This is a genomic window from Plantactinospora sp. WMMB334 (genome assembly GCF_049179095.1).
Lineage (GTDB): Bacteria > Actinomycetota > Actinomycetes > Mycobacteriales > Micromonosporaceae > Plantactinospora.
In genome coordinates, this window is the sequence record NZ_JBMHME010000002.1 from 7,358,472 (window position 1) to 7,819,844 (window position 461,373).

General features: G+C 72.1%; 371 protein-coding genes, 6 tRNA genes, 3 rRNA genes, 1 other RNA gene, 8 pseudogenes and 2 riboswitches (2 of these 391 running past the window's edge). Of the genes and pseudogenes, 232 read left to right on the forward strand and 157 right to left on the reverse strand.

Annotated elements, in window-relative coordinates; all coding sequences use genetic code 11:
• On the reverse strand, positions 1-843 hold the 5' portion of the coding sequence (locus ACN27G_RS31980) for a globin domain-containing protein (RefSeq protein ID WP_421496386.1). Its footprint begins 273 nt before the window's first position; 843 of the gene's 1,116 nt are visible here — the first part of the coding sequence; the start codon lies at positions 841-843; its stop codon lies off the left edge, out of view.
• 211 nt (positions 844-1,054) lie between these two features.
• Between ACN27G_RS31980 and ACN27G_RS31985 the strand changes: the two genes are divergently transcribed.
• The gene (locus ACN27G_RS31985; RefSeq protein WP_421496387.1) at positions 1,055-1,879 is read left to right on the forward strand and encodes a CPBP family intramembrane glutamic endopeptidase; all 825 of its coding nucleotides are present in this window, start codon (positions 1,055-1,057) and stop codon (positions 1,877-1,879) included.
• Here the strand turns inward: ACN27G_RS31985 and ACN27G_RS31990 are convergent.
• Positions 1,840-3,372: a hypothetical protein gene (locus ACN27G_RS31990; protein WP_421496388.1), complete on the reverse strand. Its 1,533-nt coding sequence runs from the start codon at positions 3,370-3,372 to the stop codon at positions 1,840-1,842. The genes ACN27G_RS31985 and ACN27G_RS31990 overlap by 40 nt on opposite strands.
• Before the next feature lie 356 nt (positions 3,373-3,728).
• On the opposite strand from ACN27G_RS31990, the gene ACN27G_RS31995 reads away from it, so the two are divergent.
• Both ACN27G_RS31995 and ACN27G_RS32000 read left to right on the forward strand, forming a co-directional pair.
• A tRNA-Ser gene (locus ACN27G_RS31995) sits at positions 3,729-3,819 on the forward strand.
• 34 nt (positions 3,820-3,853) lie between these two features.
• Positions 3,854-3,929 (forward strand) — tRNA-Arg (locus tag ACN27G_RS32000).
• A gap of 598 nt (positions 3,930-4,527) precedes the next feature.
• On the opposite strand, the gene ACN27G_RS32005 is transcribed toward ACN27G_RS32000, so the two are convergent.
• Genes ACN27G_RS32005 through ACN27G_RS32025 form a run of 5 tightly spaced genes read right to left on the reverse strand, consistent with a single transcriptional unit; the run spans position 4,528 to position 9,919 of the window.
• Entirely contained in the window at positions 4,528-5,742 is a 1,215-nt protein-coding gene (locus ACN27G_RS32005) for a glycosyltransferase (protein WP_421496389.1), read from the reverse strand.
• Positions 5,739-6,053, reverse strand: a complete 315-nt coding sequence (locus tag ACN27G_RS32010) for an acyl carrier protein (RefSeq protein WP_421496390.1) — start codon at positions 6,051-6,053, stop codon at positions 5,739-5,741. Before ACN27G_RS32010 ends, ACN27G_RS32005 begins: the two co-directional genes overlap by 4 nt.
• A complete protein-coding gene (locus tag ACN27G_RS32015) occupies positions 6,046-6,984 on the reverse strand; it encodes a 4'-phosphopantetheinyl transferase family protein (RefSeq protein WP_421496391.1) in 939 nt (312 codons plus the stop codon). Before ACN27G_RS32015 ends, ACN27G_RS32010 begins: the two co-directional genes overlap by 8 nt.
• Before the next feature lie 8 nt (positions 6,985-6,992).
• Positions 6,993-8,207: an acyl-CoA dehydrogenase family protein gene (locus ACN27G_RS32020; protein WP_421496392.1), complete on the reverse strand. Its 1,215-nt coding sequence runs from the start codon at positions 8,205-8,207 to the stop codon at positions 6,993-6,995.
• A gap of 2 nt (positions 8,208-8,209) precedes the next feature.
• Positions 8,210-9,919, reverse strand: coding sequence for a class I adenylate-forming enzyme family protein (locus ACN27G_RS32025; RefSeq protein ID WP_421496393.1), 1,710 nt, complete (start codon positions 9,917-9,919; stop codon positions 8,210-8,212).
• Positions 9,920-10,099: 180 nt separating this feature from the next.
• Between ACN27G_RS32025 and ACN27G_RS32030 the strand changes: the two genes are divergently transcribed.
• The 3 genes from ACN27G_RS32030 to ACN27G_RS32040 all read left to right on the forward strand — a co-directional run bounded on the left by ACN27G_RS32030 (position 10,100) and on the right by ACN27G_RS32040 (position 12,330).
• Positions 10,100-11,026, forward strand: a complete 927-nt coding sequence (locus tag ACN27G_RS32030; RefSeq protein WP_421496394.1) for a 3-oxoacyl-[acyl-carrier-protein] synthase III C-terminal domain-containing protein — start codon at positions 10,100-10,102, stop codon at positions 11,024-11,026.
• 61 nt (positions 11,027-11,087) lie between these two features.
• Positions 11,088-11,375 (forward strand): acyl carrier protein, encoded by a 288-nt coding sequence (locus ACN27G_RS32035; protein WP_421496395.1) that lies wholly within the window; start codon positions 11,088-11,090, stop codon positions 11,373-11,375.
• Positions 11,376-11,382: 7 nt separating this feature from the next.
• Positions 11,383-12,330, forward strand: coding sequence for a 2-hydroxy-acid oxidase (locus ACN27G_RS32040; RefSeq protein WP_421496396.1), 948 nt, complete (start codon positions 11,383-11,385; stop codon positions 12,328-12,330).
• Between the two features lie 93 nt (positions 12,331-12,423).
• Here the strand turns inward: ACN27G_RS32040 and ACN27G_RS32045 are convergent, their stop codons facing one another.
• Positions 12,424-13,776, reverse strand: a complete 1,353-nt coding sequence (locus tag ACN27G_RS32045) for a condensation domain-containing protein (protein WP_421496397.1) — start codon at positions 13,774-13,776, stop codon at positions 12,424-12,426.
• A gap of 112 nt (positions 13,777-13,888) precedes the next feature.
• Here ACN27G_RS32045 and ACN27G_RS32050 point away from each other — a divergent pair, with 112 nt between their 5' ends.
• Positions 13,889-15,847 carry an ABC transporter ATP-binding protein gene (locus ACN27G_RS32050; RefSeq protein ID WP_421496398.1) on the forward strand — a complete coding sequence of 653 codons (1,959 nt, stop codon included), beginning with the start codon at positions 13,889-13,891 and terminating at the stop codon, positions 15,845-15,847.
• On the forward strand, positions 15,844-17,649 hold the full coding sequence (locus ACN27G_RS32055) for an ATP-binding cassette domain-containing protein (protein WP_421496399.1): 1,806 nt from the start codon (positions 15,844-15,846) through the stop codon (positions 17,647-17,649). Before ACN27G_RS32050 ends, ACN27G_RS32055 begins: the two co-directional genes overlap by 4 nt.
• On the opposite strand, the gene ACN27G_RS32060 is transcribed toward ACN27G_RS32055, so the two are convergent.
• A complete protein-coding gene (locus tag ACN27G_RS32060) occupies positions 17,618-17,860 on the reverse strand; it encodes an acyl carrier protein (protein WP_421496400.1) in 243 nt (80 codons plus the stop codon). The two genes, ACN27G_RS32055 and ACN27G_RS32060, sit on opposite strands and share 32 nt — an antisense overlap.
• A 545-nt stretch (positions 17,861-18,405) precedes the next feature.
• Here ACN27G_RS32060 and ACN27G_RS32065 point away from each other — a divergent pair.
• The 11 genes from ACN27G_RS32065 (at position 18,406) to ACN27G_RS32115 (ending at position 29,524) form a co-directional block, all read left to right on the forward strand.
• Positions 18,406-19,872, forward strand: coding sequence for a class I adenylate-forming enzyme family protein (locus ACN27G_RS32065; RefSeq protein ID WP_421496401.1), 1,467 nt, complete (start codon positions 18,406-18,408; stop codon positions 19,870-19,872).
• Positions 19,872-20,117, forward strand: a complete 246-nt coding sequence (locus tag ACN27G_RS32070) for an acyl carrier protein (RefSeq protein ID WP_421496402.1) — start codon at positions 19,872-19,874, stop codon at positions 20,115-20,117. Before ACN27G_RS32065 ends, ACN27G_RS32070 begins: the two co-directional genes overlap by 1 nt.
• The gene (locus ACN27G_RS32075; protein WP_421496403.1) at positions 20,110-21,198 is read left to right on the forward strand and encodes a beta-ketoacyl synthase N-terminal-like domain-containing protein; all 1,089 of its coding nucleotides are present in this window, start codon (positions 20,110-20,112) and stop codon (positions 21,196-21,198) included. Before ACN27G_RS32070 ends, ACN27G_RS32075 begins: the two co-directional genes overlap by 8 nt.
• Positions 21,195-21,734 carry a beta-ketoacyl synthase chain length factor gene (locus ACN27G_RS32080; protein ID WP_421496404.1) on the forward strand — a complete coding sequence of 180 codons (540 nt, stop codon included), beginning with the start codon at positions 21,195-21,197 and terminating at the stop codon, positions 21,732-21,734. The genes ACN27G_RS32075 and ACN27G_RS32080 overlap by 4 nt, the downstream gene beginning before the upstream one ends.
• Positions 21,735-21,775: 41 nt before the next feature.
• Positions 21,776-22,906: a 4-hydroxyphenylpyruvate dioxygenase gene (gene hppD, locus ACN27G_RS32085; protein WP_421496405.1), complete on the forward strand. Its 1,131-nt coding sequence runs from the start codon at positions 21,776-21,778 to the stop codon at positions 22,904-22,906.
• Complete coding sequence (locus tag ACN27G_RS32090; protein WP_421496406.1) at positions 22,903-23,856, forward strand: phytanoyl-CoA dioxygenase family protein; 954 nt, start codon at positions 22,903-22,905, stop codon at positions 23,854-23,856. The genes hppD (ACN27G_RS32085) and ACN27G_RS32090 overlap by 4 nt, the downstream gene beginning before the upstream one ends.
• An 8-nt stretch (positions 23,857-23,864) precedes the next feature.
• On the forward strand, positions 23,865-24,830 hold the full coding sequence (locus tag ACN27G_RS32095; RefSeq protein ID WP_421496407.1) for a thiamine pyrophosphate-dependent dehydrogenase E1 component subunit alpha: 966 nt from the start codon (positions 23,865-23,867) through the stop codon (positions 24,828-24,830).
• Positions 24,831-25,835, forward strand: coding sequence for an alpha-ketoacid dehydrogenase subunit beta (locus ACN27G_RS32100; protein ID WP_421496408.1), 1,005 nt, complete (start codon positions 24,831-24,833; stop codon positions 25,833-25,835).
• A gap of 91 nt (positions 25,836-25,926) precedes the next feature.
• Positions 25,927-26,964, forward strand: coding sequence for an alpha/beta hydrolase (locus ACN27G_RS32105; protein ID WP_421496409.1), 1,038 nt, complete (start codon positions 25,927-25,929; stop codon positions 26,962-26,964).
• A gap of 64 nt (positions 26,965-27,028) precedes the next feature.
• Entirely contained in the window at positions 27,029-28,102 is a 1,074-nt protein-coding gene (locus ACN27G_RS32110; protein ID WP_421497539.1) for an alpha-hydroxy acid oxidase, read from the forward strand.
• A 9-nt stretch (positions 28,103-28,111) separates the two neighbouring features.
• Complete coding sequence (locus ACN27G_RS32115; RefSeq protein ID WP_421496410.1) at positions 28,112-29,524, forward strand: PLP-dependent aminotransferase family protein; 1,413 nt, start codon at positions 28,112-28,114, stop codon at positions 29,522-29,524.
• Here the strand turns inward: ACN27G_RS32115 and ACN27G_RS32120 are convergent.
• Positions 29,521-32,337, reverse strand: a complete 2,817-nt coding sequence (locus ACN27G_RS32120) for a DUF5695 domain-containing protein (protein ID WP_421496411.1) — start codon at positions 32,335-32,337, stop codon at positions 29,521-29,523. The two genes, ACN27G_RS32115 and ACN27G_RS32120, sit on opposite strands and share 4 nt — an antisense overlap.
• A gap of 977 nt (positions 32,338-33,314) precedes the next feature.
• Here ACN27G_RS32120 and ACN27G_RS32125 point away from each other — a divergent pair.
• The 5 genes from ACN27G_RS32125 (at position 33,315) to ACN27G_RS32145 (ending at position 38,762) form a co-directional block, all read left to right on the forward strand.
• A complete protein-coding gene (locus tag ACN27G_RS32125) occupies positions 33,315-33,542 on the forward strand; it encodes a hypothetical protein (RefSeq protein ID WP_421496412.1) in 228 nt (75 codons plus the stop codon).
• A 58-nt stretch (positions 33,543-33,600) separates the two neighbouring features.
• Positions 33,601-34,896 (forward strand): ABC transporter substrate-binding protein, encoded by a 1,296-nt coding sequence (locus ACN27G_RS32130; RefSeq protein ID WP_421496413.1) that lies wholly within the window; start codon positions 33,601-33,603, stop codon positions 34,894-34,896.
• A 92-nt stretch (positions 34,897-34,988) separates the two neighbouring features.
• Positions 34,989-35,906, forward strand: a complete 918-nt coding sequence (locus ACN27G_RS32135; RefSeq protein WP_421496414.1) for a carbohydrate ABC transporter permease — start codon at positions 34,989-34,991, stop codon at positions 35,904-35,906.
• A 4-nt stretch (positions 35,907-35,910) separates the two neighbouring features.
• Positions 35,911-36,828 carry a carbohydrate ABC transporter permease gene (locus ACN27G_RS32140; protein WP_421496415.1) on the forward strand — a complete coding sequence of 306 codons (918 nt, stop codon included), beginning with the start codon at positions 35,911-35,913 and terminating at the stop codon, positions 36,826-36,828.
• Positions 36,829-36,830: 2 nt separating this feature from the next.
• Positions 36,831-38,762 carry a glycoside hydrolase family 127 protein gene (locus tag ACN27G_RS32145; protein WP_421496416.1) on the forward strand — a complete coding sequence of 644 codons (1,932 nt, stop codon included), beginning with the start codon at positions 36,831-36,833 and terminating at the stop codon, positions 38,760-38,762.
• Between the two features lie 74 nt (positions 38,763-38,836).
• Here ACN27G_RS32145 and ACN27G_RS32150 read toward each other — a convergent pair whose 3' ends face one another.
• Positions 38,837-40,927, reverse strand: a complete 2,091-nt coding sequence (locus ACN27G_RS32150; protein ID WP_421496417.1) for a cellulase family glycosylhydrolase — start codon at positions 40,925-40,927, stop codon at positions 38,837-38,839.
• An 80-nt stretch (positions 40,928-41,007) separates the two neighbouring features.
• Positions 41,008-42,063 carry a lytic polysaccharide monooxygenase auxiliary activity family 9 protein gene (locus ACN27G_RS32155; RefSeq protein WP_421496418.1) on the reverse strand — a complete coding sequence of 352 codons (1,056 nt, stop codon included), beginning with the start codon at positions 42,061-42,063 and terminating at the stop codon, positions 41,008-41,010.
• 459 nt (positions 42,064-42,522) lie between these two features.
• Between ACN27G_RS32155 and ACN27G_RS32160 the strand changes: the two genes are divergently transcribed.
• Positions 42,523-43,578, forward strand: coding sequence for a LacI family DNA-binding transcriptional regulator (locus tag ACN27G_RS32160; RefSeq protein ID WP_421496419.1), 1,056 nt, complete (start codon positions 42,523-42,525; stop codon positions 43,576-43,578).
• A 165-nt stretch (positions 43,579-43,743) separates the two neighbouring features.
• Here the strand turns inward: ACN27G_RS32160 and ACN27G_RS32165 are convergent, their stop codons facing one another.
• Positions 43,744-44,790, reverse strand: a complete 1,047-nt coding sequence (locus ACN27G_RS32165; protein WP_421496420.1) for a LacI family DNA-binding transcriptional regulator — start codon at positions 44,788-44,790, stop codon at positions 43,744-43,746.
• A 225-nt stretch (positions 44,791-45,015) separates the two neighbouring features.
• Between ACN27G_RS32165 and ACN27G_RS32170 the strand changes: the two genes are divergently transcribed.
• The 6 genes from ACN27G_RS32170 (at position 45,016) to ACN27G_RS32195 (ending at position 55,429) form a co-directional block, all read left to right on the forward strand.
• A complete protein-coding gene (locus tag ACN27G_RS32170) occupies positions 45,016-45,930 on the forward strand; it encodes a carbohydrate ABC transporter permease (RefSeq protein ID WP_421496421.1) in 915 nt (304 codons plus the stop codon).
• Complete coding sequence (locus ACN27G_RS32175) at positions 45,927-46,748, forward strand: carbohydrate ABC transporter permease (RefSeq protein ID WP_421496422.1); 822 nt, start codon at positions 45,927-45,929, stop codon at positions 46,746-46,748. Before ACN27G_RS32170 ends, ACN27G_RS32175 begins: the two co-directional genes overlap by 4 nt.
• On the forward strand, positions 46,745-49,474 hold the full coding sequence (locus ACN27G_RS32180) for a family 78 glycoside hydrolase catalytic domain (protein WP_421496423.1): 2,730 nt from the start codon (positions 46,745-46,747) through the stop codon (positions 49,472-49,474). Before ACN27G_RS32175 ends, ACN27G_RS32180 begins: the two co-directional genes overlap by 4 nt.
• Positions 49,471-50,730, forward strand: a complete 1,260-nt coding sequence (locus tag ACN27G_RS32185) for an ABC transporter substrate-binding protein (RefSeq protein ID WP_421496424.1) — start codon at positions 49,471-49,473, stop codon at positions 50,728-50,730. The genes ACN27G_RS32180 and ACN27G_RS32185 overlap by 4 nt, the downstream gene beginning before the upstream one ends.
• A 233-nt stretch (positions 50,731-50,963) precedes the next feature.
• Positions 50,964-54,158, forward strand: coding sequence for a family 78 glycoside hydrolase catalytic domain (locus ACN27G_RS32190; protein WP_421496425.1), 3,195 nt, complete (start codon positions 50,964-50,966; stop codon positions 54,156-54,158).
• The gene (locus tag ACN27G_RS32195) at positions 54,155-55,429 is read left to right on the forward strand and encodes a glycoside hydrolase family 1 protein (RefSeq protein WP_421496426.1); all 1,275 of its coding nucleotides are present in this window, start codon (positions 54,155-54,157) and stop codon (positions 55,427-55,429) included. Before ACN27G_RS32190 ends, ACN27G_RS32195 begins: the two co-directional genes overlap by 4 nt.
• A gap of 68 nt (positions 55,430-55,497) precedes the next feature.
• Here ACN27G_RS32195 and ACN27G_RS32200 read toward each other — a convergent pair whose 3' ends face one another.
• From ACN27G_RS32200 to ACN27G_RS32215, 4 genes are all read right to left on the reverse strand, one after another.
• The gene (locus tag ACN27G_RS32200) at positions 55,498-57,072 is read right to left on the reverse strand and encodes a glycoside hydrolase family 43 protein (protein ID WP_421496427.1); all 1,575 of its coding nucleotides are present in this window, start codon (positions 57,070-57,072) and stop codon (positions 55,498-55,500) included.
• A gap of 80 nt (positions 57,073-57,152) precedes the next feature.
• Positions 57,153-58,649, reverse strand: coding sequence for a non-reducing end alpha-L-arabinofuranosidase family hydrolase (locus tag ACN27G_RS32205; RefSeq protein WP_421496428.1), 1,497 nt, complete (start codon positions 58,647-58,649; stop codon positions 57,153-57,155).
• An 82-nt stretch (positions 58,650-58,731) separates the two neighbouring features.
• Positions 58,732-60,507 (reverse strand): cellulose binding domain-containing protein, encoded by a 1,776-nt coding sequence (locus ACN27G_RS32210; protein WP_421496429.1) that lies wholly within the window; start codon positions 60,505-60,507, stop codon positions 58,732-58,734.
• Positions 60,508-60,560: 53 nt separating this feature from the next.
• Positions 60,561-61,976 carry a cellulose binding domain-containing protein gene (locus tag ACN27G_RS32215; RefSeq protein ID WP_421496430.1) on the reverse strand — a complete coding sequence of 472 codons (1,416 nt, stop codon included), beginning with the start codon at positions 61,974-61,976 and terminating at the stop codon, positions 60,561-60,563.
• Between the two features lie 501 nt (positions 61,977-62,477).
• Between ACN27G_RS32215 and ACN27G_RS32220 the strand changes: the two genes are divergently transcribed.
• The 3 genes from ACN27G_RS32220 to soxR all read left to right on the forward strand — a co-directional run bounded on the left by ACN27G_RS32220 (position 62,478) and on the right by soxR (position 63,977).
• A complete protein-coding gene (locus ACN27G_RS32220; protein WP_421496431.1) occupies positions 62,478-62,987 on the forward strand; it encodes a flavin reductase family protein in 510 nt (169 codons plus the stop codon).
• Positions 62,987-63,391, forward strand: coding sequence for a superoxide dismutase, Ni (sodN, locus tag ACN27G_RS32225; protein ID WP_421496432.1), 405 nt, complete (start codon positions 62,987-62,989; stop codon positions 63,389-63,391). The genes ACN27G_RS32220 and sodN overlap by 1 nt, the downstream gene beginning before the upstream one ends.
• A 61-nt stretch (positions 63,392-63,452) precedes the next feature.
• Positions 63,453-63,977 (forward strand): redox-sensitive transcriptional activator SoxR, encoded by a 525-nt coding sequence (soxR, locus tag ACN27G_RS32230; RefSeq protein WP_421496433.1) that lies wholly within the window; start codon positions 63,453-63,455, stop codon positions 63,975-63,977.
• 157 nt (positions 63,978-64,134) lie between these two features.
• Here the strand turns inward: soxR and ACN27G_RS32235 are convergent, their stop codons facing one another.
• Positions 64,135-65,364, reverse strand: a complete 1,230-nt coding sequence (locus ACN27G_RS32235; RefSeq protein WP_421496434.1) for an alpha/beta fold hydrolase — start codon at positions 65,362-65,364, stop codon at positions 64,135-64,137.
• A 504-nt stretch (positions 65,365-65,868) separates the two neighbouring features.
• Between ACN27G_RS32235 and ACN27G_RS32240 the strand changes: the two genes are divergently transcribed.
• Both ACN27G_RS32240 and ACN27G_RS32245 read left to right on the forward strand, forming a co-directional pair.
• On the forward strand, positions 65,869-67,395 hold the full coding sequence (locus tag ACN27G_RS32240) for a hypothetical protein (protein WP_421496435.1): 1,527 nt from the start codon (positions 65,869-65,871) through the stop codon (positions 67,393-67,395).
• A gap of 335 nt (positions 67,396-67,730) precedes the next feature.
• Positions 67,731-70,835 (forward strand): discoidin domain-containing protein, encoded by a 3,105-nt coding sequence (locus tag ACN27G_RS32245; RefSeq protein WP_421496436.1) that lies wholly within the window; start codon positions 67,731-67,733, stop codon positions 70,833-70,835.
• A 72-nt stretch (positions 70,836-70,907) separates the two neighbouring features.
• Here ACN27G_RS32245 and ACN27G_RS32250 read toward each other — a convergent pair whose 3' ends face one another.
• From ACN27G_RS32250 to ACN27G_RS32260, 3 genes are all read right to left on the reverse strand, one after another.
• The gene (locus ACN27G_RS32250) at positions 70,908-72,377 is read right to left on the reverse strand and encodes an endo-1,4-beta-xylanase (RefSeq protein WP_421496437.1); all 1,470 of its coding nucleotides are present in this window, start codon (positions 72,375-72,377) and stop codon (positions 70,908-70,910) included.
• Between the two features lie 477 nt (positions 72,378-72,854).
• Positions 72,855-73,901 (reverse strand): LacI family DNA-binding transcriptional regulator, encoded by a 1,047-nt coding sequence (locus ACN27G_RS32255; RefSeq protein ID WP_421496438.1) that lies wholly within the window; start codon positions 73,899-73,901, stop codon positions 72,855-72,857.
• 127 nt (positions 73,902-74,028) lie between these two features.
• On the reverse strand, positions 74,029-75,762 hold the full coding sequence (locus ACN27G_RS32260; RefSeq protein ID WP_421496439.1) for a discoidin domain-containing protein: 1,734 nt from the start codon (positions 75,760-75,762) through the stop codon (positions 74,029-74,031).
• A 498-nt stretch (positions 75,763-76,260) separates the two neighbouring features.
• Between ACN27G_RS32260 and ACN27G_RS32265 the strand changes: the two genes are divergently transcribed.
• On the forward strand, positions 76,261-77,622 hold the full coding sequence (locus ACN27G_RS32265) for a DUF1996 domain-containing protein (RefSeq protein WP_421496440.1): 1,362 nt from the start codon (positions 76,261-76,263) through the stop codon (positions 77,620-77,622).
• Positions 77,623-77,721: 99 nt separating this feature from the next.
• Here the strand turns inward: ACN27G_RS32265 and ACN27G_RS32270 are convergent, their stop codons facing one another.
• Entirely contained in the window at positions 77,722-79,197 is a 1,476-nt protein-coding gene (locus ACN27G_RS32270; protein WP_421496441.1) for an alpha/beta hydrolase, read from the reverse strand.
• 385 nt (positions 79,198-79,582) lie between these two features.
• On the opposite strand from ACN27G_RS32270, the gene ACN27G_RS32275 reads away from it, so the two are divergent.
• From ACN27G_RS32275 to ACN27G_RS32305, 7 genes are all read left to right on the forward strand, one after another.
• The gene (locus ACN27G_RS32275; protein WP_421496442.1) at positions 79,583-80,350 is read left to right on the forward strand and encodes a GNAT family N-acetyltransferase; all 768 of its coding nucleotides are present in this window, start codon (positions 79,583-79,585) and stop codon (positions 80,348-80,350) included.
• Positions 80,351-80,613: 263 nt separating this feature from the next.
• On the forward strand, positions 80,614-81,807 hold the full coding sequence (locus ACN27G_RS32280) for a WxL protein peptidoglycan domain-containing protein (RefSeq protein ID WP_421496443.1): 1,194 nt from the start codon (positions 80,614-80,616) through the stop codon (positions 81,805-81,807).
• 102 nt (positions 81,808-81,909) lie between these two features.
• Positions 81,910-83,463 carry a TIGR03773 family transporter-associated surface protein gene (locus tag ACN27G_RS32285; protein ID WP_421496444.1) on the forward strand — a complete coding sequence of 518 codons (1,554 nt, stop codon included), beginning with the start codon at positions 81,910-81,912 and terminating at the stop codon, positions 83,461-83,463.
• Between the two features lie 5 nt (positions 83,464-83,468).
• Positions 83,469-85,067 carry an anchored repeat ABC transporter, substrate-binding protein gene (locus ACN27G_RS32290; protein WP_421496445.1) on the forward strand — a complete coding sequence of 533 codons (1,599 nt, stop codon included), beginning with the start codon at positions 83,469-83,471 and terminating at the stop codon, positions 85,065-85,067.
• The gene (locus ACN27G_RS32295) at positions 85,064-86,113 is read left to right on the forward strand and encodes a choice-of-anchor M domain-containing protein (RefSeq protein ID WP_421496446.1); all 1,050 of its coding nucleotides are present in this window, start codon (positions 85,064-85,066) and stop codon (positions 86,111-86,113) included. The genes ACN27G_RS32290 and ACN27G_RS32295 overlap by 4 nt, the downstream gene beginning before the upstream one ends.
• A gap of 26 nt (positions 86,114-86,139) precedes the next feature.
• Positions 86,140-86,853: an anchored repeat-type ABC transporter ATP-binding subunit gene (locus ACN27G_RS32300; protein ID WP_421497540.1), complete on the forward strand. Its 714-nt coding sequence runs from the start codon at positions 86,140-86,142 to the stop codon at positions 86,851-86,853.
• Entirely contained in the window at positions 86,853-87,788 is a 936-nt protein-coding gene (locus ACN27G_RS32305; protein ID WP_421496447.1) for an anchored repeat-type ABC transporter permease subunit, read from the forward strand. Before ACN27G_RS32300 ends, ACN27G_RS32305 begins: the two co-directional genes overlap by 1 nt.
• 167 nt (positions 87,789-87,955) lie before the next feature.
• On the opposite strand, the gene ACN27G_RS32310 is transcribed toward ACN27G_RS32305, so the two are convergent.
• On the reverse strand, positions 87,956-89,425 hold the full coding sequence (locus ACN27G_RS32310) for a choice-of-anchor M domain-containing protein (RefSeq protein WP_421496448.1): 1,470 nt from the start codon (positions 89,423-89,425) through the stop codon (positions 87,956-87,958).
• 206 nt (positions 89,426-89,631) lie between these two features.
• On the opposite strand from ACN27G_RS32310, the gene ACN27G_RS32315 reads away from it, so the two are divergent.
• The 5 genes from ACN27G_RS32315 (at position 89,632) to ACN27G_RS32335 (ending at position 93,828) form a co-directional block, all read left to right on the forward strand.
• On the forward strand, positions 89,632-90,285 hold the full coding sequence (locus ACN27G_RS32315) for a choice-of-anchor M domain-containing protein (protein WP_421496449.1): 654 nt from the start codon (positions 89,632-89,634) through the stop codon (positions 90,283-90,285).
• Positions 90,286-90,322: 37 nt separating this feature from the next.
• Positions 90,323-90,970, forward strand: a complete 648-nt coding sequence (locus tag ACN27G_RS32320) for a choice-of-anchor M domain-containing protein (RefSeq protein ID WP_421496450.1) — start codon at positions 90,323-90,325, stop codon at positions 90,968-90,970.
• 182 nt (positions 90,971-91,152) lie between these two features.
• Positions 91,153-91,545, forward strand: coding sequence for an SCO5389 family protein (locus ACN27G_RS32325; protein WP_421496451.1), 393 nt, complete (start codon positions 91,153-91,155; stop codon positions 91,543-91,545).
• The gene (locus tag ACN27G_RS32330) at positions 91,535-92,614 is read left to right on the forward strand and encodes an LLM class flavin-dependent oxidoreductase (RefSeq protein ID WP_421496452.1); all 1,080 of its coding nucleotides are present in this window, start codon (positions 91,535-91,537) and stop codon (positions 92,612-92,614) included. The genes ACN27G_RS32325 and ACN27G_RS32330 overlap by 11 nt, the downstream gene beginning before the upstream one ends.
• A gap of 191 nt (positions 92,615-92,805) precedes the next feature.
• Complete coding sequence (locus ACN27G_RS32335) at positions 92,806-93,828, forward strand: ATP-binding protein (RefSeq protein ID WP_421496453.1); 1,023 nt, start codon at positions 92,806-92,808, stop codon at positions 93,826-93,828.
• 76 nt (positions 93,829-93,904) lie between these two features.
• On the opposite strand, the gene ACN27G_RS32340 is transcribed toward ACN27G_RS32335, so the two are convergent.
• Positions 93,905-95,206: a CobW family GTP-binding protein gene (locus ACN27G_RS32340; RefSeq protein WP_421496454.1), complete on the reverse strand. Its 1,302-nt coding sequence runs from the start codon at positions 95,204-95,206 to the stop codon at positions 93,905-93,907.
• A gap of 243 nt (positions 95,207-95,449) precedes the next feature.
• On the opposite strand from ACN27G_RS32340, the gene ACN27G_RS32345 reads away from it, so the two are divergent.
• Together ACN27G_RS32345 and ACN27G_RS32350 are read left to right on the forward strand one after the other, a co-directional pair.
• Positions 95,450-96,535: a permease gene (locus ACN27G_RS32345; protein WP_421496455.1), complete on the forward strand. Its 1,086-nt coding sequence runs from the start codon at positions 95,450-95,452 to the stop codon at positions 96,533-96,535.
• A gap of 61 nt (positions 96,536-96,596) precedes the next feature.
• Positions 96,597-97,328 (forward strand): TIGR03943 family putative permease subunit, encoded by a 732-nt coding sequence (locus ACN27G_RS32350; RefSeq protein WP_421496456.1) that lies wholly within the window; start codon positions 96,597-96,599, stop codon positions 97,326-97,328.
• A gap of 218 nt (positions 97,329-97,546) precedes the next feature.
• Here the strand turns inward: ACN27G_RS32350 and ACN27G_RS32355 are convergent, their stop codons facing one another.
• The 5 genes from ACN27G_RS32355 to ACN27G_RS32375 form a co-directional block, all read right to left on the reverse strand.
• Complete coding sequence (locus ACN27G_RS32355) at positions 97,547-98,599, reverse strand: lytic polysaccharide monooxygenase auxiliary activity family 9 protein (protein WP_421496457.1); 1,053 nt, start codon at positions 98,597-98,599, stop codon at positions 97,547-97,549.
• 322 nt (positions 98,600-98,921) lie between these two features.
• Positions 98,922-99,956: a glycoside hydrolase family 11 protein gene (locus ACN27G_RS32360; RefSeq protein ID WP_421496458.1), complete on the reverse strand. Its 1,035-nt coding sequence runs from the start codon at positions 99,954-99,956 to the stop codon at positions 98,922-98,924.
• Between the two features lie 638 nt (positions 99,957-100,594).
• Positions 100,595-100,900: a DUF2470 domain-containing protein gene (locus ACN27G_RS32365; RefSeq protein WP_421496459.1), complete on the reverse strand. Its 306-nt coding sequence runs from the start codon at positions 100,898-100,900 to the stop codon at positions 100,595-100,597.
• Positions 100,900-101,544, reverse strand: a complete 645-nt coding sequence (locus ACN27G_RS32370; protein WP_421496460.1) for a heme oxygenase (biliverdin-producing) — start codon at positions 101,542-101,544, stop codon at positions 100,900-100,902. The genes ACN27G_RS32365 and ACN27G_RS32370 overlap by 1 nt, the downstream gene beginning before the upstream one ends.
• A gap of 167 nt (positions 101,545-101,711) precedes the next feature.
• The gene (locus ACN27G_RS32375; protein WP_421496461.1) at positions 101,712-102,902 is read right to left on the reverse strand and encodes a SagB family peptide dehydrogenase; all 1,191 of its coding nucleotides are present in this window, start codon (positions 102,900-102,902) and stop codon (positions 101,712-101,714) included.
• A gap of 455 nt (positions 102,903-103,357) precedes the next feature.
• Here ACN27G_RS32375 and ACN27G_RS32380 point away from each other — a divergent pair, with 455 nt between their 5' ends.
• The 3 genes from ACN27G_RS32380 (at position 103,358) to fdhF (ending at position 109,748) form a co-directional block, all read left to right on the forward strand.
• A complete protein-coding gene (locus ACN27G_RS32380; protein WP_421496462.1) occupies positions 103,358-104,845 on the forward strand; it encodes a PepSY-associated TM helix domain-containing protein in 1,488 nt (495 codons plus the stop codon).
• Between the two features lie 155 nt (positions 104,846-105,000).
• The gene (locus ACN27G_RS32385; RefSeq protein WP_421496463.1) at positions 105,001-106,917 is read left to right on the forward strand and encodes an NAD(P)H-dependent oxidoreductase subunit E; all 1,917 of its coding nucleotides are present in this window, start codon (positions 105,001-105,003) and stop codon (positions 106,915-106,917) included.
• Entirely contained in the window at positions 106,914-109,748 is a 2,835-nt protein-coding gene (gene fdhF, locus ACN27G_RS32390) for a formate dehydrogenase subunit alpha (protein ID WP_421496464.1), read from the forward strand. Before ACN27G_RS32385 ends, fdhF begins: the two co-directional genes overlap by 4 nt.
• Before the next feature lie 40 nt (positions 109,749-109,788).
• On the opposite strand, the pseudogene ACN27G_RS32395 reads toward fdhF, so the two are convergent.
• Together ACN27G_RS32395 and ACN27G_RS32400 are read right to left on the reverse strand one after the other, a co-directional pair.
• Positions 109,789-111,615: pseudogene (locus ACN27G_RS32395) on the reverse strand (heavy metal translocating P-type ATPase); the annotation flags it as partial.
• 155 nt (positions 111,616-111,770) lie between these two features.
• Positions 111,771-112,664, reverse strand: a complete 894-nt coding sequence (locus ACN27G_RS32400) for an acetyltransferase (protein ID WP_421496465.1) — start codon at positions 112,662-112,664, stop codon at positions 111,771-111,773.
• A gap of 344 nt (positions 112,665-113,008) precedes the next feature.
• Here ACN27G_RS32400 and nhaA point away from each other — a divergent pair, with 344 nt between their 5' ends.
• Positions 113,009-114,319, forward strand: a complete 1,311-nt coding sequence (gene nhaA / locus ACN27G_RS32405; RefSeq protein WP_421496466.1) for a Na+/H+ antiporter NhaA — start codon at positions 113,009-113,011, stop codon at positions 114,317-114,319.
• A gap of 45 nt (positions 114,320-114,364) precedes the next feature.
• Here the strand turns inward: nhaA and ACN27G_RS32410 are convergent, their stop codons facing one another.
• Positions 114,365-114,622 (reverse strand): DUF952 domain-containing protein, encoded by a 258-nt coding sequence (locus ACN27G_RS32410; RefSeq protein WP_421497541.1) that lies wholly within the window; start codon positions 114,620-114,622, stop codon positions 114,365-114,367.
• 59 nt (positions 114,623-114,681) lie between these two features.
• Between ACN27G_RS32410 and ACN27G_RS32415 the strand changes: the two genes are divergently transcribed.
• Both ACN27G_RS32415 and ACN27G_RS32420 read left to right on the forward strand, forming a co-directional pair.
• Positions 114,682-115,914, forward strand: coding sequence for a cytochrome P450 (locus tag ACN27G_RS32415; protein WP_421496467.1), 1,233 nt, complete (start codon positions 114,682-114,684; stop codon positions 115,912-115,914).
• Between the two features lie 166 nt (positions 115,915-116,080).
• The gene (locus tag ACN27G_RS32420) at positions 116,081-116,245 is read left to right on the forward strand and encodes a hypothetical protein (RefSeq protein ID WP_421496468.1); all 165 of its coding nucleotides are present in this window, start codon (positions 116,081-116,083) and stop codon (positions 116,243-116,245) included.
• Positions 116,246-116,369: 124 nt separating this feature from the next.
• On the opposite strand, the gene ACN27G_RS32425 is transcribed toward ACN27G_RS32420, so the two are convergent.
• Both ACN27G_RS32425 and ACN27G_RS32430 read right to left on the reverse strand, forming a co-directional pair.
• Positions 116,370-117,611 carry a sodium:proton exchanger gene (locus tag ACN27G_RS32425; protein ID WP_421496469.1) on the reverse strand — a complete coding sequence of 414 codons (1,242 nt, stop codon included), beginning with the start codon at positions 117,609-117,611 and terminating at the stop codon, positions 116,370-116,372.
• A gap of 108 nt (positions 117,612-117,719) precedes the next feature.
• Complete coding sequence (locus ACN27G_RS32430) at positions 117,720-118,058, reverse strand: hypothetical protein (protein WP_421497632.1); 339 nt, start codon at positions 118,056-118,058, stop codon at positions 117,720-117,722.
• On the opposite strand from ACN27G_RS32430, the gene ACN27G_RS32435 reads away from it, so the two are divergent.
• The gene (locus ACN27G_RS32435; RefSeq protein WP_421497542.1) at positions 118,015-118,716 is read left to right on the forward strand and encodes a putative protein N(5)-glutamine methyltransferase; all 702 of its coding nucleotides are present in this window, start codon (positions 118,015-118,017) and stop codon (positions 118,714-118,716) included. The genes ACN27G_RS32430 and ACN27G_RS32435 overlap by 44 nt on opposite strands.
• A 68-nt stretch (positions 118,717-118,784) precedes the next feature.
• On the opposite strand, the gene ligA is transcribed toward ACN27G_RS32435, so the two are convergent.
• Positions 118,785-121,049, reverse strand: a complete 2,265-nt coding sequence (ligA, locus tag ACN27G_RS32440; protein WP_421496470.1) for an NAD-dependent DNA ligase LigA — start codon at positions 121,047-121,049, stop codon at positions 118,785-118,787.
• A 278-nt stretch (positions 121,050-121,327) separates the two neighbouring features.
• Between ligA and ACN27G_RS32445 the strand changes: the two genes are divergently transcribed.
• The 5 genes from ACN27G_RS32445 (at position 121,328) to rrf (ending at position 128,598) form a co-directional block, all read left to right on the forward strand.
• Positions 121,328-122,215: a DUF1996 domain-containing protein gene (locus ACN27G_RS32445; RefSeq protein WP_421496471.1), complete on the forward strand. Its 888-nt coding sequence runs from the start codon at positions 121,328-121,330 to the stop codon at positions 122,213-122,215.
• A gap of 102 nt (positions 122,216-122,317) precedes the next feature.
• Positions 122,318-122,941, forward strand: coding sequence for a DUF305 domain-containing protein (locus tag ACN27G_RS32450; RefSeq protein WP_421496472.1), 624 nt, complete (start codon positions 122,318-122,320; stop codon positions 122,939-122,941).
• Between the two features lie 448 nt (positions 122,942-123,389).
• Positions 123,390-124,909: ribosomal RNA gene (locus ACN27G_RS32455) — 16S ribosomal RNA — on the forward strand.
• A gap of 357 nt (positions 124,910-125,266) precedes the next feature.
• A 23S ribosomal RNA gene (locus tag ACN27G_RS32460) occupies positions 125,267-128,387 on the forward strand.
• 94 nt (positions 128,388-128,481) lie between these two features.
• Positions 128,482-128,598 (forward strand): 5S ribosomal RNA (rrf, locus tag ACN27G_RS32465).
• Together the 16S, 23S and 5S rRNA genes form the textbook arrangement of a ribosomal RNA operon.
• A 107-nt stretch (positions 128,599-128,705) precedes the next feature.
• On the opposite strand, the gene ACN27G_RS32470 is transcribed toward rrf, so the two are convergent.
• Together ACN27G_RS32470 and ACN27G_RS32475 are read right to left on the reverse strand one after the other, a co-directional pair.
• Positions 128,706-129,506, reverse strand: a complete 801-nt coding sequence (locus ACN27G_RS32470) for a S1 family peptidase (protein ID WP_421496473.1) — start codon at positions 129,504-129,506, stop codon at positions 128,706-128,708.
• A 140-nt stretch (positions 129,507-129,646) separates the two neighbouring features.
• A complete protein-coding gene (locus ACN27G_RS32475; protein WP_421497543.1) occupies positions 129,647-131,521 on the reverse strand; it encodes a VanW family protein in 1,875 nt (624 codons plus the stop codon).
• Between the two features lie 341 nt (positions 131,522-131,862).
• Between ACN27G_RS32475 and ACN27G_RS32480 the strand changes: the two genes are divergently transcribed.
• The 3 genes from ACN27G_RS32480 to ACN27G_RS32490 all read left to right on the forward strand — a co-directional run bounded on the left by ACN27G_RS32480 (position 131,863) and on the right by ACN27G_RS32490 (position 139,765).
• Positions 131,863-136,239: an ExeM/NucH family extracellular endonuclease gene (locus ACN27G_RS32480; RefSeq protein ID WP_421496474.1), complete on the forward strand. Its 4,377-nt coding sequence runs from the start codon at positions 131,863-131,865 to the stop codon at positions 136,237-136,239.
• A 142-nt stretch (positions 136,240-136,381) separates the two neighbouring features.
• Entirely contained in the window at positions 136,382-137,494 is a 1,113-nt protein-coding gene (locus ACN27G_RS32485) for a hypothetical protein (RefSeq protein WP_421496475.1), read from the forward strand.
• 258 nt (positions 137,495-137,752) lie between these two features.
• Complete coding sequence (locus ACN27G_RS32490; RefSeq protein WP_421496476.1) at positions 137,753-139,765, forward strand: cell wall-binding repeat-containing protein; 2,013 nt, start codon at positions 137,753-137,755, stop codon at positions 139,763-139,765.
• Between the two features lie 96 nt (positions 139,766-139,861).
• Here ACN27G_RS32490 and murD read toward each other — a convergent pair whose 3' ends face one another.
• The gene (gene murD, locus ACN27G_RS32495) at positions 139,862-141,277 is read right to left on the reverse strand and encodes a UDP-N-acetylmuramoyl-L-alanine--D-glutamate ligase (RefSeq protein ID WP_421496477.1); all 1,416 of its coding nucleotides are present in this window, start codon (positions 141,275-141,277) and stop codon (positions 139,862-139,864) included.
• Between the two features lie 184 nt (positions 141,278-141,461).
• Here murD and ACN27G_RS32500 point away from each other — a divergent pair, with 184 nt between their 5' ends.
• Genes ACN27G_RS32500 through ACN27G_RS32510 form a run of 3 tightly spaced genes read left to right on the forward strand, consistent with a single transcriptional unit; the run spans position 141,462 to position 145,905 of the window.
• Complete coding sequence (locus tag ACN27G_RS32500; RefSeq protein WP_421496478.1) at positions 141,462-142,160, forward strand: TetR/AcrR family transcriptional regulator; 699 nt, start codon at positions 141,462-141,464, stop codon at positions 142,158-142,160.
• Positions 142,154-143,887 carry an ABC transporter ATP-binding protein gene (locus ACN27G_RS32505; RefSeq protein ID WP_421496479.1) on the forward strand — a complete coding sequence of 578 codons (1,734 nt, stop codon included), beginning with the start codon at positions 142,154-142,156 and terminating at the stop codon, positions 143,885-143,887. Before ACN27G_RS32500 ends, ACN27G_RS32505 begins: the two co-directional genes overlap by 7 nt.
• Positions 143,884-145,905 (forward strand): ABC transporter ATP-binding protein, encoded by a 2,022-nt coding sequence (locus tag ACN27G_RS32510; protein ID WP_421496480.1) that lies wholly within the window; start codon positions 143,884-143,886, stop codon positions 145,903-145,905. Before ACN27G_RS32505 ends, ACN27G_RS32510 begins: the two co-directional genes overlap by 4 nt.
• A gap of 65 nt (positions 145,906-145,970) precedes the next feature.
• Here ACN27G_RS32510 and ACN27G_RS32515 read toward each other — a convergent pair whose 3' ends face one another.
• The 4 genes from ACN27G_RS32515 to ACN27G_RS32530 form a co-directional block, all read right to left on the reverse strand.
• A complete protein-coding gene (locus ACN27G_RS32515) occupies positions 145,971-148,175 on the reverse strand; it encodes a xanthine dehydrogenase family protein molybdopterin-binding subunit (protein WP_421497544.1) in 2,205 nt (734 codons plus the stop codon).
• 2 nt (positions 148,176-148,177) lie between these two features.
• Positions 148,178-149,173, reverse strand: a complete 996-nt coding sequence (locus tag ACN27G_RS32520; RefSeq protein ID WP_421496481.1) for an FAD binding domain-containing protein — start codon at positions 149,171-149,173, stop codon at positions 148,178-148,180.
• A 2-nt stretch (positions 149,174-149,175) separates the two neighbouring features.
• Positions 149,176-149,634: a (2Fe-2S)-binding protein gene (locus ACN27G_RS32525; RefSeq protein ID WP_421497545.1), complete on the reverse strand. Its 459-nt coding sequence runs from the start codon at positions 149,632-149,634 to the stop codon at positions 149,176-149,178.
• 206 nt (positions 149,635-149,840) lie between these two features.
• Entirely contained in the window at positions 149,841-151,511 is a 1,671-nt protein-coding gene (locus ACN27G_RS32530) for a DUF885 domain-containing protein (RefSeq protein ID WP_421496482.1), read from the reverse strand.
• 217 nt (positions 151,512-151,728) lie between these two features.
• Here ACN27G_RS32530 and ACN27G_RS32535 point away from each other — a divergent pair, with 217 nt between their 5' ends.
• A complete protein-coding gene (locus tag ACN27G_RS32535) occupies positions 151,729-152,775 on the forward strand; it encodes a DMT family transporter (protein ID WP_421496483.1) in 1,047 nt (348 codons plus the stop codon).
• 28 nt (positions 152,776-152,803) lie between these two features.
• Here the strand turns inward: ACN27G_RS32535 and ACN27G_RS32540 are convergent, their stop codons facing one another.
• The gene (locus tag ACN27G_RS32540) at positions 152,804-153,877 is read right to left on the reverse strand and encodes a PHP domain-containing protein (protein WP_421496484.1); all 1,074 of its coding nucleotides are present in this window, start codon (positions 153,875-153,877) and stop codon (positions 152,804-152,806) included.
• A 51-nt stretch (positions 153,878-153,928) separates the two neighbouring features.
• Here ACN27G_RS32540 and mtnA point away from each other — a divergent pair, with 51 nt between their 5' ends.
• Positions 153,929-154,897, forward strand: a complete 969-nt coding sequence (mtnA, locus tag ACN27G_RS32545) for an S-methyl-5-thioribose-1-phosphate isomerase (RefSeq protein ID WP_421496485.1) — start codon at positions 153,929-153,931, stop codon at positions 154,895-154,897.
• Here mtnA and ACN27G_RS32550 read toward each other — a convergent pair.
• Both ACN27G_RS32550 and ACN27G_RS32555 read right to left on the reverse strand, forming a co-directional pair.
• A complete protein-coding gene (locus tag ACN27G_RS32550; RefSeq protein WP_421496486.1) occupies positions 154,869-155,948 on the reverse strand; it encodes a prephenate dehydrogenase in 1,080 nt (359 codons plus the stop codon). The two genes, mtnA and ACN27G_RS32550, sit on opposite strands and share 29 nt — an antisense overlap.
• Positions 155,949-156,033: 85 nt before the next feature.
• Positions 156,034-157,506, reverse strand: coding sequence for a peptidoglycan DD-metalloendopeptidase family protein (locus ACN27G_RS32555; protein WP_421496487.1), 1,473 nt, complete (start codon positions 157,504-157,506; stop codon positions 156,034-156,036).
• Here ACN27G_RS32555 and ACN27G_RS32560 point away from each other — a divergent pair.
• The 4 genes and pseudogenes from ACN27G_RS32560 to ACN27G_RS32575 all read left to right on the forward strand — a co-directional run.
• A pseudogene (locus ACN27G_RS32560) lies at positions 157,438-157,776 on the forward strand (hypothetical protein); the annotation flags it as partial. The gene ACN27G_RS32555 and the pseudogene ACN27G_RS32560 sit on opposite strands and share 69 nt — an antisense overlap.
• Positions 157,777-157,948: 172 nt before the next feature.
• Positions 157,949-158,116: a hypothetical protein gene (locus ACN27G_RS32565; protein WP_421496488.1), complete on the forward strand. Its 168-nt coding sequence runs from the start codon at positions 157,949-157,951 to the stop codon at positions 158,114-158,116.
• A gap of 184 nt (positions 158,117-158,300) precedes the next feature.
• Positions 158,301-158,840 (forward strand): tRNA adenosine deaminase-associated protein, encoded by a 540-nt coding sequence (locus ACN27G_RS32570; RefSeq protein WP_421496489.1) that lies wholly within the window; start codon positions 158,301-158,303, stop codon positions 158,838-158,840.
• Positions 158,837-159,415, forward strand: a complete 579-nt coding sequence (locus ACN27G_RS32575) for a nucleoside deaminase (protein ID WP_421496490.1) — start codon at positions 158,837-158,839, stop codon at positions 159,413-159,415. Before ACN27G_RS32570 ends, ACN27G_RS32575 begins: the two co-directional genes overlap by 4 nt.
• A 185-nt stretch (positions 159,416-159,600) precedes the next feature.
• Here ACN27G_RS32575 and ACN27G_RS32580 read toward each other — a convergent pair whose 3' ends face one another.
• Positions 159,601-160,920: a sensor histidine kinase gene (locus ACN27G_RS32580; protein WP_421496491.1), complete on the reverse strand. Its 1,320-nt coding sequence runs from the start codon at positions 160,918-160,920 to the stop codon at positions 159,601-159,603.
• Positions 160,917-161,573 (reverse strand): response regulator transcription factor, encoded by a 657-nt coding sequence (locus tag ACN27G_RS32585; RefSeq protein WP_421496492.1) that lies wholly within the window; start codon positions 161,571-161,573, stop codon positions 160,917-160,919. Before ACN27G_RS32585 ends, ACN27G_RS32580 begins: the two co-directional genes overlap by 4 nt.
• 131 nt (positions 161,574-161,704) lie before the next feature.
• Here ACN27G_RS32585 and ACN27G_RS32590 point away from each other — a divergent pair, with 131 nt between their 5' ends.
• The 4 genes from ACN27G_RS32590 (at position 161,705) to ACN27G_RS32605 (ending at position 165,700) form a co-directional block, all read left to right on the forward strand.
• Positions 161,705-162,247 carry a hypothetical protein gene (locus ACN27G_RS32590; RefSeq protein WP_421496493.1) on the forward strand — a complete coding sequence of 181 codons (543 nt, stop codon included), beginning with the start codon at positions 161,705-161,707 and terminating at the stop codon, positions 162,245-162,247.
• Between the two features lie 230 nt (positions 162,248-162,477).
• Positions 162,478-163,527 carry an efflux RND transporter periplasmic adaptor subunit gene (locus tag ACN27G_RS32595; protein ID WP_421496494.1) on the forward strand — a complete coding sequence of 350 codons (1,050 nt, stop codon included), beginning with the start codon at positions 162,478-162,480 and terminating at the stop codon, positions 163,525-163,527.
• Positions 163,528-163,616: 89 nt separating this feature from the next.
• The gene (locus ACN27G_RS32600) at positions 163,617-164,387 is read left to right on the forward strand and encodes an ABC transporter ATP-binding protein (protein ID WP_421497546.1); all 771 of its coding nucleotides are present in this window, start codon (positions 163,617-163,619) and stop codon (positions 164,385-164,387) included.
• Entirely contained in the window at positions 164,387-165,700 is a 1,314-nt protein-coding gene (locus ACN27G_RS32605) for an ABC transporter permease (protein WP_421496495.1), read from the forward strand. The genes ACN27G_RS32600 and ACN27G_RS32605 overlap by 1 nt, the downstream gene beginning before the upstream one ends.
• Positions 165,701-165,770: 70 nt before the next feature.
• Here the strand turns inward: ACN27G_RS32605 and deoD are convergent, their stop codons facing one another.
• Positions 165,771-166,478, reverse strand: a complete 708-nt coding sequence (deoD, locus tag ACN27G_RS32610; protein ID WP_421496496.1) for a purine-nucleoside phosphorylase — start codon at positions 166,476-166,478, stop codon at positions 165,771-165,773.
• 76 nt (positions 166,479-166,554) lie between these two features.
• Here deoD and ACN27G_RS32615 point away from each other — a divergent pair.
• Positions 166,555-166,644, forward strand: a tRNA-Ser gene (locus ACN27G_RS32615).
• 83 nt (positions 166,645-166,727) lie between these two features.
• On the opposite strand, the pseudogene ACN27G_RS32620 reads toward ACN27G_RS32615, so the two are convergent.
• From ACN27G_RS32620 to ACN27G_RS32630, 3 genes and pseudogenes are all read right to left on the reverse strand, one after another.
• Positions 166,728-167,285 (reverse strand): annotated as a pseudogene (locus ACN27G_RS32620) (tyrosine-type recombinase/integrase); the annotation flags it as partial.
• A 444-nt stretch (positions 167,286-167,729) separates the two neighbouring features.
• Positions 167,730-168,542 (reverse strand): ABC transporter permease, encoded by an 813-nt coding sequence (locus ACN27G_RS32625; protein WP_421496497.1) that lies wholly within the window; start codon positions 168,540-168,542, stop codon positions 167,730-167,732.
• Entirely contained in the window at positions 168,542-168,706 is a 165-nt protein-coding gene (locus tag ACN27G_RS32630; RefSeq protein ID WP_421496498.1) for a DUF6284 family protein, read from the reverse strand. Before ACN27G_RS32630 ends, ACN27G_RS32625 begins: the two co-directional genes overlap by 1 nt.
• A gap of 243 nt (positions 168,707-168,949) precedes the next feature.
• On the opposite strand from ACN27G_RS32630, the gene ACN27G_RS32635 reads away from it, so the two are divergent.
• The 3 genes from ACN27G_RS32635 to ACN27G_RS32645 are packed head-to-tail and all read left to right on the forward strand — an operon-like array spanning position 168,950 to position 171,616.
• Positions 168,950-169,732 (forward strand): GntR family transcriptional regulator, encoded by a 783-nt coding sequence (locus ACN27G_RS32635; RefSeq protein ID WP_421496499.1) that lies wholly within the window; start codon positions 168,950-168,952, stop codon positions 169,730-169,732.
• A 13-nt stretch (positions 169,733-169,745) separates the two neighbouring features.
• Entirely contained in the window at positions 169,746-170,669 is a 924-nt protein-coding gene (locus ACN27G_RS32640) for a DMT family transporter (RefSeq protein ID WP_421496500.1), read from the forward strand.
• Positions 170,666-171,616 (forward strand): UTRA domain-containing protein, encoded by a 951-nt coding sequence (locus ACN27G_RS32645; RefSeq protein ID WP_421496501.1) that lies wholly within the window; start codon positions 170,666-170,668, stop codon positions 171,614-171,616. The genes ACN27G_RS32640 and ACN27G_RS32645 overlap by 4 nt, the downstream gene beginning before the upstream one ends.
• A 366-nt stretch (positions 171,617-171,982) precedes the next feature.
• Here ACN27G_RS32645 and ACN27G_RS32650 read toward each other — a convergent pair whose 3' ends face one another.
• The 7 genes from ACN27G_RS32650 to ACN27G_RS32680 all read right to left on the reverse strand — a co-directional run bounded on the left by ACN27G_RS32650 (position 171,983) and on the right by ACN27G_RS32680 (position 182,168).
• Positions 171,983-172,996 (reverse strand): ComEC/Rec2 family competence protein, encoded by a 1,014-nt coding sequence (locus ACN27G_RS32650; RefSeq protein WP_421496502.1) that lies wholly within the window; start codon positions 172,994-172,996, stop codon positions 171,983-171,985.
• Between the two features lie 24 nt (positions 172,997-173,020).
• The gene (locus tag ACN27G_RS32655; RefSeq protein ID WP_421496503.1) at positions 173,021-175,675 is read right to left on the reverse strand and encodes an N-6 DNA methylase; all 2,655 of its coding nucleotides are present in this window, start codon (positions 175,673-175,675) and stop codon (positions 173,021-173,023) included.
• 975 nt (positions 175,676-176,650) lie between these two features.
• Positions 176,651-177,388: a D-Ala-D-Ala carboxypeptidase family metallohydrolase gene (locus ACN27G_RS32660; RefSeq protein ID WP_421496504.1), complete on the reverse strand. Its 738-nt coding sequence runs from the start codon at positions 177,386-177,388 to the stop codon at positions 176,651-176,653.
• A 199-nt stretch (positions 177,389-177,587) separates the two neighbouring features.
• Positions 177,588-178,100 carry an NUDIX hydrolase gene (locus tag ACN27G_RS32665; RefSeq protein WP_421496505.1) on the reverse strand — a complete coding sequence of 171 codons (513 nt, stop codon included), beginning with the start codon at positions 178,098-178,100 and terminating at the stop codon, positions 177,588-177,590.
• A 19-nt stretch (positions 178,101-178,119) separates the two neighbouring features.
• Complete coding sequence (locus ACN27G_RS32670) at positions 178,120-178,782, reverse strand: class I SAM-dependent methyltransferase (protein WP_421496506.1); 663 nt, start codon at positions 178,780-178,782, stop codon at positions 178,120-178,122.
• On the reverse strand, positions 178,779-180,269 hold the full coding sequence (locus ACN27G_RS32675; RefSeq protein ID WP_421496507.1) for a hypothetical protein: 1,491 nt from the start codon (positions 180,267-180,269) through the stop codon (positions 178,779-178,781). The genes ACN27G_RS32670 and ACN27G_RS32675 overlap by 4 nt, the downstream gene beginning before the upstream one ends.
• Before the next feature lie 528 nt (positions 180,270-180,797).
• On the reverse strand, positions 180,798-182,168 hold the full coding sequence (locus tag ACN27G_RS32680) for a glycoside hydrolase family 18 protein (RefSeq protein WP_421496508.1): 1,371 nt from the start codon (positions 182,166-182,168) through the stop codon (positions 180,798-180,800).
• 235 nt (positions 182,169-182,403) lie between these two features.
• Between ACN27G_RS32680 and ACN27G_RS32685 the strand changes: the two genes are divergently transcribed.
• Both ACN27G_RS32685 and ACN27G_RS32690 read left to right on the forward strand, forming a co-directional pair.
• Positions 182,404-183,063, forward strand: a complete 660-nt coding sequence (locus tag ACN27G_RS32685; protein WP_421496509.1) for a hypothetical protein — start codon at positions 182,404-182,406, stop codon at positions 183,061-183,063.
• A 174-nt stretch (positions 183,064-183,237) separates the two neighbouring features.
• Positions 183,238-183,525, forward strand: a complete 288-nt coding sequence (locus ACN27G_RS32690) for a DUF397 domain-containing protein (protein ID WP_421496510.1) — start codon at positions 183,238-183,240, stop codon at positions 183,523-183,525.
• A gap of 18 nt (positions 183,526-183,543) precedes the next feature.
• On the opposite strand, the gene ACN27G_RS32695 is transcribed toward ACN27G_RS32690, so the two are convergent.
• From ACN27G_RS32695 to ACN27G_RS32710, 4 genes are all read right to left on the reverse strand, one after another.
• Positions 183,544-184,296 (reverse strand): DUF6082 family protein, encoded by a 753-nt coding sequence (locus tag ACN27G_RS32695; RefSeq protein WP_421496511.1) that lies wholly within the window; start codon positions 184,294-184,296, stop codon positions 183,544-183,546.
• A 285-nt stretch (positions 184,297-184,581) separates the two neighbouring features.
• Complete coding sequence (locus tag ACN27G_RS32700; RefSeq protein WP_421496512.1) at positions 184,582-185,118, reverse strand: hypothetical protein; 537 nt, start codon at positions 185,116-185,118, stop codon at positions 184,582-184,584.
• 185 nt (positions 185,119-185,303) lie between these two features.
• Positions 185,304-186,557, reverse strand: coding sequence for a sensor histidine kinase (locus ACN27G_RS32705; protein WP_421496513.1), 1,254 nt, complete (start codon positions 186,555-186,557; stop codon positions 185,304-185,306).
• Positions 186,479-187,072: a hypothetical protein gene (locus ACN27G_RS32710; RefSeq protein ID WP_421496514.1), complete on the reverse strand. Its 594-nt coding sequence runs from the start codon at positions 187,070-187,072 to the stop codon at positions 186,479-186,481. The genes ACN27G_RS32705 and ACN27G_RS32710 overlap by 79 nt, the downstream gene beginning before the upstream one ends.
• 310 nt (positions 187,073-187,382) lie before the next feature.
• Here ACN27G_RS32710 and ACN27G_RS32715 point away from each other — a divergent pair, with 310 nt between their 5' ends.
• The gene (locus tag ACN27G_RS32715; protein WP_421496515.1) at positions 187,383-189,770 is read left to right on the forward strand and encodes an HAD-IC family P-type ATPase; all 2,388 of its coding nucleotides are present in this window, start codon (positions 187,383-187,385) and stop codon (positions 189,768-189,770) included.
• 58 nt (positions 189,771-189,828) lie between these two features.
• Complete coding sequence (locus ACN27G_RS32720) at positions 189,829-190,044, forward strand: hypothetical protein (RefSeq protein ID WP_421496516.1); 216 nt, start codon at positions 189,829-189,831, stop codon at positions 190,042-190,044.
• Between the two features lie 185 nt (positions 190,045-190,229).
• Here the strand turns inward: ACN27G_RS32720 and ACN27G_RS32725 are convergent, their stop codons facing one another.
• Positions 190,230-190,514, reverse strand: a complete 285-nt coding sequence (locus ACN27G_RS32725) for a MerR family transcriptional regulator (protein ID WP_421497547.1) — start codon at positions 190,512-190,514, stop codon at positions 190,230-190,232.
• An 845-nt stretch (positions 190,515-191,359) separates the two neighbouring features.
• Positions 191,360-191,444: transfer RNA gene (locus ACN27G_RS32730), tRNA-Ser, on the reverse strand.
• Positions 191,445-191,531: 87 nt separating this feature from the next.
• Here ACN27G_RS32730 and ffs point away from each other — a divergent pair.
• From ffs to ACN27G_RS32785, 11 genes are all read left to right on the forward strand, one after another.
• Positions 191,532-191,621: signal recognition particle sRNA small type (gene ffs / locus ACN27G_RS32735), an RNA gene on the forward strand.
• A gap of 241 nt (positions 191,622-191,862) precedes the next feature.
• The gene (locus ACN27G_RS32740) at positions 191,863-194,511 is read left to right on the forward strand and encodes a DNA polymerase III subunit gamma and tau (protein ID WP_421496517.1); all 2,649 of its coding nucleotides are present in this window, start codon (positions 191,863-191,865) and stop codon (positions 194,509-194,511) included.
• Between the two features lie 166 nt (positions 194,512-194,677).
• Positions 194,678-195,061 carry a DUF2752 domain-containing protein gene (locus tag ACN27G_RS32745; RefSeq protein ID WP_421496518.1) on the forward strand — a complete coding sequence of 128 codons (384 nt, stop codon included), beginning with the start codon at positions 194,678-194,680 and terminating at the stop codon, positions 195,059-195,061.
• A 45-nt stretch (positions 195,062-195,106) separates the two neighbouring features.
• A complete protein-coding gene (locus ACN27G_RS32750) occupies positions 195,107-195,526 on the forward strand; it encodes an RDD family protein (RefSeq protein ID WP_421496519.1) in 420 nt (139 codons plus the stop codon).
• A 144-nt stretch (positions 195,527-195,670) separates the two neighbouring features.
• On the forward strand, positions 195,671-195,979 hold the full coding sequence (locus ACN27G_RS32755) for a YbaB/EbfC family nucleoid-associated protein (protein ID WP_421497548.1): 309 nt from the start codon (positions 195,671-195,673) through the stop codon (positions 195,977-195,979).
• 11 nt (positions 195,980-195,990) lie between these two features.
• Positions 195,991-196,584, forward strand: a complete 594-nt coding sequence (gene recR, locus ACN27G_RS32760; protein WP_421496520.1) for a recombination mediator RecR — start codon at positions 195,991-195,993, stop codon at positions 196,582-196,584.
• Between the two features lie 319 nt (positions 196,585-196,903).
• Positions 196,904-198,571: an ABC transporter substrate-binding protein gene (locus tag ACN27G_RS32765; protein ID WP_421496521.1), complete on the forward strand. Its 1,668-nt coding sequence runs from the start codon at positions 196,904-196,906 to the stop codon at positions 198,569-198,571.
• 112 nt (positions 198,572-198,683) lie between these two features.
• Positions 198,684-199,688, forward strand: a complete 1,005-nt coding sequence (locus tag ACN27G_RS32770; protein WP_421496522.1) for an ABC transporter permease — start codon at positions 198,684-198,686, stop codon at positions 199,686-199,688.
• A 31-nt stretch (positions 199,689-199,719) separates the two neighbouring features.
• The gene (locus ACN27G_RS32775; protein WP_421496523.1) at positions 199,720-200,697 is read left to right on the forward strand and encodes an ABC transporter permease; all 978 of its coding nucleotides are present in this window, start codon (positions 199,720-199,722) and stop codon (positions 200,695-200,697) included.
• Positions 200,698-200,703: 6 nt separating this feature from the next.
• Positions 200,704-201,885: an oligopeptide/dipeptide ABC transporter ATP-binding protein gene (locus tag ACN27G_RS32780; protein ID WP_421496524.1), complete on the forward strand. Its 1,182-nt coding sequence runs from the start codon at positions 200,704-200,706 to the stop codon at positions 201,883-201,885.
• The gene (locus ACN27G_RS32785; protein WP_421496525.1) at positions 201,882-203,012 is read left to right on the forward strand and encodes an ABC transporter ATP-binding protein; all 1,131 of its coding nucleotides are present in this window, start codon (positions 201,882-201,884) and stop codon (positions 203,010-203,012) included. Before ACN27G_RS32780 ends, ACN27G_RS32785 begins: the two co-directional genes overlap by 4 nt.
• Positions 203,013-203,065: 53 nt before the next feature.
• Here ACN27G_RS32785 and ACN27G_RS32790 read toward each other — a convergent pair whose 3' ends face one another.
• The 4 genes from ACN27G_RS32790 to ACN27G_RS32805 form a co-directional block, all read right to left on the reverse strand.
• A complete protein-coding gene (locus tag ACN27G_RS32790) occupies positions 203,066-203,899 on the reverse strand; it encodes an SRPBCC family protein (protein WP_421496526.1) in 834 nt (277 codons plus the stop codon).
• Positions 203,896-204,450 carry a helix-turn-helix domain-containing protein gene (locus ACN27G_RS32795; RefSeq protein WP_421496527.1) on the reverse strand — a complete coding sequence of 185 codons (555 nt, stop codon included), beginning with the start codon at positions 204,448-204,450 and terminating at the stop codon, positions 203,896-203,898. Before ACN27G_RS32795 ends, ACN27G_RS32790 begins: the two co-directional genes overlap by 4 nt.
• Before the next feature lie 109 nt (positions 204,451-204,559).
• The gene (locus ACN27G_RS32800; protein ID WP_421497549.1) at positions 204,560-204,928 is read right to left on the reverse strand and encodes a hypothetical protein; all 369 of its coding nucleotides are present in this window, start codon (positions 204,926-204,928) and stop codon (positions 204,560-204,562) included.
• Positions 204,823-205,461 (reverse strand): HNH endonuclease family protein, encoded by a 639-nt coding sequence (locus ACN27G_RS32805; protein WP_421497550.1) that lies wholly within the window; start codon positions 205,459-205,461, stop codon positions 204,823-204,825. Before ACN27G_RS32805 ends, ACN27G_RS32800 begins: the two co-directional genes overlap by 106 nt.
• A 256-nt stretch (positions 205,462-205,717) precedes the next feature.
• On the opposite strand from ACN27G_RS32805, the gene ACN27G_RS32810 reads away from it, so the two are divergent.
• Positions 205,718-207,163, forward strand: a complete 1,446-nt coding sequence (locus tag ACN27G_RS32810; RefSeq protein ID WP_421496528.1) for an MFS transporter — start codon at positions 205,718-205,720, stop codon at positions 207,161-207,163.
• Between the two features lie 58 nt (positions 207,164-207,221).
• On the opposite strand, the gene leuA is transcribed toward ACN27G_RS32810, so the two are convergent.
• The 3 genes from leuA to ACN27G_RS32825 form a co-directional block, all read right to left on the reverse strand.
• The gene (leuA, locus tag ACN27G_RS32815; RefSeq protein WP_421497551.1) at positions 207,222-208,913 is read right to left on the reverse strand and encodes a 2-isopropylmalate synthase; all 1,692 of its coding nucleotides are present in this window, start codon (positions 208,911-208,913) and stop codon (positions 207,222-207,224) included.
• A gap of 454 nt (positions 208,914-209,367) precedes the next feature.
• Entirely contained in the window at positions 209,368-209,913 is a 546-nt protein-coding gene (locus ACN27G_RS32820) for a nitroreductase family protein (RefSeq protein WP_421496529.1), read from the reverse strand.
• 85 nt (positions 209,914-209,998) lie between these two features.
• Complete coding sequence (locus ACN27G_RS32825; protein WP_421496530.1) at positions 209,999-211,132, reverse strand: hypothetical protein; 1,134 nt, start codon at positions 211,130-211,132, stop codon at positions 209,999-210,001.
• 215 nt (positions 211,133-211,347) lie between these two features.
• Between ACN27G_RS32825 and ACN27G_RS32830 the strand changes: the two genes are divergently transcribed.
• Both ACN27G_RS32830 and ACN27G_RS32835 read left to right on the forward strand, forming a co-directional pair.
• Entirely contained in the window at positions 211,348-212,613 is a 1,266-nt protein-coding gene (locus ACN27G_RS32830; RefSeq protein WP_421496531.1) for an aspartate kinase, read from the forward strand.
• A gap of 5 nt (positions 212,614-212,618) precedes the next feature.
• Positions 212,619-213,683: an aspartate-semialdehyde dehydrogenase gene (locus ACN27G_RS32835; RefSeq protein WP_421496532.1), complete on the forward strand. Its 1,065-nt coding sequence runs from the start codon at positions 212,619-212,621 to the stop codon at positions 213,681-213,683.
• 35 nt (positions 213,684-213,718) lie between these two features.
• Here the strand turns inward: ACN27G_RS32835 and ACN27G_RS32840 are convergent, their stop codons facing one another.
• Positions 213,719-215,182, reverse strand: a complete 1,464-nt coding sequence (locus ACN27G_RS32840; protein WP_421496533.1) for a diguanylate cyclase — start codon at positions 215,180-215,182, stop codon at positions 213,719-213,721.
• Positions 215,183-215,364: 182 nt separating this feature from the next.
• Here ACN27G_RS32840 and ACN27G_RS32845 point away from each other — a divergent pair, with 182 nt between their 5' ends.
• Both ACN27G_RS32845 and ACN27G_RS32850 read left to right on the forward strand, forming a co-directional pair.
• Entirely contained in the window at positions 215,365-215,814 is a 450-nt protein-coding gene (locus tag ACN27G_RS32845; RefSeq protein WP_421496534.1) for a hypothetical protein, read from the forward strand.
• Positions 215,815-216,129: 315 nt separating this feature from the next.
• Positions 216,130-216,615, forward strand: coding sequence for a GNAT family N-acetyltransferase (locus ACN27G_RS32850; RefSeq protein ID WP_421496535.1), 486 nt, complete (start codon positions 216,130-216,132; stop codon positions 216,613-216,615).
• 139 nt (positions 216,616-216,754) lie between these two features.
• Here ACN27G_RS32850 and ACN27G_RS32855 read toward each other — a convergent pair whose 3' ends face one another.
• Positions 216,755-217,105 (reverse strand): winged helix-turn-helix transcriptional regulator, encoded by a 351-nt coding sequence (locus tag ACN27G_RS32855; protein ID WP_421496536.1) that lies wholly within the window; start codon positions 217,103-217,105, stop codon positions 216,755-216,757.
• A gap of 88 nt (positions 217,106-217,193) precedes the next feature.
• Between ACN27G_RS32855 and ACN27G_RS32860 the strand changes: the two genes are divergently transcribed.
• From ACN27G_RS32860 to ACN27G_RS32875, 4 genes are all read left to right on the forward strand, one after another.
• Positions 217,194-217,481: a DUF1330 domain-containing protein gene (locus ACN27G_RS32860; protein WP_421496537.1), complete on the forward strand. Its 288-nt coding sequence runs from the start codon at positions 217,194-217,196 to the stop codon at positions 217,479-217,481.
• 225 nt (positions 217,482-217,706) lie between these two features.
• Positions 217,707-218,582: an alpha/beta fold hydrolase gene (locus ACN27G_RS32865; protein ID WP_421496538.1), complete on the forward strand. Its 876-nt coding sequence runs from the start codon at positions 217,707-217,709 to the stop codon at positions 218,580-218,582.
• Positions 218,583-218,942: 360 nt separating this feature from the next.
• A complete protein-coding gene (locus ACN27G_RS32870; RefSeq protein ID WP_421496539.1) occupies positions 218,943-219,977 on the forward strand; it encodes a glycosyltransferase in 1,035 nt (344 codons plus the stop codon).
• 7 nt (positions 219,978-219,984) lie between these two features.
• A complete protein-coding gene (locus ACN27G_RS32875; protein WP_421496540.1) occupies positions 219,985-220,239 on the forward strand; it encodes a hypothetical protein in 255 nt (84 codons plus the stop codon).
• A gap of 585 nt (positions 220,240-220,824) precedes the next feature.
• Here ACN27G_RS32875 and ACN27G_RS32880 read toward each other — a convergent pair.
• Complete coding sequence (locus ACN27G_RS32880) at positions 220,825-221,523, reverse strand: SDR family oxidoreductase (RefSeq protein ID WP_421496541.1); 699 nt, start codon at positions 221,521-221,523, stop codon at positions 220,825-220,827.
• Positions 221,524-221,628: 105 nt separating this feature from the next.
• Here ACN27G_RS32880 and ACN27G_RS32885 point away from each other — a divergent pair, with 105 nt between their 5' ends.
• Entirely contained in the window at positions 221,629-221,982 is a 354-nt protein-coding gene (locus tag ACN27G_RS32885) for a MerR family transcriptional regulator (protein ID WP_421496542.1), read from the forward strand.
• Positions 221,983-222,133: 151 nt separating this feature from the next.
• On the opposite strand, the gene ACN27G_RS32890 is transcribed toward ACN27G_RS32885, so the two are convergent.
• Positions 222,134-223,075: an alpha/beta hydrolase family protein gene (locus tag ACN27G_RS32890; protein WP_421497552.1), complete on the reverse strand. Its 942-nt coding sequence runs from the start codon at positions 223,073-223,075 to the stop codon at positions 222,134-222,136.
• Between the two features lie 161 nt (positions 223,076-223,236).
• Between ACN27G_RS32890 and ACN27G_RS32895 the strand changes: the two genes are divergently transcribed.
• Positions 223,237-223,818, forward strand: a complete 582-nt coding sequence (locus tag ACN27G_RS32895; RefSeq protein WP_421497553.1) for a TetR/AcrR family transcriptional regulator — start codon at positions 223,237-223,239, stop codon at positions 223,816-223,818.
• Positions 223,819-223,946: 128 nt separating this feature from the next.
• Here ACN27G_RS32895 and ACN27G_RS32900 read toward each other — a convergent pair.
• Both ACN27G_RS32900 and ACN27G_RS32905 read right to left on the reverse strand, forming a co-directional pair.
• Positions 223,947-224,020 (reverse strand) — tRNA-Pro (locus tag ACN27G_RS32900).
• Between the two features lie 138 nt (positions 224,021-224,158).
• Positions 224,159-225,052: a metallophosphoesterase gene (locus ACN27G_RS32905; RefSeq protein ID WP_421496543.1), complete on the reverse strand. Its 894-nt coding sequence runs from the start codon at positions 225,050-225,052 to the stop codon at positions 224,159-224,161.
• A gap of 25 nt (positions 225,053-225,077) precedes the next feature.
• On the opposite strand from ACN27G_RS32905, the gene ACN27G_RS32910 reads away from it, so the two are divergent.
• Positions 225,078-225,536 (forward strand): GatB/YqeY domain-containing protein, encoded by a 459-nt coding sequence (locus tag ACN27G_RS32910; RefSeq protein ID WP_421496544.1) that lies wholly within the window; start codon positions 225,078-225,080, stop codon positions 225,534-225,536.
• Positions 225,537-225,625: 89 nt separating this feature from the next.
• Here ACN27G_RS32910 and ACN27G_RS32915 read toward each other — a convergent pair whose 3' ends face one another.
• Positions 225,626-228,040, reverse strand: a complete 2,415-nt coding sequence (locus ACN27G_RS32915; RefSeq protein ID WP_421497554.1) for a transglycosylase domain-containing protein — start codon at positions 228,038-228,040, stop codon at positions 225,626-225,628.
• Between the two features lie 409 nt (positions 228,041-228,449).
• Between ACN27G_RS32915 and ACN27G_RS32920 the strand changes: the two genes are divergently transcribed.
• Complete coding sequence (locus ACN27G_RS32920; protein WP_421496545.1) at positions 228,450-228,746, forward strand: WhiB family transcriptional regulator; 297 nt, start codon at positions 228,450-228,452, stop codon at positions 228,744-228,746.
• On the opposite strand, the gene ACN27G_RS32925 is transcribed toward ACN27G_RS32920, so the two are convergent.
• The 3 genes from ACN27G_RS32925 to ACN27G_RS32935 form a co-directional block, all read right to left on the reverse strand.
• A complete protein-coding gene (locus tag ACN27G_RS32925) occupies positions 228,733-229,914 on the reverse strand; it encodes an ArsA family ATPase (RefSeq protein ID WP_421496546.1) in 1,182 nt (393 codons plus the stop codon). The genes ACN27G_RS32920 and ACN27G_RS32925 overlap by 14 nt on opposite strands.
• Positions 229,915-230,022: 108 nt before the next feature.
• Positions 230,023-231,012: an ArsA-related P-loop ATPase gene (locus tag ACN27G_RS32930; RefSeq protein ID WP_421496547.1), complete on the reverse strand. Its 990-nt coding sequence runs from the start codon at positions 231,010-231,012 to the stop codon at positions 230,023-230,025.
• Between the two features lie 26 nt (positions 231,013-231,038).
• Positions 231,039-231,467 (reverse strand): hypothetical protein, encoded by a 429-nt coding sequence (locus ACN27G_RS32935; protein WP_421496548.1) that lies wholly within the window; start codon positions 231,465-231,467, stop codon positions 231,039-231,041.
• 703 nt (positions 231,468-232,170) lie between these two features.
• Here ACN27G_RS32935 and ACN27G_RS32940 point away from each other — a divergent pair.
• From ACN27G_RS32940 to ACN27G_RS32975, 8 genes and pseudogenes are all read left to right on the forward strand, one after another.
• Positions 232,171-232,326 carry a hypothetical protein gene (locus ACN27G_RS32940; RefSeq protein WP_421496549.1) on the forward strand — a complete coding sequence of 52 codons (156 nt, stop codon included), beginning with the start codon at positions 232,171-232,173 and terminating at the stop codon, positions 232,324-232,326.
• Positions 232,323-232,784, forward strand: a complete 462-nt coding sequence (locus tag ACN27G_RS32945) for a RidA family protein (protein WP_421496550.1) — start codon at positions 232,323-232,325, stop codon at positions 232,782-232,784. The genes ACN27G_RS32940 and ACN27G_RS32945 overlap by 4 nt, the downstream gene beginning before the upstream one ends.
• Positions 232,785-232,858: 74 nt before the next feature.
• Entirely contained in the window at positions 232,859-233,683 is an 825-nt protein-coding gene (locus ACN27G_RS32950) for an MBL fold metallo-hydrolase (protein ID WP_421496551.1), read from the forward strand.
• Positions 233,680-237,690, forward strand: a pseudogene (locus ACN27G_RS32955) (adenylate/guanylate cyclase domain-containing protein); the annotation flags it as partial. The gene ACN27G_RS32950 and the pseudogene ACN27G_RS32955, both read left to right, overlap by 4 nt.
• 294 nt (positions 237,691-237,984) lie before the next feature.
• Positions 237,985-238,428: a hypothetical protein gene (locus ACN27G_RS32960; protein WP_421496552.1), complete on the forward strand. Its 444-nt coding sequence runs from the start codon at positions 237,985-237,987 to the stop codon at positions 238,426-238,428.
• Positions 238,429-238,459: 31 nt separating this feature from the next.
• Positions 238,460-239,446, forward strand: a pseudogene (locus tag ACN27G_RS32965) (serine/threonine-protein kinase); the annotation flags it as partial.
• Between the two features lie 1,052 nt (positions 239,447-240,498).
• On the forward strand, positions 240,499-241,440 hold the full coding sequence (locus ACN27G_RS32970; RefSeq protein ID WP_421496553.1) for a transporter substrate-binding domain-containing protein: 942 nt from the start codon (positions 240,499-240,501) through the stop codon (positions 241,438-241,440).
• Between the two features lie 38 nt (positions 241,441-241,478).
• Complete coding sequence (locus ACN27G_RS32975; RefSeq protein WP_421496554.1) at positions 241,479-242,609, forward strand: hypothetical protein; 1,131 nt, start codon at positions 241,479-241,481, stop codon at positions 242,607-242,609.
• 33 nt (positions 242,610-242,642) lie between these two features.
• On the opposite strand, the gene ACN27G_RS32980 is transcribed toward ACN27G_RS32975, so the two are convergent.
• The 7 genes and pseudogenes from ACN27G_RS32980 to ACN27G_RS33010 all read right to left on the reverse strand — a co-directional run bounded on the left by ACN27G_RS32980 (position 242,643) and on the right by ACN27G_RS33010 (position 251,964).
• On the reverse strand, positions 242,643-243,899 hold the full coding sequence (locus ACN27G_RS32980; RefSeq protein WP_421496555.1) for an acyl-CoA dehydrogenase family protein: 1,257 nt from the start codon (positions 243,897-243,899) through the stop codon (positions 242,643-242,645).
• A gap of 61 nt (positions 243,900-243,960) precedes the next feature.
• On the reverse strand, positions 243,961-246,147 hold the full coding sequence (locus tag ACN27G_RS32985) for a biotin carboxylase N-terminal domain-containing protein (RefSeq protein ID WP_421496556.1): 2,187 nt from the start codon (positions 246,145-246,147) through the stop codon (positions 243,961-243,963).
• 107 nt (positions 246,148-246,254) lie between these two features.
• Positions 246,255-247,793 (reverse strand): acyl-CoA carboxylase subunit beta, encoded by a 1,539-nt coding sequence (locus tag ACN27G_RS32990; protein WP_421497555.1) that lies wholly within the window; start codon positions 247,791-247,793, stop codon positions 246,255-246,257.
• A 59-nt stretch (positions 247,794-247,852) separates the two neighbouring features.
• The gene (locus tag ACN27G_RS32995) at positions 247,853-249,574 is read right to left on the reverse strand and encodes an acyclic terpene utilization AtuA family protein (protein WP_421497556.1); all 1,722 of its coding nucleotides are present in this window, start codon (positions 249,572-249,574) and stop codon (positions 247,853-247,855) included.
• 77 nt (positions 249,575-249,651) lie between these two features.
• Positions 249,652-250,461 carry a TIGR03084 family metal-binding protein gene (locus ACN27G_RS33000; RefSeq protein ID WP_421497557.1) on the reverse strand — a complete coding sequence of 270 codons (810 nt, stop codon included), beginning with the start codon at positions 250,459-250,461 and terminating at the stop codon, positions 249,652-249,654.
• A gap of 36 nt (positions 250,462-250,497) precedes the next feature.
• A pseudogene (locus ACN27G_RS33005) lies at positions 250,498-251,100 on the reverse strand (TetR/AcrR family transcriptional regulator); the annotation flags it as partial.
• A gap of 186 nt (positions 251,101-251,286) precedes the next feature.
• Positions 251,287-251,964: a Crp/Fnr family transcriptional regulator gene (locus ACN27G_RS33010; RefSeq protein WP_192766500.1), complete on the reverse strand. Its 678-nt coding sequence runs from the start codon at positions 251,962-251,964 to the stop codon at positions 251,287-251,289.
• 276 nt (positions 251,965-252,240) lie between these two features.
• Between ACN27G_RS33010 and ACN27G_RS33015 the strand changes: the two genes are divergently transcribed.
• From ACN27G_RS33015 to ACN27G_RS33045, 7 genes are all read left to right on the forward strand, one after another.
• Positions 252,241-252,906, forward strand: coding sequence for an adenosylcobinamide amidohydrolase (locus ACN27G_RS33015; protein ID WP_421496557.1), 666 nt, complete (start codon positions 252,241-252,243; stop codon positions 252,904-252,906).
• A gap of 190 nt (positions 252,907-253,096) precedes the next feature.
• On the forward strand, positions 253,097-253,342 hold the full coding sequence (locus ACN27G_RS33020; protein ID WP_421496558.1) for a hypothetical protein: 246 nt from the start codon (positions 253,097-253,099) through the stop codon (positions 253,340-253,342).
• Between the two features lie 71 nt (positions 253,343-253,413).
• Positions 253,414-254,610 (forward strand): CapA family protein, encoded by a 1,197-nt coding sequence (locus ACN27G_RS33025; RefSeq protein ID WP_421496559.1) that lies wholly within the window; start codon positions 253,414-253,416, stop codon positions 254,608-254,610.
• A 176-nt stretch (positions 254,611-254,786) separates the two neighbouring features.
• A complete protein-coding gene (gene nth / locus ACN27G_RS33030) occupies positions 254,787-255,581 on the forward strand; it encodes an endonuclease III (RefSeq protein WP_421497558.1) in 795 nt (264 codons plus the stop codon).
• Between the two features lie 59 nt (positions 255,582-255,640).
• Positions 255,641-256,363 (forward strand): TlpA family protein disulfide reductase, encoded by a 723-nt coding sequence (locus ACN27G_RS33035; RefSeq protein WP_421497559.1) that lies wholly within the window; start codon positions 255,641-255,643, stop codon positions 256,361-256,363.
• The gene (locus ACN27G_RS33040) at positions 256,360-257,100 is read left to right on the forward strand and encodes an NUDIX hydrolase (protein ID WP_421496560.1); all 741 of its coding nucleotides are present in this window, start codon (positions 256,360-256,362) and stop codon (positions 257,098-257,100) included. The genes ACN27G_RS33035 and ACN27G_RS33040 overlap by 4 nt, the downstream gene beginning before the upstream one ends.
• 67 nt (positions 257,101-257,167) lie before the next feature.
• A complete protein-coding gene (locus ACN27G_RS33045) occupies positions 257,168-258,346 on the forward strand; it encodes a MarP family serine protease (protein ID WP_421496561.1) in 1,179 nt (392 codons plus the stop codon).
• 72 nt (positions 258,347-258,418) lie between these two features.
• On the opposite strand, the gene mycP is transcribed toward ACN27G_RS33045, so the two are convergent.
• Together mycP and eccCa are read right to left on the reverse strand one after the other, a co-directional pair.
• A complete protein-coding gene (mycP, locus tag ACN27G_RS33050; RefSeq protein ID WP_421497560.1) occupies positions 258,419-259,732 on the reverse strand; it encodes a type VII secretion-associated serine protease mycosin in 1,314 nt (437 codons plus the stop codon).
• A gap of 162 nt (positions 259,733-259,894) precedes the next feature.
• A complete protein-coding gene (gene eccCa, locus ACN27G_RS33055) occupies positions 259,895-263,875 on the reverse strand; it encodes a type VII secretion protein EccCa (protein ID WP_421496562.1) in 3,981 nt (1,326 codons plus the stop codon).
• Positions 263,876-264,126: 251 nt separating this feature from the next.
• On the opposite strand from eccCa, the gene eccD reads away from it, so the two are divergent.
• The gene (eccD, locus tag ACN27G_RS33060) at positions 264,127-265,554 is read left to right on the forward strand and encodes a type VII secretion integral membrane protein EccD (protein ID WP_421496563.1); all 1,428 of its coding nucleotides are present in this window, start codon (positions 264,127-264,129) and stop codon (positions 265,552-265,554) included.
• Positions 265,555-265,602: 48 nt separating this feature from the next.
• On the opposite strand, the gene ACN27G_RS33065 is transcribed toward eccD, so the two are convergent.
• Positions 265,603-266,109 (reverse strand): inorganic diphosphatase, encoded by a 507-nt coding sequence (locus ACN27G_RS33065; protein WP_421496564.1) that lies wholly within the window; start codon positions 266,107-266,109, stop codon positions 265,603-265,605.
• A gap of 126 nt (positions 266,110-266,235) precedes the next feature.
• Complete coding sequence (locus tag ACN27G_RS33070) at positions 266,236-267,105, reverse strand: hypothetical protein (protein WP_421496565.1); 870 nt, start codon at positions 267,103-267,105, stop codon at positions 266,236-266,238.
• On the opposite strand from ACN27G_RS33070, the gene dacB reads away from it, so the two are divergent.
• From dacB to ACN27G_RS33105, 7 genes and pseudogenes are all read left to right on the forward strand, one after another.
• Positions 267,059-268,540, forward strand: coding sequence for a D-alanyl-D-alanine carboxypeptidase/D-alanyl-D-alanine endopeptidase (gene dacB / locus ACN27G_RS33075; RefSeq protein ID WP_421496566.1), 1,482 nt, complete (start codon positions 267,059-267,061; stop codon positions 268,538-268,540). The genes ACN27G_RS33070 and dacB overlap by 47 nt on opposite strands.
• Positions 268,541-268,653: 113 nt before the next feature.
• On the forward strand, positions 268,654-269,724 hold the full coding sequence (locus ACN27G_RS33080) for a zinc-dependent metalloprotease (protein WP_421496567.1): 1,071 nt from the start codon (positions 268,654-268,656) through the stop codon (positions 269,722-269,724).
• Between the two features lie 13 nt (positions 269,725-269,737).
• A pseudogene (tilS, locus tag ACN27G_RS33085) lies at positions 269,738-270,467 on the forward strand (tRNA lysidine(34) synthetase TilS); the annotation flags it as partial.
• Positions 270,468-270,748: 281 nt separating this feature from the next.
• A pseudogene (locus ACN27G_RS33090) lies at positions 270,749-270,970 on the forward strand (TilS substrate-binding domain-containing protein); the annotation flags it as partial.
• Positions 270,971-270,979: 9 nt separating this feature from the next.
• Positions 270,980-272,620, forward strand: coding sequence for a gamma-glutamyltransferase family protein (locus ACN27G_RS33095; protein ID WP_421496568.1), 1,641 nt, complete (start codon positions 270,980-270,982; stop codon positions 272,618-272,620).
• A gap of 122 nt (positions 272,621-272,742) precedes the next feature.
• Positions 272,743-273,273, forward strand: a complete 531-nt coding sequence (locus tag ACN27G_RS33100) for a SigE family RNA polymerase sigma factor (protein ID WP_421497561.1) — start codon at positions 272,743-272,745, stop codon at positions 273,271-273,273.
• Positions 273,266-274,459, forward strand: a complete 1,194-nt coding sequence (locus ACN27G_RS33105) for a hypothetical protein (protein ID WP_421496569.1) — start codon at positions 273,266-273,268, stop codon at positions 274,457-274,459. Before ACN27G_RS33100 ends, ACN27G_RS33105 begins: the two co-directional genes overlap by 8 nt.
• 88 nt (positions 274,460-274,547) lie before the next feature.
• Here ACN27G_RS33105 and ACN27G_RS33110 read toward each other — a convergent pair whose 3' ends face one another.
• Positions 274,548-275,525 carry a GlxA family transcriptional regulator gene (locus ACN27G_RS33110; RefSeq protein WP_421496570.1) on the reverse strand — a complete coding sequence of 326 codons (978 nt, stop codon included), beginning with the start codon at positions 275,523-275,525 and terminating at the stop codon, positions 274,548-274,550.
• 180 nt (positions 275,526-275,705) lie between these two features.
• Here ACN27G_RS33110 and ACN27G_RS33115 point away from each other — a divergent pair, with 180 nt between their 5' ends.
• The 4 genes from ACN27G_RS33115 (at position 275,706) to folE (ending at position 279,601) form a co-directional block, all read left to right on the forward strand.
• A complete protein-coding gene (locus ACN27G_RS33115) occupies positions 275,706-275,837 on the forward strand; it encodes a hypothetical protein (RefSeq protein WP_421496571.1) in 132 nt (43 codons plus the stop codon).
• A gap of 102 nt (positions 275,838-275,939) precedes the next feature.
• On the forward strand, positions 275,940-276,515 hold the full coding sequence (gene hpt, locus ACN27G_RS33120) for a hypoxanthine phosphoribosyltransferase (RefSeq protein ID WP_421496572.1): 576 nt from the start codon (positions 275,940-275,942) through the stop codon (positions 276,513-276,515).
• 342 nt (positions 276,516-276,857) lie between these two features.
• On the forward strand, positions 276,858-278,882 hold the full coding sequence (ftsH, locus tag ACN27G_RS33125) for an ATP-dependent zinc metalloprotease FtsH (protein WP_421496573.1): 2,025 nt from the start codon (positions 276,858-276,860) through the stop codon (positions 278,880-278,882).
• Between the two features lie 41 nt (positions 278,883-278,923).
• A complete protein-coding gene (folE, locus tag ACN27G_RS33130) occupies positions 278,924-279,601 on the forward strand; it encodes a GTP cyclohydrolase I FolE (protein WP_421497562.1) in 678 nt (225 codons plus the stop codon).
• 153 nt (positions 279,602-279,754) lie between these two features.
• Here folE and ACN27G_RS33135 read toward each other — a convergent pair whose 3' ends face one another.
• Together ACN27G_RS33135 and ACN27G_RS33140 are read right to left on the reverse strand one after the other, a co-directional pair.
• Positions 279,755-280,186 carry a hypothetical protein gene (locus ACN27G_RS33135; RefSeq protein WP_421496574.1) on the reverse strand — a complete coding sequence of 144 codons (432 nt, stop codon included), beginning with the start codon at positions 280,184-280,186 and terminating at the stop codon, positions 279,755-279,757.
• A complete protein-coding gene (locus tag ACN27G_RS33140; protein WP_421496575.1) occupies positions 280,183-283,077 on the reverse strand; it encodes an FtsK/SpoIIIE domain-containing protein in 2,895 nt (964 codons plus the stop codon). The genes ACN27G_RS33135 and ACN27G_RS33140 overlap by 4 nt, the downstream gene beginning before the upstream one ends.
• A 248-nt stretch (positions 283,078-283,325) precedes the next feature.
• Here ACN27G_RS33140 and ACN27G_RS33145 point away from each other — a divergent pair, with 248 nt between their 5' ends.
• Positions 283,326-283,892 carry a hypothetical protein gene (locus ACN27G_RS33145; protein ID WP_421496576.1) on the forward strand — a complete coding sequence of 189 codons (567 nt, stop codon included), beginning with the start codon at positions 283,326-283,328 and terminating at the stop codon, positions 283,890-283,892.
• Between the two features lie 15 nt (positions 283,893-283,907).
• Here ACN27G_RS33145 and ACN27G_RS33150 read toward each other — a convergent pair whose 3' ends face one another.
• A complete protein-coding gene (locus ACN27G_RS33150) occupies positions 283,908-284,537 on the reverse strand; it encodes a hypothetical protein (protein ID WP_421496577.1) in 630 nt (209 codons plus the stop codon).
• 243 nt (positions 284,538-284,780) lie between these two features.
• On the opposite strand from ACN27G_RS33150, the gene ACN27G_RS33155 reads away from it, so the two are divergent.
• Positions 284,781-285,491: an alpha/beta fold hydrolase gene (locus ACN27G_RS33155; protein ID WP_421496578.1), complete on the forward strand. Its 711-nt coding sequence runs from the start codon at positions 284,781-284,783 to the stop codon at positions 285,489-285,491.
• Positions 285,492-285,588: 97 nt separating this feature from the next.
• On the opposite strand, the gene ACN27G_RS33160 is transcribed toward ACN27G_RS33155, so the two are convergent.
• From ACN27G_RS33160 to ACN27G_RS33190, 7 genes are all read right to left on the reverse strand, one after another.
• Complete coding sequence (locus ACN27G_RS33160; protein ID WP_421496579.1) at positions 285,589-286,395, reverse strand: SAM-dependent methyltransferase; 807 nt, start codon at positions 286,393-286,395, stop codon at positions 285,589-285,591.
• Positions 286,396-286,475: 80 nt separating this feature from the next.
• On the reverse strand, positions 286,476-287,609 hold the full coding sequence (locus tag ACN27G_RS33165) for a M23 family metallopeptidase (protein WP_421496580.1): 1,134 nt from the start codon (positions 287,607-287,609) through the stop codon (positions 286,476-286,478).
• A 25-nt stretch (positions 287,610-287,634) separates the two neighbouring features.
• Complete coding sequence (locus ACN27G_RS33170; RefSeq protein ID WP_421496581.1) at positions 287,635-288,177, reverse strand: hypothetical protein; 543 nt, start codon at positions 288,175-288,177, stop codon at positions 287,635-287,637.
• Positions 288,178-288,180: 3 nt separating this feature from the next.
• Entirely contained in the window at positions 288,181-290,130 is a 1,950-nt protein-coding gene (locus ACN27G_RS33175) for an MFS transporter (RefSeq protein WP_421496582.1), read from the reverse strand.
• Between the two features lie 2 nt (positions 290,131-290,132).
• The gene (locus tag ACN27G_RS33180; protein WP_421496583.1) at positions 290,133-293,588 is read right to left on the reverse strand and encodes an ATP-binding protein; all 3,456 of its coding nucleotides are present in this window, start codon (positions 293,586-293,588) and stop codon (positions 290,133-290,135) included.
• Positions 293,589-293,678: 90 nt separating this feature from the next.
• Positions 293,679-294,041, reverse strand: coding sequence for a hypothetical protein (locus ACN27G_RS33185; RefSeq protein ID WP_421496584.1), 363 nt, complete (start codon positions 294,039-294,041; stop codon positions 293,679-293,681).
• Positions 294,042-294,056: 15 nt separating this feature from the next.
• Positions 294,057-294,374: a hypothetical protein gene (locus tag ACN27G_RS33190; protein ID WP_421496585.1), complete on the reverse strand. Its 318-nt coding sequence runs from the start codon at positions 294,372-294,374 to the stop codon at positions 294,057-294,059.
• A gap of 450 nt (positions 294,375-294,824) precedes the next feature.
• On the opposite strand from ACN27G_RS33190, the gene folP reads away from it, so the two are divergent.
• The 6 genes from folP to ACN27G_RS33220 all read left to right on the forward strand — a co-directional run bounded on the left by folP (position 294,825) and on the right by ACN27G_RS33220 (position 299,162).
• Positions 294,825-295,676 (forward strand): dihydropteroate synthase, encoded by an 852-nt coding sequence (gene folP, locus ACN27G_RS33195; RefSeq protein WP_421497563.1) that lies wholly within the window; start codon positions 294,825-294,827, stop codon positions 295,674-295,676.
• Positions 295,673-296,071: a dihydroneopterin aldolase gene (gene folB / locus ACN27G_RS33200; protein ID WP_421496586.1), complete on the forward strand. Its 399-nt coding sequence runs from the start codon at positions 295,673-295,675 to the stop codon at positions 296,069-296,071. Before folP ends, folB begins: the two co-directional genes overlap by 4 nt.
• A gap of 4 nt (positions 296,072-296,075) precedes the next feature.
• Positions 296,076-296,600, forward strand: a complete 525-nt coding sequence (gene folK, locus ACN27G_RS33205) for a 2-amino-4-hydroxy-6-hydroxymethyldihydropteridine diphosphokinase (protein ID WP_421496587.1) — start codon at positions 296,076-296,078, stop codon at positions 296,598-296,600.
• A 192-nt stretch (positions 296,601-296,792) separates the two neighbouring features.
• Positions 296,793-297,272 carry a DUF3180 domain-containing protein gene (locus tag ACN27G_RS33210; protein WP_421497564.1) on the forward strand — a complete coding sequence of 160 codons (480 nt, stop codon included), beginning with the start codon at positions 296,793-296,795 and terminating at the stop codon, positions 297,270-297,272.
• A 182-nt stretch (positions 297,273-297,454) separates the two neighbouring features.
• Positions 297,455-298,801 carry an ABC transporter permease gene (locus ACN27G_RS33215; protein ID WP_421496588.1) on the forward strand — a complete coding sequence of 449 codons (1,347 nt, stop codon included), beginning with the start codon at positions 297,455-297,457 and terminating at the stop codon, positions 298,799-298,801.
• A 52-nt stretch (positions 298,802-298,853) separates the two neighbouring features.
• Positions 298,854-299,162, forward strand: coding sequence for a hypothetical protein (locus tag ACN27G_RS33220; protein ID WP_421496589.1), 309 nt, complete (start codon positions 298,854-298,856; stop codon positions 299,160-299,162).
• Positions 299,163-299,305: 143 nt separating this feature from the next.
• Here ACN27G_RS33220 and ACN27G_RS33225 read toward each other — a convergent pair whose 3' ends face one another.
• The gene (locus tag ACN27G_RS33225) at positions 299,306-301,921 is read right to left on the reverse strand and encodes a beta strand repeat-containing protein (RefSeq protein ID WP_421496590.1); all 2,616 of its coding nucleotides are present in this window, start codon (positions 301,919-301,921) and stop codon (positions 299,306-299,308) included.
• A gap of 333 nt (positions 301,922-302,254) precedes the next feature.
• On the opposite strand from ACN27G_RS33225, the gene ACN27G_RS33230 reads away from it, so the two are divergent.
• Positions 302,255-302,746, forward strand: coding sequence for a hypothetical protein (locus ACN27G_RS33230; protein ID WP_421496591.1), 492 nt, complete (start codon positions 302,255-302,257; stop codon positions 302,744-302,746).
• A 145-nt stretch (positions 302,747-302,891) separates the two neighbouring features.
• On the opposite strand, the gene ACN27G_RS33235 is transcribed toward ACN27G_RS33230, so the two are convergent.
• Positions 302,892-303,953 (reverse strand): ABC transporter ATP-binding protein, encoded by a 1,062-nt coding sequence (locus ACN27G_RS33235; RefSeq protein ID WP_421496592.1) that lies wholly within the window; start codon positions 303,951-303,953, stop codon positions 302,892-302,894.
• Between the two features lie 2 nt (positions 303,954-303,955).
• Here ACN27G_RS33235 and ACN27G_RS33240 point away from each other — a divergent pair, with 2 nt between their 5' ends.
• From ACN27G_RS33240 to ACN27G_RS33255, 4 genes are all read left to right on the forward strand, one after another.
• The gene (locus ACN27G_RS33240; protein WP_421496593.1) at positions 303,956-304,642 is read left to right on the forward strand and encodes an ABC transporter permease; all 687 of its coding nucleotides are present in this window, start codon (positions 303,956-303,958) and stop codon (positions 304,640-304,642) included.
• Position 304,643: 1 nt separating this feature from the next.
• Positions 304,644-305,378: an ABC transporter permease gene (locus tag ACN27G_RS33245; RefSeq protein ID WP_421496594.1), complete on the forward strand. Its 735-nt coding sequence runs from the start codon at positions 304,644-304,646 to the stop codon at positions 305,376-305,378.
• 244 nt (positions 305,379-305,622) lie between these two features.
• Positions 305,623-306,636, forward strand: a complete 1,014-nt coding sequence (locus ACN27G_RS33250; RefSeq protein WP_421496595.1) for a glycine betaine ABC transporter substrate-binding protein — start codon at positions 305,623-305,625, stop codon at positions 306,634-306,636.
• 158 nt (positions 306,637-306,794) lie between these two features.
• Positions 306,795-309,167: a hypothetical protein gene (locus ACN27G_RS33255; protein ID WP_421496596.1), complete on the forward strand. Its 2,373-nt coding sequence runs from the start codon at positions 306,795-306,797 to the stop codon at positions 309,165-309,167.
• An 87-nt stretch (positions 309,168-309,254) separates the two neighbouring features.
• Here the strand turns inward: ACN27G_RS33255 and ACN27G_RS33260 are convergent, their stop codons facing one another.
• Together ACN27G_RS33260 and ACN27G_RS33265 are read right to left on the reverse strand one after the other, a co-directional pair.
• On the reverse strand, positions 309,255-310,418 hold the full coding sequence (locus ACN27G_RS33260) for an NADH-quinone oxidoreductase subunit D (protein ID WP_421496597.1): 1,164 nt from the start codon (positions 310,416-310,418) through the stop codon (positions 309,255-309,257).
• 60 nt (positions 310,419-310,478) lie between these two features.
• Positions 310,479-311,618: an SAM-dependent methyltransferase gene (locus tag ACN27G_RS33265; protein WP_421496598.1), complete on the reverse strand. Its 1,140-nt coding sequence runs from the start codon at positions 311,616-311,618 to the stop codon at positions 310,479-310,481.
• Positions 311,619-311,820: 202 nt separating this feature from the next.
• Between ACN27G_RS33265 and ACN27G_RS33270 the strand changes: the two genes are divergently transcribed.
• The 7 genes from ACN27G_RS33270 to ACN27G_RS33300 all read left to right on the forward strand — a co-directional run bounded on the left by ACN27G_RS33270 (position 311,821) and on the right by ACN27G_RS33300 (position 319,141).
• Positions 311,821-312,846 (forward strand): Rossmann-like and DUF2520 domain-containing protein, encoded by a 1,026-nt coding sequence (locus ACN27G_RS33270; protein ID WP_421496599.1) that lies wholly within the window; start codon positions 311,821-311,823, stop codon positions 312,844-312,846.
• A gap of 69 nt (positions 312,847-312,915) precedes the next feature.
• Positions 312,916-313,791: a pantoate--beta-alanine ligase gene (gene panC / locus ACN27G_RS33275; protein ID WP_421496600.1), complete on the forward strand. Its 876-nt coding sequence runs from the start codon at positions 312,916-312,918 to the stop codon at positions 313,789-313,791.
• Positions 313,792-313,887: 96 nt separating this feature from the next.
• Positions 313,888-314,313, forward strand: coding sequence for an aspartate 1-decarboxylase (panD, locus tag ACN27G_RS33280; RefSeq protein WP_421496601.1), 426 nt, complete (start codon positions 313,888-313,890; stop codon positions 314,311-314,313).
• A 109-nt stretch (positions 314,314-314,422) separates the two neighbouring features.
• Positions 314,423-315,328 (forward strand): septum formation family protein, encoded by a 906-nt coding sequence (locus ACN27G_RS33285; RefSeq protein WP_421496602.1) that lies wholly within the window; start codon positions 314,423-314,425, stop codon positions 315,326-315,328.
• A gap of 129 nt (positions 315,329-315,457) precedes the next feature.
• Entirely contained in the window at positions 315,458-317,263 is a 1,806-nt protein-coding gene (locus ACN27G_RS33290; protein ID WP_421496603.1) for an L-aspartate oxidase, read from the forward strand.
• On the forward strand, positions 317,260-318,285 hold the full coding sequence (gene nadC / locus ACN27G_RS33295) for a carboxylating nicotinate-nucleotide diphosphorylase (protein WP_421497565.1): 1,026 nt from the start codon (positions 317,260-317,262) through the stop codon (positions 318,283-318,285). Before ACN27G_RS33290 ends, nadC begins: the two co-directional genes overlap by 4 nt.
• Positions 318,286-318,382: 97 nt before the next feature.
• Positions 318,383-319,141 carry a type III pantothenate kinase gene (locus ACN27G_RS33300; protein ID WP_421496604.1) on the forward strand — a complete coding sequence of 253 codons (759 nt, stop codon included), beginning with the start codon at positions 318,383-318,385 and terminating at the stop codon, positions 319,139-319,141.
• Positions 319,142-319,166: 25 nt separating this feature from the next.
• Here the strand turns inward: ACN27G_RS33300 and ACN27G_RS33305 are convergent, their stop codons facing one another.
• Positions 319,167-319,928, reverse strand: coding sequence for a class I SAM-dependent methyltransferase (locus ACN27G_RS33305; RefSeq protein ID WP_421496605.1), 762 nt, complete (start codon positions 319,926-319,928; stop codon positions 319,167-319,169).
• Between the two features lie 143 nt (positions 319,929-320,071).
• On the opposite strand from ACN27G_RS33305, the gene lysS reads away from it, so the two are divergent.
• The 3 genes from lysS (at position 320,072) to ACN27G_RS33320 (ending at position 325,000) form a co-directional block, all read left to right on the forward strand.
• On the forward strand, positions 320,072-321,526 hold the full coding sequence (gene lysS, locus ACN27G_RS33310; RefSeq protein WP_421497566.1) for a lysine--tRNA ligase: 1,455 nt from the start codon (positions 320,072-320,074) through the stop codon (positions 321,524-321,526).
• Between the two features lie 108 nt (positions 321,527-321,634).
• Positions 321,635-321,985 carry a histone-like nucleoid-structuring protein Lsr2 gene (locus tag ACN27G_RS33315; protein ID WP_421496606.1) on the forward strand — a complete coding sequence of 117 codons (351 nt, stop codon included), beginning with the start codon at positions 321,635-321,637 and terminating at the stop codon, positions 321,983-321,985.
• A gap of 483 nt (positions 321,986-322,468) precedes the next feature.
• Positions 322,469-325,000, forward strand: a complete 2,532-nt coding sequence (locus ACN27G_RS33320) for an ATP-dependent Clp protease ATP-binding subunit (protein WP_421497567.1) — start codon at positions 322,469-322,471, stop codon at positions 324,998-325,000.
• 133 nt (positions 325,001-325,133) lie between these two features.
• On the opposite strand, the gene ACN27G_RS33325 is transcribed toward ACN27G_RS33320, so the two are convergent.
• Positions 325,134-326,027, reverse strand: a complete 894-nt coding sequence (locus ACN27G_RS33325; protein ID WP_421496607.1) for an A/G-specific adenine glycosylase — start codon at positions 326,025-326,027, stop codon at positions 325,134-325,136.
• A 102-nt stretch (positions 326,028-326,129) separates the two neighbouring features.
• Here ACN27G_RS33325 and ACN27G_RS33330 point away from each other — a divergent pair, with 102 nt between their 5' ends.
• The 3 genes from ACN27G_RS33330 (at position 326,130) to ACN27G_RS33340 (ending at position 328,165) form a co-directional block, all read left to right on the forward strand.
• On the forward strand, positions 326,130-326,642 hold the full coding sequence (locus ACN27G_RS33330) for a glycine cleavage system protein R (protein ID WP_421496608.1): 513 nt from the start codon (positions 326,130-326,132) through the stop codon (positions 326,640-326,642).
• A 56-nt stretch (positions 326,643-326,698) separates the two neighbouring features.
• The gene (locus tag ACN27G_RS33335; RefSeq protein ID WP_421497568.1) at positions 326,699-327,292 is read left to right on the forward strand and encodes a peptide deformylase; all 594 of its coding nucleotides are present in this window, start codon (positions 326,699-326,701) and stop codon (positions 327,290-327,292) included.
• Positions 327,293-327,427: 135 nt separating this feature from the next.
• Positions 327,428-328,165, forward strand: a complete 738-nt coding sequence (locus tag ACN27G_RS33340) for a hypothetical protein (RefSeq protein ID WP_421496609.1) — start codon at positions 327,428-327,430, stop codon at positions 328,163-328,165.
• 99 nt (positions 328,166-328,264) lie between these two features.
• Here the strand turns inward: ACN27G_RS33340 and disA are convergent, their stop codons facing one another.
• The 4 genes from disA to ACN27G_RS33360 all read right to left on the reverse strand — a co-directional run bounded on the left by disA (position 328,265) and on the right by ACN27G_RS33360 (position 333,025).
• Entirely contained in the window at positions 328,265-329,446 is a 1,182-nt protein-coding gene (gene disA / locus ACN27G_RS33345; protein WP_421496610.1) for a DNA integrity scanning diadenylate cyclase DisA, read from the reverse strand.
• Between the two features lie 237 nt (positions 329,447-329,683).
• Positions 329,684-331,129, reverse strand: a complete 1,446-nt coding sequence (gene radA / locus ACN27G_RS33350; protein ID WP_421496611.1) for a DNA repair protein RadA — start codon at positions 331,127-331,129, stop codon at positions 329,684-329,686.
• 52 nt (positions 331,130-331,181) lie between these two features.
• Positions 331,182-331,943 (reverse strand): hypothetical protein, encoded by a 762-nt coding sequence (locus ACN27G_RS33355; protein WP_421496612.1) that lies wholly within the window; start codon positions 331,941-331,943, stop codon positions 331,182-331,184.
• Between the two features lie 194 nt (positions 331,944-332,137).
• Positions 332,138-333,025 carry a UbiA family prenyltransferase gene (locus tag ACN27G_RS33360; protein WP_421496613.1) on the reverse strand — a complete coding sequence of 296 codons (888 nt, stop codon included), beginning with the start codon at positions 333,023-333,025 and terminating at the stop codon, positions 332,138-332,140.
• Here ACN27G_RS33360 and ACN27G_RS33365 point away from each other — a divergent pair.
• The 4 genes from ACN27G_RS33365 to ACN27G_RS33380 all read left to right on the forward strand — a co-directional run bounded on the left by ACN27G_RS33365 (position 333,024) and on the right by ACN27G_RS33380 (position 337,094).
• Entirely contained in the window at positions 333,024-333,983 is a 960-nt protein-coding gene (locus ACN27G_RS33365; RefSeq protein ID WP_421496614.1) for a methyltransferase domain-containing protein, read from the forward strand. The genes ACN27G_RS33360 and ACN27G_RS33365 overlap by 2 nt on opposite strands.
• Before the next feature lie 47 nt (positions 333,984-334,030).
• Entirely contained in the window at positions 334,031-335,200 is a 1,170-nt protein-coding gene (locus ACN27G_RS33370) for an acyl-CoA dehydrogenase family protein (protein ID WP_421496615.1), read from the forward strand.
• A gap of 246 nt (positions 335,201-335,446) precedes the next feature.
• Positions 335,447-336,544, forward strand: coding sequence for a type III polyketide synthase (locus ACN27G_RS33375; protein WP_421496616.1), 1,098 nt, complete (start codon positions 335,447-335,449; stop codon positions 336,542-336,544).
• 58 nt (positions 336,545-336,602) lie between these two features.
• A complete protein-coding gene (locus ACN27G_RS33380) occupies positions 336,603-337,094 on the forward strand; it encodes a hypothetical protein (protein WP_421496617.1) in 492 nt (163 codons plus the stop codon).
• Between the two features lie 45 nt (positions 337,095-337,139).
• Here ACN27G_RS33380 and ACN27G_RS33385 read toward each other — a convergent pair whose 3' ends face one another.
• A complete protein-coding gene (locus tag ACN27G_RS33385) occupies positions 337,140-337,892 on the reverse strand; it encodes a hypothetical protein (RefSeq protein ID WP_421496618.1) in 753 nt (250 codons plus the stop codon).
• Between the two features lie 327 nt (positions 337,893-338,219).
• Here ACN27G_RS33385 and ACN27G_RS33390 point away from each other — a divergent pair, with 327 nt between their 5' ends.
• From ACN27G_RS33390 to ACN27G_RS33405, 4 genes are all read left to right on the forward strand, one after another.
• On the forward strand, positions 338,220-338,705 hold the full coding sequence (locus ACN27G_RS33390; protein ID WP_007073334.1) for a CarD family transcriptional regulator: 486 nt from the start codon (positions 338,220-338,222) through the stop codon (positions 338,703-338,705).
• 63 nt (positions 338,706-338,768) lie between these two features.
• Positions 338,769-339,479, forward strand: a complete 711-nt coding sequence (gene ispD / locus ACN27G_RS33395; RefSeq protein ID WP_421496619.1) for a 2-C-methyl-D-erythritol 4-phosphate cytidylyltransferase — start codon at positions 338,769-338,771, stop codon at positions 339,477-339,479.
• Positions 339,480-339,497: 18 nt separating this feature from the next.
• Entirely contained in the window at positions 339,498-339,968 is a 471-nt protein-coding gene (gene ispF / locus ACN27G_RS33400) for a 2-C-methyl-D-erythritol 2,4-cyclodiphosphate synthase (protein WP_421496620.1), read from the forward strand.
• A gap of 255 nt (positions 339,969-340,223) precedes the next feature.
• A complete protein-coding gene (locus ACN27G_RS33405; protein ID WP_421496621.1) occupies positions 340,224-341,267 on the forward strand; it encodes a tetratricopeptide repeat protein in 1,044 nt (347 codons plus the stop codon).
• 29 nt (positions 341,268-341,296) lie between these two features.
• Here the strand turns inward: ACN27G_RS33405 and ACN27G_RS33410 are convergent, their stop codons facing one another.
• On the reverse strand, positions 341,297-342,478 hold the full coding sequence (locus ACN27G_RS33410; protein WP_421496622.1) for a homogentisate 1,2-dioxygenase: 1,182 nt from the start codon (positions 342,476-342,478) through the stop codon (positions 341,297-341,299).
• A gap of 94 nt (positions 342,479-342,572) precedes the next feature.
• Here ACN27G_RS33410 and ACN27G_RS33415 point away from each other — a divergent pair, with 94 nt between their 5' ends.
• From ACN27G_RS33415 to ACN27G_RS33435, 5 genes are all read left to right on the forward strand, one after another.
• Positions 342,573-343,430: a hypothetical protein gene (locus tag ACN27G_RS33415; protein ID WP_421496623.1), complete on the forward strand. Its 858-nt coding sequence runs from the start codon at positions 342,573-342,575 to the stop codon at positions 343,428-343,430.
• Positions 343,431-343,470: 40 nt separating this feature from the next.
• Positions 343,471-344,691, forward strand: a complete 1,221-nt coding sequence (gene fahA / locus ACN27G_RS33420) for a fumarylacetoacetase (protein WP_421496624.1) — start codon at positions 343,471-343,473, stop codon at positions 344,689-344,691.
• A gap of 103 nt (positions 344,692-344,794) precedes the next feature.
• Positions 344,795-344,992, forward strand: coding sequence for a DUF397 domain-containing protein (locus ACN27G_RS33425; RefSeq protein WP_421496625.1), 198 nt, complete (start codon positions 344,795-344,797; stop codon positions 344,990-344,992).
• A 293-nt stretch (positions 344,993-345,285) separates the two neighbouring features.
• Positions 345,286-345,834 carry an SRPBCC family protein gene (locus tag ACN27G_RS33430; RefSeq protein WP_421496626.1) on the forward strand — a complete coding sequence of 183 codons (549 nt, stop codon included), beginning with the start codon at positions 345,286-345,288 and terminating at the stop codon, positions 345,832-345,834.
• Between the two features lie 208 nt (positions 345,835-346,042).
• Positions 346,043-347,470 (forward strand): PQQ-binding-like beta-propeller repeat protein, encoded by a 1,428-nt coding sequence (locus tag ACN27G_RS33435; RefSeq protein WP_421496627.1) that lies wholly within the window; start codon positions 346,043-346,045, stop codon positions 347,468-347,470.
• A 6-nt stretch (positions 347,471-347,476) separates the two neighbouring features.
• On the opposite strand, the gene ACN27G_RS33440 is transcribed toward ACN27G_RS33435, so the two are convergent.
• The 5 genes from ACN27G_RS33440 to hppD (ACN27G_RS33460) form a co-directional block, all read right to left on the reverse strand.
• A complete protein-coding gene (locus tag ACN27G_RS33440; RefSeq protein ID WP_421496628.1) occupies positions 347,477-348,298 on the reverse strand; it encodes a hypothetical protein in 822 nt (273 codons plus the stop codon).
• Positions 348,299-348,521: 223 nt separating this feature from the next.
• Positions 348,522-349,076, reverse strand: coding sequence for a hypothetical protein (locus ACN27G_RS33445; RefSeq protein WP_421496629.1), 555 nt, complete (start codon positions 349,074-349,076; stop codon positions 348,522-348,524).
• Positions 349,077-349,229: 153 nt separating this feature from the next.
• Complete coding sequence (hisC, locus tag ACN27G_RS33450; protein ID WP_421496630.1) at positions 349,230-350,384, reverse strand: histidinol-phosphate transaminase; 1,155 nt, start codon at positions 350,382-350,384, stop codon at positions 349,230-349,232.
• A complete protein-coding gene (locus ACN27G_RS33455; protein ID WP_421496631.1) occupies positions 350,381-351,349 on the reverse strand; it encodes an RDD family protein in 969 nt (322 codons plus the stop codon). Before ACN27G_RS33455 ends, hisC begins: the two co-directional genes overlap by 4 nt.
• Positions 351,350-351,425: 76 nt before the next feature.
• Entirely contained in the window at positions 351,426-352,646 is a 1,221-nt protein-coding gene (gene hppD / locus ACN27G_RS33460) for a 4-hydroxyphenylpyruvate dioxygenase (protein ID WP_421496632.1), read from the reverse strand.
• A gap of 133 nt (positions 352,647-352,779) precedes the next feature.
• Here hppD (ACN27G_RS33460) and ACN27G_RS33465 point away from each other — a divergent pair, with 133 nt between their 5' ends.
• From ACN27G_RS33465 to ACN27G_RS33480, 4 genes are all read left to right on the forward strand, one after another.
• Positions 352,780-353,265 carry an Lrp/AsnC family transcriptional regulator gene (locus ACN27G_RS33465; RefSeq protein ID WP_421496633.1) on the forward strand — a complete coding sequence of 162 codons (486 nt, stop codon included), beginning with the start codon at positions 352,780-352,782 and terminating at the stop codon, positions 353,263-353,265.
• Between the two features lie 137 nt (positions 353,266-353,402).
• Entirely contained in the window at positions 353,403-354,830 is a 1,428-nt protein-coding gene (locus tag ACN27G_RS33470) for a PQQ-binding-like beta-propeller repeat protein (RefSeq protein WP_421496634.1), read from the forward strand.
• 119 nt (positions 354,831-354,949) lie between these two features.
• Entirely contained in the window at positions 354,950-356,620 is a 1,671-nt protein-coding gene (locus tag ACN27G_RS33475; protein WP_421496635.1) for a fumarate hydratase, read from the forward strand.
• 146 nt (positions 356,621-356,766) lie between these two features.
• Positions 356,767-357,942: a Fic family protein gene (locus ACN27G_RS33480; RefSeq protein WP_421496636.1), complete on the forward strand. Its 1,176-nt coding sequence runs from the start codon at positions 356,767-356,769 to the stop codon at positions 357,940-357,942.
• A gap of 74 nt (positions 357,943-358,016) precedes the next feature.
• Here the strand turns inward: ACN27G_RS33480 and ACN27G_RS33485 are convergent, their stop codons facing one another.
• Positions 358,017-358,157 (reverse strand): hypothetical protein, encoded by a 141-nt coding sequence (locus tag ACN27G_RS33485; protein WP_421496637.1) that lies wholly within the window; start codon positions 358,155-358,157, stop codon positions 358,017-358,019.
• 242 nt (positions 358,158-358,399) lie between these two features.
• Between ACN27G_RS33485 and ACN27G_RS33490 the strand changes: the two genes are divergently transcribed.
• On the forward strand, positions 358,400-358,642 hold the full coding sequence (locus ACN27G_RS33490) for a hypothetical protein (protein WP_421496638.1): 243 nt from the start codon (positions 358,400-358,402) through the stop codon (positions 358,640-358,642).
• A 102-nt stretch (positions 358,643-358,744) separates the two neighbouring features.
• Here the strand turns inward: ACN27G_RS33490 and ACN27G_RS33495 are convergent, their stop codons facing one another.
• Positions 358,745-358,999, reverse strand: a complete 255-nt coding sequence (locus ACN27G_RS33495) for a hypothetical protein (RefSeq protein WP_421496639.1) — start codon at positions 358,997-358,999, stop codon at positions 358,745-358,747.
• Positions 359,000-359,243: 244 nt separating this feature from the next.
• On the opposite strand from ACN27G_RS33495, the gene ACN27G_RS33500 reads away from it, so the two are divergent.
• The 3 genes from ACN27G_RS33500 (at position 359,244) to ACN27G_RS33510 (ending at position 364,529) form a co-directional block, all read left to right on the forward strand.
• The gene (locus ACN27G_RS33500) at positions 359,244-362,237 is read left to right on the forward strand and encodes a BTAD domain-containing putative transcriptional regulator (RefSeq protein WP_421496640.1); all 2,994 of its coding nucleotides are present in this window, start codon (positions 359,244-359,246) and stop codon (positions 362,235-362,237) included.
• Positions 362,238-362,307: 70 nt separating this feature from the next.
• Entirely contained in the window at positions 362,308-363,708 is a 1,401-nt protein-coding gene (locus ACN27G_RS33505; RefSeq protein WP_421496641.1) for a class II fumarate hydratase, read from the forward strand.
• Between the two features lie 47 nt (positions 363,709-363,755).
• Positions 363,756-364,529: an HAD family hydrolase gene (locus ACN27G_RS33510; protein WP_421496642.1), complete on the forward strand. Its 774-nt coding sequence runs from the start codon at positions 363,756-363,758 to the stop codon at positions 364,527-364,529.
• Here the strand turns inward: ACN27G_RS33510 and ACN27G_RS33515 are convergent.
• Positions 364,526-365,245: an IclR family transcriptional regulator gene (locus ACN27G_RS33515; protein WP_421496643.1), complete on the reverse strand. Its 720-nt coding sequence runs from the start codon at positions 365,243-365,245 to the stop codon at positions 364,526-364,528. The two genes, ACN27G_RS33510 and ACN27G_RS33515, sit on opposite strands and share 4 nt — an antisense overlap.
• A gap of 115 nt (positions 365,246-365,360) precedes the next feature.
• On the opposite strand from ACN27G_RS33515, the gene cysS reads away from it, so the two are divergent.
• The 8 genes from cysS to ACN27G_RS33555 all read left to right on the forward strand — a co-directional run bounded on the left by cysS (position 365,361) and on the right by ACN27G_RS33555 (position 375,034).
• Positions 365,361-366,782 (forward strand): cysteine--tRNA ligase, encoded by a 1,422-nt coding sequence (gene cysS, locus ACN27G_RS33520; RefSeq protein ID WP_421496644.1) that lies wholly within the window; start codon positions 365,361-365,363, stop codon positions 366,780-366,782.
• Complete coding sequence (rlmB, locus tag ACN27G_RS33525) at positions 366,782-367,963, forward strand: 23S rRNA (guanosine(2251)-2'-O)-methyltransferase RlmB (protein ID WP_421496645.1); 1,182 nt, start codon at positions 366,782-366,784, stop codon at positions 367,961-367,963. Before cysS ends, rlmB begins: the two co-directional genes overlap by 1 nt.
• Before the next feature lie 8 nt (positions 367,964-367,971).
• Positions 367,972-370,566 (forward strand): Hsp70 family protein, encoded by a 2,595-nt coding sequence (locus ACN27G_RS33530; RefSeq protein WP_421496646.1) that lies wholly within the window; start codon positions 367,972-367,974, stop codon positions 370,564-370,566.
• A 172-nt stretch (positions 370,567-370,738) separates the two neighbouring features.
• Positions 370,739-372,277, forward strand: a complete 1,539-nt coding sequence (locus ACN27G_RS33535; RefSeq protein ID WP_421496647.1) for an ATP-binding protein — start codon at positions 370,739-370,741, stop codon at positions 372,275-372,277.
• Positions 372,278-372,304: 27 nt separating this feature from the next.
• Positions 372,305-372,709 (forward strand): roadblock/LC7 domain-containing protein, encoded by a 405-nt coding sequence (locus tag ACN27G_RS33540; RefSeq protein ID WP_421496648.1) that lies wholly within the window; start codon positions 372,305-372,307, stop codon positions 372,707-372,709.
• 48 nt (positions 372,710-372,757) lie between these two features.
• A complete protein-coding gene (locus tag ACN27G_RS33545) occupies positions 372,758-373,129 on the forward strand; it encodes a DUF742 domain-containing protein (RefSeq protein ID WP_421496649.1) in 372 nt (123 codons plus the stop codon).
• The gene (locus ACN27G_RS33550; RefSeq protein WP_421496650.1) at positions 373,110-373,739 is read left to right on the forward strand and encodes a GTP-binding protein; all 630 of its coding nucleotides are present in this window, start codon (positions 373,110-373,112) and stop codon (positions 373,737-373,739) included. Before ACN27G_RS33545 ends, ACN27G_RS33550 begins: the two co-directional genes overlap by 20 nt.
• A complete protein-coding gene (locus ACN27G_RS33555; RefSeq protein ID WP_421496651.1) occupies positions 373,736-375,034 on the forward strand; it encodes a cytochrome P450 in 1,299 nt (432 codons plus the stop codon). Before ACN27G_RS33550 ends, ACN27G_RS33555 begins: the two co-directional genes overlap by 4 nt.
• A gap of 16 nt (positions 375,035-375,050) precedes the next feature.
• Here ACN27G_RS33555 and ACN27G_RS33560 read toward each other — a convergent pair whose 3' ends face one another.
• The 5 genes from ACN27G_RS33560 to ACN27G_RS33580 all read right to left on the reverse strand — a co-directional run bounded on the left by ACN27G_RS33560 (position 375,051) and on the right by ACN27G_RS33580 (position 380,151).
• Positions 375,051-375,686 carry a hypothetical protein gene (locus tag ACN27G_RS33560; RefSeq protein WP_421496652.1) on the reverse strand — a complete coding sequence of 212 codons (636 nt, stop codon included), beginning with the start codon at positions 375,684-375,686 and terminating at the stop codon, positions 375,051-375,053.
• 25 nt (positions 375,687-375,711) lie between these two features.
• A complete protein-coding gene (locus tag ACN27G_RS33565; protein ID WP_421496653.1) occupies positions 375,712-376,587 on the reverse strand; it encodes a carbohydrate ABC transporter permease in 876 nt (291 codons plus the stop codon).
• Complete coding sequence (locus tag ACN27G_RS33570) at positions 376,587-377,570, reverse strand: carbohydrate ABC transporter permease (protein WP_421496654.1); 984 nt, start codon at positions 377,568-377,570, stop codon at positions 376,587-376,589. Before ACN27G_RS33570 ends, ACN27G_RS33565 begins: the two co-directional genes overlap by 1 nt.
• A 79-nt stretch (positions 377,571-377,649) precedes the next feature.
• A complete protein-coding gene (locus tag ACN27G_RS33575; RefSeq protein WP_421496655.1) occupies positions 377,650-378,996 on the reverse strand; it encodes an ABC transporter substrate-binding protein in 1,347 nt (448 codons plus the stop codon).
• 18 nt (positions 378,997-379,014) lie between these two features.
• On the reverse strand, positions 379,015-380,151 hold the full coding sequence (locus tag ACN27G_RS33580; protein ID WP_421496656.1) for a LacI family DNA-binding transcriptional regulator: 1,137 nt from the start codon (positions 380,149-380,151) through the stop codon (positions 379,015-379,017).
• A gap of 261 nt (positions 380,152-380,412) precedes the next feature.
• On the opposite strand from ACN27G_RS33580, the gene ACN27G_RS33585 reads away from it, so the two are divergent.
• From ACN27G_RS33585 to ACN27G_RS33610, 6 genes are all read left to right on the forward strand, one after another.
• Positions 380,413-381,738 (forward strand): Gfo/Idh/MocA family protein, encoded by a 1,326-nt coding sequence (locus tag ACN27G_RS33585; protein ID WP_421496657.1) that lies wholly within the window; start codon positions 380,413-380,415, stop codon positions 381,736-381,738.
• An 82-nt stretch (positions 381,739-381,820) separates the two neighbouring features.
• Positions 381,821-383,257, forward strand: a complete 1,437-nt coding sequence (uxaC, locus tag ACN27G_RS33590; RefSeq protein ID WP_421496658.1) for a glucuronate isomerase — start codon at positions 381,821-381,823, stop codon at positions 383,255-383,257.
• Positions 383,258-383,318: 61 nt separating this feature from the next.
• Positions 383,319-384,629 (forward strand): enolase C-terminal domain-like protein, encoded by a 1,311-nt coding sequence (locus ACN27G_RS33595; RefSeq protein ID WP_421496659.1) that lies wholly within the window; start codon positions 383,319-383,321, stop codon positions 384,627-384,629.
• On the forward strand, positions 384,626-386,158 hold the full coding sequence (locus ACN27G_RS33600; protein WP_421496660.1) for a mannitol dehydrogenase family protein: 1,533 nt from the start codon (positions 384,626-384,628) through the stop codon (positions 386,156-386,158). The genes ACN27G_RS33595 and ACN27G_RS33600 overlap by 4 nt, the downstream gene beginning before the upstream one ends.
• 176 nt (positions 386,159-386,334) lie before the next feature.
• Positions 386,335-387,738, forward strand: a complete 1,404-nt coding sequence (locus ACN27G_RS33605; protein ID WP_421497569.1) for a Gfo/Idh/MocA family protein — start codon at positions 386,335-386,337, stop codon at positions 387,736-387,738.
• Between the two features lie 305 nt (positions 387,739-388,043).
• Entirely contained in the window at positions 388,044-389,441 is a 1,398-nt protein-coding gene (locus tag ACN27G_RS33610; RefSeq protein WP_421497570.1) for a pectate lyase family protein, read from the forward strand.
• 100 nt (positions 389,442-389,541) lie between these two features.
• Here the strand turns inward: ACN27G_RS33610 and ACN27G_RS33615 are convergent, their stop codons facing one another.
• A complete protein-coding gene (locus ACN27G_RS33615) occupies positions 389,542-390,633 on the reverse strand; it encodes an ABC transporter ATP-binding protein (protein WP_421496661.1) in 1,092 nt (363 codons plus the stop codon).
• A gap of 326 nt (positions 390,634-390,959) precedes the next feature.
• Here ACN27G_RS33615 and ACN27G_RS33620 point away from each other — a divergent pair.
• Positions 390,960-391,033 (forward strand) — tRNA-Thr (locus tag ACN27G_RS33620).
• 75 nt (positions 391,034-391,108) lie between these two features.
• On the opposite strand, the gene ACN27G_RS33625 is transcribed toward ACN27G_RS33620, so the two are convergent.
• Positions 391,109-391,882, reverse strand: a complete 774-nt coding sequence (locus ACN27G_RS33625; protein ID WP_421496662.1) for an SDR family NAD(P)-dependent oxidoreductase — start codon at positions 391,880-391,882, stop codon at positions 391,109-391,111.
• Between the two features lie 161 nt (positions 391,883-392,043).
• On the opposite strand from ACN27G_RS33625, the gene ACN27G_RS33630 reads away from it, so the two are divergent.
• Positions 392,044-392,949, forward strand: a complete 906-nt coding sequence (locus tag ACN27G_RS33630) for an AraC family transcriptional regulator (RefSeq protein WP_421496663.1) — start codon at positions 392,044-392,046, stop codon at positions 392,947-392,949.
• A gap of 43 nt (positions 392,950-392,992) precedes the next feature.
• On the opposite strand, the gene ACN27G_RS33635 is transcribed toward ACN27G_RS33630, so the two are convergent.
• On the reverse strand, positions 392,993-393,622 hold the full coding sequence (locus tag ACN27G_RS33635) for a hypothetical protein (protein ID WP_421496664.1): 630 nt from the start codon (positions 393,620-393,622) through the stop codon (positions 392,993-392,995).
• Positions 393,623-393,814: 192 nt separating this feature from the next.
• A complete protein-coding gene (locus ACN27G_RS33640) occupies positions 393,815-394,123 on the reverse strand; it encodes a hypothetical protein (protein ID WP_421496665.1) in 309 nt (102 codons plus the stop codon).
• Between the two features lie 239 nt (positions 394,124-394,362).
• Between ACN27G_RS33640 and lhgO the strand changes: the two genes are divergently transcribed.
• Together lhgO and ACN27G_RS33650 are read left to right on the forward strand one after the other, a co-directional pair.
• Positions 394,363-395,700, forward strand: a complete 1,338-nt coding sequence (gene lhgO / locus ACN27G_RS33645; protein ID WP_421496666.1) for an L-2-hydroxyglutarate oxidase — start codon at positions 394,363-394,365, stop codon at positions 395,698-395,700.
• Positions 395,701-395,757: 57 nt separating this feature from the next.
• Entirely contained in the window at positions 395,758-395,994 is a 237-nt protein-coding gene (locus ACN27G_RS33650) for a hypothetical protein (protein WP_421496667.1), read from the forward strand.
• A 30-nt stretch (positions 395,995-396,024) separates the two neighbouring features.
• Here the strand turns inward: ACN27G_RS33650 and ACN27G_RS33655 are convergent, their stop codons facing one another.
• The 3 genes from ACN27G_RS33655 to ACN27G_RS33665 all read right to left on the reverse strand — a co-directional run bounded on the left by ACN27G_RS33655 (position 396,025) and on the right by ACN27G_RS33665 (position 399,455).
• Complete coding sequence (locus ACN27G_RS33655) at positions 396,025-397,365, reverse strand: cation:proton antiporter (RefSeq protein ID WP_421496668.1); 1,341 nt, start codon at positions 397,363-397,365, stop codon at positions 396,025-396,027.
• Between the two features lie 111 nt (positions 397,366-397,476).
• Entirely contained in the window at positions 397,477-398,955 is a 1,479-nt protein-coding gene (locus tag ACN27G_RS33660) for a hydroxysqualene dehydroxylase (protein ID WP_421496669.1), read from the reverse strand.
• Positions 398,955-399,455, reverse strand: a complete 501-nt coding sequence (locus tag ACN27G_RS33665; RefSeq protein WP_421496670.1) for an MSMEG_6728 family protein — start codon at positions 399,453-399,455, stop codon at positions 398,955-398,957. The genes ACN27G_RS33660 and ACN27G_RS33665 overlap by 1 nt, the downstream gene beginning before the upstream one ends.
• 117 nt (positions 399,456-399,572) lie before the next feature.
• Here ACN27G_RS33665 and ACN27G_RS33670 point away from each other — a divergent pair, with 117 nt between their 5' ends.
• On the forward strand, positions 399,573-401,555 hold the full coding sequence (locus ACN27G_RS33670) for an NAD-binding protein (RefSeq protein ID WP_421496671.1): 1,983 nt from the start codon (positions 399,573-399,575) through the stop codon (positions 401,553-401,555).
• A gap of 110 nt (positions 401,556-401,665) precedes the next feature.
• Here ACN27G_RS33670 and ACN27G_RS33675 read toward each other — a convergent pair whose 3' ends face one another.
• Positions 401,666-402,922 (reverse strand): DUF4032 domain-containing protein, encoded by a 1,257-nt coding sequence (locus ACN27G_RS33675; protein WP_421496672.1) that lies wholly within the window; start codon positions 402,920-402,922, stop codon positions 401,666-401,668.
• Positions 402,923-403,048: 126 nt separating this feature from the next.
• On the opposite strand from ACN27G_RS33675, the gene ACN27G_RS33680 reads away from it, so the two are divergent.
• Both ACN27G_RS33680 and ACN27G_RS33685 read left to right on the forward strand, forming a co-directional pair.
• Positions 403,049-403,813 carry a phosphatase PAP2 family protein gene (locus tag ACN27G_RS33680; RefSeq protein WP_421496673.1) on the forward strand — a complete coding sequence of 255 codons (765 nt, stop codon included), beginning with the start codon at positions 403,049-403,051 and terminating at the stop codon, positions 403,811-403,813.
• Between the two features lie 10 nt (positions 403,814-403,823).
• Positions 403,824-405,152, forward strand: coding sequence for an APC family permease (locus ACN27G_RS33685; RefSeq protein ID WP_421496674.1), 1,329 nt, complete (start codon positions 403,824-403,826; stop codon positions 405,150-405,152).
• An 89-nt stretch (positions 405,153-405,241) separates the two neighbouring features.
• Here the strand turns inward: ACN27G_RS33685 and ACN27G_RS33690 are convergent, their stop codons facing one another.
• Positions 405,242-406,192, reverse strand: coding sequence for a DUF3105 domain-containing protein (locus tag ACN27G_RS33690; RefSeq protein ID WP_421496675.1), 951 nt, complete (start codon positions 406,190-406,192; stop codon positions 405,242-405,244).
• 224 nt (positions 406,193-406,416) lie between these two features.
• Entirely contained in the window at positions 406,417-406,650 is a 234-nt protein-coding gene (locus tag ACN27G_RS33695; RefSeq protein ID WP_421496676.1) for a winged helix-turn-helix domain-containing protein, read from the reverse strand.
• Positions 406,651-406,912: 262 nt separating this feature from the next.
• Between ACN27G_RS33695 and ACN27G_RS33700 the strand changes: the two genes are divergently transcribed.
• The 4 genes from ACN27G_RS33700 to ACN27G_RS33715 all read left to right on the forward strand — a co-directional run bounded on the left by ACN27G_RS33700 (position 406,913) and on the right by ACN27G_RS33715 (position 410,596).
• The gene (locus ACN27G_RS33700; protein WP_421496677.1) at positions 406,913-407,401 is read left to right on the forward strand and encodes a hypothetical protein; all 489 of its coding nucleotides are present in this window, start codon (positions 406,913-406,915) and stop codon (positions 407,399-407,401) included.
• Positions 407,398-407,961 (forward strand): hypothetical protein, encoded by a 564-nt coding sequence (locus ACN27G_RS33705; protein ID WP_421496678.1) that lies wholly within the window; start codon positions 407,398-407,400, stop codon positions 407,959-407,961. Before ACN27G_RS33700 ends, ACN27G_RS33705 begins: the two co-directional genes overlap by 4 nt.
• 163 nt (positions 407,962-408,124) lie before the next feature.
• Complete coding sequence (locus ACN27G_RS33710) at positions 408,125-408,418, forward strand: DivIVA domain-containing protein (protein ID WP_421497571.1); 294 nt, start codon at positions 408,125-408,127, stop codon at positions 408,416-408,418.
• Between the two features lie 282 nt (positions 408,419-408,700).
• Entirely contained in the window at positions 408,701-410,596 is a 1,896-nt protein-coding gene (locus ACN27G_RS33715) for a LamG-like jellyroll fold domain-containing protein (RefSeq protein ID WP_421496679.1), read from the forward strand.
• Positions 410,597-410,612: 16 nt separating this feature from the next.
• Here the strand turns inward: ACN27G_RS33715 and nagA are convergent, their stop codons facing one another.
• From nagA to ACN27G_RS33730, 3 genes are all read right to left on the reverse strand, one after another.
• Positions 410,613-411,746 (reverse strand): N-acetylglucosamine-6-phosphate deacetylase, encoded by a 1,134-nt coding sequence (gene nagA / locus ACN27G_RS33720; RefSeq protein ID WP_421496680.1) that lies wholly within the window; start codon positions 411,744-411,746, stop codon positions 410,613-410,615.
• A gap of 74 nt (positions 411,747-411,820) precedes the next feature.
• Positions 411,821-412,771: an ROK family protein gene (locus ACN27G_RS33725; protein WP_421497572.1), complete on the reverse strand. Its 951-nt coding sequence runs from the start codon at positions 412,769-412,771 to the stop codon at positions 411,821-411,823.
• 86 nt (positions 412,772-412,857) lie between these two features.
• Positions 412,858-413,787 carry an SIS domain-containing protein gene (locus ACN27G_RS33730; RefSeq protein ID WP_421496681.1) on the reverse strand — a complete coding sequence of 310 codons (930 nt, stop codon included), beginning with the start codon at positions 413,785-413,787 and terminating at the stop codon, positions 412,858-412,860.
• A gap of 345 nt (positions 413,788-414,132) precedes the next feature.
• On the opposite strand from ACN27G_RS33730, the gene ACN27G_RS33735 reads away from it, so the two are divergent.
• The 5 genes from ACN27G_RS33735 (at position 414,133) to ACN27G_RS33755 (ending at position 418,661) form a co-directional block, all read left to right on the forward strand.
• Positions 414,133-414,918 carry a DeoR/GlpR family DNA-binding transcription regulator gene (locus tag ACN27G_RS33735; protein ID WP_421496682.1) on the forward strand — a complete coding sequence of 262 codons (786 nt, stop codon included), beginning with the start codon at positions 414,133-414,135 and terminating at the stop codon, positions 414,916-414,918.
• A 170-nt stretch (positions 414,919-415,088) separates the two neighbouring features.
• A complete protein-coding gene (locus ACN27G_RS33740; RefSeq protein WP_421496683.1) occupies positions 415,089-415,745 on the forward strand; it encodes a hypothetical protein in 657 nt (218 codons plus the stop codon).
• A gap of 223 nt (positions 415,746-415,968) precedes the next feature.
• Positions 415,969-416,985, forward strand: coding sequence for an ATP-binding cassette domain-containing protein (locus tag ACN27G_RS33745; protein WP_421496684.1), 1,017 nt, complete (start codon positions 415,969-415,971; stop codon positions 416,983-416,985).
• Positions 416,982-417,998, forward strand: coding sequence for an ABC transporter permease subunit (locus ACN27G_RS33750; protein ID WP_421496685.1), 1,017 nt, complete (start codon positions 416,982-416,984; stop codon positions 417,996-417,998). The genes ACN27G_RS33745 and ACN27G_RS33750 overlap by 4 nt, the downstream gene beginning before the upstream one ends.
• A gap of 288 nt (positions 417,999-418,286) precedes the next feature.
• Positions 418,287-418,661: a DUF3263 domain-containing protein gene (locus tag ACN27G_RS33755; protein ID WP_421496686.1), complete on the forward strand. Its 375-nt coding sequence runs from the start codon at positions 418,287-418,289 to the stop codon at positions 418,659-418,661.
• Between the two features lie 28 nt (positions 418,662-418,689).
• Here the strand turns inward: ACN27G_RS33755 and ACN27G_RS33760 are convergent, their stop codons facing one another.
• Positions 418,690-418,902 carry a hypothetical protein gene (locus ACN27G_RS33760; RefSeq protein WP_421496687.1) on the reverse strand — a complete coding sequence of 71 codons (213 nt, stop codon included), beginning with the start codon at positions 418,900-418,902 and terminating at the stop codon, positions 418,690-418,692.
• A 350-nt stretch (positions 418,903-419,252) separates the two neighbouring features.
• Between ACN27G_RS33760 and ACN27G_RS33765 the strand changes: the two genes are divergently transcribed.
• From ACN27G_RS33765 to ACN27G_RS33775, 3 genes are read left to right on the forward strand one after another with little or no spacing between them, the layout of a single operon-like run.
• Positions 419,253-420,134 carry a hypothetical protein gene (locus tag ACN27G_RS33765; RefSeq protein WP_421496688.1) on the forward strand — a complete coding sequence of 294 codons (882 nt, stop codon included), beginning with the start codon at positions 419,253-419,255 and terminating at the stop codon, positions 420,132-420,134.
• On the forward strand, positions 420,058-420,546 hold the full coding sequence (locus ACN27G_RS33770; protein WP_421496689.1) for a DUF4291 family protein: 489 nt from the start codon (positions 420,058-420,060) through the stop codon (positions 420,544-420,546). The genes ACN27G_RS33765 and ACN27G_RS33770 overlap by 77 nt, the downstream gene beginning before the upstream one ends.
• Positions 420,543-421,061, forward strand: a complete 519-nt coding sequence (locus ACN27G_RS33775) for a GNAT family N-acetyltransferase (RefSeq protein ID WP_421496690.1) — start codon at positions 420,543-420,545, stop codon at positions 421,059-421,061. Before ACN27G_RS33770 ends, ACN27G_RS33775 begins: the two co-directional genes overlap by 4 nt.
• 19 nt (positions 421,062-421,080) lie before the next feature.
• Here ACN27G_RS33775 and ACN27G_RS33780 read toward each other — a convergent pair whose 3' ends face one another.
• From ACN27G_RS33780 to ACN27G_RS33810, 7 genes are all read right to left on the reverse strand, one after another.
• Positions 421,081-423,384: an AAA family ATPase gene (locus ACN27G_RS33780; RefSeq protein WP_421496691.1), complete on the reverse strand. Its 2,304-nt coding sequence runs from the start codon at positions 423,382-423,384 to the stop codon at positions 421,081-421,083.
• Positions 423,385-423,539: 155 nt separating this feature from the next.
• Positions 423,540-423,947, reverse strand: a complete 408-nt coding sequence (locus tag ACN27G_RS33785; RefSeq protein ID WP_421496692.1) for a hypothetical protein — start codon at positions 423,945-423,947, stop codon at positions 423,540-423,542.
• Between the two features lie 50 nt (positions 423,948-423,997).
• Positions 423,998-424,786, reverse strand: a complete 789-nt coding sequence (locus ACN27G_RS33790; protein WP_421496693.1) for a GTP-binding protein — start codon at positions 424,784-424,786, stop codon at positions 423,998-424,000.
• The gene (locus tag ACN27G_RS33795) at positions 424,764-425,315 is read right to left on the reverse strand and encodes a DUF742 domain-containing protein (RefSeq protein WP_421496694.1); all 552 of its coding nucleotides are present in this window, start codon (positions 425,313-425,315) and stop codon (positions 424,764-424,766) included. Before ACN27G_RS33795 ends, ACN27G_RS33790 begins: the two co-directional genes overlap by 23 nt.
• A gap of 73 nt (positions 425,316-425,388) precedes the next feature.
• Positions 425,389-425,859, reverse strand: a complete 471-nt coding sequence (locus ACN27G_RS33800; RefSeq protein ID WP_101369297.1) for a roadblock/LC7 domain-containing protein — start codon at positions 425,857-425,859, stop codon at positions 425,389-425,391.
• Positions 425,856-428,996 (reverse strand): nitrate- and nitrite sensing domain-containing protein, encoded by a 3,141-nt coding sequence (locus ACN27G_RS33805; RefSeq protein ID WP_421496695.1) that lies wholly within the window; start codon positions 428,994-428,996, stop codon positions 425,856-425,858. The genes ACN27G_RS33800 and ACN27G_RS33805 overlap by 4 nt, the downstream gene beginning before the upstream one ends.
• The gene (locus tag ACN27G_RS33810; RefSeq protein WP_421496696.1) at positions 428,986-430,281 is read right to left on the reverse strand and encodes a hypothetical protein; all 1,296 of its coding nucleotides are present in this window, start codon (positions 430,279-430,281) and stop codon (positions 428,986-428,988) included. The genes ACN27G_RS33805 and ACN27G_RS33810 overlap by 11 nt, the downstream gene beginning before the upstream one ends.
• Before the next feature lie 376 nt (positions 430,282-430,657).
• Between ACN27G_RS33810 and ACN27G_RS33815 the strand changes: the two genes are divergently transcribed.
• Both ACN27G_RS33815 and ACN27G_RS33820 read left to right on the forward strand, forming a co-directional pair.
• A complete protein-coding gene (locus ACN27G_RS33815) occupies positions 430,658-433,663 on the forward strand; it encodes an alpha/beta fold hydrolase (RefSeq protein WP_421496697.1) in 3,006 nt (1,001 codons plus the stop codon).
• A gap of 1 nt (position 433,664) precedes the next feature.
• Complete coding sequence (locus ACN27G_RS33820) at positions 433,665-434,564, forward strand: ABC transporter permease subunit (protein ID WP_421496698.1); 900 nt, start codon at positions 433,665-433,667, stop codon at positions 434,562-434,564.
• 51 nt (positions 434,565-434,615) lie between these two features.
• On the opposite strand, the gene ACN27G_RS33825 is transcribed toward ACN27G_RS33820, so the two are convergent.
• Positions 434,616-435,095: a hypothetical protein gene (locus ACN27G_RS33825; RefSeq protein WP_421496699.1), complete on the reverse strand. Its 480-nt coding sequence runs from the start codon at positions 435,093-435,095 to the stop codon at positions 434,616-434,618.
• Positions 435,096-435,101: 6 nt separating this feature from the next.
• Complete coding sequence (locus tag ACN27G_RS33830; RefSeq protein ID WP_421496700.1) at positions 435,102-435,605, reverse strand: Panacea domain-containing protein; 504 nt, start codon at positions 435,603-435,605, stop codon at positions 435,102-435,104.
• A 294-nt stretch (positions 435,606-435,899) separates the two neighbouring features.
• Between ACN27G_RS33830 and ACN27G_RS33835 the strand changes: the two genes are divergently transcribed.
• Positions 435,900-437,183 (forward strand): sensor histidine kinase, encoded by a 1,284-nt coding sequence (locus ACN27G_RS33835; protein ID WP_421496701.1) that lies wholly within the window; start codon positions 435,900-435,902, stop codon positions 437,181-437,183.
• On the opposite strand, the gene ACN27G_RS33840 is transcribed toward ACN27G_RS33835, so the two are convergent.
• Positions 437,120-437,812, reverse strand: a complete 693-nt coding sequence (locus tag ACN27G_RS33840) for a response regulator (protein WP_421496702.1) — start codon at positions 437,810-437,812, stop codon at positions 437,120-437,122. The two genes, ACN27G_RS33835 and ACN27G_RS33840, sit on opposite strands and share 64 nt — an antisense overlap.
• 318 nt (positions 437,813-438,130) lie before the next feature.
• On the opposite strand from ACN27G_RS33840, the gene ACN27G_RS33845 reads away from it, so the two are divergent.
• The 4 genes from ACN27G_RS33845 (at position 438,131) to paaN (ending at position 443,861) form a co-directional block, all read left to right on the forward strand.
• Complete coding sequence (locus ACN27G_RS33845) at positions 438,131-439,096, forward strand: hypothetical protein (RefSeq protein WP_421496703.1); 966 nt, start codon at positions 438,131-438,133, stop codon at positions 439,094-439,096.
• A gap of 113 nt (positions 439,097-439,209) precedes the next feature.
• A riboswitch (SAM riboswitch) is annotated at positions 439,210-439,326 on the forward strand.
• Positions 439,327-439,340: 14 nt separating this feature from the next.
• Positions 439,341-440,636: a threonine synthase gene (gene thrC, locus ACN27G_RS33850; protein ID WP_421496704.1), complete on the forward strand. Its 1,296-nt coding sequence runs from the start codon at positions 439,341-439,343 to the stop codon at positions 440,634-440,636.
• 449 nt (positions 440,637-441,085) lie between these two features.
• Positions 441,086-442,102 (forward strand): GNAT family N-acetyltransferase, encoded by a 1,017-nt coding sequence (locus ACN27G_RS33855; protein WP_421496705.1) that lies wholly within the window; start codon positions 441,086-441,088, stop codon positions 442,100-442,102.
• Positions 442,103-442,187: 85 nt separating this feature from the next.
• Positions 442,188-443,861, forward strand: coding sequence for a phenylacetic acid degradation protein PaaN (paaN, locus tag ACN27G_RS33860; protein WP_421496706.1), 1,674 nt, complete (start codon positions 442,188-442,190; stop codon positions 443,859-443,861).
• Positions 443,862-443,906: 45 nt separating this feature from the next.
• Here paaN and ACN27G_RS33865 read toward each other — a convergent pair whose 3' ends face one another.
• Complete coding sequence (locus ACN27G_RS33865; RefSeq protein ID WP_421497573.1) at positions 443,907-444,434, reverse strand: GNAT family N-acetyltransferase; 528 nt, start codon at positions 444,432-444,434, stop codon at positions 443,907-443,909.
• A 452-nt stretch (positions 444,435-444,886) separates the two neighbouring features.
• Here ACN27G_RS33865 and ACN27G_RS33870 point away from each other — a divergent pair, with 452 nt between their 5' ends.
• The 4 genes from ACN27G_RS33870 (at position 444,887) to ACN27G_RS33885 (ending at position 450,295) form a co-directional block, all read left to right on the forward strand.
• Positions 444,887-445,090: a cold-shock protein gene (locus ACN27G_RS33870; protein WP_033342363.1), complete on the forward strand. Its 204-nt coding sequence runs from the start codon at positions 444,887-444,889 to the stop codon at positions 445,088-445,090.
• A gap of 837 nt (positions 445,091-445,927) precedes the next feature.
• Entirely contained in the window at positions 445,928-447,550 is a 1,623-nt protein-coding gene (gene groL / locus ACN27G_RS33875; RefSeq protein WP_107257537.1) for a chaperonin GroEL, read from the forward strand.
• A 332-nt stretch (positions 447,551-447,882) separates the two neighbouring features.
• Positions 447,883-448,944, forward strand: a complete 1,062-nt coding sequence (locus ACN27G_RS33880; RefSeq protein ID WP_421496707.1) for a S1C family serine protease — start codon at positions 447,883-447,885, stop codon at positions 448,942-448,944.
• 112 nt (positions 448,945-449,056) lie between these two features.
• A complete protein-coding gene (locus tag ACN27G_RS33885; RefSeq protein WP_421496708.1) occupies positions 449,057-450,295 on the forward strand; it encodes a cation:proton antiporter in 1,239 nt (412 codons plus the stop codon).
• Here the strand turns inward: ACN27G_RS33885 and ACN27G_RS33890 are convergent.
• Together ACN27G_RS33890 and ACN27G_RS33895 are read right to left on the reverse strand one after the other, a co-directional pair.
• Positions 450,292-451,287 (reverse strand): GNAT family N-acetyltransferase, encoded by a 996-nt coding sequence (locus ACN27G_RS33890; protein WP_421496709.1) that lies wholly within the window; start codon positions 451,285-451,287, stop codon positions 450,292-450,294. The genes ACN27G_RS33885 and ACN27G_RS33890 overlap by 4 nt on opposite strands.
• Before the next feature lie 118 nt (positions 451,288-451,405).
• Positions 451,406-454,039 carry a S8 family serine peptidase gene (locus ACN27G_RS33895; RefSeq protein WP_421496710.1) on the reverse strand — a complete coding sequence of 878 codons (2,634 nt, stop codon included), beginning with the start codon at positions 454,037-454,039 and terminating at the stop codon, positions 451,406-451,408.
• 146 nt (positions 454,040-454,185) lie between these two features.
• Between ACN27G_RS33895 and ACN27G_RS33900 the strand changes: the two genes are divergently transcribed.
• A complete protein-coding gene (locus tag ACN27G_RS33900; protein WP_421496711.1) occupies positions 454,186-456,015 on the forward strand; it encodes a glycerol-3-phosphate dehydrogenase/oxidase in 1,830 nt (609 codons plus the stop codon).
• 56 nt (positions 456,016-456,071) lie between these two features.
• On the opposite strand, the gene ACN27G_RS33905 is transcribed toward ACN27G_RS33900, so the two are convergent.
• Entirely contained in the window at positions 456,072-457,466 is a 1,395-nt protein-coding gene (locus tag ACN27G_RS33905; RefSeq protein WP_421496712.1) for an FAD-binding oxidoreductase, read from the reverse strand.
• Between the two features lie 172 nt (positions 457,467-457,638).
• Between ACN27G_RS33905 and ACN27G_RS33910 the strand changes: the two genes are divergently transcribed.
• Positions 457,639-458,889, forward strand: a complete 1,251-nt coding sequence (locus ACN27G_RS33910; RefSeq protein ID WP_421496713.1) for an FUSC family protein — start codon at positions 457,639-457,641, stop codon at positions 458,887-458,889.
• A 22-nt stretch (positions 458,890-458,911) separates the two neighbouring features.
• Here the strand turns inward: ACN27G_RS33910 and ACN27G_RS33915 are convergent, their stop codons facing one another.
• Positions 458,912-460,219 carry an aminotransferase class V-fold PLP-dependent enzyme gene (locus ACN27G_RS33915; RefSeq protein ID WP_421496714.1) on the reverse strand — a complete coding sequence of 436 codons (1,308 nt, stop codon included), beginning with the start codon at positions 460,217-460,219 and terminating at the stop codon, positions 458,912-458,914.
• A gap of 44 nt (positions 460,220-460,263) precedes the next feature.
• A riboswitch (SAM riboswitch) is annotated at positions 460,264-460,385 on the reverse strand.
• 57 nt (positions 460,386-460,442) lie between these two features.
• Between ACN27G_RS33915 and ACN27G_RS33920 the strand changes: the two genes are divergently transcribed.
• Positions 460,443-461,373 carry the 5' portion of a PrsW family intramembrane metalloprotease gene (locus tag ACN27G_RS33920; RefSeq protein WP_421497574.1) on the forward strand. It continues 782 nt past the right edge of the window, so the window shows 931 of its 1,713 coding nt (coding positions 1-931); it begins with the start codon at positions 460,443-460,445; its stop codon lies off the right edge, out of view.

Below are 461,373 nucleotides of genomic sequence, written 5' to 3' on the forward strand. Positions count from 1 at the left end.
CGCGCCGACGAAGACGTGCATCCACCGGGTGCGGTTGTATCCGGCCAACTCCTCGGCGAGCGCCTTGATCGGAGCGAGCCCGACGCCGCCGGCCACGCAGAGCACGTCCCGGGTGGAGTCCCGGTCCAGGGTCATCGCCCCCATCGGAGCGGCCACCCGGAGCAGGTCGCCGACCTTGACCCGGCGGACCAGGGCACTGGAAACCCAGCCGGCACCGACCGCCCGGACGTGGAACTCCAGAGCGTTGTCCTCGCGCGGGGCGTTGGCGATCGAGTACGTCCGCCAGAGCCGGGGCCGGTAGCGCGGCACCTCGACACTGACGTACTGGCCGGCCCGGTACGGCAGGTGGTACTGGAGGGGACGGCAGGTCAGTACGGCGACGTCGGTGCCCCGGCGCTCGTGGCCGACGACCTCCGCGTGCCAGAACGGCGGGTTCGGGTCGTCGGCCGCGCCCGCCTGCATGCGCTCGGCGATCATCTGGTACGCATCGCGCCACGCCTGGTCGTGCTCGACGCTCCACCGTTCGCCGGCAACCTCCCTCAGGGCGGCCAGCAGCGCGGTCCCCATCGTGTCGTAGTGGGCCGGCTCGACATGATACTTGCGGTGGTCGCGGCCGAGTGAACGGAGATATTCGTCGAAGTTCTCCGGATCGTCGATGGTTTGGACTGCGGTCACGATGGACTCCAGCAGGCGGTCCCGCTGGGCGTCCATCTGGATCGGAAAGAGCGTGCGCAGGGCGGGATCGGACAGGAAAATCCGGGCGTAGAAATATCCCGCGACCACGTCTCGCCGATCTTCGACGAGGGTCCAGCTCTCCTTCAACAGCTGCGCGAGATTGTCCATGGCACCTTCCCGGTCGAGGCCACTGCGCGGATAAGAATGAATACCGTGAGTCAGTTTTCGTCGCACAGACTGTGCGATCGACGGCTCACGGGTCCGTATCCGGTGACCCGGCCCGGGTGGGGCTCGATTCCCTCTCGTCGCGGATTGCCAATTGGAGGCGTACCGGCACCGGACGCTCCCGGCCGGCCGCCGGATCGGGCACAGTTGTCGGGTGACGGTTGATCTCGCCCGCCCGCGCTCCCGCCGCGTGCTCGGCACCGAGGTGCTCCTCGTCCTCGGGGTGTCCCTCGGCCAGTCCGCGGTCTACTCGGCGGTGACGATCATCGCCCGGCTCACCGCCGACCGGCCGCTGAGTCAGCAGACGGCGACGCTCAACGCCTCCCAGTCACCCCGCCCCTGGCTCGATCTCACCTACCAGCTTCTCGGGATCGGCTTCGCCCTCGTCCCGGTGCTGCTCGCCGTACACCTGTTGAACCGCGACCGCCCCGTGGACCGGGACGGGCTGCTCGCCCGGGACGCGCTGCCGGAGCCGGGACGCGGCGGCGCCCGGGAGGCGCTCGGCCTCGACGGACGGCGGCCCGGCCAGGACCTGGCCTGGGGCGCCGCGCTGGCCGCCGCGATCGGGCTACCCGGCCTCGGACTCTTCTGGATCGCCGCACACCTCGGCGTCAACGCCACGGTGGTGCCGGCGGGGCTGCCGGACCTGTGGTGGGCGGTGCCGGTACTCGTCCTCTCGGCCACGCAGAACGCGATCCTCGAAGAGGTCGTCGTGGTGGGCTATCTGATGACCCGGCTACGGGAGCTGGGGTGGCGGGTCGGCGCGGTGATCGCGACCAGTGCGCTGCTGCGCGGCTCCTACCACCTCTACCAGGGCTTCGGCGCGTTCGTCGGCAACGCGGTCATGGGAGTGGTGTTCGGGCTCTTCTTCCTGCGCTCCAGGCGGGTGCTGCCGCTGGTGGTGGCGCACACCCTGCTCGACGTGGTCGCCTTCGTCGGCTATGCGCTGCTCCCTCGGGACTGGTTCGACTGGTTGTAGCCGGCCCTGGCCGTGGTCGCGGTGGACGGCAGCTGCCGCGATGCCGCACGGTAGTAGGCGGTGGCCCGGCCGGCGAGTGCTTCCGTGCCGATGGCGCTCAGTACGGCGACGGCCAATGGCACCGCTCCGGGGAGTCGCCGCACGGCGAGTCGTAGCGCCAGGCGGTTGACAGCGCGGGCGACGATCGGCGCGCCAAGCCGCCGGCCCGCCTCCGCCAGCCCGCCCGCCTCCGCGTTGCGCCCGTTCTCCGTGTTGTGGCCGTTCTCCGTCTCCGTGTTGTGCTCCGTCTCCGCGTTGCGGCCGTTCTCGGCAGGCTGAGTCGCCTCCGCGTCGCGGACTCCGGCGAGGTCGTTGCCGTGCTGCCCTGCGAGGCGACCACCGGACACGTCGTCCGGCGTCCCGGACGCCGGTTGGTCGGCGTGCCCGGCGACGGCGACCTCGGCGGCCGAGAGCGCGGCGCGGGCACGACGCATGTCCGGGTGGAAGCGGGTCAGCACCAGCAACTCGGCGGCCCGGTCCGGGTGGGTCGGATCATGATCGTGTGCGGCCGCCAGACGCAGCACCAGGCCGGCCTGCGTCCAGGTGACAGCGGCCAACTCGACGAGCGGGGCGAGCAGCCCCGTCGCGGTCGACAGGGCACCGCCGGCGGCGGCGAACCGGACGAAGCGCCGCGTGGCCAGGCGCGCCAGGCCGTCGGAGGTGGCGCCGGGATACGCGGCCCGGACCTGCCCCACCCATGCCGCAGCCACCGGGCCGAGCCCGCGTACCGCCGCCAGCGCGAGCAGCTCGGGTGCGTAGCCTGGGTGATCGATGACGTGCCGGGCCGTCGATGGTTGCGCTTCCCATCCGGCGGTACGCCCCAACGCTGCCCGTTCCGCCACCGTGGTGATCCCGTTGGCCGTACCAACCGGTTCCTGCGCGGCGGCCTCGGCGGCGACATCGGCCGACCTGGCCGCGGCCGGCCCGGTGGCCTCCTCGGCCGTGACCTCCCTGGCTACCGCCTTCTTGGCTCCGGTGGTCTTCTGAACGGTGCTCTTCCTGGCCGCGGTCTTCTTGGCGGGAGCCTTCTTGGCGGGAGCCTTCTGGGCGGTGGTCTTCTTTGCTGTGCTGGTCTTCTTGGCCGCCCTGGCGCCGGCCTTGACAACGCCGGTCGACTTTCGGGTGGTCTTCGCCAGCGCGGTCTCGGTCGTCGCCGTCCCGCCATCATCGCCGGGGGCGGGCGTCTCGGCGGTTGGCCCGTCCGCGTTCACCTCGCCGCTGTTCACCTCGTCGCTCGCCGTGGCCGAACTCGTCGGCGGCGCTGCCTCCTCCGGTCCGGAATCGGCCTCAGGCCGGGGCGGTGCCGCCGCGATCGGCGAATCGCCGGGCTGCGTCGTCGGTGCCGGCTGCGTGCCGGCGTCCGGCTGCTCGACGGACCGGGGCGGTGGCTCCGGTCGCGTCGCGGGGGAGAGCGGTGGCAACGACTCGGGCTCGGCAGGCGGCTGGAAGAGCACCGTCGGAGGTACCTTCCGACCTCGGGGCCGCGGCGGCACGCGAGGCTGGTCGGGCGTCTCCAGTCCTGACTCCGGGGCGGAGGCGAAGGCCGCCGTGGCCGAGCCGGACCTGCGCGTCGGCTTCGGCTTCGGCTCCGGGCGGCGGCGTGGCGGCTCGCTGGGCGACTGCTCCTCCATATCATGTGAGCCTAGTCTCGGGAGCGCATCGGCACCGGACAGGAACTGGCGGGTGCTGGCCGGGGCTGACCGGGGTGTGGCGGGCGCAGCCAACAGGGCCACGAGCCGGCCGGGAAGTCGTTTTGCCCCGCCGGGCCGGCGCCCTGTATCCTCGACCAACGTGGTCTGGTGGACCACCAGGAGACTTCGCCTAGTCTGGTCTATGGCGCCGCACTGCTAATGCGGTTGGGGTCTTAAAGCCCCTCCCGGGTTCGAATCCCGGAGTCTCCGCGCTGAGGTTGGTGTGTAGACTGGCCCGGCAGTTGCGCCCGTAGCTCAACGGATAGAGCATCTGACTACGGATCAGAAGGTTAGGGGTTCGAATCCCTTCGGGCGCGCCACCTGAGCAGGCAATATAGCCAACAGACTATATTGCCTGCTTTCGTATGGGGCACGTGTGGGTCACGGTTGTGACCCACGTTTGCGCAGCTCAGGGGCGCTTTTTCCCGCTCGAGCGACCTCTCGACGGCCGAGCACCCTCGGAGCACCCACGGTCCCGTGAACCGGGACGCCAAGAAGGCATTGCGCTTGTTTCCGCAGGTAGCGGCCCTACCCTAGGGCGCGCCGGCAACACCGCTGCGGCCCGGCACATCTGATTACCCGTCAAATGCTCCACTCAAGATCGACAGTCGAAGTCGATACGCATCAGCCTGCTGGCGGCCCAGTCGTCTGGGTGGGTCGGCCTGACGGTGCCCGGGGGCGGCCGGTAGGTACGGGCGGCGACGGGGATCCTCGCGTTGCCCCGGATGCCACTCGTATCGATCCCTGTGGTGATCTCCGCCGAGCCGGGCTGCCAGTCACCGATCATGGCGCGTTCGTGGTGGATGCCGGTCTCGCACCGAAGAGTCGCCGTCGAATCTCGGTCCCGGGTTACCGGCGTGGCTCGCGGCGGTCGCCCCTGGAGGACCAGCATGACACCGCCACACCCCTCACCGGTCCCTAATGGACGTTCGGGGACCGGGCCAGGGCTACGAGATGCCGCGCGGCGGCCGGCGCGCCACCCGCGCGGCGGAAGGAATCCCGGATTCGCCCGGCCGCCGCACGGTAGCCCGGCTCTTCCAACAGGGCGGTGACCGCGGCACCCAGCCGCCGCGCGGTGACCCGGCCGAACGGCACGCGAATGCCCGCACCGGCCGCCACCACCTGCTGGGCGATCACCGGCTGGTCGTACCGGATCGGCGCGACGACCAGCGGTACGCCGTGCGCCAGCGCCTCCATCACCGTGCCCAGGCCACCATGGCACACCAGGGCGTCCAGCCTCGGCATGAGTTCCAGCATCGGCACCCGGGGCGCGAACAGCGGCCCGGCGCGTCCGAGATCGGCCGGCGCCGCCGCCGGGCCGGCGTCGGTCGATCTGTCGGGCGCGATGCCGGGCACCGTGGCCGGATCGGTGTTCAGCACGGCCTGCACGGTCCCGGCCAGCGGCTCGAACGCCCGGGCCACCCTCGGGTAGAAGTTTCGCGACAGGTCGGCGGCGAGCGTCCCGGTGGTGACCAGCACCCGCCGCCGGTCGGGCGCGAGCCGGTGCCACGGAAAGTCCGGCACGGGCGGGCGCTCGGCGAACGCCGGCCCCACCAGGGCGACCGTCCCCGGCAGCGGAGCAGGTCCGACGAGCGCCGCAGTGGTGAAGGCGACCACGAGGTACGGCGAGAAGCGCAGGTCGTGTTCGGGCTCGCCGGGCAGGTCGGCGTGCCGCCAGAGCCCGGCCAGGTGCCCCTGGATCCAGGCGTCCACCCGGGGCAGCGCCCGGTACGGCTGGGTCAGCTCCATCAGGGTGGCGGCCAGGGTCGCCCATGGCAGGCGGTGACGGTGCGCCACCAGAGCGCCGGCGAGCGTGTGCTGGTCGACGACGAGCACGTCCGGGTGCCACGACCGCACCGCCCGGTCCACCGCAGGCAGGATCGCCCGCGCGTACGGCACGACGAAGCCCTGCCAGAGTGACCGCAGCGCCCGCAGCCCGCGGTCCCGCTGGCCCCGGTAGGGGCGCAGGCCGGTCGGGAAGACCGTCGCCGCCTCGCCCACCCGGGGCCGCAGGTGGGACTCGGGCCCGGTCCACGCCACCTCGTGACCGAGCCCGGTCAGCACCCGGGCGACCGGCACGGCCGGATTCAGGTGCCCGGCCAGCGGCGGCATGACGAACAGGAACCGGCTCACGACCGGCTCAGATCCGGGAAGTCACCGGCCCGGCACCGCGCGACGTACGCGGCCAGGTCACCCACGGTCAGCTCGACCAGCTGGTCGAGGTCGAGCCCGGTCAGGTAGGCATCGAGCTCCACCGTCGGCCCGTACCGGTCCCGTAGCGCCGTGCCGAGCGCCGCCACCTCGATGCTCTCCAACTCCAGGTCGTCGTGGAGCGACGTGGCTGCGGTGATGCCCGCCGCCCAGCCGGTCCCCTCCTCACCGACCGCCGCGGCGATCAGCCCGGCGAGTTCGGCGACCGCAGGCGGATCGGAGTGCTCAGTCATCAGGGTTCCACCATCGCACCGTGGTCGCGAACGGGTCGGCGCCGAGCAGCGCGACGGCCGCCCGATAGCCGGGCGGCACCAGGAGGTCCCGTACCCGGAAGCGGCCGGACCCGGTGCCGTCTGATCCCCCCGCGCGGTCCGGCTTCCCCGGGCCGTCCGGCCACTCCGGGCCGCCCGGTGCTGCCGGGCCGTCCGGCCCCTCCGGGCCGCCCGGCCTCCCTGCGCGGTCCGGTCTCCTCGCGGGCTCCACTTCTCCCACCAGCAATTCGGCCGGCTCGCGGCCGGCCTCGTCGTCGGGCCGGTGCACCGGCAGTCGCAGGCCGTCGGCGAGCCGCCCTCCGGCAGCCTTGACGCACGCCTCCTTGCGGGCCCAGAGCCGGGTGAAGCGATCGGACCGCTCGGCCGGATCGTCCGCCCCGGTCACGAACCGCACCTCCACCGGCGGAAAGTAGCGCAGCGACATCGCCACCGGGTCCAGCCGGGGCAGCAACCGCTGCACGTCCACTCCGACCGGGCGGCCCCGGCTCACCGCCACGACGGCGAGGTCACCCGAGTGGGAGAGGTTGACCTCCAACCCGGCCGTGGCGTCGGCCAGGGCCGGCTTGCCGTAGCGTCCGTGGCTCCACCGGATCCGTTGCGGGGCGGTGTCCAGACACCGGCCGACGATGATCCGTACCGCGCCGTGCGAGACCGTGAAGCGTCGCCGCCCGGCCGGCTCCAGCCGGTCGGCGCGGGCCCGCTCGTCGGCGTCGAGCAGCGCCGCCAGCTCGGCGACGGCGGCGGTCTCGGCTTCGAGGCCGGCTGAACCCGCAGCCCCAGCTTCAATCCCGGCTTCAGCCGCAGTCCCAGCTTCAATCCCGGCTTCAGCCGCAGTCCCAGCCGCAGCTGCGACCGCGCCCGGTGGACCGGTCCGCACCAGCCAGACCTGCACGGCGCGCACTACAGACCCAGGCCCTTCACGATGATCTCGTTCATCATCTCGCTGGTGCCGCCGCCGATCGACATTATCCGGGAGTCCCGGTAGTGCCGCTCCACCTCCGAGTCGCGCAGGTAGCCGGCGCCGCCGTGCAACTGGAGTGCCTCGTCCACGACGAAGGCGCAGGCCGAAGCGGCGGTGTTCTTGGCCATCGCCACGTCCGTCACCCGCTGGTCGCCACCGGCCACCCGGGCGGCGACCTGCCAGACGAAGGTGCGCGCCACCTGGGTGACCCGGGCCATCTCGGCGAGCCGGTGCCGGATCACCTGGCGGCCGGCCAGCGGCTCGCCGAAGGTGCTGCGGTGCCGGCACCAGTGGATCGTGAGGTCCAGACAGCGTTGGGCGGTGGCGCAGGCCTGCACGGCCATGGAGATGCGTTCGGTGGCGAAGTGCCGCATGAGCTGGGCCAGGCCGGTGCCGGGGGCGCCGACCAGGTTGCCGGCCGGCACCGGGACGTCCACGAAGGACAGCTCGGCGGTGTCGGAGCAGTGCCAGCCGAGCTTCTCCAGCTCCCGGCCGACGGTGAAGCCGGGGGCGTCGGCGTCGACGACAAGCAGCGAGACCCCGGCGCGCCCGCTGCCGCCGGTGCGGACCAGGGTGGTGACGAAGTCGGCCCGTACTCCGCTGGTGATGAAGATCTTGGTGCCGTTGACCACGAAGTGGTCGCCGTCGCGGCGGGCGGTGGTCCGCACCGCGGCGACGTCCGACCCACCGTCCGGTTCGGTGATGGCCAGCGAACCGATCTTCTCGCCGGCCAGGGTCGGCCGGACGTAGCCGTCGACCAGTCGCGGGTCGCGGGAGGTGATCATGTGTGGGACGGCGATGCTGTGCGTGAAGAGGGCGGCGAAGAGCCCGGAGGAGCCGCCCGCCAGGATGATCTCCTCCGCCACCGCGCAGTAGTCGAGGAAGTCGCCGCCCGACCCGCCGACCTCCTCCGGGAACCCGGCACCGAGCAGGCCCACCTTGGCGGTGGCGGCGTGCAGCGTACGCGGCACCCGGCCGGCGCGCTCCCACTCCGGCAGGTGCGGGGTGATCTCCCGCTGGGTGAAGCGCCGGGCCAGTTCGCGTAGCTGCCGGCGGTCCAGCGGCTCGTCCGACGGGCCGCCGGCGGGCGCGGCGACCCGGAGCCCGCGGTCGCGCGGCCCCGGGTCGCCCGACAGCGCGGGGGGACCGGCCATGGTCAGCCGGCCGTGGCCGGGGTGTGCGCCACCGGGGTCCGCCCCGCGGTGCCGGGGAGGTGGCCGCCGTGCAGGTGGCGCTGCCGCATGAGGAACTTGCGTACCTTGCCGGTCGGTCCGAGGATGATCTCGTCCTCGGGCACCACCACGACGTTGCGCAACGTGGCCGCGGCCGCCGGGCCGAGCGCCGCCCGGACGGCCTCGGTGCGGTCGGCCGCCGGGTCCGCGTCCGACTCCAGCATCAGCAGTACGTCGGTGACGGCCCGGTCGCCCTCCCGCCCGGCGACCACGGTGCAGTCCCGCAGCTCCGGGCAGGCGACCAGGATCCGTTCCTCGGTCATCGCGGTGTAGAGCCAGGCACCCCCGCCCAGGTCGACCGCGTCGGCCGCCCGGTCCAGGTGGTAGTGGTAGCCCTCGGCGTCCCGGTACATCAGGTCGCCGGTGAGGTAGTAGCCCCGCAGCCGGGTCCGGTAGGTGAGCACCGAGTCGTTCCAGTAGCCCAGCGCCAGGGTGGGGGACTTCAACCCGAGATGGCCCACCTCGCCGACCGGCACCTCCTCCCCGGTGGCCAGGTCGAGCAGGGCCACGTCGGCGAAGATGTGCGGCTTGCCCACGCAGCGACCGTACCGCTCGGTGTCCGGACCGTGGATGATCCGGAACGCCGAGTAGCCCATCTCGGAGGAGCCGATGCCGTCGATGAAGCGCGACCCGGGCTCCCGGACCCAGCCGCCCCGGGTGTAGGTGCGATGGCTTCCGGCCGCCACCAGCCGCCGGATGTGCGTCTCGTGGGCGCTGTCGCCGGTGTTGAACCAGTACTCCACCGAGCTCAGGTCGTGCTGGGACAGGTCGACGCGGGCCAGCTCGGCCCAGGTGACCGCGAAGCCGTACACGTTGGTGGGCCGCCAGTCCTCGATCGCCGCCACCACGACCGCCGCGCTCGACTCGAACGGGCCGCCCTGCCCGGAGCGACTGCCCTGCCCGGAGAGGAAGAGCAGCTCCGAGCCGCTGAGCAGGGCCTGGTGCAGGGTGAGGATGCCGGCGGTGTGCGCGGCCGGCAGCACCGACAGGATGCGCTCGCCCCGCGGCACCTTGAGCCCGGCCAGCCGCAGCTCCCGGGTGGCCGCGAAGAGGCTGGTGTGCGAGTGGACGACGGAGGCGGGCAGCCGGGTGGTGCCGGAGGTGTGGGTGATGACGATCGGATCCTCCGGGTGGAACCGGTAGTGCGTCGGGGCGCCGGCCGGATCGCCGGTGCCCGCCTCGGCGACGTCCGGCAGCAGGGGGGCGCCCAGCTCGGCGTCGCCGAGCAGCCGCCGATGGGCGGCGTCGGTGAGCACGTAGCTGGCGCGCAGCCGGCGGATGAACTCGACCGCGATCTCGCCGGGCATGCCGCCGTTCATCAGCGTGGGGATCGCGCCGAGCCAGTTCAGGGCGAGGAACGACAGCAGGCAGTCGGCCGAGGAGCTGACGTAGATCGCCACCGGGTCGCGCGGGCGGACGCCGTTGCGGTGCAACCAGCTCGCCCGGGCCGCCACGCGCTCGCGCAGCTCGCCCAGGCTGAGGCTCCGGTACGCGGGGTGGCCGTCGACGTCGACGTCGAAGGCGACGGCCGGGGTGGTGGGCGCGGCACCGTGGTGCAGCAGCCGGGCCAGGACGTTGCCCGCGCCGAGTTCGGAGTCGGCGAGCAGCGATGCACGAAGGTTGTCAGCGGTCACGGTCCGCTCCGTCCCTGGGACGCGCCGCAGCGGCACCGCCCGGGTGAAGATCCGGGCGGGGAAGGCTCCGGCAAAGATCGATGACCAACTATACTGTCGATCTGGTGCCGGTGGGGAGTCCGGCGCGGGTCGAACGGAGAGGCCCTTGACGAAGCGGCCGTGCGGCCTGGTGGGGCGCCGGTGACCACTCTGGAGAGCGTGGCGGCGTACCGTCCCACCCACCGGATCACCCTGGCGGAGCTGGCCGGGCCCCTGGGGCTCAGCCCCATGCAGGTGCGCATCTTCCAGCGCTACCACGGCCTGGCCGAGGTGCGGGCCGACCCGGACGGCACCCTCGCCGACCTGCTGAGCAACGCGGTGTCCGAGCTGAAGGAACTGCCGGGCCGGGAGCGGGACGTCCGCTACGTGCTGTACGCGCGGACCCTGCCGGCCGTGGTGCCGTACCCGGTGAATCCGCTGCACGAGGTCTGCCGCCGGCACGGCCTGGACCGGGCGGTGGCCTTCACGGTGACCCACCACGCCTGCGCCTCCGGCCTGCTCGCGCTGCATCTGGCCGGCCGGCTGCTCGCCGCCGGGCCCGCCGGCGACGCGCTCGCGCTGGTCCTCGCCGGGGAGAAGCGGTTCACCCCGGACGCCCAGGTGCAGGCGGGGGTGGTCTTCGGCGAGGGGTCCGGGGCCGCCCTGGTCCGCGCCGACGGCGAACGCGACCGGCTGCTCTCCTACGCCGCCGACGTCGACACCGAGCTGGACCTGGACCGCCCGGACGTCGCGGTCCGGGTCGAACGGGAGTACCCGGACCGGATGGCCGCCGTCATCTGCACCGCGCTGGACCGGGCCGGGGTGGCGGTCGACGAGATCTCGCTGGTGCTGCCACACAACGTGAACATCGCCTCGTGGCAGCGGGTCTGCCGCCGGCTCGGGCTGTCGGTCGACCGGGTGTTGCTGGAGAACGTCCCGCTGCTGGCGCACACCTTCTGCGCCGACGCGTTCCTCAACTACCGCACCGCCCGGGACCGCGACCTGTTGCGCCCCGGCGACCGCTACCTGGTGACCGCCGCCGGATCCGCCCGGGGGGCCACCTTCTCCGCCATGGTCTTCCAGCACTGACGTCTTGCACCGCAGCAGAGTCGGCGTCGGCGGGCGTGCCGAGCCAGAAGGGACGGTCCGGATGGAGTCGCAGGTCGGAGTCGCCGACAGCGAGTTGCGGCAGCGGGTGTTCGACAGCGTCGGGCGGCTGCTGTCGCGGGTGTTGTGCCGGGACGTGGGGGAGGTGTCACCGGCCACCCGGCTGCGCGACGAACTCGGCATGACCTCGGCGAGCACGCTGGAGCTGATGCTGGAACTCGAGGACGCGCTGGCGATCGAGGTCGACGTGGAGGGGCTCGACGAAGAGCACGTCGAGTCGGTCGCCACGCTGGCCGAGTACGTCGTCGCGAACGCCCGGCCGGCCGGATAGGCCGCCGGTGTACGCCTTCCGGCCGGCCGAGGCTGGACCACCGGCCGGCGCGGGCCCGCTGCACCTGCGCCGGGTGGCCCGGCGCGACTTCACCGGGCGACCCGGCGCCGCCGCCCCGGGCGCGGACGAGTTGGCCTTCCTCGACGAGTACCTCTCCGACCTGGCCCGGCCGTACGGGTCTCCGCTCCGCGCCGAGGTGCTCGCGGACGGCGGTGCACACCGCTACGAGGAGATGGCCGAGGAGCTGATCGCCGCCCTGGTGCCGCCGACCGACCCCGTCGACGTCGTGGTGCTGGCCTTCGCCGTGCCCGACGTCCGCGCCGGCCGGACCGTCGCCACCTACCGGGGCCACGCCTGCCCCGGCGACCCGCTCGCGTTCGCCGTCTGCGACCAGGGCGGCGCGGCGCCGTTCGCCGCGCTGCGCCTGGTCGGCGAGCTCACCCGCACCGGTGGTTGCCGGCGGGGTCTGCTGCTGGTGGTGGAGCAGCCGGCACTGGCGTACCAGCCGGCCGGGCCGGTCGTCCTGCCGGCCCGGCCGGCGGCGGTGGGGCTGCTCTTCGGCCCGGCCGGCCCGGCCCGGCTCGTCGCCCACCGGCAGCATCCCGGAATCCCGGCCGACATGCTGCCCGCCCGACTCGCCGCCGAGTTGGCGGACCTGCGCGCCGACGCGGGGGAGACGACGCTGGTCCTCGGCGGCGGGCTCGCCGGCACTCCGGTCGACGCGCTGCCGGTGGATCGGGTCCGGGTGGCACCCGCCGGCCAGCCGGGCACCGGAGTGTGGTGGGGGCTGGCCGACGAGCTGGCCGAGGCCGGCGCCGATCCGGACCCGGTCGCCGGCCCTGGCACGGTGCCGGCTCCGGCGTTGGACCCGGTCCGGCGGCGCCTGGTGCTCGCCGACCACGACACGATGCTGGGCTACCTCTGCCTGGCCGCGTTCGACGTCGGCCGCCCGTGAACCCCCGTTCGCCGAACCGTCCACCGTCACGGCACCCGACGACGCCGGCCGGGCCGCCCGTGACGCCGGCCGGCCGCCGGAGCGTCCACGCTGTCAGCCGAGCTTCGTGGCGTACTCGTAGAGGGTCCGCCGGCACCGTTCGGCCACCGCGGCGATGGTCTCCGCCCGGCGCAGGCGTGGGTCGTAGTCCCAGTTCACGATCACCTCGTCGCCGGCGACGTTGGCCCGTACGTGCAGCGGCAACCGCGGTTCCAGGGGATCCGGCCGGTGCCCGAACGCCTCGTCCGTCGCGCCCAGGATCTCGTCGCCGCCGAGCCGGCCGCCGACCGCGCCGAAGTTGAACATGATCTGCGCCGAACGCCAGATCCGGCCGGCCAGCTCGCGGTGTGCGCCGGGCGGTCTCGTCCAGCGCAGCAGGGCCAGCCCGGCTCCCCGGTTGGGCGGGGCGGTCGCCTGGTCGCGGACCCGGCGCAGGTAGTCGGCCGGGTCCGGCTCGGTGCGCGGGCGCAGGGCCAGACAGCCGAAGGTGGAGAACCAGCCGACGGTGCGCGCCGCCCGCCTGGGCAGCACCGGCGTGCCGGTCGCACGGCGCAGCGTACGGCCGTGGTGCACGGCCCGCACCGACAGCGCCCCGCCGGACCAGGCGGTGAGGGCCTCGGAGACGGCGGCGAGAAGGATGTCGGAGAGGTCGATGCCGAGTACGGCGGGCACCCGCCGGGTCAGGGTCTCGACCTCCGGCCCGCGCATCGATGTGCGCAGGGTCGTCCAGCCCCGGACCGTCTCCGGGGTGTGCCCGGGATGGTCGGCGGGCAGCGGGACGCAGCTCTCCCAGGGCTGTGCCGCCCAGTGGTCGAGTTCGTCGGCGAGTTCGGCCGAGGAGGCGTAGTCGACCGTCGCGTCGACGCACTCCCGGTACGCCGCCGCGCGCGGGGCCGGGCCGGGGGCGGTCCCGGGCGGGGTGCCCAGCAGCACCTCCAGCCCGGACTGGACGAGCATGAACGACAGCCCGTCCGCGGCGAGGTGGTGCATCGCCAGGAAGAGCCGGCCCGGCTCGTCCGGGCCGAGGTAGAGGTGGACGAAGCGGGCCATCGGGCCGGCCTCCAGGCTGAGCGTGCCGTGCGCCTCGATCGCGCATCGCTCGATCTCGGCGCGGCGCTCGGCCGCTGGCACCCGGGAGAGGTCGACGAGGCGGAACGGTTCCGGCGTGTCCACATCGGCCATTCGCTGCGCCCAGCCCGAGCCGGCCGGCACGACCCGGATGCGCAGCGCCTCGTGCCGGCGCCAGATCTCCGCGACGGCGGCGCGTACCGAGCCGGGGGACTGGCCCGGCGGGAGCCGGTAGAGCCGGGCCAGCGACCACCGGGCGGGATGGAGCAGGCGGGGGTGGAGGTCCGTCATGAACCACGCCTGACCTGGTAGCAGGGGGAAGGGTTCGGACTCCGCCATGCCGACTCCGTTCCTCGCGTCCGGCCACCCTTCAGCTTCGACAGGCGTCGATCCGCGCGGGGTTGACCTGCGTCTCGTGACAATAAAGTGAGCGGAGTCTATCTTTCTGCTGGTGGGATCTTCGAGCGTCGATTCTCGCCGTGCGGTCGACCGCCTGATCGACCGCCCGCTCGGCCGTCTGCTCACCGCGTCCGTGACCAACCTGCGCCGCCGGTGGCGGCTGCTGCGGCTGCTGCCGCTGGGCGGCGCGGGCGCCGCCGGCACGGTGACCGGGCTGCTCCTGGTGGCGGCCGTGGCGCCGACCGCGCAGGCGGTGGCCGCCGGCGCGTTCGTGGCGTCGCTGGGCCGTCCCGGTGCCGGCCCGTTCCTGGCGGCGGGCCTGTTGGCGGCGGCGGTGCTGGCCGGTGAGGCGGCGCTGCTCGGACACGAGGTCTGCGCCGCGATCGTCGGCCGCCGCATCGACGGCCGGATCCGGCGCCGGGTACGCGCCGCGGCGGCTGTGCCGCACCGGATCGAGCACCTGGAGTCGACCGACTTCCAGGCCGACGCGGTCCGCGCCTCCGACAGCGGGCAGGACTTCGGCCGGATCCGCTCACCCGGCACCGCCTCGGTGGGGCAACTGCTCGTCCTGTCCCGGTACCTCACCGCCATGACGGCGGCCGCCGTGCTGGCCGCGTACTCGGTGATGTTGGCGGTGGGGCTGCTGGCGGTGGCGCTGGCCGCCCGGATCGCGGTCAGCCGGCAGTGGGCCCGGCTGGCCGAGCTGAAGGACACCGCCCTCGGCCACCAGCAGCGGCTGGGGTACTGGACCGGGCTGGCCGGCCCGGCAGCGGCCAAGGAGGTGCGGCTCTTCGGCCTCGGGTCCTGGCTGGTGGCCCGGCGCACCGCTCTGGCGGTCCGCACGAACGCCGAGCACTGGCGGGGCATTGTCGGGGTGCTGCGGCGACAGTGGCTGCCCGGAGCAGTGCTGGCCCTGGCGGCGGCGGCCGCCCTGGCCGTCCCGGGGCTGGACGTGCTGCGCGGCGGGCTCGGCGGCGACGCACTGGTCCGCTACGCCCTCGCCGGACTCGTGGTGCTCGGGCTCAGCCAGCTCGGCCCGGAGGCCTTCGACATCGAGTACGGCGTGGGTGCCGCCGAGGCGACCGAGCGGCTCACCACCCGGTACGCGGTCACCGCCGCCCCGCGCCCGGCCCCGCCACCCGCCACCGACCGGCCGCCCACCGTCCACTTCGAAGAGGTCGGCTTCCACTATCCCGGCCAGCCCGACCGGCCGGTCCTGTCCGGACTGGACCTGCTGCTGCGGCCCGGAGAGACACTGGCCGTGGTGGGCCGCAACGGTGTCGGCAAGACCACCATGGTCAAGCTGCTGGCCGGCCTGTACCAGCCGACCGCCGGCCGGGTCACCGTGGACGGACGGGACCTCGCCGAGGTCGACGTGCGGGCCTGGCGGCGCCGGATCGCCGTGCTCTTCCAGGACTTCGTCCGCTATCCGGCGACCGTCGCCGACAACGTGGCGCTCTCCGCGCCCGAGGCGATCGACGACGAGGCGGGGATCCGCGCCGCGCTGCGCGATGCGGGCGCGGACAAGCTGGTGGAGGCGCTGCCGGAAGGGCTGCGTACCTCGCTGTGGGGCGAGGGTGACGCGGGCGTGGACCTCTCCGGCGGGCAGTGGCAGCGGCTCGCCATCGCCCGGGCGCTCTTCGCGGTGGCCCACGGCCGGCAGGTGCTGGTGCTGGACGAACCAACGGCGCACCTGGACGTACGCGCCGAGGCGAGCTTCTACCGCCGGGTGGTCGCCGCCGTGCGCGGCAGCGCGAGCATCGTGCTGATCTCGCACCGGCTCTCCACGGTCCGGCCGGCCGACCGGATCGTGCTGGTCGCCGACGGCCGGGTGGTGGAGACCGGTGGCCACGACGAGCTGATGGCGGTCGCCGGCACTTACCACGACCTGTTCACGCTCCAGGCCGCGCGGTTCGCCGAGCCCGACGGGTCCGGCCGGCCTCCCGGTCCCAACGGGTCCGGCGGGTCCGCCGGGTCCGGCGGGGAGTCCGAGGGGCAGGAGCGGCGGTGATCGAGTTCCTGCGGTTCCTGCGGCATGCCTTCGTGCTGACGCTGCGGGCCGACCGGCGGGCGACGGCCATCCTGGTCGTGCTGCTGGTCGCCCAGACCGGCGTCGTGGCGGCGACCGGGGTGAGCCTGCGCTGGCTGGTGGACGCCGCGCTCGCCGGGGACCGGGCCGCGGTTGTCGCCGCCATCGCCGTCGGCGCCGTCGCGGCCGGGGTGGGTGCGATCGGCATCCGGGTCTCCTTCACCATGCGGGTGTACCTGATGGAACGGGTGGACGTCGCCCTGACCGGGGAGATCCTGGAGGCGAGTGCCGGTATCCCGACCGTCGAGCACCTGGAACACCCGGCGTACCTGGATCGGCTGGACCTGCTGCGCAAGGGGACGTGGGCGCTGGCCACCTCGGTCTGGTCCGTGCTCGGCGCGGTGTCGGCGGTGGTCAGCCTGGCCGCGAGCGTGGTCCTGCTGGCCCTGGTGCACCCGCTCGTCGCGGTCCTCGCGGTCCTCGCCGTCCCGCCGCTGCTGGCCAGCCGCCGGGCGGCGGCGATCGCCCGTGACGTGCGTGACGCCTGCGCGGAGGCCAACCGCCGCGAACAGCGGATGCACGCCATGTGTCTCAGCCCGGAGGCGGCCAAGGAACTGCACGTCACCGGCGCGGCGGCGGTCCTGGACGACCGCGCGGACCAGCTCTGGCGGTGGTCCACGCGTCGGGAAGCGGTGGGCCGGCTGCGCGGGACGGCCTGGCAGCTCGGCGGCTGGGCGTGCTACGCGGCCGGCCTGCTCGCCGCTCTGGCGCTGGTGGCCGACCTGATCGCCGCCGGGCGGGCCACCGCCGGCGACGCGGTGCTGATCGTCTCGCTCGCCACCCAGTTGCAGGCGCAGATCCGGCTGGTGGTCTGGAACGCCGGCCGGGTGGCGGAGGCGGGCCATCTGGTCGGGCACTACCGGTGGTTGATGGGGTACGCGGGCGACCGGCAGGCCGGCTCCGAGCCGCCGCCCGGGCGGCCGCGGGACGGCATCGTCCTGCGGGACGTGCGGTTCCGCTATCCGAACGCGGCGCGGGACGCGCTGCACGGCGTCGACCTGCGGCTGCGCGCCGGCCAGGTCGTGGCGTTCGTCGGGGTGAACGGGGCGGGCAAGACCACGCTTGTCAAGCTCCTGACCGGGATGTACCAACCGACCGGTGGCGAGATCACGGTCGACGGTCGACCGCTGGCCCGGATCGCGCCCGGCGCCTGGCGGGCCCGGCTGTCCGGGGTGTTCCAGGACTTCGCCCGGTTCCAGTTCCGCGCCTGGGAGACCATCGGCGTGGGCGACCTGCGCCGGCTGCACGACCGGGTGGCGGTGGAGCGGGCGGTGGCGCTGGCGAACGCCGAACCGGTGGTCCGGCGGCTGCCCGCCGGCCTCGACACCCAACTCGGTCGGGACTTCGCCGGTGCCGAGCCCTCCGTCGGCCAGTGGCAGACGCTGGCCCTGGCCCGGGGCCTGATGCGGCCGACGCCGGTGCTGATGGTGCTGGACGAGCCGACCGCGGCCCTGGACGCGCAGGCCGAACACGAGCTGTTCAGCTACTTCGCCGAGTGGGCCCGGACGGCCGGTGCCGGGTACGGGACGGTTTCGGTGCTGGTCTCGCACCGGTTCTCCACCGTGCGGATGGCCGATCTCATCGTCGTCGTCGAGCGCGGCCGGGTCGCCGAACTCGGCGACCACGACCAGCTCATGGCCGCCGGCGGCGCGTACGCGGAGCTGTACCGGCTGCAGGCCGAGGGCTACACGGCTACCCCGCCGTCGGCTTCGACCGGCGGATGACCTCGGTGATCAGTTCGCCGAGGGTCATGACGGCCAGCCGCTCCATGTCCTCCTCGTTGAACCGGGCTCCGTAGGCGTCCTCCAGCCGGAAGGAGAGTTCGACCACGGCCAATGACTCCAGGTCGATCCCGGCCGGTCCCAGCAGCGTATCGGCGTCGATTTCAGCGACGTCGTAGTTCATTTCGCCCAGTGCGCCGCGGACGAACGACATGACCTCGTCGGTCGCCGATGATTCTGTGACCTCCGAATTCGGCCGAGGCCCGGCGATGGTGGAGAGTTCGGGACTTTCGGACACGCTGGACCTCCGGGCTGGTCGGGGGTTCGTGGTTGCTTCGATGAGCACGGGTCGCTTCGGGGCCTCGGGTTGCCCGGCGGGCCCGGTGCGGACCGACCGCCGTGCTGGGCGCCGGGTGCCGGTCCCGGTCGGACCAGCCACAATGGGATCGAAGGATATCAACCTTGATCGGCTCTGGTCAATGGCTGCACTTTGTCGAGGTAGTGGCCGCCGTTCGACATTTCAACGTACGGCACCGTTACCCGGAGAAATGGCCCAGAAGGCTCAATACGCTTCACAAACATTGGCCGTGCCCGCCTATGGCCTTTGGTGTTGATCAATGTAATGATGTTGGCGGAATTGCCATTCAGGGATCGGGTGACACCCGGGGAGAGCCTGTCGCACCGCCGCCGCGTCGACGGGGACCCGCGCCGAACAGGCATCTCATCGCGGGGGTCGGAACAATTGTCGGGGCGGGAGGAATGACGCTACCAACTGTTGACCTTCCTGACGTCGGTGCGGACTGGGTGGACGAGTTCCTCCTCGGCGACCGCGCCACGGGCAGCGTCTGCTTCCGCCTGCCGGAGCCGGTGGACCGGACCACGCTGCGCCGGCTGGTGGTCGAGCGCCAGGCCGTCCTGACCGGGGCGGGACTGCGCGCCGGTGGGGCCGCCGCGCTGCGGCTGCCCCCGTCGCTGGCGTACGTGGTGCACCTGCTGGCCGTCTGGCGGGCCGGCGGCCAGGCCATCCTGCTGGACCACCGGCTCACCGACCACGAGGTCGACCGGGCCCTGCGGCTGCTGCACCCCCAGGTGGTGGTCGCCGCGGAGCGGATCCGGCTCGCCCCGCTGCAGGTCTTCGCCGACGCCGACGTGGTCGTCACCGGCTACGGCACCGGGCCGGCCGGCTCGCCGCACGCGGTGATCCAGCTCAGCTCCGGCTCCACCGGCCCGTCCAAGGTGATCGGACGCACCGCGGCCGACCTCACCGCCGAGGTCCGCCGCTACACCGAGATCGACGGGGTGCCGCTGCCCGGGGAGCGGATCATCCTGCTCCCCTCGATGGTGCACGTGCTGGGCCTGGTCGGCGGCCTGCTCTACGGCCTGCACGCCGGGGTGGAGCTGCAACCGCCGCGCCGGTTCACCGGCGGTGACGTGCTGGATGCCGTCGCCGCGCACGACTCGCCGGCCACCGTGCTCGGCGTGCCGTTCCACATCGGACTGCTCGCCGCCACCGCGCCGGGCCGACCGCTGCCGCAGTTCAAGCGGATGACCACCGGCGGGGAGCTGGTCCCCGCCGCCACCGTGCGCGCCTTCCGGGACCGGCACGACGCGGTCCTGGCCAACATGTACGGCATGACCGAGGTCGGCGTGATCGGCACCGACCTGCACGGCGAGCACCGCCCCGCCATCCGTCCCGCGCCCGGGCTGACCGTCCGGGAGGTGGCCGGCGAACTCTGGGTGAGCTGCCCCCGCTCGCCGTACGTCGGGCTGTCCGACCCGTCGCGCTGGTCCGACGGCTGGCTGCACACCCGCGACGCGGGCGTGGTCGACCCGGAGACCGGCCTGGTCACCATCCGTGGCCGGCTCGACTCGCAGGTGTCGGTCGGCGGGATGAAGGTGGACCTGACCGAGGTCGAGGCGACCGTGACCGGACTGCCCGGGGTGAGCGCCGCGGTGGTGGTCCACGACGGCGACATCACCGCCTACGTCCAGGCGGAGTCCGGCCGGCCCGACGCCCCGCTGACCGGGAAGATGATCGAGCGGGAGCTCGGCGTGCGACTGGCCGGATACAAGCGACCCCAGGTGGTGCACCTGCTCGACCAGTTGCCCCGCACCACCACCGGCAAGCTGGTGCGCACGCCCGCCGTGCTGCGCCGGGCCGCGACCCGGGCAACGGCCACGGGCACCGGTACGGCCACGGCGTCCGGAACGGACGGTGGCTCCTGATGGCCGGCCAACCCACCCTGACCCGGGCCGAGCTCGTCGCGATGCTCGCCGAACTCGCCGACCGCCCCGCCGACCGTGTGCCCGAGCGGGTCAGCTCGATGGAACTGGCCTGGCTGGTGCACGGCGTGGAGCAGCGGTACGGGAAGCGCCTGGACCTGACCGACGACCAGCTCGTCGCCATCCGTACCGTCACCGACGCCGTGGCGGTGCTCGGCGCGGCGCTGACGGCCGACGGCCATGGCTGATCCGGCACGTCCCCGGATCACCGGCATCGACGTGCTCAGCGCGTCGGGGCGGGGGGCGCAGGCACAACTGGCCGCCGTCCTGACCGGCGCGCCCGCGTTCCGCGCGGTCGACCGGTTCGAGGTGACCGCGCGCCGGGTCGGCACGGCCGCGACGCTGGCCGGCGCGGGGCCGCTCGCCGACGAACTGGTCGCCACCGTCGACGGCGCATGCCGGGACGCCGGCCTCGACGCAGCCGGCCGGGCCGGCTGCCCGCTCCTCCTCGCCGTGCACGGTGGGCCGGGCACCGTCGAACTGGCCGGCGCGGTCGCGGCCGGGGCGGGCCTGCGCGCCGGGGTACGCGTCTACACCACCGCCTGCGTCTCCGGCAGCACCGCCCTGATCGCCGCCGCCGCCCGGATCGCCGCCGGCACGCTCGACCGCGCCGTGGTGGCCGCCGGCTACCTGGTGGAGCCGGAGCAGTTCGCGCTCTTCGACAGCGGTCTCACCCTGGCCCGCGACGGCGCGGTCCGGCCGTTCAGCGCCGGACGGCAGGGCCTGCTGCTCGGCGACGCGGTGACCGCCGTGGTGCTCGAAGCACCGACGGCCCGGCCGACCCGGGACGCGATCGCCACGATCGCCGGCTGGGGCCGGGCCGGCGACGCGTACCACCCGTGCCAGCCGGACCCGACCGGCCAGGGGCTGGCCCGGGCGGCCGGCGCGGCGTTGCGCCGCGCCGGGCTGGACGCGGCCGCCGTCGGCTACGTCAACGCCAACGCCAACGGCACCAGCCTGGGCGACGCGGCCGAGGCCGCCGCCCTGGGCCGGATCTTCGGCGCGGCGGTCGGCGCGGTCCCGGTCAGCTCGACCAAGTCGGTGCACGGCCACGGGCTGGAGGGCTCCGCCCTGCTGGAGTTGGTGATCACCGCGCTGGCCCTGCGGCACGGCAAGCTGCCGGTGAACGCCGGCTTCCTCGCCGCCGATCCGGCCTGCCCGCTGGACGTGATCACCGCCGCGCCCCGCCCGGTCGTCTCGCCGTACGCGCTGAGCCTGAACTCCGCGTTCGGCGGCGCCAACACCGCGGTCCTGGTGCGCACCCCGTGACCGCGCCGGCGTTCGACCCCACCGACCCCGCCGCCCTGACCGTGCTCGCCGAGGCGCACTGGCCCGAGGAGGGCGACGGCGACCCGCCCGCGCTGCCCGGCTTCGTGCTCTCCCCGTTCAACCCGCTGACGGCGGCGGTCGCGGGCCGCTGCCTCACCCGCCGGCACGGCACCCGCCCCGCGCCGGCGGAGGTCGGGGCGGAGACCGCGGTGGTGCTGGTCAGCGCCAGCGGCGACCGGACCAGCGCGGGGCACGTGCGGCAGACCGTCGCGGCTGGCGGCCGGCCCGGCCCGCTGCTGTTCTACCAGTCCGTGCCGAACAGCGTCGTCGGACACGTCGCCGCCCGCTGGGGACTGCGCGGGCCGGTGATCTGCCTCTGCCCGGTCGGCGACGCCGCCGCGGCGGCCCGGGGGGAGGCCGTGGATCTGCTGCGCGGCGGTGAGGCCGCCGAGGTGCTCGTCGTCCGGGTCGAGGAGCCGGCCGGTGAGCCACCCACGGCAAGCGCGTTGATTTTCGGGCCGCCCGGGACGGGATGAGGCGGACCGCGGGGGACCACCACCAGAGGAAGGACCGCAGGATGGAGATTCTCGGCATCGACCACGTCGAGATGTACGTGGGCGACGCCCGGCAGGCCGCGTACTACTTCAGCACGGCGATCGGTTTCGAAGAGTGCGGGCACGGCGGCCCGGAGACCGGTCTGGACGGGCAGCGTTCGCTGCTGCTGCGACACGGCGAGGTCCGTGTGCTGCTGACATCCGGGCTGGGTCCCGGACATCCGGCGGCGGACTACGTCCACCGGCACGGCGACGGGATCGCCGTCGTGGCGCTGGCCGTCGACGACGTCGTCGCCGCGTACACCGAACTGGTCGCCCGGGGTGCGGCGGCGCTGACCCCGCCGGTCAGCTACGCCGAGGGGGAGGCCGTGGTACGTACCGCCCTGGTCGGCGGCTTCGGCGACGTCGTACACCGCCTGGTGGAGCGGCGCGGAGACGGTGCGGAGTTCCTGCCGGGGGCGATCCGGACGAGTCCGGCGCACGCCGCCCGGGAGGGCGCCGGTGACGGCGCCGGGGCCGGGAAGCTGTTCCGGCGGATCGACCACCTGGCCGTCTGCGTCCCGTCGGGCCAGCTCGCCGAGACGGTACGCCGCTACGAGGACGTCTTCGGGTTCCACAAGATCTTCGCGGAGTACGTCGAGGTGGCCGGGCAGGGGATGAACTCCGAGGTGGTGCAGAGCCCGTCGGGGCAGGTGACGCTGGTGCTGATCGAGCCCGACCCGACCCGGCGGCCGGGGCAGGTGTCGGACTTCCTGCGCTGGCACGACGGCAGCGGCGTGCAGCACCTCGGGCTGCTCACCGACGACATCGTGCGCTCCGTCACCGACCTCTCCGCCCGGGGCGTCGGCTTCGGCCGGACCCCGGTCGGCTACTACGAGCGGCTGGAGGAGCGGGTCGGCCCCATCGGCGACCCGGTGGAGCGGCTGCGCGATCTCGGCATCCTGGTCGACCGCGACCACGGCGGACAGCTCCTGCAGATCTTCACCGAGTCGATGCACGTACGGCGCACGCTCTTCCTGGAGCTGATCGAGCGGCGCGGGGCGAGCACCTTCGGCAGCGGCAACGTCAGGGCGCTCTACGAGGCCAAGGAGCGGGAACTGGCCGCGCTCGCGGCCAGCGGCGCGACGCCGGAGCGAAGCGGAGTGCCGGGATGAGCATCTCCACGGAAGGACCGGCCACCACCACCGGGCCGGCCGGGACCACGGCCGGGCCGTTGACCGACGCGGAGCGGGCGCTGCTCCCCTCCGACGACGACGTGCGCCACTACGCCGAACACGGCTGGTACCTGTCGAAGAAGCTGCTCACCGACGACGAGGTCGACGAGCTGCTCGCTGCCAGCGAGCGGTACTACGGCGGCGAGCGGCACCGCCGGCTGCCGGTGCGGCCGCCGAAGCTGGCGTACTGGGAGCCGGAGCACGGCCCGGTGCAGCGGCACAACGACTACGTCCACCACGAGCACGACACCCTCGCCCGGATCCTGACCAAGCCCCTGATCGGGGCGGTCGCGGCCCGACTCGCCGAGGCCGGCGCGATCCGGGTGTTCCAGTCGACGCTCATCCTCAAGCCGCCGGTGGCGGACGAGCCCACCAACATCGTGCCGTGGCACTTCGACAAGCACTACTGGGCCACCTCCACGTCGGAGCGGATGCTCACCGCGTTCATCCCGTTGCACGACTGCGACGAGGAGTTGGGCACCATCACCATGGTCGACGGCAGCCACCGCTGGCGGGAGACCGGTGCCGACGACAGCACCGTGCGGCACTTCGCCGAGCGTGACCGCGACCAGTTGGAGACGCTGCTGGCCGAGAACGCGGCCTTCAACGGGGCCGAGGTGCGCAGGGTCCCGATGGTCATTCCCAAGGGGCACATGAGCTTCCACCACTGCCGCACGTACCACGGCAGCGGGGCCAACGTCAGCGACCGGCCGCGCCGGGCGGTCTCGCTGCACCTGCAGGACGGCGAGAACGGCTGGCGGCCGTACCCGCTGGCCGGTGGGGGGCTGGCCAGCTACAACCACGACGTGCTGGTCCGCCGTACGCCCGACGGCCGGCCGGACTACGCCGACCCGACGTACTGCCCGGTGATCTGGGACGAGAGCCGGTAGGGGACGCCATGCCATCCGCGACCGACCTCTACCGCACGGTACGGCTGATCCGCCGCTTCGAGGAGCGGGCCATCGACCTGGTCCGCGCCGGCCACATCGTCGGCGGCATCCACCCGTACCTGGGGCAGGAGGCGGTCGCGGCCGGGGTGTGCGCCGCCCTGCGCCCCGACGACATCGTCACCGGCACGCACCGGGGCCACGGGCACGTGCTGGCCAAGGGGGCGGACCCGGCCGCCGTCCTGGCCGAGTTGTGCGGCCGCACCACCGGCCTCAACCGGGGCCGGGGCGGCTCGATGCACGCCGCCGACTTCCGCGTCGGCGTCTACGGCGCCAACGCCATCGTCGGCGCGGCCGCCGCGATCGTCACCGGCGCGGTCTGGGCGCTGCGCCGCAGCGGCGGCGACCAGGTCGGCGTCACCTTCTTCGGCGACGGCGCGGTCAACGAGGGCATGCTGCTGGAGGCGCTGAACCTGGCCGCGCTCTGGCGGGTGCCGGTGGTCTTCGTCTGCGAGAACAACGGCTACGCCACCACCATGCCGGTGGCCGGCGCGGTCGCCGGCACCATCACCGGCCGGGCCGAGGCGTTCGGCATCCCGGCCGAGGTGGTCGACGGGCAGGACGCGGAGGCGGTGCACCGGGCCGCCCGGGCCGCGGTGGCGCGGGCCCGCGCCGGCGACGGGCCGACCCTGCTGGAGTGCCGCACGTACCGGTTCGACGTGCACCACACCTTCGAGTACCGGGTCCGGCTGCGGTACCGGCCACCCGAGGAGGAGGCGGCCGGCCGCGCCCGCGATCCGGTCGCCATCCAGGGCGACCGGATCGACGCGGCCGGGCGGGACACCGTCGACGCCGAGGTGGAGCGGGTGCTCGACGCCGCGGTCGGGTACGCCCTCGCCGGTCCCGAGCCGGACCCGGCGGACGCCCTCGACCACCTGTACGCCAGCGGCCTGCGCCCCCGACCGGGAGGTCCCTGAATGCCCCGGCTGTCCTACCTGAAGGCGCTCAACCGGGCGCTCGCCGACGAGTTGGCGGCCGACGGGTCGGTCTTCGTGCTGGGCGAGGACGTCCGGGTCGCCGCCTCCCACCTGACCGCCGGGCTGCTCGACCGGTTCGGTCCGGACCGGGTGCTCGACACGCCCCTGTCGGAGCAGGCGTTCACCAGCTTCGCCACCGGGGCCGCGCTGGCCGGGATGCGACCGGTGATCGAGTTCCAGATCCCGTCGCTGCTCTTCCTGACCTTCGAACAGATCGCCAACCAGGCGCACAAGTTCAGCCTGATGACCGGCGGGCAGTGCCGGGTACCGGTCACCTACGTGGTGACCGGCTCCGGGTCGCGCAGCGGCTGGGCGGGGCAGCACTCCGACCACCCGTACAGCCTCTTCGCGCACGTCGGCCTCAAGACCGTGGCGCCGGCGACGCCCGGGGACGCGTACGGGCTGCTCCGGGCGGCGATCCACGACGACGATCCGGTGGTGTTCTTCGCCCCGGCCGGCGCGCTGGGCGTCCGGGCCGACGTGGACCACGCGCACCTCGCGCCGGTGCCGCTCGGCGTGGGCGCGGTCGCCCGGCCGGGCACCGACGTGACGGTGGTGGCCGTGGGTCACCTGGTGCACGACGCGCTGGCGGTCGCCGAGGAGCTGGCCGGCGAGGTGTCGGTCGAGGTCTTCGATCCGCGTACGCTCCATCCGTTCGACTGGGCCGGGCTCTCGGCCTCGGTGGCGCGGACCGGCCGGTTGGTGGTCTTCGACGACTCCAACCGTTCCTGCGGGATGGCGGCGGAGATCATCGCGAGCGTGCTGGAGCGGCAGCCGCTGCTGGCGCCGCCCGCGCGGGTGACCCGGCCGGACGGCGCGGTACTGCCGTACGCGGAGGCACTGGACCGGGCCGTGCAGCCCAGCCGGGAGCAGTTGCGGGCGGCGATCGGTCGGCTGCTGATCGAGCGGCTGCCGCGCCCGGCGGCTGTCTCCGGTGCCCCGTGAGGCACCGGCGCCGCGTGGCATCCGGGTGCCGCGTGGCATCCGGGCGCCTCGCGTGGTCCCGTTCTCCGTGGTCCAGAAGGGACAATCGCTGATGCCCCTCGATCCGCAGGTCGCCGCCTACCGGGCACGCCGGCAGGTGGACGCCGTGCCGCAGCTCTACACCCGGTCGCTGGCCGACGCCCGCGCCGCGGACCTGGCCAGCATCCGGGCCGGCGGCGGCGACGTCGAACCGGTCTACGAGGTGGTCGACCGCCACCTGCCCGGTCCCCGGGCCGGTGGGGAGGCCGGGCCGCTCGACCGCCCGCCCCGCTCCGCCGCCCCCGCCGGCGGCCCGGAGGGAACGGTGCCGGTGCGGGTGTACCGGCCCGGGCCGGCCGAGGGTCAACCCGTCCTGGTCTACTTCTTCGGCGGAGGCTGGACGCTGGGCAGCATCGACACGGCCGACGGCATCTGCCGGCGGCTGGCCAACACGGTGCCCTGCACGGTGGTCACCGTGGGCTACCGACTCGCCCCGGAGCACCGCTTCCCGGCCGCGGTGCACGACTGCTACGCGGCGGTGCGGTGGATCGCGGCACACGGCGCGCAGTGGGGCGTCGACCCGACGCGGCTGGCCGTCGGCGGTGACAGCGCCGGCGGCAACCTCGCCGCCGCGGTGACACTGCTGGCCCGCGCCGAGGGCGGCCCCCCGCTCGCCGCGCAACTGCTGGTCTACCCGAACACCCACCACGGGGCGCGGACCCCCTCCATGCGCGAGAGCGACGACCCGTGGCTGTTCAACGCCACCTCGGTCGCCTGGTACTGGAATCACTACCTGGCGGACCCCCGCGACGGGACCGATCCGCTGGCCTCCCCACTGCTCGCACCGGACCTCACCGGCCTGCCGCCGGCCCTGGTGATCACCGCGGAGTACGACCCGCTGCGGGACGAGGGCGAGGCGTACGCCGACCGGCTGCGGCAGGCCGGCGTGCCGACCGAGACCACCCGGTACGACGGCATGGTGCACGGATTCTTCGCGATGTCCGGTCTCTTCGACGACGGGCGGCGGGCGTTGGCGCAGGCGGCGCGTTTCCTGGGCGGCCGGTTGGCCGTCGGCGACGCCGGACGGGCGGAAGCGGGCCGTGGCCGCTGACACCGGGCCCGTCCGGGCCGTCCCGGTACCGGCCGCCCGCACCGGGCCGGACCCGCGGTCGCGCATCGCCTGCCTGGCGGACCTGGAGGAGTTGGCCCGGGCGCGGCTGCCCGGCGACGTGTGGGACTTCCTGGCCGGCGGGAGCGGTGCCGAGACGACGCTGAACGGCAACCGGGCCGCGCTCGACCGGCTGTCGGTCGTACCCCGGGTGCTGGCCGGGGTGGCGCAGGTCAGCACCCGGGCCCCCGTGCTGGGCCGGCCCAGCGACCTGCCGGTGGCGGTGGCGCCGATGGCGTACCAGCATCTGGCGCACCCCGACGGCGAGCCGGCGCTGGCCCGGGCGGCGGCGCGGGCCGGCGTGTCCTACGCGGCGAGCACGCTCAGCAGCCGCCCGATCGAGGAGATCACGGCGACCGGCGCGACCGTCTGGTTCCAGCTCTACTGGCTGCGCGACCGCGATCTGGTCGCCGGGTTGCTGGACCGGGCGGAGGCGGCCGGCTGCACCGCCGTGGTGCTCACCGCCGACGTGCCGATCCTCGGCCGGCGGCTGCGCGACCTGCGCAACTCGTTCGCGCTGCCGACCGACGTCGTCGCGGCCAACCTGCGCGCCGGTCCGACGGACCGGGCGCACACCGTGCTGGCCGGGACATCGGCGGTCGCCGCGCACACCCGGGCCGCCTTCGCCCCCGGCCTGGCCTGGCGGGACGTGGCCTGGCTGCGGGCACGCACCCGGCTGCCGCTGGTCGTCAAGGGCATCCTCGACCCGCGCGACGCGGTGCGCGCGGTCGAGGCCGGCGCCGACGCGGTGGTGGTCTCCAACCACGGCGGGCGGCAGTTCGACGCGGCACCGCCGAGCATCGTGGCGCTGCCGCCGGTGGTGGACGCCGTGGCCGGACGCTGCGAGATCCTGCTGGACAGCGGCATCCGCAGCGGTACGGACGTGCTGCGGGCGCTGGCGCTCGGCGCGTCGGCCGTGCTGGTCGGCCGGCCACTGCTCTGGGCATTGGCCGTCGGCGGCGGGCCGGGGGCCGCCGCGGCGCTGTCACTGCTCGGCGCCGAGCTGCGCGACGCGCTCACCCTCGCCGGTTGCGCCGACCCGGCGGCCGCACGTGACCTGCGGACCGTCACCGTGGATTGAGGGACCGCCATGCCCGAGGTACCGCCCACCGTGGACCTGCGCCTCGACGAGCTGCACGGCGCGCTGGTCGACCCCGCGCTGACCTCGATGAACTTCCTCAACGAGGTGGCCGGCCGATACCCGGACGCGATCTCGCTGGCCGCCGGCCGGCCGTACGAGGAGTTCTTCGAGGTGGAGGCCGTGCACCGCTATCTCGACCGGTTCTGCCGGCACCTCGCCGAGGACCTCGGTCACCCGCCGGACCAGGTGCGCCGGACCCTGCTGCAGTACGGCCGGACCAAGGGGATCGTGCACCACCTGGTGGCCGAGCACCTCGCCGTCGAGGAGAAGATCACGGTCGACCCCGAGGCGATCGTGGTGACGGTCGGCTGCCAGGAGGCGATGTACCTCGTCCTGCGGGCGCTGCGCGCGGACCCGCGCGACGTGCTGTTCGCCGTCGCACCGACGTACGTCGGGCTGACCGGGGCCGCCCGCCTGGTGGACCTTCCGGTGCTGCCGGTGGCGAGCGGCCCGGCCGGCATCGACCTCGACGACCTGGTGACGCAGATCCGCCGGGCGCGCGCGGCCGGTCGCCGGCCCCGGGCCTGCTACGTGATGCCGGACTTCGCCAACCCGTCCGGCGCCAGTCTCGACGTGCCCACCCGGCGGGAGCTGCTCGCGGTGGCCGCCGCCGAGGAGATCCTGCTGCTGGAGGACAACCCGTACGGGCTGTTCCAGCTCGCGCCGGGGGACCGGCCGCCGACGCTCAAGGCGCTCGACGGGGACCGCCGGGTGGTGTATCTCGGCACGTTCGCCAAGACCGCGCTGCCCGGTGCCCGGGTCGGCTACGTCGTCGCCGACCAGCGGGTGGGCGCGCCGGACGGCACGGTGGGCTGGTTCGCCGACGAGCTGGCGAAGATCAAGAGCATGGTCACCGTGAACACCTCGCCGATCGCCCAGGCCGTGGTCGGCGGTCGACTGCTGGAGTACGGCGGCAGCCTGGTCCGGGCCAACGAACGGGAGATCGCGGCGTACCGGCGCAACCTGCGGCAGGCGCTGGACGGGCTGGCGGCCCGGTTCCCACCCGACGACCCGGTCGGCCGGTGGATCTCGTGGACGGCGCCGGCCGGCGGGTTCTTCGTGGTGGTCACCCTGCCGGTGCCGGCCGACGACGCGCTGCTTGAGCGCTCGGCGCGACGGCACGGCGTGTTGTGGACGCCGATGCACCACTTCTACGACGGCGGCGTGCCGGTGCGGGCACTGCGACTGTCGGTGAGCGCGGTGACCCCGGCCCAACTGGAACAGGGCCTGGACCGGCTCGCCGCGCTGCTCCGCACCGAGCTCTGGCGGAGCCGGGCCGACCGCGCGGTCGGCCCGGCCGCCGAAGAGACTCCCGAATCACTCCCCCGACTCGACAGGCGAGTCTCCGGCGCGGAACGCTAGATCTTCACGACGCTCAACACCTGTCCTGAACCGGTGAGGGTGGCCACGTCGAAGGTGACCACACCGCCGTTGCTGGTGATCTGCCTGGTTGCGGCGCCGGGTACCGACACCTGGTAGGTGCCGGCCGGCAGGTTGCGCAGTGTGATCCGCGGGGAGTACGCACTGGCGGTCACGTTCTGCAGCGTGATCCGGATGTCGGTGAGCGAGTCTGCGACCACCGCCCGGGTGTACCGCGCCTTCTGGATCTCCACGGCGAACTTGTTCCTGTTGTACATGGCGAAGCGGGTACGGATCCCATCCTTCGGCGTGATGGTGTAGGAGCCGTTGGCCAACGTGACGTCGCCGCCGTAGCCATACAGGCCGACGACGGCGTCGTCGACGACATTGACCGATGCCGCCCGAAGGCCGCCCCAGAAGCCGAGGTCCGCCTCGCCCGACCAGGCCCACCAGCCGTTGAGGTGGGGAATGTGGCTGTATTCGGTGGTGCCCTTCTCGCTCTGGTACTGCCAGGAGGCGGCACCGATGTCGGCTGAGTTCGAGCTGATCTGGCCGGAGTTGATGTTTGCCCAGCCGGCGACGTACGCTCCGCTCGTCACCCGCATCACCTGGCTGAACTCCGCGCCGCTGGTGCCACCGTAGGTGAGCATGTAGTCCTGCTGCTGCCAGGCACCCAGCTGGGTTTCGTAGCCCAGGTTCCACCACGACTCACCCATGTGCCGGTTGTCCGAGCCGTAGAAGTACCACAACGGCTGTAGTCCGCGGCTGGCCATCGACGCCGACATCGCCTTGTTGGCCATTGCGGTGTTGCCGTACATCTTCGCCAGCGTGTACGTGGTCTCGAAACCGGTCGTATCGATGCTCATCTCCGACGCGAACGGGTACGCCTGCGCGAACATCCGGTCGCGTTTGGCCCTGATCAGACCCTCCAGCCGGGTCGCATCGCCGGTCCGACCCTCACTCCGTAGCGCGGCCAGGATGTCCGGGTACGTCGACTCGCCCATCAGGCCGAGGGTGTTCGCGGCGTCGCCGAGCGGGTTGTTCGGTGGAATCCTGGTGAACATCGCATCGAGGGTCCGGAAGCTCATGTCGATGTACTGTGCTGCGGTGAAGGCGGTCTGCATGGTCGGGTAGGACTTGGCGATCCGGTACATATTGTAGTAGGTGTTGGCGATGTGCACGTAGTTGTAGACGCGCCACACGCCCTGATCCCTGGGTGTGCCGTCCTGGCCGTCGTACCAGCGATAGACCTCGTAGGTTCGTTGACCGTTCGCGGTCCTGGACTGCAGGTAGCGGTGGAGAAAATTGGTGATGTAGTAGTCGACCGACGAAATCTGGCTCTGTATCGGTGCGGTGGTGTTCTTCTCCGAGATGAACGCCGCAGGTGCCAGGCCCAGGTCGTCCGAACCCCCGGCCATCCACTCCTTCCATCCGCCACCCGGGTAGTCGTCCCAGGTAATCAGCTTGTGGGTGCTCATGCTCCATTGCAGGAACGCTCCGTTGTAACCCCGGGTGGTTCTCGCCTGCTGTTTCGTGGTGATGAAGTTGCTGCGTGACGCGATCAGCGTCTCGATGGGCTGAATCGCGTAGTATTGGACAACCGACTGTCGGCCGGCTCCGTAGTTGACGGTTACGTTGTTGGTGCCCAGGGTCGGCATGCTGATTTCATAGATGGAATACCCGTTCGACGTACCCCGCGAGGTCACGGTGATGTTCCTGCCGGCCTGTCCCACGACGCCGGTGATGCCGGCCCTGGCCCGCACGGCCAGTGTCGCCCTGGTGTCGGTGGGAACGACCATACCGGGCAGCGAGATGGCGTCGACCACTCCGGCGTTGTACAGCACGTTCTGCAGCTCCGCGTAGCTGGAGGCCCACTGGAAGGTGAAGCCGTAGGTCTTCTCCGCGCCGGCGGCGAGGGTCAGCGACGTGGCCGGCAGGTATGCGGCCGACTTCGTCGCACGGGCCACGGAAACGTCCTTGGAATGGATGTAGTACTCCACCAGACCCTCCCAGGCCGGGTCGGACTCGCCGAACGGGCCCTCGCCGGTGCGGGCCTTGTCCTTGAACTCCAGTGACGTCCCGTCCTGCGGGGTCATCACCAGATACGGGCCGATGCCGTTCGGGCGCTGCCAGTAGATATATGAGCCGTCGTCGGCGACGAATGAGTGCCGGCCGACGTTCTGCTCGTAGATCGCGGTCTGGTTGTTGCTCCTCCAGTACCCGTCCATCAGGAGTGGAAGACCGATGTCCCGGAACTCGATCGGGCCGGCAGATGTGTTCCTGAGCTTCATCGTCCAATTCAGCTGGTTGTTCGAGGCGCCGCCCAGCGAGTAAGCCTCGGTGAGGCTGAAACCGTTGATGCCGTTGGCATGCGCTGCGGCGCCGGAGTAGGCCACCGTGATGCTGTTGGCGCCGCTCGTGACTGTCCTGGTGTCGTCGGACAACGCGGTGTTCATCGAGGTCGATGTCGTGGCGGCGCCCCTTCTGACGCTGAACACCATATCTCCCAGCCACCGGGAGTCGTTGACGTTGAACGCTGGGCGTGACGTCGGATTGATGACGTAGTTCGTCCGGTACGGATCAGACGGGTTGGACAGCTGGTAGACGCCGCCCGTGCTGCTCTCCACCTGAACGTTGAAGGAACTCGACGCCAGGTTCAAGGTGGCTGCGGCCGCTGGCGCCGTCGGGGTCGCCAGCGTAAGAGATGCCGTGACCGCGACGGCCAGCGGGAGGACCAGAACTCCCCGCCCGGCCAATGTGACCGAGGTGATGCGCGTCCTGGGATGTGCGCTTTCTTTTCGACGCGTGAACAGCACGTCGTCGCCTCCTTCAGCGGTGGGGGTGGCGGCGGACGAAGACCATCGAGCATGTGCCCGGATCCTCGTCGTCGCCGTCGGCGCTGGACAGGGCGCAACACGACCATCTTTCACGCGTCGGACCCTGGAAGAGCCTTGGATCACGCCAGTGGATTTCGGCGGATGACAGGTCGGCGCGCCGGCGCGCTCCGACCGCTCAGTGACCGGTGGACGGACTTTCCATCAGGCGGTTGTCAGACCTACACGACGTCCGAACGACCGCGCCGAGGGTGGATGATGCGCGGTGCCTCGTCCGGCGCCCGGCCGGTAGGCCGTCGACCGCGGTCCGGGCCTGAACCCGTGGCGCACATCCGGGTCCACGCCCGGCAGGCACCGCGCGCGCCGTCGGGTGTGGAACCCGTCGCGGCGCCACCGCGCCGTCGACACGGCTCTGTCACCGGACGCCGCAGGTGGCACTCATCGATGCCATGTCGCCGCCTCGTGTGTGGGGCGGGGACAGGCGCTGGTGGAGCGGCTACTGCTCGATGTGTCAATAGGCGCTCATCTCCCCGGCCAGAAAACCTTTTCGGGAATAGTGCCACGACGTTACGAGGCTGTCAACAGTGAGTTTCGATGTCCGCGCAGCTGCCTCAAGGAGGCAGAGGCTGTCTCGGTCGAAAAGTTTTCGGCAACCGCGCGAGGTGCGCCCGGCGGACCCGATGTGCCCGAGTTGCCTGTGGCGTGCTGGATCTCCGGGCGCCGGACGTGTGGGACCACCTCGTGATCGGCACGCGTTCTACCGCTGCGACCGCGGCGGACCGCACGGCCGAAATCTTTTCAGGGCTTCGGGATCCTCTTCGGCATGTCGTCAGCGCCGAACCATGCTGGCCAGTGGTCGCCTCCGAGGCAGAGGAAATCAAGTATTGACAGAGCCGAAACAGGGGACCACAATCCCCGAAAAGGTTTTCGGGGACGACTCAGCTGCGGATGGGACCGTCGTGGGATTTCGATGGAGCCGGCGGATCGACCTCGTCGGGCCGCACGAGCCGCCGCCACGGCTGCCGGTCGCCGGCGTGGTCCGGAAGCCCCGACCCGACCTCGCCGCGCCGGCCGGGTGCTGCCCGCTGGCCGCCGGGCCGCGCCACACCGTTGCGGCACCGCGGTCGGCTGCGGGGCGCTCCGACTTCGCCTCGTCGGCGCGGATCGGGTTCGCGCAGCGGTGGTAAATCCCGCCTCCGCAGGAGAAGACACCCCAAGATCAACTCAAGACCGAGGAAGGCAACGATGAAGACCATGATGGGAAGGCGGACCGTCCTGCGGTCGTTGGCCGGTGCTCTCGCGGCGACGCTCGTGCTGGCCGCGGCGGGCTGCGGCGATGACGAGGGCGGTACGGATGCCGCCCAGGCCGGGCCCAACGGCGTCGACGACGGCAGCGAGCTCACCATGTGGACCCGTGCGCCGCTGGAGAAGCAGGCGAAGCTTCTCGTCGAGGCATACAACGCCGGTCACCAGAACAAGGTCAAGCTGACCGTGGTGCCCAACGACGACTACGTGGCGAAGGTGGGTGCGGCGGCCGGTTCGGGCGGCCTGCCGGACCTGTTCGCCGCGGACATCGTCTACGTGCCGAACTGGGTGAGCCAGGGCCTGTTCCAGGACATCAGCTCCAACATCAACAATCTGGCGTTCAAGGACCAGATCAACAAGGGACACCTGTCTGCCGGCACGCTCGACGGCAGGCCGCACGTACTGCCCTTCGTCCTGGACCTCTCGATGCTGTTCTGGAACAAGCAACTCTTCAGGGACGCCGGGCTGGACCCGGAGAAGGCTCCCGCGAGCCTCGCGGAGTACGCCGACGCGGCCAAGAGGATCCAGGCGCTGGGGCAGCCCGGTGTCTACGGCACGGCGACCGGACTGAACTGCGGCGGCTGCCTCGTCTTCACCTGGTTTCCCTCGATCTGGGCCAGCGGTGGCGAGGTGCTCAGCGAGGATGGCACGTCGTCCGAACTCGCCGGCGACATCGCCAACCAGGTCTACAGCACCTGGGCGGACCTGTGGAGGTCCGGCGCGGTGCTGCCGTCCTCGGCGGCCGAAACCGGCCCGACCTGGACCGCGGGCTTCACCGAGGGCAAGGTCGGCCTGATGCTCTACCCGGCCACCCTGCTCTCCTCCACCCCGTTCGACGCCGGTGTGGCCGGCATTCCCGGCCCCTCCGGCGGCGCCTCCACGTTCGTCGGTGGCGACGGTATCGGCGTCTCGAAGGACTCGAAGAAGGCGGCTCAGGCATGGAGCTTTCTGAGCTGGATGATGTCCGAGGACGCCCAGGTCGAGGTGCTGGCGAAGAACAAGGACGTGGTCGCGCGTGCCGATCTCGCCACCAACAGGTACGCCGCCACCGATCCGCGCCTGGTCACCATCAACGAGGTGGCCGGCAAGGGCGACACCCCGGTCGCGTTGAACTTCCAGCAGGCATTCAACGCGCCGAACAGCCCGTGGCTGACGCTGGTGCGCAACCAGGTGCTCAACGGCAACGGCGACCTGCAGAAGGACAACGGCGAGATCACCGCGGTGCTCCGACAGTAGGTGTAGTGGTGGGCGTGTGCCGGATGCCCGGCGCACGCCGTACCCGAGCGACCCACCCACCCGGCCGACAGCCCGCCGAACGAGAGGTCTCCATGAGCATGAACGCATCGACGCGGACGTCGCACGCGGGGCGGCGGGGCCGCGTGCGACCCCGTGGCCGGCCTGCCCTGCTCGGCTGGCTCTACGCGACACCGACAGCGGTGTTCGTGGTGGCACTTTTCGTGCTGCCGCTGGGGCTCGTGGTGAGGATGTCCGTGTCGAGGTGGCCGCTGCTCACCGGCGATCAGGGTCTCAACGCTCCGGACAACTTCGAAAAGGCGGTCAACCACCGCTTCTTCACCGACTCCGTGGTCTTCACCGTCAAGTACACGGTGCTGGCGACCGTACTGCTGCTGGTCCTGGGGTTGGGGTTGGCCCTGCTGGTGCAGGAGTCGAGCCGCTGGAACAACCTGCTCCGGGCCTCGTTCCTGATCCCCAGCGCGCTGGGGCTGGCGTCGGCCTCGCTGCTGTTCTACGTGTTGTACTCGCCGTTCGCGAGCCCGCTGAAGCCGCTGATGGACAGCTGGGGGTTCACGTTCCTCGGCTCGTCGAACGGAGCCCTGCTCTCCACGACGTTCCTGATCGTGTGGCGATTCGCGGGCTTCTACATGGTGCTCATGCTTGTCGGCCTGCAAGGTATTCCGGCGCAGGTCTATGAGGCCGCCCGCATAGACGGTGCCAGTCGGTGGCAGATCTTCCGGACGGTCACACTGCCTCTGCTGCGCCCCACGCTGGCGCTGACGACGGTGCTGTGCGTGACAGGCTCGCTGCTGGCCTTCGAGCAGTTCTACATCCTCACCAAGGGCGGCCCGGACAACAGCACGATCACCGTGGTCCAGCTCATCTACTCGGTGGCGTTCCAGGGCCAGAACGACCTCGGGGTCGCGGCGGCCATCTCCGTCATCGTGCTGCTTGCCCTGATCCTCATCAACGCGGCGCAACTGCGCGCGTTCCGGTCCGAGGAGAGTTGACGCGATGACCGTCGTATCACCGGAAGCCGGGGCAGCCAGCCGCACGGTGCGGACCGCCGGTCGAGCCCCCGGCGGCCATCGGCACCGGCCGAGGCGGGCCACCGTGGCCGGGATCGCGCTGCGGATGCCGTACTGGGTGTTCACGGGCGCGGTTGGGCTGATCTTCCTGGCCCCGCTCGTCTGGACCGCGGTCGCCTCGGTCTCCCCGCAGGCCGGCACCAACCAGATCGACGGCTGGGGCTTCGGCAACTACGAGACACTCGCCGACTACCAGGCCGGCATCTGGCGGTACCTGTTCAACTCGGCGTTCGTCTCGCTGCTCTGCGTGGTCCTGACGCTGGCGATCTCGCTGCTCGGCGGGTTCGCGTTCGCGCGGTTCCGCTTCCCGGGCCGGAACTTCCTGTTCCTGCTCACGCTCGCGATCCTGATGGTCCCGTACGCGACCCTGCTGATCCCGCTCTATGTGCTGCTCAACACGGTGGGCCTGGCGAACTCGCTGGTCGGCGTCGCGCTCGTGCTCACGATGTTCCAGCTGCCGTTCTCCACCTTCCTGATGCGCATCTCGTTCGAGGCGGTGCCCCGCGAGCTCGACGAGGCGGCGACGGTCGACGGCTGCTCGGCGTGGGGCGTGCTGTGGCGGGTGCTACTGCCAGCGGTGAAGCCGGGCCTGGTCACTGTCGGGCTGTTCTCGTTTCTCGCCGCGTGGAACGACTTCATGGCGCCGCTGATCCTCATCAACGACTCGGAGCGCATGACGCTTCCGCTCGCGGTGTCCAACCTGCGCGGCCAGGTGCAGGGCGTCGTCGACTACGGAGCGACCGAAGCGGGCGTCGTGATCCTCGCCCTGCCGTGCATCGTCCTGTTCCTCCTACTTCAACGACACTACGTGCGCGGCTTCATGTCCGGCGCGCTGAAGGGCTGAGCATGAAAGCCACCGCACCCGCTGCCGCACCTGTCCTCCCGGTCCGTGGCCGGCTTCGGCCGCTCGGGCTCGGCGACGTCCGGATCACGGGCGGGTTCTGGGCCGGGCGGCAATCGGTCAACGCCGACGCGAGCCTCGCGCACATCGAACACTGGCTGGAGCGCGAGGGCTGGATCCGCAACTTCGACCTCGCCGCGGGCGCCGGCGACCTCGCGGCCGAGCGCCGTGGCCGCGAATTCTCCGACTCCGAGGTCTACAAGTACCTCGAAGCGCTCGCGTGGGAGATCGGCCGCAGCGACGACGAGCAACTCGAGTCACGGTTTCGGGCCGTCGTGGCCCGGGTCGCCGCGGCGCAGGAGGTTGACGGCTACCTCAACACCCGGTTCGGCCGGCCGGGGCAGGCACCGCGCTGGTCCGACCTGGAGTGGGGCCACGAGATCTACTGCGTCGGCCATCTGCTGCACGCCGCCGTGGCGCGCGCCCGCACCCGGCCCGGCGCCGACGACGGGCTACTCGAACTCGCCCGCCGCGCCGCCGACAACATCTGCGACACGTTCGGACCGGACGGCATCGAAGGCATCTGCGGGCATCCAGGCATCGAGACCGCGCTTGTGGAACTCGCCCGGGTCACCGAAAACCACCGCTACCTCGCACAGGCAGCACTCTTCGTCGACCGGCGCGGCCACGGCCTGCTCAGCGACGTGGAGTACGGTCGGGAGTACTACCAGGACGACACCCCGGTCCGGCAGGCGACGGTCCTGCGCGGACACGCGGTACGCGCCAACTACCTCGCCGCCGGCGCCGTCGACGTCGCGGTCGAGTTGAAGGACGCCGGCCTGCTGGACGCGGTCCGCGCGCAGTGGACGAACGCGGTCGCGCGGCGCACCTATGTCACCGGCGGGCAGGGTGCACGCCATCAGGACGAGGCGTTCGGCGGCGACTGGGTGCTGCCGCCGGACCGGGCGTACTCCGAGACCTGCGCCGGCGTCGGCTCGGTCATGCTCGCCTGGCGGCTGCTGCTCGCCGACGGTGACCCCCGCTGTGCCGACCTCATAGAGCGGACGCTCTTCAACGTGGTCTCGACCTCTCCGGCCACCGACGGGCGCGGCTTCTTCTACACCAACACGCTGCACCGCCGCGAGCTCGGCACCCAGCCCGACGCCGACCGGCCCAGCCCGCGCGCGGCGGCCTCGCTGCGCGCGCCGTGGTTCGAGGTCTCCTGCTGTCCGACAAACATCGCCCGTACCCTGGCCAGCCTGACCGCGTATCTGGCGACGGCCGACGACGACGGCCTGCAACTGCACCAGTACGCCCCCGGCACGGTCCGGCACCGCCGCGCCGACGGTCGGCAGCTGTGCGTGACGATAGCGACCGACTACCCGCGCGACGGCGAGATCCGGGTACGGATCGACGGCGACGATGACGATGACCAGCCGTGGGCGCTGTCACTGCGGGTGCCCGGCTGGGCGGCGGAGGGGGCGACCCTCACCGTCGACGGAGAGACCCGGCAGGTCACCCCGGGCGTCGTCACCGAGCGGCGGGCGTGGCGGCCGGGCGACGAGGTGGTGCTGTGCCTGCCGATGGCACCCCGGTTCACCTACCCGGACCCGCGCATCGACGGGGTCCGCGGCTGCGTGGCGGTCGAGCGGGGCCCGGTGGTCTTCGCCCTCGAGTCGGTGGACGTCCCGGGCGTCGAGACGGTCGACGAACTCCGCGTCGACACCAGCGAGCCGCCCCGACTCACGGACGGCCGGGTCACCGTGCGCTGTCACCGGGTGCACCCGCAGGACCACACCTGGCCGTACCGGACCGACCCGGCCGAGTGCACGCCCGCGCCGGACGCGGAGTTCGATGCGGTGCCCCTTGTCGCATACCACGCCTGGGCCAACCGTGGTCCGTCCACGATGCGCGTCTGGATACCCCGGCACGCGTGACGCGCGGACGCCACCGAGGCGAGTACGCGCAGGGAGGTGCCGCCACCCGGTGGGCCGCGGCACCTCCTTCCCGGTCACGCGGCGCCGGTCACTGTGCTGCCGGACCTGGTGATGCGGTAGGTGATCTGGGTACCGCTCCAGAAGTGGAAAATGAGGGTGACGGTGCCGTCGTTCACCTCGGCGAAGAACTCGGGCTTGAGGATGACGGTGTTGGCGTTGTAGTCGGGTTGGAAGTGCTGCCAGAACTCCTTGAACGGGGTCCAGCCGGCGGGGCCGGCGGGGGTTCCGTCGGCGTACCTGGCCTCCATGGTGGCGAGCTGGTCGCCGCGGAACTGGGTGGGAATGGCGAACGAGCCGGTGGTGCCGGTGGCAGCGGCCTGGGTAGGGGGGTCGTAGGTGATGATGTGGATCTGCCATGGCACGCCCTGCGAGAACCGGGCCTCGATGGTCGAGTTGACGCCGTGGGCGCGGTTGCCGACCAGCCGGGTGAGGGCGGTCGCGGTGAGGGTGAGGATGTTGCCGGAGACGGTGTAGTCGGCGCCGTCGACCAGGTTGGTGCCGCCCTGCCACAGGCCCCGGAAGGAGGCGCCGTTGAGGTTGAGCGTCAAAGACGTGCTGGTGATCGGTCCGGTACGGGGCACGTACACCTGGTCGGAGGAGGCGGTGCCGGAGCGGGTGGTCCAACTGGTCCTGAACATGTCGTACACGCCCTGGTCGCGCCAGCGCAACTCGTCGCGGTCGAGGAACTGGCCGGCGTCCCACACCATCGTGGTGAGGCGTCTGATCCGGGCGTGGTGGCCGACGGCTTCGAGGAATTTGAGGAACTCGCCGCGTTCGATGACGCCGGGCCGGTTGTGGTCCCAGTTGAGCAGGGCCCACTCGCCGATGATGACCGGGACACCGCGGGCGACGAAGGTGTGGTGGACGCGGTCGAAGGTGTCGACGAGGTCCTGCTCCACCTCGGCGTTGTAGCGGGTGAAGCCGGCGATGTTGACGCTGAACGGCCAGAACCCGTAAAAGTGGACGGTCGCGGCGAGGTTGGGGTCGTGGAGCTGGTCGAGCTCGGCGGCAAGCGCGTCGAGCCGGTCCTGGTCGGCGTTCGTGTGCAGGGTCGGCAGGACCAGTAGCCGGGTGGTGTTGTTGCCGCCCGACGCCCGTACGATGCGGACGAATTCGGCGTTGAGTTCGCGTAGTACCTGGTAGTTCTGGTCGTCACCGGCGGTGCCGGCGAACTGCGGCTCGTTGATGCTCTCGAACACCAGCTTCGGCGGATGGTTCCGGAACGCGGCGGTTATCTGGGTCCACAACGCCCGGTACCTGTCCATCACGTCCGCCTGGTCGGTGGGGTACGTGTTGATCCACTGCCAGGAGTCGTGATGCAGGTTGATCATCACGTAGAGGCCCTCGGCGAGGGACCAGTCGACGATCTGGCGGACGCGGTTGAGCCAGGCATGGTCGATGGTGTAGGTCGGCGCGGCTCCGTGGTGGTTGCTCCAGGTGATCGGGAGTCGGATGCTGTGGTAGCCCTGCGACCGCACGTGCCGCAGCATCGCCTGGGTGGTCAGGGGGTTGCCCCAGGCGGTTTCGTCAGGGATGGCGTCGAGGGTGTTGCCGAGGTTCCAGCCGGGCTGCATCGCGGCCACGGCCGCCATGGGGTTGCCCGCCGGGGGAGGCGTGGCCGGGGCCGACGGCGAGGCGGTGGGGGAGACGCCGGCTGTCGGTGAGGGGTTGCCGCCGACGGTGCCGGTGCACGGGACACCGTTGAGCGTGAACGACGTCGGTGCGGTGTTCCCGCCTGTCGCCGTACCGTTGAAGCCGAACGAGACGGTTGCGTTCGTCGCGATGGCGGCGTTGTAGCTGACGTTCGCCGCGGTGGTCCGGCTGCCTGAGGTGGTGACCGTCGCGTTCCAGGATTGGGTGACCTGTTGCCCGGCCGGAAGGGTCCAGGCGAGGTTCCAGCCGTTGATCGGGTCGCCGAGATTGGTCACGCCGACGTTGGCGGTGAAGCCGCCGGGCCATTGGGCCGAGACCGCGTAGGCCACCCGGCAGCCGGCCGCGGCCTGTGCGTCCACAGCAACGGTCATCCAGGTCGTCAACAGCGCCGCCACGCTGCCGGCGATCACGCCGACGCGTAGGCGGCCGCTTCGTATGCTCTGCAGGCTCATCGGTTTTTCCTTGCTGTAGGGGCGTCGGTGCGGCACGGTGAGCCGCTCCACGATCGGTGGGGCGGCTCACCGCCGTCGGGTTATCTGGTCGTTGCGCAGTCGAGCGTGGGCGCCCGGTTCGTGTTGGCCCATGAGCCGAGCACGCCGAAGCTGGTGCTGGCGCCGGCGCCCAGGCTGCCGTTGTAGTCGACGTTGCGAGCGGTCGCCGTCGACCCGTTCGAGGTGAGCGAGGCGTTCCACGACTGGCCGACCGTCTGCCCGTCCGGGAACTGCATGGTGACCGTCCAACCGCTGATCGCGGCGGAGCCGGCGGTCACCCGCACCTCGGCCTGGAAGCCGCCGCTCCACTGGCTGGTGACGGCGTAGGTGGCCGAGCACCCTGCGTTGCCGCCGGGCGGTGTGGTCGGCGGCCGTGTGGTCGGCGGCGGGGTGGTCGGGTCGGGTGCGCCGCCGGGGAAGCGTACGTCGGAGCACATGTAGTAGTTCTGGTCGGCGTGGCCGGCACGCCAGACGGCGTACACGATGTGCCGGCCGGACCGTCCGGGGGCGTTGACCGGGAAGGAGTAGTCGACGCCGTTGAGCAGCGGGTCGCCCGGTCTGGTGGGCCATCCGGTGTCCGGGAACGGGCCGGTGTCCTTTACCAGTTCCAGGTCGCTCCAGCGCAGGCGTTGGGTGAGCGGATTGAATCCCTGCCTGGTGACGTAGATGCGGATGTACGCGGCACCGTGCCGGGCCTGGTCGTGCATGGTCCAGGTGAAGCTGTTGTTCACGTTCTGGGCACGCCAGGGGCCGGGGTTGTCCAGGGCTGCGTAGGTGGGATCGCCGCCGCCGCACAGTTGTCCGTCGGGTACCCGGGCCTGGTGGTTGTCGTTGACGTTGTCCTGGATGAGGCCGTTCCAGGTCCACATGGCGGCTGGATTCGCCTGGTAGGCCTCCCAGCACATCGGCTCCTGAACTTTCATGGCCTGGTCCAGCCAGTCGACCCAACGGGTGGCGCAGCCGTAGTGCCGCGACGGCGGGTCGATCGCCGATCCGTGCGCCGCGGCGGGTCGCGGGTTGATCATGGTGAGGCTGAGCGTGAGTAGGGCGAGCGCGGCGACGGTCAACGGCCGGCGCAGCTCTGCGGGCGAAGACATGGGGCCTCCGTCGATTGGAGAGGGCGCGACGCTGTCGCGGGGTCCCGCCGGATACCTGCCTGGACGGGCGCAGGATCGATAGTTGGCGGAGGCTGCCCTTCCTCCGCACGCACTGCACGGCTCCCCCGGCGTGACAACTTTCGAGGCCCGGGAATCGAAAGTTTCGGTCCGGACGCTACGCCTTTCGTTGATTACCGTCAATGGCGGCGGCCGGATACCGGCTTCGTTGACGGAATCGCCGGCCTTCACTAACATTTGTTCGGAAAGTGTCGAGAACGATCGAGAAACTTTCGCACTTGTCCACTGGTCGATGGATCGCGACCGAAGGTGCGTCCGGGCCTGCTCCTGTGGGCCTGCTCCTGGCGACGGGGGCGATACCCGGATCCGGCGGTCCAGCCCGGTCTGCGACGGCCGGTGCCTGTCGACGGAGGTGGCCGGCTGGGCGGGGAAGGGAGCCAGGTGTCACACGCCGACTCGGGCGAGGTCGTCGCCGGCCGGGAGAACCCACATGGTGATCCGGCCCGTCCGGTGACGATCTCCTATATCGCGGAGACGGCGGGAGTCTCGATCCCGACGGTGTCGAAGGTGATCAACGGCCGCTCCGGCGTGGCCGCCGACACGCGCGCCAGGGTGGAGGCGCTGATCACCCGGTACGGCTATCGCAGGCCGACGCCCACCACCCGCAGCAACGTGATGGAGCTGGTCTTCGACCAACTGGAGCACATGTGGGGAGTCGAGATCATCCGGGGCGTGGAACGGGTGGCTCGGCAGAACCGGGTCGGCGTGATGTTGACCGAGTTCGGGCCGGAACGCAGCGCGATCCACTACTGGATCGACGACACCCTCGCGCGCCGCCCGGACTGCGTCGTCTCGGTGGCCCAGCTCTCGGACGAGCAACGTGACCAGTTGCGGGCCCGGGGCATCCCGTTCGTGGTCTTCGATCCCACGGTCGAGCTGCCGGACGGGGTTCCCTTCGTCGGGGCGACGAACTGGACCGGTGGCCGGTCGGCGACTCGCCACCTGATCCAGCTGGGTCACCGCCGTGTCGCCACCATCGCCGGCCCGGACAGGGTGCTGTGCTGCCGGGCCAGGTTGGACGGTTACCGGTCGGCGATGGAGGCCGCCGGCCTGTCGGTCGACGCGGATCTCGTCGCTCGTGCCGATCTCACCACCGAGGGTGGTCACACGGTCGCCCTGGGCCTGCTCGACCGTCCGGACCGTCCCACGGCCATCTTCGCCGGCAACGACCTGCAGGCGCTCGGTGTCTATCGGGCGGCGCGCGAGCTGGGCCTGCGGATCCCGGCCGACCTGAGCGTGGTCGGCTTCGACGACCTGCCCATCGCCGCGCTTGTCGAGCCGGCGCTGACCACGGTCCACCAGCCGCTCACGGAGATGGCGGTGGCCGCCACCGAGCTCGCGCTCGCGCTCGGCCGCGGGGAGAAGACCGCGCAGCTCGGCCTCGAACTGGCGACCACCCTCACGGTCCGGGCGAGCACCGCGGTGCCGACCCGCTGAGCGCCGACCGGCAGACTCCGGCGATGTCCCCAGGGGGCGGCGATGTCCCCAGGGGGCACGTGGCACCGGAGGTGTGCGGCGGCGACCGCCTTGGACGGCGGCAGCGGGTGACGTGCCTTTCCGGCAACACCTCGTACCCCGACCCGCGCGTTCGGATGCCGGCCGCTACGACGCGGGTGGCGGGGCGGTGGTGTGTCGGACGACGAGGGTGGGGGAGAGCCTGACCTGTGCGGCGGGTCGCTGCCGGTCGGCGATCCGGTCGAGCAGCAGGCGGGCGGCGTTGGCACCGATCTGGTGATCGGCCTGGTCGACGCTGGTGAGGGAGATGGGCCGGAATGAGGCAAAGGTGGTGTTGTCGTAGCCGGCGACGGAGATGTCCTGGGGCACCCGCAGGCCGGCCTCGGCGATGGCGTCGAGAGCGCCCATGGCGACGATGTCCGCACCGGCGAAGATGGCGGTCGGCCGGACCGGCCGGGCGAGTAGGTGCTGGGCGCCGAGGTAGCCGCCTTCCTGGGTGTAGCTGGTGGAGGCGATGTCGATCTCGTCGGCGAGGCCGCGGGCCCGCATCGCCTGCTGGTATCCGGCGGCGCGGATGGCGTTGGGCATCTCGGCGAGGCAGTCCGGGTCGGTCTCGTGGTGCTCGATGTGCGCGATCCGCCGGTGTCCGAGGTCGACGAGATGGTCCACGACCAGCGCGGCCCCGGTGAAGTCGTCGTCGGCGACGCTGTCGTAGCTGCGCGATCGACCGTGCCGGCCGACGACGACGGTGGGCACGGTCGCGGCGACATGGTCGAGGTGGGCGCGCGTCGAGATCGGCGCGATGAGGATCAGGCCGTCCATGCTGCGGTCGATCATGGCGTGGGTGACCTTCGCCTCGGCCTCCCGGCCGTTGCAGCCCGGCCCGAGCAGGACCTGGTAGTCGGTGTCGGCGAGATGCCCGGTGAGCCCGTCGAGGATCTCGGCGAAGAACGGGTTGCGGATGTTGGGCAGCATCACGCCGATCGTGTAGGTCTGGCCGCGCATGCCCCGCGCGGCGGCGTGCGGGCGGTAGCCGAGTTCGGCGATCGACTGCCGTACCCGGTCGCGCATCCTCGGGCTCACACCGTACGCGTTTCGCAGCACCTTCGAGACCGCGGTCGTGGAGACCTGGGCATGCTGGGCGACATCGATGATGGTGACGCGCCGGGATGGTGGCGCGACGGGGGTGTCCATCCGGGTCCTCCCGGGCAGCCAGGGATGGGGAACGTTGCCCCGGGAGTTTAATCGGTTCATCTCCGCGCCGAACAGGCCGGCCTCTTGACGTCAAACTTGTGAACTCCTAGGGTCAGGCGCAACATCTTGGAAAACGTTGCCCACTTACTCTCCGTGTTGTCATGCCGTGGAAGCCCCTCCGTACGCCGGCCCGGATGAAACGTTCCAAGGAAGTAGATCCGATAGATGACAACTATTCCGAACAGGCGCGACCGGGCACGCCGCCCGGGCTCGGGCGGTACGCCTCCGTGGTGGTTCGTGGTGCCGGCGCTGCTGCTGTTCGCCTTCGTGGTCCTGGTCCCGAGCGTGCGCGGCGTCTACTACGCGTTCACCGACTGGGACGGCCTGAGTCCGGATTTCTCCTGGGTCGGGTTCGGCAACTTCACCACCATGGTCGACGACCCGAACGCCCGGCAGGCGATCTGGCACACCCTGGTCATCGCGGTGGCGATCACGATCATCCAGAACGGCGTCGGTCTGTTGCTCGCGCTCGGTGTCAACACGATGATCAAGTCGCGGAACGTGCTACGGGTGCTCCTGTTCGCTCCCGCGGTGATCACCCCGATCGTGACCGCGTACCTGTGGCGCAACCTGCTGGGACCGGACGGTGCGGTGAACAGCCTGCTCGGCGCGGTCGGGCTGGAGTCGTGGCGGCAGAACTGGCTGGGCGACCCGCAACTGGCGCTCTGGGCGATCGTCGGCGTGATCGTGTGGCAGTTCGCCGGCTACTCGATGGTGATCTTCCTGGCCGGGCTGCAATCGGTGCCGAAGGAGATCTACGAGGCCGCCGCGATCGACGGCACCGGCCCGGTACGCCGGTTCTGGTGGGTGGTCCGGCCCCTGCTCGCACCGGCGTTCACGATCAACCTGATGCTCTCCATCATCGGCGGCATCAAGCTGTTCGACCAGGTGTACGCGCTGACCGGGGGCGGCCCCGGGCACGCCACCGACACGATCTCGACGCTGATCTACAAGGAGGCGTTCACCCTCGGCGAGTTCGGCTACAGCATCGCCCTCGCGGTCGTCCTGACGGTCATCGTCGCGGTCGCCTCGACCAGCCAGTACCTCGTGCTGTCCCGCAGCGAGAGGGCCGCGTCGTGAACCGCTACCGCTGGCGCACGTTCGGCCTGGAGATGGTGATGATCGCCGCCGCGCTTGTCGTCGCCTTCCCGCTCTACGTGCTTGTCAACCTGGCGATCCGGCCCACCTCCGACACCTCGTCACCGATCCGGCCGACCACCAGCCCCACCCTGGACAACCTGACCCAGGCGTGGCAGGAGGGCGGGCTCGGCGGCGCGTTGGCCAACAGCGTGCTGGTGACCACCGCCAGCGTGCTGATCGTCCTCGCGGTCTCCTCGCTGGCGGCCTACCCGCTGGCCCGGGCGACCGCCAGATGGTCGCGGGGAATGTTCCTGTTGATCATGCTGGGGTTGATCCTGCCGTTCCAGCTCGCCTCGCTGCCGCTCTACCAGACGATGCGCGACCTCGGCCTGCTCGGCAGCGTCTGGGCGCTGATCCTGTTCTACGCCGGCCTCCAGGTGCCGTTCACCACGTTCCTCTACGTCGGCTTCATGCGGGCGCTGCCCCGCGACTTCGAGGACGCCGCACTCATCGACGGGTGCCGGCCGCTGGAGGTCTTCCGGTACGTCGTCTTCCCGATGCTCAAGCCGATCACGGTGACCGCCCTGGTGCTCAACGCGATCGCGGTGTGGAACGACTTCTTCACCCCGCTGCTCTACCTCTCCGGCAGCGACCAGCAGACCGTCCCGGTGGCGTTGGCCGGCTTCGTCGGCCAGTTCGTCTCGGACTGGAACCTCATCTTCGCCGCGCTCGTGATCAGCATCGTGCCGATCCTCGCCGTCTACTTCGCGCTGCAACGCAGCATCATCAACGGCTTCGCCGGAGGGCTCAAGGGATGACACCGTACGGCCTGACGACGGAACAGCGGCACGAGCCGCTCGGCCTGGGCGAGCCGCGCCCGAGGCTGTCCTGGAAGCTGGAGTCGACCCGGCGCGGGGCGGCGCAGACCGCGTACCGGATCACCGCCGCCGAACGTGCGGCGGACCTGGACGACCCCGACCGGCTGGTCTGGGACAGCGGGCGCCGCGACTCCGCCGACAGCATCGGCGTGCCGTGGGACGGCCCGGTGCTGCGGTCGGCGACCCGCTACCACTGGCGGGTCGAGGTCTGGGACGAGAGCGGCGTCCTGGCCGGAGGGGCCCAGAGCTGGTTCGAGACGGGCCTGCTGCACCTCGACGACTGGACCGCGGTGTGGGTTGGCCGGGACCCGCTGGCCCTGCCACCGGCCGACCCGCCCGGCGACGACGTGCAGACCGAGTCCTCCCTGGTCGCGCCGCCGCTCTACCTGCGCCACCGTTTCCACCTGGCTTGGCCGCCGGCGCGGGCACGCCTCTACGCGACCGCCCGTGGCGTCTACGAACCGAGGCTCAACGGCGTGCGTGTCGGCGACCTGGAACTCGCGCCCGGCTGGACCGAGTACCACCGCCGGCAGCAGTACCAGACCTACGACGTCACCGACCAGGTACGCGAGGGCGCCAACGTCCTCGCGGCGATCGTCGCGGACGGCTGGTGGTGCGGGTTCGTCGGCTTCGACGCCCGCCGCCCGGCCCGGCACTACGGCGACCAGCCCGCCCTCCTGGCCCAGCTGGTCGTCGACTTCACCGACGGCTCCCGGCAGGTGATCGCCACCGGTCCGGGCTGGACCGAGCGGTCGGGGGCGATCCGGGTCGCCGACCTGCTGATGGGTGAGCAGGTCGACGCCCGCCGGCACGTGCCCGGCTGGGACACCGTCGGCGAGCCCGACGGGTTCGTGCCGGCGGGAATCCTGGACACCGTGCCCGGCCCGCTGGTGGCCGAGCCGGACGAGCCGATCCGGGTCACCCGGGAGCTGCCCGCCCTCCAGGTCCGGCGGGCCGGGCCGGACCGGTACGTCGTCGACTTCGGCCAGAACCTGGTCGGCCGGGTCCGCCTCACCCTCCGCGACGCCGGGCCCGGCCGGCGGATCGTGCTGCGCCACGCCGAGGTCCTCGACGGCGGCGGCGATCTGTACGTGGACAACCTGCGCCGGGCCCGGGCCACCGACGTCTACGTCGCCGCCGGTGGTCCGGCGGAGGTCTTCGAGCCCCGGTTCACCTTCCACGGCTTCCGCTACCTGGAGGTCGACAACCATCCGGGTGAGCTGCGGCCGGCGGACGTGACCGCCCGGGTACTGCACAACGACACCCCGTTCACCGGCCGGTTCGAGTGCTCCGACCCGACGGTCAACCAGCTGCAGTCGAACATCGCCTGGGGGCAGCGGGGCAACTTCCTGGCCGTACCGACCGACTGCCCGCAGCGTGACGAGCGGCTGGGCTGGCTCGCCGACGCGCAGATCTTCGCGCCCACCGCGAGCCGGAACGCCGACGTCTCCGCGTTCTTCGCCCGCTGGCTGCGTGACGTGGTCGACGGCCAGGACCCCGACGGCGCGTTCCGGGACGTCGCCCCGGTCGTCTCCGTCACCCGCGAGGCCGCACCGGCCTGGGGCGACGCGGGCGTGATCGTCCCCTGGCACCTGTGGCGCAGCTACGGCGACCGCCGCACCCTGGAGCGCAGCTTCGACGCGATGCTCGGCTGGGTCCGCCACGTGCGCCGGCACAATCCGGACCTGCGGTGGCGGCACCGCACCGGCAACTCCTACGGCGACTGGCTCCAGGTCGACGCGACCACTCCCCGGGACGTGCTGGCGACGGCGTACTTCGCGCACAGCGCCCAGCTCGTCGCCGAGGCGGCGCAGGTGCTGGGCCGGCACGACGAGGCGACCGAGATGCGGTCCCTGCACGACGGCATCCACGCCGCGTTCGTCGAATCCTATGTGGATGACGACGGGGTCGTCGAGGGCGGCACCCAGACCGGGTACCTGCTCGCGCTGGCGTTCGGTCTGCTGCCGCGCCGGCTGGTGCCGGCGGCGGTCGGACACCTCGCCGCCGACATCGAGAAGCGGGACCACCGCCTCACCACCGGGTTCGTCGGGGTGGCGCTGCTCTGCCCGGTACTGGCCGAGCACGGCCGCGCCGACCTGGCCTACGCCCTGCTGCACCAGGACGGGTACCCGTCCTGGGGCTACTCGATCCGGCACGGCGCCACCACGATCTGGGAGCGCTGGGACGGCTGGACCGACCACGCCGGGTTCCAGTCCCCGGCGATGAACTCGTTCAACCACTACAGCCTCGGCAGCGTCGGCGACTGGCTCTACGGCCGGGTCGCCGGCATCGACCAGACCGCCTCGTCGGTGGCGTACCGGGAACTTCTGCTCCGCCCGCTGCCCGGCGGCCGGCTCGGCTGGGCCCGCGCGGAGCAGGAGACCGTACGGGGACGGGTCGCCTGCGGCTGGTCCATCGAAGAGGGCCGGATCACCGTGACCGTCACGGTGCCCCCCGGCAGCACCGCACTGCTGGAGATACCGACCTCCGACCCGGACAGCGTCCGTGAGGACGTCGCACCCGTGGCCGGCCGGCCGGGAGTTCTCGGGGTCGAGCCGGCAGCCGTGGGGGTCACCCTGCGGCTGGCGTCCGGCCGCTACACCGTCAGCGCCGCGGCACCCGGCGCGACCACCCAACCCGCTCCTTCCCCCATGGAGACACCATGAAGATACGCACCCTTCCGGCCGTGGCAGCGGCCGTCACCGCGGCGGCCCTGCTCGCCGCGTGCAGCAGCGGCACCAACGCCGGCTCCGGCGACGACAACACCCTGACCCTCGCCTCGGTCGACCAGGGCTCGATCGAGGACGTCGTCAAGGCATTCGAGGCCGCCAACCCCGGCGTTAAGGTCAACTTCACCACCAGCGGCGCCGACCAGTACCAGCAGCAGATCCGCACCCAGCTCGCCTCCGGCACCGCCCCGGACGTGATGACGGTCTGGCCCGGCAACGGCAACCCCGGCGCCACGTACGTGCTGGCCGAGCCCGGCTACCTGCTGGACCTCTCCGACCAGCCGTGGGCGGCCAAGCTGCCGGACGCGGTCCGCAGCGTCGCGCAGTACGAGGGCAGGACCTACAACGCGCTCTTCGGCCTCAACGGCATCGGCGCCCTCTACAACGAGCAGGCCATGGAGAAGGCCGGCCTGCAGCCGCCGGGCACCTGGACCGACCTGCTGGCCTTCTGCAGGGCCGCCGCCGCCAAGGGCACCCCCGCGTTCGCCCTCGGCATCCAGGACAACTGGGTCACCCAACTCGCCCTGTACGCGCTGGTCGCCACCACCGTCTACGCCGCCGACCCGGACTTCGACACCAGGATGCAGGCCGGGCAGGCCACCTTCGCCAACTCGCCGTGGACGACCGCGATGGCGAAGTACCAGGAGATGAACGCCGGCGGCTGCTTCCAGAAGAATCCGCTCGGCACCAGCTACGAGGCCAGCCAGGAACTCGCCGCCACCGGCAAGACGCTCGGCATCATCCAGGGCAACTGGGTCGTCGCCCTGCTCAAGGGCAAGAACCCGGCCAGCACCTACGTGCTCAAGCCGCTGCCGGCCACCGACGACCCCGCCTCGTTCTTCATGCCCGCCGCGGCCGGCGCCGGCTACGGCGTGAACGCCAAGGCGAAGAACAAAGACCTCGCGCTGAAGTTCGTCAACTTCGTCATGTCGCCGGAGGGCATGAAGGTGTTCAACGGCAAGCAGGGCAGCCTGCCCTCCCTGCCGGACAGCGGCTCCGCCGTGGACCCCGGCATCGCCGAACTGAACACCTTCATCCAGGAGAACCGGACCGTGCCGTTCATGGACCAGCTCTGGCCCAACGCCAAGGTGCAGCAGACCATGCTCTCCGGCCTTCAGGAAATCTTCAGCAACCAGTCCACCCCGGACAAGGTTCTCGCCGCGATGGACGCCGACTACAAGTCCGGCAGCTAGCCCCGACATCCCATCCCGGCCCCGCCGGCCGGGTCACTCCGGCGGGGCCACCCCGGCGCGCACGGGCCGGGCACGTGATGCCGCGTGTTCCGGTGCGGTCGCGCAACGGTGCGACACGTCCGCCGTACGGCACCACCAGCAGACCGATCAGACGCAGGACGGCTCCGCCGGCGCCTGAACGTGGCCGGCGACAAGGGAGGGCAGCAGTGTCATCAGTCAGAAATCGTCGGCGCATGCTGACGGGAGTGGGGATGTGCCTGACCCTGCTCGCGCCGCAGGCGCTCAGCGCCACCCCCGCCGCCGGGCACGCCGGCGGCCGACCTCACGTCGAGGTGGTGAACCTGCAGGTCGACGGCCGCCACGACGCACCGCTCGGCATCGACAATCCCACCCCGACCCTCGGCTGGCAGATCGCCGAGACACGGCGCGCCGCAAGCCACCCGTGCCACCGGCGGCACTCCCGGGCGGCCTGCCCCGGCGACCGGCAGACCGCCTACCAGATCCGGGCGGCGGGCAGCGTGCGCGACCTCCAGCGTGGCCGGCTCCTCTGGGACTCCGGCAAGATCACCTCCGACCGGCAGACCGGCATCCCCTACGCCGGCCGGCCACTCGCCTCCCGCCAGCAGGTGGTCTGGCAGGTCCGCGTCTGGGACGCCGACCGTCGGCCCTCCGACTGGAGCCGGACGTCCGGCTGGGAACTGGGCCTGCTCTCGCCCTCGGACTGGGGGACGGCACGCTGGATCGAGTACCCGGGCCGCACCGAGGCCCAGCCGATGCCGATCCTGGCCCGCCAGTTCACCGTCGACCGCCGCCGCACGATAACCGGCGCCCGGCTCTACCTCTCCGGCGTCGGCCTGCACAAGCCCACGCTCAACGGCCGCACCCTCACCGACGAGGTACTCGCCCCCGGCAACTCCAACTACCAGCTCTCCAGCGAGTACCGCAGCTATGACGTCACAGGGGATCTGCGCAGGGGCGGCAACACCCTCGGCGTCCAGCTCGGCAACGGCCCCGCGTACGTGCGCCGCAGCGTCACCAACCCTGCGGTCGGCCGCACCGCACCGTACTCGTGGTGGCAGAGCCAGCTCAAGGGCAGTGGCGCGCTGGTCGCCGACGTCGAGACCGGTGCGACCACCGTGAAGCTGGACAGCGTCGCCAACTACCACGTCGGCGGCACGATCAACGTCGACACCGGTGAGGGCGGCGACCGCCTGGAGTCCCGGGTCATCACCGCGATCGGCACCGCCGGCACCGACGGCACCGGGATCAGCTTCACGCCGGGGCTGGCCAAGCCGCACACCGCCGGCGCGCTGGTGACCGGATCGGGCAACAACATCGCGGCCAGCGACGCGAGCGCCGGCGCGGCCGTCACCCCGCGCCTGATCGCCCGCCTGGAGATCTCGTACGCCGGCGGCGGCCGCGACGTCGTCGTCTCCGACCGTCGCTGGCGCGCCGCACTCGGGCCGTTGGTCACCGACGCCTGGTACTCCGGCGCCGACTACGACGCCCGCCGTGAGCAGCCCGGCTGGGACCAGCCCGGCGCCGACCTCTCCGCTACCGCGAAGCGCCGCGACGGCACCGCCACCGGCTGGGTCGACGCGGGCATCGCCCCGCCGCCGAACCTGGCCACCAGGCTTGTCGCCCGCGCCGCCGAGCCGGTGAAGGTCGTCGAGACGTTCACCCCGGTGTCGGTGACCAGTCCCGCCCCCGGCACCTGGGTCTTCGACTTCGGGCAGAACATCGTCGGCTGGCCCCAACTGCGGCTCAAGGGAACACCCGCCGGCACCACCGTGCGGATGTCCCCGGCCGAGTCACTCGCCCCGGACGGCACCGTCGACCAGGCGTCGCTGCGCGGCGGTGGCGGCAGCCGGGGCGTCGACCTGTTCAACACCTACACCACGGCGGGGTTGCCGGGCGGGGAGACCTGGCATCCGGACTTCAACTACTTCGGAATGCAGTGGGTCCAGGTCACCGGACTGCCCGAGGGGTACGTACCCACCAAGGACACGATCAGGGGCCTGCGGTTGCAGGCGGCCACGCCGGTCGCCGGTGAGGTGGTCACCTCGAACGCCCGGATCAACCGGATCAACAAGATGGCCCGCTACTCCTTCGCCGGCAACATCATGTCGGTCTTCACCGACTGCCCGGGCCGGGAGAAGCTCTCCTATCCGGCGGACTACACCATGCCGATGGGTGCGATCCACCGCAACCACCAACTCGCCGCATACCTGCGCACCACCATGCACCACCTGGTCGAGGGGCAGTCCCGGGCGGACACCCCGATGTTCGGCAACGTGGCCCTCAAGACCCCGGTGTACGACTGGGGCTACAGCGGCCGGTTCGGCGACGAGATCAACTGGGGCAACGCCATCGTCCTCGTACCGGCGATGCTGTACGAGCTCTACGGCGACACCCAGACGATGGCCCGCTACTACGACCAGATGGTGACCTTCGCCGACTACATCCAGCGGGAGAAGGCCGGCACCGGCGCGGACGCGCACATCGTCGACGCCGCCCTCGCCGACTGGGTCTCGGCCGAGCAGACCTCCGGCCGGATCACCGGCACCTGGGGGTACTACACGATGATCAACAAGCTCGCCATGATGGCGCGGCTGACCGGGCACGGCGCCGACGCCGAGAGATACTCGGCGCTGGCCGCGGAGATCAGGACCGCCTTCAACAGCCACTTCTACAACACCACGCTGCGCCGCTACACCGCGACCGGCGACGCCGGCACCGCCGGCGCCACCCAGGCGGCGCAGGCCCTGGCTCTCGACGCCGGCCTGGTGCCGGAGAGCGAGCGGGGTGCCGTGCTGGACGCGCTTGTCGAGCTCGTCTACGCGTTCCACCCGAACGGCGACGGACCGCACTTCAGCGGCGGCACGATCGGCATGGCGCCGACCGTACGGGCGCTGGCCGCGGCGGGCCGCGACGACGTGCTGTGGGATCTGCTGCAGGAGGACGAGCAGCCCAGCTACGGCTATTTCATGGAATCCACCACCGCCAACCCGGGCGGCATGACGACGATGGGAGAGCGGTGGAACCGTGGCGACTCGAAGAACCACATGATCCTGGCCCAGATCGAGGAGTGGTTCCACAGCGGTATCGCCGGCATCCGGGAGGCCGCCGGATCGACGGCGTACCGGAAGCTGGTCTTCCAGCCGAAGATCGTCGGTGACCTGACCTACGCCAGGGGCAGCTACCGCACCCCGGCCGGCGAGGCACGCGCCGAATGGCGCAGGAGCGAGCGGTCGTTCCGGCTCACGGTCACCGTCCCCACCAACACCAGCGCCGAGGTATGGGTACCGATCCGGGGCGGCCGGATGGCCGGCACCCCGGACCGGGCCGACCTCGTCCGCGTCGAGGACGGCTACGCCGTCTACCGGGTCGGCTCCGGCACCTACACCTTCACCACCGTCAACACGTGACGCCGCGTGGCCCGGCCCGCCGTCCGGCGGGCCGGGCCACGCCCTTCCCGGATCGGAGCATCGTGGGCGTCGACTTCCCGGCCGACTTCCTGTGGGGCAGCGCCACCTCGGCGCACCAGGTCGAGGGCGGCAACGTCAACAGCGACTGGTGGGACTTCGAACACGACCCGCGCACCGCCGCCCGGGAACCCTCCGGCGACGCCATCGACCACTACCACCGGTACGGCGAGGACTTCGCCCTGCTCGCCTCCCTCGGCCACAACGCCCACCGCCTCTCCGTCGAGTGGGCACGCGTCGAACCGGCGCCCGGTGAGTTCAGCCGCGCCGCCGTCGGCCACTACCGGCGGGTACTCACCGCGCTGGCCGGCACCGGCATGACCGCGTTCGTGACCCTGCACCACTTCACGCTCCCGCGTTGGTTCGCCGCCGCCGGCGGTTGGCTCGCCCCCGACGCCGTCGACGTGTTCGCCCGCTACTGCCGGTACGTCGCAGGCGAGCTCGGCGACCTGATGCCGTACGTGTGCACCGTCAACGAGCCGCAGATGGTGGCGCTGCACGGCTACCTGGAGGGCTACCACCCGCCCGGGATCACCAACCCCGTCCTGTGGAAACGGGCCGGCCGTACCCTGCTGGCCGCGCACCACGCCGCCGTGCGCGCCGTCCGCGACGCGGCACCGCGGTCCCGGGTCGGCCTCGCGGTGAACCTGCCGCTGCTCGCGCCGATCCGGGACGACGACGCGTGCCACGCCTTCTGTCGCCTCATGCGCCACGAGATCGTCGACCTGTACCTCGACGGCCTCACCGGACCCGATCGCGGCGACTGGCTCGGGGTGCAGTACTACCGCAAGCAGTGGGTCGACCCCGCCGCACCCACGTTCTTCGCCGACCCACCCGACCGGTTCACCCGCACCCAGATGGGCTGGGCCAACTACCCGGACGGGCTGCGGCAGGTGCTGCACCGCGCCGCCCGGACCGGCCTGCCCCTCTACGTCACCGAGAACGGCATCGCCACCGAAGACGACGCCGAACGGATCGACTACCTGCGCACCCATCTCGCCGCGCTCGCCCGGGCGCGTGCCGAAGGTGTCGACGTACGCGGTTACCTGCACTGGTCCGCCTTCGACAACTTCGAGTGGAGCGAAGGATACCGTCCGAAGTTCGGTCTCATCGCCGTCGACCACGCCAACGACCTCGCGCGGACTCCCAGGCCCAGCGCCCACGCCTTCGCCAGGATCGCGGCCACCGGACGCCTGGACACGACGGGCGGTTAGCGGACCTGCCGCCGGAAGCCGGATCACTGCCGCTTCCGACGGATCGTCAGCGCCCGCGGCGGCGGTGCTCAGCGCGGAGGGGACAGCGCGCGGGGCTCGTAGCTGAGGTGTTCCACCCGGACACGGGTGGACGTCGGCCGACCGTTGCTGGTGGCGTAGACGCCGAGCCAGACTCCGGTGAACCCGCCGGTGGCAGTGCTGTCCAGAGTCGTCCCGTCGGCAACCGCGACGAGTCCGGGCTCGCCGCCGTCGGGGGCGGCGAGCAGCGCGTACTCCTGCCCGCGCGTGCTGACGACCAGGGTCACCGGACCGTCGGGCGCTGGCGTGGGTAGTTCACCGATAACGGTCTCGACGTCGGCGCGCCGGTGCATGGCGCGTACCCGCCGGGTGCCGTCGTCGCCGGCGGTGATGGCGAGCGTCACGTGGTCGCGCTCGTTCTGCCGCACCACCAGTCCTGCCTCCTCCCCGGGCGCCAGGGGAGCGACGACGACGGCGCGTGCGTCGACGTCCTGGTGCTGCTGGCGTATGCCCAGGAATGCCGGCGTGATCGGCTCGGTCAGGGTGGCCGGCCGCACCGCGAGCGTCCAGCCCTGGCCGTCCGGGGTGGCGAACTCCGTCGCCGGCCCGCGGAGCGACGTCCAGCGCAGGCTTCCCGGCGGTACGACACCGGAGGTGGAGCCCTGCGCCTCGCCCGGCCTCGGCTCACCGGCGAACGGCACCTCGACCTCGTCCGGGATCCGGCCGACGCCGGGGGCGAACACCGGCCACCCGTCCTCCCAGACCACGGGCACGAGAAACGTCTCGCGGCCCAGGTTGTAGTGGTATCCGCCGTACGGTCGCATGCCGAGCAGTACCGCCCACCACGAGCCGTCCACGGCCTGCACGAGGTCGGCATGCCCGACACCGACGATCTCCATGCCCCGCCCCAGGTGCCGGTGGGTGAGCACCGGGTTGGACCTGTTCCCCACGTACGGCCCGGTCACCGACTCGGCCCGGGCCACCGACGTCGCGTGGTGGAACTCGGTGCCGCCCTCCGCGGCGAGCAGGTAGTAGGCGCCGTCCACCTTGTACAGGTGCGGGCCCTCGGCCCACACGGCACCGAGCACCGCGCCGTGCCAGATCACGTGCTCGGTGCCGGTGAGTTTCCTGCTGACCGGATCGAGCTCGCGCACCCACACCTCGGTCTGCCCGGGCCACGTCGGCTCGCGCGCCGGGCGGGTGCCGTGCAGCCAGACGCGGCCGTCGTCGTCGAAGAAGATGGACGGGTCGATGCCGTCCTCGTCCAGCCACACCGGGTCAGACCATGGGCCAGCCGGGTCGGTCGCGGTGACCACGAAGTTTCCGCCCGGCTCCCCGTCGGGGGTGCCGACCAGGGTGCACACGACCCAGAAGACGCCGTCGTGGTGCCGGATCGTGGGGGCGAACAGGCCGTGCGAGTAGCGCAGCCCCTGGTAGTCGAGCTGGCCGGGTCGATCTATCACGTGCCCCACCTGCTGCCAACTCACCAGGTCGGTGCTGTGGAAGACGGGCAGGCCGGGAAAGTATTCGAACGTCGAGGTCACCAGGTAGAACGAGTCACCCACCCGGCAGACCGACGGGTCGGGATAGCACCCGGGAAGGATCGGGTTGCGCACGCGGGCCACGCGGTTCACCGTACCCGGGCGAATGGCCGGGCGGGCCCGGCACAAGGCCGGGCCCGCCGTTGCGCCCGTCTGGTCCTGTGTCAGCGTTGCAGTGTCAGTAGGCCGGGTCGGTAGGGCAGGAGGCCGTACTGGCCGCCGGAGTTGGGGTCACGTCCCTGGTAGAGCAGCTGCAGGTTGCAGGGGTCGACGGTCATGGTCTGGTCGGCGTTGCTGCGGATGAGTTCGCCGTGGCTGATGTCGTTGGTCCAGGTGGCGCCGCTGTTGGCTCTGCCGGCGAAGGGGCTGCTCTCGGAGGTGGCCTGTGGGGTCCAGGTGCCGCCGAGGCTGGTGGCGGTGAAGGAGCGGAAGTAGCGGCCGTTCGCGCCGATCGCCTCGACGAGCATGAGGTACCGGTTCTGGCCCTGGAGTTTGTAGACCTGGACGCCTTCGAAGAGGTTGTTCTGCGAATCGGTCATGATCGTGGCGTAGTTCGAGCCGAAGCTGCCCGGGAAGTTCCCGATCGGCATGCTCGCCCGGTAGATCCGGCCGTTGTCCCCGGCGAAGAAGAGGTACATGTTGGTGCTGTCGCCGATGAGCGCCTGATCGATCGGACCGGTGCTGGAGTTGGAGATACTGCCGGTGAAGAGTGTCTGGTGCGCCGACCAGCTGTTCACGTTGGTGGGGTCGGTCGAGGTCCGGTAGGAGAAGGCGGGCCCACCCCACTGGTAGGCCAGCACCCAGATGTTGCGCGGGGCGAAGTAGAACAGCGACGGCGCGACAGCGGAGAACGGCATCGCGTTCTGGCTGGCCGAGGCCATGTCGGACCAGTTCGTGAAGAGGCCGAAGTTCATCGAACTCCACGTCGTTCCGCTGTCGTGCGTGGTCGCGTAGACGAGTTGCCGGCCGTTGTAGGGGGCGTGGGTGAAGTCCTTCAGTGAGACCCACCCCGACCTCGGTTGCGCCAGCGGGCCCGTCGACGACCAACGGTACGACGACGGCAGATTGCACGTGCCGGTCGGCGGCGGGGTGGTGGGTGGTGCCGTGGTCGGTGGCGGCGTGGTGGGTGGTGCCGTGGTGGGTGGCGGCGTGGTGGGTGGCGGCGTGGTGGGTGGTGCGGTGGTGGGTGGTGCCGTGGTCGGCGTTGTGCTGCCGGTACACGTCACGCCGTTCACGGCGAAGCTCGTCGGTGCCGGGTTGCTGCCCGTCCACGACCCGTTGAAGCCGAACGACGCCGTGCCGTTGGTCGGCACCGAACCGTTGTAGCTCACGTTCCTGGCGGTCACCGCCGAGCCGCTCTGGGTCAGTGACGTGTTCCACGCCTGCGTCACCGTCTGCCCGGCGCCGAACGACCACGTCAACGTCCAACCGGTCAACGGATCACCCAGGTTCGTGATCGTCACGTTGGCGCCGAAGCCGCCCGGCCATTGCGACGAGACGGCATAGTTCACTGAACAGCCTGCGGCTGCGGCGCCGGCCGGCACCGCCACGACAACCGCCGCCGACGCCAGCAACGCGACGCCAGCCGATGCCAGGGCAACATTGGTAGATCTGAGTCTGGCCACAAGACACTCCTGACGAAATGAGGGTGATGCATTCATTCACTTCATGCGTATATCGCCGATATCTGCGAGGTGCGCAGGTCGGGCCCGGCATTGGCCGGACCCGTCCGGAGCGGTGTGTTCAGCTGCAGGTGTTGCCGTTGAGGGTGAAGCCGTTCGGTGGGGTGTCGTTGCCGTTGTGGCTGGCTTGGTAGCCGATGGTGGTGGAGCTTCCGGGTGGGATGGAGGCGTTGTAGCTGGCGTTTGTTGCGGTGATCTGGCCGTTGGTTGGTGTGTAGGTGGCGTTCCAGCCGGAGGTGATGGTCTGTCCGGGGGCGAGGGTGAATCTCAGCGACCAGCCGTTGACGGCGCTGGTGCCGGTGTTGGTGATGGTGAGGTTGGCGGTCAGGCCGGTGTTCCATGCGTTGATCGAGGTGGTGACCCGGCAGGTTCCGGTGCCGGTGGGTGGGGTGGTCGGCGGGACGGTGGGTGGTGTGGTGGTGGGTGGTGTGGTGGTGGGTGGGGTGGTGGGTGGAACGGTTGGTGGTGTGGTGGGGTTGGTGGTGGGTGGGGTGGTGGGGGTGGTGGTGCTTTCGGTGATGGTGATGGTGGAGATGCTGCGGGCGGGGACGGTGATGGTCGCCTGTCCGTCGCTGAGGTTGACTGGTTGTGACGCGGCGCCCTGGTTCTGCGAGGTGGCGGTGTATTCGGCGGTGGAGATGCTTCGCGGCGTCTGGACGACGACGTTGTTGACCGTGTTGTTCGAACGGTTCAGCATCACCAGTGTGGTTTTGCCCCGGCCCTGGTAGGCGGTGACTTCCAGTGCCGAGGTCCGCGAACTCTTCGACAGGGCGACGCGTCGGTCGCCGGGGCGGACGTATTTGGCGTATTGCGAGAATGCCTGGCCGCGCCGCAGGACTGTGCCTTTTGTGGTGCCGTACTGGGCGTCGCCGTCGCCGATGAAGGAGTAGAAGCGGCGTCCGTACCACCAGACGTAGGCGCTCCAGCCGGATTCCATGGATCGGTGTACGGTGCGCATGATGTCGTCGAGGGTTTCGTTCCAGACGGCGGCGTTGCTGGGGTTGCCCCAGATGTTCGAACCGTTGCCGTCGGCGGCGTGCAGGTTCCATTCGGTCATCCACTGGTTCTTGCCGTGCTGGGTGGCCAGTGGGTAGGGGGAGAGGTTGCCGCTGTTCTCGGCGTCGTAGAGGTGCCCGCCGACGTAGCCGATGGTGTTGCGGGCGGTGGGGTCCTGCAGTGTGGGGTCGGTGTAGGCGCGGTTGAATCGTAGGGACTCGCCCACCATGAGGCTGGTGTCCCTGACCTTCGCGCCCTGGTCGCGGACCCAGTTGCGCATTTCGGTGCCGGTCCAGTCCATCGAGTCGTAGTTGGGGTGCCAGTCCGGTTCGTTCTGCACGGAGGTCACGTCGATCGTGACGCCCTGACCCTTCATGTATTGCACGTAGCTGTTCAGGTGGTTGGCGTAGTCGTCGTAGTAGTCGGTGCGTAGTTTCCCGCCGTTGACCCGGCTGTTGTTCGTCTTGAAGTTCGCCGGCGCCGTCCACGGCGAGGCGAGGATCTTGACATCGGAGCCGTACGACTTCGCTGTCCGCAGGCTGGCCGCGTACAGGCCCCACTCGCTGGACACCGGCGAGATCACCGTCCGGACGATCGACATACCGAGCTGACCCGGACCCAGACCCACCAGGGTCTGCGTCTCACTGTCCGTCCACGGGCCACCGGAACCGTTGAAGATCGGCGTCGCCGCACCGAACCCGTCGATCGTCTGGAACGACGAGCCGGTGTTCACGGTGAGGTCAGGCGTCGCCGCCAACAGCGGCGGAGCGGTCAGCGCTCCTCCCGCGATCGTCACCAGGGCGGTCGCCGCAGCCACCACCACAACCCGAAACTTCTTCACAATCTCACTCCACAAACTCGTCTAGGACCACCCCGGGGATCAGCCGGGTGCGTTCAGTCGCAGGTCAGTGTCGGCGTCGCGGCGGTACCGCCGCCAAGGAAGCCGAATGTCGTCGAACCGTTCGCCGCCAGCGAACCGTTGTACGAGGCGTTACGCACCGTATAGTTCGGGGCGCTTCCGCTCAGCGTGCCGTTCCAGAGCTGACTGATCGTGGTGCCGCCCGGGAAGCTCATCCCGACGGACCAGCCGGTGAGCGCCGAGGTGCCGGCGCGTACGGTGACCTCGCCCTGGAAGCCGCCCTGCCACGAGTTCACCTGCCGGTACGAGGCCGAGCATGCGCCGGTCGGGCCGCCGGTGGTCGGGGGTGGGGTGGTGGGCTGGCCGGTGGGTGGTGGGGTGGTGGGTTGGCCGGTGGGTGGTGGGGTGGTCGGGCCGTCGGTGAGGGTCGGGGTCTGCCAGTCGCGCCACTGGGAGAGGTTGCCGGCGGCTTTGCTGGCGATCCGTATGGTGCCGGGGGCGTTGCCGGTTTTGAGGAGGTATTTCTGGATGTGTTGTTGCAGCGGGGTTCGCCACTCGGCGCGGTTGGCGCAGTGGCTGCCGTCGGAGACGTCGGACCAGTAGGTGATGTTGTCGCCCGCGCCGAGGGCCTTGTAGACCTCCGCTCCGCCCAGCGCCGCCACGCTGGCCGAGCGGGGGCCGAGGTTGGCGATGTGCGGGTTGTCCATGATGAACAGGCCACGCGGGGCGACCATGGCGACGATCTCGTGGGTGTCCACCGGCAGGTTGTTCGGGTTGCCGGTGAAGGAGCCGAACGCGTCGCCGAGCCACGGCTGCTCGCCGTAGGCGCTGCTCAGACTCTGCGCACCCTCGCCCGGGATGCCCCGGAAGATCGGCACACCGGCGCTGCCGGACTCGATCGGCATGGTCAACGCGATCCGCTGGTCCAGCGCACCCACGGCGAAGGCGCCCTTACCGAACCGGGAACAGCCGGTCACGCCGATGTCGGTACGCAGGACGTTGCCGCCGGAGGACTCGATCACGTCGATGATCCGGCTCACCCCCCACGACCAGGCGGCCAGCAACCCGGTACTGCTCGTGTTGCCGTAGATGCTGTAGAACGCGCCCTGCTTGTTGCTACGCGGCGTGCCCTCCCGACCCACCACGTACGGGTCATAGTTGATCACCGCCGCGCCGGCGGACCGGATCGCCGCGGTGTCCGCGCCGAACCCGCCCAACACCACGACCGCCGGGAACGGGCCACTGCCACCGGGCAGCTGCACACTCGCCGAGAAACTCGAACTCCTACCGTTGTGCGACACGTTCACCGTGATACTGCTGCCCGACACCGTGCCGGTCACACTCGACGGCTTCGCCGGCTTGTCACCGTAGACGTAACGCTCGACCAGTTCCCTGACCTGCGCCCGCTGGCACCGCCAGTCGGCCTTGCTGGAGATACGCGTGCCGTCCAACCTCCGGAACGGGTCAGGCAGCCGCGAGTTCGCCGTCAACGAACCAGGCACCGACACCGGACAATCGGCACCCTCGTCCTCCACCGGCGAAGCCGCCAGCGCGGGAGTAGTGGACTGAAACACCACGGTTGCCGCTCCACCGACCACGAGCGCCGCTACCGCCAACGCGACGATCGTGGACCGGAACCTGGAGCGACCTGAGCGGATGACCATCTGGTCTCTCCTCTTATGAGGGGGTGGTGGGAAGGTGGGCGACTGCAACCGTCGAGGCAGAGTGGCCCGGGATGTTTGCATAGGCAGCTATCGATGTGATCGATAACATAACTCGGCCCTTACCTGCACGCAACCCTCGTAGCCCCAGCCTGGTACCGCGTCGCAACGCGGTAGCCGGCGTCCCGACGGTGCTCGACGCCACGCGGGAGGTCGGCCGCGCCGCTGTCAACCTGTCCGGAGCCGGCCGACGGTTGACCTGAAGCGTGGTTGAGGTTTTAGGCTTTCGTGGTGGATGAGGGAACGGCGCGGGAGCCGTTGACCGAGCGATTCAGGGAGGCCTTTCGTCGGTACCCGACGGGTGTCGCCGTCATCTGTGCGGTCGGCGCTCAGGGACCTGTCGGGTTGACCGCCTCGAGCGTCGCGTCGGTGTCAAGGACGCCACCGGCACTGTCCTTCTCGCTCATGGGCACGCCCACGGCACGGGCTCTCCTCGAAGCGCCCAACTTCGTCGTCCACCTGCTGGGGGCCAGGCACGCCGGATTGGCCCGGGACTTCGCCCGGGCGGGCCGACCACGCTTCACCCCGGAACAGGGTTGGAGCACTCTGCCGACCGGGGAACCGATCCTGCCCAGCGCCCTTGCCGCACTTCGCGTCAGGCCGCTGCAACGTGTGGCGGTCGGCGACGCGACTCTCGTCGTCGCCTCCGTGATGGAGGTCTTTCACGGTCCGCACGACGGGCGGCTGATCTATCACGCCAGCAGGTTCGTCACCTCATCACTGTTGCCGGAAGGAATCTGATGCCACTGCCCCGCCTTTTCCGCCCCCGCCACGTCGCGAGCGCACACTGCGATCTCCCCTGTGGCGTCTACGACCCGGCCCAGGCCCGCATCGAGGCCGAATCGATCAAGGCGATCTGCGAGAAGTACCAGGCCAGCGATGACCCGGAGTTCCGGTCCCGCTCGCTGGTCATCAAGGAACAGCGGTCCGAACTGGCCAAGCATCACCTCTGGGTTCTGTGGACCGACTACTTCAAGGCTCCGCACTTCGAGAGGTACCCGCAGCTGCACACGCTCTTCAACGAGGCCACCAAGCTGGCCGGCGCCAGTGGCGTGAAGGGCTCCGTGGACCCGGCCGTCGCGGAGCAACTCCTCACGAAGATCGAGGAGATCTCGAAGATCTTCTGGGAGACCAAGCAGAGCTGATCCGGCGGAACCGGGTGTGCCCCGGCACCCGGTTCCGCACACGCCGCTCGGAGGAGGACGCATGCCATCGCGCACCGCCTCGTCAGCTGCACACCGGCCCCGAACCACCTCCGAAGGCGGTGCGGGCGGCGAGGGTGCGAGCCCAGAGGACCGCCTCACCATGGGGGAGGTCATCGCCCGTACCGGGGTGCCCGCGTCCGCTCTGCGCTTCTACGAGGGCAGAGGACTCATCGTCGCCGAGCGAAGCGATGGCAACCAGCGCCTCTACCGGCGGCACATGCTTCGCCGCATCTCACTCATCCTCGTCGCCAAACGGCTCGGAATCCATCTCGTCGAAGTTGCCAAGGTCTTCGCCACCCTGCCCACCGACCATGCGCCGACCCATCGGGACTGGCAACGCGTCTCACGGTCCTGGAAAAGTGAACTGGAGAATCGTCGGCGGTACATCGAGAATCTCGAGCATGAGCTGGTCGGCTGCATAGGGTGTGGATGCCTTTCGATGAAGGCATGCAGCCTCCTCAACCCGGGCGATGGACTCAGCGAACGTGGTCAGGGGCCGGTGCGCCTCGACGAGCTCTATCGATAACGACCGGGGGTCTGCGAGTAACGGCTTCGGGTGCGCCAGGTAAGCCCTGGCCAGTGCTTCCGCTGGCCAGGGCTCGCTTCTGTCCATGTGGGCTTGAACCGCCTCCGAAACCTCCCGGGAACATACGCCGGGGATCAGGACGGCCCCAGAGGTCGGCCTATTCGGCCAGGAAGTCGGTGATGTGTTTTCCCGCCACGGCCCGGGCGGGCTCGGCGGCGGTCAGCAGGTGGTTGCGGCTGTCGAGCGTGACGAGTCGGCTGCCGGAGATGAGTGCGGCCAGTTCGGTGGCTTCCGTGGCGGGAACCCGGGTGTCTCCTCGGGAGTGGAGGATGAGCGTGGGGCAGGTGATCTTCGTGGCGAAGGGGAACATGTCGGCGTGTGACATGGTCTCGAGCATGCGGATCGCGTTGCCGGGTGAGGTCGTTCGTCGTTGGAAGTCGATGAGTGAGTCCCATGCCTCCGCAGGAGCGTTGGGGAGAAATTGGGCGGCGAAGGCTCGCAGGTAGCGGCGGTTGCGGGTCTGCCAGCCGACCGTGGCCAGGTCGAGGTCGAGGTCGGCCGCTTTCTGATCCAGTCCGGTGTCGGCTCGTGCGTGTCGACCCCGTGCGTGGGTGCCGACGAGGACCATCCGGGTCACTCGTTCGGGCCGCAGGGCGGCGTACGCGATGGCGATGGCCGTACCGTCGGCCGCGGCGACCAGCGGGAAGCGGTCGAGCCCGGCGGCGTCGGCCACGGCGTCGAGTTCGTCCACCCACTGCTCGGGTGATCTGGCCGGCGGGCACCAGTCGGACATGCCTCCGCCGCGTGCGTCGTAGCGGATCAGGCGTCGGCTCTGGGTCAGCTCGTCCGCCCAGTGCGTCCACATCGGGCAGGTCCGGTCGAGGTCGAGGTGGGCCAGCCAGTTGGCGGCCTTGACCAGGGGTGGGCCGGTGCCTGAGGCCGCGTAGGCGATCCGGGTGCCGTCGTTGGTGAAGCAGAAGCTGACGGTCTCGGCGGATGTGGTGCAGTCGCGTCCGTCCGGTGGGCTGGCTGGTGCTGTGGCATCGTCGGTGCCTGGTGTGGTGGCCGGTGGAGGGTTCAGGCCGGCGAGAAACTGGTAGCCACGCCGGTGGTGGGTGCGGATGACCTCCTGCCGGGTGCCGGTGTCGCCGACGGCGAGGCGAGCGGTGCGCAGGGCTGTGGAGAGTGCCGCCTCGGTGATGAAGCCGTCCGGCCAGACAGCTCGGAGCAACTCGTCCTTGCTGACGATGCGATGCCGGTGCGTGGCCAGGTAGCACAGCACGTCGAAGGCTCGGGGTTCGATCCGGACTTCCAGACCGCATTGCCGCAGTTCGAGGCCATCTATGTCCAGCTCGTAGTGGCCGAACCGGTATGTCCTATGTGCCATGGCTGGGATCGTACAGACGGCATTGCTGTTCTCCTGCCGAGTCTCCGACACGTTGATCTGGCCGCCCGTGCGCCTGTCGGGACAGGCCGTCGGGGCCGGTGGGTGTTGGTCCGTGGCGGGTGTACACGGCGAGCGGCGTTGCTGGGCGGACGTGCGAGAGCCGGCACTCAGGATCGGTCTACGGGTCCATGTGTTGTCCAGATACCGACATCGGCGGGTCGACGTCGCGGATGTGCTGGTCGGCGGCCCACTCTGGGGAGACCTCATCGGTTGATCAGCGTTGTCAATACTTTCCTCAGATCTTCCTCAAGCGTCGGTGCCTGGGCCGCCCATACGCTCGCCCGGCGAGCTCACCCCGCATGCGCGATGCCAGACGCATCGGCTGCTGGCGGCGGGCCTGCCTCATCCGAGCCTCGGCACGTTTCCGGTGCTGACCCACCCTCGGTTAATGGTGCAGGCATCGTCGCGGCCTGGGGGGACGAACGAAGGGACGGCTCGACAGCGATGCGCATCAAACTCAGAAGACCGACATTCAACAGAGAACCCGGGCGACGGCGCAGCGCGACGCCCCTGCGGTTGCTCGCTGTTCTGGCCGCCTTGCTCGCCTTCGTGCCCGGGACCGTTGCCACCGCCGACCCCGCCCACGCGCGGACCGCCGCGAGCAACGACTGCCAGAAGGCGGCGGATGTCTTGGGCCTCATCGGCGACGCCGCCGGTATCGTGCCCGTTCCGGGCGCCGGGCCGGCCTCGGGTCTAATCGGCCTATTGTCCGACATCGGCTCGGGCTGGCTGTGCGGTGGCGAGAGCGTCGCCCAGCAGTTGACGGAGATCGCCATACAGCAGGCGCAGATCGTATTCGAGCAGAACATGGTCGAGATCTTCGATGGGAACTTCAACGACGAGGTGGAACGGCTGGAGAACCTGCCGAAGCTGCCGGACTACCCCACCGACTCCGACCGCCAGGACCGGGTGGCGTTCCTCAACGGCATCTGGACATCTCTCAGCTCGCTCGAGTCGACGGGCGGAACCCTGAGCTTCGCCGCCCTGCCGGGCATGACCGCCCTGGCCGGCGTCAAGATGGCCACGTTGGAACTCGCCATGGAAACCCAGACGGCGCGACTGCAGAGCTGGCGCGACCTGGCTGCCGCTCGGACGACGGAGGCGGACGACAGCATCGTCTTCCTCAACGAGCTGAAAGCCAAATTCGATCAGCACCTCAACGGCCGCTTCACCCGCCACATCCAGACCTTCCCCAATGAGTGCGCCACCGTGTGGTGCTATTCCCGGGCGAGGATCTATGTCCGGGACAACTACCTGAAGAAGACGCTGTACGACAGCGGCGTGATGTCCTGGTCTGGCATCATCGCGCCCAAACCGCCCGAGCAGCCGGAGTACAAGAGCGCCCTGGCGCACGCTGACAACCTGGTCAACACCCGCACCAATCAGGTTCGCGCCACGTACATCACGCCTGAATTTTCGACCGTCATGGCCGCGCTACAGGCGCACAAGAGCACGCCCAACCCGCCGTTGTTCCAGCTCAAGGAGCCGCGGTGCAACGAGGGTAGCTACCTGATCCTGCAGTCCGTGACGCATGACTTCCTCACGGTGACCGCCAGGGACGGTATCAGCAGCGGGACGTCCCTGTGGATGCTCGGCGACCTGGATTTCGCCAGGTCACACGACGGCTCGCAGTTCAGGCCCATCCGCTACGGCGACTCGTTCCTGTACCAGGTCCGCGGCATCGATCTCACCATGCACACCGCCGGGGGCTCTGAGGCCGGCCACCTGATCAGGCTTGAGGGCGATCGGAACTTCGCCGAACATCATCCAGAGTCACTGTTCGAGACCTACATCACCGCCAACGATCAACTGATCTTCAAGGTCAGCGACCGGGACCTGACCATCGGCCTCTCCAACGGAGAGCACACCCATTCCGAGCTGGTCCTGAACAAGCCGCTCGCGGCGGCGATCAATGACAAGAGCTCCCGCTTCCGATTCCACTGTTACCCCGACCCCAAGCCGAGGCCGTAGCAACGACCGGGCCGCGCCGGTGTCCCGCCCCGGGTCTGATGGAGACATCGGCACCCGGGGCGGGATCGGCGCGGCCGGCACCGAAGAAGTACTCCGGTCCGTGGATCGCCTGGCCGAGATTTCTTGCCAGTGGGGGATGGATCGACAAAACTCAGTGCTGAGAGCGCTCTCTCGGTCACCCTCGCGCCGGACGGGCCGGTCGACGGCCCGCTCCGGCGGGTGCCGAAGACTGCCGCCACCGCTCACAGGTCGGGAGACCCCGCCATGTCTCACGCATGCACGCGCGCCGACCACCCGTCCCCAGCGAACCGCTGACACGCACCAGAGGAGTCCCCATGATCCCCTCCACAGTTCCCCGCCTGTCGCCGCCGTCGGACACAGGACCGGTCAGAGCCAGAGCCAGGACCGCGATCCTCGCCGTACTCGTCCTGCTGCTCGGGTCGTACACCGCACTGACGGGCGACGAGGCCCGCGCCGCGGGCGCCCTGCTGTCCCAGGGCAGGCCGGTCACCGCGTCGTCGACCGAGGGCGCCGGCACACCGGCGAGCGCGGCCGTGGACGGTGACACCGGCACCCGCTGGTCCTCCGCCTTCGACGACGCGCAGTGGATCTACGTCGACCTGGGCGCGAGCGCCACCATCGACCAGGTGATTCTGAACTGGGAGGCGGCCTACGCGACCGGATTCCAGATCCAGACATCGGCCAATGCGACGAGCTGGAGCACGATCTACAGCACGACGACCGGCACCGGCGGGGTGCAGACCCTCGCCGTGGACGGCACCGCCCGGTACGTGCGGATGAACGGCACGGCGCGGGCCACGGGCTACGGCTACTCGCTCTGGGAGTTCCAGGTCTTCGGCACGACCGGGACCACCCCACCGCCGACCGGCACGCCGATCTCCGAGTTCAAGCCCGTCACGGCCTCCAGCTGGGAGGGCGGCAACGCCCCGGCCGCCGCGCTCGACGGACGCACCACCACACGCTGGTCGAGCCAGTTCAGCGACCCGCAGTGGATCCAGGTCGACCTCGGCGGCACCGCCACGGTCAACCGCGTCGTGCTCAACTGGGAATCGGCGTACGCGACGGCGTACCGCATCGAGACGTCGCCCAACGGCACCACCTGGACCACCGTCTACTCGACGGCGGCGGGCACCGGCGGGGTGCAGACGCTCGCCGTCAGCGGCACCGGGCGGTTCGTCCGGCTGACCGGCACCGCGCGGGCGACCGGCTACGGCTACTCGCTCTGGGAGTTCCAGGTCTTCGGCACCGTCGACACCGGCGCCACCACACCGCCCCTGCTCTCCGGACCGACCAGGCCACCCGCGACCACCGGTCAGTTCGCGCTCTCCGCACCGGCCGACGGCGCGATGGTGACCAGCACCCGGCGCCCGGCCCTGTCCTGGGCCGCGGTCGGCGGCGCGGCGCGGTACCAGGTCTGGATCAACGTCAGCCGCACCGACTACGACTTCGCCCAGCCCGGAAACCTCATCGACCTCTACACCAGGGTCGCCGAGCCGACCGGCACCAGCTACACGCCAAGCTGGGACCTCCCCGACCGCTGGACCTACAAGTGGTATGTCGTCGCGGTCGGCGGATCGGGCACGACCACCACCTCGAACATCCGCCGGTTCAGCGTCTACCTGCCCGAGATCGAGACCGTCGCCGACGGCGTCGGCATCGTCAACGGGGCCCGCGACCTCAACCGGAACGGCTCGGTCGAGCCCTACGAGGACTGGCGGCAGCCGGTCGAGGCCCGGGTCAACGACCTCCTCTCCCGGATGACGGCCGAGGAGAAGGCGTACCAGATGTTCTACAACGCCCAGGCGTTCCCGCGCTCGGGCTGGCACTTCGGCCCGGCCCAGCCGCAGGACCTGCACACCATGCTGATCGCGTCCTCCGGCACCCGGCTGGGCATCCCGTTCGTCTCCGCCGGGGACACCATCCACGGGTACGAGACGACCTGGCCGACGCAGAGCGCGCTTGCCGCCGCGAGGGACTACCCACTGGACTACCGGCTCGGCGACCTCCAGCGGCGCGAGCAACTGGAGGTGGGCACCCGGGGCGTGCTCGGCCCGCTCGCGGAGGTCGGCACGAAGGTGATCTACCCGCGCATCCAGGAGGGCAACGGCGAGAACGCCGACGTCGCCGCCGCCCAGGTGCGGGCGCTGGTCGCCGGCCTGCAGGGCGGCCCCGAACTCAACCCGAGGTCGGTGCTGGCGACGGTCAAGCACTGGCCCGGCGAGGGCGCGGGCGGCGAGGCGCTCATCGTCTTCGACGAGGTCACCATCAAGTACCACATGATCCCGTTCCGGGCGGCGATGGAGGCCGGCGCGGTCAACATCATGCCCGGGTACGCCGGAAGCTCCTACCTCGACCCCGGCGGACCCGGCGCCGGTGACAGCGCGAAGATCCTCGCCTACCTGCGCCAGAACCTGGGTTTCACCGGCCTGATCACCACCGACTGGCTGCCGTCGGGCTCCTGGGTCGGGGCGGCCAGGGCCGGCTCCGACGTGATGGGCGGCGCCGACCCGGGTGCGGCGGGCTTCTCCATCGCGACCTTCACCGCCAACGTGCCGGCGGCGCGCATCGACGACGCGGTACGCCGGATCCTGCGGCTGAAGTTCCAGCTCGGCATCTTCGAGACGCCGTACGGCGACCCGGTCAACGGTCCCTACCGGTTCCACCAGCCGGCGTACACGCAGTTGATCAACCAGGCGGCGCGCAGGTCGATGACGCTGCTGAAGAACACCGGCGTGCTGCCGATCCGGCTCAACCCGGGCGACAACATCGTGGTCGCCGGCCCCCGCGCCACGGACGGCGGCGCCTGCTGCGTCTGGACCAGCTACTTCCACGAGCAGTACGGGTCGAAGACCATCCTCGACGCGGTCCGGGCCCGCGCGGCGACGGCCGGGGTCAACGTGCACCAGGACACCGGTCCGAACCCGAAGCTCGCGGTCGTGGCCGTGGGCGAGGGCTCGTACACCCACGGCACGCAGTGGGTGAAGGAACAGCCGTACCTGCCGCCGGACCAGCTTGCCCTGATCCAGAACTTCCAGCGACAGGGCATCCCGGTCGTCGTCGCCCTGGTGCTGCCCAGGCCGTACGTGATCACCGAGTGGCACGACCTGGCCAGTGCGATCGTGGTCACCTATCGCGGTGGCGAGGAGATGGGTCCGGCGCTGGCGAGCCTGCTCTTCGGCGACTACGCGCCGGGCGGCAGGCTGCCCTGGCAACTGCCGCGCAGCCTCGACCAGGTGTTGCGGCCGGGCGGCACCGACATTCCGGCCGACGCGACGGAGCAGTGGGACCTGCCGTACGACCTCGGCGCCACGGCGGCGCAGCGGACCGAGATCCGTAACCGCATCAACGCCGGACAGGCGGTGCCGACCAACTACGGCAACCCGCTCTATCCGTACGGCGCGGGCCGGACCGGCTTCTGACAGATGGCACCAGCGGCCCCCGTGCCGGCTGTCCTGGACGGGCTCGGCCCGCCCGTCCAGGGCAGCCGGTGCTCAGGAGGCGGTGCAGACCGGGGTCAGGCCGGTGGCCGCCCCGGTGCCCTGGAAGCCGAACTCGGTGGACTGGCCGGCGTTCACCCGGCCGTTGTAGCTGACGTTGCTGAACCGCACGGTGCCGCTGCTACCGCTGCGGTTGGCGTTCCAGGCATTGGTCACCGCGGCCCCGGACGGCAGGGTGAGTTGGACGCTCCATCCGTTGATCGGCGCGGCGCCGGCGGTGACCCGCACGGTGGCGACGAAGCCGCCGGTCCAGGAGTTCAGCGAGACCGTGGCCGAGCAGCCGGTGGCCGGCGGCGTGGTCGGGTTCGGTGGCGTGGTCGGCGGGACGGACGGCGTCACCGGCGGCGTGGTCGGCGGGACGGACGGCGTCGCCGTCGGGGTGCCCGGCGAGGTCGGGTCGGTGGAGACGTCGCGCCCCTTGTTCAGCTCGTCGAGGACCGCGTGGTAGGCGGCCTTCTTCTGGTAGTTTCCGCCGCCGCCGGTGAACAGCAGGCCCCGCTCCGAGGATCGCCACGACTCGCTGTCGGCGATGCCCCAGACGGTGATGCCGGTGCACCTCGCGACGTTCAGGCAGGCCCGGACGACCTTTCGGTAGTTCTCCGCCTGGCCCGCGCCGATGTCGTTGTTGCTCAGGTCGTCGTCGATGTCCAGTTCGGTGAGGTGCACCTCGACGCCGAGGTCGGCGAAGCGCTGGATGTTGGCCTGTAGGTCGTTGGTGATGATGCTGTTGGGGTTGTCGTTGAAGTGCGCCTGGAACCCGACGCAGTCGATGTACTGCCGGTAGGTGCGGACGATGTCGTACAGCGCGTTGGCCTTGCGGTTCGGGGTGCCGCCGGAGACGGTCAGGCCATCGACGTCGTAGTCGTTGATGCAGAGCTTGGTGCTCAGCCCGCCGGCCTGCACGACCTGTTTGGCCCGGATGAACGAGTCCCGGATGACGTCGGTGTCGCCGGCGTCGAAGTAGTCACCGTCGCCGTTCGCGTCCCGGCTCAGGCTGTGCGGCCACTGGGTACGGCGCCGGCCGGTGTTGTTGTCGTCCAGCGCCTCGTTGACGACGTCCCAGTACGCGATCCTGCTGCCCCAGCGGTTGATGGCGTTGCCGATGAAGGTGTTCAGCGTCCCCTGGCTGGCACCCTGCAGCGCACCGGCCTGCGAGTGCCACACCAGCGTGTGCCCGCGGACCAGCATGTTGTTGGTCTGGGCGTAGTTGACCAGGGTGTCCGCGCTTCCGGTGTTCTGCAGTCCACCGCTCGACGTGGCGATCGTGGCCGGCTTCATGTCGTTCTCGGGAGTCAGTTGGTTGAACTCCTGACCGACGATCGAGGAGAGTCGGCCCGGTGAGGCGGCGACGCCGAAGAACAGCCCGGCCTTGGCGGCCGCGGCCCGCAGCGTGGTCTCGGCCGCGGCGGCCGGGTCGATGGCCTGGACCGTCACGGCGCTGCCCACCAGCAACAGCATCGCCATCGGCAGAGCCACCCTAGTAACTTTCTTGCGCTGCCTCAGGCTGCTGTTCACGGGACCTCCTCGACACCTGACGCCAGTAATCGATGCTCATGCATGCCTTGAAAGGTCAGTATCGGCATCGGCCGGTCACGCTGTCAACAACTTCCGGAAATATTCCGGAAATCATTGGTGTGGTCGAGGAGTCGGCGAATGGATGTTTGCGCAGGTAGCAGAAATTCGGGGCCGGATCGGTGGATTCGGGTAAGAGGACAACGTCCGATCGTGCCTGTCGTCGATGCCACGGATACCGAAACATTCGTGGGTGTCAACCGGCGCGCGATGGGTGGCCAGTGGCCGATGACCATCAGCGGTGGCATCTCCGTACTCGCGATCCGGGGTGGCTCGCCGACCGCCCCTGAGAAGCGGCCGCCCCCAGGGAGAAACTGCCGCTCAGGGAGATGCTGTCCGGGCTCGCGGCATTCCGTCGCGACCCCGGGGTCAGGCCGAGTCGCGTACCACCAGGGTTGGCTGGAAGGTGACCGAACGGGGCAGGCGGCCGGGCGACGCGATGTCGGCCATCAGCAGCTCGGCCATCTCGGCGGCCATCTCTTCGAGCGGCTGCCGGACGGTGGTCAGCAGCGGCCGGCAGTCCAGCGCGGCACTGCTGTCGTCGAAGCCGACCACGGCGACCTCGTCCGGTACCCGGCGGCCCAGGTCCTGCACCGCACGCAGCGCGCCCTCGGACATCAGGTCGCTGGCCACGAAGAGGCCGTCCACGTCGGGATGTTGGGCCAGCAGCCGGTGAGCGCACTCTTCGCCGCCGGCCCGGGTGAAGTCGCCCTCCACCGAGGGCACGTCGGCGAAGCCGCGGTTGGCCAGGTACGACCGGAAGCCGTCCAGCCGGTCCAGCCCGGCCGGGATGTCCAGCGGGCCGCTGATCGTGGCGAGCCGCCGGCAGCCCCGCCCGAGCAGGTGCTCGGCGGCCAGCCGAGCGCCCAGCCGCTGATCCACGTCGGCGTGGCTGATCGGGATGGGCTGCGCCGGACGTGCCGACAGCACCGCCGGGATGCCCAGGTCGTGCACCTGCCGGGGCAGCGGGTCCCGTTCATGGCTGCTGATCAGCAGGACGCCGTCCACGTGACCCTGGCGCAGGTAGCGGATCACGTGGTGGTGGTCGCTGGAGTCGGTCGGAATGATCACCAGATGGATGTCGTGCAGCCGCAGCGCGCCGGTCGCCCCGGCGGTGATCCGGCCGAAGTAGGGATCGGTGAAGACGCGGTTGAGAAACGACGAGTCGTCCGGGCGGTCGGGCTCGGAGATGACCAGGGCCACCGAGTTGGTGCGGCGGGTGACGAGGGTACGGGCGGCCAGGTTCGGGACGTACCCGGTCGCGGCTATCGCGCGCTGCACCATCTCGCGGATCTTCGCGTCCACCGTCGGCGCGCCGTTGATCACGCGGGACACGGTCGCCCGCGACACCCCGGCCGCCTCGGCGACCTGGTCCATCGTCGGGTTCCGCCCGCCGCGTGCGGGCCGCGTCGTCATGGCGTCTGTTATATAGCACCGGGTCGAGTGGCTCAGAGAGCGCTTCCCCGCTCTCCGGAGGGTGGGAAGGAGGCCGGGGCGGGGATGGTCCCCGCCCCGGCACTGCTCTGCCGAGCCTGTGGTCAGGTCACTGGTAGACGCGGACGTAGTCGACAAGCATCTGCGACGGGAACGGCGTGGTGGCGTCGATGGGGCCGGGGAAGTCGCCGCCGACGGCCAGGTTGAGGATCAGGTAGAACTTGTGGTCGAAGATCCACGGGCCGCGCGTGTTCTCCGCGGTCTCCTTGCTGGCGTTGAAGACCTGCCGGCCGTCCAGGAAGAACCGGATGCCCCTGCTGTCCCACTCGGCGGCCCAGACGTGGAAGTCCTGCGACAGGTCCACGGTGGCGTACTTCTGGCCGTACCCGCCGGCACCGTTGTAGGCCGGTGCGTGCAGCGTGGAGTACGCCTCGCTGGTGTTGCGGCCGAGCACCTCCATGATGTCGATCTCGCCGTTGTACGGCCACGGCCGCCCGGTGAGGAAGTCCTCGCCCATCATCCAGAACGCCGGCCACAGGCCGTTGCCCTTCGGCACCTTCACCCGGGCCTCGATCCGGCCGTACTGCACGTGGAACTTGTTGCTCGTGTTCATCCGGTGCGAGGTGTACTGCCGGCCCTGGTAGTCCTGCCGCCGGGCCTCGATCACCAGGCTGCCCTGGCCGTTCATCGACGCGTTCTCGCTGTTCGGCGTGTAGTACTGGATCTCGCCGTTCTGCGGCACGCCCGGGTCCATCGTCCACTTCGCCGCGTCCGGCCTGCTCCCCGCCGGGCCGTTGAAGTTGTCCTCGAAGACCAGCCGGGTGGCCGGGAAGGTCGGGTCGGCGGGTTCGGCGGGCGGGGCCACCGGGGCGCCGCCGGTGCCGTAGATGCTGAACTCCCACAGCGAGTAGCCGTACGGGCCGCCGCGGGCGGTGCCGTACATCCGGACGTAGCGTCCGGTGCCGGTGGCGTTGATGACGTCCTTGAGCCCGTCACCGCTGGTGGTGGAGAAGATCGAACTCCAGCTGCTGCCGTTGCTGGAGACCTGGATCTGGTATGCGGTCGCGTACGCCGGATCCCACTGCAGCACCACCTGACTGATCTGTGCCGTGGCGCCCAGGTCCACCGAGATCCAGCCCGGGTCCACCCAACCGGTGGTCGAACTGGTCGCCCAGCGGCTGGCCGGGTCGTGGTCGAACGCCTTGTCCGGACTGCACGGGTTGCAGTTGACGTCGTTCTGCCAGGACGAGGCCTGGGCCGGCTTGTTGTAGGAGAGCAGCCGGGTGCCTCCGGTGGGCGGCGGGTCCGTCGGCGGCGGGTCGGTGGGCGGCGTGCCGCCGCCGGAGAAGACCTGGAACTCCCAGAACGAGTAGCCGTAGATCTCCAGCGCCCGCTGGGTCATGTTGATCCGGACGTACCGGGCGGTGCCGGTGACCGGGATGCTCTGCTGGCCGCCGGTGCCGGTCGTGGTCGCGTACGCCTGGGTGTAGCTGCTGCCGTTGGAAGAGAACTGGATGGTGAAGGCGCGGGCGTACGCGGCCTCCCAGTTGATCGCGATCCGGCTCACCGCGGTGGCCGTGCCCAGATCGACCTGGAACCACTGGGAGGCGGAGTACGCGCTGGCCCAGCGCGTGCCGGTGTTGCCGTCCACCGCCTCGGACGGCAGGTAGGCGCCGGGCACCTCGGTGGACGAGGCGGTGGCCGGACGGCCCTGCGAGACCACCACCTCGGCGGCGCTGGCGGTCGTGGTGGTGACGACGAGATACGCGCCGAGCAGGCCGGCCAGCCCGGCGCCGAGGACGGCAACGCGCGGCCGGCCTCGTCGGAACACAGAGGATGTCATCGGACGCCTCCTCCTTGCGAGGATCGAGAAACGGGACGGGGATGTGTCGGCGCTGTTACGCGGTGTGAGAGAGCGCTCTTTCGGCACGCTCACTCTGACCCGCTGACCCATGGCTGTCAATGCCTGGTCGCGTACTTGGGGAGCGCTTCCTCGCGTGTGCGGCCACTGCACGGCCATGGCTCCCGCAGGTGAACCGCATGTTAAGGACTTAGCGCCGACGGGCCCGAAACGTTGCGTCACGGCTCGGGCCCCCGACCGGTCGGGTGGGCACGAACGCCGACGGTCGACGAGGCCATCGCGTGGGGGCGAGGCGCGGGTCCGGTGGGTGCGACGTGCGGGCCGACCGAGAGGTGCTGGAGGGTGGGTGCGGGGAAGCGCTTCTCCGGAATCAGCGCACGTTTCCGCACATGGCGAGTGTCGGCAAGCGCAGATCTTGAGAAAGCGCTTCCTGAGCGTCGATACTCCGGGAGCCCTCGTCCCCCACCGCCGGAGGATCCCGTGTATCCGTCCCCCCGCATCCGAATCCTGCTCGCCGCCGTACTCACCGCCGCCGCCACCGGCGTCGTGCTGACCGCCGGCTCCGCCGAGGCCGCCACCGTCACCGTCCAGGCGGAGTCCTACGCCGCGCAGTCCGGCGCCCGTGTCGAGCCCACCGCCGATGCCGGCGGCGGGCAGAACGTCTCCTACCTCGCCGAGGGCGACTGGATGCGGTACGACGGCGTCGAGCTGGGCGGGGCCGGCACCCTGACCGTGTCGGCGCGGGTCGCCTCCGCGGTCGGCACCGGCCGGGTGGAACTGCGCACCGGCTCGACGGCAGGACCGCTGCTCGCCCAGTTCACCATCGCGGCGACCGGCGGCTGGCAGTCCTGGACCACGCTGACCACCACCGCCGCGACCCATCCGACCGGCAGGCAGACGGTGTTCGCGGTGCTGCGCAACACCACCGGCGGCGACTTCGTCAACATCAACTGGTTCTCGTTCGGCGACGGCGCGCCGCCCACCACGGAGGTGGGTTGGGTGCCCGTCGACCAGGCCGCGTGGAACGCACAGCTGGCCGAATTCCGCGCCCTGACACCGCGGCCCGTGCCGGCCAACGCCGTACGGGTGCCGGAGTTCAACGCCACCTGCGCCTACAGCCACTCCGGTCCGGACGACCCGATCATCTTCCCGGGCCTGCCGGGCGCGTCGCACATGCACAGCTTCCTCGGCAACCACGGCACCGACGCGCACACCACCACGGGTACGCTGCTGGCCAACGCCGGGACCAGTTGCCGGCCGGCACCCGACCTCTCCGCGTACTGGATCCCCACGCTCTACGAGAACGACCGTGCGATCGAGCCGAAGGACGTGGTGGTCTACTACGGCTCCCGGCTCACGGACCCGGCGCCGACCGTGCCGTTCCCGCAGGGCTTCCGGATGATCGCCGGCGACGCCCGGCTGCAGTCACCCACCCCGGCCGGCTCGGTGAACGCGTTCTACTGCGCCGGGCCCGGCGGCGAGGTCGGGCGCAGCGCCGACGGCAACTGGCCGGTCTGCGCGCCCACCGCGACCCTCATGTTCCACCTGGTGTTCCAGGACTGCTGGGACGGCGAGCACCTGGACAGCCCGACGCACAAGGCACACGTCGCATACAGCTACGACGGCACCTGCCGGGGCGAACACCCGGTGGCCATCCCCAACCTGTCGTTCCTCATCGCCTACCCGACCAGCGGGTCCGCGGCCGGCTTCCGGCTGGCGTCCGGAATGGCCTCGTCCATGCACGGCGACGCGTTCTTCGCCTGGGACAACCGGGCGCTGGGAGAGCGGGTGAAGAACTGCCTGGTGCAGCGGGCCAAGTGCAACACGAACGGTGACTTCTGAGGCCGCAGATGACGTCGAGCTGATCCCGGCTGCCCGTCCTCCCGGGCCGGCAGCCCGACGCCGAGGGCGCGGAACAACTGCTCCGCGCCCTCGGCATGGTCAGTCCTGGCGGCAGGTCGTGTCTCTGGTCGGCATCCTGCCGTCGACCAGGTAGGACGTGGTGATGTTCAACGCGCAGGCGTTGCCGCCCAGGACGTAGACGCCGTGCCCGCTCCCGTCGACGGTCACCAGCCGGGAGCGCTTCTCGAACTTCTCGTGCAGCAGTTTCGCGTTCGCCAACGGGGTGACCGGGTCGTGCCGGTTCTGCAGGATCAGCACGTTTGCCGGTCCGTCGTCGACGATCTCGACCGGCGGTTCGGCGGGCTCGTACCTCCAGTAGGCGCAGGGAATGACGTTGGCGGTGGCCGCGCCGAACATCGGGTACCGCTTGCGGTCCACGGCGACGGCGCGCCGGTAGGTCGCCAGGTCCTCGGGCCAGTCGACGTCGTTGCAGGTGACGGCGAGGAACACCGTCAGGGCGTTGTCGGCCGGGTGCGGAGTTGCCGCCGCCGTGGCCCGCGGCGCGCTGCCGGGGTCCAGGTACGACTGCCAGAGCCGCGCCGTGTTCCCGTACTGCGTCTGGCCGTAGAGCCCGAAGAAGGTGCCGAACCGGAAGACGGCGCCGTCGGTCCCGTCGGGCGCCGGCGTCCTGTCGAGCCGCTCGGCGATGGCGAAGTAGGTCCTGCGCACCTGCTCCGGAGTCCGGCCCAGGCCGTACGCGTCGTGCCGGGCGGCCGCCCACGCCGCGAAGTCGGGGAAGGTCTGCGCGAAGCCGAGCGCGAACCGGCGCAGACCGTCGCGGTCGAGGTGGGTGTCGTCGAGGTTGCTGTCGAGCACGATTCGTTCGGTGCTCTCCGGGAACATGGAGGCGTACGCCGCGCCCAGCGCCGATCCGTAGGACGCCCCGTAGAAACTGGCCTTCTCCTCGCCGAGCGCCGCCCGGATCCGGTCCAGGTCGCGGGCCATGTTCGCCGTCGACAGGTGCCGCAGCCGCCCGTCCTTGTCGTTCTCGGCGCAGCGGGCGGCGACCTCCTCCACGATCCCGGCCTGCCTGAGCACGGCGGCGTCGTCGACCGCGTACGGCGGGACGTTGGCCCAGTAGGCGTCCGTGGCGGTGAAGCCGCAGCTCACCGACGACGAGTGTCCGACGCCCCGGGTGTCCATGCCGATCAGGTCATAGGCATCCATGACACTTGCGGGCAACCCCTTGTTGATCATGAATGCCGGTTGGTCCAGCCCGGTGCCGCCCGGCCCGCCCGGGTTGAAGATCAGCACGCCGCGCCGCTTCTCCGGTTTCGTGCTGGCGATCCGCGACACCATGATCTCGATCTGGGTGCCGTCGGGGTCGCGGTAGTCCAGCGGAACCGGCACGCGTGCGCACCGCACCTGCAGCGGCGGCGTCACCACGACGTCCTCGGGGCACGCGGCCCAGGTCAACCGGGCCGCGGACTTCCCGGCAGCGGCCGGCATCGCCGCAACCATGGCGCCGAGCAGGCCGAGCACCGCCACCAGGGCGGCGCCACGCCGTCGATACATGTTCGGTCTCCTCTCACCGTCGGTGGTGTTGAGCCGTTCGAATCCGGTGACCGGCCCTGACACTCCGCAATGACAGCAGCTGCCGCGGTCGTCGGTCAGTGGCGCCGTGTCACCACAACGATGTGACGTGGTGTCACTGAGGGCCGGTCGGGACGGGAGGCTGCCGACGGACCGCCCTCCGTGCCCACGCGGGTCGGTGGGTCGAGGGGCCTCGGCGATGGTGCCGGCCACCGGTGCGGGCGGCCGGTTGCTCGTCGTGCGAACGCCCGCCACGCCCGCCGGCGCTCGCTAAGGTCGTGGGTGTGGTTGCCGCTTCGCGCCCACCCGCGCCTGGTCACGGGCTGTGCCGGCAGGAACCGGGCCGGCTCGCCCCGGGCTCGTCGCGATGACGCGTCCCGGCCGCCGGAGGGCGAGCGGGCCCGACACCCGGAACTCGACGCCGTTGCCGGAGAACCGGGGCGCCGGAGCCTCTGCGCGGCTCGCCCCGCTCGTCGTACGGCCGGCGACGCACGACGACCTTCGAGTCACGGCCCGCAGCCATGTGGATCTCCTGCCGATCGGACTCTTCCCGTTGCTCGGCGCGCGATTCGTCCGCCGCTGGCAGCGGACCTTTCTCGACTCCCGCTACGGGGTCGGTTACGTCGTTGTCGACACGACCGCACCGGCGGACGGCATTGTCGGATTTCTGTTGGGTACCACTGACCAGGCCGCGCACATGACGGCCCTGTTGACCGACCGGCGGGCCGTGGCCTCTCTCACGCTCGCCGGGGTCGGGGCACTGATGTGCCGGCCCCGGGTAGCCACCCGGCTGTTGCGCTCGCGGGCCTGGCCGTGGGTACGCCAGCTGCGTCGTCGGCGCGCGGCGGGCACGCCGGCACGGCCGTCGGCTCCGGCTGCCCGGGTGGCGGTGATGATCGCGTTGGCAGTTCACCCGGAGTGGCGTGGAAGCGGGATCGGCGAGGCGTTGGTGGCCCGATTCGTCGAGGACGCCCGTCGTGCCGGGGCCGGGACGGCCGAGCTGGTCACCCCGACCGGGCCCGCCGGGGCAGCCAGCTTCTACGAACGCCTGGGCTGGGAGGCCGGTCCGCACCGGCGCACGCGGGACGGGGACGGTCTGCGCGGCTACCGCCTCAGCCTGCACGACACGGGCTGACCGGAACCGGACCCGCTGCGGGGCGGGTGGCGGCCGGGCACCTCGGAGCGCCGCGCTGGCGTACCGCGACTCAGGAACCGGCGACCGGGTCCCGGGCGGTCGTGACGTGCATCCGAGGCGCGACCCGACGGGGTCGGCGATGGAAACGAAAACGGTTGCCGTTATAGTCTTGCGGTACCAGGAGCCGACCGGCGCCAACTGTCCCCGAACGTCAGGTGGTCCCGCGCCGGTGCACCCCTACCCGAACGGATCCGTCACGCACCATGCGCCTCTCCACCGCCACCGCCACCGCCGTCGCCGTCGCGGTCGGCATCGCCGTCCTCGGTGCTGTCCCGGCCGCCGCCGCTGCCGGGCCGGCCCCGGTGCCGACGCCGACCGGCAGCGCGCCCGCCCGGCCCGCGCCGGTGACGTGGGGGGTGACGCCGTCGGGTCCGACCGGACCGAACGGGCGGGCGATGTTCGCGTACAAGCTCGATCCCGGTGCCGTGGTGACGGACCACGTGGCGGTGACCAACCACTCCGTGCGGCCGCTCACCCTGCGTCTCTACGCCAGCGACGCGGTCACCACACCGCAGGGCGGCTTCGACCTGCTGCCCGGGGCAGAGCGGCCGGTCGACGTGGGTTCCTGGGTGCGGCTCACCGCCGCGACGCTGACCATCCCGGCCACGTCCCGGATGGACGTGCCGTTCACCCTGACGGTGCCCGACAACGCCACCCCGGGCGACCACGCCGGTGGCATCGTGGCCTCGCTCGCTGCCACCGGCACCGACGGCCAGGGCAGCCAGGTCGCGGTCGACCACCGGGTCGGGGCGCGGATCTACCTGCGCGTCACCGGCGGACTCTCGCCTGCGCTGGCCCTGGAAGACCTTCGGGTACGCCACCACGCCTCTCGCAATCCGTTCGCCGGTGGCGAGATCGTCGCCACGGCCACCGTCCGGAACACCGGAAACGTCCGGCTCGCCGGCCAACCGACGCTGGAGGCCGCCGGGCTCTTCGGCCTGGGCGGTCGCGACGCGTCCGGCGCGGTGCTGCCGGAGATCCTGCCCGGTGACGCGATCCGGACCACCGTCCGCCTCCCCGGAGTGGCGCCGCTGTTCCGGCTCACGGCGACCACCGCCGTCGTCCCGGCGGCCGTCGACGGTCAGGTGCTCCGACCGGCGCCGGCGGTGGCGTCCCAGGCGACCACCGTCTGGGCCGTGCCGTGGACCCAACTGCTGCTCGTCGCCCTCGTCGGCGGCGCGGCGTGCGTCCTCCTGGCGGCCCGCCGCCGCAGGCGCCGCCGTGCTGCCCGGCGCCTGGAGCAGGCCGTTGCCGCCGCACGTGAGCAGGGCCGCGCCGAAGCCGCCGCGCCGGGCGAACGGTCGAGCGACCCGGGAGGCAGGAAGTCACAGCCGGACAGGCGTACGCCGGAAGGCGCGCCCGAGATGCCCGCAGCGCACCAGGGCGGCGATCCGTGACCCCCCGGGTGCGGCACAGGTACGTCGCCCTCTCAGGGCGCGGCGTGCCGGCAGGCCGCCCGCGATATCGACAGACACCAGTGGAGCAGGGCAGGGAGGATGATGAGAAGAGCACACGTGCGCGTCTCCGCGGCCGGGTTCGCCCTGACCGTACTGGGGCTGCCCGGCGTTGCCGCACCGGTGGGCGCCGCGCCGGCCGGTGTCGACACGGCGGGGGCGGATCTGGTCTCCGTCTCCGTCGTCGACGGTGACCTTTCGATGCGCGTCCGCGACGCTGCCCAGGTGGCCCGGCAAGCGGTCGGGCACGACCCGGGCGACGTGCGGCTGGGCCCGGAGGGCGGCGTGGCGGTACGGGTGCCGGACAATCCGGCGTTTGCGTTCCTCGGCGCGCCCGGCCGGGCGGTCTGGTCGCTGACCTCCGGAAACGAGGCTCCGGCCGCCTTCGACACCACGGGCGTGCGACGGGGTGTGGTCCGGGGCGACGTGGTCACGATGTCGCTGGCGGCGGTGGAGGGACCGGGCCGGTTCACCGCCTACACCGTGTCCAGGCTGGGCACGGCCCGGCAGTTGCTCGGCGCGGGCGCCGGCGAGGTATCCCTGCCGGTCGCGACCCGTACTCCGGTGGTCTGGGCGTTCGACGCGGCCGGAGACTACCGGCTGACCCTCGGCTCGTCGGCGACGTTGACGACGGGCGAGACGGTGACCGCCGAGGCGACATACCAGGTCAGCGTTCCCTACCTGCGGCCGGGACCGGCGCCGCCGCCCGCCGCGGCGGCTCCGGCCGGGCCCGGCGGGCCGTTGCCGCAGACCCGGGCCAGGGCGCTTCCGGCCGCGCCGGTGCCGACGCCGTCGACGCCACGGTCGGTGGCGAACGTCGCTCCGGCCGCCAACGAGCGCAAGGTGATCTCCGACGGGCACGTCGACATGGGGCCGCAGTTGGCGGGTGGGGACTGGACGATCCGGATCAAGGACGACACGGTCACCCCGGCGGTGTGGCGGCACCTGGCCGATGTGGTTCTTCAGGTCAGGGACAACGCGAAGACGAAGGTCCCGGCCGGGGCGGACTTCCTGGGCGAGGAGGGCGACGAGGTCTGGCTGCTGCCGCAGGCGCAGCGGTCCGGCATCGTCTGGCCGGGGTGGAACACCCAGCACGAGTCGGTGGTCTCCGGGACCAGGGGGGATGTGACCTGGACTCTCGTCGGAGTCGACGGCCCGGGGCGGTTCACGCTCTTCCTCACCGGATCGTTCGGCAACGCCGAGGTGCTCTTCGACTCGGCGAAGGCGCTGCCGCAGCGGCTCGCGATCCCGCCCAACGCGCACGCGCACGGCAACTGGGCGTTCAGCGAGCCGGGCCTGTACCGGCTGCGGGTGCAGATGAGCGGCACCACCACGGACGGCAGGGCGGTCACCGACACCAGGACCCTGGCGATAGCGGTGGGCGACGACACCGATCCGGGTCCGGGCTTCGGCGGCGGTGGCTCCGGCGACGGTTCGGGGGACGGTTCCGGTGGCGACGGCAGGCTGCCGCGTACCGGCACCTCCTGGCTTCCCGCGGCGGTCTCCGGAGGTCTGCTTCTGGTGCTGTCCGGCGTGCTGCTGCGGTTCGCCGCGCGACGTCGTGGTGATTCCGGCGGCCGGACGAGGATGGAACGGTAGGAAGGGTGCGCACGCCTGCTGCCGGCCGCGGGACGCGGCTGCTGGTGCTGCCGCTGCTGGTCGGGGTGCTGACCGCCGGTTGCCGGTCGGAGGTGACGCTGAGCGCGCACGACGAGCGGCTCCAGGTCGTCGCCACCACCGGCATCCTGCGCGACCTGGCCAGCCAGGTCGGCGGGGACCGGGTACGGGTCAGCGCCCTGGTGCCGGACGGGGCCGACCCGCACAGTTACGAGCCGTCGCTGCGGGACGTCCGCAACGTCGTCTACGCCGATGTCGCGTTCAGTAACTACCTGCTGCTGGAGGAGCAGGCCGTCGTCAAGGCGCTGGACGCGAACCTGCGCGACGGCGTACCGAACGTCTCGCTGGCGGAGGGTGCGGTGAAGTACGCGGCGGAGATCATCCCGCTGGTCGAGGACGTCTCGCTGGACACCATCTGGCTCGGCATGCGGGTCCGCGGCACCGGCGAGGCGCACGGCGCCAACCGTTCCTCCGACGTGCTGCTGCGCGCCACCGCGGTGGAGGGGCCGGGTGGGCTGGTCGCCTACCTGACCGGGTCGTTCGGCGATCCGTCGTTCTACGTCGACTCCACCGACGGCTTCGACCCGGGCAACGGCTACCGGGACGACACCGCGACCCTGCCGCCGGACGCGCACACCCACATGAGCTGGGCCTTCACCGAGCCGGGCGTCTACCGGTTGACCATGCGGGCACAGCTCGCGGTCACTCCGGACTCCGCGCCGGTGCCGATGGGCGAGCAGGTCTTCACCTTCGCGGTCGGGGTGGACCCGCACTCGGTGCCGGGGATGGCGGGTGCGGCGGTGCTGGACGCCGGGCACGCGGACATCACCGTCGACCTCGACCAGGGGCGGCTGTACCTGCTCGTCGACCCGGAACCTCGCCCGGAGCAGACCCACGAGGTGCAGCAGCGGGCGTACGAGCCGGCCAGCACGGTGATCGAGGTGCCGAACAGGGCGCTGCGGGAGGTGCCCGGCGACCGCCGGTTCCGGTTTCTCGGCCGGCCCGGCACCCAGGTCCACCAGCTTCCGCAGGCGGTGCTCGGCAGGCACGTGCACGGCGAGATCGACCCGCACCTGTGGCAGAACGTCCGCAACGCCATCTCCTACGTGGAGCTGATCCGGGACACGCTGATCGGGGTGGACCCGGAGGGTGCGGCGGAGTACCGCGCCAACGCCGTGACCTACGTCGGCGAGCTCGAACGACTCGACGGCTTCGTCCGGAACACGATCGCCCGGATCCCGCCCTCGCGGCGCCACCTGGTCACCACCCACGATGCCTTCGGCTATCTCGGTCAGGCGTACGGGATCGAGATCTCGGGATTCGTCACCCCGAACCCGGCCACCGAGCCGAGCCTGGCCGACCGGCGCCGGCTCACCGAGACGATCCGCAACCTCGACATCCCCGCCGTCTTTCTCGAACCGAACCTGGCGGCCCGCTCCACCACGCTGACCGAGGTGGCCCGGGAGGAGGGGCTGCGGATCTGCCGGATCTACGGCGACACCTTCGACGACGACGTCACCACCTACCTGCAGATGATGCGGTTCAACGCCGAATCACTGCACGACTGCCTGGCCAGGACACGATGAGGGAGGAAGCAGTGACGGCAGGACGAGCGCGATCGCGCCGCTGGGCCGGTCCGCGGCGCAGCCGTGCCGGGCGGAGGCCGGACGATGGGCGGAGCGCCCGCGGGGCCGGGGCGATTCTGCGCCGCGCCGCGGTACTGGTGGCGCTGGTGGCGGTGCCGGCCCCCGCACTGGCCGAGGAGCCGACCCCCGGTCTCGACCAGTCGATCGCGGCCGACCAGCCCCTCGCGAGCGGTCGGGCGACGCTCGGCACCGGACACGTGGACATCGGCCCCCGCTACGTCGACGACGAGTGGACTCTGCTGATCCACGACGGCACCCGGGCACAGCCGGTGTGGCGCAGCCCCGACGAGACCGTGCTGCGGGTCTCCGACGCGGCGTTGCAGGCCGTGCCCGACGACCCGGCGTACGCCTTTCTCGGGGTCGACGCCGGAGCGGAGGTGCACGTGGTGCCGCAGGTCCAGAACCAGCAGGTGGTCTGGCTCGGCTGGAACACCCAGGACCCCCGGGTGATGCGGACGATCGACCGGGGTGTCACGCTGCAGCTGCTCGGCGTGCGCGGCCCGGGCACACTCACCACCTTTCTCCAGGCCGGCAACTTCGCCGCGCCGCAGGTGCTGTGGCGCTCCGCGGAGTCGGCGGCCCGGCCGATCTGGGTCGAGGTCAACACCCACACCCACGCCAACTGGGTCTTCAGCGCACCCGGCGTCTACCTGGTGACGATCCAGGTCTCCGCCGACCTGATCAGCGGCGAGCAGGTCTCCGCGAGCCGTACGCTGCGCTTCGCGGTCGGCGACGCGACCGGCGTCGACGTGGCCTTCGCGGCCACGGCGGACACCCCGGGACCCGCCGGCCGGCCACCGGCAGGCGACGGGCGAACCGAGGGCGGCGACCCGTCCGGCGGCCCCGGCACGCCGCTGCTCGCCATGCTGGTCGGGATCGCCGTCCTGATGGCGGTCGCGCTGGTCGTGGTCCTGACCCGGGGCGCCGCCGCGAAGCGACGGGCCGAACGCGACCGTACCGCACGGCCGTCGGACGGTCGGCCGTGAGAGTGCTCGACATCGACGAGCTGGACGTGGACCTCGGTGGCCGGCCGGTCCTGCGCGGCGTACGACTGCGCCTCGAACCGGGGGAACTGGTAGGGCTGCTGGGGCCCAACGGGGCCGGCAAGACCACCCTGCTCCGCGCCGTCCTGGCGCTGGTCCGCACCAGGGCCGGCCGGGTGCTGGTGGACGGGAAGCCGTCCCGGCCCGGACGCGCGGGGATCGGGTACGTCCCGCAGCGCCACGAGTTCACCTGGGACTTTCCGATCTCCGTCGAGCAGGCGGTGCTGACCGGCCGGACCGGCCGGATCGGTCTGCTCCGCCGCCCCGGTGTCGCCGACTGGCGGGCCGTCGGCGACGCGCTCGACCGGGTGCGACTCACCGGCCTGCGCCGACGCCCGGTCGGCGAGCTCTCCGGCGGGCAGCGGCAACGCGTCCTGGTGGCCAGGGCCCTCGCGCTGGCGCCGCGGATCCTGCTGCTCGACGAGCCGTTCACCGGGCTCGACATGCCGACCCAGGAACTCCTCGGTGACCTCTTCGCCGGCCTCGCCGCCGAGGGCCGGGCGGTGCTGATGACCACCCACGACCTGGTCGCCGCCATCGAGTCCTGCACCCGGCTGGTCCTGCTCAACGGCACGGTCATCGCCGACGGGCGACCCGAGGACCTCCAGGACGTGCGGGCGTGGATGCGCACCTTCGGGGTCGGCGAGACCTCCCCGCTGCTGAAACTCGTGAGGGCGGCCTAGTGTCCATCACCGACTTCATCACCGACCTGCTCAACCCAGACCTCGCCTTCCTGCCGAAGGCGCTGGCCATCGCCGTGATGTCCAGCGTCGTCTGCGGCGTCGTCGGCTGCTACGTCGTACTCCGGGGGATGGCCTTCATCGGCGACGCCGTCGCGCACGCGGTCTTCCCCGGCCTCGCGGTCGCCTTCGTCCTGCAGGGCAGCCTGGTCCTCGGCGGCGCCGTCGCCGGGGTGGCGACCGCCCTGCTGATCGCGATCTTCGCGCAGAACCGGCGGCTGAAGGAGGACTCCCTGATCGGCGTCTTCCTGGTCGCCGCCTTCGCCCTCGGCATCGTGATCATCTCGCAGGCGCCCGGGTACGCCGGCTCGCTGCAACAGTTCCTCTTCGGCTCGATCACCGGCATCCCGGACCGGGACCTCTACCTCGTCGGCGGCACCGGACTGGTCATCCTCGGCCTGGTCTTCGCGCTGCACAAGGAGTTCGTCGCCGTCTGCCTGGACCGGGAGATGGCCCGGTCCATGGGCATGTCGGTCTTCTGGCTCGACATCGTCCTCTACGTCCTCGTCACCCTCGCCGTGGTGATCTCGCTGCAGACCATCGGCAACATCCTCGTCCTGGCCCTGCTGATCACCCCCGCGGCGGCCGCCCGGCTGCTCACCGACCGGCTCGGCGTGATGATGCTGCTCGCCCCGGCGATCGGCGGCACCTCCGCGCTGGTCGGGCTCTATCTCTCGTGGAGCTACGACACCCCGGTCGGCGGCACGATCGTGCTGGTCGCCACCGCCGTCTTCCTCGCCGCCTGGCTCGTCGCACCGAGACACGGTCTGCTGACCCGCCGCCGGCGCCGTCCCGCGGCGGCGCCCTCGGCCGGCGGCGCCGACGTGGACCATGACGACATCGCCCGCGCCGGGAAGGCGTCGCCGGCCGTCCCGTAGCCGGACGACGGGGCGGACCCGATCGACGATGCGCGGCGACGCGGCGGCCGCGGCCGACGTCGAGTCTCCTCGCTGGATCTCGACGGTCGACCCGCCGGCAGCTCGGCAGCCGCGGTACGCGCACCACGGCTGCCGAGCAGGCGGTTTCCTCGGATGCCGGCGGTTCCTCAGATGGCGGTCAGGGTCAGCGTCGCGACGTACTGGCCGGCGGCGGTGTCGGTCGGCAGTTCCAGGTGCAGTCCGGCGCCGAGCCGGGCGGTGCCCCGGCCGTCGCCGGCCGGTGCGGTGCCGAGCAGACTGCTCGCGGCCAGGCCGTTTCCGGTCGTGAAGCCGGGGGCGACGGTCGGGCCGGCGGCGACACCCTGCCCCTCGGCCTGGGCCAGCACGGTGGGTGTCCAGCCGAGGTACTCTCCGCCGACCCGGGTCTGGCCGGCGGTGAAGTCACTCAGTTGCCCGGCGACGTTCCAGCCGGGTGAACCCGGCCGGGTGTCGGTCACGGTGACCGGACGCAGGTCGCCGCTGCTCTGCCACCGGTCGCCGGAGGGGGAGAGCACGGTCGGGGGCAGGTTCACCGTACGGTCGTCGGGGTCGACGCTGACCACCAACGTGCCCTGCGCCCCGACGGTCACCTTGATCGTCTGCGAGGCCGCCGGTGCACCGGTGTTCTCGACGTTCAGGGTCACCGGGGCGCTCTCGGCCACCGGTGCCTCCGCGCCGTCGCGGTAGAGGCGGACCAGGTAACGACAGTCGTCCAACTGCGCGGTGGCGGTGAACGAGTACGCCGCCGACACCTCGCTCGGTATCTCGGCGAACTCCGCCGCTCCCGGACACCTGCTGAACCAGCGGTAACGGTCCAGGTCGGTGACGGGGTCCTGGACGGCGGTCAACGTCACCGCCGCGCCCGGGGCGTACGCCGGTCGCAGGCCCTGGATGGACAGCCCGACTTCCGGGTCGGGGCCCGGCAGGTCACCGACCACGAAGCGGTACGGCACCGGGCCGGTCGAGATCGGCGTGCCGTCGGCCAGGGTGGCGTCGGCCCGGAAGGTCAGCGTGTAGCTGCCCAGGGCGCTGAAGACCCAGTTGGCGTGGGCGTGGGTGCCGATCGGCACGTCGATCGCGTCCGGCAGCCCGTCGTCGCTGCGGAACTTGACCAGGGGCTGGCCGACCGGGTCGGTCATGAAGACCGACACCCGGCCGGGCCCGGCCACGTCGACCAGGCTCAGGCTGACCTTGTTGCCCTGGAACACGCCGGAGCGCAGCGTGGTGGTGTTCCAGCCGGGCCAGAGCAGGTTCGGGTCCTGGGTCATGGGCAGCAGCCAGATCGTCGAGCCGGCCGGCCCGAGGAACGCGTACTCGGGCAGGTCCGGCACCTCGACCGCGGCCTCCGGCAGGACCTGGAAGGTGACGTCCGCCGGATCGCGGGTGACCGACGGTTCCACGGTGTCGTCGTGCACCTTCAGCACGAGCCGGCCGTCCTCGTGGTGCACGTCGACCGCGTCGGTGTGCCCGGCGGACAGCACGACCTTCTCCTGCGCGAGCGCCGGTGCGGCGCCGGGCAGAAGCAGGCCGCCGAGGCACACGACGGCGGCGCCGGCCGCGGTGGCAAGACGTCTGTGGTCAGGAGTTCTCGTCGTCATCCCTCCTCCAACTTCTTTCGTAAATGAAAACGGGTTTCAGATTCGCCGGGAAGTTAACACGGCTGTCGGGATGGTGTCGAGCGGGTGATCGGGCATGCCGGAGGGCTCGGACCGCTGGTCGCCCGCCCGGTGTTGACAGCCTACTGAAAATGGTTACCGTTTGCTCTAGTCGCCGACACCGTGCCGGCGGCGTGAGGAGGATTTGCATGCGAGCCAGGATGTCCGCGTTGACCGGGGTCACCGCGGCGATGACCGCCGGGCTGCTGGCCTGGGCCGTACCCGCCCAGGCGGATGCCGTCCGGCTGTCCGAGGGACACGTCGACGCGGTGGACGTGGCCTTCGAGGATGGCGAGTTCGAGATCTCGGTGCACGACGAGACCGTGGACCCCGACGTGGAGCGCGACCCGGCAGACGTGATCTTCGTCGCCAAGCCGGGAGCGGCGGTGACCGTGCCGGACGACCCGGCGTACGCGTTCCTCGGCGCACCGGGCACGACCGTCCACATTCTTCCCGAGGTCCAGGACGAGAACCTGCTCTGGGCCGGCCTCGCCACCGAGGAGCTGGAGTCCGGCGTCTTCGTCGGCGACAGCGTCCGGATCCGATTCACCCGGGTGAAGGGCCCGGACGGGTTCAGCCTCTTCGTCACCGACCCGGTCGGCGCGCCGCAGGTGCTGGTCGACAGCGAGGATGGCCTGCCCGACGTGGTCACCCGGCCGGTCGGCGGTCACATGCACGTCAACTGGGCGTTCGAGCGGGCCGGCACGTACCGGATCAAGGTCGACGTGACCGGCAGGCTCGCCGCGACCGGGGAGCCTGTCACCTCCGACCCGGTGTGGCTCACCTTCAAGGTCAAGAGCTGAGCCCGGACCCGAGTCGAGCAACGGAACTGGAGAAGCGATGAGACTGGTCCGCCAGACGCTCGCCCTCGTGGCGGCCGCGACCGCCGCCGTCGTCGGCCTGACCGCCACCCCGGCGGTCGCGGCCACCATCGAGACCGGCCACCTCGACGTCCTCGACGTCGACTACGTCGCCGGGGCCCTCACCCTGGACATCAGGTCGTACGGCCCCGCCGACGACGACCTGTCGCCGTCGGGTACCACCCTGCGGCTGCCGTCGAGCTCCGCCGTCGCGGTGCCGGGCGGATCCGCCTGGAACTGCCTCGGTGCCGCCGGATCCACCGTCTATGTCGCCCCGCAGGCGGAGAACGCCGGTCTGATCTGGGCGGGTTGGAACACCGAGGACGTGCCGGCGGCCCAGGGGCCGGTGCGGATGGAACTGGTCGGTGTGTCGTCGGTGCCGGCCGGCGGCCGGTTCGCCATCTACACCACCAACGCCTTCGGCGCGCCGACCTTCCGGCTCAACTCCAACAGCGCCGCCGGCTGCCCGACTCCGGTCTGGCCCGGCAACATCGGCGCCGGCACCCACGCCCACGGCAACTGGGCGTTCTCGGCGCCGGGCACCTACACCCTCTCGTTCCGGGCCACCGCGCAGGGCGGTACCGGGGTTGCCAGCCCCACCGTCAGCTACACGTTCCAGGTCGGCTGAACGCCAGCCTGGCCACCATGCCCCCGACCGCCGGCAACGGACCGGTCGGGGGCGCGGTGCTCCGACGACGGCTGGGCGAGGGCTGGACGGATCGACTGCGGTCAGGCAAGGTTAGAGTCGCGGTCAGTACATTGATCGATACTCATGGTGACGGAAGCGGTTCCGACCACAAAGGAGTCTGCATGTCCCTCGACGTACCCACCGCACTGCTGGAACGGGCCGAGGCCGGCCCGGTCGACGACGCCGAGTTCGTCGCCTGCGTGCGCGACTCGCTGCCCTACGCCTGGGCGGTCGTCAGCGAGGTCGCCGGCGACCTCGGCCGCGACGGCGGCGACTTCGCCGACCACGCGGTCCCTCCGCCGAGCGAGGCCGAGCGGGGCCAACTGCTGCGGGCGCTGGCCAGCGACGCGATCCGGGGAGCACTGGAACGCCACTTCGGGGTGAAGCTGGCCTTCCAGAACTGCCACCGGGTCGCCGCGTTCACGCCGTCCGCGGTGGACGGCGAACGCTACCGCGCCTTCGTCTCGATCCGGGGCCAACTGCTCAACCAGTCGCCCGAGCTGCGTGACTGCTGACCCGCCGCCCGTCGACGCGCGGCCGACCCGGCCGCGCGTCGACCTGTTCCTGCTCGCCGGTGAGTTTCCCGGTGCCGACCACGCGGCCACCCTCGGGCACGCCGTGGAGTACGCCGTCGCCGCCGAGGCGGCCGGCTTCGACGGCGTCTGGCTCGCCGAGCACCACTTCATCTCGTACGGCGTCTGCCCGTCGGCGACGACGCTCGCCGGTTTCCTGCTCGGCCGGACCAGCCGGCTCCGGGTCGGCACGGCGGCGGCGATCCTGCCCAACCGGCATCCGGTCGCCCTCGCCGAGGAGGCGGCGCTGCTCGACGCCGTCTCCGGCGGCCGGTTGGACCTCGGCGTGGCCCGGGGCGGCCCCTGGGTCGACCTCGAGGTCTTCGGCACCGGACTCGACCGCTACACCACCGGCTTTCCCGAATCGCTGGACCTGCTCCTCGACGCGCTCTCCGGGCGGCCGACCGTTGCCGGCAGTGGTCCGACGCACCGGTTCCGGCAGGTCGCCATGGTGCCCCGGCCGGCCCGGCCGCTGCCGGTGTGGCTGGCCGCCACCTCGCCGCCGACCGTGCACCTCGCTGCGGCCCGAGGGCTTCCGCTGCTGCTCGGCATGCAGGTCGACGACGCCGCCAAGGCGGCCACCCTCGACCGGTACGTGGCGACCGCCACGGCCAACGGTCGGGACGCGACCGGGGCGGAGCACGTCAGCGCGCACCTGGCGCACGTCGCCGACACCGTCGCCGAAGCCGAGAAGGAACTGCGTGACACGCTGCCCGGCTGGCTCGCCCGCACCCGGGAGTACGTCCGCATCGACGGCAGTCCACCCGCGCACCGCGACCTGGACGCCTACGTCGACCACCTGCTCGCGATCCACCCGGTCGGCCCGCCCGAGCACTGCGTGTCGCGGCTGACCGGCACCCTTGCCGCCACCGGCGCCCGGCGGCTGATGCTCGCCGTCGAGGCCGCCGGCCACCCCGACCGGACACTGGCGAACATCGCGCGACTCGGCACGGAGGTCCTGCCGCACCTCGCCGTCCCCGGCTACGGTCCGGGTCCGTCCGTTCCCGGCTGACGGTCCGGGTCCGTCCGTTCCCGGCTGAGACCCGGGCGGTCTGGGGCGGGTGCCGCGCCACTCCGCGGCCGTGCGTACCACTTTCGGGGCATCTCCGTCCCACGTAGCGGCAGCTTTGTGGAAATGACTACCAAGTCCGCTAAGGTGTGGCCGGAACCGTAGGAAACGTATCCATTCCCGGAGGACCGGCCGTGAAGATTGCTTTTGTCGGTAAAGGTGGCAGCGGAAAGACGACGCTCGCCGCCCTCTTCGCCCGCCACCTCGCGGCGCAGGCGCCGGCCGGCACCCCGCTGCTCGCCGTCGACGCGGACATCAACCAGCACCTGGCGGTGGCGCTCGGTGCCAGCGAGGAGGAGGCGATCCAGCTCCCCGCGCTCGGCGACCACCTGCCGGAGATCAAGGAATACCTGCGGGGGACGAACCCCCGGATCTCCTCGGCCTCGGCGATGGTCAAGACCACCCCGCCCGGACGCGGCTCCCGGCTGCTGCGCATCGCCGAGACCAACCCGATCTACCACACCCTGGTACGCGAGATCGGCGACGTCCGGCTCGCGGTGACCGGCCCGTTCACCACGGAGGACCTCGGGGTGGCCTGCTACCACTCCAAGGTCGGCGCGGTGGAACTCATCCTCAACCACCTCGTCGACGGCCCCGGCGAGTACGCGGTGGTGGACATGACCGCCGGCGCCGACTCGTTCGCCTCCGGTCTCTTCACCCGCTTCGACGCGACGTTCCTGGTCTGCGAGCCGACCCAGCGCAGCGTCGGCGTCTACCGGCAGTATGTCGGCTACGCCGCCGACTTCGGTGTCCGGGTGCACGTGGTCGGCAACAAGGTCGAGGACGCCTCCGACGTCGGGTTCCTGCGCGAACACGTCGGCGACGACCTGCTCACCTGGCTCGGCCGCTCCGGCTACGTCAAGGAGGCCGAGCGGGGCAGGCCGCGCCCGATCGACACCCTCGAACCGGCGAACCGGGCGGCGCTGGAGACGATGCGCGGTGCCGTGGACGCGGCGGAGCAGGACTGGGTCAGGTACACCCGGCAGGCGGTGCACTTCCACCTGCGCAACGCCGACGCCTGGGCCAACGACCGGACCGGCGAGGACCTCGCGGCACAGGTCGACCCGGACTTCGTCCTCGGCCCCGAGGCGCTGCCGGGCCCCGAGGCGCTGCTCGGCCCCGAGGCGCTGCGCCCCGGGCTGCTCCAGCAGGCCTGACGTCGGCCGGGGCGGGCGGCCGGGGCGGGCACCGGCCGCCCGCCCACGGGCCGGTACTCGGGGTGGATGCCGGGCCTCATGCGGGGTCTCCTGCGGTGTCGACCGGGTCCCGGTCGGCCGCTCCGAGGTCGGGGAGCGGGAAGCAGTCGGCGAACGGGTCGGGGTAGCCGCGCCAGGTCTCCTCGCCGTCGGCGAGTTCGGCGTCGGTGAGCAGGCAACGGGTGAGGGTGCGGCGCAGATCGGTCGGATCGAGGTCGAGGCCGATGAAGACCAGGTGCTGGTGGCGGTCCCCGTAGTAGGGATCCCAGTCGAGGGCGGCGGCGAGCCGTCGGTGGACCGGCACCTCGTCCCAGTGACGCTCCGGAAGCGCGGCCAGCCATCGGCCGAGGCAGCCGAGGTGGAGGCCGCCGCCGACGAAGTCCCAGGCGATGACGGTGTCGGGTTGGCTGGCGAGCCAGAGGTGGCCACGGGAGCGGATCATCTCGGCGCCGAGATCCTCGAGCACGTCGTGCAGCCGTCCCGGGTGGAACGGGCGGCGGGCCCGGAAGACCACCGAGACCACGCCGCAGTCCGGGTCCGGCTCGTGTACGCCGAGCAGATATCCCTGCAGGCCGCGCGCCAGTACGCCCGGCGTCTCCGGCCGATGGCGCCGGCTGCCGCACAGTTGGCGGCCCAGCGCCTGTGCGTCGACGGTGTCGCCGTCGACGCGTACCTGCGCCGCCCAGGGCACCATCCGTCCCAGCAGCACGGAGAGGCGGTCGGTGTCGTACGCCCCGTCCCGCGACTCTCCCCAGAGGACGACGGTGTCGGCGTACTCGAGTTGGCGGACGACGACGTCGGCGAGTCCCCGGTTGTCGTCGTCGGCCGCGTGGATGTCGAGGGCCCTGAGATCCTCGGTGCAGGCCAACCCGTCGAGCAGGTGTTCGGCGTCGGCCACGGTGACATAGGAGTCGACCCGCAGCAGATCGGTGATCGGTGCGCCGTCGACGAGGCAGCGCGCGCAGGCGGCGGCGACGGCCTGCGGCTCGACGACCTCGGGCAGCATCAGCACCAGGTCCCGGCCGGGGCGGGTGCGGACGAGGCGGGCCAGGGTCGGTAGCACGTCCTCGCGGAGGGTGCGGGAGACACAGCCGTGGCTGAGGGCGATTCGCACGTCCTCCAGCACGCCCGCGCCGTCCCGGACCACCCGGCGCACCGCGCCGTCGCGTACCCGCGAGACGTCGTGCCGCACCAGCAGCAGCGACGGGTCCGCCGTGAGCAGGGCACGGGCGACCGCGTACGTCGCGGCGGGCCAGAAGCCGCTGAGCACGGTCAGCGACGGGCGGGTGCCGGCTGCCGGGGTGGTGGTGTCGGTGGGTGCGTGTGGTGACGTCGGCATCGGCATTCCGGTCCTCACGAACTAATGGAAACGATTCCCATTATAATATTCTCCCGGGTGGCCCCCGGCCAGGGGCACTCCGCCGGCACCGTCAATCGCGGCTGGTCCTGCGCAGGTCGCCCCGAGCGTCCGTCGGCACGTCGACTTCCGCGAGGAACGCTGACATCCGGTCGGGTCCGCCTCCGGGACGTTCCTCCGCCTAGGATGGGTGGCCAGTCCGGCCTCCGGAGAGGACACCTGACCGTGCCAGACAGGGTGACCGATCGAGGCCCCTCGACCGAGGAGGTCGCATCGGGACCTCCCCCGGCTGATCCGCCGGTCGCCGAGCCGGCGACCGGTGCCGGGGCGTCCCCCGACGAGGACCACGCCGGGGCCCGGGGGTGGCGCGTCGGCTCGGTCGAGGCGCTCGTCCTGCTCTTCCTGCTGCTGATCGTCTTCCAGGGGCCGATCGGGTCGATCGTCTCGACGCCACGGCTGCAGACCTGGACGACGGTCTTCGTCTCGGTGCTGGTCCAGTCGGTGCCGTTCCTGGTCTTCGGCGTGCTGCTCTCCGCCGCGATCGCCGTCTTCGTACCACGGTCGTTCTGGGCGCGGGCGCTTCCCCGGCACCCGGCGCTCGCGGTGCCGGTGGCGGGCGCCGCCGGCGTGGTCCTGCCCGGGTGCGAGTGCGGGGCGGTGCCGATCGCCGGCTCGCTGATCCGGCGCGGGGTGACGCCGGCCGCCGCGCTGGCGTTCCTGCTCGCCGCGCCGGCGATCAACCCGGTGGTGCTCGCCGCCACCGCGGTCGCCTTCCCGGAAAACCCCGAGATGGTGGTCGGCCGCGCGGTGGCCAGCCTGGTCGTCGCGGTGGCCATGGGCTGGCTCTGGCTGCGACTCGGCCGCGCGGACTGGATCAGGCTGCCCCGCCGGCCCGAGCTGGACGACCTCTCCCGGTGGCGGGCCTTCTGGGCGGCGGTGCGGCACGACGTGGTGCACGCCGGTGGCTTCCTGGTGCTGGGCGCGATGGCCGCGGCCTGCATCAACGTGCTGGTGCCGGAGCGGTGGCTACAGACGCTGGCCGACAACCCGGTGCTCTCGGTGCTGGCGCTCGCCCTGCTGGCGGTGCTCCTGTCGATCTGCTCGGAGGCGGACGCGTTCGTGGCCGCGTCGCTGTCGCAGTTCTCGCTCTCCGCCCGACTGGCATTCCTGGTGGTCGGTCCGATGGTCGACCTCAAGCTGGTTTCCATGCAGACCGGAGTCTTCGGCAGCCGGTTCGCGGTGCGGTTCGCTCCGGCCACGTTCGTCGTCGCCGTACTCTCGGCGACCGGGGTGGGGATGGTGCTGCTGTGACGGGCTGCCGGCCGCCGGGGGCGGGACGTGTCGTGACCGGTCGTCCCGTCGGGGCTCCGAGATGAACCGGCAGGCGCAGGCGGTGGTCCTGCTGCTGCTCGGCGGCTCGGTGCTCAAGGCCAGCGTCACCGACGTCTACCTCCGGTACGTCCGGGAGGGGTTGCGCCCGTTCCTGATCGCCGCCGCCGCCCTGCTGGTGGCCGCGGCGGTGATGACGCTCTGGTACGAGCTGCGGCGGCCCGCCGACCACCGCCACGACCACGACCGGTCGGAGGACGACGACGGGCACGGAGAGCACGGGGCGCGGATCGGGTGGCTGCTCATTCTGCCGGCGGTCGGGCTGCTGCTCATCGCCCCACCGGCGCTGGGCTCGTACGCGGTCAACCAGGCCGGCACCGCGTTGACCGGTGACGAGACCGACCACTATCCACCGCTGCCGCCGGGAGACCCGGTGCCGCTCAGCATGCTGGACTACGCCGGGCGGGCCATCATCGACGACGGTTACACCCTCGGTGACCGGCGGGTGCGGATCGTCGCCTTCACCGCTCCCGGAGCCGACGGAGCACCGATCCTCGCCCGCATGGTGCTCTCCTGTTGCGCCGCCGACGGTCGCCCGATCAAGGTGGGCATGGCCGGTGACGTCCCGACCGGGCTGCCGCCGGACACCTGGCTGGAGGTGGTCGGCCGGTACACCACCCAACGGGGCACGGACCCGGTGAGCGATGTCGACATCCCTTACGTCCGGATCGAGTCGTGGCAGCGGATCCCGCCGCCGAAGCAGCCGTACGAGTGACTCCCGCACCTGAGGCGTGGCGGGACCGCTGCCCAAGGTCGTAGCGGGACCTTGGTGACACCGCTCGGGCTGGCGTCTCCACCGATCGGCATCGCGAGGTGAGGCCGGCGCGGGTCGGCGTCAGGGAGGTCCGAGCATGACCACGCGCCGCCGCCCCATCGGCCGGGTACGCGAAACGGGGGTGGCACCGAACGGCGCCACCCCCGTCGCAGGCGCTGCTACCTGGCCGTACAGCTCAGGGTCGGCGCGGTGTTCGTGCCGTTCCAGGCACCGTTGAATCCGAAACTGGTAGAGGCGTTGGCGCTCAGGGAGCCGTTGTGACCGGCATTCGTGGCGGTCACCGATGAACCGCTCGAGGTTATCGACGCGTTCCACGAGTTGGTGATGCTCTGGCCGTTGGGCCAGGTCCAGCTCACCGTCCAGCCGCTGATGGCGGAGTTGCCGGCCCGGACCGTGACCTGGGCGCCGAAGCCGCCCGACCACTCGTTCGTCTTCGCGTACGTCGCGGTGCAGCCACCGTTGCCGGCGGGCGGCGGGGTGGTCGGCGGCGGGTTCGTGGGCGGCGGGTTGGTCGGCGGCGGGTTCGTCGGCGGCGGGTTGGTGCCGCCGCCGAAGGTCACGTCACTGCAGATGTAGTACGGCTGGTCGAGGTGGCTCGCCTGCCAGATCGTGTAGATCACGTGCCGGCCGGTGCGGTTGCCCGCGTTGACCTGGGCCTCGTAGAGGCCGGTGGTCGGGTAGCTGCCGGTGCGCAGCACCAGGTCGAGGCTGCCCCAGGTGAGCGGCTGCCGGGTCGGGTCGAAGCCCTGCTTGGTGATGTAGATCAGCATGTAGTCGGCGCCGTGCCGGGCGCCGTCGGTGAGCGTCAGCGTGAAGTTGTTCGGCATCGGCTTGGCGACCCAGGCGCCGACCGCGTCGAGCGACGCGTAGAGCCCGCCCTGGGTACGGCCGCCGCTGCAGAGCTGCCCGTCCGGGATGACGGCCTGGTGGTTGCCACCGACGTTCTCCCGGAACAGGCCGTTCCAGTTCCACATCGTGTTCGGGTTGGCCTGCCAGGCCTGGGCGCACATCGGGTCGGTCTGCGCCATGTTGGGGTTGAGGTGGTCGTCACCCCAGCGCTCCCAGCAACCGTAGTTCCGCGACGGCGGGTTGGTGACGGATCCGTGTGCCGAGGCCGGGCCGGCGTGGTTGACGACGACCATCGTGAACCCGGCGGCGAGGAGGGCGACCGCACCGAGTACCAGGCGGCGGGCTCTTCGTGAGACTTTCATCAATGCTCCAGCGTTTCCGTCGGCGCCTGTCGCTCGACGGGATGCCCGGACCCGCAAGGAGACATGCGCCGATCATCTTCAAGGACCCCGGAGTCGCGGGCGACAGGCGCGCGCCCTGCGCCGGGTAACTGGCTCCCGCGGCGATGCTACTAGATATATTTAGGTATGTGAATCTTGTTGTCCGGAGGCTGCGGCGGCCCCGCCGCACCGCGAAGGCCCTCCGGCGGACCCGGAGTCCGTGGGAGGGTCCGCCGGAGGGCCTCGGAATCCGATCCGGCGGGCGGGGTGCGACCAGGTCGCCACCCCACCCGCCGGCATCAGGTCAGCCCGTCGAGCAACTCGCGGTCGGTGTGGTGTTGTTGCCGTTCTTGTAGAGCGTGATGCCGAAGTTGTTGCCGTTGCCGTTCGGGCGTGCCGTCAGCGTGCCGCTGCTGCCGCTGATCGACGCGTTCCAGCTGTTCTGTAGGCTCTGGCCGCCGTTGGTGCGGATGGTGACGACCCAGTTGCTGGCGCCGCTGACCGAGAAGCGCGTGTTGAACCGGTCGCTCCAGTCCTCGGCGCGGCTCACGCTGACCGAGCAGTTGCCACCACCGGGCGGCGGGTTGGTGGGGTTGGGCGGAGGGTTGGAGCCGCCGCCTTCCCGGACCGTGATGTCGGAGCTCCCGTTGCTCTGGTAGCCCTCGGTAGCCATGACCTGGTAGCTGTGGTTGGTGCCGAGATTCAGGCCGGCGCGGGCCCAGGCGTCCATGTGGGTGCCGAAGGTGATCGTGCCACTGCTCCGCTTCTGCTGCCGGACGCTCCAGAACTGGTAGAACGTGCAGCTGTTGCCGTCGATGCAGGGCTGGTTGACCCGCTGGCTGCGGAGAATGTCGTAGATGCCACCGTCGGTGTTGACCGTGCCCATCCGGGTGGCGCCGCTGCTCGGGTTGTAGCTGCCGAAGTTCTCCACGACGTAGTACTCGATGAGCGGGTTCCGCGTCCATCCGTACAGGGCGAGGTAGGTGTTGTTGTTGCCCGGGTTGTAGGTGCCCGAGTAGCTGACCGTCCGTCGGGTGCCGGTGGACCAGCCCTTGCCGCCGACCCAGTTGTTGGTGCTGTTGTTCCAGCTGCTGGAGTAGCGGCCGTTCTCGCGCAGCGTCATGCTGGCGTTGCCGCTGTCCTTCCAGAACGAGAAGAAGAACCCGTTGTGCGTGCCGGTGGCGTTCGAGGTGAGGGTCCGGTCGGCCTCCGCGTACGCGGGTCCGGACAGGATCGCCGTGGTCCCGGTCGTGGCCAGCGCTACGGCGCAGGCGCCGCCGATGAGCATCCTGAGTAGGCCGCGTCTGCGGCTTCTCACCTGGACGGGGGCGTCGTTCATGTACGTGTTTCCTCCTCTTGACGGCTGGCGGGGGCGCCAGCTGCGCGGCACGATCCGGAGATCGCCGGTGGCCCGGGGATGGCCACCGGACGTCGGCGTCGCACCACGGTGGTGGTGGGCCGGTCGTCCCTGTGCTACGACCGGAGGAGTGGGTCGCGGTGGGTGGCACGACGGTGATTGAGCTCCGTCAATGGCGCCAGTATTGGTCCAAAGTCGCCAACTTGTCAACAACTTTCGGAAACATTGTGGAAACCTTGCCACGGTGACGTGTCTGGCCAGGGAAGGCATCGAGCCTGGCCAATAGTCCTACCTGAACGCTGGGTCTTCAGGGTTGACCTGACGAGGCCCTGGCCGGAGGATTAAGATCCGGACTGGTGTCACCGAAACTTCCGGAGAACTTCCGGACCACGCCTGAATGGCCCGGCCGAACCCCCGGGGTGGTCCGTGGCCGGGCCCGTCTCCGGCAGCTTGTCGCGACGGGCCGCCGGACGGTGGAGATCGCTGAAGAGCTGCATATCTCCGACGTACGGTGAAGCGGCCGACCGCCGCGCTGCCGCGGTACCTGCGGGGTTCGGACCGCATGGAGGCCGCGGCGCCGGTCGGAAGCGCCGGCCTGCTGTGAGCCGCGCGCTGTGACCTCAGGACGCGTCGGGGCGGGGGGCGAGGCCGAGCTTGGCACAGGACTCGCGGTACATCCGGGCCGCCTCGGCGCGTACCTGGCGGCGCTCGGTGAGCGTGCTGGCGAACGGTATCCGGACCGGCACCGGCAGGCCGTCCAGGGTGGCCACGAAGTCCATCCCCTGGGCGTCCATCCCCGACATCGTCGCCGACGTCGCCTCTGGCAGCCCGCCCAGTCCCTGGCAGATCACCCGGCAGTCGGCGGCGTGGTCGCCGTTCATGTGCCGCACGATCGCGGCGACGACGTCGGGCGTGAAGGGCGTCATCAGGCGGCTTCCCGCTGCGGCAGGACGCGGCGACCCAGCTCGTCCACCAGCGCCGTGTTCAACCGGTAGGCCCGGGAGACCTCGTCCAGGAACCGGTCCTGGTCGACGGTGTCCCACGGCGCCTCGTCGAGCAGTTGCCGGTAGTGCCGCTTGAACGTCCGGGCGTCCACGCCGGGAAAGGCGTAGAAGCTGGCGCCGGCCTCGCCGAGACCGTACGAGCGGTGCAGTACCCGGCGCATGATCTGGCCACCGGACAGGTCGCCCAGGTAGCGGGTGTAGTGGTGCGCGACGAACCCGGCCGGCCAGGTGAAGGCCACCTCCCGGAGCCGTTCCCGGTATTCGGCGGTGGCCTCACCAGGAGTGAGCCGGCCCCGCCAGTCCGGGCCGAGCAGGTACGCCAGGTCGGCCGTGAGGGCCGGCAACCGGTGCAGCTCGTCGAGGACGAACGGGCCGGCCAGCGGATCGGCGCGCATCGCCTCGGCGGCCGCTTCCAGGGTCTCGTACACGAAGTAGAGCTGCTCGGCGAGGGCCGCGTACCCGGTGCGGTCGAGCCGGCCGGCCAGCAGCGCGTCGAAGTATCCCGTGCCCTGGGCCGCCGCATGATCGGCCCGGGTCAGCTCTCGCAGCTTGGTCGCGAATCCCACGTCGCACCTCCGTTGTTAGGTAAGCCTAAGCTACGGAGTGGCGAGTGGGATCGCCGGAACGGATGATCTCTCCAGCGTCGGCGGTGTCCCGGGTTGGCGCAGGCGGCTGTCAGCAGCGGTGGCGGCACCCACCGTCACCGCCACCGCTGCCGGTCCAGGCCGGCCGGCTACCCGCCACCCGCGCGTACGTCCGCCGGATGCGGCGCGACGAGCCGGCCCGGATCGGTGAGCCGGGCCCGGCTGATCCCCGCCGGCATCCCGGTCTCGTCGCGTACGGGTACGCCGGCGCCGAACATGTAGAGGCAGCCCTCCGCGAAACCGTCGACGCCGAGGGCCTCGTCGAGTTCCTCGTCGCGGAACGCGGCGCTCTGCCAGGCGCCGAGCCCCACCGCGGTCGACGTCAGCACGAACGTCTGCCCCAGGTGTCCCGCCGAGAGCAGCGTCACCCGCAGCGCCCGTGAGTGCCGGTACTTGTACATCGTCCGCTCGAAGACGGCGGTCACGAAGCAGACGAACGCGGACGGCGTGCACATCTCCGACTCGTAGGTCAGGCGATGCAGCCGGGCCCGGTCGAAGCCCGGATCGACCAGTTCCAGCGCATGCGCCTCGGCGTTGTAGTGGTACAGCCCCGGCGGCACGTCCTGCACGTCGAGGACCGCGACGTAGCCCTCCAACTCGTGCCGGGCGCCGCCGCACGGGCTGGTCCGCAGCATCAACGTGCCGAGATCGCCCGCGTCGTAGAGCTGCATCGGCGCGAAGGTGTAGAACAGCACCGTCGAGAGCTGCGCCAGGCCGACCGGCTCGCCGGTGAAGACCCGGTGCGTCCGTCGCCGCGTCAGCACCTGCCCGAACGCCTCGGCCAGCGGCAGGAACGCCCGCGGCAGGTAGACCCGTGGCGCCTCCGGGTAGGACTTGAAGATGGCCGGCGGGGTCCCGCCGGTCTCCCGTACCCACCGGGCATCCGACCGGCGCTGTTCCAGGCTGTCACCGGTGTAGATGGTGTTGCGGGTGCCGAAGTGGAAGAAGCGCGCCTCCTCGCCCCAGGCCCGCCAGGCTCCGAGAAACCGCTCCTCGCGTTCCGCCCCGGTCCGGTCGACCAGCAGGCCCGCGCCGGCCAGCGCCTCCACCGCCTCCCGGACCGAGTCGGTGTCGAAGTCGCCGAGCCCGGCAACCACCTTCTCGACCGTCGACCAGTCGGTGAAGTGCTCCAGCAACTCCACCGCCCGTGCGTCGACAGCCACCGCGTTCTCGGCCTCGGCGTCGGTGGAACGGCTTTCGAGGTAGTTCTCGGCGGTCAGCTCCCCATCGTGCCAGTAGATCATCAACGTCTGCGCCCGCCGGAATTCCACCTGCGCCACGCCATTCTCCCTTCGACATCGCGGGCAGGGCCGGCAGCGGCCCTCCGCGGGGGGTGCGGCAAGCACCGACCGCGACCCGGATCCGGCCGGTCGCCGCCGGAAAGATCCCGGCGGCGACCGTCCCCACGTGATCGCGACCTGTCAGCCGTGGTTGTTCAGCAGCCGGCTGCGGGTCTTCTTCCGGCGTACGACGACCTTGAGCGGCTTCTTCATGGCGGGTCCTCCTCTCCCGGGAGCGCGACCGGCTCCCGGCACTGGACAGCGGATAACCCAGTAGTCGGTGCGCCCGCCACACCGGTTCCCGATCAATCCAAAAAGATCGATGGACCATGCGTCGCCAAAGTGGCGGGAACTACCGCGCCCGCCCGAGCGACTAAATAGGTGATTTTCAATGCCAGACCGCCGACGGTCGGGCATCTGCCAGCGATTACGTCCGGGACGCAGCGGAGGTTTCCTTGTCCACCACAGTCAGTCCACCATCGGGTTCCCGGCCGCCGGCGCCGGCCACCCCCTCCGTGCCGCCGCGCCGCCGGGGTGACCGGGATCGTTCGTCGATCATTCCGTTGCTGCTACGGATGCACTTCTACGGCGGCGTCCTGGTCGCGCCGTTCCTGATCGTGGCCGCGCTCACCGGGTTGGCGTTCGTCTTCACCCCGCAACTGGACCGGCTCGTCTACGCCGACGAACTCCGCGTCGCGCAGGTCACCGGGGAGCCGCGGCCCCTCGCCGAGCAGGTCGCCGCCGCCCGTGTCGCGCATCCGGACGGCGACCTCGCCTCGGTCATCCCGCCGATCGCGGATGCGGAGACCACCAAGGTGGTCTTCTCGCTGCCGGAGCTGGGCGAGAAGCAGCACACGGTCTACGTCGACCCGTACACCAACGAGGTCAAGGGCACGCTGACCACGTGGTTCGGCGAGACCCCGTTGATGACCTGGATCGACGACCTGCACCGCAACCTGCACCTCGGCGTGGTCGGCCGGCACTACTCCGAGCTGGCGGCCTCCTGGCTGTGGGCGCTCGTCCTCGGCGGACTCACACTCTGGCTGCACCGGCAGTGGAACGGCCGCCGGCAGCGCCTGCGCCGCATCGTCCTGCCGGACCTGGCCGCCGGCCGGGGCGTACGGCGTACCCGGGGCTGGCATGCGGCCACCGGGGTGTGGCTCGCGGTCGGGCTGCTGGCCCTCTCGGCGACCGGCCTCACCTGGTCCCGGTACGCCGGTGCCAGCTTCGACGTGGTGCAGAACGCGTTCAACGCGCACAGTCCGACGCTGGAGACCACGCTGCCCGGGGCAGCCTCCGGTGCCGCGCCCGGCAGCGGCCACCACGGCGCGCCGACCGGCACCGGTGCGGTGGCCGATCCCGCCGACGTCGACGCGGTGGTCGCCGCCGCCCGCCAGGCCGGGCTCGGCGGCCGGGTCGAGGCCAGCCCGCCGACCGAGCCCGGTACGGCGTGGACGGTGGCCCAGGACAACCCCACCTGGCCGGTCGGCTTCGACCGGGTCGCCGTCGACCCGAGCAGCGGCGCGATCGTGGCCCGCAGCGACTTCGCCGACTGGCCGCTGCTGGCCCAGCTGTCCAAGCTCGGTGTCGCGTTCCACATGGGTTTCCTCTTCGGCCTGGTCAACCAGCTCCTGCTCACCGCGCTGGCGGTCGGCCTGCTCTGCGCGATCGTCTGGGCGTACCGGATGTGGTGGCAGCGGCGCCCCACCCGGGCCGACCGTGCCGCCCCGCTCGGCGCACCCCCCGAGCGCGGGGCGTGGCGGCGGGCACATCCCGGTGTCGTGATCGGCGTCGTCGTACTGGCCGTCGCGGTCGGCTGGGCGCTGCCGCTGCTCGGCGTCAGCCTGGCGGCGTTCCTCGTCGTCGACGCCCTCGTCGGTGTGGCGCGGCGCCGGCGCGTCCGCACCACGGCGCCGACCTCGCCCGGCGGGGTGGGCGGCTGACGACGGATCACCGGCGGCCGCCGGCCCCCGCCCCGGGGCGGGGGCCGGCGGCCGGCCGGTCTCCTTCGGGTGCTTCCCGACGATTGTTCCCGCCCGGCCGGCCGCGCCGACGTAGCTTCCCCACTGAAGGTCGACACCGGGGGGCGGAGGACTGGGTGACGGAGCCGAGGGAGGTCCTCGTCGGCCTGCAGGCCCGACTGGGCCGACCGGGCACGTCGCTGCTGGAGCGGCTGCGCGCTGCCCGGCGGGAACCGGCCGGCATCGGCCCGGACAACCTGACGCGGCTCGCCGACGAACTCGGCTGGCCGGTGGCGGCGGTGACCGGGGCCGCCTCCTACTACGCCGACTTCACCGAGGGCTGCCGGGGACGGCGTCATGTCCGGGTCTGCGAGGGGACGTCGTGCTTCGCCAGCACCCAGGGTCGGCACATCGGAGAGCTGGAACGCCTGCTCGACGTAGGTCTGGGAGGCTGCGCCCCCGACGGTTCCGTGTCGCTGCAGGCGGTGCGCTGCCTCGGCTACTGCTACGACTCGCCCGCCGTGCTCGACGGCGACCGGGCGGGCACCGGCCGCGACCTCGGCGGCCTGCTCGACGCCGCGGAGACGCCCGGCGGGCACGGAGCGGATGGTGGGCCCGGAACGGCCGGTGCCGGGGCCGCCGCCAGCGGGTCCGCCGGCAACCGGCGGACCGCCTCGATCGGCGCCCCGCCGCCACCGATCCCGTACGCGAGCATGGTGCAGCCGCCCGTCGTGCTCGCCGGCCTGCTCGGTGCCGAGCAGGAGTGGCAGGTGTGGCCGCAGGTGGTCACCGGCGGCTCGCCGGAGCAGGTGAGTCGGGAGGTCGCCGCCGCCGGGCTGCGGGGCAGGGGCGGTGCCGGCTTCCCGACGGCGCGTAAGTGGTCGATGACGGCGGGGGAGCCGGGACCCCGCTACGTGATCGCCAACGGAGACGAGGGCGACCCGGGCTCGTACTGCGACCGGCTGCTGATGGAGCAGGACCCGCACCGGATCCTGGAGGGGCTGGCGCTGGCCGCCTTCGCGATCGGGGCGCGGCACGGCCTGGTGCTGGTCCGGTCGGAGTATCCGACGGCGGTCGCCCGGATGCGCGCGGCGGTGGCGCAGGCGCGGGCCGCCGGGCATCTGGGCCGGCGGATCCACGGCTCCGACTTCGACTTCGACGTGGGGATCGTCGAGGGTGCCGGCTCCTACGTCGCCGGGGAGGAGACGGCACTGATGCGCGCCGTCTCCGGGCTGCGCGGCGACGCCCGCCCTCGTCCTCCGTACCCGACCAGCAGCGGGTTCCTGGGCCGGCCGACAGCGCTGAACAACGTCGAGACGCTGGCCGCCGTGCCGTGGATCGTGCGGCACGGCGGTGCGGCGTACGCCCGGCTCGGTCATCCCGACGAGCCCGGCACCAAGCTGGTCTGCCTGAGCCAGCTCTTCCGCCGGCCCGGCGTCTACGAGGTCGAGTACGGCGTACCGCTGCGCCGGGTGGTGGAGGAGTACGGCGGCGGGCTCCGTCCCGGGCACACCCTGCGTACGGTGCAGATCGGCGGCCCGCTCGGCGGCTTTCTCACCCCGGACCAGCTCGACCTGCCGCTGCTGACCGCACCGCTGGCCCGGGCCGGGGCGGCGCTCGGGCACGCCAGCCTCATCGCGTTCGACGCGGCGACGCCGGCGGCGGCGATCCTGCGGCACGAGTGGTCGTTCGGGGCGGCGGAGAGCTGCGGAGCGTGCACCCCGTGTCGGGTCGGCACCCGCCGGGGCCTGGAGCTTGCCGAGCGGCTCGCCGCGCAGCTCGGCGCCGAGCCGGTCGTCGGGCCGGTCGTCGAGCCGGTCGTCGAGCCGGTCGCCGAGCGGGGCGCCGAGCCGGGCGTCGCCGCGCGGTCGTCGGCCGGGCCTGCGGCGCCGGTGGTCGACGGCGGCGATCCGGCCGGGATGCTGGCCGGGCAGGAGCCGCTGCTGGAGGTGATGGACGTGGCGAGCCTCTGCGCCTTCGGGCGCGGCGTGGCCTGCGCCGTCCGCAGCCTGACCCGGGCCTACGCCGCCGACCTCTCCGGTACGGCACCGTGATCCGGCTGACCGTCGACGGGACGCCGGTCGAGGTGCCGGAGGGGGCCAGCGCACTGGCCGCCGCGCGGGCGACCGGCACCGGACTGCCCGGCCTCTGCCACGACGAGCGGACCTCGCCGCAGGGCTCCTGCCGGGTCTGCCTGGTCAGCGTGGACGGCGGCCCGCCGGTCACCTCCTGCACACTGCCCGCCGGGGACGGGATGGCGGTGCGCACCGACGATCCCCGGGCCGCCGGCGCGGCGCGGCTGGCGCTGGAACTGCTCGTCTCCGAGCTGCCGGCCCGGGCGTTCCAGATCCCGGCCGACCGCAGCGAGTTGCTCCGCGCCTGCCGGTACTTCGGGCTCGCCGAAGAGCAGCCGCACGGCACCGGCGGTGTCAGCCGGCCGCAGGGCACCGGCAGCCGGCCGCACGGCGCCGGCCCTGGCAGCCGGTTCCACGGTGCCGGCCACACCCGGGGCGTCGACGACTCGCACCCGTACGTGAAGCTCGACCGCGATCTCTGCATCGCCTGCGGCCGCTGTGTACGAATGTGCGCGGAGGTACAGGGCACCTTCGCGCTCGCCCTGGCCGGGCGGGGCTTCGACACCGTGGTCGTGGCCGGCACCGGCGGAGACTGGCTCTCCTCGCCCTGCGTGGCCTGCGGCGGCTGCGTCGACACCTGCCCGACCGGCGCACTGGCCGAGCCCGGCTTCCGGGACCTGGCACCGATCGACCGGAGCACCACCACGACCTGCGGTTACTGCGGAGTGGGCTGCTCGCTGCGGGTGCATCTCCGCGCCGACCGGATCGCCGCGATCACTCCCGTGCACGATGCTCCGGTCAACCGTGGCCATGCCTGCGTCAAGGGCCGCTTCGCGCACGCCTTCACCCGTTCCCGGGACCGGCTCACCACCCCGCTGGTCCGCCGGGCCGGCCGCGACTCACCGCTGCGGCCGGCGAGTTGGGCGGAGGCGCTCGGCATCGTCGCGGAGCGGCTCGCGGCGATCCGCGACCGGTACGGCGGCGACGCGATCGGGCTGATCTCCTCGGCCCGGGCGACGAACGAGGAGAACTACCTGGCCCAGAAGTTCGCCCGGGTGGTGCTCGGCACGAACAACGTCGACAACTGCTCCCGGCTCTGCCACGCGCCCTCCGCGACCGGCCTCACCGCCTCGTTCGGGATGGCCGGCGGGACGAATCCCTTGGACGACCTCGACCGGGCCGACTGCATCCTGGTCGCCGGGGCGAACCCGACCGAGGCGCATCCGGTGGTGGGCGCGCGGATCAAGCAGCGCGTCATCGACGGCGCCCGGCTCGTCGTCGTCGACCCGCGCCGGATCGACCTGGCCGGCTTCGCCGACGTCCACGTGCCGGCCCGCCCCGGATCCAACGTGGCCGTCTTCAACGGCATCGCCCGGGCGCTGCTCGACGAAGGGCTCGTCGACCGGGACTTCCTCCGGGAGCGTGCCAGCGGGCTCACCGAACTCACCGAACTGCTCGGCGACTACCCGCTGGACCGGGCCGCCCGGCTGGCCGGGGTCGACCCGGCGGCGCTGCGAGAGGCCGCCCGGCTCTACGGCGCCGCCCGGGCACCGGCGATCGTCTACGGACTCGGCGTCACCGAGCACACCCACGGCACCGACGGCGTGCGTACGCTGGCGAACCTCGCCATCCTCACCGGCGCGGTCGGCACGACCGGCGGCTGCGGCGTGCTCACCCTGCGGGGGCAGAACAACGTCCAGGGCTCCTCCGACATGGGTGCGCTGCCGGACCTGCTTCCCGGCTACCAGCCCGTCACCGATCCGCGGGTGCGGGCCCGCTTCTCCCACGCCTGGGGCGTCGACCTGCCCGAGCGCCCCGGGCTGCGGATCCTCGACATGTTCGACGCCGCCACCACCGGCCGGCTCCGCGCCCTCCACGTCATCGGCGAGGACATCGCGCAGACCGACCCGGACTCCCGGCGGGTCCGGGCCGCGCTGGCCGCCTGCGAGCTGGTCGTCTGCCACGACCTGTTCCTCTCCCGCACCGCCGAGCACGCCGACGTCGTCTTCCCCGCCCTCTCCTTCCTGGAGAAGGAGGGCACCTTCGTCAACTTCGAGCGGCGGGTCCAGCGGGTCCACCCGGTGCTGCCGCCTCCGGGGCAGGCCAGGGCCGACTTCGAGATTCTGCACCTGCTTGCCGCCGCCATGGGTGCCGAGCTGGGCTGCGCCACCCCGGCCGAGGCGATGGCCGAGTGCGCCGCCCTGACGCCGACCTTCGCCGGCATCTCCCACGCCAGGCTGGACCGGGACGGCCCGCTCTACTGGCCCTGCCCCGATCCCGATCTGCCGGGACAGCCGAGGCTGCACCTCGACCGGTTCGCCACCCCGGACGGCCGGGCCGCCCTGGCCGCGCGCCCCTACCTGTCGCCGGGCGAGCAACCCGACCGGCGGTACCCGTTCGTGCTCGTCACCGGCCGCCGCCTGCCGCACTACAACAGCGGGTCGATGAGCCGCCGTACGCCGAACCTGGAGCTCTTCCCCCGCGAGGTCCTCGATCTGCACCCCGAGGACGCGGCCCGGCTCGGGATCGCCGACGGCGACCTGGTCGAGGTGACCAGCCGGCGGGACCGCGTCGTCTTCCCGGTCAGCCTCACCGACACGGTCGCGCCAGGTCAGGTCTTCGCCACCTTCGCCTTCCCGGACCGCCCCACCAACGCACTCACCTCGGACTGCGTCGACACGGTCACCGGATGCCCCGAATACAAGGTCACCGCCGTGTCCCTGCGTCCGGGCCGCGCCCCGGCCCACCCGGAGACGGCCCACCCGGAGACGGATCGGTCGGGCCCGGATCGGTCGGGCCCGGCCGGGTAGGGCGCTCGGTGGCGCGGGCCGGCCGGCCGGCCCGCGGCGTACCGCCGAGCGCGCGGAGCGCGTTGAGGATGACCGCCACGTCGATCCCCTCCTGGAGGAACGCGCCGGCCACCGGCGGAAGCACCCCGAGGGCGGCGGCCACCATGGCACCGACCGCCAGGCCCATTCCCGCGCTGGCGCTCTGCACCGCGATCGAGCGGGACCGGCGGGCGATCTCCACTGCGTCGGCGAGCCGGTCCAGCCGGTCCACCGAGAGGACGGCGTCGGCGACGTCCGCCGACGCCGTCGCGCCGGTCGCACCCAGCGCCACCCCCACCCCGGCGGTCGCCAGCGCGGGGGCGTCGTTGATCCCGTCGCCGACCATGACCGTCGGTGCCCGCCGCGACTCGGCCCGCACCCGGTCCACCTTCTCCTGTGGCGAGCACCGGGCCACCACGTCGTCCACGCCGACCTCCCGGGCCACCCGCCCGGCGACCTCCGGCCGGTCCCCGGTCAGCATGACCAGCCGGGTGAGCCCGGCCGCCCGCAGCCGGCGTACGGTGTCGGCCGCGTCCGGACGCACCGGGTCGCGGACGAACACCGCCCCGGCGAGCGCATCGTCCAGGCTCACCCAGATCGGCGACAGCCCGTCCGGCTCCGCCCGCCGCCGCTCGCGCAGCGCCCACGCGGGCAGGTCGGCGCCGTGCTGCCCGACCCGCACCAGCCGCCCCTCGACCCGGCCGCGGACACCCTGGCCGGGCTCCTCGGTCACGCCCTCGGGCACCGCCAGCCGCAGGCCCCGATCACCGGCCGCCCGCACCAGTGCCGCCGCCAGCACGTGCGAGGAGAGCTGCTCGACCGACGCGGCCAGCCGCAGCAGCTCGTCGCGGTCGCCACCCGCCGCCGTCACCACCCCGGCCACCTCCGGGCGGCCGGCGGTCAGCGTCCCGGTCTTGTCGACCAGCAGGGTCCGGGCGCGGCCCAGCGACTCCAACGAAGCGCCGTCCCGGACCAGCACCCCGCGCCGCGCCGACCGGGAGAGTCCGCAGACGATCGCGATCGGCGTCGCCAGCAGCAACGGGCACGGTGTCGCCACCACCAGCACCGCCACCGCCCGCACGAACTGCCCGGAGAGCCCCCACGCCACGCCGGCCAGGGCCAGGGTGAACGGCACGAAGGCCGCCGCGTACCGGTCGGCCAGCCGCACCATCGGCGCCCTGCCCGCGTTCGCCTCCTCCGCCAGCCGGACGATTCCCGCGTACGTGCTCCCGGCGGCGCTCGCCGTGGCCCGCAGGCCGAACGCCGCACCCGCGTTGACCACGCCGCTGGCCAGGTTCTCCCCGGCCCGGTGCTCGGCGAGCCGGGACTCGCCGGTCACCACCGACTCGTCCAGCGTGGCCGCGTCCTCGGCGACGCCGTCGACGGGTACGACGTCACCCGGCCCCACCAGCAGCCGGTCGCCCGGGCGTACCCGGTCGGCGTCGACGACCTCGATGCCCCCGTCCGGGCTGCGGCGTCGCGCCGTGCGTGGCGCCCGGGCCAGCAGCGCGCGCAGGTCGCGGGTCGCCCTGCCCTGGGCGTACGCCTCCAGCGTGTGCCCGGTCGCCAGCATCAACGCCACCACCGCCCCGGCGAGGTACTCCCGGACCAGCAGCGAGCTGAGCAGTGCCAGGGTCGCGATCACGTCCACGCCGATCCTGCGTCGGCGCAGCGACTGGAGCAGCCAGCGCAGCGTCACCAGCAGCGTGACCAGCGCGGCCGCCGCCCAGCACGCGTGCGCGCCCGTGCGTTGGCCGGCGAACCAGAGCCCGCCGCCGAGCAGCACCACCACGGTCAGCACAGCCAGGGGCGCGAACGGCCGCCACCTCTGCCAGCGCGTCGACGCCACCGTCCCACCCCCCGGCCGCCCACCGGCCGGGGCCTCCTGCCGGCGGCCTCACCAGCGTCTCAACCGGGCCGGGTTCTCGGCGCCGAACAGCCGGATCGGGCGGGTGGCGATCCCGGACCGCGGGAGTCGCCCGAGGGGACGGTCCCTCGGGCCGGTCAGCTCGGCAGATCCTCGGGCGGGGTGAAGACCACCCGGGACCGCAGCCGCCGGAAGCCGGTCCGCTCCAGCTCGGCGACCATGCGTACCCGGTGCGCGTCGACGTCGGCGACCACCTCGCGGGCACCCCCGCCGGCCAGTACGCCGACCGCGTCGGCCAGCAGATCGGCCCGGACCGCCTCGTCGAGCAGGCCGAGATAGGCGAGAAGCGGATAGCAGGCGTTCCCGGCCGTGCCGGCCAGCCCGGCCGGCCGCCCGTCGTCCAGCGCGACCCGCCAGGCCGCGGCCGGACCGTCCAGCCAGGCCAGCGGGTCGGTGCCCAGGTCGACGCCGGCCGACCGGGCCACCTCCCTGCCGGTCAGCACCTCCGGCTCGGGGATCCGGGCCACCAGTGCGTTGATCTCGGTCTCGTCGGCGGCGGGCCGGAACGTGTACCGGCCGGAGGCCGCCGGCAACGGCGTCCCCGTCCAGGTGCAGCGCAGGCGTTCCTCCCGCTCGACCAGCCCGACGAGCCGGGCCGCCGCCATCGGCGCCTCGACCACGGCTCGCACCTCCGGTCGGCGCCGCCAGTACGCCGGCACGGCGGCGTAGTAGGCCAGGGGACCGCCGAACGACTCGTGGGCGGCGCGGAGCAGTTCGGCACCGACCTCGGGGTCGGTGGTCTCGAATCGCTCCAGCCACGGGTCTCCGGTGGCACCGGGCGGCCGGAGCCACGCCGCCCGGGCGACGACCCGGCCGGCGCGCAGCGCCACCCAGGTGCGCTCGGGCCGGTAGCCGCCGCCGGCTATCCCCGCGGCGTAGCCGACCTGGCGCAACTCGGGCAGCGGATCGGGCATGGACTCGAACAGGCTTTCCTCGCCCGCGACGAGCGGACGCACGACCAGATCGGTCATGGGGTGATCCTTCCGGGAGCGAGCGCCCCGGATCAGATCCGCGCGAACGCCGGGGCGCGGAGGGGGCGCAGAACGTCGGACACGGTCTGACCTCCTTCCGGCTCGTCGGCGATACCCGGGGAACGTACGTGACCGGGTCCGCCCGCCGCAACACGATTCGGCGCGGGACGCGTCGACCCCGATCGCCTAGCGCGGGAGGCGCACCCCGAGCCCGTCACGCGGGCGCGGACCGTCCGGACCGACACGCGGGAACAACCGGGCCGACACGTTGATCGGCTACGGTAGGTGCGCGCGCCGGAACGTTTGGTCGGCGACCCCCGCTGTCGACCCTCCGGGAGGCCTGTGTGACATCGACCCCTGGCAAGCCGTCCGGCCGGATCTTCGGTCGCGGCAGTTGGCCGGAGGTCCGCCGGATCGCTGACATCCTCCGCGTCGAGACGGTCGGCGGCGCGTTGCTGCTCGCCGCGGCCCTTCTCGCTCTCGTCTGGGCGAACAGCCCGTGGCGCGATCTCTATCGCGTGCTTGGCGACGCCCGGATCGGTCCGGCGGGCCTGCACCTGGACCTGACCCTGAACCAGTGGGCGGCGGACGGCCTGCTCGCGATCTTCTTCTTCGTCGCCGGGCTGGAGCTGAAGCGGGAGTTCGTCGCCGGTGACCTGCGTAGCCCGAGCCGGGCGGTGCTGCCGGTCGCCGCCGCCCTGGGCGGGATGATCCTGCCGGCCCTGATCTATGTCGCCGTCAACGCCCGTGCCGGCGGGGACGCGCTGGCCGGCTGGGCGATCCCGACCGCCACCGACATCGCCTTCGCGCTGGCCGTGCTCGGTGTCATCAGTACGCACCTGCCGGCGGCGCTGCGGACCTTCCTGTTGACCCTGGCGGTCGTCGACGATCTGCTCGCAATCCTGATCATCGCGCTCTTCTACACCAGTTCCCTGCACCTGGCCCCGCTGCTGCTGGCGCTGCTGCCGCTGGCACTGTTCGCACTGCTGGTCCAGCGGCGGGTGCGGTCCTGGTGGCTGCTGCTGCCGCTGGCGGCCGTGACCTGGGGACTGGTGCACGCCTCAGGGGTGCACGCCACGGTCGCCGGGGTGCTGCTCGCCTTCACGGTGCCGGTGATCCGCCGGGCCGAGGGACCGGGCATCGGGCTGGCCGAGCACTTCGAGCACCGGTTCCGACCGCTGTCGGCGGGGGTCGCGGTGCCGGTCTTCGCCTTCTTCGCCGCCGGGGTGTCGGTCGGCGGCCTGAGCGGATTCACCAGCAGCCTGACCGACTCGGTGGCGCTGGGCATCGCGGTCGGCCTCGTCGCCGGCAAGACGGCCGGTGTGCTGGGAGCCTCCTGGCTGGTCCAACGCTTTACCCGGGCCCAGCTCGCCGAGGGACTGAGCTGGTGGGACGTCTTCGGCCTCGCCCTGCTCGCCGGGCTCGGCTTCACCGTCTCGCTGTTGATCGGTGAGCTGGCGTTCGGCGTCGGCACGGAAAGCACCGAACACACCAAGATCGGCGTACTGGTCGGTTCCCTGCTCTCGGCACTGCTCGCCACGGTCGTGCTGCGGATCCGCAACCGGCACTACCAGAGCCTGCACGAGGTCGAGGAGCGCGACGCGGACGCCGACGGGATCCCCGACGTCTACCAGGGCCGCGAACCGCAGCCCTGACCGCCGGCCCACCAGGCGGCTCCGACGCCTCGGCCGCGCTCCCGATCAGGCGGGCGGCATCACGAACCTGCCGTCGGCGTCCCGCTCCAGGGGTGCCACGCCGACCACCGCGTCGAGGTCGATCGGCCCGTAGATGTGCGGGAAGACGATCCCCGGGGCGACCTCGTCGTCGCGTACCGGGCTGGAGAGCCGGGACGGGTCGACGCTCAGCAGCAGCAGCGGGCCGGCGTCCGCGTAGAACGCCTCGGCCACGCCGAGCACCTGCCCACGGCGGGCGGCGTGGATGAACCCCTCGTCGGCGATGGTTCGGCGCGCTCGGCCCGGTCCGGTTTAGCCCCGGGCCGCCGGGGCATGAAGGGCGAATGCCGTCGCACTCCGCCCCACTCGTCGACAACACACTGCTGCTGGCGGCCGAGGGCTACGGCTGGCTACCGAACCGCCGCCGCCGCGCCGAAGGGTACGCCGTGCGGACCCGGTTGCTGGGACAGCGGGCGGTGGGGCTCTGCGGCCCGGACGCCGCGCGGTTCTTCTACGACGAGCAGCACATCCGCCGGCACGGGGCGATCCCCGGCCCGGTGCAGGTCACCCTCTTCGGTCGGGGTGCGGTACACACCCTCGACGGCGCCGATCACCGGCACCGCAAGGCGATCTTCACCTCGCTGCTGAGCACCGACGAGATCGCCAACCTTGGCCGGTACGCCACGGCGGCCTGGGACGAGACCGTCGCCCGCTGGCCCGCCTGGCAGCCCGTCGTACTCTTCGACGAGGCCAGCCGGGTGCTGACCCGGGCCGTCTGCCAGTGGGTGGGGGTGCCGCTGGCCGGGTCGGAGGTCGCCGGGCTGGCCGCCGACGCGGTGGCGATGGTGGACGGCTTCGGCACGTTCGGGCCCCGGCACTGGCGCGCCCGGCAGGCGCGCAGCCGGCGGGAACGGTGGCTCGCCGAACTGGTCGACCGGGTCCGGGAGGGTCGGCAGGCCGCCGACGCCGGCTCGGCGGTCGACGTGATCGCGCGCTACCGGGACGCCGACGGCCGGCCGCTCGACTCCCGGACGGCGGCCGTGGAACTCCTCAATCTCGTCCGGCCGGTCGTTGCAGTCTGCTGGTACGTCACCTTTGCGGCGCACGCCCTGCACCGCTGGCCGGAACTGCGACCCCGGCTACGCTCCGGCAGCGCCGACTACGTGACCGCGTTCGGCCACGAGGTCCGCCGCTTCTATCCGTTCGCGCCGTTCGTCGCCGGCCACGCGGTCAGGGACCTCACCTGGCGGGACGTCTCCATCCCGGCCGGCTCCCTCGTGCTGCTCGACCTGTACGGCCAGAACCACGACCCGCAGCTCTGGCCGGACCCGTACGTCTTCGACCCGGAACGGTTCCTGGGCCGCGAGATCGGTGCGTTCGACCTGGTGCCGCAGGGTGGTGGTGACCCGCGCACCGGGCACCGCTGTCCCGGCGAGACCACCACGGTGGCGCTGCTGAACGCGCTCGCCGGTCGGCTGGTCGGGCTCGACTACGAGGTGCCCGAGCAGGATCTCGACATTCCGCTGCGACGCGTGCCGACCCGGCCCCGCAGCGGCTTCGTCCTCGTCCGGGGGTAGCCACCGGCTTCGTCCCCGTCCGGGTAGCCACCGGCTACGGCCGAGTTTCGGCGGGCGGGGCCGGGGAAGCCAGGCCGAGTTTCGGCGGGCGGGGCCGGGGAAGCCAGGCCGGGTGGGACGGGGCCGGGCGCCGGCACCCTTCGTCTGTGGAACCGGGAGGCTCGACATGGGTGATCGGGACGAACTTCACGAGCTGCGCCAGCGCGCACACGAGGCGGGCATCGAGGGCAACTCCAAGATGAACGAGCAGCAGTTGCGCGAGGCGCTGAAGAAGATGGGCAAGGGGGCCGAACCGATGGTCGCCAAGCGGGAGGCCAAGGGCTACCTGTAGCCGATCTCCGGGCCGGCGTGCGGGATGCCGCCGCGGGCCGTACCGGTGTGCGGCGCCGCCGGCCCGGGGCAGCGCGCCGGGACGCAGGGGCCGGGATGCAGGGGGCCGGGCCGCGCCGGCCGGGTCAGGACCTGGGACGGGCGCGGCCGGTCGGCCAGGTGGCTCGGGCCAGCGCGGGCAGTTCCCGTCGGTGCCGGGCCAACAGCAGTCCAGCCAGGATGGCGTACGCGACCGCGACGCCGTACCGGACCGTCTGGGTGGGGACGGCGAACTGGACCGCGAAGAGCAGGAAGAGCAGCGCCGCCTCGGCCCGGGAGATCCGCAGGTCGGCCAGGACGGCGACGCCGAGCAGGGTCTGCGCGGCGGTCAGGTAGAGCTCCTCGGTCTGCCGCTCGTCCAGGGCCAGCCCGGCGAACTCGCCACCGCCGAGATAGAAGGCGACCGGCAGGCAGGCGATCAGCAGGGTCCACTGGTTGAGCTTCGCCGCCAGCAGGGCACCGAGTCCGTCGTCGGCCCGACCGCGCAGCGCGAAGGCCACCGCCACGATCACCTCGGGTGCCTCCGAGGCGACCGGGGCGAGCCACTGTACGAGCAGGAACTCGTCGATGCCGAGCGCCGCGCCAGCCTCGACGAGAGACCTGCCGAACGGCTCGGCCGCGCTCAGGATCACCACGGCCGCCGTACCGAAGAGCGCGGCGACGGTCAGCCGGCGGCGGGTGGTCGGTTGCCTGGCGAGGGTGGCGGCCACCCCGACCAGGGACTCCTCGGCGTGCTCCGTCCGGCCGGTCCGGGACAGGTAGAGCCCGAAGAGCGCGCCGAGCACGATGGTGTCGTACCAGGCCAGCCGGCCGGTCGCCGGGATCACCAGGGCGTAGGCGGTGGCGAGGAGCAGGTAGGCCGTCTCCGTCCGGCGGTGTGCCGAGACGCTGACGCCGTTGCGGTCACCGGGCTGCCCGCGCCGGCGGACGGCCCAGATGGCGGCGAAGACCAGCAGCGGCCAGGCGACCCCGATCAGCAGCCGGTTGGCGCCGGTCATGTTGGCCAGTGCGAACGCCGCGAACGCCGGATCGGAGCCGGCGGAGAAGGCGAAGTAGATGTCGATGGCGTACTCGGGAAGCACCGCGACCAGGGCGAGCAGGGCGAGCGACAGGCTGCCCGGCAGGTCGACGCGGGCCACCTCGGAGCCCCACATCAGCAGGGCCACCGCCGAGAGCACCGCCACCCCGAAGACCGCCATCCCGGCCAGCGCCGGCAGGTGACCGCCGGAGAGTCGGATCGCGACGGCCGGCGCGGCCGCCAGCAGGACGACACCGACCCGGACGGCCACCCCCCGGGCCGGTACCGTGACATCGAGTCCCACTCGCACCGCCGCCACCCCCGCCCGGAACGAGCCTGCCGGAACCCTGCCCCGGGTAGGTGCGAATCGCCCAGATCCCGCGGCGGGTGGCAGGTCGGATGGCAGGTCGAGGTGGCGCTACCGGGCCCCTTCGCCGTCTCCGGCAACGCGGCGGTGGGGTACGTTGACGCCCTGGCCGTCGCGAGCTGGGGAGGTGGCACCGATCTCCGCCCCCGCGTCCACCCCGGAACCCGCGCCGGTGTCCTCGGGCGCGACCGACTCCTCGCCCTCCGCCACCTCTGCGGCCTCGCCGTCCTCCTCGTCCTCGTCCTCGGCCTCGCCGCCGTCGTCATCCTCGCGCTGGCTCGACGGGGAGGCCCTCGTCCACCGGCTCCGTACCGCCGGTTGTGTCTTCGCCGAGGAAGAGGCGGAACTGCTGACCGGCGCCGCGCGGTCCCCGGCCGAACTGCTGGCCATGCTGGATCGGCGGGTCGCTGGTGTGCCGTTGGAGCACATCGTCGGCTGGGTCGACTTCTGCGGGCTGCGGGTTGCCGTGGACCCCGGGGTCTTCGTGCCGCGTCGCCGCACGGAGCTGCTGGTGCGCCGGGCGGCCGCACTGGCCCGCCCGGGGTGCACGGTGCTCGACCTGGCCTGCGGCTGTGGTGCGATCGGGCTGGCGCTCGCCGCTCTGGTCAGGGACATCGCGCTGTACGCGGTGGACGTCGAGCCGGCCGCCGTGCGCTGCGCGCGGCGTAACCTCGCCCCACTCGGTGGACGGGTGTACGCCGGAGACCTGTACGACCCCCTCCCGCCGCGGCTGCGCGGCCAGGTCGACGTGCTGGTGGCGAACGTGCCCTATGTGCCCAGCGAGGCGATCGCCCTGCTGCCGCCCGAGGCGCGGCTGCACGAGCCGCTGGTGGCCCTGGATGGTGGCCCCGACGGGCTCGACGTGCTGCGCCGGGTGGCCGCCGCAGCGCCGGGTTGGCTCGCTCCCGGTGGCCACCTGCTGCTGGAAACGAACCCGGAGCAGGTCGAGGTCGCGGTCACCGAGCTGGTACGGGCCGGCCTCGCCCCGGCGGTGTTCACCGAGAACGAGTTTCCGATGACCACCGTGGTCGTCGGCGGCGATAGCTGACCGGGCAGATCGCGACCGGTGCCTCAAGGCTCCGCGCCGGGTGCCGCACTGCTCCGCGGCACGTCCTGTCACTGCTCCGGCGCGGCCAGGATCTCGGCGATCTTCGCCGCGTCCCCGGCGGTGTGCGCGGCGAGCAGTTCGGCGAACCGCTCCGCCGGCATCACCCGGAGACCCAGATCGGTGGCCTTCTCGGCCTTGCTGCCCGCGCCGTCGCCGACCACCACCAGGTCGGTCCGCCTGGAGACCGACCCGGACGACCTGCCGCCGAGCCGCTCGACCGCCTCGTTGCCCTCGTTGCGGGTCAGCCCGGGCACCGAGCCGGTCACGACCACCGTCATCGGCGCCCCGTCCGGCCTGCGCAGCGGCAGGGCGGTCGCCGTCGGGACGCCGGGACCGCCGTCCTCGTCGCTGCCGCCCCTGCCGGCCGGCGCCGGACCGGTGATGCCCGGCTCGGTCATGTTGACTCCTCGGGCGGCGAGCCTCTCGACCACCGGGGCCAGCTCGACCAACTCCGCCGCGATGGTGACGGCGCGCTCCGGGCCGACGCCCTCGACCTCCTGCAGGTCGGCGACGGAGGCATTCAGCAGCGCCGCCATGGTGCCGAAGTGCCGGGCGAGCCGGCGGGACATGGACCGGCCGGTCATCCGTACCCCGAGACCGGTGAGCACCCGGGAGAGGGGCTGGCGCTTCGAGGCGTCGACGTTGGCGACGAGCTTGCGGGCGGAGGTCTCGCCCAGCCGCTCCATCGTGGCCAGTGTGCCGGGATCGAGATCGTAGAGGTCGGCGGGATCGGTGACCAGGCCGGCACCGACGAGCAAATCAATGATCTTGCTGCCCAGTCCTTCGATGTCCATCGAGTCCCGGGCCGCGTAGTAGGCGAGCGACTCGCGGGCCCCACAGGCGCGCCCCTGCGTGCAGCGCCAGCGCTTCTGCGACCGGTCGATCTCGCCGTCGCAGCGCGGGCACCTGCTCGGCGGCTCGTACGCGGTCGACTCCGCCGGCCGCTCGTCGAGCTTGGCGCCGGTGATCTCGGGGATCACGTCACCGGCCCGCCGGACGAACACGGTGTCGCCGGCCCGGACGTTGCGCCGCACCAGGTCGTCGAAGTTGTGCAGGGTGGCCGAGGTGACGGTCACCCCGCCGACCTGCACCGGCGCCAGCACGGCGACCGGGGTGATCACCCCGGTCCGGCCGACCTGCACCTCGATCCGGAGCAGGGTGGTGGTGCGGGTGTCGGCGGGGAACTTGTAGGCGATGCCCCAGCGGGGTGCGCGGGTGCCCGAGCCGGCCAGTTCGCGGTCGGCCGGATGGTCCGCCTTGATCACCGCCCCGTCGATGCCGAAGCCCAGCCCGCCCCGGCGGGCGTAGAGGGACTCCACGACGGCGAGCACCTCCTCGACGGTGGCGCAGAGCGGCATCCCGGCCGGTGAGCCGGCGGTGGTGGCGACGCCGAGGCTCTCGACGTACGCCATGGTGGCCGAGTGGGATCGGGGGTCGGTCGCCCCGCCGGCGTCGTCGAGGCCGTGCACCGAGTAGGCGAGGAAGGAGAGTGGCGCGTCGTACGCCCGGTCCTGAGCCCGCAGCGTGCCCGCGGCGGCGCTGCGCGGATGGGCGAAGGGCGGTTCCCCGTGCCCGGTGCGCAGCTCCTGAGCCTGGGCGAAGTCGGCGTCGGTCATGAACACCTCGCCACGGATCTCCACGGTGAGCGGCTCGCCGAGCCGCTCGGGCAGGCCCGCGGCCCGGCGTGCCTGTGGCGTCACGTCCTCGCCGGCCAGGCCGTCGCCCCGGGTCGCGACCTGGGTCAGCCGACCGTCCACGTAACGGGCGGCGATGGCCAGACCGTCGATCTTGGGCTCCACGGTGTAGCCGGCGGCGGGCCGGCCGAGCAGCTTGTCGAGCCGGGCCGCCCAGCGGGCCAGCTCGGCCTCGCCGAAGACGTTGTCGAGGCTGAGCATGGGGATGCTGTGCACCACGTCACCGACCACCCCGGCACCGGCCGCCACCAGCTCACTCGGCGAATCGTCGGCCTTCCAGTCGGGTCGTGCGGTCTCGGTGGCGACGACCCGGGCCATCAACCCGTCGTAGGTCGCGTCGTCCATCGCCAGCTCCGCGCCGCCGTAGTAGGCGGCGGCCGCCGCCCTGATCTCGGCGATCGCCGCCGCATAGGCCGGACGGTCGGCGAAGGGCCGGGCGTGCGCGGCGTCGACCGGCGGATCCACCCGATCGACCGCCCCGTCCTCCCGATCGACCGCCCCGTCCTCCGGATCGACCGTGGCACCGCCCGCCCGGTCGGGCCGCTCGTCGGTTTCCACCGCCACTGCCTCGTGCGCCACGAGGTCCCCCTCCCGTCAGACCCGCAAGCTCGGCGTTCAGCCTAGGTACCGGGTACGACGACGAGTCGCCGCGCCCGCCCGGCCCGTGCCGACCTGGCGCCGCGATCGAGCGGGAGTATTGACAGCTTTCAACAGCGGGCCCAAGCTGAGAGGAATAGAGAGCGCTCTCTACGCCCTCGAACGAGGGCAGACCACCACCAGTCTGGCCAGCGGTCTCCCGCGTCTTCGGCGGCGGCGCCGGAACCCCCGCTGGCCGCTCACCAGCGAGGAGTTTCGCCATGGAAAGGGCCGCACCCTTCCCCGGCACGCGCCGCCGGCTACGCATCGTGACGCTGTTCGGTGCCCTGCTGGCCCTGCTCGGCGGCTACGCCGTGATCGAGCGCGCGGAGCCGGCCGAGGCCCGGGTCGTCCGGGTCGCCGAGTTCCTGGCCGACTGTCCCTACAGCCACCGGTTGCCGGACGACCCGATCATCTACCCGGGCCTGCCCGGCGCCTCCCACATGCACAGCTTCTTCGGCAGCACGGCCACCAACGCCTACACCAACCTGGCCGACCTGCTGAACTCGAACACGACCTGCAACCCGCGGGTCGACGTCTCGTCCTACTGGGTGCCCACCTTCTACGCGGACAACGTCCCCGTGGAGCCGACCATCGTCACGTTCTACTACCTCGGCGAAGGCGTCCGCAGCGACATCGTCGCCAACACCCAGCCGCTCCCGCTGGGCCTGCGCATCGTGGCCGGCAACGCCCGCGCCACCGGCCCCGACTCGACCACCATCTCCCGGTGGTCCTGCCTGCACGCCGGGCACGTCGGCGCCTCCAAGGACTTCGTCAACTGCCCGGCCGGGACGATGATCGAGTCGTACCTCGACTTCCCGCAGTGCTGGAACGGCCGTGACCTCGACTCGCCGGACCACAAGAGCCACATGGCGTACCCGGTGAACCAGGCCTGCCCGTCGAGCCATCCCGTGGCGGTGCCGAAGCTGCGTCAGGTGCTGCGCTATCCGGTGAACGGCAACCCGGCCCGGTTCCGCCTCGCCTCCGGCGGCGGCTTCACCATGCACGGTGACTTCTTCAACGCCTGGCCGGAGGCCGAGATGATGCGGCGGGTCCGGGACTGCATCCGCCCGGTGATCAAGTGTGGTGCGGACGGCAGCCCGAGCTGACGTGGCATGTGCGGCGGGCTCGGCCGGAGCCGGCCCGCCGCGGAGCACGCCGACGGGTCGGCACCCGGAGGCCCGAAGACGGGCCAGGAGGAGGGGGCGCGGATGAGGCAGGCGGCCGCCGTCGTACCGGCCGGCGCGCTGCTCGTCGCGGTGCTGCTGGTCGGCGGCTGCGCCGGCTCCGCCGTCCCGGGGCCGACCATCGGCGGTACGCCCGGCGGCGCGGCTCCGGCCGACGCCGGTCCGGCGGCCGACCCGCCGGGTACGCCGGGATCGTCGAGCCCGTTCAACGGCACCGACATCGCCTGGCTGCAACTGACCGTCGCCATGCACGAACGGGTACTGCCGCTGTTGGAACTGGTGCCGGAGCGGACCGGCGAGCCGGCCCTGCGCCGGCTCGCCGCCCGGGTCCGGGACACCCACCGTGCCGAGCTCGACCTGTCGCGCCGACTGCTCGACCGATCCGGCGCACCGAAGACGAACCCGCACGAGGGGCACGACATGCCGGGCATGATGACGGAAACCGAGCTGAGCGCGCTCGGCACCGCCCCCGACGCCGAGTTCCGGCGGCTCTTCGGCCAGCATCTCCGGGAGCACCTAAAGCAGTCCGTCCGGATCGCGGGTGCCGAGCAGCGTGCCGGCGCCGAGCGGGAAACCACGGCCCTGGCCGCCGCGATCGTCAGGACGGGTACCGAATACCTGACCCAACTCGGTGAGCTCGACGGCTGAGTAAGTCGACATTAAACACATTTCCGGGCAAGCCCCCGGATCAGCCGGACCCCGATTTGGCGTTCCCGGTCCGGCGGTGTAACTTTCTGCGTCGGCAGGGCACCGGGCAAGCCCGCGGAGCGATACCGCGGCGGCCGGCCTGCCAAACCCCGGACGATCGCGGCGGTGACCTGCCGCGCGCGTACGGGTGCCCGACGGTAGGACGAAGCACGACAAACCGGGAGACATCGGTTTGACGGGGTGGAAACAGTCGGGTAAAGTACAACAAGTGCCTGGCGGTGACGCTGGGTGTGGAGAGATGGCCCTGGGTGGCTGGCTTGTGTGGCTGGTTGTCTGGTGTGTGTTTGTTCTTTGAGAACTCAACAGGGTGCTTGATATGCCAGTGCCAAATGGTTTTGTTTGTTTGGCAGCAAGTGTTTTTTGTTGCTGGGTTTGATTTCTCTGGTTTTTGTTGGAGAGTTTGATCCTGGCTCAGGACGAACGCTGGCGGCGTGCTTAACACATGCAAGTCGAGCGGAAAGGCCTCTTCGGGGGTACTCGAGCGGCGAACGGGTGAGTAACACGTGAGTAACCTGCCTCAGGCTTTGGGATAACCCTCGGAAACGGGGGCTAATACCGGATATGACATGCTGCCGCATGGTGGTGTGTGGAAAGTTTTTCGGCTTGGGATGGGCTCGCGGCCTATCAGCTTGTTGGTGGGGTGATGGCCTACCAAGGCGACGACGGGTAGCCGGCCTGAGAGGGCGACCGGCCACACTGGGACTGAGACACGGCCCAGACTCCTACGGGAGGCAGCAGTGGGGAATATTGCACAATGGGCGGAAGCCTGATGCAGCGACGCCGTGTGAGGGATGACGGCCTTCGGGTTGTAAACCTCTTTCAGCAGGGACGAAGCGGGAGTGACGGTACCTGCAGAAGAAGCGCCGGCCAACTACGTGCCAGCAGCCGCGGTAAGACGTAGGGCGCGAGCGTTGTCCGGATTTATTGGGCGTAAAGAGCTCGTAGGCGGTTTGTCGCGTCGACTGTGAAAACCCATGGCTCAACTGTGGGCTTGCAGTCGATACGGGCAGGCTAGAGTTCGGTAGGGGAGACTGGAATTCCTGGTGTAGCGGTGAAATGCGCAGATATCAGGAGGAACACCGGTGGCGAAGGCGGGTCTCTGGGCCGATACTGACGCTGAGGAGCGAAAGCGTGGGGAGCGAACAGGATTAGATACCCTGGTAGTCCACGCTGTAAACGTTGGGCGCTAGGTGTGGGGGGCCTCTCCGGTTCTCTGTGCCGCAGCTAACGCATTAAGCGCCCCGCCTGGGGAGTACGGCCGCAAGGCTAAAACTCAAAGGAATTGACGGGGGCCCGCACAAGCGGCGGAGCATGCGGATTAATTCGATGCAACGCGAAGAACCTTACCTGGGTTTGACATGGCCGCAAAACCTGCAGAGATGTGGGGTCCTTCGGGGGCGGTCACAGGTGGTGCATGGCTGTCGTCAGCTCGTGTCGTGAGATGTTGGGTTAAGTCCCGCAACGAGCGCAACCCTTGTTCGATGTTGCCAGCGTGTTATGGCGGGGACTCATCGAAGACTGCCGGGGTCAACTCGGAGGAAGGTGGGGATGACGTCAAGTCATCATGCCCCTTATGTCCAGGGCTTCACGCATGCTACAATGGCCGGTACAATGGGCTGCGATACCGTGAGGTGGAGCGAATCCCAAAAAGCCGGTCTCAGTTCGGATCGGGGTCTGCAACTCGACCCCGTGAAGTCGGAGTCGCTAGTAATCGCAGATCAGCAACGCTGCGGTGAATACGTTCCCGGGCCTTGTACACACCGCCCGTCACGTCACGAAAGTCGGCAACACCCGAAGCCCATGGCCTAACCTCTTCGGGGGAGGGAGTGGTCGAAGGTGGGGCTGGCGATTGGGACGAAGTCGTAACAAGGTAGCCGTACCGGAAGGTGCGGCTGGATCACCTCCTTTCTAAGGAGCGCCTCTCGGCGAAGGTCGGGTAGGAGCCTCGGGCCCTCCGGATGTGGGGGTTGGGGTGCTTGTTGGCGGAGACACTGGCTAGTTCACGGCTGGCAACGGCTGGTCCGGCGAGTACGGCCATCTTTCGGGGTGGTGTGGAAGGTCGGGTTGGTGCGGCTGGTGGTGGGTGTTGGGCATCCTGTTGGGTCCTGAGGGAACAACCGCGTGTGTGTGGTTGGTTCTTCTGCCAGGTGCGGCCTGGCCTCGCATACCGTTCTGGGATGTGTGTGTCCTGGGGGCTGGTGTGGGGTGGTGGGTTGTGGGTTGGTCGTTTGTTGAGAATTGCACAGTGGACGCGAGCATCTTTGTGGTCAAGTTGTCAAGGGCGGACGGTGGATGCCTTGGCACCAGGAGCCGATGAAGGACGTGGGAGGCCGCGATAGGCCTGGGGGAGCTGTCAACCGAGCTGTGATCCCAGGGTGTCCGAATGGGGTAACCTGGCACCAGTCATGTGGTGTCACCTGCACCTGAATTCATAGGGTGTGTGGAGGGAACGCGGGGAAGTGAAACATCTCAGTACCCGTAGGAAGAGAAAACAATTGTGATTCCGTGAGTAGTGGCGAGCGAAAGCGGATGAGGCTAAACCGGTTGCGTGTGATACCTGTCAGGGGTTGCGTGGTCGGGGTTGTGGGACTCCGTGGGGGAAGCTGACACTTCTCCGAGAAGTTACAAAGCCGGGTGTTAGCTGAATGGTGTGGAAAAGCCAACCGTAGGCGGTGATAGTCCGGTAGGTGAAAGCGCCTGGTCTTCTTTGTGGGTGTTCCCGAGTAGCGGCGGACTCCTGAAATCTGCCGTGAATCTGCCAGGACCACCTGGTAAGCCTAAATACTTCCTGGTGACCGATAGCGGACGAGTACCGTGAGGGAATGGTGAAAAGTACCCCGGGAGGGGAGTGAAATAGTACCTGAAACCGTTCGCCTACAATCCGTCGGAGCTTTGCCGGATTTTTCTGGTGGGGTGACGGCGTGCCTTTTGAAGAATGAGCCTGCGAGTTAGTGGCATGTGGCGAGGTTAACCTGTGTGGGGTAGCCGTAGCGAAAGCGAGTCTTAATAGGGCGTGTAGTCGCGTGTTCTAGACCCGAAGCGGGGTGATCTAGCCATGGGCAGGCTGAAGCGTGGGTAAGACCGCGTGGAGGGCCGAACCCACCAACGTTGAAAAGTTGGGGGATGACCTGTGGTTAGGGGTGAAAGGCCAATCAAACTCCGTGATAGCTGGTTCTCCCCGAAATGCATTTAGGTGCAGCGTCGTGTGTTTCTTACCGGAGGTAGAGCACTGGATGGTCTAGGGGCCCTACAAGGTTACTGAAATCAGCCAAACTCCGAATGCCGGTAAGTGAGAGCGCGGCAGTGAGACTGCGGGGGATAAGCTTCGTAGTCGAGAGGGAAACAGCCCAGATCGCCAGCTAAGGCCCCTAAGCGTGTGCTAAGTGGAAAAGGATGTGGGGTCGCATAGACAACCAGGAGGTTGGCTTAGAAGCAGCCATCCTTTAAAGAGTGCGTAATAGCTCACTGGTCAAGTGGTTCCGCGCCGACAATGTAGCGGGGCTCAAGTACACCGCCGAAGCTGTGGCATTCACACATTGACTTCGCGATCATCTTTGGGTGGTTGTGCAGGTGTGTGGGTGGGTAGGGGAGCGTCGTGCCGGGGGTGAAGCAGCCGAGTGATCGAGTTGTGGACGCGGCACGAGTGAGAATGCAGGCATGAGTAGCGAAAGAAGGGTGGGAAACCCTTCCGCCGGATGACCAAGGGTTCCAGGGCCAGGTTAATCCGCCCTGGGTGAGTCGGGGCCTAAGGCGAGGCCGAGAGGCGTAGTCGATGGATAACGGGTTGATATTCCCGTACCCGTGTAGGAGCGCCCGTGATGAACCTCGTTGTGCTAACCATCCGATCCTGTGGCGGTCTTCGGACCAAGATGGGGTTGCGTGGGGTCCTGGCGGGTAGTAGTCAAGCGATGGGGTGACGCAGGAAGGTAGCTGAGCCCGGCCGGTGGTTGTGCCGGGGTAAGCGTGTAGACCGCACCATAGGCAAATCCGTGGTGTATGTGGTTGAGACGTGATGCCGAGCCGATTCAGGTGAAGTCAGTGATCCTATGCTGTCGAGAAAAGCCTCTAGCGAGTTCCGAGCGGCCCGTACCCTAAACCGACACAGGTGGTCAGGTAGAGAATACCGAGGCGATCGGGTGAACTGTGGTTAAGGAACTCGGCAAATTGCCCCCGTAACTTTGGGAGAAGGGGGGCCGGAGACGTGAAGCCACTTGCTGGTGGAGCGTTGTATGGCCGCAGAGAGCAGGGGGAAGCGACTGTTTACTAAAAACACAGGTCCATGCGAAGAAGTAATTCGATGTATATGGACTGACGCCTGCCCGGTGCTGGAACGTTAAGGGGACCGGTTAGCTCTTCGGGGCGAGGCTGAGAACTTAAGCGCCAGTAAACGGCGGTGGTAACTATAACCATCCTAAGGTAGCGAAATTCCTTGTCGGGTAAGTTCCGACCTGCACGAATGGCGTAACGACTTCCCCACTGTCTCAACCACAGGCCCGGCGAAATTGCAGTACGAGTAAAGATGCTCGTTACGCGCGGCAGGACGGAAAGACCCCGGGACCTTTACTATAGCTTGACATTGGTGCTTGAATTAGCTTGTATAGGATAGGTGGGAGCCGGTGAAGCCTATACGCCAGTATGGGTGGAGGCAGTCTTGAAATACCACTCTGGTTGGTTCGGGTATCTAACTTGGGGCCCTTATCGGGTTCAGGGACAGTGTCTGGTGGGTAGTTTAACTGGGGCGGTTGCCTCCTAAATGGTAACGGAGGCGCCCAAAGGTTCCCTCAGCCTGGTTGGCAATCAGGTGTTGAGTGTAAGTGTATAAGGGAGCTTGACTGTGAGACTGACGGGTCGAGCAGGGACGAAAGTCGGGACTAGTGATCCGGCACTTGCGTGTGGAAGCGGTGTCGCTCAACGGATAAAAGGTACCCCGGGGATAACAGGCTGATCTTCCCCAAGAGTCCATATCGACGGGATGGTTTGGCACCTCGATGTCGGCTCGTCGCATCCTGGGGCTGTAGCAGGTCCCAAGGGTTGGGCTGTTCGCCCATTAAAGCGGTACGCGAGCTGGGTTTAGAACGTCGTGAGACAGTTCGGTCCCTATCCGCCGTGCGCGTAGGATACTTGAGAAGGGCTGTCCCTAGTACGAGAGGACCGGGACGGACGAACCTCTGGTGTGCCAGTTGTCCCGCCAGGGGCACGGCTGGTTGGCTACGTTCGGGAGGGATAACCGCTGAAAGCATCTAAGCGGGAAGCCTGCTTCGAGATGAGGTATCCCACCCCGTGTGGGGGTAAGGCTCCCAGTGAGACGACTGGGTTGATAGGCCGGAGATGTAAGCCAGGTAACTGGTTCAGTTGACCGGTACTAATAGGCCGAGGACTTGTCTACAAAGCTGCTACGCGTCCACTGTGTGATTCACAGCAAACGAACAACGATGTGTTCCCGGGTGTGGCCGGGGTGTTGTTTGTTGTGTTGATAGGGTTACGGCGGTTATGGCGGAAGGGAAACGCCCGGTTACATTCCGAACCCGGTAGCTAAGCCTTCCAGCGCTGATGGTACTGCACTCGGGAGGGTGTGGGAGAGTAGGACACCGCCGGACATTCTCAGCGAAGTGGCGCCACCCGGTACGGGTGGCGCCACTCGCATTTCCGGCCCTGTCTGGAGCTTGGCCGGTCCCCACGGACCCGGCCAGGTCTCCCCGACGGGTCAGCCGCCCAGACTCGCCGCCGCCGAGGCGATCGCCGAGGAGAAGTAGCTGACCTGGGTGTAGACGCCAGGATAGTTCGCCCGCGCACACCCGTAACCCCAACTCACGATGCCGACCTGGACCAGGCCGCTGCCGCCCTGCCGGAACATCGGGCCACCGGAGTCGCCCTGGCAGGTGTCCACGCCACCGGCCATGTAGCCGGCACAGATCTCCTCGGCCGGGATGACGTCACCGTCGTACGAGCTCGGACCGTTGCAGACCGAGTCACTCACGAACGGCACGCTCGCCTTCATCATGTACCGCTGCTGGGCCCCGCCCTCGCGGGTGGCGCCCCAGCCGGCGACGGTGAAGGTGCCGCTGTCGTACGCGCTCGACGTGGCGATCGGCAGGGTGCTGAGCCCGGAGACCGCGCTGGCCAGCCGGATCAGCGCCCAGTCGTCGCCGTAGCCGTTGTAGCCCGGCGCCCGGTAGACGTAGTTGGAGCGGACCTGGATCCGGCTCGACGACTGGAGGTCGACCACGCCCAGCGTGGCGGTGATGCTGGAGTTGCTTCCCGTCCGCCCGACGCAGTGCGCGGCGGTGAGCACCAGCCGCGGGCTGTAGAGCGCTCCGCCGCAGCCCATCGAGAGTCGTACCATGAACGGGAACTCGCCCTGCGCGGCGCGGGTGCCGCCGACGACGAAGGGTGTGACGTCGCCCTCCGGGGCGGCGTTCGCCGGTGCGGCGAGGGTGACGGCGCCGACGCTCACCGCGGTCAACGCGGTGGCGGCCAGGCGGCTGAGGAAGCGCCAACGAGCCATGGGGGTCCTCTCCGAGCATCGATGGCGCGCCTTGTGGGCGCGCCCCAGATCACGATGCCGGCAGCGTATGGACCTCCATCGCTGTATCGCAATGTGCACATGTCATCCCGGTTGCGTCATACCACCGGGCGGCGGGCGGGTCAGCCGCAGCGGTACCGGGGCTCGGCCAGGTATTTCCAGGTGAACTTCTCCCGCTTGACGACCTTTCCGTCCCGGTGGAAGAGCCGGAACGCGTCCTGGGTGAACCCGCCGATGCCGTTTGTGGGAATGCAGGACGGACCCGGCTGGAGCTTGATCACCTTTGGCTTGGTGACGTTGCGGCGCGGACTCCACTCCGTCGTCACCCGGTCGTAGACCCTGGTCCCCCAGACCGACACGGTGATCGAGCTGGAGGTGTACGAGGTGTCGATCAGCACGCCGTGCGGACTGTCGTTGCGGAACTTGAAGTCGAGGTCCGGCCAGAAGATGGTCGACTCGATGACCGGCGGATAGCGGCTGAACCAGTAGGAGTGCGGCTTGTGCTCCACGTCCTCCAGCCCGGCGTAGTAGGTCGCGTTGAAGAGCGTGGTGGTGAACTGCGAGGTGCCGCCGCCGACCCCCGGCACGAGCTTGCCGTCCAGGATGACCGGTGCGTCGCGGTAGCCCTGGGCGTAGCCCCGCTCCCCGGTGTGCCCGTTGAGCGAGAACGTCTCGCCGGGCCTGACCACCGTGCCGTCCACCTTCCGGGCGATCGTCATGATGTTCTGGCTGCGCGGCGAGCCGGCACCACCGGTGAACCTGGTGGTGAAGGTGGAGACCCGCTCCTTGATCCCCATCTTCCCCAGGTCATCCGCGCTGAGCTTCGGTGCGACGGGCTTGAGCTGCGCCCGTACCGTGCGCCCGTCGGCCCTCGGCAGGACCGCCATCAGGTCCCGGGCCAGCGCGCCGGTGTCCACCTGCCGCCCACCGGACCCGGCGGTGATCCGCGGCTTGTTGCCCTGGATCGAGATGCCGGCGTCCTTCGGCTCCACCTCGACCTTCCCGAGCTGGCCGGCGAGTGCCGCGCGCAGCTTCTTCCCGTCGATCCGTGGGGCGATCCTGCCGTTCCTGTCGGCGGTCAGCACGAGACTCTTCGCGATCGCGGCCGGTGGGACGGAGAAGTCGCCCCGCTCGGTGCTGACCGTGACCGGGGCGGCGACCGCCGGCCTGGCCAGCTCGTCGACCAGCCGGTCGACCTCGTGGGTGGTGGTCGCCGGATGCGTCTCCACAAGCGGTATCTCCACCGGTTGGCCGCTCAGCCAGCCCGCGCGCAGCGCCTCCGCCGAGTCCTCGGCCCGCAGCACCCGGCCCGGCCTGGGGTAGACCGGCCGGGGGGTGGTGCCGCGGAAGGTGATCGCCGGCAGCGTCATCCGCTGCCCGGCGTCCCCGGCGATCTTCCGCAGCTCGGCGTCGAGTTTCTCGGCGTCGAGGGTGACCACCGGCTCGCTGCTCCGGGAGCCGAAGAGCAGGCTCAGCGGGCCGGGCCGGTGTGCCGCGGCCGCGGCCACCGTCGCCTCCACGTCCACCGCCAGGCCGACCGCGTCCGGCGAGACCTCGCCGGTCCGGTCGCCGATGCGGACCGGCACCGGGCTGGTGAACGCCTCGGGCCGGGAGGTCAGGTCGGCGCGGAGCGCCTGCACCGCCTCCGCCCGGCTCCTGCCACCCAGCTCGACGCCGAGCACGGTGGTGCCCCGGGGCACCTCACCGGCGTACGCGTAGCCGGCGGTGGCGCCGCCGCTGGCGACGAGCACCGCGGCCGCGGCGCCACCGGCGAGCAGCATCCGCCGCAGCCGGCGCCGGGGTGCGGGCCCGCCCGGTGCACCTACCGGACCGCCGGAACCGGGCCGGGACGGGGTGTCCCCACCGACCGGTGCCGGGCCGGCGCCCGCTCCGGCACCACCGGCCGGTGCACCGTCGGGGCGCTGGTCGGCCGGCAGGGTGACGGCGGTGATCCGGATGGTGGGGCGCTCCTCGGCAGGCATCGCGACGGCGGGCATCTGCACGGTCGGCTGCTCGTCGGCGGGCACCCTCTTGCCGTACTGACTCACGGACACCTCGATCAGGGCGGTACGGCGGGCCCGGAGACGGCCCGCGCGGCAAGACCTTGACCGACTACGGTAACCAAGACCCGATCAGGATGCCGCACCCGGTCCGGCCGGAGCCGATATGGAGGGTGTGTCCTCCCCCGCTCGGCCGGTCGACGCGAAATACGTGAATAGTCCGATCTTCCGCCCCGTTACGACCGAACATCCATGGTGTTCCGTACACCTGGCAGCTCTCGGTTCGCCACCGGGCCCGCATATGCTCCGACCGTCCACCCCCTAACGGAGGCAACTTGATGCGCCGGAACAGACGCGGACGTTCGCTTCGGGCGCTGGGTGTGCTGCTCACCAGCGGCGCGCTCGGTTTGACCAGCGGAGTCCCGGCCGTCGCCGACGAACCTGCGGCGACGCCCTTGATCAGTGAGATCCACTACGACAATGCCGGTACCGACACCGGCGAGGCCATCGAGGTGGAGGCTCCGGCCGGTACCGACCTCACCGGATGGCAGCTCGTCCTCTACAACGGCAACGGCGGGGCGCCGTACAACACCCGGACGCTGAGCGGCGCGGTGCCGGCGGCCGGGGTGGTGGTCGCGACGTACCCGACCGACGGCGTCCAGAACGGCGCGCCGGACGGGATCGCGCTGGTCGCGCCGGACGGCGCGGTCGCCGAGTTCCTCAGCTACGAGGGCGGGATGACCGGGGTCGGCGGCCCGGCCGGCGGGCTGGCCGCCACCGACATCGGCGTGGCCGAGACCAGCAGCACCCCGACCGGCCACTCGCTGCAGCGGATCGACGGACAGTGGCGGGCCCCGGCCCCGAACAGCTTCGGCACCCGCAACGGCGGAGGCGGCGACCCGGACCCGGATCCGGTCGGCTGCGACGTGCCGGTCAGCCACACCATCGCCCAGGTCCAGGGCACCGGCGACGCGACACCGCTGGCCGGCACCCGGGTGACCGTCGAGGGCGTGGTCACCGCCGACCACCGGACCGGTGGCTACAACGGCATCTACCTCCAGACCGCCGGCAGCGGCGGGCGGGCGCCGGCCGCCGGCACCGCCTCGGACGGCATCTTCGTCTACCTGACCAGCAACGCCGCCAACCACCCGGGCGTCGCCGTCGGCGACCGGGTCCGGGTCAGCGGCACCGCGGGCGAATACAACGGGCTCACCCAGGTCAGCATCGCGGCAAAGGCCGACGTGCAGGTCTGCGGGGAGCAGGTCGCGCTGCCGGCACCGGTCGCGCTCCCGCTGCCGCTGGCGGCGCCGGCCCGGGAGTCGGTCGAGTCGATGCTGGTCGCCCCGGTCGGCCAGTTCACCGTCTCCGAGGTCTACAACACCAACCGGTACGGCGAGGTCGTGCTCGCCGCCGGCGACCGTGCCGCGGTGATACCCACCGACGTCGCCCGGCCCGGCACCGACGCGGCCCGCGCCGCGGCCACGGCGAACGAGCTGGCCCGGCTGCTGGTCGACGACGGCCGGACCACCAACCTGGCAAGCGCCGGCCTGCTGCCGCCCTACCTGGCGCCGGGCAGCCCGCTGCGGGTCGGCGACAGCGTCGAGGCGTTCGGGCCGACCGTGCTCTCGTACGGCTTCGACGATTGGCGGCTCCAGCCGACCACCCCGGTCAGCGCAGACACCCCGCCGGCCGCCCGGACCACCTTCAAGGTCACCAACCCGCGTACCCCGGCACCGCGCAACGTCGGCGGCGACCTCACGGTCGGCGCCTTCAACGTGCTGAACTACTTCGTCCACTTCGGCGGAGACGCCCGGGGTGCCGAGGACGAGGCGGCGCTCGCCAGGCAGGAGGCGAAGATCGTCTCGGCGATCAACGCGCTCGGCGCCGACGTGGTCGCGCTCCAGGAGATCGAGAACTCGGTCCGGTTCAACGCCGCCGACCCGCAGCAGGCACTCAAGCGGCTGGTCGACGCGCTGAACGCCGCGGCCGGGGCCGGCACCTGGGACTACGTGCGCACCCCGGCGGAGCTGCCGGCGGCGGCGCAGCAGGACGTCATCACCACGGCGATCATCTTCAAGCCGGCGAAGGCACAGCCGGCCGGCCCGCCCCGGTCGGTCGACGACGAGACCGTCTGGTTCAACGCCCGGGAGCCGATCGCACAGACCTTCACCTCCGGCGCGCTCACCTTCACCGTGGTCGCCAACCACCTCAAGTCGAAGAGCAGCTCCGACTCGGCGACCGGCGACAACGCCGACAGCGGTGACGGGCAGGGCGCGTTCAACGGCGACCGGGTCCGGCAGGCGCAGGCGCTTACCGCCTTCGTCGACCGGCTCAAGGCCGACAGCGGCAGCGACGAGGTGCTGCTGCTCGGCGACTTCAACGCGTACACCCGGGAGGACCCGATGCAGGTCCTCTACGACGCCGGGTACGCCGACCTGAACGACACCGGCAGGTCCAGTTACGTCTTCGGCGGCGAGTCCGGGTCGCTGGACCACGCGGTCGCCTCGCCGTCGCTGGCGGAGCGGGTCACCGGGGTCGACGTCTGGCAGATCAACTCGCACGAGTCGTACGCCTTCCAGTACGACGGGCACCCGGCGTTCTTCGCGCCGGACCCGTACCGGGCCAGCGACCACAACCCGATCCTGGTCGGGCTGGAGACCGGGGCGACCGGCCCGGTCGAGCTGCAACTGCTGAGCATCAACGACTTCCACGGCCGGCTGGAGTCGCCGGGCAACGCGCCCGACGGCCGGCCGGTCGGCGGGGCCGCCCAGCTCGCCGGCCTGGTCGACCAGTTGCGGGCGGAGAACCCGAACACCGCGTTCGTCTCCGCCGGTGACAACATCGGCGCGTCGACGTTCGTCTCCGCGATCGACCAGGACAACCCGACGATCGACGCGCTGAACGAGATGGGGCTGGACGCCTCGGCGGTCGGCAACCACGAGTTCGACAAGGGCATCGCGGACCTGACCGGCCGGGTCACCGACCGGGCCGACTTCCCGCTGCTCGGCGCGAACGTCTACCGCGGCGACGAGCGGGCGCTGCCGGCGTACTCGGTCAGCACGGTCGGCGGGGTCCGGGTCGGCTTCGTCGGCGTGGTCACCGAGCAGACCGGTTCGCTGGTCAGCCCGGACGGCATCGCCGGGATCACCTTCCGGGAGCCGGTGGCCGAGGCGAACGCCGTGGCCGGCCAGCTCAAGGACGGCGATCCGGCCAACGGCGAGGCCGACGTGGTGGTGCTGCTCACCCACGAGGGCGCCGCGACCGAGAACATCGACTCGGCCGAGGAGCTGGCGAACGACCCGGTCTTCGGGAAGTTCACCAGGGCCGACGCCACCATCGACGCCATCCTCAGCGGGCACACCCACCAGCCGTACGCCTTCGAGGTGCCGGTGCCCGGCACCGACCGGCTGCGGCCGGTGGTGCAGGCCGAGGACTACGGCAAGCGGCTGGGCCGGGTCAACCTGACCGTCGACCCGGCCGGCGGCACGGTCACGGCGGCCGACGCCGAACTGGTCGACGTGGTCGGCGCGCCGCAGGACCCGGAGGTCGCCGCGATCGTGGCGGCGGCCAAGGAGCGGGCCGAGGAGCTGGGACAGCAGCAGCTCGGCTCGATCACCGGGGACATCCGGCGGGCGTACAACGAGGCGGGGAACGAGGACCGGGGCAAGGAGTCGGTGCTCGGCAACTTCATCGCCGACGTGCAGCTCGCCGGCACCAGCGCGCCGGGCCGGGGCGGGGCGCAGATCGCGCTCATGAACCCGGGCGGTCTCCGCGCCGACCTGGTGTACGCCCCCGACGGGGTGGTCAGCTACGCCGAGGCGTTCTCGGTGCAGCCGTTCGCCAACGACGTGGTGACGAAGACCTTCACCGGCGCCCAGCTCAAGCAGGTGCTGGAGGAGCAGTGGCAGCCGGCGGGCGCCTCCCGGCCGGTGCTCTGGCTGGGCGTCTCCGACGGGTTCTACTACACCTACGACCCGGAGGCGGCGCAGGGCTCCCGGATCACCTCGATGTCCCTGGACGGCGTGCCGATCGACCCGGCCGGCAGCTACCGGGTGACGGTCAACTCGTTCCTGGCGGCCGGCGGGGACAACTTCGCCACCCTGGCCGGCGGCACCGACCCGTTCACCACCGGGGACAACGACCTGACCATGCTTGTCGACTACTTCGCCGAGCACTCGCCGGTCACCGCCGACCCGGAGCCGCGCTCGGCGGTCGGTCGGCCGGGGCCGCAGTGCGACACGACGATCACCGGCCGGCACCACCGGCCACTGATCGTCTTCTCCGGGCTGACCTGCCTGGACGGCGCGACCGTCTCCGGTCCGGTGACCGTGCTGCCCGGTGCGTCGCTGCGGGCGAGCGGCGGCCGGATCTCCGGTCCGGTGACCGCCACCGGTTCGGAGCTGCTCACCCTGAGCGGCACCACGATCTCCGGTCCGGTCACCGTGGTCGCGGCGCGGGGTCCGGTGCTGGTCGAGGAGGGCCGGGTGAGCGGCCCGGTCTCGGTCGCGCTGAGCACCGGCGGGGTACGGGTCGACGGCGTCACCGTCTCCGGTCCGGTCTCACTGGTTGGCAACACCGGCAGCCAGCCGGTGCTGGTCGCCGGCAACACCATCAGCGGGCCGTTGGCCTGTGCGGCCAACACCCCGGCGCCGGGCAACGACGGCCGGGCCAACACGGTCCGGGGGCCGAAGGCCGGACAATGTGCCAGGCTGTGACCGACGGTTTCAGCGCTGACCGACGGTTGAGCTAGTTCGTCGCGACTGCGGGTCCGGGGCCGGTGACCGGTTCCGGACCCGCAGTCGTCTGTCGGAGCTGCCCTGGCGGCGGTAGCTGTCCGGGCCGGTGGGAGGGACGAGGGTGAGCGGTTACCAGCCCGTACCGTTGCCGAGCGGCGCCGCCGGGACGTCCAGGGACGACCTGGTGGCCGGCCTCACCGACTGGGTGCGGTCCCGGCCGCTGCGGGATCTGGTGGCCGCGTACGGGGCCGAACTGCCCGACCGGATGGCTCCGGCGGAGCTGCTGGCCTGGCTCGACGACTTCTCGGCCCGGCACTGGGACTTCCGGCGCCGACACGGCGCGGTCGAGCGGGACGAGGTGGCGGAGACCGCTCTCGCCCCCGCCGTCGCGGAGCTGGTCCGGACGGCCGCCGAGGCGCTCGGACTGGCCGGCCCCTGCCCGGTGCCCGCCGGGCGCTACGACCACCTGCTGGTGTTGGGCGGGCTGGCCCGATCCTGCCTGGACCGGACCGGCTACGCCGCCTGGCTGGTCGGCACCGGCACGGTCGAGGTCGGCGAGGTCGCCGCGCTGGGCAGCTTCCGTCCGCTCCGCCCGGTCGAGATCGAGCGGCTCCACCTTCCGGCCGGCCGCACCGGCGGCGACCCCGCCGAGCGTGCCGCCCGGCCCGACTCCGAGCACGTCGCCCGATTCGACGGTGGAGCCGCCTGGCGGGATGCCGGCGAGCGCGCCGCCCAACTCGACGGCGGTTACGAGGTGGACGCGATGGAGCTGGGTATCCGGGCCGCGTTCGGCTGCCCGGCGCCGGTGCAGCAGCGCCGCTCGACGGGAGAGATCACCCATCGCTCCTGGTCGGTCGCGGTCTACCGGCCGGCCGCCGGGCCGGTGGTGCGGGTGCTGGCCGCCCCGTCGACCGAGCCGGCGACCCGGCGGGCGCACACCTCCGACACGTACCACTTCTGGGCGGCGGAGGTGAGCCCGGCGCCCGGCGCCCGGGTGCTCGTGCTGACCTCGCGGCTCTACGTGCCGTTCCAGCACTGCGACGCGATCCGGACGCTCGGGCTGGGCTACGGATGCCAGGTGGAGACGATCGGGCTGGACCCGGGTCTGTTCCCCGGACACGGGCCGGTCGAACTGGGTGCGGACCGCTATCTCCAGGAGATACGTTCCGCAATCCGGTCCATACGCAATCTGTTCGGGGTGCTCGGAGAATTACCGTCCGGATACGTGCCGTAGGGCGTCCGCCGCATTGCACAGTCCCCTGTGGATGGCAAATCGGATTACTCGCCCGGACCCTACCACAGCAGGGATTTGCCAACGGAGACCGCCGGATCGGCCTGGTGTGACCGGCCTAACGGACCATCTTGGTGCGCAGAGCCGAAACGGGGCAGCGCGCCGAATAAAGAAGCCCTTAAGGTTACTCCGGCGTCGCCCCACGGGGGGCAAACTCCCTATCTGGGCAGTGCGACGCGTGATCTGTTGCGAGGAGTCCCCTTGCCTCCACGTTCCATTTACCGGCCGTTGGCGTTCGCCTCGGCCATCGCGCTCACCGCGACCGCGGTGGTCGCGGGTGCGACGGCCGCGCAGGCCAGCCACCCCGGCGATCCCGGCGCCCCGAGCACCCTGACCGCGAGCAACGGCGGCGACAGCATCCAGTTCCGCGGCGGTTCCGCTCTCCAGTTCGTCAAGTGGGAGGAGGACAAGCACACCTACAACGTGCGGGACGCCGCCTGGGCGCCCGACGGCAGCCGGGCGATCTTCGCCACCGACGCCGGCGACATCGTGACCATGCGGTACAACGACGGCGCCAACTATTGGTGGGTTTCGCCCTACCACGCGCACACCTCGCCCCCGTCGGCGGTGCGCCGCGACCCGGTCTACCGGAGCCAGGGTCTCGGCGTGCTCTGGGCAGCCAAGGAGCCCGGCCAGTTCTGGCGTATCGAGGCGCAGGTCGCCTCCGGCGGCTACTCGCCGACCGAAATCAGCCCCGGCGACGGGCGTCACTACCTGGCCCCGGACTCCGGGCCCGGAGCGCTCACCGTCTACCAGACCCAGGGTGGCAGCGCGGACACGCCCTCCGGGCAAGCGGATGTCGGAGTCTTCGACGGTCTCACCTGGCAGACCATCCTGGAGGACGCCAGCAGCCCGTCGATCTCGCCGAACGGCAAGAAGGTCGCGTTCGTCCGCGGCGGCCAGGTCCACGTCGCCGACATCGACGGCAGCGACGTCGTCGCGGTGACCTCGAACGCGGCCACCCACGACGACCCGACCTGGTCGCCCGACGGCTCGACCATCGCTTTCACCCAGGGCTCGGGCGTGGCGACGGCGCCCGCCGACGGCAGCGGGGCGGCGAACCCGACCACCGTGCCGGGGCTGTCCGGGGTGCCGGCCTACCAGCCGCGCATGGCCGACCGGGTGGCCCGACTCGCCGGTGCGAACCGGTTCGGCACGGCGACCGCCGTCGCCCGGGCACACTGGGCGACCGCCGCCGACGAGAACGACGCACGCCAGTTCGCCGAGTCGGTGGTGCTCTCCCGGTCGGACCTCTTCGCCGACGCGCTCGGCGGTGCGGCGCTGGCCGCCGCCAAGCAGGGTCCGCTGCTGATGACCCTGCCGACCACGTTGAACGTCGACACCGAGGCCGAACTCAAGCGGGTGTTGCCCGCCGGCAAGACGGTCTACCTGCTCGGCAGCACCGGCGCGATCTCGACGGCGGTGGAGAACCGGATCAAGGCGTTGGGCTACCTGACCGAGCGGCTCGCCGGGGCGAACCGCTACAGCACCTCGGTCGCGATCGCCGACGAGATCAACCCGAACCCGGACCTCGTGCTCGCCGCGACCGGCGTCAACTTCCCGGACGCGCTCGCGGCCGGTGCGGCGGCCGGTTCGTTCAACCTGCCGGGCTACGGTGTGTCGGCCGTCGTCGTGCTCACCGCCGACAACCGGCTGTCGGCCGACACCAAGAGTTACCTCGACCGGGTCGAGAGCGGCGCCGAGATCTATGGAATCGGCGGGCAGGGCTACGCCGCCACCGAGGCGTACGGGTCGGGCCCCGTCGTCGGCGTCAACCGCTACGAGACGGCACTCCTCGTCGCGTACAAGTTCTTCGGCGGCACCAACTACGCCGGTGTGGCGACCGGCTTGAACTGGCCGGACGCGCTCTCCGGCGGTGCCCTGATGGCGACGCTCAACGGTCCGCTCCTGCTCACCCGGGGCGATTCGTCGGCGCTCTCCCTCGACCCCGAGTTCTTCCTCGACGAGCACAGCGGCTCCGTGCACACCGGGATCATCTTCGGAGCCTCCGGTGTCGTCTCTAACGGGCAGCAGGGGCCGATCGGCACCTGGCTCAGCGGTCCGGGCGGCTTCACCACCGGGCAGAACCCGACCGACATCGGCCTCGCCGGTCTGGAGCGGGGCGTGCAGAACCAGACCGCACGTGGTGCCCGAATCGCCGAGGAGCCGAAGGCCCCTGGAAACGAGCTCAGGGAGCCGCTCTCCCGGCGGTGACCGCTGGCAACAGCGTCAGGTAACGAAGGAACGCGGGTAACGAAGGGGGCCGGTCGACCGACCGGCCCCCTTCGCCGTGCGTGCGCCGCAGCCGTACTACGACTGGTCGGCGGTCTCCTCGATCGCCTGCCGGAAGACCCGGGACCGGTGCGCGTAGTTGTCGAACCGGCCATAGCTGGGCGCGGCCGGTGAGAGCAGCACCACCCCGCCGGCCGGGGTCCGTTCCCGGCCGAGCCGGACCGCCTGCACGAGGTCCTCGGCGGTCAGCGTGGTGATCGTGTCCAGATCCTTGACCGCGTCCAGGATCCGTGGCCCACTGTCCGGGATGCCGATCAGGGTCGCCGCCACCTGCTGCTCCGCGAGGAAGTCGCGCAGCGGCGTGTAGTCCACCCCCCGGTCCTCGCCACCGACGATCACGGTCAGCGGACGCGTCGCGTACGCCTCGATGGCGTGGATCGCCGACTGCGGGATCGTCGAGAGCGAGTCGTCGACGAAGGTGATCCCGGACGGGTCCTCGATCGGGGTGAGCCGGTGTTCCAGCACCGGCAGGGTGGCCAGGGCGGCGGCCAGCCGGTCCCGCTCGGCGGCACAGTCGACGCCGACCGCCCGCAGCGCGGTGAGCGCGACGCAGAGGTTCCACTCGTTGTGCCGCCCGACAAGCGGCAGCGCGGTACGCGGAAAGAGCGGCCGGTCGCCGAGGTGTATCCAGCGGCTGCCGTCCGGGGCGACGGCCACATGGAACGCCGGCTCCCCGGCGGCGCGGGATGTGGGCTCCCCGGCGGCGTCGGATGCGGTGGCCGAGCCGGCCGGACACAGCGGCAGCCCTGGCCGGGCACCGAGTTCGGCGCGGAGCCGCTCGTCGTGCGCGTTGAACACCACCGCGCGGGGCCCGTGGTCGACGAGGTTCAGCTTGTGGCGGTAGTACTCGGCCTCGCCGCCGGCCCAGTCCAGGTGCTCCGGTGCCAGCGAGGTCAGCACCGCCACCTCGGGCGAGTCGCTGAGGTCGGCGCACTGGTACATGGAGAGTTCCAGGACGTAGCGCCGCGCGGGGGGCAGGTCGAGCACCGGGACCCCGATGTTGCCGCCCATCACGTTGGGGTGGCCGGCGGCGGTGAGCAGGTGACTGATCAGGTTGGTGGTGGTGCTCTTGCCCTTGCTGCCGGTGACCCCGATCGTCGTGGCCGCGTGTTCGGCCATCCAGAGCGCCGTACCGCTGGTGATCGGGATGCCGCTCTCGCGCAGGCGTACCACCCAGGGGTGGGTCTCGCCGATCACCGGGGACCGGACCACCACGTCCGACCGGAGCAGTTCCTCCAGGGCGGCCGGGCCGGTGTGCAGCGGGGCCAGCTCGGCGAGCCGGCCCGTCCAGGGCTTGGCGGCGTACGTCTCGCGGTCCATCACCGCGACCAGGTCGGCCGCTCCGACCGGGGCGATCGCGTTGATCGCCGCGACGCCCTCCCGGCCGGTGCCCCAGACCGCGACCCGCCGGCCGTGCAGATCCGCCAGTTGCACTTGACAACTCCCTCCGGTACGCGCCCAAACTCTAGTCCCGCGTCACCCGGCTCCGGGCGGGGACGTCCAGGCTGGAGGCGGCGCCCCGCCTCGCCGGGCGTCCAGCGGTGTGAACTGCCGCACCGCGGTGCGGGCGCCGGAAAATCGCTTGTGAGTGAGTGACTCACTCATTAAGATTGCCGCCGTGAACTCCCAGACCCCCTCCGGCCGGGCCCGGCCGCTGCCGCCGGACGAGCGGCGCGCGGCCCTGATCACCGCGACCCTGGAGTTGATCACCGAACACGGGGTCAAGGTCACCACCCGGCAGATCGCCGAGGCGGCCGGGGTGGCCGAGGGGACCATCTTCCGGGTCTTCCCGCACAAGGACGGGCTGGTCAGGGTGGCCGTCGAGACGGCACTCGACCCGGCGCCGCTGCTGGCCGAGCTGGCGGAGATCGACCTCGACCGGCCGCTGCCGGAGCGGCTCACCGCGCTTGCCACGATCCTCCAGCACCGGCTCACCAGCATCTTCAACCTGCTGCACTCCGTCGGCATGCACGGGCCGCCCGGGGACCCGGCGGCCCGGAGCACGGAGCCGACGACGCCGCACCCGCCGAACGAGGAGATCCACCAGGCCGTCGTCCGGGTGCTGGAGCCGGACCGTGACCGTTTCCGCTATCCGCTGCCCGAGGTGGCCCGGCTGCTGCGCCTGCTCACCTTTGCCGGCTCGCATCCGCGGATCACCGACAACGAACCACTGCGCCCCGAGATGATCGCCGCCGTGCTGCTGGACGGCGTGCGGGAGCCGGGTGTACGGGAGCCTGGCGTACCGCAGCCAGGTGTACCTGCGCCTGGGGCGGCGGATACTGACCGACCGGACGATTCGGGGGATCGTCGATGCTGATCCAACTACTGCGTACCCATCTGCGGCCCTACGGCCGGCCGCTCGGTGCCGTGGTGCTGCTGCAACTCGTCGGCACCATGGCCTCGCTCTACCTGCCCAGCCTCAACGCCGACATCATCGACCGGGGGATCGCCCGGGGCGACACCGGCTACATCGTCGGCACCGGCGGCTGGATGCTGCTGGTCACCGGGGTGCAGATGGCCTGCACGATCGCCGCGGTCTATCTCGGTGCCCGCACCGCGATGAGCTTCGGCCGGGACGTCCGGGCGGCGGTCTTCTCCCGGGTGATGAGCTTCTCCGGGCGCGAGGTCGGCCAGTTCGGCGCGCCCTCGCTGATCACCCGCAGCACCAACGACGTGCAGCAGGTGCAGATGCTGGTCGTGATGACCTGCACGATGCTGGTCGCGGCACCGATCACCCTGCTCGGCGGCGTCATCATGGCCCTGCGCGAGGACGTCGGGCTCTCCTGGCTGATGCTGGTCTGCGTACCGGTGCTGGTGCTCTCGATCGGGCTGGTGATCCGCCGGATGGTCCCACAGTTCCGGCTGATGCAGACCCGGATCGACACCGTCAACCGGGTGCTGCGGGAGCAGATCACCGGCATCAGGGTGGTCCGGGCGTTCGTCCGCGAGCCGTACGAGACCCGCCGCTTCGAGACGGCCAACGAGGAGCTGACCGTCACGGCACTCCGGGTCGGCCGGCTGATGGCGTTGATCTTCCCGATCGTGATGCTGGTGCTCAACGCCTCCAGCGTGGCGGTGCTCTGGTTCGGCGCACACCGGATCGACGCGGGGCAGATCCAGATCGGCGCGCTTACCGCCTTCCTGAGCTATCTGATGTTCATCCTGATGTCGGTGATGATGGCGACCTTCATGCTGATCATGGTGCCGCGCGCGGCGGTCTGCGCCGAGCGGATCATGGAGGTGCTCGGCACCACGTCATCGGTCGTCCCGCCCCGGCAGCCGGTCCGCGAGGTGGCGCTCCGCGCCGAGCTGGAGCTGCGCGACGTGCGGTTCCAGTACCCGGGGGCGGTGGCTCCGGTGCTCCGGGACGTCTCCTTCACGGTCCGGGCCGGCCAGACCACGGCGGTCATCGGCAGCACCGGTGCGGGCAAGAGCACCCTGCTCGGGCTGGTCCCCAGGCTCTTCGACGTCACCGGCGGGGCGGTGCTCGTCGACGGGGTCGACGTCCGCGAGCTGGATCCGGAGCTGCTCTGGGAGCGGATCGGCCTGGTGCCGCAGCGGCCGTACCTCTTCTCCGGCACGATCGCCAGCAACCTCCGCTACGGCCGGCCGGACGCGACCGACGAGGAACTCTGGACCAGTCTGGAGATCGCTCAGGCCCGCGACTTCGTCGAGGCGCTGCCGGAAGGGCTGAACGCCTCCGTGGCGCAGGGCGGGACGAACCTCTCCGGCGGGCAGCGGCAACGGCTGGCGATCGCCCGCGCCCTGGTGAGCCGGCCGGAGATCTACCTCTTCGACGACTCGTTCTCCGCACTCGACCTCGGCACCGACGCCCGGCTCCGCGCCGCGCTGCGGCCGGTGACGGCGGACGCCGCGGTGGTGATCGTGGCGCAGCGGGTCTCCACGATCCTCGACGCCGACCAGATCGTCGTGCTGGAGGGCGGGTCGGTGGTCGGCATCGGCCGGCACGCGGACCTGCTGGAGAGCTGTCCGACCTACGCCGAGATCGTCGAGTCGCAGCTCACCGTGGAGGTGGCAGCATGAGCCAGCAGACGGCCAGGGCGACACCGGCCCGGCTGCCCGGCGGTGCCGGCGGGCGTGGCGGCCCGGGTTGGATGTCCACCGGGATGCCGGCCGAGAAGTCGATGAGCTTCGGCCCGTCGGCCCGCCGGCTGCTGGGCCGGCTGCGGCCCCACCGGCTCCAGCTCGTCGCGGTGATCCTGCTGGCGGTCGTCAGCGTCGGGCTGTCGGTGGCCGGGCCGAAGATCCTCGGGTACGCCACCGACGTGATCTTCGCCGGGCTGATCGGCCGGCAGCTGCCGCCCGGTGCCACCACCGAACAGGCCGCCGAGGCCGCCCGGGCGGCCGGCAACGACGGCTTCGCCGAGCTGCTGTCGAGGATGGACGTGGTCCCGGGCGTCGGCATCGACTTCGGGCGGCTTGGCCAGGTCCTGCTGCTGGCGCTGCTGCTCTTCCTCGCCGCCAGTCTGCTCGGCTGGCTACAGGGCTACATCCTCAACGGCGCGGTCCAGGGCGCGGTCCGGCAGCTCCGCTCCGACGTGGAGGCGAAGCTCAACCGGCTGCCGCTGCCGTACTTCGACGGGCAGCCCCGGGGCGAGCTGCTCAGCCGGGTCACCAACGACATCGACAACATCGCGCAGAGCCTGCAACAGACCCTCAGCCAGTTGCTCACCTCGCTGCTCACCGTGGTCGGCGTACTGGCGGTGATGTTCTGGATCTCGCCCCTGCTCGCCGTGGTGGCGCTGATCGCGGTACCGGCGTCGGTGCTGGTCACCAAGCAGATCGCGAAGCGTTCGCAGCGGCAGTTCATCGCGCAGTGGACGCACACCGGCGCGCTGAACGGGCAGATCGAGGAGGCGTTCACCGGGCACGAGCTGGTCAAGGTCTTCGGCCGGCAGCGCGAGGTCGAGGCCACCTTCGCCGCCAAGAACGAGGAGCTGTACCGGGCCAGCTTCGCCGCGCAGTTCGTCTCCGGCATCATCATGCCGTCGATGATGTTCATCGGAAACCTGAGCTACGTGGTGATCGCGGTGATCGGCGGCCTGCGGGTGGCGTCCGGGGCGATGACCCTCGGCGACGTGCAGGCGTTCATCCAGTACTCCCGGCAGTTCACCCAGCCGCTCACCCAGGTCGCCTCGATGGCGAACCTGATGCAGTCCGGGGTCGCCTCGGCGGAGCGGGTCTTCGACGTGCTCGACGCCGACGAGCAGAGCCCGGACCCGGCCGAGCCGGCCCGGCTCACCGAGCGGCGCGGCCGGGTCGAGTTCGCGCACGTCTCCTTCCGGTACGAGCCGGAGAAGCCCCTGATCGACGACCTCTCCCTGGTCGCCGAGCCGGGGCAGACGGTGGCGATCGTCGGCCCGACCGGCGCCGGCAAGACCACCCTGGTCAACCTGATCATGCGCTTCTACGAGCTCGACGCCGGGCGGATCACCCTGGACGGGGTCGACCTGACCGAGCTGCGCCGGGACACGCTCCGTGGCGAGATCGGCATGGTGCTCCAGGACACCTGGCTCTTCGGCGGGACCATCCGGGACAACATCGCGTACGGCAACCCGGAGGCGACCGGGGAGCAGATCCTCGAGGCGGCGAGGGCGACCTTCGTGGACCGGTTCGTCCGGAGCCTGCCGGACGGCTACGACACCGTCATCGACGAGGAGGGCAACAACGTCAGCGCCGGTGAGAAGCAGCTCATCACCATCGCCCGGGCGTTCCTGGCCGACCCGTCGCTGCTGATCCTGGACGAGGCGACGAGTTCGGTCGACACCCGTACCGAGGTGCTGCTGCAGCGGGCCATGGCCGCGCTGCGGGCGGACCGGACGAGCTTCGTGATCGCGCACCGGCTCTCCACCATCCGGGACGCCGACCTGATCCTGGTGATGGAGGACGGCCGGATCGTCGAGCAGGGCAGCCATGCCGGGCTGCTCGCCGCGCAGGGCGCGTACGCCCGGCTCTACCAGGCGCAGTTCACCCAGCCGGTCGCGGACGTCGAGCCGGTCGGGGCGGCATCGCCCGCCGGCCCACCCCGGCCGAGGGGGTGACGACCGGCGGGCGGCCGAGGGCGGTGCCGGGAGCGGGATGTCGGAGCAGCGCCGGGAGCGACGGTTCAGAGCAGCTGCTCGATGGTGATGGGAAGGGAGCGGATCCGCCGGCCGGTGGCATGGTGGACGGCGTTGGCGATCGCGGCGGAGATGCCGGGCAGGCCGACCTCGCCGACCCCCTTGGTGCCGATCGGGGTGAGCCGGTCGGGTGCGCCGACGAAGACGACATCCACCTCGCCGATGTCGGCCTGCACCGGCACCAGGTAGTCGCCGAGGTTGGCGTTGCCGATCCGGCCGGTGCGGGGGTCGGTGATGGTCTCCTCGAAGAGCGCCTGGCCGATCCCGCCGACCGTCCCGCCGATGATCTGGCTGCGGGCCAGCTTCTCGTTGAGGATCCGGCCCCCGTCGACCACCGCGACCACCCGGGGGATCCGGAGCAGGCCGAGGTCGGGGTCGACGCGCACCTCGACGAACTTCGCGGCGAAGGCCCCGGCCGGTGCCATCCCCACCTGCTGCGCCTCGGGCGGGGTGCTCGCCGCCTCGGCGGTCAGCTCGTCGAGCCCGTGCCGGGTCAGGATCGCGACGTAGCTCTCGCCCCGCCCGGGATCCGCCCGCTGGTGGATGCGTCCGCCGCCGACCGCCACATCGTCGACGGCGCAGCCGCGCAGCGGCGACTCGGGATCGTCCGCGACGGTGTCGAGGAAGCGCCCGATCAGCTCGCGGCAGCTCGCGTAGACGGCGTTGCCGAGCGCGCCGGTCAGCCCCGAGCCGCCGGCCTGCGGTGACCAGGGCATGTCGGAGTCGCCGAGGTCGAACCGGACCTGCGCCAGGTCCAGCCCGAGCAGCTCCGCCGAGAGCTGCCGCATCACCGTGTAGGTCCCGGTGCCGATGTCGGTGGCGGCGCTGCTGACCTGGGCGGTGCCGTCCCGGCCGATGCCGGCGCGGGCCTCGCAGCGCACCTGCCACCACAGGTAACTCACCCCGGCCATGCCGTAGCCGACCAGCCACCGGCCGTCCCGCATCGCCCCGACCGCCGGGTCGCGGCGGGACCAGCCGAACCGCTCCGCGCCCACCTCGTAGCACTCCCGCAACGCCTTGCTCGACCAGGGCAGGCCGTACTGCGGCTGCGTCTCGGCGTAGTTGCGCAGCCGCAGCTCCAGCGGATCCATGCCGAGGCGGTAGGAGAGCTCGTCGAGCGCCGACTCCAGCGCGAAGTTGCCCTGCGCCTCCCCGGGTGCCCGCATCGAGCCCGGAGAGGGAATGTTCAGCCGCCGCTGCCGGTCCCGGTGCGCCACGTTCGGGCACGCGTACGAGTTGCCGCTGACCGCTGCCACCGGCTCCGGGTTCTCGTCCTCCATCGCCAGGGTCTGCAGCGACTCGTGCTCGATCGCCACCAGTTCGCCGCTGCGGCGGGCACCGATCCGGATCGTCTGCACCGTGCCGGACCGGTGCCCGACGCCGGTGAACATCTCCGGCCGGGAGAGCACCAGCTTCACCGGCCGCCCCACGGTACGGGCGGCGAGCACCGCCAGGATCACGTGCGGCCAGACCCGCAGACCGGAGCCGAAGCCGCCGCCGACGTACTTCGCGTACACCCGGACCGCCGGCTCCGGCAGCCCGAACACCTCGGCGATGGTGGTACGCACGTTGGCGGGCCACTGCGTCGAGTCGTGCACGGTGACCCGGTCGCCCTCCCAGGCCGCCACGGTGGCGAAGAGCCCCAGGGGATTGTTGGTGTTCTCCGCGGTCCGGTAGGTCGCCTCGTGCACGACGTCGGCGGAGCCGAGCGCGCCCGCGACGTCCCCCCGCTCGGCGTCCATCTGGAACGGGTCCGTGAGCACCTCCCCGCGCGGGTCGTCGATCTCCAGTATCGGGTCGTCGGCGCGCTCGTAGTCGACGGTGACGGCACGGGCCGCCGCGGCGGCCTGGTACGGCCGCTCGGCGATCACCACCGCCACGTACTGCCCGTTGTGCAGGATCCGGTCGTCCTGCAACGGCGGGGGCGGGGTCGGTCCGAGGCTGTTCGCCGGCCCCCGGCCGAGCCGGGGCGCGTTGCGGTGGGTGAGCACCGCCAGGACGCCGGGCATGGCCTCGGCGGCGGCGGTGTCGATGCCGCTGATCCGCCCGGCGGCGATGGTGCTGCGGACCGTCGCAGCGTGCACCATCCCCGGATAGCTGACGTCGGAGGGGTACCCCGCCGCGCCCGTCACCTTGAGCGGCCCGTCCACCCGGTCGATGCCGGCCCCGACCACGGTGGTCGGCTCGGTCATGGTCACGGCCGCTCCTCCGCCACGGTCTCCAGCGCCCGCACGATCGTCCGCCGGGCCAGCTCCGGTTTGAACGCGGTGCCGGGCACGACGAAGACGTCCCGCAGCTCGGCGGCTGCCGCCGCCCGGAACGTCTCGGCGACCGCCGGCGCACCGGTCAGCACCTGCTCGGCCGCGCGCGCCCGCCACGGCACGGTGCCCACCCCACCGAGGCCGATCCGGGCCTCGGCGATCATGCCCTGTTCGAGCACGAGCACGGCGGCGACCGAGACCAGGGCGAACTCGTACGAGGCGCGGTCGCGTACCTTCAGGTAGCCCGACCGGGCCGCCGCCGGCAGCAGCGGGACGGTCACCGCGGTCACCAGGTCGCCGTGCCGCAGCACGGTCTCGACGTCCGGCCGGTCGCCGGGCAGCACGTGGAACTCGGTCAGCGGGATGTCGCGCTCGCCGTCGACGCCCCGGACGTGCACCACCGCGTCCAGCGCCACCAGCGGTACGCAGAGATCCGAGGCGTGCAGCGCGATACAGCTCCCGCCCGCGCCGAGGATGGCGTGCATCCGCGTCGCCGCGCCGGTGACGGCCGCGCAGCCGGACGACGGGATCCGCTTGTTGCAGTCCGGCACGGTCGGGTCCCGGAAGTAGCGGCAGCGGGTGCGTTGCAGGAGGTTCCCGCCGATCGTCGCCATGTTGCGAAGCTGGGGCGACGCCCCGGCGAGCAGCGCCGTGCGGACCAGCGGGAGCCGCCGGGCCACGGTCGGGTCGGCGGCCATCTCCTCCATCGTGGTGAGCGCGCCGACCCGCAGCGTCCGGTCGTCGGCGGTGATCCCGGTCAGCGGCAGCCGGGTGATGTCGACCAGCCGCTCGGGGTCGAGGATGCCGTCCTTGAGCATCAGGTCGACCTGGGTGGTGCCGCCGGCCAGGAACTGGGCGGCGGGGTCGGCGCCGACCAGCGCCACCGCGGCGCCCACGTCGTCGGGGCGCAGGTATTCGAAGGCACGCACGGCTACCGGACCCCCGCCCCGGCGGCCTCGCGGATGGCGGCGATGATGTTCGGGTACGCGCCGCAGCGGCAGATGTTGCCGCTCATGAACTCGCGGATCTCCTCGTCCGAGCCGGCGCGCCCCTCGCGCAGCAGCGCGACCGCCGACATGATCTGCCCGGGGGTGCAGTAGCCGCACTGGAAGCCGTCGTGGCGCAGGAACGCGTCCTGCAGCGGGTGCCCGTGCCCGTCGCCGGTCAGGCCCTCGATGGTGGTCACCTGCCGCCCGTCGCACTGGGCGGCGAGGGTGAGGCAGGCGAGCACCCGCCGGTCGTCGAGGAGCACCGTGCAGGCGCCGCAGGCGCCCTGGTCGCAGCCCTTCTTGGTGCCCACCAGGCCGAGGTCGTCGCGGAGCGCGTCGAGCAGGGTCACCCGGCCGTCCAGCCGCAGCCCGTGGTCGGCGCCGTTCACGGTGAGGGTCAGCGCGACCTCGGCCCCGGTCGACGCGGGCGAGCGCGTCCGCTTCCCGGTCCCGTCTTCTCGACTCACGTCTCCTCCATCGGCTGGATAGGCCCATCACCGGCAAAGAGGAGTATTCCGCGCGATTCACGTCAGTATGGAAATATCGACCAAGGGGCATGTGCCGGGCCCGCGCCGTCCCGCACGGCGCCCGGCGGCGGCTCGGCCTCCTAGATCCGGGCGAGCGCGGCGCGGAGCGGATCCAGCCCGATCGAGCCGAGGTTCAGCGCGGCCCGGTGGAACTCCTTCAGGTCGAAGTCGGCACCCTTGCGGGCCTTCGCGTCGGCCCGGGCCTGCAACCAGATCCGCTCACCGACCTTGTACGACGGCGCCTGCCCCGGCCAGCCCAGATAGCGGTTCAGCTCGAAGCGCAGGTTCTCGTCCGGCACCCGGCAGTGCGCCCGCATGAACTCCCAGCCCAGCTCCGGCGTCCAGCGCTCGCCCGGGTGGAAGCCGAACGGGTTGTCGCGGGGAATCTCCAGCTCCAGGTGCATGCCGATGTCCACGATCACCCGGGCCGCCCGGAACGCCTGCCCGTCGAGCATCCCGAGCCGGTCACCGGGGTCGGCGAGGTAGCCCAGCTCGTCCATCAACCGCTCGGAGTAGAGCGCCCACCCCTCGCCGTGCCCGGAGGTCCAGCAGAGCAGTCGCTGCCAGCGGTTGAGCAGGTCGGCCCGGACCTGGGTCTGTGCCACCTGGAGGTGGTGGCCGGGCACGCCCTCGTGGAAGACCGTGGTCACCTCGCGCCAGGTGGAGAACTCGGTGATGCCCTGCGGCACCGCCCACCACATCCGGCCCGGCCGGGAGAAGTCCTCGCTCGGGCCGGTGTAGTAGATGCCGCCGTCGCTGGTCGGCGCGAGGCAGCACTCGATCCGGCGGACCTGCTCGGGGATGTCGAAGTGGGTGCCGTGCAGCTCGGCGATCGCCTTGTCGGCCAGCGCCTGCATCCAGTCGCGGAACGCCTCCTTGCCCTGGATCCGCCGGGCCGGGTCGGCGTCGAGGACGGTCACCGCGGCGTCGATGCCGGCGCCCGGGCCGGCGATCTCCGCCGCCACCGCACGCATCTCGCCCTCCAGCCGGGCCAGCTCCTCGAACCCCCAGGCGTACGTCTCGGCAAGGTCGACCCTGGCGCCGAGAAAGTATTGTGAGGCGAGCTCGTAGCGGTCCCGCCCGGCCGCCTGCCTGGCCCGGCCCAGCGGAGCGAGTTCGTCGCGGAGGAAGTGCCCGAACTCGGCGGTGGCGGCGGTGGCGGCGGCCGCTCCCCGGCGCAGCTCGGCGGCGAGCGCCGGCTCGGCCTTCAGCCGCTCGGCGAGGCTGTGGAAGAAGTTGTCACCGTCCGGGTCGGTCCAGATGTCGCACTGCTTGGCGACCTCGAGAATCTGCGCCCGAGGGCTGACGTGCCCGGCCCCGGCCGCCGTCCGCAGCGTGGTCTTGTAGCCGTCGAGCGCGCCCGCGAACTGGTTCAGCCGGGCGGCGACGTTGCCGACCGCCTCGGCGCCCTCGGTCGGCATCAGGTCGAAGACCTGCCGCAGCTCGTGCAGCCCGCTGGCGATCACGTTGAGCTCGCTTGTCGTCTCGCCCGCCTCGTAGCGGGCCACCTCCAGGCCCAGCCGCTCCCGCATCGCCTCCTTGGCGGTCCGTTCCGCCTCGGAGTCCGGCTCGGTGGCGTCGAGGTCGGTCAGCGCACGCCGGGTCAGCTCGGCCTGCGCCGCGTAGCCGTCCGGCGAGAGGTCGCCGAGCTGGTCGTCGTAGCCCCCGATGCCGACGAAGGTCGCGCCGGTCGGATTGAGCCGGGCCCACTCGTCGACGTAGCGGTCGGCCAACTCGTTGATTCGTCCCACGCCACGACCCTACGTGATCGACGCGGCCCCGCTCATCCGCGATACGCCGGGTAGCGCCGCGCGGGTCGCGGAGGTCGTCGCGCCGACACCGCGCCGTGCCGCCGGTCCGGTCAGGGCAGCAGTTCGCGCGGGTCGAAGTCGATCTCGGAGGTCGACGGGAGGAACCAATTCTCCGGGATGTGTGTCGCCGGACACGAGGTCCGGAAATCGCGCGACAATGTCCTACCCCTGGCGCAGAGTGTCAGGGGTGAGCACCGCTACCACCCCTGACACCGTCGCCCTCCGGTCGTGGCTTCCGGGCTTCGTCGCGCTCGGCGCCATCTGGGGATCGAGCTTCCTCTTCATCAAGGTCGGCATCAGCGAGCTGCACCCGGTCCACGTCACCCTCGGCCGGGCCGGCGCGGGCGCGCTCACCCTGCTCGTGGTGCTCGCGGTGCTCCGCGACCGGCTGCCCCGGGACCCGATGCTCTGGCTGCACGCCGCCGTCCTGGCGGCGGTCGGGGTCGCGCTGCCGTTCACCCTCTTCGGCTACGGCGAGCAGCGGGTCTCCTCGATGCTCGCCGGCATCTGGAACGCGACGACCCCGCTGCTGGTGCTGCCGCTGGCGGTGCTGGTCTTCCGCACCGAGCGGATGACCGCCCGCCGGGCGGCCGGGCTCGGCCTCGGCTTCGCCGGGGTGCTGGTGGTGCTCGGAGTGTGGCGAGGGCTCGGCGGTGCCGAGTTCACCGGCCAGTTGATGTGCCTCGCGGCGGCGGCCTGCTACGGGGTGTCGATCCCGTACCAGCGCCGGTTCCTCGCGGGCCGGCCCGAGTCCGGGCTGGCGATCTCCGCCGCGCAGTTGCTGATGGCGACCGCACAGCTCGCGATCGCCGCGCCGCTGATCGCCGGCGCCCCGCCGGTGCCGACCCGGCTCTCGGCCGAGGTGGTCGCCAGCGTGCTGGCGCTGGGCGCGCTCGGCACCGGCCTCGCCTTCGTGATCAACATGCGGAACATCCGGCTGGCCGGCGCGAGTACGGCGTCGATGGTCACCTACGTCATCCCGGTCTTCGCGGTGCTGATCGGCGTGCTCGCCCTCGGTGAGCACCTCGCCTGGTACCAGCCGGTCGGCGCGGCGATCGTGCTGGCCGGGGTGGCGGTCTCGCAGGGGTTTCTTCCCGGCCGGCGGCGTCGCCCCGCCGCACCCGCGGCCGGCGGCCCCGGACCGGCGGCCGGTCCGCCGGCCCAGATCCCGGCGCGGCTGGCGACCCCGTCCGCCCGCGTGTGACGCACCCCGCCCGCGTGCGAGAATCCCGTCAGCCCGCGTGTGAGCCGGCCCAGTCGACCAGCTCCCCGGCCGACCAGGCGTTGACGACCCGCTCCGCCGGCACGCCGCACCGGGCCGCCCGCTCGCAGCCGAACCGCTGCCAGTCGAGCTGACCGGGGGCGTGCGCGTCGGTGTCGATGGCGAACCGGCAGCCCGCCTCCACGGCCAGCCGGATCAGCCGCTTCGGCGGGTCCTGCCGCTCCGGCCGGGAGTTGATCTCGACGGCCTTGTCGTGCTCGGCGCAGGCGGCGAAGACGGCCTCGGCGTCGAAGTCGCTCGGCGGCCGGGTGCGGGCCCGGTGCCCCCGGTCACCCGGGCCGGTGACCCCGGGCGGCCGGGACGAGACCATCCGTCCGGTGCAGTGCCCGAGGATGTCCAGGTGCGGGTTGGCGATCGCCGCCAACATCCGCTTCGTCATCCGCGCCCTCGGGTCCCGCAGGTTGCTGTGCACCGAGCCGACCACGACGTCGAGGCGGGCCAGCAGCTCCTCGTCCTGGTCCAGCGAGCCGTCGTCGAGGATGTCGACCTCGATGCCGGTGAGGATCCGGAAGCCCTCCGGCAGCGCGTCGTTGACCGCGGCGACATGGTCGAGCTGCCGGCGCAGCCGGGCGGCGGTGAGGCCCCGGGCGACGGTCAGCCGGGGGGAGTGGTCGGTCAGTACCAGATATTCGTGGCCCAGCTCGACGGCGGCGAGCGCCATCTCCTCGATCGGCGAGCCCCCGTCGGACCAGTCGGAGTGGCTGTGGCAGTCGCCGCGCAGCGCCGCCCGCAGCGCGGTGGCCTGCTCGTCCAGGTCGAGCCCCTCGGTGGCGAGCAACCGGCGGAGATAGACCGGCTCCTCGCCGCGCAGCGACTCGGTGACGGTCCGCGCGGTCACGTCGCCGACGCCGGAGAGCTCGGTCAGGGTGCCCGCCCCGGCCCGGGTCGCCAGCTCCCCGTCGGGGAGCTCGGCCAGGGTCCCGGCGGCCGACCGGAACGCCCGGACCCGATAGGTCGCCTCGTTCGCCCGCTCCAGCAGGAAGGCGATCCGGCGCAGGTCGGCAACGGGATCCCGCTCGGTCATGGGCCCACGGTAGTCGCCTCGTCGATCGACCGGTCCCGTACCCTGGCGGTCGTGCGCACGATCGACTGGGTTGACGGTGCCGTCGAGCTGATCGACCAGACCGCCCTGCCGGCCCGGCTCACCGTGCTGCGGATCGGCACCGTCGAGGAGCTGGTCGCGGCGATCCAGCGCCTCGCCGTACGCGGTGCCCCCGCCCTCGGCGTGGCCGGTGCGCTCGGGGTCGCGCTCGCCGCCCGGCACCCCGACGACGTCGCCGCGACGGTGCGCCGGCTGGAGACCGCGCGGCCGACGGCCGTGAACCTGGCCCGGGGCGTACGCCGGGCCGCCGCCCGGCTGCCGGAGGGTGCCGACGCGGTCCTCGCTGAGGCGCTGGCCGTCCGGGACGAGGAGATCGCCGCCTCCGCCGCGATGGCAGCCCGGGGCGCGGACCTGCTCGCCGAGCTCTGCGGTGCCCGGCCACGGCTGCTCACCCACTGCAACACCGGCGCACTGGCGGCGGTGGTCGGCGGCACCGCGCTCGGGGCGGTGCTGGAGCTGCACCGGCGGGACGCGCTCGGCGCGGTGCTGGCCAGCGAGACCCGGCCGCTGTTGCAGGGCGCCCGGCTCACCGCGTGGGAGCTGGGCCGGGCCGGGGTGCCGTACCGGGTCGCGGTGGACGGGGCGGGCCCGTTCCTGATGGCCCGGGGCGAGGTCGACGGGGTGGTGCTGGGCGCGGACCGGATCTGCGCCAACGGCGACGTGATCAACAAGATCGGCACGTACGCGCACGCCCTCGGTGCCCGCCGGGCCGGCATCCCGTTCGTCGTCGTCGCGCCGGAGTCGACGGTCGACCCCGACACGGCCGGCGGCGAAGAGGTCGAGATCGAGGACCGGGGCGCCGAGGAGGTGCTCCCGTCGTCGGCGCGGCCGGACGGGGTCGACGCGGTCAACCCCGCCTTCGACGTGACGCCGCACGAGCTGGTCACGGCCATCGTCACCGAGCGACGGGTGATCAGGCTGGATCGGGCGGAGCGGGTCTGACCCCGGTGACCGTACGCCGGTCGCCGGAGACCCGGGTCACCCAGCCACCCGAGCGGCCCAGCCGGAGCAGCGCGTCCGGCCGGGCCGGCAGCTCCACCGGAGCACCCGCCCGGGGTGGCCAGGCACGCCGGGCCGCCGAGCCGGGCGCCAGCCAGCTCCGCAGCGCACCGATCGGATCCGCCGAGCCGACCGCCGCGCGGGCCTGCTCCAGCGCGTCCCGTACGGCGTCCAGGGCCGGGCCGACCGCGACGGCGTTGCCGCCGCACATCGCCGCCACCAGGTCCGGCCGGGTCGCGGCGACCCGGGTGCCGTCCCGGAACGAACCGGCGGCCAGGGTGCCGGCGAGCGGGTCGTCGGCGGCGACCGCCGCGATCGCGGCGGCCAGCAGGTGCGGTACGTGGCTGACGGCGGCCACCGCCCGGTCGTGCTCGGCGGCGACCGCCGGCACCACCCGGGCGCCGAGCGTGGTGACCAGCGCGGCCAACTCCAGCCAGTCGGCGACCGAGGTCTCCTCCGGTTCGAGGCAGAGCACCCAGGCACAGCCGGTGAAGAGCGCCGGGTCGGCGGCACCGAAGCCGGAGGTCTCCCGGCCGGCCATCGGATGCCCACCGACGAATCCGGCGCGCCGGTCGGTGCCGTCGCCCGGTCGTTCGTCGCCCGGTCGTTCGTCGGTCGGGTGTTCGTCGGTCGGTCGTTCGTCGGGTCGGCGCCCGTTGCCCAGGTGCTCGTGCACAAGCAGGCGTACCGGCTCCTTGACCGAGGTGACGTCGGTGAGCAGTCCGGTGTAGCCGGCGGCGGAGAGCTCGTCGAGGACGTCGGCGACCGCCGGCAGCGGGACGGCGATCACCACCAGATCGGCGGTGGCCACCGCGTCGCGTACCGTCCGGGCGATCTGCCAGCGCTGTGCCGGCGGCGCCTGTGCGGCGGCGGTCCGGGCGGTGGCCCTGGTCGCCGGATCGGCGTCGTAGCCGAGCACCACATGACCGGTCGAGGCCAGTGCCCGGAGCACCGAGCCGCCGATGAGACCGAGCCCGATCACCGCGACGTCCACGCCCGGAACTCTCGCACACCAGGCGCGGCCACGGTGCCGCCGGGCAGCCGGCGCGGCCAAGGTGTGGCCGGGCGGCCGTTCGCCGTTAAGGTGTGGCCGGGCAGCCGTTCGCCGCGCGCCAGCTTCTGACCTTGGCCGCCGGTGACGTGTTCCGCTTCTTGCGCCAGGCGTCCAGGAACGACGCCGGCCAGACCACGCCACGCCGGATCCACCAGTCGGCGGTCTTCTGGCACGGCGGTGAGATGCCGAAGTGCAGGTGGCAGACGTTGTTGGCGTTGCCGGTCCGGCCGACCGTGCCGACCTGCTGGCCGGCGCGGACCCGGACGCCCGCCTCGATGCCGCCGGAGACGTTCGTCAGGTGCGAGCCGTAGTAGCGCACGCCGTCGTCACCGAGCAACGAGACCGACCTGCCGCCGTTGTCCGGCCCCTGCGGGCCGGACTTGCTGTAGCGGTCGACCCGGCTCACCTCCAGAATCCGTCCGGCCGTCACGGCGACCACCGGTGAGCCGCAGTTGGCGAAGATGTCGGTGGCCGGGTACACGGAATGGGTCGGGTGGTAGGCGACGTTCCCCGTCTGCACGGGGAAGACGTAACGGTGGTTGCCGCTGGTCGTCGGCGGTGCGGTGGTCGGCTTCCGCGACGGCGTACGGCTCGGCGTGACACCGCCGGTCGGCGTGGGCGCGGCGGTGGACGTACCGTCGGCGGTCACGCTCGGCGTCGACCGGTCCATCGGCGCGAAGACCGGTGCGCCCGTCGGCTGCCGCGTCTCGGCGCAGCCTGCGACAAGCGCCGTCAGCAGCAGTACGGCGACCGGGTACGCCCGACGCCGACGGACCCGATCCGGGCCCGCAGATCCTCCCCATGGCACCCGGTCATAGTGACAGACCGATCCCGTGCGCGTCGGCCCGAAATCATCGGCATTCCTCGGGTCTGCGGCCGGGGCGGTCGGATCCGGCGGCGTTGCGTGCCCGCCGGGTAGGCTGCGAGGCGGTACGGCACGCGTACGGCCACCAGGTGCGGGCACGGCCACGGAGGTGCGGGCACGGCCACGGAGGTGCGGCCACTGCGTGACGGCGACGGGGTGCGGTCGCCCGGGCGTGGCCGGTCGCCTCGGCCGGGCCGGGCCCGGCGGATGGTGGCGGGGAAAGGAGCGGGCGTCATGGCGGAACAGCCGGCTTTCCAGCCCCGATCCGGCCTCCCGCACCCCGGGCTGGACCGGCCTGGCCACTCCGGTCCGCCGGCCCCGCCGGGCGTACTCCAGTTCGGCACCCCGACCCAGCCGGACGCGATCCGGCCCGTGGCCCAGCCGGACGTGATCCGGCCCGTGGCCCAGCCGGACGTGATCCGGCCCGTGGCCCAGCCGGACGTGATCCGGCCCGTGGCCCAGCCGGACGTGGCCCAGCCGGGCGTGCTCCAACCCGGCACGCCGTACCGGACTCCCACTCCGCTCGGCGCGGCGCCGGTCTGGCACCCACGGCCTTCCGGGCACAGCCCCTCCGGCCTCTTTCCGGCGAGCCCGCCGCCGGGGCAGACGCACCCGACCTACCGGGAGCCCCATCCGGTACGCCCCGGAGCCGTCACCGCCGCTGTCGCCGTCACCGCCGCCTGGCTGTTGGCCTTCGGGCTGCTCGGCCATGACCTGCGCGGCTACGCGCTCTGGACACTGCTCGCCGGCGCCGTTGCCTGGCTCGTCGCGCTGCTGTTGACCAGCCGGGGCAACCGGGGAGCCGGCGCGGGCATCGCCCTGGCCACCGGCCTGGGCTGGGCGGTCGCCTTCGCGGCCGTCGTGACGCGCTGGTCCACCAGCGGCGACTGGCCGTTGTGGTAGCGGGGCAACCGCCGGACGGTCGGCGAGCGCGTGCCGCGACGGACCCGTACCGGTCCGGTCGACGTCGTGACGGAGGCCGAGAATCCCTCGCGGTCACGGCGCTGGGTGATCCCATGACTGCGCTGTGCGACCGGTCTTGACGAACGGGGCGGGACTCGGCACTCTCGGCGGTATGGCCTGGACAGAGCATCGGCTCGACCCCGACCGCAGCCGTCGCCGGTTGCAGCTCCTCGCCGAGCTCGCCGGGGCGAAGTCGGTGCGCGAGCGCGAACATCCTCGACGTGCCCGCGCCGATCGGCTGCGTGAACTGATCGCCACCCGCCGCCGGCTGGCGGGCTGAGCGGCCGACGACAGGCAGGCGAAGCGCCGACCCTGCCCACTTCGATTCCCCGGCTCTCCTTCGGGGCGTTGCGTGGGCTCGGCTGGATACGACCGGATACCGTCACGCGTGACAGAGGGCCGGCTGTGGATCGAAAAGTCGGCTGTGTGGTGCGGCTGGGCGCCGCTGGGTAATTGGGGGGACCGTGTCGTACTTCGCTGCGGCCGTGGTGCGCCGCCCGTCCGGCTGGACCGCGGCTGAAGTTGATCTCAGTGGCGCCGGCGACATCGACGAGGTCGCCGACCTGCTCCGCGACGTCGACCAGGATGCCGAGATCTCCCTGCTCTTCGTCGAGTCCGACGACGCCTACCTGGCCGTCATGCGGCTGGACGAGGGCGAGGATCTGCGGGTCTTCGGTTCGGACTCGGCGTTCGCCGAGGAGTCGCGGCTCGGTGCCCTGCTGGTCGGCGACATCAAGGCTCCGGCCCTGGAGATCGACGATGTCGTCGAGCCGGTGGAGCGCGCGGCGGGCGGGGCCGACGACGACGAGGACGCCGACGAGCCCACCGTCGATCCGGACGCCGATCCGGTGGGTGACGCCGACCTTCTCGCCGACCTCGGCATCTCGGCCCACCGCCTGCTCACGCTCTGCGCGCACGAGGGGATGCTGCCGGCCGACGTGACGGCGGAGATCTGCCAGGTCATCGGCTGTGCCACCGAGGTCGAGGAGCTTCGCGAGGCGTGACCGGCTCGGCAGGCCGACGCTCCGGCGGGTCCGATGTGCCGGGCGGGCCCTCGATCGGGCGCCGGCACCGGCACGAGGCGTGGATGCGCCGCGCACTGGAGGTCTCCGCCGCTCCGGCCGGCGCGTCGTCGGGCGTGCCGTCGTCGGGCGTGCCGTCGTCGGGCGTGCCGGAGGCGGCGGCCGAGGCGCTGGCCGGCGACGTCCCGGTCGGCGCGGTCGTCTACGGACCCGACGGTACGGAGCTGTCGAGTGCCCGCAACGAGCGCGAGTCGACCGGCGATCCCACCGCACATGCCGAGGTGCTGGCCCTGCGCCGGGCCGCCGCTGTCGTCGGTGCCTGGCGACTGACCGGCTGCACCCTGGTCGTCACGCTGGAGCCCTGCACGATGTGCGCGGGTGCCCTGGTGCTCGCCCGGATCTCCACACTCGTCTTCGGTGCGTGGGAGCCGAAGACCGGTGCCGTGGGCTCGCTCTGGGACGTCGTACGCGACCGGCGCCTCAACCATCGCCCGGAGGTCTACGGCGGCGTACTGGAAGCCGAGTGCGCTGCCGCGCTCCGCGCCTTTTTCCGCTGACTGTTGACCGTGCCGCTGGCGCGGTCCGGTCGAGGACACACGGATCTCCGGCGTATCCCGGAGGTTGTGCACACCCTTGTGGATAACCTTGGACGCCTGTGGAAAACTCTCGTGTCGGGTGTTGTCGCCGGCAACCGCGCAGGGCCGTCACCGGACAGGTCGGCGCAGAATGCGACCAGGCGTGCTCAGCTCGGAGAGCGACCAGGCGTGCTCAGCTCGGAGTACGGGACGTGTGGGGCTGTGACCGGCGGCCACTGCGAACCCGGTTGCCACCCTGGCTGCGGCCCCGCCGGCCGCGGCTCCGGTTGCAGCGCCCGTTGTGGCCCTGGCTGCGGCTCGGCGCCGATCGGCGACTCGACCGGCAGCAGCACCGTCACGACCAGCCCGCCGCCGTGCCGGGGCTCGGCCCGGACCGACCCGCCGTGCGCGGTGGCGACCGCCCGCACGATCGACAGCCCCAGCCCGAAGCCCCGTCCGCCACCGACCCGCTCCTGACGTAGCCGGCGGAACGGCTGGAACATCGTCTCGACCTCGTACCCCGGCACCACCGGCCCGGTGTTCGCCACCACCAGGATGGCCCAGCCCTGCATCGTGCCGGTGTTGACCCAGACCTGACCGCCGGCCGGCACGTTGTGCCGGACCGCGTTCTCCAGCAGGTTCTGGGTCAGCCGCTCCAGCAGCACCGGATCACCGGCGGTGCGCGCCGGCTCCAGCTGCCGGTGCACAGGCAGCTCCGTCCGCAGCTGCTCGGCGACGTGGCCGACCACCTCGCGCAGGTCGAGCGGGGTGCGGTCGACCACCTGCTGCTCCGAGTCGGCCAGGGTCAGCAGCCCGTCGATGAGCCGTTCGTGCCGCTCGTTGACGGCCAGCAGCGTCTCACCGAGCTGCGTCAACTCGACCGGTGCGCCCGGACGGGTGATCGCCAGCTCCAGCAGCGACCGGTTCACCGCCAGCGGCGTACGCAGCTCGTGCGAGGCGTTGGCGACGAACCTCCGCTGCCCGTCGAAGGACTGGTCCAACCGCTCCAGCATCAGGTCGAAGGTGTCGGCAAGCTCCTTGACCTCGTCCCGGGGGCCGTCCAGCGCGATCCGCTCGTGCAGCCCGCGGCCGGCGGTGTCGGCGCCGGCGATCCGCCGGGCGGTGCCGGTGATCTGGTGCAGGGGTTGCAGCGCCCGGCCGGCGATCAGCCAACCGAAGGCGAAGGCGGTCGCCGAGACCAGGGCAAGCGCGATACCACCCTGGGTGAGCAGCGTCTCCAGCGCGTTCTGCCGGGCCTCGTCCTGGACCTGCCGGGCGAAGATCCGGAGCTGTTCCGCGTCGCTCGGGCTGATCACCCGGTCCGGGCCCGGCTCCGGCAGCCGGGACGCGTTGAAGGCGACCCCGAAGGTGCCGGGCATCCGCTGCTCGACGAGTACGTAGGTGACGGCGAGCAGGACCACGCCCGCGAGCAGGAAGAGGCCGCCGTAGACGAAGGTGAGGCGGGCCCGGATGGTCAGTCGTTTCACCGGATCTGATACCCCACTCCCGGCACGGTCTCGACGATCTGTGGTTCGCCGAGCTTGCGGCGCAGCTTCATCACGGTCACCCGCACCACGTTGGTGAACGGGTCGATGTGCTCGTCCCAGGCCCGCTCCAGCAGCTCCTCGGCGGAGACCACCGCGCCGCCGGCCCGCATCAGCTCGGCCAGCACCGCGAACTCCTTGCGGGAGAGTGCGACGTGGCGGCCGTCCCGGTATACCTCGTGCCGGGCCGGGTCGACCACCAGGCCGCCCCGGGTCAGCTTCGGCGGGGCCGCCGGTCGGGCCCGCCGGATCAGCGCGTGCACCCGGGCGGAGAGTTCGACAAGCGCGAACGGCTTGATCAGGTAGTCGTCGGCACCGAGCGCCAACCCGGCCACCCGGTCCCGTACGGCGGCCGCGGCGGTGAGCATCATCACCCGGGTCTCGGCGCCGCCCTCCACGATCGCCCGGCACACGTCGTCGCCGTGCACCACCGGCAGGTCGCGGTCGAGCACCACGACGTCGTAGTCGTTGACGCCGAGCCGTTCCAGGGCGGCGTCGCCGTCGTACGCGACGTCGACCGCGAACGCCTCCCGGCGCAGCCACTCGGCGATGGCGTCCGCCAGCAGCCTCTCGTCCTCGACCACCAGTATGCGCACCGTCCCATGGTGACTCGGCGCCGGATAACCGGGCCGTAAACGTCGACGGTTACGCCCCGGATACGCGCCTGCGGCTTGACTTTGTCCGTATCGGCCGGCGAACCGCGCCGGCCCACGGAAGGAGTTGTGCCATGCGCCGACGAATGTCGGGCATCTGGCTCGCCCTGCCCCTCCTCGGTCTCGCGCTCGCCGGCTGTGCCCGGGCCGACGACGGGCCGGGGGTGGCCACCGCCCAGGGGGGCGGCGGAGCCGGCCCCACGGCGAGCGCCAGTGCCGCAGCCATGAGTGACGAGGACCGCCGCCTGGAGTTTGCGAAGTGCATGCGGGAGAACGGGGTCGAGATGCCGGACCCGGAGCCGGGCGAGGGTGGGATCCGGATCCAGCGCCGCCCCGGTGACGATCCGGCCAAGACGCAGGCGGCGATGGAGGCGTGCCGCCACCTGCTGCCCGACGGCGGCCAGGTGCAGCTCAACCCGGAGCAGGTGGAGCAGTTGCGCAAGATGGCCACGTGCATGCGGGAGAACGGCGTGCCGGACTTCCCGGACCCGGGACCGGACGGCACCATGCAGCTTCCCGGCCGGGGCGCGCTGAAACTGGACGATCCGACGTTCCAGGCCGCGATGGAGAAGTGCCGGGGCGAATTCCCGATCCGGATCCGGGGTGGCGGCCAATGACGGCGGGCACCTCCATGACCGGAGCCGGCCCTTCCGGGGAGGGGCCGGCCCCGGCCGCTGCCGAGCCGGCGGCGGCAGCTCCGGCGGCCACAGCGCCGGCCGGCACAGCGTCGGCCGGCACAGCGTCGGCCGGCACAGCGTCGGCCGGCACGGGACCGACAGCCACGGGACCGGCCCCGGCCAGTGGCAACCGGCCGGGACGGCGGCGACGGGGTGGCCGTACCCGGGCGGTGGCGGTGGTGACGACCGCCGTCGTGGCGGTCGCGGCCGGAACCGTCGCCGCCGTCGGATTCGGCGGCGACGATCCGGGTACGGCGACCGCCAGCACCCTGCCACCGGCGAACGCCCAGGTCACCCGGCAGACACTCGTCGACTCGGAGACCGCCGGCGGTGAACTCGGGTACGGCGAGACCCGCACCGTCACGGCCCGCACGGGAGGCACGGTCACCTGGATGGCCGCCGCCGGTGCCCGGATCACCCGGGGCAAGCCGCTGTACGCGCTCGACGACGCCAAGGTGGTGCTCCTCTACGGGAGCCTGCCCGCCTACCGGACGCTCCGTCCCGGCGACAGCGGGGACGACGTCGCGCAGTTCGAGAAGAATCTGAGCGCCCTCGGCTACGACGGCTTCACCATCGACGACGAGTACACCTGGGCGACGGCCGACGCGGTGCGGGAGTGGCAGGAGGACCTCGGTCTCGACGAGACCGGCCGGGTCGAGCTGGGCCAGGTCGTCTACGCCGGCCGCGAGGTGCGGGTGGAGAGCACCGAGGCGGAGGTCGGCGACGCCGTGCAGCCCGGCGGGGCGGTGCTCGGCTACACCGCCACCACCCGGGTCGTCACCGTCTCACTCGACGTGGACGACCAGCGGCTGGCCGAGCGCGGCGCCAAGGTGACGGTGACCCTGCCGGACGGAAAGGAGGTGGCCGGCACCGTCGCCGCGACGGAGACCGTGATCGAGACCAGTACGGGCGCCAACGGCGCCCAGGGCGAACCGGAGACGAAGATCGAGGTGACCGTCACCGCCGCCGACCCGAAGGCCCTGGCCGGGTTCGACAGCGCCTCGGTCGACGTCTCCTTCACCGCCGCCCAGCGGGAAGATGTCCTCACCGTCCCGGTCGCGGCGCTGCTCGCTCTCGCCGAGGGCGGCTACGGGGTCGAGCTCGTGGAGGGCGACGCGACCCGGATCGTGGCGGTGCAGACCGGACTCTTCGCCGCCGGCCGGGTAGAGGTCTCCGGCGACGGACTGGCCGAGGGCGCGACCGTGGGGATGCCGAAGTGAGCCGCCGCTCGGCAGCGGCGACCCCGGGCGCCGGGACATCCGTCGGCACCACCAACGGGACCACCAACGGGACCACCAACGGGACCGTGGTGCGCGGCACCGACGGCGTCGTGGTGCTCGACGGCGTCACGAAGGTCTATCCCGGCGGCGTCCGGGCGCTCGACGGGGTGACCCTGACGATCCGCCCGGGCGAGCTGGTGGCGATCGTCGGGCCGTCCGGCTCCGGCAAGTCCACCATGCTGCACCTGATCGGCACCCTCGACCGGCCGTCGACCGGCCGGGTGCACATCGACGGGTACGACGTGGCGACGCTCTCCGACCGCCAGCTCTCCGCACTACGCTCCTCCCGGATCGGGTTCGTCTTCCAGCAGTTCCACCTGGCGCCGGGCGTACCGGTGCGGGACAACGTGGCGGACGGGCTGCTCTACGCCGGCGTACCCCTCGGGCCGCGGCGGCGGCGCGCGGAGGCCGCGCTAACCCGGGTGGGTCTCGGGCACCGGCTGGACCACCGGCCGCACGAGCTCTCCGGCGGCGAACGGCAGCGGGTGGCGATCGCCCGCGCCGTGGTCGGGAACCCGGCGATACTGCTGGCCGACGAGCCGACCGGCAACCTCGACTCGGTCTCCGGCGCGGGCGTGCTCACCCTGCTGCGCGAGCTGAACGCCGCCGGTACGACGGTCGTGGTGATCACGCACGATCGGGAGATCGCGGCGAGCCTGCCCCGGCAGGTGCAGATGCGCGACGGCCGGGTGCTCCCGGACAGCGCCGACGGCCGGGTGCTCCCGGACAGCGCCGACGGCCGGAAGCTCTCGGGCGGCGGCGGCCGATTCGTGCCGATCGCGTCGAGCGGGGTGGCCTGATGTCCGGGACGGTCGAACAGGATCGGTCGGCGTCCGGGACGGTCGAATCGGGCCGACCGGCGTCCGGGACGGTCGAGCCGGGCCGGTCGGCGTCCGGTGTCGACGGCGGGACGCGGCCCCGGCTGGTGCCGGCCCGGCTGCGCCCCCGCGACATCCTCCGGGTCGGCGGGGTCGGGCTGCGCACCCGGCCGCTACGAGCGTTCCTCTCCGCGCTCGGCATCGCGATCGGCATCGCCGCGATGGTGTCGGTGGTCGGCATCTCGTCCTCCTCCCGCGCGGAACTGGACCGGATGCTGGACGCGCTCGGCACCAACCTGCTGACCGTCGCCCCCGGCAACACGCTCTTCGGCGACAGCGCGCAACTGCCGGAGGAGTCGGTGTCGATGATCGGCCGGATCGGTCCGGTCCAGCAGGTCTCCGCCACCGCGCTGCTCTCCGAGGCCCGGGTGTACCGCTCGGACCGGATCCCCGAGGTCGAGAGCGGCGGCATCGCCGCCCGCGCGACCCGGCTCGACCTGCTCGACACGGTCGGCGGGAGCGTCGCCAGCGGCACCTGGCTGAACGAGGCGACGGCGCGCTACCCGGCCGTCGTGCTCGGGGCGACCGCCGCCGAACGGCTCGGGCTGGGCAGCGCCGGACCGGACGTACAGGTCCATCTCGGCGGGCGGTGGTTCACCGTCGTCGGGATCCTGGCGCCGGTGCCGCTCGCCCCGGAGCTGGACCTCTCCGCGCTGGTCGGCTGGGGGGCGGCGGCCACCTACCTGGACTTCGACGGGCACCCGACCACCGTTTACACCCGGTCGGCCGAGCAGTCGGTCGAGGCGGTGCAGGCGGTACTCGGCGCCACCGCCAACCCGGAGGCGCCGAACGAGGTCAAGGTCTCCCGGCCCTCCGACGCGCTGGAGGCGCAGCAGGCCACCGACGAGGCCTTCACCGGGCTGCTCCTCGGGCTCGGCGCGGTCGCGCTGCTGGTCGGCGGGGTCGGGGTGGCGAACACGATGGTGATCTCGGTGCTCGAACGGCGTGCCGAGATCGGGTTGCGCCGCTCCCTCGGCGCGACCCGGGGCCAGGTACGCACCCAGTTCCTCGCCGAGTCGCTGCTGCTCTCCGCCCTCGGCGGGGTCGGCGGGGTGCTGATCGGCATCGCGGTGACCTCGGGCTACGCCCTGTCCCGGGACTGGCCGACGGTGGTGCCGAGCTGGGCGATGCTCGGCGGGGTCGGCGCGACCCTGCTGATCGGCGCCTTCGCCGGACTCTATCCGGCGATCCGCGCCGCCCGCCTCGCACCCACGGAGGCACTCGCCACCCCGTAAGGGTGCAAGGAAGGGCCCCCGCTTATCGTTTTCTGTTGTAGCGGGGGCCCTTCCTAACTCCTGTCGGGGGTCAGCTGACGATCGTGTCGAGGGCGATCTCGACCATCTGGCCGAAGGTCTGCTCCCGCTCGTGGGCGGTGGTCTGCTCGCCCCGCTTGATGTGGTCGCTGACGGTCAGCAGCGTCAACGCCCGCGCCCGGAACCGGGCCGCGATCGTGTAGAGCGCCGCCGACTCCATCTCCACCGCGAGGACGCCGTAGTCGGCGAGCGTGTCGTAGAGGTCGGGACGATCGGTGTAGAAGGCGTCGGCGGCGAGGATCGGGCCGACCCGCATCGCGATGCCGCGCCGCTCCGCCACGTCGACCGAGGTACGCAGCAGCCCGAAGTCGGCGACCGGGGCGTAGTCGATCAGCCCGTCGAAGCGCATCCGGTTCATGTTCGAGTCGGTCGACGACCCGCTCGCCGCGATCACGTCGCGGAGCTGGAGGTCCTCGCTGAGCGCGCCGCACGAGCCGACCCGGATCAGCGACTTCACGCCGTACTCGTTGATCAGCTCGTGGGCGTAGATGGAGGCGGACGGCATGCCCATCCCGGAGCCCTGCACCGAGACCTCGGTGCCGGACCAGCGGCCGGTGAAGCCGAGCATCCCGCGCACCGTCGAGTAGCACTTGGCGTCCTCGAGGTAGGTCTCCGCGATCCACTTGGCCCGCAGCGGGTCGCCCGGCATCAGGACCCGCTCGGCGATCTCGCCAGGCTTGGCGCCAATGTGCGTACTCATGTGAGGTGATCCTGCCAGGTCGGCCCGCTCGATACCGCCGCGACGTCGCCCGGCGGCGTCGGGTACCCTTCTCGGCGGTGGTGTGTCCGAGTGGCCTAAGGAGCACGCCTCGAAAGCGTGTGAGGGTTTACGCCCTCCGCGGGTTCAAATCCCGCCGCCACCGCCACTGAACAGCCAAAACGCCCGGCGGGTCGGAAATGACCTACCGGGCGTTCGGCTTGCGGTCTCAGTTTTGGTCTCAGTTGCCGCTCAGGCGGCCGGTACGCGCACCCCGGCGGCGCCCTGGTCGTCATCGTCGGGCGGATCCTTCGGAGCCTCCCAGAGCAACCCGCCGATCCGCTTCGCGATGTCCCGGTGGACCTGTGTCGTCAAGTGCTGGTAGCGGACGGCCATCGCGGAGTTGGACCAGCCCATGATGCCCATCACGGCCCGCTCCGCCACGCCGAGGATCAGCAGCACCGTGGCGGCGGTGTGCCGGGCATCGTGCAGTCGGCCGTCCCGGAGTCCGGCCAGCTTGAGCATCCGCTTCCACTCGTCGTAGTCGGTTCGTGGGTTCACCGGCTCACCGGTCGGCGTGGCGAACAACCAACCGCCGTCGTACCAGAGCTGTCCGGCGTTCTGGCGCTCCTGGTCCTGCTCGTCCCGGTGCTTGCGGAGCAGGGCCACCAGCTCGTCGGGCAGCCCGATGCTGCGGCGGCCGGCGCGTGACTTCGTGTCGGCGGTAGCGGCCCGGGTCAGCTGCCGGTCCGGGCAGTGTCCGCCGTGCTTCCGGCCGCACGGTTCGGCGCAACCGTGCCGCCACTTCGGGAGGTGATAGAGGCTGACGTGGGTGTAGTGCGAGAACACCCACCGGCCAGCCGTGACCAACTCGACCCGGGAGCGTAGCCACGCGGGGACGATCGGGCGGCGGGTCGCGGTCTTGCCCGCCAGCACCGACGCGAACGCCGACGGCGCCGGTACGTGGGGCGGGTCGACCGGCGGCGGCGTGTCGGTCTCCTGGTCGTCGGCTTCGTCGTCGAGGTCGACGATGAACGCCTTCCCGCTGTCGGTGGGCTTGCGGCGGCGGGCGGCCAGGTCGACGACCTCGGCATCGGCGGACAGGTCCGCTTCGGCGGCCGTCCAGTCGAACCGATCATCGTTGGGGGAGGTCATGATTGGTGTTCCTCCATCAGGGGTTTGGTGATCTCGGGATGGCAGGGCCGGCGGCGCGGCGAAGGTTTGCGAGGCCAGAGGCCGCGCCGCCGGGCGAAGTCAGGACTCGTCGCGGGTGTGCAGCAGGTGGGCCAGGGCGGCGCCCATGCCGAGCACCGCGACCGGCAGGCAGGCAACGAGGGTGGTGATCCACCACGGGGCCGAGGTCACCCCGGCGGACTCCATCAGGTGGTACGCCACCTGTCCGGCCGCGCCGAGCAGCAGCGACCCGATCGCCGACCAGGCCGCGAACCGGCGTGCCCGGCGGGGTACGCCGTCGCCGGACAGCCACGCCCGCAGTGCGTACGCGGCATAGGCTTCGACACCGACCGGCAGGGTGATCGCGGTGTTCAGGGAGAATCTGTCCCAGATTCCCGGCAGCGGGTGAACCACCCCGAACCCGGTGAGTTCACCGAGTCCGACCCACCCCGACCAGATCGCGACGAACGCGGGAGCGGCGAGCAGCAGCAACACCCACGACCGCATCGGCTTCCGCGCCGCTGGAATCGGGTTGGTGGTGATCGTGGAACCCGGGTGTCCGGCCACCGCGACCGGCGCAGACACGTCCGGCTCGTTGACCGGCTCGGCGGGAATCGGTGACGGTTCGGGCTCGGTCGTCGGCTCGGCCGGAACCGGGTCCACCGCCGGAACCAGCGGGGTGTCAACCGGCGCCGCAGCGGGCGGGGCGGTGGAGGTGAAGTTGGCGGTGGTGAGGGCTTCCCGTAGCGCGGTGGCCTTCGGCGAACCCACCCGCAGCTCCCGCATCAACAGGTTCCGGGACGGGACCCGACCGAGCTTGTCGGCCAGGGCGCGGGCAGCGGGAATCAGGTCTTCGACAGCGCGGGGGTAGGCGCTCATGGTCGGCGTGGTCATCAGGCCACCGCCTTCCACACGCGCGGCGCCTCGGTCAGCAGTTCGCCCAGGGCGGCGGCTTCCCGCATCACCCGCTGGTCGGCCCGGCGGATCCGGCGCCGGTCCAGCGGCGACGGGCCACCGTCGGCGTTGAGTGCGATGATCTCTGCGTCCAGCAGCGCCAACTCGGCCTCGATCAGCGGCCACTCACGGTCGATCGCGGCCAGGTCTTGGGTGTGGGTTCGTCATCGGCGGACAGATGGGTGTGCACGCGAACTCCCTGCCTCTAGAAGCGGAAGCAACTGGCTTGAGCCAGTCGACTGGCTTGAGCCAGTTTGGGAGGCGCGGCGAACATCTGTCAAGAGGTGGCTTGAGCCAGTTGCGGTAGTGTGGTGCTGGCAGGGACCACCGACCCAGGCAGGCAAACCATGGACGAGCAGTCCGGCACAGACAAGCGCCCACCGAGCCGACGCATCGCCGATGACCTGCGCACCAGCATCCAGACGGGCGCGCTGGCGTCCGGCGCCAAGCTGCCGTCAGAGCGGGAGCTTGCCGCCCAGTACGGAACCGCACGGAACACCGCCAGGGAAGCGATAAGCATCCTGCAAGGGGAGGGCCTGGTCGTGGCGCAGCACGGCCGGGGCGTCTTCGTCCGCCCCCGGGCACCCCTGATGCGACTCGGCGCCAACCGCTACTCACGACGACTCCGGAGCGAAACGGGTCTGTCGCCGTTCCGCATCGAAGTCACCAAACAGGGCCGGACGCCGAAGACCGAGTGTCGGTCCGTCACCCGGGACACGCCGCCCGCAGACGTTGCCGACCGGCTCGGCCTCGACCCGAACACCGCGACAGTCATCCGGCGAGAGAACTGGTACTTCGCCGACGACGAACCGGTACAGGTAGGCGTGACCTACATCCCCATCGATGTCGCCGGTGAGTCGCCGCTCGCCTCAGAGCGGACCCTCGGCAAGGGCAGCATCTACGCACGGTTCGAAGACCTCGGCTACCGGATCACGCGCATCCGGGAAGAGATCTCGGCCAGGATGCCGTACCACGACGAATCCACCGGCCTCGCCATGCCGCCGGGTGTACCGGTCATCGAGGTACTACACACCAGCTTTGACGAACAACATAGGGCGTTCGAGGTCACCCGCTTCGTCATGCGCGGTGACCTCAACGGACTGGACTACGAAATGCCCGTCGAGGACTGACGAAAGGTGCCTGATGAGTCGCGGCAGTCTCGTTCGGCTGCTGATGCTCGCACTACTATGGGGGTCCGGATTCCTCTGGATCAAATTGGCGCTACGCGGCTTCTCCCCGGTCCAGATCGTTCTTGTCCGTCTCGCTCTCGGCTCACTCGTCCTCATCCCCATAGCACTTCACCGAGGTCTACGGCTCCCGGCGGACCGCAAGACATGGGGACACCTGTTCGTCGCCGCACTGGTCGCTAACGCGATCCCGTACACCCTTTTCGGAGTCGGTGAGCAGACCGTCGATTCCGGCGTGGCGGGGGTCATCAACGCCACCACACCCCTCTGGACCGCGCTGTTCGCCTACGTCGCTGGAACCGACCGCGTAGCCACCTGGTCACGAGGCATGGGTTCAACACTCGGCTTCGCCGGAACCGTGCTCATCTTCACGCCGTGGGAATCGGCAAGTGAGATAGCCAGCTGGGGAGGGCTGGCAATCCTCGCCGCCTCCGCCAGCTACGGCATCTCGTACGTCTACATGGGCCGATTCCTCACCAACCGGGACATCCCCCCAATCATGCTCTCCGCCTCACAGCTCGCGGCCGGAACCATGCTCATGGTCCTGGCGCTGCCACTCGGCGGACTCACCGCGCCGCACTGGCGCCTTGACGCCGTCATCAGCCTCCTGATCCTCGGCACCCTGGGTACAGGCGTGGCCTACGTGCTCAACTACCGGCTGATCAGCGACGAGGGTCCGACCCTCGCCTCCACCACGACCTACCTCCTGCCGGTGGTCGCCGTCGTCCTCGGCGCCCTGGTCGTAGCCGAGCCCGTCACCGTACCGATGGTGCTCGGCATGCTCCTCGTACTTGGTGGCGTCGCACTGACACAGCGCCACGCGCCAAGACTCATCACCCGAGAACGCGACTCGGCGACCACCCGGAACGGTGCCCCATGACTGTCGTTGACTTGGGGTTCGCCCGCCTCATGCGAGAACTTCGACAGGGACAGGGCCTGTCCTTCCGTCGACTGGCAAAGATAGTCCACTACTCACACACATACCTATGGGACATCGAAACCGGTATCAAACAACCCACGCCCCATGTCGCCGAAGCGCTCGACAGAGGTCTGAACGCAAACGGTCGACTCGCGCAGCTGGTCGCCGTCGAGTCACAAGTAGTTTATGTGGCGAATACTTCACCACCCACAGCGCTCAACTCAGACTCCGTTTCACACAGCGTGGACGTTCAAACAGCGGGATCAGCGCAGCGAATGTCGGGCAGTCAACCCCCGCACAGCAGCGCATCCCAATGGGCACAGGCAGCAAGCCTGCTCTATGAAATCTTCGTTCGCAACCGGCCACCCCTCATGCGCCTCTGCGCCGAGCGATATTCGAGAAGTCTACGACGAAGAACGGGCGCATCACCGTTCCGCATGGAAGCGACAACACAGGGTCGCGCGCCACGTGCGGAATGCTACGCGATATCACGACAATCGGCACCGAGCGAAATAGCCGGACTGCTGTCCCTGGCGCCAGGCGAACAGGTCGTCTGCCGGGAGAACCGATACTATGCGGATGAAGAACCCGTCCAACTCGGCCAAACATACATCCCGTTGGAAATCGCGAAGTTGTCGGCACTCTTCGAGAAATCGAACTTAGGTCCGGGTGGGCTCTTCGAGAGATTAGAGGAGCTCGGGTACCGTGTGGCGCGGATTAGGGAACAGGTAACTACCCGCTTTCCCACCCGCCAGGAAGCCCTTGCCCTCAAGGCGCCACCCTACGTACCCGTGATCCTCGTACTGCACACAGCCACCGACGACAACGGCACGCCTTTCGAGGTGACCCGCTTCACCATGCGCTCCGACCTCATGACGGTCCAGTACGAAATTCCGCTGGGCGACTGACTGAAAACAGAGCTCGTCCGCATACACATCGGCGAACACTTCGTCACTGGTCATTGCCTCTCGCGATCGGAAAGCTTAGGGGCACGGCGCGGTTGCCTAGCGTCCCTCGAGCCGATGGTTCCGCATCGACGTTAGGGCCAGCGGAAAAGGTGGTCCGGCTGCGTGACTAGGGCTCCGCAGCCGGATCTGCGCCCCTGCCCGAAGGAGAGGCGTGCACTCGATGACACAGCAGGCCAGGGCCTGGGTGACAAGGTGGAGCGCCCTACTGGACATACGACCTTGTCTCAGGCCCTGGCCCGCTCCACGGTGTGTGGGTCGGCGGCAGACGGGATGGCACACGGGGCGATGTTGCGGAACCCGCCGTCCCTAATTCACCAGAGCGTCTTCGCCTTCAGCAACGCCAGTGGGATTGGGATCGGCAGTGGCCGGCCTGCATAGCGGCCGCGTCCAGCCATCGATCAAGCTAGCGAGCTGGACACTGTTGGGCGACCTGGTTACGCGTCCGCCGGGACTAAGCATTAAAGAAACGGTGCCGGCACAGGGAGTATCGGTCCCATGCAGGCCAAAGTGGCATCTCTCCGTCACCTGCGTGCACACGATGCCGATGTTGTGTTGGGCAACAAGCTGAACTGTCGATGGTAGAGGGTGGCCGTACGTATTGTTACTTCCCGCGCTGAATACCACGAGCGAAGGCTCTACGGCCTCGAGTAGTTGCTGGTCGTCGACATGTCGTTCCGTGTGCCTCATTGCGCCGTGGTGTGGCCACTTGAGGGCGTCGGACCTGATCGAGGTTCCCTCAGACAGGATTCGGCTCCAGACTCGGCCGTCTGCGTCGCCTCCCACAAGTACCCTCGTGCCGTTGGCCTCGATTGCAACCACGCCGCTAGCAAGATTTCGGTCGAAGGAAGAAACAGCGTAGAGTAACTGTCGATAGGATGGGGCTAGTAGTTCGAAACGAACCGCTCCAACCGCCCCAACAAAACCCTGCCGGGCGTCACTGAACTCGATGTGGTTGTAACGGTTATCTCGCAATCTTCGAAGGGTAGCCAATACGCGGCCTTGCTTCCCATGAGCCAACAGCGTTTCATGGTTGAAACGCAACGCCTTGGTTTCGCACTGATCTAAGACTCCAATAATGCCGCCGAAGTGATCTAGGTCCCAATGTGTGATTAGCGCGAGCGCTAGCTTACATGCGCGTTCGCGAAGGGCTTGCGCGACAACATATTCCCGGCCACCCGGACAGTCAATCAGTATCGCCTCTTTAGTTGCATGATCGACGACAAGGGTCGCATCGCCTTGGCCGACATCTAGGAATAGAATCTCGACGTTGACCTGTTCGGTGGAATCGGGAGATACAGAAGATCCCGGCGGCTTGCTCATCCACGTTCCCTCCCTGTCACCGATTCAGTTGGCGCCACTCACGGCCGGATGGGCGTCGTGGTAGGCGGGGTCTTGCATCAAGGTTTCGGCGTCAACCCAGCTTTCAGGCTGGTAGAAGTACTGCCCGTCTGCAAGTGAAGCCCCATCTGGAATAAGAACGTCGAAGGTTGCGCCAGGGCGGCACAGTGCAGCCGGCAAGCTGGGCGGCGGATCAATCCACACGCCCTCAGACGAAGTAATGCCAATAATCTCGATCAACATGCGCTGATCGCTAACCTCATGCACGACGCCAAACCTAGACCGAGGCTCGCCGCTGTTGCTTGGCGCGGGAGCGGTCGGGCGTCGGTACCGGTAACCTCCCTCGGGCGCCACAAAATCCGACAGGCGATGCTTCAGAATTGCTTGCACGGCTGAGGAAACGTCCAAGGATTCCCAGACAAGCTCGTCAATGTCACGAGTGATGCTGCCTAGAGTTCGGGAGTCGGACGCAGCTCTAAACCCTTTTCGCCCAAGCTCGGCCAGTGCTGCCCAGTCCGATTGCCGAGACGGGGAGGGGATACTCAGGACGTCTGCCGTGCTGATGTTTCTCTCAACAGCGCGTTCGTCGATCCAGCACGACGCGAAGGCGGAAGAGAGGAAGGCCATCAGACCAAAGAGGTACGTCTCATTGTCATCGTATGGAATAACCATGTGCATGCTGTTCCTGACCAGCACCCCGAGGTCGTCGAGTCCTGCCCACATTCGCCAAGGGGTGTCGGGACCACTGGCTGCAGGGGCAACAACCTTCCGGCGCCCCAAGCCGGCTGCACCGCGACCCGTTTGGAAGTCCTCAGGAAACCGCATTGGTTTCAGCTGCTCTCCGGCCACCTCGGCAAATGGACGCATGTCGCGGAGACGCGTAAGATACAGGCAGTTCGCCTCTCCTACAGTTCGACCCGCGAATCCGGCCACAGGTTGGGGCCCTGCTGTCACGGTCGCAACAGAGGAAAGGGTAGAAACCTCGCGCCCGACAAAGGAGGCGGTCAGCAAACCGGAGAGCAGCGGACCGGACTCAGGAATTTTGTCCGGGTCAGCTAGGTAAGCTTCCCCGCCAGATAATCCTCGATAAAATGAGTCAAGGCTCGACTTGCGGAAGACTCTACGGAAGAGAATAGGACCCTTGCGAGAAGGTGTAGACGCTTGTTTCTGCGCGAACAGCACCGTCGGCGCCATGTTTCCCGACTCGAAGGATCCCTTAGGGAGACGCCATACCTCAAATATGTCGCAAAATTCGCGGAAGGCCGACCTTGCTTCCCTACTACTTCTGTTGCGAAGCCAGCCAACCGGCAACACGACTGCAAGCAAACCCCCTGGGCGGAGGCTATTCAGCATCCATCTCAGGAAGTCGTCTGCAGCCTCTGCTCTGCGACCGTGGACCGTGTTCGTGTTCCTCCAAGGAGGATTCGCTACTACGATGGATGGTCTGTCGGCTTCAACAATGCGCTCATGCAATGCGTCCCGCTGCCTTACGTCCCACCCATTACCCGCTGGCATGGCGTGAAGTAGAAGGCTTAGGCGAGCGATCTCTACCGCAAACGCATCGGTATCGAAACCCCGTAAGTGCTCTGCCAGGTCGCGATGGCTCTGGGCTAGGTTCCATTCCGCAGGTTGAAGAGCTCGCAAACGGTCATGTGCCGCAAGCAAAAGACTTCCCGAGCCGCAGGTTGGGTCTAGCACAGATCTGTCGCCTGGTGGGATTAGTTCGACCGGCAGTTCCGCCAGCATCCGCCGAGACAATCCAGGAGGCGTGTAGTGGGTGCCTAGTTGTCGCCTTGTGATGTCGCTGACAAGAGTGCTCTCGTAAACTCCGCTCAGGACGAGTGGGTCCAGGCTCCTGAAGTTAATATCTCCGCCCAATCCGGCAACGGCGCCGGTCAAGCCGTCCAATTCCAGCGGGCTTAATGCCTGCACCCACGAAAACTCGTCTGGATACCTTTGTAAAATTGTATCGAGCAGAGCCCCAGCAGAGAGTTCGGGGAAATCCTCCTTATCCCTGAGGACTAACGCTGCGAGCGCGCCTACCACCAGCCTGGAAGCTTTCTTGTGGGACCTCTCCAATGCATCTCGTTCAGGGTTCACTTCGCGTTCGTAGCCGAGGTGATCGAAGGCGGCAATCAAAGCCCTCTCGACCCGTGGCGCCAGACGGTCCTCGGTCGCTTGCCGTGCGTAGTCCAACAAGGACACGTCGATTGGAAAAAGGCCGGGTTGACGGCTTCCGGTCTTCATCTCGAAGATGTGACGTGGACTTAAATGCTCTCGAACATCCGTCGCTAGGCTTAGGTCGCCAAACGGGATATCGACAAGCCGATGGGTTCCACCGTCCCGCCTCACAGTCGCCAAAGCTAGTCCCGCTGAATCAGCCAAGCCGACGACCGGTGCGGCGAGAGATCTTCCGATTTGGGCGGCCTGGCTCCACACGTCCTCACTCGGGCCCTGAGCGAACTCGACGACTAGAGCAGCCGTGCTCATGTCCTTCGGCTCGCTGCGGCTGAACGCCACGAGGTCCGCCTCGACCTGGCGGTCGCCGAGCCAGACTGTGTACTCATGCTCGATGAGGTCAGAGCCGTAGCCGAGTAGTCGCAGTGTGTCCAGGAGCTGCCGTGTCTGCGGCCTGCTCTTCGCCTGTCTCCTCTGCCGCATACCAGAAGGGTCGCACACGGATGACGATCAGCGCAGTATCGATACTCCCACAAATTTTAGGTAGTTACCCAGCTCGGCACCTGCCATCGCTACCTCGTGCGGTCGAACTTCCCGGTAGGTTTCCACCACCGGCGCCGGCTGCCGCGATCTGAAGGGCCGACCAAGTCGGCGCGGATCGCGGCCCTTAGCGCGGCCACAGCTTCGACCGCTGCCACCCACCCTTTTTGCTCCGGCAGGACAAAATCCCAATCGGTCCGGCCGAGGTCCGAGCGCGCATGCGTCCGCTTCCACTCGATGCGGACCAGGCTCGCGGGTTAGGGGAACCTTAGTCCAGACGTACCTGTGTCCGGGCTGGCAGTCCGGCCGTCCCGGACTGTCCTCCGGTGCTCGGCAGGTCTGCCAGCGTCCAGCGCGTCTCGGCTCGTCCCGCTGAAGCGAAGTCGCCTCGGGCCTTCGCATTAGCAGCTCGGTTAGCACCTGCCACCGGACGGGACGCGGCTTGGTCACCCTACAACCCAGCGGGCGCAGGAGCGCCATCTGCTGCATGGCCTCGATGTCCGGGCTGGCGCGTGCCGTTAGCGTGCCGCATTGAGCCAGGACAACGAGGGTCAACCAGGACCGCTGGAGACCGCAGTGACCGGGGCGCGGCTGGTCAGAAGACCGATCTTCGGCACTCCCAAGCTGCCGGTGCTGCTACCGGACGCGCCGGGCAGTCGGGATCGATTGCTGGTCTCAGTTGTGGTCTCATTCGCGCCCGTACGCGGTCGTCCGTGCCGGGGCCGACGGACAGCCGGACTGCTGGTTACGGCCACTGTCAGACCGGTCCGGACGCATGATCGCAGACCTCGAAAGCGTGTGAGGGTTCACGCCCTCCGCGGGTTCAAATCCCGCCGCCACCGCTCAGGAACAGCCCAAAACGCCCGGCGGGTCGGAGATGACCTGCCGGGCGTTCGGCGCCGGACCCTGGGCGCAGGGTCAGATTCCGCAGTTCGGGGCCGACCAGGTCTGGCTCGACTTGTGTGCGACGTGGGTGTGGTCGTTGTGCCCGGGGTAGCCGGGGCCGAGGATCTCCCGGAAGCCGTGGTGACGGGCGCGCTGGGCGAGGGTGCAGAGCGAGTGTGGGCCGGCGCCGAGGTCGACCGCGTCGCCGTAGAGGTGCCGGCTGGTCGCCGAGCCGCCGACCGCGTTGTTGCAGGCGTGGCTGCGGAAGGCGCTGGTCACGACGATCGGCTGGTCGCCCAGGGCGTGCCGCATGGCCTGGAGCTTCCACATGCTCACCAGGGCGTTCGCCCGGGCCTGGGAGGCCGAGACCGCACCGCCGGACCAGTTGGAGTTACAGTCGTTCAGCTCGGCGTAGCTGAAATTCTTCGGCGTGCAGTCGTTGTCCTGTAGGGCGTAGAGCCGGTCGAAGACCGCCGGGCCGGCGGTCTTGTTGTTGTCGAGGTTGTAGGCGTTCTTGAAGCGCTGCACGGCGTTCGCCGTCGCCGGGCCGAAGATTCCATCGATGGCGAGCACGTTGCCCTGGCCGGGGTAGCCGGAGATCCGGATCTGTAGCTGGCGGACGTCCTCACCGGACATTCCCTCCCGCAGAGTGCGGTTCCAGGTGTAGCAGCCGTCCGCGTGGGCCGGAGCGGCGGTGGTAACCGCCGCGACGAGGCTGGTCGTGGCAGCGAGGGTGAACGCGGCGACCAGTCTGACGGTGCGTCTGAGCATTTTGGACTCCAGACCGAAGGGGATGCGTACCGGTGATGGTGTCCACGACTTGCCCGCGTGTAAATATTTACCAGCATAACCGAAGGCCGCGAATAATACCTTCAGCTCGCCGCATGCCGGCCCACACCGCCACTGACCGGGCAGAACGCCCCGGCGAGTCGACAGCGGCCCTCCGGGCGCCCTGCCTCGTTGGCCAGTCTCATCTCCGGGTCTGGGGGGTGGGCGACCCGTCTGCTTCCCTCAGGCGGGGCAGGATGAGCGGTAGTGAGCGCTCGACGAAGCTCGTGACCCGCATGTCCGGCGGCTTCTCGGCCAGGTGCTGCGGGCTGAAGTGCTCGACCCGCGCGACCTCGTGCGTCTCGACCTGGACCGGTCCGTCGTACGAGCCGAGGAAGATGCCGACCATCTCCCGGTCCGGTGCCGAGTAGAACTTTCCGACGTACTCGAGCGGCACCTCGATGCCGAGCTCCTCCCGGAGCTCCCGCCGTGCACCCTCCTCGTACGTCTCTCCGCTGTGCAGGTGGCCGGCGGCGGCTCCGGACCAGTAGAGCGGGTACGCCTTCTTCTTCGCGGAGCGCTGGTGGAGCAGGAGCTCCCCGGACCTGTTGGCCAGCATCACGAACGCGACGCGGCAGATCAGCTCCCCCGTCGAGAATTCCTCCTTGGCGGCCTGGCCGACCACCTCGTCCTGTTCGTTGACGATGTCCCGCATCGCTGGTTCCTTCAAGGCGTCAGACCTTCCGCGCGATCATCTTGATGTGGCTGTGCACGTGTGGCGGGGTGTCGCTGTGCCCGACCTCCGGACGGTTGCGCTCGAAGTACAGGAGCGACTTCGGCCAATCCGCGTACGCGGAGACGACCACACCCTGCTCGGCGTCCGGATACGTCGGCACTACCTGGTGAACCGTCGGAACCGGGCTGAAGTCACTCCACAGCGAGACCGCGTTCACTCCGCCGGGCCGGGTCATCCGCTGCATCTTCCGGCACGCGGTCAGCTTGTCCGGGACGTAGTGCAGGACTCCGTGGCACATCACCAGGTCGAAGAGTCCGTCGGGCTCGAAGTCGACGATGTCGGCCTGGTGCACCGTGACCTGCACGCCGTTCTCGGCGGCGAACTGTCTGATTTTCCGTGCACCGGGTGCGGTCAGTTCGACCGCCTCGACGTCCCAGCCGAGCCGGGCGAGCCGGATCGCGTCGGCCCCTTCGCCGCTGCCCAGATCGATCGCCCGTCCCGGGCCGCGGGCGATGGCGTGCCGCAGCACCTGTTGCGCCATGAGTGAGGCGCCGTGGTCGTCGGGTGAGACCGAGTAGGCGTGCGGGACGTCCCACCAGTATCTCGGCGTCGACTCGTAGCGTGCGCCGAAGAACTCCTCGATCTCGTGCACAATCGTCACACCTCGATCGGAATGGAGACCATGAACTCGCTCTCGTCGTACAGTGCCGCCAGTTCGCGTACCGCGTCGGCCCGCGACGGATCGGCCGAGATCGCCTCGGAGAGTTCCCGGGCGCCGGTCACCCCGATCTCGACGTAGGCGGGTAGCAGATGCGAGAAGAAGGCGCGGTACTGGAGGCCCGCGAGCCCGTTGACGTAGAGTTCCCGGCCGGCCGAGTACCGATGTACGGTCGCGTCGGCCAAGCCGTCCTGCAAACGCCTGACCAACTCTTCCGGCCGCTGGCCCCGGCGTACCGCCTCCGCGACCGAGTCGGCGAGTTCCCCCTCGCCGTGGGCGCGCAGGTTGGCGCAGCCGATCCGGGCCGCCCGGCTGCGTTGGTTGATGGTCAGGCTGGCGTTCAGCATGCGCAGCGTGTTGGCGAGGACCTGACCGCGGCGGATCGTCATCAGACTCTCCACGCTCCACGAGAACATCTGGACGCTGGCGGGAAACCGATAGGTTGCCGGGAGCTCCTGCGCGAGAAGATAGAAGAACAGGTTCTCCTTGTCCGGATAGAAGAACCGGATGGTGTCCAGCAGCCGCGGGCGGTGTGGCAGTTCGGAGATCGCGAAGTCGTCGGCGAGTTCCCGACGGACGGCGGACTCGATCGTCTCCCTCGATATCTCGAACTCGCCGGTCAGGTTCTCCGCCGGGCGACTCCGTGAGTGGTCGAGCTGGTTGACGTAGCCGCTCACATGGGACGCCTTGCCCATCTCACGGGTCGAGTTGTGCGGCGTGTTGACCTGTAGCAACGGCTCGGGCCCGCGATCTCCCTGCCGCCAGGTCAGGATGACGATCGCGGCCAGCCAGTCGTCGCTGTTCCTGCCCTCGACCAGGACGCTGCGCCGGAAGCGTGCCGACCGGCAGACGAACGAGCCGGGCCTGCTGCCCGGAGCGCCGACCAGGACGACCTCGTGTTCCTCCCGGCTGCCCTCCACCACTTCCCGGAAGGCCGACTCCAGGTACTGATCCACCCGGTCCAGGAAGTCGATGAACAGTGCGCCCTGCTCCGCGCGGGAGGGCCGGGTGACCGCCAGTTGCACCACGCGCCGGTCCTCGGGCAGCGAGAAGATGCTTCCGACGAACGGGAGCTGGTGCGGATAGGTGTAGAGGCTCCAGCGGCCCGCCGTCCCCTGCCGCAGGAGTAGGGACATCACCCGCCGTTTCGTCCGGCCGCTGCGCCGGCTGCGCTCCTTGAGCGCCTGACCGGGATCGGGAAAATCGATCGAGAGGTCGTCGTGCACGAACGGGAGCAGCTCGTCGGCGAGGAAGACGATGTGCAGGTGGTCCCAGAACGCGTCCGGGCCGGACCGGCTCCGCTTGAGCGTCAACGCGTCTTCCAGACACTCCGCGACCCAGTCGTTGGTGACTCCGACGATGGTCGCCGAATGGGCATCGGCGAGTAGCCGGGTCAGCCGGTGCTCGCCCGCGCCGGAGTGCGTGGCCACCAGCGGGACCATCCGGTCCGGGCGGTGTGGGCGACGGAACGTCCGCGTCATCGAGAAACAGCCGGAGATCGCGACCGGTCAACGATCTGAAGATGGCTCGGGCCTTGGTCACGATCTCGGAGATCAGTCCACTGAAGCGTTCGTCGGCCCGGGCATAGCTGATAAAGGCATCGTACTCCCAAGGGTTGTCCCCCGGGCTCTGGATCACTTTCCGGTCCCTGTTGTCGATCGACTCGCGGTCGTCGTCGTACGGCGCTTTCGAGATCCGTTTCCCGCCGCTGGCGGTCAATCCGAAGAGCAGAGCCTAATCTGCGGCCCGGCAACCTGTCATCGATCGATCAGGGACAGTGCATGACGACATACCTCGGAAAGCCGCCTAAACGTGGTGGTCATTGATCGCCGTGAGATGCTGCGGTGGGTCTCCGGTTCGGCCCGGGTATTACGAGATCTGGAAAGTGATCTGACGTGCGCGGCGCCCGGCGGATCAACCTGTACGGATCCGCCGGGCGCCGTCGATCTCGGGTGCGGTTACGGTGTCCAGAGGCCGAGATCGATGGTCCGGGTCAGGGTCGCCCGGTCGTCGTCGCCGTCCAGCGACCAGATCATCGCGCCGCCGAGCCGCTCGGCCCGGATGTAGAGCATCTTCTGGAGCACGACGGCCGGATCGTCGTACGTCCAGAAGGTCGTACCGTCGTAGAGCCAGGCGGTGCCGGCGCGGAGGTCGCGGTAGACCCGGAAGCCGTCCTGGCCGACCTTGGTCTTCAGCACCTTGTAGTCCTCGTAGCCCGCCTCGAAGGTGGCCGGGGCGGCGCCGCCGGTGGAGGTGCCGAACAGACCGTTGCGCCCACCGGTCACCCCGGCCCAGCCACGCCCGTAGTACGGGATGCCCAGCACCAGCTTGCGGCGCTCGGCGCCCCGGTCGAGCCAGGCGTCGATGGTGCGGTCACCCGAGAAGTCCGGCTCGGTGGCTCCGGCCGGCACCCGGAGTGCGGACTGCTGGTTGGCGACCGGCTCCCAACTGCCGTGGAAGTCGTAGCCCTGCACGGTGGCGAAGTCCAGGTTCGTGAAGATTTTCCGCACCTCGTAGCCGGCGTCGATCGCGGCCGGGTTGGCCGGTACGAACGCGGTCAGCTCGTAGTGCTTGCGGGCCGGCCTGCCGAACGTGTCGAGCTGGCGGCGGAACTCGGCGACCAGGGCGGTGAAGTTCTGCTTGTCCTCGGGCCGGTAGACCGTGTCGACGTCACCGGCCGAGCCGGGCCACTCCCAGTCCAGGTCGATGCCGTCGAAGACCCCGGCGAGCGAGCCGGGTCCGCCGGCGCTGCCGTCCGGGTTGGGCAGGTTGCCCTTGAGATAGAGATCGATGCAGGAGGCGACGAACGTCCGGCGCGACTCCGGGGTCAGGGCGGCGTCCGAGAAGTGTGTCGACCAGCTCCAGCCGCCGAGCGAGATCAGCACCTTCAGGTCGGGGTGCAGCGCCTTGAGCTTCTGGAGCTGCCCGAAGTTGCCGTTGAGCGGCTCGCCCCAGGTGTCGGCGACGCCGTCCACGCTCTCCTCGGCGGGGACCGGCCGCTGGTAGTCGGCCCAGGCGTCGCCCTCGCCCGGCCCGCCGTCGACGTAGCAGCGGCCGTCCGGGCTGACGTTGCCGAAGGCGTAGTTGAGGTGGGTGAGCCGGCCGGCGGCGCCGGAGTCGTGGAGTTTCTTGATGGTGAAGGCCCGGCCGTAGATGCCCCACTGGGTGAAGTAGCCGACCTTGACGAAGTCGCCCCGCTGGCCGCCGTCGTGCCTGGCCGGCACGCCGGGGGCGGCCGAGGCAGGGGGTACGGCGATGCCGGCCAGCACGGCGGCGAGGGTGCCGACCGCGGTGGCGGTGCTGAGTCGACGGAGGACGGATCCGCGCATATGCACTCCTGGAAGGGGGATGGAGCGTCGGCAGAACAGTTAGGAAACTTTCCGGTGCTCTGAAAGGTATGGCCCGGAGGTGGGGTGGTCAAGTGTGCCGAGCCCTATCGCGTCGAAGGCGTCGCGGTGGGTAGTTAAAGAACATTTAGGAATCTGTACTGATCCACGTAGGAGGTGCCGACCGTACCCCTCGGTGGCTGCGACCGGGCAGCGGAACGAGGCGAGGGAGTGGTGTATGTACAGGCGACGCAGGACGACCGGCCGGGGGCGGAAGGTCTTCCTCGGTGTGGCGGCGGCGGCCCTGCTCGGCGGGGCGCTGGCCGTCGGCACCGGGCTCGGCAACGCGGGGGAGAGCTGCGCCGGCCTGGACACCGCCCTGCGTAACAACCTGACCTTCATCGCGGGGCAGCGTGCCAATCCCGACGCCCTCTCGGAGGCGCGGATCGCAAACCGGCAGGCCGTGGTCGACCTCATCCAGCAGCGCCGGGCCACCGCCGGCTGCACCGCCGACGTACGCGCGGACGCTCCTCCGCCGCCCGCCCGGCCACCCGCGGCCCCGGAGGCGCCACCCGCCCAGCCACCGGCAGCCCAGCCACCCGCCGCCCAGCCACCGGCCGACTCCGGCGGCGACGGCTCGGCCGGAGCGGGCGAGGTCGTCTGCAAGGGTTCCACCGTCACGCTTTTCAACGAGAATGCCGGGCCGGCGGCGTCGAGCGGCACGTTCCCGATCGGCACCACGCTGAAGGTGACCAACCTGGACAACAACAAGAGCGTCACGGTCAGGGTGACCAGCCCGTCGGGCAGTTGCGTACTGCTCAACAACGCGGCCTTCGAGCAGGTCCGGGAGCCGGGCAAGTTCCTGATCCGGCGGCCGGTGATCGAGCGGGTCGGCTGAGGGTCGGCCACGGGTGGCCCGGACCGACCCGCCGACCGGCCGGGCCACCCGTGGCCATCGTCCCCGGATCAGCATCCCCGGATCATCGTCCCCGGATCAGCTGGCTCACCGTGCGGATGCCAAGATGCACGAGGCCCGCCGCTCGGGCAATATGCGGCTATTGCCCTCTCCGTCATGCTATGGTCCTTCGGCCAGCCCGCTTGGTGGGCGAGCCTTCGTAGGAGTGGAAAGGGCACCGGGGTGGCCTCCGACCGTACGCTTCTCAGTCAGCCAACGTGGCGGCGCAGTTCCCGATGCGTGACCGAGCACCATTGCGTCGAGTTCACTCTTCTGGGTGACCAGGTCGCGCTGCGGAATTCCCAGCGCCCGGCGGACGTGCTGCTGATCGCTCCGGGCGGCTGGCGTGATCTCGTCGCCGCGATCAAGGACGGTTGCTTCGCTCCGCCGGGCTCGGTCGGATAGCCTGCCGGGGCGCCGTTCCTACTCCGTCGCGCGCGACTCCCGCCGACGCTGCGGGCGTACGACCTTGTCGGCGAGTGAGGTTGCCTTGTGCAGCCCGTTCCACGGCGGATTGACCGGGAAGTCGGGCGGCTCGTAGGCCCTCGAGGGCGGACCGGCCTTGACCGCGCAGAGATATTCCTCGTTGACCATGGCCATGAACCGGGCGGCCCGGGTACGCGGCTTGCGGTGCAGGTGCCAGTCGCCGTGCCGTTGCCAGAAGGAACGCGGGACCTCGCTGTCGAAGAACTGGGTGAGGAAGTGGCGTGCCTCGGGCTCGGTCAGGCCGCCTCGCTCCCAGGCCCGGGTCCAGGACTTGATGACGAGACTGCAGTAGTAGAACAGCCGCTCGTCCACCTGCTCCGGTGAGACCCGGGAACCCCAGCACTGGCAGTACTCCGGGTTCTCAATGGCGAGCTTCACGAGGTCGTCGGTGCGCTGGTAGACGGCCTGTATCCGCTCGTATCTGAAATGGTTGTACTGCACCGCGAGCGAGGCGGCGACGACCAGCAGGGCGAGCGCGGCCAGCAGTGCGGAGGCGGCGCCGTACGCCTGCCCGATGTCGCTAGCCTTCGAATAGTCGTCCTCGTCGCGGTAGAGCCGGTTCAGGATGGCCGGGGACACCGTTGCGACGAGTAGCGTTGCGCCGAGGAGGACCGTCGACGCGATGAGAAGAATCGGGCGACTGAGTTTGCGGCCCAGGTCGCCCATGCCGTGGGTCTCGCGAACCGCCATCCTCGACTCCTCCGTGGGAACGGGTCAGATGACGATTCTGCCGGGCGGATTCCGATGATTTCCCGTGTCATGCATGTTCATTCAACAAACCGAACCGGTGGGCCCGTAGACTGTCCGACATCATGTCACGCAATCCGTGGAACTTCCATTCGCTCCCTCTGGATCACATTGAAATCCATAAACGCCGTAGTCCCATGTCGGTCGCGGCCCGGCGGTCGGTAGCACGCCGGTGCGACGAGCCTGCGTTTCGGAGGGGTGCAGGAGCCGGTGTGAAAGCCGGTGTGGTCAGCAGGTCCCGAAGCCCTCGTCGAAGAGGCGCTGCGCGTAGTCGGCGTACCCGGCGATGGTCTTCCGCACCGTCCGCCCGTCGTGGAGGAAGAGATAGGCCCGGTCACCCTGCCTCGCCAGCAGGCCGTCGTATCGGTAGGTGCCGGGAGGTGCGGTCAGCCGGGTGGCGGCCGGATAGGCGGCCTCGGCCTGGTCGACCGGGGTGCCGGCGGTGACGCCCTCCGGGGTACGCACGGGCGGGCTGGCCCAGAGCAGCACCAGCCGGTCGTCGGCGAAGACCGGACTGACCGTGGACGGCCCGGTCAGGCTCGGACCGCAGGCCGGAGCCGACCCGGCGTCGAGCCGACCCCGGCGGAGCAAATCCTGCTCGGTGTCGCCGAACTCGATGTCGCGGACGCCCTTGAGATGGAGCACGTCCGGTCCGTACGCGGGTTTCGCCGCCGGCTCGTCCGAGACCGTCCGGTACGCATGACAGAGCGCGACCGCGCCCGCCACGAGCACCGCCACGATCCGTACGACTCTACGTGCCTCCATTGTGACCCCCCGGTGGACAAGCGTAGTTTATCCCTGATTGGTCCGAATAGCCGGGGTGGTCCGATCGAAGCCCAGGGCATCCACAACCTGTGGATAGCACATGTGTACGACTGACAGGGCGGTACCACGCCGTCGGCGACGTGCAGGTCGACGTCGCTGCCGGGCCGGTGCGGGCCGGCGACGGATCACCGGGCGGGGAGCGCGTCCTTTGTCACCAGTCGGCCCTGTGCGGCACAGAGCCGGTAGACGTCCAGCCTGGGTTGCAGCACCTCGCCGTGCGCGCGGTAGTACCGGCACTCGGCGCCGGAGGGCACCGACAGCGGGTCCGGCTCCGGTGGATCCAGCATCTCCCGGCGGGGCAGTGACGGAAGGACGTCCGCCCAGTCCTGACCGATCCGCAGTTCCGCGTACCGGCCCGGAGTAAGCACCGAGTTGCTGGTCGCATAGAGGTAGTAGCCGACGGCGGCGCCGCCGAGCGTCGTCGCGAGCGCGGCCAGCACCATCGTCGCGGCAACCAGCCCACGCCGGGCCTCCCGGTGCACCAGACGCCGCCGCTCGGCGGCGGACGCGGCGGCGGGGGCGGACGCGGCGGCGGGGGCGGACGCGGCGGCGGGGGCGGACGCGGGGGCGGGAGCGGTGACGGTGGGCACCGGCACCGGTGTCCATGCGATGCCGGGACGGTTGCCGTCAGCGGAGGGGCTGGGCAGTCGGGCGACGACCTCGAAGCCACCGTCCCGTTCGCCGGTGTGCAGGGTGCCGCCCGCCAGGCGTACCCGCTCATGGAGCCCGACCAGGCCGCGCCCGGCGCGGGACGTGCCCGGCGCGGGCCGTGCCACACCGGTCGGCAGGCCGTTCCAGATGCTGACCAGCAGCGTCCCGTCATCCTGAGGACCGAGCCGGACGGTGACCCGGGCGCCCGGCGCGTGCTTGTTGGCGTTGGTCAACGACTCCTGCACCACCCGGTAGGCCGCCCGCTCCACCAACGGCGGTAGCCGCTCTGACCCTCCCGCCTTGTGCCGCCCGGCTCCCGCCTTGCGCCGCCCGGCTCCCGCCTTGTGTGGTCCGGCTCCCGTCGCGTGCAGTTCGACCGGCATCCCCGCCGCCCGTGCCCGGTCCACGAGTGCGGCGACGCTCTCGGAACCCTGCTGGTGCGCCGGACCCGGCCGGCACCACGGGTCTCCGGATACCGGGTCGATGCCGGGTTCGCCAGGCACCGCATCGTCCCGCAGCACGTCGATGATCTCCCGCAACTGCCCGGTGGCGGTGGCTGCGCCGGCCCGCAGACCGCCGGCGACCGCCCGGGTCCGCTCGTCCAGGCAGGGCGCCAGCTCCAGCGCGCCGGCCCGGAGCGCGAGCAGGCTCAGCTCGTGACCGAGCGAGTCGTGCATGTCCTCGGCGATCCGGGCCCGCTCACGGAGCCGTACCTCGCGGGCCAGCATCCGTTGTTCGCGTTCGAGCTGCTCGGCCTGCTCCCAACCGGCCGCGACCAGTGCGCGCTGGAGTCGCCGGTATCGGCCGACCAGCCACGGAACAGGCCGGCGTAGACCAGCGCACCGGCCATCGTCACCCAGGGTACGAAGCCGGACCAGCTCAGCACCAGCGGAGTGCCCAGCACCGCCAGGGCGGAGAAGCTCACCGCCGCCGGCCAGATCCGGGCGGTGCGCCGACCGAGCAGGTAGCTGACCAGCGGCAGGCCGAGGCAGAAATTGCCGTCCAGGACGCAGAGCAACACCACGGCGAAGAGCGGGACCAGTGGCAGGCGGCGCCGCACCGCGACCGCGCCGCCCCAGACCACCAGGCCGCCGAGCAGAAGCCCGACCGGGTACGCCCGGTGCCCGGTCCAGGCGGAGGCCACCACAGCGGCCAACGGTGCCCAGAGCAGCAGGCCCCGGAACAGTGTCCCGTAGACCGAGCCGTCACCGGCCCAGAGGCGCCGGTCCGGCTCGCTCGTCACTGCCGGACCAATCACTGCCGGACCGGTCACTGCCGGACCGGTCACTGCTGGGCCGGTCACTGCTGGGCCGGTCACTGCTGGGCCGGTCACTGCCGGATCCGCCTGGGCCGGATCGGCCTGGGCCGGATCCGCCTGCGCCACTCCGAATCTCGCACCCCGCCGACGGTACGCAGCCGGCCAGATCCCGGCCTCCGGGACGCCGTCCCGCCGACCCGGAAATGGCGGCGGCGCGAACCCTGAGAAAGGTCAGGGTCGGCGGTTGACCATCGGGCGCATCGGGCGGGCTGCCCGGCTTCGTAGTTTCGGTCCCATGCTGACGACCGACGCCGGGCTGAGTACTGCCCAGGTTGCCGAACGAATCGCGGCGGGGCAGGTGAACGACGTACCAGTGCGGTCCGGACGGACCGTTGCGGAGATCGTCAGGGCGAACCTCCTCACCCGGATCAACGCCATCATGGGCGTGCTGTTCGGGATGATCCTCGTGGTCGGCCCGATCCAGGACGCCCTCTTCGGCGGCGTGATCATCGCCAACACCCTGATCGGCGTCGTCCAGGAGCTACGGGCCAAGCGCACCCTGGACCGGCTGGCGATCGTCGGTGCGGCCCGCCCGGTCGTCCGCCGGGACGGTCTGGCCGTCGAGGTGGCCGCCGCCGACCTGGTGCTGGACGACCTGATCGAGCTCGGGCACGGCGACCAGATCGCCGTCGACGGGGTGGTGACCGAGGCCGAACAGCTCGAGGTCGACGAGTCGCTGCTGACCGGCGAGGCCGAGCCGGTGGTCAAGCAGGTCGGTGACCTGCTCCTCTCCGGCAGCTTCGTCGCGGCCGGCGGGGGCGCGATGCGTGCCGGCAAGGTCGGCCGGACGGCGTACGCGGCCCGGCTCGCCGAGGAGGCCAGCCGGTTCACGCTGGTCAACTCGGAACTGCGTGGCGGACTCAACACCATCCTCCGGTTCGTCACCTGGCTGATCGTGCCGACCGGGCTGGCCCTGATCGTCAGCCAGTATCTGGTCAACGCCGACGACCTGCCGGAGGCGGTCCGGCGGATGGTCGCCGGGCTGGTCCCGATGGTGCCGGAAGGGCTGGTCCTGCTCACCTCGGTCGCCTTCGCGGTCGGGGTGATCCGGCTCGGCCGGCGGCGCTGCCTGGTGCAGGAGCTGCCGGCGATCGAAGGGCTCGCCCGGGTCAGCGTGGTCTGCCTGGACAAGACGGGCACGCTCACCGATGCCGCGATGGCGGTGACCGAGGTACGCCACCTCGACCCCGCCGCCCCGGTGCCGGAGCTGCTCGGTCTGCTCGGTGCGGCCGACGAGCGGCCGAACGCCAGCCTGCGCGCGATCGCCGACGCGTACCACCCGGCGCCGGAGGGATGGCGGATCGAGGAGCGGATCCCCTTCTCCTCGGCCCGAAAGTGGAGCGGTGCCACCGTCACCGACCCGTCCGGGGACAGCGCCCGATGGCGGCTCGGCGCTCCGGACGTGCTGCTGCCGGCCGGCCATCCCGTGCTCGCCGAGGCGGACGCGTACGGTGCCCGCGGCCTCCGGGTGCTCCTGCTGACGTGCTTGGAAGGGGCCCTTCTACAACAGAAAGCGATAAGCGGGGGCCCTTCCTTGCACCCCGTCGCGCTGGTGGTGCTGGCGCAGCGGGTGCGGCCGGAGGCGGCCCGGACGTTGCGCTACTTCGCCGGGCAGGGGGTGGCGGTGAAGGTGCTCTCCGGAGACAACGCCCTCTCGGTGGGCGCGGTCGCCCGTACCCTCGGGTTGCCCGGCGCCGAGCATCCGGTCGACGCCCGGACGCTACCCACCGATCCGGCGGAGCTCGCCGAGGTGGTACGCCGGCACACCGTCTTCGGCCGGGTCGGGCCGCAGCAGAAGCGGGGCCTGGTCGCCGCGCTCCAGGCTGCCGGCGAGACGGTGGCGATGACCGGCGACGGGGTCAACGACGTACTCGCGCTCAAGGACGCCGACATCGGGGTGGCGATGGGCTCGGGCAGCCCGGCCAGCCGGGCGGTGGCCCAGATCGTGCTGCTGGACAACGACTTCGGCGCGCTGCCGGCGGTGGTCGCCGAGGGGCGGCGGGTGATCGGCAACATCGAGCGGGTCGCGAACCTCTTCCTGACCAAGACGGTCTACTCGGTGCTGCTCGCCGTCGTCGTGGTGTTGAGCCAGGTGCCGTATCCGTTCCTGCCCCGGCATCTGACCATCATCTCGTCGCTGACCATCGGCATTCCCGCGTTCTTCCTGGCGCTGGCGCCCAACTCGGAGCGGGCCCGGCCGGGGTCCGTGGGCCGGGTGCTGCGGTTCGCCGTGCCGGCCGGGGTGGTGGCGATGGGGGCCACGATCACGTCGTACCTCTTCGCCCGGAGCGTCTACGACGGCGTCGGCGGCCACGGCGGCGACCTGGCGGCGGAGACCTCGGCGGCGACGCTGACCCTCTTCCTGGTCGGGCTCTGGGCGGTGGCGATCATCGCCCGGCCGTACACCTGGTGGCGGGTCCTGCTGGTGCTGGCCCTCGGGTGTGCGTTCACGGTCATCCTGGTGGTGCCGTTCCTCCAGGAGTTCTTCCAGTTGAGCCTGGTCGGGGTGGTGGCGCCGGGCGCGGCGGTGGGTCTGGCGGTCGCCGCCGGGCTGGCCCTGGAGGTGATCCGGGCCGGGCTGCGCCGCTCCGGCGCCGACACCCCGGCGGTACGCCACGAGTAGCGGCAAGGCGATCTGCGCCACGCCCCCGGCCGGACTGGTCCGGGTCGCCGCCTTCGGGGTGCTCGACTCCACCACCCCGAAGAGCGCGGTCGCGCGCTGCCCGGCCGGCAAGCGGGTGCACGGCATCGGCGGCGAGATCGACAACGATCAGGGCGAGGTGCGGATGACCGCGATGTGGGCCTCGACGTCGAGCACGGTCACCGTGACCGGCGCGGAGGAGGAGGGCGGCTACGGCAACAGCTGGGCCGTCCGGGCGTACGCCATCTGCGCCTGACCCGGTGACAGCTCGTGCTTCCGGTGGGCGGCCTCCGACCGGGGGCCCCGCCCACCGGGAGCCTCTGCGGGGGAAGGTTCCCGGTGAACGTCGCCGGCACCCAGGAACGACAGACGGCCCCTGCCCTGACGGGAGGGACCGTACGGTGCTCGTGTCGTCCCGGGCGGCTACCCGGGCGGGTGCGATCAGCCCTGCCGATAGCGCTCGTTCTGGCGCAGGGCCTCGGCGAGTTGGTCCTCGAGAATGATGATGCGGCAGGCGGATGCCATGTCGGTGCCCTGGTCGCACAGCTCCCGCGCCCGCGCGGCCAGCCGCAGTTGGTAGCGGGAGTAGCGGCGGTGCCCACCACCGGAGCGGTACGGGTCGATCAGTTTCGCTTCGCCGAGCCGGCGCAGGAAATCCGGCGAGCAACCCACGATTTCCGCTGCGCGGCCCATCGTGTATGCCGGGTAGTCCTCGTCATCGAGCATGTCGTCGGGTTGCGCCAATGAAACCTCCATCACGAGGGCCCCGGCGCTGGAAAGCGCCGGGGCCCAAGGGTTACGGGTCAGAAACACCATCTACCGGCAGGAGTGCCGGCTTGTCGTATCCGCACCGCCCGTGCGAGACGGGAACGGGTGCGAGGATCGCATAAGCGTGACCGGAGACCACCTCACGTTCGATGGAGACTGCGGTGTCCGCGCCCAACCCAGAACCGCGGCCGGCAGCGGGCGATCCAACGGTGTACGAGCCCTCCCTTTCCTCTGACTTCCTCTGTCGTACTCCGTGCTGTCCGCCGGTGTCGGAGCCCACGCGACTTCATGGCCCCGTGCACGTGCGACGGACGTTCCTTGCCTCGGGCGGAGCCCCGAATACCGCATCGGCCCCACCCGCTCTCACGCCCGGTCGTGCAGCACGTCCGGGCACCACCTTCCAACTACTCGTGCGTCCTGCTCAACTGCGATGGAACTCTGTTGCCTAGCGAGCGGAACCGGAACATGCCGCGGCCCTGCTCCTTCGTCCTCGGACGGGACGGTTACGTCGGCGTCTTTTCTTCATCCTTGACTTCAGGAAGACTAGCCAACGGCGGCGAGCATGTCTACTAGTTAGCGCATAGATTTTCTCGCCCTGCGCGGGCAGCTCTCCGCCGCGTGGCTACCTGCTCGGACCCGCACCACGACCGGTAGGCATGGCGGGACCTGTCGACGTGGAGAGTGCGGGATCGTCGAACCGAGACGGACCCGAGGCCGGAACTGAGATGGGAACCGAGATCAGACAAAGAACGCCCGGCGGGTCCCCTGGGGGATCTGCCGGGCGTTTCTGCTGCTCAGGTGAGCGGAGGATACGAGATTCGAACTCGTGAGGGTGTGAACCCAACACGCTTTCCAAGCGTGCGCCCTAGGCCTCTAGGCGAATCCTCCGTCCGACAGGATACAGGCTCCCCACCGCGCGCCCAGCCCGCCGGTCCCCCGAAGATCCGCCGAACCCTACCCGGGTACACTCGACCGTACCCCCCGTGTGGCGTTACCTCGTGAACCTCCCCAGGGCCGGAAGGCAGCAAGGATAAGCGAGCTCTGGCGGGTGCACGGGGGGCCTTGTCGTTCCTGGCCAGGGCAGGGGCCGCCGGGTCGGTCCGGCGTGCCGGTCGACGGGCCGGCACCCTCCCACGATCATCCCCGGCCTCGCCACCCGGCACACCGTCCCGCATGACCGGCGTCGAACACATGACTGGCGTCGAACACGTGACCGGTGTGGAAAACGTCGGGCGCGCGTGACAGCCTGGCACCCGGCAGCGTGGCGGCGGGTGGAGAATGGCCCGGTCGAGAGGAGGCGGGACGGGTGGCACTGGCGCTCTACCGCAAGTACCGGCCCCGCACGTTCGCCGAGGTGATCGGCCAGGAGCACGTCACCGAGCCGCTCTCCCAGGCGCTGCGCACCGGCCGGCTGCACCACGCGTACCTCTTCTCCGGCCCGCGTGGTTGCGGCAAGACCTCCAGCGCCCGGATCCTGGCCCGCTCGCTCAACTGCGCGCAGGGGCCGACCCCGGAGCCCTGCGGCGTCTGCGACTCCTGCAGGAGCCTGGCCGTCGACGGGGCCGGCTCGATCGACGTGATCGAGATCGACGCGGCCAGCCACGGCGGCGTGGACGACGCCCGCGAGCTGCGCGAACGCGCCTTCTTCGCGCCGGCCAGCAGCCGGTTCAAGATCTATGTGATCGACGAGGCGCACATGGTCTCGACCCAGGGCTTCAACGCCCTGCTCAAGCTGGTCGAGGAGCCCCCGGAGTACGTCAAGTTCATCTTCGCCACCACCGAGCCGGAGAAGGTCCTTGGCACGATCAAGTCGCGGACCCACCACTACCCGTTCCGGCTGATCCCGCCGGGCGTGCTCCGCCCCTACCTCGAACAGCTCGCCTCGGCCGAGGGCGTCAAGATCGAGCCCGCCGTCTTCCCGCTCGTCGTCCGGGCCGGCGGTGGCAGCGCCCGGGACTCGCTCTCGGTGCTCGACCAGCTCATCGCCGGTGCCGGCCCCGAGGGGGTCAGCTACGCCCGCGCGGTCGCGCTGCTCGGGGTGACCGACGTCGCCCTGATCGACGAGATGTGCGACGCGCTCGCCGCCGGTGACGGCGCCGCCGCGTACGCCACGATCGACCGGGTCGCCGAGGCCGGGCACGATCCGCGGCGGTTCGCCGCCGACCTGCTCGAGCGCCTTCGTGACCTGATCGTGCTGCGCCAGGTGCCGGACGCGGTCGCCAAGGGCCTGATCGACGGCCCGGCCGACCAGATCGAGCGGATGGCCGCCCAGGCCGAACGACTCGGCCCGGCCACCCTCTCCCGCTGCGCCGACATCGTGCACAACGGCCTGGTCGAGATGCGTGGGACTACCGCCCCCCGGCTGCTGCTCGAACTGATCTGTGCCCGGATGCTGCTGCCCGGCGCCGAGGACTCCACCGGCAGCCTCCTGCAGCGCCTCGAGCGCATGGAGCGCCGGCTGACCCTCTCCGGCGACGGCGACCCGGCCGCACCGGTCGCCCCGGCCCGGCCACCGGCCACCGCCAGCACCCCGGCCGCCGACCCGGGCCCGCCGCCCGCCGCCGGTCCCGCGCCGTCGGCCGCCGCGAGCGCCCCGCCGGTCGCGCCACCTCCGGGCGTACGCGAAACTGCCGCACCCGGGGCCGGCCAGGCGCCGGCCGGACCGGTCGGGGAGGTGCCGGCCGACCCGGAGCCGCCGGCCCGGCGTCCGGTGCCCCCGGAGGCGGTGATGCCCGACCCGGCCACCCCGGATCCGGTGCCGGGCGGCGCCGCGCCCACCGGTGAGCTGGATGCCGCCGCCATCCGCCGGGTCTGGGGCGATGTCGTCGGCATGGTCAATCGCAGCAACAAGCGGATCGCCGCCCTGATGCGCGACGCCGTCGTCCGTGACCTCGACGGCGACACCCTGGTGCTGACCGTCAAGTCGCCGGTCCTGGCCCAGATGCTCGCCAACGCCGCCGATGTGCTCACCGACGCCCTCTACGAGGAGTTGGGTGGTCGCTGGCAGATCCGCTGCGAGGTCGCCGGAGAGCAACGCGGGCCGGTTCCGGCCGCCCCGCCGCGCCAGGCGACCGGCGGCGGGCCGGCGGCGAACGGTGCTCCGCCGCGCGGCAACGGCGCGACCCCGGCCGGTGGTGGCCGGCGGGCTACCGCCGATCGGGAGCGCTCGGCCGGTGGGTCCGGTTCGGCCGGTGGTGGGTCCGGCTCGGCCGGCGGGGAGGGCTCGGCGGCCGGTGCGGGCGGCTCGCGGGCCGGCACCGATGACGACGACTGGCCGGAACCGGCCCGACCCGGTGGCGCCGCGCCGAGCGACGCGTCCGCCGATGACGACTGGCCGGCGCCGACCCCGCCCGGTGGCGCCGGTCCGGCTTCCGCCCCGGGCGCCGGTCCGGCTTCCGCCCCGGGCGCCGGTCCGGCTTCCGCCCCGGGCGCCGGTCCGGCTTCCGCCCCGGGCGCCGGTCCGGGTTCCGTCCCCGGCCCCGGAGGTCCCGCCGGCAGTGCCGGTGCGCCGGCCGGCGGGGCCGGTACCGCGTCCGGCGTCACGGGCGGCGGGCGTGCCGCACCGGCGTCCGGTGGCACCCGTCCGCCGACCGCCGGCGGCGTTGCTTCCGCCGGCAGTGCCGGTTCCGCCGGCAGCGCCGGGCTCGCGGCGGCCCGCGCGGCGGCGGCCGGCGTCCGGCCCCGACCCGGCCCCGCCCCCGAGCGGACGGCGGACCGGGACTGGGCCGGCGAGCCGCCCTACGACCCCGACTACGACGGTCGGCGCCCGTCCGCGGCCGGCCACGACGGCTCCCGCCCGTCCACCGTCGGTTACGAGGGCTTCGATCCGGGTGACGAACCTCTCGACGAGGTGATCGACGAGCGGACCGCCCGCCAGACCAGCGAGCAGCAGGCGGTGCAACTGCTGCAGCAGACCCTGGGCGCGGAGCGGATCGGCGAGATCGACCTCAAGTAGTCGGTACCGAGCCACGCGTTGATCGAACCGCTACCGGCAACTCGACTGTCGGCTTCCGGAGTACGCCGGAAAACGGGACGTCGCGGCGAGCGATGATCTTCTACCATCAGTCGCCCAACCTCGTTTCCTGTGACTTCCCTGTGAGTGTGGTGTGCGCGAGCTTTCCGTGCCCGAGCGCCTTGGCGTGTTCGGTCTGGGTGTCGCCGTCGCGGCGGCGGCCTGGCCGTACCTGACCGAGGCGACCGGCCTGGGGCTGCCGTGCCCACTGCGCTCGCTGACCGGGGTGCCGTGTCCGGGCTGCGGCCTGACCACGGCAGCGGTCGCCCTGGTCCGGGGCGACCTGGCCGGCGCGGTGGCGGCCAACCCGGTGATCGTCGGTCTGGCGGTGCTCTCGCTCGCCGTGCTTCCGCTGCTCGCGCTGCGGATGTCCGGCGTGCTGCCCCCGCCGGTGCGCTGGTCGGACCGGGCACGGCGGCGTACGGGGTGGGGCGTGGGCGTGCTCGCCTGCGCGAGTTGGTTGTTCCAGCTACACCGGCTCGGCGTGAGCTGAGCCGGGCAACTTTCCGACACCCCTTTGTGCTGAGGAGTACACCCCTTGAGTTACGCCAGTTGGGGCCCCCGGGTGGGCGCCTACCTCATCGACGCGGTGGTCGTGCTGCCGCTGGTCATCCTCGCCTACATCACCGGCGGCGCGAGCATGGACGCGGAGAGCGGCCAGGTCACCGGCCCCGGTCCGCTCTACTACGTCTTCCTGGTCCTCACGATCGCGCTCAGCGGCTACAACCGATGGTTCCTCGCCGGCAGGACAGGCCAGAGCTGGGGCAAGAAGGCGTTGGGCATCCGTCTGGTCGACGAGGCCGGCGGTGAGCCGATCGGCGCCGGCAAGGCGTTCGTCCGGGACATCGCGCACTTCGTCGACCAGATCATCTGCTACATCGGCTACCTCTTCCCGCTCTGGGACGCCAAGAGGCAGACCATCGCCGACAAGATCATGAAGACCGTGGTGGTGGACTGAGCGACCCGCCGGCCGGTCGCGGGTGGTCGAGCCGTCCGCGACCGGCCGGACTAGGCTGGCTGCGACCAGTTTCCGCGACCGAGGACTGGACGTGACCAGTTCCGCAACCGAGGAGTCGCCGTGCGCCCGGGTGGACAGCCCAACCTGCAGCAGATGATGAAGCAGGCGCAGAAGATGCAGCAGCAGCTCGCCGCCGCGCAGGCGGAGCTGGCCGAGGCGGAGCTGACCGGTACCGCCGGGGGCGGGCTGGTCACCGTGACCATCTCCGGTGCCGGCGAGGTCCGGGCCATCAGGATCGACCCGAAGGCGCTCGACCCGGAGGACGTGGAGACCCTCGAGGACCTCGTGCTGGCGGCCGTGCACAACGCCCATGACGAGGTGCGCAAGCTGACCGAGGAGAAGATGGGTCCGGTCACCGGCGGCATGGGCGGCCTCGGCCTGCCCGGTTTCTGAGCCACCCCGCGATGTACGAGGGTGCCATCCAGGATCTGATCGACGAGCTGGGGCGCCTGCCGGGGGTCGGTCCGAAGAGCGCCCAGCGGATCGCCTTCCACGTGCTCTCGGCCGATCCGGCCGACGTCACCCGGCTGGCCACCGCGCTGCGCCGGGTCAAGGAGCTGGTGCGGTTCTGCACCGTCTGCTACAACGTCGCCGAGTCGGAGCAGTGCCGGGTCTGCCGTGACCCGCGCCGGACCGAAGAGGTGCTCTGCGTCGTCGAGGAGCCCAAGGACGTGGTGGCGATCGAGCGGACCGGGGAGTTCCGCGGCCGCTACCACGTGCTCGGCGGCGCGATCAACCCGCTGGAGGGCGTCGGCCCGGACAACCTGCGGATCCGGGAGCTGCTGGGCCGGCTCGGCACCGGCACGGTCCGCGAGCTGATCCTGGCCACCGATCCGAACACCGAGGGCGAGGCCACCGCCACCTATCTGGCCCTGATGGTCAAGCCGATGGGCATCTCGGTGACCCGGCTCGCCAGCGGCCTGCCGGTCGGCGGCGACCTGGAGTACGCCGACGAGATCACGCTCGGTCGCGCCTTCGAGGGTCGCCGGGCGGTCTGACCGCGCCCCCGCTCCGAGGGGGCGTTCCCGGCCCACGGGGGCCCCGTTCCGGAGCGCTGCCGGCGCCGTCCGGGTCTGACATCGGCGGTGATCGAGTTAACGGACGATGTAACAAATTCGCATAGTCAGACACGGACAAATGCCTCGATTGTCGACCAGGCGCGACGCTCCGTCGCCGGTGCCATGACGGTAAAGACACGATCCGGTACCAACCCTTTCCTGGGCCGTTTCCGCTCGGTCCGCGCGGCGGCTAGTGTCTCGCCATCGGTGGCCCCCGTCACCGCGTTTGTCGTATCCACAGGACGAGGTGAAGCACACCATGCGTGCACCAGGACCGAAGGCCGCCATCGCGGCCGTAGCGGTCGCGGCCCTCGCGGTAGCCGGCTGTGCCGAAAGCGACCGCGGCGATTCGGGCACGAGCGAGAAGGACACACTGGTCTTCGGCGTCGCCGGTGACCCGAAGGTGCTCGATCCGAGCCTCGCCAGCGACGGTGAGTCGCTGCGGGTCGCCCGGCAGATCTTCGAGACCCTGGTCCGCCCCGAGGAGGGCGGCACCAAGATCACGCCGGGCCTCGCCGAGAGCTGGACCCCGGACTCGACCGGCACCGTCTGGACCTTCAAGCTCCGTTCGGGCGTGAAGTTCCACGACGGTACGGACTTCAACGCCGAGGCCGTCTGCGTCAACTTCAACCGCTGGTACAACGCCAAGGGCCTCATGCAGAGCCCGGACGTGACGGCGTACTGGCAGGACGTGATGGGCGGGTTCGCCGCCAACGAGCGGGACGACCTGGGAGAAAGCCTCTTCAAGTCCTGCACGCCGAAGGACGCGACCACCGTCGACCTCGCCTTCACCCGCGTCTCCAGCAAGGTTCCGGCCGCCCTGATGCTGCCGTCGTTCGCCATCCACAGTCCGAAGGCCCTGGAGGAGTTCCAGGCCAGCACCATCGGCGGCAGTGCTGACAACATCCAGTACCCGGCGTACGCGATGGAGCACCCGACCGGCACCGGGCCCTTCAAGTTCAAGTCCTGGGACATCGCCAACAAGACGCTGACGGTGGAGCGGAACGAGGAGTACACCGGCCCCGGCGGCAAGGCCAAGCTGAAGACCCTCATCTTCAAGACGATCTCGGACGAGAACGCCCGGAAGCAGGCGCTGCGCTCCGGCGACATCCAGGGGTACGACCTGGTCGGCCCCGCCGACGTCGAGCCGTTGAAGAGCGAGGGCTTCAACATGCTCACCCGTCCGGCGTTCAACATCCTCTACCTGGCGATCAACCAGAAGGGGAACCCGAAGCTCGCCGACGTCCGGGTCCGGCAGGCCATCGCGTACGCCCTGAACCGGCAGGCGCTTGTCGACTCCAAGCTGCCCCCGGGCGCCAAGGTCGCCACCCAGTTCTTCCCGGACACCGTGGAGGGCTGGAACCCGTCGGTCACCACGTACGACTACAACGTGGACAAGGCCAAGCAGCTCCTGGCCGAGGCCGGTGCGAGTGACCTGACCCTGCGGTTCCACTACCCGACCGAGGTCACCCGGCCGTACATGCCGAACCCGAAGGACCTCTTCGAGCTGCTCTCCGCCGACCTCCAGGCCGTCGGGATCAAGGTGACTCCGATCCCGCTGAAGTGGAGCCCGGACTACCTGAACGCGACCACCTCGGGCAGCGCACACGACCTGCACTTCCTCGGCTGGACCGGTGACTACGGCGACGGCTACAACTTCATCGGCACCTTCTTCGACCGGCAGAAGGACGAGTGGGGCTTCAACAACCCCGAGCTCTTCGCCCTCTTCCAGAAGGCCGACACCACCGCCGACACCACCGCCCGGTACGAGCTCTACAAGGAACTCAACGCCAAGATCATGGAGTTCCTGCCGGGTGTGCCGGTGTCGCACTCGCCGCCGGCGATCGTGTTCGCCAAGGACGTGACCGGCGTCAAGCCGAGCCCGCTCACCGACGAGCGGTTCGCCACCGCCGAGTTCACGTCCTGACACATAGAAAAGGGAACGCGGGCGGGCGCGCCCTGATCCCGGCCGGTGACCCCGGCCGGAGGTCAGTCCGGCGCCCGCCCGTGTCGCCCTCCGCACCCCGCCAGAGGCCGCCGTGTTCCGGTTCATCGTCAGACGCCTGTTGCAGCTGATACCCGCGCTCTTCGGGCTCTCCATCCTGTTGTTCATCTGGTTGCACCGGCTGCCCGGCGGTCCGGAGACCGCGATCCTGGGCGAGCGCGGCACCCCCGAGATGCGCGCCGCGATCCGCGAGAACCTCGGCCTGGACGAGCCGATCCTGGTGCAGTACGGCCGGTTCATGTCCCGGATGTTCCGGCTCGATCTCGGCACCTCGATCTCCACCAAGCGCGAGGTCACCACCGAGTTCCTGCAACGCTTCCCCGGCACGGTGGAGCTGGCGGCGACCGCGATGCTCATCGCGATCGCCGTCGGCATCCCGCTCGGCTATCTCGCCGCCCGCCGTCGCGGTCGGATCCTCGACCATCTCTCGGTCACCGGATCGCTGATCGGGGTCTGCATCCCGGTCTTCTTCCTGGCGTACGTGCTCAAGGCGATCTTCGCGGAGAATCTGCACCTCTTCCCGGCCAGCGGCCGGCAGGACCCGACCATCGACGCCACCCGGATCACCAACTTCTTCGTCCTCGACGGGCTGCTGACCCGCGAGTGGGACGCCGCCGCCGACGCGCTCTGGCACCTCGTGCTCCCCGGCCTGGCGCTGGCCAGCATCCCGCTGGCGATCATCGTCCGGATCACCCGGGCCAGCGTGCTCGAGGTGCTGGGCGAGGACTTCGTCCGTACCGCCGAGGCCAAGGGACTCACCGAGCGGGTCGTACGCCAGCGGCACGTGCTGCGCAACGCGATGCTGCCGGTCGCCACCACGATCGGCCTGCTCACCGGTGGCCTGCTCTCCGGCGCGGTGCTGACCGAGACCGTCTTCGCGTTCAGCGGCATCGGGGCCTTCATCGCCGACTCGATCAGCCAGCGTGACTATCCGGTGCTGATGGGCTTCATCATGATCATCGCGGTCGTCTTCGTACTGGTGAACCTGCTGGTCGACCTCTCCTACAGCCTGATCGACCCGAGGGTGAGGGTCCGATGAGCCCCGCAGCCGCGATGGAATGGAAGCTCCGATGACGCTTACCGACCGGGCCCGGAAGAAGGCGGAGAAGCTCGACCGGCTCGGCGAGCTCTCCGCGGCCCGCGACGAGGAACGCGGGGTCAGCCTCTGGCAGGAGGCGTTCCGCCGGCTCCGCCGCAACCCGGCGGCCATCGCCGGCGCCGTCGTGCTCGGCATCTTCCTGCTGGTCGCGATCGTCGGGCCGTTCTTCGTGCCGTACGGCCCGACCGACACGATCGGGATCCGGGAGGGCCTGGTCAAGTCGGGCCAGGGCATCATCCCCGGCCCCTCCGGCGACCACTGGCTCGGCTTCGACCACCAGGGGCGCGACGAGTTCAGCCGGCTCGTCGTCGGGGCCCGGCAGACCCTGCTGGTCGGCGTGGTGGCCACGCTTATCGGTTTGGCCGTCGGCGCCCTGATCGGCGGCGTCGCCGGCGCCGCCGCCGGGCTCGGCGGGCGCTGGGGACGCTGGGTCGACACCACGCTGATGCGGGTCGTCGACATGATGCTGGCGCTGCCCAGCCTGCTGCTCGCGGTCAGCATCGCCGCGCTGCTCGGGGCGAGCCTGATCACCGTGATGATCGCGGTCGGCGTGGTCTCGGTGCCGGTCTTCGCCCGGCTGCTGCGCGGTTCGATGATCGCCCAGGCGAACAGCGACTACGTGCTCGCCGCCACCTCGCTCGGGGTACGCCGCTCGAAGATCGCGCTGGGACACGTGCTGCCGAACTCGCTCGCCCCGGTCATCGTGCAGGCGACGCTGACCCTGGCGACCGCGATCATCGAGGCGGCGGCGCTCTCCTTCCTGGGCCTGGGCAACCCGGACACGGCGGTGCCGGAGTGGGGCGTGATGCTCGCCGACGCGCAGCCGTACCTGGGCATCCGGCCGGCACTGGCGATCTATCCGGCCGTGGCGATCATCATCACCGCGCTGGGCTTCACCCTGCTCGGTGAGGCGATGCGCGAGGCCCTCGACCCGAAGCTGCGGAAGTGATCTGTCATGGCACTGCTTGATGTGGACGATCTCTCCGTCACCTTCCGCCAGCGCGGAAAGCGTACGGTGCGGGCGGTCGACGGGGTCTCGTTCTCGGTGGACGCGGGCGAGGTCGTCGGCCTGGTCGGCGAGTCCGGCTGCGGCAAGAGCGTGACCTCGCTGGCGCTGATGGGCCTGCTGCCCCGGCAGCCCGGGATCTCCGTCGAGGGGCGGGCGGACTTCGACGGCACCGACCTGCTCCGGGTCGACCGGCGGACGATGCGGGACATCCGGGGCCGGGACGTCGCCATGATCTTCCAGGACCCGCTCTCCTCGCTGAATCCCGTCGTCCCGGTGGGCCGGCAGGTGACCGAGGTGCTGGCCCGGCACCGTGGGCTCGGCGGCGACGCGGCCCGCAAGGAGGCCGCCGAGCTGCTGGACCGGGTCGGCATCCCGGACCCGAACCGGCGGCTGAAGGAATATCCGCACCAGCTCTCCGGCGGGATGCGGCAGCGGGCGCTGATCGCGATCGCGGTGGCCTGCCGCCCCCGGCTGCTCATCGCCGACGAGCCCACCACGGCGCTTGACGTGACGATCCAGGCGCAGATCCTGGAGTTGCTCAAGGACCTGGTGCACGACTCCGGCACCGCGCTCGTGATGATCACGCACGACCTGGGCGTCGTCGCCGGGATGTGCGACACCGTCAACGTGCTGTACGCCGGCCGGGTGGTGGAGACCGCCCGCCGCAGGCCGCTCTTCGCCGAGCCGAGGCACCCGTACACGGTCGGGCTGCTCGGCTCGATTCCCCGGCTGGACGCCGGTCACGGCGAACGGCTCTCCCCGATCCCCGGCTCGGTCCGGGACGTGCTGCCGTGGGCGGACGGCTGCGCCTTCGCCCCCCGCTGCGACCGGCAGATCGAGGCGTGTCTCGGCCAGCCGCCGCAGCTCGCGCTGACCCACACCGACCGGACGTACCGGTGCGTCAACCCGGTGCCGCCGGCCGGCGCGACCTCGGCGCCACCCGCCTCGCCGACCGCGCCGGACCCGGCGGCGGAGGGAGTCGTGCCGGTGCAGGCCACGACGGGGGGAGGCCCGGCGCAGGCATCGGCGGAGGGAATGCCGGCACAGGCGACGCCGCCCGGAGACGAGGCGGTGCCGGCGCAGGAGCGGGCGACGCCGCCCGTCCCGGGCAGGGAGGAGTCGGCATGACCGACGTCAACAGGTCCGACACGACCGGGCAGTCCGCGAACCTGGTCGAGGTCCGCGACCTGAAGGTGCACTTCCCGATCACCCGGGGGGTGATCTTCGACCGGGTCGTCGGCCACGTCAGGGCGGTGGACGGGGTCGACCTGACCATTCCGCGCGGCAAGACGTACGGGCTGGTCGGTGAGTCGGGCTGCGGCAAGTCGACGCTCGGCCGGGCGGTCCTCCAGTTGACCAGGCCGACCGGCGGGCAGGTGAGCTTCGACGGTGTGGAGCTGACCGGGCTGCCGCCGAACCGGCTCCGCGCGATGCGCCGCCGGATGCAGATGATCTTCCAGGATCCGATGTCCAGCCTGGACCCCCGGCAGAACGTCGAGTCGATCCTGGTGGAGGGCCTACAGGCACACGGGATCGGCGCCGACCGGGCCGCCCGCCGGGAGATCATCACCAATACGCTGGACGCGGTCGGGCTGCCGAAGTGGGCGCTGTCCCGCTATCCGCACGAGTTCTCCGGCGGGCAGCGCCAACGCATCGGCATCGCCCGGGCACTGGTGCTCGGCCCGGAGCTGATCGTGGCCGACGAGCCCGTCTCCGCCCTGGACGTGTCTATCCAGGCCCAGGTGGTGAACCTGCTCGACGAACTCCAGGACGAGCTGGGATTGACCTACCTGGTGATCGCGCACGACCTGGCGGTGGTGCGGCACATCTCCGACGTGGTCGGCGTGATGTATCTCGGTGCGCTGGTCGAGGAGGCGCCGAGCGACCGGCTCTACCGGGAGCCGCTGCACCCGTACACCCGGGCGCTGATGTCGGCGGTGCCGGTGCCGGACCCGGAGGTGGAGGACCGCCGGGAGCGGATCCTGCTCGCCGGTGACCTCCCCTCGCCGGCCAACCCGCCGGCCGGCTGCCGCTTCCACACCCGCTGCCCGTGGGCGCAGCCGACCCGCTGTGCGGACGAGCGGCCGGCGCTGCGCCCGATCGGCGACACCCAGGTCGCCTGCCACTGGGCGGAGCCGATCGCCAGCGGCGAGCTCCGCCCGCACCGGGTGAGCGCCCACCTCACCCACCCAACCGACGAGGGCGAAACCCCCACCGTCGTCTCCGCCCCCAGCGAACCCGGCTCCTTCGTGTAAGGAAGGGCCCCCGCTTATCGTTTTCTGTGGTAGCGGGGGCCCTTCCTAACCGTTCAGGCGGGTAGCCAGATCGGGCGCCAGTCGGGCAGCTCGTGATAGCGGCGCAGCTCGGCCAGGCCGCTGAGCCAGCCGGTCCAGCCCGCGTACGGCGGCCGGTCGAACCCGCTCTGCACGAAGGAGAGCTTGGTCTTCCCCTCGCTCCCCTCCAGCTCCCAGCTCACCACGCCGATCGGACCCCAGTCGACGGTCATCGCCCGGCCGGGAGTCAGGTCGAGCACCTTTGCCGGGTTGGGGTTGTTGTCGAAGCCGCCCATTGCCCAGCGGCCGCCGACGAAGGGCTCGATCTCGATCGGGTGGCCGAACCACTCCGAGGCCTTCGCCGAGTCGGTCAGCGACTCGTAGATTGCCTCGGGCGGCGCGTCGATGACGATCTCCTCGGCCATCTTCGCCGAGGTGAAGTCGGTCTTCGGGGTGAGCGGTCGCCCCTCGACGTGGTCGACCAGGTTGGCGATCGCCAGCGCCCAGTACGTCTGGAGCACGCCCCGGATGCTGGCCCCGCTGATCACGTCGTCGAAGCTCCAGTGCGTCTGGGAGAGCGCGATGACGGTCGACTCGGCACCCTCCTCGGTGAGGGTGATCTCGGTGGTGGTCTCCTCGCCGTCGAGCAGCCAGATGAACCGCAGGGTGTGGTCATCGGCGTGCAGCAGCCGCTGGTGCGGCGCGTCCCCCTCCGGGGTGTACCGCCCCCAGAACTCGTACCGGTGCGGCAGCTCGACCTCGGCGTGCTCGGCGAGCCAGACGCGCAGCTCGGTGGCGTCGGTCAGGGCCTGCCAGACGGCCTTGGCCGGCGCGGCGGCCCGGGCGCGGAGGGTCAACGGTGCGGTCATGTGGTGCCTCCATGTGGATAGCAGGCCACGGCCAGCTTGAAGGCGTCGCCTTCGGCTCCGCCGTAGCGGGTGAAGAGGTCCTGCAGTGCGGTCTGCAGGTCGGTCAGGAACTGTTGGCGTTGCTCGGTCGGGACCCGGATCTCGCCGGAGACCCCGATCGAGGGCAGCTCGGGGGCGGTGCGGTCCAGCGCGGCGACGTCGGCCTGGACCTCCTCCATCAGGTCGAGCAGGTAGCCGAGGCTCATCTCGTCCTGCGCCCTGCGCAGCCCGATCCGGCCGACCAGCCGGGGGGAGAGCCAGTAGGACCGGGCGCTCGCCTGGTAGATGCCCTCGGCGATGCCCCGGACCCTGCGCTCGGAGACCTGGTCGACGAGGCCGGCCTCGACCAGGCGCTTGACGTGGTAGTAGACCCGCTGCGGGGTCTGGCCGAGTTGCGTGGCCACCTCGGTGCAGGTGTGCGGCTCGGCGAGTTGCCGCAGCACCTCGATGCGCTGCGGCTTGAGCAGGGTCTCGGCCTGCTCCATCTGCTCCAGGTACATGACGTCTCTCATGGCAAAAACAATCCTGTACGTAAAATTAGATTTTGTCAATTGCCTACGGTGGAGTCATGGCGGAGCCGACCCGGGCGACCGGGTCGGCAGTCAGGTCAGGCGGCGGCCGCTAGCCTTCGGGGCGGTCGAGCAGGCCGACCGCGATGGTGTGCACCGCGGCCACGTCGGCCGGGTCGGCCAGCGGCGCCCGGCCGCCGGTCACCGTGTACCACTCGGCGGCGTCCTTGTACTGCACCCGCAGCACGGCGTGCTTCCCGTCCAGTTCGGTGCGGAGCGTCAGCTCTCCGGTGATCACGCCGACGTCGTCGGTCATCACCCCGCCGGGACCGGCGGTGATGTCGGTGCTCTGCGCCGCAGCTGGTGTCTCGCCCATCAGCAGCTCCCCAACATGTCGCCGAGTGCGGCCTGCTCGGCGGAGGTCACCGAGAGTTTCCAGTAGTGCTTGACCGCGATCCAGTCCTTCGCGTACCGGCACCAGTCGTCCCGGTTCGACGGCTTCCACTGCGACGGATCCTGGTCACCCTTTGCCCTGTTCGACGACGCCGAAACCGCCATCAGCTGCGGCCGGTCCAGGTCGTTGGCGAAGTCGCTGCGCTTGTCGTCGTTCCACTCGTCGGCGCCCGAGCGCCAGGCGTTGGCCAGCGGCACCATGTGGTCGATGTCCACGTCCGAGGGGTCGGCGAGGGTCCGCTTGTCGTACCGGCTCGACCAGCGCCCCCCGACCACGTTGCAGCCGGAGAGCTTGATGTCGGTGCCGTCCCGCTGCAGCACGGTGTCCCGGACGTCGCAGTTCTTGCCCGCCTTGCGCCAGTGCGGAAAGCGCTCCCGGCTGTAGCCCCGCATCGAACCGGCGCTGGCCACGGTGAGCTGGTCGAGCTGGGCCCGGGTGTCGGCCGGCCCGGACGACCGCTCGGGCAGCGGACTCTCGACCGGGGCGCAGGCGACACCGGCGGCGAGCAGGCCGGCGAGGACGGCCGCTGTTCCCGACCGGGCTAGTGATCTGGTACGGATGAACGGCACGCTTCCAGCCTGGGTGGTGTGGACCGGTGGGGAGGCGACCGGCCGCGGTTCCGGCGTTTCGCGGCATCTTACGACACAGGCAGGGCAGATTGACACCGTGAGTGATTCATCGAGCAGGTCGCCGAAGTCGAACCGGTCGGAGGAGTCGAATCGATCGGAGGAGTCGAGCGGATCGCCGACCTCGGGCGGGTCCGAGAAGTCGGGCGGGCCCCCGACGTCGGATGGGTCGCGGGCGTCGCCGCTGCGGATGGCCAGCAGAGCCGGCCGGGGCACGCTGCTCGCCGCCGTGGTCGCCTCGGGCATGGTCTTCCTGGACGCCACGGTGGTCAACGTGGCGCTGCCCCACCTCGGTGCCGAGTTGCACGCGAGCACGGCCGGCCTACAGTGGACCCTCAACGGCTACCTTCTCACCCTGGCCGCCTTCGTACTGCTCGGCGGCGCCCTCGGCGACCGGCTCGGCCGGCGGCGGGTCTTCCTCGCCGGTGTGCTGGCGTTCACCGCCGCCTCCGTGCTCTGCGGTGCGGCGCTGAACATCGAATGGCTGATCGCCGCCCGCTTCCTCCAGGGCCTCGGCGGCGCACTGCTGACCCCCGGCTCGCTCGCGCTGCTCCAGGCCAGCTTCCATCCCGACGAGCGGGGCCGGGTGATCGGAGCCTGGTCCGGCCTGGCCGGTGTCTCGACCGCGCTCGGCCCCTTCCTCGGCGGCTGGCTGATCGACGCGCTCTCCTGGCGGGCCATCTTCTTCCTCAACCTGCCGCTCGCGGTGATCGTGATCCTGGCCGCCCTCCGCTGGACCCCGGAGAGCCGGTCCGACGGGGCGGCGGCGGCCCGGTTCGACGTGGCCGGCTCGCTGCTCGGCGCCCTCGGCCTGGCCGGCGTCACGTACGCGCTGATCGAGGCGAAGCAGTTCGGCTCCGGCGCCGTGCAGGTGGTGGGCGCCGGTGTGCTCGGGGTGGCCGCCGCGGTCGGGTTCGTGCTGCTGGAGCGGCACCGGGGCGAGCGGGCCATGCTGCCGCCGACGCTCTTCGCCACCCGGCTCTTCGGGGTGCTCAACGTCTACACCGTGCTGGTCTACGCCGCGCTGACCGGTCTCACCTTCTTCTTCGCCGTCTACCTGCAGAACACCGTCGGCTACTCCGCCTTCCAGACCGGCCTGGCCACGCTCCCGATGACGGTCCTGCTGCTGGTCGGCTCGGCCCGCTCCGGCGCGCTCGCCGCCCGGATCGGGCCGCGCCCGCAGCTCAGCATCGGCCCGCTCGTCTCCGCCGCCGGGCTGTTGCTGCTGCACGGGGTGAGCCGGGGCGACTCGTACTGGATCCACATCCTGCCCGGGATCACCCTCTTCGGCCTCGGCATGACTCTGGTGGTGGCCCCGCTGACCGCCTCGGTGCTGGCCGCCGCACCGGACCGGCTGGCCGGCGCGGCCAGCGGCTTCAACAACGCCGCCTCCCGGGTCGGCGGGCTGCTCGCCGTCTCCGCGCTGCCGCTGGTGGTCGGGCTCTCCGGCGGCGGCTACGAACGCTCCGGGCAGCTCACTCCGGCGTACCGGCAGGCGGTGCTCTGGTGCGCCGGGCTCATGGTGCTCGGTGCGGCCCTCGCCGCCGTGCTGGTGCACCGGCCGGGCCGGGAACCGAAGAAGTCCCGGCCCTGCGCGACCCTTCCGCCCCCACCCACGCACCAGCACGAGGTGTAAGGAAGGGCCCCCGCTTATCGTTTTCTGTTGTAGCGGGGGCCCTTCCTAACGCTTCAGCTCAGCGCAGGGCGCGGTTGACGGCGCTGGTCACCGCCCGGACCGACGCCGTCACGATGTTGGCGTCCAGGCCGACGCCCCAGACCGTACGACCGTCGACCTCGCACTCCACGTACGCGGCGGCCAGGGCGTCGCCGCCGGCGGACATCGCGTGCTCGTGGTAGTCGAGCACCCGTACCCGGACGTCGAGCGCCTGCAACGCGTTGACGTACGCGTCGATCGGGCCGTTGCCGGTAGCCGAGAGCGGCCGGCGGTCGCCGCCGAACCGGGCGTCCGCCTCGATCTCGACCTTGCCGTCGACGGTGCCGATCGTGTAGCTCTCCACCCGGAGCGCCGGCTCCGGTTGCCGGTCGACGAGGTACTCCTCGGCGAAGAGCTGCCACATCCGGGCCGGCTCCACCTCGCCACCGCCGTCGTCGGTGACCCGCTGCACCACGCCGGAGAATTCGATCTGCAACCGTCGCGGCAGGTCCAGGTGGTGCTCGGTCTTCATGACGTACGCGACGCCGCCCTTGCCGGACTGCGAGTTGACCCGGATCACCGCTTCGTAGGTGCGGCCCAGGTCCTTCGGGTCGATCGGCAGGTACGGCACCGCCCAGGCGAACTCGTCGACCGGCACCCCGGCCGCCTTCGCGTCGGCGTGCAGCGCGTCGAAGCCCTTGTTGATCGCGTCCTGGTGGGAGCCGGAGAAGGCGGTGTAGACCAGGTCACCGGCGTACGGGTGCCGCTCGTGCACGGGTAGCTGGTTGCAGTACTCGACGGCCCGCTTGACGTCGTCGATGTGGGAGAAGTCGATCTGCGGGTCGATGCCCTGGGAGAAGAGGTTCAGCCCCAGGGTGACCAGGTCGACGTTGCCGGTCCGCTCGCCGTTGCCGAAGAGGCAGCCCTCGATCCGGTCGGCCCCGGCCAGCAGCCCCAACTCGGCGGCGGCGACCCCGGTGCCCCGGTCGTTGTGCGGGTGCAGGGAGAGGACCACGCTCTCCCGGCGCGGCAGGTGCCGGTGCATCCACTCGATCGAGTCGGCGTAGACGTTCGGAGTGGCCATCTCCACGGTCGCCGGCAGGTTGATGATCAGCGGCCGGGCCGGCGTCGGGTCGATCACCTCGATCACCGCCGCGCAGACCTCCAGCGCGTAGTCGAGCTCGGTGCCGGTGTACGACTCCGGCGAGTACTCGTAGAAGACGTCGGTGTCCGGGGTGTGGATCTCGTGGTATTTCCGGCAGAGCCGGGCGCCGGAGGTGGCGATGTCGGTGATCCCGGCCCGGTCCAGGCCGAAGACCACCCGGCGTTGCAGGGTCGAGGTCGAGTTGTAGAAGTGCACGATCGCCCGCTTCGCACCCCGGATCGCCTCGAAGGTGCGGTCGATCAGGTGCTCCCGGCACTGGGTCAGCACCTGGATGGTGACGTCCTCGGGGATCAGGTCCTGCTCGATCAACTGCCGGACGAAGTCGAAGTCGGTCTGGCTGGCGGAGGGGAAGCCGACCTCGATCTCCTTGTAGCCCATCTGCACCAGCAGCTGGAACATCCGCCGCTTGCGCTCCGGCGACATCGGGTCGATCAGGGCCTGGTTGCCGTCGCGGAGGTCGACCGCGCACCACCGGGGCGCGGCCTCGACGCGCCGGCTCGGCCACCGCCGGTCGGGCAGGTCGATCGCGAACTGCCGGTGGTAGGGCTCGTAGCGCTGGTACGGCATCCGGCTGGGCCGCTGCCGGGCGATCGGATCACCGTCGACGGTGGCGCCGACGGGGGGAACGCTGTCGACGGTGGTGCTGCTGTCGGCAGCGGTGTCGCTGTCGACGGTGGTGCCGTTGAAGGTCGTGCCGGCGGGTTGTGCCATGACGGGTTGCTCCTGTGGTCATGTGGCCTGAGCGCCGAGGATCGGCGGGCAGCACCGAGGGTCAGATCGAGATGTCGGATCTTCGAGAGTCCGGCCGCGACGGAGGGTCGACCGGGGATGCAGGACGGCGCGCATCAACTCCGCGACGAGGTGCCGGCCTGAGGGGCCTCGTCGCGGCAGCGAAGAAGCAGGGCCTGCCACATGACAACTGTCACCATATGTGCTTGGTCCGGGATCCGTAAACGCAGTCCGCAATCTGGGAACCGCCCCCGGTGCCACCGGAGCGTGCCGGAAGCCGCCGTCGTCGCGGTCAGCCCAGCATCAACTCGGCCAGCGGGCGGCGCTGGCGCAGGCCGATCTCCCGGGCACGCAGGTCGTCGGGGAGCGCGAACGGGTCACCGAGCCGGCCCACCGCGACCACCACGTGCGGCCGTACCTCGGGGGAGAGTTCCAGGTCGGCGCGGAGACCGGCGGCGTCGAAGCGGGATATCTGCCGTACGTGGAGGCGCAGCGCCGTGGCCTGGACCGTGAGATGCGCCACCGCCTGACCCAGGTCGTAGGCGGCGTACGGCAGCGGACCGCCGTCGGCCCCGGCGACGGCGTGCGCCCCGAGCAGCAGCGCCGAGGCCCGGCCGGCCCACCGCTGGTCGGCGGCGGAGAGGTTGGTCAGGATCCGCTTGAACGCCTCGGCGTGCCGCCGGCCCACCAGGAAGCGCCACGGTTGGCTGTTGCCGGCCGACGGTGCCCACCGGGCCGCTTCCAGCAGCGACGCGAGGTCCGCGTCGGTGAGGTCGGCGACCGGGTCGAAGGCGTACGGACTCCACCGCGTCGCCAGGATCGGGGAGAGCTGGGCCATGGTGCCGAGTGTGCCGTATCGGGCACTCTGTCCCCCACCCGGGGTCACCAGAAGTGATCGGGCGCACCCAGAACGTGAGAGGAAATCATCCGTTGGCACTCTCCGGTTGGGCCTCCCCGGTCGGGTCGCCGGGCGGCGGTCCGGCGATCGCCAGCGGTTCCCGGTCGACCAGCGGGCCGGACAGGGTGACGGTGGCCGGCGCGGCGGTCGGCGTACCGGCCAGGGTCAGGGTGCCGTCGGGCAGCCGGGCGGCGGTCAGGGTGCCGTCGGGGGCGTAGCAGTAGATGCCGGGGTCGAGCGGCGGATCGACGGACGCCGAGGTCGACTCGACCGCGAAGCACGAGCCCCGGGCACCGGGGAGGGTGGCGGCGGAGACCGAGAGTGGGGCCTGCCGGTCGGTGAGCACCTCCGGCCAGTCGGTGAACGGATGCTGTATCCGGGGGTCGATGCCCGGAGCCAGTGGCTGCCCCGGATCGGCCACCCGTACGCAGCCGGCGGAGCCCGGCTGACCGGCCGTTTCCGGCTGACCGGTCGGGGGAAGCGTGCACTGGAAGAGTCCGGCGCTGGTGCGCGCCATCGAGACGTCGACGGTGCCGCCGAGTGCGCCGGCCGGGATGTCCACCCGCCAGGAGCGGTCCGTCGCCCGGACGACCGAGATCGACCGGTCCGGCCGGCCATCCACCGCGAGCGTGTAGACGGCCGTCAGGTGCCGGTCCTGCGCGGCGGCGGCGAGCGCCGCGAGCCGGTCCCGGTCGTCGGCCGGCCGGCTCGCCGGTGCCGGGGTGCTGGCCGCCGGTGCCGGGGCGTCGGTGCCGCAGCCGGCCAGCAGCACCGGCCCGGCCAGCAGGAGCGCACCGAGCGCCGTGTTGAGTGCGCCCCGGCGCCGTGCGGCGGCGGAGGTGCCGCTCCCGATGCCGATGGTGGCGCCTGTCCGGCCGTCGGTGCCGACACGTGTCCGGGCGCCGGTGCCGACACGTGTCCGGGCGCCGGTGCCGACACGTGTACGGGCGCCGGTGCCGGCGGCGGCACGGGTGCGCGTGCGGCTGTCGCCGTCGGGGTGAGTGCGGGTGCGCGTGCGGCTGTCGCCGTCGGGGTGAGTGCGGGTGTGCGTGCGGCTGTCGCCGTCGGGGTGAGTGCCGAGGCGGGCACGGGTGCGGGTCGGCAGGGTCAGGGTCCGGTCCCGGGCGGCGCCGGGCAGGGGGGCTACGCCGGGATGCACCTCGCCATTCTCGGGGTATACCGCCGCGACGGGGGATCAGTCCAGCTACCCCCGCGTGTCGCCGCCCGGTCGGATGGTGGGAACGCCTGGTCGGGGCGACGACGCCGGCCGGTACCCTGAGGGGGTCTCACACGGCGCCGCCGGCCTCGACCCGGCGGCGTCGGCACGCTCAGGGCCGGTGCGCCTCGCCCGGCCCAGGGAAGGAGTGCACCGTCGTGGCACTGGTAGTGCAGAAGTACGGCGGATCGTCGGTCGCCGACGCCGAGCGGATCAAGCGGGTGGCGGAACGGATCGTCGCCGCCCGCAAGGCCGGCGACGACGTGGTGGTCGTGGTCAGCGCGATGGGTGACACCACCGACGAACTGCTCGACCTCGCCAACCAGGTCAGCCCACTGCCACCCGGCCGCGAACTCGACATGCTGCTCACCGCCGGCGAGCGCATCTCGATGGCGCTGCTGGCGATGGCGATCCACAACCTCGGCTACGAGGCGCGTTCCTACACCGGATCGCAGGCGGGCGTGCTGACCACCTCGGTGCACGGCAGGGCCCGGATCATCGACGTGACTCCGGGTCGACTGCGCTCGGCGCTGAACGAGGGCGCGGTGGTGATCGTCGCCGGCTTCCAGGGCGTTTCCCAGGACACCAAGGACATCACCACGCTGGGCCGGGGTGGCTCGGACACCACCGCCGTGGCCCTGGCGGCGGCCCTCGGCGCGGACGTCTGCGAGATCTACACGGACGTCGACGGCGTCTTCACGGCCGACCCCCGGATCGTGCCGAACGCCCGGCACATCAGGGTCATCACCTACGAGGAGATGCTGGAACTGGCGGCGTGCGGCGCGAAGGTACTGCACCTGCGGAGCGTGGAGTACGCCCGAAGGGCGGGGTTGCCAATCCGCGTACGTTCGTCATACTCGACCAACACCGGCACCATGGTGACCGGATCGACGGAGGACCTACCCGTGGAGCAAGCACTTATCACCGGGGTCGCCCACGACCGGAGCGAGGCGAAGATCACGGCAGTCGGCGTACCGGACGAGCCCGGTGCGGCGGCCCGGATCTTCGAGACCGTGGCGGCGGCCGAGATCAACCTCGACATGATCGTGCAGAACGTCTCCACCGAGGGCACCGGCCGGACGGACATCTCGTTCACCCTGCCCAAGACCGACGGACCGACCGCGATGGCGGCGCTGAGCAAGGTGCAGGAGCAGGTGAAGTTCAAGGGCCTGCTCTACGACGACCACGTCGGCAAGGTGTCGCTGATCGGCGCCGGCATGCGCTCGCACCCGGGCGTGGCGGCGAGCTTCTTCGCCGCGCTCGGCGAGGCCGGGGTGAACATCGAGATGATCTCCACCTCCGAGATCCGGGTCTCGGTCGTCTGCCGGGACACCGACCTCGACGCCGCGGTCCGGGCCGTGCACGAGGCGTTCGACCTCGGTGGCAGCGAGGAAGCGGTGGTCTACGCCGGGACCGGGAGGTAGCCGGGATGACGACGCTCCCCACACTGGCGGTGGTCGGGGCGACCGGTGCGGTCGGCACGGTCATGTGCGACCTGCTCTCCTCCCGCAAGAACGTCTGGGGCGAGATCCGGCTGATCGCCTCGCCCCGCTCGGCCGGGCAGAAGCGGCTGTGCCGGGGCGAGGAGTTGACTGTCCGGGCGTTGAGCGCCGAGGCGTTCGACGGCGTGGACGTGGCGATGTTCGACGTGCCGGACGAGGTCTCCGCGGAGTGGGCCCCGGTCGCGGTCGCCCGGGGTGCGGTGGCGGTCGACAACTCCGCCGCCTTCCGCGGCGACCGGGACGTGCCGCTGGTGGTGCCTGAGATCAACCCGGAGCAGGTGCGCAACCGCTCGAAGGGCATCATCGCGAACGCCAACTGCACCACCCTGACGATGATCATCGCGGTCGCGCCGTTGCACCGCGAGTACGGGCTGCGCGAGCTGGTGCTCGCCTCCTACCAGGCGGTCTCCGGCACCGGGCAGGTCGGGGTGGACACCCTGCACGACCAGCTCTCCAAGATCGCCGGTGACCGGATCCTCGGCTCTCGGCCGGGCAACGTGCGGCAGGCGGTCGGTGACGATCTCGGCCCGTTCCCGGCACCGATGGCGCTCAACGTGGTGCCCTGGGCCGGGTCACTCCGCGACGGCGGCTGGTCGTCGGAGGAGCTGAAGCTGCGCAACGAGTCGCGCAAGATCCTCGGCCTGCCCGACCTGAAGGTCTCCGCCACCTGCGTACGGGTGCCGGTGGTCACCGGGCACTCGGTGGCCGTACACGCGGTCTTCGGCACCGAGGTGGACGCGGAGGGTGCCCGGGAGGCGCTGCGCAACGCCCCCGGGGTGATCCTGGTCGACGACCCGGCGGCGGGCGAGTTCCCGATGCCGATCGACGCGGTCGGCACCGACCCCTCCTGGGTGGGCCGGATCCGCCGCTCGGTCGACGACCCCCGGGCGCTGGATCTCTTCGTGACCGGCGACAACCTGCGCAAGGGCGCCGCGCTCAACACCGCGCAGATCGCCGAGCTGCTGGCCGCCGAGTTCATCGCCACCCGTTGACCGCCACCCTCTGGCAGGCTCGCGGGGTGGATGGGTCAGGCGGCGGAGGCCAGGCGTGCGCCGTCGCGGCCCTCGCGCTTCACGCCGTAAAGGGCCTCGTCGGCACGGTGCAGGGTCAGGGCGGGGGGCTCGCCGTCCTGCTGCACCGCCACCCCGATGCTGACCGTCCGGCCGGTGTGGCGGGCCGCCTCCACCAGGCGCTCGGCGATCCCGACCGCCTCCTCGGGGCGGAGCACCTCGACCACCGCCACGAACTCGTCGCCACCGGTCCGGTACAGCTCGTCGCCGTGCCGCAGCGCGCCCTGCAGTGCCCGGGCGAGATCCACCAGTACGCGGTCACCGGCCTGGTGGCCGTAGGTGTCGTTGACCGTCTTGAAGCCGTCGACGTCGATGGCGAGCAGGGCCGTCCGTCCGGGGTGCGACTCGGCGATCCGCTCGCCGAACGATCCCTGGTGGCGCAGCCCGGTCAGCGGGTCGGAACTGGCCCGCTCCCGCAACTGGGCCAGCCCGCGCAGCCGTTCGAGGCAGATCCACGACTGGGCGGCGAGCAGCTCGATCAGGTTGACAGTGGTCGGGTCGGGGCGCAGCGTGCGGGTGTCGCCGACCAGGAGTACGCCACAGAACTCGGTCGGTCCCAGCGGCACCGAGATCAGGGTGCGTACCCCGGCCGCGATCAGCACGTCCTGGTCCGGCGTTGTCGGATGGTGCCCCTCGCCGAGGGTGTAGGAGGCGCCGTAGCGGTGGGCGTGCGCCCGGAGCCGTTCCAGGACCGCCTGGCCGGCGCCGGCCAGCGCGGCGTGCACCCGCGACTCGAGCGCGTCGGGCACCAGGTCCGGTGTCGCCACCCTGGCCCCGGTCGCCTGCCAGCCGCGGGCCGGGCCGGGGGGCGGCCCGTCGAGGACGAAGACCGCCGAGCTGAGCCCGGAGACCTCCCGGGCCGCCCGCACGGCCGCGGTCATCAGCCCGGACTCGGTGGCGGCGGAGGTCAACGCGGAGGCGTGCCGGAGCAGCTTCTCGCTGCGTGACTCGGCCGGGGGGCCGCCGAGCTGCCCGATCCTGGCGCCGAGCAGATCCGCGACCCGCTCGACGGTACGCCGCCGGGCGTCCAGGTCGATCTCGGCGGTCGGCCACTCCACGTCCAGTACGCCGATCGGCTGCCCCGCCCGGTCGAGGATCGGGGCGCAGATCTCGGCTCGCACGTCCGGTCGTAGCGGTACGTAGTCGGGCTCGTTCGTCACCTCCGGCACCGTTTCGGTCTTGCCGGAGGTGTATACCCGGCCGACCGTTCCGGCGCCGGCCGGGACCGAGGCGAAGACCTGCCACGATCCGGTGGCGGCGACACAACGGAGTCGATCGCGCACCCAGAGGAGTACCGCGATCCGGCCGGGCGTGTGCCGGCCCAGCGTGGCCACCGTCACCTGGCCCGCCTCGACGGCGCTGGACGCCGTGGGCAGCCGGGTGGTCACGTCGCGGACTACGCGGGAGTGGTCGAGGGACACCGTTTCCGATCCGGGGAGGAGGGGGCGAGGGGCCCGACCAAGATTACTCAGGGTGCTGAGAATCTGCTGTGTGCGAGTGATCCGCGCCTCGTCGGGTCGGGGCGGCCGGCGCCGGCACCCGTTAGGATCGGCCGCAGTCTTTATGATCATGGCGATGAGAAGTCGGCGGACGGAGACCCGACATGGCGAGGTTGCCCGACGAGGTGGTGTCGGCGATCGGTCGGCTCACGATCGCGGCCGGCGACCTCGAACTCATCCTGGCCTGGATCGGCGCCGACCAGGCGGGCGGCAACGCGTTCGAGGTGCTGGCCCGCCCCGGCGAGCCGGTACGCGCGGCCCGCGGCTCGGTCGAATTCGCTACCCCGGAGTACCGGCGGGCCTACCTGCCGGTGGTGGAGATCGCGGCGAAGCTGCTCGCCAGGCGGCACGCGGTCGTCTCCGCCATGTGGATCAGCGAGGCGCCGGACGAGTCCGTGCAGCGCTGGCAACTGCTCGACGACAGGACCTACATCCGGCAGCTCGTCGACCCACGCGCCCTCGACGAGCTGTCCCGACAGCTCCTGGAGGCGCGGAACCGGCTGGTGGCGATCGTCACCGCCCAGCTCAACAACGACCCGGTGCCGGCGTCCTGAGAGTGCTGCCCGCGCCGCCCGGTCGGTTCCCGCGCCTCTCCGACGTTGCGCGTGGAGGCGGCCCTGGTCATGATCACCTGCCTGCGGTGGCCGACCGAGGTCAGCACCTGCTTGCCGTCCAGCCCCGCGAAGGCGTCGATGTCGAACGGCGTCGATGTCGAACCTGACGGTGACGGCGGGCTCGACCGTGGTGTGCGCGGATCCTTCCGCCGGCCGTACGGGGAAACCGGGCGGCCGGGACGGAAATCGCCTTGACCGACCGGTGACGATGACCTGGCGGGCCGTTGCACCGCGGTGGGGCGAGGAGGGCTGCGGGTGGGTGACGTTCGGACCATGACGGTCGGCCCCGACGACTGGAGGTCGTGGCAGGAGATCCGGCTGCGCTCGCTCCGCGAGGATCCCGACGCGTTCGGCTCGACCCACGAGCGCGAGGCGGCGTTTCCCGAGCAGACCTGGCGGTCCCGGCTCGACGGCGCCCACGGACCGTCCGTGCTCGCGTACGCCGGGGAGGAGGTCGTCGGGATCGGCGCCGGCTGGTGCCACGAGCCGGGCCGGCTGATGGTGGTGGCGATGTGGACGGAGCCGGACCGCCGCGGCCAGGGCGTCGGCCGGCGGGTCCTCGGCCACGTGGTCGGCTGGGCCCGCGAGCGCGACCTGCGGGTCGAGCTCTGGGTCGCCGACGGCAATCCGGGCGCCAGGCGGCTCTACGAACGCTACGGCTTCCGCGCGGACGGGCGGACCGAGCCGATTCGGGACGGCGCCGACGCCACCATGAGCCACCTGGTGTTGCCCGGACAGTGACGAGTAGCGGATCGGTTCGACGAAGCCGCGTTCCCGGAGGGACCGTGGACGGATCGTGGCCCGGGTTGCCGGCGACCGGTGAGCCGGTAGCGGTCACGGCGTCGACGTGGTTGTTCCGCAGTCTCAGTGCCCGGACATGTCATGAAATGACCTGGTTGCGGATTGACCAGGCGCGTAGCTCCTCGAACGCGGCACGGAAATCCTCTCCGGCTGGCGTGAGCTGGTAGAGGACAGCCGTAGCCGGTCCGTCAGCCAGCTGACGTTCGACCAGGCCGGCCGCCATCAAGGCTCGCAGTCGCTCGTTCAGGACGCTGTCCGAGATCCCGGAGACCTGCCGGGACAACTCGTTGAAGCGCGCGGGACCACGCAGCAGTGCGCCGATGATCACGCCGCTCCAGCGTCTGCCCAGTAGCTCGAAGACCTCGACGAGATGTGCCTGCGGGTCAACCTCACCGGAGAGTCGGCACGGGTGGCTCTGGCCTTCGGTCATGGACCTAGCCTAGCCGATGACGTGCGTGCTACGGTGACAGTAGTGCGCTTGTAAAATAGAAGCAAGCGACGATGAGAGGAGCGGCCACATGTCCGCCTACATGATCGTGACCATCGAAGAGATGGTGGACGCCGAGGCCATGCAGCACTACGCGGCGAACGTCGACGCGGTGGTCAAGCAGTTCGACGGCAGATACCTGGTGCCGCGAGGAACGACCAGGGCCATCGAGGGCTCGTGGGATCCGGGGATGATCGCGCTGATCGAGTTTCCGTCGACCGACCGGATCCTCGAGTACTACGAGTCTGAGGAGTACCGCCCTCTGCGTGACCTCCGCCACCGCTCCGCGAAGACGTCGATCGTCATCACGGAGGACTGACCAACGCGGCGCTGCTCAGCGTGCGCATGCGCTCCGACCAACGCGCCGGGAAGGCGGCGGCCATGCGGCAAATCGCCTGGCCCCGCCCCGGTGCGGCGTCTGCGACCACCTCCTGCCACACACGCCGTCAGCACGAACCGGCGCTTCACGGCAAGCCTCCGGTCACATTGCCGCGAGGCCGCCGATCATCCGTCCGCCATGAGGACGCTGCCCAAGGAGAGCGACATGCCCGACCCGGTCCCTACCGACTGGCTGCCGGCCGGATTTTCCCGGCACGACGTCAAGGTTGATGACAAGCGCTATTTCGTAGCAGTCGGAGGCTCGGGGCCGAACCTCGTGCTCCTGCACGGCTGGCCGCAGACAAGTCGCGCCTGGCGCCATGTCATGCCTGAACTCGCCAGGACACAGACAGTCGTGGTTCCCGATCTGCTGGGCGCCGGAAACAGCGAGATCGCCGACGACGGCTACGCCAAGGTGGATCAGGCGAAGGACCTGAGCGACCTGCTCAAGGCGCTCGAACTGCCGCGCGGCGCGCACGTCGTCGGTCACGACATAGGTGCCATGGTCGCCCTGGCCTGGGCCGCAAGCCGATCCGACGAAGTGGCCTCGCTGACTGTCGTCGACGTCGCCTTCCCCGGCCTCGGACTCGAGGAAATGGTCACCGCGTCCGAGGGTGCCATGTGGCACTTCGACTTCTTCGCCGCGCCCTTTCCCTTCCCTGAGATGTTGCTCGACGGCCACGTAGCGGAGTTCTTCACCACGACCTTTCATGCGCTCAGCAACGACGGCACCTTCACCGACGCCGACATTGCCTACCATGTGAACGCCTACAGCGGCCGGGAGCGGCTTCGCGGCGGATTCGAGCAGTACCGAGCCTTCAGGCGTGACGCAGTCGATTTCCGGCGACTACTGAAGTCGACGAGACTGCGGATGCCGGTTCTGGCGATCGGAGGCTCCAGCATGGGCGAACGTGTCGCTGGGGCCCTTCGATCGCGCGCCGTCGACGTCACTGGACGGGTGGCGCCCACCGGCCACTTCGTTGCGGAAGAGGACCCGGCCTGGTTCACGCACGCTCTCCGAGAGCTCCTGGCACGTCACTGAACCCATGGTTTCCCTGCCCCCGATCGGGACTTGCCCTTGACGCTGGCGTCAGGTCGTAGCGTTCGGGCGGGACGATCCATCAGCTAGATCGTGATGTGACCAATTCATCGAAAGGTCGCCATGGCCAAGATCATTATGGCAGCGCCGCCGATCCCCGGTGAGCTACTGCCCCTGTTGCAGCTCGGTCGAGCTCTCGACGCCCGTGGTCATCAGATCACCATGTTGACCGGAAACCTGTTCCGTGCCGTCGTGCAGGACGCGGGTCTGACGTTCGCGCCGCTGACCGGCGCCGCCGACTACGACCCGGCGGGGATCGTGACGTCGCCGGAACGCACCGCCCTGCCACCTGGGCCGGCGCAGTTGGTCTTCGACTGGATCCACGGCCTGGTGAATCCCATGCCAGATCAGCACCGCTGCCTGCAGGAACTACTCGAACGCGATCCGGACCAGTACCTGGTCTGCAACGCCCTGTTCCTCGGTGCCGTGCCGGGCAAGCTCGGCGTACCCGGCCTGGCTCCGCGGCGCTGGACGGCGGTCAGCATGGCCGGACTCGCCATCAGCAGCGAGGACTCCACCTTCTTCGGTCCGGCACCCGTCGGCCCGGGAGAGGATCAACGGGCGGCGAACCGTGCCGCCAATGCCGCCTTCATGGCGGCGGTGAGTCCGGTGCGCGACCGCGTCAACGAGCTGCTGGCCGAGATGGGGGCGACCGGGGACTTCCCGCATTTCACCGATGGCATCATCACCCTGCCGGATGCGACCGCGGTCATGTCCGTGCCTGGTTTCGAGTTCCACCGCAGCGATCTGCCGAGTAACACGCGCCTGGTCGGCGTTCTGCCGCCGGTCGCGGTGGACGGTTGGCAACCACCGGCCTGGTGGCAGGAACTCGACGGGACCCGACCGGTTGTCGCGGTGACTCAGGGCACCCTGGCCAACAACGATCTCTCCAACCTGGTCGAGCCGACACTCCGCGGCCTCGCCGACCTGGACGTGACCGTGGTGGCCGCGCTCGGCGGGCAGGATCCGGAAGCGCTCTCGATCCCGACGCCGGCCAACGCGCGTGTGGGAAAGTTCGTCCCGTTCGACAAGCTGCTGCCGAAGAGCGCAGTTCTGGTGACCAACGGTGGTGCCGGTGGGATCCATCAGGCTCTTGCCGCTGGGACACCGGTCATCGTGGCCGGCGAGACCGAGGACAAGCCCGCGAACGCCGCCCGGGTCGCCCACCACGGTCTGGGCCTCGATCTGGGCACAGCCACCCCGACCCCGGAAGCCGTGGCCGACGCTGTGCGCCGAGTGCTCGACGACACCGAGATCCGCGAGAACGTGCGGCGAATGGCGAAGGTGTACGCAGAGCACGACGCCGTCACCGAGATCGAACGCCTGAGCCTCGGCTGAACCGACGATGCACGGACTCGTCCTCGAGCCGAGGTTGGGCACCGGCGCCTACCTGGGCGCTCTGACCGGCATCGAGCCCACGGATGCCACCTACGCGGAGATCGGGGCAGGCGACCACCTGGCGTTGTGGGTGCGACCGCTCGGCGCGGTCGCGGGCCGCCTCATCCTTCACGCCCACGGCGGCCGCCACATCTCCCACGACATGACGACATCTCGCAAGCTGAGCGCCCGCGTCGGTCTCTCTCGCCCTGCTTTGACCTGATGGGGAGCCCGTCGTCGACATTGGACGGGACCTGCTCCTGACCCGGCCACCACGTGTTCGCAGGACGGTGTGACCCGAGGCATGCCGTTGTCCGTGCGCTTCAATCAAACCGATCGAAGGGATGGGAATTGCCCGCCACGTTCGTGACGGGCGACCTCTCCACGGCGGCCGGGGCCACGGCGGTTGCAGCGAAGGTGCTCGACACGGTCGGCGGGGCAAAGGGGGCGGAACACCGATGGGACTGCCGGCGAACCCGGCGACGTCGCCGAGATGATCGCGTTCCTGGCATCCCGGCGGGCGAAGTGGCTGACCGGGGCGCAGTTTCGGGTTGACGGGGCAATCATTCCCGTCGTGTAGCTGCTCCACCAGGCGCTGGTACGCCTGGGCGTGGATCGCCACCGTCTCACCGCGGCATCACCTGCTCAGGAGTGGCCCGCGTGCGGCACGACGAGGCCGTAGACATGATCGAGGCCGACCGTTCGAGCTACCGGCCGCCCCGTCGCCGCGAAGCGAGACGAGGCGGCCGGGCCCGTTAGCGAACCGAGCAGGAGAGGCAGGTCAGGACTCCGAGACCGGCCCGGCGGATCATCGGGCCACCTGCGTGTAGAAGCTTGCCGGGTCGGTGACGGCGGTCTTGACCTGCTGGGACCAGTCGTCGGCGAGGACCTCGAGCCGCCCCTGCTCGATGCCGTCCAGGGCGGCTCGGACCACGTCGGCGGGGTCCAGCTTGGGAATGTCGAAGCCGGCCATCATGTCGGTGTCGACCGCACCCATGTGTAGACCGGTGACGAGCGTCCCCTGTCCGGCGAGTTCCAGTCGCACTCCGTTGGTCAATGCCCACTGTGCGGCCTTGGCCACGGAGTAGGAGTTCACCCCTTCGTAGGAAAACCAGGACATAGCGGACAGCACATTCAGAATCGCCCCGCCGCCATTGCGGCCGAGCACGGGCGCGAAGGCGCGGATCACGCCAAGGGTGCCCCAGAGGTGGGTGTTCAGCTCGGTGTGGATCTGTCCGAGGTCGCCGGTGACAAGGTTCTGGTACACCGACACCCCGGCGTTGTTGACCAGCAGACTGACGTCTCCGGCGGCCTCTGTGGCGGCGGTCACCGATGCCGGATCCGTGATATCCAGGGCGAGCTTCTCGACACCTGACACGTCGATCTGACGCGGGTCGCGGGCGGTCGCGTAGACCTTGGCGCCCCGCTCGACGAGCTGGGTGGCGAACTGGCGGCCGATGCCCCGGCTGGTGCCTGTCACCAGTGCGACGGAACCTTCGATGTTCATGGTGTTCTTCCTTTGGTTGTTCGTCCTGTCGCCACGCTATAACCTGACGTTAGCGTCAAGGGCAACTGTTGGGTCGGGTTCGGCGAAACCGGGATCGGAGAAACCATGCGCATCGGTGAAGTGGCAGAGGCGGCCGGAGTCAGCCCGCGAGCGCTGCGCTACTACGAGGAGCAGGGCTTGCTGACCTCGATCCGGAGCCCGAGTGGCCAGCGTCACTACAGCGAGGATGCTCTCGATCGGGTGCGCTGGATCCAGGCTCTCTACGCCGCCGGGCTGAGCAGCAAAGCCATCCTTACCCTACTGCCCTGCGTGCACACCGGCGTCGCGACCGACGACATGATTGCCCGGCTCGTCACGGAACGCGAGGCCATCGACGTACAGATAGCCGACCTTGCCACCACCCGTGACCGACTCCAGGAAATCATCTCCAGGTACTCCCACGCCATCCCGAACGTCTGACTGCGGCGCGGCGGGTACGGGTAGCCGCAGCCGCACCGGGGCACCCGCGTCACCTTCCCCGGCAGAAGGCCCGGGTCCGGCTCGGGCGAGGCGCCCCGATGAACCGTCGGCCGTCCACTCCGCTCTTCTTCAGTGCTACTTCTCTTCAGTGCTACTTCGACTCGATCCGACCGATGGGAGAGGTGCTCGCCGACAGGGCCTTCTGGGCGGCCGCCCAGCTCTCGTCCTCGATACCGAGTGCGTGTCTGAGGTAGGCCAATGTAACGCGTTGTATCAGCGCGACGCGTTCCGGGTTGGTGTCCGTCGTCTCTTGGACGTCGTAGCCGGTGATTCCGCCAAGTGAGTGTTCCGCGCCGAACAGGGTGAGGAGACTCTTGCTGCCAGGGCTCAGGTAGTAGGGCTCGGCCATCCAGTCCGGGCCGCGGACGGTCAGCTGGTACTTCCGCGGGATTTCGTCCTGGTCACCGACGATCACGAGAGTCGGCTTGGTCATCTGCGCAAAGTTCGGGTTCATGTGCGGCATGTGATCGGCGGCGAACGGTGTCAGGTTGGCTCCGCCTTCTCCGGCGGTGGCCAGCAGCACGCCTGCTTTCACGCGTGCGTCCGACAGGTCGGCTTCCGTCCTGCTCACCGGATCGAGGACCCGCAAGCCGAGCAGGTTGCCCGCCGTCTGGCCACCGAAGGAGTGACCGGCCACGGCGATACGGCCTCGATCGAGACGACCTTGAAGGCCGGGAACGGCAGCTTCCAGAAGATGAAGCTGGTCCAGGATGCGCTTGAGATCCTCGACGCGGTAGCGCCAGATCCGCGGGGTACGGAGATCGTCCTTGCTCAGGCCCACGGTCCTGGAGTCGAGGTGAGTGGGCTGGATGACCACGAAGCCGTGCGCGGCCCAGTAGTCGGCCAACGGGCCGTAGCCGTCCAGCGACGAACCGGAGCCGTGCGAGAGGAGGATGATGGGCAGGTGGCTGCCGACCGTCGGGGCCGACACCCTCACCTGCACGTCGATGCCGCGGCCCGGCGAGCGTAGCGCGAGCGGCTTCACCGAGACGATCGGAGCGGGTGTGCTGATGGCGACGTCTGTGGCCGCCATGTCTGACTCGGTCATGGAAATCTCTCCAACGGCTGTTCCGCCGTGCCCTTCCCACCTGGCAACATGGGAAAAGCGGGACGCTGTCCCGGAAGACAATACGGGACGCTGTCCCGTTTCGCCAAGGTGAAGGTGGTGCAGTGAACAAGGGCGGGGTGGACAAGATCGGGCAGAACCCGGAGCAGGCAGTCCGACCCCGGCGGGCCGACGCGCGACGCAACCAGGGGGCGCTGCTCGACGCGGCCGCCGCGGTCTTCACAACCTCCGGCGTGGAGGCGCCACTGCGTGACATCGCAGCCAGGGCGGGCGTCGGGACGGCCACGATCTACCGCCACTTCCCGACGCGAGCCGACCTCATCGTCGCCGTCTATCGGCACCAGGTCGAAAACCTGGCGGAGGTCGCGCCGCCCCTACTTGCGGGCAGCGCCAGCCCTTATGCCGCGCTCCAGCAGTGGATTCACCTGTTCCTCGAATTTGTGATCACGAAGCAGGGGCTCGCCGCGGTCCTGCAATCCGACGACCCCTGCTACGACCCACTGCATGCCTACTTCCTCGAACAGCTCGAGCCCGTCTGCGCCCGTCTGCTCGAAGCCGCCGCAGGCGCAGGGGAGATCCGTCCGGGCCAGGACGCCTACGAACTCATGCGCGGGGTCGGAAGCATCTGTGCTGGCGCGGGCCACCCCCGCTACAACCCACGCCGACTGGTCGACGTCCTCATCGCGGGGCTGAGGCCGGTGGGTGGGTGAATCTATCCTCTGTCGAGCGACCGCGACCGGAACCACCTCGCCGACGGCGGCCTTCGGGGTGGTTCACAATCCCATAGACAATTGTGCGGCCCCGACCGGCATTCCTGCTGGTCGGGGCCGCACATCGGTCGGGGTGGCCGGATTCGAACCGACGACCTCTTCGTCCCGAACGAAGCGCGCTACCAAGCTGCGCCACACCCCGAGGCGTGCCGAGCAATAGTAGCCCACCCGTCCGGGCGGGCAAATTCGGTATCCCGCCCGGTGCGTCCCGGCCCACACCGGCCGGGCCGTACCGCGCACGCCGGCCGGCCCGGACGAGCCGGTTTGCGCAGGATCAGAGTCAGCGCGGAATCAGCGTCAGCAGCGACGCCTCCGGTCGGCAGGCGAACCGTACCGGGGCGGTCGGGTGGGTGCCGAGGCCGGCGGAGACGTGCAGCCAGGCGTCCGTGTCCGGCCAGCGGTGCAGGCCGCTGGCCATCGACCGGGGCAGCCCGCAGTTGGTGGTGAGCGCGCCGACGAACGGGACCCGGACCTGCCCGCCGTGGGTGTGCCCGGCGAGCAGCAGGGCGAAGCCGTCGGCGGCCATCTCGTCCAGGACGCGGGGCTCCGGCGAGTGGGTCAATCCGATGGCGAGGTCGGCCTGCTCCGGGACCGGTCCGGCGACCGCGAAGTAGTCGTCCCGCTCGACGTGCGGGTCGTCGACGCCGACCAGCTCGACCTGCCGCCCGCCGGCCTTGATCGACGTACGGGCGTTGTTCAGGTCGTGCCAGCCCGCGCCGACCAGCACCTCGCGCAGGTCCTCGGCGGGCAGTTCGATCCCCTGCACGTACTCCCGCTCCGGCAGCAGATAGCTGAACGGGTTCTTCCAGACCGGCCCCCGGTAGTCGTTGGAGCCGAACACGAAGGCGCCGGGGAAGTCGAGCAGGGGTTGCAGCGCCCGCAGCGCGCCGGGCACCGCCTCCGGGTGGGCGAGGTTGTCCCCGGTCACCACCACCAGGTCCGGGTCGGTGGCGGCCAGCGAGGCGACCCAAAACTGCTTGCGGCGCTGGTCGGGCATCATGTGCAGGTCCGACAGGTGCAGGATGCGCAGCGGTTCGGCGTCGGTGGCGAGCACAGGTACGTCGTACCGGCGCAGCGTGAAGAGATTGCGCTCGACCAGCGAGGCGTACGCCAGGGTGGCGCCGCCGGCCACGAGGGTCGCGGCGGCCAGCCGGAATACTGTGCGCTTCTGCATGCCGCTCAGGGTAGTTTGACCCTCCATGGGCACCCTGAAGGACCTCCTGACCACGGACATGCGCACGGCCCTGAAGGCCCGTGACGAGCTGACCACCTCGACCCTGCGGATGGCGCTGGCGGCGATCGGCACCGCCGAGGTCGCCGGCCGGGAGAAGCGGGAGCTCTCCGACTCCGAGGTGCTGGCGGTGCTCACCAAGGAGGCGAAGAAGCGCCGGGAGGCGGCCACCGCGTTCGGCGACGCCGGGCGGGCCGAGCAGGCGGCGCGGGAGCGGGCCGAGGGCGAGGTGCTGGAGCGCTACCTGCCGAAGCAGCTCTCCGACGAGGAGTTGGCCGAGCTGGTCGGCGGGGCGCTGACCGCCGGCGGCTTCACCGAGCGTGGCCAGATGGGCCCGGCGATGAAGGCGGCCCAGGCCGCGGTGGCCGGCCGGGCCGAGGGCGGTCGGGTGGCCGCGGAGGTACGCCGGCAGCTCGGCGCCGGATAGCCGCGGAACGGGCGGGCTCCCCTGCACCGGGGATGCCCGCCCGTTCGCGTGACCTGCTCTGGCCGGCGGTGGTCAGCCGGCGTTCCGGCTCAGCGGCGGGGTGGCCGGGGCCCGCCCGGGCCGTCGCCCGGTTCGTTGGCGCCGCCGCCACCCTTGCCGTTGCTCACCTCGATCGTCACCGCTCCCCCCTTGATGGTCCGGCCGTCCGGGCTGGTGCCGGCGGCCGTGCCCGCCGGGCACTCGGAGTCGACCCGGCCGCCCACCTCGGCGTCGAAGCCGGCGCCCCTGACCCGGGAGACCGCGGTCTGGATCGGCTGGCACTTGACGTTCGGGATGTTCCGCTGGTCGCCGTTGACGATCTTTCCGCCCGGCGGGGTGAACTGGATCGCGGGCTTACCCTTCATCGCGTCCCGGAGGGTCTGGTAGACCGCGTGGTTGACGCCGCCCGGCGCGTTGTGCTCCATGTTCTGCGTGGTCTCGGCCCAGTCCGGGTCGGCGAGGATGCCGGCGACGGCGAGCTGCTTGGTCATCACCACCAGCGACGCGGTCTTCTCGCCGTCGGTGGTGCCGCTCTTGCCGGCGACCGGCTTGCCGACGATGCCCTTCACGTTGCGGGCGGTGGCGCCCTTGCAGCGGGAGGTGGCGGAGCGGTCACCGACCGGGCAGCGGGCGGCGTCCACGGCGGCCCGGGCCACCTCGGTCTTGATCCGCTGCTCGCAGCGCGGGTTGGCGATGTCGAGCTTGTTGCCCTCCTGGTCCCGGATGAGCTGCACCGGAATCGGTTCGCAGAACTTGCCGTCGGCGGCCAGCGTGGCGTAGGCGTTGGCCAGCTCCAGCGGGGTCGTCTGGGAGACACCGAGGGTGAAGGCGCCCCAACCGTTCGCGGCCTGCTTGGTGGCGGCGAAGTTGGCGTCGTTGCTGGCCCGGAAGGTGATGCCCATCCGCTTCGCCGCGTCGACGACCTTGGCGGCCCCGACCCGCTCCTGGAGCGGTACGAAGTAGGTGTTGACCGACGCCCCGAAGGCGCTCCACATGTTGTGCACGCCGGCCATGCTCTTGCTGGCGTTCTGCGGACAGTATTTGTTGGTGCCCGGGCAGGCGGCCGGGGAGCCGCGCTCGACGATGTACTTCGTCTGCGCGACGTCCTTGGCGTTGATCGTGGTCTCCAGCGGGTACCCGTTCTCCAGCGCCGCCACCACGGTGAAGATCTTGAAGGTCGAGCCGGCCTGGTAGCCGGTGATGTCACCGCCGCCGGTCAGCAGCGGGTTGGTGGTGTTCGGGTACGTACCCCGGAGCTTCTTCTTTTTTTTGGCCGGATTCGTGGAGATCTTGTTCTGCGGCTTGTCGGGGTCGTCGAGCTTGTAGTTGCGGTTCACCGCCAGCGCGCGGACCCGTCCGGTGCCGGGCTCGATCGCCGCCACCATCATGGCTTCCTTCTTGCCCGTCTTGACGTTGCGCTCGACGGCGTCCTTGGCCGCCTTCTGCGTCTTGGCGTCGAGGGTGGTGACGACGGTGTAGCCGCCGCTCTTCAGTCGCCGCTCGCGGTCGTACTGGGTGCGGCCGAAGGTCTCCTGCTGCATCCACCACCGGTAGAAGAAGTCGCAGAAGAAGCCCCAGTCGTTCTTGCCGACGTCGACGCAGCCGTTGGGGGTCCGCTTGTCCTTGACCACCAGCTTGATCGCCTTGGTCTTGGCGGCCTCTTCCGCGGTGATCGCCCTGGTCTCGACCATCTGGTCGAGGACCCAGTTGCGCCGCTCCAGCGCGGCCGGGTAGCCGGCCTTGGTGGTCGGGTCGTTGTCCGAGGGCGCCTTGACCATCCCGGCCAGCATCGCCGCCTCTTCGAGCTTCAGGTTCTTCGGGTGCTTGCCGAAGTAGACCTGGCTGGCGGCGAAGATGCCGTACGCGCCGTTGCCGAACGGGGCGATGTTGAGGTAGCCCTCCAGGATCTCGTCCTTGGTCATGTCACCGTCGAGCTGGAGCGCGTACCGCATCTCGCGCAGCTTCCGGGCGCTGGTGTCCTCAGTGGCCGCCACCACGTCCTGGGGGTGGGTGGCGGAGTAGGCGATGGTGAGCCGGACGTACTGCATGGTGAGCGTGGAGGCACCCTGCGTGGTGACTCCCGCCTGGTTGTTGGCCACGAACGCCCGGGCGACGCCGTTGACGTCGACGCCGTTGTGCTCGTAGAAGCGCTTGTCCTCGGCGGCGATCAGTGCCTTGGCCATCACCGGCGCGACATCCTTGATCGGCACGTCGCGGCGGTTCTCGTCGTACATCGTGGCGAGCGGTGTCTTGCCGTCGGAGGCGTAGAGGTAGCTGATCTGGGGAGCCTTCTTGACGGTCAGCTCGGTGGGCAGCTTGTCGAATGTCTCCGCGCCGGCCTTGGCGGCGAGGCCGGACATCGCCACTGCGGGGAACGCGGCCGCGGCTACCACCACGCCGGCCAGCAGCCCACAGATCAGCAGCGACGCGGCGTTGGTGAAGACATTGTGGTCACGCTTCCGCATCCAGGTCACCTCGTCAGGGTACGTGAATCAGCACAGAGGTCGCGCGCCGCAGTACTTTCCCCATTTCCTGCGGGCGCCGGCCTCGTTGTGCTAAACGCACGACCCCTGGTGCGCGGTTGCGAGCTCCCGCTGCAGAGTCTCCTCCCTCCGGGAAGTCTCCGCAGCGTTTTCGCTGATCGCCGCCGGGTAGTCAGGGCCGGATTGCCGGATGAAGGGCCCAAAAATGTCCGGGTTGACGGATTTGGCTGACAACGTTGCGTAATCAGTTGACTACAGAGCATGATGGTCGAGCGAGAGAATCGCATGTCGTCCGTGATGCCCGGGGGAGGGCGGCACGGATGACCCGGGGGGTTATCGCCGGCTGACCGGCTCTGGTCGGTAGCGGGACTGCAAGGGGGGACAGACACAGATGGGCATGATCACAGATTGGCCCACGTTGGCGGCGTGTCAGAACGGTGATCCTGACGCGCTGTTCGTACAGGGCGCCGAACAGAACGTGGCGAAGCGGATCTGCCGCAGCTGCCCCGTGCGGTACGAGTGCCTTGCCGACGCGCTCGACAACCGCATCGAGTTCGGCGTCTGGGGCGGCATGACCGAGCGGGAACGTCGCGCCCTGCTGCGCCGACACCCACAGGTGGCGAGCTGGCGCAAGACGTTCGAGGCGGCCCTGAAGAACAAGGACAAGGTCCTCGTCAACGCCGGCTGATCGCGGCACCGATCGTGCGCAGCCCGTCGACGTCGTGCACGTCGGCGGGCTGAGCCGTCACCGCCACCGTCGGCACCGCCGGAAAGGCATCGGTGAAGACCCGGGCGACCCGGCGTTCCCGCGCCGCCTGCTGGACCAGGGCGGCGTGGGCCAGCAGCGTCTCCACCGTCGCCTGGTGCCCACCCAGCTCCGCCAGCCGCTCCGCCGCCGCCAGGCTCTCGGCGGCGGCGGGGCGTTCCACCGCGGGCTCGTGCACCCGGTTGAGCACCAGGCCGGCCAGCGGCATCCGCTCCTCGCTCAACCGACCCGCGAAGTACGCCGCCTCGCGGACAGCATCCGGCTCCGGCACCGCGACCAGCACAAACGCCGTCTCCCGGGCCTGGAGCACCCGGTACGTCTGCTCGGCGCGCTGCCGGAAGCCCCCGAACATCGAGTCGAGCGCTGCCACGAATCCGGACAGGTCAGTGAGCAGTTGCGCGCCGAGCACCTTCTGCACCACCCGCGAGAACATCCCGAACGAGGCGGTGACCAGGCTGAACATGCTCCGCCCACCAGTGCGTGCCGGCGCCAGCAGCAGCCGCAGCATCCGTCCGTCCAGAAAGCGGGAGAGCCGGGCCGGCGCGTCGAGGAAGTCCAGCGCGGAGCGGGACGGCGGGGTGTCGACCACGATCAGATCCCACTCGCCCCGGGCGTGCAGCTGACCCAGCTTCTCCATCGCCATGTATTCCTGCGTGCCGGCGAAGGTGGAGCTCATCGCCTGGTAGAACGGGTTGGCGAAGATCTCCGCCGCCTTCGCCGGATCGGTGTGCGCCAGCACCACGTCGTCGAAGGTGCGCTTCATGTCCAGCATCATGGCGTGCAGCTCACCGCCGCTGGCCTCGACGTCGATCCCCTTGACCTGCCGTGGAGTGTTGTCCAGCTCGGTCAGCCCGAGCGACTGGGCGAGCCGGCGGGCCGGGTCGATGGTCAGCACCACCGTACGCCGGCCGTGCCGCTCCGCGGCCCGGAGCGCCAGCGCGGCGGCGGTGGTGGTCTTGCCCACCCCGCCCGAGCCGCAGCAGACCACGATCCGCACGCCGGGGTCGGCGAGGATCTGGTCGATGTCCAGCTGCGGCGCTGGATGATCGGGACGCACGAACCGAGCGTATCGGGACGGCGCCCCGACCATGGCGTGGTGCCGCCCACGTCCGCCCCTCCGGGGCGTAAGGAAGGGCCCCCTGTTATCGCATTCTGTTGTAGAAGGGCCCCTTCCTAACCTCTCCGAGCGTATGACGCCTCAGTCGGCCGCCAGCAGTGTGTCGGCGATCAGGTCCAGGCCGGCCCGGTCCACCCCTTCGGTGAGCAGTGGCAGCTCGACCAGGGGCAGCCCGAGTTCGGCCAGGTCGGCGCGGAGCGACTCCTCGAGATCCCGGCGGACGAGCTGGTCCTGGGCCTCGGCGTGCAGCCCGGCCACGGTCGTCCGGTCCGTCGGCAGCCCGGCGGCGGCCAGCCCGCGCCGGAGCTCGGCCTGGGTGACCCTGCCGGCCAGCAGCGGTGGGCGGGTGGCGTTGAGGATGAGCCGGCCGACCGGGATCCGCAGCGCGTTGAGGTCGGCGATCGCGTCGATCGTCTCCTGGACCGGCATCTCCTCCAGCAGCGTGACCACGTGTACGGCGGTCATCGGAGAGCGGAGCAGCGCCGCCACCCCCTCGCTCTGGGTCTTGATCGGGCCGACCTTGGCCAGCCGCGCGGTCTCGGCGGTGACGTTCAGGAACCGGCCGATCCGGCCGGTCGGCGGGGCGTCCAGCACCACCGCGTCGTACACCCGGCGCCGGTCGACGGTGCGGGTGGTGGCCTCCTTGACCTTCCCGGTGAGCAGCACGTCGCGTAGCCCCGGTGCGATCGTGGTGGCGAAGTCGATGGCGCCCAGCTTGCGCAGGGCCCGACCGGCGGCGCCGAGCCTGTAGAACATGTCGAGGTATTCGAGGAGCGCCTCCTCGGAGTCGACGGCCAGGGCGCGTACCTCGCCGCCGTCGCGCGCCGTGGCGATCGACCGCTCCTCGTACGGCAGGGGGTCGGTGCCGAAGAGCTGGGCGATCCCCTGCCGGCTCTCCACCTCGACCAGCAGGGTACGCCGGCCACCACCCGCCAGCGCCAGCGCCAGCGCGGCGGCGACCGTGCTCTTGCCGGTCCCACCCTTGCCGGTGATCACGTGCAGCCGGGTGGGCCAGCGGGCACTCGCCCGTCCGGTGGTCGCCCCGTCGCCTGACTCCTCGCCCGCTCGCACCCTCCGAGCCTAACCAGCCCGGCCGGTCAGATGACGTCGCAGACCCACCACCCGGTCTCCTCCACCACCACGAAGGTCAGTTGCTGGTCCACCATCCGCTCGTCCTCGGTCGTCATGGTCAGCGTGGTCGAGACGAGGACCCGTTCCGGAGTCTGCTCGTCGAGCGTCGGCCTGGCCCACCTGTACCGCACCGTGCCGTACCGTTCGGCAGCCTCCGCCACCTCCCGGACCTTTGCCGAGATCTGCTCGTCGTCCCGGGCGGCGGAGCAGACCAGGCGGGTGGCGCGGTCGGCGTCCCGCTCGGTGTAGACGGCGGTCAGGAAGTCCTGTACGGCGCTGGCCGGATCTGTCGCACCCTGGCCCCGCTCCGCACTGCGGAGCACGAGAAAGCCCGAGATCCCCCCGACGAGGCAGAGCAGCAGCGTCACCCCGAGCACGATCGACGCCACGAGCACGGCGCGCGATCTGCCGCGCGGCTGACCGGCCGGGGCACCGGTCGGCACGCCGGCGCCGGACACGGGAACCTGGCCCGGGGGCGCGGGAACCTGGCCCGGGGGCGCGGGAACCTGGCCGGGTGCCCACGCATAGCCGAGTGTCGGTGGTTGGCCTGGCGGGGGTTGGTGGGCAGGCAGAGGCATAGCGGTTGTTGCCGCTTCGGCCGGTGTTGCCGCTTCGGCCGGTGTTGGTGGTGCCGCCGCTGTTGGTGGTTCGGCCGGTGCCGGTGGTTCCGTCGATACCGCCGGTTCTGTCGACGCCGGTGGATCGGCTGGTGCCGGCTGCCCGGTCGGTTGGACCGGGATGTCGGGCGGGGCCGGCTCGGCCGGCTGTCGGGCGGCCTCGGCGTCATCGTCGGAGGGTTGCCTCATGGTCTCCCCAATCCCCGCAGGGGCGCGCTGCGGTGGTCAAGGTGCCGGCCACCGCCCCGGGCGGCGGGTCGGCGTGTCCGTGGGCGCGGCGGTAGTGCCGTACCGGCGGCGGTAGGGCGTAACGGCAGATATGCCGAACCGTCCCGGCGAGGGTATCCCGGCGCGGCCAGCCGGAGCGGTTCCCGGCCGGGCGGAGACTTCTTCGGCCACCGGTCCGGAGGCGTGCGCGTGGCGGTGCCGCCCCAGCCCGTAGGCTGTCGCCGACAAGCCCGAGACGAGGAGACGTCCAGCAATGCAGAAGTGGGAGTACGCCACGGTGCCACTGCTCGTGCACGCCACCAAGCAGATTCTCGACAACTGGGGCGAGGACGGCTGGGAACTGGTGACGGTGATCCCCGGCCCGAACCCGGAGCAGCTCGTCGCGTACCTCAAGCGGGCCAAGTCGTGACGGCTGGGCCGCACGCCAAACTCGCGGAGCTGGGCCTCGCGCTGCCCGAGGTGGTGCCGCCGTTGGCTGCCTACGTACCGGCGGTCCAGTCCGGTCGGCAGGTCTACGTCTCGGGGCAGTTGCCGCTGCGTGACGGCAAGCTGCTGGCCACCGGGAAGGTCGGCGCGGGAGTCTCGGCCGAGCAGGCGAAGGACCTGGCCGCGCAGTGCGCGCTCAACGCCCTGGCCGCGATCGACGCCCTGGTGGGCCTGGAGAGCGTCGTCAAGATCGTCAAGCTGACCGGCTTCGTGGCCTCCGCCGAGGGGTTCACCGGCCAGCCTGGCGTGGTGAACGGCGCCTCGGAACTCTTCGGCACCGTTTTCGGCGAGGCGGGCCGGCACGCGCGCAGCGCGGTGGGGGTCGCCGAGCTGCCGCTGGGTGCACCGGTCGAGGTCGAGGTGATCGTCGAGGTGGCCTGAGCCGGTAAGGCCCGGTCGAGCGACGACACCCGCAGGTCACGGCGTTGTCGTTCGCGGGTCGTACCATCGCAGCCATGACCGGGCACCTGACCGCGCCGGCGGCGGCGCTGGCTGACCAGCTACCCCGCTGGGCGACGCTGGTCCGTGCCCCCAACCCGGGGCCGATGACCCTGGACGGCACCAACACCTGGGTGCTGGGCGCCCCGGGCACGGGCGAGGTGGTCGTGGTCGACCCGGGCCCGCTCGACGACGGTCATCTGGCCGCCGTGGCGGCGCTCGGACCGGTCGCCGGGGTGCTGGTCACGCACGGGCATCCCGACCACACCGAGGGGTTGGACCGGTTCCTGGAGCTGACCGGGGCCGAGGCGCTGACGTTCCGCGGCGGGGCGTCGACGGTCGAGGTGGCCGGCCTGCGGATCGGGCTCCTGGTCACGCCGGGGCACACCGCCGACTCCCGCTGCTTCGTGATCGACGGCGAGGGCGGCCGGGCCGTCTGCACCGGCGACACGATTCTCGGCCGGGGCACCACCGTCGTCGCGCACCCCGACGGCGACCTCGGCGACTATCTTGCCAGCCTGGAGACGCTGACCCGGTTCGACGGCGTCGTGGCGCTGCCCGGGCACGGCCCGGCGCTGGCCGACTGCTCCGCCGCGGCCCGGTTCTACCTGGCCCACCGCCACGCCCGGCTCGACCAGGTGCGCGCCGCGCTGGTCCGGGGGGCACGCACCGCCGCCGAGGTGGTGGCGACGGTCTACGCGGACGTCGACCGGTCGCTCTGGCCGGCGGCGGAATGGTCCGTCCGGGCACAGCTCGCCCACCTCGATCGGGAGAACCGGGAACCTCCCGATCGGGGGGACCGGGAATCCGGCCCGGGGGCCGGTGGGTTGGACAGTCCGTGACCTGCCCGGTGTGTGGAACCGTCGCCGTACCCGGTGCGCGGTTCTGCCACAACTGCGGAGCCGCGCTCCCGGCCGCCGCGACCCTTCCAGAGGCGGAACGCCGCGTCGTAACGGTGCTCTTCGGCGACTTGTCCGATTTTACCTCCTGGTCGGAGGACCTCGACCCTGAGCGGGTCAGCGCGGTCACCGACCGGGTCCTCGCCGCGCTCGCCGGCGCCGTCAAGACCTTCGGCGGCCACGTCGACAAGCTGACCGGCGACGGGATCATGGCCGTCTTCGGTGCACCCGTCGCGCACGAGGACGACGCCGAGCGGGCGGTCCGGGCGGCGCTGTCGATGCAGCGCGCGGTGCGCCGGGTGCTCGACGACGAACAGGGCGGCGGTGCGCCGCTCGGTCTGCGGGTCGGCCTGAACACCGGCGACGTGGTCGCCGGCATCCAGGCTGCCATCGAGTACACCGTCATCGGTGACACCGTGAACACCGCCGCCCGGCTGGCCGACGCCGCCGCGATCGGCGCCGTCTACGCCGGCGCCCGGACGGCGGGGGCCAGCCGGCGGGTCGCCTCCTGGCGACAGCTCCGGCCGCTGCGGCTGAAGGGCAAGCGCGAGCCGGTCGAGGCGTACGAGCTGCTGGGTCTGCTGGACGCCCCAGGCACCCGGTCCGGGCTCGGTGACGAGGCGCCCTTCGTCGGCCGGGAGACCGAGATCGGGCGGGTCGCCGGCCGGCTGGCCGAGGTCGTCGACCAGGGGCAACCCCGGGTGCTGCTGATGACCGCCGAGGCGGGGATCGGCAAGTCCCGGTTCGCCGCCGAGGTGGAGCGGCTGGCCGCCGGTTACGACGTCGGCGCCGGCCGGTACGCGACGCACACCGGTGCCCGGGTGCTCTCGGTGAAGTGCGCCGCCTTCGGTGAACGCCGCCGGTTGGCTCCGCTCGCCGACCTGGTCCGGGCCGCGGTCGGCCTGCCGGACGGGCCGGCGACCGCGGTCACCCGCTCGGTGGTGGAGGAGCGGTTGCGTCGGCTCGGTCAGCGACTCTCCCGGCACCGGCCGGACCCACCACCGGTCGCCGTCGACCTGCTCCTCGCCCTGCTGGGCTACGCCGAGCTGCCGCCCGCGCTCGGCACCGTGCCGGCGGGACCGGCAGAGTGGTCGGCGGGCGAACTCACCCCGGCCACCGATGCGATCCCGGGCGCCGTAGCCGAACTACTCAGCGCGCTCGCCGCCGAGACGCCGCTGGCGGTCATCGTCGACGACCTGCACGACGCCACTCCGGAGACCACGGATGCGCTCGGGGTGACGCTGTCCCGGCTGACCGGGCCGGTGCTGGTACTCCTGCTCGGCCGTCCCGAACTGGTCCGCGCCGCCGGTGCGTTGACCCGGGTCGCCGACGCCGAGGTGCACGCCCTGCCGCCGCTGCGGGGCGCGGACGCCGCCCGGCTGCTCACCGCGTACCTCGGGGGAGGGCGGCTGCCGCAGGCCGACATCGACCGGCTGCTCGCCACCGCCCAGGGCAATCCGTTCTATCTTGCCGAGCTGGTCACCCTCCTGATGGAGCGTGGCGCGCTCACCACGGTGCGGGACCGGGCACCGCTGCGCCGCGCGACCGGCGCCGGGACATCCGCGATCGGCGCCGCCGCCGGGACGGCTGCCGCCGGGCGGGGGCGAGGGAACGCCGGCGGCACCGGGGCGGGTGCCCCGAGCGGGATCGCGAACCACGCCACCGCCTCCGCCTCTGCCGGCTCCGCTGGTGCCTCTGCCGACGCTGCCGCTGTGCCTGCCGGCCCTGCCGCTCGCTCCCTCGGCCCTGCCGCTCTCTCCGTCGGCCCTGCCGCTCTCTCCGTCGGCCCTGCCGCTGTGCCTGCCGGCCCTGCGGGGGTTTCTCCCGGGCCTGCGGGGGTTTCTCCCGGCGCTGCGGGGGTTTCTGCTGGCTCTGTCGCCGCACCGGGCGGCTCCGCAGCGGTCGTCACAGGTGCCGTCGGTGTGCCTGCCGTCGTGCCGGGGGCCGGTGCCACATGGCGGCTGGTTCCCGGTTCGCTGGGCAGCCGGCTGCTCTCCCGCGACCTCGCCGCCGTGCTCGCGGCCCGGATCGACGCGCTGCCGGCCGACGCCCGGGCTGCGCTGCGGGACGCCGCCGTGGTCGGCGACACCGTGCCGGCGGGCGCGCTGGAGGCGTTGCGCGAACGGCGGGCCGGCCGCGAGGGGCGGCCCACCGCCGTACTCGCCGTCGAGCTGGAACGGGCGGTCGAGGAACTGCTCCAGCGACGGATGCTGCACCGCAACCGGAACGGCTACATCTTTGCCACACCACTGATGCGGGAGGCCGTCTACGCCGGCATCGGCAAGGCCGATCTCGCCGACCGGCATGCGGCGTTGGTCGAGTGGGCAGCGCTGCCGAGCGGCGCGGGTTCGGGCGAGGCGGTCGCGGCAGGCGCCGGGGGAGGCGGGCTGCCGGTCGCCGAGCGCGACGCCTTCATCGCCGACCACGCCGAACGCGCCAGCGTGCTGGCCGATGCGGTCAACCTGCGCCCCGACGCGACGGCCAGGAACGTGGCGCCGCTCGGGATGGCGGCGCTGAGCCGCTCCGCCCGCCGGGCGCTCGCCGCCGGGGAGCCGGCACTGGCCGTCGAGTACGCGGAGCGGGCCGCCCGGCTCGCCGGTGAGTCGGTGCCCGGTGGCGACCGGCTGGTGCACGCCCGTGCCCTGCTCCAGGTGGGGCGGGTCGCCGACGCGCTCGCCTTCGCCGAGAAGATCGGGGCGAACGCCGGTGACGACCTCGCGGTGCGTGCGGGTGCGCTGCTCGTCGTCGGCCAGGCACACCTGGCCCAGGGCGATCAGGCGCGGGCGGTGAACTCCTGGCAGGAGGCGTTGCAGGTGGCCACCCGGGCGAATCTGCCGGGACCACGGGCCTCGGCGATGCGGCGGCTCGGGATGGCGGATTTCGTCAGCGGCCGGCTGAGCCAGGCGAGCAGCCGGTTCGCCGGGGCGTACCAGGTCAACCTGGAGGCCGACGACCGTCGGGGACAGGCGTGGTCGTTGCAGCACCTGGCGTGGGTGACCACCACCCGGGGAGACTTCGCCGGCACCGATGCCGTGCTCGGCCGGGCGGCCCGGCTCTTCGCCCAGATCGGGGATCCGGTGGGCCGGGCCTGGCTGCGCGGGACCACGGCCTTCGCCAGGTTGCTCGCCGGACGGCTCCGTGAGGCGCGCCGGCTGGCCCGGGTCTTCCTGCCCTTCGGCGAGCGGGTCGGTGAGGCGTGGGCGGTGGGTACGCTGCGTGCCGTGGAGGCGTTCGCCGCCGCGGAGCTGGGCGAGCTGGCCGAGGCGGACCGCGAGGCGCGGCGGGCGTACCGGGACTTCGCCGCCGCCGCGGACGACTGGGGTCGGGGCTTCGCCCTCGTCGTACGGGGTGCCGTGGCGCGCGGGGTGGGCGAGCCCGAGCACGCCACCGACCTGCTGACCGACGCGCTCGCGTACGGCCGGCGTACGTCGCACCCGCTGCTGACCGGCCTGGCCGGCACGTTGCGCGGTTTCGTGGCCCTCGACCGGGGCGACGTCTGCGCGGCGGAGCGGGATGCCGAGGCGGTGCTGGCGGTGGTGGAGCCGCACAATCCGCTCGCGCCGACCCAGCTCGGTCCCCGGATGCTGCTCGCCGCTAGTCGGCTGGCCGACGGCGACGCGTCGACCGCGGTGCGCCTGCTCGAACCGATCGCGGCGGCCGGCGCGGTCCCCTCCGTGCTCTTCTCCCGGCGTCAGGCCCTGGCCCGGTACGCCGCCGCGCTGCTCGCCGACGGGCAGACGGCGAAGGCGTTGGACTGGGCACGGCAGGCGGTCGAGGCTCCGGGGGAGGACATCCGCAGCCGGGTGATCGCCGCCCGGGTGCTGGCCGAGGCGCTGGCCGGGGCGGGGCGGCCGGCGGAGGCGGCCCGGGCCGCCGAGGAGGCGGTCCGGTTGGCGTACTCGACGCAGCAGACCAGCGAGCGGGCCGCGGCGGAGGCGCTGCGCGACCGGCTGGCCGGCGGGACGGCGGGTCCCACCTCGGGTGGCCCGGTGGTCATCCGGCAGCGGATCGCCGCCGACGTCCCGGCGCCGACCGCCGTGGACCATTCCGGCCAGGGTGAGGCCGTGAGCTATTCCGGCCCGGGTGAGGCCGTGAGCTATTCCGGCCCGGGTGAGGCCGTGAGTTATTCCGGCCCGGGTGAGGCGACGACCTGGTCCGGCCAGGGGATGCCGCGCGACCCGGGCAGCCGTTAGCCTGGATTCACCGACATCCATGGCGGATTGACGCCGGCACGGAGGATCGCGGTGCTGCTTCCCCGCTCGGCCGCAGGCTGGACCATTGCCGTCTTCGGAGTGCTCGCTCTCCTGCTCGGCATCGTCGGCCTGGCCCGACCGGAGTGGCTGCTCGCCCTGCTCGGCTTCGAGGTGCTCCAACCGGCCGACCGTGCTGACGGCGACCACACCCGCACCTTCGTCGCCGCCTCGTCGATCGCCTCCGTGAACGTCGGCGTCTACTACCTGCTGGCGGCGCGGATGGATTGGCAGCCGTTCTTCGGGTTCACCGTGCCGTTCCGGCTGCTCACCTTCGTCGTCTTCAGCATCCTGGTGCTGACCGGGACCGCGCCGGCACGCTTCTTCGGAGTGGCCCTCTGGGAGGGTCTCGGTGCGGTTGCCACCGCGGCCGGCCTCTGGTACGACCGGCGTCGAAATCGCAACCAGCCGGTAACGGCCAGCGGTGCGGGGGACTGAAACGACTCACGTTGCCGGTATTTTCGAGTCTGTGACCGACACCCCGCCCGGCGCACTGCCGCTGCCCGTCGTGCCCGGCCTGACGGATTTGCAGGTGTTCGCCCGTGGTGGCTACGCCACCGTGTACCGGGCCACCCAGCAGTCCGTGGGGCGCGAGGTGGCGGTGAAGGTCGAGAACCGCACCCTGGAGAGCGAGCGGGACCAGCGCCGGTTTCTCCGCGAGGCGCGTGCGGCCGGACGGATGTCGTCCCACCCGCACGTGGTCGACCTCTTCGACGCCGGGGTCACCGAGGACCAGCACCCTTATCTGATCATGGAACTCTGCGACGGGTCGTACGCGGAGCGGATGCGTACCTCGCCGTTGAGTGCCGCCGAGGCACGGGACGTCGGAGTGAAGATCGCCGACGCGCTCGCCGACGCACACCAGCTCGGGGTCCTGCACCGGGACGTCAAGCCGGCCAACATCCTCTACTCGCGGTTCAACGAGCCGGCGCTGGCCGACTTCGGACTGGCCGTACTCGCCGAGGCCCGGGACACCGCGATCACCCTGGAGGTGCTGACCCCGGCGTACGCGCCACCGGAGATGTTCCGGCACAGCCCGCCCTCGCCGGCCGTCGACGTGTACGCGCTCTGCGCCACCCTCTACGCCGTGATGCACGGCAAGCCGCCGCGCTGGCAGGTCGACCGGAACCCGGGGCTGCTCACCCTGCTCGAGCTCTTCACGGAGCCGATCCCGGAGCTGCCGGGCGTACCGACCCGGCTGCTCGACCTGCTCCGCTACGGGATGGCCAACGACCCCGCCGACCGTCCCACCGCCGAGCAGTTGCGTGACCTGCTCGCCGCCGTACCGCTGGGGCCGCCCGGCGCGCCGAACCCGCCGGGACCGACCGTGTTCGCCGCCGTCCCGGTCTCGGGCGGCTCGATCTCGGGTGGCTCGGTCTCGGCTGGGCAGACCTCGGGCGGCTCGGTTTCGGGCGGCTCGGCGCCGGCTGGGCAGATCTCGGGGGCTCCGGTTGCCGGCGGCTCCTGGTCGGGGTCCGGAGCGTCGCTGGCCGATCCGTCCGGCAGCGGCGCGGCGGCGCCGGCCGGTGCCGCCGCGAGCTCCGGACCGCCGCCCGCCTTCACCGGTACGCCCGCACCCCGGACGCCCACCTCCGGTGGACCGGCCCCCGGCGCTCCGGCCCCCGGCGTTCCGGTGTCGGGCGCACCGGTCTCCGGCGGGCCGGTCCCGGCCATCCCGGTGTCAGGCGTCCCGGTCTCCGCCGCGCCGACCTCGGGTGGCGGGCCGACCTCGGGAGGTGCGCCGCCGAGTGTCTACCTGTCGAGCTCCTACACCCCTCCGCCACCCCGGCCGGAGTCCGGCCCCCCGTACGTCGACGGTGATCCGACCGTTTCCCGCGCGGGGCGCCGCAGGCTCCGCTACTGGATCTTCGGCGGCCTGGGTGCCGTGCTCCTGATCGCCACCGTTGCCGGCGGCCTCTGGCTCGTCACCACCCGCGGGGTGCCGGTGACGCCGCCGAGCGGACCGGTGGCCGGCCCGACCGTCGACCGACCCACGACGGCGACGGTGGGAGGGGCGCTGCCGGGCTGCCAGTTGCCACTGCCCGCCGACGTCCGCTGCCCCGCCGAGCTGGAGTGCTTCGGCCCGGTCCGCATCCGGCGTACCGAGGCGGAGGCCGATCCGCTGCCCTGCACGGGCCGGCACACCTGGGAGTCCTACGCGGAGGGTGACCTGCCCGAGGAGGTGGACGCGGCCGACCACCAGGCGGTGAAGAACGACGCGACCGTCCGTCGGGTCTGCAACGCGACGATCTTCCGGCGGACCACGACGCTGATCGACACCTCGGCGTGGCGTTTCGAGATCCTTCCACCGGCCGACGACGGGCCCGGTCGCACCTTCCGCTGCCTGGCCGGGCAGGGCGTCGACCGGCTGACCGGCCCGACCCTCACGGACTGAGCCGGCGGTCCGGGAGACCGGCTCCGATCGCCGGCCGGGCCGGCCCGCGACCGAAGTAGACGCTCCCGACTACGCTCGGCAGCATTATCCCCCATCCAGACCGAGGTCTGCCGATGATCGAGACATCGCTTCGAGGCCGCGTACGACTGCTCGGCACGACCATGGCGGTCGTGCTCACCCTGCTGCTCGCCGCCGGCGCGGGCTGCGACAGCCAGCGGGGGCCCGAACCGCCCTCGGTGCAGGAGAAGCTCAAGCAGTCCCACATCTACGGCCAGAGCAAGCTGCGGATCGGGGTCGCCGTCTTCGAGCCGCTGATGGGTGTGCTGGACGACAACGGCAGGTACGTCGGGTTCGACATCGACATCGCACGCTACATCGCCTCGTCACTCGGCTACGCCAGGGACGACCGGATCGACTTCGTCCAACTCGCCACCGAGGATCGCATTCCCGCCCTGCAGAGCGGGCAGGTCGACATAGTCGTCTCCAGCTTCTCGATCACCGAGGAGCGCCAAAAGCTGGTGAGCTTTGCCGGGCCGTACTTCGTCACCACCCAGGAGGTGATGATCCCGGTCGCCCTGAAGAGCCGGGTCCGGACCATCGAGGATCTGCGGAGTCCCGACGTCCGGGTCTGCGTCGGCGGCGGGTCGACCACCGAGGCCGAGCTGGAGCGGCACCAGGTGAAGGTGCTGGTGGTCAAGAGCGTCAGCGACTGTGTGAAGGGCATCCTCGACGGCAGGTACGACGCGGTCAGCTCCGACGAGACGATCCTGGCCGGGTTCCGCTCCGCCCATCCGGCCGCGTTCGAGATCATCGACATGCCCTTCGGCACCAGCGAACAGCTCGGCATCGGGGTACCGATCAGCGATCCCGCCCTCCGTGACCTGGTCGCCTTCTTCCTGCACAAGAGCTATCAGGAGGGACGCAGCGGCAGGACGAGCCCGTGGCTGACCGCGTACCACCGGAATCTCGGTCCCTGGCTCGGCGCCGACCGGCAGCAGCCACCGCCGCTGGACGTGCCGGACCTGGTGGACTTCGACGAGAAGGCACCGGTGTGACTCTCCCCGTACGGGAGCCGACGGGTTCCGGACCGGGCATGGCAGGTGACAAATCCCCGGACGGCCGCCCGGTGGCGGCGGCGCTCGGCTGGCCCTCCGGCACAGACCCGGCCGAGCGGAGATCCCGGGCCAGCCAGTCCTTCTGGACGCTGGTCGTCGGGGTGCCGGCGATCTTCTCGGTGCTCCGGCTGAGCGTGGAGGCCGGCGGCGAGCTGCAGACGACACTGCTGCTGGTCGCCAACGTCAATCCGGTGAACCTGGCCGCCGCCCTGGTCACCACCGCCGCCCGGTTGGTATCGGCCGGGCTGGTCGCCATCTTCGCGGTCGGCGCCGTACTGCTGGTCAGCGCGGAGAACGCGCCGACGCACCGGATCGGCCGGCGTCCACCGATCTTCGCCCGGTGGCGGGCGATCAGCCCGCCCTGGCTGGTGATCGCCAGCTTCGCCGTCGCGCTCGCCACCTGGCCGATCCTCTACCTGCCGCTGCTGCTGCCGGCGTTCGCGGCCGCGTTCCAGCTCAGCCCGGCCCGGCTGGACGAACGGCGGATACCGCGGCTGCTGCTCCTCGGTGGACTGCTGGCCGGCTACGCCGTGGTGATGCTGCCGACCCTGCTCGACGCGTGGGACCTGCGGGAGATTTTCGCCGTACTCGTGATCGCGGCCCCGCCGCTGCTGGCGCTCCTCGTCTCCGGGCCGGTACCGGTGACGGTGGCCCGGCCGCTGGCGATGACCGCCCAGACGGCGGTGCTGGCGATGCTCTGCTGGGCGGCGCTACCGGTGATCACCACACCGGTGCTGCCGCTGACGGTCACCACGATCCGGGTGGGTGACGACGGCACCGGTGCGGCGGCCGGACCGGAGCCGGATACCGGCCCGCCCGCCGCACCGGCCACCGCGCCGGAGACGGGTGGAATGGAGCGGATCCGTGGGCACGTGATCACGGTGGACGACGTGAGCATGGTGATCCTGCAGGAGCGCGGCGGCGTCCGGTACGTGCCGGCCGGGCAGGTCGAGGCGCAGGTGCTCTGCCCGACCGAGGAGGAACTGCCCCGCTACCGGCTGCGGGTCCAGGGTTTCCACGTCGAGGACTCGCTGCTGGAGGGGATGGGGCGGCGGGTACGCCCGGTGAACCGGATCAACGCGGAGTGCCGGACCGCCATCACCTCCTGACACACCGGCCTCCGGTAGTCCGGGGATCCGCTCCTAGTAGCTCCTCGGCTGCTGGAGCACCCGCTGGGCGACGAAGTTGAGGATCATCTCGCGGCTGACCGGGGCGATCCGGCCGGCCCGTACCGCGCCGAGCAGGGTGGCCACCCCGTAGTCGGTGGTCATCCCGTTGCCGCCGTGCACCTGGATCGCGGTGTCGACGGCGAGCGCGGCGGCCTCGCCCGAGGCGTACTTCGCCATGTTGGCGGCGACGCCGGCCTCCACGTCCCGGCCGGCGTCGTAGAGGGTGGCGGCCTTGGCGATCATGAGTCGGGCCAGTTCCACCTGGATGGCGGCGTGTGCCAGCGGATGTGAGACTCCCTGGTGGGCGCCGATCGGCCGGCCCCAGACCTGCCGGCTGGCGGTGTAGGTCGAGGCGCGCTCGATGGCGTACCGGCCGGTGCCGGCGCCCATCGCGGCGACCGTGATCCGTTCCGGGTTGAGCCCGGCGAAGAGCGCCGGCAGCCCGGCCTCGAGTCCGCCCCGGTCGCCCGGCTCGGCCGTACCGCCGATCAGGGCGTCGGCGGGCAGCCGGACGTCGTCGAAGTAGAGCAGCCACTGGTTCTCCGGAGAGACGACCTCCATCTCCAGCTTCGACCTGGTCAGCCCGGGTGCGTCCGTCGGTACGACGAAGAGCGCCGGCCGAAGCCGCCCTCCGCCCGTGCCGCCCTGCCGGCCGTCGGCCCCGCCCTGCTCGCTGTCCTGCTCGCTGTCCTGCTCGCTGTCCTGCTCGCTGTCCTCGATCCGGGCGACGACCAGCACGTACGCCGCCTCGTCGACCCCGGAGATGAAACACTTGCGGCCGGAGAGCAGCCAGTCGCCGCCGTCACGGCGGGCGACGGTGCCGAGCCGGTGGAAGTTCGAGCCCGCCTCCGGCTCGGTGATCGCGAAGGCGATCTTCAGCGTCCCGTCGGCGAGCCCGGGCAGGAAGGCGCGCCGCTGCGCCTCGGTGCCGTGCCGGCCGATCACCGTGCCGGCGATCGCCGGTGAGACCACCAGGAGCAGCAGCGGGCAGCCGGCCGCCGCCAGCTCCTCGCAGACGATGGCCAGCTCGGTGATCCCACCGCCACCGCCGCCGTACTCGGTGGGGATGTTGACCCCGAGGTAGCCGAGCCGGCCGGCCTCGTCCCAGAGCTCGGTGGTGTGCTCGCCGGCCTTTGCCCTGGCGACGAAGTAGCCGTGGCCGTAGCGCTGGCCGAGCGCCCGTACGGCCTCGCGGAGCTGGCGCTGCTCGGGAGTGAGGTCGAAATCCATTCGGTCTGCCTTCCGGAGGTGTGGGGACCTGGGTGGTGCCGGACGTGCCGGCGGCGGGTGACTAGGGTCCGGGGTCTGCGGCGCCGGGCGGCTGCTCGGGCGTGACCACGGCGAGCACCGCACCGGTCTCCACCTGGGAGCCCGCGGCGACCCGAAGTTCGGTCACCACCCCGGCGGACGGGGCGGTGACCGGATGTTCGAGCTTCATCGCCTCCAGCACGAGCAGCGGCTCACCGGCGGTGACCCGCTGCCCGGCCGCCACCAGCAGTCGGCCGACCACACCCGGCATGGGCGCCAGCAGCGAGCCCTCGGCCAGCGCGGGTGTCGGCTCGGCAAACCGGGGCAGCTCGGTCAGTACGACCGAACCGTCCGGACCATCCACGTAGGAGACGTCACCCACCCGGTGTACGGCGAAGGCGAGCCGCACGCCGTCGACGGCCACGACGGTGCGGGACGGTCCGGCATCGAGCACCACCACCCCGGCCGGCCCGCCCCGCTCGACCCGCCCTACCTGCTCGCCCCGCTCGGCCGGCCCTACCGGCTCGCCCCGCTCGGCCGGCCCCGCCCGCTCGGCCGACTCGGCCCGCTCGGCCGGCTCCGCCTGTTCGGCCGGCTCCGCCTGTTCGGCCGGCCCCGCCCGCTCGGCCGGCCCCGCCCGCTCGGCCGGCACGGCAGTGAGCGGCCGGAACTGCCAGTCGAGCAGCTCCCCGGAGCGGTCCAGGCGGTAGGCCACCTCCACCGGACCGGTCGGGGTGGCGTACCCGACGACCTGCGGCCCGCTCGGTACGTTGCGCCAGCCGGAGGGGAGGGTGCCGAGCACCGGCGCGCCGGCCCGGCGGGCGGCTGCCCCGGCCAGCGCGGCGGCCAGGCAGGCCAGCCCGACCCGGCCCGCGGGCATCAGCGGAGCGAAGACCTCCGGATGACGACCGAGGAAGCCGGTGTCGATCTCGGCGGCCCGGAACTCCGCCGAACGCAGCACCCGGACCAGCAGGTCCCGGTTGGTCGTCACGCCGTGCAACTCCGCCCGACGCAGCGCGGTGGCCAGCGCGCGGACCGCCTCGTCCCGGGTCGGCGCCCAGGCGATCAGCTTGGCGACCATCGAGTCGTAGTGCATGCCGACGACGGAGCCGTCCCGCACTCCGGTGTCGAGCCGCAGCCCGGCGTCGCGCCGCGGATCGGGACGGAACTCGACGGTCACCCCCGGTACGGCGAACCGGTGCCACGTGCCGGCGGCCGGTAGCCAGTCGGCGGTGGGATCCTCGGCGCAGAGGCGTACCTCGATCGCGTGTCCGGTGACCGGCGGTGCGGCCGGCGGCAGCGCACCACCCTCGGCGACCAGCAGCTGCAGCCGGACCAGGTCGGTGCCGGTGACGCACTCGGTGACCGCGTGCTCGACCTGGAGCCGGGTGTTCATCTCCAGGAAGTGGAACTCGCCGGCCGGGGTGAGCAGGAACTCGACGGTGCCCATCCCCAGATAGCCGACGGCGCGGGCGGCGGCGACCGCCGCCTCCGCCAGGGCGGTACGCACCTGCGGCGTGACCGCCACCGAGGGCGCCTCCTCGACGATCTTCTGGTGCCGGCGCTGGATCGAGCACTCGCGTTCCCCGAGGGAGAGCACGGTGCCGTGCGCGTCGGCGACGATCTGCACCTCGACGTGGCGGGCCCGCTCGACGTACGGCTCGACGAAGACCGTGCCGTCGCCGAACGCGGCGGCGGCCTCGCGCCGGGCCGACTCGATCGCCCCGGCCAGCTCGCCGGGGTCCCGGACGATCCGCATCCCGCGCCCGCCCCCACCGGCCGCCGCCTTGACCAGCACCGGAAACGCGGTCACCTGCTCGGCGGCGGAGTACGTCGGCAGCATCGGCACGCCCGCGTCGGCGAGCAGCGCCTTGGCCTCGGTCTTGTCGCCCATCGCCGCGATCGCCTTGGCCGGCGGGCCGACCCAGGTCAGGCCGGCGTCGCCGACCGCGGCGGCGAAGCCGGCGTGCTCGGCGAGGAAGCCGTAGCCGGGGTGCACCGCGTCGGCACCGGCCCGCTCGGCCGCCGCGACCAGCAGATCCACCCGCAGGTACGTGTCGACCGGCGCGGCGCCGGGAAGCCGTACCGCGTAGTCGGCCTCGGCCACGTGCGGCGCGTCGGCGTCCGGGTCGGAATACACGGCGACCGTCTCGATGCCGAGCGACCGGCAGGTGGCGAAGATGCGTCGGGCGATCTCGCCCCGGTTCGCCACCAGCAGTCTGCGGATCATCCGCCACTCCTCCTGTCGATGTCGGGCTCGGACCGGGTGATGTGTTGGGAAGGGCCCCCTGTACAACAGAATGCGATAAGCGGGGGCCCTTCCTTGCACCTTGCACGTCAGTGGCGGAAGACGCCGAAGGTGTGGGCGCCGGAAACTGGTCCGCTGTGGATGGCGGAGAGGCAGAGGCCGAGGATCGTGCGGGTGTCCCGGGGGTCGATGACGCCGTCGTCGTAGAGCCGGCCGGAGAGGTACAGCGCCGCCGACTCCGCCTCGACCTGCCGCTCCACCGTGGCCCGCATCGCGGCGTCGGAGTCCTCGTCGTACGGCCGTCCCCTGGCCTGCGCGGCCTGCCGGGCCACGATCGAGAGCACCCCGGCGAGCTGCGCCGGCCCCATCACCGCCGACCTGGCGTTCGGCCAGGTGAAGAGGAAGCGCGGCTCGTACGCCCGGCCGCACATGCCGTAGTTGCCCGCCCCGTACGACGCGCCGAGGTTGACGGTCAGGTGCGGCACCGTCGAGTTCGACACCGCGTTGATCATCAACGCGCCGTGCTTGATGATGCCGTGCTGCTCGTACTCGGTGCCGACCATGTAGCCGGTGGTGTTCTGCAGGAACAGCAGCGGGGTGTCGGCGGAGTTGGCGAGCTGGATGAACTGGGCCGCCTTCTGCGCCTCGGCGGAGAAGAGGACTCCCTGCACGTTCGCCAGGATGCCGACCGGATAGCCGTGCAGGCTGCCCCAGCCGGTGGCCAGGGCACGCCCGTAGGCCGGCTTGAACTCGTCGAAGTCGGAGCCGTCCAGGATCCGGGCCAGCACCTCGCGCGGGTCGAACGGCACCCGCAGGTCGCCGCTGGCGATGCCGAGCAGCTCCTCCGGGTCGTACTTCGGCGGCTCGGGCGTCGCGCGGCCGGGCGGCGGGCCCTGCTTGCGCCAGTTGAGCCGGCGTACGCACCGCCGGGCCAGCCGCAGTCCGTCCCGCTCGTCGGCGGCGACGAAGTCGGCGAGCCCGGAGGTGCCGGCGTGCATGGCGGCGCCGCCCAACGACTCGTCGTCGGCGTCCTCGCCGGTGGCCATCTTGACCAGCGGCGGCCCGGCCAGGAAGACCTTCGCCCGGTCGCGCACCATGATGGTGTGGTCGGACATCCCCGGCACGTAGGCGCCACCGGCCGTGGCGGTGCCGAAGACCACCGAAATGGTGGGGATCCGAGCGGCGGAGAGCCGGGTCAGGTCCCGGAACACCTCTCCGCCGGGGATGAAGATCTCGGCCTGGCTGGGCAGGTCGGCCCCGCCGGACTCGACCAGGTTCACCAGCGGCAGCCGGTTCGCGGCGGCGATCTCGCCGGCCCGCCGGGTCTTCCGCAGCGTGTACGGGTTGATCGCGCCGCCGCGTACGGTCGGGTCGTTGGCGACGATGACGCACTCGACGCCCTCGACCACCCCGATTCCGGTGACCACGCTGGCGCCGGTCGGGAAGTCGGTGCCCCAGGCGGCGACGGGGGAGAGTTCCAGGAAGGGCGCGTCCCGGTCGAGCAGCAGCTCGATCCGTTCCCGGGCCAGGAGTTTGCCCCGGTCGTGGTGCCGGGTCACGTACTTCTCCCCGCCACCGGCCCGGGCGGCGTCCAGCGCGCTCTCCAGCTCCGCCAGCCGCGCCAGCATCGCGCCCCGGTTCTCCCGGTACGCCGCAGCCGCCGGATCGACGGCCGTCCGCAACACACTCACGCTTCGTTCCTCTCGGCGTCGGTGCCGGCTGGTGCATCGAGCAGCGCGGCCGGCAGCTCGACGATGCGGGCCCGCAGGAGCTCGCCGAGCGCCTTGGCCTGCGGGTCGAACCGGGTCGAGCCGGCGGCTCCGGCGCCGAGCAGGCCGGCGATGACGAAGTTGACCGCCCGCAGGTTCGGCAGCTCGTGGCGGCGCACGGCGAGCCCGGCCGTCTCGGGCAGCAGGATGCGCAGCCGTTCGACGGTCAGCCAGCCGAGCAGCCAGCGGTATCCGGCGGCCGAGCGGGCCCAGACGCCGAGGTTGGCGTCGCCGCCCTTGTCGCCGGAGCGGGCGCCGACCACCGCCCCGAGCGCCGCCCGCCGGGTCTGCCCGGCTCCATCCGACCCGCTGCCGGTCGCCTCGCTGCGGTCCGACCCGCTGCCGGTCGCCTCGCTTCCTTCCGGCCCGCCGCTGGTCAACCCGCTCCCGGGCTGGTCGGTGCCGGGCTGGTCGTCGTGCCGGGCGGTGACCGTCGGAGCCGCGATGTCGCGCCGCTCACCGGAGGGCAGCACGGCGAGGTGGCGTACCTCGTCCTGGCCGACCTCCTCGGCGGCGAAGACACCGAACGGGCTGGCGTCGCCGGGCGGGGTGGTAAGGGTGCAGCCGGGGTAGGAGGCCAGGACCAGTTCCACGGCGGCGGCCGAGAAGACCCGCCCGGCCCGCTTCGGGTCACCGTCGGTCAGGTGTACGTGCAGCAGCGCGCTCGCCGTCTCGGTGTCCGCGGCGTCGGCGTGGTCGGTACGGGCGAGCGCGAACTCCAGCCCTTCGGCCCCGATCGCCTCGGTGAGCTGGGCCCGGACCAGTGCCGCCTTCGCCTCGATCTCAAGTCCACAGAGGACAAATGTCATCGAGTTGCGGAAGCCGCCCAGCCGGGTCACCCCGACCTTGACGGTTGGTGGCGGAGGCGTGCCACGGACCCCGGTGACCCGTACCCGGTCCGGCCCGGCGTCGGCCAGGGTGACCGTGTCGAGCCGGCTCACCACGTCCGGGCCGAGGTAGTCCGGGCCGGCGATCTCGTAGAGCAGTTGGGCGGTGACCGTCTCCCGGGTGACCGCGCCGCCGGTGCCCGGATGTTTGGTGAGCACCGCCGAGCCGTCCCGGCGCAGTTCGGCGACGGGGAAGCCGGGGCGGCGGCCGCCGTCCGGCAGTTCGGTGAAGAAGCTGAAGTTGCCGCCGGTGACCTGGGCGCCGCACTCCAGCAGGTGGCCGGCGACGGTCGCCCCGGCGAGCGGGTCGAGGTCGGCGCGGCTCCAGCCGAAGTGGGCGATCCCCGGGCCGACCGTGAGCGAGGCATCGGTGACCCGACCGGTCACCACGATCTGCGCCCCGGCCGCAAGGCAGGCGGCGATGCCGAACGCCCCGAGGTAGGCGTTGGCGGTGAGGGCGCCGGGGTGATCGAGGGCGTCGCCTTCGACGTACCCGATCCGGGCGGGCAGCCCGAGCCGGTCGGTGAGGTCGCGCAGCGCGGTCGCCAGCCCGGCCGGGTTGAGCCCGCCGGCGTTGGTCACGATCCGGACGCCACGTTCCAGCGCGGTGCCGAGGCAGGGTTCGAGCTGGCGGAGGAAGGTGCGGGCGTAGCCGAGCCCCGGGTCGCGCTGCCGGTCGCGGCCGAGGATCAGCATGGTCAGCTCGGCCAGGTAGTCGCCGGTCAGCACGTCGAGGTCGCCACCGTCGAGCATCTCCCGCCAGGCACTGGACCGGTCACCGTAGAACCCGGAGGCGTTGCCGATCCGCAGCACGTCGGGGTCGGCGCCGATCACCGCACCGCCCCACCCGGCTCGCGGTTGCCGGCGGGTTGCCGGCCGGCGCCGGGCGGGCCGGCGAATGCCTGGGCGATGCCGAGCCATTCCGTGGCGACCGGCCCGACCGTGACCAGGGCCAGGTCGGTGTGGTGGCGGCGCCGGGTGACGAGCAGGCAGAAGTCCAGCGCCGGCCCGGTGATCCGGTCCGCCGCGTCGGGCGGTCCGAACTGCCAGAGGCCGCCGTCGGGGCCGGTCAGTTCGACGCGTACGGGTGTGTCCGGGACCGGGCGGCCGCGCGTGGCGAAGGCGTGCCCGATCGTCCGGGCGCCGAGGTAGGCGACGTGCCGGAGCCGGGCGGTCGGCGTACGGGTGATGCCGAGCGCGTCCGCCACGTCCTCGCCGTGCGCCCAGGTCTCCATGATCCGGGCGGTGGCCGTGGAGGTGGCCGACATCCGCGTGCCGTACCACGGGATCTTCGCCCCGGGCGGCAGGTCACGCAGCGCCCGGCGCAGGGCCGCCCGGCTCGCCCGCCAGCGTTGCAGCAGCTCCGGTACGGGTGCCAGGAATTCCTCCGCACCCTTGTCGACGAAGTTGTGTGGATCGTCCGTCGCCCGCCGGAGCCACTCGGTGAACCCGTCGGGGTCGGTGGCGGCCAGTGTGGTGACATGATCGGTCCAGGCCAGGTGCGCGATCTGGTGCGCGACGGTCCAGCCCGCTGCGGGGGTGGGCCGGGCCCACTCCGTCTCGGGCAGGTCGACGACCATGGATTCCAGGGCGGACGACTCGGCGTCCAGGTCGGTCAGCAGGTTGTCGAGATCGACCATGCGGAACTCCTTGCCGGTGTGGCGGTCTCCTCGAGGGGTGGCGACGATCGAGGCGAGTTGGCGTTTCCAGAGGCCGAGCAGGGCGGCGCGGCGGGTCGAGTCGTCGGAGAGCAGGTTGGCCACGCCGAGCCCGCGCAGCAGGTCGAGGGTTGCCTGGATCGCCTCGCGCACCCCCGGCCGCCGTTCGTCGGCGCCGAGCAGATCGACGGTGAGCCGGTGCATCTCGCGGCCGACGAGAGCCTCCAGCGGCACCAGCGCGTTCCGCAACTCCGGATCGGTCCGCCCGGCGACCCAGAGTTCCAGAGCGGCGACGAAGAGCGGGCCGGTGAAGGCGCTGGCCAGCATGTCGATGACCTGGTCGAGCCGTTCCGGGCCGCGTGGCAGGCCGGCCGCCTCGGCGCGGATCTCCGCCGCCCGTCGCTCGGCCAGGTGCTCGACCGCAGCCACCACCAGGGCCGTCTTGGTCGGGTAGTGGTGCAGCTGGGCACCCCGGGACACCCCGGCCCGCGCCGCGACCACCGTGGTGGTGGTGCCCGACCAGCCCCGCTCGACCAGGCACTCCACGGTCGCTTCCAGCACCCGGGCCTGGGTGGCCCGGCTGCGCTCCCGCTGCGGAGTACGGCTCGGGTTGGTGGACACGGCATCCACCCTGCCGGCTCAGAAACAAACAGTCAAGCCTGCTTGTTTCTGCCAAACACCAAGATCGCAGATCTAGGAATGTGAGTGCCGCTATGGCGACGTTCCGGTTCCAAGATCTGCGATCTTGCAGTTGAGGAGGGGGTGGGGGTGGGGGTGGGGGGGCGGTTTGGCGTGTGTGTGTGTGGGTTAGACGCGGGCGCGGCGGGCCAGGCGTTCCGGGTCGAGGATGATGATGCTCTTGCCGTCGAGGCGGAGCCAGCCGCGCGAGGCGAAGTCGGCGAGTGCCTTGTTGACGGTCTCCCGGGAGGCGCCGACGAGCTGGGCGATCTCCTCCTGGGTCAGGTCGTGCGTGACCCGGAGCACGCCGCCGTCCCGGGTGCCGAACCGGCCCGCCATCTGGAGCAGGTTCTTCGCCACCCGGCCGGGCACGTCGGTGAAGATCAGGTCGGCCAGGTTGTCGTTCGTCCGGCGCAGCCTGCGGGCGAGCACCCGGAGCAACTGCTCGGCGATCTCCGGGCGGTTGTTCAGCCAGGGGCGGAGCGCCTGCTTGCGCAGCCGGGCGAGGCGGGTGTCGATCACGGCGGTGGCCGTGGCCGTACGCGGGCCGGGGTCGAAGAGGGAGAGCTCGCCGACCATGTCGGAGGGGCCCATCACGGCGATCAGGTTCTGCCGGCCGTCGGCGGCCCGTCGGCCAACCTTGATCTTGCCGCTCAGGACGATATAGAGGCTGTCGCCCGGTTCGCCCTCGTTGAAGACGATCTCGCCCTTGCGAACCTCGATCGTCTCCATGTCCTTCGCGAGTGCCTCGGCAGCCTCGGGGTCCACGCCCTGGAAGATCCCGCTCCGAGCCAATACCTCGTCCATCGCGCACCTCCGCCCGCGCGAGCCGTCCGCGGCCGAGTTCCGGCCGGTGTTCCGGCGCGCGTCGCCAAGTCTAGGCGCATGTGAAGAGTAATCGGAGGAGCACCCCTGGAATCTTGATCTGGTACGGGGCAGCGTAACCCCAGATGGGCCGGGGGTGCGCCCGGTTTGGCGCAGGGTGTGTCCGGGCGGGCGGGTCCACCGCCCGCCGGGCCGGGAGCCGACGAACCCGCCCGGCCGGGCGGGAGGTCGGTCGGGCCCGGACCGTAGGGTCGTCCGGTGCCCACGGATCCGCTGCTCACCTCTCGCCCCGAGGACGGTCGGGACGTCCCGCTGCTGGTCTGGCGGCTCGACCGGCCGGTGCTGGCGGTCAGCTCCGGCCCACTCGGCGGCGGGATCGGCGTACGGCACTGGGTGGTCAACGCGACCGTGCCGATGTCGTACGGACGGGACGACCCGGACGTCCACCTCGGCGAGCTGGCCGACCTGCTCGACCTGCGCGGACCCGGGGTCGGGCTGCTCACCGGCGTCGACGTCGCCGAGGTGGTGACCGCCGACGACGCCGGTGTCCGGGTCTGGGCCACGATCGGTCTCGGTGCCCCGATCTGGGCGGCGGCCGATCCCGCCCCCGGAGCCGGGCACGTCGACCCCCGGCCCGTCGGGACGGTCAACATCGTCGCGCTGCTGCCGGAGCGGCTGGGTGACGCCGCCCTGGTCAACGCCGTCGCCACGGTCACCGAGGCGAAGGCGCAGGCGCTGTGCGAGCTGGGGTTGCCGGCCACCGGCACCGCCACCGACGCGGTGACCCTGCTCTGCCCACCCGACGGCCGCCCGGCCCCGTACGGTGGCCCACGGTCACGCTGGGGCGCCCCGCTGGCCCGCGCCGCCCACCGGGCCGTACGCGACGGCGGCGCCCGGCCCACCGTCCCCTGGTCGCACCGGTAGGCGTCCCCCGCTCCCGGATCCCGTGCGGTAGCCTGCCCGACACCGCCCCCGGCGGACCGGCCCGTCGCCTCGGGCGGACTGCGTCTGGCGGACCACGTCACCCTGCCCCACCGCGAGCCGGGCCTGGGCCGGGACGCCCTGATCGACGTCGACATCGAGGTCGAACTGAGCCGGTACGACGACAAGCGGGGTGCGCCCCCCAGCGGGCGCGCCCTGGGCACACCTCATCGTGAAGCTCCACGCCAACCCCGGTCGGGTCGCGTTCAAGGTCGACCTGCCGCGCAGCCTCACCGTCCGGACCGCCGCCGGGCAGGTGCTGCGGATTCCGGCCGGGACGAGGTTGACCGTGCCCGCCCACCAGGCGCCGGGTTCGACGGTGACCGTCCCGGCCACCTGGTCCGGCGCCTTCCAGGTGCCGGCGACGCCGGGACCGTGACGTTGAAGTGAGGGAACATCGGCCGGTCGGTGGTCGCCCCGCCTGCCGGATGCCGGTACTGTTCCCGAGCGATGTACCACACCGACCCGACCCCGCCGAAGCCGCGCCGGAAGTCCGGCGGAGCCGGCCGCACCGCGCTCGTGGTGACCGCCGTGCTCGCCGTGCTCCTCGGTGTGGGCGCGGTCGGGGTGGCCGCCTTCGACATGCTGGGCGACGACGCCGCGGCTCCGGAGGCGGCGCCGAGCGCCAGCTGGGGCAGCGACCCCGCTCCGTCGCCCACCGGTGAGCCGGAGCCGAAGGTCGTCTCCATGTCCGCGACCGGGGACATCGTGATGGGCAACGCGCCGGGGCGGTTGCCGTCCGGCGGCGGCAAGGGCTTCTTCGACTCGGTCAAGAAGGCGCTCGCCGCCGACCTGGTGATGGGCAACCTCGAGGAGCCGCTGACCGACGACACCGGCACCTCCAAGTGCGGCGCCAACTCCACCCGCTGCCATCAGTTCCGGGCGCCGCCGTCGTACGCCGGGCACCTCGCCGATGCCGGCTTCGAGCTGCTCAACCAGGCCAACAACCACGGGTACGACTACGGCAGGGCCGGCTACGAGAACACCCAGGAGGCCCTGGAGAAGCACGACCTGGAGCACACCGGCGCGCCGGACCAGATCACGGTGGTCGACGTCGAGGGCGTCACGGTCGCGGTGGCGGGCTTCTCGTCGTACGTCTGGTCCAACAGCCTGATCGACATCGGCTCCGCCAGGAAGGTGATCCAGAAGGCGGCCACCATGGCCGACCTGGTCGTCGTGCAGGTGCACATGGGCGGTGAGGGCTCCGACAAGACCCGGGTGCGGCCGGGCACCGAGATGTTTCTCGGCGAGAACCGGGGCGACCCGATCAAGTTCTCGCACTCGATGATCGACGCCGGTGCCGACCTGGTCGTCGGGCACGGGCCGCATGTGATGCGGGCGCTGGAGTTCTACAAGGGGCGGCTGATCGCGTACAGCCTCGGCAACTTCGCCGGTGGTGGCGGGACGCTCAGCAACAACGGCCGGCTCGGCTGGGGTGCCGTGCTCAAGGTGTCGCTGACCGCCGAGGGTGAGTGGGCGGGCGGGCAGCTCGTCTCGACGTACATGAACGGGGCGGGCAAGCCGACGATGGATCCGCAGCGGCGCTCCGCCGGCCTCGTCCGGGACCTCTGCAGGACCGATTTCCCGAAGACCGGGGCACGGGTGGCGGCGGACGGCAAGATCTCGCCACCGGCCGCCGCGAGCTGACCGGAGGTTCCCCGTACCACCGGCGGTTCAGCCCTGCCAAACCCGGGGTTCGGCGCCGCACGGGCTCCCGGGCGGTGGTGTCGGCGCGGCGACGTAGGCTGGCCGGCGTGAGTGTGAGAGACGACTCGGCCGGCGCCGCCGACGTTGGAGTCGCGCCGGGCGAGGCGACCCGGGCGATCCGGGCGGCGCGGCCGACCCGGCGTACCGTGGAATCCGATCTTGGCCGCAAGCGGCGGGCCCGGCGGATCGGCCGGGTGCTGACCGAGACGCACCCCGACGCACACTGCGAGCTCAACCACCAGGGCCCGCTGCAACTGGCCGTGGCGACGATCCTCTCGGCCCAGTGCACCGACCAGCGGGTCAACGAGGTGACACCGAAGCTCTTCGCCCGCTACCCGACGGCGGCCGACTACGCCGGGGCGGACCGGGCCGAGCTGGAGGAGATGATCCGGCCCACCGGCTTCTTCCGGAACAAGACCAACTCCCTGATCAACCTGGGCCAGCAGCTCGTCGAGGGGTACGGCGGCGAGGTGCCGAGCCGGATGGCCGACCTGGTGAGCCTGCCCGGGATCGGGCGGAAGACCGCGAACGTCATCCTCGGCAACGCCTTCGGGGTGCCCGGGATAACCGTCGACACCCACTTCGACCGGCTGGTGCACCGCTGGGAGCTGACCACCGAGACCGACCCGGTCAAGATCGAGCATGCCGTCGGGGCGCTCTTCGAGCGACGCGACTGGACGATGCTCTCGCATCGGGTGATCTTCCACGGTCGCCGGGTCTGCCACGCCCGCAAGCCCGCCTGTGGTGCCTGCACCCTGGCCAGGCTCTGCCCCTCCTACGGGACCGGCCCGACCGACCCGGCCGCCGCCGCGAAACTGCTCAAGGGCCCTCGGGCCCGCGAGCTGGCGGTGCAGGCCGGGGTCGATCCCGATCTGGTGCCGGCGACCGCCGCCGTCGGCGACGTTCCGTGACACGCCCGCCGCTGCGCGGGACGTTGTCACCGCGTGGGGTGCCGGCACGGCGCGGGGCGCTGTCACCGCTGCCCGGGGCGTTGCTGGTGTTGGCGTTGCTCGCCGGCACCGGCGCATGCACCGGATCGGAGCGGGACGCGGAGCCGGAGACCGGCGCGGCGCCGGCCGACGGAAGGGCCACGACGACGGCGTTCGCCGACTGTGGCGACGTGACCGCCCCGCTCAGCACCTCGCCGGCCGTGCCGGGGATGTCGGCGGGGTCGGGGACGCCCGCGGTGCCGGGGAGGTCGGCGGGGCCGGGGACGCCCGCGGTGCCGGGGAGGTCGGCGGGCTCGGGGGCGTCGGCGGGGTCGGGATCGGCGTTGCCGGCGGTGCGTCTGCCCTGCTTCTCCGGGGAGACCGAGGTCGCCGTCGGCGAGCTGCGTGGGCCGGCGGTGATCAACCTCTGGGCCTCGTGGTGCCCGCCGTGCCGCCGGGAGCTTCCCGCCTTCCAGCGGCTCTCCGCCCGGGCCGGCGACCGGCTCCGGGTGATCGGCGTGAACACCCGGGACAGCTGGCCCGCGGCCGAGTCGATCGGAGTGGACTTCGGGCTGGAGTTTCCCAGTCTCTACGACCGCGACCAGACGCTGCTGCGGGAGCTGGGCGGCCGCGCCGTGCTGCCGATCACCCTCTTCGTGGACGCCGACGGGCGGATCCGGCACCGGGACGAAACCGGCGCCCTCGACGACGCCGCGCTGACCGCGTTGGTCCGGCGGCACCTGGGGGTGGCGGTGCCGTCGTGACCGAGCACGAGACCCGGCACGACACCGGGCGCGACCTTCCGGCGTGGTGCGAGCCGCTGCTCACCCGGGTCCGGTCGGCCCGCACCGAGGACTTCACCCGGGTGCCCACCCCGGCCGACGGTGGGCGGGCCAGTGCCGTGCTCGTGCTCCTCGGCGAGCAGCCCGAGCACGGGCTCGACGTCCTGATCCTGCAACGGGCCGCGACCCTGCGTACCCACGCCGGCCAGCCCGCCTTTCCGGGCGGGGCCTGCGATCCGGACGACGTGGACGCGGCGGCGACCGCCCTGCGCGAGGCGGACGAGGAGGTGGGCCTCGACCCCGGCAGCGTCACCGTGCTGGCCCAGCTCCCCCGGCTCTGGATCCCGGTGAGCGACTTCGTCGTCACCCCGGTGCTCGCCTGGTGGCACCGCCCGCACCCGGTGCACCCCCGCGAGCCGGCCGAGGTGGCGCACGTGGCCCGGCTGCCGATCGCCGAGCTGGTCGATCCGGCCAACCGGGTCCGGGTACGCCATCCCAGCGGCTGGATCGGTCCGGCCTTCCAGTCCCGGGGCATGCTGGTCTGGGGCTTCACCGCCGGGGTGCTCGCCGCGTTGCTGGAGATGGCCGGCTGGTCGCGGCCCTGGTCGCAGGAGCGGGTGCTGGACCTGCCGCCGACGAGCCCGCCACCGACTCCCGCGGTCGGCACCGAGGAGCAGCCCGCCGAGTTGGACAAGATGGCCGGCCCGCCACTCTCCTGAGCCCGCGTCCGGCGCGGGTTCAGGAGCGCTGGCGGCGGTTCTCAGGTCTCCCCCGTACCCTTAACGGGTGTCGGTGGTGGATGTCGTACTGGTCCTGCTCATGCTGCTCTTCGCGATCAGCGGTTATCGGCAGGGGTTCGTCATCGGCCTGCTCTCCTTCACCGGGTTCTTCGGCGGCGCCCTGATCGGGTTGCAGGTCGGCCCGCTCCTCGCGGAGCAGTTCTCCAGCAACTCCACCCGGGTCGTGGTCGCGCTCGTCTCGATCTTCGGACTGGCGTTGCTCGGCCAGGCCCTCGCCGGCTGGCTCGGTTCACACCTGCGCCACGCCATCACCAGCCGGGCCGGCCGCACGGCCGACGACATCGGCGGGGCGGTCGTCTCGCTGCTCGCCGTACTCCTGGTGGCCTGGCTGGTGGCCGTCCCGCTGGCCTCCTCCTCGCTGCCCTGGCTGGCCAGCGCGGTCCGCAACAGCGCGCTGCTGACCGTGGTGGACCGGGTGCTGCCGCCCGAGGCCCAGGCGCTGTCCAAGGCGTTGCGGGACACGGTCGACACGCGCGGCTTCCCGGACGTCTTCGGCGGGCTGACCCCGACCCGGTCCCGGGAGGTGGCCTCGCCCGACCCGGCGCTGGCCGGTTCGCAGGTCGTGGTGAACGGTCGGCGCTCGGTCGTCAAGGTGCTCGGCAGGGCGCCCAGTTGCTCCCGCCGGATCGAGGGCTCCGGTTTCGTCTACGCCGAGGACCGGGTGATGACCAACGCGCACGTGGTCGCCGGCACCCGGACCGTCTGGGTGGAGCTGGACGGCGACCGGCGCAACGCCCGGGTCGTCGTCTACGACCCGGAGCGCGACCTGGCGGTGCTCTACGTGCCGGGCCTGGAGGCGCCGGCCATGCCGTTCGCCGCCGCCGAGGCGGATATCGAGGACGACGCCATCGTGCTCGGGTTTCCGCTGGACGGCCCCTACAATGCCCAGCCGGCCCGGATCCGGGACGTCGGGGAGATCGCCGGCCCGGACATCTACGAATCGGGCCGGGTCAACCGGGAGATCTACACGATCCGGGGCCTGGTCCGGAGCGGAAACTCGGGCGGCCCGCTGGTGGCCCGCGACGGGCAGGTGCTCGGCGTGATCTTCGCGGCGGCGGCGGACGACCCGAACACCGGTTTCGCGGTGACCGCCGACGAGGCCCGGTCCACCGCCGAAACCGGCCTGGAGCGGACCAGGGTCACCAGCACCGGCGCCTGCACCTGACAACCGGCGCCCTGACAACCGATATAACCCCGGAACCGGCGACCGGCGGCCGTACCGTGGGGCGGGGCGGCGTCAGGAACCGTTGCGGCGGAACCGGCGGCGGAGGGCGAGCGCCGCTGCGGCGACGGCCAGGGCGAGGAGGGCGGCGGCCCCGCCGCCCCAGAGCCCGGAGAACCGTTGGACGACCTGATTGCCTGCCGGCTCGGCGTCCCAGTTGGCCGAGCTGCCGGATGCCGCCGTGCCGACCCCCTCGGGTTGCTCGGCGGCGGGCGGAGTCGTCGGTTCCTGACCGGGGGCGGAGCCGAACCCGGCCACGCCGGGCGGTGCCCCACCGTCGTCCAGCGGATTGGCCCGTACGCTGGAAACCTCGCCGTTCAGCGCGGCGACCGGGTCGACGACACCGAAGCCGAACCGGTCGTCCCGGCCGGACGGCCCGACGTCCCGGGCGGTGCTGATCAGGCGGTTGACCACGTCACCGGCGGACATCTTCGGCCAGTGCGACCTGACCAGCGCCGCCGCCGCAGCCACCAGCGGAGCGGCGAAGCTGGTGCCCTGCACCCGCCAGACGCCGCCCGGCCGCGCACCGGTGATGCTGGTGGCCGGCGCGGTGAGTACGGTCTCCGGCCCGGTGATCGAGCCCGACCAGAGGGCGTCGCTCTCCCGTTCCAGGCCGGCCACCGCGACCACGCCGGGCTCGCGGGCCGGGTACCAGACCCGCTTGCCGGAAGAGGATCCGAGGTTGCCGGTGCAGGCGACGACGACCACGTCGCGGGCGAAGGCGTAGTCGAGCGCGGCGGCGAGGGCCGGGCTGTCGCCGGTGCCGCCGAGGGAGAGGTTCACGACCTGCGCGCCGTTGTCGACCGCCCAGCGGACGCCCTTCGCCACGATCAGGGCGTCGTCGTAGCGGTTCTCCTCGTCGAGCACCCGGACCGGCAGGATCTTGGCCTTGGGAGCCAGCCCGGCCACCCCGCGGCTGTCGTCGTTGCGTCCGGCGATCAGCGCGGCGACGGTGGTGCCGTGACCGACCGGGTCGGTCTGCCCGTTGCCGGTCCCGTCCACCAGGTCGATGCCGGACAGGACCTGCCCGGCGAGGTCGGGGTGCGAGGCGTCGACGCCGGAGTCGATCACTGCCACGGTGACGTCCCTGCCGGTGGCGACCTTCCAGGCGGCCTTGGCGTCGAGCTCCGTCAGCTGCCACTGCTCGTCCCGCACCGGGTCGGCCAGCACGGGCGCACCTGCCGGCGGTGCCGGCGCGGCAGCGACCGGCGGCACGGCGGCAGCCGCCGGTGCGGTGGGTGGACCGGCCAGCGGTCCGGCGATCCCGGCCGTGGCGAGTAAGGCCGCTCCGGCGACCCGGGCGACAGCACGTCTGTGTTGATGCGGCAGCCTGGTCACAGTGTGGTCATTTCACCCCTGGGGACACATGATGCACGGAGGTTACCCCGTTTCACCCCCGTCGGGTGGCGAAACTTTGCAACCGATCCGAGATCGGCTGTCCATCGCCCCGAGACCGGCATGGTTGACGCCGTTCTCCGAACCCTGCTCGGATCAGGTCGACGGCAGGTAGGCGAGCTGCACCAGCCGGACGCCCTCCTTCCGGGTCACCAGTCGGCCCCGGCCGGGCGGCATCGGGCCGGGGCGCACCGAGCCGATCAGCGCACCCTCGTCCTTGCTGCCGGACATCACCAGACCGGGCGAGGAGAGCTCGCGGAGGCGCTGGATGATCGGCTCGTAGAGCGACCGGGAGGCGCCGCCGGAGCGGCGGGTCAGCACCACGTGCAGGCCGACGTCCCGGGCCTGGGGAAGGTATTCGACAAGCGGCAGCAGCGGGTTGTTCGGGCCGGTCGCCACCAGGTCGTAGTCGTCGACCAGGACGAAGAGCTCCGGCCCGGTCCACCAGGAGCGGTCCCGCAACTGCTGCGGGGTGACGTCCGGCCCCGGCAACCGCCGCTGCATGTAGCCGGCGACCGACTCGATCAGCTCGCTTGTCGCCTGGGCGGCGGTGCCGTACCCGATCAGGTGGTCGGACTGGATCACACCCAGCAGGCTGCGCCGGAAGTCGACCAGGATGATCCGGGCCTGCTCCGGGGTGTAGCGGCTGGTGATCGAGGTGGCCAGCGCCCGCAGAAAGGACGACTTGCCGCACTCGGCGTCACCGAAGAGCAGGAAGTGCGGCTCGGAGGCGAAGTCGACCGACACCTGCTGGAGATCCGCCTCGGCGATGCCGATCGGCAGCCGGAGGCCGGGCGCACCGGCGACGTCCAGGTCGGCGTAGGGCAGCACCGGCGGCAGCAGCCGGACCCGGGGGGCCGGTGCGCGGCTCCAGTTGCCCGCCACCGCCTTGACCAGTGCCTGCGTCTGCCCGCCGCTCAGGCTGGAGAGCTCCGGCAGGACGGTCAGGAAGTGCAGGCTCTCGGCGGTGATCCCGCGACCCGGCGACTTCTCCGGCACGTTCGCCGCCGCCTTGCGGGAGACGATCGAGTCGGTCGGGTCACCGAGCCGCAGCTCCAGCCGGGAGCCGAAGAGGTCGCGGATCGCCGGGCGGAAGTCCATCCAGCGGGGCGCGGCGGCGACCACGTGCACGCCGTACGAGAGGCCCCGGGTGGCGATGTCGGTGACCAGCGGCTCAAGGTCGTCGTACTCGCCGCGCAGGGTGGGCCAGCCGTCGACGACCAGGAACACGTCACCGAACGGGTCCGCGCCGACCCCGACGCCGCCGGCCGCGGCGCGCCGTTTCCGGTACGCCGCCATCGACTCCACGCCCAGCTCGGCGAAGCGCTGCTCGCGCTCGTTGAGCAGGGTGGAGATCTCGCCGACGGTACGCCGCACCGCCGCCGCCTCGCTCCGTCCGGCGACGCCGCCGACGTGCGGCAGGTCGCGGAGCGTGCCGAGCGAGCCGCCACCGAAGTCGAGGCAGTAGACCTGCACCTCGGCCGGGGTGTGGGTGAGGGCCAGCGCGCAGATCAGCGTACGCAGCAGGCTCGACTTGCCGGACTGCGGACCACCGGCCACCGCCACGTGCCCGGCGCCGCCCTCCAGGCTGAGCCAGAGCAGGTCGCGGCGCTGCTCGAAGGGCTTGTCGATCATCGCCACCGGCACCTGGAGCGCGCCGTGCAGCTCGGGGTTGCCGAAGGTGAGCCCTCGGTTCGGGTCGGTGACCACCGGTCCGAGGATCTCGTCCAGGGCCGGCGCCTGGGACAGCGGCGGCAGCCAGACCTGGTGGGCCGGCGGGCCCTGGCCGACCAGCCGGGAGACCATCACGTCGAGCAGGCTCTGCGCGGTCGGGTCCTCCGGCTCCGGCTTCGGGGCGGCCGGCACGGTCGACTTGGGGACCGGCACGTGGTGCGTCGAGTAGGAGAGCAGCCGGGGACCGGTGTAGCCCTGCGCGCCCGGCCCACTGCCGGTCGCCTTCTGGTAGGGGCCGGAGACGTACGCGGCCTTGAACCGGACCAGTGGCTCGGTGCCGAACTTCAGGTAGCCGTGCCCCGGCGCCCGGGGCAGTTCGTACGCGTCCGGCACCCCGAGCACCGCCCGGGACTCCAGCGCCGAGAAGGTCCGCAGGCCGATCCGGTACGACAGGTGCGTGTCCAGCCCGCGCAGCCGCCCCTCCTCCAGCCGCTGCGAGGCGAGCAGCAGGTGCACCCCGAGCGACCGGCCCAACCGGCCGATCTGGACGAAGAGGTCGATGAAGTCCGGCTTGGCGCTGAGCAGCTCGGAGAACTCGTCACAGATGATCAGCAGCGACGGCAGCGGCGCCAGCGCCGCCCCGCCGGAGCGGGCCTTGTCGTAGTCCTTCAGGTTGGCGTAGTTGCCGGCCTTGCGGAGCAGCTCCTGCCGGCGGATCATCTCGCCGTTGATCGCGTCGACCATCCGGTCGACAAGCGGCAGTTCGTCGGCGAGGTTGGTGATCACGGCGGCGGTGTGCGGGAGCCGGTCCAGCGAGGCGAAGGTCGCGCCACCCTTGAAGTCGACGAGGACGAAGTTGAGCGCCTCGGAGGAGTGTGTCGCCGCCAGCCCGAGCACGAGCGTACGCAGCAGCTCGGACTTGCCGGAACCGGTGGCGCCGATCAGCAGGCCGTGCGGGCCCATACCGTCCTGTGCGGACTCCTTCAGGTCGAGGTCGACCACGCCGCCGTCGCCGCCGACCCCGATCGGCACCCGGAGCTTGTCCCGGTTGGGTCGGGCCGCCCAGCCCTGCACCGTGGTGAAGTTCTCCGGGTCGCCGACGCCGAGCAGCTCGCCGAGGGTCATCTCCTTGACCAGCGGGGCGTCCGTGGAGCCCTTCTGGGCGGCGGCCAGCCGCAGCGGCGCGAGCCGGCGGGCCACCGCCTCGGCCTCCTCGACGCTGAGCCGGTCCGCCCGGCCGACCTCGGCCTCGCCCTCCATCGAGTAGGTGTTGAGCCGGCCGCCGTCGGTCTCCAGCACCAGCATGGCCCGGTCCAGCAGCCGGGGCGGCGGGCTGTCCAGGTCGATGATGGTCACCGCGTCGATGCCGCTGTCCCCGGCCAGATAGCCGGCGCCGTTGAGGTCGCCGCCGTCGAGCACGATCACCACGTGCGGGCCGTCGGTCGCCGGGCCGGAGAGGCTGAACCGGGACCGGTTGCCGACCACGTCGTCGATGAGCTTCTCCAGCTCCACGGCGGAGCTGGCCACCAGCCGCACCGGACCGAGCGCGTCGACGGCGGTCGGGTGGTGGGCGTGCGGCAGCCACTTGGCCCACTCCCACCGGGCCCGGCGCTCCGGGCCGGCGCAGATCGCGATCAGCAGCTCCTCCGGGGCGTGGAAGACGGAGAGCTGGGTGAGGACCGCGCGGGCCAGCGCCTGCGGCTCGCCGCCGGCCGGCTCACGGGACTGGTCGCGCTGGCCGGGCGCGTTGCGCACGAAGACCCGGGCGAAGCCGCGCATGGAGAGCGCCACCGGTAGGTCCGGCACCACCGAGTACGCGTCGAGGAACCGGCGCAGCGCACCGGCGGTCATCGGCTCCAGGTCCTCCAGCGGCCTGGTCACCGGCGGGATCAGCGGGGTGGCCAGGGTCTGCGGACCGACCGCGACCCGGACGACGCCGAAGTCACCGTCGGTGGGGCGCCGCTCCCAGACCCGGTAGCTGCCCACCGTGGACCAGAGTTGGGCCGGGTCGGGATGCCGGTAGAAGAGGCCGGCCCGCTGCCTGGCGGCGGTCTCCCGGACCCGGCGACGCAGGGTGGCCAGGTGCCGCAGGTATTCCCGGCGGGCCTGCATCATCTCCGACTTCTTCGGCGAACCGGAGGCGCTGCCCCAGGAGGAGGCCACCATGGCCAGCGAGGAGACGCCGAACATCGCGCCGATGACGTACGAGTAGGCGCCGCCGCCCCGGCCGAACATCATCGCCATCGCGACGGAACCGCCGAGCATCGGCAGCACCATCATCATCTGCTGCCACTTTCCGCCGGCCGCCTGCGGAATCTCCGGCGGCGGCTCGACGGAGAGTTCGCCGGTCGGGATCTCCGGCGCCGGCCGGCGCGGCGGGCGCTTGATGACGACGGTGCTCACCGCTCACCTCCGCCCGGCCTGCCGGCACCACCGGGGTGCAGGCCGGCGGCACCGCCGCGGCGCTGGCTAGCCGTGTCCATGTGAGCCTCCCCTAAGGCCGCAGGCGGTGGAGCGGTTGTCCGGTGCCGGCGGGCCACTCGACGCGGCAGCGTCGCACATGTCCTCGTGCGCGGTCGGACGAGCCTGACCCATCCTAGGTAAAGTGCGGTCGTCCGCGCAGCCACGGCTGCCGCCTCGATGGAGGACTGTCGATGAGTACGGGGCTCGCCCGCGTCACGATCAGCGCGCCGCAACGACGGGTGGACGTCGCGCTTCCCGAACACCTGCCGCTGGCCGAACTCCTCCCCGAGGTGCTCCGGCATGCCGGCGAAGGGCTGGCCGACGACGGCGAGAAGCACGGCGGGTGGCTGCTGCGCCGCACCGACGGCGAGCCGCTCGTCGGTGGCAAGGCGCTGCTGCCGCAGGGCGTACGCGACGGCGACGTGCTGCACCTGGTGCCGGCGAGGGCACAGTGGCCGGAGCTGGAGTACGACGACGTCGTCGAGGCGATCGCCGACGGGGCCCGGCGCCGCGGCAGCGCGTGGTCGGGGCGGAACACCCGGATCGGCACCCTGACCGCCGCCGGTGGCGTGCTCGCGGTCTGCCTCTTCGCGGTGGTCGTCGGTGGCACGGCCTGGGAGCTGGGCAGTCTCGTCGCGCTCGGCGCCGCCGTACTCCTCTCGCTCGGTGCGGTGGTGGCCTCCCGGGCGTACGGGGACGCGACGGCCGGCGCCGCCCTCGGCGGGTACGCGCTGCCCTTCGCCTTCTTCGGCGGCGCCCTGCTGGTGGCCTCCGGCGACCCGGTCGGCGTGCTCGGCCCGGTCCGCTGGCTCGGTGCGCCCGAGGCGCTGGCCGGATCGGTCGCGCTGCTGCTCGTCGCCGTGCTCGGGATGGTCGGGGTCGCCGCCGGGCTGCGGGTCTTCGCCGCCGGGATCTCGGTCGGCCTGCTCGGCGCGGTGACCGCGCTGCTCGGTTTCCTGCTGTCGGCGGCCGGCTCCGCCGCGATCCTGATGGCCGTGCTCGTCTGCGCGATCGGGATGCTGCCGCTGCTGGCGATCCGCTTCGGCAAGTTGCCGATGCCGCCGATCACCCTGCCCACCGGTGCCGAGGCGGCGGAGGGCTTCACCGCGGCCAGCCCGGTGGCCAGCGGCGTCCGGGAGCGGCCGGATCGGGGCCGGGTCTTCGCCGCCGTCGCCCGGACCGAGGAGATGCTCACCGGGATGCTGGTCGGGCACGCCGTCCTCGCCGTGGTGGCGGCGCTGGTGCTGGTGGTGGCCGGCGGGTTCTCCGGCCGGCTGATGGTGGCGGTCTCCGCCGCCGCCCTGCTGCTGCGCTCCCGGCTCTTCGTCACTGTCCGGCAGCGGGTCCCGCTGATGGTCGCCGGGATCGGTTGCGCGGTGGTGCTCGGCACCGCCTGGCTGTTCCGGATGCAGGAGACCGGCCTGCTGCTGGTCACCGTCGGCGGCCTGGTGCTCGCCCTGGTGGTGATCGGCGCCGGGGCGACGTACTCGAAGCGGGAGCCGGGTCCGTACCTCGGCCGGACCGCCGACATCCTCGACACCCTGCTGGTGGTCGCGGTGGTGCCGGTGGCCTGCGCGGTGCTCGGCCTCTACGCCGAGGCCCGAGGGCTGCTCGGCTGAACCGGGCCCGTGGCGGGGCGGGTCAGTGCGGGTCCTCTGGCGGGCGGGTCAGTGCGGGTCCTCGCCGCGCGCGACGGCGTCCTGGTGCCGGCGGAAGGAGGTGCGGATCTCCGCCTCGGCCTCGGTACGACCGACCCAGGTGGCGCCCTCAACCGATTTGCCCGGTTCCAGGTCCTTGTAGACCTCGAAGAAGTGCTGGATCTCCAGCCGGTCGAACTCGCCCAGGTGGTGGATGTCCCGCAGGTGCTCCTGGCGCGGGTCCTCGTACGGCACGCAGAGGACCTTGTCGTCGCCGCCCTTCTCGTCCGTCATCCGGAACATGCCGATCGTCCGGCACCGGATGAGGCAACCTGGAAACGTGGGTTCGGGGACCAGAACCAGAGCGTCGAGTGGATCGCCGTCCTCACCCAGCGTGCCTTCGATGAAACCGTAGTCCGCCGGGTACTGGGTCGAGGTGAAGAGTGTGCGGTCCAGCCGGATCCGTCCGGTCGCGTGGTCAACCTCGTACTTGTTGCGGTGACCCTTGGGAATCTCGACCGTGACGTCGAAGTCCATCTCGCACGCTCCCTCGTTTGCCGGCGCTGGCCAACGGAACCACAACGGTCGGCACCGGCGCGGGCGATCGGGCGATTCACTGGCTGCGCCGACCCCCGTGCGGTGTTCGGACCAAAGTAGTGTCGCCTAGGCAGAATTCGACGGGGAGGAGGGGCCGGTGGGGAGTGAAGATTCACACTCGGGCCTGACGGGGGAGAACCCGCCGGAGCACCCGGCGCAGGGCCGCGTGGTGGTGCCGGGCGCCGGCGGCCGGCAGCCGGGCGCCCCCGCGTCGGCGGCTGGTTCCGGGTCGTCGGGCGGATCCGGGTCGTCGGGCGGATCCGGGTCGTCGGGCGGATCCGGGTCGTCGGGCGGATCCGGGTCGTCGGGTTCCGCGTCGGCCCGGGGCCGGGCCGTCGTCCCGTCGCCGCCCGGAAACGGGGCGGTCCCGCCTCCGGGCGCCGCGAATCTCCCGTCCACTCCGCCCGGCCGGCCGGGTCCGGTGCCGACCGGCGCACCCGGCTGGTCGGGGCAGACCCTGCCCCTGCCGGTGTGGCCGGAAAGGCTCGACCTCGGTCGAGCGGGCCCGCCGCAACCCTCGGCGGCCCCGCCGACCCGGTCGGACCGGCCCGCACCGCCCGCCTGGCCCGGCCGGTCGGCCACCGGCACCCCGAACGGGCAACTGTCGCCGGGTATGCCGGCCGGGCAGGTGCCGCCGGGTATGCCGAACGGGCAACTGTCGCCGGGTATGCCGGCCGGGCAGATGTCGCCGGGTATGCCGGGTGGGCAGATGTCGCCGGGCGCGTCCGGCGGGCGGCTCGCAACGGGCGCGCACGGCGGGCAGGTGCCGCCGAAGACGCCGGCATCCGGCAGCGCCCCGGTGCCGTCCACCGGGGCGGCCCCGGTGCCACCTACCGGGACGGCGCCGCCGGGCGGGGTCGCCGGTGCGGCGGCACCCGGAGGGGCGCCGGTGCCGGCGCGCCGCCGTCGGGGCAGGCTGGTCGGCACGCTCGCCACCGCGCTCGTCCTCGCGCTGGCGATCGCCGGGGTGGCCGTGCTCCGCCCCGGACCCGTGGACGAGTGGCTCGGCGGGGGCGGCCCGGCCACCTCCGGCCCGCAGGTCGATCCGACCGAACCGCCGCCGCCACCCGTACTGACCGCCGCCGGGGCGAGCGCCCCGGAGCCCACCCCGGAGGGCGTACGGGCCGCGCTGGGCCCGCTGCTCACCTCTTCGGTGCTCGGCAACGAGGTGAACATCTCCGTGGTCGACGCGGTCACCGGGAAGGTGCTCTACCAGAACGGCCAGGACACCCCGACCATCCCTGCCTCGACGACGAAACTGGTCACCGCGGCGGCCGTACTCGCGGCGCGCGGACCGGCGTACCGGATCAGCACCCGGGTGGTGGCCGGGGCGAACCCGGGCGAAGTGGTGATCATCGGTGCCGGTGACCCGACGCTGGCGGTGAACGCCACCGGCTGGTACCCGGGAGCGGGGCGACTCGACCGGCTCGCCGCCCAGGTGAAGAAGGCGCTCGGCGGCACCGCGCCGACAAAGGTGATCATCGACGGCAGCCTCTACTCCGGCCCGGTGCTCGAACCCGCCTGGGACTCGGACATCCCCACCGGCGGGTACGGTGCGGTGATCACCGCCCTGATGACCGACGGCGCCCGGCAGGACCCGCGGGACCAGGGCCGAGGGCAGGCACGCCACGCCAAGCCCGACGAGGCGGCCGGGCGTGCCTTCGCCAAGCTGCTCGGGCTGCCGGTCTCGGCGGTGGTGACCGGTACGGCGCCGGCCGCCACCGGGACCGCGCCGGCCGCGACGGACAGCCCCACTCCCGGCGAGCCGAGCCCCGGCACGCCGGGGCCCGGCTCCGAGCTCGGCCGGGTCCAGTCGCCGCCGCTGATCCGGCTGGTCGAGTTCATGCTGCGGGAGAGCGACAACGTGGTGGCCGAGGCGCTGGCCCGGCAGGTCGCGCTGGCCCGGGAGAAGCCGGCCTCGTTCGTCGGCGCGGCCGAGGCGGTGGACGAGATGGTCGGCGAGCTGGGCCTGCCGGTGGCGGAGAGCGCGCTCGCCGACGGCAGCGGCCTGTCCCGTGCCAACCGGGTCACCCCGAGCCTGCTGACCGACCTGCTCACGATGGCCGCCAAGGGCGACCGGCCCGAGCTGGCGGATCTCTTCCCCGGGCTGCCGGTGGCGGCCTGGTCGGGGACGCTCAGCGACCGGTTCGACCGCTCCGGGGAGAAGCCGACCAGGCCCGGGGCCGGCGTGGTACGCGCCAAGACCGGCACGCTGAGCGGAGTACACGCGATCTCCGGCGTGGTGACCACCGCCGATGGCCGGCTGCTGGCCTTCGCCGTGCTCGCCAACAAGGTGCCGGTGGGCCAGGACGTGGCGCAACCGGAACTGGACCGGATCGCCACCACCCTGGCCCGGTGCGGCTGCCGCTGAACTCCGGCTGCCGCTCACATGTTAGGCGGGGGCCCTTCTTCTACAGAAAGCGATAAGCGGGGGCCCTTCCTTTCACCCGCGTAGCGGTGTGAGGGCGCGGGTACGGTGGGAGCATGGCGCAGTTCGTGGACTGGGATCTGGCCGCCGCCACCGCTGGGGCGTTGGGCAAGGCGGGACCGCGTGTCTCGTACGACGAGGCGACCGCGGTGGTGGCCGAGCTGCGTCGGCTGACCGACGAGGCCGCCGGGCACGTGCTGGCGTACACGGGGCTGCGCTCGCAGGTCGCCCACCCGCCGGTGCGGGTGGTGGACCGGCGTGACTGGGCGGCGACCAACATCGCCGGGCTGCGCGAGGTGATCACCCCGCTGGTCAACCGTCTCTCCGGCGACAGGCCGCCGGGGGTCATCACCGACACGATCGGCTCCCGGCTGACCGGGGTGCAGGCCGGCACGGTGCTGGCCTACCTCTCCGGTCGGGTCCTCGGCCAGTACGAGGTCTTCTCCGCCGACCCCGGCCAACTGCTGCTGGTCGCCCCGAACATCGTCGACGTGGAGCGGAAGTTGCAGGCCGAGCCGAGGGACTTCCGGCTCTGGGTCTGCCTGCACGAGGTGACCCACCGCACGCAGTTCACCGCCGTGCCGTGGATGCGCGGGCACTTCCTCGGCGAGGTGCAGGCGTTCGTCGACGCCTCGCAGGCGGGCGGGGACAACTTCCTCGACCGGGTGCGCCGGGGCGTCGGCACCCTCTCCGACTCGATCCGCAACCCGGAGAGCCGGGCCAGCGTGCTGGACATCGTGCAGACGCCCGGCCAGCGGGCCGTGCTCGACCGGCTGACCGCGCTGATGACCCTGCTGGAGGGGCACGCGGAGTTCGTGATGGACGGCGTCGGGCCGGAGGTCATCCCGAGCGTGGAGTCGATCCGGGCCAAGTTCAACCGCCGCCGCGAGTCGGGCAACCCGCTGGAGAAGGCGATCCGCAAGCTGCTCGGCGTCGATGTCAAGATGCGCCAGTACGCCGAGGGTCGCAAGTTCGTGCACGGCGTGGTGGACCGGGTCGGCATGGACGGCTTCAACAAGATCTTCAGCTCTCCGCTGACCCTGCCCCGGCTGGAGGAGCTCTCCGACCCGGACGCCTGGGTGGCCCGGGTGCACGGTCCGGTCGGCCCGGTCGCCGCCACCGGCTGAGGCCGGATCGGTCGTGGCCGCCCTGCCGCCGCCGGTCGCCGCCGTCCGGGTCGCCGTCCGGCGGGCGCTGGCCGGCGTACCCCGGAACCGGCCGGTGCTGGTCGCCTGCTCGGGCGGCGCCGATTCGCTGGCGCTGGCCGCCGGCGCCGCGTTCGTGGCGCCCCGGCTGGGCGTGCCGGCCGGGCTGGTCACCGTCGACCACGGGTTGCAGGAGGGGTCGGAGCGCCGGGCCGCCGCCGTCGCCGAGTGGGCCGCCGGCCAGGGGTTCGCGCCGGTCGAGGTGGCGACCGTCCAGGTCGCCGGCCGGCCGGGCGGGCCGGAGGCGGCGGCCCGGGAAGCGCGCTACCAGGCCCTGGTCGAGGTCGCCCGCCGGCACGACGCCACGACGGTGCTGCTCGGGCACACCCGGGACGACCAGGCCGAGACGGTGCTGCTCGCGCTGGCCCGGGGCGCCGGATCGCGCGGGCTCGCCGGGATGCCGACTGTCCGGGAGTACGCCGGGGTGGCGCTGGCCCGCCCGCTGCTGGAGATCACCCGCGAGCAGACCCGTAAGGCGTGCGCGCTGCTCGGCCTGACCCCGTGGGAGGACCCGCACAACACCGACGACCGGTACGCCCGGGCCCGGGTCCGGGCCGACGTGCTGCCGGTGCTGGTCCGGGCGCTCGGCCCGGGGGTGCTGGACAACCTGGCCCGCACCGCCCGGCTCGCGGCGGAGGACGGCGCGGCACTGGACGACCTGGCCCGGGCCGGTTACGCCGAAGCCCGGATCTCGCCGGCCGGACCGGCGGTGGAGGCCGCCCCGGCCGCCGGAGCCGGATTGGCAGCTGGCGACAGGTTGGCAGGCGGAGCCGGATTGGCAACTGGCGACGGGTTGGCAGGTGACGGCGGGTCGACGGGTGGCGGCGGGTCGGCCGGTGGCGGCGGGTCGGCCGGTGGCGGCGGGTCGGCCGGCGGCGGCGGGTTGGCGGGTGGCGGCGGGTTGGCGGGTGGCGGCGGGTCGGCCGGTGGCGGCGGGTCGGCGCGGGGCGGGCTGGCCGTGCCGGTGCTGGCCGGGATGCCGCCGGCGGTGCGTACCCGGGTCCTGCACCTGTGGTGCCGCGAGCTGGGTGCGCCGCCGGCCGCGCTGTCGTACCGGCACATCGCGGCGCTGAACGCCCTGGTCACCGCGTGGCGTGGACAGGGGCCGGTGCACCTGCCCGGCGACCTCCGGGCGACCCGGCGCGGCGGCATGTTGATCGCGGAGTAGACATGGGGGATGTCCCCGCATCCCCGACAGCCGGTCTTCGCGCCGAACGGCGCCGTCGCCACCAGCCAGCCGCTCGCCGCCGCCGCCGGGCTGGCGGTACTGCGCCGGGGCGGCAGCGCTGTGGACGCCGCCCTGGCCACCGCGATCACCCTCACCGTGGTCCAGCCCGGCTCCAACGACATCGGCGGTGACCTCTTCGCCATCGTCTGGGACGGGCACCGGCTGCACGGGCTGAACGGCTCCGGCCGGTCACCGGCCGGGCTGACCCGGGAGGTGGTGCTCGCCGCGACCGGCGGCCGGGGCGCCGAGCCGACGGCGGCACACGGCGGCGACCAGGCGGTCGGGCCGGCGATGCCGGCCCGGGGCTGGCTCCCGGTGACCGTGCCCGGTGCCCCGGCCGGCTGGCGGGACCTGCACGAGCGTTTCGGCAGGCTGCCCTTTGCCGACCTCTTCGCCGACGCGGTCGGCTACGCCGAGCACGGCTTCCCGGTCTCGCCGCGGGTCGCCGCGAGCTGGGATCGGTCGGTGCGGGTGCACGCCGAGCTGGTCGGCGAGGAGTACGCGGAGTGGGGACGGGTCTTCACCGTCGACGGTGGACGGGCGCCCCGGGCCGGCGAGCGGTGGCGCAACCCGGACGCCGCCGGCACGCTGCGCCGGATCGCGGCGACCGGTGCGGTGGACTTCTACACCGGACAGCTCGCCGGGACGCTGGTGGAGCACGCGGCCCGGACCGGTGGCGTGCTCGGCGGCGACGACCTGGCCGGTCATCGTTCGACCTGGGTGGACCCGGTCCGGGCCGGCTACCGGGGGCACGAGGTGTGGGAGCTCCCGCCGAACGGGCAGGGCGTGGCGGCGCTGCTCGCGCTCAACATCCTGGACGGGGTGGAGTTGGCCGCCCTCGACCCGGCCGAGCGGCTGCACTGGCAGATCGAGGCGGTCAAGCTCGGCTTCGCCGACGCGCACGCGTACGTCGCCGACCCGGAGCGGGTCACGGTGCCGACCGCCGAGCTGCTCACCCCGGAGTACGCGGCCGCCCGCCGCGCACTCGTCACCGACACCGCCGGTACGCCGGCACCCGGCGACCCGGCCCGGGGCGGCACGGTCTATCTCTGCGCCGCCGACGCGGACGGGATGATGGTGAGCCTGATCCAGTCCAACTACCTGGGCTTCGGCTCGTACGTGGTGCCGACCGGGCTCGGCTTCGGGCTGCAGAACCGGGGTGCCGGGTTCAGCCTCGACCCGGCGCACCCGAACGTGGTGGCACCGGGCAAGCGCCCGTTCCACACCATCATCCCCGGCTTCCTGACCCGGGGCGGCGAGCCGGTGGGGCCGTTCGGGGTGATGGGCGGGCACATGCAGCCGCAGGGGCACGTGCAGGTCGTCTCCGCGACCGTGGACGACGCGCTCGACCCACAGGCGGCGCTGGACCGGCCACGCTGGTACTGGCACGCCGGCCGGGCGCTGCTGGTCGAGCCGGGCCTGGCCGCCGGCGGGGACGGGGTCGAGCGGTTGCGCGCCCGGGGGCACGAGATCACCGTCGAGGCCGATCCGTCGGCCTTCGGGTACGGGCAGGCGATCTGGCGGCTGCCCGGCGGTGGTTACGTGGCCGGCTCGGAGCCCAGGGCGGACGGCTGCGCGGTCGGCCACTGACTCGGCCACTGACGGTCCGGCAGACCCGGGACCGACTGCAACATCCATGCCTGTCGGCACGTGTTCTCCGGAAGTGGCTGGAGGAGACCGGTCACCCGGGGAGGAAGGCAGGTGTGGTCGCGTTGCACAGCGAGACCGGCCCGCGGGTGGTCGCCGACACCGGACCACCACGGCACGTGGAGTTCGAGGAGTTCTACGCGACATGCTTCCAGCCGTTGACGGTGCAGCTCTTCGCGTACACCGGTGACCTCGGTGCCGCCCAGGACCTGGTCCAGGAGGCGTTCGTCCGGGCGCTCGCCCGCTGGCAGCGGATCGCCCGGTACGACGATCCGGCCGCCTGGGTCCGCCGGGTCGCCTGGAACCTCGCCACGAGCCGGTGGCGCCGGGCCAGGACCGCGGCCCGGTTCCTGCAACGCCAGCGTGAGGAGCACGCGGCGCCGCCGAGCCCGGACCGGGTGGCGTTGGCGGCGGCGCTCAGGGTGCTGCCCGGACAGCAGCGGCGGGCGGTGATCCTGCACTATCTCGCCGATCTGCCGGTCGGCGAGATAGCCCGCCAGGACGGTGTCGCCGAGGCGACCGTCCGGTCGTGGCTGCACCGGGGGCGGAAGGCACTCGCGGCCCAACTATCGGAACAGGGGAAGCGGGATGGCTGACTTCGACGACGAGTTGTTGACCGCTGCCTTCGCCGAGTTCCGCGCCGGGACGACGCCGCAGGTGCGGCCGGCCGGAGCGGCCGCGGCGTACGCCACGCTCCGCGGCCGGCGCCGCAACCGGATGGTCGCGGCCGGCGTCCTCGCGGCACTGGTCGTGGCCGGGCCGACGACCGGGTACGTGATGGTGAACCGCGATCCGCACGGCCCGCCGGTGGACGTCGGTGAGTCCTCCACACCCACGCCCACCACGGCCGCGCCGACCTCGCCCCCGCCGACCGGTCGCACGGGCACACCGTCGGCGGCCCTCGATGGCAGGATCAGCAGGGCCGTGTTGGACGGTGCGACGCTCGACCTCCCGCCCTGGGGGCCGCACGCGACCGCCGACGGCTGCCCCTCGGGTCCGACGACGTTCTCGAACGGCTCCCATCCCGTCCGGGACTCGATGTCGATCTGGATCGAGGACGTGCTGCACCTCCAGGCCGACGGCGAGGGCACGGTCGACACGGTGGTGCGGTTCGCCTGCGGCGACCAGGGCAGCACCTTCCAGGTGGTGGCCTTCGACCGGAGCGCCGACGGCCGGATCCGCACGATCGGGCAGGTCCTGACGCAGACCGCGAGCGTCCGGACGATCGCCGGCATCCGGGCCGGCGAGGGCGGCCGGATCGACGCCAGGGTCGGCGATCTCCCGGCCTTTCTCCGCGGCCTGGAACCGGCGCCCCACACGCAGTTCCAGTGGCGGAGTTACGGCTGGGACGGTGACCGGTTCCGGCAGGTCGGCGGTCCGGCGGCGTTTCCGGCCAACCCCAGGGTCACCGACTACTCCGTCGCCAGCTCGGACCTGGTGTTCGGGCCGCCGGTGGACGGGGTACGGACCGGCTCGGTGACGGCGACCGTGCGCAACCTCGGCAGGACGGCGTTGCCGTTCAGGCTGGCGATGACCCTGCCGGGTGGGCTGACCCTGGTGGCACCGGACGGCTGTGTGACGGACACCCGTGACGCCGTCTTCAGCGTGGACTGCGACCATGCCCCGCTCGCCCCCGGCAGGGCACGGGAGGTGGTGTTCAGGTTCACGACGCCGGTGCCGGTGAGCTCGTGGGCGCAACCGCGTGTCGGCGTGTCGGTCGGCGAGGCGTACGGCGACCCGGAGCGGGAGAACAACGAGGTCGATCTCAAGATCGTGTTCTGACGCCGCCGGTCGCCGCCGGGGCCGGCCGGTCCGTCCGCCGGGTGCCGACCGCCGGTGGGCTGACCCGATCTCTGCGGTCCGGGCCGACTCAGCCCACCGGTGCCCGGCCGGGGTCGCGGCCCCGGAAGGTGGAGCGGTAGGCGTGCGGGGTGGCGCCGACCCGCCGCCCGAAGTGGTGCCGCAGGGTGGCGGCGTCGCCGAAGCCGGCCCGGGTGGCGACCGCCTCGATGCTCAGTTCGGTCTCCTCCAGCAGCCGCCGGGCCAGCAGCACCCGCTGGTTGGTGATCCAGTCGTGCGGCGTGGTGCCGGTCTCGGCCCGGAACCGCCGGGCGAAGGTGCGGGGCGCCATGTGCGCCCGCCCGGCCAGGTCGTCGACGGTGAGCGGGCGGTCGAGGTGCGCCATCAGCCAGCCCAGCACCGGCTCCAGGGTCGGTGCGGCCGGGGTCGGTGCGATCGGCGCCTCGACGTACTGCGCCTGCCCGCCGTCGCGGTGCGGCGGCACCACCATCCGCCGGGCCAGCTTGGTGGCGAGCGCCGAGCCGTGCTCCTGACGGACCAGGTGCAGGCAGGCGTCGATCCCGGCCGCGGTGCCGGCGCTGGTGAGCAGGTTGCCGTCCTGCACGTAGAGCGCGTTGCACCGCACCTTCGCGAGCGGGTGCATCTCGGCGAACTGGTCGGCGTACTTCCAGTGGGTGGTGCACTCGCGTCCGTCGAGCAGGCCGGCCGCGGCCAGCACGAAGGCACCGGAGCAGACGCTGAGCACGTACGCCCCCCGGTCGGCGGCCCGGCGCAGCGCCGCCAGCACGTTCGCCGGGACCGCGGCGCCGATGGCGCTGGTCGCCGGCACGGCGACCAGGTCGGCGTCCTCGACCGGGCCGAGATCGGCGCTCGGGGTGAGCTGGAAGCCGGACCGGGTGCGGATGGGTCTGCCGTCGGAGGTGCAGACGTCGAAGCGGTAGCCGGGGAAGCCGTCGGCGACCCGGTCGGTGCCGAAGACCTCGCAGAGCACGCCCAGCTCGAAGGGGGCGACCGGGTCCAGCGCGATGACGGCAACGTTCCGCAGCATGGATCGACGATAACCGAGAAGTGGCAGGAAATCGAGGGTGCATGGCAAAGCTGCCACTGTCCGGCGAGTACCGTCCGGCGCAGACTGGTAGTCGTAACAGCCGGTGCGCACCGGCGGCGAACCCACCGGTCGGGCCCGTGAAGACGGGCCGACCGCATCGACTGCGGAGGTCACGCCGCCATGGAACTCTTCGTCCTGCTCTTCTTCCTCGTCCTGCTCCTCGCCTCCGTGCTGGGGCTCACCGCCGACAGCCGTGACTCGGCCGACTGGCGGCCCAGCAACGGCGGACGGCGGTCGTCGCCCCGTGGCTGACGGGCCGTGCCGGGGAGTTCGCACCTGGCCAGCCGGGGTGGCGCCGTGCCGAAGGGGCCGCCCCGGCGACGGACGCGAACGGGCGTACGGCAGGCTAGGCGCATGGCTCAGGGCTCCTGGTACGACGCCGACATCGACCACGTGATCATTTCGGAGGAGCAGATCCGGGAGAAGATCGCGGAACTGGCCAAACAGGTGGCAGCGGACTACGTCGCCGTCACGGACCGGCTGCTCCTGGTCTGCGTACTCAAGGGCGCGGTCATGTTCATGGCCGACTTCGCCCGGGCGCTCGGCCGGCACGGGCCTCCGACCGAGCTGGAGTTCATGGCCCTATCCTCGTACGGGCAGGGCACCACCTCCTCCGGTACCGTCCGGATCCGCAAGGACCTGGACCGGGAGATCGCCGGCCGGCACGTGGTGGTGGTGGAGGACATCATCGACTCCGGGCTCACCCTCTCCTGGCTGCTGCGCTACCTGGAGTCCCGGGAGGCGGCCAGCGTCGAGGTGGTCGCGCTCTTCCGCAAGCCGGACGCGATCAAGGTCCGGGTGCCGGTGAAGTACGTCGGCTTCGACATCCCGAGCGAGTTCGTGGTCGGCTACGGGCTGGACTTCGGTGAGCGCTACCGCGAGGTGCCCTACGTCGGCGTGTTGAAGCCCGAGGTCTACGCCCGGTCCTGAGGTCGCCGTCCCGTCGTCGACCGGAATCGCCGCCCGGTCCGCCCTGACCGTCCTGGGTGTCGGCGCCGAAATATCGAGGCGACGTACAGCGCACTTTCAGGAAACGCGGTTACGGTATGCGGTGGTGGCGCGGAAGCCAACCTGCTACCCCAGGGCTCGCAGGCTCGCTCCTCGCGTTAACGGTGTACCGTCGAATGACCGCGGCGCGGTACCAAGCGCCCGGCGTCGGAGCCGGCCCGCAGGGGGCGGCACCGGCCCGCCGCTCCGGCGGCGGCAGCAGGCAACCAGACGATCAGGACGTCGATCAGGAGGGTCCGGGCGTTTACGGCGCTCGACAACAGCATGGAACGTACGCGTTTCTTCCGCCGCCCGGTGGTCTGGATCATCCTGGTGATCATCGGTGCGATAGCGCTCAGCTCATTCTTCAGTGGTGGCCCGAGCTATCACAAGGTCGACACCAACGTGGTGCTCGACCGGCTCAACCAGGGTGGCATCGAGAAGGCGATCTTCCAGGACAAGGAGCAGACGCTCCAGCTCGACCTGGCCGAGTCGGCCAAGTTCGGCGACACGGACACCGACAAGATCCAGGCCCAGTTCCCGTACGAGGTGAGCGACGAGGTCTGGAACCAGGTGGCCGCGGCCAAGGCGGCCGGCCGGATCACCGGAGCGACCGACACGGAGGTCTCCGGCGACAATCTCTTCGTCTCGCTACTGGTCAACCTGCTGCCGATCGCCATCCTGGTGATCCTGCTGCTGCTCTTCATGTCGCAGATGCAGGGCGGCGGGTCCCGGGTGCTCAACTTCGGCAAGTCCAAGGCCAAGATGATCACCAAGGACACCCCGAAGACCACCTTCGCGGACGTCGCCGGCTCCGAGGAGGCCGTCGAGGAGCTGCACGAGATCAAGGACTTCCTGCAGAACCCCGGGAAATACCAGGCCCTCGGCGCCAAGATCCCCAAGGGTGTGCTGCTCTTCGGCCCGCCCGGTACCGGTAAGACGCTGCTCGCCCGCGCGGTGGCCGGCGAGGCCGGCGTGCCGTTCTACTCGATCTCCGGCTCCGACTTCGTCGAGATGTTCGTCGGTGTCGGCGCGAGCCGGGTCCGCGACCTCTTCGAGCAGGCCAAGGCGAACGCCCCGGCGATCGTCTTCGTCGACGAGATCGACGCGGTCGGCCGGCACCGTGGCGCCGGCATGGGCGGCGGCCACGACGAGCGCGAGCAGACGCTCAACCAGCTCCTGGTGGAGATGGACGGCTTCGACACCAAGGGCGGCGTGATCCTGATCGCCGCCACCAACCGGCCGGACATTCTCGACCCCGCGCTGCTGCGCCCCGGCCGCTTCGACCGGCAGATCGCCGTCGACACCCCCGACATGGAGGGCCGCAAGGCGATCCTGCGGGTGCACGCCAAGGGCAAGCCCTTCTCGCCCGACGTCGACCTCGACGCGGTGGCCCGGCGTACCCCCGGCTTCACCGGTGCCGACCTGGCCAACGTGATCAACGAGTCGGCGCTGCTGACCGCCCGCAGCGACAAGCGGGCGATCTCCAACGAGTCGCTGGAGGAGTCGATCGACCGGGTGGTCGCCGGCCCGCAGCGCCGGACCCGGGTGATGAGCGACAAGGAAAAGAAGATCACCGCCTACCACGAGGGCGGGCACGCGCTGGTGGCGTGGGCGCTGCCGCACTCCGCCCCGGTGCACAAGGTCACGATCCTCTCCCGCAGCCGCTCCCTCGGGCACACCCTGGTGCTGCCGACGGAGGACAAGTACACCCAGACCCGGGCCGAGATGATCGACACCCTGGCGTACGCGCTGGGCGGCCGGGCCGCCGAGGAACTCGTCTTCCACGAGCCGACCACCGGTGCCGCGGACGACATCGTGAAGGCCAGCGCGTTGGCCCGGGCGATGATCACCCAGTACGGCATGAGCAGCAAGCTCGGCGCCATCAAGTACGGCACCAGCGGCGACGAGCCGTTCCTGGGCCGCAACATGGGGCACGAGCGGGACTACTCCGACGCGGTGGCCGCCGAGATCGACGCCGAGATCCGGTCGCTGATCGAGCTGGCCCACGACGAGGCCTGGGAGATCCTGGTCGAATACCGGGACGTCCTGGACAACCTCGTGCTGGAGCTGATCGAGAAGGAGACCCTCTCCACCGCCGACATGGCGCGGATCTGCGCCCGGGTGGTCAAGCGGCCGCCGATGGCACCTTACAACGGCTTCGGCAAGCGGCAGCCGTCGACCGAGCCGCCGGTGCTCACCCCGGGCGAGAAGGAGAAGCTCAAGGCGCAGGCCGAGGCGGACGGCGTCCAGGCGACGATCGGCAACAACACCAACAACACGACGCCCAACTCGGACGGTCCACACTGAGCGCAGCGTTTTCACAGGCCGCCGGCGGTGACGCCGGCGGCCTGTCCGCGTCCGCCACCGAGCCCGACGGTGACGAGGAGCTGGACTACCTCGCCGCCCGGCTGGTCAACGGCAATCTCACCGGCCGGCCGGTGGAGGAGGCCGTCGACCTGGCCCGGATCGAGAAGGCGGTGCGGGAGATCCTGACCGCCGTCGGCGAGGACCCCGACCGGGACGGCCTGCGGCAGACCCCGGCCCGGGTGGCCCGGGCGTACGCGGAACTCTTCGCCGGGCTGCGGGTCGATCCGGCCCAGGTGCTCAGCACCACCTTCGAGGCCAATCACGAGGAGCTGGTGCTGGTCCGGGACATCGACGTGATGAGCCTCTGCGAGCACCACCTGCTGCCGTTCCGGGGCTCGGCGCACATCGGTTACATCCCGGGGGAGAGCGGCCGGATAACCGGGCTCTCCAAGCTGGCCCGGCTGGTCGAGGTCTATGCCCGCCGCCCGCAGGTGCAGGAGCGGTTGACCTCGCAGATCGCCGACCTGCTGATGGACAGACTCGAACCGCGCGGCGTCCTGGTGGTGCTGGAGTGCGAGCACATGTGCATGGCGATGCGCGGCATCCAGAAGGCCGGCGCCAAGACCATCACCTCGGCGGTGCGCGGCCTGCTGCAGCGGGACGCCAAGTCGCGGGCCGAGGCGATGATGCTGATCCTCGGCGCCAACCGCACCGCCTGAACCGGGCCCCGCGACTTCCCGGCCGACCCGCCGTCGCCCCGCCTCGCCGCGCGGTGGCCGGACCGTCGTTTCCGCGCGTCCGGCCGACGATGCTCGCGGCACCCGTCCGCCGATCTGCGGCACCCGGTCCGCCTGTCCGAGGCGCCGGTCCGGCTATCTGACCAGCCAGAATCCGCCGAGGCAGAGCAGGGACAGCACGCAGAGCACCGCCAGTGCGAGCGCGCCGTAGAGCAGCGTCCGGGGCCAGGGCAGTGGGCCCGCACCGGGCAGCCGGGTGGCGGCGTCGGCGGCGTCCGCGGTCGCCCGGGCGGCCCGCAACGCCGCCAGCACCGCCTGCGGGCCGCCGGCCATGGCCTGACCCGCCGCCGCCACCTCCGGCTCGGAGGGCACCAGGTCGGCCTCGGCGACGCCCAACGCCCGCAGCCGGGACTGCTGCGGCACCAGCCGGGCCCGTACCCCGGCCAGTTCCGCCAGGGCGCTGTGCACGCCCCGGTCCTGCTCGGCGGCGGCGCCGGCCGCGGCCCGACGAACCGCGTCCAGCCCACGGGCGGCGGCCAGGTAGTCCTGCCAGGGGTCGCCGCTCATGCCGTCCCCTCCCTGCGGTCCGGTGCGCCGTACGGGACGACCAGGCTGGCCCGGTCGGTGCGGCGGTCGTAGAGCAGGGCCCGGCCGGGACGGGGGCGCCAGCCGACCGCCCGGCCGAGCAGCCGGGTCACCTCCGGCTCGGGCACGTCGAGGAAGACCAGACCGTCGATGATGGCCGGTGCCTCAACCTCCGGGCCGCCCTCCGCACCGGCGCCGGGCTCCGGGTCGGCGGATGGTCCGGGCTCCGGCGGCACGGCGACCAGGTCGGCGAACGGGCGTATCGCCCGCCACCAGCCGAGCAGGTGCACGCCCCGGGCCGGCCCGTCGCGCAGCAGGGCCCGGAGCCGGTCCGCCGCCAGTCCGCCCGGCGCCGGGGAGTCTGGTGCTGGGGAGTCCGGTGCCGGGGAGTCCGGTGCCGGGGAGTCCGGTGCCGGCGGGCCCGGGGCCGGGGGGTCTGGGAGGAGGTCGTCCAGGCCGAAGGCGACCAGGTAGCCCGGGCCGGGCAGCGCCAGCGCGTCGGCCAGCCCGGCGGCGCCGACCAGGTCGACCCGGTGCCGTCGGCCGAGCGTGGCGGCCAGCGCCGTCGCGACCGGGTCCGGCCCGGCGATGGCGATCACGAATTCGACGCTTCCGGCGGGATGCCGCGCGGCGAGTCCCCGGGCCGCACCGGCCAGCACCCCGGCGCCGGCCGGATCCGGCCCGAGAACCGCGAGGTGCCGCCCGGGTGCTTTGTCAAGCCGCAGCTCCGCAGGGCGCGGCGACACGTCGACCAGCATCCCGACCGGCGCACAGCCGGACACCCGCCCTCCGGCGACAGCCTCCGGATCTTCCGTCGCGACAGCATCCGGCCCGTCTCCGGGCGGAACCGGGGGGAGGGGCGGGGACAGATATCCGGTGAAGACCGCCGGACCGCTCGTACCGGCGGGTCGGTCCGCCCAGAGCCGGTGCCGTAGCCCGCTGAGCGCGCCCGGATCGGCGTACGGGTCGGGATACCGGATGATCCGCTCGTGTCCCCGGGTCGCGCCGCGCGGCCCGCCGAGACCGCCGGCGGTGTTCACCACCGCCGTGCCCACCGGCAGGCCCGCCGCCGAGTCGTTCGCCGGCTCCAGCACGTCCGCGCCGCCGGGCAGGGCCACCCGGACCGGAAACTGCCCGAGCAGCGAGTCCCGCCGGGCCCGCAACGCGGCCAGCACCGGCGTCGGGCGACCGGTGAGGATCAGGTGTACGCCCCCGGCCCGGCCCCGCCGGGCCACCGACTCCAGCCGGGCCAGCGCCTCGACACCGACCGCGTCCTCCTCGGCGAGCAGCAGTGCGAACTCGTCCAGCACGCAGACGATCCGGGGCGTCGGCCGCTCGGCCGACCCGTCGGCACCGCGCCGCTGGGCGGGCACCGACGGTGTCGCCGCCGGCTGCTGCCGGTCCGCGGATGGCGGGGAGGCGTCAGCCGCTTCCCGGCGAGCGAGTTCCCGGCCAGCGAGTTCCCGGCGGTCGAGCTCGGCATCGAGCTCGCGGAGCACGGTGAGACCGTACTCCCGGTCGGCCTGCATCCCGACCACCCGGACGTGCGGCAGCCACGGCCGGCCCGGCCCGGTGCCCCCGTCCGCCGGTTCCGGGACGAATTCGGTGAACGCCCTCCCGTCGGCGAAGTCGACCAGATAGAGCGCCAGCTCGCCGGGGCGGTAGCGACTGCAGAGCCCGTAGAGCACGTTGACCAGGAACGCGGTCTTGCCGGCACCGTCCCGCCCGCCCACCAGCCAGTGCGGGGTGCGGTCGTCGAAGCCGAGCGTCACGGTCCGTTCGCCGTCGTGCCCGACCGGCGTGCTCAGCCCGTCGCCGGCCGACTCCGTCCAGAACCCGTCCGGCGCGTCCGGCAGCAGATCGTGCAGGGTACGGCGGTAGTCGGCGTGGAACCGTGCGGCCAGGTCCCGGCAGACCCGGTCGAGCAGCGGGGCCGGTGGAGACTCGTCGAGGAAGACCGGCGCGTTGAGCCCGGTGCCCGGCAAATGCGGTCCCGGAGCGCTGAACGACGCCCCGGGCGGATCGCCGACCAGGGCGTAAGGGTTGCGCATCGCGATCATCGTGGCGCGGGAGAGCGGCGCGACGCTGGTCTGCGCGGTCAGCGGCGGGGGCGGCCAGCCGGCGACCACCAGGTGCAGCCCCGCCTCCGGCCCCTCCCGGGCCAACGCGCCGATCCGGGCCAGGTCGGTCGCCTCGGTCAGCTCCGGCAGCGAGCCGAGCACCACCAGCAGGGTGCGGTCGTGCCGGTTGTAGCGGGCGGCGGCCGGCCGGGTCGGGCGTACCCAGTGCTCGGCCTCGGCCAGCACGGCGCGCAGGCCGGTGCGGTCGGCGACCGGCGGCGGCATCAGGCCGGCGTCGGCGAGCGGTGCGAAGGGCGCGAAGAGCTGCCCCTCGGTGGCGGCGTCGACGGCCCGCACCAGCAGCGAGCCGGCCGGGGCGGCGGCGAGCAGCCGGAGCAGTACGCAGCGGAGCAGCCCGGCCACCCGGGGATCGCGGCTGTCCGCGTCGACGGTGAGGTGACCGGTGCCGAGCAGCGGCACCACCACCGGAAACCGGGCGTCGTCCAGCGGCTGGGCGGTGCCGATCCGGACGAAGGCCGGCGCGGCCGGACCGCCCAGCGGCGCGTCCTCGGACTGGGCGTCCAGCGGGGCGCCGAGCCAGCCGGGGGCGAGCAGGCTGGCGGCGGCGCGTAGCCGTTCGGCGAGTTCGTGTTGCTCACGCTGGTCGGCGGGGACCGGACGGAGCGCGTCGAGGGCGCTGCTCGCGGCGGCGGTGGTGGCGGCGGCCCGGCGGTGCAGCGCGGCCGCGGTGCCGGCGGCGGCCCGCCAGCGTAGCGTGGCGGCGTGGCCGGTCGGTCCCCTCCAGGTGTCCACCGCACCAACTCCCTCGTCCTGCCCTGAGACGGTATCCCAGCGCGGCGGCATTCTCGCGGACCTCCCACGGCACTCGCGCAAGGAAGGGCCCCTTCTTATCGCTTTCTGTAGAAGAAGGGCCCCCGCCTAACCCGCCGAGACCCGGCGCGGCGGCGGCGTGGCGGAGCGTGAGCTGGCGTTGGCGTTTGGTTATCAAGCTGGAATTTCCGCCCATTGGGTACGGGACCGCCAGCGGCTAGCCTCAGGGGGTGGAATCAGTGCACCCCCCGGCCGATTCCCAGGTGTCCCGGGTTCCGTCCCAGCGGACCCCACCCGGGCAGGCCGTCGGCGAGCCGGTCGCGCCGCCACCGGCGCCGCGCCGGCGGCGCCTCGGCCTGGTGCTGGCGGTGGTCGGCGGTGCGCTCGCACTGTTCTGCCTGGCCGGTGCCGCCATCGGATACGTCGCCTACGACCGGTTCACCGCGCCCGACCGGAGCAGCCCGAGCGTGGTGGTGGACAACTACCTGAGGGCCTTCCTGGTCGACGAGAACGACGTACTGGCCGAGCAGTTCGAGTGCGCCGACCGCGCCGGACTGGCTCCACTGGAGACGCTCCGGGCCGACCTGGCGGCCCGGGAGCGGCAGTTCCAGATCACCTTCGTGGTCAAGTGGGGGCCGCTGGACGTCCGCGCCCAGGAGTCGACCGCCGAGGTGCTCGTGGAGCTGGTGATCTCGTACCGGGTCGACAACCTGGCCCAGACCGATCACCAGCCGTGGCGGTTCGTGACCGAGCAGGACGACGGCTGGCGGGTCTGCGAGGCCGCCCCGGCGGGCTGAGCGGGGGCTGACCGGTCACTCGACCCAGAGTAGGTGGACCGGGACCTCCAGCGTGGTGGGCGGCCGGCCGCTCCACGCCCAGCGGTACCAGTCGAGCTCGGCGGTGACGCGTACGCAGATGTCCCCGTCGGCGCTGGTGTGGACCTCGGTGACCGCGCGCAGGTCGCGCCGCTCGACGGCGTCGGCGACCTGGACCACCCGGCGGCCGGCGACCGCGTCCGCCTCCACCACCGGCACCGGGGCCCGGTGCGTCGGCGCGTCCAGCGAGACCAGCCGGGAGATCACGTCCGGCCGGGTCGGTCGGGGGATCGGCGGCGCGGCGGCGTCCCGGCCGGAGACCTCGCCGAGGGTTTCGACCCAGACCCGCTCCGCCGGCACCAGCGGGGCGAAGACCTCGATCTGCTCGGCCTCCGCCCTGTACCACTCGTGTTCGGCCAGCACCGGCACGTAGGTGCGGCTGCCCTGCACCACCCGCTCGTCGGCCCGCAGGTCGGCCCGCCAACCGAGGCCGGGCAGGCCGACGAGGACCCGACACCCCCGCAGGTCCGTCCGGTCGGCCGCGGCGGCGATCACGATCGGACGGGGTGGCGCCGGGGCCCAGTCGGGCTGCCCGGCGAACGGATCGGGAAGTGGATCGTGGCTCACGGGTCGCTCGACCTATCTGTAGATCCTCGGTTGACCGCAGCTTGAACCCTCACCTGGCTATTTTCCAGGCTCTCCCGTCGACTTTCCAGGTTCTTCGGCCTGCGCCGTGCCCCGTCGCCCGCGGCCGCGCCGGCTCCGGTCCGCGCCGGGCGGTGATCCGGACCGGAGCCGGATCCGTCGCCGACGTGTTCGCCGGCAACGAACATGCGCTGCGACGCCGTCCGGCCCGGCTAGGGTGGGCGGATGGAGCGCGATCTTGGTGAGCTGCGCAGCGTCGACGTCGGCGGGTTGACGATGGTCTACCGGGTTGCCGGCGACCCGGCCGCCCCGCCGATGCTGCTGCTCCACGCGCTCGGCGAGAGCGGGCACGACTGGCGGGGCGTGCTCCCCGAACTCGCCCGGACGCACCGGGTGCATGTCCCGGACCTGCGCGGGCACGGCGCCAGCGGCTTTCCCGGGCAATACTCCTTCGAGCTGATCCGCGACGACGTGCTCGGTTTCCTCGACGCGCTCGGGGTGCCGGAGACGGTCCTGATAGGGCATTCGCTGGGCGCCGTGGTCGGGTTGCTCGTCGCCGACGCCGCGCCGCACCGGGTGCTGCGGCTGGTCCTGGAGGACGCCCCGCCGCCCAAGCCGGGTGCGTTGGACCGGCCGCCGCTGGAGCCACCGGACGAGCCCCTGCCATACGACTTCGCCGTCGTCAACGCCATCCGCCACCAGCTCACCAACCCCGATCCGCAGTGGTGGGAGCGCAGCGCCGACATCGCCGTCCCGACGCTCGTGGTCGGCGGAGGCCCGGAGAGCCAGATTCCGCAGGAGATACTCGCGGAGTTGGCCGGGCGCATGCCGGACGCCAGGTTCGTGACGATCGCCGCCGGTCACCACGTACACCGCAATCAGCCGGCCGCCTTTGTCGCCGTGGTCCGCGGTTTCCTGAGCCTCGGCCCCGCATAGGCCGCGCAGACGGACGTCTGCGATGCCCTGTGACGCCCGCCGACCCGTGACTCGCGAACAGGTTGCCCTCGTGGCTGACCGGCGTCGAGAGGCTCACTCAGCCGATGCGGCCGACGCCGCCGAACAGGTAGACCTCCGGCTCGTCGGACTCCGGGTCGGGGCGCCAGCGCGAGCACGTGACGACGCCGGGCTCCAGTAGATCCAACCCGTCGAAGAAGCGTTCGAGCTCCGTCTTGGTCCTGGCGCGGATCGGCGTGCCGCCGCGCTCGGTGGTCTCCCGCATCGCGCGCAGCATCGGCTCGCCGTGGATCTCCGCGGTGGAGTGGGTGAGCACCAGGTAGCTGCCGGTGGGCATCGCCTGCACCAGCTGCGCGACGGAGCCGTACGCCACGGCGTCGTCCATGAGGTGGTTGACGACGCCGAGAAGCATGAGCCCGATCGGCTGCGAGAAGTCGAGCGTCTGCCGCGCGGCCGCGAGTATCGTCTCCGGCTGCCGCAGATCGGCTTCGACGTAGTCGCAGCTGCCTTCCGACGTGCTGGCCAGGAGTGCCCGCGCATGCGCCATGACGAGCGGGTCGTTGTCGATGTAGACCACCCGGCAGCGCGGGTCGAGGGACTGCGCGACCTCGTGGGTGTTGTCCGCCGAGGGGAGCCCGGTGCCGACGTCGAGGAACTGACGGATGCCGGCATCCTCGACGAGGAACCTGACCACGCGCTTGAGGAAAGCGCGCTCGGACCTGGCCCCGATGGGGATGTCCGGGATGTGCGCGATCACCTCGTCGCCGGCGGCCCGGTCGACCGCGAAGTGATCCTTGCCGCCGAGCCAGTAGTTCCAGATCCGCGCCGAGTGTGGAACCGTGGTGTCCAGTTTGGAGCCTGAGGGAACCGCCCGGTCCTCGGTCATGCGGACATTCTTCCGCACTCGAGGGGCGGTGACGCAAGTGGGGCGCCGAGGCGAGGAGGAGTTCCCACCGCAGGCTTCAGCTATCCGCGGTCGGCCAGCGGCGCGCCCCGCAGCCGCATGAACGGCACCGGGTCGGTGGCACCGGCACTGCTCCGGTCGCCGCGCAGGTGCACCTCGAAGTGCAGGTGCGGCCCGGAGGAGTTGCCGCTCGACCCGACCCGCCCGATCACCTGCCCGGCCTCCACCGTGTCGTTCTTCGACACCATCGGTCGGGTCACCATGTGGCAGTAGCGGGTGATCACGTTGCCGGCGTGCAGGATGTCGACGAACCAGCCGCAGCCGCCCTTGCCCGGAAAGCCGTCCACGTCGCAGCTCAACCGGCCGCGCCGGTCGGGATCGCAGCGGGAGACGATCACCCGGCCGCCCGCCGCCGCCCGGATCTCGGTGCGGTACTTCGCCGCCGGGATGTCGACGCCGTTGTGCGACGGCCGCTGGCGGGTCTGGAAGCCGGAGGTGACCGCGCCGGGGACCGGTGCGGTCCAGCCCGAGGCGGCGATCTCCGCTCCCTCGGCGCAGTCGAGCTCGAGATCGGTGCCGGCGGCCCGGGCCGCCCCGCCGGTCAACGCGTTCACGATGTCGGTCGCCAGCGGCTCGTGCTTGGCGTACGCGTCCGGAAAGGCGCTGATCTGCACCGCCTGGGCGGCCCGGGTCAGGGAGCGGCGCTGCCAGTTCCCGATCGTCTTCAGCTTCTCGTAGAACTTCCGGGCCGCGTACTCCGGATTCAGGATCTGCTCCGGGGTGCCCCAGCCGGTGCTGGGCCGCTGCTGGAAGAGCCCGAGCGAGTCGTGGTCGTTGCGGTCGCCGAGATGCCCGAGGTTGTTCAGGGCGGACTCCTGCATGGCGGTGGCGACCGCGATCACCCAGGCCCGGGGTGGCAGCCCCGTCTCCCGGCCGACCTTGATGATGATCGCCGCATTCCGCATCTGCGACGCCTTGTAGGGGCCGACCAGCGGCAGGTCCCCCTCGGTCTTCACCGGGTCGCCGCTGCCGCAGCCGAAGGTGGTCGCCGCCAGGTTCTCCTGCTCGGAGGCGAACATGGTCACCAGGAACGCCCCGGTCCCGCCGCCGCAGCAGAGCAGCGCGAGTACGCCGGTCAGCGCCATCGCCAGCGCGACCCGGCGTACCGGCCGCCGGGCCGGACCCTGCTCGGTCATCGTCGCCCCACCTCCCCGCACCCGCTCAACGCCGTTGCCAGTCCACCGTGTCGACCCGCCAGCGGCCCTCCGCCGCCACCAGGCCGAGCCGCAGCTCGCCGGAGTCGACCGGTACGACCACCTCGACCAGGCTGTCGTTGTGGGGCACGACCACCAGCTCGCCGGTGATCCGGTCGGCCGGCACGGTGACCGGGTCGACGCCGGTCAACTGCTCGACCAGATCGTCGGTGGCGAGCGGCCGGAGACCCTCCTGCCACTCCTGCGCGGTCACGTCGTGGTCGAGCCAGGCGGTGGCGAACGACCGGGCCACCTCCGCCGGCTCCGGGGCGCCGGGGCTGGTCCGGGGCGAGGGCTCCTCGGTCGCGATCAGGCCGTCGTCGCCGGCCGCCGGGTCGGTGATGCTGATCGGGCCGGGCGTCCCGCCGACCAGGCCGGGGCGGTCGTCGCCCGGTCCGGCGACCAGCCGGGCCGCGCCGACGATGCCGATGATCACCACGGCGAGTCCGAGTGCCAACCCGAGCCGGGACCGGAGGATCCGGGTGACGAGGTACTCCAGCGCCCGCCGCATCGGCTACCTCGCCTCGGAGCGGATCCGGGGCGCCCGGGGCGCCGGCGCCGGGTCCGGCGCGGGCGCCGAGTCGGGCCGGTAGATGACGTAGGACGGGTTCTCCACCGGTACGTCGGGCTCGGTCCACTCGGCCGGCCGGCGCCGGGACGGCCGGCTCCGGGACGGCGGTGAACCGGTCGACCGTTCCGGAGCACCGGCCGGGGCGGTCTCGGGCCGGTCGGTGCCCCGGTCGGCCGTTTCCGGGCGGCTGCCGGCACCGCTGGAGACCGCCTCCTCGTGCCGGGTCTCCGGGCGTACGTTGGTCTGCTGGATCACCACGCTCCGGTTCTTGATCCGGATGTCGGTGCGGCGGTCGTCGTCGTCGAGCTGCGAGGCGGCCCGGACGTCCCGGAAGAACCGGCGGTGCCACGACCCGGGCGAGGCGATCACCTGGCTGCTGTCCTTGCCGCCGAGCTGGGTGATCCGGCGGTACGGCCGCAGCAGCAGCCAGCCCACCACCCCGCAGAGCCAGACCAGCACCACCTGGAGCCAGCCGGGAATCGTGGACGTGCCCATCACCAGGTCGACGGCGAAGAGATAGATCGCCGCACCGGTGCCGAAGATGGCGATGTTGAACACGGCCGCCACCACGGCGTTGCCCAGCCGGCGCAGCCCGGCGCTGGCCGGGCGGAGCAGCCCGACCGTGCCGAGCACCGGGGCGGCGATCACGGCCCAGCGGAAGAGCAGGAAGCCGAGGAGCACCAACACCGAGGCGGTCAGGTCGAACATCGCGAAGAGGATCGCGGCCAGGATGGCGATCAGCCCGGCGCCGATCCGGTCCGAGTCCCGGGCGCCGCGCAGGTACTCGTACGCCTCGGGGTCCTCCTGCCGGATCTGCTCGGCGACCTTCATCCACTGTTCCTGCTTGGCCTCGACGGTCGCCTTCCGGGTCTCCGGGTTGGCGGCGATCTTCGCGGTCTCCTCCCAGGTGAACGCCTTGGCGTCGTAGAGCGCCCGCCCGTACTTGCGGGCCGTCTCGCTGTCGGAGGAGCCGAGCGCACCGCGCAGCCAGTTGCGGTAGAGCATCGTCTCGGTCGCGGTGTCGCTGGCCCGCAGCGCCGGCGGCCGGTTGTCCTTGCAGCTCGCCGGGTTGAGCGCGCCGCATCGGTCGGCCGGGATGCTCTTGTCCCGGGGGCCGACCGCCTCGTGCACCACGTTCAGCGTGGTGACCAGGGTGCCGTCCGCGACGTTGGCGGAGTGCACCGGCCAGGCGGCGACGGCGGTCACCGCCACCATCACGAACACGGCCCAGCCGGCCGTGGTCATCGCGTTGCTCATGTCGGACTGCCGGGAGCGCCAGAGCAGATAGATGCCGACGACGCAGAGGGTGATGATCCCGAAGACGCTGAAGACCCGCTCGTAGACGGCCTTGGTGGCCTGCTCGACCAGCGGATCGGCCCAGTCCCACATGCTGCCGGGGTCCCAGGCCCGCTCGCGCAGCGCGTTCGACGCGCCGATGATGCCGGAGGCGATCCGGATCTCGCCGTCGGCGATCTTGTTGAAGACCTTGCTCCCGGGGTCGATCACGTCCGAGGCGCAGCCGCCGGTGTCGTCGTACGTCTCGTAGCTGTAGCCGGCGTTGCCGTACTCGGTGTACATCCCCTTCACGCCCGGCTTGGTGCTCGCCTCCGGGCGGCTGCCGAACCAGCCGCCGAACCCCTGGTCCGGGGCGCCCGGGGTGGGTGCCTTCACGCAGTCGCGGACGTTCTGGCCGACGTCGGCGAGCCGGTCGACGCAGGCCCGGAAGTCGGCCTCCCACTCGGCGGTGGTGCAGAGCGCGGCCTTGGCCCGGGTCGGGACCGGCGCGGCGGAGGCGGGTGCCGTGGCGCCGAGCACCGGCCAGACCAGGGTGGCGGTCGCGAGCACCCCGATCGCGAGCAGCAGGGCGGCGACCCGGGCTCCGATCCTCGCCATCGTTACGCCTCCAGGTCCGCGACGGGGGAGGGCAGGTTGGCCGCGACCGCCTTCGCCGCGACCGGGGTGGTGTCCAGGTGGTCGAGCAGGCCGGGGACGTAGGAGACGTCGACCCGCACCTTCTGCACCCGGCCGTCGACGTCGCGCATCACGAACTCGCGGAAGCCGAGCCGGTCGGCCGAGCCGGCGTCCACGCTGGAGAGCGCGGCGAGGGTCGCCTCGTAGCCGTCGTCGACCGGCACCCGGAGCAGCCGCAGCGCCTCGGAGGCGATGTCGACGTCCTCGGCGATCCGCCCGACGAAGACGGTGGAGACCAGGTTCTGCACGTCGAGGCCGAGGATGTCCTTCGGGTTCTGCGACGAGACCAGCGCGGCGAGGTTCCACTTGCGGGAGTCCCGGGCCAGCCGGACCAGGAAGGACCGGCCGGAGCGCCAGCCCTCCATGAAGTGCGCCTCGTCCAGGCCGACCAGCTTCCGCGACGACATCGACCCGCCGTAGCAGCGGCGTACGGCCAGCCGGTGCGCGGTGTGCAGCATCGGCAGCGCCAGCGCCTCCTCGGCGGACCAGTACTCCCGCTCGATCTTCAGGTCGGGGAGGCGGAGCCCGGCCATGGTGATCACGGTCAGCGTGGCGTCGGCACCGAGCAGCCCTTCCGGCGGGCGGCCGAAGAAGAGCAGCGCCAGCGGCATCTCGGCGGTGTCCAGCAGCAGGTTGGCCAGCTCCCGACCCTCGTCCTCCAGCCCGGCCAGGCAGGCGACCACGTCGTCCAGGGTGGAGGTCTCCTCGGCCGGCACCTGCCGGACCGCGTGCCGGAACAGCGTCGCCGTGGACGCCTCCCGGGCCACCTGCGGCGGCACCAGCATCATGCAGATGTCCTGCACCAGCATCCGCCGTTCGGCGCGGGCGTTGGAGACCGCGATCTGGAACTCCCGGTCACCGGCGGCGCCGGCCGGGAACTCGGTGCGCAGCGGGGTCGGGATCAGCGCGTACGGCGCCAGGGTGCCGTGCTCCGAGCCGGTCAGGTTCAGCACCCGCGAGTGCGGTCGCAGCTCCGGCATGGCGCAGAGCCGGGCCAGTGGGCCGGAGGGGTCCAGCAGGGTCACCTGCACCCCGCGCCGGGCGGCCAGATAGCCGAGCGCACCGAGCAGGGTCGACTTGCCACCGCCGGGCTCGGCGACGAAGACGGCGAGCCCGGAGCGCTCGCGTACCTCCATCGGGAAGTGCAGGTCGAGGAAGACCGGCCGGCGGCAGGTGCCGGCGGTCCGGCCGATCAGGTCGCCGCGCCGGTCGCCGACGGTGGAGGCGGCCTGCGGCAGCGCGGCGGCGAGCAGGTTGACCGGCATCCGACGCAGGTAGCCGGTGTTGGCGATCGGCTCGCCGGGGATGAACTCCCGGGCCAGCCAGTCCTGGTTCTTCGGATGCTGGAGCGAGATCCGCAGCTCCCGGCTGTAGAGCTGGATCAGCCGCCGGGCCCGCTCCAGGCACTCCTCCCGGTTACGCCCGCCGACCGCGATCCGGTGCCAGCCGTGCGCCCTCGCCGACTCCACCGGCAGCCCGGTGGTCATCTCGTCGCCGATCACCAGGGCCCGCTTGGCCAGCCGCTCCAGCTCGGGCGGGGCGTCGATGCCGTGCTCGGCGTAGTCGAGCTGCTGGGAGCGGATCATCCGCAGCCGGTGCTCCAGATTGCGGAACGAGTCGTTGGGGCCGAGGATGTCGACCCGGGTGGAGATCTCCATCGGCCAGGGCAGCCGCTCGTGGAAGTGCAGCCAGGGCTCGTGCCGCTCCGGGATCTCCAGCGGCTCCATCCGGCCCACCGCCAGCACCGCGACGTGCCGCTCCTCGCCGGTCATCCGGTTGACCAGCTTGACGGTGGAGCCGTACGGGGTGCGGTAGCGCTCCACCTGCTCGGTGAGGGCGAGCAGGTCGCCACGCTCCCAGTGGCCGTTGGTGACCGGCGAGAGCGTCCCGGGCGGGGCCATGCAGAGCGCCACGGAGCGGTACATCAGCCACTCCAGCTCCTCGGCGGTGACCTGCCGGCCGCGCATGCCGAAGGCGCCGAGCACCTCGTCGAACTGCTCGACCGTGCGGCCCAGCTTGCGGCGCTCGCCGTCGGCGGTGCCCCGGCCGAAGGCCCGGAGGAACCGCTCGGCCAGCGAGTTGCCGAGGGAGCGGCGGGCGAAGGTGACGCCGAGGTAGGTCTGCCCCTCGGCGTGGTTGACCGAGAGCAGGTGCCGTTGGGCGGCGACCAGGTGGTCCGACCAGCTCGGCGCGCCGGCCACCCCGGGCAGCGGCTGCGGGGTGTGGCCGTCGATCGTCCGGGCCCACTCGTCGGCCGGGAACGGTCGGGTGGTCCGGCGCAGGTGCAGCCGGAAGCCGGCGAGGCCGGCGTACTGCTCGGAGATGGCCGCCAGCAGCGCCTCCCGCTCGGCGTCCGGCCGGAACGCCCAGCGCACCTCCGGCAGCCAGTACCAGGCGGTGACGGTGTTGGGGGTGAAGGTCAGGTGACCGGCGATCTCGGTGATGGCCAGCTCGACGGCGGGATCCCGGTCGCCGAAGCGGAGCTTGGGCGCGCGTACCCGCTGGGGTGTGGTCACCGGCTGCGGCCTGGTCGGCTTCGGGGTGCTCCGCCGCTGCTTCGGCGGGCCCGGCGGTGTCTCGCGGGCGGGTCGCGCGGATGGTCGGCGGGCCGGCTGCTCGGCCGGCTCGCGGACGGTCGGCAGCGCCTCGGCGTGCGCGCCGCCGCGCTGCTGTGGCGCCGGACCCGGCCGCCCGGGGTACGTCTCGGCGGGGCCGCCGTTGTGGGTCACCGGCGCGCCGCCCGGCGCCGGGTGGGACACCGCCGCGTCGGGCGGCCAGCCGGCACCGGACGGCGCGCCCGGACCGGGCCGGGCCGTGGACCGTGTCGCGGCTCTGGTGTCGGCGCCCCTGGTGTCGGCGCCCCTGGCATCGGGCTGACCGGGTGCCGCCGCGGGCGCCCGACCGGCGCTGCCGCCCGCCGGGGACTGCTCCGGCTCCCAGGCCGGAAGGCCGACGGTGGCGCCCCGATCCTCGCCCCAACGACCGTGTGGCCGGGACTGCGGCGCGGGCGGGGTGCGGGGGGCCGGTCGGGGTGCGGGCGCGGCCGGCGCCGGCGGTGGGACCGGGCCGGCGCCGAAGAGGTCGAGGAAGGGGGAGTCGATGTCCGGGTGCTCGGCCGGGGCCGGCGGTCGGGCCGGGGCCGCGGCGTGCGGCGGGGCCGGCGGTGGGGCGCCCGGTCGGGATGGACGGTTGCGGGCCGGTGGCTGCGGTGCCTGGAAGACGGCGACTCCACCGTGCCCGGTGTTGCTGAGCAGCGCGGCGTCGTACTCGGCCTCGTCTGCGGGCTCGGACGGCTGGTAGCTGGAGGACTGCGTACCGTTACCGGTGTTGTCGCCCGGCCGGCCGGCCGGGGAGGAGCCCGGCGGAGAGGGACGGGTCATGCCGTCGCCCCGCCCGGCCCGACCGGTTCCGCTGTGCGGTGGCGGGTAGGTCTGGTCTGCTCGATCACGCCGTCACCTCGCTGCGGTCGGTCATGTCAACTGCTCCCGGATCCGGATGCGGGTCGCGACCAGCCGCGGGTCGCGCTGCTCTGTTGCCGGTTCGCGGGTGCGCCGCCAGTCGGTCAGTGCCGTCCGGATGACCATCCGGGCGGGCCGATCGGGGTCGACGTACCGGAAGACGAACGAGGTGGTCACGATCGCGAGCGCGATCTCCCAGGCGGGGATCAGCTCGACCGTGAACGTGAAGAGCCAATGAATGAACATGAAGAGCGGCACCAGCACCATGAAGAGCCCGTACTGCGTGTAAGGCAGGTGGATGGGCAACGTGTAGCCGGGCGGCCCCAGATAGACCAGGCGGGCCCGATAGATGTCGTCGTCGGTGCGCAGCCGCATCTCGTGCTCCGCGGTCTATTCGAAGATCAGGTTGATCAGGTTCTCGCCGACGAAGAACAGCGTCGCCGCCCCGGCGATGAAGGCCAGGCCGAGCAGTGCGATCGCCGAACTGGTCAGCACCTTGGAAACCTCGCCCTTGCTGGCCCGCCCGATGAAGATCACACCGAGCACGGCGAGCAGGATGGGCGCGATGTTGGTGGCGAAGAAGCCGACGATCCCGTCGGTGTCGATTTTGCCCTCGGGCGACGGCTCGGCCGCCACGACGAGGGCGAAGGAGTGGAGCGCGTGCGTGGCAGCCGGCCATGCCGTCTCCACCAGCTCCATGGCGAACATCGGAATCCTCCCCCGGTGCGGTGACGCCCCGCCTCCGCACTGCTGTCAAGCCCGGTCAACCGGGTCGCTCGTGGGGTGTTGATCGACCCTGCGTCCTGCAATCACCGCGAAGGGTGATGGTTTGTGGGCGTTTGTGTCCTGATTTGGCCCATCTCTTAAGTTCTGGCATCTGGCTGATGCGAGCGTACGGCCCGTGCCTGTTTCGAACAAGCGCGGCCGAGTGCCACCGATCCGTCCCGACCGGCCGGTTTTCACGTGCCCGGCCCGGCCCCGCGCCCGGAGGGAGCGGCGGGTGGCCCAGAGGGGTGGTGGCGGGCTGGGTAACGTCGAGCCGTGAGAGAGCCAGTCCAGGGTCCCGGCACGGTCGGCGGCGCGGCCCCGCCCCGCGGCGATCTGCTCCGCCCGCCGGAACCGGTGGTGGATCTGCTCCGCCCGCCGGAGCCGGTGGTGATGGGCGTTCTCAACGTCACGCCCGACTCCTTCTCCGACGGCGGCCGTTACGCCGACCTTGACGCCGCCGTCCGGCACGGGGTGCAGATGCACGCCGACGGCGCCCACCTCATCGACGTGGGTGGCGAGTCCACCCGGCCCGGTGCCGACCGGGTCGACGAGGCGACCGAGGCCGGGCGGGTGCTGCCGGTCATCCGGGAACTCGCCGCCCGGGGCGTGCCGATGAGCGTCGACACCTACCGGGCCGGCGTCGCGGCCGCCGCGCTCGCGGCCGGCGCCACCGTGGTCAACGACGTCTCCGGCGGCCTGGCCGACCCGGACATGGCCAAGGTCGTCGCCGAGGCGGGCTGCCCGTGGATCCTGATGCACTGGCGCGGCCACGCCAAGCGGATGCAGGACCTGGCCCGCTACACCGACGTGGTCACCGACGTCCGGACCGAGCTGCGCCAGCGGGTCGCCGACGCCCTCGCCGCCGGCGTCCCGGCCGACCGGATCGTCCTCGACCCGGGTCTCGGCTTCGCCAAGCGGGCCGCCGACAACTGGCAGCTCACCGCCAGGCTGCCCGAGCTGCTGGCGCTCGGCTATCCCGTGCTCTTCGCCGCCAGCCGCAAGTCGTACCTGGGTGCGCTGCTGGCCGCTCCGGACGGGACGCCCCGGCCGACCGGCGGGCGTACCGCCGCCACGATCGCCACCAGCGTGCTCGCGGTCGCGACCGGCGCCTGGGGGGTACGGGTGCACGACGTACGGGAGACCGTGGACGCGCTCGCGGTCTGGGTGGCCAGCGGCCGGCCCCGGCTCGCGACGGACCGGCCGGCGATGGAGCGGCCGGCGACGGAACGGACAGCCGGATGACCGGGCCGGGCACCGACCGCATCGTGCTGACCGGGCTGCGGGCGCGCGGCCGGCACGGCGTCCACCCCGACGAGCGGGTTCGGGGGCAGGAGTTCGTCCTGGACGTGGTGCTGGAGCTCGACCTGCGCCCGGCGGGCAGCTCCGACGACGTGGCCGACACCGTCCACTACGGCGAGCTCGCCGACCGGCTGGTCGCGATCGTGACCGGCGAGCCGGTCAACCTGATCGAGACGCTGGCCGAGCGGCTCGCCGCCGCCTGCCTCGCCGATCCACGGGTGCTGGTCACCACGGTCACCGTGCACAAGCCGCAGGCGCCGATCCCGCACGACTTCGCCGACGTGGCGGTGACGGTGACGCGATCCTCCGCTGCGGCGGGCCGCCGGGGCGGGAGGTGACCGCGTGACCCGGGCGGTGCTCTCGCTGGGCAGCAACCTCGGCGACCGGCTGGCACACCTGCGTACGGCGGTGGCCGGGCTGCGGGACGTGCTCCTGGTGGCGTCCGGGGTCTACGAGACGCCACCGTGGGGCGACCCGGACCAGCCGGCGTACCTCAACGCCGTGCTGCTGGTCGAGGACGGCACGGCGGGCCCCCGGGACTGGCTGGTCCGGGCCCGCGCGGCCGAGACGGCGGCCGGGCGGGTCCGCGACCCGGAACGCCGCTTCGGGCCGCGCAGCCTCGACGTCGACGTCGTCGCGGTCTGGACGGCCGAGGGCACGCCGCTGGTCGTCGACGATCCGGAACTGACCCTGCCGCACCCCCGGGCGCACCTGCGGGCGTTCGTGCTCCGGCCGTGGATCGACATCCAGCCGTACGGGCAGCTGCCCGGCCACGGCTGGCTGACCGACCTGCTGACCAGCGAACCGCTCGCCAGCGACGTGCTGGACCTGCGCCCTCGTCCGGATCTACGGATAGAGTCGGATTGACGGTGACCGCGGTGGGCGGCACCGGTCCGGCGGCCGGCGGTATCCGGCGCTGGTCGGGCGGAGGACGGCCCGGTCCGGTCCGGCGGGTTCCGGTGGCGGCGGGCGTGCAGTGACGACGGACGAGCGGAGTGAGGAAGAGTCGTGACCGAGCGGAGACCTCCGACCCGCGGCCCGGCCCCGGAGCGGGGGCGGATGGGCCCGACCAGACCCGCGACCCTGGTGGTGGCCGGCCTGGCCTCGGCGGCCCTGGCCTGGTTGCTGGTGAGCAGCTTCTACAGTCACATCCCCCCGCTGCCCTGGCTACCGACCGTCACCCTGCTCGGGCTCGCTGCGCTGGAGGGGTACGCCGCGGCGAACACCCGGGCCCGGATCGAGCGCAGGCCGGGGCGGGACCCCGTCGATCCGCTGGCGGTGGCCCGGTTCGTCGTGCTGGCCAAGGCGTCGGCGCTGGCCGGGGCGATCTTCGCCGGCTTCTACGCCGGTCTGGTCGCCTGGCTGCTGATCGAGCGGACCCGGGCCGCCGCGAACGACGTACCGGCGGCCAGCGCGGGTCTCGCCGCGTCGCTCGCCCTGATCGGTGCGGCGCTCTGGCTGGAATCTTCCTGCCGGGTGCCCGATCGTGATGACAACACTCCGGAGGGTGACGATCTGGATCGGCCCGACCCGCGCTGAGCGGCCGCGCGCCGAATCGACGCGCACTGGGGGTGACGGCTGGGCGTGCACGCGGGTACGGTGCCTCCGACCGGGCCGGATCCGCCCCGCTCCGCCGGATCGGGCCCACGTCCGACCGCTCCGGTCCCGGCAGCCGCCCCGGGCCGGTGCCGTCCGGCGGGACGAAACAGGAGGCGCGCGAGATGGCGTACGACGATTCGATCTATCGGCGACGGGACCCGGGAACGGACCCGGCCGCCAGTGGTGCGGATCCTCGGTACGGCGGTGACCAGGGATACCGGGACGGCACCGACACCCGTACGTCGTCCAGCCACGTGACCGGCCGGTTCATCGGAAGCGAGCCGACCATGTCCGACGAGTCGGATCCGGTCGGGCCGACCCGGCGCCGGAACGTCTCGCCGGCCACCCTGGAGAACGTCTTCGACGATCCGGCACACGGCGAGCCCGGCCGGGACCGGATCGCCGTGCACCTGCTCTGGGAAGTGGTCCTGCTGGTCGTGGTGGGGGCGCTGCTCTTCCTGACCAACCGGGACTACCCGGATCTGCTGCGCGGGGCGCAGCGGGAGGAGCTGCTCGTCCTCGGTACCGCGATCGGGCTGCTCACCCTCGCGGCCGGGCTGACCCTGCGGGCCGCCGCACCCAACCTCGCGCTGGGCCCGGTCGCGGTCGCGGCGGCGCTGCACTTCGCGGAGAACTCCGACCGTGGTGTCGTGCCGGCGATGCTGCCGGCGCTGGTGGCCGGGCTCGTCGCCGGCCTGGTGATCGCGGTCCTGGTGGTGGGCTTCCACGTGCCGAGCTGGGCGGCCAGCCTCGCGGTCGGACTCGCGGTCATCGTCTTCATCGAGCAGCGGACCGGGCCGGTCGACGTGCAGGGCGAGTACGACCCCACCCGGCACGCGACCTACCTCTTCGGTGGTTTCGCCGCCGTCGCGGTGCTGACCGGCCTCCTCGGCACCGTGAAGACGGTGCGCCGGGCCGTCGGACGGTTCCGGCCGGTGGCCGATCCGGCGCTGCGCCGGGGCGGGGCGGCCGGAGCCGTCGTCACGCTCGCCCTGGCCCTGTCGATGCTCTTCGCGGTCGGGGCCGGGATGCTGCTCGCCGCCGGTGGCCCGGGTCGGGTGGCGCCGACCACCGGCATCGAGTGGACCGGTCTGGCCCTCGGCGCCGCGCTGCTCGCCGGCACCAGTGCCTTCGGGCGGCGGGGCGGGATCGCTGGTGGGCTGCTCGCGGCCACCGCGCTGACCCTCTTCATCCGGTACGCCGACGAGCGGAACCTCGACATCGCACCCACCGCCCTCGCCGCCGTCCTGGTGGCCGCCGGCCTGCTGGTGACCCGGCTCGTCGAGGCGAACGGTCGCCCCCGGTCCTACACCGAGCGGGACCGGGACCGGGACTGGGAGGCGGAGCCGGCGACCACGGCGAGCTGGGACAGTGCCCCGGCACAGCCGCCCGAGCCCTGGACGTCGTCGCTGCCGGGGCAGCCGACCGACCGGTGGGGCGGCGACCGGTGGGACGGAGCCGACCGCTGAGCCGGCCGCGGCCGGTGCCGGTTGCGGTGGTTCGGGCGGTTAGGCTCGGCCCATGACGGAATCGGGTGCCGAGGCGCAGAGCAGTCCCACCTTCGCCGAGCTGGACGCGCTTCCCACGGAGGAGCTGCGAGAGCGGGCCTTCGCGCTGGCCCGCGAACGGCGGGACATCGGCTTCTTCTGGTCGGTGATCCGGCATCTGCCGAACGCGGACGAGGCGGCGGCGCTCGACGGCGCGCCGAACGCGGCCGGGCCGACCGTGGACGAGGCGGTGGCGCTCTGGCGGGAGTTCACCGGCCACGGGTACGACGAGACCGCGCCGCTGCTCCGGGCCGCCTTCATCGACTACCTCCAGAAGCACTGAGCCGTCCAGAAGCACCGAGCCGTCCAGAAGCACCGAGCCGTCCAGAAGCACCGAGCACGCCGTAGGCACTGAGCCCTCCGGCGTGCCGGCGAAGATCACGGGCCCGGGGAGTTGTGCTCCCCGGGCCCGTGTTTCTCCGGTGCTCAGCCGAGGGCCTGATCACCGCGTCGGCGACGGGTGAGCAGCATCAGCAGCGCTCCGGTGACCAGCGCACCGGCGCTGACCTGGAGCAGCCCGCCGAGAGAACTGCCGGTGACCGGAAGGCTCCGGCCGACGTACCGGAACGCGACCGTGTTGGAGACGCCGCCCGGCGTGGCGACGGTGATCGTGGTGTCACCGGCCGGGCAGGGTGGGGTGCGGAAGGTCAACGAGAGACCGTCCGCCGCGACCCTGACCTGGCTGGCCGGGATGGTCCGGCCGCAGATCGTCACCGTGGTCTGGCCCGGTACGAAGCCGGACCCGCCGATGGTCACGTCGGTTCCGCCCGAGGTCGGTCCCTGACCCGGGTCGACCGCGTCGATCACCGGGGCGATCCCCTGGTAGGTGAAGCCGTCCGCCAGCACCGCGTCGGCTCCGGGGAGCAGCACGGTGACGTCCACCGGTCCGGGTGTGCCGGGCGGGGTGGTGACGGTGAGCGAGGTGCCGCTCGGGTCGACCACCAGGTCGGTGCCCGGGTTGCCCCCGAACTGGACTCCGGTGGCGCCGGTGAAGCCGGTGCCGGTGATCGTGACGCGGGTACCGCCGGTGCTCGGTCCGGCCGGCGGCGAGACCGCGGCGATCGTCGGACCGACGTAGGCGAAGTCACCCGCGTCGGCGGTGCCGGCCGGGAAGACCAGCGCCACGTCCGCCGCTCCGGCGGCGTTCGGCGGCGTGACGACGGTGATCGTCGTACCGGCCGGGTCGACCGTGAAGCCGGTGCCCGGGACGCCGTCGAAGGTCACCCCGGTGGCGCCGGTGAAGCCGGTGCCGGTGATGGTGACGGTGGTGCCGCCGGTGGTCGGACCGGAGGTCGGGTCGAGCCCGGTGACGACGGCGTCGCTGCCGTCGGCGAGGTAGGTGTAGTCCAGCGGTGCGGCGGAGCCGCCGGACGTGCTGACCACGACCGCCGCCGGGCCGACCGGGTTGGCCGGGGTGACGGCGGTCAGCGAGGTGCCGTCGGGCGCCACCGTGACACCCGTCGCGGGTACGCCGTCGAAGGTGACCGTGGTGTCACCGGGCACGAATCCGCTGCCGGTGATGGAGACGACCTGGCCGCCGGACTGCGGTCCGGAGTCCGGGGCGATCGCCGAGGCCGTCGGCGCGACGGCCTGGTAGGTGAAGCCGTCCGGCGCGACGGCGTCGGCGCCGGGGATCAGCACGGTGACGTCGACCGGTCCGGGTACGCCGGGCGGGGTGGTGACGGTGAGCGAGGTGCCACTCGGGTCGACCACAAGATCGGTGCCGGGATTGTCGCCGAAGGTGACCCCGGTGGCGCCGGTGAAGCCGGTGCCGGTGATCGTCACACTGGTGCCGCCGGTGTTCGGCCCGGTGTCCGGCACGATCGAGGTGATGGTCGGCGCGATATAGGTGAAGGTCGGCGCGGTGACCCGGCCGGCCGGGAAGACGAGTTCGACCAGGGCCGGACCGGCCGGGTTCGGCGGGGTGACGACGGTGATCGTCGTACCGGCCGGGTCGACCGTGAAGTCGGTGCCGGGCAGTCCGTTGAAGTCCACCCCGGCCGCGCCGGTGAAGCCGGTGCCGGTGATGGTGACGGTGGTGCCGCCGGAGGTGGGGCCGGAGGTGGGGGTCAGCCCGGTGATGACGGCGTCGCTGCCGTCGGCGAGGTAGGTGTAGTCCAGCGGTGCGGCCGATCCGGCGGGCGTGGTGACCACGACCGCGGCCGGTCCGATCGGGTTGGCCGGGGTGACGGCGGTCAGCGAGGTGCCCCCGGGTGCCACGGCGACGCCGGTGGCCGGTACGCCGTCGAAGGTGACCGTGGTCTCGCCGGGCGCGAAGCCGGTGCCGGTGATGGTGACGGTCTGGCCGCCGGACTGCGGTCCGGAGTCCGGGTCGATCGCCGAGGCGGTCGGCGGCGCCGGTGCGGGCGGCCGTTCGCAGGTCGCCTGCGACACGATCACGGTGCCGACCGGGATCGTCACCGGCTGGCCGAGGACGGTGCCGGTCAGGGTGAGCGCGGCCAGTATCGCGGTGGCTGCCGCCCCGTCGGCGGTGGTCGTCTCGGTGCGGGTCAGCGAGGCGTTGAGCGCGGCTCCGAGCAGTCCCGGCACGGTGACGGCGGCGCTGCCGGTGACGGCGGGGCCGTTCGGCAGCAGCGTCACGGTGGTGCCGAACAGTTCCAGGCCGGCGATGGTGGTCTCGGCGCTCTGCGCCCCGACCAGCGGGCAGGTGGCCGAGGCGGTCGCCTCGGCCGTGTCGATGACGTCGATGCCCAGCACCGACAGGTTGAGCCCGCTGACGGCGGCGAACGCCGACGACTCGGTCGCACCCCGGGTGGCGGTGACCTCCTCGACGGTGCCGCTCGCGGTGACCCCGAGGGCGCCGGGCAGGGCGATGGGGATCAGGGTCGAGGTGTCCGTACCGCCGCCGGCCGGGGCGGTCGCGCTGCCGACGGTGGCGTCCGCGCTGATCACCGCCACGCCGGCGACCTCGGCGTCGAGGTCGACCACCAGGCCCCGGGCATTGGCGGAGCCGGGCTGTGCCAGCGCCGGCGCCGGCAGGTTCAGGACGGTGCCGGCGGCGAGCAACGCCACCGACAGCATGGACAATCGTCTCCGAGTGGAAGTCACGTTTCCCCCGTTGTCTACAGGCAAGTCTGGACAGACGGAGCCGCGTGGTCCCGCCTCTCGGGTGAACGAGACAAATCAGGACAGGTTACTCAATAGCTACTAAAAGTCAACGTATCATCGATCGCCGCGCCGACGCCGGGCGTGTCACCGGAGCGGTGCCGGCACGCCGAGATGGCGGCAACGGCGATGAGTCCGGTGAATGGCGCCATTGGGACGCGGAAGGTCTCCAGTGGAGCAACCACGGCGGGTCACCGGAAATCAGACACCGGGTTTCACGGCCGGATTCCGTTGGGAAATAACGGATGCATGGCTCTCACCAACAGGTACAAGACGGCCACGGGTGCGGGCACGCTCGCCGCGCTCGTACTGGTCCTGGTCTTCGGCAGCCCCTGGTATGCCGACTGGGCCCGGGACGAAACCGACCCGGACACCGCGGGTGGCTGGTTCCTCCGGCTGCTCGCCTGGCCGGCCTGGCGTTTCGACTCGGACGACACGATCCAGAACATCATCGCCGCCGACCTCAAGGCGATCCTCGTGGTGGTGCTCACCTGGGTCTTCCTCTTCATGCTCCCCGGCTCGCAACTGGCCCGCGCCAGGGGCACGCTCAGCCAGCTCCTCGCCGGCTGGTCGGCGTACATCTTCGCCGGTGCATTCGCGGCGCTCCTCGCCACGCTGATCGGCAGCAACCCCACACTGCTCGGCGCTTTTCAGGCCGCCGGCAGCGGTGCCGGCTACGGCTTCTTCGTCGGCTGGATCGTCGGCCTCGCCAGTCTCGGCGGCTGGCGCGGCCGGCGCTGAGACGCCCCCCCGGACCCGACCGTGGTGCCGCGGCCCGCTCGCACCGCCCTCCCCGAGGGCCGCGGCACCGCTCGCCGCGCCCGGAGCGACCATCACCCCCTCCCGGGATCGGTCGCTCCGGGCGCGGTGCTCGTGCCGAGGTCCGTCACCCGCCCACCGGGTCGGCCGGATAGTCGATGCTGAGAATCTGGTGCCGGCTGATCGTCCCGACCGGACCGGCCCCCTCGCCGGCCCCCTCGCCGGCCGCCGAGGCCCCGTCGGTCACCAGGGCCTCGTCGGAGTTGGTCCGGAGCAGCAGCGCCAGCGCGTCGTAGAGGGACGACCCGAGCGCCACGGTCGGCAGCCCGGCGGTCGCCCCGGCGTCCGCCGGTAGCGGACGTACCAGGTCCCGGGTGACCGGGGTGACCGCGAGCCGGCGGATCGCCCGGTCGGCGCCGACGAACTCGCGGACGAACGGCGAGGCCGGCTCCCCGAGCAGGGTCGCCGGGCCGGCGTACTGCTCCAGCCTGCCGCCCTGGGAGAGCACCACGATCCGGTCGCCGAGCCGCACCGCCTCGTCCAGGTCGTGGGTGACCAGCACGATCGTCTTGCGCACCTCGGCCTGTAACCGCAGAAACTCCTCCTGGAGCCGGCCGCGCGCGATCGGGTCGACCGCCGAGAACGGCTCGTCCATCAGCAGCAGCACCGGATCGGCCGCCAGCGCCCGGGCCACGCCGACCCGCTGCCGCTGGCCGCCGGAGAGCTCGTGCGGATAGCGCGGGCCGAAGGTCGCCGGATCAAGGCCGACCAGGTCGAGCAGTTCCGCGCCGCGTGCCGAGATCCGGGCCCGGGACCAACCGAGCAGCCGGGGTACGGTGCCGACGTTCGCGCTGATCGTCTGGTGCGGAAAGAGCCCGACGTTCTGGATCACGTAGCCGATCCGTCGCCGGAGCTGCACCGGATCGGCCCGGGTCACGTCCTCGTCGCCGAGGAGGATCCGCCCGGAGGTGGGCTCGATCAATCGGTTGATCATGCGGAGCACGGTGGACTTGCCGCAGCCGGACGGGCCGATCAGCACGACCAGTTCGCCGGCCTTGACCTCGAAACTCAGGTCGCCGACCGCCACCGTGCCGTCGGGATACTGCTTGCGCACCTGGTCGAGCGTGATCGCGGCAGCACCATGGGTGCCGGCGGACCCGCCGGAGCCGGCCTCCGGGGTAACGTCCACGTATGTCCTTCCGGATCATCGACCGGGCCGAGCCGGCCAATCCGTGGTTCTCCTGGGACTATGTGCAGGGCAACTCGGAGACGATTATCGCCGCACTGCGGGAACATGCCTCCCTCACCGCCCAGGCCGTGCTGATCGCCGCCCTGGTCGCGATCCCGCTCGGTGTCCTGGCGTACTGGTTCCGGCCGCTCACCGGGCCGATTCTCGCACTCTCCGGGGTGCTCTACACGATCCCGTCGCTGGCGCTCTTCGCCTTCGTCGCACCCTACCTCGGTACGGGGACGTCGACGGTGCTGCTCGGCCTGGTCATCTACGCCCTGCTGCTGATCGTCCGCAACGTCCTCGCCGGGCTCAACCAGGTGCCGGCGGAGGTACGGGACGCGGCCCAGGGCATGGGGTACGGCCGTTTCGCCCGGCTGCTCCGGATCGACCTGCCGCTGGCCCTGCCCGGCATCGTCACGGGCCTGCGCCTGGCCACCGTCTCCACCGTGGCGCTGGTCACGGTCGGTGTTCTGGTCGGGCACGGCGGCCTCGGGCAGCTCATCCTCGGCGGCTTCCGCAACAACTTCTTCAAGGCCGAGATCATGACCGGGACGCTGCTCTGCGTGCTGCTGGCGCTGGTCCTGGACCTGATCCTCGCCGGGCTGGGCCGGCTGCTCACGCCCTGGACGCGGACCGGGGGTAGCTGAGATGAACCCGATCGAGCAGGCCGTCGTCTGGCTCAACGATCCGCTGAACTGGACCAACCCCGGCGGCGTCCTCGACCGGCTGGTCGAGCACCTCGGCATCTCCGCCGCGGCGGTCGCGCTCGGCTGCCTGGTCGCCTGGCCGCTCGGGCTCTGGCTCGGGCACAGCGGCCGGGGCGGCGGGCTGGTGGTGCTCGTCTCCAACGTGACACTCGCCATCCCCACCATCGCCCTGCTGACCATCCTGCCGCTGACCGCGCTCGGCTTCGGCAAGCCACCGGTGATCATCGCGTTGGCGGTCTTCGCGGTGCCACCGCTGCTGGCGAACGCGTACACCGGGATCCGGCAGGTCGATCCGCAGGTGCGGGACGCGGCGCGGGGGATGGGGCTCTCCGGCGGGCAGTTGCTCCGCCGGGTGGAACTGCCGCTCGCGGTGCCGTACCTGGCCGCCGGGTTCCGGACCGCCGCCGTGCAGGTGGTGGCGACGGCCGCGCTCGCGTCGTTCGTCAACGGTGGCGGCCTCGGCCAGATCATCAGCGCCGGATTCGGGCTGGGCATCTCGGTCGGCGGCGGCCAGATCCTGGCCGGTGGGCTGCTCGTCGCCGTCCTCGCGCTCCTGGTCGAGCTGGTCTTCGCACTGGTGGAGCGGGTGGTCACGCCCCGGCCGCTGCGCCGGAACCGCCGACGGCTGGGCCGGCGGGCCGATCAGCGGGCCGCCGCCGCGATCACCGGTTCCTGAGCCGGCGTCCCGTCCGGTGGCCACGCCATCACTTTGAGTGGTTGAACCTATCTGCCCGGTAGTCGGTCGTGCGAACATCGTGCCCGTTTGCGTGACGATCCGGTGACGAAGTTCTCGGCGGATTGTCGTACCCAACGGGAAGATGTTTCGTGGGTAGTCGCGGGCGGCCGTTCTGACATGTCGCCCGTCGGACACGCGGCCGGCCCACCGGGGCCGCGCCGGGACACAGGAGGCGGGCGTTCTCATGCGCATACGTACACGTCTGGCATTCGGCGCTACCGGCGCCGTCGTCGCGGCCGGCTTTCTCGCCGGCTGCGGCGGCGCCGGGTCGTCCGGCACCCAGGCACCGGCCACCGGGTCGCAGGGCGCCGGGTGCGCGCCGGTTGCCGGGTCGAGCCTGGTGGTGCTGGAAGACGACAAGAAGCTCCAGAACACCGACAACATCATCCCGGCGATCAACAGCAAGGCGGCCCGGCCGCAGCTGGTCGCCGCGCTGGACAAGGTGTCGGACAGCCTCGACACCACGAAGCTGATCAACCTCAACAAGGCGGTCGACGTCGACCGGAAGACCCCGAAGGTGGCGGCCGAGGAGTTCGCCGCCGCCAACAACCTCACCGAGGGGATCCCGACCGGCGGCACCGGCTCGATCACCGTCGGCGCGGCCAACTTCAGCGAGAACCAGACCCTCGGCGAGCTCTACCGGATCGCCCTCACCGCCGCCGGCTACCAGGTCAGGGTCCAGCAGATCGGCAACCGCGAGCTCTACGAGCCGGCGCTGGAGAAGGGCGAGGTCCAGGTCGTCCCGGAGTACGCCGCGACGATGGCCGAATTCCTCAACAACAAGGTGAACGCCAAGGGTGGTGCCACCCCGCCGCCGATCTCCTCGCCCGACCTCAACCAGACGGTGGCGGGGCTCAGGTCGGTCGGTGAGCAGGTGGGCATCACCTTCGGCAAGCCGTCGGCCGCCCAGGACCAGAACGCCTTCGCGGTCACCAAGGAGTTCGCCGAGAAGTACGACGTCCGCACGCTCAGCGACCTGGCGGCGAAGTGCTCCGGTTCGGCGACCGTCCTGGGTGGGCCGCCGGAGTGCCCGCAGCGGCCCAAGTGCCAGGCAGGGCTGGTCGAGGTCTACAACTTCAACGCGGGCCGCTTCGACTCGCTCGACGCCGGTGGACCGCAGACCAAGTCGGCGCTGACCACCGGCGCGATCAGCGTCGGCCTGGTCTTCTCCTCGGACGGCGCGCTCGCCACGAGCTGACGACGGGGCGGCTGCTGCCGGGGCGGGAGGTGTGACGCCCGGGCAGGAGGTCTGACGGGCCGCCACCCGTCGGCATCGCGGATGCAGGGCCGGTCGGCGTCGACCGGCCCTGCATCCGGCATTTCCGTCCCCGGCGACTGTGGGTAGGCTCGGGTGCCATGCCAGCCCGCGAGGCCCCCGAGGAATCCCGCCGCAGGCCGCTGCTGACCGTGCTCTTCTGGGTCGGGGTGGGGCTGGCTCCGCTGGCCGCCCTCCTACTGCTGATCGGGCAGGGCAACGGGCCGCTGCGGATCGCGGCCGTGCTCGCCGTGCTGGCGGTCGTACTCATCGGACTGTCGATCACGTTGCGCGGCGACTCGGAGGGCATCCGGCTGGACATCGAGGAGACCCTGGTCGAGGAACTCGACGACCTGCGCGGAGAGTTGCGCAACGACATCGCCACGGCCGCCCGTGCCACCCACAAGGCGTTCGGCGAGAAGCTGCAGATCGTGCAGGGCGACGTCGAGGCGCTGCGGGGTCAACTCGATGCCGTACGGTCCGGTGCCGCTTCCGCGCCGGCCGCCTCTGGCAGCGTGTCGGCCGCCTCTGGCAGCGTGTCGCCCGCCTCCGGCAGCGCGTCGGTCGGCGCGGCCCCGGCCGGCGGCGCGGCGCCGGTGGCCGGCCAGGCGGGTGCCGCCAGCGTGCCGGCCCATGGCGCGGCAGGCGAACCGGGCCGGAGCGCCTGGGCCCCGGCAGCCGATTCCCCGGCCGCTCGGGCGCGGGACGAGCCGGCCTCGGCGGGATGGACGCCTGCCGCACCGGGGCGCGACACGTCCGGCTCGCGCCCTGACGGCCCTCGCCGAGCCGTCGGCGGGTCGAGACCGTCGCATGCTGCGGATCCGGGCGACACCGGCGAGGTCCGAGCTCGCCCGGGCAGCGGATATCAGCGCGACGGCCACTTCCGCGGTGACCGGGCCGGCGGATATCCCGGTGGCGACCGGGATGGCGCGCATTCCGGCAGCTACGGCCGGGACGACGGCCCAGCCGCCGAGCCTGCCCAGTACGGCGGCCGCGAGTCTGCCCAGTACGGCGGCCGCGAGTCCGGGCGGCACGGCGGCGACTCCGGCCAGTACGGCCGCGAGCCCGGTCAGTACGGCCAGCCGCGGGCGCAGGGCGGACGGTCGCACCGAGGGGGACCGGCCGGGATGCCGGGAAGTCCCGGCGGCGTGCCCGGGCCGCGCCTGGGCCGCGGTGTGGTCCGGCACACCGAGACCGTGCAGGTGACCACGCGGCACACCATCGTCGGCGGTCATGAGGACGACGACCACGGGGCCGGTGCCTACGGCGGCGGCGGTGTCTACGGCGGCGGTACGTACGGCGGAGGCGTCTATGGCGGTGGCGGTGTCTATGGCGCAGCCCAGGGCGGCGGCTATGGGGGTGGCGGGGAGCGTGACGGCTACGGCAGCGGTGACCGAGGTGGCACCTACGGCGGCGAGAGGCGCGGCGGCGACGGCACCGATGACGGTGGTGGCACCTACGGCGGGGGGCACCACAGCGGCGGCGCTACCTACGGCGGCGGCAGCGGCGGCGAGGGCTACGGCGGCGGTACCTACGGCGGCGGCAGCAGCGAGGGCTACGGCGGCGAGGGCTACGGCGGCGAGGGCTACGGCGGCGAGGGCTACGGCGGCGAGGGCTACGGCGGCGAGGGCTACGGCGGCGGTACCTACGGCGGCAGCAGCAGCGAAGGCTACGGCGGCGAGAACTACGGCGGCGGTACCTACGGGGGCGGTACCTACGGGGGCGGCGGCAGCTACGGCGGCGGGCCCGAACGGGACGGCAGGGACGGCCGGGACGGCGGGCGTGCCGGTCAGGAGCGGCGACCGACGCCGGACGGGCAGGCCGGCGATCCTGCCGACGGCGAGCGGGAGGGGTGGCGATTCGGCGGTGCCGGCTGGCGTGGTCGCCTGACAGAGCCGGAACGGGACCTGGGGACCGGCGATCCGGAAGACGACTCGTACTGGGCCGAACTGCGGGCCGGCGACAGTTGGACCTCCGTGCGAACCGACGACCGCGGCCGGGAGGTCCGGATGGGCGAGCGGCGGGCTTCGATGCGGGCCGACGACTCCGGTACGGAGTTGCGGGTCGAGGACCGCTGGGCTTCGGCGGTGCGCCGGGAAGGGCCGGGACCGGACGAGGAACGGCGCGCCGGTCGCCAGTGGTCGGAGCCGCGCGACGACGACCGGGCGTCCCCGGGGCGCCCCGGCTCTTCCGGCTGGTCCGATGAGGACGGCGCCCGGCGTGGCGGTCGCGATGACCCGGGTGAGGACCGCGGTTGGGGCCGTACCCGCGCAGCCGGGGCCCTGCCGGCCGGCGGGGTGGAGCCGCCGGCCGCCTGGAGGCCGCCCCACCAGGAGCCGGAACCCGAGCCGACCCGGCGGGGGCGGCGGCACCGGGACGACGAGGAGTACGGCTACCCGCCGCTGGACGAGGCACCCCGGGCCGGCGGCACCCGACGATCGGAGCAGGGCTACGACAACGGCGGCTGGCGCTGAGGAGGGCGGGCCGAGGAGGTGTTCCCGGCCTGCCGACCACGCGTTTCCGTGCCTCCGGCCACGACGCGCGGTTGCCCTGTCCGAACACTACTTGTCGATGTCGCCGACCACGAAGAACATCGAACCCAGGATCGCGATCAGGTCCGGCACCAGGCAGCCGGGTAACAGCGTGGCCAGCGCCTGCACGTTGGCGTACGAGGCGGTCCGCAGTTTCATCCGCCACGGCGTCTTGTCGCCACGGGACACCAGGTAGTAGCCGTTGATGCCGAGCGGGTTCTCGGTCCAGGCGTAGGTGTGCCCCTCGGGGGCCTTCAGCACCTTGGGCAGGCGCACGTTCACCGGACCGCCGATCCGGTCGACCTGTTCCAGGCAGCGCTCCGCGAGCTCGAGTGAGGCGTACACCTGGTCGAGCATGACCTCGAACCGGGAGTGACAGTCGCCGGCGGTCCGGGTGACCACGGGCACCTCCAGCGACCCGTACGCCAGGTAGGGCTCGTCGCGCCGCAGGTCGAGGTCGAGCCCGGAGGCGCGGGCGACCGGGCCGGAGGCGCCGAAGGCGGCGGCCTCGGCGGCGGAGAGCACGCCGACGCCGACCGTACGGGCCAGGAAGATGTCGTTGCGCCGGATCAGGTTGTCCAGGTCGGGGAGGTGGCGACGCACCTGCCCGATCGCTTCCCGGGCCCGCCGGGTCCAGCCGGCCGGCACCTCCTCCTTCAACCCGCCGACCCGGTTGAACATGTAGTGGATCCGCCCGCCGGAGACCTCCTCCATGACGGCCTGGAGGGTTTCGCGTTCCCGGAAGGCGTAGAACATCGGCGTGATGGCGCCGATCTCCAGCGGGTACGAGCCGAGGAACATCAGGTGGTTGAGCACCCGGTTGAGCTCGGCCAGCGCGGTGCGCAGCCACACCGCCCGCTCCGGCACCTCCATTCCCATCAGCCGCTCGACGGCCAGCACCACGCCGAGTTCGTTGGAAAAGGCCGAGAGCCAGTCGTGCCGGTTGGCCAGCACGATGATCTGCCGGTAGTCGCGTACCTCGAAGAGCTTCTCCGCACCCCGGTGCATGTAGCCGACGATCGGCTCGCAGGAGATCACCTGCTCGCCGTCGAGCACGAGCTTGAGCCGGAGTACGCCATGGGTCGACGGATGCTGCGGTCCGATGTTAAGCACCATGTCGGCGGTGTCGAGGCCCGCCCCGGTGCCGACGGTCAGCTCCCGCAGCGCCCCGGTGTCGGCAGTCATGCCCGACATCGTGCCACGCTTCGCCGGACGGCCACGGGGCGAAGCGGACCAGAGCGGAGGAGCCCTGGGTCAGGAGGAGCCTTCTCCGGGGCCGGCGAGCGGCCCGAGGTCGAGGTCGGTGCCGACCGGTTGGAGCAGCCACCAGTGGCCGCCGAGACCGGCCGGATCGGTCAGTTCGGCGGCCGTGGACGCCCTGGCCAGCGCCCGGACGTAGCCGCCCGGATCGGTGGTGGCCAGCGTCAGGGCGGGGCGTCGTCCGTCCGCACCGAGCGCACGAAGCGCCCTGCGCTGGTCGACCAGCGTGTACGGCAGGCCGGCGACCGCCGTACCGGCGGCGGCCACCGCGTCCATCGCGACGTGGGCGGTCAGGTCGCAACTGCCGTCCGGCACCGGCTCGACCTGGCGGCCGGCGCGAAAGCCGGTGAGCGTCCCCGAGCGGGGCCGTTCCTCCCGCAGGTGCCCGTAGTCCACGGCCAGCGCCAGCCCTCGGTGCACGCTGCGCACCGCCGCGGCCCAGGCGGTGTCCCGGGGAAGCCCGATCTCGGCCCGACCGGCAACCGGCCGCTCCGCCGCCCCCACCCCGTCCGACGGTTCGGTCGCTGTCGGTTCGGTCGTCGTCGGCTCGGCGGGTCGCTCCGTCCTACTCGACCCCGGAGGCCGATCGGATTCCGGAGGCCGATTCGACTCCGGAGGCCACCACCGGGCCAGCCACTCCGACTCCGCCGGGTCCAGCGGCGTGCCCGCCGACTCGGCGCCGCTGACCGGGTCGACGAGGATCCGCCGCCAGCCGCCGGGGCCGCACTCCGCCACGTCCAGCGGTACGTTGTCCAGCCACTCGGTGGCGACCAGTAACCCGACGACCCGCTCCGGCAGGTCGGCACGCCAGCCGACGGTGGCCGGCACCGATTCGGGGCGGGGGGCCAGCTCGACCGCGGTCAGCCGGAGCCGGGTGGCCAGTTCCGGCGGCGCGAGCCGGGCCAGCGTGCCGAGCAGTTCGCCCCGGCCGGCGCCGACGTCCACCACGTCCAGCGGGTCGGGCCGGCCCAGCGCGGCGTCGAGCCGCTCCAGCAGCCGCAGCACGGCGGCTGCGAGCACCGGCACGGCGTGGGCGCTGGTCCGGAAGTGTGCGGCCGGCCCGGCGCCGCTGACGAAGAACCCCCGGTCACCATAGAGTGCGTCGCTCATCGCGGCTCGCCATCCGATCGGCACCGGCCCAGGTTATGCGCCCTGCACCCCAGCGCCGGAAACCACCGCCGGACCGGTCGTCGCGTGCCAGCCGGACCGGCCCGGGCATCGTCTGAGGGGTGTCGGGCAGGCGGTGAAGGTTTTCACAACCCCTTGGTCCTGAGCTGGCCGGACGGCGCATACTTGCGATCGACCGGTACCACTTATCGAGGACTGGATCATCGCCATGAGCGCTTCCGCGCGCCCGCGTACCGCCGCTTCCGGCGGGTCGGCCACCGCGGCCGCCGACGGGTCGGCCGGGCTTCCGGCCGCCGTCCGGGGTCGTGAGACGGCCGGTCAGGGCCAGCCGCATCCCGTGATCCCCCGCCGGCTCACCATCGGCGTGATCGGTGCCGGCCGGGTGGGCGGCGTGCTCGGCGCCGCACTGGGCCGCGCCGGACACCGGGTGGTCGCCGCCGCAGGGGTCTCGACCGCCGCCCGGGACCGGATCGACCGGCTCCTGCCGGATACCGCCGTACGCCCCGCCGACGAGGTGGCCCGGGCCGCCACCGATTTGCTGCTGGTCGCCGTACCGGACGACTCGCTGGCCGGGGTCGTCGCCGGGCTGGCCCGGACCGGTGCGCTCCGGCCGGGGCAGGTGGTGGCGCACACCTCGGGCGCGCACGGGCTGGACGTCCTCGCCCCGGCAGTGCGGGCCGGTGCCCGCCCACTGGCACTGCACCCGGCGATGACCTTCACCGGTACCGCCGAGGACCTGCACCGGCTCCCCGGCATCTCCTACGGGGTGACCGCGCCGGAGTCGCTGCGGCCGTTCGCCGTCCGGCTCGTCGCCGACCTCGGCGGGGTACCCGAGTGGGTGGCGGAAGGAGACCGCCCGCTCTACCACGCGGCTCTCGCGCACGGCGCGAACCATCTCGTCACGCTGGTCAACGAGGCGGCGGACCTGCTCCGCGACGCCGGGGTGGACCAGCCGGAGAAGCTGCTCGGGCCGCTGCTCCGGGCCGCCCTGGACAACGCGCTGCGGCTCGGTGACGCGGCGCTGACCGGGCCGGTCTCCCGGGGCGACGCCGGTACGATCGCCCGGCACCTGGACCGGCTGGCGCAGACCGCCCCGGATTCGGTGCCCGGCTATCTGGCGCTGGCCCGCCGCGCCGCCGACCGGGCGATCGCGGCCGGACGACTCCGGCCGGTCGACGCCGAGTCGCTGCTCGGCGTGCTGGCCGACCGCGACCGGAAGGTCGCTGCCGCATGACCGGCCGGGGACACCGGATGGCCCGCCCGGCGGGTCGCCGCTCGTGACCGGCCGGAGGAGGGAGCGGAGATGACCACGGTGTTGCGTACCCGGGCGGAACTGGCGGCCACCCTGGGACCGCTGCCGGGGCGGCTGGCGGTGGTGATGACCATGGGCGCCCTGCACGCGGGGCACGAGGCGCTGCTGCGCGCGGCCCGCGAGCGGGCTGACGTCGTACTCGCGACGATCTTCGTGAATCCGCTCCAGTTCGGCCCGAACGAGGACTTCGACCGCTACCCCCGGACGTTGGACGCGGATCTGGCGATCTGCCGCGCGGCCGGAGTGGACGCGGTCTTCGCGCCGTCCCGCGAGGAACTGTATCCGGGCGGCGAGCCGACCGTCCGGGTGACCGGTGGCGACCTCGGCGAGGAGTTGGAGGGAGCCAGCCGGCCGGGCTTCTTCACCGGGGTGCTGACGGTGGTGCTGAAGCTGCTCAACCTGCTCCGGCCGGACGTCGCGATCTTCGGGGAGAAGGACTACCAGCAGCTCACTCTGGTCCGCCGGATGGTCCGTGACCTGGAGCTGGACGTCGAGATCGCCGGTGTGCCCACGGTGCGCGAGCCGGACGGGCTGGCGCTCTCCAGCCGCAACCGCTACCTCTCGACCGAGGAGCGGGCCGCCGCGCTGCGGCTCTCGGCGGCGCTGTGGGCAGGCGCGGCCGCCGCCGAGGCCGGCCGGGGGGCCGACGGAGCGCTCGCCGCCGCCCACCGGGCCTTCGGCGAGGGTACGACCGGCGCCAAGCTGGACTACCTGGTGCTGACCGATCCGGAGCTGGGCCCGGCACCGGTCACCGGGCCGGCCCGGATGCTGGTGGCCGCCTGGGTCGGCGGCACCCGACTCATCGACAACGTGCCGGTCGAGCTGGCGCCGGTTTCCGTGGCGGTCGCCACCCCGCCAAGCGGCTGACCCCGACCGCCGTGCCGAGCACCGACCGCCGAGCCGACAGCCGACAGCCGTGCCGACCGCCGACCGCCCCAGACCCCTGCACCACGGAGGACGCAGATGTTCCGCACCATGCTCAAGTCGAAGATCCACCGGGCCACGGTGACCCAGGCCGACCTGCACTACGTCGGCTCGGTGACCGTCGACGCCGACCTGCTGGACGCCGCCGACCTGCTCCCGGGCGAGCAGGTCGCGATCGTGGACATCACCAACGGGGCGCGGCTGGAGACGTACGTGATCCCGGGTGAGCGGGCCAGCGGCGTGGTCGGCATCAACGGCGCCGCCGCGCACCTGGTGCATCCGGGCGACCTGGTCATCCTCATCTCGTACGCCCAGCTCGACGACGCCGAGGCGCGGGCGTACCGGCCACGGATCGTGCACGTCGACGCGGAGAACCGGATCGTCGAGCTGGGCGCCGACCCGGCCGCGGCGGCGCCCGGGATGGTCGGTGACCCGGTCCGGGGAGACCTCCTGGCCACCGGCTGATCCGACCCCGCGCCGACCCGCCCAGTGGATGATCTCTCCGTCCGGATGCCCGCGCCGGTTAACGTAAAGTGCAGCCATCCGGACCGTTGGTCGCCCTGGGGAGGACGTGATGCGCCGTTGGATGAGCGCCCTGGCGGTGACCGGGGCAGTCGTGCTCGGTGCCACCGGCTGCGCGCCGCCGGGTGGCACGGACGGCGACCTCACCAACGACTGGGCCCCGCTCGGCGAGCCGGCGGTCTTCACCCCGGCGGCCGAGACCTGCCATTCGGCGGACTTCTCCGAGACCGTCTACCTCTCGTCGTACCTGCCGGTCGACTGCGCCACCAACCATCGACTGGAGACCGTCCACGTGGGCACCTTCGCCGGGGCGGCAGGCGAGCTGGAGGCGCCGCCGAAGCCGGGCTCGGCCCAGTTCGGCACCGCGTACGCGGAGTGCGACGACCGGGCGCGCGGCTTCCTCGGCGCGGACTGGCGGACCGGCCGGCTCTGGCTGGGGGTGGCGCTGCCCGCGCCGATCGGCTGGACCGCCGGGGCCCGCTGGTTCCGCTGCGACCTGACCGAGCTCGCCAACGTCGAGGAGGACGGTGACGCGGTCGGCCGGACCGCGACCCTCAAGGGCGCGCTGCGCGAGGCCGGTCCGCTGCACCTGGGCTGTTACCGCACGACGCTGACCCGGAACCGCACCGTCGACCGGATGACCTCGGTGGAGTGCTCGGCCCGGCACAACGCCGAGTTCGCCGGGGTGTGGCGGGCACCGGCGACGCTCAAGTATCCGACGGCGGACCGGGACTGGCAGACCTTCTACGACGGCTGCTACACCGTCGCCGCCCGCTACGTCGGGGTGTCGCAGAGCACCGTCCGGTTCCGCACCGGCGTCGTGGTGCTGCCGGGCGGGCCGGACGACTGGACCTCGGGCAACCGGGGAGTCCGGTGCTACCTGTGGATCTCCGACCGCACCTTCACCCGTTCGCTCAAGGGCGCCGGCCCCGCCGGCCTCCCGATCCGGACAGGGTGAAAGGAAGGGCCCCCGCTTATCGCTTTTTGTATAAGAAGGGCCCCCTCCTCACGCGGCGGGAGAGCGTCGTAGGCCACTTCTCACGGCCCCGGGCACGCCGGGGCCGGGGATCCGCGGTTGACTGGAATGATGCAGTTTCCGACCGTCGACCTGCCGGTGGTACCCCGGATGCTGGCCGCCCCGGCGCCCGGTTGGGTGGAGACGACGGACGTGATCGTCGTCGGGTCGGGCATCGCCGGGCTCACCGCCGCACTGCACCTGCGCGAGGCGGGGCTGCACGTGACCGTGGTGACCAAGGTCAACATCGACGACGGCTCCACCCGGTGGGCGCAGGGCGGGATCGCGGCCGTACTCGATCCGCTGGACACCCCCGCGGCGCACGCGACAGACACCGAGCTCGCCGGGGTCGGGCTCTGTGACCCGGCCGCCGTCCGGGTCCTGGTGGAGGAGGGGCCGACCCGGCTGCGTGAACTGATCCGTGTCGGTGCCGAGTTCGACCGCCACCCGGACGGCTCGCTCATGCTGGGTCGGGAGGGCGGGCACCGCGCCGACCGGATCGTGCACGCCGGTGGCGACGCGACCGGGGCCGAGGTGCAGCGGGCACTGCACGCCGCGGTCCGCCGTGACCCGTGGATCCGGCTGGTCGAGCACGCGCTCGTCCTCGACCTGCTCCGGGCTCCGGACGGCGGCTCGGCCGGCGCCGGGCGGGCCTGCGGGGTCACCCTGCACGTACTCGGCGAGGGCAGCGAGGACGGCGTCGGCGCGATCCTGGCCCGGGCGGTGGTGCTGGCCACCGGCGGCATGGGGCAGATCTTCGCCGCCACCACCAATCCGGCGGTCTCGACCGGGGACGGTGTCGCGCTCGCGATGCGGGCCGGTGCCGCCGTGACCGACCTGGAGTTCGTCCAGTTCCACCCGACCGCCCTGCTGGCGCCCGCCGCCCCGGCGGTCGATGGTGCCGCCCCGGAGGTGGAGGGTGCCGCCCCGGAGGTGGAGGGTGCCGCCCCGGAGGTGGATGGTGCCGGCCCGGAGGTGGATGGTGCCGGCCCGGAGGTGGATGGTGCCGGCCTGGACCTGGCGGTGCAGCGGCCGTTGGTCACCGAGGCGTTGCGCGGCGAGGGAGCTTACCTGGTCGACGGCGACGGGAAGCGGTTCATGGTCGGCCAGCACGAGCTCGCCGAGCTGGCTCCCCGGGACGTGGTGGCCAAGGGCATCCACCGGGTGCTGCTGGCCACCGGTGCCGACCACGTCCATCTGGACGCCCGGCACCTCGGCCGGGATCATCTTGCCCGCCGTTTCCCCACCATCGTCGCGTCCTGCCTGGCGGCCGGCATCGACCCGGCGGTGGAGCCGATCCCGGTCGCGCCGGCCGCGCACTACGCCTCCGGCGGAGTCCGCACCGACCTGCACGGCCGCACCTCCATCCCGGGCCTGTACGCCTGCGGCGAGGTCGCCTGCACCGGCGTGCACGGCGCCAACCGGCTGGCCAGCAACTCGCTGCTGGAGGGACTGGTCTTCGCCCGCCGGATCGCCCAGGACATCGCCCGGGACCTGCCGGCCCAGGTCGAGCCGGCACCGACCGGAGCCTGGCGGGGCGGTGGCGCGACGGTGGACCCGGCGGTGCGGCCGAGCCTGGCCCGGGTGATGACCCGGGGAGCAGGGGTGCTGCGCTCCGCCGGCTCGCTGCGGGCGACCGCGGCCGATCTGGTGGCGCTCGGCGCGAGCCGGGGCGCGCCGCGTACCGCGAGCTGGGAGGCGACCAACCTGGTCACGGTGGCGGCGGCGCTGGTCGGTGCCGCGTACGCCCGGCAGGAGACCCGGGGCTGTCATTGGCGCGAGGATTACTCGGAATCGCGCGACGATTGGCTCGGGCACCTGGTCGGGTCGATCGGTCCGGCGGGCACCCTCGAACAGGACTGGGAGGCACTGTGCTGACACTTCGTACCACGCAGGCGCTGCGGGCCGCCGGCCTGGATCCGGTGGTGGTGGAACGCATCGTCCGGGGGGCGTTGGACGAGGACCTGGGGCCGCAGGGGCAGGATGTGACAAGTGTGGCGACGGTGCCGGCCGAGCAGGTCGACACCGCCGAGCTGGTGGCCCGGGGCGACGGGGTGGTGGCCGGGCTGGCAGTGGCGGCAGCCGTCTTCGAGCTGGCGGCCGGGGCGACCGGCTCCGAGGTGGCGACCGGCTCCGAGGTGGCGACCGGCTCCGAGGTGGCGACCGGCTCCGAGGTGGCGACCGGCTCCGAGGTGGCGACCGGCTCCGAGGTGGCCGCTGCGGTGGTGGCCGCCGGGGTGGACGTCCGGGTGCTTCCGCTGGCGGAGGAGGGTGCCGAGGTCAGGAAGGGGGACGTGCTGGCCACGGTGACCGGGCCGACCCGCGGGCTGCTCACCGCCGAGCGGACGGCGCTGAACCTGCTCTGCCGGATGTCCGGGGTCGCCACGCACACCCGGGCCTGGGTGGCGGAGCTGGCCGGCAGCAAGGCGACCGTGCTGGACACCCGGAAGACCACCCCTGGGCTGCGCCCGCTGGAGAAGTACGCCGTCCGGGTCGGCGGCGGCGCCAACAAGCGCCTCGGGCTCTACGACGTCGCGATGATCAAGGACAACCACAAGCTGGCTGCCGGCGGCATCGGTCCGGCGTACCGGCGGGTCCGGGAGGCGTTCCCGGAGGTGCCGATCCAGGTCGAGGTGACCACGGTGGCCGAGGCGCTGGAGGCGGTGGAGGTCGGTGCCGACTTCCTGCTCTGCGACAACATGTCCCCGGAACTGCTGGCCGAGGTGGTGGCGGCGGTGGGTGACCGGGCCGAACTGGAGGCGACCGGTGGGCTGACCCTGGAGACCGCCGCCGGGTACGCGGCGACCGGCGTCGACTACCTGTCGGTTGGGGCGCTGACGCACTCCTCGCCTATCTTGGACATCGCACTCGACCTCCGCTCGTCGGACGCGCGGCGGTAGCACCACACGCACCACTGCATGACGCGCACCACTGCATGACGCGCACCACAGGCACCACAGGCACCACCCCCACGACCTCGGGCGCCGGGACTGACGAATGCTGCTCTGTATCGACATCGGTAACACCAACACCGTGCTGGCGACCTTCGAGGGCGAAAAGCTGGTGCACTCCTGGCGGATCAAGACCGACGCCCGCTCCACCGCCGACGAGCTCGGTCTCAAGCTGCGCGGCCTGCTGGCCGGCGACGCGGTGGAGATCACCGGGGTGGCCGCCTGCTCGACCGTGCCGGCGGCGCTGCGCTCGCTGCGTACGATGCTGGCCCGCTACTACGGCGACATCCCGAACCTGATCGTCGAGCCCGGCGTGAAGACCGGCGTGCAGCTGGCGATCGACAACCCCAAGGAGGTCGGCGCCGACCGGGTGGTGAACACGCTGGCCGCGTACACCCTCTACGGCGGGCCGTCGATCGTTGTCGACTTCGGCACCACCACCAACTTCGACGTGATCAGCGGCCGGGGCGAGTTCCTCGGCGGGGCGTTCGCGCCCGGCATCGAGATCTCCTTCGACGCCCTGGCCGCCCGAGCGGCGCAGTTGCGCAAGGTGGAGCCGGCGGTTCCCCGCTCGGTGATCGGCAAGAACACCGTGGAGTGCCTCCAGGCCGGGATGTATTTCGGCTTCGCCGGCCAGGTGGACCGGATCGTCGAGCGGATGGCCGGGGAGCTGGGCGAGCTGCGGGCGGTCATCGCCACGGGCGGGCTGGCACCGCTGGTGATCGGCGAGTGTCGCACGATCACCCATCACGAGCCGATGATCACTCTGATCGGGCTGCGGATGGTCTACGACCGTAACAGGTGACCGGCCGGGAGTGGCGGCGAGCCGATCACCGCCGGGCGGTTCGGCGCCGCCGGGCCCGGAAGACGAGGGTCCGGTACGGCAGGTCGAAGTTTTCCCGGCCGGCCAGCTCCGGATGGCTGGCGGTCAGCTCCCGGATGGCCCCGTCCACCCGCCGCTGCCGCCGGGGCGCGGCCGTCAGGTAGTACGAGCGGGTGCTGATCATCCCGACCAGTTCCTCCGGGGTGAGCCGCAGGGCGTGCCGGAACTCGCCCCGCTCGACCGGCGCGAAGTCCGGGCCGTACCCGTCGACCCCCGGGCCGTCGTCCCGGGCACCCCGCCCGCCGAGCAGGTCGACGGTGATCGCGGTGAGCGCGGCCACCCAGGGGACCGACTCGTCCCGCTGGTTGAAGATCGCCGCGTACGTCCCGCCGGGGCGGAGCAGCCGGGCTCCCTCGGCGTGCGCGACGGGCTGGTCGAACCAGTGGTACGCCTGCCCGGCGACGACCGCCTCCGCCGAGCCGTCCGGCAGCGGCACCCGCTCGGCAGCCCCGTCCAGGGCCAGCTCGCCGGGGGTGACGGCGTCGAGCCTGACCCGCATCCCCGGATCGGGCTCGACCGGTCGCACCTGGTAGCCGAGGCCGAGCAGCACCCGGGTGAGGATCCCGGTGCCGGCGCCCAGGTCGACGACCCGGGCCGGGACCGGCCGGCCGACCGCCCAGCGCACCGCCGGTTCCGGATAGCTCGGCCGGTACCGGTCGTACCGGTCGGCCGCCGCGCCGAAGGAGAGCGCATGGGCCTGATCGTCCATGCCCGAAGGTTATCCAGTGCCCCGACGTCCCGGCGCTTGAGTACGCTCGGTGCCGAACTCCGCCGACCCGATCTCCGAGGAAGCATGCCGTGAGCCAGCAGATCCCGAACCCGACCGATCCCGTGGACGACCTTCCCCAGCAGATGCGGGTCCGGCGGGAGAAGCGGGAGCGCATGCTCGCCGAGGGCGTCGAACCGTACCGGACGGGTTATCCGCGCACCGCCACGCTGGCCGAGATCCGGGCCCGCTACGCGGCGCTGGCGACGGACACCGCGAGTGGTGATTCCGCGTCGGTCACCGGCCGGGTGATCTTCATCCGAAACACCGGCAAGCTCTGTTTCGCCACCCTTCGGGACGGCGACGGCACCGAACTGCAGGCGATGCTCTCGCTCGACCGGGTCGGCGCGGATCGGCTGGACGCCTGGAAGCGCCTGGTCGACCTCGGCGACCACGTCGGGGTCACCGGTGAGGTGATTACCAGCCGGCGGGGGGAGCTTTCCGTGCTCGCCGATTCCTGGGAGCTGACCGCGAAGGCGCTCCGTCCGCTGCCCGTGGCGCACAAGCCGCTTAGCGAGGAGGCCCGGGTCCGGCAGCGTTATGTCGACCTGATCGTGCGCCCCCGGGCCCGCGAGATGGTACGCACCCGGGCGGCGACGCTGCGTAGTCTGCGTGATTCACTGCACGAGCGGAGTTTCATCGAAGTTGAAACCCCCATGCTGCAAGCGCTGCCGGGCGGGGCCACGGCCAGGCCATTCGTGACGCACAGCAATGCGCTAGACACGGATCTGTATCTGCGAATCGCCCCCGAGCTTTTTCTCAAGCGGGCGGTGGTCGGCGGCATCGACCGGGTGTTCGAGATCAACCGTAACTTCCGTAATGAAGGGGTCGACTCTTCGCACTCGCCCGAGTTCGCCATGCTTGAGGCATACGAAGCGTACGGTGACTATGACACTATGGCGACCCTCGTCCGCGAGCTGGTGCAGGGCGCGGCGCTCGCGGTCGCCGGATCGCACGTGGTGCGGCATGCCGACGGCACCGAGTTCGACCTCGGTGGTCAGTGGCGTTCGGTGACCCTCTACGGCAGCCTTTCCGAGGCGCTCGGCGAGGAGGTGACGGTCCGGACCGGCATGGCCGACCTGCTGGGCTACGCCGAAAAGGTCGGCCTGGCGGTGGATCCGAAGTGGGGTCCGGGCAAGCTCGCCGAGGAGCTTTTCGAGGAACTGGTCGTCCCGTCGTTGCGGCAACCGACCTTCGTCCGGGACTACCCGGAAGAGACCAGCCCGCTGGTCCGGGCACACCCCGACGAGCCGGGCCTCACCGCGAAATGGGACCTCTACGTGCTCGGTTTCGAGCTCGGCACCGGCTACACCGAGCTGGTCGACCCGGTGGTCCAGCGGGAGCGGCTGGTCGCCCAGGCCCAGCGTTCGGCCAAGGGCGACGACGAGGCGATGCGGCTCGACGAGGACTTCCTGCGGGCCATGGAGTACGGAATGCCGCCGCTCGGGGGCACCGGAATGGGAATCGACCGGCTCCTGATGGCCCTCACGGGCCTCGGAATTCGGGAAACCATCCTCTTCCCGATGGTCCGCCCGGAGTAGTTGGCGCCGCCGGCCTCGCGTAGTTTCGCCATCCTATTGACGGAGCAAGCATCTCGCGGGCTATTGTGCTCTTGTTTGCGGCGAACCTGCTCGAAAGGATAGCGACACGTGGCCAAGCAGATCATTCACAAGCTGGTCGATGACCTGGACGGCGGAGACGCGGACGAGACCGTCAAGTTCTCGCTCGACGGCGTGCAGTACGAGATCGACCTCTCGAACAAGAACGCCGGCAAATTGCGGGACCTATTCGCCCCGTACGTGGCGGCCGGCTCGAAGGTCGGTCGGGGCGGCGTGGTCGTCGGTGGCCGTGCGGCACGGGGACGAGGCGGCGCCACTGCCGACCGTGAGCAGAACAAGGCGATCCGGGCCTGGGCCAAGAAGGAAGGCAAGGAGATCTCCGACCGGGGGCGCATCCCCCAGGAGATCGTGGACGAGTACCACGCCAAGGCGGGTCGCTAGGCGTCGTTCTCATCTGATCGCTGTGCGGGGTGGCTGGGCCGGTGTGCCCAGCCACCCCGCGCGCTTTACTCGTGCTTAGAGCTGATATGTGACTATTGGGCGTAATGTCGGTTCCGTCGAAGCGCCCGCCCGGAGAGGAGCATGTCGGCCCGGGAACATCCTGGCCGCCCAGGCGTTGTCCACAGCCAGTGGACGAAGTTGTCCACAGCCTGTGGACGACCAGGGTCGCGTCGTCGGCGCGAGGGTCGGGGATTTCGCTCTGCGCGTACAGCCGGCGGCCCGGGAAGCGGCGCTGAGCGTGGGCGGTTGGGGAAAACGTCGCGACCGTGCTTCTTCTGAGGAACACACGACCTCGGGAGAGTCGGCTCGCGGCGATAGAGTAAGGGAGCACGGACGTCCACCCAGGGCGCCCGAGTGGTGGCCCCGCCACGATGCTTGGACCATCAAGATCGAGTGCGCACGGCACGTGAGGAGCACGAGGGCATGTTCGAGCGGTTCACCGACCGAGCGCGGCGGGTTGTCGTCCTGGCTCAAGAAGAGGCCCGGATGCTCAACCACAACTACATCGGTACGGAGCACATCCTGCTCGGCCTCATCCACGAGGGTGAGGGCGTGGCGGCTAAGGCCCTGGAGAGCCTCGGCATCTCCCTGGAGGGCGTCCGTCAGCAGGTGGAGGAGATCATCGGCCAGGGTCAGCAGGCGCCGAGCGGGCACATCCCGTTCACGCCGCGGGCCAAGAAGGTGCTTGAGCTGTCGCTGCGCGAGGCGTTGCAGCTCGGCCACAACTACATCGGTACGGAGCACATCCTGCTCGGTCTGATCCGTGAGGGTGAGGGCGTCGCGGCCCAGGTGCTGGTGAAGCTCGGCGCCGACCTGAACCGGGTCCGCCAGCAGGTGATCCAGCTTCTCTCCGGCTACCAGGGCAAGGAGCCGGCCGCCGCGGGTACGGCGCCGGGTGAGGCCGCGCCGTCGACCAGCCTCGTGCTGGACCAGTTCGGCCGCAACCTGACCCAGGCCGCCCGGGAGGGCAAGCTCGACCCGGTCATCGGGCGGGAGAAGGAGATCGAGCGGGTGATGCAGGTGCTCTCCCGCCGTACCAAGAACAACCCGGTCCTGATCGGGGAGCCCGGGGTCGGTAAGACCGCGGTCGTCGAGGGGCTGTCCCAGCGGATCATCAAGGGCGAGGTGCCGGAGACGCTGAAGGACAAGCAGCTCTACACGCTTGACCTGGGTGCCCTGGTGGCCGGCTCGCGTTACCGCGGTGACTTCGAGGAGCGCCTGAAGAAGGTGCTCAAGGAGATCCGTACCCGGGGCGACATCATCCTCTTCATCGACGAGATCCACACCCTGGTGGGCGCGGGTGCCGCCGAGGGCGCGATCGACGCGGCGAGCATCCTCAAGCCGATGCTGGCCCGTGGCGAGCTGCAGACCATCGGCGCGACCACCCTCGACGAATACCGCAAGCACCTGGAGAAGGACGCCGCCCTGGAGCGGCGGTTCCAGCCGATCCAGGTGGGTGAGCCGTCACTGGCGCACACCATCGAGATCCTCAAGGGCCTGCGGGACCGCTACGAGGCACACCACCGGGTGAGTATCACCGACGCCGCGCTGGTCGCGGCGGCGACGCTGGCCGACCGGTACATCTCCGACCGGTTCCTGCCGGACAAGGCGATCGACCTGATCGACGAGGCCGGTGCCCGGATGCGGATCCGCCGGATGACCGCGCCGCCGGACCTGCGGGACTTCGACGAGCGGATCGCCCAGGTCCGCAAGGACAAGGAGTCCGCGATCGACGCGCAGGACTTCGAGCGCGCCGCGCAGCTGCGGGACAAGGAGAAGCAGCTGCTCGGCCAGAAGGCGCAGCGGGAGAAGGAGTGGAAGGCCGGCGACCTCGACGTGGTCAGTGAGGTCGACGACGAGCAGATCGCCGAGGTGCTGGCGAACTGGACCGGTATCCCGGTCTACAAGCTGACCGAGGAGGAGACCTCCCGGCTGCTCCGCATGGAGGACGAGCTGCACAAGCGGGTCGTCGGCCAGGAGGATGCGGTCAAGGCGGTCTCGAAGGCGATCCGGCGGACCCGGGCCGGCCTGAAGGACCCGAAGCGGCCGTCCGGCTCGTTCATCTTCGCCGGTCCGTCCGGTGTGGGTAAGACCGAGCTGTCCAAGGCGCTCGCCGAGTTCCTCTTCGGCAGCGAGGACGCGCTGATCCAGCTGGACATGTCCGAGTTCCACGACCGTTACACGGTCTCCCGGCTGGTCGGTGCGCCCCCCGGCTACGTCGGCTACGACGAGGGTGGCCAGCTCACCGAGAAGGTGCGGCGCCGGCCGTTCTCGGTGGTCCTCTTCGACGAGATCGAGAAGGCCCACCCGGACGTCTTCAACACCCTGCTCCAGATCCTGGAGGACGGGCGGTTGACCGACGGCCAGGGCCGGATCGTGGACTTCAAGAACACGGTCATCATCCTGACCACCAACCTGGGCACCAGGGACGTGGCCAAGGCGGTCTCGATGGGCTTCCAGGCCTCCGAGGACTCCGACTCGAACTACGAGCGGATGAAGCAGAAGGTCAACGACGAGCTGAAGCAGCACTTCCGGCCGGAGTTCCTCAACCGGATCGACGACACGATCGTGTTCCACCAGCTCAACGAGGTGGAGATCCTCTCGATCGTGGACATCATGATCCAGCGGATCGAGACCCAGCTCCGCAACAAGGACATGGGGCTGGAGCTCACCGACAACGCCAAGAAGTACCTGGCGAAGAAGGGCTTCGACCCGGTGCTGGGCGCCCGGCCGCTACGCCGGACGATCCAGCGCGACATCGAGGACAACCTGTCCGAGCGGATCCTGTTCAACGAGCTGACCCCCGGTCAGATCGTGGTCGTGGACTGCGAGGGCGACCCGGACAACGTCGACAAGTCCAAGCTGGTGTTCCGCGGTGCGGACAAGCCGGTCGCGGTGCCCGACGCGGTGCCGGCCGACCTCGGCAACACCGCCGCCGCCGGCGCGGACGAGTAGCAGCACCCGCGAAGGGCCCGGCGGCGCAGCCGCCGGGCCCTTCCCGCTGCAACTGGGCGCAAGGAAGGGCCCCCGCTTATCGCCTTTTGTAGAGGAAGGGCCCCCGCCTAACACCCCCGCTTGACACCCCGGCTCACGGGGCGGTGGCCGGCTGCTCACCGGCGAGTACGCAGGCGTCGTCGACCATCTCGACCAGGCCGTCCTCGATCAGCCCGGCCAGCGCCCGGGATCGTTGCAGGTCGTCGGCCCAGACCAGATCCAGCCGCTCCCGGGGCACCGGGCCGGTCGCCTCCCGCAGCACCGCCAGCAGCCTGCCCCGGACCTGCCGGTCGGTGCCGGCGTACCGCTGGGGCCGGCGGGTCGGGCCGGGCGGTGCGGTCCGCCCGGAGAGCCGCCAGGCGCAGCTCGCGGCGAGCGGGCAGTCGACGCACCGGGGGGCGCGGGCGGTGCAGACCAGCGCGCCCAGCTCCATGAACGCGGCGCTGGCCCGGGCGGCCCGGGCCGGTGCCGCCGGCAGCAGCGCCTCCGTGGCGACCAGGTCGGCGGGACGGGTCGACGGTCCGGCGTCGGGTTCGCCGGCCACCACCCGGGCCACCAGCCGGCGTACGTTGGTGTCCACCACCGGATGCCGCTGCCCGTACGCGAACGCCGCCACCGCCCTGGCCGTGTACTCGCCGACGCCGGGCAGCGCCAGCAACTCCGTCAGCCCGGTCGGCACCTCGCCACCGTGCCGCCGCACCAGCGCCACCGCGCACTCGTGCAGCCGGAGCGCCCGGCGCGGATAGCCGAGCCGCCCCCACATCCGGATCGCTTCGGCCGGGGTGTCGGCGGCCAGATCCGTCGGCGCGGGCCACCGGGTCAGCCAGGACCGCCAGGCCGGCAGCACCCGCACCACCGGCGTCTGCTGCAACATGACCTCGCTGACCAGGATCGGCCACGCCCCGATGCCGGGCTCCCGCCACGGCAGGTCGCGGGCGTTCTCGTCGTACCACCGGATCGCCTCGGCGGCGAGTTGTGTTGTCGACATGGCGCCGTCGATCCTGCCATGCCGTCCCGGGGCCGTCCCGGAGCGTGGGCCGGACGTCGGGTCGCGCCCCGGGACGGGCGGTCGATGGGGCAGACTGCCCGGATGAACGAGCTCGCGATCACCGTGATCGGTCCGGACCGCCCCGGCATAGTGGCCGATGTGGCGGAGGCGCTCGCCCAGGTCGGGGCCAACCTGACCGACTCCACGATGACCCGGTTGCGGGGGCATTTCGCGATGACACTGATCTGTGTCGGCCCGTCCGGCGCCGAGGCGGAGGCCGCGCTCGCCCCGGTCGTCGCCGACGGCCCGCTGGTGGCGACCGTTCGGCAGGTCGGTGCGGAGGCGACGAGCGAGCCGTTCGGCGAGCCGTACCTGATGGCCGTGCACGGGGCCGATCGGCTGGGCATCGTCGCCGCGCTGACCCGGGTGCTGGCCGAGGCCGGCGGCAACGTGACCGACCTGACCACTCGGTTGACCGGGCCGCTCTACGTGCTTGTCGCCGAGCTGGAGCTGCGGCCGGAGACGGCCGAGGGCGTCGCCGTCCGGCTGGCCGAGGTGGCCGCCGGACTCGACGTGGAGGTCACCCTGCGGCGAGCCGACTCGGATCTGCTGTGAGCGGGCAGGACGCACCCCGGACGGCCCAGGACTCTGGGATGGCCCAGGGCTCCGGGATGGTCCAGGGCTCCGGGCCGGGCGAGGACGCGGGAACGGCCGAGACGTGCGGTCTGGGTGACTGGACTCCGGCGGCGCTCGGCGATCCGGGCCGGGTACGGCCGGTGGTGACCGCGCCGGCCGGGGTGCTGAGCCGGGTCGGCGCCACCGTCGATCCGCTCGACGACGAGGTGGTCCGGCTCGCCGCCGACCTGGTGGCCACCATGCGGGTGTCGCCGGGCTGCGTCGGCCTGGCCGCGCCGCAGGTCGGGGTCGGCGCCCGGGTCTTCGCCGTGGACGTGACCGGGCATCCCAAGACCGTCACGTCGCACGGCACCTTCGTGCTCTGCAACGCCGAGGTCGTCGAGTCCAGTCGCTGGCGGCCCGGCCGGGAGGGCTGCATGTCGGTCCCCGACCTGACCGGCGACGTGAAGCGGGCCAGCCGGGTGGTGGTCCGCGGGGTCCTGCCCGGCACCGGGGCGGCCGTCCGGCTCGTCACCGACGGTTTCGAGGCGCGGGCGCTGCAACACGAGATCGACCACTGCGCGGGACGGCTCTTCCTCGACCGGGTGGCCGGGGCGCACGCGGTCTACCAGCGCAAGGTCTATCTGTGACGGTCGTCGACACCGGGCACCGACCCAACGCCGCCGCGGATCGCCAAGGGACAGGCCGACGGCGGTGATACGGCGCGGCGGACCCCGGCGCGTCGTGAGGGTCGACACCAGCCGTGCCGATACGGTGAAGACATTATGCGTCTGACGGTTGGCCCCCTTCCGCCCGCCGTGTATTGGCGGCGTCGCGCCGTCGTGCTCGGTGCCCTGTTGCTCTTCCTGATCGTGCTGCTCTACTCCTGCATCGGTATGGGTGAGTCGGGCGATTCCGGAAAGGACGGGCAGGCCAACCCGGGGCAGACGAGCGCGCCGTCCCCGACGCTCACCCCGCAGGTCGACCCTTCGGCGTCCGCCCCACCCGATGCCGGTGATCCGGATCTGGGCGGTGAGCCGACCGACGTGCCGCCGGCGGAGGGTGACGGGACCTCCCTGGAGCCGGCGGGCGGCGGGCAGGTGCCGGCACCGCCGCCGCCGGTCGACAACGAGTGCGCCGACGAGGAGATATCGGTCACCCCGGTGCCGTCGCAGACCTCCGCGCGGCAGGGGGAGCAGATCCAGTTGCGACTCAAGATCAAAAATGTGTCCGGCCGTACCTGCAACCGGGACGTCGGTGCCGACCTCCAGGAGCTCTACATCAAGTCCGGGGCCCGGAAGGTCTGGTCGTCGGACGTCTGCAGCGAGGTGCGCTCCAACGACATCCGGCCGTTCCCGCCCAGCCACGAGAACGAATACACGGTCTCGTGGAACGGCCGGGAGAGCTCCAAGTGCGCCAACCAGCTCGCCGCCGGGCCCTATCCGGCGGCCGGCACCTACCAGCTCTTCGGCCGGCTCGGCAACAAGCACAGCGACCCGGTCCGGATAACCATCACCGGCTGACCCGGACGGGGCCGGTCGCGCCCCACCGCGGCGCGGGGGTGCAGGTTCGGGGACGGCTTCCCGGAATCGGACGCGTGCCGCCGCCGCCCCGCCGGGTCGTCAGACGTAGCGCTCCAGGATGGACGCCTCGGCGAGCCGGGACAGGCCCTCGCGTACGCCCCGGGCCCGGGCGTCACCGACCCCGTCGACGGCCTGCAGGTCCTCCACGGTGGCGCCGAGCAGCCGTTGCAGGCTGCCGAAGTGCCCGACGAGCCGGTCGACCACCAGTCCGGGCAGCCGGGGCACCTTGGCGAGCAGCCGGAAGCCGCGAGGGCTCACCGCCGCGTCGAGCGCGTCGGAGGCGCCCGGATAGCCGATCGCCTTGGCGACCGCGACCAGGTCGATCAGCTCGGTGGCGGTGAGCAGGTCCAGCTCGACCAGTGCCTCGTCCAGGGTGCGGGCCTTGCGGCCGGTCGGCAGGTAGTCGCGGATCACCAGGGTCCGGTCGGCGTCCACCCCGGCCATCAGCTCGTCGAGCTGGAGCGCGAGCAGCCGGCCGTCGGTGCCGAGCTCGACCACGTAGCCGGCGATCTCGTCGGCGATCCGGCGGACCATCTCCAGCCGCTGCACCACGGCGACCGCGTCCCGGACGGTGACCAGATCCTCGATCTCCAGCGCGGAGAGCGTGCCGGAGACCTCGTCGAGGCGGAGCTTGTAGCGCTCCAGCGTCGCCAGCGCCTGGTTGGCCCGGGACAGGATCGCGGCCGAGTCGTCGAGCACGTGCCGCTGACCGTTGACGTAGAGGCTGATGATCCGCATCGACTGGCTGACCGAGATCACCGGGAACCCGGTCTGCCGGGCGACCCGCTCGGCGGTGCGGTGCCGGGTGCCGGACTCCTCAGTGGGGATCGTCGGATCGGGCATCAGGTGCACGGCGGCCCGGACGATCCGGGTGCCGTCGCTGGAGAGCACGACAGCGCCGTCCATCTTGCACAGTTCGCGGACCCGGGTCGCGGAGAACTCGACGTCGAGCGGGAACCCGCCGGTGCAGAGCGTCTCGACGACCCGGTCGTAGCCGAGCACGATCAGCGCACCGGTGCGGCCGCGCAGGATGCGCTCGAGCCCGTCCCGCAGCGCCGTGCCCGGCGCCATCAGCGCGAGGTTGGCCCGCAACGGATCTCCGGTCGGCCCTGTCCCGTTCACGGTCAGACCGATGCTGGTAGGGCGCGCCGAGGGCCCGGCGCCGGTGCGGACAGAGGACGCCGCGCTGGCAGTCCGGTTCGCGTCGCGGTCGATCGGCACCCGGACATTCTACGGACCGCCCTGCGTTCGGTGCCGTCGTGGTTACTGTGACGTGCCACTGTGCCTGCTTCCTCCCGTGGGCGGGCCGTCGGTACCGTGCGGAGGATCGGCCGCATGATGTCCAGTTTGTAGCTGAATAGCGGATCTTGGTCGATCATGACGTGCCGCCGACCGCGGGTGACGCCGGCCGCAAGCATGCCATGACCGGGCGAATACGGACCTGCTGTGACGGTATGGTTACTCAGCCGACGCGCGGGCCGCGCACTGCAGCGCCGATCGTACGTCGGTGACTTCCATCACCCGCATGTTCTCCGGGGTCACACCGCTCGCTGTCGGGCCGCAGCCGGCCGGCACCAGCGCATGCCGGAAGCCGAGCCGGGCCGCCTCGGCCAGCCGCCGGGGCACGGCGGCGACCCGGCGCACCTCGCCGGTCAGCCCCACCTCGCCGATCGCCACCAGGGTCGGCGCGATGGCGAGGTTGAGCCCGCCGGAGGCGACCGCGAGGGCGACGGCCAGGTCGGCCGCGGGCTCGACCACCCGGATCCCGCCGACGGTGGCGGCGAAGACCTCCCGGTCGTGCAGGGTCAGCCGCTCCGTCCGGCGCTGCAACACCGCGAGCACCATCGCCAACCGGGCGCTGTCGAGCCCGGAGACCGTCCGCCGGGGCGACCCGGCAACCGTGGCGCCGATCAGCGCCTGCACCTCGGTGACCAGGGCCCGGCGCCCCTCCATCGCCACGGTGACGCAGGTGCCGGGCACCGGGTCGGCGGAGCGGGTCAGGAAGAGCCCGGAGGGATCGGCCAGGCTGGTGATGCCCCCCTCGTGCATCTCGAAGCAGCCGACCTCGTCGGCCGTGCCGAACCGGTTCTTCACCCCCCGCACCATCCGGAGCGAGGAGTGCTTGTCGCCCTCGAAGTGCAGCACCACGTCGACCAGGTGCTCCAGCACCCGGGGCCCGGCGACCTGGCCGTCCTTGGTCACGTGCCCGACCAGCACGGTCGCGATGCCCCGCTCCTTGGCGACCGAGACCAGTGCGGCGGTGACCGCCCGGACCTGGGTGACCCCGCCGGGCACCCCCTCGGTGCCGGGGGTGGTGATGGTCTGCACCGAGTCCAGCACCAGCAGCCCGGGCTCGACCGCGTCGAGATGGCCGAGGACGGCGCCGAGGTCGTTCTCGGCGGCGAGGTAGAGCTGGTCGTGCAGGGTGCCCATCCGCTCGGCCCGCAGCCGGACCTGGCTCACCGACTCCTCGCCGCTGACCACCAGCGACGGGCTGCCGGCACCGGCGGCCCACTGCTGCGCGACGTCGAGCAGCAGCGTCGACTTGCCGACCCCGGGCTCACCGGCGAGCAGCACCACCGCGCCGGGGACCAGGCCACCGCCGAGCACCCGGTCCAGCTCGGGGACGCCGGTGGGCCGGGCCCGGGCCGGGGCGGCGCTGATCGTGGCGATCGGCCGGGCCGGCTCGGCGGGTGCCCGGGAACTCACCACCCGGCCGGAGACGGTCGGACCGGTGAGCATCGACTCGACGACCGCACCCCACTCGCCGCACTCCGGACACCGGCCGACCCACTTGGGTGGCTGGTGCCCGCAGGCGTCGCACTCGTAGGCGGGGCGAGGGTCGCGGCCCGCCGCGCGGCCGCGACCGGAGGCGGGGCGGGAGGTGGCTCGGCTGGTCGTCACCAGAGCACGCTAACCAACCGGTACGACGGAAGCCGCCCGGGCAACCGACGGCCTACTCGTGTTCCTCTTCCTCGCCACCGACGACCGGCGTGCCGGGAGGCGCCGGCTCCAGCGGCACCGTGACCGGCACCTGGACCGGGACCTGGGTGCCGCCGAAGTCGAAGGTGACCTGGATGCTGTGCCCCGGCGGAAGTGCCTCGGCCAGCCCGGTCAGCTGCAGCCACCGGCCGGCGGTCTCCTGGTTGAGCACCACGAACCCATGGGCCGGGATCTGGATCTCGGCGGGGGTGGCAGGTGCGGGGGCGGCCGTGGAATCCGCCGAGGGGCTGCCGCCCGGCGAGGGGCTCTCCTGGGTCGCCTCCGGCGACGGGCTACCGGCGGTCGCGTCCGGTGCGGGGCTACCCGCGGTCGCGTCCGGTGCGGGGCTACCCGCGGTCGCCTCCGGCGACGGGCTCGCCGGGGCACCGCCACCCGGGCTCGGCGCGGCCGACGGCCCGGTGAGGGTCACGCCGCCCGCCGCGGTGCTGCCGACCCGGACCGTCACCGGCTCGCCGGTCTCGTTGTAGAGGGTGACGCTCATCGGCGCGTTGGCGCCGGCCGGGTAGCCCGCCGTGCCCGGGTATCCGACGAACGCGTTGCGGACCAGGTAGTTGTTGTCGGGCGACTCCGCGTTGACCCCGAGGTTGGTGGGGATCCGCTCGGCGGTCTCGGCGATCTGGCCCGCGCCGCACCCGGACAGCAGCAGGGCGGCGCCGGCTGCCGTACCGGCCAGCACCGCAGCGGCTCGCCGAGCCCCACCGATCGAGCGCGTCACCTGGTCCTCCTCATTGCGATCCCGGTCGCCGTCGCGGACGGTGCCGTCGCGATCTCCGGCCTGGCCGCACGGATACGCGGGCCGTACCCGGCTCAACGGGCTCCAGGGTAGTGGGCGGTGATCCGCTCCCGTACGCCGACCCGGTATCCCGGCCGGCCCCGTCCCGGCGGGACCGGCCTGGATCACGCGGCGGGTCAGACCACCCGGCCGCTCGTCACCAGCAGCACGACATCGATCAGTGCCACGAGCATGACGGCCCGGAAGACGGCCACCGGGCGGTCGCCCCGGGCGGCGGCGGCCCGGCTCGCGTACCAGCCGAGCGGCGGGACCACGGCGGCGACCGCGACCGCCGCCAGGCCGGCCCAGGACGGCGGCCCGGGCGGCCCCACCACCAGCGTCGCGGTCGCCGCCAGGAGCAGCCCGGCGGCGGCGACGCGGGAACCGGTCGGGCCGAGCCGGTGCGGCAGCCCGCGTACCCCGGTCCGCTCGTCGTCGGCGAGATCCGGCAGGACGTTCGCGAAGTGCGCCCCGGCGCCGAGCAGCGCGCCCGCCGCCACCAGCCAGGCCGGCGGGGCGGGCGCGCCGGGCAGCCCGAGTACGACGAGAGCCGGCAACGTCCCGAACGAGACCGCGTACGGCAGCACCGAGAGCGGGGTGGACTTCAGCGGCCAGTTGTAGAGCAGGGCGGAGAGCAGGGCGAGGGTGGCCGCTGCGGCGGCGGCCGGATCGAGGAGGAGCACCGGCAGCGGGGTGAGCACGGCGGCCAGCACCCCGGCCACGGCGACCAGCCGGCGACCGACCATGCCGTCGGCCACCGGCTTGTCCCGGCGGCCGACTGCGGCGTCCCGGTCGGCGTCGATCCGGTCGTTGGTCCAGCCGACGGCGAGCTGGCTGGCGAGCACGGTGAGCGCGACCGCCGCGATGCCGCCCGGCGGGTGCCCGACGCCCCAGGCGAGCAGGGCGGAGACGGTGGTCACCGCGACCGCCGGCTCGGGATGACTCGCCCGGACCAGCCCTAACACCACATGCGACATATGGGAAGTCTGGTTGTTACCGCGTGGTCGTGCCAGGCTCGATCGCATGCGGATGGCGCGGACCAGGTCGGACACGGGCGCCGGGGTCACGGTGCCCGGCGGCCGGTCCCGCGCGCTGCCGCGCAACGATCCCCGGCAGTACGACGATCTCGCCGACCAGTGGTGGCAGCCGGACGGCGCCTTCGCCATGCTGCACTGGCTGGCCGAGGCCCGCGCCGGGCTGGTGCCGCCGGCCGCCCGCGCCGGGGCGGTCCTGGTCGACCTCGGCTGCGGCGCCGGGCTGCTCGCTCCCCGGGTGGCCGGCAGGGGCTACCGGCACGTCGGGGTGGACCTGGTCGGCTCCGCCCTCACCCAGGCCGCGGCGCACGGCGTGCGCCCGGTCAACGGGGATGCCGGGGCGGTGCCGCTGGTCGACGGCTGTGCCGACGTGGTCGTCGCCGGTGAGGTGCTGGAGCACGTACCGGACTGGCCGGGGGTGGTCGCCGAGGCGGCCCGGCTGCTCCGGCCCGGCGGCACGCTGGTGCTGGACACGCTCAACGACACCGCGCTGAGCCGCCTGCTGGCGGTGCGGGTGGCCGAGATGTTCCGGGGCGTGCCCCGGGGGATCCACGATCCCCGGCTCTTCGTCGGCTCGGGGGAGCTGGTGCGGGAGTGCGCCCGGCACGGCATCGCGCTGCGGGTCCGGGGCATCCGGCCGGCCGTCTGGGGCACGGCGCGCTGGCTGCTGCGCCGCGCCATGACCCGCCCCGGCCCTCCGGCCGGTCCGGCCGCGCCGATGGAGCCTGGTCCGGCCGCGCCGATCGGGCCTGGTCCGGCCGCGCCGATCGGGCCTGGTCCGGCCGCGCCGATCGGGCCTGGTCCGGCCGCGCCGATGGAGCCCGGCCCGGACACACCGACCCGGGCGGGCGAGGGCGTGCCGGCCGCCGCCGGTCGGGGCGCACCACGGATCGTGCCGACCTGGTCGGCGGCAGTGCTCTACCAGGGGTGGGGCACCAGGAACGGATAGCGGCGGGCGACAGCACCGGCCGCCGGCCGGTGCGGGAGGGGACACGGATGACGGTGGACGCGCTCGCAGCGGCCCGCCGGGTGGCGCCGAGAATGGCGGCCCGGGCGGCCGGACACGACCGGGACGGCACGTTTCCGGTCGAGGACTTCGCCGACCTGCGCTCGGCCGGTTTCTTCGGGCTGATGGTGCCGCAGAGACTGGGTGGCCTCGGCGCCACCTTCGCCGGGTACGCGGCGGTCGCCACCGAGCTCGCCAGGGGGAACGGCGCCACCGCGCTGGTCTTCAACATGCACGCCTCGGTGACCGGTGCACTCGGTGCGCTGACCGAGGAGTTGGCCGAGGCGCTGGGCGTACCGTCCGAGGCGCTGGCGGCCCGGGACCGGCTGCTCGCCGAGGCGGCGGCCGGCGCCTGGTACGCCGTGGCGATGAGCGAGCGTGGCGTCGGCTCCCGGCTGTCGAAGCTGAGCACGACGTACGAGCCGGTGGCGGGCGGCTACCACATCAAGGGCGCCAAGACCTTCTGCTCCGGGGCGGGGCACGCGGACGCGTACCTGGTCGCCGCCCGCAGCGTCGCCGACCAGTCGGTGGTGTCGCAGTTCCTGGTCCCGGCCGGGCCGGACGGGCTGCACGTCGAGCCGACCTGGGACTCGCTCGGGATGCGGGCAACCGCCTCGCACGACCTGCACCTGGACGTCGTCGTGCCGGCCGACCGGCTGCTCGGCGGGGTGGAGGGGCTGGCCCTGGTGGTCGCACAGCTCATGCCGCACTGGCTGGTGGCCAGCTACGCCGCCGTCTACGTCGGGGTGGCCCGGGCGGCGATCGACGCCGCCGTCGAGCACCTGACCGCCCGTGGGCTGGACGGCCTGCCGGCGGTACGCGCCCGGCTCGGCCGGGCGGACGCCGCCACCGCCGCCGCCTCGCTGGCGGTGACCGAGGCGGCCCGCCGGGTCGACGCGGCGCCGGGCGACGCCGAGACGAACCGCTGGGTGTGGCGGGCCAAGCTGCTCGCCGGGACGACCGCCGCCGAGGTGGCGGCCTCGATGGTGGAGGCGGCGGGCACCTCGGCGACCCGCCGGGGACACCCGCTGGAACGCCTCTACCGGGACGCCCGCTGCGGCTCGCTGCACCCGGCGACCTCGGACGTCTGCGCGGACTGGCTCGGCATCGCCGCCCTCGGTGGCGACCCGGACCTGGACGCCTCCACCCCACGGTGGTGAGCCCCCCGGGTGACTGGGTATCGGTGAAGGATGACCGTCGATCGGGAAGGTGAGTGTGGATCGGGAAGGTGAGCGTCGGCTCCGGCGTACGCGAACCGTGCTGTGCGGCCGGCCGGCGCGACCGCCGCCGATCTCGGCACCGCGAGCGGTGCGTCCGGCCGGCGAGTCCCGAGGTCACGCTCGGGGGTTGGGCTCGATGGGCGCGCGGAGCGCGCGGGGTGCGCAGTCGCGATCGGAGGACGGGTTGTGAGCGGAAGCAGGCAGGACGGCTCCGGAGTGGTCGTCGGCGTGGGTGTGGCGCTGCCGCCGAGGGCGAGCCAGAAGGAACTGTGGGCGGGCTTCTTCGCCCGGCACTTCTCCGGAGCCACCCGGGCGCTCGCCGAGCGGATCTTCGCCAACTCGGGCGTACGGCACCGGCAGGCGGCGGTCAGCCCGCTGCTGGAGGATGTCTCCGACTGGCCGACCGAGCGCCGGATGCGGCGCTACCAGATCGAGGCGCTGCCGCTGGGCAAGGAGGCGGTCGGCCGGGCACTTACCGACGCCGGCCTCGCGGCGGGGCAGATCGGCCTCTTCGTGGTCTGCTCCTGCACCGGGTACGCCACACCGGGGCTGGACATCCTGCTGGCCCGGGACATGGGAATGGCCCCCGACACCCAGCGGATGTTCGTCGGCCACATGGGCTGTTACGCGGCGCTGCCCGGGCTCGCCGCCGCGAACGACTTCGTCGCCGCCCGGGGTCGTCCGGCGCTGCTGCTCTGCGCCGAGCTGACCAGCCTGCACCTCCAGCCCTCCACGGCCCGGATGGACACCCAGCAGATCATCTCGCACGCGCTCTTCTCCGACGCGGCGGTCGCGGTCGTGATCGCCCCTACCACCCGCCCCGGGTACGCGGTCCGCGAGGTCACCGCCGTCACCGACACCTCGACGGCCGACCACATGACCTGGGAGCTGACCGACACCGGGTTCCGGATGGGACTGTCGCCGAAGGTGCCGCAGGTGCTGGCGGCGCACGTGGCCGCCCTGGTCACCGACCTGTTGGCCCGGCACGGCCGGCGGATATCCGAGGTGGACGGCTGGGCGGTGCATCCGGGCGGGCCCCGGATCCTCAACGTGGTGGAGGAGGAGTTGGGACTGCCGCCGGAGGCGCTGGCCGCCTCCCGGGCGGTCCTCGACGAGCACGGCAACTGCTCGTCGCCGACGTCTTTGCTCATCCTGGAACGCCTGCGGCGGTCGGACGTTCCACCCCGTACCGTGGTAATGCTCGCCTTCGGCCCCGGACTGACCCTCTACGCGGCCCTGCTGGACCGGCAGCCGGGAGTGGTGGGCGGCGCACGGCCGGTGTGACCGGCCGGGGTGGCTCCTAGGGACAGGTGCGCTGTGCCGACGACAGGGAGGCGACCGGATGCGTAGGTTGGCTCTGACGATGGCGGCGGTGCTTCTGGTCGGCTTGGGCGGCTGGTGGTCGGTCTGGTCGGCGCCGGAGCCGCCCCGGCCGGGGCAGACCGGGGTCGACGCGCCGGTGGTCGGCTCCGGGGGCGGGGGTGCGGACCTGGCCGGCGGGCGGGGCGACAGCGCGGCGGCGCAGGCGTTGCCCCGCTTTCCGGAGACGCTCTGGCGCCAGACGGCAACACTGGACCAGCGCAGGTTCGTCACCTGGTCGGTGCAGACCCATCCGGGTGGCCGTTACCTGCTCCAGTACGTCTGCCTCAGTGACGGCCAGCTCTACGTGCGGGTGGTGCGCGGGGTGGCGGGAAGCTGGTCGAGGTCGGTGAGCTGCCCCGGACCGTTCGGCAGCGTGCAGCTTGTCGCGACCGGGGACGAGCTGACCATCGGGGCCCGGCGGCTGAACCACCGGCACGTCAAGGTGGTGCTCCAGGTGGTCGACCTCTCCTGAGCCGCGGCGGGGTCCGGAGCCGCGGCGGGGTCCGGGCGGTGCCGTTCAGGCGGCGGTCGGCAGGCCGGACAGGTCGGGCTGGTAGTCCGCCGCCGAGGTGAGGTCCGGCACGGTCCGCACGATCCGGCCCGAGCGGCTGGCCAGGACGACACTGACCGCGTCACCGGCGTCGTTCAGGTGCAGCGCGGTCCGCAGCTCCGAGGTCGGGTCGGTCAGGTGGCGCGGCGTCCGGGCCGGTGGCGCGACGGGTCTGGCGCTCGGCACCGCCCGGCGGCTACTGACCGCCAGCACGGCGACCCCGGGCGGAGCGGACCGGACGGCGGCGTCGAGTTCCCCGGTGCAGGTGCAGCCGTCGACCAGCATGATCACGGCGGGGAGCAGCCCGCGCAACGGGACGAGTTGACCGTCCTCGCCCACCAGGTCGAGCGCCGGCAGGGCACCGCCGGGCGTGTCGCCCGGGCTGCCCGGGCTGGTCCGGCCGGTGGCCTGTGGACGTTGCTGGCCGGGCCAGGTGATCGCGAAGAGGCTGGTCAGGGTCGCCAGCAGCGCGACCGACATGATCAGGAGGCAGAGCCGGAGCGGAGACCGGCCGGAGCTGGCCGAGGAGAGTCCGAGAAGCCGCCGCCACCCGTCGCGGCGGGCCCGTAGCCGCAGCTCCCGGCGGACCTCGGCGGCTTCGGCGGCGAGGTCGGCGGGATCGTCGGGGATGACTATCCGCCCCCACTCGGCCGGCAGGTCGGGCAGGCCCTCGAACGGGCCGTTCTCCGGCCGGCCGTCGCCATCCGCCGACGTGCTCATGCGCACCCCCTGGCTCGCACCTGAGGTGTGAACGGGTTGTCGTTCCAGCCTCCCCCACCGGAGGTCGTACCGCCAGTGGGGGCGGCGCCGGGCGCGGAAGAGATATGGTGGAAGGACCGCAACGCCCTAGATCCGATTTTTCCGATCCGTCTTGTCGGCCGGTGATCCGTGTGTCACAGAGCGTGCCCAAATCCATGGATTCCTGCCGTGTCAAGCCGAAGAAAGACCTCTCACAGGGCCTCTGAGCTGCGCTAACGGTCAGGACTGCGGTGGGACATCGGTGCCTGAGCGTGTTACCCTAGACACAGCGAAAGGGGTTTCGAACCTATGGTTTTCAGTGTCGGCGAGACCGTTGTTTACCCCCACCACGGGGCCGCACTCATCGAGGCAATCGAGACTCGGGTCATCAAGGGCGAGCCCAAGCAGTACCTCGTCCTCAGGGTCGCTCAGGGTGATCTGACGGTCCGGGTGCCCGCGGAGAATGCCGAGATCGTGGGCGTGCGCGAAGTGGTCGGCGAAGAGGGCCTGGGTAAGGTCTTCGATGTCCTCCGTGCCCCGCACACCGAGGAGCCGACCAACTGGTCGCGGCGTTACAAGGCAAATCTGGAGAAGCTGGCCTCCGGTAACCCACTCAAGGTGGCGGAGGTCGTTCGTGACCTCTGGCGTCGGGAGCGGGAGCGGGGCCTGTCCGCGGGCGAGAAGCGGATGCTCGCCAAGGCCCGCGACATCCTCGTCGGTGAGGTCGCGCTCGCCGAAAAGAGCACCAAGGACGAAGCGGAAACCCTTCTCGACAAGGTGCTCACCGAGGCATAGCCGCTATGTCAGGCACTTCCGCCCGTGCCTGCCGTACCCCGCAGAAAGTCCGAGGACCGCGACGTGACCGCGCAGCTCAATCCGCGCGGTGACGTCGCGGTCCTCGTTCCTGCGGCCGGTGCCGGGGTCCGACTCGGGCCCGGCGGCCCCAAGGCGCTCCGCAGGATCGGCGGCGAGCCGCTGCTCGTGCACGCCGTCCGGCGGATCGCGGCCGCACCCTCCGTGCACACCGTCGTGGTGGCGGCGCCGCCCGGCGACGAGGAGGCGGTCCGGGCGCTGCTCCGGCCGGTCGCCGCGCTGACGGTGGTGGCCGGCGGGACCACCCGTCAGGAGTCGGTGGCCGCCGCGCTGGCGGCGGTGCCGGCCGGCCCCGAGATCGTCCTGGTGCACGACGCGGCGCGGGCACTGACCCCGACCGCCCTGGTCGAGTCGGTGGCCGGGGCGGTGCGGGGCGGTGAGGACGCCGTGGTCCCGGTGCTGCCGGTGGTCGACACGATCAAGGAGGTCTCGGCCGCCGGTGCGGTGCTCGGCACCGTCGACCGGGCCGCGCTGCGGGCCGTGCAGACGCCGCAGGGCTTCCGGCGGGCGGTGCTCGCCGCCGCGCACGCCGCCGCCGTCGACCCGCTCACCGACGACGCGGGCCTGGTCGAGAAGCAGGGCGTACGCGTCACCTGCGTCCCCGGCTCCGAGTACGCCATGAAGATCACCCGCCCGTTCGACCTGGTCCTGGCCGAGCACCTGCTCACCGCCGTGCCGCTCGCCGGGCACCACTGATCGCCTACGCTTTCGCACGTGATCGTTCCGCTGGTCGGTGTCGGTACCGACGTGCACGGGTTCGAACCGGGCCGGCCCTGCTGGGTCGCCGGCCTGCACTGGCCCGGGGTGGACGGGCTCGCCGGACACTCCGACGGCGACGTCGCCGCGCACGCCGCCTGCGACGCGCTGCTCTCCGCCGCCGGCCTCGGCGACCTCGGCGGCAACTTCGGGGTGGCCGAGCCGGAGTGGGCCGGCGCCGCCGGGGTCACCCTGCTGGCCGAGACCGCCCGCCGGGTCCGGGCCGCCGGGTTCGAGATCGGCAACGTCTCGATCCAGGTGATCGGTGTGCGCCCGAAGATCGGCCCCCGCCGCGACGAGGCCCAGCGGGCGCTGACGGCGGCGGTCGGCGCCCCGGTCACCGTCTCCGGCACCACCACCGACGGACTCGGCCTGACCGGCCGGGGCGAGGGCCTGGCCGGGATCGCCGTCGCCCTGATCCACCGCTGAGCCGCTGCCGGGTCCCGACCGGTCGCGCCGTGCGCCGCCGGCCTCCGGGGGCGAGATAGGGACCAAGCCTGACACCACGGGGGGAGCGCCAGGCTTGGTCCCGTCTACGGTACCGCGCAATCGCGCGCCTGGGGAGTGGGCATTCGGCGGGTCGTCGATTAACTGGCCGGAGGCCGGCCGTTAACCGCCCGGAGTGTCGATGTTGGCCGGGTCGGCCGTGAAGATCGGCGGGACAGCGCCGGATAGGCTCGGCCCGTGTCCAGCGACGCCGATTCCGACCAGTCCTCCTCCGCCGAAGGGTATGTCCAGCGCGCCGAACTGCTCGCCGAACTCGGCCGCTACGACGAGGCCGCCGCCGAGGTCGGGTTCGCGATCGCGCTCGACCCGGACCATGTGCCCGCGCTGGTCATGCTGGCGATGGTCAAACTCGCGGCGGGCAGCTCCGGGGAGGCGTTGAGCGCTGCCGACGCCGCCGTCGCCGCCGCTCCGGAACTGGTCCGCCCCCTGGTGATCCGGGGACACGCCCTTGCCGACCTGCGCCGGTTCGCCGAGGCGGCGGCGGTCGCCGGCCAGATCCTGGCGCTCGGCCGGGACGACGCGTACGCCCAGCGCAGCGCCGCCGCGATCCTCGGCGAGTCGCGCAACGGGCAGCAGGCGCTCAACGCGGCCTGGCGCGGTGTCGAGCTGGCACCGGAGGAGCCGCAGGCGCATCTGGTACTCGGACTGGTGGCGGCCAGGATGGAGATGTTCGACCTCGCCGAGCGGTCGTACCGGGAGGCACTGCGGCTCGACCCCGAGCTGGCCGAGGCGCAGCACAACATCGGGGTGATCCGGCTGGAGCAGCGGCGCTACGCCGAGGCGCTGGAACACCTCGCCGACGCCGCCGCGCTCGCCCCGGCCAGCGGCAACAGCGGGCGTACCGTCGGCGACGGGCTGCGCCGGCTGCTGATGTACGGCGCCGGCTACACCATCGTGGTCTCGGTGCTGGTGGCGTGTCTCGCGGCGGGAAACCCGTTCGCGTCCCGGGTCTGGGCCGGGCTGGCGGCGGTCACCGGCGGCATCCTGGTCTGGCGCTTCGCCCGCCGGGTGCCGACCATGGGCCGGGGGCGGCTGCCCGACCTGATCCGCTCCGACGGGCTGCTGGCCCTCGCCGTCTACGCCGTGATCGCCGGCCCGTGCCTGATCCTGCTCTACGCGTTCGTCGGGTCCCCGTGGCCGCTGGTGCTGGCGCTCTTCACCGCCGCCGCCACCGAGCTGGCGGTGCTCTTCGGCTGGTCACCCGCGAGCGGACGCGACTGATTCCGCGCGGATCCTGCTTTCCGGGCCGGTCAGGCGGAGGGTGGACGCCCCGACCAGGTCCAGGCGTAGCCGGTGTCCTCGCAGGAGAGCGCGGGTGGGCAGAGGTCGAGCGGGCGGAAGGTGTCGACCATGACCGCCAGCTCGTCGAAGCTCTCCGCCCCGATGGCCCGGTCCGGGGCGCCGGGCTGCGGGCCGTGCGTGAAACCGGCCGGATGCAGCGAGATCGAGCCCTGCTCGATCCCGGAGCCGCGCCGGGCCTCGTAGTTGCCGCCGGTGTAGAAGAGCATCTCGTCGGAGTCGACGTTGTGGTGGTTGTAGGGCACCGGGACGGCCAGCGGGTGGTAGTCGACCTTGCGGGGCACGAAGGAGCAGATCACGAAGTTGGGGCCCTGGAAGGTCTGGTGCACCGGCGGCGGCTGGTGGAGCCGGCCGGTGATCGGCTCGAAGTCGTGGATGGAGAAGGCCCACGGGTAGAGGTGCCCGTCCCAGCCGACCACGTCGAAGGGGTGGTTGGCGTAGACGTGCCGGGTCCAGCCCCGGCGGTGCTGGACGTAGACCTCGACGTCGGTCCCGTCGACCAGCAGCGGCGCCTCCGGGCCGCGTACGTCCCGCTCGCAGTAGGGGGAGTGTTCGAGGAACTGGCCGCGTACCGAGAGGTAGCGCTTGGGCGGGCCGATGTGCCCGGTCGCCTCGACGGCGAGCATCCGCAGCGGCACCGGTGCGACCGGCACGACCCGGTAGAGCACCGAGGTCGGGATGATCACGTAGTCGCCGGCGGTCACCCCGAGCACGCCGAAGGTCGACTCGATCCGGGCGGCTCCGGACTCGACGTAGAGGCACTCGTCGCCGACGGCGTTGCGGTAGAGCGGGGAGGGCTGGTCGGCGACGACGTAGGAGATCCGGACGTCCTCGTTGGCCAGCAGGTGCGTCCGGCCGAGGATCGCGTCGGTGCCGGCGCCGCCGTCGAGTTTGTGGGTACGCAGGTGGCGGGGCTTGAGCGGCAGGTTCGGCACCCGGGTCGGCGCGCCCGGCGGGGTGAACTCCTCGGCGGCGACGATCGCGGTCGGCAGGTGGCGGTGGTAGAGGAGGGACGAGTCGGAGGAGAAACCCTCCTGGCCCATCAGCTCCTCGGCGTACAGGCTGCCGTCGGGTTGCCGGAACTGGGTGTGGCGCTTCCGGGGCACCTCGCCGACGCTGCGGTAGTACGGCATGATCGCCTCCCATTTGTCCCAGTGAACGGGCAAGAGCGTCCGATAATCGGACGGTGTTGTCCGCTAGTCGTAGCGTCCCGTAAGTTCTCTGTTCGTGTCAACGCAGGTGCCCCGGCTCTTCGCCGGGCTGGTGGACGACGCCGCCGTCTTCCCGCCCGGCAGCGCCACGCTGCCCGACGCGGTCGCCGCGCACCGCCGGTACCGCGGGGCCTGGTACGCCCCGCTCGTCGGCCCGCTGCTGCTGCCCGCCTCGGCCCTGCCCGAGCTGCCGGCGCTGCTCGACGACGGCGAGCGGATCGAGGTCGGGGTGATCGGCGACGTGCCGGTGCCGGAGCTCTACCCGCGGTGCGACCGGACCGACCCCCGGATCCGTATCCGGCAGGTCGAGATGGCGGTCGCCAAGCGCGGCGAGGACCCGCTGCCCGGCCTGGCCGCGCTCGCCGGGCTCTCCGCCCAGCTGGACGACGCGGAGGTCTACGCCGAGATCCCGCTCACCTGGGGACTGCTCGGCGCCCTCGACCGGATGGCCGAGGAACGGGCCGCCGGGAAGCGGATCGCGGCCAAGTTCCGCACCGGCGGGCTCGCCGCCGAGCTCTTCCCGACCCCGGTCGAGCTCGCCGCGGTGATCGGTGCCTGCCGCGACCGGGAACTTCCGTTCAAGCTCACCGCCGGGCTGCACCACGCGATCCGGCACATCGACCCGGAGACCGGCTTCACCCACCACGGCTTCGTCAACGTGCTGGCCGCCGCCGCCGTGGCGTGCTCCGGCGGAGAGGTGACCGAGGTGGCCGAGGTGCTGGCCTCGACCGACCCGGTGCCGCTGGTCGAGGCAATCCGGTCGCGGCGGGACGAGCGGCGCCCGCTCTGGATCGGGTTCGGCTCGTGCAGCGTGATGGAACCGCTGATCGACCTCGTCCGGCTGGGCCTGGTGAACGGAGGCTTCGAGCCGTGACAGCCGAGGAGTGCCGTGACAGTCGAGGAGAGGAGCTGACGTGACCTGGGTGGCCGAGGCGATCGGATCGCCGTACGGGGTGCACAACCTGCCGTACGGGGTCTTCCGGGCGGCGGGGCGGCCGCCCCGGATCGGCGTACGGATCGGAAGCGCCGTGCTCGACCTCGACGGCGCGGAGGCGGCCGGGCTGGTCCTGGCCGGCGGCGCGCTGCGGCAGCCGACCCTGAACGCGTTCCTGACGCTCGGCCGGGCACAGTGGACGACGATCCGGGCCCGGATCGTGGAGCTGCTGACCGGGGAGGAGCACCGGGCCGCGGTGGCGCCGCTGCTGGTCCCGCTCGACCGGGTCGAGCTGGAGCTGCCCTTCGCGGTCGCCGACTACGTCGACTTCTACTCGTCCGAGCACCACGCGGCCAACGTGGGGCAGATCTTCCGGCTCGGCGGGGCGGCGCTGCTGCCGAACTGGCGGCACCTGCCGGTCGGCTACCACGGCCGGGCCGGCACGGTGGTGGTCTCCGGCACGCCGGTCGTCCGCCCGGCGGGGCAGCGCGGCACCCCGGAGGGGCCGGTATACGGACCCTCGACCCGGCTGGACATCGAGGCCGAGGTCGGCTTCGTGGTCGGCGTACCGTCGCCGCTGGGTGAGCCGGTCGGGGTGGACGACTTCGCCGCACACGTCTTCGGGGTGGTGCTGGTCAACGACTGGTCGGCCCGGGACATCCAGGCCTGGGAGTACCAGCCGCTCGGGCCCTTCCTCGGCAAGTCGTTCTGCACCTCGGTCTCGCCCTGGGTGGTGCCGCTGGAGGCGCTGGCCGACGCCTGGGTGCCGGCGCCGGAGCAGGAGCCGGCGGTGCTCGACTATCTGCGGGACGTACCGCACCTGGGGCTGGACCTGCGGCTGACGGTGGAGTGGAACGGCACCAGGGTCAGCGAGCCACCCTTCGCCGGGATGTACTGGACCCCGGCCCAGCAGCTCGCGCACCTGACCGTGAACGGGGCCGCGCTGCGTACCGGCGATCTCTACGTCTCCGGCACCGTCTCCGGACCCCGGCGTGACCAGGTCGGCTCCTTTCTCGAACTGACCTGGGGCGGGGCGGACCCGGTGAAACTGGCCGACGGTGCGACCCGGACCTTCCTGGAGGACGGTGACACCGTCGTCATCGGCGCCACGGCGCCGGGGCCGGACGGCACCACGGTCGGCCTCGGCGAGGTCGCCGGGACGGTCGCACGAGGTGTGCGATCGCCCGGCGGCGGTGGGTAACAGGATGCTCCCGTAGCGTTACGGGAGTCTCGATCACGCGTTGACTTACCCAGACGGGTACAAACCCGTCATCAAGTGTGATTCACCTTGAAAGGGTACAAAAATGTTCAACGCGGGAGCCGCTCGCTGGCGCAAGAGCAGCCGTTCCAACGACCAGGGACTCTGCATCGAGGTGGCCGACAACCTGCCCGGGGTCGTCGGCGTGCGTGACTCGAAGGACCCGGCCCCGGTCCTGTCGTTCGAGCCGGCCAGCTGGGCGGCATTCGTCTCCGCGACCAGGACGGGCGCGTTCGAGAGCTGACGACCGGCGCAGGACGGCCCGAGTCCTGCGGTGGCACTGTCGAGCTGGGTGCACAGCCGGGGCACCCCGAAATGCAGGACGGGGGGACGCAGGAGGGGTGCTGTCCGCTGGGCGCACGAGCGGGGCAGCTCGACAGTGTCCGTCCGGAGCAGATCCCCCGAACCGACGAGGCTGACGCCCTCGGTTCAGGGGCGGCTTCCGGACGTCGTCCTGTCACGTTCTGATCACTCTGCGGCGGCCCGGGCTGTGGGCGGCCTCTCCCACGCCGTACCGTGGTATCCGGGGAGGTTCCCATGTCGACGGTGACGTTCAGCAGGCTGATCGAGGCACCCGCCGACGAGCTCTGGCGGGTCTTCACCGACCTGCCCGCCCGCCCCCGCTGGCTCTGCCAGGTCGACGCCGTCGAGGTGCTGGCAACGGCCGGGCCGGGCGGGCCGGGCGAAAGCTCTCCGCCACCCGCGCCGCGTATGGGCGCGGCCTTCGGGATCGGCACGGTCTGGCGGGAGAGCCGGACCGGGCCGGACGGCATCGGGATGGTCGAGGAGTTCGCCGTCCGGGAGGCGGTGCCGCCCCGACGGCTCGTGGTCAGCTCCTCCGGCGACGGGGTGGACTACCTGACGACGTACACCTTCATCCCGGTCGAGGCGCGACGGCCGGGCCGCGGCCGCACCGTGGTGACGGTGAGCCACGAGGGCGCGCCCACCGCCCGGTACGGCCGGCTGCTGGCGGTGGTCTTCGGCGGGCTTGCCGCGCGGGCCGGCGAGGGTGCCCTCCGCCGGGACCTGGCCGACCTCGCGACCATCACCGAGCCTGACCGGATCGACCCGGCCGCGGCCGCCTGAGCACCGCCCCGCCCGCGCGTTTCGCGGCCCCACGGCCCTGCCCGACGGGTGGCGGCACCGCGCCGTGCCGGGGTGGCGTGCCCGTCCAGCATGTGCTGGCTACCCACGCTGACCTGGTGAATCATGGCTCGCGACGGCGCCGGACCGCGCACCTGCCGGGCGGCGGCCGGGCGGTGGTCGATAGGGTTCCGGGCGGAGGTGTCCGGGCATGGCAACGCCGAACGGCGCGCGGAGGTGGCTGCGGACGGCGATCGCCCTCGCGGTGGCGGTGCTGCTCGTGGCCGGGTCCGCCGTGGTCGTCCATCGGGTGCTGGCACCCGCCGAGGTGACCACGCCGACCAGGGACGACTATCCGGCCCCGGCGAGCGCCCGCCCCGGGGTGCTCGGCACGCTGAACGCGGCACCGCTGATCGTCGACGACCGGCTCCGGGTGTACGCCACCAGCCGGAAGGTCTGGGCCGACCAGCCGGTCGACGCCCCCACCCGGCGTACGCCGTACTGGTCCTACCGGCGCTGGCCGGCACAGGTGGCGGGGGTGGTGGCTGACGGCACCACCGTGGTGACCCGCTGGTCGGACGGCGAACTGGTGGCGCTCGACGCCCGGACCGGCACGGTCCGCTGGCGCGCGTCGGGGCCCCGCCCCGGGCACGGCTATCTCGGCCGGCGCACCGGAGCCGCCACCGTGTACGCGCCGACCGGCCTGCACACCGCCCGCAGCCCGGCCGGACGGCGAGTCCTGGTGGTTGGCGAGTCCGCCGACCGGCGCGGCATCGACCTGGACACCGGCCGGCACCTCTGGCGACTCGCCACCGATCCGGCTGCCTGCCAGGACGTTGGGCCGGACGGCGTTCCCGACGGTGGGCCGGACGGCGTTCCCGGCGGCGAGCTGGCGCCCGGAGCGGGCGAGGGGGTGACGACCACGGCCGGCTTCTTCGCCGTCGTCGACAGTTGCGCCGGATCACGAGAAGTCGACTTCTACGACGTGGGCACGGGCGCGCTGACCACCCGCTGGCGGCCGGACGAGGTGAACCGGCCCGCCGACGCAGACCCGCCGATCGAGATCGCCCCGGTCGGCTGCGCGGCCGGCCGCTCCGGGTGCCGGGCCCTGCGGACGGTCGGCGGCGGGGTGACCCGGGGCTGGCTGATCGACGATGTCCGCCCGGTGCCCGCCCCGGCCCTGGACGCACCGGAGGCGGTACTGGTCGACGGGATCGCGGTGGCGCCGGACGGGGCCGGGCTGGTGGCCCGCTCGGCGCGGACCGGTGCCGAGCGGTGGCGCTGGTCCGATACGCCGACGCCGACGCCGACGCCGACGCCGACGCCGACGTTGACGCCGGAGCCGGAGCCGGAGCCGGTGAGCCCGACCGGTGCGGTTCGGCTGATCGCCACCCAGCCGGGGCGGGTGCATCTGCGCACCGGGGACGGCGACCTGGTCACCCTCGACGCGGCGACCGGGGCGGAACGGTCCCGCTTCCCGTTCACGTACGACCGGGACTCGACGACCTGGTCACCCGGATTCGCCTACGCGGCCGGCGGCTTCGTCGCCGTCGAGCGGCTCGCCGAGCCGGTGGACCCGGCCGCCGGGGACGACCGGTACTACCTGGCGGCCCAGCCGGTGATCCTGGCCGGTACCTGAGTCCGGCTACGAGTCACCCGGGCCCGGCCTCGCCGTGGCGACACGTCGTCGCCGGTGGTGCGGGCGGCGGACGACCACGAAGAGCCCGGCGGCCACGAGCAGACCGGCGACGAGCGAACCGCCGAGGATCCCCCACCGGGTGCGCAACGGCGCGAGCAGCGGGCTCGGCTCGCCCACCCTGCCCGGATCCGGGAAGGTGACCTCCCCGGTGGCGGTCCGCCGCACCGTGCCGCTCTGCAGAGCGACGTCGATCTTCCACGGTCCGTTCGGCAGTTCCCGGGGGAACCGGACGGTGACGGGTCCGGCCTCGCCCGGCGCGAGAGTCGTACCCTGGACGACGTCGAACGGCCCGGCCCGCATGTCGGCGGGACCGTCCGACAGGGACACCGCCCCGGCGAGGTCGAGCGCCCGCTCTCCGGTGTTGTCGACCCGGATGGCGACCGACGGCACGCCCCGCACGTCGCGGGCGGGCACGAGTTCCCCGATCCGGAAGTCCGACGGCGGTTCGCCGCCGAGACCGACGTCGAGATAGACCCGTACGCCGACCCGGTGGATCTGGGTGACGTCGGCCGAGGTCTCGCGCGGTGAGGTCGTCGAGGCCCAGATCACCGCGTAGCGCTCGCCGGTCGGCGCGGGCGGCGGCACGTCGAGGGTGGCCTCGACTCGCGTCTCCGCGCCGGGCGCAAGGTCCACCCGGGTCTTGTCCAGCGATATCCACGAGGTCAGCTCGTTCTGGGCCCGCCCCTCGCCGAACCGGAACCGGCCCTCCTCGACGGTGGCCGCCGCCGCGTAGAGGTCGATCCGCTGCTTCCGGTCCGAGCTGTTCACCACCCGCAGGTTGCGCCGGATGAGTGTGCCCGGCGGCAGGTGGTCGACGATGTGCCGCCGGGCCCGAGGATCGGCGCGGCGCTCGACCGGGGCCTCCAGCAGTTGGATTCCGATCGTCGCCGGATCGGATGCCGGAGCGGCCTCGCCGGCCCGGGCGGGAAGCCCGGTACCGGCGAGGCAGGAGACGGCGAGGAGCAGCCGTGCGGCGGCGGCCTTCCCGCCGCTACGCCACCGAATGCGTCACCGTCCCGGTGTAGACGCCCGCCACGTTGTCGAGGGGGACGTTCACCACCAGGGTCGGGTTCCAGGACGCGCTGTTGTTGCCGGTGCCGCCGGCGTGGGTGAAGGCGGTGAGCGGTGTGGTGGTGTCGAGCGGTGCCGCCGCTCCCGCGTTCGCCTGTCCCGGGGTGAAGGTGCCGTTGCCGGTCGTCGCGGTCGCCGCGCCGGACCAGTAGTCGATCTCGGAGGCGAGGATGGTCTCACTCGCGGTGCCCGTGCCCGTGGTGAAGTCGGTGGAGGTCACCGTGGCGGTCCAGGAAGCGTCGTCCGAGGCCCGATCGTCGGTGACGGTGACCGCCCCGAGTTGTCCCTCGATCGCGCTGTCGGGCGAGCCGGTGCCGAGGTCGGCGGTGGCGGGCACGGTGATGTCCAGGGTGCCGGCGAGAATTTCGAAGGTGACGTCGGTGTCCCCGGTCGGTGCCGCCGCGGCGGGGGCGGCGATCAGCCCCGCCGCCAGCAGGGCGGCGGAGCCGACCAGGAGAGTTCTGGTGATACGCACGATTCCCATCCACTTCGTGTCGATTTTCGGCAGAGTCTGCGGGCCGGTTGGATCGCCCGACTAGCGCGAAAATACCCAGAAGAAGGAATGATGTAGTGCAAAACCCACAAACCACCCGGAACGACGTAGCGGCCCGGACGAGGAGCCCGGCGCCTAGAGCACGGAATCCGCGGCGGCCAGGAAGGCGTCGTTCTCGGCCGGGGTGCCGATGGTGACGCGTACGCCCTCACCCGCGAAGGGCCGGACGATGATGCCGCGCGCCTCGCACGCCTGCGCGAACGGCACCGACGCATCGCCCAGCGGCAGCCAGACGAAGTTCGCCTGGCTCTCCGGCACGCCCCCGCTCCCTGCGCCACCCGCGCCGGCAGGGCCGGCCGGCAGCCGCTTGCGCAGCGCCTCGATCATCCGGTCCCGCTCGGCAACCACCAGCGCACAGCGTCGCCGCATCTCATCGGCCTCGGCGAGCGCGGCCAGCGCCCCGGCCTGCGCCGCCAGGCTGGCCGAGAACGGGGTCACCACCTTCCGGACCGTCGCCGCCACCTCGGGCTGGCCGACCAGGAAGCCGATCCGCAGCCCGGCCAGCCCCCAGGCCTTGGAGAGGGTGCGCAGCACCACGACGTTCGGCCGGTCGCCGTAGGTCACCAGGCCGTCCGGCACCTCGGGGTCGGTGACGAACTCCCGGTACGCCTCGTCGAGCACCACCAGCACGTCGTCCGGGACCGTGCCGAGGAACCGGTCCAGCTCGGCGCGGCGCAGGCTCGTACCGGTCGGGTTGTTCGGGTTGCAGACGAAGATCAGCCGGGTCCGGTCGGTCACCGCCGCCGCCATCGCGGCCAGATCGTGCCCGTGGCCGGCGTCGTTGGGCACCCGCACGCTTGTCGCGCCGCTGGTCGCCGCGATGATCGGGTACGCCTCGAAGGAGCGCCACGAATAGACCACCTCGTCGCCGGGCAGGCAGGTGGCCCGAACCAGGTGCTCGGCCAGCGCCACCGACCCGCAGCCGGTGGCGATCCGTTCCGCGTCCACCCCGTAGCGCTCGGCCAGCGCGGACCGTAGCGCCAGCACGCCCATGTCCGGATAGCGGTGCGCCTCGGTGACCGCCTCGGTGACCGCCTCGGCCACCCCGGGCAGCAAGCCGTACGGCACCTCGTTGCTGGCCAGCTTGATCGCCTCGGGCAGCCCCAGCTCCCGGGCCAGGTCCGCCGGACTGCGCCCCGGCACGTAGTTCGGCAGCGCGTCGAGGTCGGCGCGGGTCAGCCGGGGAGCCCCGGAGCGCCGGTCGGGGGCGGAACTGGTCGAACCGGTCATGACGCGGGGCCTCCAGAGCTGTCGGTCGGGGTGGGTTCGGGCGGCGAGCCGGCCCGGGAAGGGAGCCGGACCACCACCGTCTGCCCCCGCTTGTCGTGCAGGGCCTGCCGTAGCGGCCGGTCGAAGAACGCGAGTGCGCAGTCGACGAGCTGGATCAGGAAGCCGATGCCGCAGCAGCTCCAGAGGAAGACCGGCAGGCCGAGCATGTTCCACCGCCGGAACGACCGGCCGAAGCCCGGTTGCTCGGTCTCGGTCAGCGCGACGACCTTGATCCCCATCACCCGCTTGCCGAAGGTCTGCCCGGAGTTCGCCACCGACGGGACCTCGTAGGCGAACCAGAGCGCGGCGGCGATCAGCAGGATCACCACCTGCAACCAGTCGGCCTGCGGACTCGCCTGCGGAAGGCCCTCGGTCGTCGAGTCGCCGGCCATGGCACGCCGGAAGATCTCCCGGGTCACCGGCTCGATCTCCTGCACGAACCGCCAGACGAACCAGCCGTTGACAAGCACGTTGAGCAGCAGCACCAGGCCGATGTCGATCAGCCGGGCGAGCACCCGGGCGCCGAGCGGAGCCAGCTCCAGCCCGTGCGGCCGGGGTGGTGGTGCCACCCAGTACGGCCCCGGCCAGCCTGGCGGCGGCCCGTACGGCGGTGTGCCGTACGGCGGCCCGCTCTGCGGTGCGCCACTGACCGGCGGTGTGCCGTACGGCGGCCCGCTCTGCGGTGCGCCACTGACCGGCGGTGTGCCACCGACCGGCGGCATTCCGGCCAGGGTGGCGGGGGAGCCCCGTGCCGCCCCGGCGCCACTCGTCGGCGCGGGGAGCGGCTCGGGCTCGTCGGCCGGCGGTGGACCGGGTGGCGGGGTGGCGTCGGCGGGCAGCGGCGTGCCGACCCAGCCCTCTCCGTCCCAGTACCGCTGGGTGGTTGGCTCGGCGGGGTCGGCGTACCAGCCCGGTTCCACCGTCACCGGAACGACCTCGGTTGCGTCCTGACGTTCACGCTGAGACCTTAACCACCACGGTCCCGGCTCACGCAGGACAGTGCTACAGGTTTCCGCGCGCCTCTTGTTCCCGCTCGATGGCCTCGAAGAGCGCCTTGAAGTTTCCCTTGCCGAAGCCGAGCGATCCGTGCCGCTCGATCAGCTCGAAGAAGACCGTGGGGCGGTCCTGCACCGGCTTGGTGAAGATCTGCAGCAGGTAGCCGTCCTCGTCCCGGTCGACCAGGATCTTCCGGGCCTTCAGTTCCTCGATCGGGGCGCGCACCCTGCCGATCCGGGCGCGCAACTCGGGGTCGTCGTAGTAGGAGTCCGGGGTGTCGAGGAACTCGACGCCGGCCGCCCGCATCGCGTCGACGGTGGTCAGGATGTCGTTGGTGGCCAGCGCGATGTGCTGGGCACCCGGGCCGCCGTAGAACTCCAGGTACTCGTCGATCTGCGACCTGCGGCGGGCCACCGCCGGCTCGTTGAGCGGGAACTTGACCTTGCGGGTCCCGTTCGCCACCACCTTCGACATCAGCGCCGAGTAGTCGGTGGCGATGTCGTCGCCGATGAACTCGGCCATGTTGGTGAAGCCCATCACCCGGCGGTAGAACTCCACCCACTCGTCCATCCGGCCGAGCTCGACGTTGCCGACGACGTGGTCGACGGCCTGGAAGAAGCGCCTCGGCTGCACCCCGGCGTCGATCATCGGCTGCCGGTCCACGATCGGGCCCCGGGCCACGAAACCGGGCAGGAAGGGTCCCCGGTACCGGGACCGGTCGACCAGTGAGTGCCGGGTCTCGCCGTAGGTGGCGATGGTGGCGATCCGGATCGTCCCGTGCTCGTCGGTGACGTCGTGCGGCTCCGCCAGGCCGGTCGCGCCCTGCGCCATGGCGTGCGCGTACGCCGCGTCGACGTCGGGCACGGCGAGCGCGATGTCGAGTACGCCGTCGCCGTGCCGGGCCACGTGGTCGGCGTCGGCCGCGCCCGGCCGGACGGCGCCGGTGAAGACGAACCGGGCCGAGCCGCTGGTCAGCACGTACTCGGCATGGTCCCGGTGACCCTGCTCCGGCCCCCGGTACGCGACCCGGGTCATCCCGAACGCGGTCGAGTAGTAGTGGGCGGTCTGCTTCGCGTTGCCGACCATGAACCGGATGTGGTCGATGCCCTGCACCGGGAAGGGGTCGGTGCCGTCGTCGTGTGACACGGCCCCGACGAGCCGATCGACGTCGATGTCGGAGTCCAGCTCCGAGCCGGCGGTGGACGGCTGGTGGAGTGCGCTGGTCATCGTCCTACCTCCCTGGGTGCCGCGGCCGGCCGGCGGCGCGGCCGTCTTCCCCGCAGCATCCGTCGCGGTGCGAACCTGGGCAACCCATCCGCAATACGCTGGTCAGGTTGTGCATTTGGTATGGTGAAAAACCATGAGTACTGTGCAAGATGTGCAGCTCGATCGGCTTGATGTCCGGCTCGTCGACCTGCTCGACGCCGAACCCCGGATCGGAGTGCTGGAGTGCTCCCGCCGGCTCCAGGTGGCCAGGGGCACCGTGCAGGCCCGGCTGGACAAGCTGCTCGCCCGGGGAGTGATCTCGGGGCTGGGGCCGCAGCTCGACCCGGCGGCGATCGGGTTCCGGGTGACCTCCTTCGTAACGCTGGAGATCAACCAGCGGCACGGCCACGACCCGGTCACCGCGCACCTGAGCGGCATCCCCGAGGTGCTGGAGGCGCACACCATCACCGGCTCCGGCGACGTGCTCTGCCGGATCGTCGCCCGCTCCAACGCCGACCTGCAACGGGTGCTCGACCGGATCGTCTCGCACGAGGGCGTCGCCCGCGCCTCCAGCATCATCGCGCTGGCGGAGAAGATCCCGTACCGCGTACTCCCGCTCCTCCGCTCCGCCGTCGGATAGAAGGTTCGGATAGAAGGAAGGGCCCCCACTTATCGTTTTCTGTAGAAGAAGGGCCCCCGCCTAACCACCGTCGGCGCCCGCGACACGGACAAATCGCCTTAGCGGCCTTGCGGGACGATCTCGTTTACGGTAGCCGGATGGCGAAGGGGAGCGCCCGGGGCAGTTTCATGTCCGCCCTGGCCATCGCGCTGATCGCGGTGATCGTGCTCGCCGCGACCAACGTCTGGAACCCCTTCCCCGGTGTCTGGGACTGGGTCAACCGCGACGAGCCCATCTCCGATCCGGACGTCGTCTGGCAACAGCGGATCGGCGGTACGCCACAGAGCGTGACCATTGCCGGCAACGCCGTGGTGATCCGCTACCGCACCCGGGTCGAGGCCCGCAGCCTCACCACCGGGCTGCGACTGTGGGAGCGCAAGGCCGACTGGGCCGCCGTCGCCGGCGGTGACCGGGACGCCGTCGTCGCCGCCGGCAAGCTGTTGAGCAAGGGCTACGAACTGCTCGACCCCGAGACCGGCGCGGTACGCCGCAGCGACGACTCGGCGGTCGGCGTCTGGACCTACCGCAACGCCCTGCTCGACGCGCGCTGCCGGGAGCCCCGGGACTGCACGCTCACCGCCTGGGACCCCCGGGGCAGCAATCCGATCTGGACGACGTTCCTGCCCGGCGTGGAGACCGGCCCGCTCGCCGGCAACCCCGACACGCTCGGCACCCGGCGGCTGACCGCCCGGCAGGTGGACGACGGAGCGAGTGGCCCGGTCGAGATGCCGCCGCTGCTCGGGCTCTCCGTCGACGGCCGGGTGCACATCGTGGACACCGCGACCGGCCGGGTGATGCAGGACGTGGAGCCGGGCCCCGAGGACCGGATCGTGGTGGTCGGCGGGCGGATGCTGCGGATCGAGGCCCGGTCCGCCGACGGCACCTGCTACTTCACGGTGACAGCCCGGGACCCGACGACCGGGCAGGAGGTGTGGCGCCGGGACGGGCTCAACCTGCGTACCGCCGACGGCGCCGGTTGCGCCCAGCGCGAGGACCCGCAGGGCGGCGAGAACGTCTTCGTCGGGGTCGCGCCGGACGCCCGGGAGACGGTCGTCGACGCGTACGACGGCCGGGTGCTCTGGTCCGGGCCGAAGGGCGAGAAGCTGCTCGCCGTCGACGACCGGTACGCGCTGTCCCGCTCCGCCGACGGGCGGTCGGTGATCGGCAGCGAACTCGCCATCGACCGGGCACGGTGGACCCGGCCGCTCAACTCCGACGGCAGTGCCGCGCTCACCCGGTACGCCGCCGTGCTTGTCGACCGCCGTCCGGACCGGATCGTCGCGCTCGACCCGCGCAGCGGCCGGGAACTGGTCAACGTCCGCTCGTCGGCGGAGGTGCTGGCGGTGGGTCCGGCCGGGATGGTGATCGGCGAGGGGCGCGACATCGGCTATCTCCGGTTCGCCGGGGTCTCGACCGGCGGCCCGGCCCCGACGGCCGGTCCGGGCGGCCAGGAACCCGATCCGGGCACCGAGTGCGGCGGCCCCAAGCAGCCCGAGTGTCCATCCGCCAGCGACAAGGACGGCTGACCCGGCCGACCCGCCCGGGTCGGGGATGAGAGCGGCATCCCGGCTCCGATGAGAGCGGCATCGCAGGGGCGACCCGGCGGGTGCGCCGGGTCCGGCCGGCTGGCCTAGGCTTGCCGGCTATGAGCAGTGGCGCGCCGTTCTCGTACTCCCCCCTGTTGCCTCTCGGCGCCGACCAGACCGAATACCGACTGGTCACCGACGAGGGCGTGGACATGGTCCACGGGCCGGGTGGCCGGCGCTTCCTGACCGTCGAGCCCGCCGCGCTGACCGCGCTGACCGCCGAGGCGATGCACGACATCGCCCACTTCCTGCGGCCGGCGCACCTCGCTCAGTTGCGCGCCATCATCGACGACCCGGCGGCATCGCCGAACGACCGGTTCGTCGCGCTGGACCTGCTGCGCAACGCCAACATCGCGGCCGGCGGTGTGCTGCCGATGTGCCAGGACACCGGCACCGCGATCGTCATGGGCAAGCGGGGTCGGCACGTGCTGACCGACGGGTCCGACGACGAGGCGATCTCCCGGGGCGTCTACCAGGCGTACACCCGACTGAACCTGCGCTACTCGCAGCTCGCCCCGCTCACCATGTGGGAGGAGCGGAACACCGGGAGCAACCTGCCGGCCCAGGTGGAGATCTACGCCGAGGACCCGGACGGGCACCCGGACGCGTACAAGTTTCTCTTCATGGCCAAGGGGGGCGGGTCGGCCAACAAGTCCTATCTCTACCAGGAGACGAAGGCGCTGCTCAATCCCACCCGGATGATGCAGTTCCTGGAGGAGAAGCTGCGGCTGATCGGCACCGCCGCCTGTCCGCCGTACCACCTCGCCGTGGTCATCGGCGGCACCTCCGCCGAGTACGCCCTCAAGACCGCCAAGCTCGCCTCCGCGAAATACCTGGACAACCTGCCGACCTCGGGCTCGATGCGGGCACACGGCTTCCGCGACCTGGAGCTGGAGGCCGAGGTGCTGGAGCTGACCCGGCAGTTCGGCATCGGCGCGCAGTTCGGCGGGCGCTACTTCTGCCACGACGTCCGGGTGGTCCGGCTGCCCCGGCACGGCGCCTCCTGCCCGGTCGCGATCGCGGTCTCCTGCTCCGCCGACCGCCAGGCGATGGGCAAGATCACGCCGTCCGGGGTGTGGCTCGAGCGGCTGGAGACCGACCCGGCGCGGTTCCTGCCCGACGTCACCGACGCCCAACTGGAGCAGGGTGCCGAGGCGGTCCGGGTCGACCTCAACCGGCCGATGGACGAGATCCGGGCGGAGCTGTCGAAATATCCGGTGAAGACCAGGCTCTCCCTGACCGGCCCGCTGGTGGTCGCCCGGGACATCGCGCACGCCAAGATCGCCGAACGGCTGGACGCGGGCGAGTCGATGCCGCAGTACCTGCGCGACCACGCCGTCTACTACGCCGGCCCGGCGAAAACCCCCGAGGGCTACGCCTCCGGCTCGTTCGGGCCGACCACCGCCGGCCGGATGGACGCGTACGTGGAGAAGTTCCAGGCGGCCGGCGGCTCGCACGTGATGCTGGCCAAGGGCAACCGCTCCGGCCAGGTGACCCGCTCCTGCCACCAGCACGGCGGGTTCTACCTCGGCTCCATCGGCGGCCCGGCGGCGCGGCTGGCGCAGGACTGCATCACGCACGTCGAGGTCCTGGAATATCCGGAGCTCGGCATGGAGGCGGTCTGGAAGATCGAGGTGGTGGACTTCCCCGCCTTCATCGTCGTCGACGACAAGGGCAACGACTTCTTCGCCGAGGTGACCAAGCCGGTACTGACCGTGGGGCGGCGCTGACCCCTGTGCTGAGTACGTAGCGTGGTTGAATTCCCGGGCTGTAGGTTCAAGTTTTAGTGGGAAAACTTGAAATACCCGAACGCACACGTCGGTTCCACTTGAAAAGCCGGGTCTAGTTTTCAAGTTTACTGTGGTTTACTTCAACGATGGACGATGAAGTGTTCCGATCGTCACCTGTAGGGACGCTTGTCCGAGTTGCCGGATGGGACCCACGGTTCAACGAAAGTTACGACTGCTCGGCCTTCATCCCCGACCCGCTGCCGAGCAAGCTCGACCTGGCGCAGGAGACCTACCTGGCGGCGATGAACGCGGCAGTCGCGGTGGCTCGCCTCGACCAAGCCGCCTTTCGCCTACCTGACCTGGGACTCCTCGCACGACCCGCGATCCGGCAGGAGGCCGTCAGCACGTCGGCGCTTGAAGGCACCTATGCGGCGCTGGACGACGTCCTCGAGGCTGACTTCCTCAACCGGGACCAGCTGACCACGTCCGTCGCGGAGGTTCACAACTACGTCGAGGCTGCCGAGCTCGCGTTCGAGTGGATCAAGGACAAGCCCATCACCGTTGGCATGCTTGAGCAACTGCAGAGGATCCTTGTGCGAGGAACCCGCGGAGACTCATACGACGCCGGTCGGATCCGGACAAGCCAGGTGTTCATCGGCGCTGACGGTGGCCGGGTAGCCGACGCACGGTTCGTCCCGACACCTCCGGGTGATCAGCTACGCGCCGGAATCGATGCTTGGGCGTCGTGGCTCATGGCCGACGACACGATCCCCCTGGTGATCAAGATGGCGCTCGGCCACTACCAGTTCGAGACCCTGCATCCCTTCAACGACGGTAACGGCCGGCTCGGTCGCCTCATCTGCGTGCTGCAGCTGGCTCACCGGGGTGAGCTTCGAGTGCCGGTGCTGAACCTCTCACCCTGGCTCGAAGGCAGGCGGCGGCAGTACCAGGATCACCTGCTATCCGTGAGCGCAACCGGCGACTTCGAGCCCTGGATCCGATTTTTCTCCGAGGCCGTGCGCGCACAGGCGGTTCGTGCGGTGGAGAAGATCGACGCACTGCACGACTGGCGAGATGAGGCGCTGGCACAGTTGCTTGCTGCGGACGTACGCGGCGTGGCCGTGCGGATCGTCGAAGACCTGTTCGGGTATCCACTGATCACCGCCAGGCTCACCGCCGAACGGCACGCTGTGTCATACCAGGCCGCGAACACCGCGATCAGACGCCTCGTCGAGCTGGGCATCCTGGAGGAGCGTACGGGTCGCAGGCATGGGCGCGTCTTCGCCGCACGCAGAGTTTTGAACATCATCAACAGCGCCTGAGCATCGAGCTGACCGCGACATGGCGGAGCCGTGACAGCGACGCCGCAGCCTTGGTGCTCGCCCCGCCGTCACGACTAGCCCCGGCAATAGAAGATCCGGAGGTCGTAGATGGCCGTCCCTCCGTCTCCGGAGTCGAGGACGGAGAGCATCAGGTGTTCGGTGCATACCGTGATCTCGTGTCCGTGACCGGAACCGCCGTCGGTCCAGACCTTCACTCTTCCATCCACCGGCAGCTCACGTGGGCCGACCACCCGGATGTCCGTTGGCGCGAAGCTGACCACTGGCTCCCCCTCGTGTTGGAGCGATCCCACCCGGAAGCTCGGAGGGCTACCGCTTTGCGGAGTATTCGGAGACGCCAAATACTCCACCATCCAGTTGGCCAAATATCAAGCACGATGGTTGGCCAACTGAAGGGGTACGCGATTCGGCCTAGCGTCTGACCTGCTGGAATGGCCAAGTGGCGGACCTGGAGGCGGCGGTACGGAAGCTGCGCACGGCGCAGGCGGGGATACCCCGTGCCGAGGAGCGGGCCGCCCGACTCGTGGCCGACGCTCGGGCCCGGTTGGACCAGGCACGTGCGGAACTGGCCGAGGCGATCCGGAACGAGGCGGCGGCCGGGACGCGCCAGCGCGACATCGTCGAGGTCACCGGCTACAGCCGGGAGCGTATCCGCCAGATCATCCGGGACGGGGAGGAGTGACGCCCGGCCCAGGCGGATCCTGGGCGGGCCGGGGGCAAAAGGACGTACGGCGTCGGCCCGTCGGGCGGCGTTGACCGACGGACGACGCTGTTCAGCTCCGCGTCAGGCGGCGCGTTGTAGGGCGCTGGTGCGGACCAGCACCTGCCGCTCGGGGCCGATGCTGCCGTCTCCGAGCAGCTCAACCCCGCGTAGCGACAGCCACTCCAGACGCGGGTGGCTGCCAAGATCCGCGCTGACCCCGGTGACCCGGAGGACGAGCGGACCGCTTCCGTAGCAGTAGTCGGACTCGGCGAACTGCAACACGTCCCCGGCGGCCGGCACCGGCCGGGACATTTCCGATCGTGCAGAGGCGTCCATGTTCGGCGTCTCCCTCAGGTGTGGATGGCGGCGAAACCGCTGCTCCGACACGGTGCGTCCGTCGCCCCCACGGGCCGGCGGACGCACCGCCCCCGTCGATGTGTCTCACCTGTGTCGTGCGTCCCACCGGACAGTTTGTGCGCTGTCGCTCTCGATCCGCTGCCAGCCCGCTATCAAGTCGATTCTGCTGCGCGTGATTGACGGGTTACTCTGCTGCCGGATGCGACCTCGGTCAGGAGCTGGCATGCGGTTCGGGATCCTTGGGCCGCTCCAGGTGAGCGGCGGTGAGTCGACGGTGACCGCTGGCCGGGACAGAGTGGTCCTGGCAGTGCTACTCCTGCATGCCCCGAGAGTGGTGCCGGTCGACGAGCTGGTCGACGCGGTCTGGGACGACGACCCGCCGGTCACGGCGCGGGGGCAGTTGCAGACCTGCGTCTCCCGGCTGCGCCGGCTGCTCTCCGCCGCCGGAGTGCCCGGCGAGACCATCGTCACCGGCCCGGCCGGCTACCGCATCGTGCTCGGCCCGGACGACCTCGACGCCCAACTCTTCGAGCGGCTGGTGGCCGGGGCCCGTGCCGCCGCCGCCGAGCAGAACTGGACGGAGGCGCGCGAGGGCTACCAGGCGGCCCTGGCGCTGTGGCGGGGCCCCGCGCTCGCCGGTATCGCGGGTACGGCGGTCCGCCGGGGTGCGGCCTCGCTGGACGAGCAGCGGATGCTGGCGATGGAGGACGGCTTCGAGGTCGAACTGCGACTCGGCCGCACCGGCGACCTGGTCGCCGAGCTGACCGAGCTGGTGGAGCGCCATCCGTTGCGGGAGCGGCTCCGGGGTCAGCTCATGCTGGCGCTCGCCGACAGCGGTCGCCGGGCCGAGGCGCTCGCGGTGTTCCGGGCCGGCCGGGAGATCCTCGCCGGGGAGCTCGGCATCGAGCCTGGCCCGGCCCTGCGGGAGATCCACCGGCGGGTCCTCGCCGGCGAGGTCGGGCCGGCCGACGGCGAGCAGCCGGCCCGGTCACCGGTACGCTGCCTGCCCCGGGCCATCGAGGACTTCACCGGCCGGCACGAGACCGTCGCCCGGCTGTGCAAGGAGATCGAGGACGCCGGCCCGAACTTCTCCCCCGTGTACGTCATCGACGGCATGGCGGGCAGCGGCAAGACGGCGCTCGCCGTACACCTGGCCACGTCGCTCGGGAACGCCTACCCGGACGCGCACCTCTTCGTCGACCTGCACGGGCACAGCGTGCACAGCCCGCTGCCGACGAGCGTGACGGTCGCCACGCTGCTGCGCCAGCTCGGCGTGCCGGGGGAGCGGATACCGGCCGACCTCGCCGACCGGCTGGCGCTGTGGCGTACCGAGCTGGCCGGCCGGCGGGCGCTGCTGGTGCTGGACAACGCGGCCAGCACGGCCCAGGTCGGTCCGCTGCTGCCGGCCGCCCCCGGCTGCCTGACCCTGATCACGAGCCGGCGCCGGCTGATGGGCCTGGACGGCGTACGGGCACAGTCGCTGACCGTGCTGGAGCCGGCCGAGGCGGTGGAGCTGCTGGCCCGGATCGTCGGCCCGGAGCGGGTCCGGGCCGAGCCCGAGGCCGCGGCGGACGTGGTGCGGCGCTGCGGCTACCTGCCGCTGGCGATCCGGCTCGCCGGCGCCCGGCTGGCGCACCGCTCGCGCTGGCGGGTGGCGGACCTGGCACAGCGGCTCGGCGACGCGGACCGCCGGGTGCTCGCCGAGTTCGCCGTCGAGCACCGGACCCTGGCGGACGCCTTCGCGCTGTCGTACGCCCAACTCCCCGAGCCGGTGCAGCGGAGCTTCCGGCTGCTGGGCCTGTTTCCCGGCGTGGAATACGACCAGTACGCCGTGACCGCGCTGACCGGGCTGCCGCTGGCGGTCGCCCGCGAGCACCTGGACGAGATGGTCGACGCGCATCTGGTCGACGAGGTGGAGGCCGGCCGGTTCCGCCTGCACGACCTGGTCCGGGAGTACGCCGCCGAGCTGGCCACGGTGGTCGGCAGCGAGCCGGAGCGGAAGCACGCCCTCGAGGCGTTGCTCGACTTCTACCTGCACACCGCCGCCTCGGTGAGCCAGGTGCTGGAGCCGACCGGAAACCTGCGGATGGCGGTGGCGGGACAGCCCGCCCGGCCCGACCTGGTCGTCGCCGCCGCCGGCAACGGGCGTGACTGGCTGGAGGCGGAGCGCCGCAACCTGGTCGCGCTGGTCCACCTCGCCGTCGAGGAGGGTCTGCACCGGTACGCCTGGCAGCTCGCCCGGGCCAACTGGCGGCAGCTCTATCTCGGCGGCCACCTCGACGAGTTGATCCAGTCGCACACCGACGGGCTGCGGGCCGCGGAGGCGCTCGGCGACGACACCGGGGTCGCCATCATGCACAACTACCTGACCTCGGCGTACTTCCGCCTCGGCGAGTACCAGCGCTCGGTCGAGTCGCTGCGGGTCGTGATCGCGATCTGGGAGCGGCTCGGCGACGTCGCGGGGCAGTCGGTGGCGACGGTGAACCTCGGCCTGCCGCTGATGATGCTGGGCCGGACCCGGGAGGCGGTGCACTACCTTGAACTCGGGCTGGCGCTGGCCCGGCGTACCCCGGGCTGGCACGCCCTGCCGAACGCCCTGACCAACCTCGGCAGCATCTACCTGGCGGTCGGCCGCTACCCGGACGCGCTGCGGGTGCTGCGGAACCGGCTCTTCATCGCCCGCCAGGTCGGCAAGATCGCGCTGGTGGCGGACACGCTCGGCTCGATCGGCGCGATCTACGCCCGGCAGGGGCAGCACGACCGGGCGCTGCGCCAGATGTACGCGGCACTGCGGGTGCAACGGGCCCGCGGCAGTCCCTTCCACGTCGCCGACCTGCTCAACGAGATCGGTGACGTCGAGCGGATGTGCGGCCGGCCGGAGGTGGCGGTGACCCGGCACCGGGAGGCGCTGACCGCCATGCGGGACGCCGGGGACCGGGCCGGCGAGTGCACCGCCCGCAACCTGCTGGGCCGGGCGATGCTGGTCCTGGGGGACACCTCCGCCGCGATGGAGCTGCACCGGCAGGCGCTGCTCGCCGCCACGAAGATCCAGCTCCCGTACGAGCAGGCGCGGGCGCTCGACGGGCTGGCCGACTGCCTGCGCTCGACCGACCCGGTGGCCGCCCGGTCGTACTGGACCAGGGCGCTGGGGCTGCTGATCCAGATCGACTCCCCGGACCAGCACGAGGTGCGGAGGCGCCTGCGGGAGGTCGAGTGACGGAGCCGACCGGGCAACCGGTGACGGCGATCATCTGCGGGCCGGCCCGGTGCGGGGCAGGATGGAACGCGTGACCACTCCAGAGGCGGCCGGCTACCGGATCGAACGCGACACGATGGGCGAGGTGGAGGTGCCCGTCGACGCGCTGTGGCGGGCCCAGACGCAGCGCGCGGTGCAGAACTTCCCGATCTCGGGGCGCGGGCTCGAACCGGCGCACATCCGGGCGCTGGCCCAGATCAAGGGCGCCGCGGCGATGGTCAACGCCGAACTGGGGGTGATCGACGAGGAGGTCGCCCGGGCGATCGCCACCGCCGCCGCGCACGTCGCCGACGGCGGCTACGACGACCAGTTCCCGGTCGATGTCTTCCAGACCGGCTCCGGCACCTCGTCCAACATGAACGCCAACGAGGTGATCGCCACCCTGGCCGCCCGGGAGCTGGGCCGCGAGGTGCACCCCAACGACGACGTCAACGCCGCCCAGTCCAGCAACGACGTCTTCCCGTCCTCGATCCACCTGGCCGCGACGCACGCGGTCGTGCACGACCTGCTGCCGGCGCTGCGGCACCTCGAGTTCGCGCTGGAGTCCAAGGTGGACGAGTTCGCCGAGGTGGTGAAGGCGGGCCGGACCCACCTGATGGACGCCACCCCGGTGACGCTGGGCCAGGAGTTCTCCGGCTACGCCACCCAGACCCGGTACGGCATCGAGCGGCTGGAGAGCTGCCTGCCCCGGCTCGCCGAGCTGCCGCTCGGCGGCACCGCCGTCGGCACCGGGATCAACACCCCGGCGGGCTTCGCCCCCAGGGTCATCGAGAAGCTGCGCGAGCTGACCGGGCTGCCGCTGGCGGAGGCGCGCAACCACTTCGAGGCGCAGGGTGCCCGGGACGCGCTGGTCGAGGCCAGCGGCCAGCTCCGCACGGTCGCGGTCGGCCTCTACAAGATCGCCAACGACATCCGTTGGATGGGCTCCGGCCCCCGGGCCGGCCTGCGCGAGTTGCAGATCCCCGACCTGCAACCCGGGTCGTCGATCATGCCCGGCAAGGTCAACCCGGTGGTCTGCGAGGCGGTCCGGCAGGTCTGCGCCCAGGTGATCGGCAACGACGCCACGGTCGCCTTCGCCGGCTCGCAGGGCGACTTCGAGCTGAACGTCATGCTGCCGGTGCTGGCCCGCAACGTGCTGGAGTCGGTCCGGCTCCTCGCCGGGGTCAGCCGGCTCTTCGCCGACCGCTGCGTGACCGGCCTGGTCGCCAACGTCGACGTGGCACTGGCGTACGCCGAGGGCTCCCCCTCGGTGGTCACCCCGCTCAACCGCTACCTCGGCTACGACGAGGCGGCGTCGATCGCCAAGGAGGCGCTGGCCAGGGAGCTGTCGATCCGGGAGGTGGTACTCGCCCGGGGTCACGTCGAGGCGGGCCGGCTCACCGCCGAGCAGCTCGACGAGGCGCTCGACGTGCTCCGGATGACCCACCCCTGAGCCATCGGCCCACCGGCCCACCGGCCGGCGGCGCGTACCCTTGGCGCGTGCCGATCCGTGCGGTGGTGTTCGACGCCGACGAGACCCTGCTCGACCTGCGCACGGCGGTGACCGGTGGACTGGTCGCGGTGCTGGCCGAGCTGCGTCGGCTGACCCCGGCGGCCCGGGACGTGACCCTGGCGGAGATCGAGAGCGACTGGGACGCCGTCTTCGCCGACCATGCCACCGAGCCGGTCACCGCGATCCGGCGGGCGGCGCTGGCCCGGTCACTGGCCCGGGTCGGCCTGACCGCCGCGCTGGAGCCGATCACCGAGCTCTACTTCGCCCGGCGGTTCGCGCTGACCCGACCCTTCGACGACACGCTTCCGGCGCTCGGTGTGCTGCGCCGGTCGTACACGCTGGGTTTCGCCACCAACGGCAACAGCCGGGCGGAGCGGTGCGGCCTCGCCGCCGAGTTCGCCTTCGAGATCTACGCCCACCTCGGTGGCGTGCCGAAGAAGCCCGACCCCGAGTTCTATGCGGCGGTGCTGGCGGCGGCCGGGATGCCGCCCTCCTCGGTCGTCCACGTCGGCGACTCTCCGGAGAAGGACGTCCGGGCCGCGCAGGCGGCCGGACTCCACGCGGTCTGGCTGAACCGGACCGGCCTGGCACGCCCGGCCGGCCTGCGTCCGGACGCGGAGATCCGCACCCTGGCCGAACTGCCGGCCGTGCTCGACGACTGGCGTCGGAACGCCGCCACCTCCCGCAGAACCGGCTGGCCGAGCGCGGGAACGGGCCGGCCGAGCGCGGGAACGGGCTGGCCGAGCGCGGGAACGGGCTAGCCGAGCGCGGCGGCGATCTCGGCGGCGGCGGCCCGTACCCGGGCGCCGGCCTGCGCGACGTCCAGCGGGGCGAGGGCGACCACCCCGACGCTGGCCTCCAGCCCCGGCACCCCGAGCACCGGCGCCGCCACCCCGTACGCGCCGGACTGGAGTTCGCCGCTGCTCGCCACCGGGTCGGTCCGGCCATCGCGACCGGCCAGGATCGCCCGGCCGGCAGCGCCGCGCTCCAGCGGATGCCGGGTCCCGGTCCGGTACGCGACGTGGAACGCCGTCCAGCTCGGCTCCACCACCGCCAGCGCCACCCCCTCGGTGCCCTCGACCACGGTCAGGTGCGCGGTCGCCCCGGTCTGCTCGGCGAGCCGGCGCAGCGCCGGCAGCGATCCCTCGGCGAGCAGTGGCTGTGCCCGGCGGGCGAGGTGCAGCAGGCCCGCGCCGAGCCGCAGCCGGCCGCCCGCGTCGCGGCGGAGCATCCCGTGCTCGGTGAGCGTGCCGAGCAGTCGGTAGACCACGGCCCGACCGACGCCCAGCCGGGCCGCCGCCTCGGTCACGGTGAGCCCACCGGTCGCGTCGGCGACCAGGTGCAGCAGGCGCAGGCCCCGGTCCAGCGTCTGCGCGGTCTCGCCGGCTCGGACGGCGGCTGTCTGCGCGGTCTCGCCGGTCCGGCCGGCGGTCCCGTCCACCGGGCCGGCCGCGCCGCCACCGGCCGTCGCTCCCACACCAGGCAGCGTACGGCCGGAACGGGCTGCGGTCGCAGCGGGTGGCGCGGTCGGCGGGGGTCGCGCAGTGGCCGCGGGGCGAGCCCTGCCGGACATCGGTCGGTACCCTTGTACGGTGACGCTACGCCTGTACGACACCGCCACCCGATCGGTGCGGGACTTCGTCCCCAAGCACGCCGGCATGGTGGGGATCTACCTGTGTGGTCTCACCGTCCAGTCCGCGCCGCACATCGGCCACCTCCGGGGCGGGGTCAACTACGACGTGCTGCGCCGCTGGCTGCTGCGCAGCGGCTTCGAGGTGACCTTCATCCGCAACGTCACCGACATCGACGACAAGATCCTCGTCAAGGCGGTCGAGCAGGAGCGCCCGTTCTGGTCGATCGCGTACGACAACGAGGTGATCCTCGGCGCCGCGTACCGCAGCCTCAACGTGCTGCCGCCGACGTACGAGCCGAGGGCGACCGGGCACGTGCCGCAGATGCACGAGCTGATCGAGAGGCTGCTCGCCGAGGGGCACGCGTACGTCGCCGACGACGGCTCCGGCGACGTCTACTTCGATGTCCGGTCGTACCCGGACTACGGCTCTCTCTCCGGCCAGCGGCCGGACGCGACGCAGACGCAGATCGCCGACGAGGCGGCGGAGCGGGGCAAGCGTGACCCGGCCGACTTCGCGCTCTGGAAGGGCCTCAAGCCGGAGGAGCCGGCGGACGCGGCCTGGCCGTCGCCGTGGGGGCCGGGCCGGCCCGGCTGGCACATCGAGTGCTCGGCGATGTGCTGGCGCTACCTCGGTGCCGAGTTCGACATCCACGGCGGCGGGCTCGACCTGACCTTCCCGCACCACGAGAACGAGCAGGCCCAGTCCCGGGCCGCCGATCTGCCCTTCGCCCGCTACTGGGTGCACCACGGCCTGCTCAACCTCGGCGAGGCCAAGATGAGCAAGTCGCTGGGGAACGTCGTCGACCTCGATCACGTCGCCTCGATCGGGATCCGTCCGGTCGAGCTGCGCTACTACCTGGTGGCGCCGCACTACCGGTCGCGGATCGACTACTCGGACGAGTCGCTGCGCGAGTCCGCGGTGGCGTACCGGCGGGTCGAGGGCTTCGTGCGGCGGGCCGCGGACCGGGTCGGCGCCGGTGGCCTCGGCGAGTTGCCCGCCGGGTTCGGCGCGGCGATGGACGACGACCTCAACACCTCCGCCGCCGTCGCCGTGCTGCACGACGCGGTCCGGGACGGCCAGATCGCGCTGGCCGGCGGCGACGACGCCGGGACCGCGGCAGCGCTCGCGGTGGTGCGCGGGATGCTCGACGTCCTCGGACTCGACCCCCTCGACCCGGCCTGGGGCGGGGACGGGCAGGATGGTGAGCTGCGGTCCGTGGTCGACTCGCTGGTGGCGCTGGCCCTCGAGCAGCGGGCACAGGCCCGCAGCCGCCGGGACTGGGCCGCCGCCGACTCGGTGCGTGACCAGCTCAAGCACGCGGGCGTGGTGGTCGAGGACACCCCGCACGGGCCGCGTTGGACGATCGGAGAACAGGACTGATGCCCGGAAACTCGCCCCGGAAGGGGCGTCGGGTCACCGCCAAGAAGGGCGCCACCACGGGCTCCGGGGGCAAGAACCGGGGTGCCCTGGCCGGCCGGGGAAAGACGCTCCCCGCCGATGAGCGTCCCTGGCACAAGGCATACTCCGGCACCGAGCAGGTGCCCCAGCGCACGGCGTGGAAGCAGCAGAAGGAGCGCCGGGCCGCCGCCGAGGAGGGCCGGGCGCCGAAGGTGGGCGTACCGGGGAGCAAGGACACCACCTGGGGTGCCGGTGGCGCCGGCACGAAGAAGGGTGGCCGCAAGTCGGCCACCGGGCGGGGCGCCGGTGGGGCCGGCGGGCGGGGCGCGGCCGGTGCCGGGCGTACCGGCGGCAAGCCCGCCCCGCGTCCGGGTGGTCCCCGGGTCGCACCGGGACGCCGTTCCGCACCCGCCCGGGACGCGGCCGAGCTGCTGGTCGGGCGCAATCCGGTGCTGGAGGCGCTGCGTGCCCAGGTCCCGGCGACCGCGCTCTACGTCGCGCAGGGCATCGACATCGACGACCGGGTGAACGAGGCGGTACGCACCGCCGCCGACCGGGGCATCGCGATCCTGGAGGTCAGCCGGGCCGAGCTCGACCGGATGACCGGCGGAGTGCTGCACCAGGGCATCGGCGTGCAGGTGCCACCGTTCGCCTACGAGCCGTTCGAGGATCTGCTCGCGGCATCGCTGGAGCACCCCACCCCGCTGCTCGTCGCGCTCGACGGCGTCACCGACCCGCGCAACCTCGGTGCGGTGATCCGGTCGGCGGCGGCCTTCGGCGCGCAGGGGGTCTTCGTACCCGAACGGCGGGCCGCCGGGATCACCGCGACCGCCTGGCGGACCAGTGCCGGCGCGGCGGCCCGGGTGCCGGTCGGCCAGGTGACCAACCTGACCCGGGCGCTCAAACTCGCCAAGCAGGAGGGGTTCCTCGTGGTCGGGCTGGACGCCGACGGCGAGACCGACCTCTACGACCTGGAGGCGGCGGTCGGCCCGCTCGTCGTGGTGGTCGGCTCCGAGGGGCGCGGGCTGTCCCGGCTGGTCGGTGCCACCTGTGACCTGAGGGTGAGCATCCCGATGGTCTCCGAGGTGGAGTCGCTCAACGCCAGTGTCGCGGCGGCGGTGGCGCTCGCCGAGGTCGCCCGACGCCGGCTGGCCGCCGCCTGAGTCAGTTCATGGCGGGACAGGACGGGGGCTACGGGCTCGGCGTCGATCTCGGGACCTCGCACACGGTGGCGGTGCTGCGCTGGCCCGACGGGCGGACCCGGCCGCTGCTGCACGACGGGCAACCGATCCTGCCGTCCGGCGTCCTCGTCGACGCGGCCGGCCGGCCGCACGTCGGGCGGGACGCGCAGCGGTTGGCCCAGGCCGACCCGGGCCGCTACGAGCCGAACCCCAAGCGGCGGATCGACGAGCCGGCGGTGCTCCTCGGGGATCGGGAGGTTCCCACGGTGGAGCTGCTGGCCGCCGTGCTCGGCGCGGTGGCCGGCGCGGCGGTCGAGGCGGTCGGGTTCCTGCCGCCGGCCGTGCTGACCTGTCCGGCGACCTGGGGAGCCCGCCGCCGGGAGACCCTGGCCGCCGCCGTCGCCCGAGCCGGCTGGCCCCCGGTGGCGGCGGGTGGCACGCTGCTGGTGCCCGAGCCGGTCGCCGCCGCCCGCTACTTCGCCGACGTGCTGCGCCGGCCGGTGCCGGTCCGGTCGGCGCTGGCGGTCTTCGACTTCGGCGGCGGCACCCTGGACATCGCCGTGGTCCGCAACGAGGGCATCGGGGCCGGCGGCCGGACCCGGTTCGCGGTGGTCGGCGCGGGCGGGCTCGGCGACCTCGGCGGGCTCGACCTCGACGAGGCGCTGGTCGAGCACCTGGGCAGGACGATCAGGGCCGCGGACGCGTCGGTCTGGGAGCGGCTCGGTCGGCCAGCCACGGCCAGCCAGTGGCGCGGCCGGCGGCAGTTCTGGGACGACGTACGCGGGGCCAAGGAGATGCTCTCCCGGGCCGCGACCGCGCCGGTGCCGGTGCCCGGCGTCGAACAGGCGCTGCACCTGACCCGGGACGAGCTGGAGAGCGTCATCGCCCCGCTGCTGCGCCGGGGTGTTCTCGAGGCCGCCTCGGTGATCGCCCGCTGCGGGCTGAGCGTCCACCAGCTCGCCGGGCTCTTCCTGGTCGGCGGCTCGTCCCGGGTGCCGCTGGTGGCCCGGCTGCTGCACGCCGAGCTCGGGATCGCGCCGACCGTACTCGAACAGCCGGAGCTGCCGGTCGCCGAGGGCGCGCTCGCCGAACTCCCGGTGGCGGTGCCGGTGCCGCCGGGCGGCGCCCGGATGCCGACCTCACCGGCCGGTCCGACCTCACCGGCCGGTCCGACCTCACCGGCCGGTCCGGCTGTACCGGTCCGGCTGCCCGGTCCGGTACGCCGGCCGGCGGTCTGGATCGGCGCGGGCGCCCTGCTCGCACTGGTCGGAGTGGTCGTCACGGTGTTGCTCTACCTCAACCGGGAGCCTTATCCGGGTATCGACTTCGCGCCGTTCACCGAGATCGACCGGATCGCCATCCGGGAGGAGAATCCCTCCGCGCTCTTCACCGCCACCGCGGGGAAGCGGGCCTACGTCGCCTACCAGCGGGCCGACCAGCGGCTGGAGGTCGCCGTGCTGACGGCCGGGTCGGCGAAGGTCGAGCGGTGGTTCACCACCGGGGTCGCCGCCGAACGGTGGGCCTGGATCAAGGCGCTGCCGGAGGTGCTGCTGGTCCAGGCGGACGCGATCACCACAAGCGCGCCCCGGGACGTGATCGCCTTCGACCCGGCCAGCGGCGAACGGCTCTGGAGCCGGTCGGTCCGCGGCGACGACGAGTTCTACTTCTTCGACGACCGGGTCGTGTTGCTCGACGCGACCGCCGACACCCTGGTCGGGATCGACGCGCGCAGCGGTGACGGATGGACGCTGCAGAGCCCGAAGGGTGACTACGACAGCGACTCCGCCGTCCATCCGGTGCGGACCGCGCGGGAGGTGGGTGGGGCGGCCGAGCTGGACGGCGATCCGGCGCTGCCGAACCGCGGGGACGAGCCACGGCTCGTCCAGATCGGCGCGGACGACTCGATCCGGGTCGTCGACGTGCGCACCGGCCGGGTGCTGACGTCCCGGCCCGGTGCCGCCGACACCGACGATACGGTGCTGGCCTACGAGGGGCAGCTCTTCGTCGCCCCGTCGAACGACGGCTACGGACTGGCCCGTTACGACCTGGCCACCCTCGGCCCGCCGACCAGTATCTACACCGCCCCCGACAAGAGCCGCCGCCCGCTCGACCTGGAGCCCTGCGGTGAGCGGCAGGTCTGCCTGCTGGAGAACGCCGGCTCGGACGCCGCCACCACCGAACTGCTGGCGGTCCGGACCGACGGGGCCGGCAGCCAGGAGGCGGCCTGGCGCCGGGCGGTGCCGCAGGCGCGGGACCTGCAACCGGTCGGCGAGCACGCCCTGGTCCGGGCCGGTCCCGGCAACCCGGTGTCGCGGCTCTTCTCCACCGGCGGCGACGAGCTGCTCGACCGGGACGGGGTGGCCGTCCGGGTCGACGGCGGCAACCTGCTGGTCTTCGCCGAGGAGCCGGGTACGTACAGCCAGGACGCCAGCGTCGCCGGGGTGGTCGCCGGCTCCGGGGCGCTGACCGAGCTGGGCCAGCTCAAGCAGGTCAACACGGCCTCCTGCTCGTGGAACACCTCGGTGATCGTCTGCGGTGCCCGCTCCGAGTTCGTCGTCGCCCGGTTCACCGCCGCCGGGGCCTGAGCGGGGCACCGGATCGGTCCGGCCACAGCGGGCGAGCCCGCTTCGGGCGGGGGAAACTGTCCGGTCAGAGGGGGCGGTGTTCCCGACCCGATCGGGTACGATCCTGATCCACTGCGCGCCTGAACTGCGGTTTGGGGCTCCGTCCTGCCCGGATCTTCCGCCGAAGGTGAACATGACACCTCTGCTCTCGTCAGGTCGTCCCTCGCCCGGGGGCCGTTCGACGTGGTCCGCGATCCTCCTGCTCACCACCGTGGCCGGTGCCGCCGCCGCTGTCGGCGCGCTGGTCGGCGCCGGCGCGGCCGGTACGGCGTTGACGGTGCTGGCGGCGGCCGCCGCCGGGCTCTCCCTTGTGCTGCTGGTGACGCTGCGGCGCCGGCAGCGGGACGCCTGGGACGTCTTCGGCCAGCGCGAACGGGAGTTCGAGCGGCAGGTCCGCAGCTACCAGCAGCAGCTCGCGGAGCGGGAGACGCACTGGCGGAAGCGGGCCGAAGCGCGGTCGGCGGCGGTGGACAACGCCCTCGACCACCTGCTCCAGAACCGGCTTCCGGCGGTGCTGCACGGTGCGCCGGTACCCGCCGTACCACGCGATCCCGAGCTCGGCGAGCGGACGGCCGGCCTGGTGGACGGGGTCCTGGCCGAGACAGCGAGCGCACTGAAGCGTTCGGACGAGCGCGAGGAGTCGCTGCGGCTCGCGGTGGTGGCGCTCTCCCGGCGGGTGCAGACGGCGGCGCACTCCATCCAGGAGCAGGTGTCGCTGATGGCCGACCGGCACCAGCACGACCCGGACGTGGTCGAGTCGAGCATGCGGGTCGACCACGCCGCCGCACAGCAGGCCCGGCACGCCCAGAGCCTCGCCGTGCTCTGTGGAGAGTGGCCGGGGCAGCAGTGGCAGGAGCCGCTGGCCATGGTGGACGTGGTGCGCGCCGCCTCGGCCCGGATCCTCGCGTACCAGCGGATCGAGGTCTCCGGCGACCAGGACGTGGCGGTCGCCGCCGAGGTGGTGGAGCCGGTCGTCCACCTCGTCGCGGAGCTGCTGGCGAACGCGACCCAGTCCTCGCCGCCGGCCACCACCGTGCCGGTGACCGTCCGGCGGGTGCAGCGCGGTGCGGTCATCGAGATCGACGACGGCGGCATCGGCATGGACGACCACCGGCTGGAGCAGGCCCGGGAGACGGTCTCCGGGCGCCGCCCCGTCGGCCTGGCGGAGTTGGGCGAGATCCCGCAGACCGGGCTCGCCGTCGTCGGGCACTACGTCCGTCGGCACGGGTTCCGGGCCGACCTGAGCGAGTCGCCGTACGGCGGGGTGCGCGCCGTGGTGCTGATCCCGTCGACGGTCGTGGAGACCGTGGAGCCACCGGAGGCGGTCGCCGCCCGCCGGCCGGCTCGGACACCGGCGGAGCCGGCCGCGACACCGGACGCGCCGGGGCCCGGATCCGCCGGACCAGGGTCCACCGGAGCAGGGTCCGGCGAGGCCGAACCCGCCGCCACCGGCGCGACGCTGCCCCGGCGGCGATCCCGCCGTGCACAGGCCGCCTCCGCCGCGCCGGACGGGACCACCACCACCCGGGACGGTGCCGCCGTGCCGGACGAGGTCGTGGCAGCGGCGGCGGAGCCGTCCGATCCGAGTCCGGAGCAGGCCGGCTCCTGGATGGGCGCCTTCATCGCAGGTGGCCGCAGCGGCGGCGACCCAGGCCCGGCGGACGCGCGCTGACCGCGACAACCCCGGAGGATGGGAACGATGAGCATGACGCAAGACCAGAACTGGATGCTGGCAGAGGTGGTCTCGGTGCCGTACGTCCGGCACGCCGTGGTCCTCTCCGCCGACGGCCTGGCGATGGTCCGCTCCGAGCACACCGACCAGGACGTCGCCGACCGGCTCGCCGCCGCCTGCTCCGGGTTGCAGTCGCTGGGCCGCAGCATCGGCCGCGAGTTCGGCTCCGGGGGCCGTTCACTCCGCCACCTGATGATCGAGTTCGACGGCGGTTATCTCTTCGTCCGGCGGGCCGGGGACGGCTCGCACCTGGCGGTGGTGACCGAGCCCGCCGTCGACCCCGCCCTGATCGCCCACCAGATGCAGACCCAGGTCAACCGGATCGGCGAGCGCACCCTCGCCACGTCGGCGCGCCACGGCAGCACGGCATGACCGGGCGCGGCGGGGCCGGGTCATGACGGTGCGGGCCGGGCAGCGGCGATGAGCTCCTCCGACGAGCGGGGCGGCCACTACCGCGACTCGGCGCTGCGCCCGTACGTGCTGACGAGGGGGCGGGCCCGACCGTCGCGCAACACCATCGGCGTCGACACGCTGCTGATCGCGACCGGTCCGGCGCCGCCGCTGCCGATCTCGGCCGGGCGCCAGGAGCGTGCCCTGCTGGCGATGTGCCGGGGGCTGTTGTCGCTGGTCGAGGTCGCCGCCCGGCTGGAGTTACCGGTCAGCGTCGTACGCGTCCTCGCCAGCGACCTGGTCGACTCCGGCCACCTGACCGCGCGGGCCGGCAGTCCCCGCTCCGCGCAGCCGTCCACGGAACTACTGCAAGAGGTGCTCAATGGTCTCCGCGCACTCTGACGGCTACCTCCCCGGGACCGTCACCACGTCGGTGAAGATCCTCGTGGTCGGCAGCTTCGGGGTCGGTAAGACCACGCTGATCGGCGCGGTCAGCGAGATCACCCCACTTCGGACCGAGGAGGTCGTCACGCAGCTCAGCGAGGGCGTCGACGACCTGCGCGGCCTGGACGCGAAGCGGACCACCACGGTGGCGATGGACTTCGGCCGGATCACCCTGGGCGGGAGCCTGGCGCTCTACCTCTTCGGCACGCCCGGACAGCGGCGGTTCTGGGACCTCTGGGAGGGGCTCGCCGAGGGCGCCGTCGGCGTCCTGGTGCTGGTCGACACCCGGCCCGGCCGGCTGGAGGCCAGCTTCGAGGTCTTCGACCAACTGGAGCTCGGCTCCCAGTTGCCGTTCGTGGTGGCGGTCAACCACTTCCCGGACACGGTGCCGCATCCCGCCGACGAGTTGCGTGCCGCCCTGGACCTGCTGCCGGAGACGCCGGTCGTGGACTGCGACGCCCGGGACCGCACCTCGGCGCTGACCGCCCTGACCACCCTCGTCCAGCACGCCCTCGACGTCTCCACCACCAAGAAACCCGTCTCCTCCACCAAGGAAATGGTGTCGTGACCATCCCCACCGAGATCGGAGGCCCCGCCGGGACCGGAGGCCCCGCCGGGGCCGTACGCAGGCCGTTGCGCGAGCTGACCGGGCTGACACCGCTGGCCGCCACCACAGCCTGCCCCGACCCGCAACACGTCTTCGGGCGGCTCCGCGCCGAGCACGGCCCGGTCGCCCCCGTCGAGCTGGAACCGGGCGTGCACGCCTGGCTGGTCATGGGCTATCCGGAGATCCTCACGGTCACCCGGCAGGAGCAGCTCTATTCCTGCGACCCGAGCGACTGGTCGGCGCAGCACGACGGCAGCCTGCCGGCCGACTCGCTGCTGCGCCCGATGATGTCCCCCTACGACAACGCGTTCTTCGTCAATGGCGAGCGGCACCGCCGGCTGCGGGCGCCGATCGCCGGCGGGATGGCCGAGATCGACCAGCGGGCGATGCGCCGGGCGGTCGCGGCGCTCTGCACCGACGTGATCGGCTCCTTCGCCGGCCGGGGCGAGGCGGACCTGGTCGCCGACTACGCCGCGATCGTGCCGGTGCTGGCCGTCGCCGACCGGTTCGGCCTGGACGCGGTCGAGAGCCACGAACTCCAGGCCGGCCTGGCGGCGATGTTCGCCTGGGGCGCCGACGCGGTCGCCGCCCGGGAACGGGTGATGAAGATCCTCGCCGACGTCCTCGCGGCCCGCCGGGCCGTGCCCTCGGACGACCTCACCACCTATTTCGCCGAGCACCCGAACCTGCGCGACGACGCCGAGATCTACGACACCATGGTGCTGGTGCTGGTCGCCGCGAACGAGAACACCATGAGCTGCATCGCCCAGACGCTGCGGCTGATGCTCACCGACGAGCGGTTCGCCGGCCGGCTCCGGGGTGGGCGGCTCGGGGTGGACGACGCGATCGACGAGGTGCTGTGGCGGGATCCGCCGATGACCAACGCGCCGGCCCGGTACGCGCTGCGGGACACCGAGCTGGCCGGGCAGCCGGTCCGGCGCGGTGACGCGCTGATCCTCGGGCTGACCGCCGCGAACGCCGACCCCCGGATCCACGCCGGCGGCGAGCCCTGGCGGGAGGTGGGCAACCGGGCGCACCTCTCCTGGGGCGCCGGCCCGCACGCCTGCCCGGCGCAGATCCCGGCCCGGCTGATCATCCGTACCGCCGTCGAGACGGTCCTGCACCTGCTGCCCGGCGTCCGGCTGGCGGTCCCGCCGGAGAAGCTGGAATCGGTCCCCTCGCCGTGGGGCCGGACGCCGGACTCGATCCCGGTACGCTTCGTCCCCGTCGCGCGGCAGCAGCCCGGGACCGACTGACCGGGGAGAAGCGGTGCTATTCCGGCGTGCTCGCCAGGGCGGATCCGGCGACCCGGCGGATCGCCGTGTGCAGCCCGAAGAGGGTGTAGCCGACGAGCAGCGGGGTGAGCACCGGCAGCACCAGCGCGCAGAGCAGGGCGGCGAGCGTGACCGTGCCGGCGCCGGCGAGCAGGGCCACCGGCCGGGCCGCCGCGATCCGGGCCGCACCGCGCACGGCGCGGCGCCAGCCCTGCCCGCCCTGCCGGCCGAGCCGCATCACGGTCAGCCCGGCGAAACCGCCGGCCGCCACCGCCAGCGCGACGGTGACCGCGACCAGCACCGGCCCGCCCGGCACAGCGCCCCGACCCAATGCCAGCAGGTTCAGCGCGAGTACGCCGGCCACGACCCCGGCCACCGCCGTGGCCCCGGCGCCGGGCAGCAGCGTACGCCCGAAGCCGCGCAGTGCCGCCCGCGTGCCGGGCCAGGACCCGGTCTCGATCCAGTGGTGCAGGGCGGCGCTGGCGGTGCCGACGGCGGCTCCGGCGGTGACCACCGGCACCGCCGCCAGCGTGGTGAGGATGCCGAGCAGCGCCAGGTCGGCCCCGTTGCGCAGGGTGTCACGCCAGTCGGGCCGGGCCTCCGGGGCGGGCTGCTCCGGCCAGTTCGCGGTCATCCCCCGAGTCTGCACGGTGCCGCCCTCAGCCCTTCAGGCCGCTGGTGTTGATGCCCTGCACCAGCATGCGCTGGAAGGCGAGGAAGAAGACGAAGACCGGCAGCAGCGAGAGGACCGACATCGCGAACATCGGCCCGAGCGACGTCTGCCCGCTGGAGTCGATGAAGAGCCGCAGCCCGATCGGCACCGTGTAGCTGGTCGGGCTGGGCAGGTAGACGAGCTGGGTGAAGAAGTCGTTCCAGGTCCAGATGAAGGAGAAGATCGCCGTGGTGACCAGCGCCGGCCGGCTCAGCGGCAGGATCACGTGCCGGAACACCCCGTACGGCGAGCAACCGTCGATCTTGGCAGCGTCGTCCAGTTCGCGCGGGATGCCGCGCATGAACTGCACCATCAGGAAGACGAAGAACGCCTCGGTGGCGAGCAGCTTCGGCACGATCAGCGGCAGCGGGGTGTCGATCCAGCCGAAGTAGTTGAACATCACGTACTGCGGCACGATCAGCACGTGGCTGGGGAGCAGCAGCGTGCCGATCATGATGGCGAACCACGCCCTGCGCAGCCGGAACCGCAGCCGGGCGAAGGCGTACGCGGCGACCAGGCAGGAGACCGCGTTGGCGACCACGGTGGCGAGGGCGATCATCGTGCTGTTCAGGAAGAACCGGCCGAAGCTCAGGTTTCTGATGTATCCCCAGCCGTCCGGATAGTTGGCCCAGGTCACGTCCTGCGGGACGACGGAGAGGTTGCTGACCACCTCGGTCGGTGACTTCAGCGACGAGCCGACCATCCAGAGCAGCGGATAGAGCACGAAGCCGAGCACGCCGACCAGCACGAGGACCCGGACGACGCCCCGGGAGCGGCGGCGGGTCGCGGGGGCGGGGGTGGCCCGCACTGCCTGGACTGCCATCAGTCGTCTCCGTCGGAGTAGTGCACCCAGAACCGGCCGGTGCTGAAGAAGATCACGGTGATCACGGCGATGGCGAGCAGGAAGACCCAGCTCAGTGCCGACGCGTAGCCCATCCGGAACTCGCCGAAGCCCTGGTCGTAGATGTGCAGGGTGTAGAGCAGCGTGGAGTAGACCGGGCCGCCCGTGCCGTTGCTGATCACGTACGCCGAGGTGAAGCCCTGGAAGCCGTTGATCGTCTCCAGCACCAGGTTGAAGAAGATGACCGGGGAGAGCATCGGCAGCGTGACGTTCCAGAACTGGCGGAACGGGCCGGCGCCGTCGACCGAGGCGGCCTCGTAGAGCTCGGTCGGCACCTGCTTCAACCCGGCCAGGAAGATCACCATCGGGGCGCCGAACTGCCAGACGGCCAGCACCATCAACGTCTCCAGCGCCCACTGCGGATCGTTCACCCACGCCTCGCCCTGGATCCCGAAGAGCCCGAGGAAGCTGTTGAACGCGCCGTCGCCGCCGAACATGGCCCGCCAGACCAGGGCCAGCGCCACGCTGCCGCCGAGCAGCGAGGGCAGGTAGAAGAGACTCCGGAACAGGCCGACCCCGCGCCGCTCGCGGTTGAGCAGCAGCGCGACGCCGAGCGCGGCGGCGAGCTTGAGCGGTACGGCGATCAGGGCGTACGTCAGGGTGACGGTGACCGCGTGCCAGTACGCCGGGTCCTCGCCGAACATCCGCCGGTAGTTCTCCAGCCCGATCCACTCGATCGCGTCCCAACTGGAGAGCACGTCGTAGTTGGTGAAGCTGAGGTAGAGCGAGAAGAGCATCGGGAAGGCGGTGATCGCCATCAGGCCGATCAGCCACGGGGACAGGAAGACGTAACCGGCCACGCCCTCGGCGCGGTGCCGCCGCCGGCCGGCCCGGGTCGACCGGCGCGGGGTGCCGGCCGGTGCCGCGTCACCGGGACGTGGCTTGGCCGCCGTGGATACAGCCACGGGAGTGTTCTCCTCTCGGACGCTCCGACCCGGGGGCGGGGGACCGGCCGTGCCGTCCCCCGCCCCCCGGGCCGGACGGTCAGCCGGCGAGCGCCGCCTGGGCCTCGGCGAAGAACTGTTTCGCGGCGTCGGAGGGGGTGGCGCGGCCGTAGGTCACGCTCTCCGCGATGTCACGCAGCTTGTTGCGCAGGCCGCTGTGCCCCTTCGGCGGCGGCGTGGGCGCCGGGCCGAACTTGGGGGCCAGGGCGTTCTCGAAGGCCACGGTCGTCTTCATCGCCGGGTCGGTGAGGGTGGCCTCGATCGCCGTCCGGGTCTCCATGTTGGCGGGCAGGCCGCGGTCGACCCCGAAGATCTTGGCTACCTCCGGGTCGTTGACCAGGAAGTTGATGACGTCGGCCACCACCTCCGGGTGGTCGGTGCTGCGCGAGCCCGCCCAGTAGAGCGAGGCCCGCGCCCACTGACCCTTCGGGTCGCCGGGGTACGCCACCATGCCCAGCTCGTTCTTGGTGGCCTTCTGCAGCTCACCGAGCTGGTTGGACCACATGAACGAGGTGGCGGCCTTGCCGGTCACCACGAGCTGGGTGGCGACGCTGCCGGTGACCGCCTCGTGCACGACGTCGGCCGGCGGGGTGGCGTTCCTGGCCCGGGCCTCCTGCCAGAGCGTGAACCAGGCGGCGAGGTCGGCCTCGGTGAAGGCCAGCTTGTTGCCGTCGTAGAACTCCTTGCCCTGGGCGCGCAGCCAGAGCCAGAGCGCCTTGTAGTCGGAGCTGGTGTCCATGGTGCCCCAGTACTTGCCGCCGCCCTTGGCGGTCACCTCGGCGGCCCAGGTGAAGAACTGGTCGTAACTCCAGCCCTCCTGCGGCGCGCCGACGCCGAGTTCGGCGAGCTTCGTCCTGTCGTAGATCATGGCCGGGGTGTTCTCGCCGGTGGCGACCGCGACCTGCTTGCCGTCGATCTGCCCGTACCTGGTGAGGCTCTCGGCGTGCTTGGAGAGGTCGATCTTGCCGTCCTCGACGTACGGGGTCAGGTCGAGGGTGACGTTGCGGCCCGCGTACTCGGCCAGGCCGTTGTCGTCGATCTGGAAGATGTCCGGCGCGTTGCCACCGGCGGAGATGGTGGCGAGCTTGTCGTAGTAGCCGTCGAAGGCCTGCCAGACGGCGTTGATGGTGACGTTCGGGTTCTTCTGCTTGTAGAGGTCGAGGGCCTGCTGGGTCATCTCGGCCCGGGCCTCACCGCCCCACCAGAAGAACTCGATGCTGACCGGACCGCCCGGCTCCGCCTCGTCGTCGCCACAGGCGGTGGCGGTGCCGAGGACGAGGGGCAGGGTGACCATCGCGGCGGTGATGCGGAGCAGGCCTCGACGGTGCAGCGTACGGTGGCCACGCGCGGCAGGCGCGTTTGCCGTCGGGGGTGTGGCGGGGTGCATTGCGCTCACTCCTTGGCGTTAGGAGGCGACAACTTCGGGGGTGGCCGCGGTCGCGTCGCCCGGGTCCGGATGGCGGTTCGGACCCGGGTCGGCAGGAGTCGCCGCGCCGGACCGGCCGGCCGTAGCCGCCGGACCGACCCCCGTCGAGTCGCGGATGACCAACTCGGTCTGCAGCGTTACCTGTGCGGTGGTGCGACGGTCGTCGGTGGTGCCGGTCCGTCCGCCGCCGCGCCCGGCGCGTGCGGAGGAGGAACCGTCGTGTTGCAGGAGCATGTCGACGGCCGTCCGTCCGGCGGCCGCGGTCGGCGTGGCCACCGTCGTCAGTTTGGGCCGGGTGAGCCGGCTCAGCGCGATGTCGTCGATGCCGACGACGCTGATGTCCTGTGGCACCCGTAGCCCGAGTGAGTCGAGCCCTTCCATCAGGCCGATCGCCATCAGGTCGTTGTAGGCGAGCACCGCCGTGGCGCCGGCCCGGCGAACCTGCTCGGCCATTGCCACGCCGCCGCCCTCGGTGGGCGGGTTGGGGCCGAGTACGGTCAGCGTGGCGTCCGCGGCCCGGGCGGCGGCGGTGGCCGCCCGGCGGATCTCCCGGTTGGTCCACGAGCCGCGCGGCCCGCCGAGCAGGGCGAGCTCGCGGTGCCCGAGCCCGGTCAGGTGCTCGACGGCGAGCCGGGCGCCCTGGCCGACGTCCATCACCACCGCCGGCAGGCCGGTGACCTGGCGGTTGATCACGACCAGGGGCACCTCGCGGCTGAGCTGCTCGATCAGGCTGTTGCTCATCCGGGGACTGCAGAGCAGCACGCCGTCGACCTGCTTGGCCAGGGCGTGCACCAGGTCCTCCTCGACCGCCGGGTCCTCACTCGTGTCGGCGATGAAGATGTGGTAGTCGCGCTGCCGGGCCTGGCTCTCGGCCGCCTTGATCAGTGGTGGGAAGAACGGGTTGGCGATGTCGGCGATGATCAGCCCGATGTTGTGGGTGCGCCCGGTGATCAGCGCCCGGGCCGCCCGGTTGGGCCGGTAGCCGAGGTGCTCGGCGCAGGCCAGCACGCGGTTGCGGGTCTCCGGATTGACCAGATGCGGTGCCGAGAACGTCCGCGACACGGTGGAGATGTGCACTCCGGAGGCTCGCGCGACGTCGCGAATGGTGGCTGGCACGCAAGTCCTTCCCGTGGCTGCCGGTGTGTCTGCCATCGATGTGTCTGGTGTCACTTGGTTTGGTTGGCCAATTAATGCAAACGGTTGCTCGGGTGTCAACGGGGATCGGTTACGGGTTTGTTGCGTTCAGCAGCAGTGGGAGCACTCCCATACGGGCAAAAACGGGTAAAGGCCGCAGGTTTGTTCCGAGCCGTTGACGCGCGCCCGGCGCGCGTGGTTACTTCTCCTGCAAACCTTTGCAGTCAACGGAGGCGAGCTCGGATGTCGGTAACCCCGGGAAGGCAGCGCTTCGCCCTGGTCGGCACGGGCGCGCGGGCGGAGATGTTCGTCCGTGCCCTGGTGCTGGACCACCCGAACACGGCCGAACTCGTCGCCTTCGCCGACGTCAACCAGGCGCGGATGGACGCGCACAACAGGTGGCTCGCCGAACTCGACTTCGACCCGGTCCCGACCTACCTGGCCGGCGACTTCGCCTCCATGCTGGAGAAGGAGCGGGTCGACGTGGTCCTGGTGACCAGCGTCGACGCCACCCACGACGAGTACGTCGTCGCCGCGCTCCGGGCCGGCTGCGACGTGATCACCGAGAAGCCGATGACCACCGACGTGCCGAAGTGCGAGCGGATCCTGCGTGCCGTTGCGGAGACCGGCCGAAAGGTTTCGGTCGCCTTCAACTATCGCTACAACCCGTTGCACGAGAAGGTCCGGGAGGTGCTCGCCGAGGGCGCCATCGGCGAGATCGGCTCCGTCCACTTCGAGTGGCTGCTCGACGTGCGCCACGGCGCGGACTACTTCCGGCGCTGGCACCGGGACAAGGCCAACTCCGGCGGCCTGATGGTGCACAAGGCGAGCCACCACTTCGACCTGGTCAACTGGTGGCTGGCCGCGAAGCCGGTGCAGGTGTACGCCGCCGGCCGGCTCTTCTTCTACGGCGACGAGGCCGGGCGGCGGCACGGCTACGCCCGTCCGTACGACCGGGCGCACGGGGCGCCGGCCGCCGCGGACGACCCGTTCGCGCTGCACCTGGCCGACCATCCCCGGCTGCGCGCGCTCTACCTGGAGGCGGAGGCCGAGGACGGCTACCACCGCGACCAGAACGTCTTCGCCCCCGGGGTGACCATCGAGGACGACATGGCGGTGCTGGCCCGCTACGACAGCGGTGCCACCATGACCTACCACCTGACCGCCTACGCGCCCTGGGAGGGCTACCGGGTGATGTTCAACGGCAGCCGGGGCCGGCTCGAACTCGAGGTGGTGGAGAGCGACTTCGTCAGCCCGCAGGCCGCCGGCGAGCTGAAGGGTGCCGCGCTGCACGGCGTACAGGCCGCGGTGGAGGAGGGCTCGGCGCGGCTCACCCTGCGCCCGTTCTGGGAGCAGCCCCGCGAGGTGCCGGTCGCCGGCTACACCCGCACCGGCCACGGCGGCGCCGACGCCCGGATGACGGCGGTGCTCTTCGGCGGTCACAGCGACCCGATGAACCGGGCCGCCACCGCCCGGGACGGCGCCCTCGCGCTGCTCACCGGCCTGGCCGCGAACCGCTCCTTCGAGACCGGCCACCCCGTCCACGTCGCCGACCTGCTCACCCTCTAGGTGTAAGGAAGGGCCCCCTGTACAACAGAAAACGATAACGGGGGGCCCTTCCTTACACCTCCGACCCGCAAGGAGTTGGCTCGTGTCCGCATCGTCTGACCGGCCCGATCTGCTGTTCCCGTCCGAGCCCGGGCAGCGGGCGATCGCCCGCGAGCTGTACGCGCTCGTCCGGGACCGGCCGCTGATCTCGCCGCACGGGCACGTGGATCCGGGGATCCTCGCCGACGACGTCGCGTTCCCGGACCCGGCGCGGCTGATCATCGTGCCGGACCACTACCTGACCCGGATGCTGCTCAGCCAGGGGGTGACGCCGGCCGAGCTGGGGGTGCCGGCGGTGGACGGCGGGACGGTGGAGACCGACGGGCGGACCATCTGGCGGCGGTTCGCGGCGCACTGGCACCTGTTCCGGGGTACGCCGAGCCGGCTCTGGCTGGAGGAGACCTTCCGGAACGTCTTCGGGGTGACCACCCGGCTCGCCCCGGAGACCGCTGACGAGATCTACGACGCGATCGCGGCGCAGCTCGGGCAGCCCGAGTTCCGGCCCCGGGCGCTCTTCGAACGCTTCAACATCGAGGTGCTGGCCACCACCGAGTCGCCGCTGGACGACCTCGGCCGGCACGCCAAGCTCGCCGCCGACGGCTGGGGCGGGCCGGGCGGGCGGGTGGTCACCACCTTCCGCCCGGACAACGTGGTGGACATGGAGTTCGACGGCTGGGCCGACAACGTCGTACGCCTCGGCGAGGTGGCCGGCGAGGACACCGGGCGGTACGCCGGATACCTCGCCGCGCTGCGGCGGCGCCGCGAGGCGTTCATCGCCGCCGGGGCCACCTCCACCGACCACGGGCACCCGACCGCGCTGACCCTGCGGCTGAGCGAGGCCGAGGCGGCGACCCTCTACGAGCGCGGCCTGCGCGGCGAGGCGACCGCCGAGGACGCCGAGGCGTTCCGGGCGCACATGCTCGTCGAGTTCGCGACGATGTCCGTCGAGGACGGGTTGGTGATGCAGCTGCACCCCGGCTCGGTGCGCAACCACAACCGCCAGCTCCACGCCCGGCACGGCCGGGACGTCGGCGGCGACATCCCGCAGGCCACCGAGTACGTGCATGCGCTCACCCCGCTGCTGGACGCGTACGGCAACGACGCGCGGCTGCGGCTCGTCGTCTACACCCTGGACGAGTACACCTTCACCCGGGAGCTGGCGCCGCTGGCCGGCGGCTACCCGGCGCTCTACCTCGGCGCACCCTGGTGGTTCCTGGACTCGCCGGAGGTGCTGCGCCGGTTCCGCGAGGCGGTGACCGAGACCGCCGGCTTCTACAACACCGCCGGGTTCGTCGACGACACCCGGGCGTTCTGCTCCATCCCGGTACGCCACGACGTGGCCCGGCGGATCGACGCCGGCTTCCTGGCCCGGCTCGTCGCCGAGCAGCGGCTGCCGCTCGACGAGGCCGCCGAGACCATCGTCGACCTCGCGTACCACCTGCCCAAGAAGGTCTTCAAGCTCGGGGACGCCCGCCGGTGAGTGCGAGGAACGAGCGAGCGAAGCGAGTGGGTCCCGCAGGCGCGAACGGAAGGCAAGCCCAGTGAGTGTGACCATCACCGGCGTCGACGTGCACGACGTGCGGTTCCCGACGTCGGCGGCCGGGGACGGCTCGGACGCGATCAACCGCGGCGACTACTCGGCCACCTACGTCGAGCTGCGCACCGACGCGCCGGACGGGACCGTCGGGGCCGGGTTCACCTTCACCAACGGCCGGGGCAACGAGATCACCTGTGCGGCCGTGCACGCTCTGGCCCCGCACCTGGTGGGCCGGACGACGGCCGAGATCGCGGCCGAGCCGGTGGCGTTCTGGCGGTCGCTCACCGCCGACGTGCAGCTGCGCTGGCTGGGTCCGGAAAAGGGCGTCATCCACATGGCGACCGGCGCACTGGTGAACGCGGTCTGGGACCTGCGGGCCAAGCTGGCCGGCAAGCCGATGTGGCGGCTGCTCGCCGAGATGCCGACCGAGGAACTGGTCCGCAACGTCGACTTCCACCACATCATCGACGCGATCAACCCGGCCGAGGCCGCGGCGATCCTGGAGAAGGGGACCGTCGGGCTGGCCGACCGCCTCGCCGAGCTGGAGCGGGACGGCTTCCCGTCGTACACCACCTCGGTCGGGTGGCTCGGCTATCCCGACGACAAGGTCCGGGCGCTGACCCGCGAGGCGTACGCCCAGGGGTGGCGGGCGATGAAGATGAAGGTCGGCGGCCCGATCGACGACGACGTACGCCGGGCGCGGATCATCCGGGAGGAGATCGGCCCGGATGCGCTGCTGATGATGGACGCCAACCAGGTCTGGGACGTCGACGAGGCGATCGGGAACATGACCCGGCTGGTCGAGTTCGACCCGTACTGGATCGAGGAGCCGACGCACGCCGACGACGTACTCGGGCACGCCCGGATCGCGGAGGCGGTGACCGGGCTCTCCGGCGGGCGGTGCCGGGTCGCCACCGGCGAGGTGGCGGCGAACCGGGTCATCTTCAAGCAGTTGATGCAGGCCGGGGCGATCCGGGTCTGCCAGATCGACGCCTGCCGGATCGGTGGGATCAACGAGGTGCTCTCGGTGATGCTGATGGCGGCGAAGTTCGGCGTGCCGATCTGCCCGCACGCCGGCGGCGTCGGCCTCTGCGAGCTGGTCCAGCACCTGGCGATTGTCGACTACCTGCGGGTCGGCACGTCGCTGGACGGCCGGATGGTCGAGTACGTCGACCACCTGCACGAGCACTTCGTCGACCCGGTACGCACCCGCGACGGCCGCTACCTGCTGCCGGAGCGCCCCGGCTACAGCGCGACGATGAAGCCGGCCTCGATCGCCGAGTACGCCTTCCCGGCCGGTCCGGTGTGGGCGTGACCGGCGGCGCGCCGCGACCGGCTCCCGGTGCTGCGTCGCGGCTGGGTCTCGACGCGCTGCGCCGGCTGCCGGCCGCCAGCCGCCCGCTGGTCCGGCCCGGCACCGTACCGGCCGGGATCGTGCATCTCGGGCTCGGCGCGTTCCACCGGGCCCACCAGGCGGTCTACACGGAGGAGGCGGTGGCGGCGGCCGGCGGTGACTGGGGGATCGTCGGGGTCGCCCCGCGCAGCACCGACATGGTGACGAAGCTCGCCGACCAGGACTGCCTGTTCAGCGTCACCACCGCCTCCGGTGGGGGGAACCGGACCCGGGTGGTCGGTGCGCTCGCCGGGGTCCGGCACGCGGCGAGCGACCCGGCCGCGATCGTGACGCTCCTCGCCGATCCGGCGATCCGGGTGGTGACGCTGACGGTGACGGAGAAGGCGTACCAGCTCGATCCGGCGACCGGCCGGCTGCGGCCGGACGACGCGGTGCTGGCCGACCTGACCACCGACCGACCGCCCCGGACGGTGCCCGGCCTGCTGGTCCGTGGCCTGCTGGCCCGTGCCGCCGCCGAGGCCGGCCCGCTGGCCCTGGTGAGCTGCGACAACCTGCCCTCCAACGGGGAACGGCTGCGGAGCCTGGTCGAGCAGGCGCTCCGGCTCTGCGGCGGCGGCCAGGGTGGCGCCGCCGGCCGGACCGACCCGCTCGACGGGTGGCTGACGGAGAACGTCAGCTTTCCCGGCACCATGGTGGACCGGATCGTCCCGGCGAGCACCCCGCGGACGCTGGCCGACGCGGCGGCGGCGCTCGGCGTCGACGACCTGGCGGCGGTGGCCGCCGAGCCCTACCGGCAGTGGGTCATCGAGGACCGCTTCCCGGGCGGGCGACCGGCCTGGGAGCGGGCCGGGGCGGTGCTCACCGACGACGCCGGCCCGTGGGAACGGCTGAAGCTGCGCGCGCTCAACGGGGTGCACTCGGCGACCGCCTATCTCGGTGCGCTCGCCGGCCGGGAGACCATCGCCGAGGCGCTGGAGATCCCGCACCTGGCCACGGTGCTGCGCCGGCTGATCGCCGAGGACGTGGCGAGCAGCTTCGCCCCGCCGGACGGGGTCTCGGTGGTCGACTACGGCGAGGAGGTGCTGGAGCGGTTCGCCAACCCGGTGATCCGGCACCGGACCATCCAGATCGCCATGGACGGCTCGCAGAAGCTGCCGCAGCGGGTGCTGCACACCATCGCGGACCTGCGCGCGGCCGGCGCCCGGCCGCGCTGGGCGGCCCTGGTGGTGGCGGCCTGGATGCGCTTCGTCCAGGGCCGGGCCGACGACGGTACGCCGCTGCCGCTGGACGACCCGCTCGCCGACCGGATCCGGGCGGCGCTGGCCGCCGGGACGGACTCCCCGGCCGGGGTGGTGGCGGCGCTCTTCGGGCTGACCGAGGTCTTCCCGGCGGAGCTGACCGCCGACGACGAGGTACGCGAACTCGTCGTCGAGTGGCTCACCGCGCTGGACCGGCACGGCGTGCAGAAGGTCCTGGAGGGCGTGGCGTGACCGGGGAGCGCACGGAGACCGGTTCGACGGCGCCGGGTGGTGCCGCGGAGACCGATTCGACGGCGCCGGGTGGCGCCCGGGTGGCGGTGCCGGATGGCGCCCGGGTGGCGGTGCCGGGTGGTGCCCGGGTGGCGGCGCCGGGTGGTGCCCGGGTGGCGGCGCCGGGTGGTGCCCGGGTGGCGGCGCCGGGTGGCGCGCCGCCGAGGGTGGCGCTGGTCGGGGCGAGTGGGCACGGGCTGTGGCACCGCCGCACCATCGCCCCGCTGCACGACGCCGGGCGGCTGGAACTGGTCGCCCTGGTCGACGTACGCCCGGTGGAGGCGGCGCCGGACGCGCCGGTCCCGCCCGGAGCCGGGATCTTCACCGACCATCGGGAGATGCTCGGGGCGGTCCGCCCGGACGTGGTGGTGATCTGCACCCCGCCGCACACCCACCTGCCGATCGCGCTGGACGCGCTGGCGGCCGGGGCGGACCTGCTGCTGGAGAAGCCACCGGTGCTCTCGCTGGCCGACCACCGCACCCTGGCCACCGCACTGGCCGGGGCGGGGCGGGTGGCGCAGATCGGCTTCCAGGCACTCGGCTCGGCGGCGTTGCGGGAGCTGGTCTCGGCGGTCGCCGACGGGCGGCTGGGGCGGATCACCGGGATCTCCACGGTCGCCTCCTGGCAGCGCACCGACGGCTACTACGCCCGGGCGCCCTGGGCGGGCCGGCGCAGCGTGCAGGGGCGGCCGGTGCTGGACGGCGTACTGGTGAATCCGCTGGCGCACGCCGTCATGCAGTGCCTGGCGGTGGCCGAGGCGGCGGTGGCCGTGGGCGCGGTTGCCCCGCCGGGTGGTGTCGGCGGCGCGCCCCCGGCCGGAGGCGATGGCGCGCCTCAGGCCGAGGTCGACGCTGTGGCTTCCGGCGGGGTCGACGCTGTGGCTTCCGGCGGGGTCGACGCTGTGGCTTCCGGCGGGGTCGACGCTGTGCCGCCGGTCGAGGTCGACGGTGTGCCGCCGGGCGGGGTCGACGCTGTGCCGCCGGGCTGGCCGGCGCAGGTCGAGCTGGAGCGCTACCGGGTCCGGCCCATCGAGGTGGACGACACCGCCGCGCTGCGGGCGACCCTCGGCTGCGGGCTGCCGGTGGTGGCCGCGGTGACGCTGGCCGGCGAGGACCTCATCGCCGGTGAGGTGATCGTGCACGGCACGGCCGGCCGGGCGGTGCTGGAATACACCACCGACCGGTTGACGCTCCCCGGTGACCCGGGACCGCGAGCGGTGCCGGGCCGGGTCAACCTGCTGGAGAACCTGCTGGCGCACCGGGTCGACCCGGTCGCGGTGCCGCTGATCGCACCGCTTCACCGGACGGCGGCGTTCACCGCGCTGGCGCAGGCGATCCAGGCCGCTCCCGAGCCGGAGCTGGTCGCCGGGGACCGGGTGCTGGCCACCGGCGCCGGACCGGACCGGGTCCTGACGATCCGGGGGGTCAACGCGGTGCTGCGCCGGGCGGCCGCCGAGGGCGCGCTCCTGTCGGAGCTGCGTGTGCCGTGGGCGGTCAAGCCGCACCGGGTGGCGATGGAGGGGGCGCCGGGCGACGCATGACGACCGGGACTGTTGCGTGAAATCGGAGTACGGACTGCAAACGTCGAGGACACCTGCCGGCTAGAAATCAGACCGACTACCCCTCTTCTCGGCATACGGTGGCCGGGGCGGGCGCCCTTGCGCCTGTTTAGTGCAACTTATCTGCAAACAGAATGCATTGACACTTATAAGCGTGCTTACCTACCGTTCAAAATGACAGAAAGATTTCGTGATCGTTAACGAGATCCCGTGAACGGTAGACAGACGCGGAGAGTGCGATGCGATCGAGCAGGTTGACCGCCGCCGTGGTCGGCAGTCTTCTCGTGATGATCTCCGGTGGCGTCCTGACGGCCTCCGGAACGGCCAGTGCGACCGCCGGTGCGGCGACCGGTGCGACGCGCAGCACGACGACCGGTGCGGCTGGCGGTGGAGCCGGCGGTGGAGTCGGCGACCGGGATGCCGAGCGGCTGTCCTGGCCCGCCCGTCTGCTGGGCCGGCAGGCCCTGCCGGCCGGGGACGGCTGGGCCGCCGCCGGCCCCGGCACCACCGGCGGCGGGGCGGCCACCCCGGACCAGGTGCACCTGGTCCGGAGCAGGGCCGGGCTGGTCCGGGCGCTCGGCGGTGACAACGCCACCAACCGCGACAACGCCACGCCGAAGATCATTTATATCGAGGGCGAGGTCGACGGCTTCGAGGAGGCCGACGGGCGGCTGCTCGACTGCGCCGACCTCGCCGATCCCGGTTACTCTCTGGACGCCTACCTGGCGGCGTACGACCCGGCGACCTGGGGACGGGTGGCGCCGACCGGGCCGCTGGAGGAGGCCCGGGTGCGGTCGGTGGCGAACCAGACCCGGCAGACCCAGATCAACGTCGGGCCCAACACCACGATCGTCGGACTGCGCGGGGCGACCCTGCACGGGCTGACCCTGATGGTCGACACCGCCGACAACGTCATAGTGCGCAACCTGAGCTTCGTCGACGCGCGGGACTGCTTTCCGGCGTGGTCGCCGACGGACGGTGAGGCCGGCAACTGGAACTCCCAGTTCGACCTGATGTCGGTGCGGCGCAGCGAAAACGTCTGGGTCGACCACAGCACCTTCACCGACGGCGACAACCCGGACAGCGGACTGCCCGTCTACTTCGGACGGCCGTACATGGTGCACGACGGGTCGCTCGACATCACGCACACCGCCAGCCGGGTGACCGTCTCGTACAGCCGGTTCGTGGCCCGGGACAAGGTGATGCTGATCGGGTCGTCCAACACCGTCGGCCCGGACGTCGGCCGGTTGAACGTGACGCTGCACCACAACCTCTTCGACGGCACCGTGCAGCGACTGCCGCGGGTGCGGTTCGGCCAGGTCGACGTCTACAACAACGCCTACCGGCTCGCCGGTGACGGCTTCGGCTACGCGCTCGGCGTCGGCGTCCAGTCGGCGATCCACGCCGAGAACAACCACTTCACGCTCGGCTCCGGCGTCACCGCGGCGGACCTGCTCCACGACTGGGGCGGCACGGCGCTCACCGAACGGGGCAACTGGGTCCGCCGGGGCCGGTCGCCGGCCCGGCCGGTGAGCCTGCTGGCCACGTACAACGCCGAGCACGACCCCGACCTGGGCGGCGACGCCGGCTGGACGCCGACGCTGCGCGCCGGGCCGGTCCTGCCCGCCCCGCTCGTCCCGCTGGTGGTGCAGACCCTGGCCGGCGCCGGCCGCCTGCCGGTCTAGCCGCGCCCGGAAGGGCCGGGTCCCGGCGAAACGACGACCGGGGCGGTCGCCTCCAGTGGAGGCGACCGCCCCGGTGCCGGTCGTCAGGACGCGGGCCGGATCAGATCCGGTTGCCGGTCACGGCGTGGAAGGCGTGGTGCCGGCCGCCGCGCGGCTTGACGTGGACGGTGTCGCCCATGGCCGGCATGTCCCGCCGGTCGGTACGCACCACGAACCGCTCCGAGGTGCCCTCGATCGTGGCGTGACCGTAGACGTTCGCGTCCGAGCCCAGGTCCTCGACGAGCTCGACGACCATGGCGAAGCCGCCCTCGCTCTGCGCGACCAGGTCGCAGTCCTCCGGACGGAAGCCGACGGTCACCCTGCCGTCACCACCCTCGGCCTTGGCCGCGGCCACCTGCTCCCGGGTCAGCGGCACGGTCATCTCGGCGAAGGAGGCTCCGCCCTCGTTGAGCGGCACGGTCTTGATGTTCATGGCCGGCGAGCCCATGAAGCCGGCGACGAAGACGTTGGACGGGGTGTCGTACAGCTCGCGCGGGGTGTCGACCTGCTGGAGCACGCCGTCCAGCATGACCGCCACCCGGTGCCCCATGGTCATGGCCTCGACCTGGTCGTGGGTCACGTAGACGGTGGTGACGCCGAGCTTGGCCTGCAGGGTCGCGATCTGGGTACGGGTCTGCACCCGGAGCTTCGCGTCCAGGTTGGAGAGCGGCTCGTCCATCAGGAAGACCTGGGGCTCGCGGACGATCGCCCGGCCCATCGCGACCCGCTGGCGCTGACCACCGGAGAGCGCCTTGGGCTTGCGGCTGAGGTACTCCTCCAGTTGGAGCAGCGCGGCCGCCTCCTTGACCCGCCGGTCGATCTCCGACTTCGAGGTCTTCCGGAGCTTGAGCGCGAACGCCATGTTCTCGTAGACCGTCATGTGCGGGTAGAGCGCGTAGTTCTGGAAGACCATCGCGATGTCGCGGGCCTTCGGCGGCAGGTGGGTGACGTCCCGGGTGTCGATGTAGATCGAGCCGTCGTCGACGTCTTCCAACCCGGCGAGCATCCGGAGGCTGGTCGACTTCCCGCAACCGGAGGGGCCGACGAGGACGAGGAACTCGCCGTCGCCGATCTCCAGATCGAGGTGGTCGACCGCTGGGCGCTCGGTGCCCGGGTAGATCCGGGTGGCCTTCGCGTACGTGACCGTAGCCATGGTGCGGCGCTTCCTTTCACCGGCAGGAACGTGCCGGACGATCCGAGTGAAAGAACACCGGGGCGTTCCCGCTCCGGTGGCGTGGAAGGCATCCGGGCAGCCTGGGCCGCGTCGGTGTCATCCGCGTCACGCCACGGTAAACGGGTTTTTCTCACATGCCAAGGTGGGACGGCATTCCTGCGAGATACCCGACGAACATTTCGGGCATCTGGGCACGGTCCGGCCGCAACCGGCGGGGTGCCACTCGCTGTCGGTTGTCGGAATCAGTGCCGGACGTGCGAGAAGGGCATCTGTGGCTATGCTGACCACGGACATCCTGCCATCCTGCCCCTGTAGCTCAGTTGGCCAGAGCACTCGCCTTGTAAGCGAGATGTCGCCGGTTCGAGCCCGGCCGGGGGCTCCGACTCACCAAGGCGTCCACGCCATCGGACATTCCCGACGGCCGCCGTCCGGCCGGGACGAGCCTGATCCGGCGTCAGAGGTCGTGCCCGCCGGAGACCTCGATGTTCTGCGCGGTGATCCAGCGGCTTTCCTCGCCGAGGAGGGTGGCGATCACCATGCCGACGTCGTCGGGTTCGCCGATGCGGCCGAGAGCGGTCCTGGCGGCGAGCGCCGGGATCACCTCGGGGTACGCCTCGAAGCCGACCACCCCGGAGGCGTCGGAGAGCCGGGTGCGGGTCGGGCCGGGCGAGACGGCGTTGACCCGGATGCCACGGGTGGCCAGTTCCTTGGCCAGGTAACGGGTCAGCACGTTCAGCCCGCCCTTCATGGTGGCGTACGCGGAGTATCCGGTGGCCACCTCACCGGTGGGCAGTGCCGAGTTGCTGCTGACGTTGACGACGGCGCCACCGTCGGCCATCAGCGGCAGCAGGGTCTGGGTCAGGAAGTACGGCCCCTTCAGCAGAACCCGCATGAAGGTGTCGAAGAGCTCCTCGCTGGTCTCCTCGAACATCGCCATCCCGCCGAACCCGGCGTTGTTGACCAGATAGTCGAACGTGTCCCGCTGCCAGGTGTCCCGGAGTGCGGCGACGACCTGCTCCCGGAAGGCCGGGAAGGTTTCGCTGCGGCCGACGTCGAGCGGAAGGGCGACGGCGGTGCCGCCCTCCTTCTCGACGGCGGCGACGGTCTCCTCGGCGCCGGCCGGGTTGCCGCGGTAGGTCAGGATGACGCCCGTGCCCCGCTTGGCGAGCTGCACCGCCGTGCTCTGCCCGATGCCGGAGCTGGCGCCGACGACGATCGCGATCCGCATGATCCATCACCTGTTCATTAGTGGAGCCGTTTGATGCTCCATGGGATTTGGGCTGCTTCCATATGACCACTCCGAGCAGCGGTGTCAGTAGAAGGATGCTATTTACCTCTTGCCTGATCCTATCGTTGCCGGAAGTGCCATCGGAGTGCTTCAATCGGTTCGTGTCACTTGACGACCTGCGGGTGCTGCTGGCTCGCCACGCCCGGCCCGACTGGGCCACCGCCATCGACGGTGTGCTGGTCGGCCGGGCCGAGCGGGCGCAGGAGTCCTCGACCTCGATGTCCGGCACGGTGCTGGCCCTCGTCGCACAGGGCGCGAAGACGCTCGCGCTCGGCGACCGGGTCTACGAGTACCGTGCCGGCCAGTACCTGATCGCCTCGGTCGACCTGCCGGTCACCGGCCACTACACCGAGGCGAGCCCGGAGCGGCCGGCGCTCGGATTCGGCCTTGTGCTGGAGCCGTCCGCGATCGCGGAACTGCTGCTCGAGGCGCCGCCCGGCAGCCTTCCCCGGGCCGCCGCCGGTGCGCCGTCCGCGATGGCGGTCAGCGACGCCCCGGTCGAGCTGGTCGACGCGGCGGTACGGATGCTGCGCCTGCTCGAGCGGCCGCGCGACATCCCGGTGCTCGCGCCGCTGATCAAGCGGGAGATCCTGTGGCGGCTCATCACCGGCGAGCAGGGTGCCGCCGTCCGCCAGCTCGGCCTGGCCAGCAGCAGTGTGGCGCACGTTTCCCGCGCGGTCCGGTGGATCCGTGACAACTACCGGGAGTCCTTCCGGGTCGAGGACGTGGCGCAGATGTCCGGCATGAGTGCCTCCGCCTTCTACCGCAACTTCCAGTCGGTGACGGCGATGAGCCCGATCCAGTTCCAGAAACAGATCCGGCTCCAGCAGGCCCGGCTGTTACTGGCCACCAACCCCGACGACGTCACCGGAGTCGGCCACCGGGTGGGATACGACAGCCCGTCACAGTTCAGCCGCGAATACCGCCGCCAGTTCGGCGCGCCACCGAGTCAGGACGCCACCCGCCTCCGTGACGCCACGCCCGGCCCGGTCCCGCTCGTGCCGTAGCGCTGGTCCCGCGCCGGCAATTCCTACCGGGTACGGGCAATCGCTACCGGGAACGGGTCTGTGGCGTCGGGGCGAGGACGCAGGCGGCGATCTGCCGTGGCCCCTCGGGCGTGACCACGGTGACGGTGAGCAGGGTCGTACCGGCGGGGCAGCTCGGGCCCGGTGGACCGGACGCACCGGGCGGTCCCGGCTCGCCGGTCGGGCCGGCGGGCCCCTCGGGACCGGGCGGACCCTCCGCCCCGGTCGGGCCGTCCGGCCCGGCCGCACCCGGGTCGCCGTTCGGGCCGGGCGGTCCGGGCTCGCCCGCAGGTCCCGGCGCGCCGGGAGGGCCGGGTGCGCCCGGCGGACCGGGATCACCGTTTCGGCCGTCCCGGCCGGGCAGTCCGGGCGGCCCGGGAGGCCCCGCCGGTCCTGCCGGCCCCTGCGCGGGGCGCAGGTTGGCGGGATCGACCACGCATTCACCGCCGAGCTGGCGTACCTGTTGGCAGAGCTGCTCGGCGCCGGAGACGGCGGTCGCGGCCCGGCGCTGCTCGACGGCGGCCTGCCGGTCGAGACGCGCCCAGGCCCAGCCGCCGGTCGCCGCGATCAGTGCGGTCGCCGCCGTCACGATGACGAGCCGGCGCCGGTGGCGCCGGTCCATCCGGCGGCGGAAGGTCTCCGTCTCCTCGGTCACGCGTCCTACCGTCCTTCCCGCGTCGGGCGGCCGCCGCCGGGCTCGCCGCCCTGCCGGCGGTGGTGAACCCCGTGCACGCCATGGCGGAACCCGCGCGGCGTCATGGCGAGCCGCGCGCGGCTCATGGCAGAGCGTCCGAGCGGGTCACGGCAGAGCCGTCCGAGCGGGTCACGGCGGACCCGTCCGAGCGGGTCACGGCGAACCGTCCGAGCGGTAGCGGTACAGCTCGCGTTCGAGCAGGGCGAGGGCGTCCTCGGCGGCCCGGCGTGCCCGGCGGGCCTCGTCGACGGCCTGTTGCAGCCCTTCGGCCCGCTGCTCGGCCGCGTCGGTCCGGCGTGCGGCGTCGTCCGCGCGCTTCTCGGCGCGGTCGATCGCCTCCTGGTACTCCTTGCGATCGGCCCGGTTGGCGTTGAGCAGATACGCGACGATCATGACGAGCAGACCGCCGACCCCGACGGCGCTGAAGCCGCCGGGCGGGAGGAAACCTGCCAGTTCGTCCACACGTCAGCTCGCCGGGACGCCCTGTTCCGCCACCGGCGCCACCGACCGGTCGCCAGCTGCGACCGGCCGATCCGCGGCGACGCTCGCCACGCTGCCGACGCTCGCCGTGCTCCTGGTGTGTACGGCTCTTCTGCGGGCGGCGGCGTAGCGCCGTGTGCACCGGGTGACCATTTTGCCGGACCTCGCTGTCGCGAATAACTCTCCCAAATGGACAATACTGTCCAGTATTTATATTTGCCGTGAGTCGTCACCTTGAGGAGAAATCAGTCGTCAACCAGACACTGTCCCGTCGGGACACCCGGCCGACCGCCGTCGACGTCGAGGCGTACCGGTGTGTGGGGGTGGCGCATACGATCGGCTTCGACGTCACGGGTCGGGAGGTGCGGATGACCAGGTACGTGATCGTGGGCGGCGGCATCCTCGGGCTCGCGGTGGCGCACCGGCTGAGGGCCGACCGGCCGCGGGACACGGTCACCGTGCTGGAGAAGGAGACCGGCTGGGCAGCACACCAGACCGGCCACAACTCCGGAGTGATCCACGCCGGGGTCTACTACCCGCCCGGCAGCCTCAAGGCGACGCTCTGCCGGGCCGGCAGCGCCTCGATGGTGCGGTTCTGCGGCGAGCAGGAGTTGCCGTACCAGGTCTGCGGGAAGCTGATCGTCGCCGCCGAGGCCGCCGAGCTGCCCCGGCTGCACGCGCTGTACGAGCGGGCGGTCGCCAACGGGCTCGCCGTCAGCCTCCTCGACGCGACCGAAGCCGCCGAGTTCGAGCCGCAGGTCGCCGCCGTGGCGGCGCTGCGGGTCTCCTCGACCGGGATCGTCGACTTCGGCGCGGTCTGCCGGCGCCTCGCCGAACTCCTCGCCACCGGTGGCGCAGACCTGAGGCTGAACGCGCGGGTCACCGGCATCCACGCCCGGCCTGGCGGGGTGGTGGTGAGCACGGACGCGGGCGAGGTGACCGGCGACGTACTGGTCAACTGCGCCGGGCTGTACGCGGACCGCGTCGCCCGGCTGGCCGGCCTCGACCCGCCCGCCCGCATCGTGCCGTTCCGGGGCGAATACTACGAGCTGCTCCCCGAGCGTCGGAAACTCGTGCGCGGGCTGATCTACCCCGTGCCCGACCCGAGATTCCCGTTCCTCGGCGTGCACCTGACCCGCATGATCGACGGCACCGTGCACGCCGGACCGAACGCGGTGCTGGCCACCGCCCGCGAGGGCTACTCGTGGCGCCGGTTCGACCCGCGCGACGTGTGGGAGCAGGTCAGCTATCCGGGCCTGTGGGCGCTGGCCCGCCGGCACGTCCGGTACGGGCTGACCGAGGTGACCCGGTCGCTGTCCCGGAGACGGTTCGCGGCCAGCCTGGCCCGGCTGGTGCCGGAGCTGACCGAGGCCGACATCGTCCGCACCGGTGCCGGCGTACGCGCCCAGGCCGTCCGCCCGGACGGTGCCCTGGTGGACGACTTCCTGATCGTCGAGGCGGACCGGCAGGTGCACGTGCTCAACGCGCCCTCCCCGGCGGCGACCAGCTCGTTCGAGATCGCCCGGCACGTCGTCGACCGGTTGCCCGCACCGTCCTGACGTCATCACTACTTCGGGTGATGGCGATCGTCGGCCCTGGTTGGTGACACTGGACGGGTGGACCACCCCTCTGCCGCCCTGCTGCTCGTCGGGGTGGTGCTGGGCATTTTCGCCGGCATCGCGTACGCGGTGGCCCGGCGGGCCTGGGCGGACTACCGCAAGGTCAAGGCGAGCCTGCCCGGGATGCGCAGCACGGCCTGGGCCGTGACCCGGATCGCCACCAGCCGTGGCGGGATCGTGCTGCTGCTCTGCCTCGCCGCCGCCGGCTGGGCGGCGACCGGTGGCGAGAACTGAGCGCGGCCACCTCGAAGAAACATGGACGGATCAGTCGGCCGGTCGAGCGGGTCCGTCTGCCGGACCAGAAGGTCCGTCCGGCGGTTCAGCGGACTCCTCCACCAGCTGAGACGGTTCCTCCGGAGCGGAATCGGGCTCGCCCTCCGCCGGGTGGGGTCGGGCACGGAAGAGCCGTCGGCCACGCGTTTCCAGGCGTAGCTGCCAGGCCGGCAGGACCTGCGGGTTGAAGGTGCGCGCGACGACCACGTCGGTCGAGGAGTGCAGGACGATGCTCAGCACGATGGTGAGGGCGACCAACGCGAACGCCTGTTCGGCAACGGGGATGCTGGAGGCCAGCAGGAGGAGGCCGTAGACGACCGAGGCGAATCCCTTCGGCCCGAACCACATCGCGGCGAGTTGTTCGCGCGTGTCGAGTCGTGCGCCGAGGAACGAGATCCAGAGCGCGACCGGGCGGGCGACGACCAGGGCCAGGACTGCGAAGAGCCAGCCGGTCCAGGGGATGCCGGTGAAGAACGCCGGGGAGAGCAGTGCCCCGAAGACCAGCAGCGCGGCGAGCTTGAGGATCTCCGCCACCAACTCGCCGAAGTGCTCGAACGCCTCCCGCTGCTGGCGCCCGACCGTCGCCACCGTGATGCCGGCGGCGAACGCGGCGAGGAAGAGGTTGGCGTGGGTGGCCGTGCCCAGGGCGAGGACGAGCAGACCGATGGCGACGGCGTTGAGTGGCAGGTACTGCGGGGAGACGGCGAACCAGCGGGTCTGCTCCAGCCGGATCGCGAGCCACGGCACCAGGATGCCGATGACGATGCCGAGCAGCAGTTCCGTGCCGAGCATCGGCAGGTGCAGGTCGTCCTCGTGCGCGGCGACGGCGAGCAGCACCACCACGAACGGCAGCGCGAGCCCGTCGTTGACGCCGGACTCGACGTTGAGCAGGTGCCGCAGCCGGGCGGGGACCCGCTCGTTTCCGACAAGCGCGGCGGCGAAGACCGGGTCGGTCGGGGCGAGGATCGCACCCACCAGCAGAGACTCCGGCCAGCCCAGCCCGGCGACGTAGTGCGCGAGCAGGGCGGTGACCAGCAGGGTGAGCGGCAGGCCCCAGCCCAGGGCACGTCCGGGCAGCCGCCACGCCGAGCGCAGGTCGGACCAGCCGACCCGCATGCCGTCGGTGAAGAGCACGGCGAAGAGGGCCAGCTCGGCCAGGGTCGCCACCTCCGCCGAGCCCGAGGTGACGTGGACCAGGCCGAGCACGCCGTCACCGACGAGGAAGCCGGCGACGAGGAAGAGCACCGCGGTGGAGAGGACCGTGCGGTGGGCCAGCGCGGAGAGGAGTACGGCCAGCAGCAACACAACGGCGAAAATCAGCAGCAGTGACATCTGGAACCGTCCCGTCGTCCGGCATGGCGGTCAGCTCGCCGGCAGACCTCCCGGCAGATCAACGCAACAACCTACCGGCTCTGCGGTCCGGCGCCGGGACGGGGCGGCGGTTCATGTCCGGCTCAGCAGGCCGGACCGGCGGATGGTCCGGATCGGCTCGGTGGCGGCGCCCACGCGCCGCAGGATGTGGTTCGCGGCGAGTGTCCCGGTCAGTGCGGCCCGCTCCAGCAACGCGCTCGGCAGGTCGCTCCGGATCCCGTCCCCGGCCAGGTAGAGCCGGTCGGCGTCGGTGAGCACCCCGGGCCGGTCGGCGGCGGACCCCGGCCGGAACGCCGGCGCCTGCCGCTCGACCCGGCAGCGCAGGTCGCGTACCGGCAGGTCCGCCACCTCCGGCCAGAGCCCGACCAGCTCGGCCCGCATCCGCCGGGCCAGCTCCGGCGCGGGCACGCCCGCCGGGCAGGCGTACGCGTGCAGCTCCAGCACCGAACCGCCCGACCCGGCCGCCCAGCGGCGCGCCGCCGCCTCCAGCCGGTGGTAGAGGGTCACCGAGTCCAGGGTGGCCTGCCGGGAGACGCCGCTGAACACCGGCCGCTCCGGGGCCACGTCCCCGGCCAGCCAGTACCGGGCCACCGCGTACGGCGGGCCGGTGCCGGAGCGGGCGACCTGCCCGGCGAGTACGGGTGCGGCGGCGGCCAGCTCCGGCGAGCCGGCCAGCAGCGCGGCCAGCGCCGGCGGGTCCACGGCCAGCACGACGTCATCGGCCCGGTGCCGCTCGCCGGCGCCGGTTTCCAGCCACCAGCCGCCCTCGCCTCCGGGCCGTACCGCCGTCACCGGCGCGTCGAGGTGGATCCGGCCGCCGTGCCGGCGCAGGTGGTCGGCGAGCGGCCGCCAGATCGCCGACTCGTAGTCCCGGTCCGGGGCGTCGAAGGCCAGCCCCTCCGGGTTGCCGAGGAAATAGAAGTGGAAGTTGGCGACCATCTCGGCGGCGGACATCTCGGCCTCGTGGTTGAAGAACGAGTGCGAGAAGACCTCGAAGAGCATCGCCCGGGCCCGGTCCGGCAGCCGCAGCGAGTCGAGCAGCTCCGCCGCGCTGGTCGCGTCGAGCTCGGCGTAGGTGCGGCGCGGGTGGTACGCCAGCAGCGGCAGCGCCGCCCGCCCGTCCATCTCGCGCAGGTCCCGCAGCCGCAGGCTGGGGCTGCGGGCCAGCAGCGCCAGCAGGCTCCACGGCGGTCGCGCCGGCAGCCGGCCGAACTCCTCCGCCGGCCAGTCCCGGTGCAGCACCGGATAGCCGGGCACCGGCCGGAGCAGGGCGAGCGCCGGATCGACCCGGCGCAGGATCGACCGGAACGTGTAGTACTGCCGGAAGAAGGCGTGGAAGCCGTGGTCGACCGGCTGCACCGTGCCGTCGGCCAGCGTCTCGGGCCGGGTGTCGAGCCGGCCGCCGAGCCGGGACCCGGCCTCCAGCACGGTGACCCGGACGCCGCGCTCGGCGAGCACCACCGCCGTCGACATCCCAGCGACGCCGCCACCCACCACGATCGCCTCGGTGCCGTCGCGCACCCGCCCCGGCGACCGTCCCGACCGTCCCATCAGGACCGTCCGGCCGGGGCAGCGGGCGGGCGGCAGCGCGGCGGCCGGTCGGAGGAGGGCCAGACGTACGGCACCTCCGGCACGTCGCCGAAGATCGGCCCGTAGTGCGCCGGATCCTTGCGTAGCAGCGCGGAGCGGTGGCTGAGGTGCAGGTCCTCCCGACCGAGCCAGGGCGGCAGCTCATCGGCGGCGGTCAGCTCGTCCTGCCGGCGTACCTCGCTCAGGCCGCAGCCGGCGGCGAGGTCGGCGACCAGGGTGCCGGCGCAGGTGTCGGCCCGGCCGGTCGAACACCACTCGTCGCAGATGTCCAGCCCGTAGCGGACCAACGCCTCCTCGTAGCCCGCCCACATCTTCACCGCCGGGTGGTGCCGCCAGCCGTACCCGGGGCGGACCAGGCCGCGCAGCACCTGGAGCGCCTCCACCCGCTGCTTGCCCAGCCGCAGCGGGTCGAGGCTCCGGGCGGTCGACCCGAAGTCCGGATAGGGCAGGAAGGTCTGCATCCGCCGGCACTACCCGGGACCAAGGTTTCCACACGTCAACACGGAGCGTGATTTTACTGCCCCGATCCGTGGTCGGGGCGGTACCCGCGTAATGATCGGAGTGACTACCATCCGGGCATGGCGGATCTCTGGCGTACCCGGGCCCGGCGCGCGTTCGAGACCCGGCTCCGGGACGGCCTGCGCACCAACGGCGACCACCGCCCGCACTACGTGGTCTGCGGGCAGGACGCGCTCGCCGTACAACTCGTCACCGAACTGCTCGGCAACGATCCGCAGGGCAGCGGCGTACGGGTCACGGTGGTCGTGCCGCACCGGCGCCGGCCGGACGGGCCGGACATCCGCGTCGTCCGGGGCATCCGGACGATCGAGTCGGACCGACTGGACGAGGAGACCTTCCGGGCCGCCGGGCTGGCCGGGGCGAGCGGTCTGGCACTGCTGCACCAGGACGACGTCGGCAACATCCATGCGGCGCTCTGCGCCCAGGAGGTCGAGCCGGACGTCCGGGTGGTGCTGCGGATGTTCAACATGAGCCTCGGCAACGGGATCCGCCAGCTCTTCCCGAACAGCGCCGTCCTCTCCGACGCCTCGATGGCCGCACCCGCCTTCGTCGCGGCGGCGCTCGGCGAGGTCGCGCCGACGTACTTCCGGCACGGCGGCCGGACCCTCTTCGTCACGCCCCGGGCCGAGGTCCGGCCGGAGCGGGTGGTCTGCGGGCTCGCCGACACCCGGGACCCGCACCACCCGCTGGTGCTGCCCGCCGATCCGGCCGACGCCGACCTGGTGCTCGCCGAGGCGGTCGGCCAGGTCGACGCCGATCACGCGGCCACCAGGCGGCGGCTGCTGCGCGCCCGCCGGTGGCGGCGCCGCCGCAACGCGGTCCTGCTCCGGGCGGTGCGCTCGTTCGCCACCCGCAAGATCGGGATGGCCACCATCGCCGTCCTGATCGTGGCGCTGGTGCTCGGCTTCCTGCTCTCCTTCGCCGAGCACACCAGCATCGGAGACGCGATCTACCTGACGATGGTGACCACGATCGTCGGCGCCGACCCCGACACCAGCAAGGGGGCGGCGGCGCAGATCCTCCAGGTGGTGCTGAACCTCGCCGGGCTGGCGCTGATCCCGCTGATCACCGCCGCGGTGGTGGACGGCATCGTCCAGGCCCGGCTGGCCCTCGACGCCGGCCTGCTGCCGCGCGGGCGCAGCGGGCACGTCGTGGTGGTCGGGCTCGGCAACGTCGGCACCCGGGTGATGTGGCAGCTCAACGACCTCGGCGTCGAGGTGGTCGCCATCGACAAGGATCCGGAGGCCCGGGGCGCGGCGGTGGCGCGCCGGCTGAAGATTCCGCTGATCATCGGGGACGCCGCCCGCGAGGAGATCCTGGACACCGCCTCGGTCGGCACCAGCCAGGCACTGGTGGTGGTCTCCACCGACGACGTGAGCAACCTCCAGGCCGCGCTGAACGGCCGCACGCTCCGCGCCGACCTGCGGGTGGTGCTGCGGCTCTTCGACGGCGACTTCGCGCAGCGGATCCAGAACACCTTCCGGATCGGGGTATCCCGCAGCGTCTCGTACCTCGCCGCACCCTCCTTCGCGGCGGCGCTGCTCAACCGGGCGGTGATCGCGACGATCCCGGTCGCCCGGCACGCGCTGCTGGTCGCCGAGGTGCCGGTCGCGCCCGGCTCGGCACTGGCCGGCCAGGAACTCCGGGTGGTCAGCCAGGCCGAGTGGGTGCGGGTGGTCGCGCTGACCGGTGCCGGCCAGCGACGTACCGAGTGGGCGCCTCCGCCGGAGCACCGGCTCCGCCCCGGCGACGTGCTCACCGTGGTGGTGCGGCGGGCCGGCCTGAACCGGCTGCTCCGGGAGGCGAGCACCCCGCCCCCGCCCCCGCCCCCGTCCGCGTCTCCGGCACCGTCGCCACCGTCCGCGCCACCGTCCCCGGTGCCGGAGCCGTCCGCCGGGCCGGCGGACCGACCCGGTGCACCGGCCGGTCGACCCACCCGGCGCGCCGTGCCCCGGCAGTCCGACCGGTCGGGCCGGCGGGACCGGCCCGGCGGGCGGAGCCAGCCCGGCCGCTCACCCCGCCGCGGCGACCCTCCCCAGTAGATTGGCTGTCCCGGTGGACCGGCTGCCCGGTGGACCGGCTGCCCAGCGGGTCGCCGTCCCCGGTGGACCGGGCGCAACCGTGGGCCTGGCCGGATGACCCGCAGCGGGGGTCAGCGGACCTCGACGCCGAGTATCGCCTGCTCGTCCGGGCGGTGCACCAACTCGTCGGCGAGGAACGACTGCACGGCCGGAGCCAGCCCGACGTCCCGGCCCGCCCGCTCGGAGAGCCGCCAGCGGTGCTCGATGACCTGCACGAAGAGCTCGGCCGGTTCGAGCTTGCCGCGCAGGTGCGCCGGCACCGCCCGGACCACCGGCTCGAAGACCTCGGTCAGCCAACGGTGTGCGGCCTGCTGCTCGTCGGTGAGGTCGCTCTCCGCCCGATAGGTGTCCAGGTCGTTGAGGAGTCGTCGGGCCTGGTTCTCCTCGGTGTCCAACCCGGTCAGCCGGAGCAGCCGGCGGCTGTGATAGCCGGCGTCGACCACCTTGGGCCGGACCAGGTAGCGCCCACCGTCCACCACCGACATCGCCACCTCGGCGACGTCGAAGCCGAGTTCGTTGAGGCGGCGGATCCGGCGCTCGATGTCGTGCCGGGCCTCCCGCTCGATCCGCTGCTCGTAGGTGATCTCATGCCAGAGTCGCTGGTAGCGCAGGACCACCTCCTCACAGACCACCTCCGGGTCGATCGACGGGTGCAGCAGACCGGCGGCCTCCAGGTCCAGCGCCTCGCCGAAGATGTTGACCCGGGCGATCTCCAGGTCCTCCTCCCGCTGCCCGTTGGAGAGCCGGGGATGCAGCGCACCGGTCTCGGCATCGACGAGATAGGCGGCGAACGCGCCGGCATCCCGCCGGAACAGGGTGTTGGAGAGCGAGCAGTCGCCCCAGAAGAAGCCGGTCAGGTGCATCCGGACGATCAGCGCGGCGAGCGCGTCGAGCAGCCGGTTCAATGTCTCGGGGCGCAGCGTGTGCGAGAAGAGCGCCCGGTAGGGGAGGGAGAACTGGAGGTGTCGGGTGATCAGGACAGGGTCGAGCGGCCCGCCCTCCCCGTCCTGCCGGTCGGCGACGATCGCGACCGCCTCCACGGACGGGAAGTCGATCCGCTCCAGGGCGCGGAGCAGGTCGTACTCCCGCTCGGCCACCCGTTCGCCGGTCTCCTTGACCGCGTAGACGGTGCCGGCGAGGCGGACGAACCGCACGATATGCCGGGAGATGCCCTGGGGTAGCGCCACCAACTGGTCGGCGGGCCACTGCTCCAGCGGGGTCGACCAGGGAAGGTCGAGCAGCGCCGGGTCGACGAGGGCCGAGGTGATCCGCACGGGAACAAGCATGCCGGTCCGGACCGCCCGGCGCCGCTCCACGTGGGCGGGCACACATCGCCGACCGTCAGGCCCGGGCACCCGGCACGCCGCCGGACCGGCTCTCCCCGTCGTTCCGCACCCGGTTCGCCTCCCGTCCCGCGCCAGCTCGGGCCCGTCCGGCCCGGTAGCGTGGTCGGAATGCGGGAGACCACGACGGTACGGCGACCGTTGCGCCTGCGTCCCGTCCGCCCGTCCGGCTGGTGGTTCGACGGCTTACTGGTCGCCGCCGTGGTCGCGCTGACCGCCGCACTCGCCGCCGGCCAGCTCCTCGACGTCGACCTGACGGTCCGGGAGTGGGTGAACGCACACCGGCCGGAGCCGGCCCGCCAGGTGGCGGTGGTGTTCAACTTCCTGGGCCAGGGCGGCTGGGTGCTGATGCCGCTGACGTTCGGGCTGGGCGTGGCGGTCGCCGTGCGTACCCGCTCGATCCGGCCGCTTCTCGTCGGCGTCGGCGCCTTCGCGCTCACCTCGTTCACCATCGGCCCGGCAAAGATCTGGGCCGATCGCGCCGCACCCAGCTCGACGCTGCCGCCGGAGGAGTCGGTGCAGATCTTCGCCACACTGCCGCCCGACGAGTGGGACCTGTCGTACCCCTCCGGGCACGTGGCGAACACCTTCGTCTGGTACGGCGCGGTCGCGCTGCTGCTCGCCGCGCTGCTGCGTACGCTCGACCGCCCGGCCGCCCCCCGAAGCCTCTACGTCGCGATCCGGGTGGCACCCCCGGCCATCGTCCTCTGCACCACCACCTACCTCGGCTGGCACTGGATCACCGACTCGGTCGCCGGGCTGCTCCTCGGGCTCCTCCTCGGCCGGCTCCTCGGCCGGGTGCCGTGGGACGACCTGCCGCTGCCCGCCCTGCCGGGCGGGGTGCACCGGCGCGGAGTGTTCACCGACGACCTCTAGGTTCGGCGGGGTGACGACGCTGGAGCGCCGGCTCGGCGTACCCGATGCGGTGGTGATCGGTCTCGGCTCGATGCTCGGGGCCGGCGTCTTCGTGGTCTTCGCCCCGGCGACCGCCGCCGCCGGTGGCGGGCCGGCCCTGCTCGGCGCGCTGGCCGTCGCCGGCCTGGTCGCCTACTGCAACGCCACCAGCTCGGCCCGGCTCGCCGCCCGCTATCCCGAGTCCGGCGGCACCTACGTCTACGGCCGGGAACGGCTCGGCCCGTTCGCCGGCTTCGTCGCCGGCTGGGGCTTCGTGGTCGGCAAGACCGCGAGCTGCGCCGCCATGGCGCTGACCATCGGGGCGTACCTGTGGCCCGGGTACGCCCGGCCGGTCGCGGTCGCCGCCGTGCTGGCGGTGACGGCGGTGAACCTGCGCGGGGTGCAGAAGACGGCCCGGGTCACCCGGTGGCTGGTCGCGGTGACGCTGGCCGTGCTGCTGCTGGTGGCGCTGGTCGGGCTCTTCGGCGGCGAGTTCCGCCCGGCCCGCCTCGCCGACGCCGTCGGCGCGGGCGCCGGTGGCGTCACCTCGGCCGGCAGCGCCGTCGGTGGCGCGGCCGGATCGGGCGGCGCCGTCGGTGGACCGGGCGGGGTCGGGCTGCTCACCGCCGCAGGGCTGCTCTTCTTTGCCTTCGCCGGATATGCCCGGATCGCCACTCTCGGCGAGGAGGTGCGGGAGCCGGCCCGCACCATCCCCCGGGCGATGCCGGTCGCGCTCGGCCTGGTGCTGCTGACCTACCTCGGCCTGGCCGTGGTGGCGCTGTCGGTGCTCGGCCCGACCCGGCTGGCCGGCTCGACCGCCCCGCTCGCCGAGGTGGTGGAGGCCGGCGGGTTCCCCGGGCTCGGCTGGCTGGTCCGCGCCGGGGCGACGGTGGCGGTGCTCGGCGTGCTGCTGGCCCTGGTCGCCGGGGTCGGCCGGACCACGCTGGCAATGGCCCGCCGCCGCGACCTGCCCGGCGGACTCGCCGCCGTGCATCCACGGTTTCGGGTGCCGCACCGGGCCGAGCTGGCGGTCGCCGCGATCGTGATCGTGGTGGTGGCGCTCGGCGACATCCGGTCCGCGATCGGCTTCTCCAGCTGCACGGTGCTGGTGTATTACGCGATCACCAACGCCGCCGCGCTGACCCTCGGCCCCGATCCGGGGCGCCGGCTGCCGGTCCGGGCGCTGGCCTGGAGCGGGCTGGCCGGCTGCCTGCTGCTCGCGGTCACCCTCCCCCTCGGCAGCGTGCTGGCCGGCTCCGCCGTGCTCGCCGCCGCCGCCCTCACCTACGCCGCCCGCCACGCCCTCCGCCGCCGGGTATAGCCGTGATCAGGTAGCGCCTGGCATGCTCTGGCCGGCCGGACGCTACCTGATCACGGGAGCCGTCGTGGGAGTGCGTGGCGGTGGGCGCGTCAGCGGGTGCGGGTGGTGCCGCCGCCGCAGGCCGCGCCGGGCTCGATCGAGGCGGTCTCCCGGTACTGCCGGATGAACTGGTCGATCGCGTCGTCGTCGGCGTCGTCGAGCGCGAGCTGGTAGCCCCAGGCCTGGAGCGAGATCGGCGACGGCTGTCCCGGGTAGGGGCTCATGAAGAGGTACGACTGCCCGCGTACCCGCTCGGCGAGCGCCTCCACCTGGGAGGCCGGCAGCCCGGGGCGGTACGTGATCCACACCGCGCCGTGTTCGAGGCTGTGCACCGCGTTGCCGTCCGTGACCGGTGCGTCGTAGACGTCGCCGTTGCAGTTCTGCCACTCCGGGTAGTGCGGACCACCGGCCGGCGGAATCATCGGATAGCTGATGGTGGAGCCGTCGGGCCGGTGCTCCTGGGAGAGCGCGTCGGGGTTCGTCTCCCGGTAGTTGACCACCCCGGCGAGGTCGCCGCCACCGCCGTCGGCGTCCCGCTGGAGGTACCAGATGAATGCGCCCGCGCCGCAGACGAGGAGCATCAGCAGCGCCACGCCACCCGCGACGATCCCGACGATCAGCCCGACCCGGGGCCCCGACTTCGCGGGCGGCGGCACCGGCTGCCCACCCTGGTACGGGTACCCCGGCTGGCCACCCTGGTAGGGGTACCCCGGCTGGCCGTAGCCCTGCCCCTGGTGCGGCACCGGTGGGGTGCCGTAGCCCGGCGGCGATCCGGCCGGTGGGTGGCCGGAGTGCTGCGGCGGGGCCGCCCCCGCGTAACCGGGCTGCGGTGGCGAGACCGCGTCGCCGTAACTGGTCTGCTGCGGGACCGGTGGATGGTCCGGTGGGGCCGCAGCAGGACCGAGCGCTGGCGGCGGGCTGGCGGGCGCGGCGTGCCCCGGGGACAGCGGGCCCGGCGGGGTGCTCGGCGACTGCTCGGGTGGCGGTTCGGGGTTGCTCATGGTGCCTCGCCTCCGGACTGCGGTGCGGAGTCACGATCCTATCGATGGGATACGCGGCGGGTCGCCGTGCCGGCGTCCGCGCAGGGGGCGGGCACGTCGTTCAGGGTACGGTCGGTGACGAACTCGGCGAACGCCTCCTGGGCCGCTTCCCGGTCGAGCCCGACCAGGCCACGGATGAAGAGTCCGAGGGCCTTGGCGGCCCTGCACAGCGGTGGCTGCCGTGGCTACGCCAGTGGCGGATTCTGGGTGACATAGGTGCCCTTGCCCTGGTGCCCCTCGACCAGACCTCGCTCGCGAAGGATCCGTAACGCGGCCTGGGTGGTGGAGATGCTGACGTTGTACTGCCCGGCAAGCTGCGAATAGCTGGGCAGCTTGTCTCCAGGGCTCAGCTCACCGCTGCGGATCTGGTCGGTGATGGCTTCGACAACACGCAGGTAGTCGGCAGGACGACTGGTCATCGGGTGGTACTCCTCGCTCGGCACCCCTATCTGACCATGGCACCTAGGTATCTACAAGATGATCGTTGACCCAGGTAACTAAGTTCTGTATGTTCGCAAGCGTGGAACTCCTCGCTCGGCGGCCTGGTGTTCCGCTTCCCCGGGTCGTACGGCCCGGAACGTGTCGGGGTGGCCACCGGGCCATCGATCAGTGGACCCGAACCTGACCTGGTGGTTCGGGCTGCCCCGGCACCCCAAACCCACCTTGCGGAAGGGGGACCAGGTGGCAGTGACCGAAGTGGCCGGCACGCCCGTGACCGACCGGACCACCTACCTCGAACTTCTCCGGGAGCTGGCCCGGAGTGACGCGGAGGCGTACCGCCAGCGCTGTGCGGAGCTGGACGAGCAGGGCTGGGGTGAACTGGGGCTGGTGGTCGGGGCAGGGTTCTTCCTGGCGGTCCGGCGGCACCTGGCGGCCTTCTCGGACCGGGCGGCGATCATCCAGTTCGTCGCCGAGACCCGCGTCGAGATCGTGGGCACCGGTGCCGACCTCGACCCGAAGGTGGCCGAGAGCCTGATCGAGAGCGCGACGACCGGCGACATCAGCGAGGTGGAGCAGATCAACCCCAATCTCGTCATCGAGGTGGAGATGCTGCTTCTCTGGGACCTGCTCAGGTCGCTGTCGGACGACGAGCTGTCGCGGTTCCTGGCCGAGGTCGGTTCGCTCTCGCAGCAGTGGGCTGCCGACGCACCCGCCGGAGGTGCGCGGTGACGGTGCCGGAGGCGCGGAGAGCGGACGCGACACCGCAGGACGCGCCGGTGGACACCCCGGAGGCGAGTGCGGCGTGGGCGGCGGAACAGGTCGCGGGCGAGCTGCGGGAGGCGTACCTGACCGTCTCGGCGGCTGCCGCGCTGCTGGAGCGGACCGGGGCCGGCTCGGCGCACCCGGAGCTGCGGCAGGCCCGCCGCTGCACCGAGGACGCGCTCGACCTGGCCAACCACGCGGAGCAGTTGCTCGGCGGCGGGATCCGGCGGGTACACGAACGCTTCGGCCGGGACGACATGACCAGCATCGGGCAGGTCGCCGGGATGCTGACCGTGTCGCAGACCAAGTTCGCCGAGGTGGCCGAGCGGATCGCCGGGCTGCCCGACCGGCTGCGCGGCGCCGGGCAGCGGCTCCGGGACGCGGGCGACCCCGACCACTGCACCGATGCCGTGACCGAGCAGTGGGCGCAGGCTGCCGAGCAACTCGGCCTGATGACGGCCAGCCTGACCGAGGCGGCCGGCGCGCTGGCCTCGTACACCGATCGGCTGACCGGCGCGACCAGCTAGAGCCTCCTTCGGACGCTGTCGGGGCACGGCGTCCGGAGGTGGGAAAGGGCCCGGGGCGGATGCCGGGCTCCGGCCCCGGCTGTCCGGGCAGCCGGGGCCGACCCCGTCCGCCTCGGTGCCGCCCGCCCTCTCCTCAGGAAGGACCGACGTGCGACGAGAGAAGGTGCCGGCAGCGGCCCGAGGGGCCGCGACGAACCATCCGGGCCGGGAGCCTGCCCAGCCGTCCCAGCCCCGCGCGGCCACGTTCCGGTCGCGGTGGCGCGGCCTCGACCCGGTGCAGGTGTACGCCTACCTGCGCCACCTCGCCGACGAACTGGAGCACCTGCGGCGGGCCGAGAGCGCCGCCCGCGCCGAGCTGGAGCGGATCCGGCAGGGGCTGCGACAGTGCCGGTCCCGGCATGCCGGATGCTGCCTCGTCGACCCCGCCAGGCGTACGCCGAACCGGGGGCCGTGGTGAGCGCGACCCGGCTCGATCCGTTGCTGCCAAACGACGTTGTTCAAGATCTGTGGGCTTGATACAGTCATTGCTCGATAGCTCAGCGTAGCCACGTCAATCGGGGGTTCCATGCGTGCTCGCCGTGCCCGCCCTTGCTCCACCACCCGCGGTTGGCGGCTTCCGGCGCTGCCGGCCCTCGCCGTCGTGCTGACCACCGGGCTGGTCCTGGCCCCCGCCGGCCCGGCTGCCGCATCGCCCGCCCGGGACGGCTCCGGATCGCGGTCGGATCAGGCGTCGAGCCCTGTGAGCGGCCGTAACGCGGAGCCGAACCCCCTGGCGGAACGCACCTCGGACGGCAAGCCGTGTGCGACCGGAGACGCGCGGCCGTACGTGCTGACCACGACCCCGTTCCTGACCGGCCGACAGTCCGACCCGGACACCGGGCAGCAGTCGTTGACCACCTGGTTCCACTGGTGGCCGCTCGGCGGCGCCCGGAACGACGTCGACAAGGTGTCGCAGAGTTCCGGCAACCCCTCAGCGGTGGCGAAGGCGATCCCGTCCGGCAGGCTGGTCGACGGTGGCACGTACGCCTGGCAGGCCCGCACCCACGACGGCTCCCGGTACGGTCCCTGGTCCGGCGTCTGCGAATTCACCGTCGACGTCACCCCGCCGCCGATGCCCGGCGACGTGACGTCGACCGACTACCCGGACGACGGCGCCCCGCACGGAGCGGTCGGCTGGCCGGGCGCGTTCGAGATCGCGCCGCCCGAGGTGGATCCGCACGAGGTCGAGGCGTACGCCTGGACCTTCGACTCGGGGACGCTGCCGACGGCCACGGTCCCGGCCCGGTCGACCGACCACGGGGCCACGCTGACGGTCGGCCCGCCCCGCGACGGGCTCAACACGCTCCGGGTGTGGTCGCAGGACCGCGCCGGTCGGTTCTCGACCCAGGCACGGAGCTACACGTTCCGGGTGCGGGCGCCGTGGGGGCCGGCCGGGCACTGGACGTTCGAGGAGACCGGCGGCGACGCCGTCGACGTGAGCGGACACGGCAACACGGCCGCCCTCGACGCCGCCGCGACCCGGGCGCCGGGACGCTCCGGCGTCGGCACGGCGCTGGCGCTGGACGGCAGCGCGGCCGGCACGGTGAGCGGGCCGGTGACGCTGACCCGCCCGGGTGAGAGCACGGCGGTGCCGGTCCGGACGGACGCCGACCTCACGGTGGCCGCCCGGGTCAGGATCGCCTCGCCGGCCGGCCCTGCCGAGCAGGTCGTGCTGGCCGGGAACGGGACGCGCGCCTTCGCGTACTCGTTGAGCTACGCGGGCGGCGTCGACCGGTGGCGGTTCTCGATGGCCGGCGCCGACACGGACGACCCGGCCGTCTTCTCGGTGACCTCCGACGCCGCCGCCGTCCCGGGAAAGTGGACGCATCTGGCCGGGGTCTACGAGGCGGCGACCAGGACGCTGACGTTCTATGTCGACGGGGTCGCGCAGGGCACGACCGCCACGTTGACCGGTGGCTTCGGCACCACCACCGACACCACGATCGGCAAGCGCCGCTGGAACGGCGGCGACCAGGGGTTCCTCACCGGCGCGGTGGACGACGTACGGATCTACGACTACCTCGAGACCCCGGCGACGCTCGCCGAACTGGCCGTACCGCTGCCACCGGCGATCACCTTCCCCAATGGAACCGTGGCCGAGGCCGGCGGCCAGTTGACGGTGGTGTTCGACGCCGGTGGCGACACGAACGTGACGGCGTTCCGGTACAGCGTCGGCGACGCCGGGCTGGGCAGCGAGGTGGCGGCGACGGAGCCGGGTGGCACGGCGACGGTGATCTTCGACGTCGGCACCCTGCACGGCGACCGGCCGCTGCACGCGGTCGCGGTCGACGGCGGCAACCGGGTCAGCGGGCTGGCGCGCGGGCAGTTCACCGTGATCGGGCAGCCCCACCTCACCGGCACCGTGATCGACGTCGAGACGTTCTCGCCGGTCCCGGGCGCGACGGTGCGGCTGGAGCCGGGCGGCTTCGAGTCGACCACCGGTCCGGACGGGGCCTATTCCTTCACCGGCTTCCCCGCCGGCACCTACACCGTGTCAACCAGTCACCAGGGGCGCTGCGCCAGCTCTACGATCGATATTCCCCCGTCAGGGACGTACTACGACCTCTATCTGTTCCCGTGTGCCGAGGGCGCGTAGGCCGGGCCGGATCTGCCTACGCGATCCACTCTCCGGCGCGCATCACCCGGACGACGTTGAGGTCGTCGTCCAGCACCACCAGGTCGGCCCGCCAGCCGGGCATCAGGGCGCCGAGCCGCTCGCCGAGCCCGATCGCCCGGGCCGGGGTCGTCGACGCCATCCGGCAGGCGTCGACCATCGGGATCCCGGCCGCGACCGCGGCCCGCAGCGCCGCGTCCATGGTCAGCACGCTGCCGGCGATCGCGCCGGGGGAGGAATCCGGGGACGGGTCGCCGGTGGCGAGCCGGGCGGTGCCGTCGGCCACCACCACGGGCTGCCCGCCCAGCTCGTACTCGCCGTCCGGCATCCCGGCGGCGGCGATGGCGTCGGTGATCAGCGCGGCCCGGTCCGGGCCGGCCACCCCGGCGGCGAAGGCGAGGGTGCCCTGGTGCAGGTGTACGCCGTCGGCGACCAGCTCGCAGACCACGTTGGGGGAGCCGAGCAGCGCGAAGACCGGCCCCGGCTCGCGGTGGTGTGCGCTGGGCATGCCGTTGAAGAGGTGGGTCGCCACGGTCGCCCCGGCGATCACCCCGGCGCCGGTCTGTTCGTACGTGGCGTCGGTGTGCCCGATCGCCGCGACGACCCGGCGGGAGACGAGCAGTTCGATCGCGGCCAGCGCGCCGGGCAGCTCGGGGGCGATGGTGACCATCCGGACCGTGCCGTCGCCCAGGGAGAGCAGCTCGGTCAGCTCGTCCAGGGACGGGTCGCGGAGGAACGCCGGGTTCTGTGCACCGCAGCGCACCGCCGACAGGTACGGCCCCTCGTAGTGGACGCCGGCCAGCACACCCTCCTTCACCAGTGGCACGTACGCCTCGGTGGCGTCCCGCATCAGCTCGTAGGGCGAGCTGACCAGGCTGGCCAGCATGCTGGTGGTGCCGTGCGCGAGGTGGAAGGCGGCGGCGCCCCGGGCCGCGTCGGCGTCACCGGTGGTGAAGGTGTGCCCGCCGCCGCCGTGGCTGTGCATGTCGACGAAGCCGGGCACGATCCAGTGCCCGTCCCGGATGGACGGATATTCGGCGACCGCCGTGATCCGGTCACCTTCCAGCTCCACACACCCCTGGCGGATCACGCCGGTCGGGGTTACCACCTTGCCGCTGACGCGGACGGTCATGTCGTCTCCTCGGTGCACTCGTCGGCGCCATGACGTGTCGGACCGGTCGGGCCGGTGCCGCCACGGCGCTCGGGTTACGGAGTTTCCAGGACGTCGAGGGTGTCGAGCCTGTCCAGGGTGTCGACGGCGAGCAGGGCGGCGCCGAGGCAGCCGGCCCCGTCACCGAGGGCGGCCCGCCGCAGCCGGGGTTCGGTCTGGAAGGTGAGCCGCTGCCGCAGCGCGACGCCGAGCGGGTCGAGCAGGTCGGCGCCGGCCTCGGCCAGCCCGCCGCCGAGCACCACGACCTCGGTGTCGTAGAGGGCCTGGGCGATGGTCAGGCCGTCGGCCAGGGCGTCGATCGTCTCCCGCCACACCCGTGCGGCGTTCTCCTCGCCGCCGGCCGCGCGGGCGACCACCTCGGCGGCGGTCGCGGCTGTTCCGGCCAGCGCCTCGTATCGCCGGCCGACGGCGGCGGCCGAGGCCACCGCCTCCAGGCAGCCGAGCCGGCCGCAGCCGCAGGGCGGCCCGTCGGGGCGTACGACGACGTGGCCCAACTCGCCGGCGGCGCCGTGCGCGCCCGCGAAGGCCGACCCGTCGACCACGTGCGCGGCGGCGATTCCGGTGCCGATGGCGAGGAAGAGCACGTGTCGGGTGCCCCGGCCGCCGCCGAGCCGGGCCTCCGCGAGCCCGCCCACCCGCACGTCGTGGCCGAGCGCCGCCGGCAGGCCGAGCCGCGCACCGACCAGCTCCCGCAGGGGTACGTCCCGGAAGCCGAGGTTGGCCGACCAGACCGCCCTGCCGCTGGTCTCGTCGACCACCCCGGGCACGGCCACCCCGACCGCGACCGGGGTGAAGCCGTCCGCCCGCGCCTTGCCGGCGAGCCCGTCGGCGACGTCGAGGATGCTCTCCACCACGGCGGCCGGGCCGCGCTCGGCCCGGGTGTGGTGCCGTTCGGCGTGCACGACGTCGCCGTCCGGCCGGACCAGGGCACACTTCATGCCGGTACCGCCGACGTCGAGCGCGACCACCACCTCCCCGCCCCGCACCCCGCCCGGCGCGGCGCCGGTGGCGCTCGGCGGGTCGGCCGCGGCGCCGGTGGCACCGGCAGGGGCGCTCGGGGTGGCGTCGGTGGTCACGCCAGCACCACGGAGCGGCTGAGATGCCGGGGTGCGTCCGGGTCGAGACCGCGCCCCTTGGCCAGGGCGACCGCGAAGCGCTGCGCCAGGATCAGGTCCGCCATCGGGTCAAGCGGGGTACGGCCGGCCGCCCAGCCGCCGATCACCGCGTGCACCCCGTGGGTCCGGCTGTGCACGAATGCCGCCCCGGTCGCCGCGATGTCCTCGGCGAGCCCGTCCGGGATCTCCCCGAACGCCCAGACCACCCGGCCGGGCGCGGCGATCGAGATTGGCCCGTGCCGGTAGTCCATCGCCGGGTACGCCTCGGCCCAGGCGGTGGCCGCCTCGCGGCACTTGAGCGCGGCCTCGTGCGCGATCCCGATCGTCCAGCCCCGGCCCAGGAAGGTGATCTGCTCGACCCGGGCGGGGTCGAAGGGGAGCGGGGCGCGTACCGCGACCTCGGCGTCGGCGGCCAGGGCGGGGACATAGGTGCCGAGGTGGGCCCGGAGCAGGGCCAGGGTGCTGGTGGCGAAGCGCGTCTGCACCACGGAACGCTCGTCGGCGAAGGGCATCGCCACGGCCTGGTCGGCCAGCTGTGCGGCGGGCGAGCCGGAATCGCCGACGATCACGCTGCTCGACCGGCGGCCACGCAGCGCGGTGAGCACGTCCAGGACCTCGGTGGTGGTGCCGGAGCGGGTGATCGCGACGACCCGGTCGTACGGGCGGTCGAGCGGGAACTCGGAGGCCTGGAACGCGTCCGTCTCGCCGTGTCCGGCGCGTTCGCGCAGCCCGGCGTAGGCCATCGCCATGAACCAGGAGGTGCCGCAGCCGACGACCGCGACCCGTTCACCGGGTCGGGGCAGGGCGGGGGTGGAATCGGCGGCCAGCGCGGCAGCCCGTCGCCAGCATTCGGGTTGACTGCTGATCTCGGCGTCGACGTGGCCCATCGCAGCTCCTCGCGGGCGATAACCCGCACCCGCAGGGCGGCGCCGTGTCGCGGCGGACCGGCCTGCACAATACGGCTCGGTTTGACGATCTTTCGCGCGTTATTCTGCGCGAAACATTGTGGTCGTGGCAACCGGGGCATGCTTCCGCCCCGGCTCCGGACCTGGGACGTGTCCGGGGCGGGACCTGCGGTCCACCGTGCGGGACCTGCGATCCACCCGGCACGGGACCTGCGGCGCGCCCGGGGTGGAGTTTCGCGGCTTTGCGCAGAAGTGAGTTTTGCGGGCGCGCGTTTCGCGCACTATTGTGCACGGAATCTCCGCACCGCACGCAGCTGGAGGCCAGGGGTGGACCGCTACGCCAGATGGAACGCGCTGCTCGAACTGCTGACCGAGAGCGGTCGGGTCAGTGTGGAGGACGCGGCAGGCCGGCTGGACGTATCGCAGGCCACCATCCGCCGCGACTTCGACCAACTGGCCCAGCAGCAGATGATCACGCGTACCCGGGGCGGTGCGGTCGCCAACGGTGTCTCGTACGACCTGCCGCTGCGCTACAAGACGGCCAAGCACTCGGCCGAGAAGCAGCGGATCGGCGCCGCCGCCGCGGCCCTGGTCGCCCCGGGGATGGTGGTCGGCCTCAACGGTGGCACCACGACCACCGAGGTCGCCCGGGCACTGGCTGTCCGGCCCGACCTGAACAGCAGCGCCGACGGTGCCCAGCTGACCGTGGTGACCAACGCGCTGAACATCGCCAACGAGTTGCTGGTCCGGTCCCGGATGAAGATCGTGGTGGCCGGTGGCGTGGTCCGGCCGCAGTCCTTCGAACTGGTCGGGCCGCTGGGCGGGGCGCTGCTCCGCGAGGTGACCCTCGACGTGGCGCTGCTCGGGGTGGATGCCATCGACGTACAGCTCGGTGCGGCGGCGCACCACGAGGGTGAGGCGTCGATGAACAACCTTATGGTGGCCCGCGCCAAGCGGGTCGTGATCATCGCCGACTCCTCCAAGCTCGGCGGGCACGCCTTCGCCCGGATCTGCCCGGTCGAGCGGGTCGAGACCCTGGTCACCGACTCCGGCGCCGACCCGGAGACGGTCGCGGCCTTCCGCGACGCCGGCGTCCACGTCATCTCCGCCTGAGACCTCGGACCGATCGCCACCGCCCCACACGCCGAGATCACGGCGGTCCCGCTCATGGCTGGGGCGGGCCGGTTGACGCTCAAGGGCTATTGCCATTAGCTTTATGGCTACGAATCTGAGCAAGCTGGGCGCCTGGGCTCGCGCGCCCACGCCACGGCATGGGAGAAGACATGGCACCCCTGACTCACCCCCGGCTCGGCGCCCTCGCCTTCGTCGTCGACGGCGGGTTGTTCGTGCTCTATCCGGCCCTGCGACCGTGGCACGACGAGACCACCGTCGAGGGCGCGCTCGCCGCGATGGGGTCCGGCGGCTGGATCGCCTCGCACCTCTTCGCCATGATCGGATTCATCCTGCTGCCCCCGGCCCTGCTCGCGCTCTGGAGTGCGGTCCGGGGTACCCCGGGTGACCGGCTCGGGATCGCCGCGACCCTCGCGGGCTGGCTCGGTGCAGGGCTGGTTCTGCCCTACTACGGTGCCGAGGACTTCGGCCTGTACGCCATCGCCCGCCAGGCCGCCGAGGGGGAGCGGTTCGACCTGCTCGGTCTGGTGGAGGCGGTGCGCTTCAGCCCGGTCGCGGCCACGACATTCGTGCTCGGGCTGCTGGCGCTGGCCGTCGCCGGAGTCTGCACCGCGGCGGCGGTGTGGCGGTCCGGAACGCTGTACCGCCCCAGCGGGCTCCTCTTCGCCGCGGGGTTCGTCCTCTTTCTGCCGCAGTTCTACACCCCGGCGCCGGTCCGGATCGCGCACGGCGTCCTCGTCGCGGTCGGAGCGGCGTGGCTCGGCCGGGAGCTCTGGGTGGCGGGAGCCGCACCCCGCCGGGCCGGCTGACCGGCACGGCCCACGGTCCGGTCCGCTCCCTCGGCCGGGCAGCCGGAGGCGCACGCCGGCATCGGGAGCCCGGTGCCGGCGTGCTGTCGCTCGCCGACCCGGTGGCCAGGCGATACGTCGTCGAGAACGAATATCTCTGAGCGGACTAGCGTGTATAGCGCAGTAGCCTGCAAAGCGATGGTACGGTGTCCCGCGACAACCGGACATGACCAGAGAGGCCGCGATGGCTGCCGTACTCGAGATCGAGGGTCTGCGCAAGACCTACCGGAATAGACGCCGGGGCGTCCGACAAGCCCTGGACGGGTTCGACATGCGGGTCGAGGCCGGACAGGTGCACGGGTTCCTCGGCCCCAACGGTTCGGGCAAGACCACCACCCTGCGTACGCTGCTCGGCCTGATCCGGCCCAACGGCGGCCGGATGGCGATCCTCGGCCGGGAGGTGCCGGCGGCGCTGCCGGTGGTCGCCGGCCAGGTGGGTGCGATCGTGGAGAGCCCGCAGTTCTTCCCGCACTTCTCCGCCCGGGACACCCTCTCGCTGCTGGCCGGTGCCGGCGGGGTGCCGCAGACCCGGGTGCTGGAGGTGCTGGAGCTGGTCGGGCTGCGCGAGCGGGCCAGGGACCGGGTCAAGACCTACTCGCTCGGCATGAAGCAGCGGCTCGCGGTCGCCTCCGCCCTGCTGAAGAACCCGAAGCTGCTGATCCTCGACGAGCCGGCCAACGGGCTCGACCCGGGCGGCATCCGGGAGATGCGGACCCTGATGCGCGACCTCGCCGCCTCCGGCATGACGGTGGTGGTCTCCAGCCACATCCTCGGCGAGGTGCAGCTGATCTGCGACTCGGTGACCATCATCTCGCTGGGCCGCCGGGTCGCCGCCGGCCCGGTCGCCGAGGTGCTGGCCGAGCACTCCGGCGGCGGGCTGCGGGTGCGGCTGGAGGCGGTCACCGACCTGCCGGTCGCCGCCGATCTGCTCGCCCGGTCCGGCGCCCGGGTCACCCCGCACGACGACCACCTGCTGGTGTACGAGGTGGACAAGCCGGCCGGCGTCACCCGTACGCTCGCCGCCGCCAACCTCTTCGTCAGCGAGCTGGCCCCGATCACCGTCGACCTGGAGAGCGTCTTCCTGGAGCTGACCGCCACCGCCCCGGTGCCCGGCCAGCACCGCCAGGTGGACGAGTCCGTGGTGGTCGACGGCGGCGGCTCGACGGGAGCGACGGGAGCAAACGGGGGGTGGGGGGTGTGAACCTCTACACCACCGAACTGCGCCGGCTCGGCAAGCGGCGGTTCGTCCGCTATCTGACCCTGGCCGGGCTGCTCGTGCTGGTCGCCGTCGCGGTCGGCATGTTCCTCACCAACCAGAAGGTGGGGCCGGCCCAGATCGCCGAGGCGGAACGCGCCGCCGAGCGGGAATATCAGCAGAACGTCGCGATGGTGCAGCAGCACCGGGCGGAGTGCGAGCGGGCGAAGGCGGCCGGCGGGGCCGTGGCGGACGGTTTCCCGGACGACTGCTCGGTGATCGAGCCCCCGCCCCGGGACGCCTTCCGGGCCGAATGGCACATGCCGCCCACCTTCGAGTTCCGCCAGGAGTTCGCACCCACCATCACCACGCTCACCGCCGTGCTCGCGCTTGTCGCGTTCGTCGGCGGCGCGTCGTTCGTCGGTGCCGAATGGAGTACGGGCGGCATGATGAACCTGCTGCTCTGGCGGCCGCGGCGGATCCGGGTACTCCTCACCAAGCTGGCCGCCCTGCTCTCCGCGCTCTTCGGCCTGACGGTGGCGGCCGGAGCCCTGTGGACGGCCGCGTTCTGGGCCACCGGCAGCTTCCGGGGCAGCACCGACGGGATGACCTCCGGGGTCTGGCAGTCGCTCGGGCTGACCGGTCTGCGCGGACTCACCCTGATCCTGGTGGCCGGGGCGCTCGGTTTCGGCCTCGCCTCGCTCGGCCGACACACCGCGCTGGCGCTCGGCGGCGTGCTCGGGGTGATGGTGGTCGGACAGTTCGGTCTGGGCATCGTGCTGGCGATGGCGCAGGTCAAGTTCATCGAGGCATATCTGCTGCCGACGTACCTGCTGGCCTGGATGGACAAGAAGATCACGCTGCGCAACTGGGATGCCTGCCAGACGACGTTCACCGGCGGGTGCGAGCCGGCGACCCGGGACATCACCTGGCAGAACTCGTCGGTCCTGCTCGCCGTCGCGCTGGTGACGGTGCTCGGTGCGGCGATCTGGTCCATGCGGCGGCGGGACATCACCTGACCTGCGGCGGGACCTCACGGGCGCGGTGACGTCGCGGCGATGCGCGGCGGCCGGTCACGGCGACGGTCACGGCGACGGTCACGGCGACGGTCACGGGGGCGGGGGCGGCGGCCGGGGGGCGCCGCCCCCGACGGCCGTCGCGTCCCTGGTGGACGTTCCCGCGACGGCGGTGAGGGGCGTGGCGCGGGTGACGGCTGTCGCCCGTGGCGGCCGGTGCGGTCTTGGGCCGGCGTCGCTACGCTGGTGAACTGTTCGCAGGTCGTGCCGTGTCGACAACAGAGGAGGGCCGTGCGGAACCCCTCTGCGCCCGCCGATGACGAGACCGACCCCGACGGGATCGACCCCGCCGGCCACGTCCCGCAGCCGCGTGCCGCCCCCGATGAGGAGTCCGACGACCTGGCGGAGACTCCCGCGCAGCCCTCGCCGGCCGACCCGGGACTGACCGAGCGGGAGCGGGAGATCCTCGCCTTCGAACGGCGCTGGTGGAAACATGCCGGCGCCAAGGAACAGGCGATCAGGGACGCCTTCGACCTCTCCGCGACCCGGTACTACCAGATCCTCAACGGACTGCTCGACAACCCGGCCGCGCTGGAGGCCGAGCCGACGCTGGTCGCCCGGCTCCGCCGGCTCCGCGCGACCCGGAGCCGCAACCGTCGCCGCTGAGCATCCGCCTCGCGGACGCTCGTGGTGGCTACTTCTCGTACGTGCGCAGCCCGTTGCCGAGCGCGATGAAGGTCGGTGCCCACTCGCCGATGAAGATCCCCCAGCGGTCGGCCCGGTCGATCCCGGCGTGCTCCATCTGCTTCGACAGCATCCAGCTCAGGAACGACAACCCGATGCTGGCCGCGCCGGCCATGTACATGTGCTCGGCCCGCAGGCCCATCCGGTGCAGGTGCTCCAACATCTGCTATTCCCTCCTCGCGCAACCACTCGTAACATGAAACTACCGTCGGTAATCGTTGCTGGTCGGCTGGTTGCCGGGATGCGGTCCAGCAAAGCCCCGGCCCCGCTCGGGCCGGCCAGGGACGCATCGACGGCGTGCGAGGCGGGTGGCGGCTGGCAGGGAGCGGCCCGTGGGACGTCGGTGGGCTGGACCGGACCGCGTGTGCACGGCCGGAGCGGTTGTCCGTGCTCCCCGCCCACCCCGGCGACCGGGCGCGCAGGCTCGACGACCGGCCGATTCGGGCCGGGGAGGATGGCGATTCGCGGTAGAACAGGACGGGAACCTACATGTCCGACCGCCGGGAGCCGCCGATGACACCGCTGGGCGAGGAGCAGCCGAAGACGATGCGGGTCCGCTCGGTCTCCGTGCCGGCGCCGGGGCGGCTGGAGAACGAGGACCACGTCTTCCGGTACGGGGACCTGGTCGGCGTACTCGACGGGGCGACGGTGCCGGACGGTTTCGACACCGGCTGCGTACACGGACCGGCCTGGTATGTCCGGCGGCTCGCGGCGCGGCTCGGGCTGGCCGCCGCGGACCGGCCCGCCGCCGCGCTGGCCGGCAACCTCGCCGCCGCGATCCTGGCGGTCCGGGCCGACCACGGCGGCACCTGCGACCTGGACCATCCGGGTACCCCGTCGGCGACGGTCTGCCTGCTGCGGCAGGTCGGTGATCACGTCGACTATCTGGTGCTCTGTGACAGCCCACTCGTGCTCGACATCGGTGAACGGGTCCGGGTGATCTCGGACGACCGACTGGGGACGGCAAGGGCCGACCTGCGGCAGAAGGCGCTGGCGGTGGCCGATCCCGGGCAGGTGGACGCGGCGACCAGGTTCCGCCGGTCCGTGACGGTGCAGCGCGAGCAGATGAACCGGACCCACGGCTACTGGGTCGCCGCCGCCGATCCGGACGCCGCCTTCCACGCGGTTGCCGGGAGCCTGCCGCTGCACGGGCCGGACCGGGTCCGCCGGGCCGCGCTGCTGACCGACGGCGCCTCGGTCGCGGTCGAGCAGTTCGGGCTCTTCGACTGGCGCGGCCTGCTCGACCTGCTCGGCGAGGCCGGGCCGGACGAGCTGATCCGCCAGGTCCGGCTGGCCGAGGGCGGGGACGGCCGGCGCCGTGCCGGCTTCAAACGCCACGACGACGCGACGGCCGTGCTCTGCGAGTTCGACGACCGGCACACGGGTACGTCGTAGCCGGTGGTGCGGCGGCGGGGAGGTCGGGTGGCGGTCGCCGGGTGCTGCCGCCACGGATTCGAGTGGGGCGCTCGGCCACGCCGGCCTCGGTCACCACGACCGGGGGTTCCATCCGAGCCGGCCGGAGTGGGCCGAGCGGCTGAAGGCGAGCCCGGTATGCGTGCAGTGGGACGCGGAGCGTGCGCTCGAGCGGCACCCGCTGCCGTACCGGTCGCTCCAGGTGGGGCTCAGCGGCCCGGCCGTCACCAGGGCCGGCGGCGGACCGGGCCGGGTCCGCCGGCCGGCGTCGACGCAGGCACGACCAGCCAGGCGGCAGGGGGGACGCCCGGTCGGCCGGGGATGGCCCGAACGGCGCGGGTCTGGCAAACCGGTGGACGCGGCGGCGACCCGGCGAGAAGCATCGAGATCGTGACCCGTGAGGTACGGCTGGCGCCGATAGGCGAGCACAATCTCGAACCGCTGCTGTCGGTGGCGGTCGCCGAGACGGAGCCGGACGAGGTGATGCCGCCGGTCGAGGCGCCGGCCGGCTGGTCGCAGGCGCGCCGCGACGCGTTCCGGGAGTTCTACCGGGCCAACTTCGGCGGCCTGGCCGGGCCGACCGGCAACCTGATGTACGCGATCGTGCAGGACGGCGACGTGGTCGGCATGATCCGGCTGGGGCGGCGCGCCGAGCCGGGCACTCTGGAGACCGGGATGTGGCTCGGCAAGTCCACCCGGGGGCAGGGTATCGGGCTGATCGCGCTGCGGTTGCTGCTCGCCGAGGCCATCGAGGCCGGCGCCTGTCGGGTGGTGGCCGAGACCCGCTCGGACAACCTGCCGGCGCTGAACCTGCTGCGCCGGTGCGGCGCGGTGTTCTGCGAAGACGGGGCGGCGATCCGGGCGGAGATCCGGCTCGGGGTCGACGAGGCGCCGGCCGGCGCCTGGTGAGGAACGGCGTGGTCGCCCCTCACCGCTGCGCGGCGTACGCGGCCAGCCAGGCGACCTGGGCCGGATCCAGGGACGGCCGAACCCGCTCCCGGGCCGCCGCCACGTGCCCGGCGTGCACGGTGCTCGCCTCCAGCGACTCCCGCATCGCGGCGAGCGCAGCCTCCCGGACAAGCGCCGCACAGTCGGCGGCGGAAAATCCCGTCAACTCCCCGGCCAGCGCCGCCAGCTCCACCTCGGGGGCGAGCGGCACGTTCCGGGCCGCCGCCCTCAGGATCTCGGCCCGGGCCGCGGTGTCCGGCGGCGGCACATAGACGAGCCGCTCCAGCCGGCCCGGCCGGAGCAGCGCCGGATCCACCAGGTCTGGCCGGTTCGTGGCGCCGACCACCACCACGTTGCGCAGCGGCTCCACCCCGTCCAGTTCGGTGAGGAGCGCGGCGACCACCCGGTCGGTGGTGCCGCCGTCGGTGGCCTGGCCGCGCAGCGGGGCCAGCGCGTCGACCTCGTCGAGGAAGACCAGGGTCGGCGCCGCCTCGCGGGCCCGGCGGAACAGCTCCCGGACGGCCCGCTCGCTCTCGCCGACCCACTTCGAGAGCAGCTCCGCGCCCTTCACCGACAGCACGTTCGCCCGCCCGGTGCCGGCGAGCGCGCTGACCAGGAAGGTCTTGCCGCAGCCCGGCGGGCCGTAGAGCAGCACGCCGCGCGGCGGCTGCACCCCGAGCCGGGCAAACGTGTCCGGGTAGTTCAGCGGCCAGAGCACCGACTCGGTCAGCACCTCCTTGACCTCGGCCATGTCGCCCACGTCGTCCAGGGTCACCTCGGCCAGCTCCAGCACCGAGGACTCGGCCATCGACGTCGGCCGCACCACCTCCAGCGCCGCCGCGAAGTCGGCCATCGCCACCGTCGGGCCGGTCGCCGCCTTCTGGCGCAGCGCGGCGCGTACCCCGGCCTCGCGGGCCAGCGCGGCCAGGTCGGCGGCGACGAATCCGGGCGTACGGGCGGCCACCTCGTCCAGCCGGACGTCGTCGGCGAGCGGCATGCCCCGGGTCAGCACGGTCAACTGCTCCCGGCGCAGCGCGGCGTCCGGCAGCGGGATCGCGATCTCCAGGGAGAGCAGGTCGGGGGAGCGCAGTGCCGGGTCGACCGACTCCGGCCGGCTCGTGGTGCAGACCACAGCGGCTCCGGCGCGTACCGTCTCGGCCAGGAGCTGCCGGAAGACCGTACCCACCGGACCGGGGGTGTCGCGCGGGGCCAGCGCCTCGACGTCGGAGACCAGCAGCACCGCGGGGGGCGTGTCCCGGACCGACGCGGCGGCCTCGCGGAGCCGCCGGGCGGCGGCGTCATTGGTGAGCGCGGCGACCTCGGGCGCCCAGACCGCGGCGAACCGGGCACCCACCGTGCGGGAGACCGCCCGGACCAGCGCAGACTTGCCCGACCCGGCGGGCCCGGTCAGCAGTACGCCGAGCGAGACCGTGGTGCCGAGCCGGCCCAGCACCTCCCGGTGGTGGAAACCGAGGTCGAGCAGCTCGGTCAGCTCCTCGGCCTGGGCCCGCAGCCCGGGCAGCTCGTCCAGCCCGGGCCCTGGATCCGACGCCGGCACGGTCGCCGTACCGGCGCTCCCGCCCCTGTCCCCGCTCCCGTCCGTGCCTCTGCTCCGGGCGCCGGCGACCGCCCGCACCTCGGGCGGCGTCGACCCGTGCGTCGAGTGGCCGCCCCGCCAGGCCACCACGCTGTCCATGGTCACCAGCACGGAATCCGCCCGGTCCCGCGGAGCCTCGGGCCCGATCCGGTCGGTGTGTCCGGGCACGGACTCCGCCGCGGTGACCGTCAACAGGGTGCTGGTCCAGGCATAGCCGACCGTGTTCGCCAGGCTGCGCCGGGCCGCCTCGACCAGGGTCCGCACCGCCGTGGCGGGAAGCACGTCCTGCGGCAGCAGGGAGACGTCGTCACCTGCGGTCACCATCTTGCCGAGCAGGGCGAGGCGGAGCATCTCCGGCGAGACGACGGCGACGATCTCCGGCGGCCCGGACAGCTCCACCCGGCGGGCGGCCAGCACCGGGGTCGGCGCGACGGTGACCTGGCTGCCGTCGCGGACGCCGAGGTTGCCGAGGAGCAGGTCGTCGGCGTAGAGCAGGGCGCGGCTCGCGGACAGCTCCGCCCGGGCCACGATCCCGGCGGTGCTGCGGCGCCCGGTGAGCCGTACCGGGTCGCCGGGGTGCAGGCCCAGCGCGGTCAGCACCTCCGGGTGCAGCCGGACGATCCCCCGGCGGGCGTCGAGCGCGGCCGGACGCAGGCTGGCGGTGAGCGTGAGATCCCGACCCGTCACCGGCCGAGAGTACCGGCCGGGAACCAGCCGCCGACGCGCGAGGACGGGACTCGGGCCACCGGCTCCCGGTCACCGCTCGGCGGAACAGGGGCCACCGGGCCCACCGGTCGCCGCCGAGTCGTCGGGCCGAGCCGCCGAGTCGTCGGGCCGAGCCGCTAGTCGTCGGGGCCGAGCAGTGACGGGTCCCGGCGGATCAGGTCGGCGAGCCGGGCGGCGGCGTCCGGATTGGGCGGATCTTCCGGGTCCGCCCAGCTCGGCACCGTCCTGACCGACATCGGCCAGGAGTGGGGTGGCTGGCCGGCGGTCGGCAACGCCGGCTCGGCGGCGGGTCGTACGGTGACCGCGCCGTCGGTCCATGCCACGTGCATCGCCGAAATGTTCGGTCCGTCGGCGACCCACATCGTGACCGCCACGTTCGGATACTGCGCTACGACCCGCTGGACCGCCTCGGTCACCTCGTCGACCGGTGATCCGGCCCGGGCCGCCGCTTCCTGGGCCCGCCGTCGTTGCAGCGCCTCCCGGCGCTCCATCCGGGCCAGCGCGTCGTCCAGTTCGCCCCTCATCGTGTCACCTTCCCCGGCCCGCCGCCGACCATCGCGACCAACCGTCGGGGCTAAGTCTCCCGCTCCCGGATCGCTCGATCCAGCGCCCGATCCAGCACGATCAGTAGGGCATCGCGCACCGAAAGTCGATCTCGGGCGTCGAACTGGACCAACGGGACATGTTCCCCGATCGCCAGTGCCCAGCGGATCGCCGTGAGATCGTGGGCGATCTTGCCGTCGAACGCGTTGACCGCGACGACGAAGGGTAGCCGGGCCCGCTCGAAGTAGTCGATCGCGGGATAGCAGTCGTCGAGCCGGGACGAGTCGACCACCACCAGTGCCCCCAGCGCACCCCGGGCAAGGTCGTCCCACATGAAGCCGAACCGCGACTGCCCCGGCGTGCCGAAGAGATAGAGCTTCAGGCTGCGGTCGATGGTCACGCAGCCGAAGTCCATCGCCACCGTGGTGGTGGTCTTCTCCGACCGGATACCCGGATCGTCGACACCGATCCCGGCGGTGGTCATCTCCGCCTCGGTGGTCAGCGGCGCGATCTCCGAGATGGCGCCGACGGTGGTCGTCTTGCCGACACCGAAACCCCCGGCGATCAGAATCTTCACCGGGATCGGCGGTGCGGTGCCGCGCCGCTGTTCGGGCCGGGTCGCCGTTGCCGGGTCGCCGCCGGTCTCCCGGGCGGCGTGCCGGGGCGGCGCGTGGCGGGCGGGCGGGGCGTACCCGGCGGGCAGCCCACGGCCGCCCGCGACACCGTGTCCGGCCGGGCTGCCGTACCGGCCGGGTGCGCTGTTGGCCAGTGGGCCGGCCGATGGCGAGGCGGGCCACTCAGGAGATCGCACGAAGTCCATCGATCACTCGCATAATGAGGTCCGGGTCGTGGGCATCCTCGACGGGATACACGTGTACGTCGAGGTGGCCGGCGGCCCGCAGGTCACCGACCAGGATCTTGGTGACGCCGAGGTGCATCCGCAGCCGGGCGGAGATCTCCGCCACGGACATCGGCTCGGCGCAGAGCGCGACGATTTCCTGAAGTTCGGAGGAGAGCCGGTTGACCGGCGGGACGGTCCACGACTCGCCGTCGATCCTCGCGGTCACCTGCGTCTCCAGCCCGATCGCCGGGTCGGCCCCGCAGACCCGCCCGGAGGTCAGTACGAACGGGCGCAACCCGGTCGGCACCGGCTCGACCGTCGGCAGCTCCCCGGTGTCGGCCTCCGGCTCGGGCGTCCCCTCCGCCAGCACGGCCTGCAGGTAGGGCCGGATCCGTACCGTCGGCAGCACCTCCGGCTCCGGTTCCACCTCCGGTTCCGGCGTGTCGCTCCGCTCGGTGCCGCCGGCACGCCGGCCGGGCTGGTCGATGCCCTCGCTCCGTTCGGTCATAGCGGTCCCTCACCCCGCCCGGTGTCGTTCCACGGCGGACGGCGCAGCAGGCCGCCCACCGCAGCACCCGCGATCACGACTGGACGGAGTTCTTCAGTTCGACGATCAGCCGAGGGGTGAGTGCGCCTCCGGCCCGACCGGCGAACAGCGTCATCTCGTATGCGACGGTGCCCAGGTTGGCCGACCTGTCGGCGACCACCCCGAGGACCGAGCCGCTGCTGATCGCGCTGACCAGCAGGTAGCCGTCGGTCATGTCCACCACCACCCGGTTGAGCGCACCCAGGGTGTACCAGTTGGCGGCCCCGCTGGCCAGGCTGGTCATCCCGGAGACGACCGCGGCCAGCCGTTCCGCGTTGGACCGGTCCTTGATCGACGACATGGCCATCAACAGCCCGTCGGAGGAGACCGCGATCGCCTCCTGTACGCCGGCGGTGCCGGACGTGAACGAGTCCAGCAACCAGTTGAAGGTGCGTGCCTCCTGGCTCAGCTCACCAGTGCCCGCTGCCTGCTGGTCCTGTTCGGTACGGATGAAGGGAGTGCTCATCGTGGGGTTCCCTCTTCGTGGCGATGATCTGTGCGGACTTCGCTCAGCGCGCGCGCGACGCCGGACTCGAACTGCGTCATCAGCTCGCGCACCTGGTCGGGGTCGTCCGGTGGGGCGGTGGTGATGGTCGGCGCCTGGCCGAGCGGGGTGGTCGGCGGCGGGACGCTCAGATTGGCTCCGGGAATCCGGCGGTTGAGCCGCGGCGGTGGAGCATCCGGTGCGGTGGTGGGCGTGCCGGACGCCATGCCGGCGCCGTTCGGTCGGGATGGCGGTTCCGCCGGTTCGAGATTACCGCCCTGCCCGCCCGGAACGCTCCGCTCGACCGGCGTGCCGCCGGCTGCCGGCCACGACCCGGGCCGTTCCGGGTCGGGCCGCTGCTGCGGGGGTGTGGGCCGCCGGGGGAGTCCGGGCCCGGTGCCGCCCTGCTCCGGCCGGGGTTCCGGCCCGGCCGACCGGAGTTCGGTGCCGGTCGGGTGGGCTTCGCCGCTGCCCGACCGGCCTTCGCCGCCGACCGGGCGGGCCTGCTGCTCGCGCTGCGCCCGGCGTACTCCGGCTTCGAATTCCTCGATCAGCGCCCGGACCACTGACGGGTCGGCCGGGGTCGGTTCGGGGCGGGCCCGGCCGGTGGCGTCCGGCAGTTGGGCGCCCGGGACCCGCTGGCGCAGCCCGGTGCCGGGGCCGGACGGTGCGGGTCCCGGGCCGCTGTCGGCGGCGGGGGGTACTGCCGGCGCCTCCGCCGGTCCGTTTCCGCTTCCGCCGCCCGGTACCGCCTCGCTCCCGTCGGCGCCCGACCCGGCCGTGGCGGTGCGGGTCTCGAAGGCGTTCCACGGGTTGCCGGAGGTCAGCGACCGGGTGGCCCGGCGGATCAGCTCCTCGTCGAAGACCGGTCCGGCCGGTACCGCCACCGGCGCCAGGTCGGGGAGCCGGAACACCGGCGCCGGCTCGATCACCGCCGGTGCGGTGTGGGCCATCGCGGGAGCGGGCTGTCCGGTCGCGGGTGCGGGTTGCGGGGGTGCGGCCGCCGGTGCCGGTTCCGCCGTTACCGGCGCAGGTCGTGCGGGCGCGGGCGCCGGTTCCGCCGAGCGGGGCGCCGGGCGGCCGTACATGGTGCCGCCGGCGACGCCGCCGCTGTCGGCACCGGCGAGAGCGTCACTGTCGGTTCCACCGTCGGCACCGGCGACACTGCCGCCGTCGGCAAGGGTGCCGCCACCGGCGAAGCCGACGGGCCGGACCGGCAGCGGGGCCGACGCGCTGGCCCGGGGTGAGGGCAGCTCGGGACCCGGGTCGCGGGTGACCAGCAACCGGTCGTCGATCTCCAACCCCACGGTGACCCCGCCGCCCGGGGTGGTCGCCGAGAGGGTGATCCGCCAGCCGTGCCGGCGGGCGAGCCGGCCCACCACGAAGAGCCCGAGGACCTCCGTCGGGACGAGGTCGAGCCGTTCCCGGCGGGTCAGCCGGGCGTTCTCCTCCGCCAGCCGCTCCGGCGACATGCCGATGCCGTGGTCGACCAGGTTGAGGCGTACCCCGCCCGGGACGACCTCGGCGAGCACGGTGACCCGGGTGTGCGGCGGGGAGAACTGGGTGGCGTTCTCCATCAGTTCGGCGAGGGTGAGCACGAGGTCACCGATGACTCCCGGCGCCACGGCGACGTCGAGCCGGACCTGCACGTCGACCCGGGTGAAGTCCTCGATCTCGCCGAGCGCCAGCCGGACCACGTCGCCCAGCGGCAGCGGCGCCACGTGGCCGTCCCCGCCGGCCCCGCCGGAGAGCACCACCAGGCTGCTGGCGTTGCGGCGCAGCCGGCTGGAGACGTGGTCGAGCCGGTACAGGTGCTGCAGTCGCCCCGGGTCGGTCTCCTGGTGTTCCAGGCGGTCGATCAGGGCGATCTGCCGGCCGACCAGGTTCTGGGTACGCCGCCCCACGTGCCCGAACATCTGGGCCACGTTGCGCCGGCTGGCGGCCTGCCGCTCCACCAGCCCGGCGGCGGTGCCCTGCACCCGCTCGAAGGCCCGGGCCAGGTCGCCGATCTCGTCGCGGCCGTCCACGTCCACCGGGTCCAGCCGGATCGGCTGGTAGGACTCGGACTCGTCGTCGACGATCCGGGTCAGTTCCTCCTCGGCGGCCCGGGCCATCCGGTCGGCGGAGACGGTGAGCCGGGTCAGCGGCCGGGCCACCGTACGGGCGACGGCGAGGCTGAGCAGCATCATCAGGGCGATGATCAGCAGTACCAGCGCGCCGACGCCGTACGCCCCGACGATGGCCCGCTGGCGCTGGTCGCTCACCTCCGCGATCACGTCAGTGATGATCTTTTTCTCGATGAACTGGCCGAGCGTGATCAGTGAGGAGGCGGCCGGGAAGAGTGTCTCCAGGCTGAGCCCGGCGAGCGCGTCGGTCGGGTCGGCGGCGCCGGCCCTGAGGAACTCCGGGCTGGTCCGGGCCGCTGTCGCCCGCTCGATGAGCCCGTAGAGCGTGTTCTGCGCCGGGGTGGCGAAGCTGCGGAACCGGTCCAGGTCGACCTGGAGCCCGGCCATGGTGGCGACGTAGGCGGCGCCGGCGGCCGGGTTCTTCGTGCCGGCGACCAGCACGATCAGGCCACCGGCGGCGCTGATCCCCTCGTCCGTGCGGAGCACCGCGTCCAGCGCGATCATCTGGCGCCCCTCGGGCGTCGTCGCGTCCGCGGACCGGGTCAGCCGCAGCGACTCGATCAGCCCTACGTGCACCTGCCCGTAGGTGGTGAGCACCTGCTGCGGGTTCGCCCGGCCGGCCAGTACGCCGGTACGCAGTTCGGCGATCCGCTGCACGCCGTCGATCGCCTCGTCGACCTCCTGGGGCAGCTGCCCGGCGAGGTCGGCCCGCAGGTCGGCGATCCGGTCGCCGACCTGGGCGATCTGCTGCACCAGCTCGGAGCGGTCCACCACGCCGAGCAGGTGGCCGATGCAGAGCAGCCGTTCCCGCTGGAGATCCTGCACCAGGGTCCCGACCCGGCCGGCCCGGCGCACCGACTCGGCCGTCTCGGTCGCCTCCCGGGCCGACTCGATCCGGTCGGCCAGGATCGGGGCGGCGAGGCCGATCGTGCTGAGCAGGGGAAGGATGACGAGCAGGGCCAGCCGGCCACGGATCCGGAGCCTACCGAGCATCGCGGCGTCCCCACGGCGACGGCTGGCGCTCCGCGGCGCTGGGGCGGGTGGCCGAGCCGGCGGGCACCGGGTGCTGCCAGTCCGCCAGTGCGGAGCGCCGGCCCGGCTCGCCCGCGGCCTCCGGCCGGAACGGCCGCCCGTCCGGCACCGGCGTCACCCCGCCGGCCGTCGCTTCCGAGGGTGGTGGTCCGGTCGGCGGCGCCCCGGGCTCGGTGCCGGCGGTGGGGCCGAATCCGAGCGGGATGGCCTCGCCGGCCCGGATCCGGGCCCTGCTCCGGGCGGCGGCGCGGGCGGCGAGCAGCGGTATGGCGGCGAGGGTGCAGACCAGCAGCAGGGCCAGCACCAGTGCGCCGACCGCGATCTGCCGCTCGCCGGTCAGGTCGTCGATCCGGTCCCGGAGCAGGAGGTCGAGCTCGGTCAGGATGATCACGGCCAGGCCGGAGCCGGCGAGTTGCGCGGACGACCGGGCGGCGCCGACCTGGATCGGGTTCGCCGTCGCGGGTTGCCGGGTGAGCGAGGCCAGGTCCTCCACCGCGCGCTGGTAGCCGTCGAGCCGGCTGAGCACGTTGCCACCGAGGCTCCGGCTGGCGGTGTTCTCCACAGCCGCGCGCAGGTTGTCGACGACATCGGCCGCCGGGCTCAGCACCTCGGCCCGGGCCAGCGCCAGCTCGCTGGCGGTACGCACCCGGTCGCCGCCGGGCCGCTCGGTGGCGAGCACGGTGCGGTCGGCGAGCCGGCCGGCCGCGACCAGGGCCTCCGGCAGCTCCTCGGCGACCGCGTCCTGGAGGTGGTAGGCGTCCGAGTCCGGGTCCCGGATCAGCCCGGAACTCTCCCGCACCTTGGCGTAGAGCGCCAGCAGCAGGTCGACCGTCTCGGTGTAGGTCGTCCACGCGTCCTGCGGGTTGGCGGGTGGGCGGTCGGGCAGCGCCTCGATCTTCGCGTGCAGCCCGGCCCAGCGCTCGCTGGTACGCAGGTCGGCGCCGTACCGGACATCGACGGCGCTGGTCTGCTCGACGGCGCTGCGCAGCGCGCTGGATGCCACCGACCGGCCGGCCACGGCACCGGACTGGGCGTCGACCAGGGCGAGGGTGAGCTGCCCGAGCGAGCGCAGGTACTCGACGCCGTGCCGTTCGCGCTCGGCGCCGGACCGCTGCTCGTCGTTGCTGCGCCAGGTCGAGCTGAACAGCGCGCCGACCGGTACGAGGAGGGCGACCGCGAGCAGCACTCGCAGCGCCGTGCCGGTCCGGTCCGGCACGCGCCGGGACCGTTGCGCAGGAACTGTCATCGTCCATCTCCATCGGCGCGAGGGGTCGATCTGCGTGGTGGCGCGTGGGGAGGCCCGCCGGTCCCGTCCACCGGACCGGAAAACTAATAGACGTCGGACCCGTACGATCCGGGCCGAGCAGTCAGTTATGCGTCACTTGGGTACAGGTAACACCGGGTGACCAAAATTGTGACTCCTCGTGCATACTTGCCTAGGTGCATGTATTGATTGGTGGTTTGTGTACCGATAGATCGGAATTCACGGCATCCGAACTCGGCACGCCGGATACCGGATCGCCCCACGCGGACGACGGTCTGCGATCACCGAACGGGCCAGCCGGACGGACGTACGGCGGATCTCAGCCAACGCTCAGCCTCGGCGCCGTACGGTGAGAGCCATGCCTTCCCGACTGCTGGCGCGGCTGCGCCGTGCCCGGCCGACCCGACGCCGGACGGTGGCCGGATCGACCGTGCTGGTGCTGCTCGCCGCGCTGGTCGGCTGGGCGGTGTGGCCGGAGCGCCCGCCCTACTCCACAACGGACTCGGTGATCACCGTCCGTTCCGGACCCGCCGGGGACCAGCCGGTCGACCTGGACAGCACGTTCTACCTGCCGGACGGGGCGAGCGCCGTCCGGCAGGTGCCGGCGGTGCTGCTGGCGCACGGCTTCGGCGGTACGAAGCGCTCGGTGCGCGCCGACGCGGAGGACCTGGCCGAGCTGGGCTACGCGGTGCTGACGTACACCGCGCGGGGGTTCGGGCGCAGTGGTGGGCAGATCCACCTGGACAACCCCGACTACGAGGTGCGGGACGCCGCCCGGCTGCTCGACTGGCTCGCGCAGCGGCCGGAGATCCGCAGGGATGCGGCCGGCGATCCCCGGGTGGGCGTGGTCGGCGGCTCGTACGGCGGCGCCCTGGCGCTGCTGCTCGCCGCCCAGGACCAGCGGGTGGACGCCATCGTGCCGATGATCACCTGGCACGACCTGGCCCGCTCCTTCCTGCCGGAGTCCACCGGCCGGGAGCCGGTCGACGGTGTTTTCAAGAAGGGCTGGGCCGGGCTCTTCTTCGGCAGCGGCGGCGCAGCCGGCGCCGGCCCCGGCGGGCTGGCCGCACCGGGAGCCGCCCCCGGAGCGGGCGAGGGCGGCACACCCGGAGCGGGCGAGGGCGGCACACCGGAAGCGGGCGGGGAGCCGGGCTCCGGACAGGACTCCGCAGCGGGCTCCGCGCCCGGCTCCGGACCGGACGCCGGCCGGGACCCGGTGCCCGGCACGGTGCCGGGGGCGGCGCCCGGCAGTACCCCGGCCGATCCCGCCTGCGGGCGCTTCGCCGCCGACGTCTGCGCCGCGTACCAGCGGATCGCCACCGCCGGCCGGGGCGACCCGGCGGCGGTGGCGCTGCTCCGCCGTTCCAGCCCGGCCGGGGTGCTCGACCGGATCAAGGCGCCCACGCTGCTGATCCAGGGTGCGGCGGACAGTCTCTTCCCGCTCGCCGAGGCGGACGCCAACGCCCGGGGCATCGCGGCCGGCGGCACCCCGGTCCGGGTCGCCTGGTTCACCGGCGGGCACGACGGCGGCGAGGGCCCGCAGACCGACCGGGACCGGCTGCGCTTCCTGATGGCGCAGTGGCTGGGCCACTACGTCAAGGGCGCAGGCGAGGCGCCGTCGACCAGCTTCACCTGGTCGCGGATCGCCGGCTTCGACGCGCTCGACCGGGGTCTGGTCGCCACCGGCTACTCCGTCACGGACTATCCCGGTGTCGACGGCACCGCCGGTGCGGGCGGGTCGATCCCGGTCGCCGGCCCGGCACAGCGGATCGCGAACCCGCCGGCCGGCAACCCGGCGGCGATCTCCACGCTGCCGATCGGCGGTGGCTTCTCGTCGCTGCTCGACGGCGTCGCCGGAGACCTGCCCGGCCAGCACGCCCGGTTCGAGTCGGCACCCCTGGACCGGGCCGTCGACGTGGTCGGCACGCCCGCGGTCACCATCCGGGCCGCCTCGCCGACCGGCGAGGCGGTGCTCTTCGTCAAGCTCTACGACGTCGACCCGAACGGTCCGGCCGCGCTTCCCAACGGCCTGGTCGCCCCGGTACGGCTGACCGGCCTTCCCGTCGACATCTCCGCCGCGGCCCCGGTCCGGGTCACCCTGCCGGCGATCGTGCGCCGGATCGAGGCCGGGCACCGGCTGCGGATCGTGGTCGCCACCTCCGACCAGGGCTACGCCACGCCGGTCGAGCCGGTCACCTACACCGTGGCGCTCGGCGGGACGGCGTCCGGGACCGTACCCGGGATGCCTCCCGGCGCCCCCCTGACCGGCGCCGAGGTGTCGCTGCCGACCGTGGACGGCGAACCGATCGCCACCCCGGCGGCGCTCTGGCGCTGGGCGCTGGCCGGGCTGCTCGCCGCGATCGTGCTCGGGCTCGTCGTGGTGGTGGCCGTGCTCCGGCGCCGGCACCGCCGCCACGACACATCGGTGCATCCCGAGTACGCCGACACCCCGCTCGTCGTCCGCGACCTGCGCAAGGAGTACGCCGACGGCTTCGTCGCGGTCTCCCGGATCGACTTCGAGGTGCACCGGGGCCAGGTCGTCGGCCTGCTCGGGCCGAACGGCGCCGGCAAGACCACCACGCTGCGGGTGCTGATGGGGCTGACCCAGCCGACCGCCGGCGAGATCCACGTCTTCGGCCACCGGCTGGTGCCGGGCTCCCCGGTGCTCTCCCGGATCGGTGCGCTGGTGGAGGGGCCGGGCTTCCTGCCGCACCTGAGCGGCCTTGAGAACCTGCGGGCGTACTGGCGGGCGACCGGCCGGCCGGCGGCGGACGCGCACGTCGAGGAGGCGCTGGAGATCGCCGGGCTCGGCGACTCGATCCACCGGAAGACCCGCAAGTACAGCCACGGCATGCGGCAGCGGCTCGCGATCGCGCAGGCCATGCTCGGCCTGCCGGAGCTGTTGGTGCTCGACGAGCCGACCGACGGGCTCGACCCGCCGCAGATCGCCGAGATGCGCCGGGTGCTGCGCCGGTACGCCACGGACGGCCGGGCGGTGCTGGTCTCCAGCCACCTGCTGGCCGAGGTGGAACAGACCTGCACGCACGCGGTCGTCGTACACAAGGGGGAGATCGTGGCGGCCGGGCGGGTCGAGGAGATCGTCGGCGAGTCGCCGAGTACCCAGTTCGACGTCTCCGACGTCGAGGCCGCCCGTGCCGTGCTGGACCGGCTGGCCGGGGTGCGGGTGCTGCCGGAGAGCAACGGCGCGCTGGTGGTCGACACCAACGGCACCGCCCGCAGCGAGGTGGTGGCCGAACTGGTCCGGGCCGGTGTCGGGGTGGACCGGGTGGTGCCGAGGCGCCGCCTGGAGGACGCCTTCCTCGCCCTGGTCGGTGAGAACTCTCGGGGAAGCGGGGACCGCTGAGATGACCATCGGTACGGAGACCAGCGTGGCGACCGGGGCGGTGGACGCGGCCGGCGGAGCCACCGGCTACCGGCCCCGGGGCACCCTCTCGATCGCGGCCGAGTGGCGCCGGCAGGCGTCCCGGCGGCGTACGCAGTTCTCACTCGGCTTCATGGTGCTGCTGCCGCTGATCATCCTGGTCGCCTTCGAGTTCGAGGGGTCCGGGGACGACGACAACGGCGGCGGAGAGTTCGGCAGCCTGATCGAGCTGGCCACCACCGGCGGGCTCAACTTCACCCTCTTCGCGCTGCTCGTCTCGTCGTCGTTCCTGCTGGTCGTGGTCGTGGCGCTCTTCTGCGGCGACACGGTGGCCAGCGAGGCGAGCTGGGGCAGCCTGCGCTACCTGCTGGCCGTGCCGGTGCCCCGGGCCCGGCTGCTGGCGGTGAAGCTGGTCGTCGCGCTCGGCTACTCGCTGCTGGCCCTGCTGCTGCTGGCCGGCACCGCCCTGCTCGCCGGCACCCTCCGGTACGGCTGGTCCCCTCTCTCCAGCACCGTCGCCGCGCAGATCCCGGCCGGGGAGGGGCTGCTGCGGCTGCTCGGCATCCTCGGCTATCTGGCGGTGGTGCTGCTGGTCGTGGCCGGCCTGGCGTTCCTGCTCTCGGTGAGCACCGACGCGGCGCTCGGCGCGGTCGGCGGCGCCGTGCTGCTCTGGATCCTCTCCAGCATCCTCGACCAGATCACCGCGCTCGGGGTGCTCCGGGACTTCCTGCCGACCCACTACAGCAGCGCCTGGCTCGGCCTGCTCTCCACGCCGGTGCAGACCGACGACATGGTCAGGGGCGCGATATCGGCGATCTGCTACGCCACCGCCTTCTGGGCGATAGCCTTCTGGCGCTTCACCCGCAAGGACGTGGTGTCGTAGGAGGGCAGGGAGACGGGCCGTTGCGGAGGGCGGTGCAACCTGTCGTGATCATCAATTTCGGTCGGTCGGATACACCTGATGGTGCGCATCCCACCACAGGACGTGGAATACATCCTCAGCCCGGAATCCCCACAGCCGTCGTTCGCCGGAGATCCGGAACCTGAACAACTCCTCGAAGACCTCATCGAGGCGAAGCTCAACGATCCTGGCTTGCGCAGCAGCGCACACGTTCTTGATCGGGTACGCGTGGTGCTTCTTCTTCCGGTTGTGGCTGTGCCCTGTCATCTGGGCCATGAGCTCGCCCCAGGTGCACTGGCTGGCCTCACACAGGAAGGTCAGGATTTCGTATGCGTCGCCGCTGTCGGACCGGGGCCACGACCACAGTCCGTCGTAGCCCCGGTCTACGTATTGAAATGAAAAAATCAACTTTCGGTCATTGCCCTGAGGCTGAACTATTGCTTTCGGCTGGCGTTCGCCTGTGGCCTTTGCCAGGGCAGCCCTGTTGACCTTCGGGTTTTTCTTCGGTGACACAGGTGGCTACCGTTCGGCGCTACCGTCCCCTGCCCACTCGTCCCAGCTGATCTCGTCGACCGGGATCGCTTCCTCTGCGGTATCGACCGTCGAGTAGTACATCTGCATCGCCTCGGCTGTGATCTCGGCGTTCGACCGGGCTGTTGCCGGGAGGCCGCGCCGTGCGTGCGCCCAGGGGTCTTCCCCATGTGTCAGATGGCTGAGCTTCCGGCCATCAAGATGTCCGTACGTGCGCAGCACGGCATCAATCGTCTCGCGCTCGGAGCGAGTGAGGTTGTCAGGGTTACCGCGCGGCAACTCCGAGACGGAGAACCGGCCGCGGTGCAGGGCGTACAGGTCGTGGACGACCGGCCCGTTGGCCCATGCCTGGATTCTCTCGGGAAACAGAGGTTCGTCGTCCCAGACGAGGTGCCATGCCTGCGAGTAGTAGACAAGCTTCTGGAGCTTCATCGATGACATCTCGCCTTGTTGGGCGAGAATGTAGGCGGCGACATCGTAGACGCTGGCCATAAGTTTCACCTCCTGCGGGCGTTCCCCGGCGTCCGCTCTCGGGTGTGACCAGGGTAGCGGTTGCCTGTGACGGCTCCCACGATCAACGGTAGACACTCCATGGCGTTATAGGCGTTCTTTGTGCTGTGATGCCCGATAATTCCTTCTCCTCAGTTTCGCGTCGTCGTAGCCGGCGCGCCACCATCGGAGGCGGGTACCTGACGGACATGGCACAGAGCGGACGCGCTGGCCTATAGTCGGCGGCGGTCGAGCCGCAGGTGGCGGCCTGGTGACTCTCTGGCAGGGGGTGGGCCGGTGCTGGACCACGCCACCCGGGTCGGGCGACCGCCCCGGCGGATCAGTCGGTTTCTTGCCGAGGCGCGGCTGGGCTGGGTGGACGCCCGGCTGATGGTCACCATGCCCGGTCGGGAACGCGCGCTTCGCCTGGTCGCGGTGGTGCTCTTCGGGCAGCGGGCCAGCTACATCGTGCCGGCGCTGGTCGGGATGGACGGCGCCGCCGACCGCTACCACAGCCCGGCGCTGAACACGGCGCTGATGCTCACCGCGGTGCTCTGGAACGTCGTGCTCGGCGTGGCGGTGTGGCGGCGCGGCTGGTTCAGCTACCCGCACGTGGCGGTGGACGTGGGGATCGTCTGCGCGCTGCTGGTGGTGGTGAACATGAACATCCGGTCCGGCTACGAGCTGTCGGCGGCGAACTGGGCCGGCAAGTTCGCCCTCGGCTCGGCGGCGCTGGTCGGCGCGGTGCTCACCCTGCCGAGGCTGCTCGCGGTGCTCGGGCTGCTGGTGCTGACCGCCGTGGTCGCCGCCTCCGTCCAGATCGGCGGGTTGCCGCCCCTGGAGTCCGGCTTCGTCAACCACATCAACTCGAGCATCTGGTTCGCGCTGGTGCTGCACTTCGCCCGCCGGTTCCTCTGTGCCCAGGCGAGCGCGGTCGACGAGGCGACGCAGCGGCGGCTCGCCGCCGAGACGGCGACGGCGGCCGGCGAGGCGCGGTTCGCCGAGCGCCTGGACCACTACCGCCGGCTGCACGACACCGCACTGGCCACGCTGACCGCCATCGCCCGGGGCGGGTTGGACCACCGGGCCGAGGAGGTGCGGCGGCGCTGCGGCCGGGAGGCGGACTACATCCGGGGCCTGGTCACCGAGGACCGGGCGGAGGTGGTCAACACGCTCGGCACCGGCATCGCCGAGGTGGCGGCCGATGCGACCGCGCTGGGCCTGCGGGTGCACCTGCGCTCGGGAACCGTGCCGACCCAGCCGCCCCGGCACGTCGTACGGGCGATCTGCGACGCCACCCGGGAGGCGTTGAACAACGTCGCCCGGCACGCCGGCACCGGCGAGGCGTGGCTCACCGTCGAGTGGCACGACGGGGTGCTCGCCGTCCGCGTCGTGGACCGGGGAGTCGGCTTCGACACCGACACCGACACCGACACCGGCGGCTTCGGCCTACGCCGCTCCATCGCCGAGCGGATGGCCGAGGTCGGTGGCGACCTGCACCTCTTTTCCGAGCCGGGTCACGGCACCAGCGTCGAACTGTTCTGGCCCGCGTCGCCGTCCTCGGAGGTGGCGGAGCGGTAGCGGTGCAGCCCGTCCTCCCGTACCCGGTCGGCGAGGTCGAGTTTGGTGTAGGTGGGCCGGCCCGCGTCGGAGTACTTCGCCTTGACCCGGTCCAGGTACTGCTTGGCGGTGCCGGGCTGGATGCCGACCTTGCGGGCCGTCGCCGTCAACGTCATGCCGGAGGCGTAGGCGACCAGCACGGCCCGTTCCCGGGGCGAGAGCTTCGGCCGGTCCGGCCGCTCGTCACAGGACCAGGCGAAGGCGAGCTCGGGGGAGTGCGCCACCTCGCCCCGGGCCACCGTCCGGATCGCCTCGGCCAGGGTCGGCAGGTCGTGGTCCTTGGTGAGGTAGCCCGACGCACCGGCCCGCATCACGTCCACCCCGTGCACGACGTGTGGGACGACGCTCACCACGAGCACGGTCCGGCCGGTGGCGACCAGCCGGCGGACGTTCTCGGCCGGGGCTGATCCGTCGGCCAGGAGCAGGTCGAGGACGACGACGTCGGCGCGTTCCGGTTCGGTGTCCAGCAGGTGGTCGACGGTGGCCGCGGTGCCCACCAGTCGCAGGTCGGATGCGGAGCCGAGCCAGGCCGCCATGCCGTCCAGCAACATCCGGTCGTCGTCGACCACGGAGACCGAGATCACGGACACGATGGGCGACCTCGCTTTCCGCCGGGGGAGCGATCTGCGGAACAGAGCGATCTGCGGAACCGGTACCGGGGCCCGGCCGGCGGGCAGAATAACGGACATTATACCCACGTTGTTGCATTGTCAAGACCGCAATTCCGCTCTCTGGTACCGTCCGATGACGGTGGGTGATCATCACCCGGGGGTTCGAGCCTCTGAACGGGGAACGGCCCGTGTCGCCCGGTACGTCGGAGAAGAGGGACCATCGGCGATGACCAGACGGAGTCAGCCCGGAACCCAGCCCGCCGAGCCGGCCCCGACGGGCCGTGGGGACGGCGGGCGGTGACCGGAAGCGGCGCCGCCCATCTGGTACGGGCGGCGCTGGCCGCCGGGCGTCTGGCCCGGGTGCAGGTCACCGGCTCCGCGATGTGCCCGGCGCTCTCCGCCGGCACCGTCGTGGTCGAACCGGTCGACTTCGCCGAGATCGGCCCCGGCGACGTGGTCGCGTACCAGGCCGGCGAGCGGGTCGTGGTGCACCGGGTGGTCGCCCGGCGCCCGGGACACCTGCTGACGGCCGGCGACAACCTGCCGCTCTACGACCCGCCCGTGCCCCGGGCGGCGGTGCTCGGCCGGGTGCCGCAGGTCCCCGCACGCCCACCGGTCGCTCCCGTGGCCAGAATGCTCGGCGGGCCGGCCGCCGCCCTTCCGGAGGGTGTCACGCTCTGGCTGGTCGGCGCGGCGGCCCGTGCCCTGCCGGAGAGCGACCACCAGCTCCCGGTGCCCGACACCCACCGCTCGCCGGCCCTGGTCCGGATCCGCCATCTCGCGGGCGGCTCCGCCCTGCCGGACCGGGTACGCCGGGCGCTCGACGCGCTCGACGCGCTGGGCGGGGTGACGGTCGGCATCTCCCCGGCGGCGGTACGGCCGGTGGACGATTTGCGTACCGGGCTCGTCGGCCGGAGCGCACCCGGCCGGGAGGTGCGCCGGCTCGACATCGTGCTCGGTTGCCGGTTCGGGCGTCCGGAGGCGTACCCCGGACCCGGGTCCACCGGCCCGGCCGGTGCCGGCGACGAGGCGTGGTCGGCGGCGGTCCCCGCCGACGGCGAGCCGGTCATCGCCCCCGACGAGGTCGACCACCACCTGCGGACCGGGCCGCCGTTGCGGAGGACCGGGCCGGAGGGCGCGATCCGGGCCATCCTCGTCACGCTGGGCGTACCGCCGCTGCCGAGGTCTCCGGGCGGGCCGGGGGCGGACGGCTCCGCCCCGGGCCTGGCGGCACGGCACCGGACGCTGCGGCCGGCGTCCTAGCCCACCCGCGGGCAGGTGGCCCGGGCAGGTGGCCCGGGGATGTAGCTCACACGCCGGGACGGGACCGGGACAGCGGCCCGCCCGCCCCGTAGACTGGCGGCACACAACTTCATACCTCATCCAGAGGGGCTGAGGGATACGGCCCGATGACGCCCCGGCAACCACTCCACGGCGGAGCAGGTGCCAATTCCGTCCCCGCCGCGCGGTGCGGCGCCAGGGAAAGATGAGAGGACGGCACATCGCCATGACGTCGATCATCGACGCGACCACCCGCCAGACCACTCCGGTAGCGCCCAATCCCGCGCGGGTGCTGGTCTGTCGCGGCTGCGGCACCGAATACCCGCTGATCGCCCAGCACGCCTGCTACGAGTGTTTCGGCCCGCTGGAGGTCGGCTACGACCCGGCCGCGCTGGCCCGGGTCACCCGGGCCGACATCGAGGCCGGCCCGGGCAACCTCTGGCGGTACGCCGCCCTGCTCCCCACCGGCCAGGACCCGACCGCCCGGGTCACCCTCGACCCCGGGCTGACCCCGCTGGTGCCGGCCGCCGGCCTCGCCGCCGAGCTGGGCATCCGGGCACCGCTCTGGATCAAGGACGACAGCGCCAATCCCACGCACTCGTTCAAGGACCGGGTGGTGTCGGTGGCGCTGACCGCCGCCCGCGGCCTCGGCTTCACCCGGTTCGCCTGTGCCTCCACCGGTAACCTGGCGAACTCGGTCGCCGCGCACGCGGCCCGGGCCGGGGTGCCGTCGGTCGTCTTCATCCCCGGCGACCTGGAGCAGGGCAAGGTGGTCACCACCGCCGTCTACGGCGGAGACCTGGTCGCCATCGACGGCTCGTACGACGACGTCAACCGGCTCTGCGGGGAGCTTGTGGAGACCGACGAGTTCTCCGACACCGCCTTCGTCAACGTGAACGTCCGGCCCTACTACGCCGAGGGCTCCAAGACGCTGGGCTACGAGGTCGCCGAGCAGCTGGGATGGCGGATCCCCGAGCAGGTGGTCGTCCCGATGGCCAGTGGCGAGCTGCTCACCAAGATTGACAAAGCCTTCAGTGAGCTGGTCGAGATCGGGCTGGTCGAGGCGCCGGCCAACGGCTGGAAGGTCTTCGGCGCCCAGTCTGCGGGCTGCAACCCGATCGCCGCCGCGCTGCACGCCGAGACCGACGTGATCACGCCGGTCCGGCCGACCGGAATCGCCAAGTCGCTCAACATCGGCGACCCGGCCGCCGGCTTCTACGCCCTGGAGGCGGTGCGCCGGACCGGTGGCTGGATGGACCACGCCGACGACGACGAGATCCGGCAGGGGATCCGGCAGCTCGCCCGGACCACCGGCGTCTTCGCCGAGACAGCCGGCGGGGTGACGGTCGCGGTGCTGGGCAAGCTGGTGGCGAGCGGCCGGCTGGACCCGGACGCCGAGACCGTCGTCTACAACACCGGCGAAGGGCTCAAGACCCTGGACGCGGTCGCGGCACAGGTCGGGCCGACGTACCGGCTCAAGCCGTCGCTGCGCGCGGCCCGCGACGCCGGCCTACTCGGCTGACGCCGGCCCGCCCGGGTCAGGTCGGCCCGCCCGACCGAAAAAGTCCAAGATTTTTTCGCTGCGTCCTGCCGGATCCGAACGGGCAAATGCACGTGCAACTTGCAGGTGAAACTTTAGGGACTCCTCCGACGAGCGTCATTTCCGGCGGTGCGGATGCGGTGCGTAGCTGTGGTTTTGCCGCCCGTGACGAAAACACGCGGTCGAGGGCTTGACGCCCGCATCTGCAGGACGCAAGATGCTCCGTGCGGGAGGGCGCACCGCCGTAGACTTTCTAAGCTCTTACGACCCAACGCCGGAGGCGTTGTGCGGGCGCCCCTCCCGACCAAATTCTTCCCGGGCCGGCCGGTGTCCCCGCCCGCTCTCGGGGTCAACGCCGATCCAGCAACGCCGGTGACGGGCTCGTCGATATTCGGTCGCGCCCGCGTCGTGCAACCGGCACGCTCCACACCATGGACATCGTGGTCACTCCGCTGGACGTCGACGACACCGCCGCCGTGGAGCGGGCGTACGAGATCGAGGCCGCCGTGCGGGCGGATGTCCAGCCGGACATGCCGCCGGCCTCCCGGCGGCGCTTCGTCGTCGGGCTCCGCCAGGGGTGGCCCGGCGACGAGCAACGTCCCGCGCTCGGCTACCTCGACGGCGTGCCGGTGGGCTATCTGAACGTCATGCTGCCGCAGCTGGAGAACCGGGAGAACGCGAGTCTCGCGCTCGTGGTCCACCCCGGCTACGCCCGCCGCGGCGTCGGGCGGGCGCTCTACGAGTACGCCGTGCGGATGCTCCGCGACCTGGGGCGCAAGCGGGTCATCGGCGAGGTCGTCAACATGAACCCGGACGCCGCCGCGACGATGCCCGGCGACGCCTTCGCCGCCGCGATGGGCGCCCGGCCGGCCCTGGCCGACGTACGCCGCCGGCTCGACCTGACCGCACTCGACGAACCGGCACTCGACCGCCTCTTCACCGAGGGCATGGCCCGGGCCGGGGGTTACTCGATCGTGCGCTGGCGCGGCGACACCCCGGAGGAGTACGCCGCCGACGTGGCCTACCTGGACAGCCGGCTCATCGAGGACGCACCCATCGGCGACCTCACCTGGGAGCCGGCCAGCCCTGACGTGCCCCGGCTGCGCGAGATGGAGGCCGTGCACCGCGCGCGCGGACTGGAGTGGTACAGCAGCGCCGCCCGGCACGACGCGACCGGCCGCCTGGTGGCGTGGACCGCGATCAGCATGAACGAGGGCTGCGACTGGCACGCCTTCCAACAGATCACCCTGGTCGAACCGGGGCACCGGGGGCACCGGCTCGGCACCGTGATCAAGATTGACAACCTGCGGCACATCCGGGAGCACGAGCCGGCGCTGCGGGTCATCGACACCTTCAACGCGGCGAGCAACGACTACATGATCTCGATCAACGAGGCGCTCGGTTTCCGTGCCGTCGCCGGGCTCAACACCTGGCAGGCAACCCTCTGAGCGGTGCCGCCCACCGGCCGACCAGCGCCGTCCCGGAGCAGGCGGGAGGCTGGGGCGGGCCGGTCCGGTGCGGCATGATGGCGGGATGACGGAGACCCCGCACCCCTTCTTCGCCCGGCACACCGACACCCTGGAACGGGCGCTGACCGCGATCACCGAACGGTCCTACTGGTCCGCGTACCCCGAGTCACCCAGCCCTCGGGTCTACGGCGAGACCGCCGCCGCCGAGGGCGAGGCCGCCTACCGGGCGTACCTGGGCGGGAAGTTCCCGCTCGACCAGCCCGGCACCGGCGACTGGGTGGGCACCGAGGCGAGCCCGTTCGGGATCGACCTCGGGGTGAGCTACCCGCACGCCGACCCGGAGGTGCTGCTGGCCGCCGCCACGACCGCGCTGCCGGCCTGGCGGGACGCCGGCCCGCAGACCCGGGTCGGGGTCTGCCTGGAGGTTCTCGCCCGGTTGCACGCCAACATCTTCGAGCTGGCACACGCGGTGCACGCCACCACCGGGCAGGCCTTCGTGATGGCGTTCCAGGCCGGCGGGGCGCACGCCCTGGACCGGGCGCTGGAGGCGCTCGCCTACGCGTACCAGGAGATGACCCGGCACCCGGCGACGGCGGCCTGGGAGAAGCCGGCCGGCCGGGGTGACCCGCTGCGGATGACCAAGACCTTCCACGTGGTGCCGCGCGGCGTGGCGCTGGCGGTCGGCTGCAACACCTTCCCGACCTGGAACAGCTATCCCGGGCTCTTCGCCTCGCTTGTCACCGGCAACCCCGTCGTGGTCAAGCCGCACCCCCGGGCCGTGCTGCCGCTCGCCATCACCGTCCGGTACGCCCGCGAGGTGCTGGCCGAGGCCGGCTTCGACCCCAACCTGATCCTGCTCGCCGCCGAGGCGCCCGGCGAGGGGCTCGCCTCCACGCTGGCGCTCCGCCCCGAGGTGCGGATCGTCGACTTCACCGGCTCCACCGAGTACGGCGACTGGCTGGAGGCGAACGCCCGGCAGGCCGCCGTCTACACCGAGAAGGCCGGCGTGAACAGCATCGTGGTCGACTCGACCGACGACTTCGCCGGGATGTGCCGCAACATCGGCTTCTCGCTGACCCTCTACAGCGGACAGATGTGCACCACTCCGCAGAACATCCTGATGCCGCGCGAGGGCATTGCCACCGACCAGGGGCACAAGAGCGTCGACGAGGTCGCCGCCGGCATCGCCGGAGCGGTCGGCAAGCTCACCGGCGACCCGGCCCGCGCGGTCGAGCTGACCGGCGCGATCGTCAACGACGGGGTGCTCTCCCGGCTCGACGAGATCGCCGGTGTCGGCGAGCCGGTGCTGCCGTCCCGGCCGGTCGAGCACCCGAACTACCCGGGCGCGGTGGTGCGTACGCCGCTGATCGCCAAGCTCGGCGCCGACGAGATCGGCACGTACGGGCGGGAGTGGTTCGGGCCGATCTCGTTCGTGGTCGCCACCGACTCCACCCCGCACAGCCTGGCGATCCTGCGCCGGACCGTCGCCGAGCGGGGCGCACTGACCGCCTCGGTCTACTCCACCGACCCCGCCGTGCTGGACGCCGCCGAGACGGTGGCGATCGAAACCGGGGTGCACCTCTCCGGCAACCTCACCGGCGGCGTCTTCGTCAACCAGTCGGCGGCGTTCTCCGACTTCCACGGCAGCGGCGCCAACCCGGCGGCGAACGCGGCACTGACCGACGGCGCCTACGTCGCCAACCGCTTCCGCGTGGTCCAGGCCCGCCGACACCTGTAAGGAAGGGCCCCCGCTTATCGTTTTCTGTAGAAGAAGGGCCCCTTCCTAACCGGGGTGGGCGGGGGCGACGTCCGGCCGGGCGGTGCGGCGCATCTGTAGTTCGCGGAGCGTGGGCAGAACGGGGTGCGGTACCCGGGCGCCGGTGTCGACGAATCCGAGCCGCTCGTAGGCGCGTACCGCCCGGTCGTTGCCGACCACGACCTCCAGCAGCAGCTCCGGCCGGCCGGCTGCCGCCGACCAGGCGCCCACCGCGTCGACCAGGGCGGCCAGCAGCCCGCTGCCCCGCCAGGCCGGGGTGAGGTACACGGCGAAGACCACGGTGACCCCGGGGTCGTCGGGCACCACCTGCCCGCCGGCGTGCCCGACGATCCGGCCGTCCACCTCGGCGACGAACGCGGCCATCCTGGGGCCGGTCGACATCCCGGCGATCCGGGCCGCGAACTCGGCGTGCGGCCGGGCCGCCGCGTCGGCGACCGTCTCCAGGAAGGCCAGCGGCGAGTCCGCGAGCATTTCCAGCCGTATTGCCCGGACCCGGGCGGCGTCGGCGGGGCGTACCCGGCGGACCGGCGGCAGGTCGAGGCCGCCGCGGGGTCCGGAATCGACCGTACCGGCCGCCCGGTGGGGAGGAGCCGTCCCGGCGCGGCCGGCGGCGGGCCCGGAGTCCGGATCGGCGGCGGTCTGCGGGGTGGGAGCCGGCACGTCGGTCATGGTCGCACGCCGTACGGCGACCAGTTTCGGCGGGTAACGGAGCCCTGCAGGTTTCTGCGCATAGCCGGTGACCTGGGCAACGACGGTCGCCAATAGGTGAGAGGGTGGAAAGCGATCGCCCGGTTGCCCGCTCGGTGACCGTTTTGGACTAGTGCGCTGCGACCCGACCTTGGTGTACGGTGCGGGTTCGGCCGCTCGATTCGTGGGATCCGATCATCACATGATCCATTAGGGGAAAACGAGTCGGCGGCCTCGGCAGGCTATGTCGTCGCCGGAGCTCGGGCAGCTCCGACGCGACCGAAGTAAGGAAGTGCACCGTGGCGCAGGGCACCGTGAAGTGGTTCAACAGCGAAAAGGGTTACGGCTTCATTGCCGTCGATGGCGGGCAGGACGTCTTCGTCCACTTCTCCGCCATCGAGATGGACGGCTACAAGGCGCTTGACGACGGTCAGCGCGTCGAGTTCGAGATCGCCCAGGGCCAGAAGGGTCCACAGGCGGAAAAGGTCCGGGTCATCGCCTGAGTTGCCGGGCCAGCGCCCGTAGCTCTCACGGACCTCTCCTCTCTTCAGTCACCCGGACGTTAGGCCCACCCCGGGCGCAGGCCGCCGGTACGACGCCCGTCGGATCCGGTTTGGCCGCGCGTCCGGGAAGGGCCGTGTGGCCGGCTCTTCCCGGGGCAGAGGAATTCGATCCCTGATTTCCGGATCCCGAGCTTTCCGTCCGCTTGGGGTGTCCTTTGTCCGAGCTGTGCGGACCGCCATGCGGCGAGCGCGGATGGGGCATGCGTGCGGACGGTCGCGTGCGCGGCGCTGCCACGCCAGGAACGTGGCGCCCGCCCTCTCTCACTCCGTCCGTCGCTGACGCCCGGCCCGCCCTGCCGGCCCGCCCTGCCGGCCCGCCCTGCCGGCCCGCCCTGCCGGCCCGCCCTGCCGGCCCGCCCTGCCGGCCCGCCCTTCGCGCCTGATGGAGGGTCGGCGGGGCCGTGACGTGCGCTCCGGGCGGCCACGAATTGCCCGAGCTGACCCGGCTCTACTGGCCCAGCCGCTTGCACTCGGCAGGGGAGAGTGCTAAACAAGTGTTTGGCACTCGCACATCGTGAGTGCCAAAGGTCGGGGCGGTAGGGCCACGGTCGTGGACCTGCGCAAGCAGGTGCGCGGCACATGGCCGGTCGTCGCGGGCTGTCCGGCCCGGCCGACGGACGTCACTGTCGCACAGCGCGACGGAGTCGAGCGGGCGCCTCGGTGCCGGCGACCCCGTCCGCCAGTGCCGTAGTGACGTCCGAAGGTGCGTAATCAGGCGGCACGTCCGGGGCCGGCAAGGTTCCCGGTGGCCGCGAGTGTCCAGGAGGACAACGCCGTATGGCCAAGATGATCGCGTTCGACGAGGAGGCGCGCCGCGGCCTTGAGCGGGGCATGAACACCCTCGCCGACGCCGTGAAGGTGACGCTCGGCCCGAAGGGCCGCAACGTCGTACTCGAGAAGAAGTGGGGCGCTCCGACCATCACCAACGATGGTGTGAGCATCGCCAAGGAGATCGAACTCGAGGACCCGTACGAGAAGATCGGCGCGGAGCTGGTCAAGGAGGTCGCCAAGAAGACCGACGACGTCGCCGGTGACGGCACGACGACGGCGACCGTCCTCGCCCAGGCGCTGGTCCGCGAGGGCCTGCGCAACGTCGCGGCCGGCGCGAACCCGATGGCCCTGAAGCGGGGCATCGAGGCCGCGGTCGCGAACGTCTCGGAGGAGCTGAGCAAGCTCGCCAAGGACGTCGAGACCAAGGAGCAGATCGCCTCCACCGCCTCCATCTCGGCTGGGGACACCAGCGTCGGCGAGATCATCGCCGAGGCGATGGACAAGGTCGGCAAGGAAGGCGTCATCACCGTCGAGGAGAGCAACACCTTCGGGCTCGAGCTGGAGCTGACCGAGGGCATGCGCTTCGACAAGGGCTACATCTCGGGGTACTTCATGACCGACCCCGACCGGATGGAGGCCGTGCTCGACGACCCGTACATCCTGATCGTCAACAGCAAGATCTCGACGGTCAAGGACCTGCTGCCGATCCTCGAGAAGGTCATGCAGTCGGGTAAGCCGCTGGCCATCATCGCCGAGGACGTCGAGGGCGAGGCCCTGGCGACCCTGGTGGTCAACAAGGTTCGGGGCACCTTCAAGTCGGTCGCCGTCAAGGCTCCCGGCTTTGGTGACCGCCGCAAGGCCATGCTGGGCGACATCGCCATCCTGACCGGCGGCCAGCCGATCAGCGAGGAGGTCGGCCTCAAGCTGGACGCCGTCGGCCTCGACATGCTGGGCCGGGCCCGCAAGGTCGTGGTGACCAAGGACGAGACCACCATCGTCGACGGTGCCGGCGACGCCGACCAGATCAACGGCCGGGTGAACCAGATCCGCGCCGAGATCGAGAAGAGCGACTCCGACTACGACCGCGAGAAGCTGCAGGAGCGCCTGGCCAAGCTGGCCGGCGGTGTTGCGGTGATCAAGGTCGGCGCGGCCACCGAGGTCGAGCTGAAGGAGCGCAAGCACCGCATCGAGGACGCGGTGCGCAACGCGAAGGCCGCCGTCGAGGAGGGCATCGTCCCGGGTGGTGGCGTCGCGCTGGTGCAGGCCGGCAAGACCGCCTTCGACAAGCTGGACCTGGCCGGCGACGAGGCGACCGGTGCGCAGATCGTCAAGATCGCGCTGGACGCCCCGCTGCGGCAGATCGCCGTCAACGCCGGCCTCGAGGGCGGCGTCGTGGTCGAGAAGGTCCGCAACCTGGACGCCGGGCACGGCCTCAACGCGGCCAACGGTGAGTACGTCGACCTGCTCCAGGCCGGCATCATCGACCCGGCCAAGGTGACCCGGTCGGCGCTGCAGAACGCATCGTCGATCGCGGCCCTGTTCCTGACCACCGAGGCTGTGGTGGCGGACAAGCCGGAGAAGACCCCGGCCGCCCCGGCTGCGCCGGGCGGCGGGGACATGGACTTCTGAGTCCACGCTCCACGTCGAAGGGGGCGGGCCGCGTCAGCGGTCCGCCCCCTTCCTCTTGTCCGGCTGCGTCCGGCTGCTCCTTCCTCTTGTCCGGCTGCCGCTCGCATGTCGGCAACGGCTCGGATGTCCGGTGGCGGCGTCCGCACCGGCGTCCGCCGGTGCCCGTCGCCGCCCGATTCCCAGCCGGCGTTTCACCGGAGAGCGCGGGGGTAGAGCGGAGGAATCGGAGGCCGGTCTGAGCCTCCGGCCGCGCCGCCGTCGGTGCGGTCGACCACCACCCGCCAGGTGCGCCGGCGGACCGGCAGCGCCCCGCTGGCCGGAAGGAGCGCCTCGTGCCCACCAGCCGCCTCCTGCCCCCGTTCGTAGCCGTGCTGCTGGCGGCCGGTCTCGCCGGCTGCACCGAGCAGCAGCCGGGAGACGCGCCGGCCGGGGCGGGAGGCGCCCCGGCCACGGCACAGGGGAGCGGAGCCCCACCGCAGCCGGCCGGTGCCGTACCGGCATCGGGATTGCCGGCGGTGGTCGCCCGCCTGCAACCCTCGGTCGTCACGGTGCGGTCCGGCCAGTCCCTCGGCTCCGGCGTGGTGTTCCGAGCCGGCGGCCTGGTGCTGACCAACGAGCACGTGGTCGGGGACCGGCCGGAGGTCGAGTTGGCGTTGGCCAGCGGTGACCGGGTGGCCGCCAAGGTCGTCGCCGCCGACGCGGTGACCGACCTCGCGGTGCTGCGGGCGGACCGTACCGACCTTCCACCGGCACCGTTCCGCACCGACCTGCCGGCCCCCGGGGAACCGGTACTCGCGCTCGGCAGCCCGCTCGGCTTCCTGAACAGCGTCACCTCCGGCGTGGTCTCCGGAGTCGGGCGGGAGATCCCCGGCTCGGCCGGCCAGTCCAGCGCAGCGATGGTGGATCTGATCCAGACCGACGCCGCGATCTCCCCGGGCAACTCCGGAGGTGCGCTGGCCGACATCCAGGGGCGGGTCGTCGGCATCAACGACGCCTACCTGCCGCCGTCGACCGGGGCGGTCTCGATCGGGTTCGCCATCCCCGCCGCCACCGCCATCGACGTCGCTGACGACCTGCTCGACGACGGCAAGGTGACCCAGCCCTACCTGGGAGTCGCGGTCGCCCGGCTCACCCCGGAGATCGCCCGTTCGCTGAGGGCCGGCACCGACCGAGGGGTGCTGGTCCGCGATGTCGAGGCCAGCGCACCGGCGGACCGTGCCGGGCTGCGTCCGGGGGACATCGTCACCGACCTCGCCGGTGAGAGGATCGGCACCCTGGAGGAGTTCCTCGGGGCGCTGCGCGGCGTCGAGCCGGGCGATCGGGTACCACTGAGCTATCTGCGGGACGGCCAGGCTCGGCAGACCACGGTCACGCCGACTGCGGTGACCCGGTAGCGCCACCCGGGGCCCGGCGTTTCACCGACCCCGGTGCAGTCACTTCCCACGCGCGGTTCGGCGTCCACGGTCGCGCGTGTAGGGCGACGGACGTGTGGGTAGCGCGCCGTCCATGCTCCTGATGACCAGCTTCGCCCTGGTGGGCTCGCTCGCCGTGCTCCTGGCCTTCTGGTCCGCCGGAATTCGCCGGGCGCCCGTCAGCGAACCGTTGCTGGCGCTGCTCCTCGGCGTACTCGCCGGCCCGGTGACCAATCTGGTCGACATCCCGGACCCGGCCGTCACCGGACTCACGCTGGAGATCGGTCGGGTGCTGCTCGCCATCTCGCTGATGGCGGTGGCGCTGCGCTTTCCCGTCGCGGGATACCGCTCGGTGCTGCGCCCGGTGACCGTGCTGCTGACCGCCGGCATGCTCGGCATGGCGGTACTCACCGCAGGGCTCGCCTGGTGGCTGCTCGGGTTACCGGTGGCGCTCGCCGCACTGCTCGGCGCGTGCCTGACCCCGACCGATCCGGTGCTCGCCGCCAGCGTGGTCTCCGGCGGCCCGGCCGCGCGGCAGTTGCCCGCGCGTCTGCGGCAGGTGATCAGCGCCGAGTCCGGCGGCAACGACGGACTGGCGTTCACGTTCGTGGTCGTCGCCCTGGCCGCGACGACCGGCGGAAGCTGGAGCCAGCGGCTCGCGGAGGTGCTCTGGGGGGTTTTCGGGGCGGCACTGATCGGTCTGGTTGCCGGCTACGTCGCCGGGCGGGCGGTCCGCGGGGCGATGAGCCGCGAGGAGGTGGACAGTGGGTCACTGCTGATCTTCGCCCTGGTACTCGCCGTCGCGGTCCTGGGCGTGGGCAGGCTGGCGTACACGGACGGGATTCTCGCGGTCTTCGTCGCCGGTCTGGCCTACAACGCCGTCATCGACAGCCGTTCCCGGGTGTCCCAGCAGAGGCTCGACGACTCGCTCACCCGCTACCTCGTACTGCCACTGTTCTTCCTGCTCGGCGCGGAGTTGCCGTGGCGGGGGTGGCTGGACCTCGGCTGGGCCGCGCTGGCGTTCCCGGCGGCGGTGCTGCTGCTGCGCCGGCTGCCGGTGGCGCTGGCGCTGCACCCGGCCCTGCGTCTCCCCTGGCGGGACACGCTCTTCCTCGGCTGGTTCGGGCCGATCGGCGTCTCGGCCCTGTTCTACCTGAGCTACAGCCACGAGGAGGGCGTGCGTGACCCGAACCTCTGGGCGGTCGGGACCCTCGTGGTCGCCGCCAGCACCCTGGTGCACGGGGTCACCGCCATGCCCGGCCGGCGTCGCTACGCGGGACTGTCGCAGCCGCAGCGCCGACCCAGCGCCAGAACTGCTTGCGATGTGCGCTAGAGCTGCTTGCGGTAGAGGAAGAACACCCGCTCGATCCGCGCATCCGCGCTGGCCGCGTAGAACGGCACCGGGCCGACCCAGCCGATCTCGGCCCGCAGGTGTCCGGCCGCCCGCTGGTCGCGCAGGCACCGACGGAGCAGCACACCGCCGATCCCCATGCCCTGCGCGGCCGGCGCGGTGCCCATCGGCCCGAACCAGCTCGGCCGGGACGAGCCGTACGCGGCGAAGCCGAGCAACTCCGGTGTGCCGTCGGCAGTGGCCGTACGCACGGCAAGGTGGCAGCCGGCGCCCTCCCTGCCGATCGAGTGCAGCAGCTCGGCGTCCCAACTGCCGCCGAACGTCGACCGGGCGAACCGGGTGAGCATCGCCACGTCGGCCGGCTCCGCCCGGCGTACCGTGACGCCCTGCTCCGCCAGCCGCCGCTCGGCGGCTTCGGTGGAGCGCAGCGCCGGCGAGGACCCGGCGGAAAGGTCGGCCGTCATGTTCCAGGCGGTGCCGTCCGGGGCGTAGCCGAGGGCCAGGGCGGTGCAGACGGCCGGGGTGTACCGGACGTCGATCCCCGGCCAGGCATAGTGCGGTGGGTTGCCGGCGATCCGTACCTGTGTAGCGCCGAGCCGGGCGAGCGCCTGTTCCAGCCGCGACACCAGCGCCCGGCCGATGCCCCGACGCCGCAGGTCGGGGTGGACCGCGACCAGGTCGAGGTGGCCGACGGCAGGGTCCGGGTCGAGGTCCGCCATCGAGCCGAGCGCGACCCCGGCGAGCGCGCCGTCCCGCTCCGCGACGACCCCGACGGTACGGCGCGGTCCGGCGGCACCGGGCAGCGGAGAGTCGTCCCGGAGCCGGGCCACGATCTGTGCCGCCTCGGCCGAGTCGTCCGGCAGGTCCAGCGCCGTCCGGCAGAGCCGCACGACGGCGGGGATCCGGTCACCGGTCAGTTCGGCGAGGGTGAGCCCGGCAGCGGAGGGCCCGGCGGGGACGGACTCGGCGTTCATGGTCGCCGACGATAACCGAGCCCGCCGCCCCGACGTACCCCGGTCACCGGCCGGCCCGCGGTCACCGGCCGGCGCGCGGTCATGTGGCCGGCCCGCGGTCAGCAGGCCGCCCAGCGGCTCACCGGACGGTCTCGGCGAGCCGCTGGGCGGCCTGGACCGCGGCGTACGCGTCGACCAGGCCGGCGCCGGTGATGTTGCGCTCCGCGCCGCAGGTGTCGGCGCTCTGCCGTGACCGGTACGTCGGCTCGGCGGATGTGGCGGTGTCGAGCAGGATGCGTCGGGTGGCCGGCAGGTCGCCGACCAGTGCCGGATTCGCCGACCACATCAGCGCGACCACCCCGGCCAGATGCGGCGCCGCCATCGAGGTGCCGGTCAGCGTGCCGTAGCCACCGCCGGGCAGTGCCGACAGGATCTCGACGCCGGGCGCGACCAGGTCGGGTTTGCCCAGACCGCCGGGTGTCGGGCCACGGCTGGAGAAGAGGCCGACCTGCCGCTGCCGGTCCACGGCGCCGACCGTGAAGACCTCCGGATACGGTGCGGGCGGGTCGTCGACCGAGCCGCAGAACGGGCCGGTGTTGCCGGCGGCGGCGACGAAGAAGGCCCCGGCCGCCGCGAACGCCTCGGTCGCCGGCCGGAGCGTCTCCAGGGCGCAGCCCTCGATCGCCGGGCAGCCCCACGAGTTGGTCAGCACCTGGGGCGCCCGCTCCGGACGCCCGGCGGTGAACGGGTCGGCGCCGGGCGGGAACGGAGCCAGCATGAACTGGAGGCAGTCCAGGTAGCGTGCCGGGTTGCCCAGGTTCCGGTCGAGGTTCACGCAGCCGACCCACTCGGCGCCCGGCGCCACGCCGACCCGCTGCCCACCGACGGCGGTGGCGAGGGTGTGCGTGCCGTGCCCGCCCAGGTCGGTGGGGAGGCGGGAGCCGTTCCAGGGGTCGTACCAGGAATCGTCGCCGCCCCGGAACCCGGCGGAGAGGGCCGGGTGGCGGCCGTCCGCGCCCGAGTCCGAACCGCCGACCAGGATGCCGGAACCGTCGACGCCGAGCTGCGACCAGACCCGGTCCGCACCGATGATGCCGAGGTTCCAGGTCGGCACGGCCGGCGCCGGCTCGTCGCCCCGCCTCGGTGATCCGCTCGCCGGCAGTGGCCGCAGCCGCTGACCGACCAGGACCCGGTCGACGTCCGCCCGGCGGGAGAGCCAGGCCCGCACCGCCGCTCCGCCGTCCACCTCCACGGCGTTGACCAGGTAGTACGGCGTGTGGTCGAGGTGCAGCCGGTCCAGTTCGCGGCGCAGATCCGCCTGGGAGCGTTCGGCGGTGGAGACCAGCCGGCGGTAGACCTCGCGGCCCCGGGCGGCCCGGCCCGCCGGGCCGGTCTGCCCGGTGGCCACCCCGGTCAGGTCCGCCCGGTCCTTCAGCACGACGAAGAGCCGTTCGCCGTGCCAGCCGGGCGCGCCGAGCCCGACGTGGACCATCCCGGTGACGAGCAGCAGCACGCCGGCCAGGCCGGCGGCGACCGGGCGTCGCGGTGCCGCTGTGCCGGCGCGGCCGAGGCCGATGCCGTACCCGAGAGCGAGCAGCAGCGCGACGGCGAGCGAGCCGGCGGCGGCGACAGCGGCCCAGAACGGGATGTCCCGGGCACCGGAGAGCAGCAGTGTGATCTCTTCCGGGTCGACCAGGGTCAGCGGCCCGACGGCGGCGATACCGACCAGCCAGCCGACGGGCGCGGATCCGACGGGCGGGAGCGCGGCCCGCGCCGGGCCGGCTTCGGCCGGCGGTCGGGGCCGGGAGGGAACCCGCAGGGCGGCGATCGCGAACCCGGCGGGCGGAAGCACGAGCAGCGCGCAGAGTTGTGCGCCGGACTGGCCGAGCCCACCGGCTACCAGCGCCAGCGTCACCCCGGCCACCAGGCCGCCGACCAGCACCAGCCGCGCCCCGCCGACCGGCGGCCGGACGCCGGCTCCCGCGTCGCGGCGCCCGGCCGAACGCTCGTAACCGGCCCAGAACCGTCCATCGAGGATGGCGGCGGCCAGCCAGCCCACGGCGGCCGAGGCGAGCAGCCCGCACACCGTCTCCAGCACCCCGCCCAGGGCACCCAGCCAGGCCCAGGGCAGCAGCAGGACGAGCCCGCCGGCCACGGCCAGGCCGATCGCGGCCGGCTCGGCGCGGAGCTGCTCCCGCCGGTCGCGGCGGCGCCCGATCAGCAGGGCGGCCACTCCGGCGGTACCGGCCAACCCGGCCAGGTAGACCTCCGGCAGGGCGGGCGGCACCGCCCGGAGCAGCCCCAGCACGCCGAGCGCGAGCGCGCCGAGCAACCAGGCGCGGCCGGCGGTGCGTACCGCCGCGGAGCGGGGAAGCGTGGCGAGCAGCGCGGCCGGCACGCCGACGAGCAGCGCGTTTCCGACGGCGGTCGCCGGCCAGAGCCAGGCCGGCCGGTCCAGGCCGGCGACGAGCACGACCTGCTCGGCGACCCAGACGATGCTCTGGCCGCCGACGGTCGCCCCGACCGCCCAGCAGCCGATCAGCACGGCGGCGACCACCGGCCAGACACCGGCCCCGGGAGCCTGCGCCGGCCGGCTCGCCCCGGCCGACCACGGCTGGTGGACGGGGTGCGGCCACGGCTGGCGGGAACCCGGCCACGGCCGGTGGGCGGAACCCGGCCACGGCTGGGCGGGGGGCGGGGTCGGTCCGTCGGGCGGGGTCGGTCCGTCGGGCGGGGTCGGCCCGGCGGGCGGCGGGGGCGGATGGTCCGGCATCATCGAACAGTACGGTGTCGGCCCGGACGACGACCGTGTCGGCGACGGGTCGGCCGCGGGAGCGTGTGTCCGGCTTCGCCCGGCGAGCGTGTGCGGCTCGCCCCGGGGGAACTTGTCCGGCTCGCCGCTGCGGCTACCGTGGACGGGTGCGTGACCCCAGCCTTTCCCGCAACACGGCCAGCCGGCTCTCCCCGTCCCGCCGCGCCACCGACCTGCGACGGCTCCGGAGCGAGCGGTTCGACGTACTCGTCATCGGGGGTGGGGTGACCGGTGCCGGTGCCGCGCTCGACGCCGCCTCCCGGGGGCTCAAGGTGGCCCTGGTGGAGGCGCGCGACTTCGCCTCCGGCACGTCCAGCCGGTCCAGCAAGTTGATCCACGGCGGACTGCGCTACCTGGAGCAGCTGGAGTTCGGGCTGGTGCACGAGGCGCTGATCGAGCGTGGCCTGCTCGCCACCCGGCTCGCCCCGCACCTGGTGCGCCCGGTGCCGATCCTGGTGCCGCTGCCCGCCAAACACGGCCCGCGCAGCCTGCCCGGCCGGGCCTGGCGGCGCACCTACTACGGCACCGGCGTCGCGGCCTACGACGCCTTCGCCGGGATCCTCGGCGGCGGGCGGGGGATGCCGCTGCACCGGCACCTCACCCGGGAGGGCGCCCGCCGCACCTTCCCGAGCCTGCGCGCCGACGCGATCGCCGGGGCGATCCGCTACTACGACGGCCAGGTCGACGACGCCCGCCTGGTGGTGACGCTGGCCCGCACGGCGGCCAGCCTGGGCGCGGCGATGGTGACCAGCGCCCGCGTCGTCGGCCTGACCCGGCAGGCCCGGGAGGTCACCGGGGTGCGGGTCCGGGACATGGAGGCGCCGCCCGGCTCACCGGACGCCGAGTTCGAGGTACGCGCCCGCACCGTGATCGCCGCCACCGGCGTGTGGAGCGACGACATGTCCGAGCTGCTCGGCGACGTCGGGGTCCGGCGCGGGCTGCGGGTACGCGCATCCAAGGGTGTGCACCTGGTGGTGCCCCGCTCGGCGATCACCGGTGAGGCAGGGCTGATCCTGCGTACGCCCACCTCGGTGCTCTTCGTGATCCCGTGGGGCGGGCACTGGATCATCGGTACCACCGACACCGACTGGCGGCTCGACCGGGCACACCCGGCGGCCTCGGCCCGGGACATCGACTACCTGCTCGACCAGGTCAACACCGTGCTGGACCGGCCGCTGACCACCGCCGACATCGAGGGCGTCTACGCCGGGCTGCGCCCGCTGCTGACCGGCGAGGCGGACTCCACCTCGAAACTCTCCCGGGAGCACGCGGTCTACGAGCCGATGCTCGGGCTGTTGCTGGTGGCGGGCGGGAAATACACCACCTACCGGGTGATGGCCGCCGATGTCGTCGACCGGGCCGCCCGGCGGCTCGGCGGGGTACGCCCGTCACGCACCGCCGACCTGCCGCTGATCGGCGCCGACGGGTACCCGGCGCTGTGGCGGGACCGGGCCGACCTGGCCCGCCGGCACGGCGTACCGGGCGGGGTGGTGGAGCACCTGCTGGAGCGGTACGGAAACCTCACCACCCACCTGCTGGACATGATCGACGCCGAACCGCTGCTCGGCACCCCGCTGGCCGGGGCACCGGAATACCTCGCCGCCGAGGTGGCATACGCGGCCCGGGCCGAGGGAGCGCTGCACCTCGACGACGTGCTGACCCGGCGTACCCGGATCTCGTTCGAGACACCGCACCGGGGGGCGGAGTCGGTCGAGCAGGCAGCCGAGATCATGGGCCGGGTGCTCGGTTGGGACGCCCCGGTCCGGGCCCGCGAGGTCGAGCACTATCTCGCCCGGGTGCGGGCGGAACGGCAGTCGCAGCGGATGCCGGACGACGCCACGGCGGACGCGGCCCGGATGGGCGCGCCGGACGTGCGGGGCCTCGCCGCCGACCGTGGCCGGGACGCCGGCCTGGACGAGGTGGAACTGCCGGGCTGACCCGGGTCGGGGTGAAGGTGTCGGGCCGGGGTGGGAGTGTCGGGCCGACCCGCCGATCAGAGCACCTTGCCGGGGTTGAGCAGGCCGGTCGGGTCGAGCGCGTCCTTGATCGCCCGCTGTACCCGCAGACCCACCGGCCCGATCTCCCGGGCCAGCCAGTCCCGTTTCAGCAGGCCGACGCCGTGCTCACCGGTGCAGGTGCCGCCGAGCGAGAGACCGAGCTCCATGATGGCGTCGAAGGCGCGCCGGCCGCGTTCCAGGCTTGCCGGGTCGGACCGGTCGACGACGATGTTCGGATGCATGTTGCCGTCACCGGCGTGCCCGACCACGCCGATCGGCACGTCGTGTTCGGCGGAGATCCGGGCCACCCCGTCCAGCAGCGCCGCCAGCGCGTCCCGGGGTACGGCGACGTCGTCGATGACCAGACCGCCGTTGCCGCCGGGGAAGCTCTCGGCGGCGAACCGTTCCATCGCCGGATGCGCCGACCGGCGGGCCTGGAGCAGCGCGGCGGCCTCCTCCGCGTCGGTGGCCGCGAAGACCTCGTCGGCGCCGCTCGCCGTGCAGACCTCGGCGAGTCGCGCGAGGTCGGCGGCGGCCCGGCCACCGGTGTCGGCGGCGGCCAGCAGCAGCGCCTCCGCATCGGTCCGCAACCCCATCGGCCGGTACGCCTCGATCGCGCCGAGATGCGTCCGGTCCAGCAGCTCCAGCAGGCTCGGCGTGAGGCCCCGGGCGGAGATCCCGGCCACCGCCCGGCCGGCGGTGGCGGTGGAGGGGAAGACCGCGACCAGGGTCAGCGACTCCTCGGCGGCGGGCCGCAGCGAGACGGTGACCTCGGTGATCACCCCGAGGGTCCCCTCCGAGCCGACGAAGAGCCGGGTCAGGTCGTATCCGGCGACCCCCTTGGCGGTACGGCGTCCGGTGCGCAGCACCTCGCCGTCGGCCAGCACCACCTCCAGGCCGAGGACGTACTCGGTGGTGACGCCGTACTTGACACAGCACATCCCGCCCGCGTTCGTCGCCACGTTGCCGCCGATGGTGGACGACTCCCAGGAGCCGGGGTCGGGCGGATAGCGCAGGCCGTGCCTGGCGACGGCACCGGCCAGGGCGGCGTTGACCACGCCCGGCTGGACCACCGCGATCCGGTTCACCGGGTCGATCTCGCGGATCTCGTCCATCGCCACGGTGGAGAGCAGCACCGCCCCGTCGACCGCGTTGGCGGCACCGGCCAGCCCGGTTCTGGACCCCTGCGGCACCACCGGCGCACCGTGCGCGGCGGCCGCCCGGATCACGGCGACCACCTCGGCCGTGCTCCGGGGCCGGACCAGCGCGGCGGGCACCCCTGCCGGGCAGAGATCGGCCTCGTCGCGCTGGTGGGCACGGAGCAGGTCGGGATCGGTCAGCACCGCGGATTCGCCGAGCGCGCCCCGCAGGTCGTCGAGAAGATCCGGCATGCCTGGCAGGCTAGTGCGGAACCCGCCGCCCGACGAGTGCGGCGACGACGGCGGTTTCCGGGCCACCGGATACGGTTCGGGACGCCCGGGACCGGCGGGACGGGAACGACCTGCGCGGGTTCGACCGGGTCGTCAGCGGGTAGTCCCCGCCATGCGCTCCGTCCGGGACACCGTGGCCAGAAGCCCCAAGGAGCTTGACAAGGAGCGGGTCGCCGACCTGGCGAGGGAGTTCCGGCAGCGGTCCCGGGCGACCGTGAAGGACCGCTGGCACGCCGTACGGTTCAATCTCGTGTTGGCGCTCCAGGCCGGGGTGGCGGCGGCGCTGGCCTGGGTCGGCTCGCATGAGTTCCTCGGCAACCCGTCGCCGGTCTTCGCGCCGATCGCCGCCATCGGCACCCTCGCCTCCTCGGTCGGCCAGCGGCTGCGCCGCACCGTCGAGTTGATCATCGGGGTCGCGGTCGGCATCGGCCTCGGCGACGCGCTGGTCTTCGCCGCCGGCACCGGGCCCTGGCAGCTCGGCCTGATCGTCTTTCTGGCGATCGTGACCACGATCTTCCTCGGCGGCGGTCCGGCCGTCGTGACCCAGGCGGCCGCGACCGCCGTGCTGATCGTGACCGTGCAGAGCCGGGCGGAGGCGAACATCGAGGCACCCCGGGTGATCGACGCGCTGATCGGCGGATTCGCGGGGCTCGTGGTTATCACCCTGCTGCTGCCGTTGAACCCGCTGCGGGTGGTCGACCGGGCGGCCCGGCCCGCGCTCGGCCGGCTCGCCGAGGAGCTCACCGAGACCGCGGAAGCGATCAGGACCCGGGACCCCGGTCGGGCCCAGGCCGCCCTCGACCGGCTGCGCGAGGTGGAGAGCCACATGCAGGGTTTCGAGGAGGCGCTGGAGGGCGGCCGGGAGACCTCCGTCCTGTCGCCGGTGCGCTGGCACCGCCGGGGTGCGCTGACCCAGTACGTGGAGAGTTCCGAGTACATCGAACATGCCGTACACAACAGTGGCACCCTGATCCGGCGGGCGGTCACCGCCATCGAGGACGGGGAGCCGATCCCGGAGGAGATGTCCGCGGCGGTCGGCCTGCTGGCCGAGTCGGTGCGGCTGCTCCGCAAGGACCTCGGGCACGGGGTACGCCCGGAGGCCACCCGGGAGCAGGCGTTGCAGGCGATCGGCCAGGCCGGCCGGGCGTACGCGGAGGGGGTCGGGTTCTCCGGCAGCGTGGTGATCGCGCAGGTGCGTACCACCGGAAGCGACCTGCTCCGGGCGACCGGGATCGAACGGCTGGAGGCCAACCAGCTGGTGCGCCGGGCGGCGGGCGGGCATGCCGGCGAGGCCGCCGAGACGGCCGCCGGAGAGCCCGGCGTGCCCGCGTCGGACCGCCCCTCCGACACCCCGTCGTCGGAGGCCGGCCCCGTTGCCCGGTAGCCCGTGGGCCGGTGGACGGGCGTTACCGGGGCGGCGGCCCGTCGAGGGCCGCGAGGGCGGCCAACAGGCGGTCGACGTGCGCCGCCGTGCTGCCCAGCCCGATGCTGGCCCGCAACGCGGTCGGTGGCAGGTCCGGCCGCCCGCTCCGGGTGGCCGCCTCGGTGAGCAGCCGCCGGGCCAGCGGGTGTGCGCAGAACAGGCCGTCGCGCAGCCCGATCTGCCAGCCTCGGGCGAGGTCGGCGGCGACCGTCGCCGAGTCCCGGCCGGCGACCACGAACGAGACGATCCCGACCCGGGGCGCGTCCGTGTCGAAGGTACGGAGTTCGACCACCTCCGGCAGCGCGGCCAGCCCGGTGCGCAGGCGGGCGAGCAGCGCCTGCTCGGCGGCGCGCAGCGCGACCCGGTCCGCGCCGGCCAGCGCGGTGCAGACGGCGGCCAGTGCGACCGCGCCGAGCAGGTTGGGGGTGCCGGCCTCGTGCCGCCCGGGTCCGGTCGCCCAGCGGACGTCGTGGGTGGCGGCCCCGACCCCGAGGGTGGCCCCGCCACCGGCCAGGTACGGCGGCGCGGTGTCCAGCCAGTCGGCCCGTCCGGCGAGTACGCCGATCCCGAACGGGGCGTAGAGCTTGTGTCCGGAAACGGCGACATAGTCGACGGTCAGGGCGGCGATGTCCACCTCCGCGTGCGGGGCGAGCTGTGCGGCGTCCAGCGCGATCCGGGCGCCGTGCCGGTGGGCGACCCGGGCCAGCTCGGCGACCGGCCAGCACTCGCCGGTGACGTTGCCGGCCCCGGCCACCGTGACCAGGACCGGTGCGCCGCCGCCGTCTCCCCGGCGCAGCTCACGCAGGGCCGCGTCGACCGCCCGGACGGCGTCGCCGGCCGAGCCGGGCACCGGCAACCGGACCGCTCCGGCGGGCCAGGGCAGCAGGTTGGCGTGGTGCTCGGCGGCGAAGGTCACCACCCGGCAACCGGGCGGCAGGGCCCGGGCCAGCAGGTTCAGCGCGTCGGTGGTGTTCCGGGTGAAGACGACGTGGTCGTCGGGGCGTACCCCGAGGAAGTCGCCGACGCACCGCCGGGCCCGCTCGTAGGCGTGGGTGCTGCGCCGGGAGAGCGCGCCGGCGCCCCGGTGCACGCTGCCGTACCAGGGCAGCAGCTCGGCCACCGCGTCGGCGGCGGCCCGCGCGCAGGGTGCGGTGGCGGCGTAGTCGAGGTTGACCTGTCCGGGTACGCCGAGCACGTCGAGCGGCCCGGAACGGCTCGTCCCCGACGGCGCCGGCAGCGCGTCGAGCGGCTCGGCGGGGTGGGCGGATGCGGACACGAGGGTGCTGCCCATCGGGATACCTCCGGTCTCAGGGACCCCGGTGCGGGCGGGAGCGGGGTCCGCGCTTGCCCGGCGCGCTTCCGCACCGAGCCCGGTCATCACCCGGGGCACCCCACCGCGAACCTCGACGAGGGTTGCCGGCCAGCAAGCCGGGGCTTGGACGCTGGCACTCGTGACCTGGCCGGAAGCATAGCCGGACCGGCCGCCGTGCGACCAGGCCGTCCAGCGGGGGCGGATCTGGTCCGGCCGGACTGTCCGGAGGAACTACGCTGACCACATGGCCGACACCCCACCCGGTGCGGCGGCGGCGCAGCCGCCGTCGCCGATTCCGCCGTGGCCGCCCACCCCGCCGCCCCAGTCACCGCCGTCGCCGGTGGCGGGCGCGGTGCCGGAGGGTGCGGCGACGCCCGAGAAGCGGAGCCGGGCCCGCCTGCTGGCGATGATCGGGGCGATCGCGCTCATCGTCACCTGCGCGGTGCTGATGGCGATCGAGCTGGTGCAGCCGGCCGGGATCACGCCGCCGCTGGTCGGGCTGGCCGCGGCCTCGTTGCCGGTGCCGGTGCTGGTCGCCTGCTTCCTCTGGCTCGACCGGTACGACCCCGAGCCGGTCAGGTACCTCCTCTTCTGTCTCGGCTGGGGCGCGGCGGTGTCGACGTACGCGTCGCTGCGGACGAACACCTTCGCCGGCGACACCCTGGAGCTGCCCCTCCCGCTGGTCGGGGTGTTGGTGGCGCCCTTCATCGAGGAGTTGACCAAGGCGCTCGGCCCGTTGCTGCTGCTCGTCTACCAGCGCCGGAAGTGGGCCGGGATCACCGACGGCATCGTCTACTGTGGCCTGTCGGCGGTCGGGTTCGCCATGGTGGAGAACATCCTCTACTTCGGCCTGCACGGCTACGCCGAGGGCGTCGACCAGTACGGGCCGGCGACCGGCGCGCAGAACGTCTTCGGCATCTTCATCCTGCGCGTACTGATCAGCGGCTTCGCCCACCCGCTCTTCACCGCGATGACCGGCATCGGTCTCGGCATCGCCGCCCGCTCGGCCAGCCGCGCGATCCGGATCCTCGCCCCGCTGGCCGGTCTGCTGCTGGCGATGATCCTGCACGGCACGTGGAATCTCGCCGCGACCCTGACCCAGGTCGCCGGGGAGCCACTGATCCTGCTCTACA

Excerpts from the sequence above, each read along its gene's own strand:
- ACN27G_RS32010 (WP_421496390.1), bottom strand. The coding sequence starts at position 6,053 with ATGACTGAGCACTCCGATCCGCCTGCGGTCGCCGAACTCGCCGGGCTG.
- ACN27G_RS32020 (WP_421496392.1), bottom strand. The coding sequence starts at position 8,207 with ATGGCCGGTCCCCCCGCGCTGTCGGGCGACCCGGGGCCGCGCGACCGC.
- ACN27G_RS32035 (WP_421496395.1), top strand. The coding sequence starts at position 11,088 with ATGGAGTCGCAGGTCGGAGTCGCCGACAGCGAGTTGCGGCAGCGGGTG.
- ACN27G_RS32045 (WP_421496397.1), bottom strand. The coding sequence starts at position 13,776 with ATGGCGGAGTCCGAACCCTTCCCCCTGCTACCAGGTCAGGCGTGGTTC.
- ACN27G_RS32060 (WP_421496400.1), bottom strand. The coding sequence starts at position 17,860 with ATGTCGTTCGTCCGCGGCGCACTGGGCGAAATGAACTACGACGTCGCT.
- ACN27G_RS32065 (WP_421496401.1), top strand. The coding sequence starts at position 18,406 with ATGACGCTACCAACTGTTGACCTTCCTGACGTCGGTGCGGACTGGGTG.
- ACN27G_RS32070 (WP_421496402.1), top strand. The coding sequence starts at position 19,872 with ATGGCCGGCCAACCCACCCTGACCCGGGCCGAGCTCGTCGCGATGCTC.
- ACN27G_RS32075 (WP_421496403.1), top strand. The coding sequence starts at position 20,110 with ATGGCTGATCCGGCACGTCCCCGGATCACCGGCATCGACGTGCTCAGC.
- hppD (WP_421496405.1), top strand. The coding sequence starts at position 21,776 with ATGGAGATTCTCGGCATCGACCACGTCGAGATGTACGTGGGCGACGCC.
- ACN27G_RS32090 (WP_421496406.1), top strand. The coding sequence starts at position 22,903 with ATGAGCATCTCCACGGAAGGACCGGCCACCACCACCGGGCCGGCCGGG.
- ACN27G_RS32095 (WP_421496407.1), top strand. The coding sequence starts at position 23,865 with ATGCCATCCGCGACCGACCTCTACCGCACGGTACGGCTGATCCGCCGC.
- ACN27G_RS32100 (WP_421496408.1), top strand. The coding sequence starts at position 24,831 with ATGCCCCGGCTGTCCTACCTGAAGGCGCTCAACCGGGCGCTCGCCGAC.
- ACN27G_RS32105 (WP_421496409.1), top strand. The coding sequence starts at position 25,927 with ATGCCCCTCGATCCGCAGGTCGCCGCCTACCGGGCACGCCGGCAGGTG.
- ACN27G_RS32115 (WP_421496410.1), top strand. The coding sequence starts at position 28,112 with ATGCCCGAGGTACCGCCCACCGTGGACCTGCGCCTCGACGAGCTGCAC.
- ACN27G_RS32130 (WP_421496413.1), top strand. The coding sequence starts at position 33,601 with ATGAAGACCATGATGGGAAGGCGGACCGTCCTGCGGTCGTTGGCCGGT.
- ACN27G_RS32135 (WP_421496414.1), top strand. The coding sequence starts at position 34,989 with ATGAGCATGAACGCATCGACGCGGACGTCGCACGCGGGGCGGCGGGGC.
- ACN27G_RS32140 (WP_421496415.1), top strand. The coding sequence starts at position 35,911 with ATGACCGTCGTATCACCGGAAGCCGGGGCAGCCAGCCGCACGGTGCGG.
- ACN27G_RS32145 (WP_421496416.1), top strand. The coding sequence starts at position 36,831 with ATGAAAGCCACCGCACCCGCTGCCGCACCTGTCCTCCCGGTCCGTGGC.
- ACN27G_RS32150 (WP_421496417.1), bottom strand. The coding sequence starts at position 40,927 with ATGAGCCTGCAGAGCATACGAAGCGGCCGCCTACGCGTCGGCGTGATC.
- ACN27G_RS32155 (WP_421496418.1), bottom strand. The coding sequence starts at position 42,063 with ATGTCTTCGCCCGCAGAGCTGCGCCGGCCGTTGACCGTCGCCGCGCTC.
- ACN27G_RS32165 (WP_421496420.1), bottom strand. The coding sequence starts at position 44,790 with ATGGACACCCCCGTCGCGCCACCATCCCGGCGCGTCACCATCATCGAT.
- ACN27G_RS32170 (WP_421496421.1), top strand. The coding sequence starts at position 45,016 with ATGACAACTATTCCGAACAGGCGCGACCGGGCACGCCGCCCGGGCTCG.
- ACN27G_RS32180 (WP_421496423.1), top strand. The coding sequence starts at position 46,745 with ATGACACCGTACGGCCTGACGACGGAACAGCGGCACGAGCCGCTCGGC.
- ACN27G_RS32185 (WP_421496424.1), top strand. The coding sequence starts at position 49,471 with ATGAAGATACGCACCCTTCCGGCCGTGGCAGCGGCCGTCACCGCGGCG.
- ACN27G_RS32190 (WP_421496425.1), top strand. The coding sequence starts at position 50,964 with ATGCTGACGGGAGTGGGGATGTGCCTGACCCTGCTCGCGCCGCAGGCG.
- ACN27G_RS32205 (WP_421496428.1), bottom strand. The coding sequence starts at position 58,649 with ATGAATGCATCACCCTCATTTCGTCAGGAGTGTCTTGTGGCCAGACTC.
- sodN (WP_421496432.1), top strand. The coding sequence starts at position 62,987 with ATGCCACTGCCCCGCCTTTTCCGCCCCCGCCACGTCGCGAGCGCACAC.
- soxR (WP_421496433.1), top strand. The coding sequence starts at position 63,453 with ATGCCATCGCGCACCGCCTCGTCAGCTGCACACCGGCCCCGAACCACC.
- ACN27G_RS32235 (WP_421496434.1), bottom strand. The coding sequence starts at position 65,364 with ATGGCACATAGGACATACCGGTTCGGCCACTACGAGCTGGACATAGAT.
- ACN27G_RS32240 (WP_421496435.1), top strand. The coding sequence starts at position 65,869 with ATGCGCATCAAACTCAGAAGACCGACATTCAACAGAGAACCCGGGCGA.
- ACN27G_RS32245 (WP_421496436.1), top strand. The coding sequence starts at position 67,731 with ATGATCCCCTCCACAGTTCCCCGCCTGTCGCCGCCGTCGGACACAGGA.
- ACN27G_RS32250 (WP_421496437.1), bottom strand. The coding sequence starts at position 72,377 with ATGGCGATGCTGTTGCTGGTGGGCAGCGCCGTGACGGTCCAGGCCATC.
- ACN27G_RS32255 (WP_421496438.1), bottom strand. The coding sequence starts at position 73,901 with ATGACGACGCGGCCCGCACGCGGCGGGCGGAACCCGACGATGGACCAG.
- ACN27G_RS32260 (WP_421496439.1), bottom strand. The coding sequence starts at position 75,762 with ATGACATCCTCTGTGTTCCGACGAGGCCGGCCGCGCGTTGCCGTCCTC.
- ACN27G_RS32270 (WP_421496441.1), bottom strand. The coding sequence starts at position 79,197 with ATGTATCGACGGCGTGGCGCCGCCCTGGTGGCGGTGCTCGGCCTGCTC.
- ACN27G_RS32275 (WP_421496442.1), top strand. The coding sequence starts at position 79,583 with ATGACGCGTCCCGGCCGCCGGAGGGCGAGCGGGCCCGACACCCGGAAC.
- ACN27G_RS32280 (WP_421496443.1), top strand. The coding sequence starts at position 80,614 with ATGCGCCTCTCCACCGCCACCGCCACCGCCGTCGCCGTCGCGGTCGGC.
- ACN27G_RS32285 (WP_421496444.1), top strand. The coding sequence starts at position 81,910 with ATGAGAAGAGCACACGTGCGCGTCTCCGCGGCCGGGTTCGCCCTGACC.
- ACN27G_RS32295 (WP_421496446.1), top strand. The coding sequence starts at position 85,064 with ATGAGGGAGGAAGCAGTGACGGCAGGACGAGCGCGATCGCGCCGCTGG.
- ACN27G_RS32310 (WP_421496448.1), bottom strand. The coding sequence starts at position 89,425 with ATGACGACGAGAACTCCTGACCACAGACGTCTTGCCACCGCGGCCGGC.
- ACN27G_RS32315 (WP_421496449.1), top strand. The coding sequence starts at position 89,632 with ATGCGAGCCAGGATGTCCGCGTTGACCGGGGTCACCGCGGCGATGACC.
- ACN27G_RS32320 (WP_421496450.1), top strand. The coding sequence starts at position 90,323 with ATGAGACTGGTCCGCCAGACGCTCGCCCTCGTGGCGGCCGCGACCGCC.
- ACN27G_RS32325 (WP_421496451.1), top strand. The coding sequence starts at position 91,153 with ATGTCCCTCGACGTACCCACCGCACTGCTGGAACGGGCCGAGGCCGGC.
- ACN27G_RS32340 (WP_421496454.1), bottom strand. The coding sequence starts at position 95,206 with ATGCCGACGTCACCACACGCACCCACCGACACCACCACCCCGGCAGCC.
- ACN27G_RS32350 (WP_421496456.1), top strand. The coding sequence starts at position 96,597 with ATGAACCGGCAGGCGCAGGCGGTGGTCCTGCTGCTGCTCGGCGGCTCG.
- ACN27G_RS32355 (WP_421496457.1), bottom strand. The coding sequence starts at position 98,599 with ATGAAAGTCTCACGAAGAGCCCGCCGCCTGGTACTCGGTGCGGTCGCC.
- ACN27G_RS32360 (WP_421496458.1), bottom strand. The coding sequence starts at position 99,956 with ATGAACGACGCCCCCGTCCAGGTGAGAAGCCGCAGACGCGGCCTACTC.
- ACN27G_RS32365 (WP_421496459.1), bottom strand. The coding sequence starts at position 100,900 with ATGACGCCCTTCACGCCCGACGTCGTCGCCGCGATCGTGCGGCACATG.
- ACN27G_RS32400 (WP_421496465.1), bottom strand. The coding sequence starts at position 112,664 with ATGACCGATCTGGTCGTGCGTCCGCTCGTCGCGGGCGAGGAAAGCCTG.
- ACN27G_RS32415 (WP_421496467.1), top strand. The coding sequence starts at position 114,682 with ATGCCGTCGCACTCCGCCCCACTCGTCGACAACACACTGCTGCTGGCG.
- ACN27G_RS32420 (WP_421496468.1), top strand. The coding sequence starts at position 116,081 with ATGGGTGATCGGGACGAACTTCACGAGCTGCGCCAGCGCGCACACGAG.
- ACN27G_RS32430 (WP_421497632.1), bottom strand. The coding sequence starts at position 118,058 with ATGGCCAGCAGTTCGGCCGGGGACCGCGCGGCGCCGGTCAGCAGTTCC.
- ACN27G_RS32445 (WP_421496471.1), top strand. The coding sequence starts at position 121,328 with ATGGAAAGGGCCGCACCCTTCCCCGGCACGCGCCGCCGGCTACGCATC.
- ACN27G_RS32450 (WP_421496472.1), top strand. The coding sequence starts at position 122,318 with ATGAGGCAGGCGGCCGCCGTCGTACCGGCCGGCGCGCTGCTCGTCGCG.
- ACN27G_RS32470 (WP_421496473.1), bottom strand. The coding sequence starts at position 129,506 with ATGGCTCGTTGGCGCTTCCTCAGCCGCCTGGCCGCCACCGCGTTGACC.
- ACN27G_RS32475 (WP_421497543.1), bottom strand. The coding sequence starts at position 131,521 with ATGCCCGCCGTCGCGATGCCTGCCGAGGAGCGCCCCACCATCCGGATC.
- ACN27G_RS32480 (WP_421496474.1), top strand. The coding sequence starts at position 131,863 with ATGCGCCGGAACAGACGCGGACGTTCGCTTCGGGCGCTGGGTGTGCTG.
- ACN27G_RS32505 (WP_421496479.1), top strand. The coding sequence starts at position 142,154 with ATGCTGATCCAACTACTGCGTACCCATCTGCGGCCCTACGGCCGGCCG.
- ACN27G_RS32510 (WP_421496480.1), top strand. The coding sequence starts at position 143,884 with ATGAGCCAGCAGACGGCCAGGGCGACACCGGCCCGGCTGCCCGGCGGT.
- ACN27G_RS32515 (WP_421497544.1), bottom strand. The coding sequence starts at position 148,175 with ATGACCGAGCCGACCACCGTGGTCGGGGCCGGCATCGACCGGGTGGAC.
- ACN27G_RS32535 (WP_421496483.1), top strand. The coding sequence starts at position 151,729 with ATGTCCTACCCCTGGCGCAGAGTGTCAGGGGTGAGCACCGCTACCACC.
- ACN27G_RS32540 (WP_421496484.1), bottom strand. The coding sequence starts at position 153,877 with ATGACCGAGCGGGATCCCGTTGCCGACCTGCGCCGGATCGCCTTCCTG.
- ACN27G_RS32555 (WP_421496487.1), bottom strand. The coding sequence starts at position 157,506 with ATGGGGCTCCCGGTAGGTCGGGTGCGTCTGCCCCGGCGGCGGGCTCGC.
- ACN27G_RS32565 (WP_421496488.1), top strand. The coding sequence starts at position 157,949 with ATGGCCTGGACAGAGCATCGGCTCGACCCCGACCGCAGCCGTCGCCGG.
- ACN27G_RS32590 (WP_421496493.1), top strand. The coding sequence starts at position 161,705 with ATGCGCCGACGAATGTCGGGCATCTGGCTCGCCCTGCCCCTCCTCGGT.
- ACN27G_RS32605 (WP_421496495.1), top strand. The coding sequence starts at position 164,387 with ATGTCCGGGACGGTCGAACAGGATCGGTCGGCGTCCGGGACGGTCGAA.
- deoD (WP_421496496.1), bottom strand. The coding sequence starts at position 166,478 with ATGAGTACGCACATTGGCGCCAAGCCTGGCGAGATCGCCGAGCGGGTC.
- ACN27G_RS32625 (WP_421496497.1), bottom strand. The coding sequence starts at position 168,542 with ATGACCACGCCGACCATGAGCGCCTACCCCCGCGCTGTCGAAGACCTG.
- ACN27G_RS32635 (WP_421496499.1), top strand. The coding sequence starts at position 168,950 with ATGGACGAGCAGTCCGGCACAGACAAGCGCCCACCGAGCCGACGCATC.
- ACN27G_RS32640 (WP_421496500.1), top strand. The coding sequence starts at position 169,746 with ATGAGTCGCGGCAGTCTCGTTCGGCTGCTGATGCTCGCACTACTATGG.
- ACN27G_RS32645 (WP_421496501.1), top strand. The coding sequence starts at position 170,666 with ATGACTGTCGTTGACTTGGGGTTCGCCCGCCTCATGCGAGAACTTCGA.
- ACN27G_RS32650 (WP_421496502.1), bottom strand. The coding sequence starts at position 172,996 with ATGAGCAAGCCGCCGGGATCTTCTGTATCTCCCGATTCCACCGAACAG.
- ACN27G_RS32655 (WP_421496503.1), bottom strand. The coding sequence starts at position 175,675 with ATGCGGCAGAGGAGACAGGCGAAGAGCAGGCCGCAGACACGGCAGCTC.
- ACN27G_RS32660 (WP_421496504.1), bottom strand. The coding sequence starts at position 177,388 with ATGCTCAGACGCACCGTCAGACTGGTCGCCGCGTTCACCCTCGCTGCC.
- ACN27G_RS32665 (WP_421496505.1), bottom strand. The coding sequence starts at position 178,100 with ATGCGGGACATCGTCAACGAACAGGACGAGGTGGTCGGCCAGGCCGCC.
- ACN27G_RS32680 (WP_421496508.1), bottom strand. The coding sequence starts at position 182,168 with ATGCGCGGATCCGTCCTCCGTCGACTCAGCACCGCCACCGCGGTCGGC.
- ACN27G_RS32685 (WP_421496509.1), top strand. The coding sequence starts at position 182,404 with ATGTACAGGCGACGCAGGACGACCGGCCGGGGGCGGAAGGTCTTCCTC.
- ACN27G_RS32690 (WP_421496510.1), top strand. The coding sequence starts at position 183,238 with ATGCTATGGTCCTTCGGCCAGCCCGCTTGGTGGGCGAGCCTTCGTAGG.
- ACN27G_RS32695 (WP_421496511.1), bottom strand. The coding sequence starts at position 184,296 with ATGGCGGTTCGCGAGACCCACGGCATGGGCGACCTGGGCCGCAAACTC.
- ACN27G_RS32700 (WP_421496512.1), bottom strand. The coding sequence starts at position 185,118 with ATGGAGGCACGTAGAGTCGTACGGATCGTGGCGGTGCTCGTGGCGGGC.
- ACN27G_RS32705 (WP_421496513.1), bottom strand. The coding sequence starts at position 186,557 with ATGCTGGCCCGCGAGGTACGGCTCCGTGAGCGGGCCCGGATCGCCGAG.
- ACN27G_RS32715 (WP_421496515.1), top strand. The coding sequence starts at position 187,383 with ATGCTGACGACCGACGCCGGGCTGAGTACTGCCCAGGTTGCCGAACGA.
- ACN27G_RS32725 (WP_421497547.1), bottom strand. The coding sequence starts at position 190,514 with ATGCTCGATGACGAGGACTACCCGGCATACACGATGGGCCGCGCAGCG.
- recR (WP_421496520.1), top strand. The coding sequence starts at position 195,991 with ATGTACGAGGGTGCCATCCAGGATCTGATCGACGAGCTGGGGCGCCTG.
- ACN27G_RS32765 (WP_421496521.1), top strand. The coding sequence starts at position 196,904 with ATGCGTGCACCAGGACCGAAGGCCGCCATCGCGGCCGTAGCGGTCGCG.
- ACN27G_RS32775 (WP_421496523.1), top strand. The coding sequence starts at position 199,720 with ATGACGCTTACCGACCGGGCCCGGAAGAAGGCGGAGAAGCTCGACCGG.
- ACN27G_RS32780 (WP_421496524.1), top strand. The coding sequence starts at position 200,704 with ATGGCACTGCTTGATGTGGACGATCTCTCCGTCACCTTCCGCCAGCGC.
- ACN27G_RS32785 (WP_421496525.1), top strand. The coding sequence starts at position 201,882 with ATGACCGACGTCAACAGGTCCGACACGACCGGGCAGTCCGCGAACCTG.
- ACN27G_RS32790 (WP_421496526.1), bottom strand. The coding sequence starts at position 203,899 with ATGACCGCACCGTTGACCCTCCGCGCCCGGGCCGCCGCGCCGGCCAAG.
- ACN27G_RS32795 (WP_421496527.1), bottom strand. The coding sequence starts at position 204,450 with ATGAGAGACGTCATGTACCTGGAGCAGATGGAGCAGGCCGAGACCCTG.
- ACN27G_RS32810 (WP_421496528.1), top strand. The coding sequence starts at position 205,718 with ATGGCCAGCAGAGCCGGCCGGGGCACGCTGCTCGCCGCCGTGGTCGCC.
- leuA (WP_421497551.1), bottom strand. The coding sequence starts at position 208,913 with ATGCCGTACCAGCGCTACGAGCCCTACCACCGGCAGTTCGCGATCGAC.
- ACN27G_RS32820 (WP_421496529.1), bottom strand. The coding sequence starts at position 209,913 with ATGGCCCAGCTCTCCCCGATCCTGGCGACGCGGTGGAGTCCGTACGCC.
- ACN27G_RS32835 (WP_421496532.1), top strand. The coding sequence starts at position 212,619 with ATGACGACGCTCCCCACACTGGCGGTGGTCGGGGCGACCGGTGCGGTC.
- ACN27G_RS32845 (WP_421496534.1), top strand. The coding sequence starts at position 215,365 with ATGGCGAGGTTGCCCGACGAGGTGGTGTCGGCGATCGGTCGGCTCACG.
- ACN27G_RS32855 (WP_421496536.1), bottom strand. The coding sequence starts at position 217,105 with ATGACCGAAGGCCAGAGCCACCCGTGCCGACTCTCCGGTGAGGTTGAC.
- ACN27G_RS32860 (WP_421496537.1), top strand. The coding sequence starts at position 217,194 with ATGTCCGCCTACATGATCGTGACCATCGAAGAGATGGTGGACGCCGAG.
- ACN27G_RS32865 (WP_421496538.1), top strand. The coding sequence starts at position 217,707 with ATGCCCGACCCGGTCCCTACCGACTGGCTGCCGGCCGGATTTTCCCGG.
- ACN27G_RS32875 (WP_421496540.1), top strand. The coding sequence starts at position 219,985 with ATGCACGGACTCGTCCTCGAGCCGAGGTTGGGCACCGGCGCCTACCTG.
- ACN27G_RS32880 (WP_421496541.1), bottom strand. The coding sequence starts at position 221,523 with ATGAACATCGAAGGTTCCGTCGCACTGGTGACAGGCACCAGCCGGGGC.
- ACN27G_RS32885 (WP_421496542.1), top strand. The coding sequence starts at position 221,629 with ATGCGCATCGGTGAAGTGGCAGAGGCGGCCGGAGTCAGCCCGCGAGCG.
- ACN27G_RS32890 (WP_421497552.1), bottom strand. The coding sequence starts at position 223,075 with ATGGCGGCCACAGACGTCGCCATCAGCACACCCGCTCCGATCGTCTCG.
- ACN27G_RS32905 (WP_421496543.1), bottom strand. The coding sequence starts at position 225,052 with ATGCAGAAGCGCACAGTATTCCGGCTGGCCGCCGCGACCCTCGTGGCC.
- ACN27G_RS32910 (WP_421496544.1), top strand. The coding sequence starts at position 225,078 with ATGGGCACCCTGAAGGACCTCCTGACCACGGACATGCGCACGGCCCTG.
- ACN27G_RS32915 (WP_421497554.1), bottom strand. The coding sequence starts at position 228,040 with ATGCGGAAGCGTGACCACAATGTCTTCACCAACGCCGCGTCGCTGCTG.
- ACN27G_RS32920 (WP_421496545.1), top strand. The coding sequence starts at position 228,450 with ATGGGCATGATCACAGATTGGCCCACGTTGGCGGCGTGTCAGAACGGT.
- ACN27G_RS32925 (WP_421496546.1), bottom strand. The coding sequence starts at position 229,914 with ATGGTCGGGGCGCCGTCCCGATACGCTCGGTTCGTGCGTCCCGATCAT.
- ACN27G_RS32940 (WP_421496549.1), top strand. The coding sequence starts at position 232,171 with ATGCAGAAGTGGGAGTACGCCACGGTGCCACTGCTCGTGCACGCCACC.
- ACN27G_RS32950 (WP_421496551.1), top strand. The coding sequence starts at position 232,859 with ATGACCGGGCACCTGACCGCGCCGGCGGCGGCGCTGGCTGACCAGCTA.
- ACN27G_RS32970 (WP_421496553.1), top strand. The coding sequence starts at position 240,499 with ATGATCGAGACATCGCTTCGAGGCCGCGTACGACTGCTCGGCACGACC.
- ACN27G_RS32975 (WP_421496554.1), top strand. The coding sequence starts at position 241,479 with ATGGCAGGTGACAAATCCCCGGACGGCCGCCCGGTGGCGGCGGCGCTC.
- ACN27G_RS32980 (WP_421496555.1), bottom strand. The coding sequence starts at position 243,899 with ATGGATTTCGACCTCACTCCCGAGCAGCGCCAGCTCCGCGAGGCCGTA.
- ACN27G_RS32985 (WP_421496556.1), bottom strand. The coding sequence starts at position 246,147 with ATGATCCGCAGACTGCTGGTGGCGAACCGGGGCGAGATCGCCCGACGC.
- ACN27G_RS32990 (WP_421497555.1), bottom strand. The coding sequence starts at position 247,793 with ATGCTGGCGCGGCTGGCGGAGCTGGAGAGCGCGCTGGACGCCGCCCGG.
- ACN27G_RS32995 (WP_421497556.1), bottom strand. The coding sequence starts at position 249,574 with ATGCTCGACGGTGGCGACCTCGACGTGCTGACCGGCGACTACCTGGCC.
- ACN27G_RS33000 (WP_421497557.1), bottom strand. The coding sequence starts at position 250,461 with ATGGTCGATCTCGACAACCTGCTGACCGACCTGGACGCCGAGTCGTCC.
- ACN27G_RS33010 (WP_192766500.1), bottom strand. The coding sequence starts at position 251,964 with ATGGACGAGGTATTGGCTCGGAGCGGGATCTTCCAGGGCGTGGACCCC.
- ACN27G_RS33025 (WP_421496559.1), top strand. The coding sequence starts at position 253,414 with ATGTACCACACCGACCCGACCCCGCCGAAGCCGCGCCGGAAGTCCGGC.
- eccD (WP_421496563.1), top strand. The coding sequence starts at position 264,127 with ATGAGTACGGGGCTCGCCCGCGTCACGATCAGCGCGCCGCAACGACGG.
- ACN27G_RS33065 (WP_421496564.1), bottom strand. The coding sequence starts at position 266,109 with ATGGACTTCGACGTCACGGTCGAGATTCCCAAGGGTCACCGCAACAAG.
- ACN27G_RS33080 (WP_421496567.1), top strand. The coding sequence starts at position 268,654 with ATGGCGCAGTTCGTGGACTGGGATCTGGCCGCCGCCACCGCTGGGGCG.
- ACN27G_RS33095 (WP_421496568.1), top strand. The coding sequence starts at position 270,980 with ATGTCCCCGCATCCCCGACAGCCGGTCTTCGCGCCGAACGGCGCCGTC.
- ACN27G_RS33105 (WP_421496569.1), top strand. The coding sequence starts at position 273,266 with ATGGCTGACTTCGACGACGAGTTGTTGACCGCTGCCTTCGCCGAGTTC.
- ACN27G_RS33110 (WP_421496570.1), bottom strand. The coding sequence starts at position 275,525 with ATGCTGCGGAACGTTGCCGTCATCGCGCTGGACCCGGTCGCCCCCTTC.
- ACN27G_RS33115 (WP_421496571.1), top strand. The coding sequence starts at position 275,706 with ATGGAACTCTTCGTCCTGCTCTTCTTCCTCGTCCTGCTCCTCGCCTCC.
- hpt (WP_421496572.1), top strand. The coding sequence starts at position 275,940 with ATGGCTCAGGGCTCCTGGTACGACGCCGACATCGACCACGTGATCATT.
- ftsH (WP_421496573.1), top strand. The coding sequence starts at position 276,858 with ATGGAACGTACGCGTTTCTTCCGCCGCCCGGTGGTCTGGATCATCCTG.
- ACN27G_RS33135 (WP_421496574.1), bottom strand. The coding sequence starts at position 280,186 with ATGAGCGGCGACCCCTGGCAGGACTACCTGGCCGCCGCCCGTGGGCTG.
- ACN27G_RS33155 (WP_421496578.1), top strand. The coding sequence starts at position 284,781 with ATGGAGCGCGATCTTGGTGAGCTGCGCAGCGTCGACGTCGGCGGGTTG.
- ACN27G_RS33160 (WP_421496579.1), bottom strand. The coding sequence starts at position 286,395 with ATGACCGAGGACCGGGCGGTTCCCTCAGGCTCCAAACTGGACACCACG.
- ACN27G_RS33165 (WP_421496580.1), bottom strand. The coding sequence starts at position 287,609 with ATGACCGAGCAGGGTCCGGCCCGGCGGCCGGTACGCCGGGTCGCGCTG.
- ACN27G_RS33170 (WP_421496581.1), bottom strand. The coding sequence starts at position 288,177 with ATGCGGCGGGCGCTGGAGTACCTCGTCACCCGGATCCTCCGGTCCCGG.
- ACN27G_RS33175 (WP_421496582.1), bottom strand. The coding sequence starts at position 290,130 with ATGGCGAGGATCGGAGCCCGGGTCGCCGCCCTGCTGCTCGCGATCGGG.
- ACN27G_RS33180 (WP_421496583.1), bottom strand. The coding sequence starts at position 293,588 with ATGACCCGTCCCTCTCCGCCGGGCTCCTCCCCGGCCGGCCGGCCGGGC.
- ACN27G_RS33185 (WP_421496584.1), bottom strand. The coding sequence starts at position 294,041 with ATGCGGCTGCGCACCGACGACGACATCTATCGGGCCCGCCTGGTCTAT.
- ACN27G_RS33190 (WP_421496585.1), bottom strand. The coding sequence starts at position 294,374 with ATGTTCGCCATGGAGCTGGTGGAGACGGCATGGCCGGCTGCCACGCAC.
- folP (WP_421497563.1), top strand. The coding sequence starts at position 294,825 with ATGGGCGTTCTCAACGTCACGCCCGACTCCTTCTCCGACGGCGGCCGT.
- folB (WP_421496586.1), top strand. The coding sequence starts at position 295,673 with ATGACCGGGCCGGGCACCGACCGCATCGTGCTGACCGGGCTGCGGGCG.
- ACN27G_RS33210 (WP_421497564.1), top strand. The coding sequence starts at position 296,793 with ATGGGCCCGACCAGACCCGCGACCCTGGTGGTGGCCGGCCTGGCCTCG.
- ACN27G_RS33215 (WP_421496588.1), top strand. The coding sequence starts at position 297,455 with ATGGCGTACGACGATTCGATCTATCGGCGACGGGACCCGGGAACGGAC.
- ACN27G_RS33220 (WP_421496589.1), top strand. The coding sequence starts at position 298,854 with ATGACGGAATCGGGTGCCGAGGCGCAGAGCAGTCCCACCTTCGCCGAG.
- ACN27G_RS33225 (WP_421496590.1), bottom strand. The coding sequence starts at position 301,921 with ATGCTGTCGGTGGCGTTGCTCGCCGCCGGCACCGTCCTGAACCTGCCG.
- ACN27G_RS33230 (WP_421496591.1), top strand. The coding sequence starts at position 302,255 with ATGGCTCTCACCAACAGGTACAAGACGGCCACGGGTGCGGGCACGCTC.
- ACN27G_RS33240 (WP_421496593.1), top strand. The coding sequence starts at position 303,956 with ATGTCCTTCCGGATCATCGACCGGGCCGAGCCGGCCAATCCGTGGTTC.
- ACN27G_RS33245 (WP_421496594.1), top strand. The coding sequence starts at position 304,644 with ATGAACCCGATCGAGCAGGCCGTCGTCTGGCTCAACGATCCGCTGAAC.
- ACN27G_RS33250 (WP_421496595.1), top strand. The coding sequence starts at position 305,623 with ATGCGCATACGTACACGTCTGGCATTCGGCGCTACCGGCGCCGTCGTC.
- ACN27G_RS33255 (WP_421496596.1), top strand. The coding sequence starts at position 306,795 with ATGCCAGCCCGCGAGGCCCCCGAGGAATCCCGCCGCAGGCCGCTGCTG.
- ACN27G_RS33260 (WP_421496597.1), bottom strand. The coding sequence starts at position 310,418 with ATGTCGGGCATGACTGCCGACACCGGGGCGCTGCGGGAGCTGACCGTC.
- ACN27G_RS33270 (WP_421496599.1), top strand. The coding sequence starts at position 311,821 with ATGAGCGCTTCCGCGCGCCCGCGTACCGCCGCTTCCGGCGGGTCGGCC.
- panC (WP_421496600.1), top strand. The coding sequence starts at position 312,916 with ATGACCACGGTGTTGCGTACCCGGGCGGAACTGGCGGCCACCCTGGGA.
- panD (WP_421496601.1), top strand. The coding sequence starts at position 313,888 with ATGTTCCGCACCATGCTCAAGTCGAAGATCCACCGGGCCACGGTGACC.
- ACN27G_RS33285 (WP_421496602.1), top strand. The coding sequence starts at position 314,423 with ATGCGCCGTTGGATGAGCGCCCTGGCGGTGACCGGGGCAGTCGTGCTC.
- ACN27G_RS33290 (WP_421496603.1), top strand. The coding sequence starts at position 315,458 with ATGCAGTTTCCGACCGTCGACCTGCCGGTGGTACCCCGGATGCTGGCC.
- ACN27G_RS33300 (WP_421496604.1), top strand. The coding sequence starts at position 318,383 with ATGCTGCTCTGTATCGACATCGGTAACACCAACACCGTGCTGGCGACC.
- ACN27G_RS33305 (WP_421496605.1), bottom strand. The coding sequence starts at position 319,928 with ATGGACGATCAGGCCCATGCGCTCTCCTTCGGCGCGGCGGCCGACCGG.
- lysS (WP_421497566.1), top strand. The coding sequence starts at position 320,072 with ATGCGGGTCCGGCGGGAGAAGCGGGAGCGCATGCTCGCCGAGGGCGTC.
- ACN27G_RS33320 (WP_421497567.1), top strand. The coding sequence starts at position 322,469 with ATGTTCGAGCGGTTCACCGACCGAGCGCGGCGGGTTGTCGTCCTGGCT.
- ACN27G_RS33325 (WP_421496607.1), bottom strand. The coding sequence starts at position 326,027 with ATGTCGACAACACAACTCGCCGCCGAGGCGATCCGGTGGTACGACGAG.
- ACN27G_RS33330 (WP_421496608.1), top strand. The coding sequence starts at position 326,130 with ATGAACGAGCTCGCGATCACCGTGATCGGTCCGGACCGCCCCGGCATA.
- ACN27G_RS33335 (WP_421497568.1), top strand. The coding sequence starts at position 326,699 with ATGGTCCAGGGCTCCGGGCCGGGCGAGGACGCGGGAACGGCCGAGACG.
- ACN27G_RS33340 (WP_421496609.1), top strand. The coding sequence starts at position 327,428 with ATGCGTCTGACGGTTGGCCCCCTTCCGCCCGCCGTGTATTGGCGGCGT.
- ACN27G_RS33365 (WP_421496614.1), top strand. The coding sequence starts at position 333,024 with ATGCGGATGGCGCGGACCAGGTCGGACACGGGCGCCGGGGTCACGGTG.
- ACN27G_RS33360 (WP_421496613.1), bottom strand. The coding sequence starts at position 333,025 with ATGCGATCGAGCCTGGCACGACCACGCGGTAACAACCAGACTTCCCAT.
- ACN27G_RS33370 (WP_421496615.1), top strand. The coding sequence starts at position 334,031 with ATGACGGTGGACGCGCTCGCAGCGGCCCGCCGGGTGGCGCCGAGAATG.
- ACN27G_RS33380 (WP_421496617.1), top strand. The coding sequence starts at position 336,603 with ATGCGTAGGTTGGCTCTGACGATGGCGGCGGTGCTTCTGGTCGGCTTG.
- ACN27G_RS33385 (WP_421496618.1), bottom strand. The coding sequence starts at position 337,892 with ATGAGCACGTCGGCGGATGGCGACGGCCGGCCGGAGAACGGCCCGTTC.
- ACN27G_RS33390 (WP_007073334.1), top strand. The coding sequence starts at position 338,220 with ATGGTTTTCAGTGTCGGCGAGACCGTTGTTTACCCCCACCACGGGGCC.
- ACN27G_RS33410 (WP_421496622.1), bottom strand. The coding sequence starts at position 342,478 with ATGCCGTACTACCGCAGCGTCGGCGAGGTGCCCCGGAAGCGCCACACC.
- ACN27G_RS33425 (WP_421496625.1), top strand. The coding sequence starts at position 344,795 with ATGTTCAACGCGGGAGCCGCTCGCTGGCGCAAGAGCAGCCGTTCCAAC.
- ACN27G_RS33430 (WP_421496626.1), top strand. The coding sequence starts at position 345,286 with ATGTCGACGGTGACGTTCAGCAGGCTGATCGAGGCACCCGCCGACGAG.
- ACN27G_RS33435 (WP_421496627.1), top strand. The coding sequence starts at position 346,043 with ATGGCAACGCCGAACGGCGCGCGGAGGTGGCTGCGGACGGCGATCGCC.
- hisC (WP_421496630.1), bottom strand. The coding sequence starts at position 350,384 with ATGACCGGTTCGACCAGTTCCGCCCCCGACCGGCGCTCCGGGGCTCCC.
- hppD (WP_421496632.1), bottom strand. The coding sequence starts at position 352,646 with ATGACCAGCGCACTCCACCAGCCGTCCACCGCCGGCTCGGAGCTGGAC.
- ACN27G_RS33465 (WP_421496633.1), top strand. The coding sequence starts at position 352,780 with ATGAGTACTGTGCAAGATGTGCAGCTCGATCGGCTTGATGTCCGGCTC.
- ACN27G_RS33470 (WP_421496634.1), top strand. The coding sequence starts at position 353,403 with ATGGCGAAGGGGAGCGCCCGGGGCAGTTTCATGTCCGCCCTGGCCATC.
- ACN27G_RS33475 (WP_421496635.1), top strand. The coding sequence starts at position 354,950 with ATGAGCAGTGGCGCGCCGTTCTCGTACTCCCCCCTGTTGCCTCTCGGC.
- ACN27G_RS33480 (WP_421496636.1), top strand. The coding sequence starts at position 356,767 with ATGGACGATGAAGTGTTCCGATCGTCACCTGTAGGGACGCTTGTCCGA.
- ACN27G_RS33495 (WP_421496639.1), bottom strand. The coding sequence starts at position 358,999 with ATGGACGCCTCTGCACGATCGGAAATGTCCCGGCCGGTGCCGGCCGCC.
- ACN27G_RS33500 (WP_421496640.1), top strand. The coding sequence starts at position 359,244 with ATGCGGTTCGGGATCCTTGGGCCGCTCCAGGTGAGCGGCGGTGAGTCG.
- rlmB (WP_421496645.1), top strand. The coding sequence starts at position 366,782 with ATGCCCGGAAACTCGCCCCGGAAGGGGCGTCGGGTCACCGCCAAGAAG.
- ACN27G_RS33530 (WP_421496646.1), top strand. The coding sequence starts at position 367,972 with ATGGCGGGACAGGACGGGGGCTACGGGCTCGGCGTCGATCTCGGGACC.
- ACN27G_RS33535 (WP_421496647.1), top strand. The coding sequence starts at position 370,739 with ATGACACCTCTGCTCTCGTCAGGTCGTCCCTCGCCCGGGGGCCGTTCG.
- ACN27G_RS33540 (WP_421496648.1), top strand. The coding sequence starts at position 372,305 with ATGAGCATGACGCAAGACCAGAACTGGATGCTGGCAGAGGTGGTCTCG.
- ACN27G_RS33545 (WP_421496649.1), top strand. The coding sequence starts at position 372,758 with ATGAGCTCCTCCGACGAGCGGGGCGGCCACTACCGCGACTCGGCGCTG.
- ACN27G_RS33550 (WP_421496650.1), top strand. The coding sequence starts at position 373,110 with ATGGTCTCCGCGCACTCTGACGGCTACCTCCCCGGGACCGTCACCACG.
- ACN27G_RS33560 (WP_421496652.1), bottom strand. The coding sequence starts at position 375,686 with ATGACCGCGAACTGGCCGGAGCAGCCCGCCCCGGAGGCCCGGCCCGAC.
- ACN27G_RS33565 (WP_421496653.1), bottom strand. The coding sequence starts at position 376,587 with ATGGCAGTCCAGGCAGTGCGGGCCACCCCCGCCCCCGCGACCCGCCGC.
- ACN27G_RS33575 (WP_421496655.1), bottom strand. The coding sequence starts at position 378,996 with ATGCACCCCGCCACACCCCCGACGGCAAACGCGCCTGCCGCGCGTGGC.
- ACN27G_RS33585 (WP_421496657.1), top strand. The coding sequence starts at position 380,413 with ATGTCGGTAACCCCGGGAAGGCAGCGCTTCGCCCTGGTCGGCACGGGC.
- ACN27G_RS33610 (WP_421497570.1), top strand. The coding sequence starts at position 388,044 with ATGATCTCCGGTGGCGTCCTGACGGCCTCCGGAACGGCCAGTGCGACC.
- ACN27G_RS33615 (WP_421496661.1), bottom strand. The coding sequence starts at position 390,633 with ATGGCTACGGTCACGTACGCGAAGGCCACCCGGATCTACCCGGGCACC.
- ACN27G_RS33625 (WP_421496662.1), bottom strand. The coding sequence starts at position 391,882 with ATGCGGATCGCGATCGTCGTCGGCGCCAGCTCCGGCATCGGGCAGAGC.
- ACN27G_RS33655 (WP_421496668.1), bottom strand. The coding sequence starts at position 397,365 with ATGTCACTGCTGCTGATTTTCGCCGTTGTGTTGCTGCTGGCCGTACTC.
- ACN27G_RS33660 (WP_421496669.1), bottom strand. The coding sequence starts at position 398,955 with ATGGGACGGTCGGGACGGTCGCCGGGGCGGGTGCGCGACGGCACCGAG.
- ACN27G_RS33665 (WP_421496670.1), bottom strand. The coding sequence starts at position 399,455 with ATGCAGACCTTCCTGCCCTATCCGGACTTCGGGTCGACCGCCCGGAGC.
- ACN27G_RS33670 (WP_421496671.1), top strand. The coding sequence starts at position 399,573 with ATGGCGGATCTCTGGCGTACCCGGGCCCGGCGCGCGTTCGAGACCCGG.
- ACN27G_RS33680 (WP_421496673.1), top strand. The coding sequence starts at position 403,049 with ATGCGGGAGACCACGACGGTACGGCGACCGTTGCGCCTGCGTCCCGTC.
- ACN27G_RS33690 (WP_421496675.1), bottom strand. The coding sequence starts at position 406,192 with ATGAGCAACCCCGAACCGCCACCCGAGCAGTCGCCGAGCACCCCGCCG.
- ACN27G_RS33695 (WP_421496676.1), bottom strand. The coding sequence starts at position 406,650 with ATGACCAGTCGTCCTGCCGACTACCTGCGTGTTGTCGAAGCCATCACC.
- nagA (WP_421496680.1), bottom strand. The coding sequence starts at position 411,746 with ATGACCGTCCGCGTCAGCGGCAAGGTGGTAACCCCGACCGGCGTGATC.
- ACN27G_RS33730 (WP_421496681.1), bottom strand. The coding sequence starts at position 413,787 with ATGGGCCACGTCGACGCCGAGATCAGCAGTCAACCCGAATGCTGGCGA.
- ACN27G_RS33740 (WP_421496683.1), top strand. The coding sequence starts at position 415,089 with ATGGCACCCCTGACTCACCCCCGGCTCGGCGCCCTCGCCTTCGTCGTC.
- ACN27G_RS33745 (WP_421496684.1), top strand. The coding sequence starts at position 415,969 with ATGGCTGCCGTACTCGAGATCGAGGGTCTGCGCAAGACCTACCGGAAT.
- ACN27G_RS33760 (WP_421496687.1), bottom strand. The coding sequence starts at position 418,902 with ATGTTGGAGCACCTGCACCGGATGGGCCTGCGGGCCGAGCACATGTAC.
- ACN27G_RS33765 (WP_421496688.1), top strand. The coding sequence starts at position 419,253 with ATGACACCGCTGGGCGAGGAGCAGCCGAAGACGATGCGGGTCCGCTCG.
- ACN27G_RS33785 (WP_421496692.1), bottom strand. The coding sequence starts at position 423,947 with ATGAGGGGCGAACTGGACGACGCGCTGGCCCGGATGGAGCGCCGGGAG.
- ACN27G_RS33790 (WP_421496693.1), bottom strand. The coding sequence starts at position 424,786 with ATGGACTTCGTGCGATCTCCTGAGTGGCCCGCCTCGCCATCGGCCGGC.
- ACN27G_RS33795 (WP_421496694.1), bottom strand. The coding sequence starts at position 425,315 with ATGACCGAACGGAGCGAGGGCATCGACCAGCCCGGCCGGCGTGCCGGC.
- ACN27G_RS33800 (WP_101369297.1), bottom strand. The coding sequence starts at position 425,859 with ATGAGCACTCCCTTCATCCGTACCGAACAGGACCAGCAGGCAGCGGGC.
- ACN27G_RS33805 (WP_421496695.1), bottom strand. The coding sequence starts at position 428,996 with ATGCTCGGTAGGCTCCGGATCCGTGGCCGGCTGGCCCTGCTCGTCATC.
- ACN27G_RS33810 (WP_421496696.1), bottom strand. The coding sequence starts at position 430,281 with ATGACAGTTCCTGCGCAACGGTCCCGGCGCGTGCCGGACCGGACCGGC.
- ACN27G_RS33815 (WP_421496697.1), top strand. The coding sequence starts at position 430,658 with ATGCCTTCCCGACTGCTGGCGCGGCTGCGCCGTGCCCGGCCGACCCGA.
- ACN27G_RS33820 (WP_421496698.1), top strand. The coding sequence starts at position 433,665 with ATGACCATCGGTACGGAGACCAGCGTGGCGACCGGGGCGGTGGACGCG.
- ACN27G_RS33830 (WP_421496700.1), bottom strand. The coding sequence starts at position 435,605 with ATGGCCAGCGTCTACGATGTCGCCGCCTACATTCTCGCCCAACAAGGC.
- thrC (WP_421496704.1), top strand. The coding sequence starts at position 439,341 with ATGACGTCGATCATCGACGCGACCACCCGCCAGACCACTCCGGTAGCG.
- ACN27G_RS33855 (WP_421496705.1), top strand. The coding sequence starts at position 441,086 with ATGGACATCGTGGTCACTCCGCTGGACGTCGACGACACCGCCGCCGTG.
- paaN (WP_421496706.1), top strand. The coding sequence starts at position 442,188 with ATGACGGAGACCCCGCACCCCTTCTTCGCCCGGCACACCGACACCCTG.
- groL (WP_107257537.1), top strand. The coding sequence starts at position 445,928 with ATGGCCAAGATGATCGCGTTCGACGAGGAGGCGCGCCGCGGCCTTGAG.
- ACN27G_RS33885 (WP_421496708.1), top strand. The coding sequence starts at position 449,057 with ATGCTCCTGATGACCAGCTTCGCCCTGGTGGGCTCGCTCGCCGTGCTC.
- ACN27G_RS33890 (WP_421496709.1), bottom strand. The coding sequence starts at position 451,287 with ATGAACGCCGAGTCCGTCCCCGCCGGGCCCTCCGCTGCCGGGCTCACC.
- ACN27G_RS33895 (WP_421496710.1), bottom strand. The coding sequence starts at position 454,039 with ATGCCGGACCATCCGCCCCCGCCGCCCGCCGGGCCGACCCCGCCCGAC.
- ACN27G_RS33905 (WP_421496712.1), bottom strand. The coding sequence starts at position 457,466 with ATGCCGGATCTTCTCGACGACCTGCGGGGCGCGCTCGGCGAATCCGCG.
- ACN27G_RS33915 (WP_421496714.1), bottom strand. The coding sequence starts at position 460,219 with ATGGGCAGCACCCTCGTGTCCGCATCCGCCCACCCCGCCGAGCCGCTC.